The 388,208-nt window shown below is 71.3% G+C and carries 375 protein-coding genes, 2 tRNA genes, 6 pseudogenes and 3 riboswitches (1 of these 386 running past the window's edge); of the genes and pseudogenes, 198 read left to right on the top strand and 185 right to left on the bottom strand.

Going from position 1 to position 388,208, the window contains the following annotated elements; genetic code table 11:
- Positions 1 to 242 precede the first annotated feature (242 nt).
- Positions 243 to 737 carry a phosphoribosyltransferase gene (locus JAP66_RS11360; RefSeq protein WP_199431595.1) on the top strand — a complete coding sequence of 165 codons (495 nt, stop codon included), beginning with the start codon at positions 243 to 245 and terminating at the stop codon, positions 735 to 737.
- Complete coding sequence (locus JAP66_RS11355; protein ID WP_199431594.1) at positions 734 to 1,477, top strand: Fic family protein; 744 nt, start codon at positions 734 to 736, stop codon at positions 1,475 to 1,477. The genes JAP66_RS11360 and JAP66_RS11355 overlap by 4 nt, the downstream gene beginning before the upstream one ends.
- Before the next feature lie 154 nt (positions 1,478 to 1,631).
- Here JAP66_RS11355 and murQ read toward each other — a convergent pair whose 3' ends face one another.
- The 6 genes from murQ to JAP66_RS11325 all read right to left on the bottom strand — a co-directional run bounded on the left by murQ (position 1,632) and on the right by JAP66_RS11325 (position 10,022).
- On the bottom strand, positions 1,632 to 2,561 hold the full coding sequence (murQ, locus tag JAP66_RS11350) for an N-acetylmuramic acid 6-phosphate etherase (RefSeq protein WP_199431593.1): 930 nt from the start codon (positions 2,559 to 2,561) through the stop codon (positions 1,632 to 1,634).
- A 47-nt stretch (positions 2,562 to 2,608) separates the two neighbouring features.
- Positions 2,609 to 3,610 carry a MurR/RpiR family transcriptional regulator gene (locus JAP66_RS11345; protein WP_199431592.1) on the bottom strand — a complete coding sequence of 334 codons (1,002 nt, stop codon included), beginning with the start codon at positions 3,608 to 3,610 and terminating at the stop codon, positions 2,609 to 2,611.
- Between the two features lie 148 nt (positions 3,611 to 3,758).
- Complete coding sequence (locus JAP66_RS11340; protein WP_199431591.1) at positions 3,759 to 5,498, bottom strand: serine hydrolase domain-containing protein; 1,740 nt, start codon at positions 5,496 to 5,498, stop codon at positions 3,759 to 3,761.
- Positions 5,499 to 5,505: 7 nt separating this feature from the next.
- Positions 5,506 to 6,768, bottom strand: coding sequence for an exo-beta-N-acetylmuramidase NamZ family protein (locus JAP66_RS11335; RefSeq protein WP_199431590.1), 1,263 nt, complete (start codon positions 6,766 to 6,768; stop codon positions 5,506 to 5,508).
- A gap of 4 nt (positions 6,769 to 6,772) precedes the next feature.
- The gene (locus tag JAP66_RS11330) at positions 6,773 to 8,602 is read right to left on the bottom strand and encodes a glycoside hydrolase family 3 protein (protein ID WP_199431589.1); all 1,830 of its coding nucleotides are present in this window, start codon (positions 8,600 to 8,602) and stop codon (positions 6,773 to 6,775) included.
- Between the two features lie 601 nt (positions 8,603 to 9,203).
- Positions 9,204 to 10,022, bottom strand: coding sequence for an HAD family hydrolase (locus tag JAP66_RS11325; protein ID WP_199431588.1), 819 nt, complete (start codon positions 10,020 to 10,022; stop codon positions 9,204 to 9,206).
- Between the two features lie 351 nt (positions 10,023 to 10,373).
- On the opposite strand from JAP66_RS11325, the gene ssd reads away from it, so the two are divergent.
- Together ssd and JAP66_RS11315 are read left to right on the top strand one after the other, a co-directional pair.
- Positions 10,374 to 11,429 (top strand): septum site-determining protein Ssd, encoded by a 1,056-nt coding sequence (ssd, locus tag JAP66_RS11320; protein WP_199431587.1) that lies wholly within the window; start codon positions 10,374 to 10,376, stop codon positions 11,427 to 11,429.
- Positions 11,430 to 11,609: 180 nt separating this feature from the next.
- Positions 11,610 to 12,530 (top strand): aminoglycoside phosphotransferase/kinase family protein, encoded by a 921-nt coding sequence (locus tag JAP66_RS11315; RefSeq protein ID WP_199431586.1) that lies wholly within the window; start codon positions 11,610 to 11,612, stop codon positions 12,528 to 12,530.
- 51 nt (positions 12,531 to 12,581) lie between these two features.
- Here JAP66_RS11315 and JAP66_RS11310 read toward each other — a convergent pair whose 3' ends face one another.
- A complete protein-coding gene (locus JAP66_RS11310; RefSeq protein WP_199431585.1) occupies positions 12,582 to 13,223 on the bottom strand; it encodes a class I SAM-dependent methyltransferase in 642 nt (213 codons plus the stop codon).
- A gap of 101 nt (positions 13,224 to 13,324) precedes the next feature.
- On the bottom strand, positions 13,325 to 14,068 hold the full coding sequence (locus JAP66_RS11305; protein WP_199431584.1) for a 3-oxoacyl-ACP reductase family protein: 744 nt from the start codon (positions 14,066 to 14,068) through the stop codon (positions 13,325 to 13,327).
- A gap of 256 nt (positions 14,069 to 14,324) precedes the next feature.
- On the opposite strand from JAP66_RS11305, the gene JAP66_RS11300 reads away from it, so the two are divergent.
- The 7 genes from JAP66_RS11300 (at position 14,325) to JAP66_RS11270 (ending at position 19,093) form a co-directional block, all read left to right on the top strand.
- Positions 14,325 to 15,491, top strand: a complete 1,167-nt coding sequence (locus JAP66_RS11300) for a TadA family conjugal transfer-associated ATPase (RefSeq protein ID WP_199431583.1) — start codon at positions 14,325 to 14,327, stop codon at positions 15,489 to 15,491.
- On the top strand, positions 15,485 to 16,297 hold the full coding sequence (locus tag JAP66_RS11295) for a type II secretion system F family protein (RefSeq protein WP_199431582.1): 813 nt from the start codon (positions 15,485 to 15,487) through the stop codon (positions 16,295 to 16,297). The genes JAP66_RS11300 and JAP66_RS11295 overlap by 7 nt, the downstream gene beginning before the upstream one ends.
- Positions 16,294 to 16,920 (top strand): type II secretion system F family protein, encoded by a 627-nt coding sequence (locus tag JAP66_RS11290; RefSeq protein ID WP_199431581.1) that lies wholly within the window; start codon positions 16,294 to 16,296, stop codon positions 16,918 to 16,920. The genes JAP66_RS11295 and JAP66_RS11290 overlap by 4 nt, the downstream gene beginning before the upstream one ends.
- A gap of 47 nt (positions 16,921 to 16,967) precedes the next feature.
- Positions 16,968 to 17,174 (top strand): DUF4244 domain-containing protein, encoded by a 207-nt coding sequence (locus tag JAP66_RS11285; protein WP_199431580.1) that lies wholly within the window; start codon positions 16,968 to 16,970, stop codon positions 17,172 to 17,174.
- A 59-nt stretch (positions 17,175 to 17,233) separates the two neighbouring features.
- On the top strand, positions 17,234 to 17,605 hold the full coding sequence (locus JAP66_RS11280) for a TadE family type IV pilus minor pilin (RefSeq protein ID WP_199431579.1): 372 nt from the start codon (positions 17,234 to 17,236) through the stop codon (positions 17,603 to 17,605).
- Positions 17,592 to 18,293 carry an Rv3654c family TadE-like protein gene (locus JAP66_RS11275; protein WP_199431578.1) on the top strand — a complete coding sequence of 234 codons (702 nt, stop codon included), beginning with the start codon at positions 17,592 to 17,594 and terminating at the stop codon, positions 18,291 to 18,293. The genes JAP66_RS11280 and JAP66_RS11275 overlap by 14 nt, the downstream gene beginning before the upstream one ends.
- 158 nt (positions 18,294 to 18,451) lie before the next feature.
- The gene (locus tag JAP66_RS11270; protein ID WP_199431577.1) at positions 18,452 to 19,093 is read left to right on the top strand and encodes a bifunctional DNA primase/polymerase; all 642 of its coding nucleotides are present in this window, start codon (positions 18,452 to 18,454) and stop codon (positions 19,091 to 19,093) included.
- Here JAP66_RS11270 and sftH read toward each other — a convergent pair.
- Entirely contained in the window at positions 19,057 to 21,456 is a 2,400-nt protein-coding gene (gene sftH, locus JAP66_RS11265; RefSeq protein WP_307849522.1) for a DEAD/DEAH box helicase, read from the bottom strand. The two genes, JAP66_RS11270 and sftH, sit on opposite strands and share 37 nt — an antisense overlap.
- 246 nt (positions 21,457 to 21,702) lie before the next feature.
- Between sftH and JAP66_RS11260 the strand changes: the two genes are divergently transcribed.
- The 8 genes from JAP66_RS11260 to JAP66_RS11225 all read left to right on the top strand — a co-directional run bounded on the left by JAP66_RS11260 (position 21,703) and on the right by JAP66_RS11225 (position 33,428).
- On the top strand, positions 21,703 to 23,982 hold the full coding sequence (locus JAP66_RS11260) for a sodium-translocating pyrophosphatase (RefSeq protein ID WP_199431575.1): 2,280 nt from the start codon (positions 21,703 to 21,705) through the stop codon (positions 23,980 to 23,982).
- A 115-nt stretch (positions 23,983 to 24,097) separates the two neighbouring features.
- Positions 24,098 to 24,754, top strand: a complete 657-nt coding sequence (locus JAP66_RS11255) for a hypothetical protein (RefSeq protein ID WP_199431574.1) — start codon at positions 24,098 to 24,100, stop codon at positions 24,752 to 24,754.
- Between the two features lie 113 nt (positions 24,755 to 24,867).
- Positions 24,868 to 25,494 carry a hypothetical protein gene (locus JAP66_RS11250; protein ID WP_199431573.1) on the top strand — a complete coding sequence of 209 codons (627 nt, stop codon included), beginning with the start codon at positions 24,868 to 24,870 and terminating at the stop codon, positions 25,492 to 25,494.
- 91 nt (positions 25,495 to 25,585) lie between these two features.
- Entirely contained in the window at positions 25,586 to 26,191 is a 606-nt protein-coding gene (locus JAP66_RS11245) for a hypothetical protein (RefSeq protein ID WP_199431572.1), read from the top strand.
- 342 nt (positions 26,192 to 26,533) lie between these two features.
- Positions 26,534 to 29,353 carry a type I DNA topoisomerase gene (gene topA / locus JAP66_RS11240; protein WP_199431571.1) on the top strand — a complete coding sequence of 940 codons (2,820 nt, stop codon included), beginning with the start codon at positions 26,534 to 26,536 and terminating at the stop codon, positions 29,351 to 29,353.
- A 117-nt stretch (positions 29,354 to 29,470) separates the two neighbouring features.
- On the top strand, positions 29,471 to 29,980 hold the full coding sequence (locus JAP66_RS11235; RefSeq protein WP_199431570.1) for a hypothetical protein: 510 nt from the start codon (positions 29,471 to 29,473) through the stop codon (positions 29,978 to 29,980).
- Between the two features lie 224 nt (positions 29,981 to 30,204).
- Positions 30,205 to 32,217 carry a bifunctional MFS transporter/dTMP kinase gene (locus tag JAP66_RS11230; RefSeq protein ID WP_307849526.1) on the top strand — a complete coding sequence of 671 codons (2,013 nt, stop codon included), beginning with the start codon at positions 30,205 to 30,207 and terminating at the stop codon, positions 32,215 to 32,217.
- A complete protein-coding gene (locus JAP66_RS11225; RefSeq protein WP_199431568.1) occupies positions 32,214 to 33,428 on the top strand; it encodes a DNA polymerase III subunit delta' in 1,215 nt (404 codons plus the stop codon). The genes JAP66_RS11230 and JAP66_RS11225 overlap by 4 nt, the downstream gene beginning before the upstream one ends.
- 14 nt (positions 33,429 to 33,442) lie before the next feature.
- On the opposite strand, the gene JAP66_RS11220 is transcribed toward JAP66_RS11225, so the two are convergent.
- Positions 33,443 to 35,092 carry a hypothetical protein gene (locus tag JAP66_RS11220; RefSeq protein ID WP_199431567.1) on the bottom strand — a complete coding sequence of 550 codons (1,650 nt, stop codon included), beginning with the start codon at positions 35,090 to 35,092 and terminating at the stop codon, positions 33,443 to 33,445.
- 129 nt (positions 35,093 to 35,221) lie between these two features.
- Here JAP66_RS11220 and JAP66_RS11215 point away from each other — a divergent pair.
- The 5 genes from JAP66_RS11215 (at position 35,222) to glyA (ending at position 38,250) form a co-directional block, all read left to right on the top strand.
- Positions 35,222 to 35,295, top strand: a tRNA-Thr gene (locus tag JAP66_RS11215).
- A 72-nt stretch (positions 35,296 to 35,367) separates the two neighbouring features.
- Positions 35,368 to 35,799, top strand: coding sequence for a hypothetical protein (locus JAP66_RS11210; protein ID WP_199431566.1), 432 nt, complete (start codon positions 35,368 to 35,370; stop codon positions 35,797 to 35,799).
- Positions 35,800 to 35,814: 15 nt separating this feature from the next.
- Positions 35,815 to 36,333: a gamma carbonic anhydrase family protein gene (locus JAP66_RS11205; RefSeq protein WP_199431565.1), complete on the top strand. Its 519-nt coding sequence runs from the start codon at positions 35,815 to 35,817 to the stop codon at positions 36,331 to 36,333.
- A 74-nt stretch (positions 36,334 to 36,407) separates the two neighbouring features.
- Positions 36,408 to 36,836: an uL11 family ribosomal protein gene (locus JAP66_RS11200; protein ID WP_199431564.1), complete on the top strand. Its 429-nt coding sequence runs from the start codon at positions 36,408 to 36,410 to the stop codon at positions 36,834 to 36,836.
- 37 nt (positions 36,837 to 36,873) lie between these two features.
- A riboswitch (ZMP/ZTP riboswitch) is annotated at positions 36,874 to 36,961 on the top strand.
- A gap of 20 nt (positions 36,962 to 36,981) precedes the next feature.
- Positions 36,982 to 38,250, top strand: a complete 1,269-nt coding sequence (glyA, locus tag JAP66_RS11195) for a serine hydroxymethyltransferase (RefSeq protein WP_199431563.1) — start codon at positions 36,982 to 36,984, stop codon at positions 38,248 to 38,250.
- 59 nt (positions 38,251 to 38,309) lie between these two features.
- Here glyA and JAP66_RS11190 read toward each other — a convergent pair whose 3' ends face one another.
- The gene (locus JAP66_RS11190) at positions 38,310 to 38,822 is read right to left on the bottom strand and encodes an inorganic diphosphatase (protein ID WP_199431562.1); all 513 of its coding nucleotides are present in this window, start codon (positions 38,820 to 38,822) and stop codon (positions 38,310 to 38,312) included.
- 157 nt (positions 38,823 to 38,979) lie between these two features.
- Between JAP66_RS11190 and dacB the strand changes: the two genes are divergently transcribed.
- The 14 genes and pseudogenes from dacB to folK all read left to right on the top strand — a co-directional run bounded on the left by dacB (position 38,980) and on the right by folK (position 52,765).
- Complete coding sequence (dacB, locus tag JAP66_RS11185; protein ID WP_307849521.1) at positions 38,980 to 40,938, top strand: D-alanyl-D-alanine carboxypeptidase/D-alanyl-D-alanine endopeptidase; 1,959 nt, start codon at positions 38,980 to 38,982, stop codon at positions 40,936 to 40,938.
- Between the two features lie 20 nt (positions 40,939 to 40,958).
- Positions 40,959 to 42,017: an Rv3626c family coenzyme F420 biosynthesis-associated protein gene (locus tag JAP66_RS11180; RefSeq protein ID WP_307849520.1), complete on the top strand. Its 1,059-nt coding sequence runs from the start codon at positions 40,959 to 40,961 to the stop codon at positions 42,015 to 42,017.
- Positions 42,014 to 43,072 carry a tRNA lysidine(34) synthetase TilS gene (gene tilS / locus JAP66_RS11175; RefSeq protein ID WP_199431644.1) on the top strand — a complete coding sequence of 353 codons (1,059 nt, stop codon included), beginning with the start codon at positions 42,014 to 42,016 and terminating at the stop codon, positions 43,070 to 43,072. Before JAP66_RS11180 ends, tilS begins: the two co-directional genes overlap by 4 nt.
- 3 nt (positions 43,073 to 43,075) lie before the next feature.
- Positions 43,076 to 43,630, top strand: coding sequence for a hypoxanthine phosphoribosyltransferase (hpt, locus tag JAP66_RS11170; protein WP_199431560.1), 555 nt, complete (start codon positions 43,076 to 43,078; stop codon positions 43,628 to 43,630).
- Between the two features lie 170 nt (positions 43,631 to 43,800).
- Positions 43,801 to 44,169, top strand: a complete 369-nt coding sequence (locus JAP66_RS11165) for a hypothetical protein (RefSeq protein ID WP_199431559.1) — start codon at positions 43,801 to 43,803, stop codon at positions 44,167 to 44,169.
- 20 nt (positions 44,170 to 44,189) lie between these two features.
- Entirely contained in the window at positions 44,190 to 45,548 is a 1,359-nt protein-coding gene (locus JAP66_RS11160) for a WXG100 family type VII secretion target (RefSeq protein WP_199431558.1), read from the top strand.
- Between the two features lie 3 nt (positions 45,549 to 45,551).
- A complete protein-coding gene (locus JAP66_RS11155; protein ID WP_199431557.1) occupies positions 45,552 to 46,343 on the top strand; it encodes an ESX secretion-associated protein EspG in 792 nt (263 codons plus the stop codon).
- Between the two features lie 60 nt (positions 46,344 to 46,403).
- Positions 46,404 to 47,201, top strand: a complete 798-nt coding sequence (locus JAP66_RS11150) for an ESX secretion-associated protein EspG (RefSeq protein WP_199431556.1) — start codon at positions 46,404 to 46,406, stop codon at positions 47,199 to 47,201.
- Positions 47,202 to 47,425: 224 nt separating this feature from the next.
- Positions 47,426 to 49,921, top strand: a complete 2,496-nt coding sequence (gene ftsH / locus JAP66_RS11145) for an ATP-dependent zinc metalloprotease FtsH (protein ID WP_199431555.1) — start codon at positions 47,426 to 47,428, stop codon at positions 49,919 to 49,921.
- 22 nt (positions 49,922 to 49,943) lie between these two features.
- Positions 49,944 to 50,210: pseudogene (locus tag JAP66_RS11140) on the top strand (GTP cyclohydrolase I); the annotation flags it as partial.
- A 516-nt stretch (positions 50,211 to 50,726) separates the two neighbouring features.
- A pseudogene (gene folE, locus JAP66_RS11135) lies at positions 50,727 to 51,071 on the top strand (GTP cyclohydrolase I); the annotation flags it as partial.
- A 47-nt stretch (positions 51,072 to 51,118) separates the two neighbouring features.
- Positions 51,119 to 51,925, top strand: coding sequence for a dihydropteroate synthase (folP, locus tag JAP66_RS11130; protein ID WP_199431642.1), 807 nt, complete (start codon positions 51,119 to 51,121; stop codon positions 51,923 to 51,925).
- Positions 51,918 to 52,277, top strand: a complete 360-nt coding sequence (gene folB, locus JAP66_RS11125) for a dihydroneopterin aldolase (protein ID WP_199431554.1) — start codon at positions 51,918 to 51,920, stop codon at positions 52,275 to 52,277. The genes folP and folB overlap by 8 nt, the downstream gene beginning before the upstream one ends.
- Positions 52,274 to 52,765, top strand: coding sequence for a 2-amino-4-hydroxy-6-hydroxymethyldihydropteridine diphosphokinase (gene folK / locus JAP66_RS11120; RefSeq protein WP_199431553.1), 492 nt, complete (start codon positions 52,274 to 52,276; stop codon positions 52,763 to 52,765). Before folB ends, folK begins: the two co-directional genes overlap by 4 nt.
- A gap of 92 nt (positions 52,766 to 52,857) precedes the next feature.
- On the opposite strand, the gene JAP66_RS11115 is transcribed toward folK, so the two are convergent.
- Entirely contained in the window at positions 52,858 to 53,793 is a 936-nt protein-coding gene (locus JAP66_RS11115; protein WP_199431552.1) for a MerR family transcriptional regulator, read from the bottom strand.
- Between the two features lie 98 nt (positions 53,794 to 53,891).
- Here JAP66_RS11115 and JAP66_RS11110 point away from each other — a divergent pair, with 98 nt between their 5' ends.
- From JAP66_RS11110 to JAP66_RS11080, 7 genes are all read left to right on the top strand, one after another.
- Positions 53,892 to 54,353 carry a DUF3180 domain-containing protein gene (locus JAP66_RS11110; RefSeq protein WP_199431551.1) on the top strand — a complete coding sequence of 154 codons (462 nt, stop codon included), beginning with the start codon at positions 53,892 to 53,894 and terminating at the stop codon, positions 54,351 to 54,353.
- A gap of 69 nt (positions 54,354 to 54,422) precedes the next feature.
- Positions 54,423 to 56,033: a DUF6779 domain-containing protein gene (locus JAP66_RS11105; protein ID WP_199431550.1), complete on the top strand. Its 1,611-nt coding sequence runs from the start codon at positions 54,423 to 54,425 to the stop codon at positions 56,031 to 56,033.
- Positions 56,034 to 56,142: 109 nt separating this feature from the next.
- Positions 56,143 to 57,252, top strand: coding sequence for a PrsW family intramembrane metalloprotease (locus JAP66_RS11100; RefSeq protein WP_199431641.1), 1,110 nt, complete (start codon positions 56,143 to 56,145; stop codon positions 57,250 to 57,252).
- Positions 57,253 to 57,385: 133 nt separating this feature from the next.
- Positions 57,386 to 58,282, top strand: a complete 897-nt coding sequence (locus JAP66_RS11095; protein ID WP_199431549.1) for a Rossmann-like and DUF2520 domain-containing protein — start codon at positions 57,386 to 57,388, stop codon at positions 58,280 to 58,282.
- Entirely contained in the window at positions 58,279 to 59,217 is a 939-nt protein-coding gene (panC, locus tag JAP66_RS11090; RefSeq protein ID WP_199431548.1) for a pantoate--beta-alanine ligase, read from the top strand. Before JAP66_RS11095 ends, panC begins: the two co-directional genes overlap by 4 nt.
- 14 nt (positions 59,218 to 59,231) lie before the next feature.
- Entirely contained in the window at positions 59,232 to 59,732 is a 501-nt protein-coding gene (gene panD, locus JAP66_RS11085) for an aspartate 1-decarboxylase (protein WP_199431547.1), read from the top strand.
- Positions 59,733 to 60,527: a type III pantothenate kinase gene (locus JAP66_RS11080; RefSeq protein ID WP_199431546.1), complete on the top strand. Its 795-nt coding sequence runs from the start codon at positions 59,733 to 59,735 to the stop codon at positions 60,525 to 60,527.
- On the opposite strand, the gene JAP66_RS11075 is transcribed toward JAP66_RS11080, so the two are convergent.
- Positions 60,516 to 60,830 (bottom strand): DMT family transporter, encoded by a 315-nt coding sequence (locus tag JAP66_RS11075; protein ID WP_199431545.1) that lies wholly within the window; start codon positions 60,828 to 60,830, stop codon positions 60,516 to 60,518. The genes JAP66_RS11080 and JAP66_RS11075 overlap by 12 nt on opposite strands.
- A gap of 67 nt (positions 60,831 to 60,897) precedes the next feature.
- Here JAP66_RS11075 and lysS point away from each other — a divergent pair, with 67 nt between their 5' ends.
- Together lysS and JAP66_RS11065 are read left to right on the top strand one after the other, a co-directional pair.
- Positions 60,898 to 62,403 (top strand): lysine--tRNA ligase, encoded by a 1,506-nt coding sequence (lysS, locus tag JAP66_RS11070; protein WP_199431544.1) that lies wholly within the window; start codon positions 60,898 to 60,900, stop codon positions 62,401 to 62,403.
- A gap of 138 nt (positions 62,404 to 62,541) precedes the next feature.
- Positions 62,542 to 62,889: a histone-like nucleoid-structuring protein Lsr2 gene (locus JAP66_RS11065; RefSeq protein ID WP_199431543.1), complete on the top strand. Its 348-nt coding sequence runs from the start codon at positions 62,542 to 62,544 to the stop codon at positions 62,887 to 62,889.
- A gap of 97 nt (positions 62,890 to 62,986) precedes the next feature.
- On the opposite strand, the gene JAP66_RS32080 is transcribed toward JAP66_RS11065, so the two are convergent.
- On the bottom strand, positions 62,987 to 63,238 hold the full coding sequence (locus JAP66_RS32080) for a helix-turn-helix domain-containing protein (RefSeq protein WP_307849519.1): 252 nt from the start codon (positions 63,236 to 63,238) through the stop codon (positions 62,987 to 62,989).
- A gap of 259 nt (positions 63,239 to 63,497) precedes the next feature.
- Positions 63,498 to 63,683, bottom strand: a pseudogene (locus JAP66_RS32915) (DUF6597 domain-containing transcriptional factor); the annotation flags it as partial.
- Positions 63,684 to 63,849: 166 nt separating this feature from the next.
- Between JAP66_RS32915 and JAP66_RS11055 the strand changes: the two are divergent.
- The gene (locus JAP66_RS11055) at positions 63,850 to 64,485 is read left to right on the top strand and encodes a TIGR03086 family metal-binding protein (protein ID WP_199431542.1); all 636 of its coding nucleotides are present in this window, start codon (positions 63,850 to 63,852) and stop codon (positions 64,483 to 64,485) included.
- Here JAP66_RS11055 and JAP66_RS11050 read toward each other — a convergent pair.
- Together JAP66_RS11050 and JAP66_RS11045 are read right to left on the bottom strand one after the other, a co-directional pair.
- The gene (locus JAP66_RS11050) at positions 64,436 to 65,722 is read right to left on the bottom strand and encodes a hypothetical protein (protein ID WP_199431541.1); all 1,287 of its coding nucleotides are present in this window, start codon (positions 65,720 to 65,722) and stop codon (positions 64,436 to 64,438) included. The genes JAP66_RS11055 and JAP66_RS11050 overlap by 50 nt on opposite strands.
- A 42-nt stretch (positions 65,723 to 65,764) precedes the next feature.
- On the bottom strand, positions 65,765 to 66,601 hold the full coding sequence (locus JAP66_RS11045; RefSeq protein WP_199431540.1) for a (2Fe-2S)-binding protein: 837 nt from the start codon (positions 66,599 to 66,601) through the stop codon (positions 65,765 to 65,767).
- Between the two features lie 365 nt (positions 66,602 to 66,966).
- Between JAP66_RS11045 and JAP66_RS11040 the strand changes: the two genes are divergently transcribed.
- Positions 66,967 to 69,522, top strand: a complete 2,556-nt coding sequence (locus JAP66_RS11040) for an ATP-dependent Clp protease ATP-binding subunit (protein ID WP_199431539.1) — start codon at positions 66,967 to 66,969, stop codon at positions 69,520 to 69,522.
- An 84-nt stretch (positions 69,523 to 69,606) separates the two neighbouring features.
- Here JAP66_RS11040 and JAP66_RS11035 read toward each other — a convergent pair whose 3' ends face one another.
- The 3 genes from JAP66_RS11035 to JAP66_RS11025 all read right to left on the bottom strand — a co-directional run bounded on the left by JAP66_RS11035 (position 69,607) and on the right by JAP66_RS11025 (position 72,248).
- Positions 69,607 to 70,434, bottom strand: a complete 828-nt coding sequence (locus tag JAP66_RS11035; protein ID WP_307849518.1) for an SIR2 family NAD-dependent protein deacylase — start codon at positions 70,432 to 70,434, stop codon at positions 69,607 to 69,609.
- A complete protein-coding gene (locus JAP66_RS11030) occupies positions 70,431 to 70,742 on the bottom strand; it encodes an antibiotic biosynthesis monooxygenase family protein (RefSeq protein WP_199431537.1) in 312 nt (103 codons plus the stop codon). The genes JAP66_RS11035 and JAP66_RS11030 overlap by 4 nt, the downstream gene beginning before the upstream one ends.
- Before the next feature lie 81 nt (positions 70,743 to 70,823).
- Complete coding sequence (locus JAP66_RS11025) at positions 70,824 to 72,248, bottom strand: M1 family metallopeptidase (protein WP_199431536.1); 1,425 nt, start codon at positions 72,246 to 72,248, stop codon at positions 70,824 to 70,826.
- Between the two features lie 13 nt (positions 72,249 to 72,261).
- Here JAP66_RS11025 and JAP66_RS11020 point away from each other — a divergent pair, with 13 nt between their 5' ends.
- Positions 72,262 to 73,029 carry an alpha/beta fold hydrolase gene (locus JAP66_RS11020; RefSeq protein ID WP_199431535.1) on the top strand — a complete coding sequence of 256 codons (768 nt, stop codon included), beginning with the start codon at positions 72,262 to 72,264 and terminating at the stop codon, positions 73,027 to 73,029.
- A gap of 4 nt (positions 73,030 to 73,033) precedes the next feature.
- Here the strand turns inward: JAP66_RS11020 and JAP66_RS11015 are convergent, their stop codons facing one another.
- From JAP66_RS11015 to JAP66_RS11000, 4 genes are all read right to left on the bottom strand, one after another.
- Positions 73,034 to 74,014, bottom strand: coding sequence for a peptidoglycan recognition protein family protein (locus tag JAP66_RS11015; RefSeq protein WP_199431534.1), 981 nt, complete (start codon positions 74,012 to 74,014; stop codon positions 73,034 to 73,036).
- Between the two features lie 141 nt (positions 74,015 to 74,155).
- Positions 74,156 to 75,031: an iron-sulfur binding domain-containing protein gene (locus tag JAP66_RS11010; RefSeq protein ID WP_199431533.1), complete on the bottom strand. Its 876-nt coding sequence runs from the start codon at positions 75,029 to 75,031 to the stop codon at positions 74,156 to 74,158.
- Positions 75,032 to 75,095: 64 nt separating this feature from the next.
- Entirely contained in the window at positions 75,096 to 75,587 is a 492-nt protein-coding gene (locus JAP66_RS11005) for a beta-class carbonic anhydrase (protein WP_199431532.1), read from the bottom strand.
- Positions 75,588 to 75,691: 104 nt separating this feature from the next.
- Entirely contained in the window at positions 75,692 to 76,792 is a 1,101-nt protein-coding gene (locus JAP66_RS11000; protein WP_199431531.1) for a LacI family DNA-binding transcriptional regulator, read from the bottom strand.
- A 131-nt stretch (positions 76,793 to 76,923) separates the two neighbouring features.
- Between JAP66_RS11000 and JAP66_RS10995 the strand changes: the two genes are divergently transcribed.
- From JAP66_RS10995 to JAP66_RS10985, 3 genes are read left to right on the top strand one after another with little or no spacing between them, the layout of a single operon-like run.
- Positions 76,924 to 77,889, top strand: coding sequence for a metal ABC transporter solute-binding protein, Zn/Mn family (locus JAP66_RS10995; protein ID WP_199431530.1), 966 nt, complete (start codon positions 76,924 to 76,926; stop codon positions 77,887 to 77,889).
- On the top strand, positions 77,890 to 78,705 hold the full coding sequence (locus tag JAP66_RS10990; RefSeq protein WP_199431529.1) for a metal ABC transporter ATP-binding protein: 816 nt from the start codon (positions 77,890 to 77,892) through the stop codon (positions 78,703 to 78,705).
- On the top strand, positions 78,705 to 79,592 hold the full coding sequence (locus tag JAP66_RS10985) for a metal ABC transporter permease (protein ID WP_199431528.1): 888 nt from the start codon (positions 78,705 to 78,707) through the stop codon (positions 79,590 to 79,592). The genes JAP66_RS10990 and JAP66_RS10985 overlap by 1 nt, the downstream gene beginning before the upstream one ends.
- A gap of 34 nt (positions 79,593 to 79,626) precedes the next feature.
- Here JAP66_RS10985 and JAP66_RS10980 read toward each other — a convergent pair whose 3' ends face one another.
- Entirely contained in the window at positions 79,627 to 80,856 is a 1,230-nt protein-coding gene (locus JAP66_RS10980) for a DUF445 domain-containing protein (protein WP_199431527.1), read from the bottom strand.
- Between the two features lie 188 nt (positions 80,857 to 81,044).
- Between JAP66_RS10980 and JAP66_RS10975 the strand changes: the two genes are divergently transcribed.
- Positions 81,045 to 81,854 carry a coiled-coil domain-containing protein gene (locus tag JAP66_RS10975; protein WP_199431526.1) on the top strand — a complete coding sequence of 270 codons (810 nt, stop codon included), beginning with the start codon at positions 81,045 to 81,047 and terminating at the stop codon, positions 81,852 to 81,854.
- Here the strand turns inward: JAP66_RS10975 and JAP66_RS10970 are convergent.
- The 4 genes from JAP66_RS10970 to JAP66_RS10955 all read right to left on the bottom strand — a co-directional run bounded on the left by JAP66_RS10970 (position 81,851) and on the right by JAP66_RS10955 (position 86,132).
- A complete protein-coding gene (locus JAP66_RS10970; RefSeq protein WP_199431525.1) occupies positions 81,851 to 83,302 on the bottom strand; it encodes an FGGY-family carbohydrate kinase in 1,452 nt (483 codons plus the stop codon). The two genes, JAP66_RS10975 and JAP66_RS10970, sit on opposite strands and share 4 nt — an antisense overlap.
- Positions 83,299 to 84,621 (bottom strand): MFS transporter, encoded by a 1,323-nt coding sequence (locus tag JAP66_RS10965; RefSeq protein WP_199431524.1) that lies wholly within the window; start codon positions 84,619 to 84,621, stop codon positions 83,299 to 83,301. The genes JAP66_RS10970 and JAP66_RS10965 overlap by 4 nt, the downstream gene beginning before the upstream one ends.
- 61 nt (positions 84,622 to 84,682) lie before the next feature.
- Positions 84,683 to 85,498, bottom strand: a complete 816-nt coding sequence (locus tag JAP66_RS10960) for a DeoR/GlpR family DNA-binding transcription regulator (protein WP_199431523.1) — start codon at positions 85,496 to 85,498, stop codon at positions 84,683 to 84,685.
- A gap of 19 nt (positions 85,499 to 85,517) precedes the next feature.
- Complete coding sequence (locus JAP66_RS10955; RefSeq protein WP_199431522.1) at positions 85,518 to 86,132, bottom strand: histidine phosphatase family protein; 615 nt, start codon at positions 86,130 to 86,132, stop codon at positions 85,518 to 85,520.
- Positions 86,133 to 86,243: 111 nt separating this feature from the next.
- Here JAP66_RS10955 and JAP66_RS10950 point away from each other — a divergent pair, with 111 nt between their 5' ends.
- The 7 genes from JAP66_RS10950 (at position 86,244) to JAP66_RS10920 (ending at position 93,158) form a co-directional block, all read left to right on the top strand.
- Positions 86,244 to 86,927 carry an HAD family hydrolase gene (locus tag JAP66_RS10950; RefSeq protein ID WP_199431521.1) on the top strand — a complete coding sequence of 228 codons (684 nt, stop codon included), beginning with the start codon at positions 86,244 to 86,246 and terminating at the stop codon, positions 86,925 to 86,927.
- Positions 86,924 to 88,654, top strand: coding sequence for a dihydroxyacetone kinase family protein (locus JAP66_RS10945; RefSeq protein ID WP_199431520.1), 1,731 nt, complete (start codon positions 86,924 to 86,926; stop codon positions 88,652 to 88,654). Before JAP66_RS10950 ends, JAP66_RS10945 begins: the two co-directional genes overlap by 4 nt.
- 4 nt (positions 88,655 to 88,658) lie before the next feature.
- Complete coding sequence (locus JAP66_RS10940; RefSeq protein ID WP_199431519.1) at positions 88,659 to 89,120, top strand: ribose-5-phosphate isomerase; 462 nt, start codon at positions 88,659 to 88,661, stop codon at positions 89,118 to 89,120.
- A gap of 67 nt (positions 89,121 to 89,187) precedes the next feature.
- A complete protein-coding gene (locus JAP66_RS10935) occupies positions 89,188 to 90,246 on the top strand; it encodes a 2-hydroxyacid dehydrogenase (RefSeq protein ID WP_199431518.1) in 1,059 nt (352 codons plus the stop codon).
- Between the two features lie 2 nt (positions 90,247 to 90,248).
- Positions 90,249 to 91,703 (top strand): FGGY-family carbohydrate kinase, encoded by a 1,455-nt coding sequence (locus JAP66_RS10930; RefSeq protein WP_199431640.1) that lies wholly within the window; start codon positions 90,249 to 90,251, stop codon positions 91,701 to 91,703.
- On the top strand, positions 91,704 to 92,354 hold the full coding sequence (locus JAP66_RS10925) for a class II aldolase/adducin family protein (RefSeq protein ID WP_199431517.1): 651 nt from the start codon (positions 91,704 to 91,706) through the stop codon (positions 92,352 to 92,354).
- A gap of 114 nt (positions 92,355 to 92,468) precedes the next feature.
- Positions 92,469 to 93,158: a hypothetical protein gene (locus tag JAP66_RS10920; protein ID WP_199431516.1), complete on the top strand. Its 690-nt coding sequence runs from the start codon at positions 92,469 to 92,471 to the stop codon at positions 93,156 to 93,158.
- A 139-nt stretch (positions 93,159 to 93,297) separates the two neighbouring features.
- Here the strand turns inward: JAP66_RS10920 and JAP66_RS10915 are convergent, their stop codons facing one another.
- The gene (locus JAP66_RS10915; RefSeq protein WP_199431515.1) at positions 93,298 to 93,732 is read right to left on the bottom strand and encodes a nucleotidyltransferase domain-containing protein; all 435 of its coding nucleotides are present in this window, start codon (positions 93,730 to 93,732) and stop codon (positions 93,298 to 93,300) included.
- Positions 93,733 to 93,862: 130 nt separating this feature from the next.
- Between JAP66_RS10915 and JAP66_RS10910 the strand changes: the two genes are divergently transcribed.
- Positions 93,863 to 94,291, top strand: coding sequence for a DUF6221 family protein (locus JAP66_RS10910; protein WP_199431514.1), 429 nt, complete (start codon positions 93,863 to 93,865; stop codon positions 94,289 to 94,291).
- 301 nt (positions 94,292 to 94,592) lie between these two features.
- On the opposite strand, the gene JAP66_RS10905 is transcribed toward JAP66_RS10910, so the two are convergent.
- The 8 genes from JAP66_RS10905 to JAP66_RS10870 all read right to left on the bottom strand — a co-directional run bounded on the left by JAP66_RS10905 (position 94,593) and on the right by JAP66_RS10870 (position 101,645).
- Positions 94,593 to 95,117 carry a dihydrofolate reductase family protein gene (locus tag JAP66_RS10905; protein WP_199431513.1) on the bottom strand — a complete coding sequence of 175 codons (525 nt, stop codon included), beginning with the start codon at positions 95,115 to 95,117 and terminating at the stop codon, positions 94,593 to 94,595.
- A 217-nt stretch (positions 95,118 to 95,334) separates the two neighbouring features.
- Positions 95,335 to 96,771: an MBOAT family O-acyltransferase gene (locus tag JAP66_RS10900; protein ID WP_199431512.1), complete on the bottom strand. Its 1,437-nt coding sequence runs from the start codon at positions 96,769 to 96,771 to the stop codon at positions 95,335 to 95,337.
- Positions 96,772 to 96,917: 146 nt separating this feature from the next.
- The gene (rlmB, locus tag JAP66_RS10895) at positions 96,918 to 97,874 is read right to left on the bottom strand and encodes a 23S rRNA (guanosine(2251)-2'-O)-methyltransferase RlmB (RefSeq protein ID WP_199431511.1); all 957 of its coding nucleotides are present in this window, start codon (positions 97,872 to 97,874) and stop codon (positions 96,918 to 96,920) included.
- Between the two features lie 3 nt (positions 97,875 to 97,877).
- The gene (gene cysS / locus JAP66_RS10890; protein WP_199431510.1) at positions 97,878 to 99,257 is read right to left on the bottom strand and encodes a cysteine--tRNA ligase; all 1,380 of its coding nucleotides are present in this window, start codon (positions 99,255 to 99,257) and stop codon (positions 97,878 to 97,880) included.
- Positions 99,258 to 99,274: 17 nt separating this feature from the next.
- The gene (locus tag JAP66_RS10885) at positions 99,275 to 99,961 is read right to left on the bottom strand and encodes an HAD family hydrolase (RefSeq protein WP_199431639.1); all 687 of its coding nucleotides are present in this window, start codon (positions 99,959 to 99,961) and stop codon (positions 99,275 to 99,277) included.
- 69 nt (positions 99,962 to 100,030) lie between these two features.
- Positions 100,031 to 100,504, bottom strand: coding sequence for a 2-C-methyl-D-erythritol 2,4-cyclodiphosphate synthase (ispF, locus tag JAP66_RS10880; RefSeq protein ID WP_199431509.1), 474 nt, complete (start codon positions 100,502 to 100,504; stop codon positions 100,031 to 100,033).
- Positions 100,501 to 101,088 (bottom strand): IspD/TarI family cytidylyltransferase, encoded by a 588-nt coding sequence (locus JAP66_RS10875; RefSeq protein WP_210770016.1) that lies wholly within the window; start codon positions 101,086 to 101,088, stop codon positions 100,501 to 100,503. The genes ispF and JAP66_RS10875 overlap by 4 nt, the downstream gene beginning before the upstream one ends.
- Positions 101,089 to 101,153: 65 nt before the next feature.
- Positions 101,154 to 101,645: a CarD family transcriptional regulator gene (locus tag JAP66_RS10870; RefSeq protein ID WP_009156479.1), complete on the bottom strand. Its 492-nt coding sequence runs from the start codon at positions 101,643 to 101,645 to the stop codon at positions 101,154 to 101,156.
- 309 nt (positions 101,646 to 101,954) lie between these two features.
- Here JAP66_RS10870 and JAP66_RS10865 point away from each other — a divergent pair, with 309 nt between their 5' ends.
- A complete protein-coding gene (locus tag JAP66_RS10865) occupies positions 101,955 to 102,503 on the top strand; it encodes a copper chaperone PCu(A)C domain-containing protein (protein ID WP_199431508.1) in 549 nt (182 codons plus the stop codon).
- Between the two features lie 29 nt (positions 102,504 to 102,532).
- Positions 102,533 to 103,906 (top strand): DNA repair protein RadA, encoded by a 1,374-nt coding sequence (gene radA, locus JAP66_RS10860; protein WP_199431507.1) that lies wholly within the window; start codon positions 102,533 to 102,535, stop codon positions 103,904 to 103,906.
- Positions 103,907 to 103,973: 67 nt separating this feature from the next.
- Here the strand turns inward: radA and JAP66_RS10855 are convergent, their stop codons facing one another.
- Together JAP66_RS10855 and JAP66_RS10850 are read right to left on the bottom strand one after the other, a co-directional pair.
- Entirely contained in the window at positions 103,974 to 104,978 is a 1,005-nt protein-coding gene (locus JAP66_RS10855) for a hypothetical protein (RefSeq protein WP_199431506.1), read from the bottom strand.
- A complete protein-coding gene (locus JAP66_RS10850; protein ID WP_199431505.1) occupies positions 104,975 to 105,547 on the bottom strand; it encodes an RNA polymerase sigma factor in 573 nt (190 codons plus the stop codon). Before JAP66_RS10850 ends, JAP66_RS10855 begins: the two co-directional genes overlap by 4 nt.
- Positions 105,548 to 105,647: 100 nt before the next feature.
- Here JAP66_RS10850 and JAP66_RS10845 point away from each other — a divergent pair, with 100 nt between their 5' ends.
- Both JAP66_RS10845 and JAP66_RS10840 read left to right on the top strand, forming a co-directional pair.
- Positions 105,648 to 106,730, top strand: coding sequence for a WD40/YVTN/BNR-like repeat-containing protein (locus tag JAP66_RS10845; protein ID WP_199431504.1), 1,083 nt, complete (start codon positions 105,648 to 105,650; stop codon positions 106,728 to 106,730).
- Complete coding sequence (locus JAP66_RS10840) at positions 106,731 to 107,021, top strand: MoaD/ThiS family protein (protein ID WP_199431503.1); 291 nt, start codon at positions 106,731 to 106,733, stop codon at positions 107,019 to 107,021. It abuts the gene before it with no gap.
- Here the strand turns inward: JAP66_RS10840 and JAP66_RS10835 are convergent.
- The 4 genes from JAP66_RS10835 to JAP66_RS10820 all read right to left on the bottom strand — a co-directional run bounded on the left by JAP66_RS10835 (position 106,996) and on the right by JAP66_RS10820 (position 113,145).
- Positions 106,996 to 107,523: a MarR family winged helix-turn-helix transcriptional regulator gene (locus JAP66_RS10835; RefSeq protein ID WP_307849517.1), complete on the bottom strand. Its 528-nt coding sequence runs from the start codon at positions 107,521 to 107,523 to the stop codon at positions 106,996 to 106,998. The two genes, JAP66_RS10840 and JAP66_RS10835, sit on opposite strands and share 26 nt — an antisense overlap.
- Before the next feature lie 66 nt (positions 107,524 to 107,589).
- A complete protein-coding gene (gene otsB, locus JAP66_RS10830; RefSeq protein WP_199431502.1) occupies positions 107,590 to 110,118 on the bottom strand; it encodes a trehalose-phosphatase in 2,529 nt (842 codons plus the stop codon).
- 36 nt (positions 110,119 to 110,154) lie between these two features.
- On the bottom strand, positions 110,155 to 111,606 hold the full coding sequence (locus JAP66_RS10825) for an alpha,alpha-trehalose-phosphate synthase (UDP-forming) (RefSeq protein WP_199431501.1): 1,452 nt from the start codon (positions 111,604 to 111,606) through the stop codon (positions 110,155 to 110,157).
- 24 nt (positions 111,607 to 111,630) lie between these two features.
- Entirely contained in the window at positions 111,631 to 113,145 is a 1,515-nt protein-coding gene (locus JAP66_RS10820) for a threonine/serine exporter family protein (protein ID WP_199431500.1), read from the bottom strand.
- Between the two features lie 203 nt (positions 113,146 to 113,348).
- Between JAP66_RS10820 and JAP66_RS10815 the strand changes: the two genes are divergently transcribed.
- Positions 113,349 to 113,421, top strand: a tRNA-Thr gene (locus JAP66_RS10815).
- A 99-nt stretch (positions 113,422 to 113,520) separates the two neighbouring features.
- Here JAP66_RS10815 and JAP66_RS10810 read toward each other — a convergent pair.
- Together JAP66_RS10810 and JAP66_RS10805 are read right to left on the bottom strand one after the other, a co-directional pair.
- Positions 113,521 to 114,837: a GGDEF domain-containing protein gene (locus tag JAP66_RS10810; protein WP_307849516.1), complete on the bottom strand. Its 1,317-nt coding sequence runs from the start codon at positions 114,835 to 114,837 to the stop codon at positions 113,521 to 113,523.
- A gap of 345 nt (positions 114,838 to 115,182) precedes the next feature.
- Positions 115,183 to 116,424, bottom strand: a complete 1,242-nt coding sequence (locus tag JAP66_RS10805; RefSeq protein ID WP_199431499.1) for an MFS transporter — start codon at positions 116,422 to 116,424, stop codon at positions 115,183 to 115,185.
- Positions 116,425 to 116,513: 89 nt separating this feature from the next.
- Between JAP66_RS10805 and JAP66_RS10800 the strand changes: the two genes are divergently transcribed.
- Positions 116,514 to 117,386 (top strand): PhzF family phenazine biosynthesis protein, encoded by an 873-nt coding sequence (locus tag JAP66_RS10800; protein WP_235998910.1) that lies wholly within the window; start codon positions 116,514 to 116,516, stop codon positions 117,384 to 117,386.
- A 143-nt stretch (positions 117,387 to 117,529) separates the two neighbouring features.
- Here the strand turns inward: JAP66_RS10800 and JAP66_RS32075 are convergent.
- The 8 genes and pseudogenes from JAP66_RS32075 to JAP66_RS10760 form a co-directional block, all read right to left on the bottom strand.
- Positions 117,530 to 117,799 (bottom strand): annotated as a pseudogene (locus tag JAP66_RS32075) (GNAT family N-acetyltransferase); the annotation flags it as partial.
- Positions 117,800 to 117,953: 154 nt separating this feature from the next.
- Positions 117,954 to 118,541, bottom strand: coding sequence for a TetR/AcrR family transcriptional regulator (locus JAP66_RS10790; RefSeq protein WP_199431498.1), 588 nt, complete (start codon positions 118,539 to 118,541; stop codon positions 117,954 to 117,956).
- Positions 118,542 to 118,594: 53 nt separating this feature from the next.
- Positions 118,595 to 119,437 (bottom strand): polysaccharide lyase family protein, encoded by an 843-nt coding sequence (locus JAP66_RS10785; RefSeq protein ID WP_199431497.1) that lies wholly within the window; start codon positions 119,435 to 119,437, stop codon positions 118,595 to 118,597.
- Entirely contained in the window at positions 119,437 to 120,966 is a 1,530-nt protein-coding gene (locus tag JAP66_RS10780) for an alkaline phosphatase D family protein (RefSeq protein WP_307849515.1), read from the bottom strand. The genes JAP66_RS10785 and JAP66_RS10780 overlap by 1 nt, the downstream gene beginning before the upstream one ends.
- Positions 120,967 to 121,050: 84 nt before the next feature.
- Positions 121,051 to 121,878, bottom strand: a complete 828-nt coding sequence (locus tag JAP66_RS10775) for a carbohydrate ABC transporter permease (RefSeq protein ID WP_199431495.1) — start codon at positions 121,876 to 121,878, stop codon at positions 121,051 to 121,053.
- Complete coding sequence (locus JAP66_RS10770) at positions 121,875 to 122,780, bottom strand: carbohydrate ABC transporter permease (protein WP_199431494.1); 906 nt, start codon at positions 122,778 to 122,780, stop codon at positions 121,875 to 121,877. The genes JAP66_RS10775 and JAP66_RS10770 overlap by 4 nt, the downstream gene beginning before the upstream one ends.
- On the bottom strand, positions 122,781 to 124,058 hold the full coding sequence (locus JAP66_RS10765; RefSeq protein ID WP_199431493.1) for an ABC transporter substrate-binding protein: 1,278 nt from the start codon (positions 124,056 to 124,058) through the stop codon (positions 122,781 to 122,783).
- Positions 124,055 to 125,335, bottom strand: coding sequence for a Gfo/Idh/MocA family protein (locus JAP66_RS10760; protein WP_199431492.1), 1,281 nt, complete (start codon positions 125,333 to 125,335; stop codon positions 124,055 to 124,057). The genes JAP66_RS10765 and JAP66_RS10760 overlap by 4 nt, the downstream gene beginning before the upstream one ends.
- Positions 125,336 to 125,431: 96 nt before the next feature.
- Between JAP66_RS10760 and JAP66_RS10755 the strand changes: the two genes are divergently transcribed.
- Entirely contained in the window at positions 125,432 to 126,598 is a 1,167-nt protein-coding gene (locus JAP66_RS10755) for an ROK family transcriptional regulator (RefSeq protein ID WP_235998909.1), read from the top strand.
- A gap of 83 nt (positions 126,599 to 126,681) precedes the next feature.
- Positions 126,682 to 128,151 carry an APC family permease gene (locus tag JAP66_RS10750; RefSeq protein WP_199431490.1) on the top strand — a complete coding sequence of 490 codons (1,470 nt, stop codon included), beginning with the start codon at positions 126,682 to 126,684 and terminating at the stop codon, positions 128,149 to 128,151.
- 61 nt (positions 128,152 to 128,212) lie between these two features.
- Here the strand turns inward: JAP66_RS10750 and JAP66_RS10745 are convergent, their stop codons facing one another.
- The 3 genes from JAP66_RS10745 to pdxR are packed head-to-tail and all read right to left on the bottom strand — an operon-like array spanning position 128,213 to position 131,817.
- On the bottom strand, positions 128,213 to 129,637 hold the full coding sequence (locus tag JAP66_RS10745) for an outer membrane protein assembly factor BamB family protein (RefSeq protein WP_199431489.1): 1,425 nt from the start codon (positions 129,635 to 129,637) through the stop codon (positions 128,213 to 128,215).
- A 26-nt stretch (positions 129,638 to 129,663) separates the two neighbouring features.
- A complete protein-coding gene (locus JAP66_RS10740; RefSeq protein ID WP_199431488.1) occupies positions 129,664 to 130,359 on the bottom strand; it encodes a hypothetical protein in 696 nt (231 codons plus the stop codon).
- Between the two features lie 27 nt (positions 130,360 to 130,386).
- Positions 130,387 to 131,817 carry a MocR-like pyridoxine biosynthesis transcription factor PdxR gene (pdxR, locus tag JAP66_RS10735; protein ID WP_199431487.1) on the bottom strand — a complete coding sequence of 477 codons (1,431 nt, stop codon included), beginning with the start codon at positions 131,815 to 131,817 and terminating at the stop codon, positions 130,387 to 130,389.
- Between the two features lie 47 nt (positions 131,818 to 131,864).
- Here pdxR and JAP66_RS10730 point away from each other — a divergent pair, with 47 nt between their 5' ends.
- Positions 131,865 to 133,229: an FAD-binding oxidoreductase gene (locus tag JAP66_RS10730; protein ID WP_199431486.1), complete on the top strand. Its 1,365-nt coding sequence runs from the start codon at positions 131,865 to 131,867 to the stop codon at positions 133,227 to 133,229.
- A 103-nt stretch (positions 133,230 to 133,332) separates the two neighbouring features.
- Here the strand turns inward: JAP66_RS10730 and JAP66_RS10725 are convergent, their stop codons facing one another.
- From JAP66_RS10725 to JAP66_RS10705, 5 genes are all read right to left on the bottom strand, one after another.
- Positions 133,333 to 135,336 carry a glycoside hydrolase family 31 protein gene (locus JAP66_RS10725; RefSeq protein WP_199431485.1) on the bottom strand — a complete coding sequence of 668 codons (2,004 nt, stop codon included), beginning with the start codon at positions 135,334 to 135,336 and terminating at the stop codon, positions 133,333 to 133,335.
- 14 nt (positions 135,337 to 135,350) lie between these two features.
- A complete protein-coding gene (locus tag JAP66_RS10720) occupies positions 135,351 to 136,178 on the bottom strand; it encodes a carbohydrate ABC transporter permease (protein ID WP_199431484.1) in 828 nt (275 codons plus the stop codon).
- Positions 136,175 to 137,131, bottom strand: a complete 957-nt coding sequence (locus JAP66_RS10715) for a carbohydrate ABC transporter permease (protein WP_307849514.1) — start codon at positions 137,129 to 137,131, stop codon at positions 136,175 to 136,177. The genes JAP66_RS10720 and JAP66_RS10715 overlap by 4 nt, the downstream gene beginning before the upstream one ends.
- Positions 137,128 to 138,360, bottom strand: coding sequence for a sugar ABC transporter substrate-binding protein (locus tag JAP66_RS10710; RefSeq protein WP_199431483.1), 1,233 nt, complete (start codon positions 138,358 to 138,360; stop codon positions 137,128 to 137,130). The genes JAP66_RS10715 and JAP66_RS10710 overlap by 4 nt, the downstream gene beginning before the upstream one ends.
- A gap of 92 nt (positions 138,361 to 138,452) precedes the next feature.
- Positions 138,453 to 139,457, bottom strand: a complete 1,005-nt coding sequence (locus JAP66_RS10705; protein ID WP_199431633.1) for a LacI family DNA-binding transcriptional regulator — start codon at positions 139,455 to 139,457, stop codon at positions 138,453 to 138,455.
- 240 nt (positions 139,458 to 139,697) lie between these two features.
- Here JAP66_RS10705 and JAP66_RS10700 point away from each other — a divergent pair, with 240 nt between their 5' ends.
- Positions 139,698 to 142,721, top strand: coding sequence for a glycoside hydrolase family 3 protein (locus JAP66_RS10700; RefSeq protein WP_199431482.1), 3,024 nt, complete (start codon positions 139,698 to 139,700; stop codon positions 142,719 to 142,721).
- A 7-nt stretch (positions 142,722 to 142,728) separates the two neighbouring features.
- Here the strand turns inward: JAP66_RS10700 and dinB are convergent, their stop codons facing one another.
- Positions 142,729 to 143,919 (bottom strand): DNA polymerase IV, encoded by a 1,191-nt coding sequence (dinB, locus tag JAP66_RS10695; protein ID WP_199431481.1) that lies wholly within the window; start codon positions 143,917 to 143,919, stop codon positions 142,729 to 142,731.
- 130 nt (positions 143,920 to 144,049) lie between these two features.
- Here dinB and JAP66_RS10690 point away from each other — a divergent pair, with 130 nt between their 5' ends.
- On the top strand, positions 144,050 to 144,505 hold the full coding sequence (locus JAP66_RS10690; RefSeq protein WP_199431480.1) for a VOC family protein: 456 nt from the start codon (positions 144,050 to 144,052) through the stop codon (positions 144,503 to 144,505).
- 33 nt (positions 144,506 to 144,538) lie between these two features.
- On the opposite strand, the gene JAP66_RS10685 is transcribed toward JAP66_RS10690, so the two are convergent.
- Entirely contained in the window at positions 144,539 to 145,420 is an 882-nt protein-coding gene (locus tag JAP66_RS10685; protein WP_199431479.1) for an EamA family transporter, read from the bottom strand.
- Positions 145,413 to 145,958, bottom strand: a complete 546-nt coding sequence (locus tag JAP66_RS10680; RefSeq protein WP_199431478.1) for a MarR family transcriptional regulator — start codon at positions 145,956 to 145,958, stop codon at positions 145,413 to 145,415. The genes JAP66_RS10685 and JAP66_RS10680 overlap by 8 nt, the downstream gene beginning before the upstream one ends.
- Positions 145,959 to 146,097: 139 nt before the next feature.
- On the opposite strand from JAP66_RS10680, the gene JAP66_RS10675 reads away from it, so the two are divergent.
- The 3 genes from JAP66_RS10675 to hisS all read left to right on the top strand — a co-directional run bounded on the left by JAP66_RS10675 (position 146,098) and on the right by hisS (position 149,665).
- Positions 146,098 to 148,158, top strand: coding sequence for a S9 family peptidase (locus JAP66_RS10675; protein WP_199431477.1), 2,061 nt, complete (start codon positions 146,098 to 146,100; stop codon positions 148,156 to 148,158).
- Positions 148,159 to 148,232: 74 nt separating this feature from the next.
- Complete coding sequence (locus JAP66_RS10670) at positions 148,233 to 148,385, top strand: hypothetical protein (RefSeq protein WP_199431476.1); 153 nt, start codon at positions 148,233 to 148,235, stop codon at positions 148,383 to 148,385.
- Complete coding sequence (gene hisS / locus JAP66_RS10665) at positions 148,382 to 149,665, top strand: histidine--tRNA ligase (RefSeq protein ID WP_199431475.1); 1,284 nt, start codon at positions 148,382 to 148,384, stop codon at positions 149,663 to 149,665. Before JAP66_RS10670 ends, hisS begins: the two co-directional genes overlap by 4 nt.
- Positions 149,666 to 149,708: 43 nt before the next feature.
- Here the strand turns inward: hisS and JAP66_RS10660 are convergent, their stop codons facing one another.
- Entirely contained in the window at positions 149,709 to 151,601 is a 1,893-nt protein-coding gene (locus tag JAP66_RS10660) for an N-acetylmuramoyl-L-alanine amidase (RefSeq protein WP_307849513.1), read from the bottom strand.
- Between the two features lie 237 nt (positions 151,602 to 151,838).
- On the bottom strand, positions 151,839 to 152,654 hold the full coding sequence (locus JAP66_RS10655) for a UbiA family prenyltransferase (RefSeq protein WP_199431474.1): 816 nt from the start codon (positions 152,652 to 152,654) through the stop codon (positions 151,839 to 151,841).
- Positions 152,655 to 152,701: 47 nt separating this feature from the next.
- Here JAP66_RS10655 and JAP66_RS10650 point away from each other — a divergent pair, with 47 nt between their 5' ends.
- Genes JAP66_RS10650 through JAP66_RS10640 form a run of 3 tightly spaced genes read left to right on the top strand, consistent with a single transcriptional unit; the run spans position 152,702 to position 155,694 of the window.
- Positions 152,702 to 153,424 carry a methyltransferase domain-containing protein gene (locus tag JAP66_RS10650; protein ID WP_199431473.1) on the top strand — a complete coding sequence of 241 codons (723 nt, stop codon included), beginning with the start codon at positions 152,702 to 152,704 and terminating at the stop codon, positions 153,422 to 153,424.
- Positions 153,425 to 154,636, top strand: a complete 1,212-nt coding sequence (locus JAP66_RS10645) for an acyl-CoA dehydrogenase family protein (protein WP_307849512.1) — start codon at positions 153,425 to 153,427, stop codon at positions 154,634 to 154,636.
- Positions 154,630 to 155,694: a type III polyketide synthase gene (locus JAP66_RS10640; protein WP_199431472.1), complete on the top strand. Its 1,065-nt coding sequence runs from the start codon at positions 154,630 to 154,632 to the stop codon at positions 155,692 to 155,694. Before JAP66_RS10645 ends, JAP66_RS10640 begins: the two co-directional genes overlap by 7 nt.
- Positions 155,695 to 155,709: 15 nt before the next feature.
- Here JAP66_RS10640 and JAP66_RS10635 read toward each other — a convergent pair whose 3' ends face one another.
- On the bottom strand, positions 155,710 to 156,540 hold the full coding sequence (locus JAP66_RS10635) for an SAM-dependent methyltransferase (protein ID WP_199431471.1): 831 nt from the start codon (positions 156,538 to 156,540) through the stop codon (positions 155,710 to 155,712).
- A 181-nt stretch (positions 156,541 to 156,721) separates the two neighbouring features.
- Here JAP66_RS10635 and JAP66_RS10630 point away from each other — a divergent pair, with 181 nt between their 5' ends.
- On the top strand, positions 156,722 to 157,486 hold the full coding sequence (locus JAP66_RS10630; protein WP_307849511.1) for an alpha/beta fold hydrolase: 765 nt from the start codon (positions 156,722 to 156,724) through the stop codon (positions 157,484 to 157,486).
- Between the two features lie 137 nt (positions 157,487 to 157,623).
- Positions 157,624 to 158,187: a TIGR03086 family metal-binding protein gene (locus JAP66_RS10625; protein ID WP_199431470.1), complete on the top strand. Its 564-nt coding sequence runs from the start codon at positions 157,624 to 157,626 to the stop codon at positions 158,185 to 158,187.
- 10 nt (positions 158,188 to 158,197) lie between these two features.
- On the opposite strand, the gene JAP66_RS10620 is transcribed toward JAP66_RS10625, so the two are convergent.
- Positions 158,198 to 159,190, bottom strand: coding sequence for a sigma-70 family RNA polymerase sigma factor (locus JAP66_RS10620; RefSeq protein ID WP_199431469.1), 993 nt, complete (start codon positions 159,188 to 159,190; stop codon positions 158,198 to 158,200).
- A 136-nt stretch (positions 159,191 to 159,326) separates the two neighbouring features.
- On the opposite strand from JAP66_RS10620, the gene JAP66_RS10615 reads away from it, so the two are divergent.
- Positions 159,327 to 160,838, top strand: a complete 1,512-nt coding sequence (locus JAP66_RS10615; RefSeq protein WP_199431468.1) for an MFS transporter — start codon at positions 159,327 to 159,329, stop codon at positions 160,836 to 160,838.
- 109 nt (positions 160,839 to 160,947) lie between these two features.
- On the opposite strand, the gene JAP66_RS10610 is transcribed toward JAP66_RS10615, so the two are convergent.
- The 4 genes from JAP66_RS10610 to JAP66_RS10595 all read right to left on the bottom strand — a co-directional run bounded on the left by JAP66_RS10610 (position 160,948) and on the right by JAP66_RS10595 (position 164,914).
- On the bottom strand, positions 160,948 to 161,781 hold the full coding sequence (locus JAP66_RS10610; protein ID WP_199431629.1) for an aldo/keto reductase: 834 nt from the start codon (positions 161,779 to 161,781) through the stop codon (positions 160,948 to 160,950).
- Positions 161,782 to 161,948: 167 nt separating this feature from the next.
- Positions 161,949 to 162,833 (bottom strand): PaaX family transcriptional regulator, encoded by an 885-nt coding sequence (locus JAP66_RS10605; protein WP_199431467.1) that lies wholly within the window; start codon positions 162,831 to 162,833, stop codon positions 161,949 to 161,951.
- Between the two features lie 153 nt (positions 162,834 to 162,986).
- Positions 162,987 to 163,307 carry an STAS domain-containing protein gene (locus tag JAP66_RS10600; protein WP_199431466.1) on the bottom strand — a complete coding sequence of 107 codons (321 nt, stop codon included), beginning with the start codon at positions 163,305 to 163,307 and terminating at the stop codon, positions 162,987 to 162,989.
- Positions 163,304 to 164,914, bottom strand: coding sequence for an ATP-binding SpoIIE family protein phosphatase (locus JAP66_RS10595; protein ID WP_235998908.1), 1,611 nt, complete (start codon positions 164,912 to 164,914; stop codon positions 163,304 to 163,306). The genes JAP66_RS10600 and JAP66_RS10595 overlap by 4 nt, the downstream gene beginning before the upstream one ends.
- A 122-nt stretch (positions 164,915 to 165,036) precedes the next feature.
- Here JAP66_RS10595 and JAP66_RS10590 point away from each other — a divergent pair, with 122 nt between their 5' ends.
- Entirely contained in the window at positions 165,037 to 165,756 is a 720-nt protein-coding gene (locus tag JAP66_RS10590) for a dienelactone hydrolase family protein (protein ID WP_199431465.1), read from the top strand.
- A gap of 57 nt (positions 165,757 to 165,813) precedes the next feature.
- On the opposite strand, the gene ligD (JAP66_RS10585) is transcribed toward JAP66_RS10590, so the two are convergent.
- Both ligD (JAP66_RS10585) and ligD (JAP66_RS10580) read right to left on the bottom strand, forming a co-directional pair.
- A complete protein-coding gene (ligD, locus tag JAP66_RS10585; RefSeq protein WP_199431464.1) occupies positions 165,814 to 166,722 on the bottom strand; it encodes a non-homologous end-joining DNA ligase in 909 nt (302 codons plus the stop codon).
- A complete protein-coding gene (gene ligD, locus JAP66_RS10580; protein ID WP_199431463.1) occupies positions 166,715 to 168,148 on the bottom strand; it encodes a non-homologous end-joining DNA ligase in 1,434 nt (477 codons plus the stop codon). The genes ligD (JAP66_RS10585) and ligD (JAP66_RS10580) overlap by 8 nt, the downstream gene beginning before the upstream one ends.
- A gap of 36 nt (positions 168,149 to 168,184) precedes the next feature.
- Between ligD (JAP66_RS10580) and JAP66_RS10575 the strand changes: the two genes are divergently transcribed.
- A complete protein-coding gene (locus tag JAP66_RS10575; RefSeq protein ID WP_199431462.1) occupies positions 168,185 to 168,442 on the top strand; it encodes a hypothetical protein in 258 nt (85 codons plus the stop codon).
- A gap of 36 nt (positions 168,443 to 168,478) precedes the next feature.
- Here JAP66_RS10575 and JAP66_RS10570 read toward each other — a convergent pair whose 3' ends face one another.
- Positions 168,479 to 171,697, bottom strand: coding sequence for a S8 family serine peptidase (locus JAP66_RS10570; RefSeq protein ID WP_199431461.1), 3,219 nt, complete (start codon positions 171,695 to 171,697; stop codon positions 168,479 to 168,481).
- Between the two features lie 177 nt (positions 171,698 to 171,874).
- Here JAP66_RS10570 and JAP66_RS10565 point away from each other — a divergent pair, with 177 nt between their 5' ends.
- On the top strand, positions 171,875 to 172,660 hold the full coding sequence (locus tag JAP66_RS10565) for a metal-dependent hydrolase (RefSeq protein ID WP_199431460.1): 786 nt from the start codon (positions 171,875 to 171,877) through the stop codon (positions 172,658 to 172,660).
- A 73-nt stretch (positions 172,661 to 172,733) separates the two neighbouring features.
- Here JAP66_RS10565 and JAP66_RS10560 read toward each other — a convergent pair whose 3' ends face one another.
- Positions 172,734 to 173,354, bottom strand: coding sequence for a hypothetical protein (locus JAP66_RS10560; protein ID WP_199431459.1), 621 nt, complete (start codon positions 173,352 to 173,354; stop codon positions 172,734 to 172,736).
- Positions 173,355 to 173,509: 155 nt separating this feature from the next.
- On the opposite strand from JAP66_RS10560, the gene JAP66_RS32070 reads away from it, so the two are divergent.
- Entirely contained in the window at positions 173,510 to 173,776 is a 267-nt protein-coding gene (locus JAP66_RS32070) for a hypothetical protein (protein ID WP_235998948.1), read from the top strand.
- A gap of 132 nt (positions 173,777 to 173,908) precedes the next feature.
- On the opposite strand, the pseudogene JAP66_RS32065 reads toward JAP66_RS32070, so the two are convergent.
- Together JAP66_RS32065 and JAP66_RS10550 are read right to left on the bottom strand one after the other, a co-directional pair.
- A pseudogene (locus tag JAP66_RS32065) lies at positions 173,909 to 174,130 on the bottom strand (transposase); the annotation flags it as partial.
- A gap of 41 nt (positions 174,131 to 174,171) precedes the next feature.
- Positions 174,172 to 174,783 carry a TetR/AcrR family transcriptional regulator gene (locus JAP66_RS10550; RefSeq protein WP_199431457.1) on the bottom strand — a complete coding sequence of 204 codons (612 nt, stop codon included), beginning with the start codon at positions 174,781 to 174,783 and terminating at the stop codon, positions 174,172 to 174,174.
- A gap of 96 nt (positions 174,784 to 174,879) precedes the next feature.
- Here JAP66_RS10550 and JAP66_RS10545 point away from each other — a divergent pair, with 96 nt between their 5' ends.
- The 12 genes from JAP66_RS10545 (at position 174,880) to JAP66_RS10490 (ending at position 187,842) form a co-directional block, all read left to right on the top strand.
- Complete coding sequence (locus JAP66_RS10545) at positions 174,880 to 175,422, top strand: pyridoxamine 5'-phosphate oxidase family protein (protein WP_199431456.1); 543 nt, start codon at positions 174,880 to 174,882, stop codon at positions 175,420 to 175,422.
- Entirely contained in the window at positions 175,412 to 176,836 is a 1,425-nt protein-coding gene (locus JAP66_RS10540; protein ID WP_199431455.1) for an APC family permease, read from the top strand. The genes JAP66_RS10545 and JAP66_RS10540 overlap by 11 nt, the downstream gene beginning before the upstream one ends.
- A 23-nt stretch (positions 176,837 to 176,859) precedes the next feature.
- Entirely contained in the window at positions 176,860 to 178,551 is a 1,692-nt protein-coding gene (locus JAP66_RS32910) for a nuclear transport factor 2 family protein (RefSeq protein WP_199431454.1), read from the top strand.
- Positions 178,548 to 179,396 (top strand): NAD-dependent epimerase/dehydratase family protein, encoded by an 849-nt coding sequence (locus JAP66_RS10530; protein WP_199431453.1) that lies wholly within the window; start codon positions 178,548 to 178,550, stop codon positions 179,394 to 179,396. The genes JAP66_RS32910 and JAP66_RS10530 overlap by 4 nt, the downstream gene beginning before the upstream one ends.
- A gap of 61 nt (positions 179,397 to 179,457) precedes the next feature.
- Positions 179,458 to 180,996: a class I adenylate-forming enzyme family protein gene (locus JAP66_RS10525; RefSeq protein WP_199431452.1), complete on the top strand. Its 1,539-nt coding sequence runs from the start codon at positions 179,458 to 179,460 to the stop codon at positions 180,994 to 180,996.
- Positions 180,993 to 181,946 (top strand): NADP-dependent oxidoreductase, encoded by a 954-nt coding sequence (locus JAP66_RS10520; RefSeq protein ID WP_307849510.1) that lies wholly within the window; start codon positions 180,993 to 180,995, stop codon positions 181,944 to 181,946. The genes JAP66_RS10525 and JAP66_RS10520 overlap by 4 nt, the downstream gene beginning before the upstream one ends.
- 72 nt (positions 181,947 to 182,018) lie before the next feature.
- Positions 182,019 to 182,780 (top strand): SDR family NAD(P)-dependent oxidoreductase, encoded by a 762-nt coding sequence (locus JAP66_RS10515; RefSeq protein WP_199431451.1) that lies wholly within the window; start codon positions 182,019 to 182,021, stop codon positions 182,778 to 182,780.
- A complete protein-coding gene (locus JAP66_RS10510; protein ID WP_199431450.1) occupies positions 182,777 to 183,781 on the top strand; it encodes a phosphotransferase in 1,005 nt (334 codons plus the stop codon). The genes JAP66_RS10515 and JAP66_RS10510 overlap by 4 nt, the downstream gene beginning before the upstream one ends.
- A gap of 35 nt (positions 183,782 to 183,816) precedes the next feature.
- Complete coding sequence (locus JAP66_RS10505; protein ID WP_199431449.1) at positions 183,817 to 185,187, top strand: aspartate aminotransferase family protein; 1,371 nt, start codon at positions 183,817 to 183,819, stop codon at positions 185,185 to 185,187.
- 3 nt (positions 185,188 to 185,190) lie between these two features.
- The gene (locus JAP66_RS10500; protein ID WP_199431448.1) at positions 185,191 to 185,952 is read left to right on the top strand and encodes a 5-oxoprolinase subunit PxpA; all 762 of its coding nucleotides are present in this window, start codon (positions 185,191 to 185,193) and stop codon (positions 185,950 to 185,952) included.
- Positions 185,953 to 185,971: 19 nt separating this feature from the next.
- On the top strand, positions 185,972 to 186,859 hold the full coding sequence (locus JAP66_RS10495) for a 5-oxoprolinase subunit B family protein (protein ID WP_199431447.1): 888 nt from the start codon (positions 185,972 to 185,974) through the stop codon (positions 186,857 to 186,859).
- The gene (locus JAP66_RS10490) at positions 186,856 to 187,842 is read left to right on the top strand and encodes a 5-oxoprolinase subunit C family protein (protein WP_199431446.1); all 987 of its coding nucleotides are present in this window, start codon (positions 186,856 to 186,858) and stop codon (positions 187,840 to 187,842) included. The genes JAP66_RS10495 and JAP66_RS10490 overlap by 4 nt, the downstream gene beginning before the upstream one ends.
- Positions 187,843 to 188,357: 515 nt before the next feature.
- Here JAP66_RS10490 and JAP66_RS10485 read toward each other — a convergent pair.
- The 9 genes from JAP66_RS10485 to paaI all read right to left on the bottom strand — a co-directional run bounded on the left by JAP66_RS10485 (position 188,358) and on the right by paaI (position 198,851).
- Positions 188,358 to 189,599 (bottom strand): type III PLP-dependent enzyme, encoded by a 1,242-nt coding sequence (locus JAP66_RS10485; RefSeq protein WP_199431445.1) that lies wholly within the window; start codon positions 189,597 to 189,599, stop codon positions 188,358 to 188,360.
- The gene (locus JAP66_RS10480; RefSeq protein ID WP_199431444.1) at positions 189,592 to 191,283 is read right to left on the bottom strand and encodes an IucA/IucC family protein; all 1,692 of its coding nucleotides are present in this window, start codon (positions 191,281 to 191,283) and stop codon (positions 189,592 to 189,594) included. Before JAP66_RS10480 ends, JAP66_RS10485 begins: the two co-directional genes overlap by 8 nt.
- Positions 191,280 to 192,827: an IucA/IucC family protein gene (locus JAP66_RS10475; protein ID WP_199431443.1), complete on the bottom strand. Its 1,548-nt coding sequence runs from the start codon at positions 192,825 to 192,827 to the stop codon at positions 191,280 to 191,282. The genes JAP66_RS10480 and JAP66_RS10475 overlap by 4 nt, the downstream gene beginning before the upstream one ends.
- On the bottom strand, positions 192,824 to 194,452 hold the full coding sequence (locus JAP66_RS10470) for an IucA/IucC family protein (protein WP_307849509.1): 1,629 nt from the start codon (positions 194,450 to 194,452) through the stop codon (positions 192,824 to 192,826). Before JAP66_RS10470 ends, JAP66_RS10475 begins: the two co-directional genes overlap by 4 nt.
- A complete protein-coding gene (gene sbnB, locus JAP66_RS10465; protein ID WP_199431442.1) occupies positions 194,434 to 195,432 on the bottom strand; it encodes a 2,3-diaminopropionate biosynthesis protein SbnB in 999 nt (332 codons plus the stop codon). Before sbnB ends, JAP66_RS10470 begins: the two co-directional genes overlap by 19 nt.
- Before the next feature lie 10 nt (positions 195,433 to 195,442).
- Positions 195,443 to 196,435, bottom strand: coding sequence for a 2,3-diaminopropionate biosynthesis protein SbnA (gene sbnA / locus JAP66_RS10460; protein ID WP_199431441.1), 993 nt, complete (start codon positions 196,433 to 196,435; stop codon positions 195,443 to 195,445).
- 91 nt (positions 196,436 to 196,526) lie between these two features.
- Positions 196,527 to 197,135 (bottom strand): TetR/AcrR family transcriptional regulator, encoded by a 609-nt coding sequence (locus JAP66_RS10455; RefSeq protein ID WP_199431440.1) that lies wholly within the window; start codon positions 197,133 to 197,135, stop codon positions 196,527 to 196,529.
- A gap of 13 nt (positions 197,136 to 197,148) precedes the next feature.
- Positions 197,149 to 198,435: a phenylacetate--CoA ligase PaaK gene (paaK, locus tag JAP66_RS10450; RefSeq protein WP_199431439.1), complete on the bottom strand. Its 1,287-nt coding sequence runs from the start codon at positions 198,433 to 198,435 to the stop codon at positions 197,149 to 197,151.
- Positions 198,432 to 198,851: a hydroxyphenylacetyl-CoA thioesterase PaaI gene (gene paaI / locus JAP66_RS10445; protein WP_199431625.1), complete on the bottom strand. Its 420-nt coding sequence runs from the start codon at positions 198,849 to 198,851 to the stop codon at positions 198,432 to 198,434. Before paaI ends, paaK begins: the two co-directional genes overlap by 4 nt.
- A 229-nt stretch (positions 198,852 to 199,080) precedes the next feature.
- Between paaI and paaZ the strand changes: the two genes are divergently transcribed.
- The 8 genes from paaZ to JAP66_RS10405 all read left to right on the top strand — a co-directional run bounded on the left by paaZ (position 199,081) and on the right by JAP66_RS10405 (position 206,664).
- Positions 199,081 to 201,117 carry a phenylacetic acid degradation bifunctional protein PaaZ gene (gene paaZ, locus JAP66_RS10440; RefSeq protein ID WP_199431438.1) on the top strand — a complete coding sequence of 679 codons (2,037 nt, stop codon included), beginning with the start codon at positions 199,081 to 199,083 and terminating at the stop codon, positions 201,115 to 201,117.
- A complete protein-coding gene (paaA, locus tag JAP66_RS10435; RefSeq protein ID WP_199431437.1) occupies positions 201,114 to 202,061 on the top strand; it encodes a 1,2-phenylacetyl-CoA epoxidase subunit PaaA in 948 nt (315 codons plus the stop codon). Before paaZ ends, paaA begins: the two co-directional genes overlap by 4 nt.
- Entirely contained in the window at positions 202,058 to 202,342 is a 285-nt protein-coding gene (gene paaB / locus JAP66_RS10430) for a 1,2-phenylacetyl-CoA epoxidase subunit PaaB (protein WP_199431436.1), read from the top strand. The genes paaA and paaB overlap by 4 nt, the downstream gene beginning before the upstream one ends.
- A 15-nt stretch (positions 202,343 to 202,357) precedes the next feature.
- Complete coding sequence (paaC, locus tag JAP66_RS10425; protein ID WP_199431435.1) at positions 202,358 to 203,227, top strand: 1,2-phenylacetyl-CoA epoxidase subunit PaaC; 870 nt, start codon at positions 202,358 to 202,360, stop codon at positions 203,225 to 203,227.
- Positions 203,221 to 203,724, top strand: a complete 504-nt coding sequence (gene paaD, locus JAP66_RS10420) for a 1,2-phenylacetyl-CoA epoxidase subunit PaaD (RefSeq protein ID WP_199431434.1) — start codon at positions 203,221 to 203,223, stop codon at positions 203,722 to 203,724. Before paaC ends, paaD begins: the two co-directional genes overlap by 7 nt.
- A 5-nt stretch (positions 203,725 to 203,729) precedes the next feature.
- Entirely contained in the window at positions 203,730 to 204,812 is a 1,083-nt protein-coding gene (gene paaE, locus JAP66_RS10415; protein WP_199431433.1) for a 1,2-phenylacetyl-CoA epoxidase subunit PaaE, read from the top strand.
- A 92-nt stretch (positions 204,813 to 204,904) separates the two neighbouring features.
- Positions 204,905 to 206,002: a sensor histidine kinase gene (locus JAP66_RS32905; RefSeq protein ID WP_199431432.1), complete on the top strand. Its 1,098-nt coding sequence runs from the start codon at positions 204,905 to 204,907 to the stop codon at positions 206,000 to 206,002.
- Positions 205,999 to 206,664, top strand: a complete 666-nt coding sequence (locus JAP66_RS10405; RefSeq protein WP_199431431.1) for a response regulator transcription factor — start codon at positions 205,999 to 206,001, stop codon at positions 206,662 to 206,664. The genes JAP66_RS32905 and JAP66_RS10405 overlap by 4 nt, the downstream gene beginning before the upstream one ends.
- Positions 206,665 to 206,738: 74 nt before the next feature.
- On the opposite strand, the gene JAP66_RS10400 is transcribed toward JAP66_RS10405, so the two are convergent.
- Together JAP66_RS10400 and JAP66_RS10395 are read right to left on the bottom strand one after the other, a co-directional pair.
- Positions 206,739 to 207,233, bottom strand: coding sequence for an SRPBCC family protein (locus JAP66_RS10400; protein ID WP_199431430.1), 495 nt, complete (start codon positions 207,231 to 207,233; stop codon positions 206,739 to 206,741).
- The gene (locus tag JAP66_RS10395; protein ID WP_307849508.1) at positions 207,230 to 207,583 is read right to left on the bottom strand and encodes a metalloregulator ArsR/SmtB family transcription factor; all 354 of its coding nucleotides are present in this window, start codon (positions 207,581 to 207,583) and stop codon (positions 207,230 to 207,232) included. Before JAP66_RS10395 ends, JAP66_RS10400 begins: the two co-directional genes overlap by 4 nt.
- Positions 207,584 to 207,727: 144 nt before the next feature.
- Between JAP66_RS10395 and JAP66_RS10390 the strand changes: the two genes are divergently transcribed.
- The gene (locus JAP66_RS10390) at positions 207,728 to 209,842 is read left to right on the top strand and encodes an MMPL family transporter (RefSeq protein WP_199431428.1); all 2,115 of its coding nucleotides are present in this window, start codon (positions 207,728 to 207,730) and stop codon (positions 209,840 to 209,842) included.
- A 56-nt stretch (positions 209,843 to 209,898) separates the two neighbouring features.
- Here the strand turns inward: JAP66_RS10390 and JAP66_RS10385 are convergent, their stop codons facing one another.
- On the bottom strand, positions 209,899 to 210,360 hold the full coding sequence (locus JAP66_RS10385) for a MarR family winged helix-turn-helix transcriptional regulator (protein ID WP_199431427.1): 462 nt from the start codon (positions 210,358 to 210,360) through the stop codon (positions 209,899 to 209,901).
- Between the two features lie 96 nt (positions 210,361 to 210,456).
- Between JAP66_RS10385 and JAP66_RS10380 the strand changes: the two genes are divergently transcribed.
- From JAP66_RS10380 to JAP66_RS10360, 5 genes are all read left to right on the top strand, one after another.
- Entirely contained in the window at positions 210,457 to 211,422 is a 966-nt protein-coding gene (locus tag JAP66_RS10380) for a ring-cleaving dioxygenase (RefSeq protein ID WP_199431426.1), read from the top strand.
- A complete protein-coding gene (locus JAP66_RS10375; RefSeq protein WP_199431425.1) occupies positions 211,419 to 212,036 on the top strand; it encodes an alpha/beta hydrolase in 618 nt (205 codons plus the stop codon). The genes JAP66_RS10380 and JAP66_RS10375 overlap by 4 nt, the downstream gene beginning before the upstream one ends.
- Before the next feature lie 183 nt (positions 212,037 to 212,219).
- A complete protein-coding gene (locus tag JAP66_RS10370) occupies positions 212,220 to 212,534 on the top strand; it encodes a hypothetical protein (RefSeq protein ID WP_307849507.1) in 315 nt (104 codons plus the stop codon).
- Positions 212,535 to 212,581: 47 nt separating this feature from the next.
- Positions 212,582 to 213,361, top strand: coding sequence for an Abi-alpha family protein (locus JAP66_RS10365; RefSeq protein WP_199431424.1), 780 nt, complete (start codon positions 212,582 to 212,584; stop codon positions 213,359 to 213,361).
- A 104-nt stretch (positions 213,362 to 213,465) separates the two neighbouring features.
- Positions 213,466 to 214,713, top strand: coding sequence for a DUF445 domain-containing protein (locus JAP66_RS10360; protein ID WP_199431423.1), 1,248 nt, complete (start codon positions 213,466 to 213,468; stop codon positions 214,711 to 214,713).
- Here JAP66_RS10360 and JAP66_RS10355 read toward each other — a convergent pair.
- A complete protein-coding gene (locus tag JAP66_RS10355) occupies positions 214,708 to 215,400 on the bottom strand; it encodes an alpha/beta fold hydrolase (RefSeq protein ID WP_199431422.1) in 693 nt (230 codons plus the stop codon). The genes JAP66_RS10360 and JAP66_RS10355 overlap by 6 nt on opposite strands.
- A gap of 60 nt (positions 215,401 to 215,460) precedes the next feature.
- Here JAP66_RS10355 and JAP66_RS10350 point away from each other — a divergent pair, with 60 nt between their 5' ends.
- Positions 215,461 to 216,120, top strand: coding sequence for a winged helix-turn-helix transcriptional regulator (locus JAP66_RS10350; RefSeq protein ID WP_199431421.1), 660 nt, complete (start codon positions 215,461 to 215,463; stop codon positions 216,118 to 216,120).
- 97 nt (positions 216,121 to 216,217) lie between these two features.
- A complete protein-coding gene (locus JAP66_RS10345) occupies positions 216,218 to 216,706 on the top strand; it encodes a YciE/YciF ferroxidase family protein (RefSeq protein ID WP_199431420.1) in 489 nt (162 codons plus the stop codon).
- Between the two features lie 69 nt (positions 216,707 to 216,775).
- Here JAP66_RS10345 and JAP66_RS10340 read toward each other — a convergent pair whose 3' ends face one another.
- A complete protein-coding gene (locus JAP66_RS10340; RefSeq protein WP_199431419.1) occupies positions 216,776 to 217,342 on the bottom strand; it encodes an HhH-GPD-type base excision DNA repair protein in 567 nt (188 codons plus the stop codon).
- Between the two features lie 309 nt (positions 217,343 to 217,651).
- On the opposite strand from JAP66_RS10340, the gene ectA reads away from it, so the two are divergent.
- The 4 genes from ectA to thpD all read left to right on the top strand — a co-directional run bounded on the left by ectA (position 217,652) and on the right by thpD (position 221,075).
- Complete coding sequence (gene ectA, locus JAP66_RS10335; RefSeq protein WP_199431418.1) at positions 217,652 to 218,200, top strand: diaminobutyrate acetyltransferase; 549 nt, start codon at positions 217,652 to 217,654, stop codon at positions 218,198 to 218,200.
- Between the two features lie 93 nt (positions 218,201 to 218,293).
- Positions 218,294 to 219,547: a diaminobutyrate--2-oxoglutarate transaminase gene (ectB, locus tag JAP66_RS10330; RefSeq protein ID WP_199431417.1), complete on the top strand. Its 1,254-nt coding sequence runs from the start codon at positions 218,294 to 218,296 to the stop codon at positions 219,545 to 219,547.
- A gap of 13 nt (positions 219,548 to 219,560) precedes the next feature.
- A complete protein-coding gene (locus JAP66_RS10325; protein WP_199431416.1) occupies positions 219,561 to 219,974 on the top strand; it encodes an ectoine synthase in 414 nt (137 codons plus the stop codon).
- Between the two features lie 198 nt (positions 219,975 to 220,172).
- Positions 220,173 to 221,075, top strand: a complete 903-nt coding sequence (gene thpD / locus JAP66_RS10320; RefSeq protein WP_199431415.1) for an ectoine hydroxylase — start codon at positions 220,173 to 220,175, stop codon at positions 221,073 to 221,075.
- Positions 221,076 to 221,350: 275 nt separating this feature from the next.
- On the opposite strand, the gene JAP66_RS10315 is transcribed toward thpD, so the two are convergent.
- From JAP66_RS10315 to JAP66_RS10295, 5 genes are all read right to left on the bottom strand, one after another.
- Complete coding sequence (locus JAP66_RS10315; protein ID WP_199431414.1) at positions 221,351 to 222,229, bottom strand: hypothetical protein; 879 nt, start codon at positions 222,227 to 222,229, stop codon at positions 221,351 to 221,353.
- Positions 222,223 to 222,729: a DUF6932 family protein gene (locus JAP66_RS10310; protein WP_199431413.1), complete on the bottom strand. Its 507-nt coding sequence runs from the start codon at positions 222,727 to 222,729 to the stop codon at positions 222,223 to 222,225. Before JAP66_RS10310 ends, JAP66_RS10315 begins: the two co-directional genes overlap by 7 nt.
- Before the next feature lie 123 nt (positions 222,730 to 222,852).
- Positions 222,853 to 223,140 carry a hypothetical protein gene (locus JAP66_RS10305; RefSeq protein WP_235998907.1) on the bottom strand — a complete coding sequence of 96 codons (288 nt, stop codon included), beginning with the start codon at positions 223,138 to 223,140 and terminating at the stop codon, positions 222,853 to 222,855.
- A 3-nt stretch (positions 223,141 to 223,143) separates the two neighbouring features.
- Positions 223,144 to 223,821, bottom strand: coding sequence for an OmpA family protein (locus JAP66_RS10300; protein WP_199431412.1), 678 nt, complete (start codon positions 223,819 to 223,821; stop codon positions 223,144 to 223,146).
- A 58-nt stretch (positions 223,822 to 223,879) separates the two neighbouring features.
- Positions 223,880 to 224,695 (bottom strand): SGNH/GDSL hydrolase family protein, encoded by an 816-nt coding sequence (locus JAP66_RS10295; RefSeq protein WP_199431411.1) that lies wholly within the window; start codon positions 224,693 to 224,695, stop codon positions 223,880 to 223,882.
- A 242-nt stretch (positions 224,696 to 224,937) separates the two neighbouring features.
- Between JAP66_RS10295 and JAP66_RS10290 the strand changes: the two genes are divergently transcribed.
- Positions 224,938 to 225,597, top strand: a complete 660-nt coding sequence (locus JAP66_RS10290; protein ID WP_199431410.1) for a DUF3159 domain-containing protein — start codon at positions 224,938 to 224,940, stop codon at positions 225,595 to 225,597.
- A 10-nt stretch (positions 225,598 to 225,607) separates the two neighbouring features.
- Here the strand turns inward: JAP66_RS10290 and JAP66_RS10285 are convergent, their stop codons facing one another.
- Both JAP66_RS10285 and JAP66_RS10280 read right to left on the bottom strand, forming a co-directional pair.
- Positions 225,608 to 226,633 carry an N-acetylglucosamine kinase gene (locus tag JAP66_RS10285; RefSeq protein WP_199431409.1) on the bottom strand — a complete coding sequence of 342 codons (1,026 nt, stop codon included), beginning with the start codon at positions 226,631 to 226,633 and terminating at the stop codon, positions 225,608 to 225,610.
- Complete coding sequence (locus JAP66_RS10280) at positions 226,630 to 227,646, bottom strand: SIS domain-containing protein (RefSeq protein WP_199431622.1); 1,017 nt, start codon at positions 227,644 to 227,646, stop codon at positions 226,630 to 226,632. Before JAP66_RS10280 ends, JAP66_RS10285 begins: the two co-directional genes overlap by 4 nt.
- A 150-nt stretch (positions 227,647 to 227,796) precedes the next feature.
- Here JAP66_RS10280 and JAP66_RS10275 point away from each other — a divergent pair, with 150 nt between their 5' ends.
- The 3 genes from JAP66_RS10275 to JAP66_RS32055 all read left to right on the top strand — a co-directional run bounded on the left by JAP66_RS10275 (position 227,797) and on the right by JAP66_RS32055 (position 231,102).
- Positions 227,797 to 228,555 (top strand): GntR family transcriptional regulator, encoded by a 759-nt coding sequence (locus JAP66_RS10275; protein ID WP_199431408.1) that lies wholly within the window; start codon positions 227,797 to 227,799, stop codon positions 228,553 to 228,555.
- A gap of 1 nt (position 228,556) precedes the next feature.
- The gene (locus JAP66_RS10270; RefSeq protein WP_199431407.1) at positions 228,557 to 230,056 is read left to right on the top strand and encodes an MFS transporter; all 1,500 of its coding nucleotides are present in this window, start codon (positions 228,557 to 228,559) and stop codon (positions 230,054 to 230,056) included.
- 119 nt (positions 230,057 to 230,175) lie between these two features.
- On the top strand, positions 230,176 to 231,102 hold the full coding sequence (locus JAP66_RS32055) for a hypothetical protein (protein ID WP_235998906.1): 927 nt from the start codon (positions 230,176 to 230,178) through the stop codon (positions 231,100 to 231,102).
- Between the two features lie 8 nt (positions 231,103 to 231,110).
- Here JAP66_RS32055 and thiE read toward each other — a convergent pair whose 3' ends face one another.
- A complete protein-coding gene (gene thiE, locus JAP66_RS10260; protein ID WP_199431406.1) occupies positions 231,111 to 231,791 on the bottom strand; it encodes a thiamine phosphate synthase in 681 nt (226 codons plus the stop codon).
- Between the two features lie 32 nt (positions 231,792 to 231,823).
- A riboswitch (TPP riboswitch) is annotated at positions 231,824 to 231,929 on the top strand.
- Here thiE and thiO point away from each other — a divergent pair.
- The 4 genes from thiO to JAP66_RS10240 all read left to right on the top strand — a co-directional run bounded on the left by thiO (position 231,924) and on the right by JAP66_RS10240 (position 234,582).
- Positions 231,924 to 233,105, top strand: coding sequence for a glycine oxidase ThiO (thiO, locus tag JAP66_RS10255; RefSeq protein ID WP_199431405.1), 1,182 nt, complete (start codon positions 231,924 to 231,926; stop codon positions 233,103 to 233,105). Its footprint overlaps the riboswitch before it by 6 nt.
- Positions 233,105 to 233,305 carry a sulfur carrier protein ThiS gene (thiS, locus tag JAP66_RS10250; protein WP_199431404.1) on the top strand — a complete coding sequence of 67 codons (201 nt, stop codon included), beginning with the start codon at positions 233,105 to 233,107 and terminating at the stop codon, positions 233,303 to 233,305. The genes thiO and thiS overlap by 1 nt, the downstream gene beginning before the upstream one ends.
- A 2-nt stretch (positions 233,306 to 233,307) precedes the next feature.
- Entirely contained in the window at positions 233,308 to 234,084 is a 777-nt protein-coding gene (locus JAP66_RS10245; protein ID WP_199431403.1) for a thiazole synthase, read from the top strand.
- 66 nt (positions 234,085 to 234,150) lie between these two features.
- Positions 234,151 to 234,582, top strand: coding sequence for a MarR family winged helix-turn-helix transcriptional regulator (locus JAP66_RS10240; RefSeq protein WP_199431402.1), 432 nt, complete (start codon positions 234,151 to 234,153; stop codon positions 234,580 to 234,582).
- Between the two features lie 54 nt (positions 234,583 to 234,636).
- Here JAP66_RS10240 and JAP66_RS10235 read toward each other — a convergent pair whose 3' ends face one another.
- Together JAP66_RS10235 and thiD (JAP66_RS10230) are read right to left on the bottom strand one after the other, a co-directional pair.
- On the bottom strand, positions 234,637 to 235,452 hold the full coding sequence (locus JAP66_RS10235) for an ion transporter (RefSeq protein ID WP_199431401.1): 816 nt from the start codon (positions 235,450 to 235,452) through the stop codon (positions 234,637 to 234,639).
- An 18-nt stretch (positions 235,453 to 235,470) separates the two neighbouring features.
- The gene (thiD, locus tag JAP66_RS10230) at positions 235,471 to 236,292 is read right to left on the bottom strand and encodes a bifunctional hydroxymethylpyrimidine kinase/phosphomethylpyrimidine kinase (protein ID WP_199431400.1); all 822 of its coding nucleotides are present in this window, start codon (positions 236,290 to 236,292) and stop codon (positions 235,471 to 235,473) included.
- Between the two features lie 176 nt (positions 236,293 to 236,468).
- Here thiD (JAP66_RS10230) and JAP66_RS10225 point away from each other — a divergent pair, with 176 nt between their 5' ends.
- A complete protein-coding gene (locus JAP66_RS10225) occupies positions 236,469 to 237,656 on the top strand; it encodes a phosphodiester glycosidase family protein (protein ID WP_199431399.1) in 1,188 nt (395 codons plus the stop codon).
- Here the strand turns inward: JAP66_RS10225 and thiD (JAP66_RS10220) are convergent.
- The 4 genes from thiD (JAP66_RS10220) to JAP66_RS10205 all read right to left on the bottom strand — a co-directional run bounded on the left by thiD (JAP66_RS10220) (position 237,653) and on the right by JAP66_RS10205 (position 241,887).
- Positions 237,653 to 238,480: a bifunctional hydroxymethylpyrimidine kinase/phosphomethylpyrimidine kinase gene (gene thiD / locus JAP66_RS10220; protein WP_199431398.1), complete on the bottom strand. Its 828-nt coding sequence runs from the start codon at positions 238,478 to 238,480 to the stop codon at positions 237,653 to 237,655. The genes JAP66_RS10225 and thiD (JAP66_RS10220) overlap by 4 nt on opposite strands.
- Positions 238,477 to 240,135 (bottom strand): phosphomethylpyrimidine synthase ThiC, encoded by a 1,659-nt coding sequence (thiC, locus tag JAP66_RS10215; RefSeq protein WP_307849506.1) that lies wholly within the window; start codon positions 240,133 to 240,135, stop codon positions 238,477 to 238,479. Before thiC ends, thiD (JAP66_RS10220) begins: the two co-directional genes overlap by 4 nt.
- Positions 240,131 to 240,256: riboswitch (TPP riboswitch) on the bottom strand. (Overlaps the previous gene by 5 nt.)
- A 47-nt stretch (positions 240,257 to 240,303) precedes the next feature.
- The gene (locus JAP66_RS10210) at positions 240,304 to 241,227 is read right to left on the bottom strand and encodes a S1C family serine protease (protein ID WP_199431397.1); all 924 of its coding nucleotides are present in this window, start codon (positions 241,225 to 241,227) and stop codon (positions 240,304 to 240,306) included.
- A 99-nt stretch (positions 241,228 to 241,326) separates the two neighbouring features.
- On the bottom strand, positions 241,327 to 241,887 hold the full coding sequence (locus JAP66_RS10205; RefSeq protein WP_199431396.1) for a peptide deformylase: 561 nt from the start codon (positions 241,885 to 241,887) through the stop codon (positions 241,327 to 241,329).
- A gap of 131 nt (positions 241,888 to 242,018) precedes the next feature.
- On the opposite strand from JAP66_RS10205, the gene JAP66_RS10200 reads away from it, so the two are divergent.
- Both JAP66_RS10200 and JAP66_RS10195 read left to right on the top strand, forming a co-directional pair.
- A complete protein-coding gene (locus JAP66_RS10200; RefSeq protein ID WP_199431395.1) occupies positions 242,019 to 242,342 on the top strand; it encodes a DUF3263 domain-containing protein in 324 nt (107 codons plus the stop codon).
- Positions 242,339 to 243,004 carry a LytR C-terminal domain-containing protein gene (locus tag JAP66_RS10195; RefSeq protein ID WP_199431394.1) on the top strand — a complete coding sequence of 222 codons (666 nt, stop codon included), beginning with the start codon at positions 242,339 to 242,341 and terminating at the stop codon, positions 243,002 to 243,004. Before JAP66_RS10200 ends, JAP66_RS10195 begins: the two co-directional genes overlap by 4 nt.
- Before the next feature lie 75 nt (positions 243,005 to 243,079).
- Here the strand turns inward: JAP66_RS10195 and JAP66_RS10190 are convergent, their stop codons facing one another.
- The 5 genes from JAP66_RS10190 to moeA all read right to left on the bottom strand — a co-directional run bounded on the left by JAP66_RS10190 (position 243,080) and on the right by moeA (position 248,846).
- Complete coding sequence (locus JAP66_RS10190) at positions 243,080 to 245,314, bottom strand: AAA family ATPase (RefSeq protein WP_199431393.1); 2,235 nt, start codon at positions 245,312 to 245,314, stop codon at positions 243,080 to 243,082.
- A 9-nt stretch (positions 245,315 to 245,323) separates the two neighbouring features.
- A complete protein-coding gene (pssA, locus tag JAP66_RS10185) occupies positions 245,324 to 246,310 on the bottom strand; it encodes a CDP-diacylglycerol--serine O-phosphatidyltransferase (RefSeq protein ID WP_199431392.1) in 987 nt (328 codons plus the stop codon).
- Between the two features lie 4 nt (positions 246,311 to 246,314).
- Positions 246,315 to 247,034: a phosphatidylserine decarboxylase gene (locus JAP66_RS10180; protein ID WP_199431391.1), complete on the bottom strand. Its 720-nt coding sequence runs from the start codon at positions 247,032 to 247,034 to the stop codon at positions 246,315 to 246,317.
- 184 nt (positions 247,035 to 247,218) lie between these two features.
- Positions 247,219 to 247,488, bottom strand: a complete 270-nt coding sequence (locus tag JAP66_RS10175; RefSeq protein ID WP_199431390.1) for a GlsB/YeaQ/YmgE family stress response membrane protein — start codon at positions 247,486 to 247,488, stop codon at positions 247,219 to 247,221.
- A 116-nt stretch (positions 247,489 to 247,604) separates the two neighbouring features.
- Positions 247,605 to 248,846: a molybdopterin molybdotransferase MoeA gene (moeA, locus tag JAP66_RS10170; RefSeq protein ID WP_199431389.1), complete on the bottom strand. Its 1,242-nt coding sequence runs from the start codon at positions 248,844 to 248,846 to the stop codon at positions 247,605 to 247,607.
- Between the two features lie 65 nt (positions 248,847 to 248,911).
- Here moeA and JAP66_RS10165 point away from each other — a divergent pair, with 65 nt between their 5' ends.
- The 5 genes from JAP66_RS10165 (at position 248,912) to groL (ending at position 253,967) form a co-directional block, all read left to right on the top strand.
- Positions 248,912 to 249,589, top strand: a complete 678-nt coding sequence (locus tag JAP66_RS10165; RefSeq protein WP_199431388.1) for a TIGR00266 family protein — start codon at positions 248,912 to 248,914, stop codon at positions 249,587 to 249,589.
- Between the two features lie 7 nt (positions 249,590 to 249,596).
- Positions 249,597 to 250,190: an AIM24 family protein gene (locus tag JAP66_RS10160; RefSeq protein WP_199431387.1), complete on the top strand. Its 594-nt coding sequence runs from the start codon at positions 249,597 to 249,599 to the stop codon at positions 250,188 to 250,190.
- Positions 250,191 to 250,311: 121 nt separating this feature from the next.
- Positions 250,312 to 250,518 (top strand): cold-shock protein, encoded by a 207-nt coding sequence (locus tag JAP66_RS10155; RefSeq protein ID WP_199431386.1) that lies wholly within the window; start codon positions 250,312 to 250,314, stop codon positions 250,516 to 250,518.
- 106 nt (positions 250,519 to 250,624) lie between these two features.
- On the top strand, positions 250,625 to 252,088 hold the full coding sequence (locus JAP66_RS10150; RefSeq protein WP_199431385.1) for a serine/threonine-protein kinase: 1,464 nt from the start codon (positions 250,625 to 250,627) through the stop codon (positions 252,086 to 252,088).
- Positions 252,089 to 252,335: 247 nt separating this feature from the next.
- A complete protein-coding gene (gene groL, locus JAP66_RS10145) occupies positions 252,336 to 253,967 on the top strand; it encodes a chaperonin GroEL (protein ID WP_199431384.1) in 1,632 nt (543 codons plus the stop codon).
- 57 nt (positions 253,968 to 254,024) lie between these two features.
- Here the strand turns inward: groL and JAP66_RS10140 are convergent, their stop codons facing one another.
- The 3 genes from JAP66_RS10140 to JAP66_RS10130 form a co-directional block, all read right to left on the bottom strand.
- Complete coding sequence (locus JAP66_RS10140) at positions 254,025 to 254,237, bottom strand: PspC domain-containing protein (RefSeq protein ID WP_199431383.1); 213 nt, start codon at positions 254,235 to 254,237, stop codon at positions 254,025 to 254,027.
- A gap of 199 nt (positions 254,238 to 254,436) precedes the next feature.
- Positions 254,437 to 255,396: an o-succinylbenzoate synthase gene (locus tag JAP66_RS10135; protein ID WP_199431382.1), complete on the bottom strand. Its 960-nt coding sequence runs from the start codon at positions 255,394 to 255,396 to the stop codon at positions 254,437 to 254,439.
- 79 nt (positions 255,397 to 255,475) lie between these two features.
- Positions 255,476 to 256,273, bottom strand: coding sequence for an IclR family transcriptional regulator domain-containing protein (locus JAP66_RS10130; RefSeq protein WP_199431381.1), 798 nt, complete (start codon positions 256,271 to 256,273; stop codon positions 255,476 to 255,478).
- Between the two features lie 155 nt (positions 256,274 to 256,428).
- Between JAP66_RS10130 and JAP66_RS10125 the strand changes: the two genes are divergently transcribed.
- The gene (locus tag JAP66_RS10125; protein ID WP_199431380.1) at positions 256,429 to 257,007 is read left to right on the top strand and encodes a type 1 glutamine amidotransferase domain-containing protein; all 579 of its coding nucleotides are present in this window, start codon (positions 256,429 to 256,431) and stop codon (positions 257,005 to 257,007) included.
- 33 nt (positions 257,008 to 257,040) lie between these two features.
- Here the strand turns inward: JAP66_RS10125 and JAP66_RS10120 are convergent, their stop codons facing one another.
- The gene (locus JAP66_RS10120) at positions 257,041 to 257,940 is read right to left on the bottom strand and encodes a DUF72 domain-containing protein (protein ID WP_199431620.1); all 900 of its coding nucleotides are present in this window, start codon (positions 257,938 to 257,940) and stop codon (positions 257,041 to 257,043) included.
- Between the two features lie 34 nt (positions 257,941 to 257,974).
- A complete protein-coding gene (locus tag JAP66_RS10115; RefSeq protein WP_199431379.1) occupies positions 257,975 to 258,730 on the bottom strand; it encodes a DUF4253 domain-containing protein in 756 nt (251 codons plus the stop codon).
- A 238-nt stretch (positions 258,731 to 258,968) separates the two neighbouring features.
- On the opposite strand from JAP66_RS10115, the gene JAP66_RS10110 reads away from it, so the two are divergent.
- Positions 258,969 to 259,847, top strand: a complete 879-nt coding sequence (locus tag JAP66_RS10110; RefSeq protein WP_199431378.1) for an SGNH/GDSL hydrolase family protein — start codon at positions 258,969 to 258,971, stop codon at positions 259,845 to 259,847.
- A gap of 5 nt (positions 259,848 to 259,852) precedes the next feature.
- Here JAP66_RS10110 and JAP66_RS10105 read toward each other — a convergent pair whose 3' ends face one another.
- Both JAP66_RS10105 and JAP66_RS10100 read right to left on the bottom strand, forming a co-directional pair.
- Positions 259,853 to 261,490, bottom strand: a complete 1,638-nt coding sequence (locus JAP66_RS10105; RefSeq protein WP_199431377.1) for a DNA repair helicase XPB — start codon at positions 261,488 to 261,490, stop codon at positions 259,853 to 259,855.
- A 33-nt stretch (positions 261,491 to 261,523) separates the two neighbouring features.
- Positions 261,524 to 262,495 (bottom strand): ABC transporter substrate-binding protein, encoded by a 972-nt coding sequence (locus tag JAP66_RS10100; protein WP_199431619.1) that lies wholly within the window; start codon positions 262,493 to 262,495, stop codon positions 261,524 to 261,526.
- Between the two features lie 216 nt (positions 262,496 to 262,711).
- On the opposite strand from JAP66_RS10100, the gene JAP66_RS10095 reads away from it, so the two are divergent.
- A complete protein-coding gene (locus JAP66_RS10095; RefSeq protein WP_199431376.1) occupies positions 262,712 to 265,114 on the top strand; it encodes a sensor histidine kinase in 2,403 nt (800 codons plus the stop codon).
- Positions 265,115 to 265,149: 35 nt separating this feature from the next.
- Here the strand turns inward: JAP66_RS10095 and JAP66_RS10090 are convergent, their stop codons facing one another.
- The 5 genes from JAP66_RS10090 to JAP66_RS10070 all read right to left on the bottom strand — a co-directional run bounded on the left by JAP66_RS10090 (position 265,150) and on the right by JAP66_RS10070 (position 268,880).
- Positions 265,150 to 265,959, bottom strand: coding sequence for an ABC transporter ATP-binding protein (locus JAP66_RS10090; RefSeq protein ID WP_199431375.1), 810 nt, complete (start codon positions 265,957 to 265,959; stop codon positions 265,150 to 265,152).
- 1 nt (position 265,960) lies between these two features.
- Entirely contained in the window at positions 265,961 to 266,770 is an 810-nt protein-coding gene (locus tag JAP66_RS10085) for an ABC transporter permease (RefSeq protein ID WP_199431374.1), read from the bottom strand.
- Positions 266,767 to 266,928, bottom strand: a complete 162-nt coding sequence (locus JAP66_RS10080; RefSeq protein WP_199431373.1) for a hypothetical protein — start codon at positions 266,926 to 266,928, stop codon at positions 266,767 to 266,769. The genes JAP66_RS10085 and JAP66_RS10080 overlap by 4 nt, the downstream gene beginning before the upstream one ends.
- On the bottom strand, positions 266,925 to 267,695 hold the full coding sequence (locus JAP66_RS10075; RefSeq protein WP_199431372.1) for an ABC transporter permease: 771 nt from the start codon (positions 267,693 to 267,695) through the stop codon (positions 266,925 to 266,927). The genes JAP66_RS10080 and JAP66_RS10075 overlap by 4 nt, the downstream gene beginning before the upstream one ends.
- Positions 267,696 to 267,857: 162 nt before the next feature.
- Positions 267,858 to 268,880, bottom strand: a complete 1,023-nt coding sequence (locus JAP66_RS10070) for an ABC transporter substrate-binding protein (RefSeq protein WP_199431371.1) — start codon at positions 268,878 to 268,880, stop codon at positions 267,858 to 267,860.
- A gap of 580 nt (positions 268,881 to 269,460) precedes the next feature.
- On the opposite strand from JAP66_RS10070, the gene JAP66_RS10065 reads away from it, so the two are divergent.
- The 6 genes from JAP66_RS10065 to JAP66_RS10040 all read left to right on the top strand — a co-directional run bounded on the left by JAP66_RS10065 (position 269,461) and on the right by JAP66_RS10040 (position 275,347).
- Positions 269,461 to 272,469 (top strand): sensor histidine kinase, encoded by a 3,009-nt coding sequence (locus tag JAP66_RS10065; protein ID WP_199431370.1) that lies wholly within the window; start codon positions 269,461 to 269,463, stop codon positions 272,467 to 272,469.
- A gap of 3 nt (positions 272,470 to 272,472) precedes the next feature.
- Complete coding sequence (locus tag JAP66_RS10060; protein ID WP_372448954.1) at positions 272,473 to 272,931, top strand: roadblock/LC7 domain-containing protein; 459 nt, start codon at positions 272,473 to 272,475, stop codon at positions 272,929 to 272,931.
- 21 nt (positions 272,932 to 272,952) lie between these two features.
- The gene (locus tag JAP66_RS10055) at positions 272,953 to 273,732 is read left to right on the top strand and encodes a DUF742 domain-containing protein (RefSeq protein WP_199431369.1); all 780 of its coding nucleotides are present in this window, start codon (positions 272,953 to 272,955) and stop codon (positions 273,730 to 273,732) included.
- Positions 273,713 to 274,321 (top strand): GTP-binding protein, encoded by a 609-nt coding sequence (locus JAP66_RS10050; RefSeq protein WP_199431368.1) that lies wholly within the window; start codon positions 273,713 to 273,715, stop codon positions 274,319 to 274,321. Before JAP66_RS10055 ends, JAP66_RS10050 begins: the two co-directional genes overlap by 20 nt.
- 111 nt (positions 274,322 to 274,432) lie before the next feature.
- The gene (locus JAP66_RS10045; protein WP_199431367.1) at positions 274,433 to 274,852 is read left to right on the top strand and encodes a roadblock/LC7 domain-containing protein; all 420 of its coding nucleotides are present in this window, start codon (positions 274,433 to 274,435) and stop codon (positions 274,850 to 274,852) included.
- A gap of 6 nt (positions 274,853 to 274,858) precedes the next feature.
- Positions 274,859 to 275,347, top strand: coding sequence for a DUF742 domain-containing protein (locus JAP66_RS10040; protein WP_199431366.1), 489 nt, complete (start codon positions 274,859 to 274,861; stop codon positions 275,345 to 275,347).
- Between the two features lie 28 nt (positions 275,348 to 275,375).
- On the opposite strand, the gene JAP66_RS10035 is transcribed toward JAP66_RS10040, so the two are convergent.
- On the bottom strand, positions 275,376 to 277,616 hold the full coding sequence (locus JAP66_RS10035) for a helicase-associated domain-containing protein (protein WP_199431365.1): 2,241 nt from the start codon (positions 277,614 to 277,616) through the stop codon (positions 275,376 to 275,378).
- A gap of 59 nt (positions 277,617 to 277,675) precedes the next feature.
- Between JAP66_RS10035 and JAP66_RS10030 the strand changes: the two genes are divergently transcribed.
- From JAP66_RS10030 to JAP66_RS10015, 4 genes are all read left to right on the top strand, one after another.
- A complete protein-coding gene (locus JAP66_RS10030; protein ID WP_210769941.1) occupies positions 277,676 to 277,882 on the top strand; it encodes a hypothetical protein in 207 nt (68 codons plus the stop codon).
- Positions 277,883 to 278,004: 122 nt separating this feature from the next.
- Complete coding sequence (locus JAP66_RS10025) at positions 278,005 to 279,414, top strand: NAD-dependent malic enzyme (RefSeq protein WP_199431364.1); 1,410 nt, start codon at positions 278,005 to 278,007, stop codon at positions 279,412 to 279,414.
- Entirely contained in the window at positions 279,411 to 279,890 is a 480-nt protein-coding gene (gene moaC, locus JAP66_RS10020; protein WP_199431363.1) for a cyclic pyranopterin monophosphate synthase MoaC, read from the top strand. Before JAP66_RS10025 ends, moaC begins: the two co-directional genes overlap by 4 nt.
- Positions 279,887 to 280,822, top strand: a complete 936-nt coding sequence (locus JAP66_RS10015; RefSeq protein ID WP_199431362.1) for a molybdenum cofactor biosynthesis protein MoaE — start codon at positions 279,887 to 279,889, stop codon at positions 280,820 to 280,822. The genes moaC and JAP66_RS10015 overlap by 4 nt, the downstream gene beginning before the upstream one ends.
- A 161-nt stretch (positions 280,823 to 280,983) precedes the next feature.
- On the opposite strand, the gene JAP66_RS10010 is transcribed toward JAP66_RS10015, so the two are convergent.
- The 4 genes from JAP66_RS10010 to moaA all read right to left on the bottom strand — a co-directional run bounded on the left by JAP66_RS10010 (position 280,984) and on the right by moaA (position 284,427).
- Positions 280,984 to 281,637, bottom strand: coding sequence for a LysM peptidoglycan-binding domain-containing protein (locus tag JAP66_RS10010; RefSeq protein WP_199431361.1), 654 nt, complete (start codon positions 281,635 to 281,637; stop codon positions 280,984 to 280,986).
- A 457-nt stretch (positions 281,638 to 282,094) separates the two neighbouring features.
- Positions 282,095 to 282,961, bottom strand: a complete 867-nt coding sequence (locus JAP66_RS10005; protein ID WP_199431360.1) for a phosphatidylinositol-specific phospholipase C/glycerophosphodiester phosphodiesterase family protein — start codon at positions 282,959 to 282,961, stop codon at positions 282,095 to 282,097.
- Between the two features lie 90 nt (positions 282,962 to 283,051).
- Positions 283,052 to 283,351, bottom strand: a complete 300-nt coding sequence (locus JAP66_RS10000; RefSeq protein ID WP_199431359.1) for a MoaD/ThiS family protein — start codon at positions 283,349 to 283,351, stop codon at positions 283,052 to 283,054.
- An 11-nt stretch (positions 283,352 to 283,362) separates the two neighbouring features.
- Positions 283,363 to 284,427, bottom strand: coding sequence for a GTP 3',8-cyclase MoaA (moaA, locus tag JAP66_RS09995; protein ID WP_199431358.1), 1,065 nt, complete (start codon positions 284,425 to 284,427; stop codon positions 283,363 to 283,365).
- A 104-nt stretch (positions 284,428 to 284,531) separates the two neighbouring features.
- Here moaA and JAP66_RS09990 point away from each other — a divergent pair, with 104 nt between their 5' ends.
- The 6 genes from JAP66_RS09990 to JAP66_RS09965 are packed head-to-tail and all read left to right on the top strand — an operon-like array spanning position 284,532 to position 289,247.
- Complete coding sequence (locus JAP66_RS09990; protein ID WP_199431357.1) at positions 284,532 to 284,936, top strand: TOBE domain-containing protein; 405 nt, start codon at positions 284,532 to 284,534, stop codon at positions 284,934 to 284,936.
- A complete protein-coding gene (gene modA, locus JAP66_RS09985) occupies positions 284,933 to 285,679 on the top strand; it encodes a molybdate ABC transporter substrate-binding protein (RefSeq protein WP_199431356.1) in 747 nt (248 codons plus the stop codon). The genes JAP66_RS09990 and modA overlap by 4 nt, the downstream gene beginning before the upstream one ends.
- Positions 285,680 to 285,734: 55 nt before the next feature.
- A complete protein-coding gene (locus JAP66_RS09980; protein ID WP_199431355.1) occupies positions 285,735 to 286,511 on the top strand; it encodes an ABC transporter permease in 777 nt (258 codons plus the stop codon).
- A complete protein-coding gene (locus tag JAP66_RS09975; RefSeq protein WP_199431354.1) occupies positions 286,508 to 287,602 on the top strand; it encodes a sulfate/molybdate ABC transporter ATP-binding protein in 1,095 nt (364 codons plus the stop codon). The genes JAP66_RS09980 and JAP66_RS09975 overlap by 4 nt, the downstream gene beginning before the upstream one ends.
- A gap of 9 nt (positions 287,603 to 287,611) precedes the next feature.
- Entirely contained in the window at positions 287,612 to 288,406 is a 795-nt protein-coding gene (locus JAP66_RS09970) for an HAD-IIA family hydrolase (RefSeq protein WP_199431353.1), read from the top strand.
- Positions 288,407 to 288,446: 40 nt separating this feature from the next.
- Entirely contained in the window at positions 288,447 to 289,247 is an 801-nt protein-coding gene (locus JAP66_RS09965; RefSeq protein ID WP_199431616.1) for a metallophosphoesterase, read from the top strand.
- A gap of 57 nt (positions 289,248 to 289,304) precedes the next feature.
- Here JAP66_RS09965 and JAP66_RS09960 read toward each other — a convergent pair whose 3' ends face one another.
- The 4 genes from JAP66_RS09960 to JAP66_RS09945 form a co-directional block, all read right to left on the bottom strand.
- Positions 289,305 to 290,618: a hypothetical protein gene (locus JAP66_RS09960; protein ID WP_199431352.1), complete on the bottom strand. Its 1,314-nt coding sequence runs from the start codon at positions 290,616 to 290,618 to the stop codon at positions 289,305 to 289,307.
- On the bottom strand, positions 290,615 to 291,946 hold the full coding sequence (locus JAP66_RS09955; protein ID WP_235998905.1) for an alpha/beta hydrolase domain-containing protein: 1,332 nt from the start codon (positions 291,944 to 291,946) through the stop codon (positions 290,615 to 290,617). Before JAP66_RS09955 ends, JAP66_RS09960 begins: the two co-directional genes overlap by 4 nt.
- A gap of 99 nt (positions 291,947 to 292,045) precedes the next feature.
- Positions 292,046 to 292,615, bottom strand: coding sequence for a QsdR family transcriptional regulator (locus JAP66_RS09950; RefSeq protein ID WP_199431351.1), 570 nt, complete (start codon positions 292,613 to 292,615; stop codon positions 292,046 to 292,048).
- Between the two features lie 69 nt (positions 292,616 to 292,684).
- Positions 292,685 to 293,533 (bottom strand): SDR family oxidoreductase, encoded by an 849-nt coding sequence (locus JAP66_RS09945; RefSeq protein ID WP_199431350.1) that lies wholly within the window; start codon positions 293,531 to 293,533, stop codon positions 292,685 to 292,687.
- A gap of 109 nt (positions 293,534 to 293,642) precedes the next feature.
- Here JAP66_RS09945 and JAP66_RS09940 point away from each other — a divergent pair, with 109 nt between their 5' ends.
- Positions 293,643 to 294,047, top strand: a complete 405-nt coding sequence (locus tag JAP66_RS09940; protein WP_199431349.1) for a winged helix-turn-helix transcriptional regulator — start codon at positions 293,643 to 293,645, stop codon at positions 294,045 to 294,047.
- A gap of 56 nt (positions 294,048 to 294,103) precedes the next feature.
- On the opposite strand, the gene JAP66_RS09935 is transcribed toward JAP66_RS09940, so the two are convergent.
- Together JAP66_RS09935 and JAP66_RS09930 are read right to left on the bottom strand one after the other, a co-directional pair.
- Positions 294,104 to 294,484 carry a YccF domain-containing protein gene (locus tag JAP66_RS09935; RefSeq protein WP_199431348.1) on the bottom strand — a complete coding sequence of 127 codons (381 nt, stop codon included), beginning with the start codon at positions 294,482 to 294,484 and terminating at the stop codon, positions 294,104 to 294,106.
- A 33-nt stretch (positions 294,485 to 294,517) separates the two neighbouring features.
- Positions 294,518 to 295,297 carry a PhzF family phenazine biosynthesis protein gene (locus JAP66_RS09930; RefSeq protein WP_199431347.1) on the bottom strand — a complete coding sequence of 260 codons (780 nt, stop codon included), beginning with the start codon at positions 295,295 to 295,297 and terminating at the stop codon, positions 294,518 to 294,520.
- A gap of 108 nt (positions 295,298 to 295,405) precedes the next feature.
- On the opposite strand from JAP66_RS09930, the gene JAP66_RS09925 reads away from it, so the two are divergent.
- Positions 295,406 to 297,046 (top strand): AMP-binding protein, encoded by a 1,641-nt coding sequence (locus JAP66_RS09925; protein WP_199431346.1) that lies wholly within the window; start codon positions 295,406 to 295,408, stop codon positions 297,044 to 297,046.
- Between the two features lie 15 nt (positions 297,047 to 297,061).
- Here JAP66_RS09925 and JAP66_RS09920 read toward each other — a convergent pair whose 3' ends face one another.
- The 4 genes from JAP66_RS09920 to JAP66_RS09905 all read right to left on the bottom strand — a co-directional run bounded on the left by JAP66_RS09920 (position 297,062) and on the right by JAP66_RS09905 (position 300,448).
- Complete coding sequence (locus JAP66_RS09920) at positions 297,062 to 297,727, bottom strand: hypothetical protein (RefSeq protein ID WP_199431345.1); 666 nt, start codon at positions 297,725 to 297,727, stop codon at positions 297,062 to 297,064.
- Positions 297,728 to 297,752: 25 nt separating this feature from the next.
- On the bottom strand, positions 297,753 to 298,802 hold the full coding sequence (locus JAP66_RS09915) for an NAD-binding protein (RefSeq protein ID WP_199431344.1): 1,050 nt from the start codon (positions 298,800 to 298,802) through the stop codon (positions 297,753 to 297,755).
- 62 nt (positions 298,803 to 298,864) lie between these two features.
- Positions 298,865 to 299,827, bottom strand: coding sequence for a R2-like ligand-binding oxidase (locus JAP66_RS09910; RefSeq protein WP_199431343.1), 963 nt, complete (start codon positions 299,825 to 299,827; stop codon positions 298,865 to 298,867).
- 15 nt (positions 299,828 to 299,842) lie between these two features.
- Positions 299,843 to 300,448 carry a TetR/AcrR family transcriptional regulator gene (locus JAP66_RS09905; protein ID WP_199431614.1) on the bottom strand — a complete coding sequence of 202 codons (606 nt, stop codon included), beginning with the start codon at positions 300,446 to 300,448 and terminating at the stop codon, positions 299,843 to 299,845.
- Positions 300,449 to 300,550: 102 nt separating this feature from the next.
- On the opposite strand from JAP66_RS09905, the gene JAP66_RS09900 reads away from it, so the two are divergent.
- Positions 300,551 to 301,228: an HAD family hydrolase gene (locus tag JAP66_RS09900; protein ID WP_199431342.1), complete on the top strand. Its 678-nt coding sequence runs from the start codon at positions 300,551 to 300,553 to the stop codon at positions 301,226 to 301,228.
- Here the strand turns inward: JAP66_RS09900 and JAP66_RS09895 are convergent.
- Entirely contained in the window at positions 301,167 to 301,400 is a 234-nt protein-coding gene (locus JAP66_RS09895) for a hypothetical protein (RefSeq protein ID WP_199431341.1), read from the bottom strand. The two genes, JAP66_RS09900 and JAP66_RS09895, sit on opposite strands and share 62 nt — an antisense overlap.
- Before the next feature lie 180 nt (positions 301,401 to 301,580).
- Here JAP66_RS09895 and JAP66_RS09890 point away from each other — a divergent pair, with 180 nt between their 5' ends.
- Complete coding sequence (locus JAP66_RS09890) at positions 301,581 to 301,967, top strand: cold-shock protein (RefSeq protein ID WP_199431340.1); 387 nt, start codon at positions 301,581 to 301,583, stop codon at positions 301,965 to 301,967.
- Positions 301,968 to 302,007: 40 nt separating this feature from the next.
- On the opposite strand, the gene JAP66_RS09885 is transcribed toward JAP66_RS09890, so the two are convergent.
- From JAP66_RS09885 to JAP66_RS09875, 3 genes are read right to left on the bottom strand one after another with little or no spacing between them, the layout of a single operon-like run.
- A complete protein-coding gene (locus JAP66_RS09885; RefSeq protein WP_199431339.1) occupies positions 302,008 to 302,508 on the bottom strand; it encodes a DUF2771 family protein in 501 nt (166 codons plus the stop codon).
- 10 nt (positions 302,509 to 302,518) lie between these two features.
- Entirely contained in the window at positions 302,519 to 304,351 is a 1,833-nt protein-coding gene (locus tag JAP66_RS09880; RefSeq protein WP_199431338.1) for an MFS transporter, read from the bottom strand.
- A 41-nt stretch (positions 304,352 to 304,392) separates the two neighbouring features.
- Positions 304,393 to 305,139, bottom strand: a complete 747-nt coding sequence (locus tag JAP66_RS09875; protein ID WP_199431613.1) for a glutaminyl-peptide cyclotransferase — start codon at positions 305,137 to 305,139, stop codon at positions 304,393 to 304,395.
- A gap of 90 nt (positions 305,140 to 305,229) precedes the next feature.
- Here JAP66_RS09875 and JAP66_RS09870 point away from each other — a divergent pair, with 90 nt between their 5' ends.
- Together JAP66_RS09870 and JAP66_RS09865 are read left to right on the top strand one after the other, a co-directional pair.
- Positions 305,230 to 306,024, top strand: coding sequence for a DUF3027 domain-containing protein (locus JAP66_RS09870; protein ID WP_199431337.1), 795 nt, complete (start codon positions 305,230 to 305,232; stop codon positions 306,022 to 306,024).
- 22 nt (positions 306,025 to 306,046) lie between these two features.
- Complete coding sequence (locus JAP66_RS09865; RefSeq protein WP_372448956.1) at positions 306,047 to 308,887, top strand: sacsin N-terminal ATP-binding-like domain-containing protein; 2,841 nt, start codon at positions 306,047 to 306,049, stop codon at positions 308,885 to 308,887.
- 5 nt (positions 308,888 to 308,892) lie between these two features.
- Here JAP66_RS09865 and JAP66_RS09860 read toward each other — a convergent pair whose 3' ends face one another.
- Positions 308,893 to 309,165, bottom strand: coding sequence for a DUF2530 domain-containing protein (locus JAP66_RS09860; protein WP_199431336.1), 273 nt, complete (start codon positions 309,163 to 309,165; stop codon positions 308,893 to 308,895).
- A gap of 45 nt (positions 309,166 to 309,210) precedes the next feature.
- On the opposite strand from JAP66_RS09860, the gene JAP66_RS09855 reads away from it, so the two are divergent.
- From JAP66_RS09855 to JAP66_RS09845, 3 genes are all read left to right on the top strand, one after another.
- Positions 309,211 to 310,686, top strand: a complete 1,476-nt coding sequence (locus JAP66_RS09855; RefSeq protein ID WP_199431335.1) for an NCS2 family permease — start codon at positions 309,211 to 309,213, stop codon at positions 310,684 to 310,686.
- Between the two features lie 106 nt (positions 310,687 to 310,792).
- Complete coding sequence (locus JAP66_RS09850; protein WP_199431334.1) at positions 310,793 to 311,236, top strand: MarR family winged helix-turn-helix transcriptional regulator; 444 nt, start codon at positions 310,793 to 310,795, stop codon at positions 311,234 to 311,236.
- A complete protein-coding gene (locus JAP66_RS09845; RefSeq protein WP_199431333.1) occupies positions 311,233 to 312,546 on the top strand; it encodes an MFS transporter in 1,314 nt (437 codons plus the stop codon). Before JAP66_RS09850 ends, JAP66_RS09845 begins: the two co-directional genes overlap by 4 nt.
- Positions 312,547 to 312,697: 151 nt before the next feature.
- Here the strand turns inward: JAP66_RS09845 and JAP66_RS09840 are convergent, their stop codons facing one another.
- From JAP66_RS09840 to JAP66_RS09825, 4 genes are all read right to left on the bottom strand, one after another.
- Positions 312,698 to 313,321: a superoxide dismutase gene (locus tag JAP66_RS09840; protein ID WP_199431332.1), complete on the bottom strand. Its 624-nt coding sequence runs from the start codon at positions 313,319 to 313,321 to the stop codon at positions 312,698 to 312,700.
- Positions 313,322 to 313,464: 143 nt separating this feature from the next.
- Entirely contained in the window at positions 313,465 to 314,133 is a 669-nt protein-coding gene (locus JAP66_RS09835) for a biliverdin-producing heme oxygenase (RefSeq protein ID WP_199431331.1), read from the bottom strand.
- Positions 314,134 to 314,199: 66 nt separating this feature from the next.
- Positions 314,200 to 314,811 (bottom strand): TetR/AcrR family transcriptional regulator, encoded by a 612-nt coding sequence (locus JAP66_RS09830; protein ID WP_199431330.1) that lies wholly within the window; start codon positions 314,809 to 314,811, stop codon positions 314,200 to 314,202.
- Positions 314,812 to 314,834: 23 nt separating this feature from the next.
- Positions 314,835 to 316,331: a glutamate-cysteine ligase family protein gene (locus tag JAP66_RS09825; protein ID WP_199431329.1), complete on the bottom strand. Its 1,497-nt coding sequence runs from the start codon at positions 316,329 to 316,331 to the stop codon at positions 314,835 to 314,837.
- A gap of 220 nt (positions 316,332 to 316,551) precedes the next feature.
- On the opposite strand from JAP66_RS09825, the gene JAP66_RS09820 reads away from it, so the two are divergent.
- Complete coding sequence (locus tag JAP66_RS09820; RefSeq protein ID WP_199431328.1) at positions 316,552 to 317,361, top strand: TrmH family RNA methyltransferase; 810 nt, start codon at positions 316,552 to 316,554, stop codon at positions 317,359 to 317,361.
- A 28-nt stretch (positions 317,362 to 317,389) separates the two neighbouring features.
- The gene (locus JAP66_RS09815) at positions 317,390 to 318,001 is read left to right on the top strand and encodes a DUF2537 domain-containing protein (protein WP_199431611.1); all 612 of its coding nucleotides are present in this window, start codon (positions 317,390 to 317,392) and stop codon (positions 317,999 to 318,001) included.
- Between the two features lie 37 nt (positions 318,002 to 318,038).
- Here the strand turns inward: JAP66_RS09815 and JAP66_RS09810 are convergent, their stop codons facing one another.
- Positions 318,039 to 318,590, bottom strand: a complete 552-nt coding sequence (locus JAP66_RS09810; RefSeq protein ID WP_199431327.1) for a hypothetical protein — start codon at positions 318,588 to 318,590, stop codon at positions 318,039 to 318,041.
- A 139-nt stretch (positions 318,591 to 318,729) separates the two neighbouring features.
- Between JAP66_RS09810 and JAP66_RS09805 the strand changes: the two genes are divergently transcribed.
- Genes JAP66_RS09805 through JAP66_RS09795 form a run of 3 tightly spaced genes read left to right on the top strand, consistent with a single transcriptional unit; the run spans position 318,730 to position 322,332 of the window.
- Positions 318,730 to 319,086, top strand: a complete 357-nt coding sequence (locus JAP66_RS09805; RefSeq protein WP_199431326.1) for an MmcQ/YjbR family DNA-binding protein — start codon at positions 318,730 to 318,732, stop codon at positions 319,084 to 319,086.
- A gap of 58 nt (positions 319,087 to 319,144) precedes the next feature.
- Positions 319,145 to 320,092 (top strand): NAD-dependent epimerase/dehydratase family protein, encoded by a 948-nt coding sequence (locus JAP66_RS09800; RefSeq protein ID WP_199431325.1) that lies wholly within the window; start codon positions 319,145 to 319,147, stop codon positions 320,090 to 320,092.
- A complete protein-coding gene (locus JAP66_RS09795) occupies positions 320,089 to 322,332 on the top strand; it encodes a glycosyltransferase family 2 protein (RefSeq protein WP_199431324.1) in 2,244 nt (747 codons plus the stop codon). The genes JAP66_RS09800 and JAP66_RS09795 overlap by 4 nt, the downstream gene beginning before the upstream one ends.
- Here JAP66_RS09795 and JAP66_RS09790 read toward each other — a convergent pair.
- Positions 322,256 to 322,756, bottom strand: coding sequence for a GtrA family protein (locus tag JAP66_RS09790; protein ID WP_372448953.1), 501 nt, complete (start codon positions 322,754 to 322,756; stop codon positions 322,256 to 322,258). The genes JAP66_RS09795 and JAP66_RS09790 overlap by 77 nt on opposite strands.
- Positions 322,757 to 322,934: 178 nt before the next feature.
- Between JAP66_RS09790 and JAP66_RS09785 the strand changes: the two genes are divergently transcribed.
- A complete protein-coding gene (locus JAP66_RS09785; RefSeq protein ID WP_199431322.1) occupies positions 322,935 to 324,086 on the top strand; it encodes an NAD-dependent epimerase/dehydratase family protein in 1,152 nt (383 codons plus the stop codon).
- Between the two features lie 68 nt (positions 324,087 to 324,154).
- Here the strand turns inward: JAP66_RS09785 and sepH are convergent, their stop codons facing one another.
- From sepH to JAP66_RS09770, 3 genes are all read right to left on the bottom strand, one after another.
- Positions 324,155 to 325,018 carry a septation protein SepH gene (gene sepH, locus JAP66_RS09780; protein ID WP_199431321.1) on the bottom strand — a complete coding sequence of 288 codons (864 nt, stop codon included), beginning with the start codon at positions 325,016 to 325,018 and terminating at the stop codon, positions 324,155 to 324,157.
- A 184-nt stretch (positions 325,019 to 325,202) separates the two neighbouring features.
- On the bottom strand, positions 325,203 to 326,333 hold the full coding sequence (serC, locus tag JAP66_RS09775; protein ID WP_199431320.1) for a phosphoserine transaminase: 1,131 nt from the start codon (positions 326,331 to 326,333) through the stop codon (positions 325,203 to 325,205).
- A gap of 45 nt (positions 326,334 to 326,378) precedes the next feature.
- Complete coding sequence (locus JAP66_RS09770) at positions 326,379 to 327,728, bottom strand: serine hydrolase domain-containing protein (protein ID WP_199431319.1); 1,350 nt, start codon at positions 327,726 to 327,728, stop codon at positions 326,379 to 326,381.
- An 85-nt stretch (positions 327,729 to 327,813) separates the two neighbouring features.
- On the opposite strand from JAP66_RS09770, the gene JAP66_RS09765 reads away from it, so the two are divergent.
- Both JAP66_RS09765 and JAP66_RS09760 read left to right on the top strand, forming a co-directional pair.
- Positions 327,814 to 329,541, top strand: coding sequence for an SDR family oxidoreductase (locus tag JAP66_RS09765; RefSeq protein WP_210769938.1), 1,728 nt, complete (start codon positions 327,814 to 327,816; stop codon positions 329,539 to 329,541).
- A 20-nt stretch (positions 329,542 to 329,561) separates the two neighbouring features.
- Positions 329,562 to 330,137 (top strand): TetR/AcrR family transcriptional regulator, encoded by a 576-nt coding sequence (locus tag JAP66_RS09760; protein ID WP_199431609.1) that lies wholly within the window; start codon positions 329,562 to 329,564, stop codon positions 330,135 to 330,137.
- A gap of 41 nt (positions 330,138 to 330,178) precedes the next feature.
- Here JAP66_RS09760 and JAP66_RS09755 read toward each other — a convergent pair whose 3' ends face one another.
- Positions 330,179 to 331,330, bottom strand: coding sequence for a citrate synthase 2 (locus JAP66_RS09755; protein WP_199431318.1), 1,152 nt, complete (start codon positions 331,328 to 331,330; stop codon positions 330,179 to 330,181).
- Positions 331,331 to 331,559: 229 nt separating this feature from the next.
- Positions 331,560 to 332,765 (bottom strand): lipase family protein, encoded by a 1,206-nt coding sequence (locus JAP66_RS09750; RefSeq protein ID WP_372448952.1) that lies wholly within the window; start codon positions 332,763 to 332,765, stop codon positions 331,560 to 331,562.
- Between the two features lie 99 nt (positions 332,766 to 332,864).
- On the opposite strand from JAP66_RS09750, the gene JAP66_RS09745 reads away from it, so the two are divergent.
- The 4 genes from JAP66_RS09745 (at position 332,865) to JAP66_RS09730 (ending at position 336,520) form a co-directional block, all read left to right on the top strand.
- Positions 332,865 to 333,458: a TetR/AcrR family transcriptional regulator gene (locus tag JAP66_RS09745; RefSeq protein ID WP_199431317.1), complete on the top strand. Its 594-nt coding sequence runs from the start codon at positions 332,865 to 332,867 to the stop codon at positions 333,456 to 333,458.
- Between the two features lie 107 nt (positions 333,459 to 333,565).
- The gene (pdxH, locus tag JAP66_RS09740; RefSeq protein WP_199431316.1) at positions 333,566 to 334,261 is read left to right on the top strand and encodes a pyridoxamine 5'-phosphate oxidase; all 696 of its coding nucleotides are present in this window, start codon (positions 333,566 to 333,568) and stop codon (positions 334,259 to 334,261) included.
- Positions 334,262 to 334,297: 36 nt separating this feature from the next.
- The gene (locus JAP66_RS09735) at positions 334,298 to 335,581 is read left to right on the top strand and encodes an MFS transporter (RefSeq protein ID WP_199431315.1); all 1,284 of its coding nucleotides are present in this window, start codon (positions 334,298 to 334,300) and stop codon (positions 335,579 to 335,581) included.
- A 33-nt stretch (positions 335,582 to 335,614) separates the two neighbouring features.
- Positions 335,615 to 336,520: an aldose 1-epimerase family protein gene (locus JAP66_RS09730; protein WP_199431314.1), complete on the top strand. Its 906-nt coding sequence runs from the start codon at positions 335,615 to 335,617 to the stop codon at positions 336,518 to 336,520.
- Between the two features lie 46 nt (positions 336,521 to 336,566).
- On the opposite strand, the gene JAP66_RS32900 is transcribed toward JAP66_RS09730, so the two are convergent.
- Together JAP66_RS32900 and JAP66_RS32895 are read right to left on the bottom strand one after the other, a co-directional pair.
- Positions 336,567 to 336,716 carry a hypothetical protein gene (locus JAP66_RS32900; protein WP_307849504.1) on the bottom strand — a complete coding sequence of 50 codons (150 nt, stop codon included), beginning with the start codon at positions 336,714 to 336,716 and terminating at the stop codon, positions 336,567 to 336,569.
- Between the two features lie 127 nt (positions 336,717 to 336,843).
- Positions 336,844 to 337,164, bottom strand: a pseudogene (locus JAP66_RS32895) (Uma2 family endonuclease); the annotation flags it as partial.
- 106 nt (positions 337,165 to 337,270) lie between these two features.
- On the opposite strand from JAP66_RS32895, the gene JAP66_RS09720 reads away from it, so the two are divergent.
- Complete coding sequence (locus JAP66_RS09720) at positions 337,271 to 338,482, top strand: amidohydrolase (RefSeq protein WP_199431313.1); 1,212 nt, start codon at positions 337,271 to 337,273, stop codon at positions 338,480 to 338,482.
- An 81-nt stretch (positions 338,483 to 338,563) separates the two neighbouring features.
- Here JAP66_RS09720 and JAP66_RS09715 read toward each other — a convergent pair whose 3' ends face one another.
- Complete coding sequence (locus JAP66_RS09715; RefSeq protein WP_199431312.1) at positions 338,564 to 339,715, bottom strand: acyl-CoA dehydrogenase family protein; 1,152 nt, start codon at positions 339,713 to 339,715, stop codon at positions 338,564 to 338,566.
- A gap of 85 nt (positions 339,716 to 339,800) precedes the next feature.
- Here JAP66_RS09715 and JAP66_RS09710 point away from each other — a divergent pair, with 85 nt between their 5' ends.
- The 4 genes from JAP66_RS09710 (at position 339,801) to JAP66_RS32050 (ending at position 343,405) form a co-directional block, all read left to right on the top strand.
- Positions 339,801 to 340,451 (top strand): TetR/AcrR family transcriptional regulator, encoded by a 651-nt coding sequence (locus tag JAP66_RS09710; protein WP_199431311.1) that lies wholly within the window; start codon positions 339,801 to 339,803, stop codon positions 340,449 to 340,451.
- Between the two features lie 10 nt (positions 340,452 to 340,461).
- Entirely contained in the window at positions 340,462 to 341,382 is a 921-nt protein-coding gene (locus tag JAP66_RS09705; protein WP_199431310.1) for a carbohydrate kinase family protein, read from the top strand.
- A gap of 226 nt (positions 341,383 to 341,608) precedes the next feature.
- Entirely contained in the window at positions 341,609 to 342,922 is a 1,314-nt protein-coding gene (locus JAP66_RS09700; protein ID WP_199431309.1) for a citrate synthase, read from the top strand.
- Between the two features lie 231 nt (positions 342,923 to 343,153).
- Complete coding sequence (locus JAP66_RS32050; protein WP_235998903.1) at positions 343,154 to 343,405, top strand: hypothetical protein; 252 nt, start codon at positions 343,154 to 343,156, stop codon at positions 343,403 to 343,405.
- Between the two features lie 337 nt (positions 343,406 to 343,742).
- On the opposite strand, the gene JAP66_RS09690 is transcribed toward JAP66_RS32050, so the two are convergent.
- From JAP66_RS09690 to JAP66_RS09670, 5 genes are all read right to left on the bottom strand, one after another.
- A complete protein-coding gene (locus tag JAP66_RS09690; RefSeq protein ID WP_199431308.1) occupies positions 343,743 to 344,534 on the bottom strand; it encodes a DUF427 domain-containing protein in 792 nt (263 codons plus the stop codon).
- Between the two features lie 55 nt (positions 344,535 to 344,589).
- Positions 344,590 to 345,798 carry an ABC transporter permease gene (locus JAP66_RS09685; RefSeq protein ID WP_199431307.1) on the bottom strand — a complete coding sequence of 403 codons (1,209 nt, stop codon included), beginning with the start codon at positions 345,796 to 345,798 and terminating at the stop codon, positions 344,590 to 344,592.
- Positions 345,795 to 346,706 carry an ABC transporter ATP-binding protein gene (locus JAP66_RS09680; RefSeq protein ID WP_199431306.1) on the bottom strand — a complete coding sequence of 304 codons (912 nt, stop codon included), beginning with the start codon at positions 346,704 to 346,706 and terminating at the stop codon, positions 345,795 to 345,797. Before JAP66_RS09680 ends, JAP66_RS09685 begins: the two co-directional genes overlap by 4 nt.
- A 70-nt stretch (positions 346,707 to 346,776) precedes the next feature.
- Complete coding sequence (locus JAP66_RS09675) at positions 346,777 to 348,345, bottom strand: glycerol-3-phosphate dehydrogenase/oxidase (RefSeq protein ID WP_199431305.1); 1,569 nt, start codon at positions 348,343 to 348,345, stop codon at positions 346,777 to 346,779.
- On the bottom strand, positions 348,342 to 348,983 hold the full coding sequence (locus JAP66_RS09670) for a TetR/AcrR family transcriptional regulator (protein ID WP_199431304.1): 642 nt from the start codon (positions 348,981 to 348,983) through the stop codon (positions 348,342 to 348,344). The genes JAP66_RS09675 and JAP66_RS09670 overlap by 4 nt, the downstream gene beginning before the upstream one ends.
- 16 nt (positions 348,984 to 348,999) lie before the next feature.
- On the opposite strand from JAP66_RS09670, the gene JAP66_RS09665 reads away from it, so the two are divergent.
- Positions 349,000 to 350,643: an FAD-binding oxidoreductase gene (locus JAP66_RS09665; RefSeq protein WP_199431303.1), complete on the top strand. Its 1,644-nt coding sequence runs from the start codon at positions 349,000 to 349,002 to the stop codon at positions 350,641 to 350,643.
- A 13-nt stretch (positions 350,644 to 350,656) separates the two neighbouring features.
- Here the strand turns inward: JAP66_RS09665 and JAP66_RS09660 are convergent, their stop codons facing one another.
- The 5 genes from JAP66_RS09660 to JAP66_RS09640 all read right to left on the bottom strand — a co-directional run bounded on the left by JAP66_RS09660 (position 350,657) and on the right by JAP66_RS09640 (position 356,145).
- Entirely contained in the window at positions 350,657 to 351,238 is a 582-nt protein-coding gene (locus tag JAP66_RS09660) for a gamma-glutamylcyclotransferase family protein (RefSeq protein WP_199431302.1), read from the bottom strand.
- Positions 351,239 to 351,318: 80 nt separating this feature from the next.
- Positions 351,319 to 352,419: an S-(hydroxymethyl)mycothiol dehydrogenase gene (locus JAP66_RS09655; RefSeq protein WP_199431301.1), complete on the bottom strand. Its 1,101-nt coding sequence runs from the start codon at positions 352,417 to 352,419 to the stop codon at positions 351,319 to 351,321.
- A gap of 123 nt (positions 352,420 to 352,542) precedes the next feature.
- The gene (locus JAP66_RS09650) at positions 352,543 to 353,772 is read right to left on the bottom strand and encodes a C39 family peptidase (RefSeq protein ID WP_199431300.1); all 1,230 of its coding nucleotides are present in this window, start codon (positions 353,770 to 353,772) and stop codon (positions 352,543 to 352,545) included.
- A gap of 160 nt (positions 353,773 to 353,932) precedes the next feature.
- On the bottom strand, positions 353,933 to 354,331 hold the full coding sequence (locus tag JAP66_RS09645) for a PaaI family thioesterase (protein WP_199431299.1): 399 nt from the start codon (positions 354,329 to 354,331) through the stop codon (positions 353,933 to 353,935).
- A 185-nt stretch (positions 354,332 to 354,516) separates the two neighbouring features.
- Entirely contained in the window at positions 354,517 to 356,145 is a 1,629-nt protein-coding gene (locus JAP66_RS09640) for a long-chain fatty acid--CoA ligase (protein WP_199431298.1), read from the bottom strand.
- 316 nt (positions 356,146 to 356,461) lie between these two features.
- On the opposite strand from JAP66_RS09640, the gene mihF reads away from it, so the two are divergent.
- Positions 356,462 to 356,773 carry an integration host factor, actinobacterial type gene (gene mihF / locus JAP66_RS09635; protein WP_199431297.1) on the top strand — a complete coding sequence of 104 codons (312 nt, stop codon included), beginning with the start codon at positions 356,462 to 356,464 and terminating at the stop codon, positions 356,771 to 356,773.
- A 93-nt stretch (positions 356,774 to 356,866) separates the two neighbouring features.
- Here mihF and JAP66_RS09630 read toward each other — a convergent pair whose 3' ends face one another.
- Positions 356,867 to 358,018, bottom strand: coding sequence for an isochorismate synthase (locus JAP66_RS09630; protein WP_199431296.1), 1,152 nt, complete (start codon positions 358,016 to 358,018; stop codon positions 356,867 to 356,869).
- Between the two features lie 93 nt (positions 358,019 to 358,111).
- Positions 358,112 to 358,807: a 4'-phosphopantetheinyl transferase family protein gene (locus JAP66_RS09625; RefSeq protein ID WP_199431295.1), complete on the bottom strand. Its 696-nt coding sequence runs from the start codon at positions 358,805 to 358,807 to the stop codon at positions 358,112 to 358,114.
- 98 nt (positions 358,808 to 358,905) lie between these two features.
- Here JAP66_RS09625 and JAP66_RS09620 point away from each other — a divergent pair, with 98 nt between their 5' ends.
- Complete coding sequence (locus JAP66_RS09620; protein WP_199431294.1) at positions 358,906 to 360,075, top strand: acyl-CoA dehydrogenase family protein; 1,170 nt, start codon at positions 358,906 to 358,908, stop codon at positions 360,073 to 360,075.
- Positions 360,076 to 360,145: 70 nt separating this feature from the next.
- Here the strand turns inward: JAP66_RS09620 and JAP66_RS09615 are convergent, their stop codons facing one another.
- The 4 genes from JAP66_RS09615 to JAP66_RS09600 all read right to left on the bottom strand — a co-directional run bounded on the left by JAP66_RS09615 (position 360,146) and on the right by JAP66_RS09600 (position 363,470).
- Complete coding sequence (locus JAP66_RS09615) at positions 360,146 to 360,481, bottom strand: hypothetical protein (RefSeq protein WP_199431293.1); 336 nt, start codon at positions 360,479 to 360,481, stop codon at positions 360,146 to 360,148.
- 69 nt (positions 360,482 to 360,550) lie between these two features.
- Positions 360,551 to 361,189, bottom strand: a complete 639-nt coding sequence (locus JAP66_RS09610) for a TetR/AcrR family transcriptional regulator (RefSeq protein ID WP_199431292.1) — start codon at positions 361,187 to 361,189, stop codon at positions 360,551 to 360,553.
- Positions 361,180 to 362,730, bottom strand: coding sequence for an ATP-dependent acyl-CoA ligase (locus JAP66_RS09605; RefSeq protein ID WP_199431291.1), 1,551 nt, complete (start codon positions 362,728 to 362,730; stop codon positions 361,180 to 361,182). The genes JAP66_RS09610 and JAP66_RS09605 overlap by 10 nt, the downstream gene beginning before the upstream one ends.
- Positions 362,727 to 363,470 (bottom strand): enoyl-CoA hydratase/isomerase family protein, encoded by a 744-nt coding sequence (locus JAP66_RS09600; RefSeq protein ID WP_199431290.1) that lies wholly within the window; start codon positions 363,468 to 363,470, stop codon positions 362,727 to 362,729. The genes JAP66_RS09605 and JAP66_RS09600 overlap by 4 nt, the downstream gene beginning before the upstream one ends.
- A gap of 115 nt (positions 363,471 to 363,585) precedes the next feature.
- On the opposite strand from JAP66_RS09600, the gene JAP66_RS09595 reads away from it, so the two are divergent.
- From JAP66_RS09595 to JAP66_RS09575, 5 genes are all read left to right on the top strand, one after another.
- Positions 363,586 to 364,017: a GNAT family N-acetyltransferase gene (locus JAP66_RS09595; protein WP_199431289.1), complete on the top strand. Its 432-nt coding sequence runs from the start codon at positions 363,586 to 363,588 to the stop codon at positions 364,015 to 364,017.
- Positions 364,018 to 364,067: 50 nt separating this feature from the next.
- A complete protein-coding gene (locus tag JAP66_RS09590) occupies positions 364,068 to 364,751 on the top strand; it encodes a metal-dependent transcriptional regulator (RefSeq protein WP_199431288.1) in 684 nt (227 codons plus the stop codon).
- 117 nt (positions 364,752 to 364,868) lie between these two features.
- Positions 364,869 to 365,228: a transcriptional regulator gene (locus JAP66_RS09585; RefSeq protein WP_199431287.1), complete on the top strand. Its 360-nt coding sequence runs from the start codon at positions 364,869 to 364,871 to the stop codon at positions 365,226 to 365,228.
- A gap of 90 nt (positions 365,229 to 365,318) precedes the next feature.
- The gene (locus JAP66_RS09580; protein WP_199431286.1) at positions 365,319 to 365,924 is read left to right on the top strand and encodes a hypothetical protein; all 606 of its coding nucleotides are present in this window, start codon (positions 365,319 to 365,321) and stop codon (positions 365,922 to 365,924) included.
- 1 nt (position 365,925) lies between these two features.
- Positions 365,926 to 366,312, top strand: a complete 387-nt coding sequence (locus JAP66_RS09575) for a hypothetical protein (protein ID WP_307849503.1) — start codon at positions 365,926 to 365,928, stop codon at positions 366,310 to 366,312.
- Between the two features lie 7 nt (positions 366,313 to 366,319).
- Here the strand turns inward: JAP66_RS09575 and JAP66_RS09570 are convergent, their stop codons facing one another.
- From JAP66_RS09570 to JAP66_RS09550, 5 genes are all read right to left on the bottom strand, one after another.
- Positions 366,320 to 366,961, bottom strand: a complete 642-nt coding sequence (locus tag JAP66_RS09570; RefSeq protein WP_199431285.1) for a putative glycolipid-binding domain-containing protein — start codon at positions 366,959 to 366,961, stop codon at positions 366,320 to 366,322.
- A gap of 71 nt (positions 366,962 to 367,032) precedes the next feature.
- On the bottom strand, positions 367,033 to 368,178 hold the full coding sequence (locus JAP66_RS09565) for a sulfotransferase family protein (RefSeq protein ID WP_199431284.1): 1,146 nt from the start codon (positions 368,176 to 368,178) through the stop codon (positions 367,033 to 367,035).
- Positions 368,179 to 368,193: 15 nt separating this feature from the next.
- Positions 368,194 to 368,970 (bottom strand): SDR family oxidoreductase, encoded by a 777-nt coding sequence (locus JAP66_RS09560; protein ID WP_199431283.1) that lies wholly within the window; start codon positions 368,968 to 368,970, stop codon positions 368,194 to 368,196.
- Positions 368,970 to 370,139, bottom strand: a complete 1,170-nt coding sequence (locus JAP66_RS09555; RefSeq protein WP_199431282.1) for a hypothetical protein — start codon at positions 370,137 to 370,139, stop codon at positions 368,970 to 368,972. Before JAP66_RS09555 ends, JAP66_RS09560 begins: the two co-directional genes overlap by 1 nt.
- Positions 370,140 to 370,160: 21 nt before the next feature.
- Positions 370,161 to 370,646, bottom strand: coding sequence for a nuclear transport factor 2 family protein (locus JAP66_RS09550; RefSeq protein ID WP_199431281.1), 486 nt, complete (start codon positions 370,644 to 370,646; stop codon positions 370,161 to 370,163).
- A 60-nt stretch (positions 370,647 to 370,706) separates the two neighbouring features.
- Here JAP66_RS09550 and cysD point away from each other — a divergent pair, with 60 nt between their 5' ends.
- From cysD to JAP66_RS09530, 4 genes are read left to right on the top strand one after another with little or no spacing between them, the layout of a single operon-like run.
- Entirely contained in the window at positions 370,707 to 371,618 is a 912-nt protein-coding gene (gene cysD / locus JAP66_RS09545; protein WP_199431280.1) for a sulfate adenylyltransferase subunit CysD, read from the top strand.
- The gene (gene cysC, locus JAP66_RS09540; RefSeq protein WP_199431279.1) at positions 371,618 to 373,438 is read left to right on the top strand and encodes an adenylyl-sulfate kinase; all 1,821 of its coding nucleotides are present in this window, start codon (positions 371,618 to 371,620) and stop codon (positions 373,436 to 373,438) included. Before cysD ends, cysC begins: the two co-directional genes overlap by 1 nt.
- A complete protein-coding gene (locus JAP66_RS09535) occupies positions 373,435 to 374,223 on the top strand; it encodes a 3'(2'),5'-bisphosphate nucleotidase CysQ (RefSeq protein ID WP_199431278.1) in 789 nt (262 codons plus the stop codon). The genes cysC and JAP66_RS09535 overlap by 4 nt, the downstream gene beginning before the upstream one ends.
- The gene (locus tag JAP66_RS09530; RefSeq protein WP_199431277.1) at positions 374,183 to 374,686 is read left to right on the top strand and encodes a pyridoxamine 5'-phosphate oxidase family protein; all 504 of its coding nucleotides are present in this window, start codon (positions 374,183 to 374,185) and stop codon (positions 374,684 to 374,686) included. Before JAP66_RS09535 ends, JAP66_RS09530 begins: the two co-directional genes overlap by 41 nt.
- Before the next feature lie 61 nt (positions 374,687 to 374,747).
- Here JAP66_RS09530 and JAP66_RS32890 read toward each other — a convergent pair whose 3' ends face one another.
- The gene (locus tag JAP66_RS32890; protein ID WP_307849502.1) at positions 374,748 to 375,221 is read right to left on the bottom strand and encodes a hypothetical protein; all 474 of its coding nucleotides are present in this window, start codon (positions 375,219 to 375,221) and stop codon (positions 374,748 to 374,750) included.
- A 200-nt stretch (positions 375,222 to 375,421) separates the two neighbouring features.
- Here JAP66_RS32890 and JAP66_RS09520 point away from each other — a divergent pair, with 200 nt between their 5' ends.
- Positions 375,422 to 376,045, top strand: a complete 624-nt coding sequence (locus JAP66_RS09520) for a DedA family protein (protein ID WP_199431276.1) — start codon at positions 375,422 to 375,424, stop codon at positions 376,043 to 376,045.
- A gap of 32 nt (positions 376,046 to 376,077) precedes the next feature.
- On the opposite strand, the gene recQ is transcribed toward JAP66_RS09520, so the two are convergent.
- The 3 genes from recQ to JAP66_RS09505 are packed head-to-tail and all read right to left on the bottom strand — an operon-like array spanning position 376,078 to position 379,533.
- The gene (gene recQ / locus JAP66_RS09515) at positions 376,078 to 377,907 is read right to left on the bottom strand and encodes a DNA helicase RecQ (RefSeq protein ID WP_199431275.1); all 1,830 of its coding nucleotides are present in this window, start codon (positions 377,905 to 377,907) and stop codon (positions 376,078 to 376,080) included.
- Between the two features lie 52 nt (positions 377,908 to 377,959).
- Positions 377,960 to 378,781 (bottom strand): alpha/beta fold hydrolase, encoded by an 822-nt coding sequence (locus JAP66_RS09510; protein WP_199431274.1) that lies wholly within the window; start codon positions 378,779 to 378,781, stop codon positions 377,960 to 377,962.
- Entirely contained in the window at positions 378,778 to 379,533 is a 756-nt protein-coding gene (locus tag JAP66_RS09505; RefSeq protein ID WP_199431273.1) for an SRPBCC family protein, read from the bottom strand. The genes JAP66_RS09510 and JAP66_RS09505 overlap by 4 nt, the downstream gene beginning before the upstream one ends.
- Before the next feature lie 260 nt (positions 379,534 to 379,793).
- Between JAP66_RS09505 and JAP66_RS09500 the strand changes: the two genes are divergently transcribed.
- From JAP66_RS09500 to JAP66_RS09480, 5 genes are all read left to right on the top strand, one after another.
- Positions 379,794 to 383,036 carry a family 78 glycoside hydrolase catalytic domain gene (locus JAP66_RS09500; RefSeq protein WP_199431272.1) on the top strand — a complete coding sequence of 1,081 codons (3,243 nt, stop codon included), beginning with the start codon at positions 379,794 to 379,796 and terminating at the stop codon, positions 383,034 to 383,036.
- A gap of 91 nt (positions 383,037 to 383,127) precedes the next feature.
- Positions 383,128 to 383,379, top strand: a complete 252-nt coding sequence (locus JAP66_RS09495) for a helix-turn-helix transcriptional regulator (RefSeq protein ID WP_372448951.1) — start codon at positions 383,128 to 383,130, stop codon at positions 383,377 to 383,379.
- 126 nt (positions 383,380 to 383,505) lie between these two features.
- The gene (locus JAP66_RS09490; protein WP_199431271.1) at positions 383,506 to 383,700 is read left to right on the top strand and encodes a PspC domain-containing protein; all 195 of its coding nucleotides are present in this window, start codon (positions 383,506 to 383,508) and stop codon (positions 383,698 to 383,700) included.
- An 88-nt stretch (positions 383,701 to 383,788) separates the two neighbouring features.
- On the top strand, positions 383,789 to 384,649 hold the full coding sequence (locus tag JAP66_RS09485) for a glycoside hydrolase family 16 protein (protein WP_199431270.1): 861 nt from the start codon (positions 383,789 to 383,791) through the stop codon (positions 384,647 to 384,649).
- Positions 384,650 to 384,733: 84 nt separating this feature from the next.
- The gene (locus JAP66_RS09480; protein ID WP_199431269.1) at positions 384,734 to 385,993 is read left to right on the top strand and encodes an MFS transporter; all 1,260 of its coding nucleotides are present in this window, start codon (positions 384,734 to 384,736) and stop codon (positions 385,991 to 385,993) included.
- Positions 385,994 to 386,006: 13 nt separating this feature from the next.
- On the opposite strand, the gene JAP66_RS09475 is transcribed toward JAP66_RS09480, so the two are convergent.
- Positions 386,007 to 386,627 carry an L-threonylcarbamoyladenylate synthase gene (locus tag JAP66_RS09475; RefSeq protein WP_199431268.1) on the bottom strand — a complete coding sequence of 207 codons (621 nt, stop codon included), beginning with the start codon at positions 386,625 to 386,627 and terminating at the stop codon, positions 386,007 to 386,009.
- A 104-nt stretch (positions 386,628 to 386,731) separates the two neighbouring features.
- Between JAP66_RS09475 and JAP66_RS09470 the strand changes: the two genes are divergently transcribed.
- Positions 386,732 to 387,565, top strand: a complete 834-nt coding sequence (locus JAP66_RS09470) for an SAM-dependent methyltransferase (RefSeq protein ID WP_199431267.1) — start codon at positions 386,732 to 386,734, stop codon at positions 387,563 to 387,565.
- Between the two features lie 6 nt (positions 387,566 to 387,571).
- On the opposite strand, the gene JAP66_RS09465 is transcribed toward JAP66_RS09470, so the two are convergent.
- Positions 387,572 to 388,208, bottom strand: partial view of an alpha/beta fold hydrolase gene (locus JAP66_RS09465; RefSeq protein ID WP_199431266.1) — the 3' portion only. Its footprint extends 242 nt past the window's final position; the window shows 637 of its 879 coding nt (coding positions 243-879); its start codon lies off the right edge, out of view; the stop codon is at positions 387,572 to 387,574.

Here is a 388,208-nt window from a genome sequence, read left to right as displayed (position 1 = left end):
GCCACAAACTCCCCCGACGGCGGAAACGTACGGCTCTCGGTCAGCAGGTTGTCGAGTGCCGGTGACTGCTCTGTCATGATCCAAGGCCTCCTGTTGCGACATCGTGGCTACGCCCGCGGCGACGGTAGCGACGTTAGTACGGCAAGGGACAGGTTGCAGCCAGGTTGCGGCCGCCGACAAGCGACCGGTGACCGCTCCTTATGCTCGCGGTACGGACGTCGCGGCACGGAAGGACGGCGCGAATGGCGGAGCGCGAGGAGCTCACCTGGGAGATGTTCGGCTCGGCCGCGCGGGAGCTGGCCCAGCAGGTCGCGGACAGCGGCTTCGAGCCGGACCTGATCCTGTCGATCGCCCGGGGTGGCCTGTTCGTCGCGGGCGCGCTCGGTTATGCGCTCGACGTGAAGAACCTGCACGTGATGAATGTCGAGTTCTACACGGGCGTGAACCAGCGGCTCGACCTGCCGGTGATGCTGCCACCAGTGCCGAACGCGGTCGACCTCACCGGTTCGCGGGTCCTCGTGGCCGACGACGTCGCCGACACGGGAGCCACCTTGAAGCTCGTCCGCGACTTCTGCGCCGACCACGTCGCGGAGGTCCGCTGCGCCGTGGTCTACGAGAAGCCGACCTCGGCGGTGGCCTGCGAGTACGTCTGGCGCCGCACCGACAGGTGGATCAACTTCCCGTGGTCGAGCGCGCCGCCGGTGGTGACCCGGGAGGGCCAGGTGCTCGACGCATGACAGGCGGCGGAACGGACCCGCTGGCTCCGCTGCTGGAGCTGGACGGAGTGGCGGCCGCGGCCAAGTCCGCCCAGGAGGCCGTGTTCGCCGTGCACCGGCTCGGTCCGAACCTGCGCGGTGGTTCGGCGACCGCGGCGGAGGCTTCGGTGCGCGCCGCCCGCGCGTCGGCGGGCATCGACGGCGGCGATCCGGAGATCCCCGCCGAGGGTTCGGTGACCGACCCCGTGCTGGCCGGCTCGCTGCGAGTGGCCAGGGCGCTGGAGTCGTTGCTGCCGACGTGGCGGCGTGCGCCGTTACAGGCTCTTGCCCGCATGCACGTGCTGGCGGCGTCGGATCTGACCGACCATCCCGACTCGCTGGGCCGCCCTCGCCCCGCCGAGGGGGTGGCGGGCAGGCTGGAGCTGCTGGCGCAGCTCGTCACCGGGGCAAGCGCCGTGCCGGGTGCGGTGCTCGCGGCGGTCGTCCACGGTGAGCTGCTGACGTTGCGGCCGTTCGGCTCGGCGGACGGCGTGGTGGCACGGGCAGCCGCCCGGCTGACGATGGTCGCGAGCGGGTTCGACCCGAAGTCGCTGACCGTGCCCGAGGTCGCGTACTTCCGGCGGAGCCGCCGTTACCGCGATGCGGCGGAGAGCTTCGCCACCGGCGAGGCGGACGGTGTGCGCGAGTGGCTGCTGTTCTCGTGTGATGCCTTCGAGGCCGGAGCCCGCGAGGCTACCGGCATCGCCGAGGCCGCAGGCTGANGAGAGCTTCGCCACCGGCGAGGCGGACGGTGTGCGCGAGTGGCTGCTGTTCTCGTGTGATGCCTTCGAGGCCGGAGCCCGCGAGGCTACCGGCATCGCCGAGGCCGCAGGCTGACTCGTGAGTGCCTACGCGAGTTAGAACACTGTTACGCACTCACGAGGCGCGCATCCGGACCGATTCGAGGGCCTCGCGCACGTGCCCGTCCTTCGCGCTGAGCGCCTCCGTGGCGGTGCCGACGTCGGCCCCGGACAGCAGGTGCACCAGGGCCACCTTCAGGTCGCCGCCCGCCCTGTTCAGCGCCTCGGCGCAGTCGTGCGTGCTCATCCCGGTGGCCTCGTGCAGGATCCGCACGGTCCGGCCGCGCAGCTTCGCGTTCGTGGCGCGCATGCTGACCATCAGGTTCGAGTACGTCCGGCCCAGCTTGACCATCGTCGCGGTCGAGAACGCGGTCAGGATGATCTTCTGTGCCGTGCCTGCCTTCATCCGCGTCGAGCCCGCGATGGCCTCAGGGCCGGTGTCGACGGCGATCAGCACGTCCAGCTCGGACGGCACGACGGCACCGGGGTTGCCGGAGACGAGTCCCGCTCGCGCGCCGCGCCGCTTGGCCGCGAGCAGGGCACCGAGGACGTACGGCGTCCGCCCCGACGCGGTAAGGCCGAGCACGAAGTCGCCGGCCGAGATCGTGGAGCTCAGCTCCGCCGCTCCGGCTCGGGCGTCGTCCTCGGCGTTCTCGACGGCGTGTTGCAGCGCCCGCTCGCCACCGGCGTGGTGGGCCACGAACCAGTCGGACGGCACGTTGAACGTCGGTACGAGCTCGGCCGCGTCGAGCACGGCGAGCCTGCCCGACGTGCCTGCGCCCACGTAGTGCACCCGGTGACCGCCGCGGATGGCCTCTGTGGCGTAGTCGACCGCGGTCGCCAGCTCGGGCAGGATCTCCCGAACGGCGTCCGGAACCTGCCGGTCCTCCGCGTTGATCGCCGCGAGGATGCCCTCGGTGGACATCTTGTCGATGTCGGTCGTCCGCGGGTTGCGCTGCTCCGTCGGAGAGTCGACGTGTACCACCTGGCGCGGCACTGTCATCATCCGCCTCACTGGGTTCGATTCGGCCCGCGCGGCCGGCTCCGCTTCGCTCACTTGCCGGTCTCCCTGGGTCGCCGCCTGCCGTCGGGCCGGACCCCGAGCCTGTGGGTACCCACCGCGTCGCGGGTGGCGTCGAGCGCGCTGACGGACTCCTCGAGGTGCTGCTGCGCGACGCCGATGAAGAGGCAGTCGATCACCGTGAGTTGCGCGATCCGGCTGGCCGTCGCGCCGGAGCGGAACGTCGTCTCCCTGGCCGCCGTGGTGAGTACGTGGTCGGCGACCTCGGTGATGGGAGAGCGCGGATAGTTGGTGAGCGCGACGGTGGTCGCTCCGCGCTCGCGGGCGACCCGCAGCGCCTCGACCGTGTCCGTGGTGGCGCCGGTGTGTGAGATGCCCACCGCGACATCGCCGCCCTTGAGCACGGCCGCGGACGTCAGCATGATGTGCGTGTCCGACCACGCGAAGCTCACGCGACCGATCCGGTGCAGTTTCTGTTGCAGGTCGGCGGCGACGAAAGCGCTCGCGCCGACACCGTAGACGTCGACCCGTCCCGCGGTGGCCATGGCCGCGATCACCCGCTCCAGTTCCGCGATGTCCAGCTGCTCGGCGGTCTCCTCGACGGCGCGCGCGTCGGCGAAGCTGACCTTGCTCACGACGGAGGGCAGGTCGTCGTCCCGGGAGATGTCGCCGCCGAGGTTGCGGGAGGACCTGGCCGCCGTCCGCGCCGTGTCCGCGGCGAGCGCGATGCGAAGCTGCGGGTAGCCGCCGACGCCGATGGCCTTGCAGAAACGGGTCACGGTCGTCTCGCTCGTGTTCGCGGCGAGTGCGACCTCGGTGATGCTGCGCCGGGAGACCGACGAAGGGTCGTCAAGCACGACCTGCGCGACCCGCTGTTCCGCGCGGGCCAGCCCCGGAAGCAGTGAGCGGATGCGCACGAGCGGGCTCGCGTCGGCATCCTGGCCGGCGCCGCCGCCACCCTCGGGACCCTCCGCCGGTGCCGGCGCCGCAGGGTCGAGGTCGCTCACCGTGGGAAACTTACTAACCGTAGGCATCTGCGACAAGGTTACCCACACCTTCCGGAATGATCGCAACCTGACCGTGCTCAGCACGTCCTGGCCACGAGGGGCTTCTTGGTTGCTGAGAAAGTCGCTAACCAGGTCGCTCCCGTTAACCTGGATCGGCTAACGACTCTGCAACTTATTACCGGCTCCGTGGCTGGAACCCGGCCGCGCGCAATTCGCCGGGCTCCTGTTCCCCGTCCAGCAGCGTGCCGTTCTCGTCGGATACCCGGATGCCGTCCACGTAGACACCCCGGGCGGTGTAGTTCCGATCCGTGCTGAACCGCCAGCGCAGCGTGACATTTTCGGCCCGCGGTACGCGTGCGCGTATTTTCCACCACGAGCGGTGACCGGTTCCGTACAGCGCGTCGACCGTTCCGCTGGGCGCACCGCGGCCGGTGGCGGTCAGCCCGACCGCGTGCCACGTGTCCCCGCCGTCCGTGCTCGCCTCCAGAGTGAGGGGGTCGGTGCTCTCGGAGTCGACGAACGCGTCGAAGCGCACTCGCGGATCCCGGCCACGTGGGGTGAGCGACCGGGTGGTGAGGGTGGCGGTTGCCGCGTTGCCGATGTCGCTGAACCACGCGTCCGCACCGCGAGCCGGCCGCACCGCGAGCGCCCTGGCGAGCCCGGTGGCCCATGCCTGCCGTGCCGGGTTCACCGACCCCCATGAGCGCGAGGGATGCACCCGGTTCGTCAGCAGGATCGCGATCGACCGCGACAACGGGTCGAGCACGAGCGACGTCCCGGTGTACCCGGTGTGGCCCGCACCGGCCGGTGAGGTGAGCCCGCCCATGTACCAGAGCTGGTCGAGCTCGAAACCGAGCCCGTGCTCGTCGCCGGGGAACTCCTCGTTGTAGTTCGTGAACATGTCACGAACCGTTTCCGGGCGCAGGATCCGCGCGCCGCCGTAGCTTCCGCCGTTGAGCATCGCCTGCCCCAGCACGGCCAGGTCGCGGGCGGTGGAGAAGACCCCGGCATGGCCTGCCACCCCGCCGAGCGACCAGGCGTTCTCGTCGTGTACCTGCCCACGGACCATGCCGCGCGGCGGCTCGGACTGGTACTCGGTGGCGGCGATCCGGTCCAGCTTCTCCGCGGGCGGGTTGTAGCCGGTGTCGGTCATGCCCAGCGGTCCGGCGATACGCTCCCCGACCACGGCGTCCAGCGGCGATCCGGTGATCCGCTCGACGAGGACGCCGAGGGTGATGAGGTTGAGGTCGGAGTAGGCGTAGCTCGTGCCAGGCTCGTTCTGTGGCGCGACGTCGAGGACGGCCTTGATCCGCGCGGCCCTGTCCGGCCAGTCCCGCCACAGTGGCAGGAACGGTTCGAGCCCGGACGTGTGCGTGAGCAGTTGTTCGACGGTGATCGACTCCTTGCCGTTCACGCCGAACCCGGGCAGGTAACGCGCCACCGGGGCGGCCGTGTCGAGGCGACCCTGCTCGACCAGCTGCATCACCGCGATCGACGTGAACAGCTTCGAGATCGAGGCCAGGTCGAAGATCGTGTCGGTGCGCATGGGCACCTGCTCCTCGGCTGGCAGTTCGGTGCCGGAGCCGTCGGCGTAGCGGACCGCGCTGCCTGCGGCGTAGGTGTCGACCACGAGACCGTCGTGGGCGAGCAACCCGACCGCCCCGGAGAACAGCGGGTGCCCGTCTGCCGCATCCTGGCGCGTCCAGCCCGCGAGCCGCCGCTCGGCGGCGCGGATCGGCTCCGGGTCGAGCCCGGTCCGCTCCGGGCTCGCGTCCCGCAGCACGGTGCTCGCCGGGGCGAACCCGTGCCGGGGCAGGTCGAACCTGCCCGTCGCCGGTTCCGTGTACGCCACCGCGCCCGCTCCCGTCAGCGCGAACGCCACGACCGTGAGCAGCGCCGCCAGCCTGCCTCGCATGGCCACCTCACCGGTAGAGCAGGTAGGGACGGCGGGACCGGGTGAACTCGGTGAGCTCGTCCTGCCACGAGCCGACGATCTCGTCCGTGCCCGCCCCGGCGTCGACCATGGTCCGGAATCTGCCGGACCCGGTCAGTTTGTCGATGAACCCGTCGCCCCGCCAGGCGAAGCGGCCGGGATGCAGCCGCCGGGCGGTCACGATCATCGCCACGGCCGTGCGGATGGCGTCGAACGAGCGTGGATCGGTGACCGTGAGCTGCACGCCTCCGCAGGTCTCGCCGGTGAACTTGCCGAACGTGGGCACGAAGTAGGTCTCGCGGAAGCTCGCCCCGGCGAGCTCCTGGCTGCCGAGCTCCTCCCGCCAGCGCCAGTCCAGTCCCGGCGCGCCGATGATCTCGAACGGTCGCGTGGTGCCCCGGCCCTCGGAGAACACCGTCCCCTCGAACAGGCAGGTGCCCGGGTAGACCAGCGCCGTGTCCGGAGTCGGCATGTTCGGGCTGGGCGGCGTCCAGGAGAGCCCGGTGTCGGCGAAGAGCTGGTTGCGCCGCCAGCCGGTGATCTCGACGACGTCGAGCTCGGGCACACGGCCGCTGTCGGCCGGCAGGAACTCGGCGTCGAAGAAGCGAGCCAGCTCGCCGACCGTCATGCCGTGCTGCTGCACGATCGGCTTGCGGCCGACACCCGAGCTGAACGCTGGGTCGAGCATGGGGCCGGCCGCCTTGCCGCCCACCGGGTTCGGCCGGTCCAGGACGACGAACGAGGCGCCCGTGCGGGCGGCCGCCACCATCGCCGTGTACATGGACCAGATGTAGGTGTAGAAGCGCGCGCCGACGTCGGCGATGTCGAACACGACGGTGTCCACGCCCGCCTTGGTGTACATGGCGGCGAGGTCGTCGGCGCTCGCGCCGTAGGCGTCGTAGACGGCGACGTCCGTGCGCGGGTCGGCGTAGTCGCCCTCCGAGCCGCCGGCCTGCGCGCTGCCGCGGAAGCCGTGCTCGGGGCCGAAGGCGGCCACCGGCCGGACTCCTGCGGCGATGAGCGAGTCGACGATGTGGTCGCCGTTGGCCAGCACACCGGTCGGGTTCGATAGCACGCCCACCTTGCGCCCGGCCAGCCTGCGCCAGCCCTGTGCGGCGAGGACGTCGGCCGCTGGGACCACCCGGCGGCCGCGACCGTCCGGGGTGGCGGACGCGGCGAACTGGGACCCGGCCGTGAGCATCGGCGTGGCGAGGGCGCTCGCCGCGAGGAAGAGCCTTCTGTTGACGGTCATGCGGTCACCACGTGAGGCCGTGGCCGAACGGGTACAGCACGGTGCCGGGATCGTCGCCCGCCGGGACGTCGACGGGCAGCTTCCCCTGTGGCCTCGTCTCGCCGAAGAGCACCTTCGCCAGCGATGCCATCGTCACGCTCCGCCAGTCGTACGTGGCGACCCAGGTCGGAGCGTCGACCACTCCGGGGTCGTAGGGTTCCTGCACCGAGACTGCCACGACCGGCTTGCCGGTGGCCAGCAGCCTTTCGAGGAGCGCCCGTTGCCCCGGGTTCGCACGCAGGTTGTTGGTCAGCACTATCACCAGGTCGGAGCGGGCCGCCGCGCCGGACGCGTCCTCGACCGCGGTCTCTTCCGGGTCGCCGCCGGTCGGCAACGCAGTCGCCGAGGGGCCGATCTCCCTGGCCAGCGCGTCGACCGGCTCGGCGGGGTAGCCGGGGTAGGTGGGCCGGTTCCAGCCGGTCACCAGCACCTCGCCGGGCCCGCCCGTGATCGGCAGCAGGTTCGCGTCGTCGCGCAGCACGGTCGTCGTGCGATCGGTGATCTCCTGGATCCGCGCCAGGTGCTCCGCCGTGCCGACGGTCCTGCCGACGGCGCGCTCGTTCACCATGGGCTTGGCGACGATTCCGCGCTCGAACTTCAGCCGGAGGATCCGCCGCACGCTCTCGTCGATGCGGTCCTCGCTGAGCCTGCCGCCGCGGACGGCATCGAGCACGCCGTTGATCGCCACATCCAGATCCGGTGGCATCAGCATCTGGTCGACACCGGCCTCAAGGGCCAGCACCGGGATCTCGGCGTCGGAATGCATCTCACGCACGCCCTGCATCTGCAGCGAGTCGGTGACCACGACGCCGTCGTAGCCGAGCTCCCCGCGCAGCAGGCCGTTCATGATCGGCTCGGAGAGGGTGGCCGGGGTGCCGGACGGGTCGAGAGCGGGCATCGTGATGTGCGCGGTCATGATCACGTCGGCACCCGCGTCGATGGCCGCCAGGAACGGCGGCAGATCGACCGCCCGCCACTCCGCTTCCGTGCGGTCGATCACCGGCAGGCCGGTGTGGCTGTCGGTGGCGGCGTCGCCGTGGCCGGGGAAGTGTTTGGCCGCGGCGGACACGGTCCGCGTGCGGGGCCCGGCGTCCTGCAGGCCCTCCACCTGCGCGGCGACGAGTTCGCTCGCCAGTGCCGGGTCGGCCGAGAACGAGCGCGAGCCGATGATCGGGTTGAGTGGGTTGGAGTTGACGTCCGCCACCGGGGCGAAGTTCTGGGCGATACCCATCGCGCGCAGTTCGGCGCCGCTGATCGCCGCCGCCGCCCGGGCGTCGGCCGCGCCGCGGCCCGCGCCGAGCGCCATCGCGCTCGGGTACTCGGTGGCGGGCTCGGCGATGCGCGTCACCCGGCCGCCCTCCTGGTCGATGGAGATGATCAGGGGCAGCCGTGCCCCTGACCCGAGCGCGGCCCGCTGGAGGCCGTTGGACAGCCCGGCGACCTGGGCGGGGCCGTCGACGTTGTCGGTGCCACCGTGGTTGAAGTAGATGACTCCACCGACCTGGTAGCGCTTGACGACCTCGGCCGCCGTACCGACGCCGTACTTCTCCCGGTTGCCGGGGTGGACCTCGGTCGCCGACTTGCCCCAGACGTCCGCGACGAAGAGCTGGCCGACCTTCTGTTCGAGCGTGAGGCCCCGCAGGGTGCGCTCCGTCCAGCCCTGTGCCGTCGCCCCGGGTGTCTCCGGTGTCTCGGCGCCCGCCGGCGTGGTGCCTGCGACGCTGCCGAAGACGAGTAAGCCGGCGATCGACGCGGCGGCATAGGTCCTCCGATGCCGGACGGGCGGGGTGGTCACGGCAGCCTCCTGAAGTTCGCGAGCGCCTTCGTGGGTTCTCCACACGAACGCGTTAGCTTCGGAAAGCTACTGACGAAACCTGGGCCGGTCAACGGCCGAACGGAGGGAAAGGAGTCCATACGCTGGCGGCGCCCGTCGACATGAAGTCGGCGGGCGCCGCCTGCTCGCGCGGGCTACACGGGTTACCAAGCGTGCAACTCAAGTCGTACCTACCTGGACTCGGCGTCCGGCGTCCCGGTAACGCAGTCCCTAGACGACAAGCCTCCCGCGGCGTGCTGCGCGTGGGTGCCCGGAGTCCGCGCACGGAGATCTATACGGGGTGGACCAGGCTTCTCCTCTGCCGGGTCCCTGGCCGACAAGATGTCCGCACTCACTTTCTACCTAGTGATGGCCGTCACTTCAAGAGCCTGGACGGGTGCACCGGTACAGAGGCTCGATCTAGTGACGAAACGTCCCGCGAGGCACCGGAATCCGTGAGCCGGCAAGGAAAGATCGGCTGCCGGGACGACCATGTGGGTGGGCGGCGCAGTGACACCCGGCACCCTCGGTGGTCGCTGGTCCTTCCGCCTCCGGCGGTGTTGATTGGCCTCGCTGCGCTCGGCTAGTCCTTCCGCCTCCGGCGCGACAAACCGAAGAGGGTCGCTCCCGCCGCGACCGCGCCGACGCTCAGCCCCACCGCCATCACCGTCGCCGACGGCGCGGGGAGCCGGGATCGCAGCGACACCGGGTTGTCGAAGCTGTGCACCGGCCAGCCACGTTCGACGGCGAGCCTGCGCAGCGCGCGATCGGGATTGACCGCGTGCGGGTGGCCGACGACCTCGAGCAGCGGTGCGTCAGTACTGGAGTCGGTGTAGGCGTGACACGAGGCGAGGTCGTAACCGTATTCAGCGGCGAGCCGTTTCGCGGCGACCGCCTTCTGCTCGCCGTAGCAGTAGAACTCGATCTGCCCCGAGTACCGGCCGTCGACGACCTCCATCCGGGTGGCCACGCTGCGCGTCACGCCGAGCATCTCGGCGATCGGCGTGACCACCTCGTCACCGGTCGCCGAAAGCACGACGACATCGTGCCCCTCGGCCTTGTGCTCCGCGATGAGGTGCGCCGCCTCGGCGTAGACGAGCGGAGCCACCACGTCGTGCAGTGTCTCCGTGACGATCGAACGCACCTGGTCGACGTCCCAGCCCGAGCACAGCCGCGAGATCTCCGCGCGTAGCCGCTCGGTCTTGTCGGCGTCCGCGCCTGCTAGAGAGAACATGAGCTGCGCGTAGGCACTCTTCAGCGCGGCGCGGCGATTGATCAATCCCTGACGCAGGAACGGCTTGCTGAACGCCAGTGCGCTGGACGAGGCAATGATCGTCTTGTCGAGGTCGAAGAAGGCCGCGACCGCGGTCGCGTTCGTCGGCGAGCTGCTGTTGTCGGCCACGACCCCACAATAGGAGTGCGGGGTTCGGGGTCACGCGGCGCCGCCTCGGGAACGACGGCGTGCAGCGCCCGCCGTTATCGAATTGTGGGTGCGCTGAACAGGCCGGGTGGCGCCACGAACGAGTTACAGTGAATTGTCCGGTTCGCCGGGCCGGTCCGGCCTCAAGCCCCCAGGGCCGGACCTTGGACGGCCCCCGCTCCTCCCCCCTGGCGGGGGTCGTCGTTACGCCGGTTGTCCACATCCCCCCGGTTGTCCACAGCCCCGGCGTTGCGGTGTTGTGCGGCCCTGCACCGAACCGCGACGGTGCGTGAGAGCGCGTCCTGAGTGCCGGAGTGACCTGGGGGTTTGGCGATGACCGACGACCGTCCGCTCGTAGTCGTCTCGGACGACACCGTGCTCGACGAGATCCTGCGGCTCGCGGCCGCGGTCGGCTGTGAGGTCGAGCGGGTAAGCGACCTCGGCGCCGCGCGAAGTCGGTGGGCGAGCGCGCCGCTCGTACTGCTCGACGAGGAAGGCGCGGCCGACGCGGACGGTGCCGATATGGACCGGCGCGCGGGTGTGCTGCTTATCTGCAAGGCGGCGCCCCTGCCGGACACCTGGCAGCGTGCGTTCAGTCTCGGTGCCGAGCACGTCGTCGCGCTCCCCGACGGGGAGGACACGCTGCTCTCGGCCCTCGCCGATGTGGCCGAAGGGCCGCCCGCGTCCGCCGGCCGGGTGCTCGCGGTGCTCGGCGGTCGTGGTGGTGCGGGCGCGTCCGTGCTCGCGGCCGCGGCGGCGATCAGCGCGTGCCGGGCGGGTGGGAGCGCGTTGCTCGTCGACTGCGATCCGCTCGGCGGTGGTCTGGACCTATTGTTGGGCGCCGAGATCAGCGCCGGGCTGCGCTGGCCTGGGCTGCGGGTGCAGTCCGGCCGCGTGTCGATGCCCGCGCTCGATGCCGCGCTGCCCGGCAGGCGGCACGGTGACGGCAGGCTTTCCGTGCTGTCCTGCGACCGCGACGGTCCCGGCCCCACCGCCGAGGCGGCCGCCGCCGTGATCGAGGCGGGCAGGCGGTCCGGGCGCCTTGTCGTCTGCGATCTGCCCCGCGGGCTCGATGCCGGCGCCGCGGAAGCCCTGCACCGTGCCGACCTGGTCGTGCTGGTCGTGCCCGCCGAAGTCCGCGCCTGCGTCGCGGCGGCCCGGGTGCTCGCCCGGCTCGACAGCCGGTCCGGCCGCCTCGGCGTGCTGGTGCGCGGGCCGGCGCCAGGTGGGCTGACCGCCGCGGAGGTCGCCGATGCGGTCGGTGCGCCGCTGCTCGGCTGGATGCGGCCGGAGCGCGGGCTGGGCAGGGTGCTGGAACGTGGCGCCTTCGATCCGCGGCCGGGCGGGTCGCTCGGCGCCGCCTGCCGCACCGTGCTCGACGCGCTCTGACCCGCTCCGCGAGTTGCCCGCTCGAGCCCGCGAGTTGCCCGCTCGAGCCCGCGAGTTGCCCGCTCGAGTCCATGAGTTGCCCGCTCGACTAAATGGTTTCCCGGTCGTAGCCCCAGATTCCCTTGGCGGCGAGCGCCAGGTCGCTTCCACTGTGTTCGCGCTTATGGCACGGTCCTTCCTGTGCCGTTGGATGACCTGCCGGACTGGCTACCGGCCTGGTGTGTGGAGCAGCTGGGCGGCGAGCCGGTCAGCGTGCAGTTCGAGCTGAGGTCGATTTCGGCGGTGTTCGGGCTGCGGTTGGCCGGCGGGCGGGACGTCGTGGTGAAGGTGCGGGAGGACGACGGCCGGGCCGGTTCGTGTGTCGCCGCGCAGGCCCGGTTGGCGGAGCGAGGGTTTCCGTGCGCCCTGCCGCTCACGCCTGCGGTCGGCGTCGGTGCGCTGGCCGTGCACGCTGAGGAGTCCCGGCCCGGCGGTGAACTGCTGCGCGGCGATTCGCCGGATGTCGCCGTGCGCTACGCGGCGGTGTTCGCCCGGCTGATGGCCGAACTGGCCGACGTGGCCGTCGCGCCGCCGCTGCCGAATCCGCGCTGGGCGCGTTGGGACCACACGGATTCCGGGGTGTGGCCGGCGATCGAGTTCCTCGATGAACGGGACCAGGACGCCGTGCCCGCGTACGTCGTCGACACGGCCGACCGGGCCCGCAAGCGGATACTGGCCGCCGACCTGCCGTGCGTGCTCGGCCACGCCGACTTCGAAGCGCAGAACCTCCGCTGGCACGACAGGGAGGTGTGGGCCGTGCACGACTGGGACAGCCTGGCGTGGCAGCCGGAGGCGGCACTGGCGGGTGCGGCGTGCGGGGCGTTCGCCAGCGCCTCGCCGCCGACCCTGGCCCCGGTCGAGAGCTCCGCCGCGTTCCTGGCGGCTTACCAGGATTTCCGGGGACGCCGGTTCACCGCGGAGGAGCAGGAGATCGCGTGGGCGGCCAGCCTGTGGCCGGCGGCGCACAACGCCCGCTGGGAAGCACTGCATGGCAGCACTCCGGTGTCCTGTGACGCCGTCCGCGCACAGGCAGCCGAACGCCTCCACCGCGCGAAAGCCTAGGTTTCACAGGTGCCGTCCAAAGAAGTAGTAGACGGTGACATCAGGGCGCGGTCAGGCGTGGCTGCGCGCGAAGATGACGGCTCCCGGGCCGTCCTCGTCCGGCCCGATGACCAGCTCGGCCTCGATCGTGAACCCCGCGTCGCGAAGCCAGCCCGCGATCTTGCTCGGCCGGCGGTGGTGACTGTCAACGTTGATCGGGCGACCCGTGTAGCCCTCGGACGTATGTCGTGTCTCGTCACCGACGTGAAAGCCGACCAGTAGCGGACCTCCTGGGCGCAACACTCGGCGGAACTGCTCGAACACGCCGGGCATGGCGTGGTCGGGCACGTGGATCACGGACCAGAACGCGACTACGCCGGCGACCGAATCGTCCGCCAGGTCGAGGGCGGTCATCGTCCCGATCTCGAAGCGTAGGTCGGGGTAGTCGCGCCGCGCGATGGCGATCATCTCGGGCGAGATGTCGATGCCGAACGCGTCCACTCCGAGGTCGTGGAGGTGGCCGGTGACGTAGCCCGGCCCGCAGCCGACATCGGCCACCGGCCCGCCTCCGGCGCCGTGCACCAACTCGGCGAACAACGCCAGGCTCGCGCGCAGGTAAGGCCTCTCACCAAGCAGTCCACGTACCTTCTCGGCGTATCCGGAGGCGTCGGTGTCGTACGAAGAGCGGGTATCGGACAGCCAGGTGTCAGGCATGACGACACGGTAGCCAATCCGCCAACTCCTGCGCTGGCAGGGGCTGTTGATCTGCGCGTGACTCGGCGAATGTTGGCGGCCACCGCACTAGCCTCCGTTCGTCAGATGGTGAAGCCACCGTCCACATTGATCGTCGCACCCGTCAGGTACGAGCCGCCGTCACCGGCGAGGAACGCGACCGCCGACGCGATGTCGTCCGGCGTGCCGTAGCGGCCGAGGGCGGTGAGCCCCTTGATCACCTCGGCGTTGGGCCCGTCGGCAGGATTCGCATCGGTGTCGGTCGGCCCCGGGCTGACGAGGTTCACCGTGATCCCGCGGGGGCCGAGTTCCCGGCCGAGTCCCTTCGTCAGGCCGATGAGCGCGGCCTTGCTCGTCGAGTACAGCGTCATGCCCGGGAAGGGCAGGTGCTCGGCCACGTTGCTGCCGATGCTGATGATCCGGCCGCCGGCCGTCATGTGCGCGGCCGCGGCTCGCGCGGCGGCGAACGGCGCGCGCACGTTGACCGCGATCGTGCGCTCGAATTCAGGCATGCCCAGCTCCGGCAGCGGAGCGACGAGCAGCACAGCCGCGTTGTTGACGAGTATGTCGATCGTTCCGAACTCGGCGACCGTCTCGTCCACGGCGCCGGTGACCTCGGCCGGATACGTGCTGTCCGCCCGGAGTGCGAGCGCGCGTCTCCCGGCCGCCTTGATGCGCTCCGCCACCGTGGCTGCCTGGTCGGCGTTGTTCTGGTAGGTGAGTGCCACATCGGCGCCGTCCTGGGCCAGCCGTACCGCCGCGGCGGCACCGATGCCCCGGCTGCCGCCCGTCACGAGTGCCACCTTGTTGTCGAGTATTCGGTTCATGGCAACGAGTCTGTCCGTATGCGGCGATCGTGTCCGGCGGAAATCGGACCTCTCGTTCGGCCGAGCCGGGCATTGTCCTGACGGGTACGACGATTTCGGTCGCGGCGCTTCCCCGTATCCCAAGTTATCCACAGTGGACCAGTTGTCCACAGGTTGGTTCCGTCGTTCTTGTTCGGGCGCGCGCGTCGCGCGACGGTGGAAGTACGTCACCCGCGACGTCCGATCCGGACAGCGGCCGAGAACTCTTGGGGGCACGATGAGCACGGAACTCGTCGAGCGGGTCCGCAGGCGCCTCGCCGACGCCGGTTCTGATACCGACCCGCGAACCGTGGCCGACGCCGTGCGTGCCGAGGCTGGCGGGGTCGCCGGACACACCGACATCCTCGACGCCCTGCGCCTGTTGCGGCACGAGTTCGCCGGGGCCGGGGCGCTCGAACCACTGCTCGCCGACCCCGATGTCTCCGACGTCCTCGTCACCGCGCCAGGAGAGGTGTGGATGGATGGCGTGGCGGGGCTGCGGCGTACCGAGGTCCGCTTTCCGGACGAGGACGCGGTACGGCGGCTGGCTCAGCGGCTGGCGCTGGCGGCGGGCCGCAGGCTCGACGACGCACAACCCTTCGTCGACGGCTGGCTGCCCGGCATCGGCCCGCACGGCCGGGTCCGGCTGCACGCGGTGCTCTCGCCGATCGCGGCCGACGGCACGTGCCTGTCCCTTCGGGTGCTCCGTCCGGCTACCCACGACCTGCGCACCCTGCGGCGGCTGGACACGTTCGGCGACCACGGGCTCTCGCTGCTCGATGCGATCGTCGCCGCGCGGCTCGCGTTCCTCGTCACCGGGGCGACCGGCTCGGGCAAGAGCACGTTGCTCGCCGCACTGCTCGGCCGTATCCCGCCCGGCGAGCGGATCGTCTGTGTCGAGGATGCGGGCGAGCTCCTGCCCGACCACCCGCAGTTCGTCCGCCTGATCGCGCGGCCACCGAATGTCGAAGGGGCCGGCGAGATCGCCCTGCGCGAGCTCGTTCGCCAGGCCTTGCGGATGCGCCCCGATCGGCTCGTCGTCGGTGAGGTGCGCGGACAGGAAGTATGTGAGCTGCTGACCGCACTCAACACCGGGCACGACGGTGGCGCGGGAACGCTGCACGCGAACTCGCCGGCCGAGGTGCCGGCCCGGCTGGAAGCCCTCGCCGCGCTCGGCGGCCTCTCCCGGAACGCGCTGCACAGCCAGCTCGCCGCGGCCGTCCAGGTTGTGCTGCACATGTGCCGGGACGGCGATGGCCGCCGAGTGCTCGCGGAGATCGGCGTCGTACAGCGCGACGGCGACCTCGTCCGTGTCCACCCGGTCTGGCGGCGCGGGGCCTGGACCGCGGAGCGGCAACTGCTCACCGAACTGCTCGGCGAGAGTGGGGGGCAGGCGCCATGCTGATCCTGTCCGCCCTGGCCGCGGCGTTAGCTCTGCTGTGCTGGCCGGAGGCCGGCGCGCGGCGCAGGCTGGGGTTACTGCCGGGACCCGCCGGGGTGCCGCTGTGGGCAGCCGTGCTCCGCGGCCGCCGGGCGATCCTGCTCGCCACGTTCCTCGCGGCGGTGCTCGCTGTCGCGATGCTCGGGCCCGCGGTCACGGCGGCACTGGTCCTGCTGGCCGGCGCGATCTGCTGGCGATCGCGGTCCCGTACCCGGATCAAGGCCGAGCTCGGTGCGACCGAGGCGCTGGCCGAGGCGCTGCGCACGATGGTCGCCGAGTTGAGGACCGGTGCGCATCCGTCGGCAGCAGCGGAATCGGCCGCCACCGACGCCCCGGCCGGGGTGGCGAACCTGCTCGGCACCATCGCCGCCTCGGCGCGGCTCGGTGGAGAGCTCGATGCGGCACTGCTCGCCGAGCGAGCACCGCTGCTGGGTGACGGTGTTCCCGGGCAGCTCGCCAGGGCCTGGTCCCTCGCGCGCGACCACGGCCTCCCCCTGGCCGGTGTACTGGAGGCGGTCCAGCGGGATGTCGACGCCAACGTCCGCCTGGCCGGCCAGGTGCACGCGCGTATGGCGGGCCCTCGCGCGAGTGCGGGAATACTGGCCGCGCTGCCCGTAGCCGGTGTCGCGCTCGGTGAGGCGATGGGCGCGCGCCCACTCGCGGTCCTGCTCACCGTCCCGATCGGTCAGTTGTTGCTCGTCGCAGGGTGCGCCCTGATCTTCGCCGGTGTCGCCTGGAGCGCCGCGCTGACCGGTCGGGTCGTGCGATGACCGGGCAGAGCATCGCCGCCGCGCTCTCCGCCACGGCACTCCTCGTACTGCCACCGCCTCGCGCGACGCGGCTGGCCCGCATGTGGCCCGGCACCGCCAGGTCGCGGTGGGCCCCTGTCCTTCTCCGGGTCCGGTCGCGGAGGCGGCCACTCCTGTTCCGCCTGCGCAGGCCCGCCGGTGGTGACGCCTTGCGGATGGCCGCGGCCGGGGACCTGCTGGCCGCGTGTCTGAAGGCGGGCCTGCCGGTGCCGACCGCCGTGCGCGCCGTGGCCGGCAGCGCTCCGCAGGAGGCGGCAGATGCGCTGCGAGCCACGGCCGAACTGCTCGCGCTCGGTGCGGAGCCGGCCGAGGCGTGGGCTCCGACGCGCCGGTGCCCGGCGACAGCCGAACTCGCCCGGGCCGCGTGCCGCACGGGCCGCTCGGGAACCGCGCTGGCGAGCGTGGCTTCCGCGCTGGCCGAGCGCGCTCGCGCGGCCACCGGTGACGAGGCGGAGGCCCGAGCGCAGCGCGCCGGCGTGCTGATCACCGGCCCGCTCGGGCTGTGCTTCCTGCCTGCCTTCCTGTGCCTGGGGGTGATTCCCGTCGTCATCGGCCTCGCCCGCCAGCTGACCATCACGACCTGAGAACCCGATCAGCGGCAACCAACAGAGAGTAAGAAAGGAACACGAGCATGATCTCGTCGAGAGAACTGCTGCTCCGCAGGGGACGGCGCCCGCGTCTGCCGTTCGGTGACGACGGTATGAGCACCGCCGAATACGCCATCGGCACCATCGCGGCCGCGGCGTTCGCGGCGTTGCTCTACACCGTGGTCACCGGGGACTCGATACTGACCGGACTCACCTCGCTCGTCGAGCAGGCGCTGTCCACGGATCTGTGATGCCCGCCGCGCGACGTGTCCTGCGACCGGCGACGAGCCCCAAACACCGTGGGATCGGTGTGGCCGAGCACCTGGCCGCCGACCGGGGTGCGGTGACGGTCGAGGCGGCGATCGCGCTTTGCTCGCTCGTGGCCGTCTTCGGGCTCGTACTGGCCGGTGTGGCCGCGGTGTCGGATCAGCTTCGCTGTTCGGACGCGGCCGCGGAGGCAGCCCGCCTCGCCGCGCGCGGACAGGGAGCGCTCGCCGAGCAGACCGCCCGGGCGCGGGCGCCGGACGGAGCCACGGTCGAGATCCGGGAAGAAGGCGGCATCGTCGCGGTGACGGTCCGGGCGGACTCGGTAGGCGGGCTGCTGCCCGGAGTGACCGTCCGGGGTGAGGCACACGCGGTGCCCGAACCCGGTGCCGAGGTGGCCGGCGATGCGGTGCCCTGACGCGCTGCTCACGGCCGCGGTCGGCGGGCCGGGAGAACGCGCGGTCGGTGCGTCCGGCCGGGGGCAGCCTCACCGCGGCGTCGACGACGGGTTCGCCACGGTGTGGGCGGCGTGCGCGATCGCTGCCCTGCTGACGGTCGCCGGTGTGCTCTGGTGGCTCGGTGCCGCGGTGCTCACCCGGCACCGTGCCGCGGACGCCGCCGACCTGGCGGCGCTCGCCGCCGCAGCTCACGCCGGCCGCGGTTCCGTGGAGTCCTGTGAACACGCCGGGCTGGTGGCCGGGCGCATGCGGGTCCGCCTGCGCGAGTGCCGCTTCGAGGGCTGGGACGCGCTGGTGATCGTCGAGGCGCGGCCCCCGGCGCCACTGGCACTGTTCGGTCCCGCCACCGCCCGCGCCCGCGCGGGTCCGATCGAGGCCCCCGGCCTCGTGGAGAGGAGCCGGGCCACCTCCGGCCGGCGCGACGAGCGGTCCCACGACGAGCGGACGAATGGCGCCCCGCCGACCGGTCGGACGGCAGGTGCGCTCGACGAGCAGCGGTCGTCCGCACACGGTGAGCGGTCTCACCGCCTGCATGCGGTGCGGCCGGACCGCCGAGCGGCGGCCGGACGCCGCAGGTCGTGGGGCCGGGGTCGCACCGGCCGGCGCGCGGAGAGGGGGCGGGAACCGGTTGGCCGCGCCGGTGATTGACATCGCGGGTTCGGTGGGGCCGTTGCACCGATGACATTCGTCGTCCGGCAAGAACCGGTTGTCGACCGGCCCCTTCCGGCCATATGCAAATTGCCGTTGAGTGAAGTGTGACACCGCGAACGCGGCGGTAGAGGTTTCTGAGGAGGCACGAGAAAGACATGTTGGACACGGAGTGGTCGGACAGCTGGCGCGGCGCTTTCCGCATCGAGTTGCGCGCCGAGGCCATCGGGCTGGCCTGGCGGGGATGGCCGGTGCTGCCGGGTACCTACCCGTCGGCGAGTGAGACCGGAGAACCCGGCGCCACCTGGATCAAGCCCGTTCCGGCGCACGACGACTGGCAGGAGCGCGTCGGTGCGCACCCGCAGCAGGTCGCCGCCTGGTGGACCGGGAAGCCTTACAGCCTGCTGGTCGCCACCGGCACGATGGTCGATGCCGTGGAGGTGGACGACACGCTGGGACGCCGGGCGGCGAGGCTGCTGCGTGCAAGCGGGCAGCCTGCCCCGATCGTCGCCATGCCGAACGGCCGGTGGCTGTTCCTCACCACGACCTCCGACCACCTGCCCGCTCTGCTGGCCGCGGACGAAAGCGTCGAGTGGCACAGCGACGGTGGCTGGATCCCGCTCCCGCCGACCCCGTTCGAGCACGGTGTCGTGCACTGGCGGGTCAAGCCGGAGATCTGGGGCTGGCGGCTCCCCGCCGCGGCGACCGTGCACGACGTGCTCGTGCGGGCGCTCTCCGGCGAGCTGTCCAGGACGATCGCCAATCAGCCGATGCTCGCTGCCGGACCCTCGGCAGCCTGATCCACCACGTGGCCGTGCCGAGCGCCGTGTCTCACCGCCCCGAGCACGATGTCCAGCACGGTCACCGCCCCCGCCTTGTCCAGCGGATCGTTGCCGTTCCCGCACTTGGGCGACTGGACGCAGGACGGGCATCCCGCCGGGCACTCGCAGGAGACGATCGCCTCCCGTGTAGCTGCCAACCAAGGGACAACAGCGGCAAAGCCGCGATCGGCGAATCCCGCTCCGCCGGGATGACCATCGTGCACGAACACCGTCGCCTCCCCGGTGTCCGCGTGCGAAGCGGTGGAAACCCCGCCGATGTCCCAACGGTCACACGTAGCGAACAGCGGTAGCAGGCCGATCGCCGCGTGCTCGGCGGCATGCAGGGCGCCGGGGAGGCGCGCCGGGTCCAGCCCGGCGCCCCCCGGCGCCCTGCCATCACCCCGGAGCAGGTCGTCGGTGATCGTGTACCAGACCGCTCGCGTGCGCAGCACCTGCTCGGGCAGATCCAGCGGCACCTGATCGAGCACCTCGCCGGAGGGCAACCGGCGCAGGTAGCCCACCACCTGCGAGGTCACCGCCACCTCGCCGAGACACACGTGCACACCGCCGTAGTCCTGCCGCCGCGCGGTCTCCAGTACGGCGATGTCGACCATTTCCCGCGCGGACGTGTTCCACTCCGGGTCCTCGGCGTGCACGAGCGCCAGTCCGCGTTCGAGATCCAGCTCGTCCACCACGTACGAGGAGCCCTGGTGCAGATACACCGCTCCGGGGTGCACCGTGCTGCACGCCGATCCCGGGTCCACGGTGCCCAGCATCCGCGAGGTCTCGGCCTCGACCACGGCGATCTGCTCCCCGCCGGAGCCGCGGATGTCCACCTGGTGCTGCGGCCGGTCGCGGGATGTCCAGTACCAACCGCTGGACCTGCGCCGCAACACCCCGTCCGCCACCAGCGAGGCGAGCACCTCCCTGGCCGCCTCCGCGCCGAAGGTATCCAGCTCGCCCGCGGTGAGCGGCAGCTCGGCGGCAGCGCAGGCGAGCTGCGGGGCGAGCACGTATGGGTTGGCCGGATCGAGGACGGTCGCCTCCACCGGCCGATCCAGCACGGCGGCCGGGTGATGCACGAGGTAGGTGTCCAGCGGGTCGTCACGTGCGACGAACACGACGAGCGCGTCCCTGCCTGCGCGTCCTGCCCGGCCCGCCTGCTGCCAGAACGACGCCAGCGTCCCGGGGTACCCGGCGAGCACCACCGCGTCCAGGCCCGCGATGTCGACGCCGAGTTCCAGCGCGTTCGTCGTCGCGACCCCCAGCAACTCACCGGAGAGCAGCGCCGCCTCGAGCGCGCGCCGCTCCTCCGGCAGGAACCCCGCCCGGTAGGCGGCCACCGTCCGGCCGAGGTCGGGATCCACTTCGGACAGTATCCGCCTTGCGGCGAGCGAGGTCAGCTCGGCGCCGCGGCGCGAGCGCACGAACGCCAGCGTGCGTGCCCCCTCGATGACGAGCTCGGCGAGGATGCGCGCAGCCTCGGCGCCCGCCGAGCGCCGCACCGGCGCGCCGTTCTCCCCGGTGAACTCGTCGAGCAGTGGCGGCTCCCACAGCGCGACCGTGCGGGCACTGCGCGGTGACGCGTCGTCGAGGACCGCGGTGCATTCCACGCCGGATAGCCGCGACGCGAACCCCGCCGGTTCGGACGTCGTCGCGGACGCGAGCACGAAGACCGGGTCGGCGCCGTAGTACCTGGCCACCCGCCGCAGGCGGCGCAGGAGCAGCGCGACGTGGGAGCCGAACACGCCGCGGTAGCCGTGGCACTCGTCGACGACCACATAGGAAAGCCTGCGGAAGAACCGGGACCAGCGTGCGTGCGCCGACAGTACGCCCCGATGCAGCATGTCCGGGTTCGTGAACACCCAGCGGCCGTGCCGGCGCACCCAGTCCCGCTCGTCCGTCGGCGTGTCGCCGTCGTAGGCCGCCGCCCGCACGCCTGGCAGGTCCAAACAGGACACCGCACGCAGCTGGTCGGCGCCGAGTGCCTTGGTCGGCGACAGGTACAGGGCGGTCGCCTTCGGATCGCCGAGCAGCGTGGACAGCACCGGCAACTGGTACGCCAGCGATTTCCCGGAGGCCGTGCCGGTGGCGATCACGACATGGCGTCCCGACCACGCGAGCGAGGCCGCCTCCGCCTGGTGTGCCCACGGCCGCTCGGTTCCGGCCCCGCGCAGAGCCTCCGTGACCTCGGCGGGCACCCAGTCCGGCCAGGCGGCGAACCGAGCCTGCCTTGCCGGCAGGCTCGCGACGTGCGTGACCGGATTCCGGTCCCGCGGTATTCCGGCCGTTGCCCGCCGCAGCAGGTGTTGTGCCCGCTCCAGCTCGCTTCCGCCATTCACGGATTCGAGCTTCGCACACCCCTGCGACGAGCTCGGGAGTGTGGCCGCCGCCATTCTCGGATCGGTTCAGTGAGCGGACTCACAGGAATACATTCCGTGCCCGAAGTGGGACGGCTTGCCGACTGGTCCGGCCGTACCAATAGACTCCGCGCAACCACACCCCTAGTGGGGTAGATCCCATGTCAGCGTCGGCACAGTGGTCAGCTGCTCCGGTGCTGGCAACAGGCGACGTTTCCAGGAGGACGAATGTCCCGGCACTTCCTCGCGGAGGGCTCTCCCGAGCTCTCCGGAGGTGACTACGGCATCGTGGCCGTGGTCGCCGTGATCGCCCTTGCTGCCCTCGTCGTTGGTTATGTCCTGCTCAGGGAGGTCCTGGCGGCAGGCCAGGGCACCCAGAAGATGCAGGACATCGCCAAGGCGGTGCAGGAAGGCGCGGCTGCCTATCTCAACCGGCAGCGGAAGACCCTCGCGATCTTCGGCGTGGTGGTTTTCCTTCTGCTGTTCGCGCTCCCCGCGGAGGACTGGACTGAGCGGATAGGACGCTCGCTGTTCTTCCTCGTCGGCGCGGTGTTCTCCTTCTCGATCGGCTACCTCGGCATGTGGTTGTCGACGAGGGCGAACCTGCGGGTCGCCGCGGCGGCCCGCGAGGGAGGCGGCCGGGAGAAGGCGATGCGGATCGCGTTCCGTACCGGTGGCGTCGTCGGCATGATCACGGTCGGCCTCGGGCTGTTCGGTGCCGCCGTCGTGGTGCTGGTCTACGCGGGCCAGGCACCCAAGGTGCTGGAGGGCTTCGGCTTCGGCGCCGCACTGATCGCGATGTTCATGCGTGTCGGTGGCGGCATCTTCACCAAGGCCGCCGACGTCGGCGCCGACCTGGTCGGCAAGGTCGAGCAGAACATCCCCGAGGACGATCCCCGTAACGCCGCAACCATCGCCGACAACGTCGGTGACAACGTCGGCGACTGCGCCGGTATGGCCGCGGACCTCTTCGAGTCCTACGCGGTCACCCTGGTCGCCGCACTGATCCTGGGCAGTGCTGCGTTCGGCGCCGCCGGTGACGGCCTGGTCTTCCCGCTGATCATCCCGGCGATCGGTGTGATCACCGCGGTCATCGGCATCTACATCACCAAGGCCAGGGTCGGCGAGAGCGGCCTGACGACGATCAACCGCTCCTTCTACATCTCCGCGGTCATCTCGGCCGTGCTGTCGGCGATCGCGGCATTCGTCTTCCTGCCCGACTCCTTCACCGGTGCCGAAGGCAACCCGGCCATCGTCGCGACCGTCTCGGTCATCATCGGTATCGCGCTCGCCGGGGTGATCCTCTGGCTCACCGGCTACTACACCGGTACAGAGCACGGCCCGGTGAAGAACGTCGGCAAGACCTCCGAGACCGGCGCCGCCACGGTGATCCTGTCCGGTATCTCGGTGGGCTTCGAGTCCGCGGTGTTCACCGCGCTGGTGATCGGCGCCGCGGTGTACGGCGCCTACCTGCTCGGCGGCGCCGTCGCGCTGTTCGCCGTCGCACTGGCAGGCACGGGCCTGCTCACCACGGTCGGCGTCATCGTCGCCATGGACACCTTCGGTCCGGTCTCCGACAACGCACAGGGCATCGCCGAGATGTCCGGCGACCTCGAAGAGGGCGAGGGCGTGCAGATCCTCACCGAGCTCGACGCCGTCGGCAACACCACGAAGGCGATCACGAAGGGCATCGCGATCTCGACAGCGGTGCTCGCCGCCACGGCCCTGTTCGGGTCCTACTCCGAGGCGATCGGGGAGGCGCTGCGCAGCGTCGGCACCGCGCTCGGGGACGCGCCGGCGTCCTTCGCCGACAGCATCATCGTGCCGAACACGCTCGTCGGTGTGGTGATCGGCGCGGCGGTCGTGTTCCTGTTCTCCGGGCTGGCCATCAACGCGGTCTCCCGCGCGGCCGGTGCGGTCGTCTACGAGGTGCGCCGCCAGTTCCGCGACATCCCGGGGATCATGGAGGGCACGACCCGCCCCGAGTACGGCCGGGTCGTCGACATCGTCACGCGTGACTCGCTGCGCGAGCTGACGACGCCGGGTCTGCTGGCCGTGCTCGCGCCGATCGCGGTCGGTTTCGGGCTCGGCACCGGCGCCCTCGCCGGCTTCCTCGGGGGTGCCATCGCGACCGGCACACTGATGGCGGTGTTCCTCGCCAACTCCGGTGGCGCGTGGGACAACGCGAAGAAGCTGGTCGAGGACGGGCACCATGGCGGGAAGAACTCCGAGGCGCACTCGGCCACCGTGATCGGGGACACCGTCGGTGACCCGTTCAAGGACACCGCAGGCCCGGCGATCAACCCGCTGCTGAAGGTGATGAACCTGGTGTCGCTGCTCATTGCACCCGCGGTCGTGCAGTTCACCGTCGGGCCGGACGCCTCACCGGCCGTGCGGATCACCATCGCGGTGGTCGCGGTGCTCATCATCGCGGCCGCGATCGTGATCTCGAAGCGGCGCGGCACGGCACTCGCCGAGGCGCCCGCGGGACAGTCCACGAACGCATAGGATCCTGCGCGGCGATCGGGCCCGGAACACCTCGGCGTGTTCCGGGCCCGACCCGTTTCGGGCTGCGGGTAGCGTGCCGCCGGAGAACCCGCCTTCCCGGTCGAGGAGTTGCCGTATGACGCTCCGCCCCGCTCTCGCCGCCATGGCCGCCGTAGCCGCCACAGCCGTGCTCGCCGGATGCTCCGGTGGCGAATCAGGAGGTGCCGGTACACCGACCGGTCAGGTGTCGGCGTCCTCGGTCGTCTCGACACCGCCGGTCACCTCGGCACCGGAGTCGCCGACGGTGACCGAGCACAGCATCCCCGCCGACGAGGTGAGCGACGAGGTCCTGGCCTGGACGGACCGCTTCTGCGGTGCGCTCGGCGGCCTCGGCGGGCTCTCCGACATCGCGCCTCCGGACCTGCGGCAGGGCGACGTCGCCGGCGCCAAACACGCGGTCAGCGACTATCTCGGCCGCCTGGACACGGCGCTCGGCTCCTCCCTCGACGGCCTGCGGGACCTGGGGCAGGCGCCCGTCCCGGAGGGTGAGCAGGCCAGGCAGGCGCTCGTCGGGGCCTTCGGCCCGGCCCGGCAACAGGTCACCGAAGCCAAACGGAAGCTCGACGCCGCGCGCAACGACGACCAGCAGGCACTCGCGGAGGCCACCAAGAGCCTGCAGTCCATCGGCACCGCGATGGGTGAGCTGGAGAACCCGATGCGCGGCATCGAGAGCTCACCGGAGCTGGCGGCAGCCGCCCGCCAGGCGCCCGAATGCCAGAAGCTCGGCAACTGACGAACACACTTCGTCACCAATCGTGTGCAGCATGCATGTGGTGACTTGCGGCACGTAGCCGGGGCGGTACGGTCACAGGCGGCTGTGCTCACGGTGCGTCAGGAGGTGTTGGCGTGCGGCCGCGATCGACCGTTCTCGCCGCGTTGGTAACGGCCCTGGGCCTTTCCCTGGCGGGGTGCGGTCAGCAGGCGAGAGTGCCGCCGGGTGAACAGCCCGAGGCGAACTCCCGTGGGCCCGGACTCTCCGCGGAGGAGGCCCGGCTGCAGAGCGACACCACCTTGTGGGCCGACGGTTACTGCGGTGCGGTCAGTCAGCTCGTCAGCTCGCTCGCTCAGATGCCGAGCGTGGACCCGAGCACGCCGCGGCGTGCCTCACGGACCTCGAGCGACCTTCTGGGCGTCATGATCGACGGGCTCGAACGCACCGTGGTCCGGCTGGAAGGGCTCGGCCCGGCACCGGTGCCCGGCGCGGACGATGTGAAGACGAAGGCGGTACGCACCTACACGGCCATCCGCGACCGGGCGCTCGGCGCCAAGCAGGACCTCGATGCCGCGGCCGACGCCGAAGCCAGCCGCGCGGCCATGTCCTCCGCCGAGGGGCCGCTCGACGAGATCGGCCGCCTCAACCTGCTGGAGGGCTTCGACTCGATACCCGAGCTGAAGACCGCCAGCCTGCGCGCGCCCACCTGCAGGCAACTCACCGAGGAGAGCCCGGCGCCGCGGTTCGACCCGCCGGCCTGAGCACACCGTCCGAGCACGCTGTCGGCGGTGAGCCGGATTTTCCTCGCGCACGGATGGCCGGGAGTCGAACGGATGTTCTACCCTCGGTGCCGTGGCGCAGCTCTCGTTCTTCTCGGCCGAGGCGAGCCGTCCGAGGCTCGCGGACCTCGCCGGCCTGCTGTGCGGCCGGGGCCAGGTGACGAGCTTCGGGCGCACGGCCGCGCGCGTCTCCACCGTGGTCGACGAGGACTGGCGGGCGCGGGCGCTGGCCAGGGAGTGCGCGCGGTACGGCGCGGACGCCCAGGTCACCGTCATGGAGACGGACGAGGGCCGCACGCCGCTGATCCGTACCGCGTTCCGGGTGGACCTCCTGCCGCTGGCCAGGTTGTGGGCCGGCGGCCAGGCGAAGTCGCTTCCGCCCGGCTTCGCGCTCGGCGGTTCGATGCTGCGGATATGGGCGCTGGCCAGTGGCCGGCCCGGCGAGCGCGACTACCTGCTGCACCTCGATCCCGACGCGCCGGACACGCACGCCCCGCTGGCCGCCGCGCTCGGTGCCCTCGGCCTGCCGGTCACCACCGTCCGGCCACGCGGTGGCGGTCCGGCGATCCGGATCTCCGGCCGCAGGCGGCTGGAGACCCTCGCCGAGCTTGTGGGCGCCCCGCCCGCGGGTGCCGAGCCGGCGTGGCCCGGTGGCCTGCCGGTCCGCAAGGCGGGCTGATCAGGGCGAGGCAGTCGGCGGGCGGGTTCGACCTCCGCGTAGGACGTCCGGACGGCCGGTCGACGATTACCCGGCCCGGCTGCGGGAAACCTTTCTCCAGCAGTGACTGTTGTACTGCTGTACTGCACCAGCGCAGCCGGCGGAGCATAGGGACGCAGCGTGATGAGCCGGTCACACAATGCCCCCGGCCGGTGTGAGGTTCGCGTCACGTGCTAGGTGTAAAAGGGAAACATCACCCAACTCGATGACGATGCGCTTGACATACGCCGAACGGCGTGTTGCGCCACCTAGGCGCACACCACCGCCCGCAAGCGTGCACACTGGCGGGTCGAACAGGTGAGCATGAGTGGAGAGCGGGACAGCGTGGCTGGATCGACACGGACGAAGAAGACCGCCCCCGACGGGGGTGGCCGGGCGACTGGTGGTCGCCAGGCCGGTGCCAACGGCGCCGGTCGCCGACGGCTGGTGATCGTCGAGTCGCCCACCAAGGCCCGCAAGATCGCTCCCTACCTCGGCCGCGACTACGTCGTCGAGTCCTCCCGGGGCCACATCCGCGACCTGCCGCGGGGCGCCGCCGACGTGCCCGCCAAGTACAAGGGGCAGCCGTGGGCGCGCCTCGGGGTGGACGTCGACAACGACTTCGAGCCGCTCTACGTGGTCTCGCCGGACAAGAAGGCGACGGTCACCGAGCTGAAGAACCTGCTCAAGGACGTCGACGAGCTCTACCTCGCGACGGACCCCGACCGGGAGGGCGAGGCGATCGCCTGGCACCTCCTGGAAGCGCTCAAGCCCAAGGTGCCGGTGCGCCGGATGGTGTTCCACGAGGTCACCGAGCAGGCGATCCGGGCGGCGGCCGAAAGCACCCGGGAACTCGACTCCGACCTCGTCGACGCGCAGGAGACGCGGCGCATCCTCGACCGCCTCTACGGCTACGAGGTCTCGCCGGTGCTGTGGAAGAAGGTCATGCCGAAGCTGTCGGCAGGCCGCGTGCAGTCGGTCGCCACCCGCATCGTCGTGCAGCGCGAGCGCGAGCGGATGCGCTTCACCTCGGCGTCGTACTGGGACATCGCGGCCACGATGGACGCCGGTGCGGACGCGTCCCCGCGGAGCTTCCCGGCGCGGCTGATCGCGGTGGACGGCAACCGCCTCGCGACCGGCCGCGACTTCGACTCGACCGGGCAGCTCAAGTCGTCCGCGCAGGACGTCCGGATCCTCGACGAGACCGAGGCGAACCGGCTGGCGCAGGCGCTGCGCGAGCGTGAGTTCTCCGTCTCCAGCGTCGAGGAGAAGCCCTACACCCGGCGGCCGTACGCGCCGTTCATGACCTCCACATTGCAGCAGGAGGCGGGCCGCAAGCTGCGCTTCTCGTCCGACCGGACGATGCGTCTCGCGCAGCGGCTGTACGAGAACGGCTACATCACCTATATGCGTACCGACTCCACGACGCTGTCGGACACCGCGATCAACGCGGCCCGGCGGCAGGCCACGGAGCTGTACGGCGCGGAGTACGTCGCGGACAAGCCACGGCAGTACACCCGCAAGGTGAAGAACGCGCAGGAGGCCCACGAGGCGATCCGGCCCGCAGGCGAGGTGTTCAGCACGCCCGGCCAGGTCGCCGGTGCGCTCGAGTCCGACGAGTTCCGCCTCTACGAGCTCATCTGGCAGCGCACGATCGCCTCGCAGATGGCCGACGCCAAGGGCACCACGATGTCCGTGCGGATCACCGGCACCGCGGCGAGCAGTGAGGAGTGCACGTTCTCCGCGTCCGGCCGCACGATCACCTTCGCCGGCTTCCTGAAGGCCTACGTCGAGGCCGTGGACTCCGAGTCCGGCGGCGAGGCCGACGACAAGCAGAGCAGGCTGCCCCAGCTGGCCCGCGACCAGGCGCTCACCGCGACGGAGCTGAACCCGGACGGGCACTCCACCTCGCCCCCGGCGCGCTACAGCGAGCCGAGTCTGGTCAGCAAGCTCGAAGAGCTCGGCATCGGCAGACCGTCGACGTACGCGTCGATCATCAACACGATCCAGGACCGCGGCTACGTGTGGAAGAAGGGCTCCGCACTGGTGCCGTCGTGGGTCGCGTTCTCCGTGGTGGGGCTGCTGGAACAGCACTTCGAGCGGCTGGTCGACTACGACTTCACGGCCGCGATGGAGGACGAGCTCGACAAGATCGCCGCGGGCGACGAGCAGCGCACCCGCTGGCTGTCGCGCTTCTACTTCGGCGGCGAGAACGGCAGCGACGGCTCGGTCAGCAGGCTCGGCGGGCTGAAGAAGCTCGTCGGCACCGGGGTCGAGGACATCGACGCCCGCGAGATCAACTCGATCCCGCTGTTCAACGACAGCGAGGGCCGCCCCGTGGTGGTGCGCGTCGGCCGGTACGGGCCCTACCTCGAACGCGAGGTGGACGGCGAGTCGCAGCGCGCCAACCTGCCCGAGGAGGTGCCGCCGGACGAGCTGAGCCTCGAACTGGCCGAGCAGCTCTTCGCGACGCCGCAGGAGGGCCGCACGCTGGGCACCGACCCGGTGACCGGGCACGAGATCGTGGCCAAGGAGGGCCGGTTCGGCCCGTACGTCACCGAGGTGCTGCCCGAGCCGGAGGAGCCCGCCGAGGGGAAGAAGACCAGCAAGGCGAAGAAGCCGAAGCCCCGGACGGCGTCGCTGTTCAAGTCGATGTCGATCCAGGAGATCACCCTGGACGACGCGCTGAGGCTGCTCTCGCTGCCGAGGGTGGTCGGCAAGGATCCGGAGACCGGTGAGGAGATCACCGCGCAGAACGGCCGCTACGGGCCGTATCTGAAGAAGGGCACGGACTCGCGCTCGCTGACCGACGAGGAGCAGATCTTCAACATCACGCTCGACGAGGCGCTGAAGATCTATGCCGAGCCGAAGCGGCGGGGGCGCCAGGCCGCCGCGAAGCCGCCGCTGAAGGAGATGGGCAACGATCCGGTGTCCGGCAAGCCGATGATCGTCAAGGACGGGCGCTTCGGGCCGTATGTCACCGACGGCGAGTACAACGCCTCGCTGCGCCGGTCGGACAGCGTCGAGGACCTCACCGAGGAGCGGGCCGCGGAGCTGCTGGCGGACAAGCGGGCGAAGGGGCCCGCACCGAAGAAGAAGCCGGCCGCCCGCAAGAAGGCGACGAGCGCCAAGTCGAAGTCGTGACCCGGCTGGTAGCGCTGGGTGACCGGAGCAGGCCCCCGATGGGCGATGCCGGGAGCGGGTGAGCCGCTACCCTGAGAAGGAAGAGCGGTAACAGAGGTACGAGCAGCGGAGACGCCCGTGGACACTGACGGCACTCAGGCGCCCCAGCCACCGCAGACGTTCACCGATCCGCTCGCGGGGCTGGCCGGTAGCGACAAGTCGGACCCCGGCATGTTCGGGTCCGGCCGGGACGACTTCACGGACATCAAGATCGCCGAGCCGGTGGAGCCCGATCCCGACGTGGTGCGCAACATGGTGGACGCCGCGCTCGCCGACGAGGAGAAGGCGAAAGAGGCGCCCGCCGCACGCGCTGAGGGCCCGGCGCGGCCGAGCGAGCCGTCGAACCCGCCCCCGGCGGCACCGCCACGTTCCTGGCGCGCCCCGGGGCAGTTGCTGCCGCAGATGCTGCGGCCGAGGCGGCGCGGTCAGGAGCGGCAGGTGCCGGAGCCGACCGGTCCGGCGCTGCGCAAGCCGTCCAACGGCTCGGCCGGGGTGGCGCTCGCGCTGGTCCTCCTGCTGGTGTTCGTGATCATCGCGATCCAGTTCGTGGCGAGCTTCTTCGAGAGCGTTTCCGGCATTTTCCAGTAGCGGCGCGCAGTTCCGGCGAAAAGCCGGTTGTGCCGATTCGACTACCGTTCGTGTTAACAGCGGGAGTCCGACGAACGCTCCGCACCCGGGTCTACCCTGGCGTCACCGACAGTGCCATTGACTTGTGGGGTGGGCACATCAGCGAGGCAACTGAGGGGGCGCGGGCCGCCGACGCGACGGCGTCGGCGCGAAGCGAGGCGTCCACTGTTCATCGGGTGCGGCGGGTGCTGGCCATCCGGCCGTTCCGGCGGCTGTGGGGCGTCACCTACCTGTGCAGCGTGGCCGACTGGCTGGCGCTGCTCGCGCTGACCGGCCTGGTCACCAAGTTCACCGACAACTACATGGCGCAGAACTTCGCGTTCGCCGGAGTCGTGCTCACCAACCTGCTGCCGGGGCTGATCTTCGCCCCGCTGGGCGGCCTGCTCGCCGACCGCTTCGACCGGCGCAAGGTAATGATCATCGCCGACCTCGCGCGCTTCGGGCTGCTGTTGTCCATCCCGCTGGTCGGCACGCCGCTGTGGCTGTTCGTCGCGAACTTCCTGGTCGGCTCGGCGGCGATGATGTGGATCCCGTCGAAGGACTCGGCAGTGCCCAACCTGCTGCGCCGCCCGGACCAGGTGGAGACGGCCAACCAGCTCGGCATGGTGATGACCTACGGCATCGCCGTCGTGACCGGCGCGGGCCTGTACTCGATCCTCACCGGTATCCAGACGACGTTCCACCTGCCGCAGGACCTCCTTGGCGAGTTCGGCATCGCCAACGCCGTCGTGATCATCAACAGCCTGCTCTACCTGGGCAGCGCGCTGTTGATCGCCACCCGCATCCCCGAGCTGTCGCTGCGAGGCGTGCACCCGGCGCCGGTCGCCGCGAAGCCGAAGCCGAAGCCGACGTGGGAGGAGGCGGGGACGGAGAAGGCCGAGCAGGCCGGCTTCCTCGCCATGTTCCGCGACGGCGCGCGGTTCGTGCGCAGCACGCCGCTGGTCCGCGGACTGCTGATCGGCATGGTCGGCGCCTTCGCCGCGGGCGGGGCGGTGATCGGCTCCGCGAAGCCCTACGCGTCCAGCCTCGGCGGCGGCGACTCCTCGTTCGGCCTGCTTTTCGTCGCGGTGTTCGTCGGTGCCGCCATCGGGCTCGCCGGCGCTCCCAAGCTGGCGCGCAGGCTGCCGCACGAGCGCCTGTTCGGTGTCGGGATCGTGCTTGCCGGGATGGCGCTGATCATCGTGGCGCTGTCGCCGCATCTCGCGGTCGCGCTGGTGGCCGTCGCCGTCGTCGGGGCGTGCGCGGGGGCGGCCTTCCTCACCGGCGTGACCATCATCGGCTCGCAGATCGACGACGCGATCCGGGGCCGGATCAACGCGATCTACCAGTCGCTGATGAAGATCATCGTCTTCGGCTCGACAGCGACCGTGCCGCTGCTGATCGCGCTCGTGCGGCCGAGGGTCGTGACGGTGTGGGGCAACCCGCTGACGATCGACGGCACCCGGCCGGTCCTGCTCGGTGGCGGCCTGCTCGCGGCGCTGGTCGGGATAGTCGCCTACCGGCAGATGGACTCGCGCCGGACCGAGCCGATCCTCGCCGACCTGCGCAACGCGATCCGGCGCAGGCCGCGCCGTGTCAACGGCCTGCTGATCGCGCTCGAGGGCACCACGGCCACCGACACGTCGAGCCAGGCCGCCCGGCTCGCCGACTGGCTGCGGCAGGGCCCCCGGGACGTCGTGCTGGCCGCCGATCCCGGGCTCGACGACAAGCGGCTGACCTCGCTGATCTCCGGCGCGTCGCTGTCCGGTGCGCGGGCGCAGGCACTCGCCGCGGCGGCGGTGCGGGCCGACATCGTCGAGCGCGATGTGCAGCCCGCGCTGGACTCCGGGTCGATTGTGGTGATGGAGCGGTTCGTGGACTCTCCGCTGGCCCACCTCTCGGCCGTCGCCGGGCTGGACGCCACGGAACTGGAAGGGCTGGCCGACTGGGCGACGGGCAGGCTGCGACCCGACCTCACGGTGCTGCTCGACGCCGAGCCGAAGCCCTCCGATCCGCAGTCCAGCTCCACCGAGCATCATTGGCGCGTGCAGCAGTTGCTCACCGAGATGGCGGCCGCCGATCCGGACCGCTACGTCGTCGTGGACGCCGAGGGGACCGAGCAGGAGGTCGGCGACCGGGTACGGACCGCCGTGCAGGCCGCGCTGGTGGGCCGGTCGTCGGGGCTCGCGCTCGCCGGAGTGGTGGCGGAGGCGACATGACGGGCGCCGTGCGGCCCCGTGTCGGGCCGGTCTGGTCGCAGGTGGTGGGACAGGACGTGGCCGTCGACGTGCTCGCGGCTGCGGTCGAGTCGGCCGCCGCGCTCACCTCCGGCGAGTCGACCGACGCCGGGGCGATGACCCACGCGTGGCTGTTCACCGGGCCGCCGGGGTCCGGCCGATCGGTGGCGGCGCGCACGTTCGCGGCGGCGTTGCAGTGCGAGGACGGTGTCGGCTGCGGCGCGTGCACCGGCTGTCGCACGTCGCTGTCCGGAACCCACGCCGATGTGCGGATGGTGGTGCCGGAGGGCCTGTCGATCTCGGTCGCGGAGATGCGCGCGCTGGTGCAGGCGGCCGCGCGCAGGCCGACGACCGGCCGCTGGCAGGTCGTGATCATCGAGGACGCCGACCGGCTCACCGAGGGCGCGTCCAACGCACTGCTCAAGGCCGTGGAGGAGCCGCCGGCGCGCACGGCCTTCCTGCTGTGCGCGCCCTCCGACCACCCGGAGGACGTCTCGGTGACCATCCGCTCGCGCTGCCGCCTGGTCACGCTCAGGACGCCGCCCGCCGAGGCGATCGCGCGGGTGCTCGCGGAGCGGGACGGTATCGACCCGGAGATGGCGCGGTGGGCGGCATCGGTGTGCGGTGGGCATGTCGGCAGGGCGCGCAGGCTCGCCACCGACGAGAACGCGCGCAAGCGCCGCGATGCCGTGCTGCGCATCCCGCTCGGCCTGCGCCGCGCCGCCGACGTGTTCGCGTGCGCCGACGAGCTGATCCGCACCGCCGAGGCCGACGCGACCGACGAGAGCAAGTCGCGCGACGAGTCCGAGCAGGACGCGCTGCGCACCGCGATGGGCTCCGGCGGGACCGGCAAGGGCGTGGCGGCGGCGAAACGCTCGGCCGAGGCGGCTGTGAAGCAACTGGAGAAGCGGCAGAAGTCACGCGCGACCCGGACGCAGCGGGACACACTCGATCTCGCGCTGGTGGACCTGGCCGCTTTCTACCGGGACGTGCTGGTGACCGCCAGCGGCGCCGGGGCGGCGCTGAACCACCCCGACCACGCGGCGGAGAGTGCCGCGGCGGCCGCGCAGTGGACGCCGGAGTCGACGCTGCGCCGCCTCGAGGCCGTGCTGGCCTGCCGCGAGGCGATCGAGTGGAACGTCAAACCCCGCATCGCCGTCGAGGCGATGGTCACCACCCTCCGCCAAGGCTGAACCCCCAAGGCGACCTAGCCGTTGCGGGGGTGGGGTGAGGGCTTCACGGGGGTGGCCTGCTCCTTGCGGCGCCCCGGCAGCGCGGCCACCAGCACCACGCCGATCAGCAGCATCGCCGTCCCCGTCCAGAACATCGGCACCGCCGAGTACGCGGCACTGGTGTACGCGAGTTCCTTCGGTGCGCCCGGCTGCTCGCCCCCGGCCGGGGGCCCGGCGGGCGGCGTCGTGAAGCCGCACTCCACACCGCCCTCCGGCGCGTAGGCCCTGGCGACCTGCTCACCCAGCGAGAGCTGCGCCAGCGACGAGGGCAGCCGGTCGGCCGCCTCCGCAGGCAGCGCCTTCTTCAGCGCCTCGGTGGGCAGGATCTGCAGGTTGAGCAGCCGCGCCGAGGCGCCGAGCTGGTGGCCCTTGAACGGGTCGGTCATCGCCATGTGCTTCTCGTCGAGCCCGGCGATACTGAGCTTGAGCACACCGAGGTCGAGCACGGTGCCCGCCGTCTCGCCGACCCGCTGCACACCCTGGTTGACGGTCGCGACGAGACCGCCGACGACCGGGACGTCCTGCAGCGGCCCGAACCGCTCGGTGAGGCCGTCGAGGGGCAGGCCGATCGGCACATCGGCGGTCGGGTTGGCCGCGTCGAGGGTGTAGAGCACCTCGCCGCCGCGCTCGACCGTCAGCACGGGGGCCGTGTACTCGACCTTCGAGGTCGCCTCGTCGCCGGTCGAGGTGACCCGCAGCGTGGGCTGGCTGGCGACCTTGATGGTCAGCTCCAGCGGGGTGCCCTTGAGGATCTTGATGTCCGCGGCCTGCAGCGTCGACGTGGACTCGACGGCCTTGCGGTCGGTGCCCGGGATGTCGACCAGCCGCACGATCGAGCGCGACGACAGCGTGTTCGGCATGCTGAGTACCGAATTGGTGCCGTCGGCATTGGTCTTGCCACCGCCTTCCAGCAGACCGCCGAGGGAGGCCAGGCCCTTCGCGGGCGCGAAGCCGTCCGCGAGCGCGGCACCGCCCGGCAGCTCCAGGTCCGGGATGCCCAGATCCGGCATCGTGGGCACCACGTTGAGCAGCGACAGGCTGGCGAGTTCCGTGCTGGCGTCGGCGATCGTGCCGACGCACGGACCCTCGGTCGGGCTCCACCGGGCGTGTGCCCTTCCGTTGAGCAGCCCCACGTTCAGCAGCGGGTTCTCCGGCGCGTTGAACCCCGTCGTCACCGGCTCGGGGTTGTCCGGAAGCGCGGTCTGCACGAGCGAGCCCGGCGCCTGCGGGGCGTTGCCCCCGACGGAGACGCCGAAGGGCGAGGACTGGGCGATCGAGCGCTCGTAGGAGAGGTAGGCTTCGGAGTTGGCCTGGGCGCTGGAAAGACCCATGCCGGCCTCCAACGCCGACTGCTTCGGCAGCTCCTCTTCCATCTCCTTGAGGATCGCGCTGGTCGGCACGGCGTTCGGCAGCAGGCGGATCATCCCGAGCGCCGTGCCCGCCTCGCCGACGGCCTTGCCGTTCGGCACCGGGTTCGGCGGCGACGAGAGCGGGGCCTGACCGGGATCGGCGGGCTGGGGCGTCGGCGTGGTGGGGATGGTCTGCCCGACCGCCGGTGTGGCCGAGAGGACGAGCACCGCGGCCGTGACCGGCAGAGCCAGCGAGCGGGGCAGGCGTCTGCGCATCTACAGAGTCCCTCCGAAGACCAGGGGCCGGTCGGCTATGACCGGTGTCATAGCCGACCTAACGAGGGTGGGGCCGGATGGTGACGCGAGAACGCCGCGCTACACTAGATCGCGACGGGCAAGCCCCGCGCCGCCTTAGCTCAGTCGGCCAGAGCGGCTCACTCGTAATGAGCAGGTCAGGGGTTCGATTCCCCTAGGCGGCTCCGTTGTTCGTCAGGGCCTCCCCGGTAAGTCGGGGAGGCCCTGACTGTTTCGGCACCGGTGGATGGGGGCGCATGTCCGTATCGGATTCCGAAGGCGACGCCGTGGCCGCACCAGGGCGGCCGGGCCGGGGGCTGGCCGTCGCGTCGCTCTCGGTCGGTGCTGCCGGTCTGGTTCTCGCGCTGTCGACCTGGGCGGCTTGGCTGCTGATCCGGCCGCAGATGCAGGAGTCGCCGTTCTTCTCCTGGCTCACCGGCGTGTTCGTGCTTGTGCTCGGCGCACTGTGGTTCGCGGTCCTGCCCGCGGGCGTACTCGGGATCATCTTCGGGCTCGTGGCGGGGCCGCGCTCGCCCGGCGGCGCGGCACTGGCTCGTGCGGGCGCGGTGCTGTCGCTGCTCGCGCTGGCGACCGCGGTGCCCGGCGCCGTCGCGTTCGTGTTCGGCTTCACCGACTCGCACGTACCGGGCGGCGCGGGTAGCTACCCCGGGTTCTTTCCGCCGTCCTGATCTAGGGTGTCGCGCATGCCGATGTTCGCCTTCGAGGGCCTGCGCCCCACCGTGCACCCGGACGCCTGGATCGCCCCCACCGCGACGCTCATCGGCGACGTGGTCGTGGAGAAGGACGCCTCCATCTGGTATGGCGCGGTGGTCAGGGCCGACTTCGGCCGGATCGTCATCCGCGAGGGCGCCAACATCCAGGACAACTCGGTGCTGCACGTGAACGAGGGCGTCTGCGAGGTCGGCAGGAACGCGACCGTCGGCCACCTCTGTCTCGTCCACGACTGCACCGTCGGCGAGCAGGCGCTCATCGGCAACGGCGCGACCATCCTCGACAAGGCCACGATCGGCGCGCGCTCGCTCGTCGCCGCAGGCGCGACGGTTCCCCCGAACACCGAGGTGCCCGCCGAGATGCTGGCGAAGGGCAGCCCGGCGAAGGAGTTCGTCCCCCTTTCCGACACCGCACGCGCGTGGGTGGAGTACAACGCCGACATCTACCAGCGCCTCGCCCGCCGGCACGCGGAGAGCATCGAGCCACTTTGAAACGCTTGACTCTCCAGTAACTGGAGTCCTTAGCGTTCCCCGCTGTCGAAACAGGGACAGCCGAGGGGGACGCCATGCCGCCGAAACAGAAGAAGAAGGTCTTCGAGAGCACGCTGCAACTGGCCGCGGGCGAGGCCCCGGTCGCGGAGCTGGGCAAGATGCTCGGCCAGACCGGCGTGAACCTCGTCGAGGTCAAGCGGGCCTACGACACCGCCACCGCGACCAGGCGCGGCGACATCGTGCCCGCGGTCGTCACGGTCTTCGAGGACCGCTCCTTCGAGCTGCGCCTGAAGACGCCGCCGACCGCGTTCCTGATCCGCAAGGCACTCGGCGGTGACGGCTCCGCGCGGCCCGGCCACGACAGCGCCGGCGTGCTCAGCCGCGAGCAGGTACGGGAGATCGCCGAGCAGAAGCTCTCCGACCTGAACACGGCGGACCTCGACGCCGCGATGCGGACTATCGAGGGCACCGCACGGTCGATGGGCGTGCGGGTGAAGGACTGACGGTGGCGCGTGGGACGCCGTGGTGCACTAGCATCGGTCGGGCAGCAGCGACTGGCGCGAATTGAAGGTGGAGCACCACCGGGGAGCGTTCGACGAGGTCGGCACCGCGCGCCTGGGTGTCGCTCCGTGTGTCAGGAGCAGTGATATGACGCATCAGCCGGCCATTCCGACGCTGTCCGCCAACGACCCGGAGATCGCCGGGCTCGTCGAGGCCGAGGCGGCCCGGCAGCACGACAAGATCCGCCTGATCGCTTCGGAGAACTACGTTTCGCGGGCGGTCCTCGAAGCCACCGGCAGCGTGCTCACCAACAAGTACTCGGAGGGCTACTCGGGCCGGCGTTACTACGAGGGCCAGCAGAACGTCGACCCGATCGAGGACCTCGCCGTCGCGCGGGCCAAGGCGGTTTTCGGCGCGGACCACGCCAACGTGCAGCCGTACTCCGGCTCGCCGGCGAATCTGGCCGCCTATCTCGCGTTCGCCCGGCCCGGCGACACCGTGCTCGGCATGGCCCTGCCCGCCGGCGGCCACCTGACGCACGGCTGGTCCGTCTCGGCCACCGGCAAGTGGTTCGACCCGGTCCGCTACGGCGTGCGCAAGGAGACCGGCCGGATCGACCTGGACGAGGTCAGGGACCTCGCCAGGGAGCACCGGCCGAAGCTGATCTTCGCGGGTGGCACGGCCATCCCGCGCACGATCGACTTCCCGGCGTTCGCGGAGATCGCCAGGGAGGTGGACGCGGTGCTGGTCGCCGATATCGCGCACATCGCGGGCCTGGTGGCCGGTGGCGCCCACCCGTCACCGGTCGGCCACGCGCAGGTGATCACCACGACCACACACAAGACGCTGCGCGGCCCCCGTGGCGCGATGATCATGACGGATGCCGAGCACGCGAAGGCCATCGACAAGGCGGTCTTCCCCGGCCTGCAGGGCGGGCCGCACAACCACACCACCGCGGCGATCGCGGTGGCGCTGGGGGAGGCGGCGGCACCCGGGTTCCAGTCGTACGCGCACGACATCGTCGCCAACGCGCGGGCGCTGGCCGAGGCGCTGCTCGAACGCGGCTTCGACCTGGTCTCCGGCGGCACCGACAACCACCTGCTGCTGGTCGACCTGACGAACAAGCAGGTCGGTGGCAAACCGGCGGCGCAGGCGCTCGACCGGGCCGGCATCGAACTGAACTACAACACGGTGCCGTTCGACCCGCGCAAGCCGTTCGACCCTTCGGGCATCCGGCTGGGCACGGCGGCCATCACGACGCGCGGGCTGCGGCCGGAGCACCAGCCCCGGATCGCGGAGTGGATCGAGCGGACCGTCACCGCCGCCGCGCGGGAGGACGAGGGCGCGCTGGAGACCATCGCGGCCGAGGTCCGCGAACTCCTCGGCGCCTTCCCGATCCCGGGCTACGTCGCCTGACCGGACTCGTGAGTGCGCACGCGAGTTCTAACTCGCGTGCGCACTCACGAGGGGACGCGCTACTGGGGGCCGATCTCGGGAGCCTCTTCGAGCTGCGCCGCCTGGCGCTCGTAGGAGCGCTTGATCTCGTTCTCGGCGTCGACACGGCCGGCCCAGGTCGAGCCCTCGACGCTCTTGGCCGGTTCGAGGTCCTTGTAGACCTGGAAGAAGTGCTCGATCTCCAGCTTGTGGAACTCGTTCAGGTGGTGGATGTCACGCAGGTGCTCCAGCCGCGGGTCGTCCGACGGCACCGCGAGGACCTTGTCGTCCGGGCCCTTCTCATCGGTCATGCGGAACATCCCGATCGCCCGGCAGCGGATCAGGCAGCCCGGGAACGTGGGCTCCTGCACCAGCACGAGGACGTCCAGCGGGTCGCCGTCCCGGCCGAGCGTGTCGTCGATGAACCCGTAGTCGGCCGGGTACTGCGTGGCCGTGAACAGGGTCCGGTCGAGCTTGATACGCCCCGTCTTGTGATCCACTTCGTACTTGTTGCGCTCCCCTTTGGGGATCTCGATCGTGACGTCGAACTCCACGCCGTCCTCGCTGACTCAATCGGTTGGCGCCGCACAACCGGGCGGCTCACATTTTCTGTCTCCTGGCCTCACTAGTGTGGACCACGGACCGGCGGGGACCGCACGGATGGTGTGTGAGTCTGGTCCCGCCGGGCCCAGCGGCGACGAGGAGGGGTGCGTGGCGGACGGGGACGAGAACGACGAGTACGCCGGGAACGGTGAGCCGGCGTGGCCGTCGGACGACCGCGACGCCGCGTCGGGTCCCCCCGGCAACTCGGAGCGGCTGACCAACGAGCTTCCTGTGCCGAAGGTCACGGCGGCCGAGCAGCCGACGCTGTGGGTGCGCAAGCCGGACCCGGCACCACCGGCACAACCGGCACGGCCGCAGTGGCAGCCGCGGCCCGCCCAGCCGCGGCGCCCGCCCGCACCGGCCCGCCCGCCCGCGCAGGCGCCGCCCGGTCCGCCATCGAACCAGCCGAACCAGCCGAACCCGGCCAGCCAGCCGAACCAGCGGCCGCGGGTCGAGATCCGCCCGGCGTCCGGGCACGCACAGCCGATGCGGATCGAGCCGACCGGTGAGCAGCGCCCCGCCCCGGCCAGGCCCCCGGAACCGGCGCCGCCACCCCGGCAGGCCCCCCGGCAACCGGCGCAGCAGCAACAGCCACAGCAACAACCGACGCAGGTGCAGCAACAATCAGCGCAGCCGGCGGAACCGGAGCCCGCACCACCCGCCGAGCCCCGGCGCAGACGGCGCGGGCCGGTCCTCGGCGGCCTTGCCCTGCTCCTGGTCGTCGCGGTCGGTGTGGTGCTCGCCCTGCCCGACGTGTCCAACCGGCTCGGCCTGCCCTGGGCGCCCAACGCCCCGCAGGGAGACCCGCCGGAGCCGATCGCCGTCACCCGCGACCTGAGCGGGCCGTCCGCGGCCGCCCCCGCACCTACTCCGGCCGGTGTCGCCGCCGTGCTCGACCCGCTCGCCACCGACCCGGCGCTCGGCACGTTCGGCGGCAGCGTCATCGACCCGGCGTCGGGCACGGTCCTGTGGGAGCGCGACGCGAGCAGGCCATTCACCCCCGCCTCGACGGTGAAGCTGCTCACGGCGGCCGCCGCCCTGCTCAGCCTCGATCACGGCAGGCAACTGCCGACCACGGTCGTCGAGGGTCCCGAGCCGGGCTCGGTGACTCTCGTCGCGGGCGGTGACGTCACGCTGTCCTCGCTTCCCGAGGGGCAGAACTCGGTCTATCCCGGCGCCGCGCACCTCGACCAGCTCGTCGCCGAGGTGAAGCAGGCCACCGGTGGCGACGTCAGCGAGGTGCGGCTCGACCTCGGCGCGTTCAGCGGACCCGTCACCGGCGAGGGCTGGGACCCTGGCGACGCCCCGTCCACCTTCGCCGCCGAGGTACAGCCCGCGATGCTGGACGGTGGCCGCAGCGATCCGACCGACGAGCATTCGATGCGCGTCGCCGACCCCGCGGGCGAGCTGGCGCGGGAGCTCGCCGACCGGCTCGGCGCGGAGGTCGCCGACCCGGTAACGACCTCGGCGCCCGAGGATGCGCGGGTGCTCGGCGAGGTGCACTCGGCCCCGGTGACCGAGCTGGTCGACCAGTTGCTGCTGTCCTCCGACAACCTGCTCGCGGAGGCGGTTGCCCGCCAGGTCGCCATCGCGGAGGGCGCGGAACCCTCGTTCGCCGGAGCCGCGCAGGCGACGCTGGATGTGCTCTCCCGGAACGGGTTCGACGTCAGCGGGGTCCAGCTCGCCGACGCCAGCGGACTGTCCACGAAGGACAAGGCGTCAGCGGCGGCGCTCAACGAGGTGCTCGCCGTGGCAGCCGCGCCCGGCGGCGACGACCCGCGCACCGCGAAGCTGCGGCCGATGCTCGGCGGGCTGCCGGTCGCGGGCGGCAGCGGCACGCTGTCCAGCCGGTACACGGAGCCGCCCGCCGCCGAGGGCAGGGGCTGGGTGCGGGCCAAGACGGGCACGATTCCCGCCTCCGGCGTGAACAGCCTGGCGGGACTGGTCGTCGACGCCGACGGCCGCGTGCTCGTGTTCAGCCTGATGTCCTCCGGCTCGCAGACCGAGGCGGGCCGGGCCGCGCTGGACGCCATGCCCGCGGCGCTGCGCGGCTGTGGCTGCCGTTGAACGCAGGTAGCGTCGAGAGGGTGAACCAGCAGACGCAGGCGCGGCCGAATCCCGTGGTCGACTGGTCGGTCGCCGCCTCCACCGGGGCCTACCTCGTGCGGAGCGGACCCGTCGTGCCGCGGGCCGAGGCCGAGCGCGCGGTCACCGACCTGCGCAGGCTGGCGGTGGACGCCGAGAGTCATGTGCGGGAGCTCACCGGCCTCGGAGCCGGCCTGCCGCTGCCGCCCGCGGAGGTGGTCGACCGGCCGGGCTGGGTGCGCGCCGCCGCCGCCGGACTCGACGAGCTGACCAGCCGCGCCCTGGACAACAGCAGGACCGGTCCGCTCGCGCCGCTGGTCGCGGGCGGCGCCGGCGTGCAGACCGGGGTGGTGCTCGCCTTCCTCGGCGCCAGGGTGCTCGGCCAGTACGACCCGTTCGGCGGGCCGGACAAGCAGGGCCAGCTCGTGCTGGTCGCGCCCAACGTGGTGGCGGCCCAGCGCGCGATGAAGGTGCCGCCCCCGGACTTCCGGATGTGGGTCTGCCTGCACGAGTGCACCCATCGCCTGCAGTTCACGTCGGTCGGCTGGCTCCGCGACTACTTCGCCGACGAGGTCTCCCGCCTGGTCGGCGGTCTCGCCGAGTCCGACGGGCTCGGCGAGCTGCTCGGGCGCCTTCCGGAGACGCTCAAGGAGGCCAGGCGGACCAGGGCGGAGGGCTCGCTCGGGCTGGCGGAGCTGGTGCAGTCCCCGCAGCAGCGGGCCGTCTTCGATCGGCTGCTGGCGTTGTCGACGCTGCTGGAGGGACACGCCGACTACGTGATGGACGCCGTGGGGCCGCGGGTCGTACCGAGCGTCGCCACGATCCGCCGCCGGTTCACCGCGCGCCGCCAGGGCGGCGGGCTGCTCGACCGCCTGCTGCGCGGGTTGCTCGGTGTCGACGCCAAGATCCGCCAGTACGCGCAGGGCTCGGCGTTCACCCGCGAGGTGATCGACACCGTCGGGATGGAGGGCTTCAACGCCGCCTGGACGTCCCCGAACACGCTGCCGACCCGTGCGGAGATCAGGGACCCGCAGGCATGGGTGCGGCGAATGCACGGATGAGCGGTCCCGATCCCGCCGTGGCCACGGCGCGCCGGGCGGTGCGGGACTTCCTGGCCGCCCCCGGGCGGGCGGCGCTGCTCGGCGGCGGGGAGCTGTACGTGGCGGTGTCCGGTGGCGCCGACTCGCTCGCCCTCACCGAAGCGGCCGCGCACGCCGGGCACCGGCTGGGCCTGCGCGTGTGCGCGCTCGTCGTCGACCACGGGTTGCAGCCCGGTGCCGCCGAGGTAGCGGCGACCGCGGCGGCCACCGCTCGGGAACTCGGCGCCGACGACGCGCGGGTGCTCACGGCGACCGTCTCCGGAAGAGGCGGCCCCGAGGCGGCCGCCCGCAAGGCACGCTACGGCGCGCTGCGCCGGGCACTGGCCGGGCGGGACTCGCTCGTGCTCCTCGGGCACACCCGCGACGATCAGGCCGAGACCGTGCTGCTCGGGCTCGGCCGTGGCTCCGGGCCGCGGTCGGTGGCCGGGATGCGGTCGCTCGACCCGCCGTGGGGACGGCCGCTGCTCGACGTGCCGAGGCAGGTGACCCGTGACGCGTGCGCGGCGCTCGGCGTCGAGCCGTGGACGGATCCGCACAACTCCGATCCGCGCTTCACCCGGGTGCGGCTGCGCACCGAGGTCCTGCCACTGCTGGAGGACGTGCTCTCCGGCGGGGTGGCTGGGGCGCTCGCGCGTACGGCCGCCCAGCTGAGGGAGGATGCCGACGCGCTCGACGCGCTGGCGGCGGAGCTGCTCGACCGGGCCCGGTCCGGCACCGAGCTCGACGTCGAGGTGCTGGCGCCCGCAGCGCCCGCGCTGCGGCGGCGGGCGCTGCGCGGCTGGCTGCTCGCAGGCGGCGTGCTCGAGCTGACCGACCCGCACCTGCGTGCGGTCGACGCACTCGTCGGCGAGTGGCGTGGACAGGGCGAAGTCTGGCTACCCGGTGGTTTTGCGGCACACCGGGCACGTGGCAGGCTGTGCCTGACTCCGAGCTTTACTCCGAACGCGCGGGAGACGCGCCAGGTGGATGCTCCCGAATCGCATGCGCAAGGCAGCCGCCAGGACAGAGGGGACTGACCCGTGTACGAAGGCGACATCGCCTCCGTGCTCGTCACCGAGCAGCAGATCCAGGACAAGATCGCCGAGCTGGCCGAGAAGGTCGCCGCCGACTACCCGGCCGACGGCAAGGGCTCCGACCTGGTGCTGGTCGGCGTCCTCAAGGGGGCGGTCATGTTCATGACCGACTTCGCCCGCGCCCTGCCGGTGCCTGCGCAGATGGAGTTCATGGCCGTGTCCTCATACGGGTCGTCGACGTCGTCCTCCGGTGTCGTGCGCATCCTCAAGGACCTCGACCGGGACATCGCGGGCCGGGACGTGCTGATCGTCGAGGACATCGTCGACTCGGGCCTCACGCTGTCGTGGTTGCTGAAGAACCTGGCGAGCCGCAACCCGGCTTCCCTGCACGTGTGCTCCCTGCTGCGCAAGAAGGATGCCGTGCAGGTGGACGTGCCGGTCCGCTACGTCGGCTTCGACATCCCGAACGAGTTCGTGGTCGGTTACGGCCTCGACTACGCCGAGCGCTACCGCGATCTGCCCTACATCGGCACGCTCGACCCGAAGGTCTACTCGAGCTGATCGTGGCAACGGGCGTAACACCTGGTGAACACGTTGCGCGACCCTGAGTGAATGCGGAACCCTAACCCCGGAGAACGCGTCATACCGGCGCAACGGGTGCGTTAATCTAAGCGAAGATCGCCGACGGCAGTCGTTGCCGGCGCTTGCTGGGGAACAGGGAGAGAGCAGAGATGGGGAACAGCAGCTTCGCGGACGCCGCCGCGTTCCGCAACGCCGCCGCCACCGGGCAGGTCGGGGTGGATCCGGATGCGGCGCAGACGGTGCTGAGCAAGATCCGTACCGGTAAGGACGCCGTGGAGGCACTGCTGCGCAACGCGGACGCGCTCGCCGCGCCGCCCAAGATCGGTGCGAACCCGGTCGGACAGGCGATGTCGGCGAAGTTCTCCGACCGCGCCGACGGCAGCAGGGACTCCTACGCCCAGGCGCTTCGCAACCTGTACACGCAGTACGACCAGGCCGAGCAGGCGATCGTGACGGCGATGAGCCGCTACCACGAGATCGATCAGGCCGGCGCCGAACCGTTCACCAGGCACGTGTGAGACCAGGGGGAAGTTGAACAATGCAGCCGAACACTCCCGACCCCGCAGGTGCGGGCGGAAACGTGCCGCTGGGTGACAACGCCGAGGTGGCGCAGATCGTCGACCAGGCCCGCGGCAGGCCGGACGGGTTCCTCTACGGCGACGACCGGGCGATCGCCGACCGGCCGAACTGGGCGGCGCAGGAGAGCGAGCAGCTCTACCGCTTCGCGACGGTGAACAACGAGCCGGGCACGGCTGAGGCCACCGGCCAGGGCTGGGCCAGCCACGGCCGGGAGCTCAACCAGGCCGCCGAGGACCTCTACAACGCGATCTCCGAGCTCGGTGCGGCGTGGGTCGGGCAGGGCGCTGGTGCGGCGCAGGGTTCGCTGGTGGGGATCGCGAACTCGAGCGCGCAGGCTTCCGAGGCCGCGCACACCATGAGCAACCGGCTCGCGCAGCAGGCGGCGGCCGCCGCCGAGGTCAAGAAGATGCCGCAGCCGGTCGAGTTCGAGCCCGGCGCGGAGACCGCCGCGATGCTCGCGGGCGGCCCGGCCGCGATGGTCGAGGACCTGAAGCCGAAGTTCGACGCCGCTCGCGAGGTGAAGGCCCAGCAGGTCGCCTACCTGGAGGCGTACACCACGGCGATGTCGGAGATCGACGGTTCGACGCCGAGCTTCGGTCCGGAGTCGATCGGCCTCAAGCCGCCGGCCGGGGGCACCGATCTCAGCACGGGCAACGTCGGCAACCTCGCGTCCTTCGGGATGCCGGGTGGCGGCACGGCCGGTACGCCGTTCGGTGGCCTTGGCGCCGCCCCGCCGATCAGCACCTCACCCGTGGTCGACAACGGCATCGCCGCGGCCGGGCACACCGGTGGCGGGCAGGGGACGCCTCCCCCTCCCGGCGGTGCCTCCGCTCCCGCACCCGCGGCGGGCACACCGGCCGGTCCCACGGCGGGCGCCGCTCCGGCGGCACCGTCGGCCGGGGGGTCGAGCAACCTGGGGGCGCTCGCGGGTGGCGCCGCGCTTGGCGGCGCGGCGGGCTACGCCGGTGTCCGCGCGCTCGGCAAGGGCAGCCGCAGCGGCAGCACGAAGCAGCAGTCTTCGGACACCTCGGCCTCGGCGAACGCCCAGGGTGGCAGCGCGGCGTCCGTCACGCCGCAGAACCAGGGCATGGTGCCGAACAGCGGCACCATCGGTGCGGGCGCGGCCCCGCCGCCTGCCGGTGCCCCGATGGGTGGAATGGGGGCAGGCGCGGGCGCGAGCCAGCAGCAGGGTGAGGAGGAGCACACGCACGCGTCGTTCCTCATCGAGCCCGATCCGGACGACGCGTTCGGCGCCAACGAGGCGACCCCGCCGCCGGTGATCGGCGCCTGGGGCGCCGACGACGCCGAGGAGCGTTAGACGGTGGCGGAGCTGCTGACTCCGCTGGAGTTCGACTTCGTCTGGGAGTCGTTCGGCGCCGGTGAGCTGCCCTACCCGCTGGAGGCGCGCTCGCACGGGGAGACCATGGACGAGCGCGCCACCCTGCGCCAGCACACCTTCGCGGGGCTGGGCCGGCGCGGGCTCATCGACGAGGTGGGCAGGCTCGCCCCGAGGGTCGAGGACTGGCTCGGCGTGCTGGCAGGCTCGGACCTGAGCCTGGACGCGGTGCACATCGGGGCGCCCGGCGGCGAGCCGGTGCTCGCCGTGGCCGCCGCCGTCGGTGGCCAGGCGGTGCGTGCCGTGCAGGACACGCGCGGCCTGCACCTCGAACCGGTCCCGGCCGACGGCCTGGCCAGCGCCATCGTCGGCCTGCTCCCGGCCGCGCCGAGGGGTGCCGAGAAGTCGATCACAGTCCCGCTCGAACAGCTGATCACCGGTCCCGGCGCCGACTTCATGCAGCGGCGGGCGCCCAGCGACAACGGCGGCCGGTCGAGCGTGGACGACGACCGCAAGGCGCTCGCCCGGCTGCACGCCCAGCCCAGGCTGTGCGGCGGCCAGATCGGTGCGAACGCGCGGAACCGTTCCGGGACCAGGTCGCGGATGCCCGTGCTGAGCTGGTTCGACACCGAGACGGGCCGGTACTTCACGCAGGCGACCCGTGGCCGCGACGGCCGGGACTGGATCACGATCGCTCCCGCGGACGCACCCACACTCCGGCACCGGATATCCGAGATGCTCACCGGCGCGGCCAACGCGACCGCGGCATCGCTGTGAGGTGAGATAGGTTACTCTCCGGTAGTCGCCGTCCGGTGGCACCGGAGTACAGGGAGGATCGTGCCCACGCAGGAGTTCTTCACGCCGGTCGCGTTCGACTTCCTGTGGGAGTCGGCGGGCATCGGCGAGCTGCCCTACCCGCTGCGCGTGCCCTCGCACGGGGAGACGGAGACCGAGCGGCTGGCGTTGCGCAAACGTGTGCGCACCGAGTTCGCGGCGCGCGGTATCGCCGACTCGCCGGTGCAGGACTGGCTCGGCCTGCTCGCCCGGCCGTCGCTGAGCGTCGATGCGCTGCACATCCCGGAGTACCAGGCGCCGCCGGTCGCGGTGCTCGCCGCGTCCGACGGCAGGCAGGCCGTGGTGGCGATCCAGGACTCCGACGGCGTCTGGCTGCGGCCGGTGTACCCCGACGGGCTCGCCTCGTCGGTCGTCGACCTGCTGCCGCGCTGCGAGCGCGGGACGACCGCGTCGGTGACGCTGCCGCTCGCCGAGGCGCTGCGCACCCGGCCTTCCCGGCCCACGGTCGGGGCGGGCGCGCCGTCGCCGGACGCGGGACGCAGGGCGCGCTCGCGTGGCGGCCTCTCGGAGCAGCCCGCCGATCCGCGCGAGGCCTATGCACAGCTGTCCGCGCAGCCCCGCATCCGCGGTGGTCAGCTCGCCGCGAACAGCAGGGACGAGCTCGGCGGCAAGCGCCGCTCACCGGTGCTGGCCTGGTTCGACACCGGCACCGGCCGTTACCTCAGCCTCTCCCGCGCGGGCGTGGACGGCAGCGAGTGGGTCACGGTCTCGCCCGCCGATGCGAAGACGCTGCGCAGCAGGCTCGCCGAGATGATCGCGGGGGTCGGCGGGCAGTCCTGACCGGGCCGTGCCAGGCGGCTGTTGAGGCGGTGGGAGACCGGTGGGAACATCGGTGTGTCGGTGACCGTTGACTTCCTGAAGGATCGCCCGGCTGATCGTCACGGCCGGGCGGTACCCTGGTGGGACGGTTAGCGCCGTACCCCATGCAGTTGTCAACACCGTGACGGCGGATGTCACATCTACCGCCTAGCCAGGGAGGGTCGAGGCCACCACGGCCGGATCGAATGGACCGCAAGCGCCTGCTCAAGAACCCACTGCTGTGGATAGTCGCGGTTCTGCTGCTCTATTTCGCCTTCAGCATGATCTTCGACAGCGATCGCGGGTACACGCATGTGCCCACGTCACAGGCTGTCGAGCAGATCAACTCCCAGAACATCACCGAGGCGAATCTCGAGGACAAGGAGCAGCAGCTCAAACTCCACCTGGCCAACCCGATCGAAGTCGACGGCGAGCAAGTCACGCAGGTCATCACGAAGTTCCCCGCGGGGGCTTCGGACCAGCTCTACAACGCGCTGATCACCGCCGAGGTCGACGGCCAGGCGGTCAAGTTCGACACCACGGTCACCCAGGACTCGTTCTTCACCCAGATGCTCATCTACATGATCCCGCTCGGGATCCTGTTGCTGCTGCTGATGTGGATGATGAACAACGCCCAGGGTGGCGGTAACCGCGTCCTCAACTTCGGCAAGTCCAAGGCCAAGCAGCTCAACAAGGACATGCCCAAGACCACCTTCGGCGATGTGGCCGGCGCCGACGAGGCGGTCGAGGAGCTGCACGAGATCAAGGACTTCCTGCAGAGCCCGGCGCGCTACCAGGCGCTCGGCGCGAAGATCCCGAAGGGCGTGCTGCTCTACGGGCCGCCGGGTACCGGTAAGACGCTGCTCGCCCGTGCCGTCGCCGGTGAGGCGGGCGTGCCGTTCTACACGATCTCCGGTTCCGACTTCGTCGAGATGTTCGTCGGTGTCGGTGCCTCCCGGGTGCGTGACCTGTTCGAGCAGGCCAAGCAGAACGCCCCGTGCATCATCTTCGTCGACGAGATCGACGCGGTGGGCCGCCAGCGCGGCGCGGGGCTCGGTGGCGGGCACGACGAGCGCGAGCAGACACTGAACCAGCTCCTCGTCGAGATGGACGGGTTCGACTCCCGCGGCGGCATCATCCTGATCGCCGCGACGAACCGGCCGGACATTCTGGACCCCGCACTGCTGCGCCCTGGCCGCTTCGACCGCCAGATCCCGGTGTCCGCGCCGGACCTGCGCGGCCGTCGCGCGATCCTGGAGGTCCACACCAAGGGCAAGCCGATCGCGCAGAACGCCGATCTGGAGGCACTGGCGAAGCGCACCGTGGGCATGTCCGGCGCCGACCTCGCCAACGTCATCAACGAGGCCGCGCTGCTCACCGCGCGGACCAACGGGCACGTCATCACGGACGGCGCGCTCGAGGAGTCGGTGGACCGCGTGATCGGCGGGCCCGCGCGCAAGAGCCGGATCATCTCCGAGAAGGAGAAGAAGATCACGGCCTACCACGAGGGCGGGCACGCGCTCGCCGCGTGGGCGATGCCGGACATCGAGCCGGTCTACAAGCTGACGATCCTGCCGCGCGGCAAGACCGGCGGGCACGCTCTGCTCGTCCCCGAGGACGACAAGGAGCTGATGACCCGCTCCGAGATGATCGGCAGGCTCGTGTTCGCGATGGGCGGGCGCACCGCGGAGGAGCTGGTGTTCCACGAGCCCACCACCGGTGCGGTCTCCGACATCGAGCAGGCGACCAAGATCGCCAGGGCGATGGTCACCGAGTACGGCATGAGCGCCCGGCTCGGCGCGGTGAAGTACGGCCAGGAGCAGGGCGACCCGTTCGTCGGCCGCTCGGCGGGCCGGCAGCCGGACTACTCCCTCGAGGTCGCACACGAGATCGACGAGGAAGTCCGCAAGCTGATCGAGACCGCGCACACCGAGGCGTGGCAGGTGCTCAACTTCTACCGCGACGTGCTCGACGATCTCGTCGTGGAGTTGCTGAAGAAGGAGACCTTGCAGCGCAAGGACCTGGAGCGGCTGTTCGCCACGGTCGAGAAGCGGCCGCGGATCACCGCGTTCAACGAGTTCGGCGAGCGGCTGCCCTCGGAGAAGCCACCGATCAAGACGCCCGGCGAGCTGGCGATGGAGCGTGGCGAGCCGTGGCCCCCGCCACCGGAGGAACCGGCCGAGGAGCCGGAGCGGCAGCCGGAGCCCACGCCGGTCGGCACCGCCCCGGGTGCCAACGACGTGCCCGGCGGCCCGCCGCGGGGCCAGCCGGAGCCGCCGCCCAACCCGTACGCCCCACCGCAGGGGCGAGGCTCGGGGTACCCGAACGGCAACCGGCCGGGCAACGGCGGGCAGAACGGCCCCGGTGGTGGTTCCTGGCCGCAGCAGCCCTACGGCGGTCAGCAGGGTGGTTACCCCGCGGGCGGCCAGGGCGGTCCGCCGAACTACGGTGCCCCTCCTGGCTGGACCCCGGCCACGTCGCCGGGCAACCGGCCCAGCCAGCCGTGGCGGCAGAACACGCCGAACGGTCCCGTGCCAGGCGAGCGGCAGCACCCGGATCACCAGTGGTTCGCCGACCAGGCGCCCGGGCAGGGCCAGCAGGGGCAGCCCGGCCAGCAGCAGGGGCCGTACGGCGGCGGCAGGCCGGAGCCGGGCCAGCACCGTGGGGAGCCGGACGAGCAGGACGGTCAACATCGGAACTGAGTTCGCGGACGACGGCTACGCCGTGTTCGACGACGCGCCGCCGGCTCGTGTCGGCGGCCCTGTCTTCGATCGGGCGCGCGCCGAGCGGGCGGTGCGGGAGCTGCTGCTCGCGTGTGGTGAGGACCCGGACCGGGACGGTCTCCGGGAAACGCCCGCGCGAGTGGCGCGCGCCTACCGCGAGCTGTTCGCCGGGCTCTACAGCGACCCGGACCGGGTGCTGGACCGGACGTTCGACGAGAGCCACGAAGAGCTGGTGCTGGTCACCGACATCCCGATGTACTCGACGTGCGTGCCGGGCGGGCAGACCGTCGACGCGGTGGACGGAGCGAAGCGGGCCCGCAAGGTCTCCGTCGGCGACCGGCTCTGGACACTCGCGAACGGCGAGGTCGAGGAGACCACCGTGGTCGGGGTCAGCTCGCACCGCACCCGCGAGCTGGTCCGGGTGACGACCTCGGGCGGCGGCTTCGTGGTCACGCCCGACCATCCGCTGGCGACCCCGCACGGCTGGCTGGAAGCCAAGGACGTCGCGGGCACCGCCGTCGAGTGGACGCCGCACCGCAACGCCCGCCCCCGCCTCGTGAGTGTTGCCACGAGTTCTAACTCGGCTACGCACTCACGAGGCGACGCGGACGGCTGGTACCTGCGGCACGGGTTCCACCAGGACGACTACGCCACCAGCCTGGCCGAGTCGCGGTACGCCGAGGTGGTGTCGGTCGAGCCGGTCCCGGCCGCGCCGCACACCGTCTACAGCTTCACCTGCGAACCGCATCCGACGTTCCTCGTCGCCGGGCATCTCACGCACAACTGCGAGCACCACCTGGTGCCCTTCCACGGGGCCGCCCACGTCGGCTACATCCCGAACGGCCACGGCAAGGTCACCGGGCTGTCGAAGCTGGCCCGGCTGGTCGACCTGTACGCCAAGCGTCCGCAGGTGCAGGAGCGGCTCACCTCACAGATCGCCGACGCACTCGACCGCAGGCTCAAGCCGCGCGGGGTGATCGTCGTCATCGAGGCCGAGCACCTGTGCATGGCGATGCGCGGTGTTCGCAAGCCGGGCGCGCGCACCACGACGTCCGCTGTCCGGGGCCTGTTGCAGACCTCGGCCTCGTCGCGGGCGGAGGCGCTGGACCTGATCAAGGGCAGGCGGTGACCCGGCCCGCCCCCGAGGGGCTGCCCTCGCCCGGCCGTTGTGCGGTGATGGGCGTGCTGAACGTGACGCCCGACTCGTTCTCCGACGGCGGCCGCTACCTCAGCAGGGACGATGCGCTCGCGCACGCGCACGCCATGTGGCGGCGCGGTGCCGACATCATCGACGTGGGCGGCGAGTCCACCCGGCCGGGCGCCGCACGAGTGGACGCCGATACGGAGTCCGCCCGCGTGCTGCCGGTGATCCGCGAGCTCGCGTCCGACGGCCTGGCGCTGTCGGTGGACACCACGCGGGCCGCCGTGGCCGCCGCGGCACTCGACGCGGGCGCGCGGGTGGTCAACGATGTCTCGGGCGGCCTGGCGGATCCGGACATGGGCAGGGTCGTCGCCGACAGCGGCGCGCCGTGGGTGCTGATGCACTGGCGTGGGCACAGCAAGGACATGAACGCGCTGGCCACCTACGACGACGTGGTCACCGAGGTGCGCGACGAGCTCGCCGCACGGGTGGACGCGGCGCTGGCCGCCGGAGTCCCCGCCGGGGCGATCGTGCTCGACCCCGGCCTCGGCTTCGCCAAGCACGCCGAACACGACTGGGCGCTGCTGCACGGCCTGGACAGCCTGCTGTCCCTGGGTTTCCCCGTGCTCGTCGGCGCCTCCCGCAAGCGGTTCCTCGGGCGGCTGCTCGCCGACCCCGACGGCACACCGCGGCCACCGGCCGGGCGGGAGGTCGCCACGGCGACGGTGTCGGCGCTGGCGGCGTTCGCCGGTGCCTGGGGCGTGCGGGTGCACGAGGTGGGCGCGTCGCTGGACGCCGTCCACGTGGCGGCGGCATGGAAGCGGGGCACACCGGGTGACTGACCGGATCACGCTGACGGGCCTGCGGGTGTTCGGGCGGCACGGCGTGTTCGAACACGAGCGTGCCGACGGACAGGAGTTCGTCGTGGACGTCACCGTGTGGCTCGACCTGGCCACCGCGGCGGCGTCCGACGACCTCGCGGAGACGCTGCATTACGGCGAGCTGGCGCTGCTCGCGGCCGACATCGTCGGCGGGCGGCCCTGCCAGCTGATCGAGACCGTCGCAGGCCGGATCGCCGACGAGGCCATGAAGGACGAGCGGCTGCGGGCCGTCGAGGTGACCGTGCACAAGCCGTCGGCGCCGATCCCGGTGACTTTCGCCGACGTGGCCGTGACGATCCGGCGCGAGCGGTGAGCAGGGCGGTCCTTTCGCTCGGCTCGAACCTGGGCGACCGGCTCGGCTTCCTCCGGGTGGCCGTGGCCGGGCTGCGGGACAGCCTCGTGGCGGTGTCCGGGGTGTACGAGACCGAACCGTGGGGCGTGACGGACCAGCCCGACTTCCTCAACGCGGTGTGCGTCGTGGCGGACCCGGAGCGGGACCACTGGGCCTGGCTGCGTACCGCGCAGACGCTGGAACAGCAGGCGGAGCGGGTGCGCGAGCGGCGCTGGGGCCCGCGCACGCTCGACGTCGACGTGGTCACCGTGGACGGCGTCCGGTCCGAGGAACCGGAGCTGCTGCTGCCGCATCCGGGGACGGCCGACCGGGCCACCGTGCTGATCCCGTGGCTGGAGATCGAGCCCGACGCGGAGGTCCCCGGCCGGGGCAGGGCCGCCGACCTGTTGGCGGCACTGCCGGATTCCGATCGCGCCGCCGTCCGGCATCGCCCCGACCTCACCCTCTGACGCGCCCGACCCACCCTCGTGAGTGCGCACGCGAGTTAGAACTCGTGTGCGCACTCACGACCGGTGAGCTGCGGACGGCCGTGGTGAGCGGGTCAGGCGGAGGCGCGCAGGGCGGCGATGAGCCACTCGGCCGCGTCGTGCCCGCTCGGGATCGGCGCCCAGCCGTTGATCACGGCCAGCAGCTGCCAGTACCGCTCCGCCCGCCGGTCGTTGCCCAGCGCGAAGCGGTCGGCCAGCGCCGAGCGGAACGTCGCATCGTCGGTGTCGCCCGCGCCGAGCGAGGTACGCACGATGTCGTCGGCCAGCGCGCGGCCCTCGGCCGAGTCCGGGGCCAGCCCCGCGTCCAGCGCGGCCTTGGCCCGCCCGCTCCAGTCGCACCAGTGCGCACGTTGGACCTCGGCGTAGCTGTCGGCGCTGTCGGCGTCCTCTTCGGCCGCCCGCTGCTCGGCGTGCTGCTCGCTCATGGTCCGGATGAGCCGCCGGAAGTCCGGGTCCCGCACCAGCTCCGCGAACTCGATCCACGCCTCGACCTGTTCCGGCGAAGGGTCGTCCGGCAACTCTGGCTTGGCCGAGCGCATCCGGGCATAGAAGTCGGATTCCACGTCGAGGCCCTCGCTCACCTCGTCCCAGAACTCGTCGACGAGGCGCTTGCGCTCCTCGTCCGGCATCGAAGCCAGCCTGTTCATCAGTTTCACCTCGTCCATTTCGGATCTCCGTTTCACGACCGCGCGCAGCACCGCCCGGCGCAGCCGGAGCACGCGGATCTGCTCGTCGAGCACTTCCACGTGCCTGTCGGCCACCTCCGCGACACTCGTCGCATGCGCGAGCACCCGGTCCACGTCGGCCAGGCCCACACCGAGCTCGCGCAGCGTCCGCACCAGTTCCAGCCGCGCGAGTGCTCGCGTGTCGTAGAGCCGGTAGCCGGCCGGTGTGCGCTCGGTCGGCGGCAGCAGCCCCTCGTCCGAGTAGAAGCGGATCGTCTTGACCGGCAGCCCGGTCCGGCGGGACAACTCCCCGATCGTGAACACGCTCTCCCCTTGCGGTCGCAGGCCAATCCTGGACTCTCCAGTCGGTGGAGAGTCAAGCACGTCCGCGGTGAGCGAGCACCGGCCAGTACGGTGGGGCCATGCACTACACGCGGCCACGCGAGCTGCTGATCGCCGCTGTGCTCGGCTTCGGCCTGGTGCTGCTCCTCTTCGAGGTCGCCTACGAGTCGATGCCGAGCCTGCCTGCCCCCGCCGGGATCACGCTGGCGGCGCTGGCCGTGGTCGAGGTCGTGCTCGCCTTCGTCGTCCGTCGCCGCATCCGCAGCCGCCAGGTGGTGACCGGTGTCGAGATCGCCCGCGCGGCGATGCTCGCCAAGGCGTCCTCGCTGCTCGGCGCGCTCATGTTCGGCGCGTGGCTGAGTGCCGTCGTCTATCTCGCGCCGAAGGCCGACCGGCTCACCGCGGCCGCCGCCGACCTGCCCGCGGCGATCATCGGCTCCTGCTGCGCGGCGGCGCTGATCGGTGCCGCGCTGTGGCTCGAATACTGTTGCCGCACACCGGACCAACGTGATCAGGACCCCGATCGGAGAGTGACCGGTTAACGCTCTGAATGCGCCGCTCGAAGTACCGACTAGGTCTCAGACGGATTACTAGAAGGTACGGTGTTGGGCATGACTGGCGTGGATGACGACTCCCGCGACCGCCATTCGGGTAGGCCGTGGCTTGTCGTCGGCTTCCTCCTCGCCGTCGGCGCGACGCTCGCGCTCGTGCTCACCGAGGATCTGCGGTGGCTGCGTCTCGGCATCGTCGCCGCGCTGTGGGCGGCGCTGATCGGTGCGTTCGTGGCCGCGCGGTACCGCAAGCAGGTGGCCGCGACCGAGGAATCGGTGGCGCAGGCCCAGGAGGTCTACGAGCTGGAGCTCGAACGGGAGATCGCCGCCCGCCGGGAGTTCGAGCTGGAGATCGAGGCGGAGACCCGGCAGCGCGTGGAGGAGGACTCCCGCGAGGAGCTGGAGGCCCTGCGTTCCGAGGTCACCGCACTGCGCGAGAGCCTGCAGGCCCTTTTCGGCGGGGAGGTGCTGTATGAACGGGTCGCCCTCACCGCCCAGTCCACGAGGATGCGCTCGCTGTCCGACGAACCGCGGGTGGTCACCGGGGGCGAGAGCAACGGCACCAGCAACGGCAGTAGCAGTGGCAAGAAGCCCGCGCAGCTGGTCGCAGGCAAGAAGAAGGTCGTCGAGGCCACCGACCGGCCGACCGAGCTGATCGACCGGGTACGCGATCCGGCGCCGCCCGCCGCGCAGCGGCGCGGCCCGGCCCCGCCGCCTGCCCCGGGACGGCAGCCCGAAGCGGCCAAGACGGCCAAGACACAGTTCGTGCCGAGGCCGGCCAGACCGGCGGAGAACGGTGGCGCCGCCGGACCGCCGACCCGCCGCGTCCAGCCGGCCAACGGCACCGGCTCGGCGGCCGCTCGTGCCTCCGAGGCGGCGAACCGGGCTCGCGCCGAGATGTCCCGGCCACGGCAGCAACCCGTCGAACGGCCCCCCGAACGAGCGAGGCGCGAGCAGCCGGACCCGCCGACCCAGCAGGTCAGACAGCCCTCGTCGCAGCGCAAGCCGCGGGAACGCGCACCGGAGCCGCGGCAGTACCCGTCCGTGGAGCACACTAGGCCCGAGATGGAGCCATCTCCCCGTGGCAGGCCGGCGTCCAGCGTCGCCCCGCCCTCCCGAAACGAGCAGCACGACCCGGAACCCCAACGTAAGAAACCGGAGCCTTTCCCCGTGGCACGTCCCGAGCCGGAGCACAGCGCACCCGCACCGCAGCAGCAGCCCGAGCAGGCACCGCAGCCCGCGAGCGAGGCGCGTCCGGAGCCCAACCCCACGTTGCCGCCCGAGATCCGCGACCTGGCCGCGCGGCCGGGTGGCCGCAGGCGCCGCCCCGAGCCCGATGACGAGCCGGCCGAGACACGTGGCGGAGGACGGCACGGTGGCTCCGAGCCGCCGGTCGGCGGCAGGCGCCGCCGCGGCGAGGGCGAGCAGCCCTGGCAGGGCTACTTCGCGGGCGAGGAGCAGAACGGCTCGCAGCCGTCGTCGCCTGGCGGCAGCCATGCCCGGCCGGACGCCAACGGCTCCACCGGCGGCAGGCGCCGTGCCCCCGAACCCGCCGACGAGGCGGGCGGCGCGAGTGGTTCGCACGCCGAGGGCCGGTCGGTGAGCGAGTTGCTCGCCGCGCACGGCGCCAGTACGGCCGCGCCCCGCAGGCGGCGCCGCGCCGAGGACTGACCCCGCCTCGCGAGCCGATCCGGGGAACGTGGATCGGCCCGGTTAGGGTGCCCGCGTGACGGGAGCCAAGGCGCGGGAGACCACGCGGCACACCTCACGCGGGATCACCGTGTTGTTGCCCGTGGTCGGGCTGGTCGTCGTCGCCCTGTGCGGGCTGCTGCTGTTCGGGCTCGGCACCGTGCGGGTCGGCGTACCCGCGGTCGGGATCGGCGTGGTCGCCGCCACCGTGCCGGTGGCCGTTGTCGTCGCCACGTTCCTGTGGATCGACCGGTGGGAGCCCGAACCGGCCAAGTTGCTGCTGCTCACGTTCCTCTGGGGCGCCTGCGTGGCCACGCTCACCGCGCTGCTGGTCAACGACACCGCCGAGGCGGTCGGGGACCTGCTGCTCGGCACGGGCAACGGCAACAAGGTCAGCGCGATCGTCTCCGCCCCCGTGGTCGAGGAGGCGGCGAAGGCCGCGCCGGTGCTGGCGATCCTGTGGCGCCGTGCGGGCGAGTTCGACGGCGCGGTCGACGGGGTCGTCTACGCGGGCTTCAGCGCCGCGGGGTTCGCCTTCACCGAGAACATCTACTACTTCGGCCGGGCCTTCGCCGAGCACGGCTTCGGCGATGCCACGAGTCCCGGCGTGCTCGCCGCGTTCATCCTGCGCGGTGTGCTTTCGCCGTTCGCGCACCCGCTGTTCACCGTGCTGATCGGCATCGGTCTCGGCATCGCGGCGACGACCCGGGTCCGCGAGGTCCGGATCCTGGCGCCGCTCGGCGGGTACGTGGTGGCCGTCGCCCTGCACGCGATGTGGAACGCCGCCGCCACGCTCGGCGGTGCTTCGACGTTTCTCAACGTCTACCTCCTGGTCATGGTGCCGGTGTTCGTGGGCGTGTTCCTGCTCGTGCTCTGGCAGCGCCGCCGTGAGCAGCGGATCGTCGCGGGCGCCCTGCCCAAGATGGCCACCGCACGCTGGATCGCGCCGTCCGAGGTGGAGCTGCTGGCCAGCCTGCCCGGACGCAGGAAGTGGCGCAGGCAGGCCCGCCGCGAGTCCGGACGGCGGGCGGCGCGAGCGGTCGCCGAGTACCAGGCGCGAGTCACCGAGCTGGCCTTCCTGCGCCGGGCGCCGCTCAGCGGCGAGGAGGCCCGAGGGCGCCACGACGAGCTGCTGGCGGCGCTGCGGGCCGCACGGGCGGAGGCGGTCCGGCTCGCCGCCGGAGGGACCCGGGACAGGTGAAGCTCGTCACCAAGGCCCGGCGGCGATCCGGATGCGAAGCTACTCTCGCGCCATCGTCCGGTACCCGCGGCTGTGGAGCGGGACTGGAACGAGTTTGGGAGTCTTTGAGCATGAGCGTCCATTGGGGCACGCCGTGACGCGGCCCGCGCGGCTCGCCGTCGGGGTCGTTTCGGCCGGCCGGGTCGGCAGCGTGCTCGGCGCGGCCCTCACCAGGGCCGGGCACACCGTGGTCGCTGCCTCCGGCATCTCCGAGGCCTCCGTCCGCCGCGCCGAACGGTTGCTGCCCGAGGTGCCGCTGCTGCCCTCCGACGAGGTCGCCGCCCGCGCCGACCTGGTGCTGCTTGCCCTGCCCGACGACACGCTGGCCACGATGGTCGGCGGGCTCGCCGCCACCGGCTCCTTCCGGGCAGGGCAGATCGTCGCGCACACCTCCGGGGCCCACGGCGTGGACATCCTGCGACCGGCCACGGAGCTCGGCGCGCTGCCGCTTGCCCTGCACCCGGTCATGACGTTCACCGGCCGGGAGGAGGACCTGGAGCGGATGGCCTCCTGCAGCGTCGGCGTCACCGCCACCGAGGGCGACGAGGCAGCGTGGAACGTCGGTGAGGCGCTGACCGTGGAGATGGGCGCCGAGCCCGTCCGGATTCCCGAGGCGACCAGGGCGCTGTACCACGCGGCCCTCGCCCACGGGGCCAACCACCTCATCACGCTGGTCGCCGACTGCGCCGAGATGCTGCGGGAGAACGGGGTGGGCAATGCCGAACGGCTGCTCGGCCCGCTGCTGTCCGCGGCGCTGGACAACGTGCTCCGGCACGGCGACCGCGCGCTGACCGGCCCGGTCGCTCGCGGCGACACGGGCACCGTGCGTACCCACCTGCGGGTGCTCGCGGAGCGGGCGCCGGACGTGGCGCCCTCCTACCAGACCCTGGCCCGGCGCACCGTCGTCAGGGCCCGTGAATCCGGCCTGCTCGGTGCCGATGCCGCCGCCGAGATCGGCAACGTGCTCGACGACGGACGTGATACCCGATGACCGCCCCGGACCCGAAGCCCCCGAAGTTCACCCGGGGCAGGCTCAACACCTACTCGCGGCCCGCCGACGTCCGCCAGGTCACCTCGGCGTTGCGCGCGGTCGGCCGCAACGTCGCGCTGGTGCCCACGATGGGCGCGCTGCACGCCGGTCACCTCGAGCTGTTGCGCCGGGCGAAGCGGCTGCCGAACACGGTCGTGGCCGCCTCGATCTTCGTGAACCCGCTGCAGTTCGGCGAGGGCGAGGACTTCGAGGCCTATCCGCGGCCACGGGAGCGTGACCTGGAGGTGCTGGCCGAGGCGGGGGTCGAGCTGGCGTTCACCCCCGAGGGGAGCGACCTCTACGCCGATGACGCCACGGTGACGGTGGCCCCGGGCCCGCTCGGCGACGAGCTGGAGGGCGCCGCGCGGCCGGGCCACTTCGCCGGAGTGCTGACGGTGGTCTCGAAGCTGTTCAACATCGTGCGGCCGCACTACGCGCTCTTCGGCGAGAAGGACTACCAGCAGCTCGTGCTCATCCGCCGCATGGTGCGCGACCTCGACATGGACACGCGTGTGCTCGGCGTGCCCACCGTGCGCGAGCACGACGGCCTCGCGCTGTCCTCGCGCAACGTGTACCTGTCCCCCGAGCAGCGCGAACAGGCCGTGGCACTGTCCGCGGCGCTCACCGCGGGCGCGCACGCGGGGAGGTTCGGCCCGGCAGCCGTGCTCGACGCCGCGCGGAGGACTCTCGCCGCGCGGCCGGAGGTGAACGTGGATTACCTCGAACTGCGGGGAACCGAGCTGGGGTCCGCGCCCGTCGATGGGGAGGCGCGGCTGCTGGTGGCCGCGCGGGTCGGGAACACCCGGCTCATCGACAACGTTGCAGTGCTGCTCGGCGCCGATGCCGAGAAGGGGGCCGAGGTGTCAGACTTGTCCACTGAGGACGCAGGGGTATAGAGGGAGAGTCCGTCATGTACCGCACGATGTTGAAGTCCAAGATTCACAGAGCGACGGTGACCCAGGCCGACCTGCACTATGTCGGCTCGGTCACCGTCGACGAGACCCTGATGGACGCCGCCGACCTGCTCCCCGGCGAGCAGGTGGCCATCGTGGACATCACGAACGGTGCCCGGTTGGAGACCTACGTCATCGCGGGCGAGCGCGACAGCGGCGTGATCGGGATCAACGGGGCCGCCGCGCACCTGGTGCACCCCGGTGACCTGGTGATCCTGATCGCCTACGGGCAGATGGACTCGGCCGAGGCCGCGTCGTTCCGGCCACGGATCGTCTTCGTCGACGCGGACAACCGCATCGTCACCTCCGGCGACGACCCTGCGGACGCCCCGGACGGCTCGGGCCTGGTCAGCGGCGCCCTGCCGATCGTGACGCAGCACGGGGACCCGGCGACCTTCCCGGTCGCGGAGACCGTGGACGCGGCGAGGCTGGACGCGCTGCTGCACGCGGAGAGCTAGTTGCTGCTCACCGTCGACGTCGGCAACACGAATATCGTGCTCGGCCTGTACTCCGGGAGGGGGGAGACGGCCGAACTGGTCCGCGACTGGCGGATGCGTACCGACGCGCGGATCACCGCCGACGAGCTGTCGCTGACCATGCGGGGGCTGCTCGGAAAGTACGCCGACGCGGTCACCGGCATCAGCGCGCTGTCGACCGTGCCCGCGGTGCTGCGCGAGCTGCGCGTGATGCTCGGGCGGTACTACCCGGACGTGCCCAAGGTCGTCGTGGAGCCGGGCGTGCGGACGGGTGTCCCGCTGCTGGTCGACAACCCGAAGGAGGTGGGCGGCGACCGGCTGGTCAACACGCTGGCGGCGCACCACCTGCACAACACCGCGTGCGTCGTGGTGGACTTCGGTACCTCGACGAACGTGGATGCGATCTCGGTGAAGGGGGAGTTCCTCGGCGGAGCCTTCGCTCCGGGGATCGAGATCTCGGTGGACGCGCTGGCGGCGCGTGCCGCGGCGCTGCGCAAGGTGGAACTGGTTCCGCCCCGGTCGGTCATCGGGAAGAACACCGTGGAATGCCTCCAGTCCGGCATTCTCTACGGGTTCGCCGGCCAGGTGGACGGGCTCGTGCGGCGCATCGTCGAGGAACTCTCGCCCCACCCGGGCAGCCGGGTCGAGGTGATCGCCACGGGCGGCCTCGCGCCGCTCGTGCTCGGGGAGTCGCGCACGATCACCGAGCACGTGCCGGATCTCACCCTGCTGGGCCTGCGGCTGGTGTACGAGCGCAACGTCCGCTCAGTGCAGTAGCTTCAGGCCGATCACCCCGGCGATGATGAGTACCAGGCACACGATCCGGGCGGCGCTCACCGGGTCGCCGAGCGCGACCATTCCGTAGCCCGCGGTGCCGATGGCGCCGATGCCGACCCACACGACGTAGCCGGTGCCGATCGGAATGTCCCGCAGCGCGTAGGCGAGCCCGCCCATGCTCAACGCGAGGCTCACGAGGAACAGCAGGCTCGGCTGGAGCCGGGAGAATCCCCTCGAGGCGCTCAGCGCGGCCGCCCAGACGGTTTCCAGCACGCCTGAGACGATCAGCACCAGCCAGGACATTGCTCGGCTCCTTGTGCGGGTTGACCGGTTCACGGTGCTCGGTCGGGTGTTCGTACCCTATGGCGTCATGAGTGAATTCCCGGAGCCCCCCATGCCTGAGGACGACCTGCCGGAACAGATGCGGGTGCGCCGGGAAAAGCGTGACCGGCTGATCGCGGACGGTGTCGAACCGTATCCGGTCGAAGTTCCGCGTACTCACACGCTCGGTGAGATCCGCGCCACTTATTCCGATCTTCCGGCCGACACCTCCACCGGCGCCGAGGTCGGTGTCACCGGCCGGGTGATGTTCATGCGGAATACCGGAAAGCTCTGCTTCGCGACCCTGCGAGAAGGCGACGGCACGGAACTGCAGGCCATGCTGAGCCTCGCGAAAGTCGGCCAGGACGCGCTCACCGCGTGGAAGGCCGATGTCGACCTCGGTGACCACGTATTCGTGCGGGGTGAGGTCATCACCTCCAAACGCGGTGAGCTCTCGGTCCTCGCCGACGAGTGGCGGCTGACTTCGAAAGCGCTGCGCCCGCTTCCGGTAGCGCACAAGGAACTCGCCGAGGAAACCCGCATCCGGCAGCGTTATGTCGATCTGATCCTGCGGCCGAAGGCGCGGGACGTGGTGCGTACCCGGGCGAACGTGACGCGGGCGCTCCGCGATTCCTTCCATCGCCGCGGATACACCGAGGTCGAGACGCCGATGTTGCAGACACTGCACGGCGGCGCGTCGGCCCGGCCGTTCGTGACCCATTCCAACGCGTTCGATCTCGACGTGTATCTGCGTATCGCACCCGAGCTGTACCTCAAGCGGTGCGTGGTCGGCGGCATCGAGAAGGTCTTCGAGATCAACCGCAACTTCCGGAATGAGGGCAGCGACTCGTCACATTCCCCCGAGTTCGCGATGCTGGAGTATTACCAGGCGTATGCGACGTACGACACAATCGGGGTGCTGACCCGCGAAATCGTGCAGGAGGCCGCCGAGGCGGCATTCGGTTCGCAGGTGGTCACCCTTGCCGACGGTACCGAGTACGACCTGTCGGGTGAGTGGAGTGCGCTGACGATGTACGGCTCGCTCTCCGATGCCCTCGGCGAAGAGGTAACGCCGGACACCTCCGTCGAGAAGCTCCGGGCGTTCGCCGCCGCGCGGGAGTTGGAAGTGGATCCGAAACTCGGTCACGGCAAGCTGATCGAAGAACTGTGGGAGCACCTTGTAGGAAGCAAGTTGCATGCGCCGACGTTCGTGCGCGACTTCCCGCTGGAAACGTCGCCGTTGACCCGGGAGCATCGCGATCAGCCGGGCATCGCGGAAAAGTGGGACCTCTATGTGCGCGGATTCGAGCTCGCCACAGGGTACTCGGAACTGGTCGATCCGGTGGTGGAGCGCCGGCGATTGACAGAGCAGGCGAAACTGGCGGCTGGCGGCGATAGCGAGGCCATGCGGCTGGACGAGGATTTCCTGCGCGCACTCGAGTACGGAATGCCACCGTCGGGTGGCGCCGGAATGGGAGTCGATCGGTTGCTGATGGCCCTCACCGGTCTCGGTATCCGGGACACGATCCTGTTCCCGCTGGTCCGCCCCGAATAGACGTGGCCGCAGAACTCAATCGTGAGTAGTTGATTTGCATTTGCTCGTGACAGCCGGTATTACTGTGGTAAGTCAAAGCTTCTGACTGGGTCCCGGGCACCACCCGATCATTTGAGGTTCAAAAGCAGGAGGAAACTGATGGCGCAGAAGGTCCTAGTCTCGCTCGTCGACGATCTGGACGGTTCCGAGGCGGACGAGACGGTCGAGTTCGGCCTGGACGGCGTCTCTTACCAGATCGATCTGTCGGCGGACAATGCCGAAGAACTGCGGGACGCCCTCGCGCAGTATATCGAGCACGCCCGCCGCGCGGGTGGTCGTAAGCGTCCGGGCGCGAAGGGTAACGGTAAGGCGCCTGCTCGCTCCGCAGCGGTGGATCGTGAGCAGAATCAGGCCATTCGTGCGTGGGCGCGCAAGGCGGGTTTCGAGGTTTCCGACCGTGGGCGTATTCCGTCCGAGGTGGTCGAGGCCTACCACAAGAAGGGCTGAAACAAGCGTTTCACCAATGTTTCCGATGAGGCGAGGCGTCGGTGACCAGAGACGGCGACAGGCATAAGGGCCGCCGGGACAGCCATCCCGGCGGCCCTTATGCCTGTCGCCGTCCGTAGGCGGCCGGTGGGATACCGGTGACGGCGGCGAAGTCCCGCGTGAAATGCGCCTGGTCGCTGTAACCGAGTTCCGCGGCGAGCCTGGCGTAGTCGAGACCGGGGTCGGTGGATATCCGCTTCGCGGCATCGTTGAGCCGGTAGACGCGGATGGCCCATTTGGGGCGTACTCCCACACAGTCCGGGAAAAGGCGCTGCAGGGTGCGCACCGACAGACCCGTCGCCGCGCTCACTTGCGCGACGCGGGTGATCGTGGGATCGGCCGCGATCCGCTCGACGGCCTCGGCCGCACGCTTCCTCGGAGGCGGAGGCCGTCGGCAGTTTCGCGCACAGCAGCCGGTCGGTCAGCGCCACCGTGTCGGCGGTGCTCGTGGCGCGGCGCACGGCGGCGCCGGTCTCGGTGCCCTGCGGGCCGAAGAGCTCCTCCAGTGGCAAAACGGCGTCCGCGATCTCCGCGACCGGCCTGCCGAGGAATGACCGGAAGCGGCCCGGCCGGAACCGGACGCCGAGGGCCTGGTCCCTGCCCGCGAGCCGGTAGGAGAAGACCTCCTGGCGCGGCCCCCAGATTCCGGCGGCGTCGTGGCCGAACGACAGATGTACCGAGAGGTTGGGCAGTACCCGCTGGGTGTGCGGTGCTCCGCCGCGCAGGTCCCAGCGGACGATCCAGTAGTACTGCACGAACGGGCACAGCGGCGCGGCCGGTGCGTGCCTGCTGAATTCGAACCGGGTACCGGCGAGCCGCTCGTCCAGGAGTGCCTGTGGGATTCGCTCCACGGCACGACCCTAGCCAGGGGCTGTCGCGTTTCTTCAAGACGCGCCACCGCGGTGCCGCTGGAATGGGCGGATGACCGAACTGGGAGAACCGATCAGGACGGCCGCCGGTGAGTTCCGCCGGGTTGTCCTCGGCGTGCGGCCGGACCAGCTGGCCGAGTGCACGCCCTGCGCCGGCTACGACATCCGCGGGCTGCTGAACCACCTGCTCTACTGGAGCCCGCGGCTGGCCGCCGCGGCCCGCAAGGAGCCCGCGCCGCCCGCCGACGGCGGGGAGGAGGCGGCACGGCTCGTCGAGGGTGACTGGGCCGGGCGGCTGCTCGCACTGACCGACGACCTCGTCGGCGCCCTCGGCGCCGCGGGGGCCGGGGAGGGGACCACGACGATGGGCGGTGATTCGCTGCCGGCCGCGATGGTGGAGCGGATGGCGCTGTGCGAGTTCGTGCTGCACGGCTGGGACCTCGCGATGGCCGCCCGCCTGCCGTTCGATCCCGCGCCTGCGGTGGCCGAGGCCACGGAGGAGGTCATGCGGGAGATGGCCGGGCAGGGCCGGGCGATGAAGGTGTTCGGCCCCGAGGTACCCGTCGCCGCCGACGCGCCTGCCCTGCACCGGGCTCTCGGCCTCTCCGGCCGCGACCCGGCCTGGGAGCCCGTGGCGTTCAGCGTCGGCGTCGCCGGCGGAGGAGGAGGCCGATCGACAGCGCTGTGACGATCAGCGCGCCGACGCCGACGCCGATCCACGGCCACGGGATGCCGCTCTCCCCGGCCGCGCCGGCCGTGCGCGGTGCGTCGATCGCGTCGGGCGGGACCACCGCGAGCGTCGCCGGACCGGCAGGCGTGTCGTCCCAGGCCGACACCTCCGCGAGCCGCAGCAGGCCACTGGATGCGCTTATCCGCAGGTACCGGGTGCTGGGCCGGTCCACCGGCTCGACCGAAGCGAACCCCTCGTTCACCGTCGCCAGCGGCGACCACGTCCGCCCGTCCGGCGATCGTTCGACGGTGCACGTCGTGCCTGCCGGGCACCCGCGAACGGCGAGCAGCGACAGCGGAACCCGCCTGCCGAGGTCGACCAGCGCGGTCTCCGCCCCGAGGCCGGCCGGTTCCAGGTCGCCGTCGGTGAGCGCGCAGGGGCTCGGTGGCTCGGGCTTTCCGGCCCGCGGTTCGAGTACGCAGTCCGCTCCACGGGACAACGGCGGCGCGGCGGTCGACCGGTAGGGCAGCCGCGGGGAGCGGTACCGGGTCTCGATCTCGGTGTCCGGTCCCGGGCGGCGGGCATCGGCGAGCACCGACACGCCACCGGAGAAGCCTTCGAGCAACCGGGCGTCGAAGCGCGCCCGGCCCGCGCCGGTCTGCTGCCACACCACGGCGCCGTAGCCGTCGTCGAAGGTCACCCGGTCGTTCTCCGCGCCAGGCAGGGGCCGCCAGCCGATGTCGGCGCTCCCGTTGCCGGCGCCGACGGTCAGCCCCGGCCGCCAGGTGGCGACCTGGCCGAGATCCAGATCGGGCACCTGGATGAGAAACGACTCCGCCGTCACCGGTCCCGACAGCTCCGTGTCGCGCGGCGGCGCGACCGCGCTGAGCGAGAACTTCCGCGCGGTGCCGAACGAGTCCTGCGTCCGGCCTCCGGACAGCTCGAAGCGGAACGCGCCGTCCCGGTCCGTCCCGGCGCGCTCCGTGTCGTCACGGCAGAGTGCCGGCCTCGGTTCGGCGGCGCAGACCAGCCCGGAGCTGGCGAAGGCGGCGCCGAGGCCGCCGAGCGCCTGCGCGCCGGTGAGCTCGGCGCGCAGGGTTACGCCGATGCCGGGCAGCGGTGCGCCGCCGGGGCCGGTGAACGTGCCGCTGACCGTCACCGGCTGGTCCCGGTCGAGTTTGCTCTGGGTGCAGGCCGTCAGGCCGGCGAGCAGCACGAAGCCGAGCAGGGTGAACGCTATCCGTCGGCAGGTCATCGGGCGGACGTTAGCGGCCGGGCCGGTGCCGTGTCCGTGGATTCAGTATCTCGCGCAGGTCCGTGGGCAGCCCTCGCACTCCGCCCTGCCGGGCAGCAGGTAGGTGAAGCAGCAACTCTCCCTGCGCCTGGTCCACGTTCGCCCGCCCGCGTCGTCCGCGGCCATGCGCAGTGTCGAGGCCGCGGTCAGCGGCGTGTACCGGGTGTCGAGCACCAGCGCGGCGTCGGCGACGCCTGCGCCCTCGTCACCGCCCTGCTGCCCGACCCACCAGAGGCAGCTCTCCAGCGCGTCCGTCGCGGCCGCCCACAGCATCCGCGTGCCGAGCGGGCTCGTCCGGCGGTAGGCGCGAACGAACCGCGCGGCGTGTGCGAGGTAGCGGGCGCGCAGCACGGCGGCCAGTGCGTGCTCGTCGGGCACCACCGTCGCCTCGGGGCGGGCTGATCCGGGGTCGAGCGGCAGGCAGTGGAAGGACTCGCCGAGTACCGCGATGCCGGTGGGGTCGGGCCTGCCACCTGCCGCCGTGCGCACCGCCAGCTCCTCGGGCCGCAGCGACGGCACCCGGCGCTCGTGATGCAGCAGCAGCGCGCCCGCGTAGGCGGGCACGCGCAGGTACCAGGACATGACGTAGCTCGCCGTCGTGCGGACGGGCGCCTCGCCGTACTCGTGACGCAGCCAGCCCGCGAGCCGTCCGCGCCATTCGCTGAACCGAAGCGGGTCGGCGAGCAGGTCCGAGCAGCGCTGCCAGCCCGCCGCGGCCGGCGCCGAGGCGCGGATCTCCAGCCGGTCCTGCAGCCCGGCCACGCGCGTCAGGGAGCCCGAGAGCGAGTCGAGATCGCCTCGAATGTGTCGAGCATCACGAAAGCTCCGTTCGACACGCAACGCACCCTCCCGATGCTCCATCCGGACGATTAGGTCTGCCTTACCTTACCTGTTGTTCGCGGGTGCGTCAGCGCCGGACACCGATCGGACGACAAGGGTCAACGAAGCCGTGTTCGCGGTGAGCGGACACCCCGCCCCGGCGGAATCCGGTGGACCGTCCCGGCGTTGTGCCAGACGTCAACAGCCAGCAAGAAGTCGACTGTCTGTCGGTTGCGAAACGTCTCACGGTTCGTACGGGTGGAGTGCATTCCGCCGTAGTGGTACGCCGACATGAGCGCTTGGCTACTACAGTGGTCTTACGGTGCCGGACTCATCGGGAACGACGATGAGATCGGGCCGCCGGCGCAGCAGTCGAGGGAGTGGGAATGTTCGAAAGGTTCACCGACCGCGCGAGGCGGGTGGTTGTCCTGGCCCAAGAAGAGGCCCGGATGCTCAACCACAACTACATCGGCACCGAGCACATCCTCCTGGGTCTGATCCATGAGGGTGAGGGTGTCGCCGCCAAGGCGCTGGAGTCGTTGGGTATCGCGCTTGAGGGCGTCCGTCAGCAGGTCGAGGAGATCATCGGCCAGGGCCAGCAGGCCCCGAGCGGGCACATCCCCTTCACGCCGCGTGCCAAGAAGGTACTCGAGCTGTCGCTGCGCGAGGCGCTTCAGCTCGGCCACAACTACATCGGCACCGAGCACATCCTGCTCGGCCTGATCCGCGAGGGCGAGGGTGTCGCGGCCCAGGTCCTGGTCAAGCTCGGCGCGGACCTCAACCGGGTGCGCCAGCAGGTGCTGCAGCTGCTGTCCGGTTACCAGGGCAAGGAGCCCGCGGAGGCCGGCGCCGGCCGTGGCGAGGGCACACCGTCGTCGTCGCTGGTGCTCGACCAGTTCGGCCGCAACCTCACCGCGTCCGCGCGGGAGGGCAAGCTCGACCCGGTCATCGGTCGCAGCAAGGAGATCGAGCGGGTCATGCAGGTGCTCTCGCGCCGCACCAAGAACAATCCGGTCCTCATCGGCGAGCCGGGCGTCGGCAAGACCGCCGTCGTCGAGGGACTGGCGCAGAACATCGTCAAGGGTGAGGTGCCCGAGACGCTGAAGGACAAGCAGCTCTACACGCTCGACCTCGGGTCGCTCGTGGCCGGGTCGCGCTACCGCGGTGACTTCGAGGAGCGCTTGAAGAAGGTGCTCAAGGAGATCAAGACCCGCGGCGACATCATCCTGTTCATCGACGAGCTGCACACGCTCGTCGGCGCGGGTGCCGCCGAGGGCGCGATCGACGCGGCGAGCATCCTCAAGCCGATGCTGGCGCGTGGCGAGCTGCAGACGATCGGCGCGACCACCCTCGAGGAGTACCGCAAGTACATCGAGAAGGACGCGGCGCTGGAGCGGCGCTTCCAGCCGATCCAGGTCGGCGAGCCCTCGCTCGAGCACACGATCGAGATCCTCAAGGGCCTGCGGGACCGTTACGAGGCGCACCACCGCGTCTCGATCACGGACTCCGCGCTGGTCGCCGCGGCGACACTGGCCGACCGCTACATCAACGACCGGTACCTGCCCGACAAGGCGATAGACCTGATCGACGAGGCGGGCGCCCGGATGCGGATCCGCCGGATGACGGCCCCGCCTGACCTGCGTGAGTTCGACGAGAAGATCGCCGACGTGCGCCGGGAGAAGGAGTCGTCCATCGACGCCCAGGACTTCGAGCGGGCCGCGCGCCTGCGGGACGAGGAGAAGACCCTCCTCGGCCAGAAGTCCGAGCGGGAGAAGCAGTGGAAGGACGGTGACCTGGACGTCGTCGCCGAGGTCGACGACGAGCAGATCGCCGAGGTCCTCGCCAACTGGACCGGCATCCCGGTGTTCAAGCTCACCGAGGAGGAGACCACGCGTCTGCTCCGCATGGAGGACGAGATCCACAAGCGGATCATCGGCCAGGAGGACGCCGTGAAGGCCGTCTCCCAGGCGATCCGCCGCACGCGGGCCGGCCTGAAGGACCCGAAGCGCCCGTCCGGCTCGTTCATCTTCGCCGGCCCGTCCGGTGTCGGTAAGACCGAGCTGTCCAAGGCCCTGGCGAACTTCCTGTTCGGCGAGGACGACGCGCTCATCCAGATCGACATGGGCGAGTTCCACGACCGCTACACCGCCTCGCGGCTGTTCGGTGCCCCTCCGGGCTACGTCGGCTACGAGGAGGGTGGCCAGCTCACCGAGAAGGTCCGCCGCAAGCCGTTCTCCGTGGTGCTCTTCGACGAGATCGAGAAGGCGCACCAGGAGATCTACAACACGCTGCTGCAGGTGTTGGAGGACGGCAGGCTCACCGACGGTCAGGGCCGCACGGTCGACTTCAAGAACACGGTGTTGATCTTCACCTCGAACCTGGGCACGTCGGACATCTCCAAGTCCGTCAGCCTCGGCTTCTCTTCCGGTGGCGAGGACGGCCAGCGGTACGACAAGATGAAGCAGAAGGTCAACGAGGAGATGAAGAAGCACTTCCGGCCGGAGTTCCTCAACCGGATCGATGACATCATCGTGTTCCACCAGCTCACGCGTGAGCAGATCATCCTGATGGTGGACCTGATGGTGAACCGGGTCGAGCAGGCCCTCAAGGGCAAGGACATGGAGCTGGAGCTGACCGACAAGGCGAAGGCGCTGCTCGCGAAGCGCGGCTTCGACCCGGTGCTCGGCGCCCGTCCGCTGCGCCGCACGATCCAGCGGGAGATCGAGGACCAGCTGTCCGAGAAGATCCTGTTCGGTGAGGTGCAGGCCGGTCAGATCATCATCGTGGACGTCGAGGGCTGGGACGACGAGTCCGAGCGCGACGACCAGGCCCGGTTCGTCTTCCGTGGCGAGTCCAAGCCACTGGACGTGCCGGACGCGCCGCCGGTGAGCATCGCCGCCGCGAGCGGTGACGACTCGGGCGAGTCCGCAGAGAACGAGTAAGAGCACGAACACGAAAGGCGCCCCTGTGGGATCACCCGCGGGGGCGCCTTTCGCGTGCCCGGCTCGTGAGTGCCTACGCGAGTTCTAACTCGTGTGCGCACTCACGAGGGGGTCCAGGCTGGTTAGCGCTTCGAGGGCGCCGAGGGGCAGGGAGACGCCGCGGCCGTGCCGGACCTCCGGCTCGCGGGGGTTGATGCGCACCAGTGCCGCGTTCGCCGCGCTCGCCAGCTCCGCCTGCCGCCGCACGGTCGGGATCGCCGTGCCCGCGCCCAGCTCGACGACGGCCACGTCCGGGTTCGCGCGCCGCCAGTCGCGCAGCGCGTCGAGCTGCCGCTCGGTGCGCTCCGGCAGCCAGCCGGTGTCCCCGAACATCAGGATGTTGGGCCGGGCCGGGCCGCCGCAGTGCGGGCACGCGGGCAGCGGCGGCCGCGCCCGCATCGTCTCCGGATCGACGTCCACCCGCACGTCGTCGGCGGGCCGGATGTCGCCGGTGCAGGGGGCGAGGCACTGCAGGTGATGGATCGAGCCGTGCACCTCGGCCACGTCGGTGAATCCGGCCCGCTGAAACTGCCCGTCGACGTTCGAGGTGAACACATGTGTGCCGCCGGGCTTGGCCGCGCCCCACTTCCGCAGCAGCTCGAAGCCGGGGTGCGGTGCCGTCCGGCGGTAGAGCTCCAGCCGGTGGCCGTAGAAGCCCCACGCCAGCTCCGGGTCGTCGGCGAAGTGCTCCGGGTCGGCCAGCTCGGTGAACCGCAGCCCGAGCCGCGCGTACGGCGGGTACGCCCGCCAGAAGCCCTCGTCACCGCGGAAGTCGGGCAGTCCCGAGTCGACGCCCATCCCGGCGCCCGCGCACACCAGCAGCGCGTCAGCCGAGGCGATCAGCTCGGCGGCCCGGTCGAGCCCGGCCGTCACTCCGGCTTCGGCCCGGAACTCTGGACCACCTCGAACTCCAGCAGGCTCGCTCCGCTGGCCACCGGCTTGCCCCTTTCCCCTGCGTGGGCCTCCTTGGCCGGGCCCTGCGCCCATGCCTGGAAGTCCTCCTCCGACTCCCACTTCGTGTAGACGAAGTAGCGGTTCTCCCCGGAGACCGGGCGCAGCAGCTCGAAGCCGAGAAAGCCGGGCTGCGAGTCGACGGCGTGCAGCCGCGCGGCGAACCGCCGCTCCAGCTCCTCGCCCGCGCCCTCGGGAACCTCGATCGCATTGATCTTCACAACAGCCATGCCGTCAACTGTAGTTACCCCTCGTGAGTGCGCACGCGAGTTAGAACACGGCTCCTCACTCACGACCGCTGACCTGCGCTGCTAGCCGCTCAGCGAGCCCGGATAGAGATACTCGTCCGCGGGCTGCTCGGTGCCGCGGAACCAGGCTTCGAAGAAGCCGCCCAGGTCCTGGCCCGCGACCCGGGCCGCGAAGTCCTCGAACTGGGGCCAGCTCGCGTTGCCGTCCTGGTGCCGGGCGGGGAACTCCCGCAGCACCCGGTCGAACGCCTCCTCGCCGATCTGCCTGCGCAACGCGTGCACGGCGAGAATGCCCTTGCTGTAGACGCCCTCGAACTCGTGCCCCGGACCCATGTCGTAGAGCTTGCGCGACCAGAACTCCTGGCTGCCGGTGAACCGGTCGACGGCGCGGTGGTAACGGGCGTCGAGGTCGTCCCCCTGCTTGCCCTCCGCCCACAACCACTGCGAATAGCTGGCCAGGCACTCGTTGAGGCAGATGTCCGCCCACGACCGCACCGACACGGCGTTGCCCCACCACTGGTGCGCGAGCTCGTGCACGACCGTCTCCAGGTCGGCCGAACGGGTGTAGGTGGGCCTGCCCTGGGTCTCCAGCGAGAAGCCGACGTCCGCGCCGAGATAGATCCCGCCCGCGACGGCCTGCGGGTACTCGCCGAACTCGCCGGAAAGGAAGTCGATCACCTCGCCGACCCGCTCGCCCTCGTCCCGCAGGTGCGCGGCGCCCGGTGCGTAGGCGCTGAGCACGGGCGTACCGTCGGCCAGCTCGCCGCGCTCGACGGTGAACCGGTCGATCACGACCGTGGTGAGGTAGCTGGCCACCGGGTTCGGCTCCGCCCACGTCGTCGTGGTCCAGCCGTCCGCCGTCGAGGTGTTCTCCTGGCGGCCGATCGACACGGCTGTCCACTCCTCCGGTACCCGGGTGGTGAGGCGGAACGGCGCCTTGTCCAGCGGGTGCTCGTTGACCGGGTACCAGTACGCCGCCGAATGCGGCTCGCCGAGGGCGAACGCGCCGCCGGAAGGCGTGCGCTGCCAGCCGTTGTCCCCGAGCTGGCCTGCCGAGGCATCCACCGGGGTGCCGCCGTAGCGGACTCTGGTGCGGAACGTGCTGCCCTCAGGCACCGGCTCCGGCGGCGTGACGACCAGCTCGGAGTCGCCCTCACGGGCGAACTCGGCCCGCCCGCCGTCCACCTCCACCGAGTCGACCGTGAGGCCGCGCAGGTCGAGGTTGAACCGGCTGAGGTCCTGCGTGGCCCTCGCGGTCACGGTGGTGTCGCCGTCGAGCCGCCCGTTCGCCGGGTCGTAGCTGATCGACACGTCGTAGCCGGTCGCGTCGTAGCCGCCGTTGCCGGCGTTGGGGTAGTAGTCGTCGCCGATGCCGGCAGCGCCGGGCGCGGGCTCACCGGGTGAGCGCTCCGGATCGGCGCCGGTGCAGCCGACTAGGGTGCCGAGGAGACCGCAGAGCAGGAGGGCGCGCACCCTGTCGTGGAGCATGGACGGAGCCTAGATGACCATGCGTGAGGGCCTCGTTGACTTCGGCGGCGAGGGGCCGCCGATCGTGCTCCTGCACGGGCTCATGGGACGCGCGACGACGTGGTGGTCCGTGGCGCAGTGGCTCATGCGGTACGGCCACGTGGTGGGTCTTGACGCCCGCGGGCACGGCAGGGCCCGGCGTACCGGCCCGTGGCACACGGAGGCGTTCGCCGCCGACGTCGCGGAGGTGGTGACCGGGCTCGACGAGGGACCGGCCGTGGTGATCGGGCATTCGATGGGCGGCCTGCACGCCTTGGTGCTGGCCGCCACCCACCCGGACCTCGTCCGCGCGGTCGTCGTCGAGGACATGGCTCCCGATCAGCGCGGCCGGACGGTCGAGCAGTGGCGCGGCTACTTCGAGTCCTGGCCGGTGCCGTTCCAGTCGCTCGCGCACGTACGCCGGTTCTTCGGCAGCACCGGTGACTACTTCGTGGAGTGCTTCGAGGAGCGCGCCGACGGCTATCACCTGATCGCGGACCTGGCCTACCTCTACGAGATCGCCGCGGAATGGGGCAGGCGCGACTACTGGTCCTTCGTGGACGGTGTGAAGTGCCCGCTGCTGGTGATCGAGGCCGGCCACAGCGCCATGCCTGCGGGCCAGCAGGCCGAGCTCGCCGAGCGCGCCCCCGGCGGCGGAAGGCATGTCGTGGTGGCCGGGGCCGGGCACGTCGTGCACGACGACGCCCCGCTGGAGTACCGGGGCGCCGTCGAGGCGTTCCTGTCCGAGGTGCTGGGCCGCTAGCGGGTCAGGCCGCCAGCGAGCTGCGCAGCGCCCGCGCGTCCTGCCCGGCGGCGAGCAGTGGCCAGATGTCGGCCCCCAGGAATCCGGTCTCGTCGGCGTGCGCCGCCGCGTAGCAGGTGTGGCCGGGAACGCCGTGCGCCTCGGCGAAGTCCCGCACCGCGGCACGGGTCGCCGGGCCGAACACGCCGTCGACCGGCACGTTCCGGGCGCCGTGGCGACGCAGCAGCCGCTGTGCCACGCGCACGTTCTCGCCGTGGTCACCCGGCTTGAGCAGTGGCCACTCCGTGGGCGTTCGCACCGCGACGCCGAGCACGTCGCCGACCGCCTGACGCAGCTCCGGCAGCCGCCCGTAGAGCACGGTGCCGGGGCACTCGGTCGAGTTGAAGTCGCGGTGGCCCTTGATGAACTCGGGGCTGATGCCGTACTGGTCAGCCATGTAGGCGACCAGGTCGACGAGCGAGTCCCACAGAGCCTGCGGCACGTCCGTCTCGGTGTAGAGGCCCTCGTTCTCGATGCCGATGACCTCGCTGTTGTGGTTGCCCACGTTCGCGCCCTGCACGTGCTGGGTGCCGCCGCGCAGGATCTCCAGGCTGCGGTGCCTGCCCTCGGTGACGTAGCCGCCGCGGCTGTTGGTGAACTGCTGGCCGGTGTCGATCCAGCCCCGGGTGTCCATGTGGAAGTTCTGGATGTCACGGGAGATCCGGAACGCGTGCTCGCGGGAGTAGTCGTCGCCGTTGCCGGGCTCGACGGTGTGGTGGACGACGATGTAGGTGGGTTTGCGGTCCAGCACCGTGATCGGCCCGCGCGGAGGGCGGGCGCCCCAGTCGGCGGTGCTGTACATCAGTGGTGGGACGACTCGTCCTCCGGGGCTGCCCCGGCCGGCGGCGGTGGTGGTTCCGGTCAGTGTCGTCAGCGCGCCAGCGGCGGTGACGGTGAGCCCGCCCCTGAGCAGCGTCCGGCGGCCGAACGCGGAATGTACGGCCATTGTCGATCTCCCTCGCGTATGTGGTTATGCGCAGGTGTTGATCAGCAGGGGTCGTGCAGCGCAGACGCTAATCGCCCTCGTCGCCGGGAGGCAACAGTTGGCGAACTTCTTTCGAGTTATGTCAGCGCTTTTCGGTGCTTCTCAGTGCTCGCCCGGCAGTGCGAACCGGCCGTCCGCCGTCTGCTCCACGAGGCCGTCCACCAGTAGCGAGTCGAGGCACCGGTCGCGCTGGCCCGCCTGCGGCCACACGACGTCCAGCCGGGTCTTCGCCACCGGCTCCCCGGTGCCGCGCAAGACTTCCAGCAGCAGCCCTCGGACGTGGCGGTCGGTGCCCGCGTACTTCTGCACCGGCTTGGCGGGACCGGTGTAGGCGGGGCGGCCCGCCCGTTGCCAGGCGCAGCCGTCGAACAACGGGCAGTCGGCGCAGCGTGGCGAGCGGGCCGTGCAGACGAGCGCGCCGAGCTCCATCAGCGCCGCGGAGAACCGGGCCGCCGTGGCGTCGGTGGCAGGCAGCATCGCCTCGACGTCGGCCATGTCCCTGGTGTTCGAGGGCGGGCCGGCGTCCCCGGCGCCGTGCACGGCCCTGGCGACGACCCGGCGCACGTTGGTGTCCACCACCGGCGCCCGCCTGCCGTATGCGAAGGCCGCCACCGCACGGGCGGTGTACGAGCCGATGCCGGGCAGCGCGAGCAGGGTGTCGACGTCCGAGGGCACCTGGTCCCCGTGCTCGTCCGCGATCGCCGAGGCCGCGGCGTGCAGCCGCAGCGCGCGCCGCGGATAGCCCAGCCTGCCCCACGCCCGCAGCACCTCGCCCTGGCTCTCGGCGGCCAGGTCGGAGGGGCGGGGCCAGCGCGCGAGCCACTCCCTCCAGACCGGCTCGACGCGCGAGACCGGCGTCTGCTGGAGCATGATCTCGCTGACCAGCACGCCCCACGGCGTGCGATCGGGGCGACGCCAAGGAAGGTCGCGCCCGGCTGTGGCGAACCAGTCGACCAGGGTGTCGGCGTCGATGGACATCGCGGTCACTCTAGATCGGGTGGCAGGAACGGCATTCGCGCGGGTGACCCGGCGCTGCAGCCGGTTACCGCACCTCGGTGAGCCTGCCGGTGTGCACGTCGTAGACGAAGCCCCGCACGTTGTCCGTATGCGGCAGGAACGGGTTGCGCCGTACGCGTTCCACGGACTGCCGCACGCTGGCCTCGACGTCGCGGAACGCCTCCACCGCCCACGTCGGCCGCAGCCCGCTCGCCTCCTCCAGTTCGTCCTTGAAGTCGTCCTCGGTGACGGCGTTCAGGCCGCAGTCGGTGTGCTGCACGATCAGCACCTCCCGGGTGCCGAGCTTGCGCTGGCTCAGCGCGAGCGAGCGGACCATGTCGTCGGTGACGACGCCGCCTGCGTTGCGCAGCACGTGCGACTCCCCCTGCAGCAGCCCGAACAGCTCGAACACCCGGATACGCGCGTCCATGCAGGTCAGGATCGCCACGTTCAGCGAGGGGCGGGGCGAAGAGCGGTCGCCCGGCACCACCTCGCCGAGTTCGTGGTTACGTTCGAGCAGCCGGTCGATGGCGGTCATGAGAGTCCTCGGGGTGCACGGGTAGGGCGGGCAGGTCCGACCATTGGACCCGTGTTCCTACGGTCCGGACAAGGTTCCACGACGAAGGTCACGTATCCGGGTGTTCACGGGCCGAACCAGAGTTCCTCCGCGGTGCGCGGCGGCGCCGACGTGGTACCGATCCGCAGCTCGGTGGGCAGCGTTATCACCTTGGGCGCCACCCGGTCGCCCGCGCTCAGCAGCAGCCTGCCCGCGGCCCTGCCCTTCTCCAGCACCGGCTGGTGGACCGTGGTGAGACCGGCGCGGGTCGCCTCGGCGACACCGTCGAAGCCGGTGACGGTCAGGTCGGCGGGCACCCGCAGTCCGCGGCGGCCTGCCTCGGCGAGTGCGCCGAGCGCGAGGATGTCCGAGGTGCAGATGACCGCGGTGACCTGTGGATGCGCGTCCAGCAGCTGCCGGGCACCCGAGGCGCCGTCGTCGACCGTGTGCTCGAAGCGCTCGACGACCGGCACCGTGCTCCAGTCCACGCCGACCGACTCGAACTTGCGCGCGAGGGCGGACAACCGCGTCCGCTGCACGTGGAAGTGCGCCTCGCGCTGGCGGTCGACGGGTGCGAACCCGTCCTTGCGGTCGCGGCCGAGGCGCATGCACAGCACCCCGATCTGCCGGTGGCCGAGCTCGACGAGGTGGTTGGCGAGGTCGACGGTCGCCGCGGCGTCGTCCGGGCCGACCCGGTCGACGCCGTCCAGCTCCGGCTGGTCGACGATCACGGTGGGCACCGGCCGGGAGAGCACCGCCGCCAGGTGCGGGTCGTCGTCGGGCACGGAGTAGACGACGAACCCGTCGACTCCGGCCCGGTGCACGGCGGCGACCTCCTCGCGGCCCGGGCTCGCCGGCACCAGGTGCAGGCCGACACCGGCGTCCTCGCAGGCGAGCGCGAGTCCTTCGAGGACGCCGACCGCCGCGGGGTCGCGGAAGGCATAGGAGAGGTTCTCGGTGAGCAGCAGTCCGACCGCCCCCGCCTTGCGGGTGCGCAGCGAGCGGGCCACCGGGTCCGGCCCCGGGTAGCCGAGACGGCGCGCCGTCTCCAGCACCCGGCGCCGTAGCTCGGGGGAGAGCTGATCCGGCCGGTTGTAGGCATTCGACACCGTGGTCCTGGACACGCCCAACTCGGCGGCGAGCGAGGCCAGGGTCGCCTGCCGCCTGGTTCGCATCGGCCGGTTCATGAACAAACCGTAACGGTTCAGAAGCCATTGCAGAAGCACGACCCTACGTGCGTCACATCGGCTGAACCACTCCGATGGGGTAAGCTTCATTCGACAATGGTTTCCATTATCGCTACGGAGTGTGGTTCTCGATGTACTCATCCCGCACGAGACGCTTGCTCACCACCGCGTCGGTGATCAGCGTGCTCGCGCTCGGTGCCGCCGCGTGCGGGAGTGACGACGGCAACGGCGACCAGGCGGGGGACGGCAAGATCAGGGTCGTCGCCTCGACCAACGTGTGGGGCAGCGTCGTCGAGGCCGTCGGTGGCGACCGGATCGACGTGCAGTCGCTCATCGACGACCCCGGTGGCGATCCGCACTCCTACGAGGCCAGCGCCAGGGACGCGGCCGACGTCCAGTCGGCCGACGTGGTGGTCTACAACGGCGGCGGCTACGACCAGTTCTTCGCCGACCTCGCCGAGCAGGCATCCGGCGTGCGCCAGGTGGTGGCCTTCGACGTCTCCGGCAAGGACGCTGGCGAGCAGGGGCACGCCGAGGAGGAGCACGCCGAGCACGAGCACGCGCACGGCGATGTCAACGAGCACGTCTGGTACGACCTGGCCACCGTCGCCAAGGTGGCCGACGAGGTCGCCGATCGGCTCGGCGAGGCCGACCCGGAGGGCAGGCAACGGTTCACCGCCAACGCGGCCGACTTCACCGGCCGGATCGACGAGCTGACCGGCAAGGTCGAGCGGATCGGCGAGGAGCACCCGGGCAGCGAGGTCGTCGCCACCGAGCCCGTCGCGCACTACCTGCTCGAGACCGCCGGGGTGGCCGACGTGACCCCGCCGGACTTCGCCGAGGCCATCGAGCAGGAGACCGACGTACCGGTGGCCGCGCGGGACGCCGTGCAGCGGCTGATCCGGAATGGCGAGGTGGCCGCCGTGGTGAACAACGCGCAGACCGTCACCCCGGTCACCGAGAACGTCGTCGGCACCGCGCGCGGCGCGAACGTGCCGGTCGTCGACGTGACCGAGACGCTGCCGGAGGGCACCACCGACTACATTGCGTGGATGACCGGCCAGGTGGATGCGCTGTCAGGAGCTTTGGGCAAGTAGATGGGCGAGGCGGCAGTCGAGATCGAGGACGCCGGACTGCGGTTCGGCGACCGAACGCTGTGGTCGGGCCTCGATCTCGACGTCGCCCCCGGTGAGTTCGTCGCGGTGCTCGGGCCGAACGGTTCCGGCAAGACGAGCCTGCTGCGGGTGCTGCTCGGGCTGCAACCGCTGAGCAGCGGCTCGGTGCGCCTGGCAGGCGAGCCGCCCGGACGGGGCAACCAGAAGGTCGGGTACGTCCCGCAGCAGCGGGCGATCGACGAGTCGGCGGCGCTGCGCGGCACCGACCTCGTCGGGCTCGGTCTCGACGGGCACCGGTGGGGCGTCGGGCTGCGCGGCATGGCCAGGCGCAGGCGGCTCGTGGCCGGTGCGGTGGCATCGGTCGGCGCCCAGTCCTATGCCCGCTTCCCGGTGGGCAGGCTCTCCGGGGGGGAGCAGCAGCGGCTGCGGGTGGCGCAGGCGCTGGTCGGCGAGCCCGAGGTGCTGCTGTGCGACGAGCCGTTGCTGTCCCTGGATATCGCGCATCAGCGAGCCGTCACCGAACTGATCGACACCCGCAGGCGCACCGCGGGCACCGCCGTGCTCTTCGTGACCCACGAGCTCAATCCGATCCTGCCCTATGTGGACAGGGTGCTGTACTTGGTCAACGGCCGGTTCCGGATCGGCACGCCCGATGAGGTGATGAACTCGCACGTGCTGTCCGAGCTCTACTCCACCCGCGTCGAGGTCTTCCGGGTCGGCGGCCAGATCCATGTCGCGGGAGCGCACAGCGCCCTCTGCGAGGACCTGCCGCACCACGCGGACGAACAGGTGCCCTGATGGAGGAGTTCTTCGACCTGGAACTGATGTTCCGGCTCGCCGGGGTCGTGCAGAACGGGTTGCTGGCCGCCGCGATCCTCGGTCTCGTCGCGGGCGTGCTCGGTCCGCTGATCGTCCTGCGGCGGATGGCGTTCGCGGTGCACGGCACCGCGGAGCTGGGCTTCACCGGAGCGGCGGCCGCCCTGCTGCTGGTGGGGACCGGCATCGAGTACGGCGCGATCGCGGGCGCGGTCGTGGCCGCCGCGCTCCTGGGAGTGCTCGGGGGACGTAGCGGGGAGCGCGACTCCGTGATCGGGGTCGTCCTCTCCTTCGGCCTCGGCGTCGGCGTCCTGCTGCTGTGGCTCTATCCAGGCCGCGCGTCGAACAAGCTCGGCCTCTTCGTCGGGCAGATCGTCTCGGTCGACGCGAGCACGGTGGTCGTGTTCGCCGTCTGCGGCGTGCTCGTGCTCAGCGTGCTCGCGCTGGTCTACCGCCCGCTGCTGTTCGCCAGCGTCGACCCGGCGGTGGCGGCGGCCCGGGGCGTTCCGGTCGGTGCCCTCGCGCCGCTGTTCGCCGTGCTCGTGGGGATCACCACCGCGCTCGGCGTCCAGGTGGTCGGGGTTCTGCTGGTGCTCGCACTGCTGGTGACGCCGGCGGCCGCCGCGAGCAGGGTGACCTCCAGCCCACTGCTGGCCACCGTGCTGTCGGTGATCTTCGCGGAGACGGCCGTGCTCGGCGGCATCATGCTCTCGCTCGTGCCCGGGGCTCCGCCGAGCCCGTTCGTCACGACGATCTCTTTCCTGATCTACCTGGTGTGCCGGGCTGTGGCGTACCGGCGCGACCGCCCGCGCACCGGACTCGGCCCTCCTCCCGGAACGCTCGACCCGATCGCGTCGCCGGTGCGCTGAGCCACGTCCGCCCGGTCCCGGCCGGGTGCGGCGCTCAGTGCAGCATGAGCAGGACCTGGAGCTCGCCCACGATCCCGCCGATGATCGCGCCGACGACGATCAGCTTCCACTCGTCCTGCCGGAACGCGGGCCGTAGCAGTCCCTCGTACTCGACGGGCGTGAGGCCGAGCATGCGTTTCTCGACCATGTTGGCGATGTCCATCGCCTCGGTGAGGTAGCCCTCGGCGTAGCGGACCGTGTCCGGCAGCCGCCGCAGCGCCCGCTCCGCCGACGCCTCCTTCAGCTCGGCCAGCCTCCGGTCGCCGATGGCCACCCGGACGAGCGGCCGGGCCGCGCTGGCCTGGTCGTCGATCGCGGTGGCGACCAGACGCCGCACCATCGCCACCAGCCGGTCGGAGCGCGGACCGCGCAGGATGGCCTCCATCAGGTTGGGCACGGTGAGCACCTCGTGGGCGATCAGCTCCCCGTACTGCCTGGCGACCTCGGTCCGCCTGCGCTGGAACTTGCCCTGCAACGTGAACCTGCGGAAGAGCCGTACCGGCTCGCGCGGCACGAAGATCAGCTTGATCGCCAGCCAGTCGGTGAAGAGACCGATGGCCGCGCCGAAGATCGGCATGACGAGCGGTTCCTTGGTGAGCGCCCAGACGATCGACTGGACCACGCCGAGGATGAATCCGAAGTAGATGCCGGAGCGGGCGATGAACGCCATCTCCGGCCGGGAGGTTTCCCGGATCAGCCGGACCAGCAGTGCCTTGTCCCTGGTCAGGTTCTGTACCGTCATGTGCTTGACGTCGAGGACGTCGTCGAGGTTCTCCCGCATCTCGTCGACGAGCTGCCGGACCAGCCGCGGTGACGAAGCCTGGACCTGCTTGATGATCAGCTCCTGGGCCATCGCGGGAAGCATCTCCCACATCCGGGGGTGGTACTCGGCGAGTACGTCGCGCGCGATGTCGTCGACGGCTCGCAGCAGCGGCTGCTCGATCTCGCGCGTGATCCGGTCGGGATCGATCCGGGCGAAGACCTCCCTGAGATCGAGCAGGTTGGCGGTCAGCAGATCGGTGGCGATCGCGGCCATCCGGCCACCGTGCCGGGGGACGACCCCCTGCCACCCGAGGAACGTGCCCCTGATGCCCACGAATTCGAGCGGCCGGAACATCATCTCGATGGCGACGCGCTTGGTGACGTATCCGATCAGCGCGGCGACGAACGGGATCGCGGCGTAGAGCGCCCAGTTCCGGGCGAGGTCGTCGAGGACCGCGTCCACTCCGGACCTCCTCCCGATCTGCCCGCCCGAACAGTAACTTCCCCGTCGGCGCGGGAGCAGCGGTACCCGCGACTCACCTGCGATCCCGCCGCGAGCTCGCGACTCCCGCGGGCACCGTATCGGGCCGTTCGAGAAAGCGTCCGTTCGGAGGTATGGGATTGAGCGTGTGGACTCATTAAGGTTGCCGAATGGCAGAAGCCGATGGATCCCCGAACCCCGCCAAAACCAACCAGTTCGCGACCGCTTTCCGCGGCTATGACCCGGTCCAGGTCGACGAGCACGTCAAGAAGCTCTCCACCGAGCTGACCAGCGCCGCCCGGCATCGCGACGAGGCCACTGCGTCCGTCGCGGAGCTCACCAAGGCACTGAGCTATGCGCAGAAGGAACTGACGGACGCCAAGGCCGCGCTCACCCGGATGGTCGACGACCCGGCCGGTCCCGCCGCCATGACCGAGCGCGTCAAGACGATGATGCAGCTCGCCGAGGAGGAGATCGCCGAGCTGCGGGCCAAGGCCGAGCACGACGCCGACGCGACGAGGTCCGCCGCCGACTCCTACGCCGACAAGACGCGGCAGAAGGCGGAGGCCGAGGCCGAACGCCTCGCCAAGGAGGCGCAGGAGCGCCGCAACAAGCTCGACACGGACGCCGAGGAGAGGCGCGCCGCCGCGGAGAAGAAGACCACCGAGGAGCTGGCCGCCAAGCGCGCCGAGGCGGAGCGAGCCGTCGCCGAGCTGGAGTCCAGCGCCAAGGAGCGGACGGACGCGATGATCGCCGACGCCGAGAGCCGGCTCGCCGATGCCGAGGCGCAGCGCAAGGAGGCCGTCGAGCTCCGCAGGACGGTTGCCGAGCGGCTCGCTGCCAGTCACACGGCGCTGCAGCAGGCCATCGAACGCCTCGGCCCGGAGCCCGAGCCGCAGGGCAAGGCGGAGTCGACGGCGGGTTCCAAGGACGGCGGTGCCGCCAAGTCCGCGGCCAAGTCCGCGAAGCAGCCCGCCTAGCCGACCGGGCTGTTGCCCGCGGCGGCGTACAGCTCGTCGTCGATCCATTCCCGCTCGTGGAGCCGGGTGCAGAACCGGTGGTAGGACGCGGTAAGCGCGTCGGCCTCGGCTGCATCCGGCTCCACCAGACCGGCCTCGGCCCGCCCCCACCGGCCCGCCTCGGTCAGCCCGCCGGGCAGTGTGGCCGCCGCGGCGAGCAGTGCCGCGCCGTAGCCCGTCTCACCGTGCGGGGACACCCGCAAGCCCAGCCCGGTGACCGTCGCCCTGATCCGGTTCCACAACGGGCTCCGGCTTCCCCCGCCCGCCGTGAACAGCGGCGCGGCGATCTCGACGCCCAGCCGGCGCAGGTGATCCAGCGCCAGCCGCTCGAGGAACGCGACGCCCTCCAGCCGGGCGCGGTGCAGCTCCACCTCGTCGGCTGCCGGCTCGCTGAACCCGTGTGCACCGGGGACGGCGAACGGGAACCGCTCACCCTCCCGGCACAGCGGGTAGGCCACGATCTCGGCGGGCCCTCGCTCGGCGGCCGCCTCGTCGAGCCGCGCCAGACCGGCCACGCCCGCCACGCACTCGCCGCCGGTGTTCGACGCGCCCCCTGGCAACCACCAGCCGTCCGGATGCCGGTGGCTGTAGAGCGTGCCGCCGGGATCGGTCACCAGCCGCTGCGTGACGCCCTTGAGCACGTACGTGGTGCCCAGGATCCCGACGAACTCGCCGGGGGAGACCGCCCCGGTGGCGAGCTGGCCCGCGCAACCGTCGGTCATCCCCGCCACCACGCGACAGCCGGCGGGCAGCCCGGCCACGGGTGAGGTCACCTCGCCGAGCACGGTCGCGGGCCGCACGACATGGGGCAGCCAGTCCGGGGGCACACCGAGCCGGTCGAACACCTCGCCGGGCCACTCGCCTGCGAGGGCGTCGTAGCCGCTCTTCAGTGCGTGCGACCAGTCCAGCGCGACCGGTGCTCCGGTGAGTTCGGCGCCGATCAGGTCGGCGGTGTGCCGGATCCCGGCGGCGCCCGGCACGGTGTCGTGCAGCCACGCGATCCGGCCGAGGGCGTCGGTGGGGGTGACCGACCGGCCGAGGGCCGCCCAGCGCGAGGCTCCGATCTCGGCGGCGTCGGCGTTGTACGAGGCGCCGCGCCGGTCGTCGTACATGAGGGCGGGGCCGAGCGGCTCGCCGGCGTCGTCCACCGCGACGATCGTGCCGGACGTCGCCGCGACGGCCACGGCGGTCACCTCCGCGCCGCGGCCGGGCAGCGCGGAGGTGACCTGTCCCAGTGCGGACTCGACCGCCGTCCACCAGCTCGCCGCGTCCTGCTCGCTGCGGCCGTCACCATCGCGAACCGGGGCGGGCAACGGCGCCGAGGCGGCGGTGAGCAGCGCTCCGCCGTCGCTCACCGCGACGGCGCGGACCCCGGCCGTGGCGACATCGATGCCGATAGTGGTGTTCACGTCGTCGCTACCTTCTCGCTGATCTCCTGGAGGTTGGCGTCCTCCGCCACGGCCCGCTCGGTGGCTTCCGGCAGGGTGAGGAACCTGGTCAGCACCGCCGCCACGACGTAGAGCGCGGCGAAGATGATAACCACTCCGGCGGCGCCGGCCGGGCCGAGGAACAGGCTGACGATCGCGGGGCCGACGAACGTCGCGGCACCGGCGCCGAGGTTCAGCAGCGCCATCGCGCCGCCCTTGTTGTCGGGCGCGAGCGAGGGCAGCAGCGCCGAGATCGGCACGAATCCGGCCAGCGTCGCACCGTACAGCGCACCGACGATCAGGGTGAGCCAGTAGTACTCCGCACCCATGGTCAGCGGCACGAAGTAGAGCAGCAGGATCGAGACCGCGCAGCCGAGCGCACCGAACCAGAAGATCGTGGTCCGCCAGCCGATCTTGTCGCTGAGCACGCCGAAGATGAGATTGAAGAAGATGTTCGTACCGTAGATCACCGAGACCAGCAGCAGCCAGCGGCTCTCGCCGAATCCGATCTCGGAGATGAACACCGTCGGGAAGAACACCAGCATGCCGAACTCGGGCGCGGTGTTGATGACCCGCACGATCATGCCGATGCCGACGCGCGGCCTCCGCCACGCGATGGACACGCTCGACATCAGGCTCTGCATCGGCTTGACCTCGGGCGGGGCGAGCCGGTGGTAGCCGGTTCGCTCGCGCACGCCGAAGATGCAGACCAGGCCGCCGAGCCCGAGGATGCCGACCGACAGCCACAGCGTGCCGTACTGACCCATGATCGGGTTGGTGAAGCTCGCGACCAGCGCACCGAGCGTGGGCAGGCCGCCGGTGAAGGCGAAGTAGAACCAGCCGACCGCCGCGCCGAGCCGGGCGACCGGGGCCACCGCGGTGATCCAGACCAGGAAACCGAAGGCGAACATCGGGTAGCCGAATCCGCGCAGCCCGTAGAACACGAGCATCAGCGCGTAGTTCTCGCCGGTGACGGCGACCGCGAGGAACAGCACGTCGAACACGAGCCAGATCGCCAGGCCGGTCAGCATCACCCGGCGCGGCCCCCAGAGTTCGGACAGCGCGCCCGACAGCCACGAGGCCAGCATCACCGCGACGCCGTACAGGGTGATGACGTACGAAGCGCGGATGTCGGTGCCTGCGCCGTGGCCGGCCATGAACGGAGCGATGAAGCCGGACTCGACGCCGTCGCCGATCATGAACAGCAACAGGCCCGCATAGCCGAGGAACAGTGGTGCGGGCAGCCCCCATCGGTCGAGTGTCCGCGCGAGCGGTCCCTGCGGTGTCGTCGTCGAAACCATGAACGCCTCCGTCCTTGTGTCGGAGGCTATCATGGTCGGTGTTAAATTAACGCGCAAGATGTTACGTCGATCTGCTCCGGACCGGTTCGGCGGCCACGTCCACGGCGGTGCGGCTGCGCAGCTCTTCCACCAGGTGTGCCGGCGCGCCCGAGTCGACGATCAGCCGGTCGTAGTCGGCCACCGGGGCGAGCCGGTGCAGCGCCGCCCGCGGCATCTTGCTGGAGTCCATCAGCAGCACCTTCGTCACCGCGCTGGCCAGCATGGCCCGCTTGACCATCACGATGTCCGGCTCCTGGTGGAAGGTCATCTCCGCGTTCATCGACGAGGTGGAAACGAACGCGATGTCCACGGTGATCCGCTCGACGGCCTCGAGGCACGGCATGCCGAGGAACGAGTCGTGCGTGCGGGAGTAGTCGCCGCCGATGCAGATCAGGCGCACGTCCTCGGTGTCCTTGAGCTCCTCGATCGTGCGCAGGTAGTTGGTGGCCACCGTCAGCGGCGCCACCTCCGGCAGCAGCTTCGCCAGCGCGAGTGCGGTCGTCGAGTCGTCGAGCAGGATGGACATGCCCGGCTCGATGTGGCCGAGCGCCTGCCGTGCGATGGCGGCCTTGGCCTCGACGTGCGCGCCGAGCCGGTACTCGGCGTTGCTCTCGAATACGGTCGATGGCTGGGCGGACACGCCGCCGCGGAACTTGCGCAGCAGGCCGCGGCGAGCCAGCTCGTCGATGTCGCGGTGCACGGTCATGTGACTCACGCCGGTGTACTCGACCAGCTCCGCGACGTGCGCGGAACCGTGGTCGATGACGTAGTCGGTGATGCGCTGCTGCCGCTGGTGCCGCGACCGCGCACTGCCCGAGCTCGACGTATCACTGCTCATGTGAACAATTCTGGCACTCCTACCCCGGCGTGGGGGCGTTGAGCCTGCGCAGGCTGGTCCGTTCGCCGTCGATGCCGATCTCGGTGAGCGCGCAGTTCTCCAGGCGCGGGAACACCGTCCGGTAGGTGTGCAGGGGGATGCCCAGCAGCAGGCACAGGGTGAGCCGCAGCAGCGTGTTGTGCGCGACGACCAGCACCGGACCTGCCTCGTTGCCGGCGATCGACCGCAGCGCCGCCGCGGCCCTGTCCGCGGCGGCGGCCGGCGGCTCCGCGCCGGGGAAGGCTCCGGCCACCGGGTCGGCGAGGAACCGCCGCACCGCATCGGGGTCGGTGCCGCGGACCTCGTCGAGCGTGCGGCCCTCGGCGATGCCGAAGTGCACCTCGCGCAGGTCCGGCAGCACGGTCGGCGTGAGACCGAGCGCCCGCGCGGAAGGCTCCGCCGTGATCCGGGCGCGCTCCTGCGGGGAGCAGTAGAGCGCGGCCGGTGGCCCGGGCATGGTCTCCAGGACGGCGGCCAGCTCGTGTGCCTGCCGCAGTCCGCGCTCGGTGAGCCCCACCTCGCTGCTGCCTGCGTAGCGGTTCTCGGCGTGCCATTCGGTCTCTCCGTGCCGGACCAGTAGCAGGCGGGTGGGCATGTCTCCTCCGAACGTCGGGCTGCAGGGATCCTAGGGGCGGCGAACTCGGTCGTGACAGATCGCGCGGTGAGTGTTAATTTAACACAAACGATGTGAGAGGGGCTTCAACTCATGGCACTCGCCGCGGTCGTGTTCGACCTGGACGGGGTCCTGGTGGACAGCGAGCACCTGTGGGAGCAGAACTGGGTCGCCTACGCGGCCGCGCACGGGGTGAACTGGACGGCGGCCGACACGGCCACGGTGCAGGGGATGAGCGCGCCTGAGTGGGCCGCCTACCTGGCCGAGCGCAGCGGCACCCCGGAGACGGTCGAGCAGGTCGAGCGGGCGGTGGTCGACGGCATGATCGCCGCCGTGGACGCCGGCGCGGCGCCGCTGTTGCCGGGGGCGGCGGCAATGGTCCGGGACGTCAGCGCCAGCGTGCCGGTGGCGCTCGCGTCGTCCGCGACCCGCCGGGTGATCGACGCCGTGCTCACCACGCACGGGTTGACCGGCGAGTTCACCGCGACGGTGTCGAGCGCGGAGGTGGCCAGGGGCAAGCCGAGCCCGGACGTGTACCTCGAGGCCGCCGCCCGGCTCGGTCGTCCGGGTGAGGAGTGCCTCGCCGTCGAGGACTCCGGCAACGGCATCCGCGCGGCCGCGGCCGCCGGGCTCACCGTGGTCGCGCTGCCCAACCCGACCTATCCGCCGAAGCCGGAGGCGCTCCGCCTGGCCGCGGCGGTCGCCGGGAGCAACGACGACGCGCGCCGCACCCTGCTGGCCTACCTCGCCGGAGAGCTCGTGGGGAGGGGAGCATGACCACCCTCGGCACGGCGGAGAGCTTCAAACGCGACTGGCTCGACGGGTTCGTCGGCGCGTACGGCCGCACGGTTCGCAAGGTGCCAGGCGGCTACGGCGTCGTCGGCAGGCAGGTACCGCGCAGCGGGAAGGTGGCCGTGGTCATCGGCGGTGGCTGCGGGCACTACCCGGCGTTCGCCGGCCTCGTCGGCACCGGGTTCGCCGACGGCGCGGTGGTGGGTGACGTGTTCACCAGCCCGAGCGCCGAGCAGGTCTACCGCACGGCGCGGGCCGCCGACGGTGGCGCCGGCGTGCTGTTCTCCTACGGCAACTACCAGGGCGACGTCCTGCATTTCGGGCTGGCCGCGCGCAGGCTCGCCGCCGAGGGCATCCCGAGCCGGACCGTGCTGGTCACCGACGACGTGGCGAGCGGCCCGGCCGGTGAGCCGGAACACAGGCGCGGCGTGGCGGGCGACTTCCTGGTCTTCAAGATCGCCGGTGCGGCCGCGGAGCGCGGCTACGACCTCGACGCCGTGCACGCGGTGACGGCGAAGGCGAACGCGCGCACCCGCACGTTCGGCGTGGCGTTCGGTGGCTGCACGTTGCCGGGCGCGGCGGAGCCGCTGTTCTCGGTCGGCGACGGCGAGATGGAGCTCGGCCTCGGCATCCACGGGGAGCCGGGGGTGCGCACGGTGTCCCGGCTCGACGCCACCGCGCTCGCCGACGCGCTCGTCAACGGGCTGCTGCCCGAGATCCCGGCGGGAGACCGGCGGGTGGTCGTGCTGCTCAACGGGCTCGGCCGCACCAAGTACGAGGAGATGTTCGTCGCCTACGCCCGGATTCACGAACGGCTCGCCGCGGAGGGCCTGAACCCGCTGCACACCGAGGTCGGGGAGTTCGTCACCTCGCTGGACATGGCGGGTGTCTCGCTGACCGTGCTGATGCTGGACGACGAGCTGGCCGAGCTGTACGCAGCGCCGTGCGACACCCCCGGTTACCGCAGCGGCGGTGCCGCGCTGGAGCAGGTCCCGGTGACGTCCACGGTGGACGAGTCGCTGACGCGGCCGTGGGGAGCGGCGGGTGAGGGGATCGTCGACCGTGCGCTCACGGCCGCGCTCGCGAGCATCGAGGCGAACGAGGCCGAGCTCGGCAGGCTCGACGCGGTGGCCGCCGACGGTGACCACGGACTCGGTATGACGAGGGGGATGCGCGCGGCGGTCGGCGCCGCCCGGACGGCCGGCGCGGAAGACGTGCCCGGCGCGTTGCTGGCCGCGGGCACCGCGTTCGCGGACGCGGCCGGTGGCGCCTCCGGTGCGCTGTACGGGGTACTGCTCGCGGAGACGGGCGCCGGGCTGCGCTCCGCGAGCACCGGGAGCTCCGGAATCACCGCACCGGTGCTGGCCGATGCGGTCGACGGCGCGGTGCGGGCGTTCGTCGAGCTGGGCAGGGCCGAGGTCGGCGACAAGACGATGCTCGACGCGATCGAGCCCTTCCGGGCCGTGCTGCGCGAGCAGGCCGGGGCCGGCACCGGCATCGCGGAGGCCTGGCGCAAGGCGGCCGCGCGGGCGGCTCGGGCCGCGGACGAGACCGCGGAGCTGCTGCCCGCCAAGGGCAGGGCGGCCCGGCTGGCGCTGCGGAGCAGGGGACACGCCGATCCGGGGGCGACGTCGTTCGCGCTGCTCGTGGCGGCGATCGGCGAGGCACTGAGCACGTGCGGCCTCGCGGGCAGGCGGATACAGGAGGGTTGAGGTCATGCGGATCGTGGTGGCGGCGGACAACGCCGGTGTCGATCTCAAGAACGCGGTACGCGATCTGCTGCGGACCGACGAACGGGTCGACGACGTGCTCGACCTCGGCGTGGCCGGCGCGGACGACGACCGTGCCTACCCCGTGCTGGGGCTGGCCGCGGCGGAGACGATCGCCCGCGGCGAGGCGGATCGCGGCGTGCTCGTGTGCGGCACCGGGATCGGCGTCGCGATCTCGGCGAACAAGGTGCCCGGTGTCCGCGCCACGGTGGCGCACGACTCCTACTCGGCGGAACGCTCGATCAAGTCGAACGACTGCCAGGTCATCACGTTCGGTGCGCGGGTGATCGGGCCGGAGCTGGCGAAGCGGATCGTCACCGAATGGCTCGGCTACCGTTTCGACCCCGGATCGGCCAGTGCGACCAAGGTCGCCCACATCACCGACTACGAGGCCAAGACCGCCTCGTGAGTGCCTACCGGTGTTAGAACTCGGGTAGGCACTCACGAGCGGTGACCAGGTTCAGAGAGGAACCACTGTGCGGATACTCGCTGCGGGAGACGAATTCGTCGGCACCGACCTGCTGAAGTCGGCCGTGCGCGCGGAGCTCGGCACCGAGCCCCCGTTCGACACGGTCGAGTTCGGCGAGCTGTCGCTGCCGTGGCCGGTCGAGCCGTTCGGGCCGGTCGGTGGTGTCCAGGAGGCCAGCGGCACCGAGGAGGCGGTGATCGACGCACTCGGCGCACTCGGCGGGGCGGAGGTCGCGGTCACCCAGATGGCGCCGTTCACGAAGAAGGTCTTCGCGGCCGCGCCCGAGCTGAGGCTGGTCTCCGTCTGCCGGGGCGGACCGGTCAACGTCGACCTCACCGCGGCCACCGAGGCGGGTGTCGCGGTCACCTACGCCCCCGGGCGCAACGCCGCGGCGGCCGCCGAGTTCGCGATCGGCCTGCTGCTCGCCGCGATGCGCCGCATCTCGACCTCGTCGGCGGAGCTGCTCGGCGGCACGTGGCGCGGCGACTACTACGCCTACGCCAACGCCGGCGTCGAGCTGGAGGGCACCACGGTCGGCCTCGTCGGGTACGGCGCGATCGGCTCCCGCGTCGCGAGGGTGCTGCTCGCGTTCGGTGCGCGCGTGCTCGTGTTCGATCCCTACGCCGACCCGGAGCGGATCGCCGCCGACGGTGCCGAGCTCGTCGAGCTGGACGACCTGCTGCGGCGCAGCTTCGCGGTGAGCCTGCACGCGCGGCTCACCGAGCAGACCCGGCACATCATCGACGCCGCCAGGCTGGCGCTGCTGCCCGAGGGCGCCGTGCTGGTCAACTCCGCGAGGGGCGGGCTGCTCGACTACGCACCGCTGGCGGAGGCGCTGCGCTCCGGCAGGCTCGGCGCCCTCGCCCTCGACGTCTACGACGTGGAGCCGCCGCCACCCGACTGGCCGCTTCGCGACGCGCCGAACGTCATCGCAACCCCGCACCTCGCCGGTGCCAGCAGGCAGACCGCCGACCGGGCGGCGCGGATCGTCGCCGAGGAGGTTGGCCGCCACGCCCGCGGTGAGGCACTGGTCAATGTCGCGAACCCCGAAGTGCTCGGGCGGTGACCATGTTGCGTGTCATCGGCGTCGACATCGGTACGTCGCTCACCAAGGCCGTCGTCTTCGACGAGGCCGGTGCGTCGGTCGCGCAGGCCTGGACCCCGTCGAAGGTGCAGCACCTGCCCGGCGGGGCGGTGGAGCAGGACTTCGAGCAGGTGCTCGGCACGGTCGCCACCGTCGTCCGCGAGGTCGCCGCCCAGCTCGACGGGCCGGTCGACGCGCTCGCGCTCACCGGTCAGGGGGACGGACTGTGGCTGCGCGACCGGGGCGGCAGCATGGTCCGCCCGGCGATCTCCTGGCTCGACGGCCGGGCGAACGCGCTGCTCACGTCGTGGCAGGCCACCGGCGTGACGAGAGAGGTGTTCCGCCGGACCGGGTCCGGAATGTTCCCCGGCTGCACCGCCGCCATAATGTCCTACCTGGACACTCACGAGCCGGACGCGCTCGACCGTGCGGTGGTGGCCGGCTACTGCGTGGACGCCGTGGTGCAACGCCTGACGGGCGAGATCACGGTGGACATCTCCGACGCGTCGCTGCCGTTCATCGACCCGGCGACTCGCCGCTACGACGAGGAGGCGATCGCGGCGTGCGGGCTGTCGCGCCGGCGATCCCTTTTCGCCGAGCCGGCCCCGCCGAAGTCGGTGTTCCGGCTCGACGCCACCGGCGCCGCGCTGCTCGGCCTGCCCGAAGGGCTGCCGGTCACCGGCGGCCCGTTCGACCTGCCCGCCTGCGCGATCGGCGCCGGCGTGCGTGAACCGGGCGACGGCATCCTCACCGCGGGCACCACACTCGCCTGCCAGGTGCTCAGGGCCGACACCGAGTTCGATCCCGAGGGAGAACCCGCCGGGATGTTCCTGTGCACGCCCGCCGAGGACGAGTACCTGCGAGCGATGCCCGCGATGGTCGGCACGGCAGGGCTCGACTGGGCGTGCCGGCTGTTCGGCATCGACGTCGAGGACATCGGCCCGCTGCTGGCGGCAGGCACACCCGGAGCGCGGGGCGTGCGGGCACTGCCGTTCCTGTCCACCTCGGGCGAACGGGCCCCGTTCGTCGATGCCGCCGCGCGGGCGCAGCTGTCCGGACTGAGCCTGGAGCACACCCGCGCCGACGTGGTCCGCGCGGTGTGCGAGTCCATCGCCTACGCGGCGCGGCACTGTTTCGAGGCGGCCGGGCTCAGCGGGACGCTCTACGCGTGCGGCGGCGGCGTGCGTTCCGCCGAATGGACGCAGATCTTCGCCGACGTGCTCGGCAGGCCGATCGTGATCCCGAGCGACCCGGGCGTCGGAGCGCGCGGCGCGGTACTCGTGGCCGCGGAGGCGCTCGGCGCGCCGTTCGACGCCGAACTGTGGGCGAGCAACTCGCGGACCGTGCGGTTCGAGCCGGAGGCCGCGGAGTTCTACGATCGGGGGTACGCCGAGTACCAGACTTCGCTGGCCTCGGCGCGGGAACTCTGGAGTCTGTGAATGCTGCTTGGTGACGAACGGGCGGCGGTGTGCGACTACGCGCGCCGCATGACGGCGGACGGCCTGGTGGTCGGCACGTCGGGCAACGTGTCGATGCGGGTGGAAGACCTGGTAGCGGTGACGCCCACCGGCGTCGCCTACGAGTCGCTCGCCCCGGAGGACATTCCGGTCGTCGACCTGTATGGGGCCACTGTGGACGGATCGCTGCGGCCGACCAGCGAGCTGCCGATGCACCTGAACGTGTACCGCGAAGCCGTGGACCCGGACGGCTCGGCGATCAACGCGGTGGTGCACACGCATTCCGTGCACGCCACGGCTGTGTCCACTGTGACCGACGAGGTGCCGCCCGTGCACTACATCCTCGCCACCATCGGGCCGTCGGTGCGGGTCGCCGCGTACGCCACGTACGGCAGCACCGAGCTCGCCGAGTCGATGCTCGCCGCCCTCGACGGGCGGCGGGGCTGCCTGCTGGCCAACCACGGCACGGTCACCTACGGTGCGGACCTCTCGGCGGCCTACCACCGGGCGCGCCAGCTGGAATGGGCGTGCCAGGTGTGGTTGCTCGCGCGCTCCGCGGGCAATCCCCGGCTGCTGCCGCCCGCCGAGATCGAGCACGTGGTCGAAAAGCTGCGCGGCTACGGCCAGCGGTAGATCCGGGCCGGTCCATTCCGGACCGTGTTGGCCCCCCATACACACGGTGTTCGTATGCTTCGGCTTGGTAACGATGGGTCTGCCTGACACGGTCGCACGGTGCACTATTTGCGGATGAACTCCGCCACCGAGCAAGTGTCCCCGCCTGTCGACTTCCCGGTTTACGGGCTCGACTGGAGCGTCCGTGGCCCGCGCTGGCTCGACTTCTTCGAGGGCAGGCCCGGTGAGCCGACATGGGCGCTCTGGCTCGGCCACCGCGTCGAGGGCGGCGAGAGCGGCGTGCGGGTGGGCACCCTGCCACGCGAACGACACGATCAGGTGATGTGCCCGAACGGTGGTGACCCGCTCGCCGAGGTCGCGTTCAGTGGCGCGTTCGGTCTGGTCAATCTCACGCTGCCGGACAGTTCCGTCACCCGGCCGGACGGTCTGATCCTCGCACTGGTCGAGCACGCCGAGGCGCAGGCCAAGCGGCATGCGGAATGGCAGCCGGTGACGTGGGAGGTCGAGGGCAGGCCGGCTCGGGCGCGGGTGCTGCACTTCGCGGGTGCCTGGGCCGGTTTCACCGACGTCCTGGACGACGTCTACCTGGTGGCGATCGGCATCGGAGTCGAAGCGGAAGGTCTCCGGCTGGTTCAGGTCAGCAACGCCGCTGCCTACGGAACCGACTTCGCGGCTCCGCTGAGCCTTGCCGAGCTGGGCCGCCAGAAGAGCACCCGGCCGGAGACATGGCTGCCGCCGCCGCGGCGGGACGCCTTCCACCCCGACCAGCTCGCGCTCGCCCCGATCCCCGCCACCGAGTCCTGACCCGCGAGTCCCCCCACCTGCGAGTTGCCCGCTGTGCACGCGGGCGGAGACCTACTGGGAGTCGTGCGTGAACCCGGGGTCCGCGTGGACCAGGTAGCTCGCGAGCGCCGTGATCGTCTCCCCGGTGTAGTCACCCCCGTCAGGGCTCCTGGCCGCACTCGGCCTGGACATCCGCCAAGATGCCCGAAGGGTCGTACACAATCCGCATCCCAGCAGAGACCACCCGCCGGGTTCCTACATCTACAGGACCGGTCCTCGTCCATTGCCGAGTGACGAAGCCTGCTTCCACCTCGAGACCCGCGTCGAGGACGAACCTGCGCTCGTGCAACGGACCCCATTTCTGCGTGCGCGTAATGCCACTACTGCCCAGGGGGAGCACCCAATCGTCGTGGTACCAGTACGGCGCAACTTGGTCGACGACGAAGACCAGGTCGACGTCCGAGTCCATGCGCTCAGCACCACGAGCCCAGGAACCCACCACGCCGACTGCGATGATGTCCGGCGATGCGCTTGCCCACTGCGTGGCCCGCCGAAGCAGCTCGGTGAACTCCTGCTGACGTTCCTGGGTCACCATGGCTGGATGCTAGGCGGCGCCCGGCTGTCCGAGGCAGGCTGTACTGGCAGTTAAGGGAAAACCACCGTTCAGCAGGCAACCCGACTTCGGCACCCGGCCCCGAGCCTCGACCGGTGGCACGATGGTGAGCATGGTGACCAGCAACGACCAGCCGCCGCCGCTCGAATGGGTCGCGGCCTACCGGGCGGCCATGGTGAACGACCTGATCACGTTCCTGCGCGCCCGACTCGGAGAGTTGGAACAGAAGGCGCCGGACGTGCACGAGGGTCGGTGTGCTGCGCACCATGAGCAAGACCGGGGTTACGAGTACCACCCGGAGTGGTGTGACTGCGGGCGACCGGATCGCGAACGCGCTCATATCGAGGCGAAGCGCCGCATCATCGAAATGCTGACGCGGTACGAAAGGGCCATTCAGCAGGGGGAGAGCGAGACTGCCCGGCCCAGCGACTCGATTCCCGCAGCCATGTACGCCGCACGTGACGGGCTTGACCAGGTCATACGCCTGCACGCCGCTGCACACGCCGACCATCCGGACTACCGCGAGGAGTGGCGGCCGTAGGAGCAGTGCGTTCAGCGGCATGGACGACGGCGAGCGAGCGCGGTTGGGTCCGGCGCTCGTTCATTGACGGTACGCCCCGGTGCGTCCTCACGTTCCAATTCGCACCGGCCGTCGGGGCCATCGGGCTACCGCGCGTCACCCGGAATCCCCTTCCTGCCCGGTCATGGTTCAAGCACATCAAGGGCGCCTGCGGCGTCGCTGACGCGATGAGTGAAGCTCACCCTTGACACGGTCGGCACGGCGCTACGGATCGGCAGGAGCGAAGGGCACCAGGGTTTGGAGATCGCGACTGAAGCCCCGTTCAGTACTCGACGCGATACCAGTGGGCCGTCTCGCCCGTAAGTGGTGTCAGACGCACCCTCTGATCGTCGGTGTGGAACATCCGTACGCCGCCACCGAGCAATACCGGGGCAACGAACACAAGAATCTCGTCGAGGAGCTCAGCCTTGAGGCACTGCATGGCGACGTTCGCGCCCAGGATGTTCACGTACTTGTCGCCGGCGGCCTGCTTGGCTTGAGCAACAGCGCTATGCAGGTCGCTGACGAATGTCACGCTCGTGGCAGGCTCATCCGGCGGGCGGTGAGTGAGCACGAACGTCGGGCCGTGGTAGGCGCCCCCGAACGCGCCTTCCTTCTCAGTACCTCGGTTCGGGTCATCACCGCCGAAGGTGTTGTTGCCAGCCAGGATCGCGCCGGTACTCGCCAGCAGGCGCGTCGCTGTAGGGTTCTCGGCCACCAGATGTTCGGACAGCCAGGACATGTCGCCGTCAGGGCCAGCGATGTAGCCATCGAGTGACATGGTCGCCGAGTAGAGAAGCTTGGCCATACCTGCCCTTCAGTTGGTCGTCGTGTGAATAGACAAGCACGCTGCCCGAAAGTCATCGGTGGCGCACGGGTTGCGTGGCCTTGGCGGAACTACACCGATCCCAGGTCCGGTTACGTAGGGCAACTAGCGTCGGTAGCAACATCCCAACATGCCCCGGTCGACGGACGCACCCGGCGAGTAGGGACACTCGCAGGTCAGCGACGAGGAGAACCACCCGTCAGAACTGGTAGTACAGGAACGGGCTGAACGTGCCGGTGGCCACCAGGATCGCCGCGTACGCCAGCCCGACCGTCATCACGCCGACCCGCAGCACGGCCGCGGGGCGGTTGCGCGCCGACTCCAGCAGCGGCCCGGTCACCGGATGCGCCGGAAGGAAGAAGATGATCATTGCGGCGAGCAGCAGCACCAGCCGCTGGTTGGTGAGCGCCGACTCGATGACCTCGGTGAGGCCGTCGAAGTCCGGCAGCAGCATGTGCCCGATCATCGTCAGCGCCTGGCCCAGATCGGCGGCCCGGAAGAACACCCAGCCGAACATCGCCAGCACGAGCGTGAGCGCCCGCCGGGCGATGCGGGCCCCGGTGGCACTCGGCGTGGCGTCCCAGCCGAACGCGCGCTCGATGATGAGCAGCGCGCCGTGGTAGGCGCCCCAGACGACGAACGTCCACGCCGCGCCGTGCCAGAAGCCGGTCAGCACGAACACGATGCACAGGTTGCGGTAGGTCTTGCCGACCCCGGCCCGGTTGCCGCCGAGCGGGATGTAGACGTAGTCACGGAACCAGCGGGACAGCGACATGTGCCAGCGGCGCCAGAACTCGGTGATCGTCACCGAGGAGTACGGCCTGGCGAAGTTCTCCGGCAGCCGGAAGCCGAGCATCCGGCCGAGCCCGATCGCCATGTCGGAGTAGCCGGAGAAGTCGAAGTAGAGCTGCAGCGTGTATCCGATGGCGCCGAGCCAGGCGATCGCGAACGTCATCTCGTTCGACGGCGTCGCGAAACAGGCGTCGACCATCGGCCCGATCGAGTCGGCGATGATCGCCTTCTTGCACAGTCCCAGCGCGAACCGGGGAAATCCCGCGGCGATGTCGTCCAGGCGGTGCGAACGGAGCTGGGGCAGCTGGTCGGCGATCTCCCGGTACCGCACGATCGGCCCCGCGGCGAGCTGCGGGAACATCGAGATGTAGGTGGCGAAGGAGACCGGGTTGCGCAGCGCGGTCCGCTCGCCGCGGTAGATGTCCACCACGTAGGAGATGTGGTGGAACGTGAAGAACGAGATCCCGATCGGCAGCGCCAGCTGGACGATGGGGAAGTCGCCGCCGAGCAGGCGCGTGAACCAGGCGATCTGCTCGGTCGCGAAGCCCGCGTACTTCCAGATCACCAGGATGGACAGGTCGAACGCGATCACGGCGATGAGCAGCCTGCGCCGGAAGCGGGCAGGCCGCATGTCCCATTCGTCCGGTTCCAGCGACGGTCCGGCGGCGAAGTTGACCACCATGCACGCGAGCAGCAGCAGGGTGAACGACCCGGCGCCGGTCGCGTAGAAGATCAGGCTGCCGACCGCGATGATGCCGTTTCGCCAGCTCCGCGGGCACACCAGCACGGCGAACAGGACCGCCGGCATGAAGTACCACAGGAACAGTGGTGAGACGAACGACATCCTGCGCGGGCCCCCTGGTCACGGATCAGCATCGTGACCTTAGCCGAGCGCCGGTCCCGGTGGAGGCGGTATCGACGTCAAGTGGCGGGCGCCATGCGGCTCGTGAGTGCGCACACGAGTTCTAACTCGCGTACGCACTCACGAGGCTACGTGCGGCCGGTGATGCGACGGCGCCTGGCCACCTCGGCCAGCAGCACCGACGCGGCCACGGAGGCGTTCAGCGACTCGACACCGGCCGCCATCGGGATCGACACGGTCGCGTCACACGTCTCCCGCACCAGCCGGGAGAGCCCGCGCCCCTCGGAGCCGACCACCACGACCAGCGGCTCGGCGGCCAGTTCGAGCGAGTCGATGGCGACCGAGCCGTCCGCATCGAGGCCGACGAGCATCAGCCCTTCCGACGCGTACGACCGCAGCTGCCTGGTGAGGTTGGTCGCCATCGCCACCGGGAGCTTCGCGGCCGTGCCCGCGCTCGTCCGCCACGCCACCGCCGTCATCCCGGCGCTGCGCCTGCTCGGCAGCAGCACGCCGTGCGCGCCGAACGCGGCCGCGGAACGGATCACCGCTCCCAGATTGCGCGGATCGGTGACCCCGTCGAGCGCGACGAGCAGCGGGGCGTCGCCCGAGTCCCGCGCGGTGGCCAGCAGGTCGTCCGGGTGCGCGTACTCGAACTGGGGCACCTGCAGGCCGAGCCCCTGGTGCATCGCGCCGCCGGTCTTGCGGTCCAGCTCCTCGCGCGGGATCTCCAGGATCGATGTGCCCCGGTCGGCGGCCATGCGGACCGCCTCGGTGACGCGGTCGTCGGCGTCGACGTTCAGCGCGACGTACAGCGCGGTCGCCGGCACCTCCGCGCGCAGCGCCTCCACGACCGGGTTGCGCCCGGCGATGATCTCCGGGCCTTCGGCCTTCTTCGCCCGGTTCTTCTCGGCCTTCGCGGCGGCGGCCGCGCGCCGCTGTTTCGGATGGCCCGGCCGCATCTCGCCCTTGGGGGTCGGCCCCTTGCCTTCGAGGCCCTTGCGGCGCTGGCCGCCGGAGCCGACGACCTGCCCCTTCTTCGTGCCCGTCTTACGCACGGCGCCGCGGCGCCGGGAATTGCCAGCCATCGCTCAGTCTCTTACTGTCCATAAAGGACCATTCGGGGTGTCTTCCACCGCGATTCCGGCATTCGTGAGCTGATCACGAATGATATCCGCCGTCGCGAAGTCGCGTTCGGCGCGGGCCCGCTGGCGCGCCGCGAGCATGCCGTCCACCAGGTCGGCCAGCGCCTGGGACTCGGTGCCGGCCCGCTCGGCCCACCGCTCGGACAGCGGGTCGAGCCCGAGCACCTCGGTCATCGCCCGCACGGTCTCCGCCAGCTCGACGGACTTGGCGGCGTCGCCCCCGTCCAGCGCGGCGTTGCCGTCGCGGACCGTGTTGTGCAGTACGGCGAACGCCTGTGGCGTGCCGAGGTCGTCGTCGAGTGCGGCGGCGAACTCGGCGGCCACCTTCCCGGCGCGCACCTCGCCGGAAGCGCCGGAGACCCGCCGCAGGAACTGCTCGATCCGCCGGTAGCCCTGCGCGGCCTCGGACAGTGCCGCGTCGGAGTACTCGATCGTCGAGCGGTAGTGCGGCTGGATCAAGTAGTAGCGCAGCTCGACCGCGCGGTAGCGGCGCACCATCTCCGGGATCGCGACCACGTTGCCCAGCGACTTCGACATCTTCTCACCGGAAAGGGTGACCCAGGCGTTGTGCAGCCAGAACCGTGCGAACCCGTCGCCCGCCGCCCGCGACTGTGCGCGCTCGTTCTCGTGGTGCGGGAACACCAGGTCGACACCGCCGCCGTGGATGTCGAACTCGGGCCCGAGGTAGGTGGTGGCCATCGCCGAGCACTCGAGGTGCCAGCCGGGCCTGCCCTCGCCCCACGGTGTCGGCCACGACGGCTCACCGGGTTTGCTGCTCTTCCACAGCGTGAAGTCACGTGGGTCGCGCTTGCCCTCGGCCTGGGTCTCGCCCTGCTGCATCTCGTCGAGCCGCTGCCCGGACAGCACGCCGTAGTCGTCGAACGATGTGACCGAGAAGTACACGTCGCCCCCCGCGGCGTAGGCGTGCCCCGCGTCGATCAGCCGCTGCATCAGCTCGATCATCTGCGTGACGTGCCCGGTCGCGCGGGGCGCGATCGAGGGGGGCAGGCAGCCCAGCGCCGTGTAGGCGTCCTCGAACGCCCGCTCGTGCGTCGCCGCCCACTCCCACCAGGGCCTGCCCGCGTCGGCCGCCTTGGCGAGGATCTTGTCGTCGATGTCGGTGACGTTGCGCACCATCAGGACATCGAGTCCATTGTGGAGGAGCCAGCGCCGGAGCACGTCGTAGTTGAGGGCGCCGCGCACGTGGCCGATGTGCGGGATGCCCTGCACCGTGGCCCCGCACACGTACATGGACGCCGTTGCGCCACGCGCGGGTCGGAACTCCCGCACGTCCCTGGTCGCGGTGTCGTAAAGGTGAAGGGCCACGTCGAAAATGGTACGGGTCAGAGCGCGGCGTGCTCGCGCAGGGCGGCCAGCAGGCCGTCGGTGCGCTCGGCGGTCGGCAGCGGCTCGACCAGTGCGAACGCGCAGCCGAGCTCGCGTGCACCGCCGTCCGCCTCCTCGCTGTCGCCGACCATCAGCGCGTGCTCCGGCGCGACGCCCAGCCTGTCGAGGAGCCGCCGGAAAATCTCCGGGTCGGGCTTGATGGCCCCCTCCTCGTACGACAGCACGAACTCGTCGACGTAGGTGTCGAGGCCCCGTTCGGTGAACGCGGGCCGGATGTCGAAAGCGATGTTGCTCAGCACGCCGACCGAGAGGCCGTTGCCCGCCGCGCTCTTGAGCACCGCCTCGGTGTCCGGGTAGGGCGTCCACTCGCCGGGGTCGATGAGCCGGTCGTAGAGCGCCTTGGCCTGCTCGGCCCGGGAGACCCCGGACTGCCGGAGCACCTCCAGGTAGACCTTGCTGTGCAGCGCGGGGTCGAGATCACGGTTCTCCCACGCGTGCTGGTGCTCCTCATCGAGTTCGACCACCTGCGTCACCGGCGCCGTCATCCGGCGCATCAGCTCCGCCTGCGCCTCGATGTCGAGCGGGTCGCCGCCGTGGTCGGTCAGGTCGGAGAGCCAGCTCTCGTCCTGTTCCAGCCGGAACAACGTGCCGGAGAAGTCGAACAGCACCGCCCGGATCGTCACTGTTTTCCTCGCCATCTGGTCTCGGTCACGTCGTTCCCTTTCGCCGGTTCAGGGTGCGCCAGCGTCAGGCTATCCATCCGCGAGCGGCAGCAGGAGAGCGCTGGCGATGGCCGCGACGCCCTCGCCACGCCCGGTCAGGCCGAGCCCGTCGCTGGTGGTGCCGGACACGCTGACCGGCCCCCCGGCCGCGTCGCCGAGCACGCGTTGGGCCTCCTCGCGGCGGGTGCCGATCCTGGGTGCGTTGCCCACGACCTGCACCACGGCGTTGCCGACCCGGAACCCGGCCGCCTCGATCCGCCTGCGCGCCTCGGCCAGCAGGTCGGCGCCGTGTGCGCCCGACCAGCGCGGATCGCCGGTGCCGAACACGGCTCCGAGGTCACCGAGGCCGGCGGCCGAGAGCAGCGCGTCACACAGCGCGTGCGAGGCGACATCACCGTCGGAGTGCCCCGCGCAGCCGTCGACGCCCGGCCAGTACAGGCCCGCGATCCAGCAGTCCCTGCCCGGTTCGACGGGGTGGACGTCGACACCCTGCCCGATCCTCACGACGTTCCCTCGACAGTCAGCAACGCTTCCATGACGGCCACGTCGAAGGGCGAGGCCAGGCGTCGCCCCCGGGGATGCCCGGTGACGGTGCGTACCTCGCCACCGAGGGCACCGAGCGGGTCGGCCGGATCGGCCCGGAGCAGCACCTCGGCCCGGAAGCCGTGCGGGCTCTGCGCGGATCGCAGCAGTGAACGGTCCCGGGTGCCGCACACCACGCCCGCGGAGTCGACGACCTTGATGGTGTCCGTCACCGGCTCGACCGGGACGGCCGCGGACGCTCCCGCCCGTACCGCGTCGATGACCGCGCCGACCGTGGCGGCAGGGGTGAATGGCCGTGCCGGGTCGTGCACCAGCACGACATCGGACGGCTGAACAGCGCCGACCGCGAGGGCCGACCGCACCCAATCGGCACGGCCGGCACTCCCGGTGACGACTTTCACGCGGGTCTCGGCCAGCGGCTGGAGCATGGCCGAGCACACCGCGACCTGTTGCGGCGGCGCGAGCACGATCACCTGGCCGACCGAGCCGCACTGCAGCAAGCCGCGCACGGCATGCCACAGCAACGGCTCGCCGAGAGCCCGCAGCGATATCCCCGGAGGAGGATCGTCCCGATCATCGAAGGGGACAAGTGCGACGACGCTCAGGGTGACTAGACCGCCGCGGTTTCCAGGACCTCGTCGAGGAGCACCTCGGCCTTACCCTCATCGGTGCCCTCGGCCAGTGCCAGTTCGCTCACCAGTATTTGCCGCGCCTTGGCCAGCATCCGCTTCTCACCAGCGGACAAGCCGCGGTCCTTTTCACGCCGCCAGAGGTCGCGCACCACTTCGGCCACCTTGTTCACGTCGCCGGAGGCGAGCTTCTCGAGGTTGGCCTTGTACCGGCGAGACCAGTTCGTGGGCTCGTCGGTGTGCGGCGCACGCAGCACGTCGAAAACGCGGTTGAGGCCGTCCTGTCCCACGACATCACGCACGCCGACGATCTCGGCGTTGTCTGCTGGAACGCGAACGGTGAGGTCCCCCTGCGCGACTTTGAGGACGAGGTACTGCTTCTCCTCGCCCTTGATCACGCGGGTCTCGATCGCTTCGATGAGTGCGGCACCGTGGTGCGGGTAGACGACGGTCTCTCCGACCTTGAAAACCATGTGTCCTCTGCCCCTTTCGCTGTGTCCATGCTAGCACGGAGGCTCGGCGGGTAACCAGCCACCCGAGATCGTCCTCGCAGGTCAGTGGCCTGATCGTGGCCTGCCGGGGGTTGACAAACGCCGGATCTCCGTACTCACGCAGGTGGCGCCGATGGGGCCACGGGGCCTGCCGAAATCCACTGTGGACAATTGATCTTGGACGTGGCCGAGTGGCCGGCGCCACGGATCGGCCACCACATGCCGCCGGTGATCGGGTGTCCGGATAGTCTGCGCGGCAGGGTCGACCCCGCCTAGGAAGGACTCGCAGAGATGAGACAGCGCCGGATGCTGGGCGCGGCCGTGCTCGGGCTCGTCGCACTGGCCGTCGTGGGATGCGGTGCCGGGCAGATCACCCAGACCGACAGCCAGGAGGCCGCCGTCAACGGCGCGGTGGCCGAGACGGGCGACATCCTGGTCCGCGACGCGGAGCTGGTCTATCCCGAGGTCGCCGAGCGAGAGGGGCCGTCGGTGTACCCGGTCGGTTCCGACGCCGAGGTCAAGATGGCGCTCGTCAACCAGAGCCTGACGAGCGACGAGCTGGTGTCGGCCCGCTCGGACGACGCGCAGCGGGTCGCCGTCAAAGGCGAGACGGTCATCCCCGGGGACACGGCGCTGACCATCGCGCCGACCCGGCCGAACCTGGACCGGCTGCTGCACGCCGAGATGACGGTGGAAGGGCTGACCCGCGAGGTGCGCCCCGGTCAGACGATCAAGGTCGTCCTCGACTTCCGTAGGGCCGGTTCGGTCACCGTCGACCTGCCGATCGCCGCTCCGGCCGAGCCCCGCGAGGAGGGGCCGGAACCCGAGCCCGAGCACTGACTGTCGGTACCCGCGGCTAGCGTCGGGGCGTGGCAAAAAAGGGCTCCAGCTATCGCTGCGCGGAATGTGGCACCGAGGTCGCCAAGTGGGTCGGCCGCTGCCCGGAATGTCAGGCGTGGGGCACGATCGAGGAGCGTGGCGACGCCCGCCCGGCCATCGCGCGGGTGTCGGCCGGCGCTCCGAGCGCGCCCGCCCGGCCGATCGGCGAGGTGGACGTCGAGGCTTCTCGCGCCAGGGCGACCGGCGTGTCCGAACTCGACCGGGTGCTCGGCGGTGGCCTGGTGCCGGGTGCGGTCGTGCTGCTCGCCGGGGAGCCCGGTGTCGGCAAGTCGACATTGTTGCTGGAGGTCGCCTACCAGTGGGCGGCCGAGGACCCCACCGCCGGCCCTTCGCTCTATGTGACCGGTGAGGAGTCGGCGGGGCAGGTGCGGCTGCGGGCGGAGCGCACCGGCAACGTGCACGGCCGCATGTACCTGGCCGCGGAGAGCGACCTGTCCGCCATCCTCGGGCACGTCGACGACGTCAAGCCCGGCGTGCTCATCGTCGACTCGGTGCAGACGATGGCCTCGCCACAGGCCGAAGGATCGCCGGGCGGGGTCACCCAGGTACGCGCCGTGGCGGCCGGCCTCGTCGCGCTGGCCAAGGAACGCGGTCTCCCGGTGGTCCTCGTCGGTCACGTGACCAAGGAGGGCTCGGTCGCCGGACCCCGCCTGCTGGAGCATCTGGTCGACGTCGTCCTGCACTTCGAGGGCGACCGCCACTCGACGCTGCGGATGGTCCGCGGCGTGAAGAACAGGTTCGGCGCCGCCGACGAGATCGGCTGCTTCGAGTTGCGCGACGACGGCATCGCCGGCGTGCCCGATCCGTCCGGTCTCTTCCTGAACCGGCATGCCGAGGCGGTGCCCGGCACGGCGATCACTGTCACCGTGGAGGGCAAGCGCCCCCTGCTCTGCGAGGTGCAGGCCCTCGTCGCGCGATCGAGCCTGGCCCAGCCGCGGCGCGCGGTGAGCGGACTTGATTCCGCGCGCGTCGGGATGGTGCTCGCGGTGCTGGAGAAGCGCGGCCGCATCCGGTTCGGCGAACAGGACGTCTACACCGCCACGGTCGGCGGGATGAAGGTGACCGAGCCCGCCGTCGACCTGGCGATCGCGCTGGCGGTCTCCTCCGCCGCGCAGGACGTCGCGCTCTCACCGCGGCTGGTGGCGATCGGCGAGGTCGGTCTGGCCGGTGAGGTACGGCGGGTCACCGGCGTGGGCAGGCGGTTGTCGGAGGCAGTGCGGCTGGGGTTCACCCACGCGCTGGTGCCCCCCGATCCGGGGCCCCTGCCGGACGGCATCCGGGCGCTGGAGGTGGGCGACCTGGGCAGCGCGCTCAACGCGGTCCAGCACGTGCCGGTGCACTGACGGAGCCGGGGTGCCCCCGACGAACACCCCGGCCCCTCTTGGTTATTGCCCGCCGGACGGGCCGCGTTCACGGCTTGTCACCCATCCGGCCCACCACGGCATAGTCGGCGGTCCACTCGCCGACGATCGTCCCGGCCGGGACGAGTCCGCCCTCCCGGCCCGACGGCGCGTCGACGAGTTGTACCTGGTGGCCGCCGACGAGCAGGCCCGTCGCCGGGTCGACGAGCAGCACGATGCGGTGAAAGCCCTGGTCGTCGATGCTGATCGGCACCGCGGTGCGGCCGTCACCGGTGGTGGTCTCGGCGCCGACCGCGACGCCCGGCAGATAGCCGAGCGTGCCGAACAGCGCCCTGCGCAGGTCCGCGGGCACCGCGTCGGCCAGCAACTGCGCGATCTTGCGGAAGGCGGCAGCCGGTGCGTCCTCCCTCGGCCACTGGTCGGCCACCAGCTGGCGGTACAGCGCCCGCGGATCGCGCGGCAGTGCGGCGGTGAACCCCGCGTCCGGATGCCACCAGCCCACCACCTTGGTGTCGAACCGGCCGCCGTCGCCGAACATCGTGCCGTCCTCGGTGGTGCGCTGCCACGTACCCGAACGGTCGGCGGGAATCCAGGTCCGGGCCGGTTCGGCGGTGTCCCTGCCCCGCGGCCGCCGCTCGATGTAGAGGTACTCGCCAGGGGCCACGACGAGGTCGGTGGCGTTCTCGCCGAGCCTGCCGGCGTCGTTGCGCGGCTCGGCCGGGATGGCGGGCAGCGGGCGCTCGTACCAGGGGCCCGCGGGCTGCTCCGGCCCGGCGGGCGGCGCGACGGGTATCTCCTCGCCGGTCACCGAGACGACCACGACCCCGCCGCCGAGGATCGCGATGGCGACCGCGGCGGCCAGCGGAAGCAGCCTGCGAGCGGTGGGCCGGGCCGCGCGGCGGGCCGCGAGCGGAGGCTCCGGCAGGGAGCCGGGCGCCCGGTCCACGGCGGCGAGCAGCCGGGCCCGCCCCTCGGTGAACGCCGGTTCGGACATCTCGGGCCGGCCGGCGCGCAGCCGGCGCACCAGCCCGTCGATCTCGCTGTCGTCGGTCATCGGTCGGTCTCCTGGGTGCGCAGCTTGCGGCGCAGCGTGGTGCGCGCACGATGCAGGCGGGTACGGGCGGTGCGCGGGTGGATGTCGAGTGCCTCGGCCGCCTCGGCCGGGGTGAGGTCGGCCCAGGCGACGAGCAGCAGGACGTCGCGCTCCTCCCGGCGCAGTGCGGCGAGAGTGCGGGCCGCCGCGCGCAGCCTGCCCTCGGCGTCGGCGCGGTCAACGGCGACCGCGTCGAGCGGGTCGGCGATGCAGGCGCGGCCGCCGTCGCGGGCCAGCGCGCGCAGGCCGCGGACCTCCCGCCGCGCGTGCCTGCGGAGCAGGTTGGTGGCGATGCCGTACAGCCATGCCCTGGCGGTACCGCGCGCCGGGTCGTAGTGCGCGCGGCCGGTCCACGCGGCGAGGAACGTCTCCGCCACCAGGTCGTCCGCCGTCTCGGTGTCGAGCCTGCGGGACAGGTAACGGTGCAGTGGCCGGGCGTGCGCGTCGTAGAGCCCGGCCAGCACCGTGCCCGCGTCGGCGCCGGTGAGGTCGGGCCGCTCGTGCTGGTCCGCGCCGGGCCCGCTGGTCATCGTCACACCACAGTCTTGCCCGCGGCGGTGCGCGGCGTTCCGGATTGTCGGTCCCCGCGCGTAGGGTGCCGCGTGACCGAACTCACATGGGGAGGCTCGTATGGAAACGTTGCTCGCGATAGGTACGCGCAAGGGGCTCTGGCTCGCGCGCAGCCGGGACAGACGCCGGTGGGAGGTGTCCGGCCCGCAGTTCCCGGTCGCCGACGTCAAGGCGATCGGCATCGACACCCGGCGCGCGACGCCCCGGCTCTCGGCGAGCGTACTCAACAGCCACTTCGGCCCGACCGTGGTGACCAGCGACGACCTCGGCGCCACGTGGAGCGAGCCCGACGACGCGCCCGTCGCGTTCCCCGGCGACACCGGTGCCGCGCTCGAGGGCGTGTGGCAGTTCGCGTACGGGCCGGAGCCGGACGTCGTCTACGTCGGCGCCGAGCCGTCGGCACTGTTCCGCTCCGACGACGGCGGGCGGAGCTACGAACTGGTGCGCGGGCTGTGGGAGCACCCGCACCGGGAGCACTGGGAGCCCGGCGGCGGCGGCAAGGCGCTGCACACCGTGCTCCCGCACCCGCACGACGCGCGCCGGATGAGCGTCGCGATGTCGACCGGTGGCGTCTACCGCACCGAGGACGGCGGCGCGACCTGGAACCCGTCGAACACCGGTATCCGCGTGGAGTTCATGCCGGAGGGCCAGGAGTTTCCCGAGTACGGGCAGTGCGTGCACAAGGTCGCCGTGGACCCCTCGGACCCCGACCGGCAGTACCTGCAGAACCACGGCGGCGTGTACCGCAGCGAGGACGGCGGGGCCACGTGGCGGTCGATCGCGGAGGGGCTGCCCGCCGACTTCGGGTTCCCGATGGTCGCCCACCCGAGACGGCCGGAGGTGATCTACAACTTCCCGCTGGACTCCTCGATGATGCGGTTCCCGCCCGCGGGCCGCTGCCGGGTGTACCGCAGCGAGGACGCAGGTGCCATGTGGACGGGGCTGTCGAAGGGGCTCCCGGAGGGCGGTTTCTGGTCGGCGGTCATGCGGGACTCGATGTGCGCCGACGACGCCGACCCGGCCGGTGTGTACTTCGGTTCCCGGTCGGGCGAGGTGTGGGCGAGCCCGGACGAGGGGGAGACCTGGAACCAGGTCGCCGCCCACCTGCCCGACGTGTTCTGCGTCCGCGCCGCGGTGATCTGAATGGACGCCGCCGTCTCGACGGTCTCGGTGGGCCTGCCATCCGTGCTGCGCGGGCTCGCCGAAGGGAACTCGCGCGTGGAGGTCGCCGGTTCGACGCTGGGCGCGGTGCTCGATGCGCTGGCCGAGCGCTACCCCGGGCTGGAGCGGCGGCTCCGGGACGAGCGGGGAGGGCTGCGCCGGTACGTGAACTTCTACGTCGACGGCGAGGAGTGCCGCCGTCTCGACGGCCCGGCCACTCCGCTGCGCGACGGCGCCGAGGTGGTGGTTATCCCCTCGGTGGCCGGTGGTTGAGCGGCGCCGGGTCCGGCGCCGCGTGTTGGGTCAGGTGCGCGAGGATGCGTTCCCGCATCGGGCGGCGCTCCAGGGCGGCCTCCAGCTCGGCGACGACCGCGCTCAGGGGATGTGGCACCTCGTCGTCGAGCTCCACAACGGCGGCCTCGGTGGCACGCCACTCGGCTTCGAGGAACGGCACGAGGTCCTGGCCACGCCGGGTCAGCGCGACGCGGCGTGTTCGTGCGTCCGGTCCGGGTTCTGAGCGCACCAGCCCCTCGCGGCGCATCGCGGCGACCGTCTGGCTCATCGCCGAGTGCGTACGGTCGAGGGACCGGGCGAGCTCCCGGATGGTGAGTGGCCCGGTGTGCGCCAGCCGGATCAGCGGATAGGCGAACCGCGGCCGGACGCCCGTGATGCCGCGTTCGGTGTAGACGCTCTCGATCTCGGCGTCCAGGGCGGCGAGCAGGTCGTGCAGAGCCTGCCAGCGGCCGGGTGACGCGGTCGGATCGGTGGTTGTCACAGCACTAACATAACAGCGCTGTGACAACCACCGCCGGGTTACCGGTTCACCGCGGCGTTGGCGCGGTCACCCTGCCAGCAGGCGGGCGCAGCGGGCAAGGCCGATGTGCGAGTACGCCTGCGGATGGTTGCCTAGCGAGCGCTCGGCGATGGGATCGTATTGCTCGGGCAGCAGCCCGGTCGGGCCCGCGGCGTCCACCAGCTGCTCGAAGAGCTCCTGCGCCTCGGTGCGCCGGCCGGTCAGCAGGTACGCCTCGATCATCCACGCCGCACACAGGTGGAAGCCGCCCTCGTCGCCGGGCAACCCGTCGTCGCGCCGGTAGCGGTACACCGTCGAGCCGCTGCGCAGCTCGCTCTCGATCGCCGTCACCGTCGACTGGAACCGCTCGTCCTGCGGGTCGAGCAGCCCGGACAGCCCGACGAACAGCGAGGCGGCGTCCAGGTCGGTGCCGTCGTAGGCGGTGGTGAACGCCTGCACCTCCGCATTCCAGCCGTGCGTCAGGACGTCGGTCGCGATCTCCTCCCGCAGCTCCGCCCAGCCGTTCGGTACCTGCCGGTCGTACACCTCGGCGAGCCGGATCGCGCGGTCGAGCGTCACCCAGCACATCACGCGCGAGTACACCCGGTGCCGCGGCATGTGCCGCTCCTCCCAGATGCCATGGTCGGGCTCGTTCCAGCGCCGCTTGACCGCCTCGGCCATCGCGCGCACCATCTGCCAGTCCTGGTCGCGAAGGCCGCCGCGCGCCTCGGCCAGCGTCACCACCAGCTCGACCACGGGGCCGAACACGTCGAGCTGCACCTGATGGTTGGCGAGGTTGCCGACGCGCACCGGCCGCGAGCCCTTGTACCCCGGCAGCGAGTCGATCACGGCCTCGGCGCCGAGCTGAGTCCCGGCCAGCGTGTAGAGCGGGTGCAGCCGTTCCGGCCCGGCGAGCGTGGACAGCACGCCGTGCAGCCAGCGCAGGAAGCCGTCGGCCTCCTCCAGCGACCCCAGCTCGACCAGCTCGCGCGCGGTCATCGCGCCGTCGCGGACCCAGCAGTAGCGGTAGTCCCAGTTGCGGACGCCACCGATCTCCTCGGGCAGCGACGTGGTCGCCGCCGCCATGATTCCGCCGGTCTCCACGTCGACGAGCCCGCGCAGCGTCAGCGCGGAGCGGGTCACCAGCTCGGGCTCGACGCTGGGCAGCTTGAGCGTGGTCGCCCACGTGCTCCAGTACTCGCCCGCGCGGGCCCGGCGGTCCAGTTCGGGCAGCTCGTGCGGGCCGAGCTCCGTGGTGCCGCAGCGCAGCTCCAGCACCACCGGCTTGCCCGGTGCAGGCTGGACGAGCGCGGTCGCGGTGTCGTGCAGCCCGTCGCTGGTGATCTCCCACTGCACACCGGGCGCCCGCAGCACGAACGGCTCGGACGTGCCGAGCACACGCAGGCCGTCCTCCTCCTGCAGCAGCCGCACCGGCACGCCGCCGAACTCCGGCCGCGGCGCGAACACCACGGACGCGGTGGCCTCGCCGGAGATCACGCGCACCAGGTCGGTGCGGTGCATCGGGCTCTCCGGTTCCAGGTAGTCGGTGACCAGCAGCCTCGACCAGCGGGTCTCGACGGTCATCGTGTTCGGCAGGTACCGCTGCCCGAGCGGCAACCCATTGCGGTGCGGGTTGATGGTGAAGTGGCCCGCCGCGGGGCCGCCGAGGAGATCGGCGAACACGGCGGGCGCGTCGGGACCGGGGTGGCACAGCCAGGTGAGCTTGGCATCGGGCGTGAGCAGGGCCACCGAGCGTTCGCACGCGAGCATCGACAGCCGCTCGATCGGCGGCGACTGCTCGCCGTAGAGCCAGTTCCGCCGCTCCTCCAGCATGAAGGCGAGGATCGTCGCGACGTCCACCGTGTCCGGCACCCGGTACTGGGCGAGGCTTTCGCCGTCGCCGACCTTCACTCCGAGGTCGGGCCCGGTCAGCCGCGCGAAGACCTTCTCGTCGGTGACGTCGTCGCCGAGGAACACGGCCGCGGTGGCACCGACCTGGTGGCGCAGGGTGTCGAGCGCCTTGCCCTTGTCGGTCTGCACGACGGAGAGCTCGACGACCTCCTTGCCATCGGTCGTGGAGACACCATCCCACTTCGAAGGTCCACTGTGGACTTCGGCGAGGATCTGCCTGCCCACCTCGTGGTCGGCGCGGCGGACGTGCACGGCGATACTCGCAGGCTTCACCTCCAGGGTGACGCCGGGCGCACCGCCGATGAGCCGCTCCAGCTCGGTTTCGAGGTCACGGTGCAGGCGGCGGGCCCCGGCGTCGAGCTCGTGCACGAAGCCGATGTCGAACTCGGAGCCATGGCTGCCGACGAGGTGGACCTCGGCGGGAAGTCTGGAAAGCGTGGCGAGATCACGCAGGGCACGACCCGAGATCACCGCGGCGGTGGTCTCGTGCAGGCCGGCCAGCGACCGCAGCGCACCCACCGACTCGGGCCGCGCGCGGGCCTCGTCGGGGTTCGCCGTGATCGGAGCCAGCGTGCCGTCGTAGTCGCAGGCGACCAGCAGGCGCGGTGTCCGGGCGATCTGCACGATCGCGCGCCGCAGCTCAGCGGGCAGGGCCTCGGCGGTCAACACTCCTCCTTGGGAGCTTGCGGGATGGTCTCGGGATCAGGCGGCCGGCTCGGACCCGAGGGCTTCCAGGAACGAGCGCGCCCACCTGTCGACGTCGTGCGTGAGAACCTGACGACGTAAGGCGCGCATCCTACGCCGACCTTCGGCGGGGTCGAGCGTAATGGCCGCCTCCAAGGCGTTCTTCACCCCGTCAAGGTCGTGCGGGTTGACCAGGAAAGCGCTGCTCAGCTCGGCCGCGGCTCCGGCGAACTCCGACAGCACGAGCGAGCCGCCGAGATCATGCCGGCACGCGACGTACTCCTTGCACACCAGGTTCATCCCGTCGCGTAGTGGGGTGACCACCATCGCGTCCGCCGCGGAGAAGAAGGCGGCGAGCTCCTGGCGGTTGACCGACTGGTGCAGGTAGTGCACGACCGGGCGGCCGACGCGGGCGAACTCGCCGTTGATGCGCCCCACCATCTGCTCGATCTCACCGCGCATCCGCTGGTAGTGCTCGACCCGTTCGCGGCTCGGCGTCGCCAGCTGGATGAACGTCACTTCCTCCGGCTTCGCCCTGCCCTCCTGCAGCAGCTCGTGCAGGGCCTGTAGCCGCAGGTCGATGCCCTTGGTGTAGTCGAGCCGGTCGACGCCGAGCAGTACCGTTCTGGGGTCGCCGAGGTCGGCGCGGATCTGTGCCGCCCGGTCGCTGACGGCCTTCGTTCTGGCCAGCGAGTCGAGTCCGGCCGCGTCGATCGAGATGGGGAAGGCGCCGACCCGGACGGTCCGGTCGCCGACCTGGACCATGCCGGGCCGGGACCGCACGCCGACGGCGCCGCGGCTCGGTTCGAGGCCGATCAGCTGGCGGGCCAGCCACAGGAAGTTCTGCGCGCCGCCGGGCCGGTGGAAGCCGACGAGGTCGGCGCCGATGAGGCCGCGCACGATCTCGGCGCGCCACGGTAGCTGCATGAACAGCTCGACCGGCGGGAACGGGATGTGCAGGAAGAAGCCGATCCGCAGGTCGGGGCGGAGTTCGCGGAGCATGGTCGGCACGAGCTGGAGCTGGTAGTCCTGCACCCACACCGTCGCGCCCTCGCCGGCGACGGCGGCGCTGGCCTCGGCGAACCGCCGGTTGACCCGGACGTAGCTCTCCCACCAGCTGCGGTCGAAGATCGGCCGGGCCACCACGTCGTGGTAGAGCGGCCACAGCGTGGCGTTGGAGAACCCCTCGTAGTAGTCACGGACCTCGGCGGAGGTCAGCGCGACCGGGTGCAGCACGAGGCCCTCGTCGGTGAACTCGTCCACCTCGACGTCGGGCACGCCAGGCCAGCCGACCCAGGCGCCCTTGCGGGACCGCAGGAACGGTTCGAGTGCAGAGACGAGCCCGCCAGGGCTCTGGGTCCAGCGCTGGCTGCCATCCTGGGTGCGTTCGAGGTCGACGGGTAGCCGGTTGGCGACGACAACGAACTCGGCCCGTGCGCTGGATTGCTCCGTTGTTTCCGCAGATGGCATACCTAGAACACTATCGCGATCCGGTCAGTCGAGACGGCGGCCAGGAACCAGCGGCCCCGCCATTCGCGGCCCCGCCAGCTTGCGTTCGAGGCGGCCGAGACCGGTGCGCAACGGCTGGGCGAGGAACTCCCCGAGCACCACGCCCGCGGCCAGGGCCAGCCCGATCGCGACGGCGGACATGAGCGTCGCCAGGTTGCCGTTCTCGGCCAGCCGCGACAGCCCGCTGTAGGTGACGAAGCCGGGAAGCAGGGGGGTGATACCGGACACAGCCACGACGAGCGGCGTCACCTTGAGCCTGCGCGACAGCACGCCACCGCCGAGCCCGACGAGGGTGGCGGCAATGCCGGACGCGGTGATCTGGTCGGTCTCGAACAGCCTGAGGAACCCGTACGACGCGGCACCGACGGCGCCCGCGACCCCGGCGACGAGCAGCGGGCGCAGCCGTGAGTACGAGGCGAGCGCGAAGCAGGCCGCCGCGGACGAGCCCGCCAGCATGACGACGTGCAAGCCGTAGGTGGACAGGGTCGTCGTGGCGGGTGGCGGCGTACGCGAGGCGCCGAGGGTCGCGGCGAGCTCGATGGCGAAGGCGACACCGGTGATCAGGCCCGCACTCATCAGCGCGACCTCCAGGCTGCGCCCTGCCGCCGTGACGTAGTAGCCGGTGATGGCGTCCTGCACTGCCGACACAGTGGACAATCCGGACAGCAACACCGTCAGGGCCGCGGCGACCACCAGCGTTCCGTTGTCCAGCGGGACGACGTCGATGTTGACGATCGCGATGGCGGTGAGCGTGGCGACGAGGCCGCCGACGACCTGCTGGAAGAAGAACGGCAGCCGGACCTTGTTGACCAGCCGCCCGACGCGGTCGACGACGGAGCTGATCACGAACGCGACCAGCGCCGTCCACCCGTCGCCGCCGAGCAGGACGGCGATGCTCGCCGCCATGCCGCCCCAGGCGAGCGTGGAGACCCAGCGGGGGTAGGGGTGCCTGGCGCCGGTGATCCGGTGCAGCTCGGAGTACGCCTCCTCCGGGCTGATCTGACCGCTGGTGAGCTTGCGGACGAGGAGCTCGGTGTCGGAGAGCCGGGTGTAGTCGAGGCTGCGCGAGCGGACCACCCGCAACGCCGTGACCGGGGGCAGATCGCTGCCGCGGTGGCAGCTCACCGTGATCGAGGTGAAGATGACGTCCACCTCGCAGTGCGGCAGGCCGAGCGCGTTGGCGAGGGCGAGAATGGTGGCGGTCACGTCCGAGGCGCCCGCGCCGTTGGTCATTTGGACCTCGCCGATGCGCAGCGCGAGGTCGAGTACGAAGTGCACGGTCGCCTCGTCCGGGAGCTCCGGCCCCATCGCCGTGGTCGTCTCGACGGCGGGCAGCTCACCGGTCGGTGCCTCGAGGATGTGCCAGGCGCGCTGACGGGTCTCGCGGCCGCGCCTGCGCCGGGCGCTCTGCTTGTCGTGGTTGTCCTCGGCCGGCGCTTCCAGGATCTGCCACGCACGCCGACGATTGGCCGACGCCCTGCCACGCGGGCTGATCTTCATCGCCTACCTCCTCGCTGTTCCCGGGGAGCATCGACCGGCGCACCACGACCGTTGCATGTTCATCGGAGTGGCGTGCACCACGTTGGATCCTCACCGCGGGTCCGCCGCCATTCTGCTCGCCGTGCGGCCGGGCGGCATCGTTTCGCGGGGTGGTCTATATAGTTGGGCCGAGCCCGCCCACGGGCAGTCGTGAGCGGGGTCAGGCCGACATAGCTCAGCTGGTAGAGCAACTGTCTTGTAAACAGTAGGTCAGGGGTTCGAGTCCCCTTGTCGGCTCCGGCGGCAGGCAGCGAGCCGGTCAGGACTCGTGAGTGCGTACACGGGTCAGAACTCGGCTCAACACTCACGAGCGGTGGACTCGCGGGGGCCGGTTCCTCAGGCGGGCGTTGTCGAGGACGTGGACGTCGGCGCGAGCCGTACCTGGTTGCGGCCGCCTGCCTTTGCGGCGTACACGGCGCTGTCGGCGGCCATCATCAGCTCGTCGAGCGTGGAGATGCCCGGGTCGGGGTAGACCGCCGCCCCGATGGACACCGTCACCCGGACCGGCTCCCCCGGCACTCCGGCGATGTCGACGGCGAGGTGCTCGACGCGCCGTCGGACGCGTTCGGCGATCCGCAGCAGGTTCGTGCTGTCCCCGACCTCGGGGATGACGACCGTCAGTTCCTCGCCACCCCAGCGGCAACAGGCGTCCTGGCTGCGGATCTCGTCGGCGAGTTCGTGTGCGACGGCCTTGAGGACCTCGTCGCCGGCCAGGTGGCCGTGGGTGTCGTTGACGTTTTTGAAGTGGTCGATGTCGAGGATCAGCAGGCCGGCGGCCTGGCCGGTGCTGTGGGCGCGGCCGAACGCCTTCTCCGCCACCGGCCGCCACCACTTCACCGTGGTCAGACCGGTCTTGGCGTCAGTGCGGGAGGCATTCTGGTACTGGTGGATCAGGACGCCCCGATGCATGATCACCAGTGTCGGCACGATCGCGGCGAGCACCACCGGATGAGTCAGCAGCACCGTGGCGGCGATGAGGCCGAGCCCCATGGCCCCGGCCTCCAGCAGCTGCTGCGAGAAGTTGGTGAACAGATCACGCGCGGGCCGCTGAGGATCGGACAGCGCGATCGCGGCCATGACCAGTCCACAGTTGAGCAGCCAGCGCAGCCCCGCCGCCAGTACGACGACTCCGAGGTCGGCCAGCCCCGCGGGCAGCGCCGGATCGGGCAGCCCTGGGTAGTGGTGCATGCCCTGGGCCAGCACGGCGACGGCCGCGTGGCTGCCGATGAGCACGGTGGCGCAGGCGAAGATCCACCGATGTGGCACCACCGGGCGCTGACTGGGCCAGATGCGGTACCAGGCCATCGCGTAGGTGGCCACGACCATGGCCGTGGCGAGCACCGGGGGCAGCACGAGCACCGCGGCGAACGACCACAGACCTTTGGTGTCGACGTAGGCGACCGACTCGTGCCGCAGGTACTCTCGCTGCCGTTCGATCTGCCGGGTCAGCTCGATCGACGCGGCCGCACACACTGCCAGGACGGCGAAGCGGACCAGGTCGACGGTGTGAACCGGGACCAGGAAGGCGGTCGCGACACTGGTGACGATGGCGACGGCGTTGACGACCAGCAGATAGCGCCGCACCGGGGCGGGGGCGTTCCACAGTCCCCAGCCGGCGACCCATCTCCGTGGCCCGGCGATCAGCTTGTGCACCAGATCCCATCCGCGCGAATACGATCCTCGTTCGTGTGATTTACCGTAACCGATCGTCTACACAAGGTCCCTGTTTCGAGCGAAGTGCTTCGCTCTGTAACCGCGTTCCACCCAGTTGGACTAACGGCCTAACTTGTGAGCCAACGACCATCACCCGATACAGGGAATGGAAGGAGGTGTCCCCGCCATGCGTGACAACAACTGGACCTGACATGACCGGTCTCCCAGCGACGTCACTAGCCGGAGGAAGAGGTGAACCTCATGCAGCGCGACAACAACTGGACGTGACTATGACTCGGCGACTCAGCGTTGCTTGCCGGTAGGCGGGAGCGAGAAGGCGTCCGCCTACCGGCCGGTCCTGTCGTCCGGCACCGCTCCAGCAGGGGACGAGGTCGTGCGCGACCACGCTCCCCACGCCACCGCGGCCACCACGGTGCCCAGCACGGCGGCCAGGCCGATCACCAGTGCCGGGGTCAGCAGCTGCGCGACCAGCCCGGACACCACGATCCCCAGGCCCTGTGCGGCCCGTAACGCCGCGATCGCCACCCCGACGGCCTGCCCTCGCTGTGCGGCCGGCACCTCGGCGACGTAGGTCGCCTGGGTGACCATGTCGTGCGCGGAGAAGGCACCGCTCGCCGTCCACAGCAGCACCAGCACCAGCAGCGACGGCTGCCACGCGGTGGGCAGCAGCACCAGACTGCTGGCGACCGCCAGCGGTCCCAGCAGGGCGAGCCTGCGCTTCGGGGCGACCCTCTTGAGTATCACCATGCCGAGCACGGTCCCCACCGGATTGGCGGCCAGCAGCCAGCCCACCGCGGCCGTGCCCGCCTGTATCTGACCGGCCATGGGCACGGCCAGGCCCTCGGGCACCACATAGAAGCCCGAGCAGCAGGCGATCAGCAGCAGGACCCGTAGCCGCGGGCTCGCCGCGACGAGGCGCCATCCACCGGTGATCGTGGCCCACCTGCCTTGCGTGGCGGCGCCCGCCGTCGCGCGGTCGGGGCGGTGCGCGCGCAGGCCGAGCCGGATCAGCAGGGCTGAGATCAGGAAGGTCGCCGCGTCCACCCACAGCGCCCCCGACGTGCCCAGCCAGGCGACGACGGCCGCGCCCGCGCCGAAACCCAGCACCAGCCCGGCCTGGTAGGTCATGGAGATGACGCCGAGGCCGATCACCAGCGCGTCACCGTCGAGGATGTCGGGAAGCGCCGCCTGGCGAGCGGCGGCGAACGGGGCCGCCAGCAGTTGCACCACGACGAGCAGCGCGACCTGGCCGGCAAGCGGCATGCCCGGCACCGTCATGGCCGCGACCACGACCGCCCTGGCCACGTCGGTGACCACCATGACCGTGCGACGGGAGTACCGGTCGGCGACCCCGGCCAGCACCGCGCCGCCGACCAGGTCGGGCACGTAGCTCACCGCATACGTGAGCGCGGCCAGCCCGGCCGAGGCCGTGCGGTCGTAGACCAGCACCGTCAGCGCGACCCGCGCCAGTTGGTCGCCGGCCACCGACAGCACGTGTGCCAGCCACAGCCGGCGGAACTCGCCAACGGCGAACAGGGCACGGTAAGTCGTCGCCTGCTGACTCATGGTTGCCACAGTGTGCCCGGCCGGGTCGCCGTCCGTCTGCACAACGGCGAATTCGGCCGCTCTACCGGCTGCGCCGGAGGTGCATGTGGATGGCCGCGTGCAAGTATCCGTGCATGGACGTCCTGCGCTACACCGCGTTCACGACCGTGCCCGAGGGCGGAAACCCCGCGGGTGTCGTGCTGGACGCCCGCGGCGCCGACGACGCGGCGATGCAGCGCGTGGCCGCGGAGGTCGGCTACTCCGAGACGGCGTTCCTGTTTCCGGGCGCGGAGCGGGCCGAGCTGCTGGTGCGTTACTTCAGCCCGCTGGCCGAGGTGCCGTTCTGCGGTCACGCGACGATCGCGTCGGCCGTCGCGTACGCCGAGCGCAACGGGCCCGGCTCGCTGCGCTACTCGACGGCGGCGGGCCCGGTGGCCGTGCGTACCTCGGTCGCCGCCGACGGCAGGGTCACGGCCACGCTCGTGAGCGTCCCGCCACGCACGACCGAGCCTGCGCCCGGTGACCTGGACGAACTGCTCGCCGCGCTGCGCTGGTCACCCGACGACCTCGCTCCGGACCTCCCGCCGCGCGTCGCCTTCGCGGGTGCGTGGCACGCGGTGCTCGGCGCGGCCACGCGGGAACGCCTCGCGGCTCTCGACTACGACTTCGACCGGCTCGGCGCCCTGATGGCCGCCCGGGGCTGGACGACGGTCGCGCTCGTCCACCGGTCGGACGAGCACACGTTTCACGCGCGCAATCCCTTTCCGCCCGGCGGAGTGGTGGAAGATCCCGCCACCGGCGCGGCCGCCGCCGCGCTCGGCGGGTACCTCCGCGAGCTCGGGTGGGTCACGCCGCCGGTCGCCCTGACCGTGCACCAGGGCGACGACATGGGACGTCCGAGCGTGCTCGCGGTGGACGTCCCGGCCGAGCCGGGCAGCGGCATCGCGGTCTCCGGCTCGGCGGTCGCGCTTCCCGCCGGATGAACCACCGGCAGCGGTAGCTCGTAGTCGATGCTGTCCTCGTCGACCGTGCCGAGCGCTCCCGGCCACAGCCGTGCGATACCGAGCCGGGCGGGTTCGTTGTCGGCCAGTACGTCGGCCTCGAAACGGGTGATGCCGTGGGCGGCGGCCCGTTCCGCGAGGCGGGTGACCATCGAGCGGCCGACGCCCCGGCGCTGCCAGGCATCCGCCACGAGCACGGCCAGCTCCGCCCTCGCCGAGCGCGGCCGGCGCACGTACTGGGCGAGCCCGACCGCCTGTTCGCCGGCGACCGCGACGACGGCCTCATGGGTGTCGTGGTCGATGTTCGCGAGCTGGCGTAGCAGCGCCGCCGGAATCGCCGGTGTGCCGACGAAGAAGCGCTGGTAGAGCGATCTGGACGACAACCCGGCTGACATGGCCTCGATCAGCCGTACGTCCCGCCGTTCGAACAGGCGGATGCACGGTGAGGGTGCCGGAAAAAAGAAACGATCGATCGTGCTATTTATTGGGGCCAGTTCTGCGTCGGGAAACATGCTGCCGTCTTTCCGGTCGGTCGGGTGTGGGAGTGGCTCAGCGGGCGGCGTCGAGCAGCGCCTCGAAGGCCCGCCTCGCCCGCTGCTCGGCCTTCGGGTCGGCGAGCAGCCGAGCGGTGTGGACGTAGGCGAGCAGGATCCCGTGCAGGTCCTGCGCGAACTGGTACGGATCGGCGTCCGCGCGGAACCGGCCTTCACTGATGCCGGTGCGGAAGACCTGCGCCACGGTGTCGGCGAGATCGCGCTCGTCGTTGACAAGCAACTCGCGCACCGCGCCTGGCTGATCGTCGAACTCGGTGGCGGCAGCGGTGAAGATGCAGCCGCCCTCCAGTGCGTCTCCCCGGCACCAGCTCAGCCAGTGCTCGAACAGCGCCCGCACCCGCTGCTCGCCACGTGGCGTGGCGAGCGCGGGCCGGATCACCAGGTCGACGAACCGGTCGCGGGCGTGGCGCAGCACCTCCAGTTGCAGCGACTCCTTGGAGCGGAAGTGTGCGAAGAGGCCGCTCTTGGACAGTTCGGTCCTCGCGGCGAGCGTGCCGATGGTGAGCGCCTGCAGGCCGGTCCTGCTCGCGATCTCGGTCGCCTCGTCCAGGATCACGCGCTTCGTCGACTGGCCTTTGCTCATGACCCTTTTTAGCACGACCGTTCGTTTTAGGCAATCGATGCCGGTACTGTGCCTCAGCCGGGATCGAACACCCCGACCGCGTCGTAGGCGTGCCACGACCCCTCACCCTTGTGCAGGGTGAGCACGTTCTCGCCGGCCGCCAGCGCCGCCGCCGGAAGCGGAAGCTCCACGATGGACGGCTTCAGCGGCGTGCCCGGCACCGTGGCGTCGCCCTCAAGCGACCCCCTGGTGGCGCCGTTCTCCAGTGCGACGTTCCCGACCGCGGTGCCGTTGCAGGACACGTCCAGCCGCCCCGGGATGCTCGCGTGCGTGTCGATCAGCCACACCGCGAGCGCCAGGTCACCGGCCGGTGCGGCGGGCAGCTCGAACCGCAGCCGGAACGTGTGCGCCCTGCTGCCCGCCCAGCGGTCGGCCGGTCCGGGATGCAGGTACGGCCAGTGGGTGCCCGGCGTGCTCACCCCGTGGACGTAGTCGGCGCCGTCCGGGAACCGGGCCGGGTAGTCGGCGTACCCACGGGGAGCGAGCGCGAGCTCCAGGCTCCTCAGGTCGAACTCGCCGACCACGGCGACCGGCCTGCCCGCGACCGTCACCGACTCCACCGATGTCGCGCGCAGCGGCCCGGCCGGGGCGCTCGACCTGCCCGCGGCGTCCACCGTGACGACCCGGTAGTGCCAGGTCCGCCCTCGCGGCCCGAGCCCTTCGTGGCGCAGGTGCGTGTCGATCGTCTTGCCGATCAGGGTGTCCGCCGACGGCCGGAACGCCGGATCGCGCGAGCCGTACACGGCGAAGTGGTCGACGAGCGGCCGGTACGGCCGGCGTGCCTGCCAGCCGAGGTCGATCCGGCCGATGCCGCCCTCGGCGGCGAGCGAGTGCACTACAGGGACGACGCCGCTCATCACGCCTCCCGCTTCAGGCCGGGCCTGCCGGCCTCGGTGACGAACCGCGCGACGGTGGAGACCGCGGCCGTGTCGTCGCGCTCGACGTGGTCGACGACCTTGAACTCCGAGGTGAGCCGTTCCGGCGTCATCGTGGCGAGCACGTAACCGCGGCGGCCGTCGTAGAACCTGACGTGCGGATTGCTCAGCCACAGCTCGGTGTAGCGGTCCGTCGGCGCGCCGTCGCCGTCCGAGCCGACGGAGCTCGCCACGAGCTCGGTGCCGATCGTGGCGGAGTCCGGGTCGGTGAAGTCGGCCTTCAGCTCGGCGGCGACGTGCCGGTGGATGTCGCCGGTGAGCACTACCAGGTTGTCGATGCCGAACCGCCGGACCGCGTCGAAAAGCCGGTCGCGGTTGGCGGTGAAGCCGTCCCACTGGTCCATGCTGAACGTCCGGCCCGGCCCGGTGTCCCGGTCGATCTGCGCCATGACGACCTGCTGCGCGAGCACGTTCCAGGTGGCGCCGGAGCGCCGCAGTCCCTCGGTGAGCCAGCGTTCCTGCCGCTCGCCGAGGATCGAGCGGTCCGGATCGGTGTGCTCGCCGCCCGCACCCGAGTCCTCGGGGAAGTCGTCCCGGTACTGCCGGGTGTCCAGCACGTGCACGTCGGCGAGACGGCCCCATGCCAGCCGTCGGTACAGCCGCATGTCCGGACCGTCCGGAATGGACGACCGGCGTAGCGGCATGTTCTCGTAGTAGGCGCGGTAGGCCACCGCCCGCTGCCGCTCGAAGTCCTCGATCGAGATGCCGTACTGCGAGTGCGCGTCGGCGTAGTTGTTCTGCACCTCGTGGTCGTCCCAGGTGCTCACCCAGGGCGCCCGCGCGTGGGCCCGCCGCAGGTGCGGGTCGGTCTTGAACAGCGAGTACCGCAGCCGGTACTGCTCCAGCGTGCGCACCGTGGCGTCGTGTGCGGGGCCGAGCTCGACGCCGTGGCGCCACAGGTTGCCGGAGTTGATCGCGTACTCGTAGATGTAGTCACCGAGGAAGAAGACCAGGTCGAGGTCCTCCTCGGCGAGATGCCGGTAGGCGGTGAAATGCCCGTGGTACCAGGCCTGGCAGGACGCCGTCGCGAACGAGAGCCGGTCCACCCGCTCGCGCGGCCCCGGCGCCGTGCGCGTCCGGCCTGCCGGGCTGATCTCCCCGCCCGCGCGGAACCGGTAGAAGTACTCGCGGCCAGGGCGCAGTCCCTCGACCTCGGGGTGTACCGAGTGCGCCAGCTCGGCGGTGGCGACCGCGCGCCCGCGCCGCACCACACGCGAGAACCGCTCGTCCTCGGCGACCTCGTAGTGCACGTCGACCGCCCGGCCGGGCATCCCGCCGTGGCCGTCGGGTGCCAGCGCGTCCGGGGCCAGCCGGGTCCACAGCACCACGCTGGTCGGCTCCGGATCCCCCGAGGCCACGCCGAGCCGGAACGGATCCGGGGGCACGCGGTCACCGCCGGTGCGGGCGGCCGCCGGTACGCCGCTGCCGAGCGCGACTGCGGCGGCGCTCACGCCCGCGAGGGCGAGGAAGTCACGTCTGTTCGGTAACGAGTCACTGGCCGAGCTGCGCACGCGTGTGCTCCCATCTCTGTGCGGTCATTTCACGCCCCCCGACGTGAGTCCGGCGACGATGCGCCGCTGGAACAGCAGGACGGCGATCACCAGCGGCACCGTCGCGATGACCCCGGCGGCCATGCGGGTGCCGAACGGGCTGTCGTGTGCGGCGGTGCCGACGAACTGGGAGATCCGGACGGTGACCGTCTGCATTCCCGGTTCGTTCACCATCGTCAGCGCGATGATGAACTCGTTCCACGCCACGACGAACACGATGATCGCCGTGGTGAAAACGCCGGGAACCGCGAGCGGCAGGATCACCTTCCGGAACGCCTGCCCCGGCGTGCAACCGTCCACTCTGGCCGCCTCCTCCAGCTCCACCGGCAGCTGGCGGAAGAACATGGTGAGATACCAGATCGCCAGCGGCAGCGCGAAGGACAGGTTCGGCACGATCATCGACTGGTAAGTGTTGATCCAGCCGATGTCGGTGAACAGCTTCAGCAGCGGTACGAGCAGTGAAATCCCGGGAAACATCGAGGTGGCGATCACCACCGCGAGCACCGCGTTCTTGAACCGGAAGTTCAGCCGGGCCAAGGCGAACCCGGCGAGCGTGGCCACGACGACCGTGCCGACCGTGGTCACGCCGGCCACCACGAGGCTGTTCAGCAGCGCCCGGCCGAACTGGTTGTCCCCGCCGAACACGGCCCGGTAGTTCTCCAGCGACCACGGCGAGGGCAGCGCGGAGAGGTCGAAGATGTCGCTGGTGCGCCGGAAGCTCGACACCACCATCCAGTAGAACGGCGCGAGGCAGTAGCCGACGATCACGGCGACGCCGAGGTAGGGCGCCCACCGGCGCAGGACTGCGGTCATGACGGCACCTCCCGTCGCCTGGCGCGCCGGTCGCCGAGCAGGTCGGCGCCGAGCAGTTTGACGAACACGAAGGCCACCGCCGCCACGTAGAGGAACAGGATCACCGCGTACGCGGCGGCGGGCCCGTAGCGCACCTGGTTGGCCTCGTCCCAGGCCAGCATCGACAGGGTCTCCACCGACCCCTTCTGCGCGCCGACCAGCACGAACGGCAGGTCGAACATGCGCAGCGCGTCCAGCAGGCGGAACAGCACGGCGACCAGCAGTGCCGGTTTGACGAGTGGCAGGGTGACCCGCCAGAACTGCTGCCATGCGTTCGCACCGTCCAGCCGGGCGGCCTCGTAGACGTCGGCCGAGATCAGCTGGAGCCCGGCGAGCACGAGCAGCCCGACGAACGGCGCGGTCTTCCAGGTGTCGGCGATGATCACGGCGAACTTGGCGGGCCAGCCGTCGGCCGTCCACAGCAGGTCGGCGCCGAGCAGCGAGTTCGCCACCCCGTCGGCCTGGAAGATCCAGCGCCACAGCAGCCCGGCCACGGCCGTCGGGATCGCCCACGGCACGAGGATCGAGGCGCGCACCAGGCCACGGCCACGCATGGCCCGGTGCATCACCACCGCCATCGCGGTGCCGATCACGACCTCGGCCGCAACGGTGGTGCCGGTGAACAGCGTCGTGTTGGCGAAGGCGTTCCAGAACCGCTCCGCGGAGCCGCCGAGCGCGCCTGCGTAGTTGTCCAGCCCGACGAACCGCTCGCCGGACACGATGAAACCGGACTCGTCGAGCTCGTCACCGCTGCGGAACAGCGACTCACGCAGCGCGGCCACCAGCGGATACCCGACCACCAGCGTGAGCACGAGGAATGTCGGTGACAGCAGCAGCGCCGCCGTCCGCCCCGTGCGATTCACTCAGGACTCCTTGGCGATCTCGGTCAGTCCCTGCTGCATCGCCGACAGCGCGGCGTCGACGGTCTTGTCACCGTTCAGTGCCGCGTACACGTTCTCCTGGATCACCGTGCTGGCGTCGCCGTAACGGACCAGGGACGGCCGCGGACGGGCGTTCTCCGTGCCCTCCTTGAGGACCGTCAGGTAGGGGTACTGCTCCCGCAGGCCGGGGTCGGAGTACACCTCGGTCCTCGTCATCGGGTAGGCCGAGCCCCTGGCGTGTTCGAGCTGGGTCTCCAGAGCGGTCAGGTACGCGATGAAGTCGCGGGCCGTCGCCTGCTTGGCGGAGAACGACGAGACCGCCAGGTTGTTGCCGCCGAGCGACGAGACGCCCGGCCCGTCCTTGCCGGGGATCACGGTCACGTCGAACTTCCCCGCGACGCCGGAGGAGCCGTCGGTGGCGTTCATCAGCGCGTAGATGTAGGCCCAGTTGCGGTGGAAGATCAGCTTGCCCTGCTGGAAGGCCCTGCGTCCCTCCTCTTCCTTGTAGGTGATGGCCTCCGTGGGCATCGTCCCGTCCCGGAAGCCGTCGACGAGGAACTCCAGGCCCGCCTTGGCCTCCGGGGTGTCGAGGCGCGGGTTGCCCTGCTCGTCGGTGACCTGCCCGCCCGCGGAGGCGACGGCCTCGGAGAAGTTGACCGTCAGGCCCTCGTACTTGTCGAACTGCCCTGCGTAGCACGACGCGTCCTTCGCCTCGGGCAGCGCGAGCACCTTCTCGCAGGCGGCCCGCATCTCCTCCCACGTGGTCGGTGGTTGCACGCCCGCCTTGTTCAGCAGGTCCTCGCGGTAATACAGCATGGCCGAGCCGGTGAAGTGCGGGATCGAGTAGAGCTTTCCGCGGTACTCCGAACCACGCAGCGGTGCCTGGAACAACCCGTCCACATCGAACTGTTCGCGGGGCAGCTCGGTGATCCACCGGCGCGCCGCGAACTCGGCGTTCCACGGCAGGTCGATCGTGACGACGTCGTAGGCGCCGGACTTCGTCTGCGCCTGCTGGACGAGCTTCTGCCGCTGGCCGTCCGCGTCCTCGGGCAGCTCGACGATGCTGACCTTCTGGTCGGGGTGCTCGGAGTTCCAGCGCTCCACCAGCTCGGGCACCGTGCCGGTGCCGTCCTTGAGGGTGGCGAACGTGATCGGGCCGCGCCCGTCGGATCCGCCCTCCGCCGGGTCGTCCGCGCCCGAACCGCATGCCGTCGTGACGAGCGCGCTCGTCACGAGCGCCGCGATCGCTGCCTTCCTCATCGTGCTACCTCCGTGTTGGGTGCCGCTGCTTCATGCAGGCTGATGACGGTGCCGGCGTGGCGCGCGCGTTCCGCGGCCCAGACCAGCCGGTGGGTTGCGAGGCTTTCCCGGCCGCTGCTGAGGATCAGGCTCTCGTCGCCCGCCGCGACCGCGTCGACGAAGGCGTCGACGAGCCCCTGGTCGCCGCCGCCGTGTCCGTCCCCGGCCGTGGCGCCCTCGCGGGTGCCGGTGTGCACGACCTCGGTGCCGTTGAGGAAGTCGTGCACGGTGATGCTCTCGCCGTCGCCTTCGAGCGATCCGCGCGTGCCGAAGATCCTGGTCTTGCGGTGGCTCACCGGCGCGAACGCGGTCATGGTGAACGATGCGGTGACGCCGCCGGTGTACTCGATGTCCACCACCTGGTGGTCCACCACGTCGTTGTCGCAGGCGTACACGCAACGGCCGTAGGGGCCCTCGCGCAGCGCGGTCCGCACGCCCGCCTCGGTGCGGTCGTCGGTGACCACCGACAGCGGCCACGTCCGGTCGGGCTCGTCGAGCAGCGGCAGGTAGATCCGCGGCGCGGAGTAGGGGCAGGTCGCCTCGACGGCGCAGTCGAGGCAGCGGTCGGCCGCGCCCTCGGGCCTGCGTTCCGGCCGGAACTCGTACAGCCCGCCGAAGGAGGACACCCGCACCGCGGGCCTGCCGATGACGTGCGCCAGCCAGTCCAGGTCGTGGCACGACTTGGCCATCAGCATGAACGTGGACTCGTCCTCGCGCCGCCAGTTCCCGCGCACGTAGGAGTGCGCGTGGTGCCACCAGCCCACCGGTTCGAGGTGCTCGACGCTGACCACGTCGCCGATACGGCCGCTGTCGACGATTCCCTTCAGTGCGCGGGTGTAGGGGGTGTAGCGGAGCACGTGGCAGACGGCGAGCAGTACCCCGGACTCCTCGGCGGCCCGGACGATGCGCTCGCTGTCCCGCTCCGTCGTCGCCATCGGCTTCTCCAGCAGCAGGTGGTAGCCGCGGCGGGCGAGTTCGACGGCGGGTTCGACGTGCGCCCTGTCCTGGGTCGAGATGACGGCGACGTCGGCGAGGCGCGGCCGGGTGAGCAGTGCGCGCCAGTCGTCGAGCACGGCGTCCGCGGGCAGGTCGTGTTCCCCGGCCAGCCTCGTGCGCGCCTGCGAGCGCGGTTCGGCGACGGCCGTCACGCGTGCACGGCCCGTCCGGGCCGTGCACGCGGCGTAGGTACGCCCCCGGGATCCCGCCCCGACGATGGCGATGGTGACCGGCTTCGGCAAGCATCCTCCCGGCGACGGTGTGTTATTAATGAAACTTTCTTTAATTAATGTCGCATGGTCTATCATTCGCCTGGTCGCCGGTCAAGGGAGAGGTTGTTGTCCAGTTCGCGTCCGGAGGGCGGCGGGCAGTCGCTGCTGCGGTTGATCAACTCGGTCGCGGTGCTGTCCGCGCTGCGTGAGTCGAGCCCCGCCACGCTCACCAACCTGGCGAGCAGCACCGGGCTCTCGCGGCCCACGGTCGAAGCGGCCATCGAGGACCTGGTCGAACAGGGCTGGGCGTCGGAACTGCAGGCCGGTGCGGAGGGACGCGTGGGCAGGCCGGCACGCCGCTACGTCTTCCGTGCCGACAGCGGTTACGTGCTGGGCTTCGACGTCGGCGCACATCGCGTGCTGGGCGTGCTCGCCGATCTCAACGGGCAGGCAGTGCACACCGCGGAGAAGCAGGTCGACCCCCAGCTGGACGCCGACAGCCGGGTGACCGTGGTGCGCAACGTGGCAGCCCGCTGCCTCGCCGGGGGCGGCATCGAGCGTTCGCGGTTGATGGGCGTGGCGGTGGGCTGTCCCGGCATCATCGCCCCGGACGGCACCGTCACGGTGTCCACGGTCATTCCCGGCTGGGTCGACCTGCCGCTGTCCCGCAGGCTCTCGCGCTCGTTCGCCTGCCCCGTGCTGGTGGACAACGACGCGAATCTCGCCGCGCTCGCCGAGCGGTCCCACGGCGTGGCACGCGATGTCGACGAGCTGATCTACCTGCTGATCGGGCGCCGGATCGGTGCGGGGCTCATTCTCGGCGGCCGCGTACACCGCGGCTTCGGCGGCGCCGCGGGCGAGATCGGCCTGCTGGACCCGCCGAAGTGGGAACGGGTCCGGGAACTGCTGCTGGGGCCGGCGACGGCCGAGTCCATCACCGGCCGGGACCACCAGGTCACCGCGCAGCTGCTCGACGAAGCCAGGGAAGGCGACGAACGCGCACTGGCCATAGTGGACGATTTCTGCGCGACGCTGGCCCAGCACGCGGCGGCGATGACGCTGACCGTCGATCCGGAGATGATCGTCATCGGGGGTGGTCTGGCCAGCGCCGAAGACCTGCTGCTACCCCGGTTGCGGCGGCACGTCGATCAGGTGTGCATCAGGACGCCGCGGCTCGCGGCGTCCACAGTGGGCGAGGAGGCGGTAGTACTCGGCGCCGTGCAGCTCGCCCTGCATGCCGCCGAGGACGCGCTGCGGCAGCAGGCGCGCAGCGGCGTCGCTCTGCGCGGCTGACAGGTCCCCGGTCTCTTGACGCGGTGCGAGCGAGAACGCAAGCTCTCCTGATCACTCGGCCGGGGCGGAGGGAGCTGGAGCGCATGGCGGGGTTGCACGGCGAGGACGGCGGGTTCGTCCGCGTACTCGGCAGGCGGGACGTGATCGCGATCGCGTTCGGGGCGATGATCGGCTTCGGCTGGGTCGTGCTGACCGGTGATTTCCTCACCGACGCGGGCAGCCTCGGCGCCGCACTCGCGTTCGTGATCGGCGGGATCGTGGTGGCCCTCGTCGGGCTCACCTACGCGGAGTTGGTTTCGGCCATGCCCGCGGTCGGCGGCGAGCACAACTATGCGCTGCGCGCGCTCGGCGCCCGGCCCGCGTTCATCACGTCGTGGACCCTGGTGCTCGGCTACGTGTCCGTGGTGGCCTTCGAGGCGGTCGCGCTACCGCAGACCCTGCTGTACCTGGCACCCGACCTGCCCGCGGGCAGGCTCTGGTCGATCGCGGGATACGACGTCTACGCCACCTGGGTGGCGGTCGGTGTCGCCGGAGCGCTCGTGATCACCGCGCTGAACTACGTGGGTGTGCGGCCTGCCGCGGTGTTCCAGACCATCGTGGTGCTGTTCCTCCTGGTGATCGGTGTGCTGCTCACCGCGGGCTCGGCGGTCGGCGGCTCGGCGGCCAACCTCGAACCGCTGTTCTCCGGCGGGACCTCGGGCATCCTGCTTGTGGTGGTCGCCACGCCCTTCCTGTTCGTGGGCTTCGACGTGATCCCGCAGTCGGCAGGGGAGATCAACCTGCCGCCGCGCCGCATCGGCGGGCTGCTGGTGATCTCGGTCGGCCTGGCCGTCGCCTGGTACGTGATGATCATGTTGACCGTGGGCTCCGGACTCGCCTCCGGCGCCCGCACGGAGTCCGAGCTGCCCACCGCCGAGGCGATGGCCTCGCTGTGGGGCAGCCCGGCGATGGGGACGGTGCTCGTCGTCGGCGGGATCGCGGGCATCCTCACGAGCTGGAACGGCTTCCTGCTCGGCGCGAGCAGGCTGCTGTTCGCGATGGCCTCGTCCGGAATGCTGCCGCGGTGGTTCGCCCGGGTACATCCGCGCTTCGGCACGCCCGCCAATGCGGTGCTCTTCGTCGGTGGGTTGTCGATCGTCGCGCCGCTGTTCGGCAGGCAGATGCTGGTGTGGCTGGTGGACGCGGGCAGCCTGAGCATCATCGTCGCCTACCTGATGGTGGCGCTGAGCTTCCTCGTGCTGCGCCGCCGGGAACCGGACATGCTCCGCCCGTTCCGGCTGCCGCTCGGCCGTACGGTCGGAACCCTCGCCGTGCTGCTGAGCCTGGGCACCGCCGTGTTGTTCCTGCCCGGCATGCCCGCCCAGCTGATCTGGCCCTACGAGTGGGTCATCGTCGGCGTGTGGTGGCTGGCCGGGATCGCGCTGGTGCTGCGGTTGCCGCGGATCCGGGCGGGTGCGGACGCGGAGGACCGGTTGGCCCGGACCCTCCACCGGCGCGCCGCACGCCCCCACTCACGAGGTTGGAGCGCCGGTCAGCCCGGCGGCAGGCGGTAGGCGACGGCCTCAAGGCCGTACTCGAGCGACTGCGGGCTCAGTACCAGCGTGTCGCCCGTGATCAGCGGCAGGAACTCGCCCTTGGCCTGCTCTCCGCCGGTGAGCTGGTTCTCCAGGCTGGCGACCTGCTCGGTCCGCCCGGTGGCCGGTCCAGCCGGTACAGCTCCGGTCCCACCTTGTTCAGCACGTGCAGCCGGTCTCCGGTGGTGGGCCGCACGAACTCGGGGGAGGCCCCGGCGGGCAGGTTCGTACGCCACCGCTGCTCGCCCGTGTCCAGGTCGATGCCGATGAGCTGGCGGTCGCTGATCTCCTCGCTGGCGTCCGCCCAGTCCCCGGCGATCATCGTGTCGCCGACGATCGCGAAGGCGGAGCTGTCGAACCGGGAGATCCAGTGCCGCCTGAACCCGGCGGCGAGTTCGGAGCCGTCGTTGCCCCTGCGCACTTCGAGCCGCCGCCCGCCGGTGTCGTCGAAGACCTCGTACCACTGCCGGAAACAGCACGCGTTGTCGATGTCGACGTGTGCGATCACCGGAGGGCCGGCGGAGAGAATGGCAGGCTGTGCCTCGTCGTCCGCCTCCACGGTGGTGACCCACCGCTGCTCGCCGGTGTCCGGGTCCAGTGCCCACACCCGCCAGTAGCCACCCATCCGGACCTCCTCGCCTTCGCAGCGGGTCGTCACCAGCAACTGGGTGGCGGACGCCCGCAGATCCTCCACGGCGAAGCAGTCCGGCAACGGGGTGTTCCACACCTCCTCGCCGGTCCGGCCGTCGGTCCTGAGCACCGCGGCGGTGAAGTCCCTCGGGACGTCCCAGATCTGCTGGCTCGGGCGGCCGAGGTAGACGGCGTCCTGCTGGACGTACATGGCGGCGTCACCGAAGTCGCGCAGCGAGAACTTCGTGTTCCGCACCATCTCACCGGTGTCGAGGTCGAACACCGCGAGGCGGTTGCATTCCTTGGGCCGCACCGAGTAGGTCATCGCGGCGATCGATCCGCCGCCGAGGTTGACCATGCAGACCTGGTCGTGCTCCGGAACCGGTGTCTCCCAGACGATCTCGCCGGACACCGGATCGATGCGGGCCACGGCCGCATCACCGAGCCGGATCAGGTCCCCGTCGTGCACATGGCTGTACTTGGCGATCTTGTCCCAGCCGATGTAGTCCTCGGGGTAGTCCGAGCGGTCGGCCTCGACCTTCCACGCCACCGGCAGGTGCGGCACCGGTCCCTCCGTGGCAGGCCCGTCGTCGCGGGTCACGGCGAACACCGTCACCACACCCCCGACGGCCAGGACCAGTACCAGTGCGACGACCAGGAGCCACCACGGGCGCAGGCGCCTGCCGGGCGGCTGGAACGGCGGTTGTCCCGGTGGAGGCGGTGGCCCGGGGTAGGCCGACCACGGACCCTGCGGCCGCGCGTAGCCCTGATGCGCCGGCGGGTACGGCTGTTGCGGGTACGGCTGTTGCGGATACGGCGGGCCGCCTCCGGTCATGACTCCCCCTCGGTGCTCCGCGCCGGTCACCACGCCAGGTTGAAGATCCAGATACACAGCCCGGGTCCCCTGTCCCGGGCCAGCAGCACGGAGTTCTGCAACGTGTTGCCGTCGACGGTGCCGGTGATGACGGCCTTCATGTTGTCGTCGGGACCTTCGGCGGGGCCGACCTCGACGTCGGCGGGGCCCTTGATGATCAGGTCGACCTCGTCCTCGGTTTCTCGCGTGATCGTGGGGCTGTTGTCCGCGCACATCAGGGCCATCGCGGCCGCCTTGTCGCCGCTGTCGAACGCGGCGTTGAGGCGCTGGACCAGCACGTCCTTGTCGGTGATGCCGGTGCCGCCGGGCAGCGGCGCGCTGGTGGTGGTCGCGGCGGCGGAGCTGCTCGGCGCGGGAGCGGCCGCGGCGGCGGGTTCGGGGTCGCCTTCGTCGCCGTTGTCGAGGAGGAAGCCCGGGTACCCGAACGCCGTCACGGCGAACAGGACCGCGGCGCCGAGACCGCCGGCGAGGCCGGACCACAGCCCGCGGTTGCGCCGGGGCGGGGGAGCACCGGGTGGCGGCCCGTATCCCGGCGGCGGGTAAGGGCCACCGGGCGGCGGGCCGTAGGCGGGCGGATAGCCGGGCGGATAGCCCTGTGGCGGGTGCCCTGGCGGACGGCCGGGTCCCTGCTGATACGGCGGGCCCGGCTGCTGCGGCCTGCCGCCGTACTGCGGATAGGTCATGGTGATCTCCCCCTGGATCTTCGTACCCTAACGGCGGCGTGTCCCCGCCGCAGCCGAATCGTCGATCGCGGCCGTGAGGGCATCGATGCCCGCCGCGATGGCGCGTTCGCCGAGCGACGAGTAACCGAAGATCAGGCCCGCGGGGCCCGGGGCGGACATACGGTACGGCGCGACGCCGTGCACGTCGACGCCATGCCGCGCCGCGGCGGCCACCACGGCCGCCTCGTCGAGACCCGGTGGCAGCCAGGCGACGAGATGCAGCCCGGCGGCGACCCCGGCCGGTTCCAGCTCGGGCAGCCTCTCCCGCAGGGCGGCCAGCAGGGCGTCCCGGCGGCGCCGGTAGACCGGCCGCATCCGGCGCAGGTGGCGGTCGAACTCACCGCGGGCGAGGAAGTCGGCGAACGCCAGCTGGTCGAGCGCCGGGGAGCCGCGATCCGCCGCGACCTTGGCCTCGGCGACGTCGTCGACGAGGTGGCGGGGCAGCACGAGCCAGCCGAGCCGCAGCCCGGGGGCGAGGGTCTTGCTCGCCGAGCCGGCGTAGGCGACCCGGTCCGGGGCCAGCCCCTGCATGGCGCCGATCGGCGCGCGGTCGTAGCGGTACTCCGCGTCGTAGTCGTCCTCGATCACCAGTGCCCCGCGCCGGTGCGCCCAGTCGAGCACCGCGGCCCTGGACTCGGCGGAAAGCACCCCACCGGTGGGCCACTGGTGCGAGGGCGTCAGCGCCACGGCGTCCGCCCGGACGCGGTCGAGCGCGTCGACCCGGACGCCGTGCTCGCCGACCGGAATCCCGACGACCTCCAGCCCGGCCGCCTCGGCCGCCGCCCGCGCGTCGTCGGTCGCGGAGGGATCCTCGACGGCGAACCGCTTCGCGCCGGCGCGCGCCAGCACGTGTACCAGCAGCGCGATGCCCTGTGCGTACCCGCTGGTGAGCACCATGTTGCCTGGCGCGGCCGAGGTGCCGCGCACGCGGTCGAGGTAGCCGGCGAGTTCCTCCCGCAGTTCCGGCACGCCGCGACCGCTGGGGTAGCCGAACCGTTCGCCAGGGGCCTCGGTGAGCACCCGCCGCAGCGAGCGCAGCCAGGCGGCGCGAGGAAAGCTGGATACGTCACCGCGGCCGTAGCCGAAGTCGATCCTCGGCGTGGCCACGGGTTCCGCCGGCTCGGGCACGGGTGGCGGCGGCGGGCTGATCGCCACCTGTGTGTATCCGCCCGCGCGGCTTGTCAGGTACCCCTCGGCCGTGAGCTGCTGGTACGCCTCCACGACGACGCCGCGCGAGACTCCGAGGTCGGCGGCGAGCGCGCGGGTGGGCGGCAGCGCGGTCGCGTACGGCAGCCGCCCGAGCCGGATGCTGTCCCGGATGGACGCCTCGATCTGCCGGTGCAGCGGGACCCCGCCGTCACGGCGCAGCTCGACGAGAAGGCTGCCCGCGAGCCGCGAATTGGTCCTGGAACCGGCCATCGGATTGGAGCTTACCGAGTGGACCGAATTCCACAACGATTCTTCGCATGACGGTGCTGACGGGGCTTCCCTCCGACCGGCTCGACGGGCAGGTGCTGCTGCCCGGCGATACCGGCTACGACGAGGCACGGAGCGTCTGGAACGCGATGGTCGACCGGCGGCCGCGGATGATCGTCCGCTGCGCGAGTACCGGTGACGTGGTGGCGGCGGTGCGGGCCGCCCGGGAAATGGGCCTGGAGATCGGCGTGCGGTGCGGCGGGCACGGCGTGGTGGGCTCGGCCGTCCCGGACGGCGGTCTGATGATCGACCTGACGCCGATGGGCGCGGTGCGGGTGGACCCGGCGCGGAGCCGCGCGTGGGCTCAGGGCGGCGCGCTGCTCGGTGCGCTGGACCGGGCGGCACAGCGGCACGGCCTGGCGACCACCGCGGGCAACGTCTCGCACACGGGCGTCGGCGGGCTGACCCTCGGCGGCGGAATGGGCTGGCTCGCCAGGAAGTACGGGCTGGCCTGCGACAACGTGGTGTCCTTCGAGCTGGTGACGGCGGCGGGTGAGGTGCTCCGGGTGAGCCGGACGGAGCATCCGGACCTGTTCTGGGGCCTGCGCGGCGGTGGCGGGAACTTCGGTGTGGTCACCGAGTTCGAGTTCCGGCTCCACCTGGTCGGGACGCGGGCGCTGGTCGCCGAGTACGACTTCCGCATCGATCAGGCCGGGCGGGCGCTGGCCGCCTGGCGGGACCTGAACGAGCGGGCACCCAGGGAGGCCATGTTCACCGCGGAGGTCGGCGGCGACGGTGTGGTGACGGCCGGCTTCGTCTGGGTCGGCGACCCGGAGCGGGGCAGGCGGCTGCTGCCGGAGATGCGCGCGCTGGGCGCCCCGGTCGCCGAGCGCGTCACCGAGATGTCGTATCTGGGGCTCCAGTGCCGGGAGGACACGCCAGGGCGGCACGCGCTGCGGCGGTACTCGAAGGGACACTACCTGACGCGGTTCCCCGACGAGGCGATCGAGGCGTTCCTGCTCCGGGGCACTGTGGACGGTCGCGGCGAGCACCTGCCGAGCGTGGGGTTGCAGGCGCACGGCGGGGCGATCGCCGAGGTCGGGGAAGAGGATACGGCGTTCGGCCACCGGGGCGCGCTGTTCGAGTTCGGTGTGAGCGCGCGGTGGTCCGATCCGGCCGAGGACGAGAGCCGCGCCGCCGCCGCGCGGCGCGCCGCGGCGGCGCTCGACCCGTATGCCCGCGGCGTGTACGTCAACTCGCTCGGCGACGAGGGAGCCGAGGGAGTCCGCCGCGCCTACCCGCCCGGTGTGCTCGCCCGGCTGACGGCGCTGAAGAACGCCCACGACCCCGAGAACGTCTTCCACCTCAACCACAACATCGCCCCGGCCCCGCGAGTCCCCCGCTCGGACCCCTGAGTCCCCCGTTCAGGCCCGCGAGTTCCGCGTTGGCGATGCTGTCCTGGTGCGCCCGCGCGGCTGGAGTGGGGAACTCGCGGGTTGGAGCGGGGGACTCGCGGGACTACCGTTCGGCGACCGGGACGTCGGCACCGGCGCGCAGGAACACCGGGATCCGCTCCAGCGGAGCTTCCGCCTCGATCGTCGTGCCGCCCGCGTGCTCGACGCCCGTCCACGCGTCGGTCCAGCCGGTACCGGCAGGCAGGTAGACGGCGCGGGAGCGGGCGCCGGGGTCCAGGACCGGCGCGACGAGCAGGTCGGGGCCGAGCAGGAACTCGTCGTCGACGTCCCACGCCGCGCCGTCGCCGGGGAAGTCGACGAACAGGGGCCGCATCGGCGGCATGCCGGTGTCGTGCGCGATTCGCATCTGCGCCATCAGGTACGGCCGCAGCCGCTCACGCAGGGCCAGCGTCCGCTCGATCAGCTCGAGCGCCTCGTCACCGTAGGACCACACCTCGTTGGGCCCGCCCGTCATGTCCGGGCCGAACGGCGCCCGCGGGTCCCGCACCCCGTGCAGCCGGAACAGCGGGCAGAACGCGCCGTAGGAGAACCAGCGGACCATCAGCTCCCGATACTCCGGCGAGTCCGGGTCGCCGCCGTGGAAGCCGCCGATGTCGGTCGTCCACCACGGGATGCCGGAGAGCGCGACGTTCAGCCCGGCGCGCACCTGGGCGCGCAGCGACTCCCAGGTCGCGGGAATGTCACCCGACCACAGGGCCGCGCCGTAGCGCTGGCTGCCCGCCCACGCCGACCGGCACAGCAGCACCACCTCGTCGTCGCCCTCGGCGAGCGCCCCCTCGTGGAAGGCCCGCGCATTCGCCATCGGGTAGAGGTTGGCGACCTCGGACCCTGGTCCGGCGGCAAGGCTGAGGTTGTGCGGATGCCCCGGTTGCAGCTCGGGCTCGCAGCCGTCCAGCCAGAACGCCCGCACGCCGAGGTCGTAGTAATGGCGCTTCACCTTGTCCCACACGAACTCCCGCGCCCGGGCACTGGTCGCGTCGTAGAAGGCCACCGGCGTCTCGGCCGGCATTCCCTTGTCGTACCACGGGGCGTGCAGCGGCAGCCCCTGCTCGGTGGCCGCCAGGAGCCCGGCGTCGCGCATCGCCGGGTAGTTCTCGCTCAGCGGGCTCACCGAAGGCCACACGGACACCATCAGCCTGATCCCGAGCTCGTCCAGCTCACGGATCATCGCCGCCGGGTCCGGCCACTCGGCCGGGTCGAACCGCCAGTCGCCGAGGTGGGTCCAGTGGAAGAAGTCCGCCACGATCACCGACATCGGCAGGCCACGGCGGCGGTGCTCCCTGGCGACGCCGAGCAGCTCCTCCTGGCTGCGGTAACGTAGCTTCGACTGCCAGAACCCGCTCGCCCACTCCGGCAGGACGGGCGGGTGGCCGGTGGCGTCCGCGTACCGCGACAGCACGTCGGCCGGTGTCCGCCCCGCGGTCACCCAGTAGTCGAGCTGGCGGGCGCTGTCGGCCACCCACCTGGTGCCGTTCTCGGCCAGCTCCACCCTCCCGGTGCCCGCCATGTTCCAGAGCAGGCCGTAGCCGCGGCTGGACACGAGGAACGGGATGGACACCTCCCCGTTGCGCTGCAACAGGTCGATCACCATTCCCTTCTGGTCGAGCCGCCCGTGCGGGTGCTGGCCGAGGCCGAAGAGCCGCTCCCCGGGATAGGCGCGGAAGCGCTGCTCCAGCCGCGCGTACCCGCCACCGTGCGACTGGAACAGGCGGGCTCCCGGCCACCAGAAGTGCGCCTGCTCCTCGGCAAGCAGCTCCTCCCCGGTTTCGGTGCGGAGGAACCGCAGCAGCGACGTCACGCCCGTGTCCGTCGGCATCAGCTCCACGACGCCGGTGAGCGCCCCGTTGGTGATCCGGCCGTGCTCGGTGGCCACCTCGATGTCCACTTCGGACGGCTTTGCCGCGAGCAGCGCGCCGGGGACCTCGTCGAGCACGTCGTGCCGGCCCACCCGGACCCGCAGGCTGTCCTCGCCCCACGGCTCGATCCGGATGACCTCGTGGCGCACGCGCACCTCGAGCGCCTGCCCGCCGTCGCGGCTTTCGATCATGCGAGTTGACTCCTCTACTCCTTGATGGCGCCACCGGTGACCCCGGCGACGACGTAGCGTTGTGCGATGACGAGCAGGATCGCCGCGGGCACGGACGCCAGCACGGCCGTGGCCAGCACCGCGTTCCAGTCCGCGCTCTGGTTGCCGATGAACCGGTAGATGCCCACGGTGATCGGCTCGATGCTCCGGCCGGTCGTCAGCGTCACCGCGAACAGGAAGTCCGCCCACGCGAACAGGAACGAGAAGAGCCCTGCGGTGACCATCGCGTTGCGGCTGACCGGGACGATGATCGAGATGAACGTCCGCCAGTAGCTCGCCCCGTCGACGCGGGCGGCCTCGGAGAGCTCCCGGGGTATCGAGAGCATGAACGCCCGCACCACGAGGATCGCGAACGGGATGGTCGCGGTCGAGTCGGCGAGGATGAGCCCGACGTAGTCGTCGATCAGGGCCAGGCTGGAGAACACCGCGTACAGCGAGTTCGCCATCACGATGCCCGGGATCATCTGCACGATCAGCAGCACGAAGATGATCGTCTGCGCGCCGCGGAAACGTAGCTGCGCCAGCGCGTACGAGGCGGGCATCGCGATGAGTAGCGACACCGCGACCGTCCCGCCCGCGACAATGAGGCTGTCCAGCAGTGGACCGCCCTGTGTGGACAGTGCCTTCTCGTATCCCGCCAGCGTCCCGTCCACCGGCAGCCAGTCCGGCTCGGGTTTGAGCAGCGAACCGCTCGGCTGCAACGACGCGTTGATCATCCAGTAGAACGGGAAGAGCAGCACCGCCACGATGACCACCCCGGCCGCCGTGCGGATCCACTGCCCGGTCCGTGTCGTGCACGTCATGATCCGCCCTCCGCGAGCGAGGAACGTGCCGAGCGCAGGTAGAGCAGCCCGAACACGGTCGCGACCAGGACCAGCAGGTTGCCCACCGCGGCGCCCTGACCGAACGCGAAGTCGCCGTCGAAGGAGAGCTGGTACGACCAGGTGGTCAGGGTCTGCGTGGCGTTCGCGGGGCCGCCTCCGGTCACCACCATGATCACGTCGAACACCTTGATCGTGTAGACGAGGCCGAGCATCAGCACCACGGCCGTTACCGGGCGCAGCAGGGGCCAGGTGACGTGCCGGAACCGCTGCCACGCGCTCGCGCCGTCCAGCGCGGCCGCCTCGTAGAGCGACTCCGGTACCGCCCGCAGCCCGCCGTGCAGGATCACCAGGTTGAACGGGATCCCGATCCAGATGTTCACGATGAGCACGGCGGGCAGCGCCCAGCCGGGGCTGGTCAGCCACGGGGTCGGCCCGTCGGCGAGGCCGAGCGCCCGCAGTGCCGCGTTGATCACGCCGTGGTCCTGGTCCATCATCCACCGCCACACCGCGCCGCTGACCACCAGCGGCAGCAGCCAAGGCAACAGCAGCAGCGAGCGCAGCAGGCCGCCGGCCGGGAAACGCTTGCTGAAGAACAGGGCCAGTGCCAGCCCGATCCCGAACTGGAACGCGATCGAGCCCACCGTGAACACCGCGGTGTTGAACACGGCCTCGCCGAAGAGCGGGTGGCGCAGCACCGCCGCGTAGTTGTCCCAGCCGATGAACGGCGCCTCGCCGGTGTAGAAGGAGCGGACCGAGTAGTCGCGCAGGCTCATCGAGAGGTTGTTCACCAGCGGGTAACCGAAGAACAGCACCACGTAGGCCAGTGCGGGCAGCAGGAAGGCCAGTGCCGCGAGCCGGTACCCGCCGCGCCGACGCCGCCGGTGTGGCGTCGGCGCGGCGGGCTCGGTCCGCTGCTGTGCCAGTACGGTCACGACCGGCCTGCCTGCTCCTGTGCGGTGCGCAGCGCCTCCTCCGGCGACTGCTGCCCGGCCAGCGCGGCCTGCAGTGCGGTGGCCAGCGCCTGGGAGACCTTCGGGTACTGCTCACCGAGCGCGGCGGTGCGCGAGCGCGCCGTCTCCACCTGGGTCACGAACGGCCGCATGGCGGGGTTGTCCTGCGCGAACCGCTCCGCCGCCTCGACCTTGGACGGGACGTAGGCGTGCGCCTCGTCCCAGGCGAGCATGTTCTCCTCGGCGAGGATGCACGAGAGCACCTTCGCCGCGGCCTCCTGCCGCTCCGGGCCGGTCGCCGGGATCGCGCCGACCTCGCCGCCTAGCGCGACGACCGGGGGCGTGCCCGGCCGCGGGCTCGGGATGGGCACCACGCCGTAGTTCAGGTCCTCCTCCTCGTCGAGCCTGGCCAGGTTCCACGAACCGTTGATCATCATCGCCGCGTTGCCCGCGACGAACTGGTCCGCGACGTCGTTCTGGTTCCAGTTGAGCACCGACTTCGACGCCGCGCCCGAGTCGACCAGTCCGGTCACGAACCGCAGTGCCGCCACCGCCTCCGGCGAGTCCACCTTGGACAGATCGGCACCGTTGCTCCAGAAGAACGGCAGGAACTGCCAGGTGCCCTCCTCGGAGGGAACGGCCGAGAACGCGAGGCCGTACTTGCCGCCTCCGGAGAGCTCGGTCGCGGCCGCGGTGAGCTCGTCCCAGGTCTGCGGCGGTTCCACCCCGGCCTCGGCCAGCAGGTCCTCGTTGTAGATGAGTGCGAGACCGTTGACGCCAGGAGCCAGCCCGTAGACCTCGTTCTCGTAGCTGCCTGCCTTGATGATGCTCTCGTAGTAGCCGTCGGTGGAGATCCCGTAGTCGGTCAGCGGGGTGAGCGCGCCGGTGCTCGCGATCTGCTGGAGTGTCGGGTTGTCGGTGAAAAGGAGATCGGGCAGCGTCCGGGAGCTGGCATCCTTGAGCACCTTCGGCAGGAGCTGGTCGGTGGGCACCGTCTGGCGGTTGATCCTGATGCCGGTCTCCTCGGCGCAGGTGTCGAGGATCTGTTGCCACGCCTGGCTTCCCTGCTGGTCCGCGTAGTAGTCGAGTTCGGCGATCTCGCCGGCGGGCTCCCCCGAGGATCCCGTGCCGCTCGGGCCGCAGGCCGCGGCCACCAGCATCGCGCTTGCCGCGACGCCGCCGATCACGAGGTGTCGAGCCACTCTGCTCATGGTGTCTGCTCCTTCGGGCTGCCTTCGAGACTGTCGAAGCGCTTCGATTCCATTCGGTTGTACTGGCGACGCGGATGCCGGTGCATCCGCGCTCAGCGTCGTGGTGCCGTGCTGTGTCCCTGGTTGAGTCGCGGCGAGAGCAGCCGCACCTCGGGGGCGGCCGCCCCGTCGAGTTGCCGGATCACCATCTCCACCGCGAGCCTGCCGACGTCGTTGGAAGGGATGGCCACGGTGGTCAGCGGCACCGAGAAGCTCACCGCCATGTCCTCGGGGCACACCGCGACCACGGAGATGTCGTCCGGTACCCGGCGTCCGCGTCGCTGCAGCTCGGACAGCACGGTGCCGAGCACCGCCTCGTTGTGCACCACGAGGCCGGTGGTCTCCGGCTGGTCGGCGAAGACCTTGTCGACGCACTCGCGGACGGCCTCGTACGACGGCGCGCAGGAGTGCGCGCAGGCGTGCAGGGCGCGTTCGTGTGCGGTACCGGTGAAGCCGCGCAGGAACCGCCCGGCGAAGCTGGTTCCGCGCTCGTAGACGGTCGGTGACGGGCCGATCAGCGCGACCTGCTCGTGCCCGAGGTCGGCGAGGTGGTCGACGCACCGCGCGGCGGCCGCGTGGAAGTCCAGGTCCACACAGGACAGTTCGGCCGGATCGTCGGGCACGCCGATCAGCACCACCGGCCGCAGCAGTGACTGCAGCACGGGGATGCGCGGCTCCTCGGCCTCGACGTCCATCACCAGGATGGCGTCGGCGATCGCGGAAGCCGCCACCCGGCGGAGGCCGTCCGGCCCCTCGTCGTTGGTCAGCAGCAGCACGTCGTGGTCGTACTCGCGGGCCGCGGTGACCACCGAGGTGACGAACCGCATCACCACCGGCACGTGGATGTCCGTGCGCAACGGCACCACGAGCGCGAGCACGTTGGTGCGGCTGCTCGCCAGCGCGCGGGCGCCGGCGTGCGGGTGGTAGCCGAGCCTGCGGATGCTGCTCTCCACGCGGCGCCGAGTGTCGGCCGAGATCGAGCGCTTCCCCGACAGGACGTAGGAAACCGTGCTCGCGGACACGCCCGCGTCGCGGGCCACGTCGGCGATGGTCACCATTTCGGTCCTCTCGGCGCCGCGATCATCGAAGCGCATCGACATGCTTGGAGTTGTCGAGGCTAGGTGACATCGCCGTACGACACAAGACCGGTTGCCTGCTTTTCCGGATATGCCGTAACAAGCTGTTGACCTGCATGACGCGCCGGTGCCATAGTCCGTTCACCGCTTTCCGCCGCACGACGCACTTCCCCGCATCGTGTCGAAACGCTTCGACACTTCTCTCCGGAGGTGGCTTTGCCCATGCGTCCCGTCCCGGCCCACCAGTCCTTCCCGGTTCCGGAACTGTCCCGCCGCCGTGTGCTCGCGATCGCCGCGGGCGCCGCCGTGGCCCCGATGCTCGTCGGCGGGCTGCCGGCCACGAGCGCCGCCGAGCCCGCGTCGGGCTTCCCGTTCGGCGATCCGAGCCTGCCGTTGCCCGCCAGGGTCGAGGACCTGCTGCGCAGGCTCACCCTGGACGAGAAGGTCGCGCTGCTGCACCAGTACCAGCCGGCCATCCCACGGCTGGGCGTGCCCGCGTTCAAGACCGGGACCGAGGCGCTGCACGGCGTGGCGTGGTCGACCGACCGCAACGCCGCTGGCGCGGTGGTGACCGCGACGTCGACCGTGTTCCCGCAGTCGGTCGGGCTGGCCAGCACGTGGGATCCGGAGCTGGTCGAGCGGGTCGGCACCGCCGTCGGCGTGGAGGCGCGCGGGTTCAACGCGGAGAACCCGGAGCTGTGGGGCCTGCAACTGTGGGCGCCGGTGGTGAACCTGCTGCGCGATCCGCGCTGGGGCCGTAACGAGGAGGGCTACTCCGAGGACCCGTACCTCACCGGCGTCATCTCCACCGCCTACGGCCACGGCATCCAGGGCGAGGACCCCGACCACCTCAGGGCCGCGCCGGTGCTGAAGCACTACCTGGCCAACAACAACGAGGTCGACCGCGTCACCACGTCATCGGTGCTGCCGCCCCGGGTGAAGCACGAGTACTACCAGGCGGCGTTCCGGCCGGCCATCTCGGCGGACGCGGCGACCGGGGTCATGTCGGCCTACAACCTGGTCAACGGCCGGCCGATGAGCGCGCACCACGACCACAACGACGTCCTGCGCGGCTGGACCGAGCGCACCCTGTTCAACGTCACCGACGCGGGCGGCCCGAACAACCTCGTCGGCGGCCAGGACTACTACGCCACGCTGGCGGAGGCCGACGCCGCCACGCTCAAGGCCGGGCTGGACAGCTTCACCGTCGACGACACGAACTCCGCCAGGACCATCGAGGCCGTCCGGGCCGCGCTGGCCGGGGACCTGCTCGAAGAGTCCGATGTGGACAACGCGGTCCGGCACATTCTCAGCGTCCGCTTCCGGCTCGGTGAGTTCGACCCGGACGGCGGCCCCTACGGCGGGATCGGCAAGGACGTCGTCGACAGCCCGGAGCATCGCGCGCTGAACCGGGAGGCCGCGACCCGGGCCATCGTGCTGCTGAAGAACGACGGCACGCTGCCGCTGGACACGGCGAGCACCAGGCGCGTCGCGGTGATCGGCCCGCTCGCCGACACCCTCTACACCGACTGGTACTCCGGTGCGCTGCCGTACCGGGTGACGCCGCTGAGCGGGATCACCGAACGGCTCGGGAACGGGGCAGCGGTGACGTTCAGCGAGGGCGTCGACCGGATCGCGCTGCGGACGGCGGACGGCCGCTACGTGACCGCGGGCCCCGGTGGCGCCCCGCTCGCCGCCACCGGCACGGAGGCGGGCGAGGCAGCGGGCTTCGACGTGTTCGACTGGGGCGAGGGCATCGTCACCCTGCGTGCCGTGGCGAACGGCAAGTACGTCTCGTTCGGCCCGGACCGCACGCTGGTGGACACGGCCGACCAGCCGCACGGCTGGTTCGTCCAGCAACAGTTCAAGCTGGTGGCGGTCGGCGGCGGGCACGTACTCGAGTACGCGGGCAACGAGACCGACGACTCGTGGTTCGGTGAGCAGAGGTACGTGGCGGTGGGCGCCGACGGCGTCCTGACGGTGACCGCCGCCGAGCCGGCGCAGGCCACGACGTTCACCAGGGAGGTGCTGCGCAGCGGGATCGAGGAGGGGGTGCGGGCAGCACGGGACGCCGACGCCGCGGTGGTCGTGGTGGGCAGCATGCCGTTCATCAACGGCCGCGAGGACGACGACCGGCACGGCATGAGCCTGGCGGCGGGGCAGCAGGCCCTGCTCGAAGCCGTGCACGGGGCGAATCCGAGGACCGTCCTCGTGCTGGAGAACAGCTACCCGACCACGATCAACTGGGCGCAGGACAACGTGCCCGCGATCCTGTGGACCACGCACGCGGGCGCGGAGACCGGCAACGCGGTCGCCGACGTGCTCCTCGGTGCCGCCAACCCCAGCGGGCGGCTCACGCAGACCTGGTACCGCTCGGCCGACGACCTGCCCGGCATCCTCGACTACGACATCATCAAGTTCGCCCGCACCTACCAGTACTTCGACGGCGCCCCGCTCTACCCGTTCGGGCACGGGCTCTCCTACACCACGTTCCGCTACGGCGACCTGCGGCTGAGCAGGCCGGTCGTGCACGCGCACGGGGAAACCGTGGTGAGCGTCGACATCACCAACACCGGGCGGCGCGCGGGCGCGGAGGTCGTGCAGCTCTACACCCATCAGCGCACGTCGCGGGACCCGCAGCCGAGGCTGCGGCTGCGCGGCTTCCGGCGCGTGCAACTCGAACCGGGCGAGACGAAGACCGTCCAGCTGCCGCTGCGGGCGGCCGACCTCACGCACTGGGACGTCACGCGCGGCAGGTGGGTGGTGGAGTCGGCCGCGCACGACCTGCTGGCCGGCTCTTCGGCGGGCGACATCCGGGCGCGGCGCGGCCTGCGGGTTCTCGGTGAGGTCATCCCGCCGCGGAACCTGTTCCGGGAGACCGAGGCGGAGAACTTCGACGACTACGCCCGCGTCACGCTGACCGACCGGAGCAAGGAGCGGGGCACCTCGGTGGCCGCACGCGAGGCCGGCGGCTGGATCCGGTTCCGCGACGCCGACCTCCGGCGCGGCGCAGGCGGGGTCACCGCGCTCGTGGCGAAGGAGTCGCCCGGCGAGTCCACCATCACCGTCCGGCTCGGTGACCCCGCCACGGGCCGGGTGCTTGGCAGGCTCACCGTGCCCAGCACCGGTGACCGGTACCGGTACACGACCGTCCGGGCGGCGCTCACCGGGGCACGCGGCAGGCAGGACGTGTACCTGGTCTTCGACGGCCCGGTCGATCTGGCGACCTTCCGTTTCCGGTCGTGAGCCTTCGTCAGTCGGGCAGCAGCGGCACCGAGGGACCTTCGTCGCGGCGGAGGAGGGTCGCGCGGGTGATGGCCGCCGAGCCGAACCGGTGCTTGACGTCGTCGAGTGCCGAGTCCAGGGCACCGGCCTCCCGGCCGTCGAACGGCAGGGTGAGCTGAACGGCGCCGTCGTCGTCCAGGTTGGACAGTGCGACGCCGATGAGCGTGAGCCCCTCGCTCGCGATCATCGGCGCCGCGGCGGCCAGCAGGCCGCGTGCGGTGTCGAGGACGGTCTCGGTGTGCGCGGTCGGGTCGGCCAGGGTGTGCGACCGCGTCGCGCGCGCGAAGTCGGCGAAGCGCAGCCGCAGTGTCACCGTGCGGCAGACCCGCCCGGCCGCGCGCAGCCTGCGGGTGAGGCGATCGACCAGCGCGGTGAGGATCGCGTCCAGCTCGGCGGGTGATCTCCGCCTGCGGCCGAGGGCGCGCTGTGCCCCCATCGAGCGCCGCCTGCGGCCGACCCGGATCGGCCGGGGGTCGTGGTTGTGCGCCAGCGCGTGCAGGTGCCGGCCCGACGCACGGCCGAGCATCGAGACGAGCACCGGTTCGCCGAGTCCGGCCACCTGGCCGACCGTGGTGATGCCACGTGCCCGCAGCTTGCCCGCCGTGACCCGCCCAACGCCCCAGAGGCGCTCCACGGGCAGCGGGTGCAGGAAGTCGAGTTCGCCGTCGTGCGGCACCACGAGGAGGCCGTCGGGCTTGGCCACGCCGCTGGCCACCTTGGCGAGGAACTTGGTCCTGGCCACGCCGACCGTGATCGGCAGGCCGACCTGCTCGGCCACCTGCTGCCGCAGCCGCGCGGCGATGCGGGAGGGCGACCCGGCGATCCGCGCGAGGCCGCCGACGTCGAGGAAAGCCTCGTCGATCGAGATTCCCTCCACCAGCGGTGTCGTCTGCCGGAACACCTCGAACACGGCCTTGCTCGCCGCGGAGTAGGCCGACATCCGGGGTGGCACCACGATCGCCTGCGGGCACAGCCGCCGCGCCAGCCCGCCGCCCATCGCCGTGCGCACACCACAGGCCTTGGCCTCGTAGCTGGCGGCCAGTACGACGCCGCCTCCGACGATCACCGGCCGCGAGCGCAGCCGCGGGTCGTCCCGCTGCTCGACCGCCGCGTAGAACGCGTCAAGGTCGGCATGCAGGATCGGTCCCTCACTCGGCACGAACACATGTTCGCATCCACCACCGACACTGGTGACGCAGGTCACAGTGGTTGCCGTGAGCCGACGTCGAGGAACGCGCCGCGGCTCCGATCTGGCGGCGAAGGACCAACCGAACAGAACGGAGAAGGTGATGAGCACGATCACCACGTTCCTGTGGTTCGACGACCAGGCCGAGGAGGCCGCGAAGTACTACACCTCGGTCATCGGCAACTCGCGGATCACCGACGTCAGCCGTGGTCCCGACGGCTCGGTGATGGTCGTCGGCTTCGAGCTCGACGGCCAGCGGTTCGCCGCGCTGAACGGTGGGCCACGGCACGTGCTCACCGAGGCCGTCTCGATCCAGGTGAGCCCCGAGACGCAGGCGGAGGTCGACGAGCTGTGGGCGAAGCTCTCCGACGGAGGCGAGGAGGGCCCTTGCGGCTGGCTCAAGGACAGGTACGGGCTGTCCTGGCAGGTCATTCCCACCGCGCTCACCGAGCTGCTGACCGGTTCCGACTCGGTGAAGGCCAGGCGCGTGGCGGAGGCGATGTTCGGGATGAAGAAGATCGACATCCAGGGCCTGCGGGAGGCCCACGCGCAGGCCTGAGCCCGCCCACCCTCGTGAGTGCGCACGCGAGTTCTAACTCGCGTGCGCACTCACGAGGGTGGGCGGGCAGGCCCCGGCCAGCGCGATCGTGGCGACGGCCGCCGCGGCGAGGCCGAGGCCGGTCGCCTGGCTCGCGGTGACCCGTTCGCGCAGCACGGTGAGTCCCAGCACGACGGGGATCACGGGATAGAGCGCGGTCAGCACGACGGCGATGGCGAGCAGTTGCTGTTGCGTCGCGAAGGTGTAGAGCACGATCGCCAGCGTGCCGAGGGCGCCGGTGCCTGCCGCCGCGAGCAGGAAACGCCCGCCCATCCGGAGCCCTGCGCCTGCCGTCACGGCGAGCGGCACGATGGTGAGGACCGCGGCGAGCCTGCTGGCGACCAGCGGCCAGAGCCCGGCCGCCGGGTCGACGCGGGCCAGTGCGATGAACTGCAGTGCGAACCCGGCACCGGCGATCAGCCCGTTCGCGCTTCCCGTCGCCGTCCGGCCGCCTTCCGTACGGTCGCGCCGGGCGCGGGTGACCAGCCAGAGGGCCGGTGGTGCGATGGCGATGCCGAGCCAGGCCGTCGGCGAGGGACGTTCGCCGAGGAGGACGACGCCGACGAGGACGGGAAGGACGACGGCGCCGACATCGCTGAGCGGGACGACGATGCTGAGCCTGCCGGTGCTCACTCCCCGATAGAGGAACGTGACGCCGACACCGGTGCCGATCCCGGACAACGCGCCCCAGCCGAGTGCGGCCGCACCGACCGACGAGGCGGGGACCAGGAACGCGGCGGCCAGCACCAGCGCGGTGCCGCCGAGTTGCGCATGGAGGGCCAGCGCCGTGCTGTCCACCCGGCGGGCCAGCAGCGCGCTGAGGAAATGGGTCGCACCGAAGAACACCGCCGAGGCGAGCGCGAGCGTCTCACCCATCCGCGGCACCACCGATGCGGCGTACCCGGTCGCGGTCGGCCTGGCCGACCGGGCAGGACGCGCCGGCGTCGACACAGGCGGCGCGGTCGCAGAGCCGGCAGATGTGCTCGGCGCTGCCGATCTCGCCGTGGACCCGGGTGAGCAGTTTGCCCAGCAGTGCGGCGAGCGCCTTCCGGTCGGCGGCGGACAGGCCGTCGACGACGGCCGCGAGTGGCCCGCCGCGAGCGGCGAGCAGTTGCCGCGTGACGCGGCGGCCGTCAGCCGTCGGGTGTACGGAGACCTCCCGCCCGCGCGCCGACCGGCGCTCGACGAGTCCGCGTTGTTCGAGCGAGTCCACCATGCGGGCCGCGGCCGACTGGCTCAGCCCCACCCGTCGGCCGAGTTCGGTGACACCGAGACCGCGCTCGTGGTCGAGGACCACGAGCGCGGCCGCACCGCTGCCACTGGTTCCCGCAACCGAGGTGGCCTCCGCGAGCATCAGGTCGGTGAGCGCGAGCGCCGTCGCTCCGAGCAGATTGGCGAGCCGTGGGTCATGCATGACTCATGCATAACCGATGGCGACGTTTGCCTCAACCCGAACGGCCGCACCCGCCCGCCCGACCCTCGTGAGTGCGCATGCGAGTTCTAACTCGTGGCAACACTCACGAGGGGTGGGCGCGCGGTGGTAGGAAGGGGCGATGATCAGCGACGCCGACCAGCACGAACGACCTGACGGTCCCTTCACCGACCTCGATGCCTACGCCGACCTGCCCCGGCTCGGCGGGCTGTGGCTGTCGCCGGACGGTGGCCGGCTCGTCGTGGGCGTCGCGCTGCCCGACCGCGAGAAGAACCGCTTCACCACGGCCCTGTGGGAGGTCGATCCCCAGGCGGGCCGGCAGGCGCGGCGGCTGACCCGCAGCGCGGAGGGCGAGTCGGCGGCCGCCTTCACCCCCTCCGGCGACCTGCTGTTCGTCTCGGCGCGACCGGAGCCCGGGGGCACGGCCGAGAGGACTTCCGCGCTCTGGGTGCAGCCCGCAGGCGGCGGCGACGCCCGGGTGCTGGCGGCTCCGCCGGGTGGCGTGCGCGGTGTCGCCGTCAGCGCCGCCGGGACGGCCGTGTTCGGCTCGGCGATGATGCCCTCGGCCACCGGCCCGGCGAGTGACGGCGAGATCCGCGCCGCCCGCAAGGACGCCGGGGTCTCCGCGATCCTGCACGACGACTACCCGATCCGCTACTGGGACCGTGACCTCGGTCCGGACCGGACCCGGCTGCTGGTCACCGAGGTCAGCGGGTTCGCCGAGGACGCCCGGCCGGAGCCGCGGGACATCACCGGCCACGTCGGCGGCGCGCTCGACGAGGAGTGCACCTGGGACATCACGCCGGACGGGCGCACCGTGGTCGCCGCGTGGACGGTCCCCGAACCGGCCGGGTCGCGGCGGTACACCGTGGTGGCGATCGACGTGGCGACCGGCGAGCGCCGCACTCTCGCCGACGACCCGGACCACGAGTACGACTCACCGCGCGTCTCACCCGACGGAACACACGTCGCACTCGCCGTGCGCGAGAAGTCCACCCCGGAGCGGCCAGGCGACCGCTGGCTGGGCTTCGTACCGGTCACCGGTGGCGAGCTGCGGCCGCTGGCCACGGCCTGGGACCGCTGGCCGCGCTCCGCCGAGTGGACGCCGGACGGCACGGCCCTGGTCGTGGTCGCGGACGACCACGGCCGGGCGCCGCTCTGGCGCGTCGACATCACCACCGGGCAGCCCACCAGGCTGACCCGCGACGACGGCGCCTACACCGACATCCGGATCTCGCCGGACGGCCGCTGGGTGTACGCGCTGCGCTCGGCCGTCGACAGCCCGCCCGCCCCTGTCCGGGTCGCCCTGGACGGGACGGCCGGGGCCGAGCCCCTGCCCGGCCCTGCGGAGGCGCTCGGCGCGGAGGCCCGGCTACCGGGGCGGCTGACCGAGGTCAGCGCCACCGCCGAGGACGGCACCCCGCTGCGCGCCTGGCTCGCGCTGCCGCACGGCGCCGGTGCCGACGCGCCCGCGCCCCTGCTGCTGTGGATCCACGGCGGCCCCGTGATGTCGGCGAACGTCTGGTCGTGGCGCTGGAACCCGTGGCTGCTGGTGTCGCAGGGCTACGCCGTTCTGCAGCCCGATCCCGCCCTGTCCACCGGCTACGGCATCGACTTCGTCCGGCGCGGCTGGAACGCGTGGGGCGGCGCGCCCTACACCGACCTGATGTCGGTCACCGAAGCCGCGCGGGAACGCACCGACATCGACGGGGACCGCATCGCCGCGATGGGCGGCTCCTTCGGCGGCTACATGGCCAACTGGATCGCCGGGCAGACCGACCGGTTCGCGGCGATCGTCACACATGCCTCCATCTGGGCACTGGACCAGATGACCCCGACCACCGACCTGGCCTACGACCTGCGCCGGGAGCTGAGCCCGGAGGCGGCCGACGCCCACTCGCCGCACGGCTTCGCCGGCGCCATCACCACGCCGATGCTGGTCATCCACGGCGACAAGGACTACCGGGTGCCGATCGGCGAGGCCCTGCGGTTGTGGTGGGACCTCAGGTCCCGCTCGAAGGCGGCGGAAGGGTCGAGCCCGCACAAGTTCCTGTACTTCCCCGACGAGAACCACTGGATCCTGACGCCGAACCACGCCAGGGTCTGGTACTCCACGGTTCGCGCCTTCCTCGCCCAGCACGTCCGCGGCGAGGACTGGCGCCGGCCGGCCCTGCTCGGCTGACGATGCCCGGTCGCCGGTCCCGCCCGCGCACGGACCGTTTACCGTGGAGGGTGCGACAGGGGGTGGAGGTAACCATGGACGAGCAGGGCCAGACGTATCCCGACCTGGACCGGGTGGCGCGTGAGGCGCACGAGGCCATCGCGAAGCTGCACGAACAGAGCAGGGCGGAACTGCGGGCGAAGCTGCCCGCCGACGAGGCGGAACCGGACTCCGGACAGGCCGAGTGAAGATCGACAACAGTCCCGCGCGTGGTACCCGTGACCTGCTTCCGGCAGCTGTCGCGACCCGTGACCACGTGCTCGGCCTCATCGAGGGCGTGTACCGGCGGTTCGGCTACCAGCGCATCGAGACGCCCGCGCTGGAGCGGATCGAGCGGCTGACCGGCGGCCAGGGCGGGGAGAACGAGAAACTCCTCTTCAAGGTCCTGCGCCGGGGACTCGGTGAGCAGGTCGCGGCCGACACCGATCTGGCGGACCTGGTGGACCTCGGGCTGCGTTTCGACCTCACCGTTCCGCTGACCCGCTTCTACAGCCAGTACCGGGCGGAGCTGCCGCAGCCCTTCCGCTCGTTCCAGTTCGGCCCGGTGTGGCGGGCCGAACGGCCGCAGAAGGGCCGGTACCGGCAGTTCTACCAGTGCGACATCGACCTGGTCGGCGAGGCGAGCGTGCTTGCCGAGGCCGAACTGATCGAGGCGACCACCGAGGCGCTGGCCGCGGTCGGCCTGACCGGCGCCACGGTGCGCCTGTCCGATCGCCGGTTCCTGGCCGCGCTGGCCGCGGACTCCGGAGTACCGGAGGGCGCGCGGCCGGGCTTCTTCGTGACCGTGGACAAGCTCGACAAGATCGGCTGGGACGGGGTGACCGCCGAGCTGGTGAACGACCGGGGACTGCCCGCCGAGGTGGTGCGCACGGCTCGGGACAAGATCGAGGCGCTGGCCGACCTGCCCGCGGACAAGGTGGCCGACATGCTCGCCGAGGTGGTCCCGGGCCTGCCGGATGCGGTAGCCACCGATCTGGCCACCACGGCCGCCTGCCTCGGCGACCTGCCCGCAGACCGGTTGCGCTGGACCTTCGATCCCACGCTGGTACGCGGCATGGGTTACTACACCGGGCAGATCTTCGAGGTCAGCCACCCCGACGCGGCCGGGTCCGTGGCAGGTGGTGGCCGCTACGACGAGCTGATCGGCCGCTCGCTCGGCACGGACGTGCCCGCCTGCGGTTTCTCCATCGGCTTCGAGCGCATCGTCGACCTGGTGGCCGCCGCGCCCGCCCCGGAGCGGATCGCCGTCCTCTACGACGCGGACGTTCCGGTGGAGCAGGCACTGGCCGCCGCGCGGCGGCTGCGCGAGCAGGACGTCGTGGTGTCGGCGATCCGCCGCAGCGGAAAGCTGCCCGCCCAGCTCGGACGGTTGGAAGGTTGGGGCTTCACCGCGTTCCTGCCGCTCGCGGTGGATCAGGACCCGGCCAGGCTGCCGCCCCCGCGGCCACTGAACGCCAGGCCGGCCTGAGCTCGCAGGGTGCCGCCCGACTCGAGCGGCACCCTGCGACGGCTCAGTACCGGTGTGCGGTCACCGCGCCGGTCGTCGAGTTCCAGACGATGTAACCGCCCTGGAAGTTGCTCCTGCGCCCGACCGGAACCGAGAACTCATCGCTCGTCGGGTAGCCCAGGTAGGACCGTTCCCAGCCGAGCTGTGCCCACTTGCTTTTGATATTGCCGCGGATTTCGGGTGCTCCGGTGGAGGACGTGTAGTAGATGGAGCCGTTGTCGCCGCTGAAGTGGTTGGAGCGGCCGATGCCGTCGGGGGTGGGGCGTTCGTCGGTGCGGGGGTAGCCGAGTGGGCTGCGTTCCCAGCCGAGTTCGGCCCATTTGCGTTTGATGCTGCCGCGGATTTCGTGTGCTCCGGTGGAGGACGTGTAGTAGATGGAGCCGTTGTCGCCGCTGAAGTGGTTGGAGCGGCCGATGCCGTCGGGGGTGGGGCGTTCGTCGGTGCGTGGGTAGCCGAGTGGGCTGCGTTCCCAGCCGAGTTCGGCCCATTTGCGTTTGATGCTGCCGCGGATTTCGTGTGCTCCGGTGGAGGACGTGTAGTAGATGGAGCCGTTTTCGCCGCTGAAGTGGTTGTAGCGGCCGATGCCGTCGGGGGTGGGGCGCTCGTCCGTGATCGGGTAACCGAGATGGCCCGCCTCGAGACCGTACTTCGCCCACGTCCTGCGGATGGCGCCCTCGACGATGTGCGCACCGGTGTCGGCGGACCAGGAGATCGACCTGGTGCCCGAGGTGAACGTCGTCCGGAGACCGCCGTTCGCGACCTCCCGCTCCAGCCCGTACACACCCCCGAGCCGCCCGGAGTCGGCACCGGTGTCCTGCCAACGCTGGTAGACCGGGCTCGATGTCCAGTCGCCCATCAGCTCGGCCACGCGCTGCCGGATGAACGGCAGCTTCGGGTAACCGAGCTCGCCGGGGCATTCGGTGGCGCGCACGTCGCGATGCGCGAAGATCGTGGGCAGGGTGACCGTGGTGCCCTCGGGATACTTCGAGACTCCACCACCGGAGACCAGCTCGACCGTCCCCTCCGGATCGCGGTAGCTGCGGGAGAGCTTCCAGGCCACGAACTGCGACACGGCCTCGAGTTGCGCGTCACTGGGCGCGATGTCGGTGAAGTCGCCGAGCATGGATACGCCGGTGGTGTACTTGTTGAAGCCGCCGGCGTGCGCGCCCCAGACCGGCAGGTCGAGGCCGCCGTAACGGCCCTCGAAGATCTGGCCGTACCTGTCGACCACCACGTTGTAGCCGATGTCGCACCAACCGAGTGTCTGCGCGTGATAGGCGTAGATGCCCCGGACGACCCGGGCGGCGTCGGCCGCCGTGTAGTCGTTGGTATTGGGGCCGGTGTGGTGGATGGTCGCCGCTTTGACCGTGCCGCTGTACTCGGCTCCGATTCCTTGCTGCTGGTAGCAGTCGGTGCGGACCGACTCGTCGGCACCCCAGCCGGCGCGGCTGATCACCGGCGGCCGTGTCGTCGTGATCCCGGCCTTGGGCTCGATCGCGTCGCCGGTGCTCGTGCCCGGATCGATCAGTACCGCCGAGAGGGTGCGGACGTTGGCCGGCACGCCGTTGCGCTCGGCACGCACGCGCAGGACGGTCGAGTCATCGAGCCAGACGGGCTCGCTTCCGTTGGTGCGGCCTGCCTTGCCTGCGTCGAGGCCGCCGACGGGGTCGAGCTGGGCCCACTCGGTCCAGCTGCCGTCGAGCCGCTGCGCCTGCACCTCCAGCACGTCCGGTGCCGCGCCGTTCCACGTCAGCGCCGCCATCGCGAACGGCTCGTCGCGCCGGATCTCGAGGATCCTGTCCGCCTTCGCCTTGCTCGCCGCCGCGGCCAGCGGGACGGTGGCGATGTCCGGTGCGACCGCCGCGGGTCCGTCCGGTGGTGGAGCCGCGTTCGACACCACGGGAACCAGCCCCAGTGGTAGCGCGATGACAGCGGCGGTGACGAATCTCGGGCGCACACAACCCCCAGGTCGTTGAGAGAGAGGAACACAGCAGAACGGCCGCTCGCGCGGCCGCGGAGAGACTAGCCCGCACGGAGCCGGTGCACCTCGATCGCGTTCGGACCGCTACCAAGTTGTTGCGTGCAGCCAAAACCGGTGATCCTCGTGTGGTGACGTTGCTCCGTTCGGCGGTATTCAACCGGTCGGGGCACCGCTTCGGATCAGCAGCACGACGTCGATGACGGCGACCAGCAGCACGGCACGAAACGCCGCGCGGGAGTGCGGCCGCCGGTTCCGGAACAGCCCGATGCCGAGGATCAGCGCCGCGGCCGGCACCGCCATCAGGCCCGCCGCCGACGGGGCGCCGGGCGGGCCGAGAACCAGCAGCACCGAGGCGACCAGCACCAGAGCGGCGCTCAGCAGGCGGCTCGCGCCGGCACCCAGTCGATGCGGCAGTCCACGGACACCGGTCGCGGCATCGTCGGCCAGGTCGGGCAGCACGTTCACGAAATGCGCGGCGGCGCCCAGCGACGCGGCGGCGCCCACCAGCCAGGCCGGCGGCAGCGGCTGGCCGGGCAGTCCCAGCGTCACGAAGGCCGGTAACAGTCCGAAGGAGACGGAGTAGGGCAGTACGGAGAAGGCGGTGGCCTTCACTCCGAGGTCGTAGGCCCATGCCGAGGTCAGCGCGGCCACGTGCGCCACGGTGGCGAGCGGGCCGGACGGCAGCGAGAAGCCGATCGCGACGGCCGCGGCGGCGAACACGGCGGTGCGCACGGTCGCGGGCGAGACCTCGCCTGCTGCCACCGGCTTGCCCGCCCGCCCCACCTCGGCATCGCGGGGTGCGTCCACCAGGTCGTTGAGCCAGCCGACGGACAACTGCCCGGCGAGTACGGCCACGGCGACGGTCAGCACGCCCACCGCCGTGCGCCCGGCGCTGACGGCGAGCCCGGTGGCGACCGCCGTGACCGCCAGTGAAGGCGCCGGGTGGCATGCCCGGGCCAACGCCGGCACTGCCCGAAGGAGATGCCCCACCACTGCGAGTGTGCCAGCCTGGCGGCATGTGGCGAGCCAGGGCGCGCGAGCGGGTGGTGCCCAACGATCCCGCGCTGTACGACAGGCTCGCCGACCAGTGGTGGCGGCCGAGGGGCGCGTTCGCGATGTTGCACTGGCTCGCCGTGGCCAGGGGCGAGCTCGTTCCGCCGGCGCCGCGACCGGGCGCCGTCCTGGTCGATCTCGGCTGCGGCGCGGGTCTGCTGGCGCCGCACGTGGCCGGTAAGGGCTACCGGCACATCGGCGTCGACCGCTCGGACCGTGCGCTGCGGCAGGCGAGGGAGCACGGTGTGCAGGCGCTGCTCGGCGACGTGCTCGCGGTACCGCTGCCCGACCGCTGCGCGGAGGTGGTGGTCGCCGGAGAGATCCTCGAACACGTGCCCGACCTGCGGGGTGCGGTGGCCGAGGCGTGCCGGCTGCTCCGCCCCGGCGGGCTGCTGGTGCTCGATACGCTCGCGGCGACGGCGCTGTGCCGGTGGCTCGCCATCGGGGTCGCCGAGCGGGTGCCGCGCATCGCCCCGCGCGGCGTGCACGATCCGGCGCTGCTGGTCGACCGGGCAGACCTCGTGGACGAATGCGCGCGGCGGGGTGTGCGCCTGGCGCTGCGGGGTATCCGGCCTTCACTGACCGGCCTGCTGGCCTGGACCGCCGGTCGCCGCTCCACGGTCCGGATGCTGCCGGTGGGAACGACCGCGGTGCTGTTCCAGGGATATGGCCGCAAGGAGGTTTGAGTGCCGTTGTCCGACACCGTCCCGACCACCGGATCACCACCCGACCCCACCGCGGCCATGGAGATCGCCTCGGCGCTCGCGCCACGGCTGGCCGAGCGGGCCCAGGAACACGACATCTCGGGCGCCTTCCCGGCGGCGGACTTCGCCGACCTGCGGGCGAGCGGCCTGCTGGGCCTGATGGTTCCCGCCCGGCTCGGCGGGACCGGCGCGTCCTTCGCCGACTACGCCGAGGTCGCGATGGCGATCGGCAGCGGCGCCGGTGCCACCGCGCTGATCTTCAACATGCACGCGTCGGTGACCGGAGCGCTGGCGCACACGCCCGACGAGCTCGTCCGGCAGCTCGGCGCGACCGACGGCTTCTTCGTCACCCGTGACCGGCTGCTCGCCGAAGCCGCCTCGGGCGCCCTGTACGCCGTTGCGATGAGCGAGCGCGGCGCCGGTTCGCGGCTGTCCAGAATCACGACCGAGTACCGCGCGGTGGACGGCGGGTTCCGCGTCACCGGGAGCAAGACGTTCGTCTCCGGTGCCGGGCACGCCGACGGCTACCTGCTCGCCGCGAGGGACGCCGCCTCCACCGAGCCGAAGGTGTCCTACTTCGTGATCCCGGCCGGCGAGGGCGTGCGGGTCGAGCCCACCTGGGATGCCATGGGGATGCGCGCCACGTGCAGCCACGACGTGCACTTCGACGTCGAGGTCGAACCGGATGCCCTGCTCGGTGGGGTCGAAGGACTGGCGATCCTGCTGGCCCAGGCAATGCCGCAGTGGCTGGTGGCCTCCTACGCGGCGGTGTACGCGGGCGTGGCCCGCTCGGCGATCGAGGCCGGTGCGGCGCACCTGCGGCGGCGCGGCCTCGACTCGCTGCCAGCCGTGCGCTCACGGCTGGGGCGTGCCGACGCCGCCGCCGCGGCCGCCGCCCTCGTCGTCCGGGAGGCCGCGGCCAGGGTCTCCGCGGAGCCGGGGACGCCGGAGACCAACCGCTGGGTGTGGCGCGCCAAGCTGACCGCCGGGGACACGGCGGCGCAGGTCGCCTCGTCCGTACTCGAAGCCGCCGGGACGTCGGCCACCCGGCGCGGCCACCCGCTGGAACGGATCTACCGCGACGCGCGCTGCGGTGCGCTGCAACCGGCCACCTCCGACGTCTGCGCCGACTGGCTGGGCGTCGCGGCCCTCGGCGGCGATCCGGAGAACGACGGCGGGACGCCACGATGGTGACCGCCACCATCGCCGGGGTGGGCTCGGCGCTGCCGGAGACGGTCGACCAGCAGGCGATGTGGGACGGCTTCTTCAGCGGTCACTTCGACTCGAGCCGGGTCGCACGGCGGATATTCGACGGCTCCGGAGTGCTGCGGCGGCATGCCGTCGCCAACCCCGTCCGCGAGGACCTGTCCCGGTGGTCCACCGCGGACCGGATGCGCCGCTACGCCGAGGAGGCCCCGCCGCTGGCGCACCGGGCGGTAAGGGCGGCGCTGGCCCAGGCCGGTCTCGCCGCCGAGGAGCTGGGGCAGCTCACCGTCGCCTCGTGTACCGGGTACGGCACACCGGGCGTGGACGCCAAGCTGGCCGCGTCGCTCCGGCTGCCTCCCGAGGTGCAGCGACTGCTCGTCGGGCACATGGGCTGCTACGCGGCCCTGCCCGCGCTGGGCAGCGCCGCCGACTTCGTGGTCGCCCGCGGGCGGCCCGCCGTGCTCCTCTGTCTTGAGCTCACCTCGCTGCACGTTCAGCCACCCACCACCGATCCGCAGCAGGTGGTCTCGCACGCGCTGTTCAGCGACGCCGCCACGGCAGTGGTGCTGCGACCACGACCGGACGGCGGCGAGGCGCCGTCAACCGGCCTGGAGCTGGTGGACATCGCGGCGTTCACCGATGCCAGCACCGCCGACCACATGACCTGGGACGTCACCGACCTCGGCTTCCGGATGGGCCTTTCCCCGCGGGTGCCCGACGTGCTGGCCGAGCACCTGCCCGCGGTGCTCGGCAACCTGCTGGCCAGGCACGGCCTCGGCACCGGGGACGTCCGGAACTGGGCCGTCCATCCAGGCGGGCCGCGCATCCTCGACACCGTGCAGCGAACGCTCGACCTGCCTCCGCGGGCGCTGGCCGCCTCCCGCTCCGTGCTCGCCGAGCACGGCAACTGCTCGTCGGCGACCGTGCTGCTGGTGCTGGAGGAACTGCGTGCCACCGGCGCGCTGGACGGCGGGCCCACGGTCGCGATCGCGTTCGGGCCCGGGCTGACCGTCTATACCGCGCTGCTGCGCGGCGGACCGGCGTGAGCAGGGAAGACCGGCCTACGGTTTCTGGGCGACCCCGCTCAGGAAGACCTGATCCATGTTGGTCAGCGGCTCCAGCCTTGGTCCTTCGGGCCACCACTCGTGCAGCATCACCAGGCCCGGCTCGACCAGTTCGAGGCCGTCCAGGTAGGAGCGGATCTCCTGCCGGGTCCGGAACCGGCCCGACCCCATCGTGCTGCCGGTGAGGCGCTGCTCCATGTCCCTGGCGAACGCGCTGAACTCGGCGTTCTCCTCCGCCGGGTCCCAGAAGTGGCAGAGCGCGGCATAGGAGCCGGACGGCAGGGCGTCGACGTAGGTCTTCATGATCTGGTACGGGTTCTCGTCGTCCATCAGGTGATGCAGGGTGTTGCACTGCATCAGGACGAACGGGCGTTCCAGATCCAGGTTCTCGGTGACGGCCGGATGGGCGAGTACCCGCTCCGGCTCGGTCAGGTCCATCTCGACGAAGTGCGTGCGGTCGTTCTCCTCGAGCAGGGCCCGGCCGTGCGCGCTGACCACCGGGTCGTTGTCGACGTAGACGACCCGGGCGTCGGGGTTGACCCGCTGCGCCACCTCGTGGGTGTTCTCCACGGTCGGCAGGCCGGAGCCGAGGTCGAGGAACTGGTCCATGCCCGCGGGGCCCGCCAGCCAGCGCACGACCCTGACCAGCCATTGCCGGATCGCTGTCGCGGTACGCGGCGCCTCGGGCGAGGCTTCCAGGACCGAGCGATAGACCACGCGGTCGACCTCGTAGTTGTCCTTGCCGCCAAGCAACGCGTCGTACACGCGCGCGACACTCGCGACGCTGGTGTCGATCACGGGAACCGGGGCCTGTTCGTTGGTCGGCATCTGGCACTCCACTGGCACACTGCGCGGTCGTCGGATCACCCCAAGGTTAGGACAATCACACCCGGCGCGGGCAAGCGGCCGGTGATCTTCCGGCGAGCGTCCGGCCACGGCGTGGTTACCCGGTGCCGCCGTCCGGGTACATGCGGCAGATGGGACCCAGCGACCGGCGCGGACGTCGCCGGTGCTGACGGCTCCGACGAGGGGCTGGGAGCACGCCGAGTTCACCGCGGCGGCCGGAACCCGCGTACACGCCGCGGTATCGGGGCCGCCCGGCGCGCCGGAGGTCGTATGCGTACACGGGCTCGGCTGCTCGCACCGCTACTTCCTGCCGCTGGCGAAGGAGCTCGCGACCACGATGCGGGTGAGCGCTCCCGACCTGCCCGGCTTCGGCCGCACCCCCGGTCCGGCGGCGGCGCTGGACGTGCGGGGACTCTCCGGTGCGCTGGCCGACTGGCTGCGAGCGACGGGCCGGGGCGGCGCTCTGCTCGTGGCCAACTCCGCGGGCTGCCAGATCGTCGTGGACCTGGCCGTGCACGGTCCCGAGCTGGTCGGGCCGATCGTGCTCAACGGGCCCAGCATGGGCAGCCGGGCCCGGTCGGTACTGGGCCAGGCCGGCCGGCTGCTCGCCGACGTCCCGCGCGAACGCCCCGCGTTGCTGCTGGTCCTCGCTCGCGACTACCTGTGCTGCGGACCCCGCCGGATCCTGAGAACCTCGCGCCACCTGCTCGGCGATCCGGTCGGGCGGAAGCTCCCGCACGTCCGCGCACGCGCCGTGGTGGTGCGCGGCAGCCGCGATCCGGTCGTGCCGCGAGGCTGGGCCGAGGAGGTCGCCGCGCGGCTGCCGGACGGCAGGCTCACCGAGGTCCCCGGTGCGCCGCACGCGATGAACTTCTCCGCCCCCGGCCCGCTCGCCGAGATCGTCCGTTCGGCGCGCAGCCGCTCGTGAGTGCGTACGCGAGTTAGAACTCGGCTGCGCACTCACGAGCGGCGCGCCCGGCTCCGCCCGCACCGATGACTCCGGCGCCTCCACACGGTCTGTATTGGGGACGGCACGGACCGCACCGCGCGGCGAAGGGAGAGCGGATGTCATCGCCCGCCGGGTTTGCCCTGCTCGAACGCGCGATCAACTACACTCTCGGCAGCCTTCGGGCCGTCCCGCCGGGCGCGCTCGGCCGCCCGACACCTTGCCGGGACTGGGATCTGGGCGCGTTGCTCGCCCACCTGAACGACTCGCTGTACGCCCTGCAGGAGGCCGCCGACGACGGCAGCGTCGATCTCGACGTGCGGATCGCTGACCCCGGCGCCGATCCGGTCGCCACGGTGCGCGACCGGGCGCGCGTGCTGCTCGGTGCATGGGCGGGAGCCCGCGACGCGGGGGTGATCTCGATCGCGGGCAGCCCTCTGGCGTCGGCGGTCGTCGGGTGCGCGGGCGCGCTGGAGGTCGCCGTGCACGGGTGGGACGTGGCGCGGGCGTGCGGGCAGCACCGGCCGATCCCGACACCGCTGGCGGAGGAGATGCTCGAACTCGCGGCACTGCTGGTCGGCGACGCCGACCGCCCGAGCCGGTTCGCCGCCTCCGTGGAGCTACCGGAGCCGGCCTGCCCGGGCGACCGGTTGATCGCCTTCCTCGGCAGGCATCCCGGCTGAGCGAGCCGGGCTACGGCACGGCCGGCCGGGTCAGTGGCAGGCCGAAGAGCGTGAACACCTCGGGGTCCATGAAGTTCACCACGTGGCCGATCCCGTGGGCGGTGAGCGTGAGCACCTGCACGGTGAACGCGCGGTAGGTGGTGTGGTCGGCCGGGTCCGCCAGGTACATCGCGAAGCCGGGCTGGTCGTTCGCGCGCACGGGCAACATGCGGACCAGTCCGGGCCGTGCCGGGCACCGGGAGCCGAGATGCCTGCCGACGTGCACGCGGCCCCGGTACCACTCGGCGTAGGGCGGCATCTCCCAGACGACGTCCTCGGTGAACAAGCGGACGAGCGCGTCGACGTCCTTGCGCTCGAACGCCGTGACGTAGCGTTCGAGCAGCTCCCGCTCCTGCGCGCCCGACGGCTCCGTGACCTCGTCCTGCTTCGGTGCGATGCGTTCCAGCTGCGTCCGCGCGCGCTGCAGGGTGCTGTTGACGGCGGTGGTCGTAATGCCGACCGCCTCGGCGACCTCGGCCGCCCGCCACTTCAGGACGTCGCGCAGTATGAGCACGGCGCGCTGGCGGGGTGGCAGGTGCTGCAGCGCCGCGACGAACGCCAGCCGGACGCTCTCCTTCGCGGTGACTGCGGTGGCCGGATCGCCCTCGTCCACACTGACGGCGTCGGGCAGCGGTTCGAGCCAGGGCACCTCCGGCCGATCCACCAGCTCGTCGGCGGGGTCGGCATTCGTTCCGCCGAGCCCGGTGGGCAGCGGGCGCCTGCTGCGGCTCTCCAGCGCGGTCAGGCAGGTGGTGGTCGCGATCCGGTGCAGCCAGGTGCGCAGCGACGAGCGGCCCTCGAACTTGTCGTAGGCCCGCCACGCCCGCAGATACGTCTCCTGGACCAGGTCCTCGGCATCGTGCGGCGAGCCCAGCATCCGGTAGCAGTGCGCCAGCAGCTCCCGCCGGTACGGGTCGGCCTCCCGCAGGAAGTCGTCGTCGATCGTTTCCGGTGCCGTCGTCATGCCTCTCCTCCCACCCTGAGGCGACTCTAGCTCTTCTCCTGTACCGACCGGCTGCGAACTCCGAACTCATCGGGGCACCGATGAGTTTCGCGGCCGTGGCGGGTCCTACCCGGTGATGTCGTGAGGAGGATCTGCCATGCAGCCGACACTCGCCGAGCCCGCCGCCAGGGCCGGCCGCAGGGAATGGATCGGGCTCGCCGTGCTGGCGTTGCCCACGCTGCTCGTCTCGCTCGACATGAGCGTGCTCTTCCTGGCGCTGCCGCACCTGAGCGTCGATCTCGGCGCGGGCAGCGCGCAACAGCTGTGGATTCTGGACATCTACGGTTTCCTGGTGGCCGGGTTCCTGGTCACGATGGGGACCGTGGGCGACCGGATCGGCCGGCGCAGGCTGCTCCTGATCGGTGCGAGTGCCTTCACCGTCGCCTCGCTCGTGGCCGCGTACTCGGTGAACGCGGAGATGCTGATCGCCGCCCGTGCGGTACTGGGGATCGCCGGTGCGACGCTGATGCCCTCGACGCTGGCCCTGATCAGCAACATGTTCCCCGATCCGCGGCAGCGTGCGGTGGGGATCGCGGTCTGGATGAGCTGCTTCATGGTCGGCACCGCGATCGGGCCCGTCGTCGGCGGCGTGCTGCTGGCGTTCTTCTGGTGGGGCGCGGTGTTCCTGCTGGCGGTTCCGGTGATGGCGGTGCTGTTGCTGGCCGGCCCGCTGCTGCTGCCCGAGTACCGCGATCCCGGTGCGGGCAGGCTCGACCTGGCCAGCGTCGCGCTGTCGCTGGCCGCCATCCTGCCGATCGTCTACGGCCTCAAGGAGCTGGCGAAGGACGGTTGGCACACCGTGCCGGTCGTCGCCGTGGTGGTGGGCGCGGCGATCGGGTTCGCTTTCGTGGCCCGGCAGCGCGCACTCGCCGATCCGTTGCTGGACCTGCGCCTGCTTGCGCATCGCTCGGCCGGCCCGGCGCTGGGGATCATGATGATCGGCGGGGTCCTGATGGCGGGGACGTTCCTCTACATCCCGCTCTACCTGCAACTGGTCGAGGGGCTCACACCGCTGCGAGCGGGCATGTGGCTCGCGGTCCCCGCGATCGCCATGATCGCCAGCACCCAGCTCGCGCCACGGCTCGCCCAGCGGTACCGGCCCGTCCACGTCATCACGGTGGGCCTGGTGATCGGGACCGCGGGTGCGCTGCTGCTCACCCAGGTCGGCGGGCCCGGCGGGCTGGCACCGCTGATCGTGGGCTTCGGCCTGGCCTGCGTGGGCATCGCACCGGCTGCAGCGCTCGGCACGGATCTGGTCGTCGGCTCGGCGCCCAAGGAGAAGGCCGGCTCGGCCGCCTCGGTGTCGGAGACCAGCAACGAGTTCGGGATCGCGCTCGGCCTCGCCGCGCTGGGCAGCCTCGGCGCGGCCGTGTACGGCAGCCGGGTCGTCGTGCCCGCGGAGGTGCCTGCCGAGCTGGCCGGGGCGGCGCGGGAGAGCCTCAACGGCGCCGTGCTGGCCGCCCGCGAGCTGGACGGTGTCGTCGCCGGTGAGCTGCTCGGCAATGCGCACGCGGCGTTCACCGGCGCGCTGAACATCGTCGGCGGTGTCGGTGCCGCGGGGTTCGCCGTGCTGGCGGTGCTCGCCGCGACCCTGCTGCGGCGCGCGTAACCCGCGAGTCCCCCGCTGGAGCCCGCGAGTCCCGCACTCGGGCCCGCGAGTTCCGCACTCGCGGGGCCGCGAACGGGGGACTCGCGGGTCTGGGCGGGGGACTCGCGGGCTATAGGATCTCCAGCGGCTTCGGGCCGGTCGGCGGTGGGAACCGGGCGTCGAGGTCGGCGAGGTCCTCCGCGGTGAGCGTGATGTCGAGGGCGGCGAGGTTCTGCTCGACGTGCTCGCGGTTCGCCGCCTTCGGGATCGCGCACACCCCCGGCTGATGCAGCACCCACGCGAGCGCGACCTGCGCCGGGGTCGCTTCGTGCCGTTCGGCGACCTTGCCGAGCACGGCGTCGTCCAGCAGGCGTCCCTGCTCGATCGGCGAGTACGCCATCACGGGCACGGCGTGTTCGCGGCACCACGGCAGCAGGTCGAACTCGGGGCCGCGGCGGGTCAGGTTGTAGAGCACCTGATCGGTCGCGACGTCGTCGCCGGAGGGTTGTGACCACAGCTCGGCCATGTCGTCCGGACCGAGGTTGCTGACGCCGAAGTGCCGGATCTTGCCGTCGGCGCGCAGCCGGGTGAACGCCTCCAGCGTCTCCGCCAGCGGCACGTTCCCGCGCCAGTGCAGCAGATACAGCTCGATCCGGTCGGTGTCCAGCCGCGCGAGGCTGCGTTCGCAGGCCTCGATCGTCCCACGCCTGCTCGCGTTGTGCGGCAACACCTTGCTCACCAGGAACGCCTCGTCGCGACGACCCGCGACGGCGGCGCCGACGACCTCCTCCGCGCCACCGTCGCCGTACATCTCCGCGGTGTCGATCAGGCCGAGTCCGAGATCGAGGCCGTGCCGCAGGGCCGTCACCTCGTTGTCCCGCTCCCCGCGGCGCTCGCCCATGCCCCACGTGCCCTGTCCCAGCACCGGCAGCCGCTCGCCGGAGCCCAACTTCAGGTACCGCATCGCCATGGCCGTGAGTGTTCCCGTGCGCCGGGGTTCGGCGCAACACGCACACGTGTGGTCCTCACCCGGCGGGGTGGATCGTCGACGGGGCGAGACCACCAAGGGCAAAGTGGACCATGGACTCCACAGTGGACATGCTGCCCGGACCCGGTCGCGCCACAGCCGGCTCAGGCGGGGAGCTTCGCCTTCTCGCGGCGTACGGGCGTGTCGGCCTGTTCATCGACGGCGATGCGCTCGACGAGCTCCGTCACTTCGCGTTCGGCGTGGGGCGCGAACGCCGCCCGTGTGCACACGAACACGTGCTCCGCGCGAACGGCAGGCCAGTCCGCAGGTAGGTGTGCCAGCGGAAGGCCGGGATCCTTACGCAGCAAGAGGGTCCACTCGGTGTGCATCAGCAACTGGCCGGCGAGGACGTCATCGGTGGCTGCCAGTGGGTCGGGCACGTCCCACCGGCGGAGGAAGCCGCGGTAGCCCTGGGCCAGTTCGTCCAGGTCCCACGCGTCGGCGATCATCTCCTGGATGTCCGTGGGGCGCAGGGTGCTCGCGCGAAAGGCCTTGACGTGATCGGCGACATCGAGTCCTTCGAGCAGTTCCTCGACCTCGATCGAGCGCGGGCTGATCCAGAGGCCGCTCTGCAACGGGCCGAAGCCCGCCCACGCGAGCCGGGAGCGCAGCAGGTGCCGGTCGGCCCTGCGGGTCTCCGGCAGTGAGAAGCCGAGCATGGTCCAGTGACCGTCCCAGTCGCGGTTCACCGCGTGCCGCACCCGGCGGCTGCCCTCCTCGAGAACCTTCGAGGTGTAGTCGGTGAGGCCGAGGTAGACCCGTTTGCCGCGGCGGTGGCGCGCCAGCAGCCCGCGCCGGGTCATCCTGGACAGCGTCGACCGGGCCGCGTGCTCACCGACCCCTACTCGGGCCAGCACCTCGATGAGGCTGCCGGAGTAGACCGCCTCGGCCCGGCCGAGCAGGTGGGCGGCGAAGAAGTTGAGCAGGATGCCCTGCGGTCGCTGCCACGGCGTGCCGCTCGGTTCTTCCGCCCCGCCCTGCGTCCCCATCGGACCTCCCCGCAACGCCGTGTACCGCGCCGATGCCCGTCGATCCTAGTCAGGTCAGCGACGCTCAGCAGTGGAGCCGGTCGCGCTCCGTTGCCGGCTCTTCGACGGAGGGTCGGCGGCCGTCATGGGGACGAAAAGCGGTGCCGCCGACGGTCACACGTGCAGGTGGACCAGCGAGTCGATACCGGAGAGCTCGATCACCCGCCTGGTCGGCGAGCCGGGCGGCGCGCTGATCTCGCACGTCGTCTGCAACAGCCGAAGCCGGTCGGCGAGTGCGAAGAGAATGCGCAGGCCGGCGCTGTCGATGTAGGTCAGGCCCCCGAGGTCGACGCGGACCGCGAGGAGGTGGTTGGTGATCGCCGCGAAGATGTCGTCCTGAACGGCTGCGGAATTCGACAGGTCGATCTCTCCGCTGACGAGAATGTCGATCTTCTTTTCCTCGTGCGGACGCACTTCGACGTTCGCGGTGGTCATGGGAACTTGCCACCTGTCAGATGTCGGCGGATCTGCACGCTCGTGCCGTCCGGTCCGTGCTCGAACCGCACGTCGTCACTGAGGTGCTGCATCAGTTGCGTGCCCCTGCCTCTGTGCTGGCCTCGTGGGGGGCGCCAGCTCCCGTTGTCCTTGACCGTGGCAATCACCTCCCGGTCGTTGGCTGCGAGGTGCAACTCGACGGTACCTCCGAGCGGGCCGTAGGCGTGCTCGACGACGTTCGCGCTGGCCTCGCCGACCGCTACCAGCAGATCCGCGATGTCATCGTCCGAGGCACCCACCGTGGGCAGCCAACGACGCAACGCAGCACGGATCTCGCTCAGCGAGTCCGGCACCGCCGAGAACTCAAGCTCCAGCCTACGTAGTTCCTCGGCGGTCTGTCTGCGGATGGCGAGTACCGCGATGTCGTCGCCGGTCGGGTCCGCGTCGATGAGCTTCGACATCACCGCAGCGCACATGGCTTCCGCGGAGTCGGTCCGCATCGCATCACAGATCAGTTGCAATCCGACCTCCAGCGGACGGTGCCGCCGTTCCACCAGCCCGTCGGTGTAGAAGAGGACCATCGTGCCGGGCGCGACCGTGATGGTGCTGGTCCTGCGTCGCAGCGGAGCGGAACCGGCGCCGATGGGCGGGTCGACCGGGAGTTCTGCCGGTGCCGCGGGGTCGCCGGGGGCGGCGAGTACGGGTGCCAGGTGCCCCGCGAGCGAGATGTGCAGCCGCTCCAGTGAAGGCTCCCACATCCCGTAGGCGATCGTCGCCATCGCGTCGGGCTCGAAGTGACGCATGTGCGAGTCCAGCTTGCTGAGCACCTCGCTGGGATCGTTGGAGTCGAGAGCGTACGCGCGGGTGGCCGTGCGCATCCGGCTCATCACGGTGGCCGCAGTGAGTCCGCGCCCGACCACGTCCCCGATCGCGACGCACAGCCAGCCCGAGGGCAGCGTGAAGACGTCGTACCAGTCGCCGCTGACCCCGGCCTCCTCCGCGGGTACGTACCTGGAGGCCAGTTCCATGCCGATGATGCGGGGCAGCCGGGCGGGCAGGAGGTTACGTTGCAGTGCCGCCGCGGCCGCCCGTTCGACCCGTGCCTGGCGTGTCCGGGTGGCCAGTGCGACGCGATCGGCCGCGAGCTCCAGCAGCTGGAGGTCCTGGTCGGTGAAGTCCCTCGGCAGCATCGAGCCGACGTGCAGCACGCCGATCAGCTCACCGCCGGCCAGCAGCGGCACACCGGCCAGCGAGTGGACGCCCTTCTGCCACAGGATCGGGTTGCGCACGGTGGTCGATGTGATTTCCTGCATGACCAGCCGCTCGCGCCGTTGCGCGATCCGGCCGGCGAAGCCCTCGCCGACCGGGATCCGCACCCCCTGGCGCACCGATTCCTCGAGACCGGAGGATGCGGTCGCGACCAGGTGCTGGCCGCCGTCGGCGAGGAGGAGCACTGTCGCGGTGTCCGTACCCAGGATCTCCCGGACGCGGGCCAGCAATTCCTGCAGAAGCTGCTCGACACCGAGATGGGCGAGCGTCGTATCGGTGACCGCCTCTATCCGGCGGAGGCGGTCCTCGGCGCTGTCGGACGAATTGACCATCGCCATGTCCGGGAGCATAACCGCACGTAGATGTGGCGTCAGCGGACGCACGCGGCCGTGGTTGCAGGGTGCACCTTGCCACTTTCGCAGGGGTTGGCAGCGGCGGCCGCGGCGGGGAAGATCACCGCGTGGTTGCCAACCGTGACGAGAGCATCAAGGCGGACGAAGGCGTGTTCGACGCCTACCTGGCCGTGCCGGACCTGGTCCCGGCCCCAGGGATCATCTTGCTTCAAGAGGTGTTCGGCGTGAACGACAACATGCGCGGGCTGGCGGATTCGCTCGCGGAGGCCGGGTATCTCGCCCTGGTGCCGGACATGTTCTGGCGCCTGCAACGGCGTTTCGAGAGCAAGGACGAGTCCGGGATCGCCGAGGGCATGGAACTCGCCAGGCGGATGGACCTCGGCGCGGCCGTCACCGACATGACCGCCGCGCTCGCGCACCTGCGTGCGCTGCCGGCGTGCGACGGCCGCGCCGGCGGCGTAGGGTTCTGCCTCGGCGGCAAGCTGGCCTACCTGCTCGCGACGTCGGTCCGGGCCGACGGCCGTGGGCCGGACGCCGTGGTGTCGTACTACGGTTCCGGAATCCACGAGATGCTCGACCAGGCCGAGGCGATCGAGTGCCCGATGATGTTCCACTACGGAGACCGCGATCCCTACATCACGCACGAGCAGGTGGCGGCGGTCGAGGCGGCGGTGGCCAGCAGGCCGGACATCGCGGTGCACCACTACGACGCCGGGCACGCGTTCTCGAACTTCGACGCGCCGTCGCTCCACGAGCGCGAGCCCGCCGACCTCGCCTGGGGCCGCACGCTCGCCTTCTTCGAGGACCACCTGAAGTACCCGGCCTGAGCGGCCGTGTCCGCGCCCCGGGACGCGGACACGCGTACGTGGGACGCGGACACGGCGTCAGAGGCGGGGGCGGTCCTTGGCGAGCAGCGGCTCGAAGAGGTCGCCGTGCTCGTCGATGCGGTCGAGCACCTCGTCGGCGGTGAAGACCAGATCCGCCGGCTGACGGCATTCCTGGACCTCGTCCCACAGAATCGGCGTCGACACCGTCGGAGCCGGGCGGGCGCGCAGTGAGTAGGGCGCCACGGTGGTCTTCTTGGGGTTGTTCTGGCTCCAGTCGATGAGCACCTTGCCCGGCCGCAGCCGCTTGGTCATCCGCGAAACCACCAGCTCGGGCAGCTCCCGTTCCAGCCGCTCGGCCAGGCCCCTTGCGTACTCGCCGGTGCGCTCGCCCGAGCGGGTACGCACCGGCGAGTAGACCTGCATTCCCTTGGAACCACTGGTTTTCGGGTAGGCCGCGTGACCTTCCGACTCCAGCTCCTCGCGCAGCCGCAGCGCGACCGCGCAGCACTCGACGATCGTCGCGGGCGAGCCGGGGTCGAGGTCGAACACCAGCAGGTCCGGATCCCGGATGGCGCCGCGTGGACCGACCGTCCACTGTGGCACGTGGAGCTCAAGGCTCGCCAGGTTGGCCACCCACACCAGCGTCGGCAGGTCCTGCACCAGCGCGAAGTCGGCCTTCTCCGCGCCCCGTGAGCTGCCGGGGGTTTCGATACAGACGGTGCGCACCCACTCCGGGGCGTGCCGCGAGACGTCCTTCTCGAAGAACGAGTTGCCCTCGACGCCGTTCGGGTACCGCTTCAGCGTCATCGGCCGGTCCCGCACGTGTGGCAGCAGCACCTGCGCCGCGCGCACGTAGTAGTCGATGACCTCACCCTTGGTGAACCCGTCCTCCGGGTACAGCACCTTGTCCAGGTTGGACACGCGGAGCCTGCGGCCCGCGACCTCGACCAGTTGCCCCTCAGCCACGGTCCAGCTCCTCCGGGTCGATGTCCGGGCGCAGTCCGCGCCACGCGGGCGCGCGCAGCCGGCCGTCCGCCGTCCAGTCCTTGAAGACCACCTCGCCGACGAGCTTCGGGCTCACCCATCGCGCACCGCGTGCGCGGTCGCGTGGAACCTCGGTGACGAACGGTGATGTCTTGCGCTCCAGCTTGCGCAGCTTGCCGAGCAGGGTCCGCAGCATGTCCTCGGTGAAGCCGGTGCCGACCTGGCCGATGTAGCGCAGCCCGCCCTCCGCGGGCAGGCCGAGCATGAGCGAGCCGAAGGTGTCCGACCGCTTGCCCTCGCCGGGCCGCCAGCCGCCGATCACGGCGTCGAGCGTGTGCAGGTCGGTGATCTTGAGCCAGTCGGTGGTGCGCCGTCCCGGCGAGTACGGGGCGGCGGCCCGCTTGGCGATCACCCCTTCCAGTTCCTGCTCGGCCGCGGCCTCGACCACGGCCGCGCCCTCGCCGGGGAAGCAGGGCGAGAGCTGCCAGTGCCGCCCGCTCAGCTCCAGCGCCTCCAGCAGCTCGCGCCGCCGGTGATACGGCAGGGAAAGGCACGAGCGGCCGTCGAGGTGCAACAGGTCGAAGATCAGGTACGTGACGGGCTGGTGTTTGGCCAGTTGCCGGGCGCGCTGGTCTCCGGCGTGCATGCGGGTCTGCAACGCCTTGAAGCTCGGCCTGCCTTCGCGCAGCGCCACGATCTCGCCGTCCAGCCACGCCTGCGTCATCCCGAGCTGCTCGCCGAGCCCGCGCAGCTCGGGGTAGGTGCCGGTGATGTCGTTGCCCTTGCGGGAGAACAGCGTCGCGCGACCACCTTCGACGCGGGCCAGCGCCCGCACACCGTCCCATTTGAACTCGTAAGCCCAGTCGTCGTCCGCCTCGACGGGCGGCAGCGTGCCCGTGGTGGCGAGCATGGGCTCGATGAGCTCGGGCAGCGGCGTCCAGTGCTCGTCCTCCGGCGGGTCGGACCGGATCACCTGCCAGTCCTCACCGGCCCGGAAGAACACGTACTTGCCGCGGACCCGCTGTCCGTACAGGACGATCGCGACCTCGCGGTCGCTCCACTTCAGCGTCTCGTAGCGGCCGCTGTCCCAGATCGTCATCCGGCCCGCGCCGTACTCGCCCTCGGGGATCTCACCCTCGAACGTCGCGTACTCGAGCGGATGGTCCTCGGTGTGCACGGCCAGCCGCAGCGTGCCCGGCTCGGGCGGAAGTCCCTTGGGCACGGCCCAGGACACCAGCACCCCGCCGCGTTCGAGCCGGACGTCCCAGTGCAGCTGCCGCGCGTGGTGCTCCTGGATGACGAACGTGTCGTCGGCGCCGCGGGGCGTGCCGTCGCCGTCCGGCACGGGCTCGGGCGTGCGCTCCGCGTGCCGCTTCCGGCGGTACTCCTCGAGCTTGGACGCTGCCATGAGACCGGTCTACCCCATTTCGTGGAGTATGTACGCATGGACGCACGGAGCAGGCGGCTACTGGCCCGCGCCCGTGCCCGCGGCACGGAGGCGGTACCGGTGCTGATCCTCGCGCCGACGTCGATGGCGGCTGCCGTGACCGCACTGGGCGGACGCGTCGACTCCGAGGACGAGCGCACCGGGTACCTGCGGGCCGAGCTGCCCGTCGCGGCCGTCGACGAACTCGCCGCGCGGCGGGACGTGGAGTCGGTCCAGGTGCTCGAGGACGTGATACGCGACGACCCCGCGCCCTGAACCGCAAGGCGCGGGGTCGCTCGTTCGTACGCCGTGTCAGCCGGTGACCGACTCGACGATCACCGTGCCGCCGCCGGTCCGCAGGCCCTCCGTCGTGCGCACGGTCACCAGGCCGCGCAGCACGCGCTCCGCACCCGGCTGCGCGTTCGCCGTCACGGTCGCGGGCACCGTCCACGACGCCCCCGCCGGACGCGGTGCGTCCGCGTCGGTGACGTCGATCGTGCCGAGCCCCGGCAGCGCGAACAGGTCGAGGTAGTCGTACTCCGTGCTGCCCGCGGGCACCGCGTAGCCGTCGACCTCGATCCGCCACTGGCCTGCCGCGGGGTCGGCGATGGTCACCGACTCCTCCGAGTCGCCGTCGGCGCTGTAGCCGGCCAGTGCGCAGGCGCCGCCCGTGCAGTCGTAGACCAGCAGGTCCAGGTCCGCACCGACGTCGGAGGTGTTGCCGATCGTCGCGGTCAGCGAGCTCGCTCCCGCCGGCACGTCGACGGTGTACTCCTGCGCTGCCCCGTCGGCGATGCTCGGCCGCTCGACGCGTGCGCTGTCCAGCGGGCCGCCGGTGAGCCGCCCGGTGAACTCGCCGAGCGTGTTGGTGACCGTGTACTCCCGATCCACCGGCTCACCGATGGCCGCCTCGGCGATGACGTCCGGGTCGGGGCTGACCGTCGTGCCCTGCACCGACGCCGCGATCGACCACGGCGCCACCTCCACGTCGGAGGTCCGGCGCGACTCGATCACGATCTCCCACACGCCAGGCATCGGGTCGGTGACCGTCCGGCTGGTCGGTGTTCCGCCCGCGCAACCGCCGCCCGCGTCCGGGTTGTAACAGTTGAGCGAGGAGGTCGAGTCGATCGGCACCCCTGTCGGGTCGTAGCGCAGGAACCGCACCTGGCCCTTGCCCGGCGGCCCGCCCGCGACCATGTCGACCTTGAGCGAGCCCGCGCCCTCCGGCACCCGCACGAACACGCTGGTGGCCTGGTTGCGGCCGATGTCGCCGGCCGCCTCCGCGCGGAACCGGTTCGCCTGGCCGAACTCCAGCGGAGCGAAGACCGAGTTCATGGTCTGCGCGTCGATGCCGATGGTCCGTGGGCTGTCCAGCCGGAGCAGGGCCGAGTGGGCGCCCGGCGACGCCGGATCGACCCGCACGTCGAACCGGACCGGCCGGTTCAGCGGTAGCCGCACCGTTCGCGCGCTGGCGAAGGTGCCGTCGTTGCCGACCCAGCGGACGTGGTAGGTCACCGGTCGCTCGGCGCCGGTCGTCCTGGTCAGCGTGTAGGTGCGGGTGTAGGCCTCGCCGACCGTGACGCCCTCGCGGTCGTGGATGCCGACACCGGTGTCCGGCGGGTCGAGCTGTCCCGAGAGCACGGTGTGCACCGGGACGGAGGTGGTCACCGTGTCCGGCCTGCCGCGGTCGGCCTGCAACGCGAACAGCGCGGACAGCGTGTTCATCAGGCCGGCGCCCTGCGCGTTGGCCTCGATACCGTCCACGAAGCGCGCGGTGGACGAGATCGCCGAGCGCAGCGCGGCCACCTTCGGCCGCTCACCGTTGTGCGTTGCCTTGTACGCGCTCACCAGCAGGGCGGCCGCGCCGGTCGCCTGCGGGGCCGCCATGGAGGTGCCGTTGAACATCGCGTAGCCCGGTGGCAGCTCGTACGTGCCCGGCACCGGGCCGCCCGGTTGCCAGCGTGGGATCGTCGAGATGGCCGCACCGGGCGCCATCACGTTCGGCTTGAAGCCGCCGTCCTCCCGTGGTCCCCGGGAGGAGAACGGGTGCAGCGACTCGGCCTCCGCCGACTCGGAGCCGTAGTTGGACAGCCAGGTGTCGTCGGTGATGTAGGAGCCGACGCTGACCGAGTCGGTCGCCACCGAGGGGTCGCCGACCGAGTTGGCGCCGGCGCCGCTGTTGCCCGCCGAGATGAACAGCTGGACGTTGTAGGTCTCGATGACGCGGTTGTAGAGCTCGGCGCGGGCGTTGTTGCCGTCGTTGAGCGCGGGCAGGCCGCCGATCGAGATGTTGACGACGTCCGCGCCGTGCGTGGCGGCGTAGACGACCCCGTCGATCAGCCCGCTCGCCGTGCAGGACGGTGTGGAAAGGCAGGCTTTGATCGACATCAGCTTCGCCCCCGGCGCGGCGCCGTCCATCCGGCCACCGAACAGGTCGTTGCCCGCGGCGATGCCGGCCACGTGGGAGCCGTGTGCGCCACCGGCGAGGCCGATGTTGACGAAGCCGGGCCGGTCGGTCTGGACCACGAACGCCATTCGCTCGGTGGTCGCGGTGTCCGGGTCGTCGGTGCCGAAGTAGCCGACGTCCTGCCGCTGCGCGTAGTCGGTCATCGGGTCCTCGCCGGTGAAGTCACCGTCGCCGTCGAGATCGACCCGGACCGCACCGGATCCGGTGTCCCGCAGGACACCCCACGAGTCGTCGCTGTCGCCGTCGCGGTTCACGTCGCCGCCGGTCTCGCTGTTCGCCGTGCCGAGGTCGCCCGCCGTCTCGCTGAAGACGCCGAAGGAGAACTCGCCCTCCGGCGCGGTCCACTCGCGGCCTGCGGCCGAGAACGTGCCGGAGTAGGTCTCCTCCGACATCGCGACCCAGGTGCCGTCGCCCGAGTTGGGGGCGTTGGCGGTGTACCAGTCGACGATCTTGCGCTCGCCGGTGCTGGTGGTCGCCAGTGCCGGGTGATCGAGATCGACGCCGGTGTCCAGGATGGCGACGGTCGTGCCCCGGCCGTCCCAGAACGGGAACACCAGGCCGAACTGCGCGGCCTTGGTGTCACCGGTGGGCAGGTAGGGGTTGATCCGTGGCGTGTTCGCGTCCGGTGCGGGCTGCGGGATCGGGTCGGTCGCGCCGACGGGCGCGGGCTCGTCCCGCTCGATCAGCCCGTCGACGTCGACCGCCTCCACCGAACGGAGCTTCGGCGCCCGCTCGGCCTGCTCGATCGGCACGGTGACCTTGAGATAGTCGAGCTTCGTGTCGGCGGACTCGACGTCGCCGCCGATCGAACGGAGTTCCCCCGCCGCGGCGTCGGCGCGCCCTCGCTGCGCCGCGACGAGCAGGGTGATCTCGCGTTTGCCCGCGTTCTCCGCCTCCGCGAGCAGCGTCCGGTCCTCCTGGTCGAGCTGTCGTTCGTCGCCGGGCTGCGGCGGCGGCTCTTCCTGGGCGGTTGCCTGCGGCACGCTGAATCCGAATACGCCGACGGTCCCGGCGAGCGCGATGGCGCTCGCCCGTCTCAACCATCGTGATCGTTGCTCTGTCACTACTTCGACCTCCCGTTGGCTGCCCGGAGCATCGCAGCTCACTTCACGAAAGCTTCACTTTCGGATGAAACCGCATGAAATTCCCTACTTTCGTAGGGATCCAGCGCCGCCCGTGCCCTGATCAACTCCGCGCGGGTCGCTGATCAACTTCCGGCCGCGGTCGGGGAGACTCGTCCCATGATGGGTCGCACGCACGCACTCACCGGCTGGTGTGCCGGGCTCGGACTCGCGCCGGTCGTCGGCATCGGCTCGCCGGCGCAGGCGCTGGTGTTCGCGGCGACCACGGCCGGGTTCGCCCTGCTACCCGACCTGGACCATCCCGGCGCGCGGGCGTCCAAGCTGCTCGGCCCGCTCACCGGCGTGGTGTCCTGGCTGCTGCGCAAGGCGTCGTCCGGCCTCTACGCCGTCACCAAGGGCCCGCGCGACGAGCGGCACTCCGGGACGCACCGGCACCTCTCCCATACCGTGCTGTTCGCCGCCGCGCTCGGCGGGGCGACCGCGGCGGGCACGGCGGCCGGTGGCCCGTGGGTGGTCGCGGGGGTGGTGCTGTTCGGCCTGCTGCTCGCCGAGGACGCGCTCGGCGACTGGCTGCTCCCGGTGGCCGGGGGCGCGGTGGTGTGGTGGGTCCACGAGAACAGCCCGAACGCGCTCGGCCAGCTCGACGCGGTGTCTGGCCTGCTCGGCATCGCGGTGGCGGCAGGCTGCGTCACCCACTGCCTCGGTGACGCGCTCACCGAGTCCGGGTGCCCGTTCCTGTTCCCGCTGCCGATCGCGGGCGAGACGTGGTACGAGCTGCGGCCGCCGGGCTGGCTGCGGTTCCGCACCGGCAAGGGCGTCGAGAACAGGCTGGTGTTCCCGGTCTGCACTGTGGTGGCGGTGCTGCTGGTGCCGGGCGTGTGGCCCGCGCTGGTCGAGTTCGCGCAGGGGACGTTCGGCGCACCGGTCGTCGAGGCGGGCAACTAGGTGTACCCGGCCGGGACGTTGGTGGCGGCGTGCCTGGTTGAACGGAGAACCTCCGGGTGGGATGTGGCTTGTCTCAGGCCCACTCCGAGCCGGAGGTTCTCGTGTCCCACGGTAGTGCCCGGCTGACCACGGTCAAGGTGGCATCTTTGAGCGTCTTCGGGAAGTTGAGGGTCAGGTTCAGCACCTCTTCCAACGCCGAAAGGAAGAACGCGATCCCTTCGATCGGGTTCGAGGCGACCGACCTGTTCAGCGCGTCCACCAGCTTGCCCATCAGCTCGTTGATGTCACTCCTGGCCTTCATCAGAATGCCCGCATAGGCGACCAGGAACTTGTTCATCTCCGACAACGCCGGATCGCGGTGGTTCTCAAACCACTGCTTCAGCTGGACGAATCGGGCACGGGGCTGGCCTTCGGCCCACTGCTCGTTCAGCGCGAAACCGAGGTTCTCGGTGAGGCTCGTCCACACATCGGCGGTCTGGTCGGGAACCGTCAGGTCTATGTCCCGCCCGAGGCGCACCTCTTCGAGCAGATCGAACGTCGCGCCCAGAACCTGCGTGTTCGACACCTCGCCTTGCTCGTTCAAGCTGCCGATCTTCTGGCCGGACAGCACGGACCGCTCGTTGACGAGCTCGTACTCGTCCCAGGGCAGCTTGCGCGTCGTCTCCCAGGCCGCACCGTTGCGGAACTCGGTCACCCGAGGCCCCTGGTTCTCCTCGGGATGGGCCAGGTACTCGATCCAGCCCGCCGGCGCGGGCGCGTTCCCACCTGGCCCGGTGAACACCGGGTCGAGGGTGCGGCCGATCTCATCGAGCAGGCCCACATGATTCGACCGGCCTCCAGGTAGAGATTGTGCGAGTCCTGGAGCCGCTGCGACATACCTTTCAGAAACTCGACGAAAGCGCGTTCCTCGACGACGAACTGGTCCATCTGGGCCAGCCATTCCCTGCCGAACTCACCGAGCAGGCCCTGAAACATTCAGGTGATCCCGAAATCCCGGAGAGCCCCTCCCGCTCGCGCAGCGAGCTGATGTTGTGCTCGAGCGCCGTCGCCAATGCGCTGGAATGCGTGACGCAGCGTCGACCGCCTCTTTCGCGCTGTCGAAGGCCGCCAGATTGACCTGAAACCCCGAAGCCATCCCGTCCGTCCCCTCGGTAGGCCAGTTGCCTGTGGCTGCGCGGACGAACGTGGCAAGGCCGGGGCGCTGCGTGCCGGTTTTCGGCATGCAGGGCTGAACTGTTGGCAGGTGCCCTGGGTAGCTCTGTTCACGCTTGACATCCTTGGACGGGCAACGACGGTAATGCACGACGGCTCCGTTGAGGTCCTCGGCGTTGACGTCGAGGACCTCAACGCATTGGCCAGCCCGGAATGCTGGTCCAAGATCACCAGCTTGACTCCGCAGAGCCCGCGCTGCTCCAGACCGGGCAGGAAGTTGCGCCATAACGTCTCGTCCGCGCTGCATCGCGACAGCAAGAGGCGCGAGGTTGCGTCGGCCCGGCGTCCGCGGTCTCCGGTCAGGCTTCTCGCGTTGCCGTGCCGGTGGCCCCGAGAGCATGCAGGGCGGTGTCGGTGACATGGTCGAGGTAGTGCGGCTCGACCGGCGCCTGCCGCACGACCATGCGCCAGTAGATGAGCGCGGCCACGATGTCCTGGGCCAACTCCATGTCCGTGTCCGCTGGGAGCTCGCCCCGGTCGATCGCCCGCTCCAGGAGTGAGCGCAGGTAAGCGCGCCGCGGCTCCGCTATCGATACGGAGATGGCCTCGGCGAGTGCGGGTGTCCGGTGCGCCTCGGCAATCAGGTCGGGGATGATCTTGGCGTAGGGCTCCGCGCCGAGCCAGGCCGCCATCGACTCCGCGGCGGCACGCATGTCCCGGCGGAGGTCACCGGTCTCGACAATGTCGGCCATGGGCACACTGATGTCGGCGAGGACGGCAAGCACCATGTCCTGCTTGGTGGGCCAGCGACGGTACAGGGCGCTCTTGCTGGTACCCGCCCGCTTGGCGACGCCCTCCATCGACAACCGGGCGTAACCGCGTTCGACGAGCTCGGCGAGGACGGCCGTGACGATCGCGGCGGTGACGTCCGGCTTGAGAACGGCCGCTCCGGACGGCACGCGTTGAGTCATGCGACCAGCCTAGCGTATGGACGGAACGGTACCGGCCGGTTTATGGTGCCTGAACGGGACGAAACCGTATCGTCCTTTCCGTAGGGAGAAGTGCCGATGACATCCATCCCCCAAGTCGCGGACGACGGTTCACTCGAGGCCCGCCTGGCGCGGTCGGACGGACTCCACCCGCCCCGCCCCCTCTCCCGTGCCGAGCGGGAACGGTTCCTGTCCGAGGCGCACGTCGTTGTGCTGTCCGTCGACGCCGGCCCAGGGCGACCTCCGGCGAGCGTGCCGCTCTGGTACGCCTACCAGCCTGGCGGCGACGTCGTGGTCAACACCTCGGTCTCGAGCAGGAAGGCCGGGCTCGTCCGCGCTGCCGGCGCCGTCACGCTCACGGTGCAGCACGCGACCCCGCCCTATCGGTACGTCGTCGTCGAGGGCCAGGTCGTCGAGGTCGTCCACCCGTCACCTCTGAACGTCCGGCGAGCCATCGCTCGGCGCTACCTCAGTGCCGAAGGGGCGGACGCGGCGGTCGACCGGTACGACCCCGACGACCAGGTGCTGTTCTTCATCCGGCCGCGGCGCTGGCACTCGGCCGACTTCTCGGGCCGGCCGAGCGGTCCCACCCACGACTCCGGAGTCCGCCATGGCCAGTGATGCCCTTTCCGACCAGAGTCCCGTCGCCGCTGACGCTCCACGCCTCCGGGGCGGAACGGTCACCACGACCGGGATGATCTTCCTGGTGGTGGCGGCCACGGCGCCGCTCACCGCCCTGAGCTCCAACATCTCCATCAGCATCGGTCTCGGTGCGGGCGCCGAGACCGTCGGCTACCTGGTCGTCATCGGTGGGCTCCTGGCGCTCTTCGCGGTCGGCTTCCTGGTGCTGTCTCGGTATGTCGTCGAGCCGAGCGCGTTCGCGGCATTCGTGACGTTCGGGCTCGGACGGAGGCTTGGCTCCGCCGCCGCATTCGTCGCCGCGCTCGCCTATGGGCTCGCGTCGACGGCGATGGTCGCGGCCACGGGGTACTTCGCCGAGCTGACGCTGACCTCGTACTTCGGCTCCTCACCCCCGTGGTTCGTCCTGTCGGCAATCGCCCTGTGTGTCGTCGCGGTCCTCGGCGTCCGCGGGCTCGACATCGCCCAGTGGGTGACGGCCCTGCTTTGTACTGCGCAGTTCGCCATCGTCGTCGCGCTGTTCGCAGCCGTCCTGGTCCAGCGCCCGGCATCCGCCTGGTCCCCCGAAGGGCTTGCTCCGAACGACCCTTTCTCGGGCGCCGCCGCTCTGACGTTGGTGTTCTGCCTTGTCTGCTTCGGTGGTTACGAGGCCACCGCCGTGTACGGCGAGGAGGCACAGGCCCCGCGCAAGAGCATTCGCAGGGCAACGTTCGGAGCATTGGGACTGCTGCTCGTCGTGTTCGCGATGGGGACCTGGACCCTCAAGGCCGCCCACAGCGACGTCGTCGCGGTCGCGGGCGCGGACGCCGGCGCGCTCGTTCCGGCCACGGCAGGGACCTACCTCGGCGAATGGACCGGCCCGGTGCTGAGCGTGATGGTGGCCCTCAGCTTCCTGGGAGCGGCGATCGCGCTGCACAACATGGGCAGCCGCTACCTGTTCGCTATGGGGCGCGCCGGGCGCCTGCCCGACGTCCTCGCGCGGGTGCACACGCGACACGGCACCCCGGTGATCGGCACCGCGGTCCAGATCGCGCTTACGGCAGGTGTCCTGGCCGTGTTCGCGGCACTGGGAGCGGATCCGCTCACCAACCTGTTCCCGGCGGTCTCCGGGATCACGTCCATCTCGCTGGTGACGCTCATGCTCGGCTGCTGCGTCAGCGTGGTCGTCGCGCGGTTGCGCCGCCAGGTGACCGAGGGGCCGTGGCAGACCATCGTCGCGCCGGTCCTCGCCGCCGTGGGTTTGGTCGCCGTGCTGGCGGCGATCGCGCGCAACTACTCGACCATCACCGGCAGCGAGCACCCGGTGGTGTCGTGGATGCCCCTGGTGCCCGTCCTGGTCGCCGTCTACGGCTGGTTCCACCCTGGCCGTGCCGACGAAGGGGCGTTGCGAACGTGACGACGATACGGTACCGTTCCGACGTGACTTCAGTCGCTCCACTGCTCTTTGCAGACCACCCCCAGTACTGGTTCGAGACCATGCGCATGCTGGGCCACTCGTCTTTCGGTGGCTCGGAAGTCGGTGAGGTGCTGGCCACGTCGGCGAGCATCACCGCGGGTAACCACGACAGCTGGTACGACGCGTGGCTGCGGACGGCCGATCGGATTGCGGAGGGCGCCCGTCAGGACACCGCCCGGGGCCGGATCGTGAGTGCGCGTGAGGGCTTCCTGCGTGCCGCGAACTACTACCGCAACGCCGACTTCTTCCTGCACGCCAACCCGCGCGATCCGCGGGTGTCGCACGCGTACCGCCTCGGCGTGCGGTGCTTCGAGGCGGCGATCGCCATCCCGCGTCCTTTCGAGGACGCCGGGGTGTCGAGCATCTCGCCGGTTCGGATCCCCTACGAGGGTCGGACTCTGCGCGGCTACCTCTACCGGGCGGCGACGGGCTCCGACGAGAAGCGCCCGACGATCGTCATGCACAACGGCTTCGACGGCAGTGCGGAGGAGATGCACTTCTTCGGGGCCGAGGCCGCCGCCGAACGTGGCTTCCACGTGCTCGCCTTCGACGGCCCGGGGCAGCCTTCCGCCGTGCACGACCACGGACTGACGTTCCGTCCGGACTGGGAGAACGTCGTGGGGCCCGTCCTCGACTTGCTCCTCGCCGAGCACGGCGACATCGTCGACGCCGACCGCATCGCGCTCCTGGGCGTGAGCCTGGGAGGCGTGCTGGCCCCTCGTGCCGCCGCGTTCGAGCCCCGCATCGCGGCCGTCGTGTGCAACGACGGTGTGTACGACGCCCTCGGCGCGGTCGAGGCTCTCCTCGGCCAGACCCGCGCCGAGATGGAAGCGCGCTGGCACGATCCCGCCTTTAGTGCCGAGGTCGAGGCGGCGGCTGCGGAGCAGCCCACCCTGCGGTGGGCGCTCGATCACGGGCTGTGGGTCATGGGCGCATCCGACCCCGCCGAGTTCGTGCGGACCTACGCGCAGTACCACCTGCTCGACGGCGTGGCCGAACGGATCACCTGCCCGGTCCTGGTCTGCGAGGCGGACAGCGACCTGTTCTTCGCCGGCGACGAAGCCGCCCTGTCGCAGCCTCGCCAGCTGATGGCCCACCTGTCGGCACCCGCCACGCTTATGACCTTCACCGGCGCCGAGGGAGCCGATGCCCACTGTCACGTCGGCGCCCAGCGGCTGGCCATCGGACGCATGCTCGACTGGCTGACCGAGGTGTTCGCCGCAGACCAGAAGACCAGCAGCCCCGCGCACGCGGTCCTGCTGCGGTCGATCGAGCTCCTTGCCGCCATGGACCTCGACGGCTACGTCGATCTCTTCGCCGAGGACGCCGTGATCGAGTTCCCCTACGCACCGCCCGGTCGGCCCCGTCGGCTGGACGACCCCGCGTCCGTGCGCGACTACGTGATGGCGATCGGTGCCGCGGTCAGGATCGAATCGTTCCCGAGTCTCGTCGTGCACCACCTGACCGACCCGCACTCGATCGTGGCCGAGGTCGCGCTGCACGGCACGGCGGTCGAATCCGGTGCGCCCTACGACGTTCAGTACGTCTGGATCATCGAGGAGCGGGACGGCCGGATCGTGCGTTTCCGCGACTACTGGAACCCCACGCAAACCACGGCGGCGACTGGGCCCGCAGACCGAGAAGTCGCACGATGAGCGCGATCGGGACAGTGCTCGTCACGGGCGGTACCGGGCAGACCGGGCGCGTCGTCACGGACCTTCTGCACCGGCGCGGCGTGTACGTGATCGTCGCGAGCCGGAACCATCCAAGGGAGCCACTCACCCCCGGGGTGCGGCATCTCCGGTTCGACTGGGCTGACCCCGCGACGCACGATGACGCGCTGCGCGAGGTCGACAGCATCTACCTCCTGCCACCGCCGCTGGACGCCGACCCCGTGAACGTCGTCGACGGATTCCTCCGCAGGGCCCGAGACGCCGGGGTCAGGAGGACGGTGCTGCTCAACTCCTCCGCCTTCCCGCTGCGAGCACGGGGCCTGCACGCCGTACGGCTCACCGTTCAGCAGCTGCCGGAGTGGTCGGTCCTGCTGGCTTCGGGCTTCATGCAGAACTTCGTGGGCACGCACCCGACCGCCGTCGCCGTCCGCGAGCGTCACGAGATCGTCGCGGCCGCCGGTGACGGCCGGACGGGCTGGATCGACGCGGCGGACGTGGCCGCGGTCGCGGCTGAGCTGCTGACACGCGCCGACCACGACAACCGCGAACACGTGCTCACCGGACCGGAGGCGCTGGCCTACGACGACATGGCAGCCACCATCGCCGCCGAGTGGGGTCTCCCCGTCCGCTACCGGCCGGTCACCGCGGCCGAGCGCACCGTACAACTCACCGAGGCAGGTCTCCCCCGGCCGTTCGTCGATGCGCTCGTCGGGGCGGACGTGCTGACCGCGAGCGGCGCCGAGGACCGCGTGACCACGGAGGTCGCACAGATCGCGGGCAGGGCCGCCACGTCGTTCGCCGAGTTCGTCCGGCGCCACCGCGGCTGACCGACGAGCCGGTCCACACGAGTTCCGCCCCCGCCCTCGACCCACTTCGCCAGGAGAGCCCATGCCGACACTCGGCCAGCTGGTAGCCCGACAAGCCCACCGGGCTCCGACCCGCGACGCGCTCGTCCACGACGGCAGGCGGGTCACCTGGGCGGAGCTCGACAGTGACGTAAACCGTGCCGCGGCAGTGCTGCACGGTCGCGGCATGGTCAAGGGTGACCGCCTCGCGATCATGAGCACGAACTCCAACGACCTCGTCGTCGCCCTGTACGCCGCGGCGAAGCTCGGCCTCCTCGTCGTCCCCGTCAACCCCCGGATGGCGGCACCGGAGGTCACCTGGCTGCTCGACGACAGCGGCGCGACGGGCTTCGTCTTTCACCCGGGTCTCGCGGCGGTCGCGGACGCGGCACGGGACGCGGCCGCCGCGCCGCCGAGGATCCACCTCGCGCTCGGCCCGGGGCAGGGTGGTCCCGACGACCTCAGGAGCCTCATGGCCGACGCCCCGGACCACTCACCGGCGACGTCGACCTCTGAGTCGGACGACGCCGAGATCCTCTACACCTCGGGTACCACGGGCCGTCCCAAAGGTGTCCTTCTCGACCACCACCGCGTGATCTGGGCAGGGCTCAACGTGAGCATGACCGTCGGGATGGCGGATGGGGAACGGATCCTGGAAGTCGCTCCGCTCTACCACTCCGCGGGTCTCAACCTGCTCCTGCACGGGGGCACGGCGGTGGGGGCCACGCACGTGCTCCTCGAGAAGTTCGACGCGGCCGCCGTTCTGGACGCCATGGAGTCGGAGCGGATCACGACCTTCTTCGGCGTCCCCACGATGTACCAGATGCTCCTCGACCACCCGGATTTCCGCAGCCGGGACCTGTCGGCCTGGCGTCTCGGACTGTTCGGCGCCGCACCGATGCCGCCGTCGACGATCGAGCGGCTCCGGGAGGCGGCACCGGGCGTGCGGCTCTTCAACCTCTGCGGACCGACCGAGGCGGGCCCGGGTGGCATCGGGATCGGACCCGACCACATCGCACGGCGCCCGAATGCCAACGGGTGGCCCATCCTCAACACCGAGGCACGGGTCGTGGACAGCGAGGGGCGGGACGTCGCGGCAGGCGGCACCGGCGAGGTGGTGCTGCGCGGGGAGTCCATGATGAAGGGCTACTGGAGCGACCCGAAGGCGACCGCGGAAGCGCTGCGCGACGGGTGGTTGCACACCGGCGACGTGGCGCGCATCGCCGACGACGGCTGCGTCACGCTCGTCGACCGCATGAAGGACATGATCATCACCGGTGGCATGAACGTGTATTCGGTCGAGGTCGAGAACGCGCTGGCGTCCCACCCCGGCGTGGCGGACTGCGCGGTCGTCGGGGCGCCCCACCCGGTCTACGGAGAGAGCGTGGTGGCCGTCGTGACGCCGTGCGAGGGGTGGGTGATCACGTTGGAGGATCTGCGGGCGCACGTGTCGGCGCTCATCGCCGACTACAAGGCGCCGCACCGTCTCGTTCTCGGGGAGGTGCCCCGCAACCTCTCGGGCAAGATCGTGAAGCACGTCCTGCGCGAGCGGCTTCGCCGGGACGCGGAGATCCCGTCGTGACGGGGACGGGTGGGACGATGCTGGCGATCAGCCAGGACGTCCTCGGTGGTCCCGAGGTCCTTCGTCAGGTCGAAGTCCCTCGTCCGCGGGTCCCGCCCAACCAGGTCCTCGTGCGGGTCCGCGCCGCCGGCCTCAACCCGACGGACTGGAAGCACCGGTCGCGACGGGTCTTTCTCGGTCCCCCGCCCTTCGTGCTCGGGTGGGACGTGTCCGGTGTCGTCGAGGAGATCGGCTTCGGGGTCGCCGACTTCCGTCCCGGCGACGAGGTGTTCGGGATGTTGCCCTACCCCTGTGGCCACGGCGCGCACGCCGAGTTCGTGCTCGCCCCGGCCCGGGCACTCGTGCACAAGCCCACCGAGCTCGACCATGTGCGGGCCGGAGCACTCCCACTCGCCGCGCTCACCGCGTGGCAGGCACTGGTCGAGCGCGCGGGGATCCGGCCCGGGCAGCGGGTGCTCGTCCACGGCGCCGGTGGCGGCGTCGGTCACCTCGCGGTGCAGATCGCCAGGGACCGCAGGGCGGTGGTCATCGGCACCGCGAGCGCACCGAAGCACGACTACCTTCGCGAGCTCGGCGCCTATGACCTCCTCGACCACCGCTCGACCGCCTTCGAGGCCGAGCTGTCGGACGTGGACGTCGTGCTCGACACGGTCGGTGGTGACGTCACGACCCGCTCGCTCACCGTGCTCCGCCCGGGCGGCGCGCTCGTCACCATCATGCCCACCGGACGCGCGGTCCTGGTGGACGAGGCCCGGCAGCACAGCGTCCGGGTGGTCGGCATGCTCGCGGACGCCGACCGGACAGGCATGGCGGCGGTGGCGGACATGGTGCGGCGTGGCGTGCTGCGGCCCAAGGTCGACCGGGTCTTCTCGATGAGCGCGGCAGCCGAGGCCCATGCCTGGGGCGAGTCCGGCCGCGCCTTCGGCAAGGTCGTCCTCGTCCCGGACTGACCCGCGCACCGGCGTCCGCGCCGCGCCGCCCACCACCCTTGACCGCCCGCACACCAGCGAGGAAGCACATTTATGAGTCACATCCATACCGACACCCTGGCCGGGAAGGTCGCCGTCGTCACCGGCGCCAGTTCCGGCATCGGCGCCGAGATCGCTCGCGACATGCGCCGAGCCGGCGCCCAGGTCCTCCTGGTGGGTCGCGACGAGGAGCGGCTGGCCGCCAGCGCATCGAGCCTGGCGGCGAACCGTGAGCGGGTCGAGACCCTCAGCGTGGACCTCACCGACGAGGCCGCTCCGGACACCGTCGTACGACGCGCGCTGGACCGGTTCGGCCGGCTCGACATCCTGGTCAACGCCGCCGGCGTCTTCACCCCCACGCCGTTCCTCGAGACGACCGACCAGATCCTGGACGACCAGTGGCACGCCAACGTGCGGGCACCGTTCCGGCTCGCGCGCGCTGCCACCGGTCACCTCGGTGAGGGCTCGTCGATCATCTTCGTCTCCTCGATCTGCGGCTACGCCGGGTTCCCCAACTCGACGGCCTACTGCGCCACCAAGGGCGCGGTCGAGCTCATGGTCAAGGCGCTCACCGCCGAGCTCTCTCCGCGCGGCATCCGCGTCAACGCCATCGCACCTGGCAACGTGCGGACCAGCATCAACGAGCACCTGTTGGCTGACCCGAGCTACGAGAAGCAGATGCTCGCGGCCACCCCCGCCGGGCGCATCGGAGAGGTCGGCGACATCGCACCCGCGGTCGTGTTCCTCGCCTCACCCGCCGCGTCCTACATCCACGGGTCATCCCTGCTCATCGACGGCGGATGGATCGCCAGTTGATCGAGCCACCGGGGAGGCTCGAGCACGAACTCGGGGAGTACCTGCGTGAGCGCTACGCCATCGACGCCACGCTCACGCGCCTGGGATCCGAGCGCGACGAGACCTACCGGGCATCGCTCGCCTCGGCCGAGGACCTGATCGTCAAGGTCTGCGCCTTCGACGAGCCACGAGACCTCGTCGAGCTCCAACTCGCGGCGGCTGCCCATCTCGCGCGGGCCACCACGGTCCCGGTCCCGGTTGCCGTGCCGACTCCTGAAGGGAGGGCCATCACCCGGTGGGAACGCTCAGGCGGCCTACCGGTCCGCATCGTCTACGTCATCTCCTGCCTGCCGGGCACCAGCCTCGCCGAGCGGTGGCCCAGCCCCGAGCAGGCTGAGCGCGTGGGAGCCGTGCACGGTGAGGTCACCTCGGCGCTCGCCGACTTCCGGCACCCAGCCGCAGCCCGCCAGCTCCTGTGGGACCTGTCCGGACTGGCCGAGCTCGCCGACACCATCACGCCCCCACGGGCACAGACCCGGCTGGCCGCCCATGTGGTCAGCCATTTCACCCGCTTCGTCCTTCCGGTGGCCGAGGGCGGCGCACGACAGGTCGTGCACGGCGACTACAGCGTGCACAACGTGCTGGCGGACCCGGCCGCTCCAGGCTTCGTCACCGGCGTCATCGACTTCGGCGACGTGCACATCGCACCGGTGCTCTACGACCTTGCCGTCGCCGTGTCCAACCTCCTCGACCACCGGCTCGCGGACCCGTGGTCGCTGGCGTCCGCGCACGTACGAGGCTTCCTCAGCGCCCGCAACGTCCCACCGGCCGAACTCCGAGCCCTCGGCGCGGCCGCTGCCGCCCGCTGCGTGCAACGAGCGCTGATCTCGCAATGGCGCGCCACTGCCGACCCCACCCGGACCGAGTACGTCCAGGAGCACTCGCGGCACGACTGGGTCCGCGCCGACGCCGCGATCCAGACGCTCGGCACCGCGACCGAACACTTCCTCGCAGCCACCTAACCACCCGCCCCGCCACGAGCCAAGGGATCACGTCCGTGTCGTCACCACCGCCTCGCGCAGCCGTCAGCTCCGTCGGCATGGTCAACGGCTTCAACGTCGCCGACCTTGCGTCCCAGCCTGAGGACATCGCCTCGATGATCGAGCGACGCAACCAGCTCCTGGGTCCGGGATACCAGCTCTTCTACGCCGATCCGATCGAAGTCACCCACGGCCGGGGCGTGTATCTCCACGGCAGCGACGGGACCGAGTACCTCGACGCCTACAACAACGTGGCGCAGATCGGGCACGGTCACCCGCGCGTGGTCGAGGCGGTCTCGCGCCAGCTGGCGACCTTGAACACCAACACGCGCTACCTTCAGAAGCCGCTGCTCGACCTGGCTGAGCAGCTCCTCGCGCACTTCCCGGCGCCGCTCGACCGCATGACGTTGACCTGCACCGGGTCGGAGGCGAACGACCTGGCGACGAGGATCGCCCACCACCACACGGGTGCCAACGGGATCATCGTCACCGCGCACGCGTACCACGGTGTCACGAGCAGCGTGGCGGCGTACTCGCCCTCCCTCGGCCCCGGCGCCCCGCTGGGACCGCATGTGCGTACCATCGCCGCGCCGGACCCGGCGGGGTTCCCTGACGAGGCCGCGCTGGCCGCCGCCGTGCGAGGCGACGTACGCCGGGCCGCTGACGAGCTGGTCCGTGCCGGGTACGGCGTGAGCGCATGTCTTGTCGACACGATCTTCTCCTCCGACGGCGTCTTGACCCATCCGGCAGGTGTCCTTCGGGCGGTGGCCGAGGAGGTTCGCTCCTACGGCGCGGTGATGATCGCCGACGAAGTCCAGGCCGGCTTCGGCCGCACCGGCGACGACTGGTGGGGATTTGCTCGCCACGGGTTCGTCCCGGACATCGTCACGATGGGCAAGCCGATGGGCAACGGCTACCCGGTCGCCGCGGTCGTGCTCCGTGCCGAGGTGGGTCACGCCTTCGAGGCGGCGGTCCGCTACTTCAACACCTTCGGCGGCAGCACGGTCGCGGCTGTGGCGGCACAGGCGGTCGTAACGGTCATCGAGGAGGAAAACCTCATCGCCCGCGCTCGCCAGGTGGGTGTGTCACTGGGGGACGCTCTGCGCGACCTCGCCCGAGGGACCGACCTCATCAGAGCCGTCCGCGGCGTCGGGCTGTTCTACGGCGTCGAACTGTCGTCGGACTGCGGTGCCGACGACGCGCGGATCGCGCGCGAGGTCACCAACCGGATGCGTCGAGCCGGGGTGCTGATCTCGGCCTCCGGCCCGCGGGGCAACGTGCTGAAGATCCGCCCGCCCCTCACCTTCGACCAGACGCACGTCGAGCGGCTGGTCGACACCCTCGCCGTAACCATCGGATCGCTCGACTTCACCGCACGGGAGGCATGAGCCGTGGCGCCCACACCAATCGACGTCAACGCCGACGCCGGCGAGAGCTTCGGCCGCTGGCCGCTGGGCGACGAGGTCAGCCTGTTCGCGTTCGTCTCGAGTACCAACATCGCCTGCGGCCACCATGCCGGCGACCCTGCCACGATGCGGGCGGCGGTCGGAGCCGCGCGGGACGCCGGCGTCGCGGTCGGTGCGCACCCCGGGTACGACGACAAGGTCGGATTCGGGCGTCGTGCCATCGCGATGTCGATCGCGGAGACCGTCGACTCGGTCGTCTACCAGGTCGGCGCACTGGCCGCGATCGCCGCGAGCGAAGGCGTCCGGCTCCGACACGTCAAGCCGCACGGGGCTCTGATGGGTGCGGTCTGCCGCGACCGCGAGCTCGCGGTCGCCCTCGCGGCAGGACTCTTCAGCGCCGGCTTCGAGCTGCCGCTGATGATCGCGCCCACCGCTGCCCTCACCGCCGTGCGGACGGCGGGCCACCCGGTGATCCCCGAGAACGCCATCGACCTCGATTTCGACGACGACGGCATCAACGTCATCGAGCCGCGTCCCGCAGCCAAGGATCCCGAGCGGGTCGCCGAGACGGCCGTGACGGTGGCGCGCGGCCGAGCAGTGACGGTGTCAGGCCGCAGCATCGCGATGTCGGTGCGCTCGGTGTGCGTTCACGGCGACCGACCTAACGCCGTGCCCATCGCCGCGGCGGTCAACCGCTCCCTCACCGCCGCAGGGTTCGACGTCCGGCCGGCCGAGCCATGGGTGTGACGCCGTGACAATCTCGCCCGTGTACACGACGCTCCCCGGCGGGAGCCGCGCCAGCTTCGGCGGCGACGAGTACCTCTTCGTCGAGCTCGACGAAGCGATGAGCCTCGCCGCCGCCCTCCGGGCCCAGTCGATCACAGCACGCATCACCGACCTCGAGCTGCCGGGGATCCTCGACATCGCCCCCGCCAACAGCAGCTACCTGGTCCGCATCGACCCTGAGACCATCGACCCCCGCCGAGCACTCAACGCGATCGCGGACATCCACCAGGACGGGCAAGCGTCGGAGACGACGATCTCCACCGAGATCCTCGACGTGCCCGTCCTCTACAACGACCCATGGTCGGTCGAGGTCTGCATGCGGTTCCGCGACGGACACCAGTCCGCGACCGAGACCGACATCCAGTACACCGCGCGGATCAACGGCTTGGCCTCCGTCGACGAGCTGGTAAAGGCACACTCGAGTGCGCCTTTCATCGTGACGTTTCCCTGCTTCAAGCCCGGAAACGCGGAGTCGTACCAGCTGGTGCCACAGGAGCGGCAGCTCCAGGCGCCCAAGTACCTCACGCCGCGCACCGAGACACCCGCCCGGGCCGTCGCCCACGGCGGTGCCTTCACCGTCATCTACCCATCCAGCGGAGTGGGTGGCTACCAGCTGCTCGGACGTAGCGCGATTCCGGTCGTCGACCTCAGTCAGGCCACGCGCGAGTTTCGCCGATCGCCAGTGCTGACCCCCATCTCGACCCTGCTGCAGTTCCGCGCGGTCGCCAGGGAAGAGTACGACGAGGTGCGCCGCCACGTTGACGCTGACAAGCACGTCGTTCGCCGCGCGCCCGTCGAGTTCTCTCTCGCCGACTTCGAGGAGGACCCGGTGAGATACGCGCGCTCACTCAAGGCGCTCCTGTCATGATCCTGGTTGTCGCTCCCGGTCCGCACACGACGATCCAGGACCTCGGCCGCCCCGGCTACTACGCCATGGGACTGCCACCCTCTGGTGCGCTGGACCAGTACTCGCACCGGTGCGCCAACCTCCTGGTCGGCAACGCCGAGTCGGCCGCGACCCTGGAGTCGACCATGGCCGGACCCACGCTCGGGTTCGAGCAGGACGCCCTCGTCGCGGTCACTGGCGCCGACGTCGACGTCACCATCGACGGCCGCCAGGTGGCTACCTGGGCCGCACATACGGTCCGGGCCGGTCAGCAAGTGGCGATCGGTCTGGCCCGGGCCGGCGCCAGGTCCTACCTCGCGGTGCGCGGCGGAATCGATTCCCCGCCGTTCCTGGGCAGCCGCTCGACCTACACCGCCGCCGGGATCGGCGGCCTCTCGGGCGGCCCCCTCGTTGCCGGGGAAACCCTGCGGGTCGGTTCCGAGACCGCGGCGCCGGAGCGGCCTGGCGCACACCTCGACCCCCGCCTCCACAGCCGCTTCGGGGATCAGGTGACGGTCCGGGTCGTCCCGGGGCTGTGCGGCTACCGCTTCACGGCCGAATCGCTGGAGCAGTTCTTCACCAGCACCTACACCCTCACCACGCGTTCCGACCGCATCGGTTGCCGCCTCGACGGCCCGAGCCTGGCGTTCGTCGAGCGGGAGCAGCCGTTTGGCGCCGGTGACAACCCGAGCAACGTCGTCGACCTGGGCTACCCCGTCGGGTCGATCCAGGTCCCGAGCGGCGTCGAGCCCATCTGCCTGCTACGCGACGCCGTGACCGGTGGAGGCTATGCGACGCTTGGAACGGTGATCAGCGCCGACCTCGACCTGCTGGCGCAAGCGCGGGCGCCCGACACGGTGCGCTTCGAGCCGGTCTCGGTGGATGGCGCGCTGGCCGCACGAGCCGAGCTTCGAGCGCGGCTGCGCGACGCGCGCATCAATATCAACCTGCTCAGCCTGTTCTGACGTCGTTCACCTACCGGGAGAAGTCACCCGCCACCAGCCAGCCGATTTGACAGAAGCATCAATCGCCTGCTGCGCCAGTACTTCCCGAGAAACACCGAATGGAGCGCCTCCTAAAACAACCGAACCCGAAAGACGCTCGGCTCGGCTGGACGACTCTTGCGACGACATTCGCCGCGCCACTGCCAAGATCATCAAGCAACGTTGCGACGACCGATCGAGTCCGCCACCGCGATAATGATCGACTACCTCGCGTGTAGCCGGTCATACGGTCGCCGCGACCGTACCAGAACGCAGAGTCGATCGGCGGCGAAATTATTCTTCGCGATCGCCCCTCTTTTTCCTCTTCACGTGCCCAAGAAATACGGAATAGCCTTCCGGCTGTTGTAACGAGCGATCGGGCGACGTGATCTAGTTCGCGGTAGTGGTATGGCCGCGTTGACGACAGTAGCCGAGTCAGCTGATCAATGTTCGGGCGACAACGCCGTTCAATCTGCTCGTCTTGGTACTGGTCGTAGCTAGCGAACATGGCTCGCAGAACGTCCCGGCTCGGGCTCGCGCCGGGAACCGGCGGGAGGGAGTCGAGCCAGTCTTCCTGCTAGCGGCCACGAGGGCGGTGGGGTGAACACGTGCTCGGGGTGCGGGTGGCTGAGGAAGTCGTGGTGCGAGATCTCCCAGCCGTACGCGCCCGCCTGATGGAAAACCAGCAGGTCGCCGGGCCGGACCCGCTCCACCACGACGTCACGGGCGAGCACGTCCTTCGGCGTGCACAGCTCGCCGACCACCGTCACCGGCTCGGCACGCAGCTCCGGCCGGGGCGCCTGCAGCCGCCACTCGTCGACGGGCCGCACGCTGAAGGGATGGCTGTGCTGCCACGAGACGGGCAGCCGGAAATGGTGGGTGCCACCGCGGACCAGCACGTAAGCGGTGCCGTGGTTGCGTTTCACGTCCAGCACCTCGGTGACGTAGCTGCCGCAGGCCGCGACCAGGAACCGCCCGCACTCGAAGTCGATCTCCCGCCAGTGCTCCGGAAACGTCCGCACCAGCGCGGCAAGGCCGCGGGTGAACGCAGCCCAGTCGAACCGTTCGGGCGGGTCCGTGTAGTCGACACCGATGCCACCGCCGACGTTGACCACCTCGCAGTGCAGCCCGAACGCGGCCTCCCAGCCGGTGACCTTGCGCCGGTAGAGCTCCAGCATCTCCAGGTGCGCCCCGGCGGAGAGGTTGTTCGACAGCGAGTGCAGGTGGAACCCGGCGAGCCGGATGCCGGGCAGTTCGGTGGCCGCCCGCACCGCCTCGGGAAGTGCCGCCTCCTCGATCCCGAACTGGGTGGGCGCGCCCGCCATCGCGATGGTCGCCGCCGGGAACGGGCCGGCGAGGTTCACCCGCAGCAGCACGTCGGCGGTGCGGCCGAGGCGCGTGGCCACCGCGGAGATCCGGTGCAGCTCCAGCACGCTCTCGGCGTGCAGGCGCTCCACCCGCAGCCGTAGCGCCTCGGCGATCTCGGACTCGGTCTTGGCGGGACCGCCGAACAGCACGGGGACGGCGTCACTCACCGCCCGGGCCTTCGCCAGCTCCCCACCGGATGCCACTTCGAAGCCCGCCACCAGTGGCGCAAGCGTTTGCAGCAGGGGTTTCGCGCTGTTGGCCTTCATCGCGTAGAACATCCGGCACGGCCACGGCAGCGCGGCAACGACCCGGCTGGCGTGGGCAGCCAGCCCGTCGAGGTCGTAGACGTAGCGGCAGACCGGCTCACGCATCGCCGGCCAGCGGGTTGGGCACGGTGTGCAACCGTGGCTCGGCGTCCGGCAGCAGCCTGCGCGTGGTCAGTTGCTCCACGGCGACGGCCGGTTTACCGATGTCGACGATCGGGCCGGGGAAGCGCGCGTGGTACCGGCGCAGCGCCGCGCGGATGATCGCCCAGAACTCCCGCTCGTCCAGGCCGTAGGCGTCGGAGAGGAAGATCCCCAGCTCGCCGATGTTGACGAAGAACAGCGCGTCGAGCAGGAAGTCCGCGACCAGTTCCAGGTCGCCGGTCTCGACGAACGAGTTGCGGTTCTCGTGCTCCGGCGGGGTGCCCCGCAGCGGCGGGCACAGCCCGGGATTCGCGAGGTGCGCGCGGGAGAACCGCACCCCGTCGTGGAAGTCCCGCAGCGCCACCCGCGCGGGTACGCCGTCGCGGTGCACGAGCACCATGTTCTGCGCGTGCGCCTCCAGGGCGATCCCGTGCCGGCACAGCAGGTGCACCAGCGGCAGCACGCACGCCTCGGTCAGCCGCTCCAGCCACGGAGTCACGCCGAGCGCGCGCACCCAGCCGTCGATCAGCGGCGTGCCGTCCAGCTCGCGCGCGGTGAGCCCGGTGAACGGCACCGCGCGCTCGCCGGGCTCGAGGCGGGGAAGCAGGCTCTCCCGCCAGACGCAGGCCAGCGTGCCGTAAGTGTCCGGCCGCGACAGCTCAGTTGCCGCGGGCGGGGCGACCGTGGTGCCCAGCACCTCGCCGAGCAGCAGCACGCGGCATTCGCCGCGCAGGAACGGGTCGCGCTCGACGACGGTGCGCAGCCAGTCGGAGATCAGCGGCGCGTTGTGCACGGTGTGCGGCGCCAGCACCCGGCTGGTCGACGTGTTCACCATCGACAGCGCCAGCTTGAGGTAGGGCCGCGTCGGATCATCCGAACAGGACAGTGTGCGGACGGACTGCTGCGCGCGGAACTCGTGCGGGTCCTCGCCGAGCACGAGCAGGTCGCCGTTGTGCAGCTGCTCGGCGAACGCCCTGGCGAGCACCGTCCGCCACTGCCACGGATGCACCGGGACGAGTACGCGGTCCCTCGGGAGCGGACCGAACGCGCCGCCGAGCCCCTCGCGCGCGAGCTCGTCAGCGCGGATCGACCCCGACGCGCTCACGTCGGCGATGCTGCGCCGCGCGGCCAGCCACAGTGGACGGACCGGACGGGCGAACTCCGGGCCGTAGGCGAGGTTGTCGGCGAGGTCGAAACCGACCCGGGACTTGTACGCCGGGTGGTAGCGGTGTCCGTCGGTGATCGCGCCCTCCAGCGTGTCGAAGTCCGCCCCGGCCAGCGTGCCTTTGCGCAGGTACTGGGCCAGCGCGTCCTTGAAGAGCGTCTCCTCCAGCTCGTGGGCGAAGCGGGCGAGGTGCGCGGGCTCCGAGTCCAGCCGGTCGCGTACCTCGTCGAGGAAGCGGGTCAGCGAGGTCGCCTCCTTTCCCTGCCGCAGCACCGGGCCCGGGCCCACCGCCACGCGGTCGAAGCCGTACCGGCGCCGCGCCGTGAACGTGTACCGGACACCGCCCGCACCCTCCACCGTGGACTCGCTCGCGCGCAGTGACCCCTCGTACAGCAACGACTCCAGCAGCTGCCGGAAGACCCGGCGGCGCACCGCCGGGTAGCTCGGCGCGGCGAGGGCCCGCTGGACGACGTCGGTGGTCATGAGCGCTCCGACAGGGGGTTGGGGACATCGACGTAGCTCGGCCGCTCACCGCGCCCGGTGAACCGGCTGATCAGGTTGGCCTTGGCCGGCAGCACGGGGTCGTCGAGCAGCGCGGCCGCCTCCGGCACCTCGGCCAGCGCCTCGCGCGCCACCGCCCACAGCCGGTGCTCGCCGGTCCCGGTGTACCTGCCGAGTACGTGCACGACATGGCCGAGCTGGTTGGTGACGGCGTGGTAGCGCAGCCGCAGCCAGGCTTCGGCGTCGTCGTAGCGCAGCGGACTGCCCGCGGGGATCACATCGCGGGTGAGCCGCCGCGCGCTGACGGCGGCGCCTTCCAGGTCGCGCACCCAGAACCGCGACGGCCAGCCGCCTTCGGTGCACAGCAACGAGTTCTGCACGTGCGCCTCGAAGGCGATCCCTTCGGTGAAGAACAGCGAGAGCAACGGGCGCAGTGAGATGGCCAGGTAGCGGCGCAGCCATTCGGCCACGTCGCCCGCCTCCCGAACGCACTCGACGAGCCCGGCCGGGTCCTCCAGCAGGCTCGCGAGCACGCGCGGCGCCCGCGGGTCGCCCGTGAACGGGTTCTCCCGGTACAGCACGGCGAGCTCGGCCGCGAGGTCCTCGCCGACGACGGCCGGATCGGGTGCGCGGAAGCCGGTCTCGCGCAGCACGCCGAACCCGGTGTGCGCGGGCAGTTGCCGCACCAGCACGGTGGCGTCGGTGGCGCGGCGCAGCTGCTCGATGGGGTTGTTGCGGACGAAGTTGGTGATCCGCACGTGCAGCGGGAGCTTCCACGACGCGGGGAACGCCGGGTCGCACACCGTGCGCACCGACGAGGTCGGATATACCGGACGGCCGAGCGGCCCCAGCGGCAGCAGGGCGCCCCGCTCGACGAGCCCGGCCACGTCCGGCCGGGCGAGCAGGTACCGCGCCTGCCACGGGTGCGCGGGCAGCGCAGCGTATCCGGGGGGAACGCGCGCCTCGACCTCCTCCGGCACCCACGCGCCCTCGGCCACCCGCACGTCGAGCACCAGCTCCCGCGCGAGGCCGAGGTAGTACGGCACGAACTCGGCCCCGAGCTCGGGGGCGTAGCGGCGGAGGTCGGCGTCGTCGAAGCCCTCGGCGCTCTTCGGCGTCGGATGGAAGGGATGGCCGAGCAGCAGCGTCTGCTCGGCGTGCCGGGTGAGCGCGTGCGGGTCGCCGCAGGGTGGTGGCGGCCTGCCGCGGGCGAGGTAGCGGGCGGCGCGGGCCGTGCTGTTCCCGATCCGCGCCGCCAGCTCCCCGGCGTCGTCGTGGCCGGTCAGCGCCGCCAGCTCGGCGAGCAGCGCCGCGACGAACTCCTCGTGTCCCGGACGGGTCGCCTCGGCGTAGTCGTGCTGGCCGGACGCGCAGCGGTGCCGTACCTCGACCGTGAGCAGCCGCCGTGTCCTGGGCAGCGTGATCCGCCACTCGCCGCCCGGTGCCGCATGCACTCCGGTCTCGCGCAGGTAGGCGTTGAGCAGGGCACGGCGGGTGGCGTGCCGGGCGGCGTCGAGCGGGGTCATGTCAGCAGCGGGTTCGGGACCCGGCCGGTCCGCGCGGGCATGCTCGGGCTCGCCGGACCGCCGCGGCGCAGCAGCGGCCCGAGCACCTCCCGGCTCGGCCACGTCGGCGCGTGCAGCAGCTGCCGCTCGACCTGCTCCGGCAGGTCGAGCCGGTCCAGCCAGCCGGCCACGGCGTCGCGCAGCTCCCGCCACAGCACCTTCGCGGGAATGCCGTAGTGGCGGGCGAGTGCGTCCGCGATGCCGTGCAGGTTCACCTGGAAGCCGAGCGTCTGGAGGTAGCCGGTCAGCTCCTCGGCGGTGTCCAGGCGCAGCGACTGCGCCGTGCCGGGCCGGACCCGGTAGACCGGGTCCGGCACACCCGCCTCGGCCATCCACTGTGGATGGATCCGGACGGTGTCGTGGTCGCGCAGGACGAACCGCCAGGGCACGCCGTCGCGCAGGGCCACGACCACGTTCTGCCCGTGCAGCTCCGGCAGCACACCGTGCCGGAGGAACCCGAGCGCCATCCCGGTGAACGCCCCGGCCAGCTCGCGGAAGAACTCGACGGGGCCCGTGCGGAGCAGCGCGCCGAGCGTGTGCCACTCGTGTGCGGCGAGTGCGGCCATCGGCAGCGCGGGCGTGCCGAGCAGGTCGGCGGGGTAGCTCCGGACCTGCGCGGCGAGGTGCCCTGGCCGGTCGGTGAACTCGTCACCGGCCCAGCCGCACCAGGTGGTCTCGTCGCACACCGCGACCTGCCCGGCCAGCGCAGGGTCGGCGGCGAGCACGGCGCGCAGGGTGCGCTCGCCCCGCTCGCCGTTGTCGAGGTAGCGCGGTGGCAGCAGCCGCGCGCAGCCGAGCGTGCTCAGGCCGAGCGGCAGCTTGACGTGCCGCGTCGCGTCCGCGGTGGCGAGGGTGCGCAGTGACGCGGTGGGCCGGAAGGTGCCCGCACTCGGCGCGAGCGGGCGGATGAGCCCGGCGTCCAGCTCCGCGGCGAACTCGCGGGGCAGCACGTGCTCGAACTGCCACGGATGCACCGGCAGCAGGTACTGCCCGGCGCCGAGGCCGTCGGCGAGCCGGTCGTGCTCGGCGTCGTCGAGCAGCAGCCGGGCGATCCGCCGCGATGCCGCACCACCGCCGAAGCGCAGCCGCTCGGCGGGCACGGCCACCCAGCGCAGGGCGAGCGGTTCGCGCCGCATGGGCCCGTACTCGGTGAGTTCGGCGGCGGTCCAGCCCACGACTGCCCTGGCGGTCGGGTGGAACGGGCGGTTTCGGGTGGCCGCCAGCCGCTCGCCCGCGAGCAGGTCGCCGGGTGCGCCGTCGTGCCGGGCGCCGAGCACGGCGGCCGCGTGCTCGACCGCGGTGCGCAACCCGGCCGCCACCTCCTCGACGTGTGGCTGGTCCGCGGCCACGTACCTGAGCAGCTCGTCGGGCGCGAGCTCCCTGCCGCCGAGCCGGACGGGACCGCCCGCGTACCGGAACGGTTGCAGGCCGTCGCCGCCGTGGACGGGCAACCGCAGCGGTCCGACGCGATACCAGCCGTCCTCCGGCATGCCCTCGCCGAACCCGCACAGCCGCTCGCGGATCAGGGCGTCCACCAGGTCTGCCATCACCAGCTCGGCGGGCGGCACTAGTACAGGTCCAGCCACGTGCCGACCCCCTGGGCCTCGGCGCGGGCGTGGACCTCGGCGGCGCAGGCGATGTCCTCGACCGCCATGCCCATCGGGTTGAGCAGGATGATCTCCCCGGTGCTTTCCCGGCCGGGGCGGGTACCCGCCAGGATCTCGCCGAGCTCCGCGTGCAGCTGCTCCCGGGAGAACGAACCCTCCAGCACGAGCTGGTTGATGATCTTCTTCTCCCGGTTGCTCTGCTCCCAGTCGTCCACCACGACCTTGTCGGCGCGCAGGAACACCTCCTTGTGCACGTCCATGATGGACACGTTGGCCAGCAGGGTCCCCGGCTTGAGCCAGTCGAACTCCAGGTAGGGGCGGTCGGTCACCGTGCACGGCAGCACGACGTCACCCGCCCGTACGGCGTCCTCCGCTTCGGCGGCCACCCGGGTGGCGACCCGGCCGTCGAGCCGCGCGGCGAGCTCGTGCGCCGCCTCCGGCCGGAGGTCGTGGAGGTGCACGGTGCCGATGCCGGGGAACCGTTCCAGCAGCGCGTCGACCTGCGTGCGGCCGATGACCCCGCAACCGATCAGCGTGACGTCGGTGAAGCCCGGCCGGGCCAGGTGCTCCGCGGCCAGGCAGGTGACGGCCGCGGTCCGCCACGCGCTGATCAGGCCGCCTTCGAGGATGGCGACCGGATAGTTCGTCTCCGGGTCGTTGAGCACGATCAGCGCGCTGGCGCGTTCGCGCCCGGCGGCGGGGTTGTCGTGCTTGCTGCCGATCCACTTCAGACCGGAGACGCCTGGTTCGCCGACGTGCGCGGGCATCGCGATGATCCGGTCTGCGATGTGTCCCTTGCCGGCCCGCAGGTACGGCTTGAGCGGCTGCACCGTCGCGCCCTCGGCGTGGGCGACGAGTGCGGCGCGCAGGGCGTCGACGTAGAGACCGGCGGAGGCGCCGCCGACGGCCGCCACATCTCGGCGCGTCAGGTAGAGCAGCCGGGGATCGTGCTCGGGCAAGGGATGCTCCTCAGGTTTCGTTCGCGCGGCGGGCGCGGGCGGCGGCGAGCCAGTCGTCGTCGTAGACCAGGTCGAGATAGCGGTCCCCGCGGTCGGGGAAGATCGCCACGACCCGGCAGGGTCTCGGCAGCCGCGGCAGGGCCCTGCGGATCGCCGCGACGACCGCACCCGTCGAGCCACCGGCGAAGATGCCCTCCGTCGCGAGCAGCTCGCGGCAGCCGAGGGCGGCGTCGACGTCGTCGACGTAGGAGACCTCGTCGATCTCCTCCGGACGGCACAGTTCCGGGACCCGGCTGGAGCCGATGCCGGGGATCTCCCGGTGCCCGGCAGGCCCGCCGAAGATCACCGAGCCCGCCGCGTCCACCGCGACCACGCGCAACCCGGGGAAGCGCTCGCGCAGGCGGCGGGCGCAGCCGAGGACGCTGCCCGTCGTGCTCACCGGGGCGAACAGGTAGGCCGGCGAGCGGACGAGCTGCGCCGCCAGCTCCGCCCCGGTGCCGTGGTAGTACGCCTGCCAGTTGCGGTCGTTGGCGTACTGGTTGATCCAGATCGCGCCGGGGGAGGCGGCGAGCAGCTCCCGCACCCGGCGCAGCCGCGTGCGCAGGTAGCCGCCTGCCTCGTCCGGTTCGGAGACCGGGTCGACGTCCACCCCCAGTCCGCGCAGGACGGCGAGGTTCGCCCTGGTGATCTGGGGATCGACCACGCAGGTGAACCGCAGGCCGTGCACGCGCGCGGCCATCGCCAGCGCGATGCCGAAGTTGCCGGAGCTGCTCTCGATCAGCCGGTCGCCGGGGCGGATCGTGTGATCCCGCAGGCCGCACTCCACGATGTAGCGGGCGGAGCGGTCCTTCATGCTGCCGCCCGGGTTCATCAGCTCCAGCTTGGCGACCACCTCGACGTCCGGACCGGGGAACAGCCTGCGCAGGGCCACGACGGGGGTGTTGCCGACACAGTCGAACACGGACTCGCCGACGGACTCGGCGACGGTCGGAGCTGCGGTCACTTGTCTCCTCGGCTCGGCAAGCGCGTCATGCGTAAGGCAAGTCTTACCTTACTAAAGAGGTCACTGTCGATGAGGAAATCGACACGAGCGGTTACGAGGCCGGGCCGAGCCGGATCCCGTCGAAGGCGATCTTCGACACCACGTCCGCGATCTCCGCCCCGCTCGAGTCGCGCCGCGGCCGGTACCACTCGACGAGGGAGTTGACCATGCCGAACAGCAGCCGGGCGGTGACGGCGGGATCGACGTCGGGCCGGATGTCGCCGTCCCGCTCGGCCCGCGCCACGAGGTCGGCCACGATCCGGTCGAACTCCCGCCTGCGCGCGAGCGCCGCCCGCTCCACCTTGGTGTTGCCGCGCACCCGCAGCAGCAGCGTGACGAACGGCAGCTGCTCGACCAGCACCTCGACGCTGCCGCGGACGAGGTGCTCCAGCTGCTGGACGGCGCTGCCGTCCACCGCCTCGGCCTCCGCCACCACGCCGAACAGGCCGTCGAGCGCGCGGTCGACGGCCAGCCGCAGCAGCTCCTGCTTGCTCGGCACGTGGTGGTAGATGGCCGACTTGGTGATGCCCAGCTTGCGGGCGAGGTCCTCCATGCTGGTGCCGTCGTAGCCGCGCTCGTTGAACAGCTTCACCGCGACCCGCAGCAGCGACTCCAGGTCGTAGCCGGGCCTGCCCCGGCGGGTCTGCGGTTGGGTGGCCATGGCGGGCAGTATCTCAAGCCCGGCGCTTGTCGATCACCCGGCGCATCTTGCCCATCGACCGTTCGAGGGTGTCCGGATCGACGACGGCGACGTCCACGCTCACTCCGACGCCGTCCTTGACCTGGGCCACGATCTCCGCCGCCGCGGCGTCCCTGCGGGTGGCCGGGGTGTCTGCCTTGGCCTCCACCTGCACGGTCAGGTGGTCCAGCCGCTCCCGCTTGGTCAGCATGAGCTGGAAGTGCGGGGCGAGGCCGTCGGTGCGCAGCACGATCTCCTCGATCTGGGTCGGGAAGACGTTGACCCCGCGCAGGATGATCAGGTCGTCGGAGCGGCCGGTGACCTTCTCCATCCGCCGGTACGCCGGCCGTGCGGTGCCGGGCAGCAGCCGGGTGAGGTCGCGGGTGCGGTAACGGATGATCGGCAGGGCCTGCTTGGTGAGGGAGGTGAACAGCAGCTCGCCGTGTTCACCCTCGCCGAGCACGTTCCCGTCCACCGGATCGATCACCTCGGGATAGAAGTGGTCCTCCCAGACGTGCAGGCCGTCCTTGGTCTCCACGCACTCCTGGGCGACGCCGGGTCCCATCACCTCGGAGAGCCCGTAGATGTCCACCGCGTCGATGCCTGCCCGCTCCTCGATCTCGGCGCGCATCCGCTCGGTCCACGGCTCCGCGCCGAAGATGCCCACGCGCAGTGAACTGGTGCGCGGGTCGATCCCCTGCCGCTCGAACTCGTCGAGCAGCGTGAGCATGTAGGACGGGGTCACCATGATGATCTCGGGCCGGAAGTCGGTGATGAGCTGCACCTGCCGGGTGGTCATGCCGCCCGATGCGGGGATGACCGTGCAGCCGAGCTTCTCCGCCCCGTAGTGGGCGCCGAGGCCACCGGTGAACAGCCCGTACCCGTAGGCGACGTGCACCTTGTGGCCCGGCCGCCCGCCCGCGGCGCGGATCGAGCGGGCCATCACGGTCGCCCAGTTGTCGATGTCGGCCCCGGTGTAGCCGACGACCGTGGGCTTGCCGGTGGTGCCGCTGGAGGCGTGGATGCGGCGCACCTGCTCCTGCGGCACGGCGAACATGCCGAACGGGTAGTTGTCCCGGAGGTCGTGCTTGGTGGTGAGCGGGAACCTCGCGAGGTCGGCGAGTTCCCTGCAGTCCTCGGGGCGCACGCCCGCGTCGTCGAACTTCTTGGTGTAGAAGGGGACGTTCTCGTAGGCGTGGCGCAGGGTCCACCGCAGGCGTTCGAGCTGCAGAGCTCGCAGCTCACCGGTATCGAGCCGCTCGGCGGGATCAAGCTGTGTCACGTGACTCCTTCGTCCGTCCTTGGTTCGGCAGGTACCGACCTGCCGATGACGCGGCTGCGGCCGCGGAACTCGGCGACGACCGTGCGCCCGGCCGGATCGTCGCGGTGCACGGTGACGTCGTAGATGCCGTTGCGCCCGTACCGGGTGCGCTCCTCGGCCGTGGCGACGAGCCGGTCGCCGAGCCGGGCGGCGGCGACGAACGAGATCTCCGCCCCGGCGGCCACCGCCACCGGGCCGTGGCTGTTGCAGGCGCACGCGAACGTGGTGTCGGCGAGCAGGAACACGTAGCCGCCGTGTGCGATGTCGTGGCCGTTCACCATCGTGGCGGTGACCCGCATGCCCGCCACCGCGCGGCCCTCGCCCGCCTCGATCAGCTCGATGCCGAGGGCGCGGGAAGCCTCGTCGACGGCGAACATCTCGTGCGCGGCGTTGCCTGCCACAGTTCCCACCCTCGCGAACTGACCGAATGGACGGTTAATACTGGATATGGCCCCCTCGGCATGTCAAGCCTCGTGAGTGCGCACACGAGTTAGAACTCGTGTAGGCGCTCACGACTTTGCCGGGGACGTTCGAGGCGCTACCATGAATTACTGAACGGACGGTTGGTTATTCATGCTCCCGGCTCGACGAGGAGGTCGGCCCCTGATGGGTTCGCTGCGCAGTTACGTCTCCGGCGCCTGGCACGCGCCGTCGGACGAGGGTGCCCCGCTGTACGACGCCGGCACGGGGGAGGAGGTCGCCCGGATCTCGTCGGCCGGGATCGACATGGGTGCCGCGCTGGCACACGGCAGGGCGGTCGGCGGCCCCGCGCTGCGTGAGCTGACCTTCCACCAGCGGGCCGCGCTGCTCAAGGCGCTGGCCTCGCACCTGCGCGAGCACCGCGACGAGCTGTACGCGCTCTCCGCGCGCACCGGCGCCACGCTCGGCGACTCGAAGTTCGACATCGACGGCGGCATCGGCGTGCTGTTCGCCTACGCGAGCAAGGGCAGGCGCGAGCTGCCCAACGACACCGTCTACGTCGAGGGCGACGTGGAGCCGCTCGGCAAGGGCGGCACGTTCGTCGGCCAGCACATCGCGACCCCGCTGCGCGGCGTCGCCGTGCAGATCAACGCCTTCAACTTCCCCGTCTGGGGGCCGCTGGAGAAGTTCGCCCCCGCGTTCCTCGCCGGGGTGCCCAGCCTGGTGAAGCCGGCGAGCCAGACCGCCTACCTCACCCACCGCCTCGTCGAGCTCGTCGTCGAGTCCGGGCTGCTGCCCGAGGGCTCGCTGCAACTGGTCTGCGGCGGCGCCGGTGACCTGCTCGACCACGTCACGTCGCAGGACCTCGTGTCGTTCACCGGCTCGGCCGCGACGGCGCAGCGGCTCCGCTCGCACCCGGCCCTCGTGCGCAACGCGACGCGCTTCAACGCCGAGGCCGACTCGCTCAACCTCTCGATCCTCGGCCCGGACGCGGGCCCGGGAACGCCCGAGTTCGACCTCTACGTCAAGCAGCTCGTCACCGAGATGACCGTCAAAGCCGGGCAGAAGTGCACGGCCATCCGGCGCGCGTTCGTGCCCGCGGAGCTGATCGACGACGTGGCGCGGGCCGCGAGCGAGCGGCTCGCGAAGGTCACCGTCGGCAACCCGGCGAGCGAGGGCGTGCGGATGGGCGCGCTCGCCAGCCTCGAACAGCGCGAGGAGGTGCGCCGGTCGCTGAAGGCGCTGCTCGACGCGGCGCGGATCGTGTCAGGCGACCCCGAGCACGTCGACGTGGTCGACGCCGACCCCGAGCGCGGCGCCTTCGTCTCGCCCGTGCTGCTGCGCGCCGACGACCCCGAGCGGGCCGAACCGCACGAGGTCGAGGCGTTCGGCCCGGTCAGCACGCTACTGCCCTACACCTCCACCGAGCAGGTGGTCGAGCTCGCCGCGCGCGGGCACGGCAGCCTGGTCGGCTCGGTGGTCACCGGCGACGCCGCGTTCGCCCGCGACGTCGTGCTCGGCGTCGCGCCGTGGCACGGCAGGCTGCTGGTGCTCGACTCCGAGGACGCGAAGGAGTCGACCGGGCACGGCTCGCCGCTGCCCAACCTCGTGCACGGCGGTCCCGGCCGCGCGGGCGGCGGCGAGGAGATGGGCGGTATCCGCGGCGTGCTGCACCACATGCAGCGCACGGCCGTGCAGGCCAGTCCCAGGGTGCTCGGCGAGGTCACCGGGCGGTGGGTGCCCGGCGCACCCCGCAACGACGACGGCGTGCACCCCTTCCGCAAATCGCTTGCCGAGCTCAGGACCGGCGACACGGTGGTGGCGGGCCCGCGCACCGTGACCCCGGAGGACATCGCGCACTTCGCCGAGTTCACCGGCGACACGTTCTACGCGCACACCGACCAGGCCGCGGCCGAGGCGAACCCGCTGTTCGGCGGGATCGTCGCGCACGGCTACCTGGTGGTGTCGTTCGCCGCAGGGCTGTTCGTCTCGCCTGAGCCCGGACCGGTGCTCGCCAACTACGGCCTGGAGAACCTGCGGTTCCTCACCCCGGTCAAGCCGGGGGACGAGCTGACCGTGACGCTCACCGCCAGGCAGATCACCCCGCGCGAGAACGCCGACTACGGCGAGGTGCGCTGGGACACCGACGTGACCAACGCCGAGGGTGAGTCGGTGGCGAGGTACGACGTGCTGACCCTGGTCGCGAAGGAGGCCACCCGATGACCGCGACACTGCCGGAACAGGACCTCGAACGGCACTTCGAGCGGACCATCGAGCACGACCAGCGGATCGAGCCGCGTGACTGGGTGCCCGAGGCCTACCGCAAGACGCTGATCCGGATGATCGCGCAGCACGCGCACTCCGAGATCATCGGCATGCAACCGGAGGGCAACTGGATCACCCGCGCGCCTTCGTTGCGGCGCAAGGCGATCCTGCTGGCCAAGGTGCAGGACGAGGCCGGGCACGGGCTCTACCTGTACTCGGCGGCGGAGACGCTCGGCGCCGACCGGGCCGAGCTGACCGACAAGCTCGTCAACGGCAGGCAGAAGTACTCGTCGATCTTCAACTACCCGACGCTGACCTTCGCCGACGTCGGCGTGATCGGCTGGCTGGTGGACGGCGCGGCGATCTGCAACCAGGTGCCGCTGTGCCGCAGCAGCTACGGGCCCTACGCCAGGGCGATGATCCGGATCTGCAAGGAGGAGTCGTTCCACCAGCGGCAGGGCTACGAGCTGCTGATGACGATGATGCGCGGCACCGAGCGTCAGCGCCGGATGGTGCAGGAGGCGACGGATCGCTGGTGGTGGCCGTCGCTGATGATGTTCGGCCCGCCCGACGGCGACTCGCCGAACACCGAGCAGTCGATGGCGTGGAAGATCAAGCGGCACACCAACGACGAGCTGCGCCAGCGCTTTGTCGACATGTCGGTACCGCAGGCGGACGCGCTCGGGGTGACCCTGCCGGACGAGGACCTGAAGTGGAACGCCGAGCGCGGGCACTACGACTTCGGTGAGATCGACTGGTCCGAGTTCAAGCAGGTGCTCGCAGGCAACGGTCCGTGCAACGCCGAGCGGGTCGCCCACCGGCGCGCGGCGCACGACGGCGGCGCGTGGGTGCGGGAGGCGGCCGCGGCACACGCGGCGAAGATCAAGGAGTCGGTGGCATGAGAAGCGACTGGCCGCTGTACGAGGTCTTCGTGCGGGGCAAGCGAGGGCTGAACCACGTCCACGTCGGCTCACTGCACGCCGCGGACGACGAGATGGCGCTGCACCATGCGCGCGATCTCTACACGCGCCGTAACGAGGGCGTGAGCATCTGGGTGGTCAAGGCCGCGGACATCACCGCCTCCAGCCCGGACGAGAAGGACCCGTTCTTCGCGCCAAGCGGGGACAAGGTGTACCGGCACCCCACGTTCTACGACATTCCCGACGACGTCCCACACATGTGAAAGGGATGTCTTGCTGTGTCTTTTGACAACGCCTACGAGGCGATCACCGAGGAGAACAGCTCCCGGTGGGCCTTCGGTACCGGATTCGAGGATCCGCTGTCCGGTATGGACACCGCCGTTCCGTCCGGTGTGGACGCCGCGGACCTGACGGCCTACTGCCTGATGCTCGGTGACGACGCGCTGATCGTGTCGCACCGGTTGCAGGAGTGGTGCACGAACGCGCCGGAGCTGGAGGACGAGGTCGCGATCGCCAACATCGGGCTCGACCTGCTCGGTCAGGCGCGGTTGCTGCTCGCCCGCGCGGGCGGCGGCCGGGGCGAGGACGACTACGCGTTCTTCCGCGACGAGCACGAATTCCGCAACGTGCGGCTGGCCGAGCTGCCACGCGGCGACTTCGGCAAGCTGATCGCCCGGCTGCTCGTGTTCGCCACGTGGCGGCTCGCGCTGCTGAGCCGGCTGGCGGACTCCCGGGACCCCGTGCTCTCGGCCATCGCCGCCAAGGGCGTCAAGGAGGTCACCTACCACCGCGACTACGCCGCCCAGTGGGCGGTGCGGCTCGGTGACGGCACGGAGTACTCACGCGAGCGGATACGGGAGGGCCTGGAACGCGTCTGGCCCTTCGTCGGCGAGCTTTTCGTGCCGCACGAGATCGAGCTCCGGCTCACCGAGGCCGGGGTGGCCGTCGATCCCTCGACGCTGCGCGCGGAGTTCGACGACGTCATCGCGCAGGTGCTCGCGGCGGCGACGCTGGACGTTCCGGACGTCGCCGCGCGGGCGGGCGTCGCGGGCCGGACCGGACGCGACGGCGTGCACACCGAGGCGATGGGCTACCTGCTGGCGGAGTTGCAAAGCGTGGCGCGAGCGCATCCGGAGGGCACATGGTGACCGCGTTGCGCGACGCACGGGCGGTCGCCGAGACGGTGACCGACCCGGAGTTGCCGATGCTCACGCTCGCCGACCTCGGCGTGCTGCGGGAGGTCTCCGAGTCCGGCGGCACGGTGATCGTTTCGATCACGCCGACCTACAGCGGTTGCCCGGCGATGGACACGATGCGCGACGACCTGGTGCACGCCCTGCACGCGGCGGGCTACGACGAAGTCGAGGTGCGCACGGTGCTGCACCCGCCGTGGAGCACCGACTGGATCAGCGAGGCCGGACGGCGCAAGCTCGCCGATGCGGGGATCGCGCCGCCGGGTGACGCACCGGCCGCGCGGCCGGGACCGGTGCCGCTGACGCTGGGTCCCACGGTGCGCCGCGTCCGCTGCCCGCGCTGTGGTTCGGCGGAGACCGAGGAGCTCTCGCGGTTCAGCGCGACCGCGTGCAAGGCCCTGCACCGCTGCCGTGCCTGCGCGGAGCCGTTCGAGCACATGAAGGAGCTGTGAGAGTTGTGAGCGCACCGGCGAAACCGAGGCTCCGCACGAGCTTTCACCCGCTGACCGTCGCCGAGGTCACGCGGCTGTGCGACGACGCCGTCGCGGTCTCCTTCGACGTGCCGCCCGAGCTCGCCGCCGAGTACGACTTCCGGCCCGGCCAGTCGCTGACGCTGCGCCGCACCATCGACGGGCGTGAGGAGCGGCGCTCCTACTCGATCTGCGCGCCCGCCGGGGCGAAGCCGCGCATCGGGGTGCGGGAGGTGCCGGACGGGCTGTTCTCGACCTGGCTGGTGCGGGAGGTCCGGCCGGGTGACGAGATCGAGGTGGGCACCCCCACCGGCGGCTTCACCCCCGACCTGGCGCGGCCTGCGCACCACGTGCTGATCGCGGCCGGGTCCGGGATCACGCCGGTGCTCTCGATCGCGGCGTCCGTACTGCGTGAGCCCGCGACCACGGTGACGCTGATCTACGGCAACCGGCGCACCGAGACGGTGATGTTCGCCGACGAGCTGGCCGATCTGAAGGACCGCTACCCGGCGCGGCTGGAGCTGGTGCACGTGCTGTCGCGGGAGCCGCGCGAGGTCGAGCTGTTCACCGGCAGGCTCGACGCGGAGAAGCTGACCGCACTGCTGCGGCTGCTGCCCGAGCCGGAGCGGGTGGACCACTGGTGGCTGTGCGGGCCGTACGGGATGGTCACCGACGCGCAAGACGTGCTGGCCCGGCACGGCGTGGCGGCCGAGCGGGTGCACCAGGAGCTGTTCTTCGTCGACGATGTGCCGCCGGAGCCGGTTCGGCACGAGGAGGCGGTCATCGCCGGGGAGACGGCCGAGCTCACCGTGCGGCTCGACGGACGGCTGACCACGGTGCTCAGCGCGAAGGGCACCCCGGTGCTCGACGGTGCGCAGCGATCGCGGCCGGACCTGCCGTTCGCGTGCAAGGGCGGGGTGTGCGGCACGTGCCGCGCGAAGGTGGTCGAGGGCGAGGTGGCGATGCGCCGCAACTTCGCGCTGGAGGCCGACGAGGTGGCGGCCGGTTTCGTGCTCACCTGCCAGTCGCTGCCGGTGTCGGATGCGGTCACGGTCGACTACGACTCGTGACTGCGCACACGAGTTAGAACTCGCGTAGCCACTCACGAGCCTTAGGGGCCTTCCCGGATGTCCGGCGGCGCGGGTTCTGCGACGCTGTGGCCATGCCGATGGCACCTGGTTCCCGTACCCGTGACGCCGCGCTCGCCGCCGGGGTCGCGGTGATCGTCGTGGGCGGCACCGTGCTGCCCATGCCGTTCGGCGGTGCGGGCGGCTCGCCGGGCGTGCTGGGCTGGACGTTGCTGCTCACCGGCTGCGGGCTGCTCGCACTGCGCGGCCGGTACCCGGTCGCGGTCGCCGTCGGGACGTTCGTGGCCTGCGCGCTGTACTACCCGCTGGTCACCGCGGACGGCCCGCTGCTGCTCACCTTCGTGGTCTCGCTCTACACGGTCGCCGCGAGGGGACATCTCGTGTCGGCCGGGGCGCTGGCCACCGCCGCGCTGCTCGCGACCGGCTACGGCGAGGCCGTCGGCGACGTCCGCAACGTCGACGACGTCGCGCTGGTCATGCTCGCCGGCTGGCTGGTCGCCGTGGTGGCGCTCGGCGGCGCGCGGCACACCCGGCACGCCTACCTGCGGGAGGTCGAGCAGCGCGCCGCGACGGAGGAGCGGCTGCACATCGCGAGGGAACTGCACGACGTGCTCGGGCACAACCTCTCCCTCATCAACGTGCAGGCGGGTGCGGCGCTGCACCGGATCCAGCAGGATCCCGGGCAGGCGGAACGGGCACTCGACGTGATCAAGGAGTCGAGCAGGCAGACCCTGCGGGAGCTGCGCACGACCCTCGGCGTGCTGCGGCAGGCCGACGCCGACGGCCCCGGGCTCGCGCGGCTCGACGAGCTGATCGAGCAGGTCCGCGCGTCGGGACTGTCCGTGCGCACCGAGGTGGCCGGCGAACGCAGGCCGCTTTCCCCTGACGCGGACCTGACCGCGTACCGGGTGGTGCAGGAGGCGCTGACGAACGTCCGGCGGCACGCCGGGGCGAGCAGCGCCACCGTGCACATCCGGTACGGCCGGGACGAGGTGCGGGTCGAGGTCGACGACGACGGCCGGGGCGCGCCGGAGCGCCCGGCCGGTGCCGGGCACGGCATCCGCGGCCTCGGCGAGCGGGTCGGCGCGCTCGGCGGTGAGCTCACGGCGGGCCGCCACGACGGGGGCGGCTTCCGGGTCAGCGTCCGGCTCCCGCAGGGGGTGTCGGCGTGACGAGCGTGGTGCTCGCCGACGACCAGCACCTGGTGCGTGCCGGGTTCCGGTCCATCCTGGACGGTGAGGACGACATCCGGGTGGTGGCGGAGGCAGCGGACGGCGACAGCGTCGTCCGCGTCGCCCGCGAGCACCTTCCGGACGTGGTGCTGATGGACATCCAGATGCCCGGTGCGGACGGGCTGGAGGCGACCCGGCGCATCGCGGCCGACGACCGGCTGGACGGCGTCAAGGTCGTCATCCTCACCACCTACGACGTCGACGACTACGTCTACGGGGCGCTGCGCGCGGGAGCGAGCGGCTTCCTGGTCAAGGACACCGAGCCGATGGAGCTGATCCACGCCGTCCGCGTGGTGGCACGCGGCGACGCCCTGCTCGCGCCGCGGGTGACCCGCAGGCTGATCGCGGAGTTCGCGGGATGGGCCGCCCGTCCCGCGCCGAGCCCGCGGCTCAACGCGCTGACCGAACGCGAGCGCGAGGTGCTGACGCTCGTCGCGGAGGGCCTTTCCAACGACGAGATCGCGCAGCGGCTCGTGCTCTCGCCCGCCACCGCGAAGACGCACGTCAGCCGGATCATGGCGAAGCTGCGGGTGCGTGACCGCGCGCAGCTGGTGGTGCTCGCCTACGAGTCGGCGATGGTGACTCCCGGCTGGCTGGACTGACCGGGTGCGGTCGTGAGTGGCTACGCGAGTCAGAACTCGTCTCCGCACTCACGACCGGTGCCGGGCCGCGGTGCTCAGCCCGCCTGCTCCTGGTAGTACGCCTGCTGTGCCGGGTAGTAGTCGCCGAAGTCCGGCAGCGGCTCGCCCGCCCGCGCGGCGACCAGCATGTCCAGGTAGTACTCCCAGCCCGGGCCGATCTCGCCTGCCCCGGCCGGGCTGTCCAGGTGCTGGACGAAGCGCAGTTCCGTCGTGCCGCCGGTCTCGGAAAGGTTCAGCTCCATCCGCCACGTCCCGGCCTCGTCGGTCATCGACGCGGCCAGGTGGGTCGGCGGCTCGCAGGCGTCGACCCGCAGATCGCACCAGGGCGCCTCCTCCTCGAAGGCCATCTGCACCTGGATGGTGCGGCCGGGACCGGCCTCGCCCTTCCACGGGCCGAACCATCTGGCCGTGCGCTCGGGCTCGGTGACGCTCGCCCAGACGTCGTCGGCCGGGGCGCGGAACGTGCGGGTGACGACGAGGTCGTAGCCGCTGGTGGTCGGGAAGATCCGGCCGGTGGGTGTGGGCTTCATGCGGTGCTCTCCTTCTCTTCGGGGTGCCGCGCGGCATGCTCCCGCCGCGTGCGATGAACCTCGGTCTCCAGCGCGTCGAACCGTTGCCGCCAGGGCTCCGGGCGCTGGAACCGAGCGAGCCAGTCGGCGAGCTCGGCCAGCGGCGCCGGATCGAGCACGTAGAACCGCTGCCTGCCCGTGTACTCGGCGCGGGCCAGTCCGCTCTCCCGCAGCACCCGCAGGTGACGGCTGATCGCGGGCCTGCTGATGGGGAAGTGCTCGGCGATCTCGCCCGCCGTCCGGCGGCCCTCGTGCAGTAGCACCAGGATCTCCCGCCGGACCGGGTCCGCGATCGCGTTGGCCGCCTCCACGAGCAAAAGCGTAACCGATGGGTTACGCATTTACCAGTACAACTTCCGGCGTACGGCACCGGGTGCGGGGCCGACCCGGGTCGCGGGGCAGGTGCATCCCGTGGAACGACGTGCCGGGGGCGGCCGTTACCGCATGCTCCGCGCATGAACACATCGGTGTCCTCTCCCTCGCCCGGCCGGCTGGATCGGCTCGCCGGGTTCGCCCAGCGCCATCGCTGGGCCGCGCTGGCGCTGTGGGTCGTCGTGCTCGGCGTGATCACGCTCGCCGCGCAGATCGTCGGCAGCGACTACCGCGACGATCACTCGCTGCCCGGCACCGAGTCGCAGCAGGTGATCGAAACCCTGCGCGAGCACGCGCCCTCCCGCGCCGGGGAGTCCGTCCAGCTGGTCGTGGCGCACGACGAGGGAGTCAGGGCCGTCCGCGACCGGGTCGAGGGCCTGCTGTCCGAGGTGCGCACGCTGCCGCACGTCGCCGCCGTGCAGAGTCCCTACGACTCGCCTGGGGCGATCGCTCCGGACGGGACGGTCGCCTACGCCACGGTGGCGCTCGACGCCGAGGCCGCGGACGTCCCGGTCGAGGACGTGCGCACGCTCATCGAGACCGCCGAGGCGGCCGAGGGCGGCGGCCTGCGGGTGGCACTCGGCGGGGACGTCATCCGCAACGCCGAGGAGGGCGCGGGTGGCGCCGCCGAAGGCGCAGGCATCCTCGCCGCGCTGGTCATCCTCGTCTTCATGTTCGGCTCGCTGCTCGCCGCGAGCCTCCCGGTGGTCACCGCGATCTTCGCGGTGGGCAGCACCCTCGGCGTGATCGTGCTGGTGTCGCACCTGATGGACATGCCCTCGTACGCGCCGCCGCTGATGATGCTCGTCGGGCTCGGTGTCGGGATCGACTACGCGCTGCTGGTGTTCTCCCGCTACCGCGAGGAGTTGCTTGCCGGGCACGACCGCGACCGTGCCGCCAGGGCCGCGCTGGACACCGCGGGCCGCTCGGTGCTCTTCGCCGGGTGCACGGTGATCATCGCGCTGCTCGGGCTGCTGGCCCTCGGGCTCGGCTCGCTGCAGGGAGTGGCGCTCGCCGTCGCACTGACCGTCCTGGTCACCATGGCCGCCTCGGTCACGCTGCTACCGGCGCTGCTCTCCGTCTTCGGCCGCCGCATCGAGCGTGCCGTCCGGCGGCGCGCCGAGCGGCGTACGCACGGGGAGGGCTGGCGGCGGCTCGCCGCCCGCGTCCAGCGTGGCCCCTGGGTGCCGCTGGTGCTCTCGGTCGTCGCGCTCGGCGCCCTCTCGCTGCCCGCGCTGGACATGCGGCTCGGTTTCGCCGACGCGGGCACCGAGGCGCCCGGCCAGACCAGCAGGCAGGCCTACGACCTGCTCGCCGAGGGCTTCGGCCCCGGCTTCAACGGACCCCTGATCGTCGTGTCCGAGGGCGAGGCGGGTCCGCTGGCCCGGACGCTCGAAGGCGCCGAGGGCGTCGCGAGCGCCACCCCACCGCAGCCGCTGCCCGGTGGGGAGGTCTCCACCACGCTCGTGTTCCCGGACAGCGCACCGCAGGCGGAGGCCACGCACGAGCTCGTCGACCGGCTGCGTGGCGAGGTGCTGCCGGAGCTCGCCGAACGCACCGGAGCGACCTACCTCGTCGGCGGCTCGGTTGCCGCGGCCGACGACTTCGCCGCCGCGGTCGGCGCCAGGCTGCCGCTGTTCGTGCTCGTGGTCGTGGGACTGTCCGCGCTGCTGCTGATGGCCCTGTTCCGCTCGGTGCTCATCCCGCTCAAGGCGGCCGTGCTGAACCTGCTCAGCATCGGGGCGAGCCTCGGCGTGATCACGCTCGTCTTCGGCGAGGGGATGCTCGGCGCGCAGGCGGGCCCGATCGGGGCGTTCGTCCCGGTGATGATCTTCGCGATCGTGTTCGGGCTCTCCATGGACTACGAGGTCTTCCTGGTCTCCCGGATGCACGAGGAGTGGCGTCGCACGGGCGACGCGGCACATGCCGTGCGCGAGGGGCTGGCCCGCACCGGTGGGGTCATCACGGCCGCCGCGGCGATCATGATCGTGGTCTTCGGCGCGTTCGTGCTGAGCCCGGACCGGATGCTGCGGCAGTTCGGCCTCGGGCTCGCGGTCGCCGTGCTGCTCGACGCGTTCGTGATCCGCTGCCTGATCGTGCCCGCCGTCATGCGGCTGCTCGGCGACCGGGCGTGGTGGCTGCCGCGCGGACTCGCTCGCGTGCTGCCGGAGATCTCGCTGGAGCCCAAAGCCTCGTGAGTGCGCAGCGCCCGGGTGCGGGTGTCCCGCAGGACACAGTGAACTCGTGTGCGCACTCACGAGCTTTGGCGCCCGTTCACGGCACGCAGGGTGCGCATGGCCTCCGCGAGCGCCTCGGACGCGTCCGGCCCGAGCGGCTCCAGCACGGTCCTGCGGAGGATGTCCGCGCACGCCTTGCGGGCGTCCTCGGCGACCTGCCTGCCGTGTTCGGTCAGGCAGGCGTAGGTCACCCGCCGGTCCTCCGGGCTCGGCACGCGGCGGATCAGCTCCGCCGCGACGAGCCGGTCCGCGACCTTGGTGAACCCGCCGCTGGACAGCGCGGCCTCCCTGGCCAGCCTGGTCATCGGCATCCGCCTGCCGGGCGAGCGCACCAGCCGGATCAGGATGTCGAATGACGCGGGCGCGAGCCCGAAGCGTTCGGCGATCTCTCCCATCAGGCGGTCCTGCGTGGCGAGGTAGCCCTCGATCACCAGTCCCCACCAGGTGACGATCTCGTCGTCGTCAGGTTCCGTCGGCACGGGGCGAGTGTAACCCAGGTACCTTCCGGGAATATATCTTGCGCGCGAGAGGTTCTGGGATTAGCGTGGGAGATACCCGCTCCGAAGGAGAGAGCCATGTCGTTCAGGACCAGCGGCCTGCACCACGTCACCGCCATCGGCGGCGACCCGCAGCGCAATGCCGACTTCTACCTGCGAACGCTGGGGTTGCGGCTGGTGAAGACCACCGTCAACTTCGACGACCCCGGGACCTACCACCTCTACTACGGCGACGAGTCCGGCAAGCCGGGCACGCTGCTGACGTTCTTCCCGTGGCGCGACGTGCCGCGCGGCCGGATCGGCACCGGCCAGGCCACCACGACGTCCTTCTCCGTGCCGGAGCAGTCGATCGGCTGGTGGAAGCGGCACCTGGAGGCCGCGGGCGTCGAGACGAGCCGCGTCACCAACCGCGACGACGAGGACGTGCTGAGCTTCCGCGACCCGGACGGGCTGCCGCTGGCACTGGTCGCGCACCCGCAGGGCGACCCGCGCGACCCGTGGGACACCCCGCTCGTCCCCGGCGAGCACGCGATCCGCGGCCTGCACTCGGTGACGCTCTCCGTCTCCCGCGAGGACGCCACCGCGGGAATGCTCACCGAGGGGCTCGGGCTGAGCTTCGCGGCCGAGGACGGCAACCGCTTCCGCTTCCACGCCGGTGCGGGCGGTCCCGGCGCGCTGGTCGACGTGCTCGTGACGCCGGACGCCCCGAAGGGCCTCGTCGCGGGCGGCACCGTGCACCACGTCGCCTGGCGTGCACCGGACGAGCAGACCCAGGCGGCCTGGCGCGAGGAGCTCGTCAGCCGCGGGGTCGGGGTCACGTCGATCATGGACCGCCAGTACTTCCGGTCGATCTACTTCCGCGAGCCGGGCGGCACGCTGCTGGAGATCGCGACCGACCAGCCGGGCTTCTCGATCGACGAGCCGCTGCTCGAACTGGGCCGCGCGCTCAAGCTGCCGCCGTGGCTGGAGCCGAACCGCGAGCAGATTCAGGCGATGCTGCCCGAGCTGGAGCTGCCTGCCGAGAACAACGCGGTGCGCACATGAGCGAGCTCTCGCTGGAACACCGCTTCCACGACGGCGACCGGGACGCGCCGGTGCTGTTGCTGCTGCACGGCACCGGCGGCGGGCCGGACGACCTGCTCGGGCTCGGCAAGGAGCTCAGCCCGGCCTCGCCGATGCTCGCGCCGGCGGGACCGGTCTCCGAGGGCGGCGCCGCGCGGTGGTTCCGCCGCCTCGCCGAGGGCGTCTTCGACGTCGAGGACGTGGTGTACAGGGCGGGCCAGCTCGCCGAATTCCTGGTCGAGGCCCGCGAGCGCTACGATCTCGCCGGGCGCAGAACGGTCGCGGTCGGCTTCTCCAACGGGGCCAACATCGCCGCCGCCGTGCTGCTGCTGCGGCCCGACGTGCTCACCGAGGCGGCGCTGTTCGCCGCGATGCTGCCGGTGCCCGACCCGCCCGTGCACGACCTCAGCGGCACCCGCGTATTCCTTTCCAACGGAAAGCGTGATCCGATGGCGCCTCTCGATTCCACCGAACGGCTCATCGCGCTGCTGCGGGAGCGTTCGGCCGAGGTGAGCACCCACCGGCACGACGGCGGGCACCAGATCAGCGTCGACGGCTTCGAGGCCGCACGGACCTGGTTGGCACCGCCAGGTTGATCGAAATTCGTCGGTAGCACGACGGCTACGCATTCCACCCGCGAAATGCAAGAATGAAAGCGAGCGCGACGAACGCATTCGACTTTCCGCGCGCGGGGGGAGATGTGACGATGGAGTTCGGCGACATGGTCGACTGCCCGCGGTGCCACGGCTCCGGGCTCGCACCCAACCGGAAGGACCCCTGTGGCAGCTGCGGCGGGCTCGGACAGGTCCCCAAGTAGCGAGTGCTCGCTGTGCAGGGACTCCGGCACCCTCTCCTGGCAGCAGCCGCAGGAGTCGGGGGTGCTGCGCACGATCGAGATGCCCTGCCCGAACGGCTGCGGGGGCCACTGGACACATCCGCATGCGGAGCGGGAGCGGGTGGTCGAGCAGCCCGACGACCGCCCCGCGCGGGCCAGGGGCAACGCGGACGAGGCGAACGGCATCGGCGCGGACTTCATCCGCGACGCCCTCCAGAACTGGGGCTTCCTCGACGACAAGCGCGATGAGGAGAAGTGACTACCCACGGGTAGCATCAGCGCGATCAGTCGAGGGGAGGAGCCGCCGTGAACTCCGAGGACCTGGCGCGGCGAGCCGGCAAGGTCGCGGGCTGGGCCGCGCGCACCGGATACACGCTGGGTAGGCGCCTGCCCGGCGCGGGCACCGCCGAGCGGAGCCTGCGCTCCCTCGAACGTATCGCCTTCAGCGAGCTGCGGCGGAGGCTGGAGGGGGTCGACGACCCCTACCTCGCCGCGCTCGCCGACGCCTCGTCGGCCACGGCCGCCTCGAAGACCAGGTTCAGCGGCAACGGGCAGGCCGCCGCGGCCACCACGACCACCACGACCGCCGTGGTGCCCGACGGCGACCGCCCCGAACCGCTGCGGGCCGCGATGGCGGAGCTGCTCAGCCGCTCGGTCGGCTTCGACCGTGAACAGGCCCGCGACTACCTCTACGCGCTCATCCTCCGCCAGCTCACCCCGGACGAGGCGCGCATCCTCTCCGCGCTGTCCGACGGCACTCCGTTCCCGCTGCTCGACATCGCCGAGCGGACCAGCCTGGGCGGCGCGGGCCGCGTCGTGCTGCGCAACGCCTCGACGGTCGGCAAGGCCGCGGGTGTCCGCCTGCCCGATCACGTGCCCGCCTACCTCACCCGGGTGATCGCGCTCGGTCTCGCCGACGCCGACGAGGAGTCGCCCGCGCTGGACACCCAGTACGAGATCCTGCTCACCGACGAGGTGGTGCGCGCCGCCGAGGAACAGGTCAGGCGGCCGAAGTACGTCCGTGGCACGGTCCGGATCTCGCGGCTCGGCGCTGGCTTCTGGCAGGCGTGCGACCCGACCCGGTAGTGATCGCGGCGCCGCTAGCTGGGGAAATGCCCCAGCAAGCAGGTGCGTGAACCGCCCGGTCGTGTGATCATGTCACCCACCTCGGCGGAGGGCGGTGGTGCTGGATGGACGAGTACCTGCGTGCGGTCGCCGACGACTTCGCCAGGTACTGGCCCGTCTACTGCTCGATCCCGGTGGCCGCCGCGCTGATCGGCTACGTGACCAAGCTCGTCGCGATCCGGATGATGTTCCAGCCGCTCGACTTCGTCGGCGTCAAGCCGTTCCTTGGCTGGCAGGGCATCGTGCCGAAACGGGCGGCCCGCATGGCCGGTATCGCGTGCGACACCATGACGCGCCAGCTCGTCCGGCCCGGCGACGTGGTGAACCGGCTCGATCCCGAACGCATCGCCAGGGAGATCGAGACACCGCTGCGCGCCGCGGCCGACGAGATCGTCAGGGACATCGCCGCCCAGTACCAGCCGGGACTGTGGGAGTCACTGCCCGGCCGGGTACAGCGCATGGTGATCCACCGGGTGCAGACGGAGACGCCGAAGATGGTGGCCGGCGTCATGGAGGCCGTCAAGCAGGACATCGACAGCGTCTTCGACCTCAAAGACATGGTCGTCACCAGCCTGGTGAAGGACAAGGCACTGCTGAACCGGATCTTCCAGGAGGCGGGCCGCAAGGAGTTCCAGTTCATCGCCCGGTCCGGGCTGTTCTTCGGCGGGCTGATCGGCGTCGTGCAGATGATCGTCTGGGTGCTGTTCAAGATCCCGATCATCATGCCGCTGTTCGGCCTTTTCATCGGCTGGTTCACCGACTGGCTCGCGCTGAAGATGATCTTCCGGCCGAAACGGCCGGTGCGCTACTTCGGCCTGTTCGAGTGGCAGGGCCTGTTCCACAAGCGGCGGGCCGAGGTGTCGGAGGCATACGCGGAGCTGATCGCGAAGGAGATCATCACCCCGCGGAACGTGATCGAGGCGGTCCTGCGCGGCCCGCTCTCGGACAAGGTCGTCGGCCTGATCCAGCGCAAGGTCGACGACGAGCTGGCCAGGCAGGCCGGCATCGCGAAGCCGCTGGTGGTGCTGGCCGTGGGCAGCAGGCGCTACCAGGAGATGAAGGCCCGGATCACCGAGCAGATCATGGCGCGGCTGCCGGAGACGATGCGCTACATCGAGGACTACGCGGGCGATGCGATGGACATCCGCAACGTGCTGGTCACCAAGATGAAGGAGCTCGACGCCGACGAGTTCGAGGGCCTGTTGCGGCCCGCGTTCCAGCAGGACGAATGGATCCTCATCGCGACCGGCGCGCTGCTCGGCGCGGCGTTCGGTGAGCTGCAGGTGCAGGTGGTCCTGCACCTCACGTCATGACTGCAAGCCGGTCCAGTAGCCGTGCAGGCGTTCGGCGAGCTCCCCGGGCCGGGCCAGGGCGGGAAGGTGACCGCCCGGCATCTCGTCGGGTGTGATGCCCAGCCGCTCGCGGAGGACCCGGCGCTGGAAGTCCGCGGGGAAGAAGCGGTCGTCGCGGCACAGCAGGAACCTGGTCGGTACGTCCGGCCACGCGACGAGCGGCCACGGCTTCTCGAACGGCGTGCCGGACTGGTCACGGACGTGGTCCTCGCCCCCGGCCACGATCTCCGCGGGGACGTCGTGCAGGAACGTCACGTACGGGTCGAACTCGGCGTCGGGGTCGCGGCCCTGCCGCTCGTCGAGCTCCCGCCGCGCCCGCTCGTGCCCGGTGCTCGCCCACCACTCGCCGGGCGGCTCGCCGGGTAGGGGGACCATCGCGGCGACGAGCACCATCAGCTCCACCGGAACCCGCTCGCACACCAGCGGGGCGGTGAACCCGGCCATCGACTGGGCCACCAGCACGACGCCGGTGCGCTCGCCGATCGCGTCCACCACGACATCGGCGTACTCGGCGAGCCCGGCCGAGTCGTCGTCGCACGGCAGGTCAGGCGCGAGCACCTCGTGCCCGCGGGCGCGTAGCTCCGGGAGCACACGGTGCCAGTACCACGAGTCGGACCCGGCTCCGTGCAGAAGGACGAACGTGGCCATCGGGGACCTCCCTGTCTCAGGTGGTCCTAAAGTAGCACCAGCAGGTATAGAATTGAAAGCATGCGTAGCTACGACGATCCGTGCGGTCTCGCCCGCGCCCTCGACCTGGTCGGCGAACGGTGGGCGCTGCTGGTGGTGCGGGAGCTGCTGCTCGGCCCGAAGCGGTTCGCCGACCTGCGGCGCGGCCTGCCCTCGGTGAGCCAGAACGTGCTCTCCCAGCGCCTGCGCGACCTGGAGACGGCAGGGGTCCTGCGGCGCCGGGTCCTCGGCCCGCCCGCGGACGCGCGGACGTACGAGCTCACCGAGCACGGCAGGCGCCTCGAACCCGTGCTGCTGGAGCTGGCCCGCTGGGGCAGCCGCACACCGCTGACGTCGGTCGCGGAGCTCAGCGCCGGCGCGCTGGTGCTGGCGCTGCGGACCACGTTCGACCAGCGGGCCGCTGCCGGGATGTCCGCGACCTACGAACTGTCGCTGGCCGGTGAGCTACTGCGCGCCGAGGTCGCGGACGCCAGCCTCGAGATCGCCAGGGGCAGGCCGGAGCGGGCGGACGCCGTCCTGCGCGCCGACGTCGCCACACTGCGCTCGCTGATGTTCGGTGGCCGCGCGCTCGACGACGCGTTGCGCGACGGCGACATCGAGGTCGGGGGTGACCGGGCCGCCGCCGAGCGGTTCCTCGCCCTGTTCCCGCGTCCCGCGCTCGCGACCGCTCCGCCGGGCTAGCGCCGCCGGTGGTGTGTGCCACCGGCACGGCCGAGTTGGGCCGTGCCCCGGTGGGTACGCCGGGAGAGGCTCGCACACGACGGAAAGGAGTGCGCCAATGAGCAGCCGAGACCAGGTGATCACGTGGCTGAATGACGCCTACGCGATGGAGCAGGCGCTGGAGGAGACCCTGGAGCGGCACGCCAAGGACGCGCAGGGCGAGAACGAAGAGGTGCACGAGCGGATCCAGCGCCACATCCAGGAGACCCGTGATCAGGCCGCGACGGTCCGCGAGTGCATCGAGTCGCTCGGCGGCCAGGTCTCCGGCAGCAAGAGCGCCTTCGCCAGCATGTTCGGCGCGATGCAGGGCAACTTGAACAAGCCGGCCGGGGACACGATGGTGAAGAACGCCGTCGCCGACTACGCGGCAGAGCATTTCGAGATCGCGACCTACCGGGCCCTGATCGACGCGGCCCGGCAGATCGGCGAGGAGGAGGTCAGCGGGAAGCTCACCGGAATCCTCCGCCAGGAGGAGGAGATGGCCCGCTTCCTGGAGCAGCAGCTGCCCGGGGCCGTCAGGGAGACGGTCGGAGCGGCGGCGAGCTGACGCCTCCGGGCGTACACCGGGGACCGCCGCGCGCCTTCCCGCCGGCGGTCTCTTCGCTGCCGGCGTGGCCTACTTGGCCGCCTTGGCCGCCTTCTTGAACGCGCGGACCTCGGCGAGGGACTCGGCGCTGGTCACGTCCGCGATGGAGCGATGGGCGCCCTCGTCGCCGTAGGCGCCGGCCGCCTCCCGCCAGCCCTCGGGCCGGACGCCCAGCTGTTTGCCCAGGAGCGCGAGGAAGATGCGGGCCTTCTGCTCACCGAAACCCGGAAGCGCCTTCAGCCGCTTGAGCACCTCGGCGCCGTCCGGCTTGCCGGCCTTCCAGATCCGCTCGGTCCTGCCGTCGTAGTTCTCCACGATGTGCTGGGCGAGCGCATGCACCCGGCGGGCCATGGAGCCGCCGTAGCGGTGGATGGCCGGCTTCTGCACGCACAGCTCCACGAACTGGTCGAGGTCGGCCTCGGCGATCTTCGTGACACCGAACCCGCCCATCCGGTCGGCGATCTTCTTCGGGCCGATGAAGGCGACCTCCATCGCGATCTGCTGATCGAGGAGCATGCCCGTCAGCAGGGCGAACGGGTCATCGCTGAGCAGCCTGTCGGCCTCGGCGTCGCCGGTCAGGCGCAACTTCCTGGGCATGGCCTCATCCTCGCACGTCAGGGCGGCGGAGCACACGGGGCGGCGGCCCGTCCTCCGAGCACCTGGCGGTCACCGTACGTGTTCGTCCGGCTGCACGCTCGCATATCCGCCGCATTACCACTACCTTGAGAGCTTCGGCCGCTGATGTCACAGCGGTGGCGATGAGCTGCGCATATATCATATTTCAGGCTCATTTGGTACATCTCTGTCGGCATTGTCACATGTGTTTCGGTGTCATTGCAGGTAGGTCGCCTGCCGTCGCCGTGCGTGAGCTGAACCGCGTAACGCATTCTGTTAGGTTGCACAGATATGTCCGGAAAGCACACGGAGCGTGCCAACGGCGACAAACACGCGGCCGGCCACGTGGTGATCGAAAACCCGTCGAAGGCGGATGGCGCGGCCCTCTGGCGAATAGCACGTGATTCACAAAAGCTGGATCTGAACTCCTCGTACACCTACTTGTTGTGGTGCTGCGATTTCGCCGACACCTCGGTTGTCGCGCGCGTGGACGGGGAGGTCGTCGGGTTCGTCATCGGCTACCGCAGGCCGGTGGCGCCGGAGGCCGCGCTCGTCTGGCAGGTCGCCGTCGACGCGTCACAGCGCGGCCTGGGGCTGGCCGGTAAACTGCTGGATGCGCTGTTCACCCGCCTCGTCGACGAGGGAGTGCGGTACCTGGACACGACCATCACGCCGGACAACCAGGCGTCGATCCGGCTGTTCGAGTCCTTCGCCAAGCGGTGGAACGCCGCGCTCGAGCGGTCGGAGCTGTTCGCCGCCGCCGAATTTCCGGACGAGCACGAACCGGAGGACATCTTCCGGATCGGTCCGCTCGTTCGCCCGAACGCGGCGGACCATTAACAGAACGCACGTGATCACGGCGGCCGCACGGCCGGCCGCCCGGGTGAACTGGCAGAAGACAATTCGCCCGCAAATGCAAGAGACGGAGCAAGCGTGAGCATCTTCGAAACGCTCGAATCCCAGGTGCGCAGCTACAGTCGTGGCTGGCCGGTTGTGTTCGATCGGGCGCAAGGCAGTTGGCTCTACGCGGAGGACGGCAAGGCGTACCTCGACTTCTTCGCCGGTGCCGGAGCGCTCAACTACGGGCACAACAACCCGGTGCTGAAGAAGGCACTGATCGACTACATTTCCCGCGACGGCGTGACCCACGGGCTCGACATGATGACCGTCGCGAAGCGTGACTTCCTGGAGACTCTCAACGAGGTCGTCCTCAAGCCGCGCTCGCTGGACTACAAGGTGATCTTCCCGGGGCCCGGCGGGGCCAACGCGGTCGAGGCGGCGCTGAAGCTTGCGCGCAAGGTGACCGGCAAGGAGTCGGTCATCAACTTCACCAACGCCTTCCACGGCATGACGCTGGGCGCGCTGTCGGTCACGGGTAACTCGATGAAGCGCGGCGGCGCGGGCATCCCGCTCGTGCACGCCACCCCGATGCCGTACGACCGGTACTTCCAGGGTGCCTACCCCGACTTCCTGTACTTCGAGCGGCTGCTCGAGGACTCCGGCAGCGGGCTCAACGAGCCGGCCGCCGTGATCGTGGAGTCCGTGCAGGGCGAGGGCGGCATCAACGCGGCCCGCCTGGAGTGGCTCCAGGGCCTCTCCGAGCTGTGCAAGCGGCACGACATCCTGCTGATCCTGGACGACGTGCAGATGGGCTGCGGCCGTACCGGCCCGTTCTTCAGCTTCGAGGAGGCCGGGATCAAGCCGGACATGATCTGCCTCTCGAAGTCGATCGGCGGGTACGGCCTGCCGATGGCGCTGACGCTGATCAGGCCCGACCTGGACGTGTGGGCGCCCGGCGAGCACAACGGCACCTTCCGCGGGATCAACCCCGCTTTCGTCACCGCCACCGAGGCGCTGCGGACCTACTGGACCGACGACGAGCTGGAGAAGTCCACCAAGGCCAAGGGCGAGCGGGTCGGCACCGTGCTGTCCGAGATCGCCCAGACCTACCCGGACGCGCAGCTCAGCGCCAAGGGCCGCGGCCTCGCCAGGGGGCTCGAGTTCCCGAGTGGCGAGCTGGCAGGCAAGGTCTGCGCGGCTGCCTTCGAACGTGGTCTGCTGATGGAGACCTCCGGCCCCGACGGCGAGGTGATGAAGCTGCTTCCGGCGCTCACCACGACCGACGCCGAGTTCACCCAGGGCCTTGAGATCATCACGGAGTCCGTCAAGGCCGTACTGGCCCAGTGAGAAGGAGAGCACGTTGATCGTCCGGACCCTCGACGACGTCACCGATACCGACGCCGACATCAAGACCCCGAACTGGCGCAGCAAGCGGATCATTCTCGCCAAGGAGAAGGCCGGCTTCTCGGTGCACGAGACCACGCTTTACGCGGGAACCGTGAACGACTTCTGGTACGCGAACCACATCGAGGCGGTTTTCGTCTACGAGGGTGAAGGCGAGATCACCGACAAGGAGACCGGCGAGACGCACCAGCTCCGGCCCGGCAGCCTCTACCTGCTGAACAACCACGACAAGCACCAGGTGCGGCCGAAGACGGACATGAAGACCGTGTGCGTGTTCAACCCGCCGGTGACCGGTAGGGAGGTGCACGACGAGAACGGCGTGTACCCGGTCGTCCGGGAAGAGGACGACGAGGCGGCACAGAGCAGTTAGGTTCCGCAGAGCATTCTCGCTCTGGACCTCGGCCGCCCGCTGCGGCATGATCGGCGCCGCAGCCGGGTGGTGAGTGGTTACCGGTTCCCCGAACGGGTAACCACCCACGACCCGGCTGACGTCCCCCACACCACGACCGAATGGGGCGCAGAAAGAAAAGATCAAAGTACAAAGTGGCACTCGTAGGAGGCGAGTAATTTGACTCTCACTGAGAGCCGTGTTGAGGACAGTTACCCGACCCGTATCGCCGGCGAGGCGAAGCTGCTCGATCGGACGGATCCGACCGTCTGGGGCAGCGAATCCGATGGCCCGATCGACGCGGCCACCCTCGCCTCACATGACACCAAGGGTTACTCGATCGTCGAGGGCCTGCTTTCGCCTGCCGAGGTGCAGGGCTACTGGCAGGAACTCGTACGGCTCTCGTCGGATGAACAGCTGAAGGCCGACGAGCGCGTGATCACCGAGAAGCAGTACGGCGAGGTCCGTTCGATCTTCGAGGTGCACAAGATCAGCGAGCTGATCAGCGAGCTGGTCCGGGATCCGCGGATTCTCGACCGGGCACGGCAGATTCTCGGCTCCGATGTGTACGTGCACCAGAGCCGGGTGAACTACATGCCGGGCTTCAAGGGGTCCGGTTTCTACTGGCACTCGGACTTCGAGACCTGGCACGCCGAGGACGGCATGCCGCGCCCGCGTGCGGTGAGCTGCTCGATCGCGCTCACCGACAACTACCCGTTCAACGGCGGCCTGATGCTGATGCCGTCCTCCCAGCGCACGTTCGTGCAGTGTGTCGGGGAGACGCCGGACGAGTACTACAAGACATCGCTCAAGGAACAGAAGATCGGCGTGCCGAGCGAGCACGAGATCACCAAGCTCGCCGCCGAGCACGGCATCGAGCAGTTCACCGGCCCGGCGGGCTCCGCGCTGTTCTTCGACTCCAACGTCATGCACGGGTCCGGCAACAACATCACGCCGTACCCGCGCTCGAACATCTTCCTGGTGTTCAACAGCGTCGAGAACGCGCTCGTCGAGCCGTTCGCTGCCGGGCGGCCGCGGCCGACCTTCATCGGCAGCCGCGACTTCACCCCGGTGACGCGCTGACGCGACGGTAGTCGACTGGTAGCAGGCTGTGCGGGGCCGGTCGTGACCGGTTCTGCGCAGCCTGTTACCGTGTCGCCACCTCGTTGGCGCTGCCGGTGAGGTAGTCGTTGCCGCCGGCGGCCCGGGGTCTTCCTTGCTCGGGGTGAATCCCGGGTCGCTGCTGGCAACGATGTGCGAATCGAGATCGAGTACGGCCCCGCGCCATCAGATCGGGACTGATGGCACGGGGCCGTATTCGTGTCCGCGAGTCCCCGTCCAGACCCGCGGGCGCGGGCTCAGTCGAACAGGCTGGTCTCCGAGCGGATCTCCAGCAGCTCGTACACCGGGCGGCCCCGCCTGCCGTCGATCGTGGTGGTACGGACCACCCGCAGCCGCGCGGTGACCGGGCGGTCCAGGTTGAGCTTGATCTCGTCGAGCAGGTCCGGTGCCACGGCACCCTTGATGGTGCTGCCGGTGTCGCGTTCCAGGTAGAAGATACGCCGACGGGTCCGTACGCCGTCGAGCCTGCCGGTCACCGTCTCGTAGCCGACGTCCTCACGTGACTCCCGCAGGCTGTTCTGCAGCACCTTCGCCTGCTCGGTGGTCATGCTGCGGGTGAGCTCGTCACCGGTCGTCGGCGTCAGCGAGAACCCGATCCCGGACGTCTTCATCACCGCGTTCACCACGTCGCTCACAGCGTTGCGCACGGTGTCCCGCTGGAGCAGCACGGCATCGAGCGCGCCGTCGTCGGAACCGTTGGCGGGCAGGAAGTCGCACAGCTCCTTGACGGCCCGCTCCGAAAGCGTCTCGATCCCGTCGTGGATCAGCGCGTCCGGCTCCGAGGTCTCCGGGAAGCCGAAGAACATCGCGTTGCCCGCCTGGCCGCGCTGGATCAGCGGCGCCTTCTCGCGGTCGGCGTGCTGGACGTAGGTGATCTCGCCCTGGGGATTGCGCACGATGTGGCCGATCTTCGCGGTCGCGTCCTGCAGGGCCTTGCCGATGTCGGAGAACGTGTACGCGTCGAGTTGTGTCGTGCCGAGCACGGACACCCGCAGCAGCGGCGAGCGGCAGGTCCGCTCGAACTTGGCGTGCGCGGCCATCGCCGATGCCCGCGTGAGGTCGTCGAGCCAGGTGCCGCCCGGAATGTCCTCGGCGATCTTTCGGAAGCTCACCACGTCATCTCCGCGAAGCCCTTGACCATGCCCTCGACCGGGCCGTGGGGACCCCTGACGGACGACCAGACGGCCGCCCACGTCTCTTCGTCGCCCGGATGACAGAGATAGCCGTCCAGCAGGCCGCCGACCGGCTGCACCTGCTCCAGATACATCGCAGGCTGTTCCGCGATCACCCCGCGCAGGGTCAGCAACCCGTACAGCGCGGCGCGCGCCGGGCCGTCGAGCCGCTTCAGGCTGCCCCAGTCGTCCGGGAGCAGCACCACGTCGACGTCCTGCGGCACGCCGTCCATCCGGGTGGTGATCCCGCCGCCGATCCAGGCGCGGCCGGACGGGATCAGCCGGGCGACCACGCCGAGGTAGCCGCTCAGCGCACTGAACAGGATCTCGCGCTCGTTGCGGTGCGGAGCGTCCCACACGAAACGTTCGTAGATGTCGGAGAGATCAGCGGAATGCCGCCCGGGTGGGAGAACCTTCTCCGACGTCCAGTGCGGTAGCGGCATCCACGTTCCTCAGCTTTCGGCGGGGCCGGTCACCCTCCCGGTTCCGCCGCGCCACTGCGGTATTCGGCCAGGTTCCACCTGTTGCCTCGAACCGGGGGGACAGCTGAAGATATCAGCCACCGCTCACTCTCCCCGGTGCGGCCGCCACCCGGCCTCGTCCGGCACGTCCTCCTCGCTCGGCCACTCGTTGCGCACGTGCCACTCCTCTCGGCCGGGAAGTGTGCCCGCACGGTAACCCTGGTCCGGTGGCCCGCCGACGCCGTAGGACGGCGGTGGCGGTGGTGCCGGTTCCCGGGTGCGCCTCCGCGGCCGCAGCACGAGTGCCGTCAGCCCGGAGCCGAGCGCGAACGCGATCAGCAGCCACAGCCAGATCTGCCCGAACAACCACAGCATGCCGCCTCCCGTGCGCATCGCCTACCGCACCGTGATCTCCACTCTCCGATCGAGCTCGCTCGCGCCGCCGTCCGACCGCGGCCGGGTGTCGCCGTAACCCACCGGGTGCACCCGCTCCCTCGCGATGCCCGCGGCGACCAGCCGGTCCGCGACCGCCTCGGCCCGCTGCCGGGAGAGCTCCTCCGCGGTGCGCGGATCGCCGCCGGGAACCGGCGCGACGTGCCCGCCGATCTCGAACGTGGTGTCCGTTGGCGCCTTTTCGACGAGGTCGACGACCTGTGAGACCGCTCGCTCGCCCTGCGGGGTCAGCTCCGCGGTGTCCGGCCGGAAGGTGATCGGCTGGGCCGCCAGCAGCCGGTCCAGGTCGGCCTGCAACCGCTGCCGCTCGTCGCCGGAGAACTCCGGCTCCCGTTCGGCGGCCGGCTCGGCCAGCTCGGCGGTGCGCACACCGTCGAGCTCCCGCACCGCGTCGAGTGCCCGTTGCGCCTGCTCGGGCGGTACGTCGCCGATCCGCGCGTCCCGGCCGTCGAACGTCACGCCGGCGGCGGGGAGGCCGGCTTCGCCGAGCGCGGCGCGGGCCCGCGCCGCGAGATCCGACTCGATCCGGCCTGCGGTGGACCAGGTCGCGGCGAGCGCCAGCGCGCCCGTCACCACCAGCGCGAGCGGAATCAACCAGAGCCGGCCGCCTCCACCGGACATGAACCGACTGTAAGGCCGCGGACGTCCGGACGCGAACCAGTGGCGGCCGGGCTCCTGCTCAGCAGTCGGCCTTGTCGCAGGCGGCGTCGAGCACGGTGCTCGCCGGGTTCTCCAAGAGCGGCGAGAGATGGGGCCGCTTCGGCGAGAGGCCGTCGCCCATGGACTGGCCGCGCAACTGACGGCGGATCCACGGCAGCAGGTGCGTCTTGGTCCACTCCAGGTCGGAGCGGCGCATCGTCAGCCAGTTGACCTGCTCCTCGGTCATCGGCCACGGCTCCCGCCAGTCCTGGCCGGTGTGGACGCCCAGCACCTCTGCCGTGCGCAGCGCGATCCGGTGATGCCCCTCGGAGGTGAAGTGCAGCCGGTCGTCGCTCCAGGCCCGCGCGTGGTGCAGCACGTCCATCGCCCAGAGGTCGACCACCCTGGCGCCGTAGCGCTCGGCGATCGCCCACAGGTGCGCGTTGTAGATGCCGACCTTGCCGCGCAGGATGCTCATCACCGACATCTGCTTGGTGTCCGGGCCGGTGAAGATCAGCACGTTGATGCCTGCCCGCCGCAGCTCGGCGATGCCCTGCTCGAAGCGCTCGGCGACCGTGTCCACATCCGCGCCGGGCACGATGATGTCGTTTCCGCCCGCGCACACGGTGACCAGGTCGGGCTTGATGCCGAGTGCGACCGGCAGCTGCTCGTCCCAGATCTCGCCGAGCAGCTTGCCGCGCAGGGCGAGGTTGGCGTAGCGAAACCCCGGCCTTCCCGCCGCGAGAATCTCGGCCAGCCGGTCGGCCCAGCCGCGGAAGGTGCCGTCAGGGCGGTGGTCGTTCAGGCCCTCGGTGAAGCTGTCGCCGATCGCAACATAGCTTTCGAAGCCGTTCACGGTGTCCTCCTCCGCCCAAGCGCCCCTGTGAAGATCCACGTCCCCTCCGATCAACGCCCGAAGGTGCCAGTGCCTTCCCCGCCTACGCCACCGTCGGTGCGTCCGATTCCCCAGTCTCTTCCCTTGTCGGTCCTCCGCGCAGCCGTATTACAGATCCGGGACCTCCTGCTCGACGGGGTTGGTCTCCCGATTTCAGGCGGTTCGGTGGAGTTCCGGGCCGGTTCTCAGGCAGGCTAGTCGGTGTGACCGACAGTTCCACGACCCAGCCCGCGACCGCGCGTGAGTCGCTGGCGAGCCTGCTCGGCGGGCGTAAGGGAGCGATCGACGCGAGCCTGCCGCCGCTGGCGTTCGTCGTGGGCTGGCTGGTCGCCGATCGCTCGATCGGATGGGGTGCGGTCGCCGCGATCGCGCTGAGCGTGCTGGTCGGCGCGTTCCGGCTGCTCCGCGGGGACAAGGCAAGGGCCGTCCTGGTCAGTCTGGCCGCCGTCGTCGTGGCGGCACTGATCGCCCTCTACACCGGGCGCGCGGAGGACTTCTTCCTCATCCAGCTGCTGTCCAATGTGGCCAGCGCGCTGCTCTGGGCGGTGAGCATCGTCGTCCGCTGGCCACTGCTCGGTGTCGTCGCCGGGTTCGCGCTGGGCCAGAAGACCCGCTGGCGCCGGGATCCGGACCTGTTGCGCGCGTACTCGCGCGCGAGCTGGGTGTGGGTCTTCGGCCAGTACACGGTGCGCGTGCTCGTGTTCGGATCGTTGTGGTGGAGCGGCCAGGTGGTGGCACTCGGCGTCGCGCGCACGGTGCTGTCATGGCCTCTGGTCGCGCTGACGCTCACGCTGAGCGGGTGGGTGCTCTACCGGGCGCTGCCCGCGGACCATCCTGGCCTGCGCAAGCCGCAACCGCGGTAGCCCGCGGCGCTCAGCCCGGCCGGGCCTGCGCGACGCGCGCGGCCGGTCGTGGCGCCCGCTCACCGAAGGCGTCGAGGGCGGCCAGCCACGCGGCGCCGAGCACGCCGTCGGAGCTGGCGAGCACCTCGGACTCGCTCAGCGCGGCACGGACCAGCGTGCCGACCGGGCTGGCCTCGCCGAGCACGCTGCCGACGAGCACGATCGGCGTGCGCTCACCCGGCTCGCGAGTGGCGAGGGCCGTCTCGGTCAGCGAGCGCGCGGCGGCCTCGACGATCGCCAGCGCCGCCGGGTCACCGGCCGCGCTGGCGGTGCTGACCAGCGGCGCGAACCGCGCCAGGCGTACCGGGGACTCCTCGTTGGCGGCCGTGATGAGCCGGTGCGCGGTGCGCCGCCGGACCGTGTCGTCGGGCTCGGCTCCGGTGAGCACGGTGGTGGCAGTGGAGACGGTGGAGACGGCGGCGGCGGACTCGCCGAGGGCCTCCGTGAGCACGGCCCGGGCCAGCAGCCCCGGCTCCGCGCGCCGCGCCAGCGCGTCGAGGGTGGTCCGCACGGCCTCGCGGCCGATCCAGAACCCCGACCCCTCGTCGCCGAGCAGCCAGCCGTAGCCGCCCGCGGTGGACACCAGGCGCCGCGCCCGGATCCGGCCCGCGATCGAGCCGGTGCCCGCCACCAGCACGGTCCCGTCCGGCGCCGGGGTCGCGGAGGCGAACGCGGCCTCGGCGTCCGAGGCGACCCGCGGCGACGCGGCGAGGCCGGCCCGCCGCCAGGCCCGCTCGAACAGTGCCGTGACGGCCGGGTCGGTGAGCTTGCTCGAACCTGCCATCGCGACCACGCACGCGCGCGTCGCGGCGGCGTCGAGACCGGCCAGCGCGCCCGTGATCGCCTCGGCGATGGCCGCGGCCGCCTGCTCGGCCGGGTGCGAGTTGGGGTTGCCCCCTCCGGCGAGGCCGCTGCCGAGCACCGTGCCGTCGGCGGCGAGCGCCAGCGCCCGCGTCGACGTTCCGCCGGCGTCGACACCCACGACGTGCCCGGTCATCGGGTCTTCGTCACCTTCCGCAGGCCGCGCGGGTGGTCCGGATCACCGCCGCGGGCGAGCGCGAGCCCGAGTGCGAGCCGTTGCACGGGCAGCACCTCGAGGATCGGCGCCACCTCCTCCGCGGTCTCCGGGACGCCGATCCGCAGCGCGGCGGGCACGGATTCGGCGGCCGAGCCGACGGCGAGCACGTCGGCGCCCCGCTCGGTGACCGTGCCGAGCACGTCGTGCATGGCGGCACCGCCCTTGCCCGCGCTCGTCACGGCCAGCACCGCGGTCTCCTCGTCGACGGCGGCCACCGGCCCGTGCAGCAGGTCGGCCCCGCTGTAGGCGCGGGCGGCGAGGTAGCTGGTCTCGGCGAGCTTCAGCGAGGCCTCCAGCGCGGTGGCGTAGGAGTAGCCACGCCCCGCGGTGATGATCCGGTCAACGAAACGGTAACGATCGATCGCGCGCTCGACCCCGCCCGCGGCCTCCCGCAGCGCGCGCCCGGCGAGGTCGCCGATGTCGCGCACGTGCTCGCCGGTGCCCCCGCGGATGCCGTCCACCAGCAGGTAGAGCGTCAGCAGCGTGGCCGTGTAGGTCTTGGTCGCGGCGACCGCGTTCTCCTGCCCGGCCCGGATGTCGACGGCGAGGTCGGCCACCCCGTGCAGCGGCGAGGACGGGGTGTTGCTCACGGCGACGGTGCGGGCGCCGTGCGCGCGGGCGGCCTCGGTGACCTCGAGCAGATCGGGTGAGCCGCCGCTCTGGCTGACCGAGATCAGCAACACTTCCCGCAGGTCGGGGCGGGCATCGTAGAGCGTCGTGGTGGACGGCGACACGAGCCCGGCAGGCAGCCCGAGGAGTACCTCGATCAGGTACTTCGCGTACAGCGCGGCGTGATCGCTGGACCCGCGGGCGGCGAGCAGCGCGAACCGCGGTGGATGCTCGGCGATGGCCCGCGCGACGTCGGCGATACCGTCTCGCGCCGTGGCGATCCCGGCCAGTACGTCGGGCTGTTCGGCGATCTCGGCGGTCATGTGCTCGCCGGGGCCCGTCCTGCTCTCGCTCACTGTGGTCCTCTCCGTCACCCGACAAGGTCTAGACCAATAGTAGCCGTGACGCAACGTACTCTGTGCAGGGTACGTTTCATTGCGAGGAATCCGCGTGCGGGAGTGAAGGAGTCGGTCATGTTGGAGACGGTTGCCGGTGGCTCGCCGGGCTCGGTGTCCGGCGCGCGGGGCCAGCGCGAGCCGAAGTACTGGGCGCTCAAACAGCACCTGCTCGACCTCCTCGACGCGCTGCCGCCCGGCTCGCCCATCCCGACGGAACGGGCACTCGCCGGCGAGTTCAACGTCTCCCGGACCACCGTCCGCCAGGCGCTCGCGGACCTGACGGCCGAGGGCAGGCTGCACCGGGTGCAGGGCAAGGGCACCTTCGCCGCCGAGCCCAAGGTCGCCCAGCGGTTGCAGCTGTCCTCCTACACCGAGGACATGAAGGCGCAGGGCCGCGCGCCCTCGTCACGGCTGCTGGAGATCGACGAGCTGCCCGCCGAGGGAGAGCTGCCGAAGCTGCTCGGCGTGCGCACGGGGGCCAAGGTCCTGCGGCTGCGCCGGCTGCGGCTCGCCGACGACGAGCCGATGGCCCTGGAGACGACGCACCTGCCACTGGCTCGCTTCCGCGGCCTGCGCAAGCACGTCTCCGCGGGCGGCTCGCTCTACGCGGTGCTGCGGGAGCGTTACGACGTGGAGTTCGACCGCGCCGAGGAGACGATCGAGACCTCCCTCGCCGGTCCACAGGAGGCCGAGCTGCTCGGCGCGGACGTCGGCATGCCGGTGCTGCTGCTGTCCAGGCACTCCTTCGCCACCGACGGCAAGCCGGTGGAGTTCGTGCGCTCGATCTACCGGGGCGACCGGTACAAGTTCGTCACCACGCTGCGCCGGCCGTGACATGACCGCGCCGGCGGGGACCGTCCGGTGGGGCAGCACAGCGGCGCGGGGTGTGCTGGCCACGACCATCCTCGGCTCCGGGATGGCGATGCTCGACGGCACGGTCGTCAACGTGGCGCTGCCCCGGATCGGCGCGGAACTGGACGCCTCCGTCTCGGGGCTGCAATGGGTGCTCGACGGCTACCTGCTCTCGCTCGCGGCGCTGATCCTGGTCGCCGGTGCACTCGGCGACCGCTACGGCAGGCGCCGGATGTTCCAGCTCGGCGTGGTCTGGTTCGGGGCCGCGTCGCTGCTGTGCGGCCTCGCGCCGACCACCGGGACGCTGGTCGCGGCCCGCGTGCTGCAGGGCATGGGCGCCGCGCTGCTCACCCCGGGGTCGCTGGCGATCCTGCAGGCCTCGTTCGCCCGCGCCGAGCGCTCAAGGGCGATCGGCGCGTGGTCGGGGTTCAGCGGCATCGCGGCGGCGATCGGGCCGCTCGTCGGCGGGGTGCTGGTGCAGGTCTGGTCGTGGCGGCTGGCGTTCTTCGTGAACCTGCCGATCGCGGTGGTCTGTGTCTGGCTGGCGCGGCGGTACGTGCCCGAGTCGTGTGACGAGCAGGGCCAGGGCAGGCCGGGCGTGGTGTCGACAGTGCTCGGCGCGGCCGGGCTCGCGGGCATCACCGCCGCGCTGGTCGAGGGCCCCGCGCGCGGGGCGGCGGATCCGCTCGTCCTCGGCGCCGGGGTGGCCGGGGTGCTCGCGTTCGCCGCGTTCGTCCGCCTGCAACTGCGCTCGCGCGATCCGCTCGTACCGCCCGGCCTGTTCGCGGACCGGACGTTCGTGTGCGCCAACGGCCTGACGCTGACCGTCTACGCGGCGCTCGGCGGGGTCATGATGCTGCTGGTCATGCAGCTACAGGTGTCGCTGGGATACTCGCCGACTGCTGCGGGTGCCGCCGGTCTGCCGATCACGCTCCTGATGCTCGCGCTGTCCAGCAGGTCGGGTGCGCTGGCGCAGCGGATCGGCCCCCGCGCCCAGCTGGTCGCCGGGCCGCTGCTGATCGCGGCCGGGATGCTGCTGCTGCGCCGGGTCGTGCCGGGCGCCTCCTACGCGGGCGCGGTGCTGCCCGCGGTCGCCGTCTTCGGTCTCGGCCTGGCCACGGTGGTCGCTCCGGTAACGGCGACCGCGCTGGCCGCCGCGCCGGACCGGCACGCCGGCGTCGCCTCGGGTGTGAACAACGCGATCGCCAGGACCGGGAGCCTGCTCGCCATCGCGCTGCTGCCCACGGTGGCGGGGCTGACCGGTGCGGCCTACTCCGACCCGGCGGCGCTGACGGCGGGCTGGCGGACCGCCCTCTGGGCGGGCGCGGGGCTGGCCGTGCTCGGCGCCGTGTTCGGTGCCGGGGTGCGCAACGACGTGCTCGGCACCGACCGCCCGCGCGGCGGGGATCGCGTGCACTGCGGGGTCGAGGGGCCACCGGCGCACGCACATTCCGGACGGCCCTCCGGCGTAAAAGAACCGTGAGTTTTCGCTTCTGTCTACTGTGGACATAGTGTCCGTGGTCACTCGGTGGCAACATAGGGAGAACGTGCGGCGATACATACGTTGAGGGTGGGTAACGGGAGTGCGAGCAGATCGGGATCATGACCGAGAAAAAGGGGAAACCGGAGGAATCCGGCGGGACCTCGGTGCAGGACGAGGCCACTGAGTCCAAGGAGAAGTCGGGCCTGCGGCCGGTGCAGGTGACCGCCGCCGGGCTGGCGGCCGTGACGGCCGCGTTCCTCGGCTCGTCGCTGGGCGTCTACGGCACGGTGCTCGGCGCGGGCCTGATCAGCGTGCTGTCGACCGTGGGCAGTGAGCTGTACCTGCGTTCGCTGGAGCGCACGAAGACCGCGGCGCTGCGAACCAAGGAGCTCGCGATGCGCGTCGTGCCAGCCGAGAAGGTGGCGGCGCGCCAGGTGCCGGGCAGCCACACCTTCGCCTACCGGCAGCGGCCACGGGCCCGGTCCACCGAGGTGTTCCAGCAGGCAGGCGGCCCGTGGACGAGCACGGAGGCGACCCGGCGCCTGCCGGGTCCCGGTGACGAGCAACCGCCGGGCTCCGAGGAGCCGACCGTGTTCCTGCCGAAGCCGGACACCGAGACCCACCAGCCGGGCGCCGAGCGCCGCTCCGGCATCAGGGGCTGGTCGAAGCGCCGCTGGGGAGTCGTCGCGGCGACGAGCGTACTGGCGTTCGTGATCGGGATGCTGATCGTCACGGGCATCGAGCAGGCCACCGGCGGAACGCTGTCCGGCGGCCAGGGCAGCACCGTGGGCAGGCTCGTCGGCGGCGGTGGCCAGGACTCCGGCGGTCAGCAGGAGCAGGCGCCGACCGACGACGAGCAGCAGCAACCCGGGCAACCGGCCGAGGATCCTGAGGGCACCGACACGCCGACGCCGACGGAGACCCAGACGGAGACGAGCACGCCGACCGAGGCGGAGCAGCCGACGGAGAGCGAGGAGCCCGCTCCCGTCGAGCCCGCTCCGGGCGAGGAGCAGGGACTACCCGTCGAGCCCGCTCCCGCTCCCTGACGACCTGGTCACGAGCGGCCCGCGTCCAGGTCGGCACGCAGCGCCGCGGCGGCCGCGGCGGGGTCCCCGGCCTCGGTGATGGCCCGCACCACCACGACGCGGTCCGCACCGGCCGCGCGGACCTCGGGCAGCCGCTGCCGGTCGATCCCGCCGATCGCGAACCACGGCCGCACGGTGCCTACGCTGCCCGCGACCCCGCGAACGAGGTCGAGGCCAGGGGCCTCGCGGCCGGGCTTGGTCGGGGTGGGCCAGCAGGGGCCGACGCAGAAGTAGTCGACCCCCGGTTCGGCCGCCGCCGCCCCGGCCTGCTCCAGCGAGTGCGTCGAGCGGCCGAGCGCAGGCTCGTCGCCGAGGATCCGGCGGGCGAGCGGCACCGGGATGTCGTCCTGGCCCAGGTGCAGCACGTCGGCGCCGACGGCGAGCGCGATGTCGGCGCGGTCGTTCACCGACAGCAGCGTGCCCTGCTCCGCGCACACCTCGGCCAGCACCTCGAGCGCCGCGAGCTCCTGTTTCGCCTCGAGCGGGGCACCGTCGCGCTTGTCCCGCAGCTGGATGACGTCGACCCCGCCGGCGAGCGCCGCGCGGGCGAACTCGGCGAGGTCGCCGCGAGAGGCGCGGGCGTCGGTGCACAGGTACAACCTGGCGTCCGCGAGACGTTTCCTGATCTGGTCACCGTTGAGGCCGGGCATGGCGTCACAGTAGTACGGCCCTGTACCGTGGGAGGGGTCCGCACGGGAGCCCTTGGCACGGGCTGAGAGGGAGCTGCCGCTCCGACCGTGGAACCTGATCCGGGTCATGCCGGCGCAGGGAGCGTGATTCCCATGAGTGACAAGCCAGTAGACCACCGTGACGCGCCTGCCAAGGCCGAGCGATCGAACGCGCCTGCCGAAGGTGCCAGGACCAGCCTTGCGGTGGTGGGGGCCGGTGTCATCGGCCTCGCGGTCGCCTGGCGCGCGGCGGCCGCCGGGTACCGCGTCACCGTCATCGATCCGGCGCCGGGGCGGGGCGCCTCGTGGGTCGCCGGAGGCATGCTCGCCCCGGTCACCGAGGCTTGGCCCGGCGAGGAGGACGTGCTCCAGCTCGGCGAGGAGTCCCTGCGCCGCTGGCCCGGTTTCGCCGAGGACCTGCACGCCGAGGGCGTCGATCCGGGCCTGTCGCGGTCCGGGACCCTCGTCGCCGCCTTCGACCGGGCCGACGCCGAGCAGCTGGACGTGCTCGCGCGGTACCTGCGCGGGCTCGGGCGCGAGGTGGCACCGGTGGGTGGCAGGGAGATCCGCCGGGCCGAGCAGGGGCTCAGCGGTGCCGTGCACGGCGGTCTGCTGGTCCCCGGCGACCTGGCCGTGGACAACCGGAAGCTGCTCGACGCCCTGCGCGCGGCCGCCCTGCGGCACGGTGCCGCGTTCGTCGCCGAGCAGGCCGTCACGGTGGAGCCGGACCTGGTGCGGACGCACTCGGCCGAGCGCGGCTTCGATACCGTGCTGCTGGCCGCCGGGGCGTGGAGCGCGCGGCTGCATCCCGAACTGGCCGGCCGGGTACGCCCGCTCAAGGGCGAGATCCTGCGGTTGCGGGCGCGCAGGCACACCCTGCCGCCGCCGCGGCGCACGGTGCGTGCCGTGGTCGAGGGCAGGCCCGTGTACCTCGTGCCGCGGGACGGCGGCGAGCTGGTGCTCGGCGCGACCCAGTACGAGGCGGGGTTCGATTCGACGGTCACCGCGCGGGGCGTGCGCGAGCTGCTGGAGGGCGCCGAGCGCGTCTTCCCGGCCGTCGCCGAGTACGAGCTGGTGGAGACCGCGGCCGGGCTGCGTGCGGCCAGCGCCGACAACCTGCCCTACCTCGGGGTGCTCGGCGACGGGGTGCTGGCCGCGACCGGACACCACCGGAACGGGTTGTTGCTGGCGCCGGTCACCGCCGACGCCGTGCTGGCCCTGCTCGCCGGGCGGCCGCTGCCGCCCCACGCGGAGGCCGCGCGGCCGAGCCGGACAGGCAGTGAGGAACGGGTCTGATGAATGTGCATGTGAACGACGAGACGCGGGAGTTCCCCGACGGCAGCTCGGTCGCCGACGTACTGGCGGAGCTGGGCGCCGCGCGGCGGGGCGTCGCGGTGGCGCTCGACGGCGAGGTCGTGCGGCGGGGCGACTGGACGGCGACCGCGGTGCCGGACGGCGCGCGGCTGGAGATCCTCACCGCGGTGCAGGGAGGCTGAACATGACCGATGGACTCGGCACGGACGGTGACCAGCTGGTGATCGGCGAGCACAAGCTGGGCTCCCGGCTGATCATCGGCACGGGCGGCGCCGGCAACCTGAGCGTGCTGGAACGCGCGCTGGTGGCCTCCGGCACGGAGCTCACCACGGTCGCCATGCGGCGTGCCGACGCCGAGGGCGGCTCGGGGGTGCTGGAGCTGCTGCGGCGGCTGGACATCACGCTGCTGCCCAACACCGCGGGCTGTCGCAGCGCCGCCGAGGCGGTGCTCACCGCGCAGCTCGCCAGGGAGGCGCTGGAGACCGACCTCGTGAAGCTCGAGGTGCACGCCGACGACCGCACGTTGCTGCCGGACCCGGTGGAGACACTGGACGCCGCCGAGCGGCTGGTGGCCGACGGGTTCACCGTGTTCGTCTACACCAACGACGACCCGGTGCTCGCCCTGCGGCTGGAGGAGGCAGGCTGCGCCGCGGTGATGCCGCTCGGCGCGCCGATCGGCACCGGGCTCGGCATCCGCAACCCGCACAACATCGAGCTGATCGTCTCCCGCGCCGGGGTGCCGATCATCCTGGACGCCGGCATCGGAACCGCCTCCGACGCGGCGCTCGCGATGGAGCTGGGCTGCGACGCGGTGCTGCTGTCCACGGCCGTCACGCGGGCGCAGGACCCCGAGCGGATGGCGTACGCGATGCGCTCGGCGGTGACCGCGGGCCGGCTCGCGCGCGCCGCGGGCCGGATCCCGCAGCGGTTCTGGGCGCAGGCGTCGAGCCCACCGCGGTAGGGCCGCGAGGTGCGGCCACGTATGGTGAGCGGCACTTCCGGCCGCGCGCATACGAAGGAGCGCTAGGTGACCACGTCGTCATCGCAGGATGTCCCTGGCAGGTTGTTCCTGGCCGTCGGCAGGCTTTCCCGCTCACTGCGGCAGGCGGGCACGCCTGGACCGGGGCACGGCGCGATCTCGGCGCTCGCCACCCTGGCCGCGTTCGGCCAGATGCGGCTGGGCGACCTGGCCGCGAAGGAGGGCGTCGCGGCGGCGACGATGTCACGCATCGTGGCCGCCCTGGTCGAAGCGGGTTACGTGCGCCGGGAGTCCGATCCGCTGGACCGCAGGGCCTGGCTCGCGACGGTGACCGAGGACGGCGAGCGGCTGCTGTCCGGGGTCCGCTCCACCCGCGTGCACGAGCTCGGCAGGCGCATCGAGCGACTGTCCCCGGAGCACCGGGAGGCGCTGACCGCGGCGCTGCCCGCGCTGGAGGCCCTGCTCACCGACGAGGACTAGCCTCGTGAGTGCGTACACGAGTTAGAACTCGCGTGCGCACTCACGAGCGGTGGACTAGCGCGGATCCGGTTCCCGCTGCTGTCGTAGCTGCGCGATCTCGGTTCGCAGGGCGCGCAGCTCGGCGAGGATCGCCTGGTTGGCCGCGTCCTGCGCCGCCGCCTGCTTGTCCTCCTCCTCCCGGATCTCGTCGCGCAGCTGGTCCTCCATCGCGCTCACGATCACGGCGATGAAGAGGTTCAGCACGGCGAAGCTGGAGACCAGGATGTAGATCACGAAGAAGATCCAGGCCAGCGGCTGCTGCTCCATGATCGCCTTGGCGATGTCCGGCCACGCCTCCCCGGTCATCACCTGGAACAGCGTGAACAGCGACGCCCCGAGGCTGCCGAAGTCGTCCGGCGCGATCGCACCGAAGAGCTTGGTGGCCATCACGGCCGCCACGAACACGACCAGCCCGAGCAGGGCCGCGATCGAGGCCATCCCGGGTACCGCGGCGAGCAGCCCCGCGACGACCTTGCGCATCGATGGCACCAGCGAGACCAGCCGCAGCACCCGCAGGATGCGCAGTGCCCGCAGCACCGCGAACGGACCCGTCGCGGGCACCAGCGCGATCCCGACCACGACGACGTCGAAGATGTTCCAGGAGTCGCGGAGGAAGTCGCCGCGGTAGGCGTAGAGCTTCGCGAGCAGCTCGACCACGAAGATCGTGAGCGCCAGGTAGTCGAGCGTGTGCAGCACGCCACCGAACGCCGCGAGCATCGACTGCGAGGTCTCGAGCGCGAGGGTGATCGCGTTGAAGACGATCACCGCGATGATGAAGTTCTGGAACCGCCGGTCGTCGACCAGCCGCCGCACCCGCTCCCGCGTCGTCACGCCGCGATGGTAGGCCACCTACTCCGGTGCCAGGCGCCAGAAAGCGGAAACGGGGCCGACCTCGGCGCCCATCGGATACGAGTGCCGGACGGCGTTGGTGACGTAGGCCTTGCCGAACCGTGCCGCCTCGGGGACCGGCATGCCGCGCGCCAGCCCCGCGGTGAGCGCCGAGGCCATCGCGTCGCCCGCGCCGTGGGTGTGCCGGGTCGCGTAGCGGGGTCCCGGCAGCTCGACGAAGGTCGTGCCGTCGTAGAGCAGGTCGACGCACTCCGGGTCGGTGCGCAGGTGCCCGCTCTTGACCAGTACGTACCGCGGGCCGAGTGCGTGCAGTGCCACCGCGGCCGCGCGCATCTCGTCCCGGCCGGTGACCTTGATCCCGGTGAGCAGCCGCACCTCGTCGAGGTTCGGGGTCAGCACGGTCGCCCTCGGCAGCAGCTCCTCCCGCAGCGCGTCGAGCCCGGCGCCGTCGAACAGCGGATGTCCGTGCATCGACGCGGCGACCGGGTCGACGACGAACGGCACCTCGCCGCCGATGCCGGCCGCGTCGCACGCCTGCGCCACCGCCCGGATGATCCCGGCCGAGGCGAGCATGCCGGTCTTCGCGGCCTGCACTCCCATGTCGGTTGCGACGGCCTCGATCTGCCCGGCGACGATCGGCGCGGGAATGTCGGTGCGGTCGTGCACACCGAGCGTGTTCTGCACGGTCACCGCGGTGACCGCGACGAGACCGTGCACCCCGCAGGTCAGAAACGTCCGCAGGTCGGCCTGCAACCCGGCGGCGCCGCCCGAGTCGGATCCGGCGATGGTCAGCGCGGCTGGCGGGCGAGGTGTCTCATCCATGTTCCCCAGTGTCACCGCCGTCGGTCGTCGCAGGCCACCCGGTCGCCCGGACCGATGCACTGTGGACGGACATGGACGCAACGTGCCGCACGACGTGGGCCGTTCACCACCGGTTCACGCTTCCGATGCGCGGCGGCGGATCCGCTGTTCGAACGACGCGTGGCAGGCTCTCGAACATGATCTCAGTGCGCCTCGTCCGCCGCTCCGCCGTCCTCACGTTCGTGCTGCTGGTGAGCGTCCTCGTGGCGCCGGTGTCGGCGGCCGGGCAGGTCGCGCCCGGCGTCACCTACCGCCCGTTCGAACTGGCCACCGAGCACGGTGCCGTCACCGGGTACGTCCTCACGGTCGACCTGCGCACGGCCCGCCTCGACCTGCTGCACCCCGGCCGGGTCGCCGCTCGCGACGAGGTGCCGGACATGGCCGACGCGGCACGCGCGCTGGGCGGGGTGAACGGCGATTTCTTCAACATCAGCGAGACGCACGAGGGCGTCGAGCCGACGGGGTCCTCCGTGGGACCGGCCATCGCGGGCGGACAGGACCTCAAGGCAGCGGTGCCGGACGGCCAGCGTTTCGGTCCGGCCCTGCCCGCCGGGACCTCCGCGAGGGACGTGTTCGGCGTCGGCGCCGACCGCAGGGCCCGCGTCGCGAGCCTCGACCTTGCCGGTGCCGTGCGCGGCGGTGGCGAGGAGTTCGACATCGAGGGCCTGAACCAGTACGCGCTGCCGGTCGGCGGAATCGGCGTGTTCGACAGGCACTGGGGGCCGATGGCGCGCGTCCGGGCGACCTGCGGCACCGACGCCAGCCGGTCGGCGCCGTGCAGCGCCGAGACCGAGGAGGTCGTCGTACGGCGTGGGGTCGTGGTCGCTGAGCGGGACACCCCGGGTGCGGGCGCGATCCCCGAGGACACCGTCGTGCTGGTGGGCCGGGAGGCGGGAGCCGACGAACTGGAGGCGCTCGATCCGGGCGACCGGGTGGTCGTCAGGCACCGGCTCGTCGCCGCGGCGCTGCCACCGTTCCGGTTCGCCGTCGGCGGCTTCCCGATCCTGCGTGGCGGCACGCCACTTCCCGGCCTGGACACCAGGGCGCTCGCGCCGCGCACCGCGGCCGGGGCGAGCGCCGACGGGCGCACGGCGTACCTGGTGGTCGTGGACGGCCGTTCCACCAGCAGCGCGGGAATGAGCGTCGCCGGGCTCGCCGGCCTGCTGCGCTCCTTCGGCGCGGCCGACGCCGTCAACCTCGACGGTGGCGGCTCGTCGACGCTCGTGCTCCGCGAGCCCGGCCAGGATCGCGTCACCGTGCGCAACACGCCGTCGGACGGCAGGCCCCGCGCGGTGGCGAACGGCATCGGCGTCTTCGCGCGTTAGATCTGCTCGTGGTCGAGGCGCCAGAACGGGGACACCGGGCCGACGCCCGCGCCAAGCGGGTAGGACTCCGCCACCGACCGCTCGATGAAACGCTTGGCCGTCGACACGGCGTCCGGCACGCCGAGCCCCTTCGCCAGCGACGCCGTGATCGCCGAGGCGAGCGTGTCGCCGCCGCCGTGCGTGTGCTCGGTCTCGTGCCGGACCCCGGCCAGCTCGACGAACTGCGCGCCGTCGGAGAGCAGGTCCACGCAGTGCGGGTCGTCGTGCATGTGCCCGCCCTTGACGAGCACCCACTGCGGGCCGAGCTCCAGCAGTAGCTTCGCCGCCTCGCGCTGGCTCTCCGCGTCGGTCACCGTCAGCCCGGTGAGCAGCCGCACCTCGTCGAGGTTCGGCGTGACGATCGTTGCTCTCGGGAACAGCTCCGTGCGGATGGCCTCCAGCGCCTCTTCACGCAGCAGCGCGTCACCGTGCATCGACGCGGCGACGGGGTCCACCACGAACGGTATGCTCGCGTGCCGTCCGATGTGGACCTCGTCGAGCGTCTTCGCCACCGCCTGGATGATGTCCGCGGTCGCGAGCATGCCCGTCTTGGCCGCGTCGACGCCCATGTCCCCGGACACCGCCTTGATCTGCGCGGTGACGACGTCCGCGGGGATCTCCGTGAAGCCCTGCACGCCGAGCGAGTTCTGCACGGTCACCGCGGTGACCGCCGTCATCCCGTGCACGCCGCAGGCGAAAAACGTGCGCAGGTCGGCCTGCAGGCCCGCACCACCGCCGGAGTCCGAACCGGCGATGGTGAGGGCCGTCCGGGGCGTCGGGCTCATCCCTTCTCGACCACCGGCAGGTACACCTGGTTGCCGTGCTCGCCGAACTCCTCGGCCTTCTCCTGCATTCCTGCCTCGATGGCGTCTACCGTGGACAGACCGTGTTCCTCGGCGTACTTGCGTACGTCCTGCGTGATCCGCATCGAGCAGAACTTCGGCCCGCACATCGAGCAGAAATGCGCCGTCTTCGCCGGTTCCGCGGGCAGCGTCTCGTCGTGGAACGCGCGCGCCGTGTCCGGATCGAGCGAGAGGTTGAACTGGTCGTACCAGCGGAACTCGAAGCGAGCCTTGGACAGCTCGTCGTCCCACTCCTGCGCGTAAGGGTGCCCCTTCGCCAGGTCGGCGCTGTGCGCGGCGATCTTGTACGTGACCACACCGGTCTTGACGTCGTCACGGTTGGGCAGGCCCAGGTGCTCCTTCGGCGTGACGTAGCAGAGCATCGCGGTGCCGTACCAGCCGATCTGCGCGGCTCCGATCGCCGAGGTGATGTGGTCGTAGGCCGGAGCGATGTCCGTCGCGAGCGGGCCGAGCGTGTAGAACGGCGCCTCGCCGCAGAGCTCCTCCTCCAGCTCCACGTTCTCCTTGATCTTGTGCATGGGCACGTGACCGGGACCCTCGATCATCACCTGCACGTCGTGCTCGCGGGCGATGTGGGTGAGCTCGCCCAGCGTCTCCAGTTCGGCGAACTGTGCCCGGTCGTTGGCGTCGGCGATCGAGCCGGGGCGCAGCCCGTCGCCGAGGGAGAACGTGACGTCGTAGGCGCGCAGGATCTCGCACAGCTCGGAGAAGTGCGTGTAGAGGAACGACTCGCGGTGATGCGCCAGGCACCACGCGGCCATGATCGACCCGCCGCGTGACACGATGCCGGTGACCCGGTTGGCGGTCAGCGGTACGTACCGCAGCAGCACCCCGGCGTGCACGGTCATGTAGTCCACGCCCTGCTCGCACTGCTCGATCACCGTGTCGCGGTAGATCTCCCAGGTCAGCTTCTCCGGCTCGCCGTCGACCTTCTCCAGTGCCTGGTAGATCGGCACCGTGCCGACGGGAACGGGGGAGTTGCGGATGATCCATTCCCGGGTCTCGTGGATCCGCTTGCCGGTGGAGAGGTCCATGATCGTGTCGGCACCCCAGCGGGTGGCCCACACCATCTTGTCGACCTCCTCCTCGACCGAGGACCACACCGCCGAGTTGCCCATGTTGGCGTTGACCTTCACCAGGAAGTTCTTGCCGATGATCATGGGTTCCGACTCGGGATGCCTGCGGTTGACCGGGATCACCGCGCGGCCGCGGGCGACCTCCGAGCGCACGAACTCGGGGTCCATCCGCTCGCGGGCGGCGATGAACTCCATCTCCCTGGTGATGTAGCCTGCCTTCGCCCAGCCCAACTGCGTGTCGGGCTCGCGGCCGTCGGCCCAGCCGGCGCGCAGCCTGTGCAGTCCTTTGTGGACATCGATGGCGGCCTCGGGGTCGGTGTAGGGGCCGGAGGTGTCGTAGACGTCGAAGTGCTCACCGTTGGACAGGTCGATGCGCCGCGCCGGAACGCGGAGACCGGATTCGGTCTGATGATAGACCTTGCGGGAGCCGGTGATCGGTCCGGTGGTGACGTTGGGCTGGAAGCCGGTGGTGGTGGTGTTGTTGTTCTCCAGCGTTGTCAAGAAATATCACTCCCTACGCCGGCATTACCCGGTCAGGTTCATGCGGTCGGCGGCGCCGGGTCCTGACAGACACCAGCCGCCCTCTCAGCCCGCCAAAGCGCGAGCTCCCGCGATTGCAGTTGTTCCTCGACCATGCCACGACTTCGCCGTGTTGGGAAGAGCGGGCTTTCAGCCGACCAGCTCGCTCGGCTGCGCGAACGTGTCGACCATCGCGCCGTTGCGGAGCACGGTCACCGGCAGCGGAATGCCGATGACCTCGGCGAACAGCTGGCGCTGGATGCCCTGCGCGTCGGTGACGCGCTCGCGGCCCACGGTCAGCAGCAGATCACCCGAACGCAGGCCGGCATGGTCGGCCGGGCCGCCGGACACCACCTCGACGATCCGGACCCCGGCCCGTTGCCCGGTGCGCTCGGCGACGTCGTCGGGCAGCGGCGCCGGTACGCCGACCACGCCGAGGTAGGCGCGCCGCACCCGGCCCTCGACCAGCAGCGTGTCGATGATCCGCCGGGTGGTCGCGTTGACCGGCACGGCCAGGCCGAGGCCGAACCCGGCCACCGCGGTGTTGATGCCGACCACCCGCCCGGCGGAGTCCGCGAGGGCGCCGCCGGAGTTGCCGGGATTGAGCGCGGCGTCGGTCTGGATCACGTCCTCGATGACCCGTGCCGTGCGTCCCTGGCGGACGGGCAGCGCCCGGCCGAGCGCGCTCACCACACCCGCGGTGACCGAGCCGGAGAAGCCGAGCGGGCTGCCGACGGCCACCACGAGCTGGCCGACGACGAGCCGGTCGGCGTCGCCGAGCAACGCGGCCGGGGGAGTGTCGCCGTGCACCCGCAGCACCGCGAGGTCGGAGAGCGGGTCGGCGCCGGCCACCTCGAACTCCGCCTCGGCGCCGTCGGAGAAGGTGGCGGTGCCGTGCCGGGCGCCGGCCACCACGTGGGCGTTGGTGAGCAGGTGACCGTCATCGGCGAACACCACCGCGGAGCCGCCGCCGCGGGCCAGCCGGACACTCGCCACGTGCGGCGTCACGGACCTGGCCACGGAGCTCACCGCGCGGGAGTAGGCGTCGAACGCGTCGGCGTCGGGCAACGCCATCACCGCCTCACTGCTTACACCGTTACACCTGTAAGCATACTCGTGAGTGCGCACGCGAGTTCTAACTCGCATGCGCACTCACGAGCGGTGGCCAGGGGCTCAGGCGTCGGCGGGCTCGGGAAGCCAGCTGTTGCCCGGGATGCCCCATTTGTTCGCCTTGAGCATCTTCTTCGCGGCGCGGGCGTGCCTGCCGACGAGCCGGTCGAGGTAGAGGTAGCCGTCGAGGTGGTCGGTCTCGTGCTGGAGGCAGCGCGCGAAGTAACCGGTGCCCTCCACCTCGATCGGCTGCCCGTCGAGGTCGGCGCCGGTGACCTTCGCCCAGGACGCGCGCCCGGTCGGGAACGACTCGCCGGGCGCGGAGAGGCAGCCCTCCCAGTCGTCGTCCGGATCGGGCATCGTCTCCGGTACGCCGGAAATCTCCAGCTTCGGGTTGACCACCACACCGCGGTGCCGGACGCCCTCGTCGTCGGGGCAGTCGTAGACGAAGACCCGCAGGTCGACACCGATCTGGTTGGCGGCGAGGCCGACCCCCTCGGCGGCGTACATCGTGTCGAACATGTCGTCGGTCAGCGTGCGCAGATCGTCGTCGAACGTCTCCACCGGGCGGGTGGGGGTGTGCAGTACGGGGTCGCCGGCGATGCGGATGGCGTGGACGGTCACAGTCGGCGATGTTACCGAGATCGTGGACCATGACGCGCCGGGCGTGGTAGCGGCGCGCGTACCGGTGACCGTGATCTAATGGCGGCGGCGGAACGACAGCCGTGTTATTTGCCGGATTGCGAGGAGCCCAGATGGACGCCGCGGAGTCGATGGCCCAGGAAGGCCAGCCGTCCCCGCCCGCCCCGGCCGGGAGACCGGTAGAGGGACTCTCGCAACGCGAGCAGGCGGTGCTCGCCTTCGAGCGCCAGTGGTGGAAGTACGCCGGCGCCAAGGAAAGAGGGATCCGCGAGTTGTTCGGCATGTCGCCGACTCGCTACTACCAGATCCTGAACAAGCTCATCGAAAAGCCGGAAGCCATGCGCGCGGACCCGATGCTGGTCAAGCGACTCCGGAAGACGCGCGTCTCGAGGCAGCGCACCCGGGCGGCACGGCGGTTGGGGATTGAACTGCCATGAGCATCTTTGACGGGCTGTCCCGGCCGACGCGCGCGGCGGGGCTCGGCTTGCTCGCGGTCGCCGTGGTCGCGGCGGCGATCGGCGGCGTCACCCTGCTGACCGGCGACGGCGGCGACGACACCGCCGCACCGGAGACGTCGGAGACATCGGAGCCGTCGGAGCCACAGCCGCCCGGCAGCCCCACCGGCACGCAGCCCGGCCCGACCTCGGAGCCCGCTCCGACCACGACCGAGGACACGGAGCAGCCGGGGGAGGCGTCGCCGACCGGCACGGAGACCGCGGCACCGGGCGAACCCGGGAACGGTACCGGTGACGGTGATGCAGACGGCGACGGGACCGCCGAGGACCAGCAGGCCTCGATGAAGGCGGGCTCGGTCCGCGTCTACAACAACAGCAACATCCGTGGACTGGCGACCGACGCCGGCGGGGACTTCCGTGCGGAGGGCTGGAACGTCGTCGAAACCGGCAACTACTCCGACGGCATCATCCCCACCACCACCGCCTACTTCCGGCCCGGTACCGGCGAGGAGGCCGCGGCCCGCGCACTCGCCCGTGAGTTCGGGATGCGGGCCGAGCCGCGCTTCGCGGGCATCGCCGACTCGAGCCCGGGCGTGATAGTGATCGTCACCAAGGACTACCGGGGCGCCTCCGACGGCAAGTAGCGTCGTGTCCGCGCTTCCCGCACGGGTGTCCGCGCCGCACGACGCCGGCATCCGTGCATGGGGCGCGGACGCGCGTCAGCGGTTGGCGGCGAAGGTCTCCAGTGCGGTGAGCTGGGCCGGGTCGAGCGACGGGCGCACGGCGTCCCGCGCCGTGGCCAGGTGCGCGGCCGTCACCACGGTCGCCTCCAGTGACTCGCGCATCGCGGTGAGCGCCGCCTCGCGGATCAGCGCGGCGCAGTCCGCGGCCGAGTAGCCATCCAGGGTGGACGCCACCGCGTCGAGATCCACATCGGACGCCAGCGGCGTGTTCCGTGCGCTGGCACGCAGAATGTCGGCGCGGGCCGGGGCGTCCGGCGGCGGCACGTAGATGACCCGTTCCAGCCTGCCGGGTCGTAGCAGGGCCGGGTCGATGAGCTCCGGCCGGTTGGTCGCGCCCAGCACCACGACCTCCCGCATCGGCTCCACCCCGTCGAGCTCGGTGAGCAGGGCGGCCACCACCCGGTCGGACACCCCGGAGTCGCCGGACTGGCCGCGCCGCGGCACGAGCGCGTCGATCTCGTCCAGGAACACCAGCGAGGGCGCGGCCTCCGCGGCGCGGCGGAACAGCTCCCGCACGGCGCGCTCCGACTCGCCGACCCACTTGTCCATCAGCTCCGCGCCCTTGACCGCGAAGACGTTGAGCGCGCCGGTGCCGGCCAGTGCCCGCACCAGGAACGTCTTGCCGCCGCCCGGCGGGCCGTAGAGCAGCACTCCGCGCGGCGGATCGACGCCAAGCCGGGAGAACGAGTCCGGGTACCGCAGTGGCCAGAGCACGGTCTCCGTCAGCGACCGCCTGACCTCGGTCATGTCGCCGACGTCGTCGAGCGTCAGGCCGCCGGTGGTCAGCGTGTCCGAAGTGGACATGGAGATCGGCCGGACCGACTCGACGGCGCCCAGCAGGTCGCTCTCGGCGATGCGCGGCTCGGCGTCGCCGTCCCGGTGCCGCAGCGCGGCCCGCAGCGCCGCCTCACGGCGCAGTGCCAGCAGGTCGGCGGTGACGAAACCCGGCGTGCGCTCGGCGATCGCACCGAGGTCCGCACCGGGCTCCAGCGGCGTGTCCCTGAGCAGGATCCGCAGCAGTTCGGTGCGGGTCGCGGCGTCCGGGAGCCCGAGCCGCAGCTCCCGGTCGAGCAGGTCCGTGCCGCGCAGGCGCGGGTCGGCCGACTCGGGGTGAGCGCTGGTGGCCACCACCGCGAGGCCGTCGCGGTCCAGCGCGGCCCGCAGCCGGTCGAGCACGACCGTCGCCACCGGCGGCGGCTGCGACGCGGGCAGCAGCGTGTCGATGTCGGTGATCAGCAGGACCGCGTGACCGTCGCCGGAGGCCGCCTGGTCGACGGCGGCGGAGATCCGCGCGGCGACCGCGCCGGGTTCCAGCACGGCGATGCTCGGCGCCGCGAGGCTCACCACCCGCACGCCCTCGGCATGCGCAACCGAGCGCACCAGGGTGGCCTTGCCGACGCCTTCCGGCCCGGAGACCAGCACCCCGAGCCGGTTCGACGTGCCGAGCCGGGCCAGCAGCTCCGGGCGCTGGAAGGCCAGGTCGAACCATTCGGCCAGCCTGCGGGCGGCGGGCCGGCTCCCCGCGAGGTCCGCCAGCGGCGGCGGTTCCTCTTCCTCCGAGGAGGAATCCGTGGCCACCACGCCGGCTTCCGGCTCGGGCTCGGGTTCCGGAGCGGCCGCGGTGGGTGGGGCGGCATCGCCGGTACTCGCGCCGTCCCGCCAGCCGACCACAGTGGACTGTCCGACGGCGACCGGACCGGCGGGCTCGGTGGCCGTGACGGTAAGGAGTTCGGTGGTCCACGTCGTCCCGATCGCGCGGGAGAGCCGGCCCCGTACCGCCGAGACGTCGGAACCGGGCGGGGGCGCCAGGTCCTGCGGCAGCAGCGAGACCGCGTCGCCCACCGTGAGCACCTTGCCGATGAGCGCGAGCCTGAGCGTGCCAGGGCTCAGCGAGATGCTCGCCATCCGGGAGCCGGACACCGTCACCGTGCGCGCGGCCGACACCTCCACGGGTGCGACGACGACCTCGGAGCCCTCGGTGACGCCGAGGTTGGACATCGTGATGTCGTCGGCGAGCACCACGCCGGGCGTGCCGTCGCGGGCGGGCGCCGCGAGCGCCACGCTGATGCGGGCGCCGGTCAGCCGCACGGCGTCCCAGGCGTGCAGGCCGAGCGCGTCGAGCACCTCGGGGTGCAGGCGGACCACGCCGCGCCGGGAGTCGAGTGCGGAGGGGGTGTGCCGGAGGGTCAGCGTGATCTGTGCGGCGCTCACCCGTCCACCTTAGGTGTCGCCGCGCTGACGCAGGCCGAGCCGCCGCCAGTTGCGCCGCCGTGGCGTCCGGTCGCCCATCCTGGCCGCGGACTCGGCGGGGTACACGCGGCCGGTGTGCGCGACGTGCGGCTGCTCGGGACGGGGTCGCCGCACGGCGCGCCGCGCGGCACCGGCGACGCGGCGGAACTGGGGCCTGCGCAGGCCCAGCCGCCGCTGGCTGCGGGCCCGCCGGATGGCGCGGCGTTCCCGGGGCGGAACCTCCCACGCCTCCGGGTGCCGGGCGAGCCAGCGGTGCCGCCGCAGCGCGTACGGGATGTGCGCGAGGTAGAGCACCATGGCGCTGGCCAGCGCGATCAGCGGGTACTGGATGATCGCGGCCGCCAGGAGGCCGACGGCGACGAGCAGCGGTGCCACCGCCTTGGCCGGGGCCCTGACCGTCTTCAGCGACAACGTCGGGATCCGGCTGATCAGCAGTGCGGAGATCGCGACGGTCCAGATCCAGACCACCGGCTGCGCGGACCACCAACCGGTGCCGAACTCCACCGTGATGACCAGAGGCAGCAGCGCCAGCAGCCCGCCGGCGGGCGCGGGCACGCCGACGAAGAACTCGCTGGAGTAGGGCGGCTGCTCGGTGTCGTCGAGCAAGGTGTTGAACCTGGCCAGCCGGAGCACCATGCAGACCGCGAAGATAAGCGCGGCCACCCAGCCGATCCGGCTGCCCTCGGCGAGCCAGACGTAGAGAACGAGCGCGGGGGCCACGCCGAACGAGATCGCGTCGGACAGCGAGTCCAGCTCGGCGCCCATCCGCGACGTGGCGTCGAGCAGCCGGGCGATCCGGCCGTCGAGGCTGTCGAGCACGGCGGCGACACCGATCGCGCCCACCGCGAGCACGAGCTGACCGTTCAGCGCGAACTGCACGGCGGACAGTCCCGCGCACAGCGCCAGCACGGTGATGGCGTTCGGCAGCAACCGGACGCCGGGCGCGTTCCGGGCCATGTACTCAGCCCTCCTCGGGACCGATTTCGGCGATCGGGGTCTCCCCGCCGATCGTGCGCTGGCCCTTGCTGACCAGCACCCGGCTACCGGGAGGCAGGTAGACGTCGACGCGGGAGCCGAAGCGGATCAGGCCATAGGTGGTGCCGACCTCAACGCGTTCCCCCTCGCCGACCTGGCACAGGATGCGCCTCGCCACGAGGCCGGCGATCTGCACGACGGCGAGCTCCTGGCCGTCGTCGGTGCGCAGCAGCAGCGCGTTGCGCTCGTTCTCGTCGCTGGCCTTGTCGAGGTCTGCGGAGAGGAACCTGCCCGGCCGGTAGGCGACGCGCTCGACCGTGCCGGTCGCGGGCACGCGCTGGACGTGCACGTCGAACACGGAGAGAAACACGCTGACCCGCATGCGCGGCTCGGCGGGCAGCCCGAGCTCCGCCGGCGGCGTGGCCTCCTCGATGAGGGCCACGATGCCGTCCGCGGCGGAGACCGCGAGCCCGGGCCGCTGTGGCGGCACTCGGTGCGGTTCGCGGAAGAACGCGGCGGTGGCCGCGGTGCCGAGACCGGCGAGCACGCCGAGGGGCTTGGAGACCTTACGCAGCAGCAGGGTCACGGCCAGGCCACCGAGCACGAACGGCCGGCCCGCGGGGTGCATGGGAGGCAACGTCTCGCGGGCGAGCTGCACGGCGTGGCCGATGGAGTGGCCGGATCCCGGTGCTGGAGCGGCGTTCATGTGTTCGGATTTCCCCGGTGTACTCGTGGGACGAATGCCACCACGCTACGCCAGCGGGCGGGGCTGGACGGACCGGGTGGCGTGCGCCCCCCGACGCCGTACGCCACCCGGCCACGGACCAGTGATCTTAAGCCGCGCGGCCGGTGGGGATAACCCCGTGTGCGGAAAACGTTACAAAGCGTCGCTACTTCCGGCGGCGGGCCGTGACGAGACGGAGCGCGCCGAGCAGCACCACGGCGCCGAGCACGGCGACCCCGAAGCTCGGGAAGTCGAACTCGAAGTTCATCTCCTCACCGGTGGCCAGGCGGTAGATCAGCCCGCCGAGCGCTGCGCCGACCACGCCGACGAGCACGCTCACCAGGCAGCCCTGCGGACGCCGGTCGCGGCCGCCGATCACGAGGTTCGCGGCCCAGCCGGCCAGTGCGCCGAAGATGATCCAGGAGAAGAAGCCCATTCCGCGAACCCTAGAGCCTGTCCTCGATCCCATGTAGGCGCGGTGTTGTGCCTGGTCACCGCTCGTGAGTGCGTACGCGAGTTCTAACTCGCGTACGCACTCACGACCGGCCGGCCTCAGATGAGCAGTACGTCCACCTCGGATCCGGCGGCGGCCTCGGTGACGTCCTCCGGCAGCACGATCAGGCAGTTGGCCTGCGTGAACGCGGCGAGCAGGTGTGAGCCGGGGCCGCCACGCGGGCCGACGACGCCGGTGACCTGCCCCTCGCTCGACGTGTAGTAGCCGCGGCGGAACTGGCGTTTGCCCCGCGGCGAGGCCAGCGTCTCGGTGAGCTGAGCCCGCACGTGCCGCCGATCCAGGTGCGTGTGCCCGAGTGCGGCGAGCACCGCGGGGCGCAGGAACGCCTCGAACGACACCAGCACGCTCACCGGGTTGCCCGGCAGCGTCACCACCGGCACGCCGTCCCAGGTCCCGCAGCCCTGTGGTCCGCCGGGCTGCATGGCGACCTTGGCGAACCGCACGCCCGCGCCGGTCAGCGCGTCCTTCACGACCTCGTACGCGCCCGCGCTGACGCCGCCGGAGGTGACGACGAGATCGGTCTCCGGCAGCTTCGGCTCGATCGCCGCCCGGAACGCGGGCACATCGTCGGCGACGCTGCGCACCGACTCGACGTGGCAGCCCATGCCACGCAGCGCGGCGACGAGCATCACGCTGTTGGACTCGTAGATCTGGCCGTGCCGCAGTTCTTGTGGCGGCAGGACGAGCTCCGTGCCGGTGGACACGACGAGCACGCGGGGCGGTGCGTGCACGGCGAGCCGGTCGAGCCCCACGGCGGAGGCCAGGCCGAGCTGTGCGGGCCCGAGCACCGTGCCCGCCCCGAGCGCGATCGTGCCGGCCGCGACGTCCTCGCCGGTGCGCCGGATGTGCGCGCCGGGGGCGGCGGCCCGGAAGACCCGCACCTTGTCGGTGCCGCCGTCGGTGTGCTCGACCATCACCACGCTGTCGGCGCCGGGCGGCATCGGCGCGCCGGTCATGATCCGGTGTGCCGAGCCGGGCAGCAGCGCGGGTATGTCGGTGCGGCCCGCGGGGATGTCCTCGGCGACGGGCAGCTCGACCGGCACCTCGCCGCTCGCCTCGACGACGTCCACGGAGCGCACGGCGTAGCCGTCCATCGCGGAGTTGTCGAACGGCGGCAGCGAGACGCCTGCCCGCACGTCATCGGCGAGCACGAGGCTGGCGCAGTCGGCGAGCGGCAGCTCGACGGCGGGCCGGGTGCCGAGCAACCGGATCACCTCGGCGCGGTGCTCGTCCACGGTCCTGGGTCGTTCGGTCTCCTCGGTCGGGATCACGCGGACCATCCTCCCCCGCAGTGGCCGCCATGCAAGACTCTCCCCGCCGGACAGAGGTGATCAGGGGAGGATCCATGCATGTTCAGGTTCGCCACCAGCCGTCTTTCGCGGTGGCCAGGCTGGTGCTGGCGCCGGGCGAGCCGGCGCAGGTCGAGTCCGGGGCGATGGCCGCGACCAGCTACGGCATGCACATCCAGTCGCAGTCGCAGGGCGGCGTGATGAAAGGGCTGGGACGCGCGTTCCTCTCCGGTGAGTCGTTCTTCATCTCCACCTACACGGCCCCGCAGAACGGCGGCTGGGTCGACGTCGCCGCCAACCTGCCCGGTGACATCCAGGTGATCAACCTGGACGGCCACACCGGGTGGTGCGTCACGCGCGGCTCCTGGCTCGCCTCTTCCCACGGCGTGCAGACGGAGACGCGCTGGGGCGGCTTCGGCAAGCTGTTCGGCGGCGAGGGCGGCTTCCTCACCCACGCGACAGGGCAGGGCCAGCTGGTGGTCGCCTGCTACGGCGCGCTGGACGTGGTGACGCTGCAGCAGGGTGAGCTGATCACGATCGACTCCGGGCACGTCGTCGCCTACGCGGACACGGTGCAGTCGCAGACCCGCAAGATCGCCTCGGGGGTCATCCAGTCGCTCAAGAGCGGGGAGGGCCTGGTGTTCGACTTCGCGGGCCCGGGGCAGGTCCTGACCCAGACGCGGAACCCATCGGCGCTCGCGTCGTGGGTCGTCGCGCAGGTGCCCTCGCGGTAGGACGGACATGCGGTTCCAGACCCGGCACACGCCGGCCTTCGGCGTCGTCCGCGTGACCCTCGCCGAGGGCGAGGCCGTGGAGGCCGACCCGCGGACGATGATCGCCACCAGCTTCGGAGTCACCCAGGCCCGGCCGGGCAGGGGCAAGGCCCCCTCGGTGTTCACCGCACCGGCCGGTGGTGGCTGGATCGATCTCGCACCGGAGCGGGCCGGTGACGTCTACCCGCTCGAGTTCGACGGCCGGACCGGCTGGTCGATCGTGAAGGGCGCGGTCCTCGCGCGACCGGCAACGGTGCGCCGGGACCAGCCGTGGCCCGCCCTGCAGGCGCTCTTCGGCGGCGACACCGGATTCCTCGAACACTTCAGCGGCACGGGTTCGCTGGTGCTGGCCTGCCATGGCCCGGTGGACGCGTTCACCTTGCAGGCGGGCGAGGTGATCACGGTCAGCCCGGCCTTCCTGCTCGCCTACCCGGACGCGATCCAGTGCCGGCTGCGGGCGATCGATCCGGCGGCACCGCAGTCGGTCCGCACGGGAGAGGGGCTGGCGCTGGACTTCGCAGGCCCGGGCACCGTTCTCACGCAGTCGCGCAGGGCCGACTGACCGCCCCGAAATTCGCCGCGAATTGACCATTGCCGTGCGGCGATCTTCCGGTAGCGTGATCGAAGCTTCAGGCGGGGCAGGTACGAACTGCCGCGTTTCGCTTTGGTACAAGGAGGACGCCGTGGCTGTCGGCACGGTCAAGTGGTTCAACGCGGAGAAGGGCTACGGCTTCATCGAGTCCCCGGAAGGGCCCGATGTCTTCGTACACTACTCCGCGATCCAGGCGGATGGTTTCCGGACCCTCGACGAGGGCGATCGGGTGGAGTTCGAGGTACAGGCCGGCCGGGACGGCCGCAGCCAGGCCGCGGATGTCCGCAAGGTCTCGTAACCGCTCGACGTGGTCCGTCGCCGGTGTCCTGCGCCGGTGACGGACCCCGGCCCCCAACGGTGACACTTCGCGCGGCCGTCCCGCCGTGGGCGTTAGGCTGCGCTCCGTGACAGGCGATGTGTCGGGGGACCTCACCGGTAAGCGGCTGGGTAACTACCGCATCGACGGTGTGCTGGGCCGCGGTGGGATGAGCGTGATGTACAAGGCCACCGACGTGCGGCTCGGGCGCAAGGTGGCGCTCAAGGTCATCGGGACGCATCTCGGTGCCGACGCCGAGTTCCGCGAGCGCTTCGTCGACGAGGCCCGCAACACCTCGGCCATCGACCACGCCAACATCGTGCCGCTGTACGACTTCGGCGAGCTCGACGGCCTGCTCTACATAGCCATGCGCATGGTCGACGGTTCCGATCTGGCGAGCCTGATCGGCGGTGTCCCGATGGAGCCGGAACGGGCTACCGGCCTGCTCGAACAGGTCGCCGACGCCCTCGACACGCTGCACGGGCGCGGCCTCGTGCACCTGGACGTCAAGCCGGCCAACGTGCTCGTGACGAGCCGCGAGTCGGCACGCGAGCACGTCTACGTCGCCGACTTCGGGCTGACCCGGCGCGGCGCGACCGGGCACCGCACGCGGGGCGGCGACTTCCTCGGCTCCCCGACGTACGCCGCGCCCGAGCACCTGCGCGGCGAGCCGCTGGACGGACGCACCGACCAGTACGCGCTCGCGTGCATGCTCTACGCGTGCCTCACCGGGCATCCGCCGTTCCAGGGGGACGTGTCCGCGGTGATCAAGGGTCATCTGAACGGTGAGCCGGTCTCGGTGACCCGCGCGGTGCCGGGACTGCCGCCGGGGACCGACGACGTCATCCGCAAGGGGATGGCGAAGAACCCGCAGGACCGCTACGGCGGCTGCGTCGAGCTGATCACGGCGGCCCGCGAGGCCGTCACAGCCGGCCCGGCGGCCTCGGTCACGATGCCCGGCAGGCGGCCGGTCGCGGTCGCGCAACGCGGAGAGGGGGATCCGGTGCAGCCGTACGGGCAGCAGCCAGGACAGCAACCAGGACAGCAGCCAGGACAGCCAGGCCAGTCACAGCAGCAACCGGGACAGCAGCCCGGGCAGCAGTTTCCGGGGCAGCAGCCCGGGCAGCCGCCGCCCGGCTACGGCTCGCCGCAGGGCCCGCCGCCCGGGTACGGGGGCCCGCAGCCGGGGTACGGCTCGCAGCCCGGTCCCGGCATGCCACCGCAGGGCCCGCCGCCGGGATTCGGCGCGCCCCCGCCGCCGCCCGGAGGGCCCCCGCCCGGCGGGGGCGGTTTCCACCAGCCGAAGAAGAGCAAGGGCTGGATCGGCTGGGTGGCCCTCGCCGCCGTGCTGGTCGTGGGAGCGGGGGTCGCGCTGGTGCTGATCCTGTCCGGTGACGACCAGGCCGGCGACGCCCCACCAGCGCAGACGAACTCCCCGGCACCCGAGATTCCGGTCGGTCCCGGCGGTTCCGCGAGTGCGACGCCGACCGACTCCGGCGGTGACCAGCCGCCGCCGACTTCGATTCCGGTGGTTCCGGGCACGGGCGGGTGACCAGCCCTGCTTGCACTCTCACCCGGAGAGTGCTAAACACGGGATTGGCACTCGACGCCGTCGAGTGCTAGGCGACTGGTCGCCGACCAGCCGCCTGAAGGTCGGGACGGTGAGGCCATGTTCGGGCATCCGAGCTGGTCGTCCGTCGCGGGCACCGAGCCTGGCCGAGGACGTGTCCTGCTGCGAGGTCCAGCGTCACAACGAGCTGGGCCTTCGATAGCGCCGAATACCGGAGGACCACACCGCAATGGCCAAACTGATCGCGTTCGACGAGGACGCCCGCCGCGGTCTCGAGCGCGGCTTGAACACCCTCGCCGAAGCCGTCAAGGTGACGCTCGGCCCTCGTGGCCGCAACGTCGTGCTCGAGAAGAAGTGGGGCGCGCCGACCATCACCAATGACGGCGTCTCCATCGCCAAGGAGATCGAGCTCGAGGACCCGTGGGAGAAGATCGGGGCCGAGCTCGTCAAGGAAGTCGCCAAGAAGACCGACGACGTCGCGGGTGACGGCACCACCACCGCCACCGTGCTCGCCCAGGCTCTCGTCAAGGAGGGCCTGCGCAACGTCGCGGCCGGTGCTGACCCGATCGCTCTCAAGCGCGGGATCGAGCAGGCTGTCGAGGCTGTCACCGAGCAGCTGCACAAGGCGGCCAAGGAAGTCGAGACCAAGGAGCAGATCGCAGCCACGGCGTCGATCTCCGCCGCCGACCGCACCATCGGTGAGCTCATCGCCGAGGCGCTCGACAAGGTCGGCAAGGAAGGCGTCGTCACCGTCGAGGAGTCCAACACCTTCGGCCTCGAGCTCGAGCTCACCGAGGGTATGCGCTTCGACAAGGGCTACGTCTCCGGCTACTTCGTGACCGACGCGGAGCGCCAGGAAGCCGTCCTGGAGGACCCGTACGTCCTGTTGTTCGGATCGAAGATCTCGAACGTCAAGGACATGCTGCCGGTGCTCGAGAAGGTCATGCAGTCCGGCAAGCCGCTGCTGATCATCGCCGAGGACGTCGAGGGCGAGGCTCTGGCCACCCTGGTCGTCAACAAGATCCGCGGCACCTTCAAGTCCGTCGCCGTCAAGGCGCCCGGCTTCGGTGACCGTCGCAAGGCGATGCTGCAGGACATGGCCATCCTCACCGGTGGTCAGGTCATCAGCGAGGACGTCGGCCTCAAGCTGGAGAACGCCGACATCTCCCTGCTGGGTCGCGCCCGCAAGGCCGTCATCACCAAGGACGAGACCACCATCGTCGAGGGTGCCGGCGACGCGGACCAGATCCAGGGCCGGGTCAACCAGATCCGTGCCGAGATCGAGAACAGCGACTCGGACTACGACCGGGAGAAGCTGCAGGAGCGCCTGGCGAAGCTGGCCGGCGGCGTTGCCGTCATCAAGGCCGGTGCCGCCACCGAGGTCGAGCTGAAGGAGCGCAAGCACCGCATCGAGGACGCGGTGCGCAACGCGAAGGCCGCCGTCGAGGAGGGCATCGTCGCCGGTGGTGGCGTGGCTCTGCTGCAGGCGTCCAACGCCGCGTTCGACGGCCTCAAGCTCGTCGGTGACGAGGCGACCGGCGCGAACATCGTCAAGGTCGCCGTCGAGGCCCCGCTCAAGCAGATCGCGGTCAACAGCGGTCTCGAGGGCGGCGTCGTGGTGGAGAAGGTCAAGGGCCTCTCGCAGGGCCACGGCCTCAACGCCGCGACCGGCGAGTACGAGGACCTGGTCGCCGCCGGCGTCATCGACCCGGCCAAGGTGACCCGCTCCGCGCTGCAGAACGCCGCCTCCATCGCGGCGCTGTTCCTCACCACCGAGGCAGTGGTGGCGGACAAGCCGGAGAAGGGTGGCTCCGCTCCGGCGGGCGACCCGACCGGTGGCATGGGCGGCATGGACTTCTGAGTCCAGCCGAACGGCTCGAACAGGCCCGGTCCGCAGCATGCGGGCCGGGCCTGTTCGCTATTCGCCTTCCGTGTCCTCGGGCATGAGGATCCAGCAGGCGGCGTAGAGCAGCACCGGGGTGCCCACGCCGAAGATCGTGGCGGCGACCAGGAGGATCCGGATGATCGCGGCGTCGACTCCGAGCAGCCGCGCCCAGCCGCCGCAGACGCCCGCGAGCATCTTGTCGTCCGTGCTGCGCCGCAGTTTCCTGGTGGTCACGTTGTTCGTCATGACACCATCATCGGCCGCCGGGCGCCCGCGCACATCGGGGAAGCTCCCTGGCCGGACCCCGAGCCCGACCCTGAAGCGCTCCGGGCGGGTTTCCGCAGGTCATCGGTCGTGAGTGCGTAAGAGTGTTCTAACTCGTGTACGCACTCACGAGAGGTGACCAGGCACAACGCCGCGCCACCCTGGGATCAAAGACAGGCTCCTAAGTGGTCTCCGCGCCGGCGAGGGTGCGGACCCTGGCGAGCCGGCCGAGCCAGTCCGCGCGTCGCGCCCGGTCCGCCTCGACCGCGCTGATCAGGTCCGGCTCCGGGGCGCGCACCGGAACCGGCAGGTAACCGTCTACTGCGGACAGTGAGTGGGCGGTGACGTCCTGGGAGAGCAGGGAGACGGTGCCGAGCCCGCAGGCGAAGTCGAGCGACGGCAGGGCACCCGCCAGTGCGAGCCCGGCGGCGAGGCCGACGCTGCTCTCCACCGCCGAGGAGACCACGCACGGCAGGCCGCATGCCTCGGCGACCGCCAGCGCGCGGCGTACTCCGCCGAGTGGGGCCACCTTGAGCACGGCGACGTCCGCCGCCCCGGCCATGGCCACCCGTAGCGGATCCTCCGCCCGCCGGATCGACTCGTCGGCCGCGACGCGGACGTTGACCCGGCGGCGCACTGCCGCCAGCTCCGGCACCGAAGGGCACGGCTGCTCGACGTACTCCAGCCCGCCCGCGGCACGGTCGAGCTCACGGATGGCCGTGACGGCCGTGTCGACGTCCCAGGCGCCGTTGGCGTCGACCCGGATCGCCCCGCCGGGGCCCAGCGCGTCGCGGACGGCCGCCAGCCGTTCGCGGTCCCCGGCCAGGGAGGAACGTGGGTCGGCGACCTTCACCTTGGCGGTGCGGCATCCCGACGCGGCTACCATCGCGTGCGCCTGCTCCGGCGGCACCACCGGCACCGTCGTGTTCACCCGCACACGCTCCCGGACCGGGGCGGGCCAGCCCTCTTCGCTCGCCTCGACCGCGGCGGCAAGCCACGGAACGCATTCGGCATCGGAGTAGTCGGCGAACGGGCAGAACTCCCCCCATCCGGCGGGGCCGCGCAGCAGCGTGCCCTCGCGGACGGTGATGCCACGGAACCGCGCGCGCAAGGGAATGGCGTAGACGTACTGGTCGGTCACCGCCCGATCCTCCCGTGCCTGCTGGTGGCCGGTCCACGAACCCGCTTCGAGCGGCGAGGGGGCGGGGCGAGGCCGCGTATCACGCCGAGGTGCCCATCAGGTCGGCCTCGATCAGCCGGACGGTTCGAAGAACCTGTGGCACGTAACCCGATTCGACCGCTTCGGGCGTCGTGCGGTTGGAGTGCACGGACACGTTCACGGCGGCGATGACGGCGCCCGACCGGTCGCGGACCGGGGCCGCCGCGCCACGCAGCTCCTCTTCCAGCTCGCGATCGACGAGCGCCCAGCCCTGCTCGCGGATCCGGTCCAGCTCGGCCCGCAGCTCGCCCACCGTGCGTACCGTCCGCTCGGTTCTCGGCTCCAGCCGCAGCTGTTCGAACCGTCTGTCCAGCTCGTGGTCCGGCAGGCCGGCGAGGAGCACCCGGCCGCTGGACGTGGCGTACGCCTTGAACCGGGTGCCGATATTGATCTTCACGGCGGTCAGCCGGGTGCTGGCCACCAGCGCGACGTAGACGATGTCGTCGCCGTCCAGCAGGGTCAGGGCCGCCGTCTCGTTGAGCCGTCGCGACAGCTCCTGCAGGTGCGGACGCGCGATCTCCGGCAGGGTGAGGCTGGACAGGTAGGCGTAGCCGAGTTCGAGCGTGCGCGGGGAGAGCTCGAAGCGGCGGCCGTCGGTACGGACGTAGCCGAGATCGACGAGCGTGAGCAGCAGGCGCCGCGCGGTGGCGCGATCAAGACCGGTCTCCTGGGACGCCTCGCTGAGCGTGAGCCTGGGCCGCTCGCCGCTGAAGGACCGGATGACAGCCATCGCGCGTGCGACCGACTGCACGAAGTGGGGACCGTAGGCCTGCCGACCGTTCGCTGGGGGTTCCGGCATCCGGTCTGGTCCCTCCCTTTGCTGCGCCGCTGCGCCGCTGCGCCGCTGCGCGCAACTGTGCGTAAAGCGCACACCCTATCCCGCGTGTCTTATGTGTTTCGGCAGGGTCACTGTCCGGGTACTCACGGAAACAGATCCCATGTGTGAGAGGAGTGATGAACGTGGCGGACACGCTCACCGGTCGCAGGGTCGCCTTCGTGGTCGCACCCGAAGGCACCGAACAGGTCGAACTGACCGAGCCGTGGAAGGCCGTGCAGGACTCCGGTGGCCAGCCCGAGCTGATCTCGACCCAGCCGGGCAGCATCCAGGCGTTCAATCACTTGGACAAGGGCGACACCTTCACCGTCGACAAGGTGATCACCGAAGCCTCGGTGGACGACTACGACGGCCTCGTCCTGCCCGGCGGGGTGGCCAACCCGGACATCCTGCGTACCAATCCGAACGTGGTGCGGTTCGTCGGCGAGTTCTTCGCCAAGCAGAAGCCGGTCGCCGTGATCTGTCACGGGCCGTGGACGCTGGTGGAGGCCGACGTGGTCAGGGGCCGCCGGATCACCTCCTGGCCCAGCCTGCAGACGGACCTGCGCAACGCGGGCGCCGAGTGGGTCGACGAGAAGGTCGTGGTGGACCAGGGCCTGGTGTCCAGCCGCAAGCCGGACGACCTGCCGGCGTTCTGCGACAAGATGGTCGAGGAGATCAGCGAGGGCAAGCACGCGGCACAGGCCAGCAGCGCCTGAGCGCACTGACCAGACAGACGGCTGGACACAGCCTCAGCGCATGCCCGGTGACGTGCGTGGCAGGCCGAGCATTGCGGCCAGCGCCATCGCGTCGCCGGGCGCCTTGACCTTCATGTCGTTGTCGAAATAGACGAACACGTCCCGCGGGTGCCGTCGCGCCGGGCTCCCGACGGTGTGCTCGGTCCGCGGGCTCCCGCCCGCGCGCCAGACGGCGATCCGCTCCGCCCAGCCGCGCAGGGCCGCCTCGGTGTAGCCGCTGGCGTAGAGCTCCTCGTCGCCGTGCAGCCGGACGTACACGAAGTCAGCGGTCACATCCTCCAGGAACGGCCAGGTGCCCGCGGTGTCGGCGACGACGAGTGCGATGTCGTGCTGCCGCAGCAGTTCCACGCACTCCGCGCTCGCGAAGCTCGGGTGCCGTACCTCCAGCGCGTGGCGCAACGGCCGGTTCTCGCTCACCTCCACGTACGCCGCGTGCCTGAGCTTGTCGTCGTGCTGCGCCGCGAGCTCGGCCGCGGCACAGGTGGTGCGGGGCAGCAGCTCGAAGAACGGCACAAGGCGCCCTGGATCGAACACCAGCCGCGGCGGAAGCTGCCAGAGCAGCGGGCCGAGTTTGCGGCCCAGTGCCAGCACACCGGAGGCGAAGAAGTTCGCCAGCGCGGCTTCCACGCCACGGAGTTGCTTCATGTGCGTGATGAAGCGGCCGCCCTTGACGGAGAAGACGAAATCGTCCGGTGTCTGCTCGAACCAGCGCAGGTAGCGTTCCGGCCGCTGGAGTGAGTAGAACGATCCGTTGATCTCCACCGTGTTGACGCGCTGAGCGAGGTAGGCGAGCTCCCGGTGGTGTGGCAGGCCCTTCGGGTAGAACGTGCCGCGCCACGGCGGGTACAACCAGCCCGACGTGCCGACCCGGATCTCTGGACCTGTGCTCGGGATGGGTCCACCTCCTGCACGCGTTGCCCGTCCGGCCTCAGTCCCACCAGAACTGCCACAGTCGGCGTCCCGTCAATCCTGCCGCGAACTCGCGGAGGCTGCCCGGTTGCCCGTTGAAGTTGCCGAGGCAGAACGCGCGGTGTTCCGCCGCCACGGTGAGCGCGCGATCGCGGCTCCGGGGTGGCGCGGCGACCGACAGCTCCAGCGTGTCGAACCCGAGCGAGATCAGCACCGCCCCGAATCGGTCCTCCCAGCTCCGCAGCACCGCCGAGACGGCGGCCACCTGGTCCGTGGTGCTCGCCGCGCCGCGCCAGCCGAGCGCCGCGGGAACGTCGGCGGGCCGCCGGGCCTGGACCAGGCCCAGCCTGCTGTCGCCCCGCGCCGCCAGGACCGAACCGGTGTTGCCCGCCTCGGCGAGCGGATCGCCTCGGCGCGGCGACCTGCGGGCCAGCCCGGGGAAATCCGCGTCGAACGGGTGCAGGCAACGCCCCTCGCAGCAGGGTCGTTCCCACCAGCAGGCCAGGGTCGCCGCCGGATCGAAGTCGTCGACGGCCTCCGCGGCCGGAGGCAGCCAGCCGCGATCGTCGATCCAGTCCTCACCGCTCAGCTCGAAACGCGGATCGCGAGGGACGAGCACCGGCCACAGCCCGGTGCGCTCATGCGCGGCGACGCAGGCGAGGTAGCGGTCCGGCTCGGCGAGCGGCTCTTCCGTGACCCAGAGCCGGCTGTGCCACCGGCCGGGTGGCAGCGCCAAGTCGGGGCAAGGGTGCGGGTGGAGCTGGACGACGGCCATGACGAGACCCCTTTCGAGCAGGCGTTCACTGACTGATTCGAACACTAGTTCGAAGGTCCGACAGTCCGGCCCGGTCGGGCGCGAGGTCGCCGTGGATTCACTCGGTCGGGTGGCTCGCGCGCGGGCGACGATGTGGCGGGCTCCGGGGTCGCGGTTGCCCGAGTGAGACGCGTCACGCTACTCTTCGGTAGCCAAGCCGGAGAGTAATCAGCCGGTCGCTCGACGTCGAGGAGGCCCCGTGCGCCGGTTGCCGCTCGCTCTCGCCGCGGTCGTCGCCGCATCGCTGCTCGTCAGCCCCGCGGCGGTCGCCACGGACACCGCCGGACCCACCGCGTACTCGTCGTACGTCGCGCTCGGCGACTCCTTCACCTCCGGTTCGCTGATCCCGCATCAGGTGGACCTGCCGTGCACGCGGTCGAACCGCAACTATCCGTCGCTGGTCGCCGACTCCCTCGGCGTGGCGGCGTTCACGGACGTCAGCTGCGGGGGCGCGACCACGGAGGACATGACCCGCCCGCAGTGGGGCATCGTCAACGCGCCGCAGTTCACCGCCCTGCGCCCGGACACCGAACTGGTCACGGTCGGCATCGGCGGTAACGACGTGCCCTTCGTGGAGGTCCTCGTCACCTGCGGGCTGCTCGGCGTGGCCCGGCCATCCGGTGCCCCGTGCCGGCACCACTACAACTCCGGCGGCTCCGACCTGCTGGCCGAGCGGGTGCACGCGGTAGGCCCGAAGGTCGGCGACGTGCTGCGGGGCATCCGCGCCCGGTCGCCCGGCGCGCACGTCGTGCTCGTCGGTTACCCGGTGCTGCTACCGGACTCCGGTGCCAACTGCTGGCCGCTGGTACCGATCTCGGCGGGAGACGCGCCGTACCTGCGGGATATCACCAAACTGCTGAACGGGGTCATGGCCGAGCAGGCCGCGGCGCACGGCGCGACCTTCGTAGACACCTACACCAGCAGCATCGGCCACGACATGTGCCAGGCACCAGGGGTCAGGTGGGTCGAGGGCATCCTGCCCGGTTCGGTCGCCGCGCCGGTGCATCCGAACGCCCTCGGCGCGCGCAACCAGGCGGCGCGGGTGCTGGCCTCGCTGGGGGCCACGGCTGCGGCCTGAAACGGCTACCGGAACGCGTCGGCGTCGACGATCCGGTAGGCGTAGCCCTGCTCGGCGAGGAACCGCTGCCGGTGCGCCGCGTACTCGGTGTCGACCGTGTCCCGCGAGACCACCGAGTAGAAATGCGCCTGCCTGCCGTCGCCCTTGGGCCGCAGAAGCCTGCCGAGCCGCTGGGCCTCCTCCTGCCGCGACCCGAAGGTGCCGGAGACCTGGATCGCCACCGACGCCTCCGGCAGATCGATCGAGAAGTTCGCCACCTTCGACACCACGAGGGTCGCGATCTCACCGCGGCGGAACGCGTCGAACAGCGCCTCGCGCTCCTTGTTCCTCGTGGAACCCTGGATCACCGGTGCGTTCAGCTCCGCGCCGAGCTCGTCGAGTTGTTCGAGGTACGCGCCGATCACCAGCGTCGGCTCGCCGACGTGTTTATCCACAATGGACTTGATGACGGAGGTCTTCGTCCGCGCGGTCGAGGCGATCCGGTAGCGTTCCTCGCTCTCGCCCGTGGCGTAGACGAGCCGCTCGTTGTCGGTGAGCGTGACCCGCACCTCCACGCACTCCGCCGGGGCGATCCAGCCCTGTGCCTCGATGTCGCGCCACGGCACGTCGAACCTCTTCGGGCCGATCAGCGAGAACACGTCACCTTCGCGGCCGTCCTCGCGGACGAGCGTCGCGGTCAGGCCGAGCCGCCTCCGGGACTGCAGGTCCGCGGTCATCCGGAACACCGGTGCGGGCAGCAGGTGCACCTCGTCGTACACGACGAGGCCCCAGTCCCTCGAGTCGAACAGCTCCAGGTGCTTGTACTCGCCCTTGCTCTTGCGGGTGATCACCTGGTAAGTCGCGATCGTGACCGGGCGGATCTCCTTCTTCTCGCCGGAGTACTCGCCGATCTCCTCCTCGGTGAGCGACGTGCGCGCCACCAGCTCGCGCTTCCACTGCCTGCCCGCGACGGTGTTGGTGACCAGGATCAGCGTGGTGGCCTGCGCCTGCGCCATCGCGGCCGCCCCGACCAGGGTCTTGCCTGCGCCGCACGGCAGCACCACCACACCCGAACCACCTGCCCAGAACGCCTGCGCGGCCTGACGCTGGTAGTCCCGCAGTGACCAGTCGTCCTCGCGCAGCGCCATCGGGTGCGCCTCGCCGTCGACGTAGCCGGCGAGATCCTCCGCGGGCCAGCCCACCTTGAGCAGCGCCTGCTTGAGCCGCCCGCGTTCCGAAGGGTGCACGACGACCGTGTCGTCGTCGAGCCGTTCCCCCAGCATCGGGCTGATCTTCTTGCTGCGCAGGATCTCCTCGAGCACCGCGCGGTCGGTGGTCGTCATCACCAGCCCGTGCGCCGGGCTGTGCTGGATCTGCAGCCTGCCGAAGCGGCCCATCGTGTCGACGATGTCGATCAGCAGCGGCTGCGGCACCGGGAACCGCGAGTAGTTGGTGAGTGCGTCGACCACCTGCTCGGCGTCGTGGCCCGCGGCGCGGGCGTTCCAGAGCGCCAGCGGCGTGACGCGGTAGGTGTGGACGTGCTCGGGTGCGCGTTCGAGCTCGGCGAAGGGCGCGATCGCGATGCGCGCGTCCTCCGCGCGCTCGTGGTCGACCTCGAGCAGCACGGTCTTGTCGGACTGGACGATCAGCGGGCCATCGGTCACGCCTCCCTTTATACGTTCTCCGTCCGGCCGCGATCAGGACAGCTCGGGTTTCGGGAGCAGCGACTGCACGTCCAGCCGGTCCGCCAGCAGGCCGGAGCTGTGCATGAGGTCGGCGACCCGTTGCAGCCGGACACCGTTCAGTGACGTCGGGTAGGTGCCGAGGGAGACCAGCGACGCGGTCGTCGGGTCGATGTCGGCGAACCGTGGCAGCGCCTCCCGGATCACCATCGGATCGGCGCCGTGCTGCTGTGCCCGGCCGAGAACGTCCCGGAAAACGCTGAGCGTACGCGGGTTGGCCTGCGCGAACTCCCCGCTCGCGGCGTACGCGGACATCGGGAAGTCCTGGGTGGCGCCGCGCGAGCAGTCGGCGAGCACCCGCGCGCCGAAGTCCTTCTCCGCCAGGGTTATGTAGGGCTCGACCAGCCACGCGACATCGACGTCGCCCTGCTGCAGGGCGTCGATCATCCGCGGCATCGCCCACTCCTCGAAGCCGACCGAATCCAGGTCGAATCCCGCGGTTTCCAGTACCGAACCCGCGGTCAGCGTGCCGAGCCCGCCGATCTTGTCCACGGCGACCCGCGGCCACGAAAGGTCCTCCAGCGAGGTGTGACCGGAGTCGGGCAGCGCCACCAGCGCCATCGTGTTCTCACCCGCGGTGTACGCCTCGCCCTGCAGCTGCAACGAGGTGCCCGCGGCGGCGGCGCGGAACAGCGCGACGTCGCTGGCGAAGGTGATGTCGAGCTCGGCCGAGGCGAGCCGGTCGATGCCCTCGTCCCCGCCTTCGATCTCGACCAGGTCGACCCGCAACCCGGCCTGGCGGAACATGCCGTTCTCGACCGCGACGCGCAACGGCGCCGTGTCTATGGCATTTCCCACTCCGACACGGAGGTTGTCGCGTTCGGGAGCGGGTTCGTCACGGGGTGCGTCGGAGGGCAGGAGCGAGCAGGCGCTCAGCGTGAGCAGGACGGCAAGGAGCGGAAGGAGCAGCGAGCGGATGCGCAGGATCCGCAGGATCGCCAGGATCGCCAGGATCTCCGCCTCCCCGGTGCCGAGAGAGTATCTTCGCGTGGAGCTTAGGACGTCGGAAGCAATACCATCGACGGCGTCCCCCACCGGTTCGCCGGGCGCCTTCCGGACCATAGCGGATGTCGCTAGTCTCCAATGGTTTCTCGGGGACGGTGTTCCTGACTGCGGTTCGACGAAATGTGACAAGGAAGCCAGGTGACCCGTCGCAGCGAACGTCCCGGCCGGGATGAGGCGGCGGAAGCCGGGCGCGCCGGGGGCCGGTGGCGGCTGCGGAACTGGCGCCTGCGTACCAAACTGCTCGTGGTGCTGCTGATCCCGGCGCTGGCGGTGGTGGTGCTGGTCGGGCTGCGGGTGAGCGCGGATCTCGATCGGGCCGACCGGTTCGCCGACGGGGCGGAACGTGTCCGGGTGGACGGCAAGGTCGCCGACGTGCTGCACCAGCTGCAGCGTGAGCGGGACCTCACGGTGCGCTATGTCGCGGCCGGCAGGCAGGGCGATCTCGGCGAGCTGCGCGAGCAGCGGGAACGCGTCGACGCGGCGATCGGCGTGTTCGGCCGGGACCTGGTGGCTGCGAGCTCGCGGCTCTCGCCTGCCGCCGTGGACGCGATCCGGCGGAGCGAGGACCGGCTCGGCGTGCTGAGCGCCCTGCGCTATGCGGGCGAGCACTCGGAGTTTCCCGCCGACGCGGTGCTGCGCTCCTACAGCGAGCTGATCTCCGGGCTGCTCGACATCGGTGACCAGGCCGTGTCGAACTCACCCGACGGCGAGCTGGCCCGCACGCGGCTGGCCACCAACGCGCTGGCCAGGGTCAAGGACCAGATGTCGGTCAAGCGGGCGCTCGTGGCCGAGGCGCTCGCGCGGGGCAGCCTGTCCCCGGACCGGGAACGTGCGCTGCTCGCCGCCGAGTCCGGGCTGTCCGCAGCCCGCGAGGACTTCGTGAAGTTCGCCACCCCGAGACAGCAGCGGATGTACGACGACACGGTGATCGGGCTCGTCGTCGACATCGGCAACGGCATGGTCGAGTCGGTGCTGACGAGTACCGAGAGCGGCGGGGACCTCAGCGAGCTCGACGCCGAGCAGTGGGACACGGCCGCCACCTACACGGTGAACCTCGCCAACCGCGTGCAGGACGCGATGCTCGTGCAACTGCAGCAGCGTTCCGACGCGCTGGCTGCCGACGCCCGCCGGTCGGCGATCACCGATGCCGGCATCGTGCTCGGTGTGCTGCTGGTCGCCGCGACCCTCGCGGTGGTCATCGCGCGTTCGTTGCTGCGGCCGCTGCGGGTGCTGCGCAGCAGCGCGCTCGACGTGGCCGAGCACCGGTTGCCCGCCGCCGTCGACGGCATCCTGGCCGACCCCGAACCCGGCCCGGAGCACGTGCGCCGCCGCGCGATCGCGCCGGTGCCGGTGTTCAGCCGGGAGGAGCTGGGGCAGGTGGCCAGGGCGTTCGACGCCGTGCACGGCGAGGCGGTACGGCTCGCCGGGGACCAGGCGATGTTGCGGGAGAACGTCAACTCGATGTTCGTCAGCCTGTCCAGGCGCAGCCAGGAGCTCGTCGAGCGGCAGCTGTCCGTGCTCGACCGGATGGAAGCGGACGAGCAGGACCCGGACACCCTCGGCGGACTGTTCGAACTGGACCATCTCGCCACGAGAATGCGGCGCAACAGCGAGAACCTGCTGGTGCTCGCGGGCTACGACGCCGGACCGGCGCTGCCGGGCGCGGTGCCCGCCGACGAGATCATCGGCGCCGCACTGTCCGAAGTAGAGCATTATCCTCGGATCGAGGTAGCCGCGACCCCGGGTGTCGCGGTGCGCGGCGACGTGGTGAGCGACCTCATCCACGTGATCTCGGAACTGCTCGAGAACGCTACCGAGTACTCGGGCCAGGACGCCCCGGTGTCGGTGGTCAGCTCGGCGACCGGACGCGGCGACTGGCGGATCGACATCACCGACCGCGGCGCGGGCATGCCGCCTGCGGAGATCGAGCGGGTCAACGCGCGGCTCGCCGAGCCGCCCGAGGTCGACGTCGAGGTGTCGCGCCGGATGGGCCTATACGTCGTGGCACGGCTGTCCCAGCGGCACCGGATACACGTGCGGCTCAGCCCTGCGGAGACCGGTGGGCTGACCGCGACGGTGATCGTGCCCGCCGCGTTGCTGAGCGTCGAAGGCCCGGCACCCGCCGCGCCACCGCCACCGCCACCTGAGCGGCCTGCGCCGGAACGGGAGCCGGAGGAGGCCGACGCACCGTGGCAGGCGCTGACCGAGTACGGGCCGCCGAGGCGGGCGCCGGTCGAGTGGGAGCCGCCGCCGCAGTGGCCCACCGAGGACGACGAGAGCCCGCACGCGCTCGACGACGATACGCCGACCGAGCGGCTGCCCGCGTATCAGGAAGTGCTCTCGCAGTGGTTCCAGGCCTCGGAGGAGGAGCGGATCCGCGACGCCGCCGCGCTCACCGTGCACGCCGAGGACGTGGTCTGGCCGGCCGAGGACGAGGAGGAGGAGCTGCCGGTGATCGACCGCGCCCCCGAGGCGGTCCGGTCGCGGATGAGCCGCCTGCAGAACGGGGTGCGGCGGGGCAGGCACGAGCGGGTGGACTGAAGCGGCGCCCCGACGGCCTGCCCGCGAGACGACAGCTAACTCGGCTTCTCGCTCACGACCCCGGCCGCGGGTTCGGCCGGGGTGCCGCCCTGCAGGAGCCGGGCCACCTCGGCGCGCAGCGAGACGAAGTTCGCCGACTCACGGGTGGTGATCTGGTGCCGCTCCGCGGGCAGGTCCACCGGCAGATCGGCGACGATGCGGGCCGGCGACTTGGACAGCACCAGCACCCGGTCGCCCAGGTAGACGCTCTCGTCGATGTCGTGCGTGACGAGCAGGATCGTGCTGCCGTGCTGTAGCTGCACGCTGCGCAGCAGGTCCTCCAGCTCGAAGCGCGTCTGCGCGTCCACGGACGCGAACGGCTCGTCCATCAGCAGCAGGGCGGGGCGGCGGGCCAGCGCCCGCGCGATCGAAACCCGCTGCTGCATGCCGCCGGAGAGCTGCCACGGGTACTTGCCGCCCACACCGGGCAGGCTGACCCACTCCAGCGCCTCCTCCGAGCGCTCCCTGCGCTCGGCCCGCGACTTCTTCCAGCGCAGCGGGAACTCCACGTTCTGCCGCACGGTCAGCCACGGGAACAGCGAGCGGCTGTAGTCCTGGAAGACCACGGCCAGGTCTTCGGGCACACCGGTGACCCGGTCGCCGTGCAGGGAGACCTCGCCGCCGGTCGGCGTGATCAGGCCGGAGATGCAGCGCAGCAGCGTGGACTTGCCGCAGCCGGAGGGACCGACGATGCAGGAGAGCTCGCCGGTCTCCACGGTGAAGGTCAGGTCGTTCACGGCGACGTGCGCGTGCTCGCCGGTGCCGTAGCGGTGACTGAGGCCCGTCACCTGAAGCATGGTCGACATTTCAGGCTCCTGTGGTCTTGGCGGTCGTGGCACCGGTACTCGGTTGCCAGCTGAGCATCCGTCTCTCGACGACCAGCAGCAAGGCGTTCAGCCCGTAGCCGAGTACGCCGAGCAGCACGATCCACGACCACATCGCCGGAAAGTCGAACCGCTGCTGCGCGAAGATCAGCTCGTAGCCGATCCCGTCGGTCGCGCCGACCATCTCCGAGACCACCATGAGGATCAGCGCGATGGACAGGCTCAGCCGCAGTCCGGCGAAGATCTTCGGCAGCGCGGCGGGCAGCACCACCATCGCGATCCAGTAGTGCTGCGGAGTCCGGAACGAGCGAGCGGTGTCCCGCTGGGTCGCGTTCACCGAGCGGACGCCGTCGACGGTGTTCAGCAGGATCGGCCATATCGAGCCGAAGACGATCGTGGTCAGCTTCATGCTCGTGCCGATGCTGAGCAGGACGAGGAAGACCGGGATCAGCGTGGGCGGCGGGATCGCCCTCATGAAGGCGAACAGCGGGCCCACGTAGTCCATCCCGGTCCTCGACCGGCCCAGCGCGGTGCCGAGACCGACACCGAGCACCACCGCGATGCTCCAGCCGCCGAAGACCCTGCCCAGGCTCGGCAGGATGTCCTGGTAGACGTCGTCGGTCAGGAACAGCCGCGTCGCGGGCGCGGAGAACCAGAGCTCCGCGATCTTGTCCAGGATCGTCGTCGGCGGCGGGAAGAAGGGGTCCTCCGCCAGGCGCGTCGCGAGCTCCCACAGCACGACCGCGCCGAAGAACAGCGACCACTTGCGCAGGAAACCGAGGAAGTGGTTCACATCGCCCCCCGTGTCCTGCGGGGCACCCGCACCCGGTCGGCGATGGTGAGCCGGGCTTCGCGATTGTCGCTCACATCGCTCACATCGCCTCCCGGTGTTCTGCGGGGCACCCGCACCCGGTCGGCGATGGTGAGCCGGGCTTCGCGATTGTCGCTCACATCGCCTCCGCGGTCGTTGCCGTGTGCCAGCGGAACAACCGCCTGCCGAGCCGTTCGAGCCCGTCGTTGATCAGGTATCCGAGCAGCCCTGCGACGACGGTGCCGGCCAGCACGAGATCCATCCGGCCGCCACCCGAGGTGGCCGCGAGGATGAACTGCCCGATACCGGCGGCGGCTCCGGCGATGAACTCGGTACTCACCACGACGATCAGCCCGATCGCCGCGGACATCCTGATCCCGGTGAAGATGAACGGGGCCGCGTGCGGCAACGCCACAGACGCGAGTATCCGCATCCGCCCGGCACCGCACGAGCGCGCGGTGTCGATGAGCAGCGAGTCGATCTCGTCGAAGGCGTAGATGGCGTTGTAGAGGATCGGCCAGATCGCCGCGTAGATCGCCAGTGCGATCTTCGACTCCGGCCCGCCGCCGACGACGAGGATCACCAGTGGGATCAGCGCGACCGACGGGATCGGCCGGAGGAACTCGACGATCGCCCTGGTGGCGACGCGCAGCCCGGGCAGGCTGCCGAGCAGCAGCCCGGCCGGCACCGCGATCACGATCGCGGTGCCGAGCGCGATCGCCCAGGCGAGCACGGTCGCGATGACGTCCCGCAGGAACGGTTCGTCGCCGAGCAGGCTGACCGTCCGCGCCAGCACGACGCTCGCCGGCGGAACCTCCCGCTCCGGTACCAGGCCGAGCCTGACCACGGCTTCCCAGAGCAGCAGGAAGCCCGCCAGGCCGGCCAGGTTTCGAACGATGGGCCGCACGTGTCAGCGCTTGTCTCGAGAACCGGGAGCCGGGGCTCCGCGCCGATACCCGAGCGCCTGGCGTGCCTGCTCAGGGCCCTGCCACCACGATCGCCCGGCCGGGGGCCGGGCCGGTTCGCTGGCCGCGTTCATAAACGTCACTCCTGTTCGCACGACCGGCCGTCAGGTGGTCGCCGACTCCGCGATCATCTCGCTGGCCTCGATCTTCTTCGGGATAATGCCGAACTCCACCATGAGGTCCGGCACCCGCTGCAGGCGCACCGGGTCCAGCGTCGCGTGGAACTGCGGCAGGGTGACCAGCTTCGCCGTACCGGCCTCGATGTGGGCGTAGTCGACGAGCAGCGGCTCGATCTTGCTGCGGTCCTGCGACTCCTCGGTGGCCTTCCGCATCGCCCGCTGGAAGGCGGCGACGGTCTTCGGGTTCTGCTCCGCGAACTGGGCCAGCGAGCCGTAGCCGGCCAGCGGGAAGTCCTTCGTCGGCCCGGTCGCCACGTCGGTCAGCGGGACGGTGCCCGCCTCCTGGGCCGAGTTGGTCAGGAACGGCTCGATCAGCAGGCCGGCGTCGATGTCCCCGCGCGAGAGCGCGCCGGAGATGTCCGGGAACGAGATCGGCACCCAGTTCACCGACTCGTAGTCGACGTCGTTGGTCTTCATGACCGACTTCACCAGCGCGTCCGAGATGGTGTTCAGCGCGGAGACACCGATCTTCTTGCCCGCGAGGTCACTCACCTTCTTCACGGACGAATCCGGCATTGTGACAAGTACCACACTGTTCGGTGCGGTGGAGACCGCGTCGGCGACGAACTTGATGTCCGCCACACCCTGGCTCTGCGCCGCGAAGAACGGCACGTAGCTGGAGAACGCGATCTCGGCGTCGCCGCCGATCAGCTTGGAGAGCGCCGCCTGACCGCTGGCGGCCTGGTCGATCTTGACCTCGAGCCCCTCCTCCTTGAAGTAGCCGTTCTTCACCGCGAGGTGCAGCGGGGCGACATCGATCGCGGGCAGTGTCGCCACGGTGATGTTGCTCTTCTCGAGCGGGCCGTCGCTGCTCTCGGACTCGGGGTCCTCGCCACCGAGCAGTCCGCACCCGCTGACCGAGGCGAGAACCGCGAACGTCGAGATTACGGTGGCGACCCGCGTGCGTCTGCGCGGACGGGCCGTCCTGGTGATGCCGTGTCGAAGCACTGCCACTCCTGGTTTACGAGATGTACTGGGGTTTGGTTAGGGTGCGGCGAGCCGCGCCGGCTCCGCGAGCCACGGTTACTTTAGAGATCCCGGGCGATCATTACAATGCGTACCGAGCTGGGGTCTCTCAGTACGCCAGACCATCCAAACGGGTGGTTATTGGTGTGATGTAGTTTACTCTCGGTTTACCGGCAAGGGGTAAAACGGGCGAACGTCCGCGGACGCCGTGGCAGTGTCGGGTGGTATCTAACCTGCGAGGGTTACATCATGCCGCTGTGTTCGCTACCTTCTGTATCTCCCGTGCGGTACCAGGCCACCGATGAGTGACGAGAGAGTGACTGAATGGCGGAGTGGGCTTCTACCTTGCCGATAACTCCGGGCATCTTGGGCGCCGGCCTGGACCAATCACCCCTGTGGTACCGGGCTGGGTTGACCAGCGCGGCCGTACAACGCAATGCTTCCGCTGTGCGTCGTCCGCCGGAGTGACGGTTGGCGCGCTGATGTGCACGGAGCGTGCTGAGAACTCCCCGGCGGCGGTGCCGGGTTCATAGCCGGCTCGGAGAACGATGGTGGTAGAGCGGTGCCGACGACAGAGACCGCGGCGGTAGACGGTCCTCCTGCGGCCGAACAGGGTGCGCAGGAGCAATCAGCGGAGTCCAGCGGCTCCCGGTGGAGGCTGCGCAACTGGCCGCTCCGCACCAAGCTCGCTGCCGTCCTGATCATCCCGATGGTCACCGCATTGGTGTTCGGGGGCCTTCGGGCGCTGGACGAGGTGAACCGTGCCGAGGAGTTCCAACATACCGTCGACCAGGTAGATGTCGCCGCCCATGTGACGAATGTGGTCCAAGCGTTACAGGCGGAGCGGACGCTGGCCGTTGCCCGGATCGCGAACGGTTCGGGCGATCGCGCGGCGCTCGACGCCCAGGTCGCCGAGACCGACGCCGCCGTCCGTGACCTGCGGGGCGCCGCCGCCCAGCTCAACCTCCCGAGCGAGGAGGCGCGCGAGCGCTACGACCGGGGGCTCGAACGGCTCGACGCGCTGGAACCGCTGCGCGCCTCGATCAGCAACAGCGCCTACCCTGACCTGTTCGCGTTCAACACCTATACCTCCATCCTCGAGTCGCTCGTGCAGCTCGGACGTGAGGTCAACACCGCCGTCACCGACCGCGAGCTGCTCCGCCGCGGCACGACGCTGCAGGCGCTGAGCGAGGCGAAGGAGTTCGTCTCGCGGGAGAACGCGGCCCTGCAGATCGCCGCGGGCCGCAACGGCTTCCCCGCCGACCTGCTGGAGCGGACGCAGGCCGCGCAGGCCAGCGCCCGCGCGTCGCTGGACATCTTCATGGCCAACGCCTCCACCGGGCAGCAGCAGCTCTACTCGGACACCGTCGCCGGTCCCGACGTGGACAACCGCGAACGGATCAAGACGGCCGCGTTCGTCCGCGCCACCGAGGGCGACGATCTCGCGGTGGACGTTCAACGGCTGACCGCCGACGGCGCCTCCACCACGGAGAAGTTGCGCGAGGTCGAGAACACGCTGCTCAGCGGGCTGCGTGCACAGGCCGACACGCTCGCCGCGGACGCCACCCAGGCGGCGTGGGTGTTCTTCGGCCTCATGCTGACCGCGCTGGTCGCCGCGCTGATCCTGATGCTGGTGGTCGCCCGCGCGCTGATCAAGCCGCTGCGGGTGCTGCGCACGAGCGCGCTCGAGACCGCCTACGTCCGCCTGCCGGAGACGGTGCGGCGCATCCTGGCCGACCCGAACCCGATGGAGGCCTCGCGCAACGCGGTCGCGCCGGTGCCGGTGCACAGCACCGAGGAGATCGGCGAGGTCGCGCGTTCGTTCGACGTCGTGCACGAGCGGGCCATCCGGATGGCGGCGGAACAGGCGCTGCTGCGCGAGAACGTCAACGGCATCTTCGTCAACCTGTCCCGCCGTAGCCAGCGGCTGGTGGAGCGGCAGCTCGGCGTGATCGACGGGCTGGAGGCCGACGAGCAGGACCCGGACCAGCTGGCCAGCCTCTTCGAGCTCGACCACCTGGCGACCCGGCTGCGGCGCAACGGTGAGAGCCTGCTGGTGCTTTCCGGCGCCGGCCTGGCGAAGTCCGTGCCGAAGCCGGTGCCCGCGGCGGACGTCATTGGTGCCGCGCTGTCGGAGATCGAGCAGTACGCACGTGTCGAGGTCGGGTCCGTCCCGGAGGTGGCGGTGCGCGGCCTTGCCGTGCACGACCTCGTCCACCTGCTGGCCGAGCTGTTCGACAACGCGACCTACTTCTCCGAGCCGGAGACGAAGATCAGCGTGCGGGCGGTGGTGACACGCAGGCATTCGCTCGCCATCCAGATCACCGACCGTGGTGTCGGGATGACCGAGGAGCAGATCGCCGAGGCCAACGAGCGGCTCGCCGACCCGCCGGATCTCGATGTGTCGGTGACACGGCGGATGGGCCTCTACGTGGTCGCGCGGCTGGCCCAGCGGCACGGCATCGAGGTACGGCTGCGGGAGAACGAGGACATCGAGGGCGGCGTCATCGCCCGGATCGTCGTACCGACCGAACTGCTCACCAGCCTCACGCCAGGGGGTGAGCGGCCGCAGCCGACGACGCCGGAGGAGATCTCGGCTCCGTTGCAGGGGACGCCCCGCTCGCCGAGGGCGCAGTCCTCCTCGCTGTCGTCGCTGTCCTCCTTCACGGGCGCGCCCTCGGGGGCCGGCCGGGCGGAGCGGCAGGCGACGACGCAGCTGCCGGCCACCTCGGCGTCCGCTCGCAGGCAGGACGCGCCGGCGCAGGCGGCCGACGAGAGTGGCCTCGTGGCGCTGGAGAACCCCATCAGCCTCGACGAGCTCGTCGGCGGCGGCGGCTCGCGGGCGGCAGGGCCGTTCCTCAGTACGGGACCGGAGCCGCCGCCCCGGTCGCAGCCGGACGAGGAACCGGAGTGGCCTGCCGAGTCGCCGGACGGCGACACGAACGGCTACCCGGGCGACATCGCGCAGCCGCTGGCGCTACCCAAGCGGGAGCCGCGCTACGTGCCGGTGGCACCGGAGCAGCCCGCCGCGCCCGAACCCGCGGGCGGTGACGGCAGCGCGCTCGAGGACGACGTGCCCACCAGACGGCTGCCGATCTACCAGTCCGTGCTCTCCCGCTGGTTCAGTGAGGAGTCCGGGCTCCAGCCGGACGAGAGCGAATCGGAGCGGGCGGTGCCGGAAGAACCTGCTGAACAGAGCGCCGGTGTGGACGAGGAGTGGCGCAGTGCCGCCGACAACGGCTGGCAGGCCGCGCACGCACTGCTCGAGTCCAGAAGCGAGGAACTGACCCCGGCCGGCCTGCCCAAACGCGTGCCTAACGCATACTTGGTGCCGGGTTCGATCAACCGGAGCGAGGGCGACGCGTTCACCGACACCACGGTCGGCGCACCAGGACAAGGGGCCATAGCCAGGTCGGCCGACGCGGCACGCAACCGGATGGCGAGTTTCCAGCGTGGCTACCAGAGTGGCCGCCACGCGCTCAGGGAGACGTCGACGGACGACGCGCGCCAGGATTCCGTGACGGTGAACGGGTTGGGCGAGCGATCGGCCGACAACGGGGCGAAGGAGTAAGACTTGACACGGGCGAGTTCAATGCAGCCGGGCGGGCCGCAACAGGGCAACTCCGGGCAGATGGGGAGCTTCGCTTGGCTCATCACGGACTTCGTGCACCGGGTGCCGGGCGCGGCGCACGCCGTCGTCGTCTCGGCCGACGGGTTGCTGCTCGCGTCGTCCCGTGGGCTGCCCAAGGACCGGGCCGATCAGCTCGCGGCGGTGGCGTCGGGGCTGACCAGCCTCGCCCGCGGCGCCGCGCAGGTGTTCGAGGGTGGCACCGTGGCGCAGACCGTGATCGAGATGGCCAACGGCTTCCTGTTCCTGATGTCGGTGTCGGACGGCTCGTGCCTGGCCGTGCTCGGCTCTCCGGACAGCGACATCGGTCTGGTGGTGTACGAGATGACGCTGCTGGTCGACCGGGTCGGCCAGCAGATGACGCCCGAGCTACGTGCCCAGTTGCAGGGCTCGGCGCGCCGGTAAGAGAGCACTGAGGAGACTGCCGTGGATTCCGGGCACTCACGAGGTGATCGACGGCTCGACAAGAACTATCCAGCCGGACGGTGGCCGAACGAGTCGGACAGTGACGTAACCGGTGACGACCGGAAGGGACTTCGCGACCACACCGATCGCGACCGCAGGAGCTGGCGGGGCGGCGACCACGTCGCCGACGCCCAGCCGGAGCCGCACGACTGGCTGCACCTGGACGGCGGGTCACCCGGTCCGTCCGACTTCAGCGTCTCCGAGTACCGGCAGCGGCTGCTCGGCGGCCCGGGTGCCGAGCTGTACGGCATGGGCGGTGGCGGCCTGCGCGAGCCCGCCGACGAGCCGTCCGGGTTCGTGCCGTTCGCCGAGCGTTCCCTCGACAACGGGCCGTCGTCGCAGGACTACCTGCCCTCGCCGCTGCCCCGGCAGGCAAGTGCCGAACCCGAGTCGGCGGCGGAGAGCTCCGGCCTGGTGCGGCCGTACTTCCGGACGAAGGGGCGGACGAAGCCCACGTACGACCTCGCCATCGAGGCGCTGGTGTCCACCAGCGAGCGGGGCAGGGTGCTCGACCGGGTGCGGGTACCCGAGCACCGCTCGATCTGCGGGTTGTGCCTCGACACCCGTTCGGTGGCCGAGGTGGCGGCGCTGCTCCGGCTGCCGCTCGGCGTCGTGCGGGTCCTGGTTGGTGACGTAGCCGGTCTCGGGCTCGTGCTCGTGCACACCGCGGGCACCGCGGTGGGAGACCGGCCGAGTATCGAATTCATGGAAAGGGTTCTCAGTGGGCTTCGGAGAATTTGACTCCGACGCGAACACGTCGGCAGCGGCGGGTCCGACCTCCTCGGCCAAGATCGTGGTGGCAGGGGGTTTCGGAGCCGGCAAGACCACGCTGGTCGGCGCGGTCTCCGAAATCGCCCCGCTCACCACGGAGGCTTCGATGACCGAGGCCAGCGTGTCCGTCGACGACATCTCCGCGACACCGAACAAGGTCACCACCACCGTCGCGATGGACTTCGGCCGGATCTCCCTGGATTCGGACCTGGTCCTGTACGTCTTCGGCACGCCGGGCCAGCACCGGTTCTGGTTCATGTGGGACGACCTCGCGCTGGGTGCGATCGGCGCCGTCGTGCTGGTCGACACGCGCCGGCTTGCGGACGCGTTCCCCTCGATCGACTTCTTCGAGAACCGCAAGCTGCCCTACATCGTGGCGATCAACTGTTTTGACCGGCTGCTGCATCACCAGATCGAGGATGTCCGGCACGCGCTGACGATCTCGCCCTCGGTGCCGATCATGGCGTGCGACGCCCGGGACCGCGAGTCGGCGAAGCAGGTGCTCATCTCGGTGGTGCAGCACGCGATCTCCCGCGACAGCGCACTTCAGGCAGGGTGATGATGCGGCCGTTGGGGTGAACTCCCGCGCGGTGCGCGGTGTGGCCCTCGACAGCTCCGTCCCGGCTAATAGTCTGGCGGTCGAGGTGCAGGAGGAGGCGAGGAGAGGACAGTGACGGATTCGGCCGGCCAGGGCAGCTTCGGCTGGCTCATCACCGACTTCGTGCGCCGGGTGCCGGGCGCCGCGCATGCCGTCGTCGTCTCGGCGGACGGTCTGCTCCTCGCGGGCTCCGAGGGGCTGCCGCGGGAGCGGGCCGAGCAGCTCTCCGCCGTCGCCTCCGGCCTTGTCTCGCTGACGCTCGGTGCGGCGCGCTGCTTCGAGGCGGGCCAGGTCAACCAGACGGTCGTCGAGATGGAACACGGGTACCTGTTCCTCATGTCGATCAGCGACGGATCGTGCCTCGCGGTGCTCGCCGCGCCGACCGCCGACATCGGCACGGTGGCCTACGAGATGACGCTGCTCGTGGAGCGAGTCGGCCAGCAGATGACGCCCGAGCTGCGGGCGCAGCTCCAGGGTGGCGTGCGCGGGTAGTACGGGATGCGAATTCGCGGGGGGCGTGAACAGGACGCCGTGGACGACTGGGCGGCGCTGCACCAGGGAACGGGCCGGGAGGAGTTCGACGCGCCCGGCCGGTTCGACCTCACCGGCCTCCCCAAGCTGGTGCGCGCCGAGCCCGTCCGCCAGCCCCGCCGGTCGCTGGTCCGGCCCTACGCGCGCACGGGTGGCCGGACAAGGCCAGGGCAGGAACTCGCCCTCGAGTCGCTGGTGTGGACGACGGCCGCCGGGCGCAGGCACGAGGGTGTCGTGTCCGTGGAGCAGCGGTTCATCTGCGACCTGTGCGTGGAGTCGCGCTCGGTCGCGGAGGTCGCCGCCTACGTCCACCTGCCGCTCGGGGTGGTGAAGGTGATCGTGGCCGACCTCGCCGATGCCGGTGCCGTGGAGATCCACCATCCCGGCCTGCTGGTCGCCGACCGCTCCTCGCTCGACTTCATGTCGCGGCTCCTCGAGGGCCTCCGCGCCCTCTGACGCCGGAGCGTGGCGCATGGGCCGGGGCTCAGTCCTCGACGAGGGCGGCCGAGGTGATGCGGTGCAGGGGGTAGCGCTCGCGGCCCTCGCCCTCCAGGATGCCGCCGCCCACCCGTACCGGCGTGACCACGCGCTGGCTGGCCGTGCCGTTCGAGTCGACGAAGCCGATCCACACCTGCCGCTGCCTGCGCGTCGCCTCGGTGAGCAGCGCCAGCGTCGCCGAGGTGTCGGCACCGCCCCCGCCCGGCAGCCGGACGACGCGGCCGCGCCGGCTGCCCGCCGCCCGGTCGCCCGCGCGCACGTGCTCCACCACCGAGGCCACCTGCTCGGGGCTGATCGTGCCCGGCTCGCTCGCCACCGGCCGGGCCTGCCGTGACCGCGCGGGTACCCGCCTGCCGCTGGGGCGCAGGTCCACGATCCGCCCGTCCGGCCCCTCCGCAGCCGGGGCGAAGCCGGCCTCCCGCAGCCCGTCGAGCACCTCAGCCAGCGGCAACGAGCTGATCAGCACCGTCGGTGCGATGCGGCGCAGGTCGTACTCCCGCGCGACCTGGTTGCCGAGCACCTCCGCGAGCAGCACCTCGTCGTCGCAGCGCAGGAACGAGCCGGCGTTGCCGCCGCGCAGGCGCCCGTGCCTGCGGGCCACGTCGTCGATGAGGTAGGTCAGCGACTGCGGCACCGGTGTGGCCGAGCGGGTGCCGAACAGCTCGTGCAGCTCACCGGCGGTGCGCCCGGTGTCCAGCGCCCGCCGCACCGACGACTCCGTCACCCGGTACACCGTCGCGTGCCCCGCCGACTCGACATCCGCAACGGCCGCGATCTCGCCGGCCAGCGCGGGCTCGAGCGGTCCCGGCGCCACGACGGTCAGGTCGGCCTGCACGAGCACGTGCGCGACGGGCTTGGGCATCGCGTCGGCCATCGCGTTCGCCGCACCGTGCCGGTCGCCCGCGAGCAGGGCCGCTGCCGCCGAGGTCAGCGCGCCCATCCCGGTCACCCCGATGGCGGCGGCCTCGGCCATCGTCCAGCGCACCGTGTCGTCGCGTAGCCTGCCGCCGCGCCGCGGCATCCGCCACGCGAGCACCGCCACCAGCTCGTCGACGCTCTTCACCCCCGCACCGGACGGCAGCTCGCCGAGCGAGTCGAGCACCCGGCGGCGGAAAGCGGGAGCGAGTGGCCTGCGCAGATCCTCGGCCAGCGGGAGCAGCGGTTTGTCCTTGGCGTCGCGGCGGCCGGCCAGTCCGGGCAGCCGGGGCAGCTCCAGCCAGGCCCGCGCGAGCGTGACCCAGCGCTCCGGCGGTGCGGAGGCCAGCCACGAGTCGGTGAGCGTGGTCGGCACCCACTCGGGGCTGCTCTCCTGGCTGTCCGCGGCCAGCCCGGCGCCCACCGCCAGCTCCGCGAGCAGCGTGGCCCGCGTCTCGTCCACCTCCAGGTCGCGGGCGAGCCTGCGCAGCTCGCGCACACCGAGCCCGCCCGACTTCAGGACCGGAGGCGGCGTCAGCGACCAGGTCCGGAGCAGGGACTCCAGCTGGCGCAGCAGCTCCATCGCCTCGCCCGCGGCCACCTCGTCGACGCTCGACTGCTGGTGCGGGTTGGTCGGCAGCTCCGGCTCGACCAGGGACTCCGGCGGGAACGTGGCGCCCCCGCGCAGGGCGATGCCGAGCTCGCGCGGCAGTTCCACCGTCTGGTCGTCGTGGCGCAGCAGGAGCCCGCGCGCGAGCAGCCGCCGCACCGGTGTGTCCGTGCGCTCCGGTGGCACGTCCGTCGCGGCGTCCCGGGTGCGCCCGATCGGCGGTCCGGCGGCCAGCGTGTCCAGCAGTGACCGCTCGTCCTCGCCGAGTTCGGTGAGGACGGCGTCCATGTCGGCGGCGGCCAGTGCGGGCACGGAGGCGCCCAGCCCCGCGGGATAGGGCCCGAACACCTCCCTGGCGCCCGGCGCGACGTTCAGCGCGTCGTCGTCGCCCCACACCAGCGCGCGGGCCCGGAGCCGGTCCAGCGCGCCGCCCACGTCGGTCCGGACGAGCCCCGCGACGTCCCGGCGGGTGACGGCGGCCGTGTCGGCGCCCGCCACGAGCAGCGTCTCCAGCACGGCGAGGGTGGCGGTGTCCAGGTCCTCGCACGCCCTGGCGACGGAGCCGGCCGTGCCCGCGCGGGTGGCGAGCACGGTCGAGTCGGCGGGTGGAGGGGTCGCCAGATCACGCCGGGAGCGCAGCAGCGTGGCCAGCGTGTCGTCGGACGCCGAGCGCAGCCAGTCCGCAAGAGAGGTCGCGGGCATCGCCGACCACGATATCCCCTGTCAGTGGGCGTCCGGCACACTGTGCACATCGTTGGTCGATGTGTGTGGAGGACGACGTGGCGAAGGCCGAGAACCGTAAGCGCAAGCGGATCGACCCGAGCTGGCCCGAGGTTCCGCCCGGTGAGCACCCGGTGTCCGAGCTGGCCTCGGACCGGCAGGGTGCCCTTTCCCCGTACGGTGACGTGACGTTCCCCGTCGAGTCCGTGCCGTACGAGCACCCCGAGACCGAGATCAACAAGTCCTGACGCCGCTTCCCGGGCCGGCCATGAGTTACCGGTGAGTCACCGATCCTGGCCGTCGGTGCCGGCTGTCACGGGGCTAATGTCTGCACCCGTATCCAGCCGAATCTGAATGCGGGGTAGCGCATATGCCGGTTCCCGGCCCCGGTTACTCGATCACCGTGCGGCTCGAGGCGCCGCCCTCGGCCAGCGCGGCAGGCGACCTGACCACCGCCGTGGGCCGGGTGGGCGGCGTGCTCACCGCGTTCGACGTGGTCGAGTCGCACGCGGACGCCATCGTGGTGGACATCACGGTGAACGTGGCGTCCACCGACCACGCCGATGGCATCACGCAGGTGCTCGACCAGTTGCCGGGCGTGCGCGTGCGGAAGGTCTCCGACCGCACGTTCCTGATGCATCTCGGCGGCAAGCTGGAGGTCAGTCCGAAGGTCGACCTGCGCAACCGTGACGACCTCTCCCGCGCCTACACCCCCGGCGTCGCCCGGGTCTGCCAGGCGATCGCGGCCAACCCGGAGGACGCGCGCAGGCTGACCATCAAGCGCAACACGGTCGCGGTGGTCACCGACGGCTCGGCGGTGCTCGGACTCGGCAACATCGGCCCGGCTGCGGCGCTGCCGGTGATGGAGGGCAAGGCGGCCCTGTTCAAGAAGTTCGCCGGAGTCGACGCGTGGCCGGTGTGCCTGGACACCCAGGACACCGAGGAGATCATCTCGATCGTGCGCGCGCTCGCGCCCGTGTATGCCGGGATCAACCTGGAGGACATCGCCGCCCCGCGCTGCTTCGAGATCGAGGCGCGGCTGCGGGAGCAGCTCGACATCCCGGTTTTCCACGACGACCAGCACGGCACCGCGATCGTCGTGGTGGCCGCGCTGCGCAACGCCCTGCGGGTGGTCGGCAAGCCCATCGAGAAGTGCAAGATCGTGGTCAGCGGGGTGGGCGCCGCAGGCTCCGCGATCATCCGCCTGCTGCTGCGCAAGGCGCCCGCCGACATCATCGCCGTCGACATCGACGGGATCGTGCACGCCGGGCGCTCCGGGCTGGACGACAACCTGAGCTCGGTCGCCGGGCGCACCAACAAGGAGGGCGTGTCGGGCACGCTGCACGACGCGCTCGTCGGGGCGGACGTGTTCATCGGAGTCTCGGCGCCGAACCTGTTCGGTGCCGAGCAGGTGGCCACGATGGCCGAGGACGCGGTGGTGTTCGCGCTGGCCAACCCGGACCCCGAGATCGACCCGCTGGAGGCGCAGAAGCACGCCGCGGTGGTGGCCACCGGGCGCAGCGACTACCCGAACCAGATCAACAACGTGCTGGCCTTCCCCGGTGTGTTCCGCGGCCTGCTCGACGCGCACGCGCACCACATCGGCGACGACATGCTGCTGGCCGCGGCCAACGCCATCGCCGACGTGGTGGACGACCGGCTCAACGCCTCGTTCATCGTGCCCAGCGTGTTCGACTCGGCCGTGGCACCCGCCGTCGCCGACGCCGTCCGGGCGGCCGCCCGCGCAGTGGAAGCGGAGGAAGTAGCCTCCACGGTGTGAGTGAACTGTCCCACGTCGACGAGAGCGGTGCCGCTCGGATGGTCGACGTCTCCGGCAAGGATGTCACCGCTCGTACGGCGGTGGCCAGTGGCAGGGTGCGCACGACCGCCGAGGTGATCGGGCTGCTTTCGGCGAACGGGCTGCCGAAGGGGGACGCCCTCGCCACCGCGCGGATCGCCGGGGTGCTCGGCGCGAAGCGGACCTCCGAGCTCATCCCGCTGTGCCACCAGATCGCGCTGTCCAAGGTGGATGTGCGCTTCGAACTGGACGGGGACAGCGTGCGCATCGAGGCGACCGTGCGCACCAACGATCGCACCGGCGTCGAGATGGAGGCACTGACCGCGGTCACCGTCGCCGGGCTGACGGTGCACGACATGATCAAGGCGGTGGACCCGGCGGCGTCGCTCGACGAGGTGCGGGTCGAGGCGAAGGACGGCGGCAAGACCGGAAGCTGGCGCCGGGAGGAAGGCCGATGAAGGGCAACGCGCGCGTCATCGTCGCGTCGAACCGGGCGGCGAGCGGCGTCTACGCGGACGAGACCGGGCCGCTGATCAGGCAGTGGCTCGCCGAGCGGTCCTACGACGTGCCCGAGCCGGTCGTCGTACCGGACGGCGAGCCGGTCGCGCAGGCACTGCGGGAGTCGCTTTCCGGTGGTGCCGACGTCGTCATCACCACCGGCGGCACGGGGCTCTCGCCCACGGACCGCACCCCGGAGGCCACGGCGCCGCTGCTCGACTTCGAGCTGCCCGGCCTGGCGGACGCTGTGCGCGCCGCCGGTAGCGACAAGGTCCCGACGGCGGTGCTCTCCCGCGGGCTCGCCGGGGTCGCAGGCCGGACCCTCGTGGTGAACCTGCCGGGCTCGCGGGGCGGGGTGAAGGACGGGCTGGCGGTGCTGGCCGACGTCCTCGACCACGCCGTCGACCAGCTCGCCGGCGGAGACCACCCGAGGCCCGATCGGCCAGGTACCGAGCCGGAGGGTGCCCCGGTACGGATCGCGCTGGCTCGGGTGACCGAGGAGGACCTGTCGGTCGACGAGCACGCGCGGCTGGTCGACGACCGTGCCGCCGGTGCCGTGGTGACGTTCGGCGGGGTCGTCCGCGACCACGACGACGGCCGCTCGGTGACGTCGCTGTTCTACGAAGGCCATCCCACGGCCGGTGACGTGCTCACCGGGGTCGTGGCCGAGGTGGCAGGCCGAAGGGCCGGGGTGCGCGCGGTCGCGGTGAGCCACCGCCTCGGCGCCCTTGAGATCGGCGACGTGGCGCTCGCCTGCGCCGTGGCGGCCGAACACCGCGCCGAGGCGTTCGCGGCCTGTGCCGACCTCGTGGACGAGGTGAAGGCCCAGCTGCCGGTGTGGAAGCACCAGTGGTTCGCCGACGGCACCGACGAGTGGGTCAACTCGCCCTGACCGCGCCCCCGCGCCGGTCGAGTTTTGCTCTCGCTTTTGGACTGGGTGGAGCGGGCGACGCGCGAAGGGCCCCACCGCCCGGGGGATCTGCGGTGGGGCCCTTGCGCGTTAGCGGCCGGCCGGCTTCGTGCCGCTCGGCACCGGTGACCTTTTCAGGCAGGTCACTTGGTGGCGAGCTTCTGGCCGACCACGATGTAGTCGGGGTTGGAGATGAACTCGTCGTTCAGCTCCTGCAGCTTGTTCCAGCCGCCCTCGACGTTCTTCTCCTTGGCGATCTTGGTAAGCGTGTCGCCTGCCTTGACCGTGTAGTCGCCCTCGGGGTTCGACTTCGCGACACCGGAGACGACCGGGGCCTGCGGCTGCGGGGCCGGAGCGGACGACTCGGTGCTCTCCGTCTGCGTGCTGGTGCTCGCGCTGGACTCCGAGGAGCCCTGGGTGTTGCTGCCCTGGTAGCTGCCGGAGGCACCGGCCTGGGCGCCACAGACCGGCCAGGCGCCGATGCCCTGGCCCTGCAGAACACGCTCGGCGACGGCGATCTGCTCGGAGCGGGAGGCGTTCTGCGGCATGCCGCTGCCGCCGTAGGCCCGCCACGTGCTCTCCTTGAACTGGAGTCCGCCGTAGTAGCCGTTCCCGGTGTTGATGCTCCAGTTGCCGCCGCTCTCGCACTGCGCGACGGCGTCCCAGTTGACGCTGTCGGCCTGCGCGGGGGTCGCAGCGATCGCCAGCGGGGCGCCCACCGCCAGGCCCGCGGCAGCGACGCGAGCGATGTGGCGGGACGCAGCGGAGCTCTTTCGGTGCTTGCCTCGATAAGTCATTTTCGACTCGGTCTCAGCTTCCGCGCCTCCGTACAGCGAGGCAGGTCGTGACGACCTGGCCGGCTCCTGCCGGCTGACATGGCCATGTTGGCTAGGTCCCCTCTCGTCCCAGTCCGGAAGTCTCTTTCGCTCGGGGTTATCGGGTCCGGGATTCCGCCGGACTGGGTTCGGCACTACGGAATCCCGGTCTTGCTGCGGTCGGTCGGGGCCAACCGAGAAGCGACGGTACGTAACGACGAGCGTGATCGGAAATTATTCGCGGTGTGTCCTAGGTCACAGTAACAGCACGCAACCTTTGACGATTCCGGTGTTTTCGCAGCTCAACGGGCCGTTATCGACCTGTTTCCTACCCGAGATAATTAACGGAAAGTGAGGTCTGAGTCACGCGGTTCCGGGTGTCGCTGCTCCGTTGGTGACGGCTCAGTGTGGCCCCCGAGAGGCCCGCGAGCGAGCCGTCTCACGGCCTCCCGCGGCGCGAGAGGAACTCCGCCAGCCCCGTCAGGTCGTCGGTGTTGATGTGGTCGACACCGGCGGCCCGCAGCTCGCTCCAGAGGTTCGTCCTGGCCGCGCCGGGGGTGTCCGGGGTGGCCCAGAACCGCACCCGCTGACCGGCGTCGTGGGCGGTCCGCACGATCTCCCGCAACCGGGCGCGCTCGGCGGCGGGGAACGGTCCCTCGCCGGTCCAGGTGAACAGCTTCGTCCAGTTGTCCGACACCAGTGGAGTCAGGCCCGGGTCCGAACCGGGGCCAAGGTCGGCCGTGTCGGCGATCCGGCCGTCGTAGAAGGCCAGCCGGTGCCGCTGGGCCCGCAGCACCTCCCGCGGGCGGTTGCCGGACAGCACGACGGTCACGGCCCCCTTCCTCACCTTGCCGCCCGTGTAGGCCGTGAACAGGAAGGAGTACCGTGGGTCGCGCAGCCGCCGCTCCAGGGCCGCGTACGTGCCCTCCGCCCCGCTCTTGACGTCGACCAGCAGCTGGAACGCCGCGTGCCGCCGGTAGACGTGACCGTGGTTGGCCAGTACCCGCTCGCGCAGCGGCTCCAGGTACAGCGCCTCCAGCGAGCGCTCGGTCGTGAGATCCGGGACGTCGTGCCCGACGAGCAGTTGCCCGTCCACGAGATGGATGTCGGCCTCGACACTGGTGAAGCCGTGGTCGAGGGCGTCGAACAGGGGCCGGCCGTGCTCGTAGTCGTTGTGCGCGTGGGCCTTGGCCAGCGGGCGGACCTTCGGGTCCGTTCCGGTCGCCGCCGACGCGGGGGCGCCGAGCAGGCCGAGCAGGGCCAGCAAGCCGAGCAGGGCGACGAGCGTGCGGTGTGTGATCGACATGCCGGCAAGCCTGCGCAGCGCGGACGGCCTGCCGGTGAACGTTTCGTCGCCTGCGGACCACGAAAGGGGGAAGATCGCCCGGTGTGCCGGTCAGCCTCCGGCGAACGGTGGCAGGACGTCCAGCTCCCCGCCGTCCGGCAGCTCACGGGCGCGGTCGCGGACGGCCACGCCGTCGAGCAGGAAGCCGGCGGCGTCGAGGATGCGGGGCAGCGCGCCGGGATGCAGCCGCCGCAGCTCCGCCACGGCGTCGGCCACGGACGCGCCGGCAGGCAGCCGGACGTGCTCCTCGTCGACGTCGCTGGCGGCTCGCGCGGACGCGAAGTACCGCACCAGCACCGTGGTGGCGGTGTGCTGCCCGCCGGATGTCACCGAGGCCCGCTCCGAGCTCACCGCGCCCACGTTCAGCCTCCGATCGAGCTCATCGGCCGGATCGGCTGCGCGAAGCCGGCCTGGTTGATCTCGTGCCCCGCGAGCTTGCCCCACATGGTGGTCCGCCAGACATCGGCGATCTCGTCGTCACTGCCGCCACGGCGCAACAACCCGCGCAGGTCGGTCTCGTCCGTGCTGAACAGGCATGACCGGATCGAGCCGTCCGCGGTGAGCCGCGTGCGCTCGCACGCGGCGCAGAACGGCCGGGTCACCGACGCGATCACCCCCACCTCGGCCGGGCCGCCGTCGACCAGCCAGCGCTCGGCTGGTGCGCCGCCACGCCTGGCCGGGCTCGGCGTGAGGGTGAACTCCGTGCCGAGCAGGTCGAGGATCTCCTCCGCGGTGATCATGTCCGTGCGGTTCCAGCCGTGCTGGGCGTCCAGCGGCATCTGCTCGATGAAACGCAGGTGGTAGCCGTGCTCCACGGCGAAGCGCAGCAGCGACGTCGCCTCCTGCTCGTTGACGCCGCGCATGAGCACCGCGTTGATCTTGACCGGGTCGAGCCCCGCCTCCCTGGCGGCGGCCAGCCCGGCCAGCACGTGCCGCAGCCGGTCGCGCCGGGTGATCCGCTGGAAGGTCTCCGGGTCCACCGAGTCGAGCGAGACGTTGATCCGGTCGAGCCCGGCGTCGGCGAACGCCTTGGCCCGCTTGCCGAAACCGATGCCGTTCGTCGTCATGGACAGCCGCGGCCGCGGCCGCAACGCGGTGATCCGGGCGACCAGGTCCTCCAGCCCGGGACGCAGCAGTGGCTCGCCCCCGGTGAGGCGGATGTCGGTGATGCCGAGCATCTCCACCGCGATGCGCATCAGCCGGACCAGCTCGTCGTCGCTGAGCACCCGCTCGTCCGGCGTCCATTCCAGACCTTCGGCCGGCATGCAGTATGTGCAACGCAGGTTGCACTTGTCGGTCAGCGAAACCCGGAGGTCCGTGGCCACCCGGCCGAACGTGTCGATCAGGGCAGGGTCGTCCGGACGCGGGGCGCTGGGTTCGGCGTGCGCGCCGGAGATCCTGGGGATGCCGAGTTCTACCGCTGTCATCCATCCCAGCCTAGTGCGGAGACCGACAGTTCCGCGCCCTCGTTGTATACAGAATTGGCATCCTTGCATGGCTTTTCCGCGGATGCGGAGATAATGTCGTTCTCATGCCGCAGTTTCGGTTCTCTGAAGCGGCCCGGCTGCTCGGCGTCAGCGATGACACCGTGCGGCGCTGGGTCCGCGCGGGACAGTTGACGAGCAGCGTGGACAGCGCCGGGCGCAAGGTGGTCGACGGTGCGGAGCTGGCCGCGTTCGCGCGCAGGCAGGCGGAGGACCCGCACGATCCGTCCGGGGTCGGCCGTTCGGCGCGCAACCGCTTCGTCGGGCTGGTCACCGACGTGGTCGCCGACCGGGTCATGGCGAAGGTGGAGCTGCAGTGCGGCCCGCACCGGCTCGTCTCGCTGATGAGCTCGGAGGCGGTCGACGAGCTGGGACTGCGGCCGGGCGTACTCGCGGTGGCGGTCGTCAAGGCCACGCACGTGGTCGTGGAGACACCGGCGAGGCCGCAGTGAGGGGCGTGCGCGCCGCGCTGGCCGCCACCGTGCTCGCCGCGGCCTCCGCGTGCGCCCCCGCAGGCGAGGGGACGGCGCTCACCGTGTTCGCGGCCGCCTCGCTCACCGACTCCTTCGGCGCGCTCGCGGAGCGGTTCGAGGCCGACCACGCCGGCGTCGACGTCCGGCTGAACCTGGCCGGTTCGGCGCGGCTCGCACAGCAGATCCAGGAGGGCGCGCCGGCCGATGTGTACGCATCGGCGAACGAGCGGACCATGCGCGAGGTCGCGGCGGCCGGGCGGGTCGAGGGTGAGCCGCGCACGTTCGCCACCAACCGGCTGACGATCGCGGTCGCGCCGGGCAACCCGCTGGGTATCGAGTCGTTCGCCGACCTGGCCGAGCCGGGCCTGACGGTGGTGGTCTGCGCGCCCCCGGTGCCGTGCGGCTCGGCGGCGGAGGAGATCGAGCGGATCACCGGGGTCACGCTGCGGCCGGCGAGTGAGGAGCAGAACGTCAAGGCGGTACTGACGAAGGTCCGCACCGGCGAGGCCGACGCCGGGCTCGTCTACGTGACCGACGTGCTCTCCGCCGGGCAGGAGGTGGCCGAGGTGGAGCTGCCCGAGGCGGCGCGCGCGAGCAACGACTATCCCGTCGCCGTGCTGAAGGACGCGGCCGAGCCGGAACTGGCACGCGAGTTCCGCGACTTCGTCTTCAGTGACGTGGGCAGGCAGGAGCTGCTCCGGGCCGGTTTCGGTGCGCCCTGACCGGCTCGTGAGTGCTGACACGAGTTCTAAGTCGTCTGGCCACTCACGAGGGGCCGTGCCGCGCGTGCTGTGGTTCCCGGCGGCGCTCGCACTGGCGCTGGTGCTGCTGCCGGTGGCCGGGCTGCTGGTCCGGACCGACTACGCGCGGCTGCCCGAGCTCATCACGTCCCCGGCCTCGTTGAACGCGCTGCGGCTCTCGCTGGTCACCGCGCTGCTGTCCACGGTGCTCTGCGTGCTGCTCGGCGTGCCGCTCGCGGTCGTGCTCGCCCGTGCCGGGGGCCGTGCCGTCCGGCTCCTGCGCGCGGTGGTCCTCCTGCCGCTCGTGCTGCCCCCCGTGGTCGGCGGCCTCGCGCTGCTGTTCCTGCTCGGCCGCAACGGCTTCCTCGGTTACCTGCTCGACGTGGTCGCGGGGGTACGGGTGCCGTTCACCACCGCGGCGGTGGTGGTGGCGCAGACGTTCGTCGCGATGCCGTTCCTCGTGGTGAGCCTCGAGGGCGCGCTGCGCGGTGCCGGTGACCGCTTCGAGCGGGTGGCCGCGACGCTCGGCGCGCGGCCGTGGACGGTGTTCCGGCGGGTCACCGTCCCGTTGCTGCTGCCTGCGCTCGGCTCCGGCGCGGTGCTCAGCTTCGCCAGGGCGCTCGGTGAGTTCGGTGCGACGATCACGTTCGCGGGCAGTCTCGAAGGCGTCACCCGGACGCTGCCGGTGGAGATCTACCAGCGGGCCGAAACCGATGTGGACAGCGCCGTCGCGCTCGCGCTGCTGCTGATCGTCGTCGCGGTGGTGGTCATCGCGGTGGCGCGGCCGCGCGCGCTGGAGGGTGTGCGGTCGTGACCCTGCATGTCGATCTCGCACTGCGGCGGGGCCGGTTCGCCCTGGAGGTGGCGCTCGATGTCCCGGCGGGCACCGTGCTCGCGGTGCTCGGCCCGAACGGCTCCGGCAAGTCGACGCTGCTCGGTTGCCTCGCCGGGCTGCTCGTGCCCGACCACGGCACCGTGACGCTGGGCGGCCGGACGCTGACCAGCGCGCCCCGGGTGCACCTGCCGCCGCACGCGCGCGGCACCGGCCTGCTCGCGCAGGACCCGCTGCTGTTCCCGCATCTGTCCGTCGTGGACAACGTCGCGTTCGCGCCGCGCTCCCGGGGCGCCACCACGGCGGCGGCGCGGGCGATCGGGCGGCGCTGGCTCGCCGAGGTGGACGCCGCCGAGTTCGCCGGCCGCAGGCCCGGCAGCCTCTCCGGCGGGCAGGCGCAGCGGGTCGCCCTCGCCCGCGCGCTCGCGGGGGAGCCGGACCTGCTGCTGCTCGACGAGCCGCTGGCGGCGCTGGACGTCGACGCCGCGCCCGCCATCCGCGGCCTGCTGCGCCGCGTGCTGCGGACGGCGGGCGGCAACCGGGCCACGGTGCTCGTCACGCACGATCCGCTCGACGCGCTGACGCTCGCCGACCGGGTCGCCGTGCTCGCGGCAGGCCGGGTCGTCGAGAGCGGGCCGACCCGGGACGTCCTCGGCGCCCCGAGAACCCCGTTCACCGCGCGGATCGCGGGACTCAACCTCGTGGCGGGGACCGCGACGGCACGCGGCCTGCGTACCGCGAGCGGGCGGTCCATCAGCGGCCTGCCCGCACCGGACGTCGTCGAGGGGGAGCCCGCCGTCGCCGTGTTCGCGCCCGGCTCGGTCGCGGTGTACCCGGCGTCGGCGCCGCAGGCGGGCAGCCCGCGCAACACCGTCGCCGCCACCGTGGCGACCCTGGAGCCACACGGGCCCGTGGTGCGGCTGCGCACGGTGGACGGCGACGGCTGGGCCGACGGGCTGGCCGCCGACCTGACCCCCACGGCCATCGCGGAACTGGGGCTGGAGCCGGGGGTGGCGATCCGGCTGGCGGTGAAGGCCACCGCCGTGGCGATCCACCCCGTGCCGGGCCAATAAGCTGGAGCCATGAGCGAGCAGCGGTGGAACTACCTGACCGACATGGACGGGGTGCTGGTGCACGAGGAGCACCTGGTGCCCGGCGCGGACGAGTTCCTCGCCGAGTTGCGGGCCAACGGCACCAGCTTCCTGGTGCTGACCAACAACTCGATCTACACGCCGCGCGACCTGCGGGCCCGGCTGTTCAACAGCGGCCTGGACGTCCCGGAGGAGGCGATCTGGACCTCGGCACTGGCCACCGCGAAGTTCCTCGACACTCAGCGCCCGAACGGCTCGGCATTCGTGATCGGCGAGGCCGGCCTGACCACTGCCCTGCACGAGGCCGGCTACGTGCTGACCGACCGCGACCCGGACTACGTCGTGCTCGGCGAGACCCGCACGTACAGCTTCACCGCGATCACCAGGGCGATCCGGCTCATCCAGGGCGGCGCGCGGTTCATCGCCACCAACCCGGACGCGACCGGGCCGAGCAGGGAGGGCGTCCTGCCCGCCACCGGCTCGATCGCCGCCCTGATCGAGCGGGCGACCGGTCGCTCGCCCTACTTCGTTGGCAAGCCGAACCCGCTGATGATGCGCTCCGCCCTGCGGGCGCTCGGCGCGCACTCCGAGCACACGCTGATGATCGGCGACCGGATGGACACCGACATCCATTCCGGCATCGAGGCCGGCCTGCAGACGATCCTGGTGCTCAGCGGCATCTCGACGCGGGAGTCGGCCGAACTCTACCCGTACCGGCCGACGCTCGTCGTGGACTCGATCGCCGACCTCCTCGGCCGCACGAAGGACCCGTTCGAGGCGGCCTGACCGGCCCCGGCCGGGCGAGGGGGCCTATCGTCGAGGGGTGATGGAGGAATCGACGTTCGTCGTCGGTGACGTGCACGGTCACCGCGACGAATTGGCCGAAGCCCTGCGGGAACGTGGCCTCGTCGACGAGTCCGGCGACTGGGCGGGCGCCGGGGCGCGGTTGCGGTTTCTCGGCGACTTCGTGGACCGCGGCCCGGACGGCGTCGGTGCGATCGACCTCGTCCGGAAGTTGCAGCGGCAGGCGGCCGACGCGGGCGGCTCGGTCGAGAGCCTGCTCGGCAACCACGAGATCCTGCTGCTCGGGATGTACCGCTTCGGCGACACGCCGGTGCCGTCGGACTTCGGCCCGCGCAGTTTCGCGCGCAGCTGGGAGATCAACGGCGGCCAGCTCGCCGACCAGGACGACCTCACCGACGAGCACGTCGAATGGCTGCTCGCGCGACCGTTGATCGGCCACGCGGCGAACCACCTGCTGGTGCACTCGGACACTCTCGAGTACCTGGACTGGGGCGGCACCGCCGAGGAGATCAACGCCTCCGTGCGCGAGGTGCTGGCCGGCGACGACCTCGAACAGTGGTGGGAGGTCTGGCGCCGGATGACCACGCGCTACGCGTTCCGTGGCCCGCACGGACAGGAGAACGCCGAGCTGATGCTCGCGCGGCTCGGCGGGGAGCGGATCGTGCACGGGCACAGCGTCATCGCCGACCAGCTCGGCATCCACCCCGCGCAGATCGAGGCGCCTTATCTCTACGCGGGCGGCAAGGCGCTCGGCATCGACGGCGGCGTGTTCGTCGGCGGCCCGTGCCTGGTGGTGGAGCTGCCGTGGGAGCCGCAGGACTGACGTCACCGGTGCGGTGGGCTCGTGAGTGCGCACACGAGTTAGAACTCGCGTAGGCACTCACGAGTCTTTGAACTGCACGGTGACCGAGTGCCGGTCCGAGGGCCAGTTGCCGACCAGAACGGTCCTCGCCGCGCCACCCGTACCTCGGGGCACCTGCGTCACCGCGATCGGCTCGCGGCCGCCGGGGTGCGCGGGCAGGTACAGGTCGGCACCGGTCAGGAACGGCAGCAGGCTGAACGGTGGCAACGGCTCGCCGAGGCGGCTGGTCCGGTCACAGTCCCGGTCGAACGCGAACACGCCGATGACCTGCCGCTGCCGCGGTGCGATCGCCGGGGCGAGGACGTCGGTGCCGTCGAACAGCAGCCGGTCGTTGCCGCCGCTGCTTTGATCGGCCCACCACTCCCGGTTCCTGGTCACCGTCACGGCCGTGTGGCCGGGGCAGCGGTCCACGTAGTCGGCGATCCCGCCGGGTGCGGAGACCTGCAACCGCAGGAACCGGTCGCTGCGCTCGAACGGTTCGAAGTAGAAGTGGTAGGTCGGCCTCCCGGCGCGGACGAGTGCCAGTTCGTAGTGCCGCCTGCCGTTGACCCGGACCGGGCCGAAGGAGCCGTCGGCGCCGACCCGCAGCGTGTGCCGCGGGCCGCCCGGTGTCCGGTTACCGGTCCGCGGGTTCAGCCGCCACACCTCCAGCCGCCCCTCGGCTCCGCTGTTCTGCGGGAAGAACACGGCCCGGCCTTCGATCTCGACCCGGCCGGGCGGCTCCGGGAGCACCGCCGTCGTGGCCGGACGGCGGCCGGTGAGGAACTCGTAGAGCACCGCGAAGCTCTCCGCCGAGGTGGCGACCTCGGTGTGGCCGAGGTCGGGCCGGTACACGTTCACCGCGCCGCCGATCGAGCCGTCCGGCTGCAGGCTGCCCCACAGCGCGAGTGTCGGGACGCCGCCTGGCGGCGTGGCGCTCGACCGCCCGTCGATGTTCACGTACTTGCGCACGGTCGCCGCCCGCTCCGGCACGGCGAGGTAGGCGTGCGCCACCGAGGTGCCCCGCGAGTGGGCCAGCACGTCGACCCGCGCGGCGCCGGTCCGCGCCCGGACCCCGGCGACGAACTCGGCGAGGCCCGCGACGGCCTGGTCGTTGTCGCCGATGGTGGTGTCGTACTCGTAGGCGTAGAGGCGGTCGTCGGCGTAGCCGTTGCCGGAGAACCGCTTGGCGTTGGACTGCCACTGCTGCGCCGAGCCCTGCTGGCCGTGCACGAAGATCACCGGGGTGCGGTCGTGTGCCCGCGCCGGTCCGGCGAGCACGGTCAGCGACGCGACGAGGGCGAGCACGGCGGCGAGTACCGCGGACCGCCGCGACGAGGGCCGGGTGTTCATGGCCGGTTGCTCCTCGCGTCGGCGGGCAGCAGGTAGCCGCTGCGGACGTTGGCGCGGTCCACCTTCCGCACCGCGCTGACGTAGCTGCCGCGGTTCGGGTAGAGCCGGGACAGCGTCTGCTCGTCGAACGGCTCGTGCGTGCCGAAGAGGAAGCAGAACGACTCACCGCTGTTGTCGCCGGTGTTGAGCGCCGTCGGCACCGCGAGCTGGGACAGCCGGATGCCGCCGAGCGCGAGGCCCAGCGCGTCACGTTTCTTGGTGACGCCGTCGGCCTCGAACGCCAGCGGCTCGGCGAGCGGCGGCGGGGTGCCGTGCTCGGTCCACCTGGCGAGATGGTGGTAGGCGGCGGCGGTGACGTGGTGCATCGGGATCCGGCTGAACGGTGGCCGGTCGCAGTCGTACTGCGGGGCGCCGCCGAGGTCCCGCTCGGAGATCGGGGCGCGGTAGACCTGGCCCTGGTACCCGGAGTGCGCCGCGCCCGCGACCTCCCAGCGGCGGAAACGGTCGGTGTCGGCGGGCCGCCGTGCGGTGCGGACGTCGGTCTCGGACAGGACCTGGAAGACCGGCTCGGCGCCCGCCCTGGCCGGCGCGCTGCCGACGATGAAGCCGAACCCGTCGAACACCGGGCGGGTTCTCGGCAGGACGTTGTCGTAGTAGACGGTCATCCGGCTCGCGGACTGCGAGGCGCCGATCGCCAGCAGGTTGCGTACCTCGAGCCCGCCCATCGGCGAGTCCGCCCCTTGCATGGCGACGGCCTCGCCCGCCTGCGCGAAGATGTCGTAGGAGAGCTCGTCCGCGGTGTGCGCGCCGCCGCCGGTCACGTCCAGGTGGCCGTACCGGGCCGGGCTCCAGGTGCGCAGGTGGTCGACCCCGACCCGTTGTGCGGAAACGCCGATCCACGCGTAACCGGCCCTGGTGACGGAGTCGGCGTTCCAGAGCGCGTCCAGGTCGTACCCGGCCGTGACGTTCTGCCATTCGACCAGTGCCGTGCCGTTGAACCGCTTGGGGTTCGCCGGGCGCCGGACCACGATCCGGGTGGTGTAAGGGACGTCGGTGGCGACCTGGACACCGTCGGTCGTCCAGCCGTCGGCCGCGCCGGAGAGGTAGAACTCCTCCTCGACGTAACCTCTGGCTGCGAGGTCGACCGGGGTGGAGAAGAAGGGGTAGGTGTCCGCCACGTCGCCGGCGAGCGGATCTCCCGGCACGCTGCCGGGTACCGGGCCGTCGACGTCGGGCACTGGGTCGGCGGCCGCGGCGGGTGCCGGGCTCACGGCGAGGAGGCCGGAAACGACGATCGCCGCGGCAAGGCGGCGCCAGGTGCTGCTCATCATCGCACTCCCAGGGAAACTGTGGGGAACAGCGACTCTAAGCAGCCGCTTACCCGAAGCGCCAGAGCGTGCGCGAGGCGTGAGATCGCGGTCGCACGCTCAGCGGGGCGTGAGCACGGCGCGGGCCGCGGGCTCCGCGGCCGCCAGGTCGAGCCGCCTGCCGTGCAGCAGTTCGGCATAGAGCGCGGACTCGACGATGCGCAGGTAGAGGTAGGCCAGCCCGTCGAGGTCGGCCGAGGGCCACGTGCCCGCGTCGCTCTCCAGCAGTATCTGCCGCTGGGCGTGCACGGCGCGCCGGTGCACCCGGCCGGAGGCGGTGAACAGGATCCGCGCTGCGGTGTCCGGCTCGGCGTGGAGGAACGTGCGGAACGGACCGGCATCCCACAGGTAGCCGGCGAAGTGCCTGGTGACCTCGAGGACGCCGTCGACGCCGCTGAGCGTCCGGCGCCTGCGGGCGCGGTCGAGCAGTTCCTCGCCGAGCCGCCACAGGACGTCGCCGAGGAGGGCGTCCCGGCTGTGCACCACCCGGTACAGCGTCGCCCTGCTGATGGCGAGGTCCGGTGCGAGCGCGTCCATGTCGACGGTGCCGTGCCGCAGGAAGAACCGGCAGGCGCCGCGCACGACCCGTTCCCGGCTGATGACCCGCCGGGTGCACGTGGGACCCGCCATCCCGATCCTCCGCTCCCCACACTGGTAGCCGGTCCAGTATGGGGCAGCGGAGCGTCGGATCGGTACCGCTCAGCCGCGCCCGACGAGCTCGCGGACGGTCTCGGCGAGCGGTGTCGTCGGGCGGCCGATGAGGAGTTTCAGCTCGCCGGTGGTTTCGGCGAGCAGGCCGTTCGCCTGGTCGGCGTCGAGCGCGACGAGAAGGTCGGCCACCGCGTCCGCAAGCCCGGCCGTCGTCAGTGCCGCGCGGTGGTCCTCGGCGCTCACGTCGCGGTAGGCGACCTCCTCGCCGGTGGCAGCCGAGATCGCGGCGGCCAGCTCGGGAAAGCTCCACGCCACGTCGCCGGCGAGCTCGTAGGTCCGGCCCCCGTGGCCTTCGGTGGTGAGCACGACGGCGGCCGCGGCCGCGTAGTCGGCCCGCGGGGCGCTGGCGACCCGGCCCTCGTCCGCGCTGCCCAGGTACGTCCCGGTGCGCGCGGCCTGCCGGATGCCCTCCTCGTAGTTCTCCGTGTACCAGTTGTTCCGCAGCAACGTGAACGGCAGGCCCGACTCACGGATCATCCGCTCGGTCGCCTTGTGGTCGGGTGCGAGGAACAGCGACGTCGTGTCCGCCCGCGGGGCGCTGGTGTAGACGACGCGCTCGACCCCCGCCTGCCTCGCCGCCGTCACCACGGCCGTGTGCTGCCGCACGCGCTCGCCGATCTCGTTGCCGGAGATCAGCAGGAGCCGCTGCGCTCCCGCGAGCGCGCTGTTCAGCGTCTCCGGCCGGTCGTAGTCCGCCTCGCGCACCTCGACGCCGAGCTCGGCCGCCTTCTCGGGGTCGCGCACCGCGGCGACGATGTGATCGGCGGGCACCTTCGTCTTGAGCTGCTCGATCACCAGACGGCCGAGCTGGCCGGTGGCACCTGTCACGACGATCATTCTGTTCACTCCTCGGAACGGGGCTCGGTATGCACGCCGGGTGTGCACGAACTTTTCGAAAGTACAGACTAGAAGTTAGTACTGTCACGTTCGCGGTATCCTGAGCGGTATGGAAGACGTCGACCAGCAGTATCCGGACGTGTTCGCGCGCGCCTGCCCGTCCCGCGGCGCGCTGGAGCACGTGACCGGCCGGTGGGGGATCCTCGCGATGGTCGCGCTGCGCGAGGGGACGTTCCGGTTCAACGCGCTGCGCAGGCGGGTGGACGGCGTCAGCGAGAAGATGCTCGCCCAGACGCTGCAGGGGCTGGAGCGGGACGGCTTCGTGTCCCGCGCGGCGCAGCCGACGATCCCGCCGCGGGTCGAGTACAGCCTGACGCCCCTCGGCCGGGCTACCGCGGAGCGGCTCGCCGGCCTGGTCGAGCTCGTGGAGGGCCGGCTGCCCGAGGTGCTCGCGGCGCGCGCCGCCTACGACGAGGCGAAACGGCCGGTGGCCGCGGAGCCCGCGCAACGGTAGGGGACAGCGCGCACCGGCTCGTGAGTGCGCACACGAGTTCTAACTCGCGTGCGCACTCACGAGCCGGGTACGGGCACGATCTCGCGGCCCAGCGGCACGAGCGAGACCGGGATCATCTTGAAGTTCGCGACGCCCAGCGGGATGCCGATGATCGTGACGCACAGCGCCAGGCCGGTGACCGCGTGGCCCAGTGCGAGCCACCAGCCCGCGAAGACGATCCAGACGATGTTGCCGATGAGCGAGGGTGTTCCGGCGTCGCGCCGGTCGACGAGCGTGCGGCCGAACGGCCAGAGCGCGTAGTTGGCGATGCGGAACGAGGCGAGCCCGAACGGGATCGTGACGATCAGCAGGCAGCAGATTATCCCGGCGACGACATAGCCGACCGCCATCCAGAATCCCGACAGGACGAGCCAGATCACGTTCAGCAGCAGGCGCATATGGCCATTGTCACTGATCGGGTGACGCCGTGGTCAGACCAGCAGCTCGCCGCGCGTGACGGTCACCGCCTGGCCGGACAGCGTCACGCGGCCACCACGCAGCTGCATGCCGACGATGCCACCGCGCCGGGACGCCTGCTCGCCGGTGAGCTCGATCCGGCCGAGCCGGGCGGCCCAGTAGGGGGCGAGCGCGCAGTGCGCCGAGCCGGTGACCGGGTCCTCCGGGATGCCGACGGCCGGCGCGAACACCCGGCTGACGAAGTCGGTGCCGTCGCGGTCGCTCTCGGCGGTGACCACCGCCCCGCACGGGGCGGGCAGCCCCGCGATCACCGTCAGATCGGGCTCGACGGCACGTACCTGTGCGGCATCGGCGGCGCGCACGAGCACGTCGTCCGAGGTGCGGGCAAGCTCCTCGATCGTCACACCGGGCAACGCCGGCGGAAGGACGTCCAGCCCGGGCTCGTCCCCGGCGAGCGGGACCGGGACATCCGCGGGAAGGTCCATCCACACCCGGTCGCCGTCGGCCGTGCAGCGCAGCTCCCCGCTGCGCGTGTCGAAGACCTGGGTGCCGCCGAGGACGTGCGTGGCCGCCAGCGTCGCGTGCCCGCACAGGTTCACCTCGGCCACCGGCGTGAACCACCGCAACGGTTTGGGCTCGGCAGTGGTGACCACGAACGCGGTGTCGGCATGGCCCAGCTCGGCGGCCACGTCCTGCATCCACCGCGGGCTCGCGGGCGCGTCGAGCAGCACCACGCCCGCCGGGTTGCCGCGGAACGCCTCCCCGGTGAACGCATCGACGGTGTAAAGCCGCATATGTCCGACTCTAGTGGCTGTCCGTGTATCCCCATCTGCAGATGGCCGGGCCGATGCCGGATTCCTAGACTCGCCGGAGCCGCCATCGCCGACGCCGGGGAGGTAACCATGCCGGGCGCACCTGCCGTGCCGAGCTACGCATCGGGCACTTCGGATGTCCCGCTGCTCGGCGACACGATCGGGGACAACTTCGACCGGACCGTGCAGGCGTTCGGTGCGCGGGACGCGCTGGTCGACCAGCAGGCGGGACGGCGGTGGAGCTACCGCGAGCTGGCGGCAGAGGTGGACGCCCTCGCGCTCGGCCTGCTCGACCGGGGCATCACCAAGGGCGACCGGGTGGGCATCTGGTCGCCGAACTGCGCCGAGTGGACCTTCACCCAGTACGCGACCGCGAAGATCGGCGCGATCCTGGTGAACATCAACCCGGCGTACCGTTCGCACGAGCTGGAGTATGTGCTCAACCAGGCCGGCATCAGGCTGCTGATCGCTGCGGAGAGCTTCAAGACCTCCGACTACGCCGGCATGATCGCCGGGGTACGGCCCCGTTGCGAGCGCCTGGAGCAGGTGGTGCTGCTCGGCGGCGACGACTGGAACTCACTGCTCGAGCAGGGCAGGCGGGCCGACCCGGCGCGGCTGGAACCGGTGCGCGACTCGCTCAGCGCCGACGACCCGATCAACATCCAGTACACCTCGGGCACCACGGGCTTTCCCAAGGGCGCCACGCTCAGTCACCACAACATCCTCAACAACGGCTTCTTCGTCGGCGAGCTGTGCAACTACACCGAGGCCGACCGGGTGTGCATCCCGGTGCCCTTCTATCACTGCTTCGGCATGGTGATGGGCAACCTCGCGTGCACAAGCCACGGCGCCTGCATGGTCATCCCGGCGCCTTCGTTCGACCCGAAGGCGACCCTGCGGGCGGTGCAGGAGCAACGGTGCACGTCGCTCTACGGCGTGCCGACGATGTTCATCGCCGAACTCGCCGAACCGGACTTCTCCTCGTTCGACCTCACCAGCCTGCGGACCGGCATCATGGCGGGCTCGCCGTGCCCCGTCGAGGTGATGAAGCAGGTCATCGAGCGGATGGGGATGGCGGAGGTGTCGATCTGCTACGGCATGACCGAGACCTCCCCGGTGTCCACCCAGACCCGCGCCGACGACTCGATCGAGCGCCGCGTGTCCACCGTCGGCCGGGTCGGGCCGCACCTGGAGGTCAAGATCGTCGACCCGGCGACCGGGCTGACCGTCCCGCGGGACACCCCCGGCGAGTTCTGCACCCGCGGCTACTCGGTGATGCTGGGCTACTGGGAACAGCCCGACAAGACGGCCGAGGCCATCGACCAGGCGCGCTGGATGCACACCGGCGACCTCGCGGTGATGGACGGCGAGGGCTACGTCAACATCACCGGCCGGATCAAGGACATGGTGATCCGGGGTGGGGAGAACCTCTATCCGCGCGAGATTGAGGAGTTCCTCTACACCCATCCCGACATCCTCGACGCCCAGGTGATCGGCGTGCCCGACGAGCGCTACGGCGAGGAGCTGATGGCCTGGGTCCGGGTGCGTGAGGGCGCCGAGCCGGTCACCGCCGAGAGCCTGCGCGAGTTCTGCACCGGCAAGCTCGCCCACTACAAGATCCCGCGCTACGTGCGGGTCGTCGACGAGTTCCCGATGACCGTCACCGGCAAGGTCCGCAAGGTCGAGATGCGTGAGAAGTCGATCGAGCTGCTCGGCCTGCGGACCGGATGAGCCGTACGGCCGGCCTCAGCCGCCCGCGCCCGGTACGCCCATCGTGGGCAGCTCGGGAGCCGACGCGAAGATGTCGAGGTACATGCCGCCCGCGACGAGCAACCCGATCGCGCCGAGCAGGACGCCGCCCAGCGCCACGGCCTTCGCCCACGGCGCGGTGTCCGGCCGCCTGGCGTGCGCGGCCAGCAGGACGCCGCCGATGAGGACGGCGACCAGGGCGAAGGCGCCGTTGATGAGTGCCGCTGTGTGCCACGGCGCGCCGTAGAACGCCTCGACCTGGTCGCCACCGGCGCCGGTGCTCGCCTCGATCTGGCCGATGATCTCCATGCGCGAGTGCAGCATGTCGCCGAGCGCGGTGCCGGTGAGCGAGCTCAGCCCGAGCCCGGCACTGACGATCGCCGCACCGCCCGCCAGGAAACCGCGGGCGGGCGGTGTGCGCGCGGGAACGGCCGCGGTGCCCGGGCCGTCCGCGGCCTCGGTGGTGCCCTCGGTGTGCTCCGTGTTCTCGGCGTTCTCGGAGGCCTCGGTGTTCTGGGTGTTCTGGGTGGCCTGGGTGTCGTCGGCGTGCTCGGTGTCCTGGGCCTCCGGAGCGTCCGGTGTTCCGCCCTCGTCGGTGGTCCTGGTCTCGGTCTCGGGGTCGGTCTCGGTGTCGTTGCCGGAGGCCGTGTCATTGGAAGCCATTGGGCGGCACCGTACGGGAAGGGACCTAACGCCCGGGTGAAGCGTCCTCCGAACGGAGTGCCTGGCTGATCTGTTCAGGGCTGAGGCGCTGCCTGCTGACGTAGTACAGCACCGAGCCGGCGGGCAGTTCCGTCCGCCAGTCCGGGTTGACCATCAGCTGCTCGCCCGCCCGCGCGGCGAGCAGCGTCGCCCCGTGCCCGCGACCGAGCGCGGTCCGGCAGCGGTCGACGAGCACGGGCCCCAGCGACTCCGGCAGCGGCACCGAGTAGGTGTTGGCCCCGCCGTGGGTCATCAGTTCCGCGTACACCTCGGCGATGCCGGGTGAGGTCAGCTCCTCGGTGATCATGCGCGGGGTGTGCCACTGCACGGAACGGATGTCCTCGTCCACGTAGCGCAGCAGCGAGGTCTGCGCCATGTCCCGCAGGGTCACCACGATGTGCGCGTCCGCGTTGACATGGTTGACGGTCACCGCTATCGCCAGTGCCTCGTTGTCGTCGCGGGCGTCGACGAGCACGGTGCGGGCACGGTCGACGCCCGCCCGCCGCAGCACGTCCGACTCCGTCGGCTCGCCACGCACGAAGTCGATGGGCTCCTCGGGCATGGGGTGCGTCGGCACCTCGTCCCAGGCGCACAGCACCACCGCGCAACCGCCGTCGGCGAGCAGTTCGCCGACGATCCGTTCGGTCCGCCCGGCGGTGTAGCCGATCAGTACGATGTGGCCGGACGCGCTCACGGTGATGGAGCCCTGCATTCGTCGTCCCCTCGCTTGTTCCAGCACCGATGCCATCTTGGTGAACACCGTCGTCAGCGTCACGATGCCGCCGATGATGACGTAGGCCCCGACGACATGCCCGCCCCCGGACTCCGGGAAGAAGTCGCCGTAGCCGACGGTCGCCGCGGTGACGACGAAGTACCACCAGTAGTTCTCCGGACGGATCAGCTCGCTGCCCGAGGGCTCGGCGAGTGCCATCAGCGGCCAGCTCGTCACGAAGACGACGATGATCACCACGATCGGCGCCGCCCAGGTGCGCAGCACGCTCAGCCGGAGCAGCAGCCGGGACAGGAAAAACGGCACGCGGCTCACCCTAACGCTCGTGAGTGCGCACGCGAGTTAGAACTCGCGTGCGCACTCACGAGTCAGCCCGGGGTGGCCTCGGCGAAGGCCTTGGCGTCCTCCTCGCCGAAGGTCTCCTCCAGCTGTTCCGGCGAGTAGTCGAGGTCGATGGCGGCGACGTCGGCTCCGCGCGCCGACTCGATCGCGCCGAGCCTGCGCTGCGCCCGGTCGGCGGCGTACTGCACGAACTCCTGGTTGTCGATGCCGAAGGGCATCTCGTCGAACTGGTCGTTGACCCACTCGATCATGTTCAGCGCGTGCGGGAGCAGCTCGGCCATCCGCTGCTGCACCACCTCCCACAGCGAGTCGTCGGCCGCGATGTGCCGCCGGCAGGTGAAGGTGCCCCACGCCATGTGCCTGCGCTCGTCGTCGCCGATGCGGCGGATGAGTTCCTGCATGCCCGGCAGGATGTCGCGTGAGGTGCACACCTTCTGCCACGCGTAGTAGCCGGTCAGCGCGAGGCTGCCCTCGATGACGTGGTTGTAGGTCACGCTCGCGCGCACCTGGTTGGCCGGGCTCGGGTCCCGCTCCAGCACGCCGAGCGACTCGGGCAGCTCCTCGTAGAAGAGCTTGCGGTAGTGCGGGTTCTCCGCGACGTAGGGGTGCAGGTCGTCGGTGAGGCCCACGGCGTCCATCCAGCGGCGGAAGACCTCGGTGTGCTTGGCCTCCTCGAAGCAGAACTGCGTCAGGTACATCTCGTCGGCGAGCCTGCCCTCGGCCGCCATCGCCTTCATGAACGGCTGGATGTCCTCGGTGACGGCCTCCTCACCGGCAATGAACTGGGCACACAGGTAGGTCGCCGAGCGCCGCTGCTCGTCGTCGAGCGCCTCCCAGCCTGCGCGATCGGAACTGAAGTCGATGTCCGCGGGGTTCCAGAACTTCTTGTTGCCCTTGACGAACAGCCGCAACGGGAACGAGTCCCAGTTGAGGCCGCCGCGGCGCAGCGACTGGAAACCCTCGCGGTGCGGCGCGCTGGCGATGGTCATGGCAGGCCCTCCGTGTCACTCCGATGTGGACTCTGTGGACTCTGTGGACGAGTAGTGCTCGGTCAGTGGCATGATCACCGCGCACACGCCGTCGGCGGCCTCGGCCGCCGAGTGGGTGGGCAACATGAGGTAGCTCAGCGTCAGCCGGACCATCGTCTCGGCGACGAGTTCGGCCCGGCGCAACCCGGGCACCCGCGCGCGCAGATTGCCCTCCGCCAGCTCGGTGGCGGCGCGCAGGATCGGCTGGCCACGGGTGGTGAGCAGTGGCAGCAGGTCCTCGGCCACCTCGGTGCCCAGCGTGGCGGCGACGAGCCGGTTCTCCCTCGCGTGCTCGATGGTGAACACCGTCGCGGAGTGGATGCCGGTGAGCAGGTCGTCGTCGGCGTTCAGCCGCTGCTGGATGCCGTCCAGGAACTCCGCGGCGGTGCGCAGCGCCACCGCCTGCACGAGCGCTGCCTTGCTGCCGAACTCGTTGTAGACGGTCTGCCTGCTGACTCCGACCTGTGCCGCGACGTCCGCCATGCGCAGCCCCGCGTAGCCGCGCTCGGGCAGGAGGTCGGTGGCGGCGTCGAGCAGTTCCTCGCGCAGCGACGCCTTGGCGCGTTCGGTGAAGCTGGTGATCTGCGACACGTCCCTAGCTTGACATACAGGCGCTTAGTGTCAAGTAGATCGACATGCTCCGTATGTGTGTATACGAGTCTCCGGTGGCTAGCCTGGTACCTCGTGGCGATCTGCGTGGGTTTCGACCTGGACATGACACTGATCGATCCACGGCCGGGCATGGTGCTGGCGATGGATGCGCTGGCGAGGGAGGCGGGACTCGCGCTCGACGGCGAGCGCTTCGCGGCGAACCTCGGCCCGCCGCTGCAGCAGGTGCTCCGGGGCTTCGAGACGCCGGAGGAGCGCATCCCGGAACTGGTCACGCGCTTCCGGGAGATGTACCCGGATCTCGTCGTGCCGCGCACGGTCGCGCTGCCCGGAGCCGAGGCCGCGCTGGCGGCCGTGCACGCGGACGGCGGGCGCACGCTCGTGGTCACCGGGAAGTACGAGCCGAACGCCGCGCTGCACGTGGAGGCACACGGCCTCGCGGTGGACGCGCTGGTCGGCGACCTGTGGGCCACCGGAAAGGCCGCGGCGCTCAAGACGCACCACACCATCGTCTACGTGGGCGACCACATCGGTGACATGCACGGCGCGCGGGCCGCCGGTGCGATGGCCGTCGGCGTGCTGACCGGTCCCTGCACCCGCAGGGAACTGCTCGCCGCCGGCGCGCACGTGGTGCTCGGCTCACTCGCCGAGTTCCCCGCGTGGCTCGCCGGGGTTCGCCGCTCCGGGACGCTCAGCGCTGCCGATGCTCTCGCACGAGGGCCACAAGACCCAGCGCGAGACCGAGCGGTGTGATGACGCCGGCGGCGGCGCTCAGCCAGACCGGCAGGTCCTCCAGCCCGGCGGCGAACAGAACGAAGACGGCGACGACGGCGACCATGCCGATCGCGAAGAGCGCGACGCCCGTGCGCATCAGCCAGGGCTTGCGACTCCCGGGCCGGGAATTCTCGTCGACGGCGGCTTCCATGCCGCCATCTTAAGGACCCCGCCCGCCGGTGACCGGGATACCCGGCTTCTTCTCCCCACGGTGTGTGGCGAGATAGGCTTGACGGACACGCGTCCTGGGTACGCACCTGGGGCGCGTTCGTCGTGCGGGGCCGGACGCCTGGCCGGCCCGTTGCAGCAGAGTGAAGGAACGGTGAGGGTAGTGCCGACCGGCAAGGTCAAGTGGTACGACGCGGAGAAGGGTTTCGGCTTCGTCACGCAGGATGACGGCGAGGACGTATACATTCGCAAATCCGCGTTGCCGCAGGGAGTCGAGGCCCTCAAGGCAGGTCAGCGGCTGGAGTTCGGCGTCGCCGACGGCCGCCGCGGCCCGCAGGCTCTCTCCGTGCGGCTGCTCGACCCGCCGCCTTCGGTCGCCGAGGCGCGCCGCCGCCCCGCCGAGGAGCTGCACGGCCTCATCGACGACATGATCAAGCTGCTGGAGATGCGGGTGCAGCCTGAGCTGCGCCGCGGCCGCTACCCGGATCGCAAGAACATCAAGCGCATCGCCGAGGTGATGCGGGCCGTCGCGCGGGACCTGGACCCCTGAGGTCGTGAGTGCGCACACGAGTTAGAACTCGCGTGCGCACTCACGAGGTGGCGCGCGGGTCGAGCTGCAGCGACCACACGCCGCGCACCACGAGCTGCGGCTCGCCTGCCTCGTCGAGGATCGGCTCACCCTGCGCGTCGGCCGCGTAGGCACCGCCGAGCTGCTGGATCTCGACGACCAACAGCCGCTCGCCCGGTGCGGGCTCGACGGTGTAGGCGTGCTGCGTGCCGTCGGTGAACACCTCCTGCCGCACCGGTTGCGGCCTGCCCTCGGCGTCGAGGTACTGCACGTTCACCGCCCACGGCGTGCGCGAGACGTCGGCGGGCAGGGACACCTGCACCGGCTTGCCCGGCCGCGTCCGCAACGTGGCCGGGCCGCCGTGCTGGTCGCACGACTTCAGCAGCACGTCGCAGTAGACCAGCGGCTCGGCGCGCACGGACTCGCCGTCGGTGTAGAAGCTGACCTCGGGCGGGCCGGGGGCGGAGCAGCCGGCCATCGTCAGCGCGCCACCGGCCAGCAGCGCCACCAGAACACGTCGCATACCGCGAAGATTACGAGCCGGTGCGGGAGGAGTACCCGGCCGGTCCCCGCTGCGCGCTCGCCGCGCGGCCGGGCCGCAGCGGCCGGTCACCACCGAGACCGGGGATCAACGACGTCCCCTTGCGCACCAGCCACGTCTGCGCGAGGCCGACTGCCAGCAGCAGCGACACGGTGAGGAAGCCGATCCAGTACGTGGGCGGCAGCAGCAGGCCGACCGCGCCGCCGCAGACCCAGGACAGCTGCAACACCGTCTCCGAGCGGCCGAACGCCGACGCCCGCGACTCCTCGGGCATGTCGTGCTGGATGACGGCGTCCAGACTGTTCTTCGCCAGCGCGCTGGCGGTGGCGCCGACGAGCCCGACGACGGCCGCCGTCGCGATACCGGACAGCAGCGCCGCGAGCACGGTGGACAGCAGCGTCCCCGCGAGACAGCCGAGGACCACCTGGTCCGGCTTGCCGATCTGCAACCGGGAGCCCAACGCGTTGCCGAGGAACCCGCCCGCGGCTGCCGCCACGCCGATGATGCCGAGCAGCAGCAACTGCACGAACGGGCTCTGCCCGCTGTCCTCCGTCTGCGCCTTGACCGCGAACGCGGCGAACATCATCAGGAAGCCGGTCAGTATGCGAATCGACCCGTTCGCCCACAACGCGACCACCACGTGCCGCCCCATGGGCTGCCGTTTCTTGCGTTCGGCACCCGCGGACAGTGTCGCGGGCACCTCTCCCTCGGTGACCTCGACCCAGGACGGTATCCGCATCGCCTGCACCGCCCCGACCACGCAGATGACCGCGGTGAACCACAGCGCGCCCGCGGAGCCGAACGCCCCGTTGAACCCGCTGGCGATCGCGCCGAACACGCCCGCGGAGGCAAGGCCGAACACGGCCAGCCGCGCGTTGGTCTTGGAGAGGGTGATGTCCGGCGGCACCACCCTCGGCGTGACCGCCGCCTTGAGCACCATGAACGACTTGGACAGCACCATCTTGCCGAGCGCGGCCGGGTACAGGCCCCAGTCGTTGAAGTGCAGGGCCATCAGCACGCACATGAGCGCCTGCCCGGCGGAGGCCACGCACATGGCGAGCCTGCGGCCGCGCTGGATGCGATCCAGCGCCGGACCGATCACCGGGGCGACGAGCGCGAACGGCGCTATCGTGATCAGCAGGTACAGCGCGACCCTGCCGCGGCTCTCGCCGCTGCTGGCGGCGAAGAACAACGTGTTCGCCAGCGCGACCGCCATCGCGGCGTCGCTGGCGTAGTTGAGCATCACCGCGTACGTCAGCGACGTCAGCCCGGACTTGTCGGCGCCGTCGGCCCGCGTGGCGCGGTGGAACGCCCCGACCGCCTGCTCGGTGAAGTGCCTGCCGCGCATCGCCGCGACCCTGGTCACGGTGATCTTCTTCGGCAGCCGTGGTGCGGAGGCGTCCGCGCCGTCGAAGCCGTGTTCGGTACGCGGCTGCTCGCCGGGCGGCACATCGGCGCCCGGCCGTGGCTGGCCGGGCGCGTAGCCGCCGGTGTCGTAGCGCTCGTAGTCGCCAGGCGGCTCGCGCCGGGGCGGCGGTGGTGCGGGTCGCTCCTGCCAGGCCGGCTGAGTCCGCCACTGGCCCGGCTCGGGCGGGGGGTACGGCCGTGCGCCCCGCCGAGGCGGTGGTGGCGGCGCCGGTGGTGGGGCAGGCGCCGCACCGGTGGGTGCCTCGTCCGCGTTCGGGGGTTGCGCCGCCGGGCGGGCCCGGGTGGGTGGTGGTACGGGCCGGGGTCCGTCGGGGACCCAGCCCTGCCGCTTGCCCTTACGACCGGCGCGCCCTTTACCCAGGCGGCCGAACCGAGGCCCGCCTGGTTCGGAACGCATGTCCTCAATCCTGCCGTACTCGGAGGGTGCCCGCCGGTAGATCAGCCCGCCGGGACGAGATTCACCCGGAACATCTTGGGCCACAGCTTCCCGGTGACGATGAACTGGTCCGTGCCTTCGATCGCGGCGATGCCGTTCAGCACGTCGGCCCCCTGCCGCTCGGCGGGAGTGAGCAGGCCCGATGCGTCGATCCGCGCGGTGACCGCACCCGAGTCGGCGGCGATCCGGAGGATCTCGTCGGTCTGCCAGACGTTGGCGTACACGTCGTCGCCCACGCACTCCAGCTCGTTCAACTGGTCGATCGACCGCTCACCCTCGGTCACTGTGACCGAGCCCGTCTCCCGGAAGTCGGCGGGGTCGCGGAACCGCAGCGTCGCCGACCCGTCGCTCATCACCAGCCGATCGCGTCCCTCCTGATGGCACAGGCCCCAGCCCTCGCCGGCGTACTCCACGCGCCGCCGCTCGGCGAGGGTCTCCGGGTCGCGTTCGAAGGCGACCCCGCTCTGCCAGGTCAACTGCCACACGCTCGGCCCGGTGACCGTGATCCCCTCACCGAAGAGCGGCTCCGGCAGCTCGACGACGACGTCCGGCTCCTGGCCGAGCGGCCCGGCACGCAGCGAGGAGCGCCCCACCAGCCCGGTGCCCTCGTACAGGGTGTCGCCTTCGAGTTCGAGGCCCTGGGTGAACGCCTCCTCGTCGTGCGGCAGCACCTCAGCCACCTCGACCCGCAGGCGCTCGGGCTCGGCCGTCCCGGACTCCGGCGCGGGGGAGGCCCCGCACCCGGCCATGATCGTTACCGCAAGCAAGCCGAACAGGATCCGTCGCACCCTCCTAGCCTGGCACGAACCCGCCTGGTCCGGTGCTGCACAATGGGACTCATGACCCTGCTGCTCACCCTCGACGGTGGCGCGATCCGGCAGAAGCTCGTCGACGCGGTCGAGCTGGCGCGTACCGCCGCCGAGCACGACGCCGGCGCCGAGCGCGTCGGCGGGCATGCCGGTGTCGAGCACGAGGACGCCGTGTCCGTGTCCCACCTCTTCGAGGCGAAGCTGCCCGGCTACCGCGGCTGGCACTGGTCGGTCACGGTCGCCACGGCCGACCTGGACGCTCCGGTGACCGTGAGTGAGGTCGTGCTGTGCCCGGGGCCGGACGCGCTCGTAGCGCCCCGCTGGGTGCCGTGGGAGCGTCGCGTCCGCCCCGGGGACCTCGGGGTCGGCGATCTCTTCCCGACCGACGAGGACGATCTGCGGCTCGCACCCGCCTACCTCGACTCCGACGACCCGCAGGTCGAGGAGGTCGCGCGGGAGGTCGGCCTCGGCAGGATGCACGTGCTGTCCCGCTACGGCCGGGAGGACGCGGCCGCGCGCTGGCGGGGCGGCGAGTTCGGCCCTCGCTCCGACATGGCCCGCAGCGCGCCGGACGTGTGCGGCACCTGCGGCTTCTACATCCAGCTCGGCGGCTCGCTGCGGGCGGCGTTCGGCGCGTGCGGCAACGAGCTCTCGCCCGCCGACGGCCACGTCGTGCACGCCGAGTACGGCTGCGGCGCGCATTCCGAGATCGAGGTCGAGCTGACCTCGTCGGTTCCGGTGGCCGAGCTGGTCTACGACGACTCGTTGCTGGACACCGAACCCGCCCCCGCCGACGAGAAGCCGAGTGAGCCCGCCGACGCCTGACCGGGCGGCGGAGAACGGCGACGTGCCCGCGGTCGGCTCCGCGGGACCTCCGGCGGGCACCGGCGGCTTCCGGATCGATGAGCTCCGTTCGGCGGTGCTACGGGCGTGGCGGGACTCGCCGACCCGGTTCACCGAGGACACGAACGCCGAGCACGACCTGCGGGTCGGCGGTTACCGTGACCGGCTGTTCGTCGAGCTGGCGCAGAACGCCGCCGACGCGGCCGCGCTCGCCGGTGTCCCCGGCAGGGTGCGGGTCTCTGTCGTGGCCGGCGAGCTGAGGGTCGCCAACACCGGAGCGCCGCTGGACGCGGAGGGGGTCGCCGCGCTGTCCTCGCTGCGGGCCTCGGCCAAACGCGAAGGGGTGGTCGGCCGGTTCGGGGTCGGCTTCGCGGCGGTGCTCGCGGTGACGTCGGAGCCGCGTGTGGTGTCCCGCACGGGCGGTGTCGCCTTCTCCGAGGAGCGGACACGCGCCGCTGCCGGGCACGGGGACGCCGTACCGGTGCTGCGGCTGCCGTGGCCGCTTCCGGAAGACGAGCCTGGCCCGCCTGCCGGCTTCGACACCGAGGTGCGGCTGCCGCTGCGGGCCGGGCTGGACGCCGCGGAACTGCTGGATCGCATCGCGGCCGAGGTGCCGGACCTGCTGCTCGCGCTGCCGTGGCTGGCCGAGGTGGAGGTCGCCGGTGCTCGGTGGGCCCGTGCCGCCGAGGGGCCGGTGGTGGAGCTGACCTCGCCCTCGGCCGAGACCACCAGATGGCTCACCCACAGCGGCGACGGTGTGGTCTGGGCCGTGCCGGTGGACGTCGATGGCGTGCCAAGGCCGCTGGACGAGGACGTGCTGCACGCGCCGACCCCCACCGACGAGCGGCTGTCGCTGCCCGCGCGGCTGCTCGCGCCGGTGCCGGTGGAGCCCTCCCGGCGCCGCGTGCTGGCCGGTGCGGGCACGCGGGCCGCACTCGCCACGGCCGCACGCCGCTACCCGGAGCTGCTGCGCCTGGTGCCCGCCGAACACCGGCTCGCGCTCGTTCCCGGCGCGGGCTTTCCGCTGTCCGAAGTGGACAGCATGCTGCGCGAGCTGGTGCTGGACCGGCTGGCCGGGGACTCCTGGCTGCCCGCCGCGGCCGGCGGCGAACTGCCCGCGGTGCGGGCACGGGTGCTCGGCGTCGACTCGCCGCCGCTCGTCCGGCTGGTCGGCGACGTGCTCCCGGACCTGGTCGCGGCGCCGCACTGCGGACCGGGCCCGGCCAGGGTGCTCGCCGTCGCGGGGGCGGCCACGGTGGGAGTCGCCGAGCTGGTCGAGGCGGTCACCGGCATCGGCCGGCCGCCGGCGTGGTGGCGGTCCCTGTACACCGCGCTGCTCGCCGCGGTCGAGGAGCGGGCCGTCGCCACCGACGAGCTCGGCGCGCTGCCGGTGCCGCTCGCCGACGGCCGCACGGTCCCGGGACCGCGCGGAGCACTGCTGCTCGACGACGTCGAGCTGCTCGCCGACCTCGACGTGGTCGGCCTGCACGTGGTGCATCCCGAGGCCGCGCATCCGCTGCTGGAGCGGCTCGGCGCCACGCTCGCCGGGCCGGGCGACCTGCTGGACGCCCCCGCGCTGCGCGAGGCGATCGAGCGCAGTGCCGACGACGCGCTGTCCGGAGTGGACGTGCTGCCGCTGGCGAACACCGTGCTGCGGCTGGCTTCCGCAACGGGTGCCGAAGGGCTGGGCGGGCTCGCGCTGCCCGCCCGCACGGGCTGGCGGCGGGCCGACGAGCTGGTGCTGCCGGACGCGGAGCTGCTCGGCGTGCTCGACCCCGAGGCGCTCGGCGAGGACGCCCCGCTCGACGTGCTGGACGCGGATTTCGCGGGGCGCTGGCCCGCGCCCACGCTGACCGGAGTCGGTGTGCTCGACACGTTCGCCGTGGTCGCCGACGACGAGCCCGCCGAGCCGGATCATGACCTGCCGGACGAGAGCGACTGGTGGGCGGCGCTGCCCGCGCCACCCGCGCAGCTGCTCGCCGTGCGCGATCTGGACCTGGTCGCCGACGACGCCTGGCCCTCGGCGCTGCGGTTACTCGCCGCGCGGCCGGAGACGTGGCGGGCCCTGACCCTGCCCGGCGGCCACACGCGATGGTGGATCGCGCGCCACGCCCTGCTCGGCGGCCGCCCGCCGATGTGGTGGCGGCTGCGCGGAGCCGAGCAGCTGGCCGGGCTGTTCGATCCGGTCCCCGACGTGGGCCTGCCGGAGGAGCTGCTCGCCGTGGCCGGGGTGCGTGCGGAGCTTGCGCTCGCCGACAGTACGGACACAGCCGACCTGTGCGCGCGGCTCGCCGACCCGACGCGGGAGGTGCCGCCTGGGCTGGTCCTGCGTGCGCACGCCGCGCTGGCGGACGTGCCCGCCGAGGACGTCGAACCGCCCGACGCCGTCCGCGCGCTCGACGGTTCGGTGGCCGATGCCGCCGACGCCGCCGTGCTCGACGTGCCGTGGTTGCTCGCCGTGTGGCCGGCCGGGCGGCTCGTGGCGCTGCCCGGCTTCGCCGGCGCGGCGGCGCTGGCCGAGTCGCTGGACCTGCCGCTGGCGAGCGAGGAGACCACGGACGGGGTGACGAGCGAGGGCGAGTTCGCGGCCTGGCGTGACCTGCCCGCGATCCGGGAGGTGGCCGGGTTGCTCGGCACCGACCTGCCCGACGGCGGCCTGTTCGTGCACGAGCGGCTGTGCGTCGGCGACCGCGCGGTGCCGTGGTGGTTCGACGGCGTGCCGCATGCCTCGGACACCGCCGACGGACTGGCGCGGGCGTTCGCGTGGGCGGCGCAGCGCTGGCCGGAGCGTCTGCTGATCGCCGCACTGCTCGATGAGCCGGACGCGCGCATCTTGTTGGCCTGACGGCGCTACAGCCCGCGTTGCGCCCCGCGTGAGCCCCGCCGGGAGGCGGCGCGCTGCCACGCCATGATCGCCATACCGACGAAACCGAGCCCACCGCCGCCCAGCGTCGTCCACCGCCACAGGCCGTCGACGCCCGCGAGCAGCAGGACCACGAACGCGATGAACCACAGCGATGTGCCGACGATCACGACCGGCCACAGGTCGACCAGCGACTTCGGCAGGTCCGGCGGGGGACGGAGCCGCCCCGGAACGCCGCGGGAGTTGCTCGGTTCGGTCACGTGGGGAAGGCTACCGCTGCCCTATCCGACTCGAGGCAGGTGACGATGGCAGAGACGGCCGTGGACGAGAAGTCCGCGCGGTCGAGGCTCGACCGCTTCTTCAAGATCAGCGAGCGCGGTTCGACACCGGGCAGGGAAGTACGTGGCGGCCTGGTCACGTTCGTGACGATGGCCTACATCGTCGTGCTGAACCCGCTCATCCTCGGCAGCTTCTCGGCCGAGGGGCCCGGCGCGAAGACCGACGCCGTCGGCGCCATCCTGCCGGTGCCCCAGGTCGCGGCGGTGACCGCGCTCGTGGCCGGCGTGATGACCATCGCGATGGGCATCATCGCCAACTACCCGTTCGCGCTGGCCGCGGGTCTGGGCATCAATGCGCTGGTGGCGGTCAACATCGCCCCGCAGATGACGTGGCCTGCCGCGATGGGACTCGTGCTGGTCAACGGGCTGGTGGTGCTGCTGCTCGTGGTGACCGGCGTACGGACGATGGTCTTCAACGCCGTGCCGCCCCAGCTCAAGGCCGGTATCGCGGTCGGCATCGGGTTGTTCATCAGCCTGATCGGCCTGGTCGACGCCGGGTTCGTGCGCCGGGTGCCGGACGCCGCGGGGACGACCGTGCCGGTCGAGCTCGGCATCGGCGGCTCGATCGCCTCGTGGCCGACCGCGGTGTTCGTGGCCGGGCTGATCATCATGGGCATCCTGGTGGCCAAGAACGTCAAGGGCGCGATCCTGATCGGCGTGCTGGCCGGCACGGTGCTCTCGATCGTGGTCGAGGCCATCGTGAACGTGGGTCCCTCGGGTGGGACGAACCCGAGGGGCTGGAACCTCGGCTACCCGGGACCGCCCGACGACTTCTTCGGGCTGCCGGACCTTTCGCTGGTGGGCCAGGTTTCGTTCGACGCGTGGGCGCAGGTGCCTGCGATCACCGCGGCGCTGTTCGTGTTCACCCTGGTGCTCACCGACTTCTTCGACACGATCGGCACGATGACCGGGCTCGGTAAGGAGGCCGGGCTGGCCGACAAGGACGGAAACCTGCCGAACGTGGGCAGGACGCTGTTCGTCGACTCCCTCGGCGCGGTGGCAGGCGGCGCCTCGTCGGCGAGCTCGAACACCGTCTACATCGAGTCGGCCTCCGGCATCGCCGAGGGCGCGCGCACCGGCCTGGCGAACGTGGTCACCGGGTTGCTGTTCATCGCCGCGATGTTCTTCACGCCGCTGTACGAGGTGGTACCGATCGAGGCCGCGGCGCCCGCGCTCGTCGTGGTCGGGGCGCTGATGATCCGGCAGATCACCGAGATCGACTTCCACGACTTCTCGATCGCGCTGCCGTCGTTCCTGACGATCGTGGTCATGCCCTTCACGTACTCGATCGCCAACGGCATCGGCGTCGGGTTCGTGAGCTACGTGCTGATCCAGGCGGCCACCGGGAGGGCCCGCCGGGTGCACCCGCTGATGTGGATCATCGCGGCGGCGTTCGCCGTGTACTTCGTGATCGGCCCGCTGCAGACCGTCTTCGGCTCGTGAGTGCCTACGCGAGTTCTAACTCGCGTAGGCACTCACGACCACCCGCCTGGGTTGTCTGCCTCACCATCGTTGCGGGTCGGGCAAGATCGTAAGGTATGCTAAGGATGTGTCTGGGTCTACGGGAGACAGAGCCTTGGCGAGCCGGTTACGGCTCGCCGTGGTGCGGCTTAACCGCAGACTCCGGGCACAGCGAACCAGCCAGGACCTGTCGCTGACCCAGGTGTCCGCACTGTCCACGCTGCACAAGTGCGGTGCGATGACGCCGGGGCGGCTGGCGGCCAAGGAGGGCGTGCAGCCACCGTCGATGACGCGGGTCATCGCCGCGCTCGAGGAGATCGGCTACGTCGGGCGCACCCCGCATCCCACCGATGGCAGGCAGGCCATCGTGACGATCACGGACGCGGGGCTCGACTACGTGCACGCCACGATCTCGGCGCGCGAGGCATGGCTGGACGAACGGCTGGCGGAACTGAGCGCGGAGGAACGTGCCGTGCTCTGCAGGGCCGCCGACATCATCGACCGGATGGCGGGAGGCGACCACACGGCGTGAGTGTGCAGGGAAGCGAAGCGCGAAGTCCACTGACGTTGCCCGCTACCCCGCAACCGGCTCCCGCCGATCCGTCCCGGCCACGCTCCCGCTGGGCCACGTTCGCCTCGCTGCGGGTGCGCAACTACCGGCTGTTCTTCTCCGGCCAGGTGATCTCCAACATCGGCACCTGGATGCAGCGCATCGCGCAGGACTGGCTGGTCTTCACGCTGAGCGGGTTCAACCCGGTGGCGCTCGGCGTCGCGGTGGCCCTGCAGTTCACGCCCACACTGCTGCTCTCCCTCTGGGCGGGTGTGCTCGCCGACCGGGTGGACAAGCGCAAGCTGCTGATCGCCATCCAGACGGGCACGTTGCTGCAGGCCGTCACGCTCGGTGTGCTCGACGTGCTCGGCATCGTCACGCTGTGGCAGGTCTACCTGCTCTGTGTCGTGCTCGGCACGTTGTCCGCGCTGGAAGTGCCCACCAGGCAGTCGTTCGTCGGGGAGATGGTGGGCCGTTCACAGATCCCGAACGCCGTCGCGCTCAACTCGTCGATCTTCAACATGGCCCGGATCGTGGGCCCCGCGATCGCCGGTTTCGCGATCACCGCCGTCGGCACCGGCTGGCTGTTCCTCGCCAACGGCGCCAGCACGCTGGCCGTGCTCGCCGGGCTGGCCATGATGCGGCCCGGTGAGCTGTTCCGCGGGCCCAAGGTGGCCAGGACGAAGGGCCAGCTCCGTGAGGGCCTGCGGTACGTGCGCGGACGCGCCGACCTGATGACCGTCCTCGCGCTGGTGCTCTTCGTCAGCACGTTCGGGATCACGTTCTTCACCTCGCTCGCGATCGTCGCGGGGAAGGTGTTCGGCACCCGCGCCGACGGCTACGGCCTGCTCTCCACGCTGCTCGCGGTGGGGACGTTCACCGGCGCGCTGATGGCCGCGCGGCGCGGCACGCGGGGGCGGCCCCGGCTGCGGCTGCTGCTGGGGTCGGCGCTCGCGCTGGGGGCCATCGAGCTCGGCGCCGCCTTCATGCCGACCTACCTCGCCTTCGGTATCGCGCTCGTGCCGCTCGGCTTCGCCACGATGACGTTCCTGAACACGGCCAACGCGCTGGTGCAGACGTCGGTGAGCCCGGAGATGCGCGGGCGGGTGATGGGCCTGTACGTGCTCGTGCTGATCGGCGGCAACCCGGTCGGCGGGCCGCTGACCGGCTGGCTGGCGGACGTGTTCGGCGGGCGCTCGCCGTTCTACGTCGGCGGCGCGGTGTCGATCCTCGCGGCCGCCGTGTGCGCGCTGGTGCTGCTCCGCCGTCGTGAGCGGCAACCGGCGTTCTAGCTCGCGTGCGCACTCACGAGGTTGCGCCGGGGATGAGGTTAGGCTAACCTCATCAACGTCCGCTTCGTGGTGGGAGCGGCAGTCAGTTCGGGAACGGACGAGGCCCCGATCCGGAAACTCCGGATCGGGGCCTCGTTCATGTGCTGGGTCGTCAGGGCAGGAGCAGGCCGTTGCGGCCGGCCTTGGCGTCCTCGAAGCGCTTGCCGATCTCGGCCCAGTCGAAGACGTTCCACAGGGCGTTGATGTAGTCCGGCTTCACGTTCTTGTACTGCAGGTAGAACGCGTGCTCCCAGACGTCGACCAGCAGGATCGGCGTGGTCGGCAGGACCATGTTGTTGTGGTGGTCCCGCAGCTGCTGCGTGATCAGCGTCTTGCCGATCGGGTCCCAGGACAGCGCGCCCCAGCCGTTGCCCTGGATCGTGGTGCAGACCGCGGTGAACTGCGCCTTGAACTTGTCGAAGGAGCCGAACGAGTCGTCGATCGCGGACGCCAGCTCGCCGGTCGGCTTGTCGCCTCCGTTCGGCGAGAGGATCTTCCACCACACGACGTGGTTGGCGTGGCCGGCGAGGTTGAACGCCAGCGTGGTCTCCAGGCCCACGATCGAGCCGAAGTCGTTGGCGTCCCGCGCCGCGGCCAGCTTCTCCAGCGTCTGGTTGGCGCCGTTGACGTAGGTCTGGTGGTGCTTGCTGTGGTGCAGCTCGTTGATCTCACCCGAGATGTGCGGCTCGAGGGCGCCGTAGTCGTAGTCGAGGTCAGGGAGCTCGTACGTGGGCATTGGCCCTCCTTCTCCTGTGACATAAGTTCGTTGCGCTGCCAAACCTAGTAGCAGGCGTGGCGGCGGGCGAACCGGGTCGCCGTGAGTTGACCTTGCTTGTTCGACCTAAGTGGAGGTCAAGGCGGTGTTACGACTACCACAGCTCAGGCCGCGCGAAACTCCTCGACGGTCTCCGCGAGGTCGGCGAGCACCGCGATGTTGAGCTCGAACGCGAGCAGCGTCTCGGCCACGATGCGCTCGCGCTCCGTGGGGTCCCAGCCCGCACCGTCCAGCAGGGCCCGGTAGCGCTTGCGGAACGCCGAAGGGCTGCCGACACGGCCGAAGTCGTAGAACCGCGCCCCCGCTCCGGTGACGCCGTAGGTGCGGTTGAGCAGCGACCGCACCACCTGGCCGCCCGCGAGGTCGCCGAGGTAGCGCGTGTAGTGGTGCGCCACGTACCCGCCGGGCCAGTCGAAGGCGACGGCACGCAGCCGCTCCACGTACCGCTCGGTGGCCGGTGCCGGCCGGATGGCCGACTCCCAGTCCGGTCCGGCGAGGAAGGCGAGGTCCTCGGCCAGCGCGGGCATCCGGCGCAGCTCGTCGATCACGAACGGCCCGCCGACCGGATCCCCGGCCATCGCGTCGCTCGCCTGTTCGAGCGTGCGGTAGATGAAGAAGTACTGCGCCGCCAGCAGCGTGTAGCCGTCGAGCGTGAGCGCGCCGTCGAGCAGGGCGTTCATGTACCGGGAGTGGTGCGCGCGGTCGTGCACCTCCCGGGTGGACTCACGCAGGGTCTCGGCGAACGACCCGATCACGCCCGACGGTGTGGCCATCACGCCCTCCTCGATATGACATCGTGTCAGAAAGAGCGTAGGGGAAATCCTGTGGTGAGGCGACCCTCATCGACCGGTATCGGCGGTTTTTGCTCCGACCGCGCACAGTACGAACCGAACGGCGGAGTCGATCGCCTGCCCGAGGCGCTCTGGCGGCACGTCGACGACCTGCCGGGCGGCAAGGGCCCCCGAGATCATCGGAACGACGATGTCCGGGTCCTGCTCCGGCAGCCGCCCGGTGCGCATCCCCTCGGCCAGGATCTCCCGCAGCCGCTCGGTGATCGGGTCGGCGTGCGCGGCGACCCGCCGGTACGTCGACGGCGCGAGCGCCGACGCGAGCGTGCCGCCCGGCGGAAGGTGGTAGCCCGCCAGCGCGTGCAGCTGGAGTCGGACGAACGTGGCGAGGCGCTCGACCGGGTCACCGGCAGCCGCGAGCGCCTCGTTCAGCCGGTCGACGTAGTGAGCCGCCTCCTGCTCGACGAAGGCGACCAGCAAGTGTTCCTTGTCCGGGAAGTGGTTGTAGATCGCGGTACGGCCCACGTCGGCCTCCGCCGCCACGCTCGCGAGCGTGACCGCCTCGAAGCCGCGCTCGTAGAGCTGCCTGCGCAGCGCGTCGAAGACCCTGGCCCTGACCCGCGCGCGATGCTCGTTCAGCGAGCCACCGATGATCTTGGGCATGGCGTACCTCCCGGGCGTGCGCCTCAGGTTACCGCCCAGGCGTGCACCGGCTCGCCCGCTTTCGACAGCTCGAGGTAGCGCGCCAGCATGGCCGCGAGCGCGGAGTCCCGGTCCATGCCCCGCGCCTGCGCCAGGCCGACCACCTCCCGCTGCCAGGAGCTGCCGGTGCGCCGCGTGAGGCAGCGCTGCTCGATCACCCCGAGGTAGCGCTGGGCCGCCGTGTCCGAGACATCGGAGTTCCGCAGCCCCTCGTGCGCCAGCGGGAGCAGGACGCGCAGCACCAGTTCGTCCGGCGGGATCCAGCCGATGCCCGGCCAGTAGAGCTGGGCGTCGAACCCGTTGCGCGCACCGGCGTACAGGTTCTCCTCGGCCGCCTGGAAGGACATCTGCGTCCATACCGGACGTTCCTGCTCGGCAAGCGCCCGCTGCGCGCCGTAGAAGAACGCCGCGTTGGCCATCATGTCGAGGACGGTGGGGCCTGCGGGCAGCACCCGGTTCTCCACCCGGAGGTGCGGCTTGCCGTCCACCACGTCGTACACCGGCCGGTTCCAGCGCCATACGGTGCCGTTGTGCAGCCGGAGCTCGGACAGCTTCGGCACCTGCCCGGACTCCAGCGCCTCCACCGGGTCCTCGTCGTCGGTCTCCGGCAGCAGGCCGGGGAAGTAGCGGACGTTCTCCTCGAACAGGTCGAAGATCGAGGTGATCCAGCGTTCGCCGAACCACACCCGCGGCCGCACGCCCTGGTTCTTCAGCTCCTCCGGCCGCGTGTCCGTGGCCTGGAGGAACAGCGGTATGCGCGTCTCGTGCCACAGCGCCTTGCCGAGCAGGAACGGCGAGTTCGAGCCGAGGGCCACCTGTACCCCGGCCAGGCACTGGGCGGCGTTCCAGTGCGCGGCGAACTCCTCGGGCGCCACCTGCAGGTGCAGCTGGACCGAGGTGCAGGCCGCCTCCGGCAGGATCGACTCGGCGTGCGCGCGCAACCGTTCGGGCCGCTGCCCGGACAGCCCGACGCCTTCCAGCGACAGCACCGTCTGCTCGCCTCTCGCGGCGAAGATCTGGTCGTTGAGCAGCGCGTAGCGCGAGTTGTTGGTGAGCCACTTCTGGTCGAAGTGCTCGTGGCTCAGCGTCGGCAGGATGCCGATCATGGCGAGCAGGACGCCCGTTTCCTCCGCTTTGTCCCCGGCGGCGTCGAGATAGGACCGCAGATCGTCCTCGAGTTGCAGCGCGGAGTCGCCGTCCAGCGGGCGGGGCGGCACGTTCAGCTCCATGTTGTGCTGGCTGAGTTCGGTGGTGAACGAGGAGTTGCCGAGCGCGTCGAGCACGGCGGCGTTGGACATCGAGGGCCGCATGCCGCCGTCCACGAGGTTCAGCTCGACTTCCAGGCCGATGTGCTTACGCGGAAACGAGAAGCTGCCGTCCGAGAGCATGCGGGCGAGCGTGTCGAGGCAGCGCTGCACCTTGCGGCGGTACCGCCCACGGTCCTGTGGCCTGAAGGCGTCCGGCGACACGTCCTTGCCCATGGCGCATCCCTGTTTCTCCTCGGCCACGGCTCCCCGAACGCCTTGGCGTTGATCTGCCCGGCGGAAACGGTGGCACATGCCGGGGGCCCGGGCTAGCGGCCAAACTGGTGCTGTCAGTCACCTCCGCCTCACTGTCCGCATGCGTCCGCCGTTCGCAGTATGTGATTACCCTCGTTCGGCGCACGGACACGTGGCGACTGGCGGATGGCAGACTTTCCGGGTGGCTCCACTGATCCCCGTCGCCGACGCCGCCGACGAGCGGCTCGACGACTTCCGCGATCTCACCGTGGCCGACCGGCGCCCCGACCGGCCCGGTGGGCGGGGTTTCGTCATCGCGGAAGGCACGGTGGTGGTGCGCAGGCTGCTCGCGTCGCCGTATCCGGTCCGCGCGCTACTCGGGGTGGAGCGCCGGATCACCGAACTGGCGGACGACCTCGAAGGCTGCGCCGCCCCGGCCTATGTCACCTCGGCCGACGTGATGGCGCGGGTGGTCGGCTTCAACCTCAACCGCGGGGTGCTCGCGGTCGCCGACCGGGTGCCCCGGCCGACCCTGGAACAGGTGCTGGCCACCGCTCGCGTGGTCGCCGTCCTGGAGGGCGTCGGGGACCACGAGAACCTCGGCGCGCTGTTCCGCAACGCCGCCGCACTCGGTGTCGGCGGTGTGCTGCTCGGTCCGGGCTGTTCCGACCCGCTGTACCGGCGCAGTGTGCGAGTTTCCATGGGACACGTCCTGCGAGTGCCGTTCGCGCCGCTGGAGCCGTGGCCCTCGGGACTCCGGTCGCTGCGTGCGGCAGGATTCCGGGTCGCGGCCCTGACGCCGCGGCCGGACGCGGCCGACCTGCGCCGGCTCTCGGGGAAGGCGGGTGACCGGGTTGCCCTGCTGCTCGGGTCTGAGGGGCACGGGCTGTCCGAGCCGGCGCTCGCGGCCGCGGACGTCGCCGTCCGGATCCCGATGGCGGGCGACGTGGATTCGCTGAACGTCGCCACCGCCGCGGCCGTGGCGTTCTACGAGATGGGGGGACGTGGATAGCTTGGGCCACGCGGAGCGGGGCACACGTGTGGAGCTGCGGGTCCGGGACGAGCGGGCGGTGCTGGCCGGTGGGGAGAACGGCAGGGAGGCCGACCCGCACGACATCGCACTGGGCACCGATCTGGCGGACGCCCTGCACGAGTGGGCCAGGGTCGCCGCCGCGGTCCGCCGCACCGGGGACGCCACGACGGCGGAGGCCGCTTCGATGGTGTCGCGGCGCGGCAGGCAACTGGCCGTCAGGGTGGCCGCGGTCCTGGGACTGCCGGTCAGCTACCGCGACCCCGTGAAGGGGACGTCGGTGGAGGTGCAGCCGCCCACCCGGCCGCCGCGCCGGTCGCCGGCCAGCCGGCTGTTCGGCGCCGAGCCACGCACGGACACACCCACACCGTGGGGTACGGGGCTGACCGTCGCCGCGTTCATCGGCGCGGTCGTCGTGGTCGCGATGCTCGCGCTGGCCGACACGCTCGCCCAGGAGACGGCCCGGTGGGTCGCGCTCGCCGCGATCGCGGTGGTCACGGCGGGACTGGCGCCGTCGCTCTGGCTCGCGCGCAGGCTGCCGATCCTGCGCTGGGTCGTCCTGGGCGCGGCGGCCGGGGTCGCCGTCGCATGGATCGGCGTACTGGTGATCGTGACTGCGTAACGGTCGTGAGTGCGTAACAGCGTTCTAACTCGTCTGCTCACTCACGAGGCTCGACGCGGATGCTGTTGGCGATGCGCACGGTCTCCTCGGCGACCGCGGGCCAGTCCGCCTCGCTCTCGGTGGTGACGTCGACGACGACCAGGTGCCTGCCGTCGGGCGCCGGAATCTGCACCTCGATCCGGAAGACCGGCCGGACGACCTCCCGGGAGTGACCGCTCATCTCGGGTGGCAGCCGGTACTCGGCGGCGGTCACCGCCGCGAGCGCCGGGCCGATCGTCAGGTCGATGACGCGGGTGTCCGCCTCCGGCCTGTGCTGCTGGTACTGGGCGCGCAGTGCCTCGGCGACGAGCCCGCGGTCGCGCGTCAGGTGCGCGACCGGCGCGGCGCCGGGCCGGGTCAGCTCCACGACCGCAAGCGAGAAGGTGGCCGGCTCAGGGGCGTCGCCTCCGACGGCGAACCTGCCGAACAGCCGTACCGAGTCCTCGCCCTCGGGGCTGCCCACGACCGGCTGCCCGGTGAACCCGGGAGGCAGGTCGATGCGGACGTGTGGTGCCGAGGCCGAGGAGGGGCCGCTGATCAGTTCTGACATGCTCGCTCTTCCACGCGCCGCCGATCTCGTCCGGGATGACCGGCTCGGACGGCAGAACTGTAATCGGATGTGCGCGCGGGTGGAGGCGAAACGCGGAATTCTCCTCGCCCGTCGCGACTCCGGCGGGGGAGAATGAGCCATGACCGCCGACCCGCTGCCGCGGCTGCGCGCCATCTGCCTCGGCCTGCCCGAGACGGCCGAGCGGCTCAGTCACGGTGAGCCGGCCTGGTTCGTGCGGGACAGGAAGCTCTTCGTGATGTACGCCGATCATCATCACGACGACCGGCTGGCGTTCTGGTGCGCGGCGCCACCGGGGGTGCAGGAGGAACTGGTCGCGCAGGAGCCGGACCGCTTCTTCCGGCCGCCGTACGTCGGCCATCGGGGCTGGCTGGGCGTGTGGCTCGACGTGACACCGGACTGGACCGAGATCGCCGAGATCGTCACCGACGCCTACCGCGTCGTCGCTCCCCGGCGGCTCGTCGCTGACCTGCCCTGATCGGCGCCCGGCCCCCTGCTGGCGAGGGCCACGGGGCCGCCGGGGTAGGTTGACGGGCATGGTATCGCCGACTCGTCCGGATGCCCCACACGTAGTCGTCACCGGTGGCTGCGGCTTCATCGGCCGCGCCGTCGTCGGCGAGTTCCGGCGCAGAGGTGCTCTGGTCACCGTCGTCGACCGCGAGCCACTCACCGTGGACGACGACGGCATCATCGGTATCCAGGGCGACCTGGCCGACGCCCACATCCGGGACGCCGCCGTGCGGCCGGGCACGGCGGGCATCGTGCACCTGGCCGCGGTCACCTCGGTGCTCCGCTCGGTCGAGATGCCCGCGACCACCTACGCGGAGAACGTCGCCATCACCCACGAGCTGCTGGAGCTGGCGCGGACCCGCGGGGTGCCGCGATTCATCCTCGCTTCGACCAACGCCGTGGTCGGCGATGTCGGCGGCTCCACCATCACCGAGGACCTGCCGCTGAAGCCACTCACGCCGTACGGCGCGACGAAGGCAGCCTGCGAGATGCTGCTCTCCGGCTACGCGGGCGCCTACGGCATGGCGGCGTGCGCGCTGCGCTTCACCAACGTCTACGGGCCCGGTATGTCCCATAAGGACAGTTTCGTGCCGCGGCTCATGCGGGCGGCGCTGTCCGGCACCGGCGTGCGGGTTTACGGCGACGGAAGGCAGCGCCGGGACCTCGTCAACCTCGACGACGTCGTGCGCGGCATCCTGCTCGCCTGGGACGCCGAGTACACCGGCCGAGCGATCGTCGGCTCGGGACGCTCGGTGTCGGTGCTGGAGATGATCGACGCGGTCAGGGCCGTCACCGGCAGCCCGCTTCCCGTCGAGCACGTCGCGGCGCCGGAGGGGGAGATGCCGGCCGTGGTCGTCGATCTCTCCCGCAGCGCCCGGACGATCGGTTACCGCCCGCAGGTCGAGCTGACCGAGGGGCTGGCCGGGGTCTGGCGCTACTTCGTCGAGAACGACCGGCAGAAAGTGCCCGAGTGACCGCTTTTCTTCGCCGACACTGGCTGCTGCTCGTCTTCCTCGCGGCCGGTGTGACTTTGCGCGTACTGGCGTGGCTGGCCTACCAGCCCGCGCTGCTCTACATCGACTCCTACCGCTACCTGTTCAACATCGAGGACCTGCGGCCCGACGGGCTGGACCCGCTCGGGTACACCTTCGTGCTGAAGTTCCTGCTGGAGTTCGGCGGTCTCGCGTTCGTCGAGGCCGTCCAGCACGCGGTCGGCGTCGCGCTGGCGGTCGCGCTGTACGCGCTCGCGTTGCGGCACGGGGTCCGGCACTGGCTGGCCGCCCTCGTCGCAGCCGTCGTGCTGCTCGACGGTTACCAGCTCCAGATCGAGACCAACATCATGTCGGAGATCTGGTTCCAGGCCCTGCTGGTCGGGATGCTGTGGGTGCTCCTGGCCAGGGGCGAGCCGAACTGGTGGCGCGCCGGTGTCGCCGGGCTGCTGCTGGGCGCGGCCGTGATCACGCGCACCATAGGGATCACGGCGGTCCTGCCGCTGGTGCTGTACCTGATCGTGGCCGGTGGGGCCTGGCGCACCCGGGCGGGCTGGAAACGCATCGCCACCCGGGGCACGGCCGGTGTCCTCGGTCTCGTGATCGTGCTCGTCTCCTACGCCGGGTACTACCGGGTGGCCGCCGGGGAGTGGAAGCTCACCGGGGCGTCCTCCCATGTCCTGTACGGCCGGACGGCGGTCGTCGCGGACTGCTCCCAGCTGCCGCTGGACGAGACCCTGCGCCTGTTCTGCCCCGAGGAGCCGCTCGGCGAGCGGCTCGGCGTCGACCACTACACCCACGGCGTCTTCGGCAAGGCGGGCTGGCCCGGCCCGCTACCGCCGGGCGCGGACAAGGGCGCGCTCGCCAACGAGTTCGCCCGGACGGTCCTGCTGCATCAGCCGCTCGACGTGGCGGGCGCCGTGCTGCGCGACTTCGTCAAGAACTTCGGGCCGGTCAAGACGACCGCGCCCAACGACGTGCCTGCCGACCGCTGGCACTTCCAGACCGACTACCCGCTCTTCTCCGGCTCGCTGCCGGACGGCGGCCGGATGCTGGCGGACGACACCGCTGAGTTCTTCGACGGCGAGTCCACGAGCGTCAACGAGGACCTGGCCGCCTTCCTGCGTACGTACCAGCTCGGGGGCGGCTACCTGCCGGGGCCGCTGCTCGCGCTCGCCGGGCTGCTCGGACTCGCCGGTGCGGCCGGGATCGGCCACGCCCGGCGCTCCGGCCTGCGCTCCGCCACTCTCCTGCCCACCGCGACCGGGCTCATCCTGCTGTTCGGCGCGGCGTCGTTCGAATTCTCCTGGAGGTACCAGTTGCCCGCTCTCGTGTTGCTGCCGATCGGTGGGGCGATCGGCCTGACCGCCCTGCTCGGCCGGGGCAAGTCGCCTGCACCGGCTCCGCGGCGCGAGAAGCTGGCCGACTTCCCCGATGACACCGACGCCGCCGCGATGACCGACTTCCGCAGCCGCTACGGCGATCTCCCGCTGGCGCCGCTGACCGTGGTCATCGCCGCCTACAACGAGGCGAAGGGCATCGGGCAGGTGCTGCGCGACATGCCCGGCGACTGCGGTGGCCTGCCCGTCTCCGTGCTGGTGGTGGTCGACGGCGCCACCGACGACACGGCCGCGATCGCCGAGCAGGGCGGCGCGTACGTCTGCGTGGCCCCGCGCAACCGCGGCCAGGGTGCGGCGCTGCGGCTGGGCTACCATCTGGCGGCCGAGTCCGGAGCGCGCTACATCGTCACCACCGACGCCGACGGTCAGTACGACAACGGAGAGCTGCCGCTGCTGGTGAAGCCGCTGCTGGACTCCTCGGCCGACTTCGTCACCGGCTCCCGCAGGCTGGGCAGCGAGCAGGCCGACAGCAGGATCCGGTGGCTCGGCGTGCGTGTGTTCGCCGCGCTGGCCACGGTCCTCACCCGGCAGCGGATCACCGACACGTCGTTCGGTTTCCGCGCCATGGGCGCCGACCTCGCGACCTCGGTGACCCTGCGCGAGCCGCAGTACCAGTCCTCGGAACTGCTGCTGGGCGTGCTGGCGCGCGGCGCGCGGGTGCTGGAGGTGCCGCTGAGCATGCGGTTGCGGAACAACGGCGCGAGCAAGAAGGGCCGCAGCCTGCGCTACGGCGCGAACTACGCCCGGGTCATGACCGGGACGTGGCTGCGGGAGTACGTACTGCGCCGGCGAACACGAGCCGGTCGAGCAGCGCGAACTTCATGAGGAAGACCAGCGCGTAGCTGCTGACGAAGGCTGCGTCGAGCAGCACGACGCGTGCGACGTGCGGGACGTTGAGCGGCTCGATCAGCCAGCTGGCGAGCGTGGTCAGGCCGACGGCGGTGAGCCCGCCGGTCACGATGACAGCGAGGTAGGGCAGCAGCTCCGAGCGGAAGTCGGGCCTGCCGCGGCGGCCCCAGGCCCAGCTGCGGGCCACGAAGTAGTTGGGCACCGCGCCCGCGACGAAGGCGATCGCGCTCGCGACCGTGGCGCTGGTGCCGTCCCACCACAGGATGCCGATCAGGGTCAGCTGGCTGATGACCGTGGCCAGCATGGAGCTGGTGGCAGCCCGGAGCAGGCGGACGAACCCGCGCGGGTGTTTCGCGGGCTCGTGCGATGTGATACTGCTACCCGTGGTCACATTCGCCATTGTGCACGCCATGATCTCGAGAGGCGCATCCGCGTCCTCGTTCCGGTCAGTGAAGTGACACGCCGTCGACGATCGACTCCGTTAAGTACAAACGGCCCACCTGTGTGACTCCGTTGGTGGGTCCCTTATTCTACCCGTCGGCACGCCGGCATTTATTCGAACTGGAGGCAGTCAACTCGTGCGAGTCCTCGTTCTCGGTGGTGATGGTTATCTAGGGTGGCCGACAGCGCTACACCTTTCGGACAAAGGGCATGAGACTGCCGTGCTCGACAATTTCGCCCGCAGAAAGTACGACGAGGAACTGGGCGTTCAGAGCCTTGTCGCGATCGAAGACTTCGAAACCCGTGCCGCCGCGTGGGAGGAAGTCTCCGGCAAGAAGCTCCAGACTTACGTCGGCGACCTGCTCGACGCCGATTTCGTCTACGCCACGCTGCGGGAGTTCCGGCCGGACGCCGTCGTGCATTTCGCCGAGCAGCGTGCCGCGCCGTACTCGATGATCGACCGCCAGCACGCCGTGTACACCCAGCAGAACAACGTGATCGGCACGCTGAACCTGCTGTACGGCATCCAGGAGACCAACCCGGAGATCCACCTGGTCAAGCTCGGGACGATGGGCGAGTACGGCACGCCCAACATCGACATCGAGGAGGGCTGGCTGGAGGTCGAGCACAACGGCCGCAAGGACCGGATGCTCTACCCGAAGAAGCCGGGGTCGTTCTACCACCTCAGCAAGGTGCACGACTCGCACAACATGGAGTTCGCCTGCCGGATCTGGGGGCTGCGGGCGACCGACCTCAACCAGGGAATCGTGTACGGCCAGCAGACGCCGCAGACGGCGCTGGACCCGCGCCTGGCGACGCGGTTCGACTACGACGCCGTGTTCGGCACGGTGCTGAACCGCTTCGTCATCCAGGCGGTGCTCGGCCAGCCGCTCACGGTCTACGGCACCGGTGGCCAGACCCGGGGCATGCTGGACATCCGCGACACCGTGGAGTGCATCCGGCTGGCGGTGGAGAACCCGGCCGACCGCGGTGAGTTCCGGGTGTTCAACCAGATGACCGAGAGCTTCTCGGTCAAGCACCTGGCGGACCTGGTCGCCGAGCGCTTCCCCGGCCCGGTGCAGATCGAACACCTGGAGAACCCGCGGGTCGAGCTGCCCGAGCACTACTACAACGTGAAACACACGGGGCTGGTGGAGCTCGGCCTGCAGCCGCACCTGCTGTCCGACACCCTCATCGAGTCGATGTTCCCGATCGTCGAGGAGAACAAGCACCGCGTGGAGCTCGACAAGATGCTGCCGCGCGTGCGCTGGACGAACCCGAAGAACTAGCGCGCACATGGAAGAGGCCCCCTCCGCGAGTTGCCGGAGGGGGCCTCTTCCACGTGCGGGGCCCGGGCTCAGCCGCCGCGCTGGGACCGGACGCCGAGCAGGACGTCCTCCCAGGCCGGGACGGCGGGGTGGCCCTTCTTCTTCGTCTTGGCCGGGCGGGCGGACTGCTCCTCCGGCGGTACCTGGTCGTCGCCCGGCACCCTGGGGAGTTCGGTCGTGTCGTCCTCGCGCGGCTCCCGGATCGGTGCCTCGATGACGTTGCTCCCGGGCTCCTCGGCGGAGTAGTCGAGTGTCGTCTGCTCCGCTTCCGGGGCCACCGGTGTCGTGTGCTCCACGGCCCGCGGTGTGCGGTAGGAGTTGGGATCGAGCAGCGCCTCGGCATGCTCGTCGAGCGCCGTCACGGTGCCGCCGTGGGCGCCGGGGGAGAACGCCCAGCGCGCGCGGTTGTCGGAGCGGCCGGCCTGCCAGCGCAGCCCGACGATCCACTTGCCGTCGTCGCCGCGCCAGGAGTCCCACCTCGCCTTCGAGTAGTCCTGGCCGCGGACGCCGAACGAGTAGGCCACGATCTCGCCGAGCGTCTGCACGTCCGGCCCGTCCTCCCGGACCGGGTGAGCCTGCTGGGCGACCTCGGCCGTGCGGGAACGCTCCAGCAGCACCGGATAGGCGAACCGCTCGACGCGGGCCATCGGGACGCCGGCCGCCGCGGCGACCTGCTCGACGGTCTCACCGGCACGAATGCGGGTCTGGATCTCTCGTGGGCGCATCTGGCTCTCCAGCTCGATCTCGATCTGGCCGAGGCGGGTGGCATCACCACGGGCGGCCGCGCGCAGGCGCTCGTCGGCGGGAAGCAGGAAGCGCTCGCGGGTCGCCGGGTCTTCGCACACGATGGACTTACCGTCCTCGTGCAGCCCGACTACCCGCAACGCTCGCATTACCGCCTCCCCGAACTTCACCTTTGTGGGTGCCTACGGTAGAACGGCGCGTCGCCTTGACGGGCGAGGCGCGCCGAGCTTTCGCGTATCCATTATTGATCTTGGTGCACGCGTACCGGCCGCGCGTGCGGGACGCGCCGGGCACCCCACCCCTCGATAAGGGGAATTTTTCGGGAAGGGCGGGTTACTTGGGGAGGTTCTCGACGACCCATTCGATGCTGCGGGTGAGCGCGGTGATGTCGTCCGGGTCGATGGCCGGGAACATGCCGACGCGGAGCTGGTTGCGGCCCAGCTTGCGGTAAGGCTCGACGTCCACGATCCCGTTGGCGCGCAAGGTCTTCGCCACCGCGGTGGCGTCGACGTCGTCGGCGAAGTCCACGGTGCCGACCACCTGCGACCGCAGTGCGGGGTCGGTCACGAACGGCGAGGTGTAGCTCGTTTTCTCCGCCCACTCGTACAGCCGGGTCGACGATTCCCTGGTCCGCGCCGTGCTCCAGTCGAGGCCGCCGTTGCCGAGCATCCACTCGATCTGGTCGGCCAGCATGAACAGCGTCGCGACGGCGGGGGTGTTGTACGTCTGATCCTTGCGCGAGTTGTCCAGCGCCGTCGTCAGCGAAAGGAACTCCGGTACCCAGCGCTCGCCCGAGCCCAGCTCGCCGACGCGCTCGATCGCGGCGGGCGACATCAGGGCCAGCCACAGCCCGCCGTCCGAGGCGAACGACTTCTGCGGCGCGAAGTAGTAGACGTCGAAGTCCTCGGCCGTGACCGGCAGGCCGCCCGCGCCCGACGTGGCGTCGATCGCCACGAGCGCGTTCTCGCTGCCCGCGGGCCTGTGTACCGGCACCGCGACGCCGGTGGACGTCTCGTTGTGCGCCCATGCGACGAGGTCCGCGCCGGGCGAGTAGGTGATCTCCGGTGCGCTGCCCGGCTCGCCCTTGACGACGATCGAGTCGGCGAGGAAGGGGGCCTTGTCGGTGACGGTCGCGAACTTCGACGAGAACTCGCCGTAGGTGAAGTGCTGCGCGCGCTCGCGCACGAGGCCGAACGCCGCCGCGTCCCAGAACGCCGTGGTGCCACCGTTGCCGAGCACCACCTCGTAGCCGTCGGGCAGGCCGAACAGCTCGGCCAGCCCCGCCCGCACCCGGCCGACGAGCGACTTCACCGGCTTCTGGCGGTGGGAGGTGCCGAGGAGGTTCCCGCCCTCCTTGGCCAGGTTCGCGATCTGCTCGGGGCGGACCTTGGACGGCCCGCAGCCGAACCGACCGTCGGCGGGCTTGAGCTCGGCGGGCAGGGTCAACTCAGCGGCTTCGGTCATGCCTCGCAGTCTGTCACGCACTTCCGAGTCGGTGAATGGCGTGGGTCACCCCTGCCAGCCCGTTTCGTCGACTCCGCCGGGAATCGGCGCCGACGGGTCGTACGGGGTGCGGGTGAACACGAATGTCGCCAGTTCGAGGTGCCGCGGTGTGCCCTCGGCGGTGCGCCCTACGGTGAGGGTCTCGCCCGCGTAGTAGCCGTCGAGGCCGAGCCACCGGTCGTCGCCGAGCGGGCGGAACCGGGACGCACGGCCAGGGCCGTCCGCGGGTGCCAGGTTCAGCCATCCGTTCGGCAGTACGCGCAGGTGGAACGGTGCCGGACCCCAGTGCCAGAGGCCCGTCAGCTCGAGCAGGGCCGGGTCCGTCCTCGCGGGCCGCCACTCCCGCGGCAACGCCGGTTCCTGCTCGTCCGCGATCGCGATCAGGTCCAGGACCAGCGAAAGGATGGACACCCCCGACGTGGTGTCGGCGAACGCGACCGCGCCGGTCTGGGTCGCCGGGTCGATCATCGTGCACGCGAGGAAGCCCGGCATCGAGCCGGTGTGTCCGGCCAGCCGCCGTCCGCCGGAGCGGACGAGCTGGAGGCCGAGGCCGTATCCCGTGGTCCAGGCGTCACCGTCGTCGACGGCCGCGACCTCGCGCATCTCCGCGACCGTGTCCGGATGCAGCACCTCACCGGTGCGCCCGCCGACGAACGCGGTCCAGCGCACGAGGTCGTCGACGCAGGACCACAGCTGGCCTGCCGGCGCCATCGCACCCGCGTCGGGCGCGGGTTCGGGCAGCACGACGTCGGCGAACGGGTGTACCGCCCAGCCCCGCGCATGCCCCTCGTCCGGCCGGTCCGTCGTGCGCGACATGCCCAGCGGTTCCAGGACCTCCGTCCGCACCGCGGCGAGCCAGCCGTCGCCGCGGGACCGCGCGATCAGCTCACCGAGCAGCCCGTAACCGACGTTGGAGTAGTGGAACCGCCGTCCCGCGCGGTGCTTGGCCTGCTCCGGGGTGAGCGTCGCGTTGAGCGCGGCCCAGTCGGCGCCCTGACTTCGCTCCCACCAGGAACCGGGCGATTCCGACGTCAGCCCGCTGGTGTGCGCGAGCAGCTGCGCGATCGTGGCGGCACCGAAGGCCGTACCGGGAACGTGCTTGTCGAGCGGGTCGTTCAGGTCGAGCACGCCCTCGTCACGCAGCCGCAGCACCACCGCGGCGACCAGCGACTTCGTGATCGAGCCGAGCCGGTACTGCGTGCGGGTGTCCGGGGCGGTGCCGCCGACGGACCCGCGCGCGCCGGACCAGATGATCTCGCCGTCGCGCACGACCGCGGCGACCAGCGACGGCGCCCGGCCCGCCGACTGCTCCGTGGCGATACGGCGCAGCAGCGCGAACTCGGTGGTAGGCAGCATGGCGGTTATTCTGCCGCCTGCTCACCGCACGCGCGCCTGCCGGCAGTCGCGCGCGGCTTGTTGACAGAATGTCTAACATGACGGGATGTCTCATACCTGGGTGACGGCCGGCGACGGGGTGCGCCTCTCGGTGCGGACGCGCGGGCCGGAATCCGCCCCGACGGTCGTGTGCGTGCACGGCTATCCCGACAACTCCTCGATGTGGGACGGCGTCGCCGCCGAGCTGGCCGGCCGCTTCCGCGTGGTCACCTACGACGTGCGCGGCGCGGGCGCCTCGGACAAGCCTGCGGACCGTGCCGCGTACCGGCTCGATCAGCTCGCGCGGGACCTGGCCGCGGTGATCGCCGAGGTCCGGCCGGACGGAAAGGTGCACCTGCTCGCGCACGACTGGGGCGCGATCCAGACCTGGCACGCCGTCACCGGCGACTGGCTGCGTGGCAGGGTCGCGTCGTACACCTCGATCTCCGGACCGTGCCTGGACCACGCGGGGCACTGGTTCCGTGACCGGGTGCGGCGGCCCGGCCTCCGCGGGCTGCGCGACGCGCTGAACCAGCTCGTGCACTCGACCTACATCGCGTTCTTCCAGGTGCCGCTCGTGCCGGAGCTCGCCTGGCGCAGCGGCCTGCTGAAGAAGGCCATCCGGCGGCTCGACCCCGCCGAGGCCGCGCCCGAGCTGTCCGACGGCCTGCACGGGTTGAAGCTCTACCGTGCCAACATGCTGCCGCGGCTGTCCCGGCCCGCGAGCCGCCACACCGACGTGCCGGTGCAGGTGCTCGCGCCGGTGGACGACGCGTTCGTGACGGCGCCGTTGCAGACGGGGATCGAGCGCTGGGTTCCGGACCTGCGCGTGCGCCGCATCCAGGGCAGCCACTGGATCCCGCGCAGCGACCCGGCCAGGATCGCGCGCGCCGCGACCGAGCTCGTCGAGCACGTCGAGGGCGCCCCCGAGCCTCGGAGCCTGTGCCGCACCCGGGTCAACCCACGCCTGCCGGGACGGTTTCCCGGCAGGCTGGTCGTCGTCACCGGTGCGGGCGGTGGCATCGGCCGCGCCACGGCGCTCGCGTTCGCCGCGGAGGGGGCCGGCCTGGTGCTCACCGACATCGCCTCCGACGCCGTTCGGGAGACGGCGGAACTGGTGCGGGCAAACGGTTCCACTGCCGCCGAGTACACAGTGGACTCCGCGGACGGCGAGCGCGTGCACGAGTTCGCCGAGCGGGTGCGCGCCGAGCACGGCGTGCCCGACATCGTGGTCAACAACGCCGGTATCGGCGTGGCGGGTCCGTTCCTGGAGACCGGCGTCGCGGACTGGGAACGGGTCATCGACGTCAACCTGTGGGGCGTGATCCACGGCTGCCGGGCGTTCGCCCCGCAACTGGTGGAACGCGGCGAGGGCGGGCACATCGTCAACCTGGCGTCGATGGCCGCCTACCTGCCGACGAAGGCGCTGCCCGCCTACTCCACGACGAAGGCCGCCGTGCTGATGCTCAGCGAGTGCCTGCGCGCGGAACTGGCGAGCCGGCAGATCGGGGTGAGCGCGATCTGCCCCGGCGTGGTGCGCACGGGCATCACGAGCAGCACCCGGTTCGTCGGGACCGACGCCGAGGAGCAGGCGCGCAGGCAGCGGGCGAGCACGAGGCTGTACGCCCGGCGCGGATTCGGTCCGGAGAAGGTCGCCAGGGACATCCTGCGCGCGGTGGAACGGGACACCGCGCTCGCGCCGTCCACCCCGGAGGCGAAGGTGACGCTGGCGCTGTCCCGGCTGACGCCCGGCCTGCTGCGCGCGGCGGCGCGGCTCGATCTCGGACCGCGGTGACCGGGCGCAGGCCGCGCCGGATGTCGCGCGAGGCGCGGCGGGAGGACCTGATCGCCGCGGCGCTGGCGCTGTTCAGCACGCGCGCCCCCGAGGACGTCTCGGTCGAGGACGTGGTCGCCCGCGCCGACGTGTCCCGGCCCCTGTTCTACCGCTACTTCACGAGCATCCGGGAACTCCACGTGGCCGCACTGCGCTCGGTCACCGACGGGCTGGTCGAGCGGCTGGCGCGGCGCCGCGAGGGTTCCAGGGCGGAGCGGCTGCGGGCCGCCGTGCGCGGGTTCGCGGAGGTGGCCGGCGAGTACCGCGCGGGCTACATCGCCCTGCTCTCCAGCGGGTCGGTGGTCGCGACGTCGGAGACGAACGCGATCGTCGACGAGGTGCGCAACCGCGCGGTGGAGGCGATCCTCACCGACCTCGGACTGGCGGAGCCGTCACCGATGGTGCTGCTGACCCTGCGGTGCTGGACCGCGGTCGTGGAGGGCACCCTGCTGACGTGGTTGCAGGAGGGCGGTTCCGGCCCCGAGGAGCTGGCCGCCTGGCTGGCCGACCAGCTCCTCGCCATGCTGGAGGTGACCGCGCGCCACGACGCCTCGTGAGTGTCGTGAGTGGCTATGCGAGTTAGAACTCGCGTGCGCACTCACGACAGCCGCGGCACCTGGTCCCAGCCCTCGACCTCCTCGGGCTTGCGCGGGCCGGGGCCGACGTACTTCGCCGACGGCCGGACCAGCCGCCCGGTCTGCTTCTGCTCCAGGATGTGCGCGGCCCAGCCGGCCGTACGGGCCGAGGTGAACATCGCAGGCATCATGTGCGGCGGCACCTTGGCGAAGTCCAGGATCACCGCCGCCCAGAACTCGACGTTCGTCTCGATCGGCCGGTCCGGACGGCGCTCCCGCAGCTCGGCCAGCGCGGCCTGCTCCAGCGCGGAGGCCACCTCGTACCGCTCGGCGCCGAGCTCCTGGCACGTGCGGCGCAGCACCCTGGCCCTCGGGTCCTCGGCGCGGTACACGCGGTGGCCGAAGCCCATCAGCCGTTCCTTGCGGTCGAGCAGGCCCTTCACGTACGCACGCGCGTCGCCGGTCCGCTCGACCTCCTCGATCATCGGCAGTACGCGCGCGGGCGCGCCGCCGTGCAGCGGGCCGGACATCGCGCCGATCGCCCCGGACATCGCGGCCGCAACGTCCGCGCCGGTGGAGGCGATGACGCGGGCGGTGAAGGTGGATGCGTTGAGGCCGTGCTCGGCCGCGGAGACCCAGTACGCGTCCACGGCCTTGACGTGCGCGGGGTCGGGCTCGCCGCGCCAGCGCACCATGAAGCGCTCGGTGATGGACGACGCCTCGTCGACCCGCGACTGCGGCACCGCGGGAACGCCGATGCCGCGCGCCGACTGCGCCACGTAGGACAGCGCCATCACCGACGCCCTGGCCAGCTGGTCGCGGGCCGACTCGTCGGAGATGTCGAGCAGCGGCTGGTAGCCCCAGATCGGCGCGAGCATGGCCAGCGCCGCCTGCACGTCGACGCGCACGTCCCCGGTGTGCACCGGAATGGGAAAGGCCTCGGCGGGCGGCAGGCCCTGCCCGAACCGGCCGTCGACGAGCAGCCCCCAGACATCGCCGAAACCGGCCTTGCCTGCGAGGTCCTCGATGTCGACGCCCCGGTAGCGCAGTGCGCCGCCGTCCCGGTCCGGCTCCGCGATCTCGGTGCGGAAGGCGACCACGCCCTCCAGGCCCGGACGGAAGCCGTCGTCCGGCTGTTCTGCTTGGGTCTGGGACTGGCTGATCGTGGATGTCACTTGAGTGGACCTTTCGCTGCGCGTTCCCCGACAGGTGACTACCCGCGCGAGGGCATGCGCACGCGCGCCTCGTCGCACGGTTGGACAAACCTTGCTCCTCTGACCGGCCGGTATCAATCGAAAGAAGCGGTGGTTTCGGTCACGATTACGAGAACGATTCAGCCCGCGGGCCCTCCGGGACGGAAATCCTGTGTTCTCCGGACCCGGCGCCCGCCCCGGAGCGGAGAGGCTACGAACAGGCGCCGCGCACCGGCTCTCCGGCGAAGCGCTTGCCCAGCCAGTTCATCGCGCCGGGGCCGCCCGCGGCGACGCCCGTGACGTGGCCGGCGAGGGGGACCGGCTGCCACCGCACGGTCGTGCCGAGGCCGCAGTACCGGGACCGCAGCTCCTTGCCGACGTAGTACGGGATCAGCTCGTCGAGCGTGCCGTGGTAGAGGTACACCGGCGCGCCGGGCGCCCGCTCGCCTGCGCGGTTCTCCGCGAGTCGCGCCTGCCAGCGAGGGTCGGCGAGCGGGTCGGGCACGGTCACGAAGTCGCTCAGCCGAGCGAACGGTGCCGCGGCGGCCAGCTCCGCGACGCACGCGTCCTCGATCCGCTCGACCGTGGCCCGCCCGCGGTCGTTGAGGATATCCGCGAACGGCACGTCCGGGTAGGCGCTCGCCAGCCCCGCCGCGGCGCCGAGCACCAGACCGAGGAACGGACCGCCGTCGTTGAACCGCGCCACGTCGCCGAGGTCGGCGGGCACGCCGCCGGCCGCCACGCCGGTGAGCGGCACGTCCGGCGCGTAGGAGGGCTGGAGCTCGCCGGCGAACGCGGCCGCCTGGCCGCCCTGCGAGTAGCCGAACAGGCCGACCGGACCGGCCGGGTCGAGGCCGGCCGCCGGCACGCGGGCGGCGGCGCGCGCGGCGTCGAGCACCGCACGGCCCTCGGACTGGCCGGTGGCATAGGTGTGGGTTCCCGGCGTGCCGAGGCCCTCGTAGTCGGTCACCACGACCGCCCAGCCGCGCAGCAGGGCCTGTGAGATCAGCGCGATCTCGTTCTCGGTGCCGGTGCGCAGCCGGTACGAGGGCGCGCACCGGTCACCCAGCCCATGCGTGCCGACCGCATAGCTGACCAGTGGCCGCGCGCCGTCGGTCCACGGCGTCGGAGGGACGAGCAGGGTGCCGGTCACCGCGTTCGGTTCCCCGGTGGCCGAGGTCGAGCGATACAGCAGCTGCCACGCGCGCACCGGCGCGGGCAGGGCCCGCAGCGGTTCGGCGTAGACCTCGACCGGCCGCTGCCGGATGAGCTCTCCCGGTGCGCCGGTCAGGGTGTCCGGCGGCGTGTAGAAGGGGTCTTCGGAGGGCGCGGGCGGTGCCGTTTCGGCCGTCGCCGGCGGCGTGCCCGCCACCAGGACGAGAAGCAGCAGCAGCGGGGCGAGCAGCCGACGAACCACGATGTCCTCCGGGTGATGTGGACTACACTGGTAACCGAGATTTTCGAAATGTATACCGGGGAGTAGGTAGTGGCAAGCCGGAGCTATCGCGGTGTCGACATGGCGACACGGCGTGCGCGCCGCCGGGAACGGCTGCTGGACGCGGCGCTCGCCGAGTTCACCTCGACCGGCTACCAGGCGGCGAGGATCGCCGACGTGTGCGCGCGGGCGAACGTGTCGACGCGCAACTTCTACGAGGAGTTCTCCGGCAAGCAGGAAGTCCTCCTCTTGTTGCACGACCGGGTCAACGACCTGGCGCTGCGGCACGTGCGCGGCGCGCTGGAGAAGGTGCGGGATGCCGACGCCGTCACCCGCATCGGCACCCTGCTGGACACGTTCGTCTCGACGGTCACCGCCGATCCGCGGCTGCCGCGGCTGGCCTACGTCGAGGCGGTCGGGGTCAGCCCCGAACTGGAGCGGCAGCACCAGGCGTGGGTCACCCGCTGGGCGGAGTTCATCGCGGCAGAGGCGGCACGCGCCGCCGAGGACGGTGCGGCCCCGGACCGGGACTACCGGCTCACCGCGGTGGCGCTCGTCGGCGCCGTGACCGGGCTGCTGCGGCAGTGGCAGGCGCACGACCCTCCCGAGCCCGTCGCCGGCATCGCCGGGGAGATCAAAGGGCTGATGCTCGCGGCCATCATGCGACCGGCGTGACGATTCAGTGGTGGGGGTCACCGAACGAGAGGTTTCGCGCGCCAGGCCCAGGCCTTAACGTCGGCCGAAGAGGCGGGGTGAGGCCCCTACAGGGCGCGGAGGTTGGCATGTCGGAACTTGACAGCAAGGTGGACGGCGTCGCACCCGGTGCCGTGGACATGACGGTGCGGCTGCCCGAGATGCGGGTGGCCTACGACGGTGAGGCGCTCGACGAGTCCGCGCTCGCCCCCGACTGGAGTGAACAGCTGCGACAGTGGCTGGACCAGGCGATCTCCGCGGGTATCCCTGAGCCGAACGCGATGGTCCTGGCCACCGCCGACGCCGAGGGCCTGCCGTCCTCGCGCACGGTCCTGTGCAAGGGGCTCGACGAGCGCGGCGTCGTCTTCTACACCAACTACACCTCCAGCAAGAGCCACGACCTCACCGTGACCCGGTACGCGTCGGTCACCTTCCCCTGGTACGCGCTGCACCGTCAGGTGACGGTGCGCGGCGAGGTGGAGAAGGTGGGCAGCGCCGAGACGACTGCCTACTGGCGGTCCCGGCCGCGCGGCTCGCAGCTCGGCGCGTGGGCGTCGCCGCAGTCGCGGGTGGTGGAGAGCAGGCGTGCGCTGGACACGGCACTGCATGCCATCGAGCGCAGGTTCACCGACGTCGACGAGGTGCCAGTGCCGCCGCACTGGGGAGGCTGGCGGATCCGGCCCGACCTGGTCGAGTTCTGGCAGGGCAGGCAGGACCGGCTGCACGACCGGCTGCGTTACGCGCGCACCGAGGACGGCTGGCACGTCGAGCGCGTAGCCCCCTGACCGGCGCAGACGGTTAGCTGCGTAGGCTAACCATCTGTGAGTCAGCGGCGGGCGCGCAGGGCACTCGGTTCGATCGTCGTCGACCGGCGGCCGCTCCGGATTCCGGCCTTCCGCCGGCTCTGGGTCAGCTCCGTCGTCACCGCGCTCGGCAGTCAGCTGACCGCGGTCGCGGTGCCGAAGCAGGTCTTCGACCTCACCGGCTCCTCGGGCTACGTCGGCCTCACCGGCGCGGTGGCTCTCGTGCCGCTGCTCGTCTTCGGCCTGTGGGGCGGCGCGATCGCGGACACCGTCGACCGGCGCAAGCTGCTCATGGTGTCCAACACGGGTATCGCGGGCACCGCCGCGTTGCTCTGGGCCCAGGCGTTCTTCGCGGTGGACTCGGTGTGGGTGGTGCTCGCGCTGCTCGGCGTCAACCAGGCGTTCTTCGCGATCAACATGCCGACGCGCAACGCCGCCGTGGCCCGGCTGGTTCCGGAGCACCTGCTGCCCTCGGCGGCCGCGCTCAACGGCACGATGAGCATGTTCGGCGCGGTGTTCGGCCCGATGGCGGCCGGCGCGCTGCTGCCGGTGGTCGGTCTGTCCAGTTTGTACCTTGTCGACACCGTCGCGCTCGTCGTGGTGCTGTGGGCGGTGTGGCGGCTGCCGCCGCTGCCACCGCTGGCAGGTGCCGTGCGGAGGGCGGGCCTGCGGGACGTCGCGGACGGTTTCCGGTACATGGCGACGCGGAAGATCCTGCTCGCCTCGTTCGTGGTGGACGTCGTCGCGATGGTCGCCGGGATGCCCCGCGCGCTCTTTCCCGAGATGGCCGAGCGCACGTTCGGTGACCCGCCGGGCGGCGGGTTCGCGCTGGGCCTGCTGTTCGCCGCGATCCCGATCGGCGCCATGCTGATCGGGCTGATGTCCGGCTGGGTGAGCAGGGTGCGGCGGCAGGGGGTCGCCGTGGTCGCCGCCATCTGCGTGTGGGGTCTCGCGGTGGTGGGCTTCGGCCTTTCGAGCTCGCTCTGGCTCGCCGTGCTGTTCCTGGCGATCGGCGGCGCGGCCGACATGGTCAGTGCGATTTACCGGATGGCGATCCTGCAGTCCGCGGCCACCGACGAGATGCGCGGCCGCACCCAGGGTGCGTTCACCGTGGTCGTCGCGGGCGGCCCTCGGTTGGCGGACCTGACCCACGGCTGGGCGGCCGCGGGCGTGGGCACCACGGCGGCCGCCACCGGCGGCGGCGTGCTCGTGATCGTCCTCGTGCTGCTGGCGGTGGCGCTGCTGCCCGCGTTCTGGCGGTACCGCGCGCCCGTGGCAGGCGAGTCCCGCGCGGCCGCCTGAGCACAGGATCGCCCCGGCGATAGGTTGGGCAGCATGGCGAATCCGACCGGCGAACAGTTCGAGCTCACCCGGGGTGCCGCCCGTGCGGTGGTCACCGAGATCGGCGCGGGCCTGCGCGCGTTCGAGATCGGCGGCGTTCCCTACGTCGAGACGTTCGACCCCGCGGACAAGCCGCCGAAAGGTGCCGGGCAGGTGCTGCTGCCGTGGCCGAACCGCACCAAGGACGCGCGGTGGACCTACCGCGGCGAGCCGCAGCGGCTGGAGATGACCGAGCCCAAGCGCGGCAATGCCATCCACGGTCTGGTCCGGAACAGGGAGTGGCAGCTGCTGGAGCATGCGGAGTCGTCGATCAGGATGGCGATCGACATCGTCGACGAGCCCGGCTGGCCGGTGCCGCTGCACGCGGTGATCGACTACGAGCTCGCGCCGCGCGAGCTGACCGTCACGCACGAGTTGCGCAACGACGGCGAAAGCCCCGTCGGCGTCGGCGTCGGCACCCATCCCTACCTCCGCATCGGAGACGTGCCGACCGACGAGCTGACGCTCACCCTGCCCGCGACGCGGGTGCGCCCGTACGACGCCGACGAGCAGCTGCCCTACGCCGAGGAGCGGGACGTCGCGGGCACCGAGTACGACCTGCGGGCCGGGAGGCCGGTGGCGGAGCTGGACCTCGACACGGCCTTCGGCGGGCTCGAAGCCGCCGACGACGACCGGTACCACCACCTGCTCGCCCACGACGAGACGACGCTCGACGTGTGGACCGAGCGCTCCTTCGGCTGGGTGCAGGTGTTCACCCCCGGGGAGCTGGGGAGCCGGGGCCGGGCGATCGCGATCGAGCCGATGACGTGCCCGGCCGACGCGCTCAACTCCGGCACCGACCTCATCGAGCTGCAACCGGGCGAGTCGTGGCGCGGCAGCTGGGGTATCCGCGTGCGGTGAGCGAGCACTCGTGAGTGCGGACACGAGTTAGAACTCGTGTCCGCACTCACGAGTCGTGGGACAGCCGGGTCAGGTCCAGCCTGACCGGGAACGGCTCGGCCGTGGTGAACGTGCCGGTGACGGCCGGCGCGTCCTGGTAGCCGAACTCCCCGGCGAGGTGACCGGCGACCAGGGAGACAGGCTCGCTGAGGTCCACGACCCAGTAGTACGGGATGCCGGCGTCGGCGTACTCGCCGTGCTTGATGACGGTGTCCGTGCGCCACGAGCTGGGGGGAGACGATCTCGACGATGACCGCGATCTCGGAAGCACGGAGCAGGCCGCCTTCGCCCCGTACCCGGTCGAGTTCCTTGCGCTCGACCACCACCAGGTCTGGCCGCCGGGAAAAACCCGGTTCGTCCGGTCCGGCCAACTGAAGATCGACATCGACGTCAGGAACCACACGGAGCTCAGCGGGAAGCTGTGGGCGGAGCTGGATCGCCAGCTCCAGTCCTGCGAGGTTGTGGTTCGGTGCCGGACTCGGCGACATGACCAGGCGGCCTTCCTGCAGCTCCGTGTAACCGGGTTCGGTCTCGCCGAGTGCCGCGTATTCGGTGATCGTCAACAGCCGGTTCGACTCGTGGGGGTGCTCGGGCAGCGCGGTCACGGGTCCTCCTCGTGTCACGGTCAGTATCGCATGATCGTCTCGGTGTGGTTTCCGTAGCGGCAGGGCGGTTTCACCCGGACGGACGGATTCGTTAGCGTGTCGAACTATGGTTAGCGCGATCGTTGGTGGCTACGTCGTCCCTGTCGGAGGGGATCCGATCGACGGCGGCACGGTGCTCATCTCGGACGGCCGGATCGTCGCGGTGGGCACGGAAGCGGATGTGGACATTCCCGAGGACGCCGAGCTCGTCGACGCGGCCGGCTGCTGGGTGCTGCCCGGCTTCATCGACGCGCACGCCCACCTCGGCGTGCACGAGGAGGGCGAGGGCTGGTCGGGCAACGACACGAACGAGATGACCGACCCCAACGGCGCGCGCTTCCGCGCGATCGACGGCATCGATCCGTACGAGGTCGGCTTCGACGATGCGCTCTCCGGCGGCGTCACCAGCGTCGTGGTCAAGCCCGGCTCCGGCAATCCCATCGGCGGCCAGACCGTCGGCGTGAAGACGTGGGGCCGCACGGTGCTCGACATGATCTTCGCCGAGTCGGTCAGCGTGAAGAGCGCGCTCGGCGAGAACCCGAAACGCGTCTACGGCGAGAAGGACAGGACTCCGGCGACCAGACTCGGTGTCGCGGCGGTGCTGCGGGAGGCGTTCACCAAGGCCCGCAACTACGCCGCCCAGCGCGAGCACGCCCGGTCCGAGAACAAGCCGTTCGACATGGATCTCACCCTGGAGACGCTCAGCAGGGTGCTCGACGGCGAGCTCTACTGGGACCAGCACACCCACCGCGCCGACGACATCGTCACCGCCGTCCGGCTCGCCGAGGAGTTCGGCTACAAGCTCGTCGTCAACCACGGCACCGAGGGCCACCTGATCGCCGACTTCCTCGCCGAGCACGACATCCCGGTGATCCTCGGGCCGCTGATGACGTCCCGGTCGAAGGTCGAGGTACGCCACCGCACCCTGCGCGCGGCCGGCATCCTGGCGCGGGCCGGGGTGCGGCTGGCGATCACCACCGACGCCCCGGTGATCCCGATCGACTTTCTCGTGTACCAGGCGGCGCTGGCAGTGAAGGACGGGCTCGACCCGGACACCGCGATCCGTGCGCTGACCGTCAACCCGGCGGCGATGCTGGGCCTGGACGACCGGGTCGGTGCCCTGAAGCCGGGGCTCGACGCGGATGTCGTCGTGTGGTCGGGCGACCCGCTGGACATCCAGAACCGCGCGATGCGGGTGTTCGTCCAGGGGCGCCAGGTCTACCGCTTCGACGAGGCCGCCGGGGTGGGCGTCGTCGCGGAACGCCGCTACCGCGAGTGAGCGAGCTGTGGCGTCCATGCAGGCGCGGCGTTGTGCCTGGTCACCTCTCGTGAGTGCGCACGCGAGTTAGAACGCGGTTCCTCACTCACGACTCCTGCGCAGCTCGCGGGCGATGACCACGCGCTGGATCTGGTTGGTGCCCTCGAAGATCTGCGGCACCTTCGCCTCGCGCATGTAGCGCTCCACCGGGAAGTCGCGCGTGTAGCCGGCTCCGCCGAGCACCTGCACGGCGTCGGTGGTCACCTTCATCGCGGCGTCGGTGGCGACGAGCTTCGCGATCGAGGCCTGTCGGTGGAATGGCAGCCCGCGGTCGCGACGCCGTGCCGCGTCCAGGTACATGGCGCGGGCCGGCTCGATCGCCGCCGCCATGTCGGCGAGCAGGAACTCGACGCCCTGGAACTCGATGATCGGCTGCCCGAACTGCGTGCGCCCCTTGGCGTATGCCACCGCCTCGTCCAGCGCGGCCTGTGCGAGCCCCACCGAGCACGCGGCGATGCCCAGCCGGCCCGAGCTGAGGGCGGCCAGCGCGATCCGGAGCCCCTCTCCCTCGGCGCCGAGCAGGCGGTCGGCGCTCACCCGGGCGTCGTCGAAGATCAGCTGCGCCGTGGTGGAGCCGGTGAGCCCCATCTTGCGCTCCGGTGCGGCGGCGGAGAGACCCGGCGTCGCACCGTCCACGAGCAGGCAGCTGATGCCGTCCGCGCCGTCGTCCGACGTGCGCACCATCGTCGTGTAGAAGTCGGCCTCGCCGCCGTGGGTGATCCAGGCCTTGGTGCCGTTGACGACGTAGGCGTCACCGTCGCGGCGAGCCCGCGTGGACAGCGCCGCCGCGTCGGAGCCGGCGTGTGCCTCGGACAGCGCGTACGCGCCGAGCAGCTGACCCTCCAGCATCGCGGGCAGCCACCGTTGCCGCTGCTCGTCGGTGCCGTGGTGGGCCAGGGCGAAGCACGACATGGTGTGCACCGAAAGCCCGACCCCGACCGACATCCAGGCGCTCGCGATCTCCTCCAGCACCTGGAGGTAGACCTCGTAGGACACGTCGCCGCCGCCCCACCGTTGCGGGTACGGCAGCCCCAGCAGGCCGGACTTGCCCAGCAGCCGGAACTGTTCCCGCGGGAACCGCCCGGCCTCCTCGTAGCTCGCGGCATGCGGCGCCAGCTCCTCGCGGGCGATCTCCCTGGCGAGCGCGAGGAGGTCCTCCGCTTCGGTGCTGGGCAGCAGGCGGTCTGCCGGCATGACGGTTCTCCACATCGAGATCTCTGTACTGAATATTTCTGTACTGAAAATGATACTGAGGTTGGGTATACGGTACTATATACGGATGCCTGATGTCGACGAGTACGCTTCCCGGGTGCTGTCGAGTTCGCGCCAGACCCGTAAGCAGCCCACGGCCAGGCAGCGCGCGCTGCTTTCCGAGCTGGAGGAGCTGTTCCTCGCGGAGGGCTTCGTCGCGTTCACGCTGGACGACCTGGCCGCCCGGATGCACTGCTCGAAGACCACGCTGTACGCGCTCGCGCCGAGCAAGGAACAGCTCGCGGTCAAGGTGGTCGGGCGGTTCTTCAAGGGCGCGGCCGAGAAGATCGAGCGGCGGATCGAGGGTGTCGACGACGCCCGCAAGATCATCGAGGTGTATCTCGCCGGTGTGTCCGAGGAGCTCAACCGCGCCTCACCGGCGTTCATGAACGACGTCGCCGCGTTCCAGCCGGCGCGGGCCGCCTACGAGATGAACTCCCAGGCCGCGGCGGGACGGATCCGCTCGTTCATCGCCAAGGGCGTGGCCGACGGGGTGTTCCGCGACGTGCACGCGACCCTCATCGCCGAGATGGCCGGGCTGCTCGTGGAGGCGATCCAGACCGGTGTCGTCGGTGCCCGCGCCGGCGTCACGGACGCCGAGGCGTTCACGGCGCTCGCCGATCTACTGCTCGGAGGAATCCAGCGGCGCGAAACGTCGCCGTGGGGGGCGGTGGGCTAGCATCCCGTCCGTGATTGTCTCCGGAGGCGAAGCCCTCGTCGACCTCGTCCCTGCCGGTTCCACTATGGACCTGCTCGCGCCGAGGCTCGGCGGCGGGCCGTACAACGTGGCGGTCACGGCAGGCAGGCTCGGCGTGCCGAGCGCCTTCCTCTCCCGCGTCTCCACCGACGGCTTCGGCGAGGCGCTGCTGACGCGGCTGCGGGAGTCCAGGGTGGACACTTCGCTCGTCCAGCGCGGGCCGGAGCCGACGACGCTGGCGGTGGTCGCCTTCGACGAGCGGTCGAGCGCGCGGTACAGCTTCTACACCGAGGGCACGGCCGATCGGCTGGTCGCCGATCCAGGGCCGCTGCCCGGCTCCACCGCCGCGCTGTCGCTCGGCACGCTGGGCATGGTGCTGGAGCCGGGCGCGAGCGTGTACGAAACGGTGTTGCGCAGGGAATCCGGCCGCGGTGTGCTCACCGCACTCGACCCGAACATCCGGGCCGACCTGATCGTCGACGCGAACAGCTACCGGGCGAGGTTCGCCTCCTGGCTGCCGTACGTCCGGCTGCTCAAGATCTCGCTCGACGACGCGGAGTGGCTCACGGGCGGCGGCGACGTGAGCGCCGCGGCGAAGAGCTGGCTGGACGCCGGGGTGCAGGCGGTGGTGCTCACGAAGGGCGCGGACGGGCTGTCGGTGATCACGCCCGCAGGCGAACTGGCGACGGCGCCGACGAGGCCGACCCGGCTCGTCGACACCATCGGCGCCGGCGACACGGTGCAGGGCGCGCTACTGGCGTGGCTGGTGCGGCACAGGGTGACCGACCTGTCGGCCCTGGGTGAGGACGACTGGCTGGCCGCGCTCGGCTACGCCGCAAGGGCGGCGGCGATCACGGTGTCCCGCAGCGGTGCCGAGCCGCCCACCGAGACCGAGCTCGAACACGATCATTGAGGCTTGTGTCACGTGGACTGACGCCCGGCGTGTGAACCTGGTCGCAAACCGTTAGCTGTGGGTAACGCCACGGCTGCGAACAGAGCGCCTTCTGGACTAGCGTAAGGGGGAATTCATACCCCAGCGGGGCGGTGTGCGGCGAGGTCAGATCCTCCTCGTGTACGAACCTGGTGGCCTGCGAAACCTGCGGTCATCACCGGCCCGTGTGACCGTGAGAGGCATTTGCATGTCCGACGCGACTGCGGCGCAGAACGGGGGAGAGAAGGTCTCACTCCACCTGCCCAGTGGTGAGCACGAACTCAACGTCGTGCGCGCCGTCGAGGGCGCCCCCGGCATCGAGCTCGGGAAGTTGCTGGCGCAGACCGGCTACATCACTTACGACCCCGGTTTCGTGAACACCGGGGCGGCCTCCTCGGCCATCACCTACATCGACGGCGCGGAAGGCATTCTGCGCTACCGTGGCTACCCGATCGAGCAACTTGCCGAGAACTCGACCTTCATCGAGGTCTCCTACCTGCTGATCTACGGCGAGTTGCCGACACAGCAGCAGCTGGACGACTTCACCTCCCGGATCAACCGGCACACCCTGCTGCACGAGGACCTGAAGCGCTTCTTCGACGGGTTCCCGCGCGACGCACACCCGATGCCGGTGCTCTCCAGCGCGGTGTCGGCCCTGTCGACCTTCTACCAGGACTCGCTCAACCCGTTCGACGAGCCGAACGTGGAGCTGTCCACGATCCGGCTGCTGGCGAAGGTGCCGACCATCGCGGCCTACGCGTACAAGAAGTCGATCGGCCAGCCGTTCCTGTATCCGGACAACTCGCTGGGGCTCGTCGAGAACTTCCTGCGGATGACGTTCGGCCTGCCCGCCGAGCCGTACGAGGTCGATCCCGACGTGGCGAAGGCACTGGACCTGCTGTTCATCCTGCACGCCGACCACGAGCAGAACTGTTCCACCTCGACGGTGCGGCTCGTGGGCTCCTCGGAGGCGAACCTGTTCGCCAGCATCTCGGCCGGCATCATGGCCCTGTTCGGCCCGCTGCACGGCGGCGCGAACAGTGCCGTGCTGGAGATGCTCGAAGACATCAAGGCCGACGGCGGCGACGTCGACAAGTTCGTCACCAAGGTGAAGAACCGCGAAGAAGGCGTCCGGCTGATGGGCTTCGGGCACCGGGTCTACAAGAACTACGACCCACGCGCGAAGATCATCAAGGCTACGGCGGACAAGATCCTCGCCAAGATCTCCGGCGGCGACCAGTTGCTGGACATCGCGAAGGCGCTGGAGGAGCGTGCCCTCTCCGACGACTACTTCATCGAGCGCAAGCTCTACCCGAACGTCGACTTCTACACCGGCCTGATCTACCGGGCGCTCGGCTTCCCGGCGAAGTACTTCACGGTGCTGTTCGCCCTCGGCCGCCTGCCCGGGTGGATCGCGCACTGGCGGGAGATGATCCAGGACCCGGCCATGAAGATCGGCCGCCCGCGCCAGATCTACACCGGCGAGAAGGAGCGCGACTACAAGCCCATCGCCCAGCGCTGAGGCGCATACTTCCCGTACTGAGGGCCGCCGTGACCGCTTCCGCGGTGCCGGCGGCCCTCAGTGCTGTCGGGGCCCGCATGTCGCGCCGGGGCCCGTATTCTCTGGCGATGCTCGAACGGCAGGAAGCCTCTTCGTCAAGCGTTCGCCGACGAGTCGTTCGGGAAGCTGACACCGGAGGCTTTTATGTGGTCGCCGCACCGGTCTTCGAGCCTACGGTCGAGGAAGAGGCGCGTGGCTCTCCGGGCCGTTTACGGTGTCAACCGTGGTGGCAAGCTGCACTGGAGCGACATGGATTCGCAGCAACAGCGCAACGCGGCCAAACGAATCCGCGAACTCGATGGCCTGCATCTCGTCGCTGTCGCCGCGCCCGTGCCGCGCAGACGCCAGGAGCGTGCGCGTGCCAAGGCGCTTCACTGCCTCACGCTCGAACTGCATGGCTACGGTGTCGAGCGGCTCGTGATGAATCGCGGATCACGGCGCTGAACCGACGGGACGTGCGGACGGTTGCCAGCGCGCGTTTCGCTCTGCCGCAAGGAAGCAACTTCCGGATCGACCACAGGTGGGGGCCTGCGGAGCCACTGCTATGGGCGGCGGACATCGTCGCGGGTGCCGTCCGAGCCGGCAAGCAGGGGTTGCCACGAGCCGCGGAGACTACTTGACGACTGTGTGTACGAGATCCACCTCGGCACCGGCTGTTGACCAGCTGGCATCCAAGGCTCATGCGTAAGGCCAGGTCCCGGTATGCCCCGAGGAGCACTTGGCCTTTGCGACTCGCTGGCACCCACGGTGCGCAGCTGTGTCTCCGCTTCCGGCACGCCCGTCAGACGGCGGGGAGGCGCTCGCCGTCCACCTCGACGGTGGCCTGTGCCGGGTCGAAGCACACGAGACCGGTGATCTTGACCGCGTCGTCGAGCGGGTCCTCGTAGCTCCAGGCCAGGTCGCGGCCGTCCCTGCCCAGGTAGGACGCCGTGCCCTTGTACGGGCACACGGTCCGCGTCTCGGTCGGCCGGAGGAGGTCCGTCCGGACGTCCTCACGGCGCAGGTAGAACCGGTTGGGCAGGCCGGTCTCGGACAGCAGGAAGGGCCGGTCGGCGTCCGCGACGAGCTGGTCGCCGTCGAAGACGCGCACATGCCGCGCGCTCGCCCGGACGTCCACCCGGTGGTACGGGTCGCGCAGGTGCCCGTGCACTCGCTCGTCCTCGTCCCACCACTCGTCCATGCTGTCCCAGTAGATCGCCGCGTAACCGGCAAGCCAGGACGCCGCGGGCATCGGCCGCGGGTAGCTCCACACCGCGTTCTCCGCGACCCGGTCGCCGACGCGTGCGCTGCGGTAGCTCGCGTCGCCCTTGAACGGGCAGTGCGTGCTGTGCTCGGTCGGTTCCAGCAGCTCCGCGCGGATGTCGGCTTCCGGGAAGTACAGCTGCGGCAGCAGCCCGGTCTCGTGCAGCAGCATCCCGCGCATCGTGTCGGCGACTGTCTCCCCACCGAACACCGCCCGCACCCGCCGCGGGAACGGGTGCATCAGCAGGTTGTGCGCGGGGCCGTTGAGCTCGTAGTTGGTGGTGTCCGGCGCGCGGCCGGACAGTGGACCGTCGGCGATGGTCAGGCTCATCGGGTCGACCTCCCTTTCGGTGGATTGACCGCGATTCCGAGCCTAGCCGTTCCCGCTATCCGCGCAGCGCGTCCTTGAGGCGGATCCGGGTGCCGGTGCGCAGGACCGCCGTGTGGTACACCCGCCCGCCGAGCCAGGTAAGCGCCGCGATGGTCGCCAGCGTCAGGACGAGCGCCGCCGCGATCTCCGGCAGGCCGGCGGCGCCGGTGGCGATCCGGCTGGGCATCAGGATCGGCGACAGCGGCGGGAGCAGCGAGAGAACCGTCGTCGTGGTGCTGTCCGGCATCTGGAGCACCGCGATGCCGGTGACGAAGCCGACGATCAGCACGATCGTGATGGGCGCCAGCACCGTCTGCATGTCCTCCTGGCGGGAGACCAGCGAACCGGCACCGGCGAACACCGTGGCGTAGAGGAAGAACCCGAGCAGGTACCACAGCAGGCCCCACAGCAGCGTCTTCGTGGCGACGCCGGAGACCGTGAGCACCCCGGTCGCGCTCGCCATCGCCAGCCCGGCCGCGCCGAGGACGAACAGCTGCGTCAGCCCGACCAGCCCGAGGCCGATGACCTTGCCGAGCAGCAGATGCCACGGCCGCACCGTCGACAGCAGGATCTCGACGACACGGCTCGCCTTCTCCTCGACGATGCCCTGCGCGACCAGCGAACCGTAGGTGGCGATGCTCATGTAGAGCAGGAACATCATCACCATCGCGATGACGACCCGCTGGCCCTCCTCCGGGTCGGCGGGTTCGAGCGAGTTCACCTGCACCTGCGCGGCGGCGACCTCGCCCATCACCTCGGCCGGGTCCGCGCCCACCTCCACCAGCTTGGCGTTGAGCACCTCCTGCCGCGAGATCTCGTTGAGCAGCGCGTGCACCTGCTGGTCAAGGTCGGACTTGACGAGCGCGCGCAGGTTGGCGGCGTTGCCGGACACGAGCACGTCCAGGTCGCCGGACTCCACCTGCGACCGGCCGTCCTGCTGGTCGCCGACCCTGACGACCTCGACGTCCACGCCGAGCTGCTTGGCGTTCTCCCGCACGGGTTCGGCGACGGCTGCCGCCTGCCCGGTCAGCCCGACCGTCGTCCGGTCGGCGTTGCTGATCAGGCTCGCCTGCAACAGCAGGTAGCCGACCATGACGACCAGGATGACGGCGGTCCCGATGAGGAACCCGCGTGTGCGCAGCCGTGTGTTCAGTTCCCGTTGTGCCACAAGGCGGACCGCGGTCGCGGGCCGCACCGAGCGGGTGGGGTTGCCCGGGCCGTTCACTGTGTGGCTCCTTCCCCGACGGCGCTGCGGAACAGCTGGGTCAGCGAGGGCCGGTGCCTGCTGAACTCGTGCACCGGACCGGTCGCCAGCGCGGCGGTCAGCACGGCCTGGTCGCCGGCCTCGGCGGCCAGCTCCACCACGGTGTCGCCCCCGCTCTCCGACAACACCCGGACCCCCGGTATCCCCGCGGCCCACCCGGGTGGTGCCTCCGGCGCGGTGACGGTGAGCCGGGTGGCGGCGCCCGCCGTCAGGTCCGCGACCGTGCCGCAGGCGACGATCCGGCCGCTGCGGATGATGCCGATGCGGTCGCACAGCCGCTCCACCAGGTCGAGCTGGTGACTGGAGAAGATCACCGGCACCCCGGCCGCCGCCTTCTCCCGCAGCACGTCGCTCATCACGTCCACGGCGATCGGGTCGAGTCCGGAGAACGGCTCGTCGAGCACCAGCACCGCCGGATCGTGCACGAGTGCCGCGGCGAGCTGCACGCGCTGCTGGTTGCCGAGGCTGAGCTTCTGCACCTCGTCGGTGCGCCGCTCGGTGAGCTCCAGCCTGCCGATCCAGGTCTCCGCGCTGCGGTGTGCCTCGTTGGCCGTCATGCCGTGCAGCTGCGCGAGGTAGACGAGCTGGTCGAGCACCTTCATCTTCGGGTAGAGGCCGCGCTCCTCCGGCATGTAGCCGATCCGCGTGCGGGTCTCGTGGGTCACGGCCTGGCCGTCGAAGCGGACCTCGCCGGAGTCCATCGACACGACGCCGAGGGCGATCCGCATCGCGGTGGTCTTGCCCGCGCCGTTGCTGCCGACGAACCCGAACAGCTCGCCAGGCCGTACGTCGAAGCTGACGGAGTCGAGTGCCACGACGTCGCCGTAGCGTTTGGAGACGTCGTCGATCTCCAGTGTGCGATCAGGCACGAGAATCCTTTCCGAGAAGGGACCGGCGCCGGCGGCTCGGTGACGACCCTGGCATACCGGGCCGCGGCGGTCAGCGGGAACCCGGGATCCGGTCGCCGATCTCGGTCACACCGCGCAGCGCGCGGTCGACGAGATCACGGACGGCCACCTCGGCCGCCCGCGCCTCGGCGGGGACGAGGCCGAGCCGGGTACGCCGGTGCAGCACGTCGTCGGCATCCAGCGCACCCTCGTGCCGCACGGCCCACACGACCTCCGCGGCGGTGATCTCACAGCCATCGAACAGCGGCCTGCCCAGCTCGGGGTCCACCATGCCGAGCGCGGCGACCCTCGGCGCCTCGGTGCCGTACTTGGCGACCAGCCGCGCCGGCGCATCTACTGTGGCCAGGGCGGCGCGCGGGGCGGCGCCGACCAGCGGCAGCCGCCCGGTGCGGACCGGGCCCGCGGGCAGCCGGGTGGCCCGCACCGCGGCGTCGACCGCGTCCGCCGCCATCCGGCGGTACGTGGTGAGCTTGCCGCCGACCACGGTGATCACCCCGGCGCGGTCGGTGAGCACCGCGTGCTTGCGGGAGAGATCGGCGGTGGCGCCCTTCGACTCGAGCAGTGGCCGCAGGCCCGCGTACGAGCCGAGCACGTCCGCAGGCTCCGGCCTGCGTTCCAGCACGGTCGAAGCCACGTCGAGCAGGAAATCCACATCGGACTGCGGGACGTCGGCGACATCCGGTGGCTCACCGGAGTAAGGCTCGTCGGTGAGCCCGAGGTAGACCTTGCCGCCCGGTTGCGGCAGCAGCAGCACGAACCGGTTTCCGGTGCGGGGCACCGGCACCAGGACCGCCGTCTCGGTCAGCCCGGTCCGGTCCGCGTCGAGGACGAGATGCGAGCCGCGCGAGGGCCGCAGCCGCACCGACGGCACGAGATCGCCCGCCCAGACACCGGCCGCGTTGACCACCTGCTTGGCACGCAGCTCGGCGGTCTCGCCGGTGAGCTCGTCGCGGGCCAGCACCCGGTCACCGCGCACCTCCGTGGCCCGGAGCCGGGTCAGCACGCTGGCGCCGAACGCGGCCGCCGTCCGGGCCAGCGCCACCACGAGGCGGGCATCGTCGGTCAGGGCGCCGTCGAACGAAAGCAGCGCGCCGCGCAGCCCCGAGCGGGTGAGTCCGGGTACCAGCGCGAGTGCCTCGGCCGCGGGGATCGTCCGCGGCCTCGGCAGCAACCGGGACGGTGTTCCGGCCGCGCGCCGCAGCGCGTCACCGGCGTGCATTCCGGCGGCGACGAACGCCTGCCTGGCCCGCGACGTCCGGCCGTAGAGGGGGACGAGCTGGGCGAGCGCCCGGGTGAGGTGCGGCGCGGTGCGCGTCATCAGGATGTCGCGCTCCACCGCGCTCTCCCTGGCGAGCGCGACATCGCCGTGCGCCAGGTAGCGCAGCCCGCCGTGCACCAGCTTGCTCGACCAGCGCGAGGTGCCGAACGCGAGGTCGTGCGCCTCGACGAGGGCGACCGTGAGGCCGCGCGACGCGGCGTCGAGTGCGATCCCCGCTCCGGTCACCCCGCCGCCGACCACCAGGATGTCCACCTGCTCACCGGAGGCGAGCCTGTCCAGTTCGGCCGCCCGCCGCCTCGGCGTCAGCGATGCCGCGATCATGGCGCCAGCGCCGCGTCGAGCAGGTGGCGGAGCTCGGTCAGCAACGCATCCTCGGATACGTCGGCCGTGGCCGGGCGCAGCGAGAGCACGAACGACTGCACCACCAGCAGCACCGAGCGCACCTGCGCAGCGGCGTTCCCACGCCGGATCGAGCCGTCCTGGTGCCCGGCGGCGACGAGCGAGCCGATCACCTCCTCGGCGAACAGCTGCGTCGCGCCGAGCCGCCGGGTGACGTAGGGCAGGACCATGTCGGCGTCGATGTCGAGCACGGTCCGCATGAGCGGATCGGCGACGAGCGCGCGCACGGCGGCGACCGCACTGCCCGTCAGCCGCTCGCGGGCGTCCCTGGCTGTGTCGGCCTGCTCGTTGACCCGGCGCAGCAGCGCGCCGAACTCACGGGTCATCAGTGCCGCGAGGATGCTGCGAACGTCGGGAAAGCGGCGGTAGAGGGTCATCCTGCTGACCCGTGCCGTCCTGGCGATCTCCGCAAGCGTGGTCCGCCGCACGCCGCTGGCCAGCACACAGGTCCGCGCCGCGTCGAGCAGCACGTCGTCGGACACCCGGCCGGCCGCGGAGCGCGTGCGGCTGCCGGCCAGTGAGCTGGGGTCCGGCGTGACGATGTGACGTTCGGCTTGCATGTGTCACACTCTAGCGGTGACCGACATCATTGACCACCGGCTGCGCGGAGCCTGGACACCGGAGGGGGCCGCGGCCGTCGAGCTGGCCCCCAGGTCGGTGCGCTGGCTCGCCGAGCGTATCGGGCCGGCGGCCTCCGGCGCACCCGCGTCCACCGCCGCCGACTCCGCGATCGACGTGCCGCCGTCGCGGCTGCCGGAGGGAGCGCGCGCGGAGCTCGCCGCCGTCGTCGGCGCGGAGCACGTACTCGACGGCGCGGCCGAGCGGCTGGGCCGCTGCGGCGGCCTGTCCTACCTCGACCTGCTGCGCCGCAGGGACCCGGGGACCGGCCTCGCGGTACCGGACGCGGTGGTGGTGCCCGCCGGCCCCGAGCAGGTGCAGCGGGTGCTCGACGTGTGCGTGGCCCGTGATGTCGGCGTGGTTCCCTTCGGCGGCGGCACCTCGGTCGTCGGCGGGGTCACCGCGCTGCGCGGCGGTAAGGAGGCCGTTCTGGTGCTCGATCTCGCGCGGCTCGACCGGCTCGTCTCGGTCGATCCCGTGTCGCGGATCGCGGTACTGCAGGCCGGAGTACGCGGGCCCGACGCCGAGCGGATGCTGGCGGCCCACGGCCTGACCCTCGGGCACGTGCCGCAGTCCTTCGAACGGGCCACGATCGGCGGGTTCGCCGCCACCCGCTCGGCTGGGCAGGAGTCGTCCGGGTACGGCCGGTTCGAGGACATGGTCACCGGCGTGCGGCTGGCCACACCGCGTGGCGAATGGCGGCTCGGTGCCGCACCGGCCTCCGCGGCGGGACCCGATCTGCGGCATCTGGCGCTCGGCAGCGAAGGCGCACTCGGCGTGATCACCGAGGTCGCCGTGCGCGTGCGGCCCCTGCCTGCGGAGCGGCGATTCGAGGCGTTCGCCCTGGACGGCTGGGAACGCGGCACGGCGGCGGTCCGCGAACTCGCGCAGCACGGGCTGCTCGCCGATGTCACCCGGCTCTCGGACGCGGACGAGACCGAGGCGTCGCTGGCCCTGGCCGGCGGTTGGAAGACCAGGCTCCTGCGCCGGTACCTCGCCGCCCGTGGCCTCGCGCGGCCCTGCCTGCTGGTGCTCGGCTGGCACGGCGGGTCGGCGCGCGAGATCGCCCGGCGGCGCAGGGCGGCGGTCGGCGTGCTGAGGGCGGAGGGTGTGGTCGCCCTCGGCGCCGCACCAGGGCTGGCGTGGCGGCGCGGCCGCTTCGCGGGACCCCGCCAGCGTGACGCGCTGCTCGACCTCGGCGTGTGCGTGGAGACGCTGGAGACCGCGACGTACTGGTCGAAGCTCGGTGAGCTGCGCGACCGGGTGCGGGTGGCCCTGCGGGACGAGCTCGGCCGGGCGCTGGTGCTCTGCCACGTCTCGCATGCCTACGAGACCGGCGCGTCGCTCTACTTCACGGTGCTCGCCGTCCGTGACCCTGCGGACCCGGCAGGGCAGTGGGAGCGCGCCAAGCGGGCGGCGAGCGAGGCGATCAGCGAGGGCACGCTCGGCACGATCACGCACCATCACGCGGTCGGCACCGACCACGCGCCGTACCTGCCCGCCGAGATCGGCGCCGTCGGCGTCGCCGTGCTCACCGCGGCCAAGCACGCCGTGGACCCCACCGGCATCCTCAACCCCGGCAAGCTGGTCCCGCCCTCGTGAGTGGCCGGCCGCGTTAGAACTCGCGTGCGCACTCACGAGGTGGGGCGGCCGGGTCCAGGATCGTCACGTCGAGGCCGTGCGACCGGGCGGGAACGCCGGCCAGCGCGAGCGCCTCGTGCTGGGGCAGCTCGGCGGTGCGGACCGCTTGGCCGTCCACCAGCAGCGGCATCCGGGACGGCCCGGCTCCGACGTAGGCGAGTACGTCGGGCACCACCGTGCCGTCCTCCAGCACGACCTTGCCGGAGTGCAGCCGGGCGAGGTCGTAGTGGGTGCCCCTGGCCTCGCAACGGTCGAGCACCGCGAGCTGTTCCGGCGTGGCGAACCAGACGGCGTGCCATTCGGTGACACCGGGTGCCGCGGCGAGTGTGGCGGGCCGCTGCCCGTCCCGTCCGCGCAGGCCCGCCGACCAGACCGCGGCGACGTCGTGGCACTCCGCGCGCACCACCACCGCGGGTCCGGTCAGGTCGAGGGTCTCCCGCAGCCAGGTGATCTTGGCCGGGCATACGTTGGAACCGTAGGCCAGCACCGGGACGCGCTCGCTCCGCCAGCCGGCGGGCGCCGTGCTCAACGGGTGCCCCGCGCCGTCGAGGTGCACGTACGAGCGGTCCGGCCGCGCACCGGGATACGGGTGCTCCGGAAACTCGTCGTCGGTGAAGATGGGCCGGAGACCACCACTCAGTCGAACATCACCACACTGCGCAGCACATCGCCCCGGTGCATCCGCTCGAAGGCCTGCTCGACGCCGTCGGCCGTGATGCGCTCGGTGACGAACTTCTCCAGCGGCAGCCTGCCCTGCAGGTACAGGTCCACCAGCATCGGGAAGTCGCGGGAGGGCAGGCAGTCGCCGTACCACGACGACTTCAGCGAGCCGCCGCGGGCGAAGAAGTCGATCAGCGGCATGTCGTCGAGTGTCATGTCCGGCGTCGGCACGCCGACGAGCACGACCGTGCCCGCCAGGTCGCGGGCGTAGAAAGCCTGCTTCCACGTCTCCGGCCTGCCGACCGCGTCGATCACCACGTCGGCGCCGAACGAGCCGGTGAGGTCTCGGATCGCCGCCACGACGTCGTCGTGACTCCTGGCCTTGGCGTTGAAGGTCGCTGTCGCGCCGAAGTCCTTCGCCCACTCCAGCTTGCGGTCGTCGGTGTCCACCGCGACGATCGTGCGTGCCCCGGCGAGGCTCGCGCCCGCGATCGCCGCGTCGCCGACGCCACCGCAGCCGATCACCGCCACGGTGTCACCACGCGTGACGGCGCCGGTGTTGATCGCGGCGCCGATACCGGCCATCACGCCGCAGCCGAGCAGCCCGGCGACGGCGGGCTCGGCCGCCGGATCGACCTTCGTGCACTGTCCACTGTGTACCAGGGTCTTCTCCAGGAACGCACCGATGCCGAGCGCCGGGCTGAGCGCGGTGCCGTCGGCGAGCGTCATCGGCCTGCTCGCGTTGTGGCTGGCGAAGCAGTACCACGGCTTGCCGCGTTTGCAGGCGCGGCAGGTGCCGCACACGGCGCGCCAGTTCAGGATCACGAAGTCGCCCGGTTCGAGGTCGGTGACGCCCGCGCCGACCTGCTCGACGTAGCCGGCCGCCTCGTGCCCGAGCAGGAACGGGAACTCGTCGTTGATGCCGCCCTCGCGGTAGTGCAGGTCGGTGTGGCAGACACCGCAGGCCCTGACCGAGACGACCGCCTCGCCCGGTCCCGGATCCGGTACGAGCACTGTCTCGAGCGAAACCGGCTCGCCCTTCGCGCGGGCGATCACGCCCGGTACCTCGTACGGCATTCACACACGTCCTCTCTGCCCCGTTGCTCCAGCGCGCAGCTTGCCACGGACCATGCGGTCATCGCGACCTGTGCATGGGCGTGATCAATCGCGCTTGCGGTGGCCGGGAGAAGGCTTGCCGCGTCATCGGGTGATGAGGTAGACGATCCCGCCGGGCCCGCTCGCCACCGCACCTCGGGCGTCGTGGCGCTTCGTGCGCTGCCAGATCGTCTCGAACTGTGCCCGCGGGTACACCTTGCGCACGCCCGCGCCGCTTTCGGCCGCCGGGTCGTTGACGATCACGTCGCCCGTCCCGGTGAAGCCGACCACCACCAGCAGGTGCCCCGCGGTGCCGTAGCCGGCGCCGTCGAGCTCGCTCTCCAGGAAGGACTGCGACGTGATGACCGGGATGCCGCGCACGACGTAGCCCTCGAGCTCGGCGAGCGAGTGCAGCCGGGTGACGTGCGCGCGCAGCCCGTGGTGTGCCGCGTAGGCGGTGTTGAACGACCAGTTCCCGGTGCCCTGGTAGGCGACGTCGTAGGTGTGCCTGGCGGCGTGCGCGACCTCGCGGTCGGGGTAGTCCGCGGGCAGCCAGGACAGCTCCGCCTCGCCCGGGCCCGCGTCCCAGTGCGCCAGCACCATCGCGGTCGAGGCCGGACTGCACCAGTTCTCCCCGCCACCGCCGTACTCCGGATAGCGTCCCTTGTGGATGTTCTGGGCATACCGCGGCACGTCGAGCTCGACACCGCGGGCGGGGCCCGGCTCGGAGCCGGGCACGTCGAACCGGTCGGGCACGCGGGAGGTCATCGCGCCGGCGCCGCGCAGCACCGGTGTGGCGGAGCCGCCCGCCTCGCGGTAGAGGCTCACCCGCAGCTGGTACGAGCGCAGCAGCACGCCCGGTCGCGCCATCAGCGTGTCGACGCTGACCCGAGCGTGCGCGTCCTGCTGGCCGCCGACCGAGGTGCGCCGGATGTCGGCGTCCCCGTGCGCCCACCGGCCGAGCACGTACCACGCCGTCTCCTCGCCGGAGGCCGTGCGGGCCCGTGCCTCGACCTGGAGCCAGGTGTGCTCGGGCGTCGCCGCGTGCCACGAGGCGATCAGCTCGGTGGCGTCGAAGCCCTGCTCGTGGACGGGCGAGGTCCACCGGCCGTACTCGTAGCTCCGCCCGGCCCGCTCGACCGTGCCGACGGGCGCCGCGACGCGCACGCCACCGGCTTCCGCGCGGAGACCTTCGAGCGTGCCGCGGGCGAAGTCCCCTGCCGAGGTCCAGTCGTGGTAGTCGATCTTCTCGTTTCCGTTCGCCGCCGCTGCGGGCTGCGTGACCGCGGCGGCCAGGAGGACCGCAGGCACGATGGTGGACAGACGTCCGCGCATGAGCACTCAGAGTACGGTCTCGAACCTGCTGGAACGGACCAGGGCGCGCTGTTTCCGCAGGTCACCGGTCGTGAGTGCGTAACAGTGTTCTAACTCACGTAGGCACTCACGAGAGGTGACCAGGCACAGCGCCGCGCCACCCTGGGATCAAGACAGGCACTCAGAGTACGGCCTGCGACTGGGTGACCTTGGCGGCGAGCCTGCCGGTGTCGTCGTGGATCTCGGTCTCCACGACGATCACCCTGCGGCCGGTGTGCAGTGCCCGCGCCGACGCGGTTGCGTGCCCCTCCCGGACGGCGCGCAGGAAGCTGGTCCGCGACTCGATCGTCGTGGTGCCCCGCGCGCCGTCCGGCAGGTTGAGGTGTGCGCACACGGCGGCGGCCGAGTCGGCCAGCGACATCAGCACACCGCCGTGCAGGCTCTCCCCCAGCGTGCACAGGGCCGGGTCGAACGCGATCCTGGCGCGGACGACCTCCCTCGAGTGTTCGAGCACCTCGATGCCGAGCCGCTCGGTGTACGGCATGGTCTGGTGGAACAGTTTCGTGCCCTCGGTGTCCATGTCGACCGAGCCTGCCCTCGCACGTGCCCGGAGTCGATTACCCGGCGGGTAACGACCCCGGCGCTCAGAGCCTGCCCTTGTTCCCCGGCGGGCGCGGCGTTGTGCCTGGTCACCCCTCGTGAGTGTTCAGCCGAGTTAGAACTCGGTTCCTCACTCACGAGAGGTGACCTGCTCGAAACGGCCGTTCAGAAGTGCCTGATGTCGAGCTTGCCCTCGGCGTGCGCGGAGCGCAGGCGCTTCTTGTCGAACTTGCCGACGCTCGTCTTGGGCACCTCGTCGACGAAGCTCCAGTGCTCCGGCAGCTGCCACTTGGCGACCTTGTCCTGCAGGTACTCGCGCAGTTCCTCGGCGGTGACCTGCTGGCCCTCCCGCACGACGACGGCGACGAGCGGGCGCTCGTCCCACTTCTCGTCGGGCACGCCGATCACCGCGGCCTCGGCGACGGCCGGGTGGGACATGACGTGGTTCTCCAGGTCGACCGAGGAGATCCACTCGCCACCCGACTTGATGACGTCCTTGGCACGGTCGGTGAGCGTCAGGAAGCCGTCCGGGGTGATCTTGCCGACGTCACCGGTGCGCAGCCAGCCGTCGTGGAACTTGTCCGGGTCGACCTCGATGCCGCCGTAGTAGGAGGCGGCGATCCACGGCCCCTTGACCTCCAGCTCGCCGACGCTCTCGCCGTCCCACGGCACCTCCTCGCCGGCGTCGTTGATGAGCCGCGCCCGCACCGAGGCCGGGAAACGGCCCTGCGTGTAGCGGTACTCCCAGGCCTCCTGCCCGGTCGCCGACGCGGGCGGCCGCGCGACGCTGCCCAGCGGGGAGGTCTCGGTCATGCCCCACGCGTGCAGGATCGGCACGCCGTACTTCTCCTCGAACGTGTGCATCATCGCGGGCGGCGCGGCCGACCCGCCGACCACGACCTCGCGCAGGTGGGAGATGTCCTGCGGGTTCGCCTCGAGGTGCTGGAGCAGGCCCTGCCAGATCGTCGGCACCGCGCCTGCGAAGGTGGGCCGCTCCGCGGCGAGGATCTGGGCGATGGGCTCCGGCTGCAGGAACCGGTCCGGCATGATCATCGACGCGCCGACCATCATCGCGGCGTAGGGCATGCCCCACGACATCGCGTGGAACATCGGGACGATCACCAGCGCCTTGTCCGACTGGTCCAGCCGCATGCTGTCGGTCATGCAGACCTGCATCGAGTGCAGCCAGATCGACCGGTGGGAGTACACGACGCCCTTCGGGTCACCGGTCGTGCCGGACGTGTAGCACATCGCGGCTGCCGAGCGCTCGTCGATCTCGGGCCAGTCGAACGTCTCCGGCTGGCCGGAGACCAGCTCGTCGTAGCTGTGTACCTGCACGCCCGCGGGAGCCTCCAGCGACGCCGGGTCGCCGTTGGCGACGATCACGTGCCGCACGGTCTTCATCTCCGGCAGCTGCTTGGCGAACAGCGGTACCAGCGTCCCGTCGACGATCACGACGTGGTCCTCGGCGTGGTTGGCGACGAACACCAGCTGTTCCGGAAAGAGGCGGATGTTCAGGGTGTGCAGCACCGCGCCCATCGCGGGGATCGCCAGGTAGGCCGCGAGGTGCTCGGCGTTGTTCCACATGAACGTGCCGACCCGCTGGTCGCCGGTCACACCGAGGCCGCGCAGCGCGTTGGCCAGCTGCGCGGAGTGCTTGCCGACCTCGCCGTAGGTCTCCCGCCGGGCTTCGCCACCCGTCCAGGTGATGACCTCGCTGTCCGCATAGAGCTTCGAGCCGTGCCGCAGGAGGTTGGCGAGAGAAAGCTGGTCGTCCTGCATGGTGCTCAACATCGTGGCTCCCGCTGATTGCTCGTTCGGCTGTGAACTGGGTTACGCGCGACTCTAGTGCCGGAGGGCGCAAGCGGACATGTGCCGAATGCACAACCGTTACGGGCTGCTGCTGGGCCCGTTGCCCGGGGCGACCAGGCGTTCACCCGCATGGCCCAGATGGGGGGCAAGCGCGTGTCGATTTCGCGCTATCGGCCCAGGTGGCGTTTACTGGGGCCGTGGTAAGGGACGGCCTGGCCAGCGCTTGCTTGTGCAAGCACCTGGGGAACCCGGGTTGTCGCCGCGATATGCGGACACCCGAGAAGGAAGGACTAGTACGTTGGCTCTGCCTACGTTGACTCCGGAGCAGCGGGCGGAAGCCCTGGCCAAGGCGGCCGAGGCTCGCAAGGCGCGCTCGGAGCTGCTCGCGTCGATCAAATCCGGTCAGACGAGCATCGATCAGGTGCTGAAGAAGGCCAAGGAAGACAAGACCATTGGCAAGACCAAGGTCACCCAGCTACTGAAGGCGGTGCCGGGCCTCGGCGCGGTGAAGGTCGCCGCCCTGCTGGAACAGGCGGGCATCGACCCGGACCGGCGCGCCGCCGGCCTCGGCGAGCGCCAGCGCGAAACGCTGATCCAGGCGCTGAAGTAGTCACGGTAGTCACGGTTTCTGCGCCCCTGCCGTGGCATGTGCCTGTGCCACGGCAGGGGAGAGTGGCCGGCGGCGGACCAGCCTGCTGGCCGCTCACCAGCCGGTGGCGCCTGCCTCCAGCCCCATGGCCCTGAGCAGGGTCGTGAACTTCGCCGAGGTCTCCGCGAGTTCCGCATGCGGGTCGGACTCCGGCAGGATGCCGCCGCCCGCGTAGAGCCGCAGCGAGCGCTCGGCCACCTCCGCGCAGCGGATGGAGACCGCCCACTCGCCGTCGCCGTCGGCGTCCACCCAGCCGACCGCGCCGGCGTAGTAGCCGCGCTCGAAGGGTTCGAGCTCGTTCACCAGCTCCCGCGCCGACCCTGTCGGGGTACCGCAGATCGCGGGCGTGGGATGCAGCGCCGCGGCGAGCCGTAACGCCGTCACGTCGCGGTCGACGAGCTCGCCGGTGACCGTCGTGCCCAGGTGCCACATCGTCGGAGTGGACACCAGGTCGGGCACGGTCGGGGCGTCCAGCTTCCGGCAGAACGGCCGCAGTGTCTCCACCACCGCCTCGGTCAGCACCGCGTGCTCGATGTGGTCCTTGCGTGAGGACAGCAGCGCCTTGCCGTTCTCCGTGTCGGTGACCGGATCGGGCGACCGTGGGGCGGAACCCGCGTGCGGATGCGAGACGACGCGGCTGCCCGTGCGGGAGAGCAGGAGTTCAGGGCTCGCGCCGACCAGTGTCCGCGCAGACGGCAGGCTCGCCGCGAACGTGTAGCCGCGCGGGTTGTCCTTGACCAGGTTGCGCAGTATCGGCTCCGGCCGGACCGGGGCGTCGAACTCCAGGTCGAGTGCCCGTGCGAGGACAACCTTGCGCAGGCCGCGGTCTCGCAGTGCCGTGATCGCGCTTGCGACCGCGTCGACGTGGCGTTGCTCCGCGGGGACCGAGATGGTGCGGGCCGGAGCGCCGACGTCGCTCCTGGGCAGCCGGTCCACCGCGGGGTGCGCCGGTCCGGCCAGCCGCACCGCACGCGGCAGCACCAGGTGCCCCGGGGTCGCGCCCGCGGCCTCGCTGTCGAACGGCAGCACCCCGACGGCCATCGGTACGTCCGCCGAGGCGAGCGCGTCGTGTACCCGCTCGCTGAGCCGCACCTCGTCGGCGTCGGTCAGCGCGGCCGCGACCCCCTCGCCGAGGACCGTGCGCCCGGTGGTGGCGAGGAAGAAGTCCCCTCGCACGTAGTCCTCGAGCAGTCGCGCCGCGTCCATCCCTCCATTCTCGGCGCCAGTAGCCCTGGCGTGCCCGTTAGCCGCACCACAGCGGTCGTGAGTGTGAAACAGCGTTCTAACGCTGTTTCACACTCACGAGCGTGGGGGCCACCACTGCTCGGTGACGGTGAGTCCCGCTCCGCTGAGCACGGCGACGGTGGCGCGGTACTCCTCGCCCGGAGTGAGGTCGGCCATGCTCGTGGCCTCCGGCGAAAGCTCGCCGTCCGCCGCGGCGAGCAGCCGTGGCGGCTCGCCGGCGGCGGAGAGCGTGAGGCCGCGCAGCGAGATCCGCAGGCCGCGTCCGGTGGCCTTCATCACGGCCTCCTTGCGCGCCCAGTAGGTGAAGAACGCCTCCGCCCGCTCGTCGTCCGGCAGTCCGGCGATCGCCGCCCGCTCCGCGTCGCTCAGCGCGTAGGAGATGAGCGAGTCGTCGGCCCGCCGGTTCACCGTCTCAACGTCGATGCCGACGGCGGTGCCGCCGGTCAGCGCGACGGCGATCCGGTCGCCGGAGTGCGAGATGGACAGCGCGAGCGGCGCCCCGGGCACCCGTGGCGGACCGTGCTGTCTGCCACAGTCGGCACAGGTGGCGTCGAGCTCGACCGCGGCCGGGTCGACGCCGAGCCGTTGCCCGGCCAGTGTCCTCGCCAGCACGCGTCCGGTGAGGAAACGGCGCTGGTCGGCCTCCCTGCGGTAGGCGTGCAGCCGCTCCCGCTCGGCGGGGTTCAGCAGTGCCAGGAATTCGCCGGAGGTGGCCAGCGGGGTCGCCCACCACACGGCGCAGTCGATCACGCAGTGAAAGTACCCCCGTGCCCGGGGATGCCGCCAGGACTCGCCTTGGGTTAACGTTCTACTAAGCAACTGCTTAGTAGTGAAGGAGCCGTACGGCGATGGATTTCAGCCTCAGCGTCGAAGAGCGGGAGATACGCGACTGGGTTCGCACGTTCGTCCAGCGGGAGCTCGTGCCGCGCGAGCAGGAGGTGCTGCGCAGGGAGCGGGCGGGCAGGCCGGGCCTCACGCCGGACGAGACCCAGGAACTCCAGTTCAAGGCCAAGGAGTCGGGTTTCTGGGGCGTGCAGACCCCCGAGGAGTACGGCGGGATGGGCCTGTCCGCGGTGATGACGGCACTGCTGGAGGCCGAGCTCGGCCGCACGTTCGTGCCGTTCCGTTTCGGCGGCTCGGCCGACAACATCCTGTTCTATGCCAACGAGGAGCAGAAGCAGGAGTACCTGCTGCCGACCATCGAGGGCAAGCGCAGGTCCTGCTTCGCCATCACGGAGCCGGGGGCGGGCTCGGATGCCAAGGCGATCCGCACCACAGCCCGCAAGGACGGCTCCGACTGGATCATCAACGGCGAGAAGACCTTCATCACCGGTGGTAACGAGGCCGACTTCACGATGGTCTTCGCCATCACCGACCCCGAGAAGGGCGCCGACGGCGGCGTCACGTGCTTCCTCGTCGACCGGGACATGGGCTGGCGCTCGGAGTACATCGACACGATGGGCGAATGGGGTCCCGCGTCGCTGATCTTCGACAACGTCCGGGTGCCGGAGCGGCAGATCCTCGGCGAGCTGGGCCAGGGTTTCCGGCTCGCCATGCAGTGGATCGGCCGTGGCCGCTACCTGCTGCCCGCGCACGCCATCGGCTCGTGCGAGCGGCTGCTCTCGATGGCAATCGAGCACGCGAACACCCGGGAGACATTCGGCGCACCGATCGCCGAGCGGCAGGCCATCCAGTGGATGATCGCCGATTCCGGGGTGGAGATCGAGGCCCTGCGCTGGCTGGTGCTGCACGCCGCGTGGCAGGTCGACGCAGGGATGGACTCCCGGCACGCTCAGTCGATCGCCAAGCTCTACGGCGGTGTCCGGGCCAACGAGATCGTCGACCGGGTACTGCAGATCCACGGTGGGATGGGCTATACGAGGGAACTGCCCATCGAGCGCTGGTACCGCGAGTTGCGGCTGCTGCGTATCTACGAGGGCACCGACGAGATCCAGCGCCGGACCATCGCCCGCAACCTGCTCAAGGGGCATGTCAAGGTCGGCGGGACTCTGGGCTGATCGCGCCGTCGGCTGTCGGCTCGCGCTGTGGCGGCGGGGTGGTTCACCCCGCCGCCACAGCGGTGTTACATCAGGACTTGTCGGACTTGTGGTGTTCCCGTAACGCCACGGGCACGCCCGCGAGGTCCTCCTCGTTGCACAGCAGCTTCAGGTCGTAGTAGGGGGAACCTTCACGCTCGTCGTAATCGAGGTGGACTGCGAGCACGTCCAGCGGCTCGCCAAGCCACTGCTGGGCCTGCCGGAGCCAGAGGGCACAGCGCTCCATTGCGGCCGGGAGATCGTCATCGCGGAACTCCACCGGGCGGTACGGCACATCTTGCACCTGATCCCGCGGGTTGGTTGGCACCGGCAGCCCCGGCGCGACACCCGATTCGTTGAGCTCCAGTTGGATCGTTTCCTCACTCACCCTTCGAGCGTCCCTCAGCGACGCTGTGGGGGCAAGCGTTGCCCTCGTAACAGCATTCGCCCTTCCCGGTCAACCAGGCCGCCAGGTGGCCGCCACCACGGCCCGGCAGACCGCCAGATCCGGCCCCGTCCCCGGTCGTTCGCCGCCGAGCGCGCGCAGCGCCAGCAATGCGTAGTGCTCCGCGAGGTCGTCCAGCGAGAGCGGGCCCCGTGGCGCATACCACCTGGCCACGCCGTTGCACATCGCCAGGAGGGCCTTCCTCGTCACCGCGGGGCGCTGGGTGTGGAACACCCCCTCGCGCAGTCCCGCGTCCACCGCGTCCGCCCACAGCCGTTCGTAGGCGTCGCGGAGCTCGACCACCGGCCTGCGCAGCCGGGGTGACAGCGCGTGCACCTCGTCGTCCACCACTTTCGTCTCATCCGGTTGCCTCGCATGGGTGAGCACGTGCAGTGCCACCAGCCTGCCCATGCGCTCGCGCGGATCGGCCACGCCGTCGATCGCCTGGCCCGCCGCGGCCAGCAGCCGGCCGAGGCAGTCCCGCATGATCCCGGCCAGCAGCTCCTCCTTCGTCCCCATGTAGTGGTAGAGGCTCGCCGAGGACAGCCTCGCCTCCCGGGCCAGCTCGCGGATGCCGGTGCCGTGAAACCCCTTGGCGGCGAACAGCTTCACCGCGGCCTGCCGCACCCGCTCTCCGCTCGCTACCGCCACCTGCCCTCCACCCGGTCGTAGGCACCCACCCTCGGGTCCTCGTCCGCCCGGCGCAGCTCGCCCTTGGCGACCCGCTCCGACGGGGTCATCGGCAGCGAGGTCGCGTAGGTCCAGTAACGCGGCACCTTGAAGTAGGCGAGCTTGTCGCCGCAGAAGCCGGCCAGGTCCGCCGGCGGCACTTCCTCGGGTGTGTACCCGTCCCCGAGGACGATGTGCGCCTTGATCTCCTCGCCGCGCAACGGATCCGGCACCGCCAGCACGGCCGCCGTCCGCACCGCCGGATGCAGCACCAGCGCCCGCTCCACCTCCTCGGCCGACACGTTCTCGCCGCTGCGCCGGATCATGTCCTTGGTCCGGCCGACGAAGTACACGCGGCCCTCGCCGTCCATCCGGGCCAGATCCCCGGTGTGGAACCAGCCGTCGCGGAACGCGCGGGCGGTGGCCTCGGGATCGGCGTGGTAGCCGTGCATGAGGCCGATGCCGCGCAGCAGCAGTTCGCCGGTCTCGCCGCGGGGCACGGGCCGGCCGGTCGCGTCGCCGATCATCGCCTCCCGGTAGCGGGACGGCCTGCCGATGCACCCGGTGCCGACGGTCTGGTCGTGATCGTCGGGGGACACCCGGATGTCGCCCCCGGTCTCGGTCATCCCGAACGCCTCGTACCAGGGCACGCCCCACCGCCGCTCCAACTCCGCGTGCAGCTCGTGCGGGATGGCCGACGCGGTGATCGCGCGGACGCGGTGCGCGCGGTCCCGCGGAGTCTCGGGGGTTTGCAGCAGCAGTGTCGGCATCAGGCCGAGGCAGTAGAACCAGGTGACCCCGTACTCGCGCACCTTGGCCCAGAACGTCGAGGGGTGGAAGCGGTCGAGCACCACGAGTGTCGCGCCCGAGGCCAGTCCCAGCGCGACGTTCCACTGCGGATCGATGTAGTGGAACGGCTGCGCGGTCAGCATGATGTCGTCGGTGCCGACGGCGGGGAACTCGGTGGCGAGATCGTGGGCGAGCGTCGTCCAGTACCGGTGCGGCAGCACGCAGCCCTTGGGGGCGCCGGTGGTGCCCGAGGTGTACTGGATGTTGGCAGGCTGCTCCGGCACCACCCGGACCGCGGGCGGCGGGTTGTGCGGGGCCAGTTCGGCCACGGTCAGCACCCGCCGCACGCCCGTGCGCGGGGCGATCGTGCGCAGCAGCTCGGCGAACTCCGGCGCCGCGACCGCCAGCCGGGCGCCGGAGTGGGCCAGCACGTGTTCGCCGTCCAGCTCGCGGTAGTTGGTGTTGACCGGCACCAGCACGGCGCCGAGCCGGGCGAGGGCCAGCCAGAGCAATGGGAACTCGGGCCGGTTGGGCAGCATCACGGCGACCCGGTCACCCGGCTCGGTGCCGAGGGCGGCCAGCGCGGAGGCGAGCTCGCCACTGCGCCGGTCGACATCGGCGAAGGTGAGCCGTTCGCCGGTCGCGTCGAACACCCACGCGTCGGTGTCCGGCCACCGCCGCGCGGCGCTGGTGAGAAGCCCGGCCAGCTCGCCGGGCCGTTCGGGCTCGCTCATCGGGACCGGAACTCCTCCGCCGACCGCGCGACCTCCGGGGTGTGCTCGGTGACCAGCGCGTGGCTCACCTCGCGTTCGAGCGCGGCTTCCAGGGCACTGTCGATGCCGCGGTCGAGCGCGCGCTTGGCGAGGGTGACCGCCGAACGGGGCCGCTCGGCCAGCCGCGACGCCAGCTCCATCGCGCGCTCCAGCAGGTCGCCTGCCGGCACGACGCGGTTGACCAGGCCGAGGCGGTGCGCCGCGGCGGCGTCCACCCGCTCGCCGAGCAGCACGAGCTCCCTTGCCTTGAGCGGCCCGACCAGTAGCGGCAGCAGCCGCGACGCCGCGCCGGTGACGCTCAGCCCGAGACCGACCTCGGGGAAGGAGAAGGTGGCGTCGTCGGCCGCGAGCACCAGGTCGCAGCCGAGGGCGAACTCGGCGCCGGCGCCGATGGCGTAGCCGTGCACGGCGGCGATCACCGGCTGCGGCAGCGCGCGCAGCCTGCGGGTGACGTCCTGCAGGCGCTCCAGGCGGGCCCGGGAGTCCCCCTCGGGAGCGGGTGCCTTGAGGTCGTGCCCGGCGCAGAACGCGCGGCCCCGCCCTGCGAGCACGACCGCGCGCACGTCGTCGTCGGCCGCCACCCTGCCGAGCGCGGTGAGCAGGTCGTCGACCAGTTCCGGCGCCACGGCGTTGAGCCGGCCAGGGCGGTTCAGCCAGATGAGGGCGACGCCCTCGTCGACAGCGAGTTCCACGGTCTCCATCGGGGCAGCCTAGACGAGCCGATCGATCGATCGATAGTGTTGCGGCCTCGTGAGTGGCGGCACGAGTTAAAACTCGCCTGCGCACTCACGAGCCGGACGAGGGGAAGGAGGGCCGGTGCCCGTACGCGACGCCGTTGCCGGGGACATCGACGAGATCTGCTCGCTGATCGAGGAGCACGCCCGCTACGAGGGCAACGACGAGCTGGCGCTCGACCGCGCCGAGATGGCGGGGCACCTGTTCGGCCCCGATCCGAAGGCGTGGGTGCTCATCGCGGAGAAGGACGGCGAGGTCGCCGGGATGGCGTTCTGCTCGTGGAGCTTCTCCACCTGGGAGGCGCGGCCGGGTATCTGGCTCGACGACATCTTCATCCGGCCCGCGTACCGGCGCTACGGCCTCGGTCGCGAGCTGCTGGCCGCGCTGCGCGAGCGCACGACCGGCCGGATCGAGTGGGACATGCAGGCGGACAACGACCGGGCCGCAGCCTTCTACGCCCAGCTCGGGGCCGAGCCGGTGTCCGGCTGGATCCGCTACCGCTGGCGAGCCTGACCCGACCCGCTTACCTCAGGTCAGCGGGGTGGAGCCGTATCGTGGGGCGCATGGCTGAGACCTCGAACCGGCGATCGTCGTCCATCGAGGACTACGTGCGTGCGATCTACGGCCTGGCCGAGCGCGGCGAGGCCGTCACCAACACGTCGCTGGCGACCAGGCTGGAAGTGAGCCCCTCCTCGGCCTCGGGGATGGTGACCAAGCTGTCTCAGCAGGGCCTCGTGGCCCACGTGCCGTACCGCGGCATCGAGCTCACCGGCGAGGGCACGGCACTGGCACGGGCGGTGCTGCGCCGGCACCGGCTGATCGAGTCGTACCTGGTATCCGAGCTCGGTTACACCTGGGACGAGGTGCATGTCGAGGCCGACCAGCTCGAACACGTCGTCTCCGACCTGCTCGTCGAGCGGATGGCGGCGAAGCTGGGCAACCCGGTGCGCGACCCGCACGGTGATCCGATCCCGGCCGTGGACGGCAGCGTCGAGGAGCTGTCGACCCGGCTGCTGGACGAGCTGCCCACCGGGGCCGTCGGGAAGATAGTGCGGGTGTGGGACACCGATCCGGAGCTGCTGCGTTACCTGTCCGAGCACGCCATCGGGCTCGGCGAGCGGATCGAGGTCGTCGAGCGGCAGCCGTTCGGCGGGCCGATCGTCGTGAAGGTCGGCCCGCAGCCGGAAGCCGCGACGCATGCGCTCGGCAAGGAGATCGCACAGGCCCTCTCCGTCGCCGTGCGTTAGCGACCGCGTGCGCTTCGTCGAATGTCCATTGTGGATTCTCGCTGGCGCCCTCCTGCCCTTCCGGCGGGCGCCGGAAAGTCGTAGGCTACTTCGGTTCCTTCTAGGGCTGGAGCAGTGATGGCCGGTCAGCGAACCCCTCAGGCCGATCAACAAGGCGGCGGCGCGCCCGGACTGGAGTCGCTGCTGGCGACCGGCCCGTTCGCGGAGGCGCTGCGGGCGGCGATCCGGCGGCGAGGTCTCGGGCTGGAGCGAATCCAGTACCGGTTGCGGGCCTGCGGGGTGCCAGTCAGCCTCGCCACGCTGAGCCACTGGCAGTCCGGCCGGTGCCGCCCGGAGCGGCCGGAGTCGCTGGCGGCGCTGCGCTGTCTCGAAGAGGTGCTCGGCGTGCCGCGTGGCTCGCTGGTCCGGCTGCTGCCACGGCGCGAACGGGCGTACGGGTACCGACATCCGGCGCAACGTGAGAGCCCGGCGCGATAGCTGCGTTCTCTTCCGCGTTTTCTTCCGCGCGACTCGGGGCATACGGCATCCGCGGGGGGCGCCGCTCGACGAACGCAGGAGGAGAGTGCGATGCCCACGTGGCTGGTTGTCGTCATCGTGATCGCCGCTGTCGCCGTTATCGGCGTCGTGGCCTGGCTGGCGTACCAGGAGAGGCAGCGGCAACGTCTGCGGCAGAGGTTCGGTGCCGAGTACGACCGGACGGTCGAGAGGCACGGGAGCAGGCGCGCGGCCCACCGGGACCTCGCGCATCGAGAACAGCGCCACTCGAAGCTGGACATTCGCCCGCTGTCGCCCTCGGCCCGGGAGCGGTACGTACAGCAGTGGGCGCTGATCCAGGAGGAGTTCGTGGACCGGCCCGCCCGTGCGGTGGGCGAGGCGGACCGGCTCCTGGTGGAGGCGATGGCCGAGCGTGGCTACCCGACCGACGGCTACGACCAGCAGGTCGCCGACCTCTCCGTCCGGCACGCGCGGACGCTCGAGAACTACCGCAAGGCGCACAGCACGATGCGGGAGCACGAGCGCACCGAGGCCTCGACGGAGGCGCTGCGGGACGCGATGGTGCGCTACCGCACGGTGTTCGAGGACCTGATCGAGGACGATGCCGGGGACCCGGTCGAGGAGGACAACGCTTCGCGGCCCAGCAGGCCCCGCGGCATGCCGGAGGGTGGTCGTTGACGTGGCACAGCACGAGAGCGCCCCGGGAGCGGGCGACACCCGGCCGCCCGGCACCGCGGACCTGCTCGCCGCGACACGGCCGGACGAGCGGGATTCCGGACCGCCCGGTTCGGGCCCCGGTGACCAGAAGCTGTTCCTGCCCGAGGAGGCGCGGCGGTTCCGGGAGCGCTGGCAGGCGATCCAGACCGGCTTCGTCGACGACCCGCAGCGCGCGGTGCGGGAGGCGGACGAGCTGGTGGCGGCGACGATCCAGTCGCTCGCCGCCACGTTCGCGGAGTACCGGCGCGGCCTGGAAGAGCAGTGGAGCCGCGGCGGAGCGGCCACCGAGGAACTGCGGCTCGTGCTGCGGCGTTACCGCTCGTTCTTCGACCAGCTGCTGGAGCACTGAGGCCGGCTCAGCGGCGTTCGTCCGGCACCACGGCCTCCAGTGGGGCCTCGGTCCCGCCGCGAGGGTGCTCAGGCAGAGCGTGCTGCAAGGCCGGATAGGTCACGACGAGGCCCGACTCGTCGTAGACCAGGCGGCAGGCGAAGTCGAACGCGGGCGCGCGGTAGTCGAAGTGTTGATATGGCCCTTCGTCGTCGATGCGCCGGTACTCCTGCTCCAGTCGTTCGACCGAGAGGTCGAGCGCGCGGACGTAGGCAGCCGGCGCGGAACCCTCCATGCCGACGTGCAGGCCGAATCGGTGAACCGGCAGGGCGTTGGTCACGGCCGAGGACTCCAGGTCCACGTCGAGGCAGCCGTCCAGGTGCGCCGCCGGCTCGCCGTCGACCCGCCAGTGCCCCGGCCCGTCGGTCTCCAGCAGTGTGGACCCCGATCCGCCGCTCCACCGGCCGGTGACGCGGGCCCGCCGAGTAGCCCACGCCGCATCCAGCGCGATGCGGTAGTCGACGATCCAGGCCTGCCCGTCCTCGACCGCCGTGGTGGATCCTTCGAGCAGGTAACCGGTGTCGATGGGGCGGAAGAACACGACCTCGAACCCGGAGCGTGCGCTCTGGTGTGTCCAGGCGGCCCGTTCGGGCAGTTCGGCGAACGGCATGGAGCCACCCTATGCGAGCGGAAGCGCCCGTCCTCGTGAGTGCGCACGCGAGTTAGAACTCGTGTGCGCACTCACGAGGGGACGGGGAAGCGGGCGTCCACCTCCTCTTCGGTGAGCCCGAAATCGGCGAGGGTGTAGCGATGCGCGGGCTTGCGCGCACCTGCCGTGCTCTCCGCGTGCAGTGCCCGCATCGACGCCCGCGCCCCGTCGGTCAGCGGCAGGCCGAAGTGCGCGTAGATCGACTCTGCCGTGCCGATCGGGTCGGCGACGAAGTCGTCGTACTCGACATCGCAGAACCGCGCCGGGTCGTGCCGGGCGCGCTCGGTCACGAACCGGTCCAGCCCGCGCGCCCACAGGTCGAGCTGGTTGCGCCCGATCACCTCGCCCCGGAACGTCTCCGACCAGCCCGCCGACGCCTGCGCGTTGAGGCTGCACACCGAGGCGATCGCGGTGCGCGGCGACCGGTGTGTCTGTACCACCAGCGCGTCGGGGTACACCTCCAGCAGCGCGTCGAGCGCGAAAAGGTGGCTCGGGTTCTTGAGCACCCAGCGCCGGTCGCGGTCGGGCAGGCCGATCAGTTGCAGGTTTCGCCGGTGCCTGCGGTACGCGCCGGTCCAGTCCTGCTTGTCCAGCCACGCCGAGTAGGTGGGTACGTGCGCGAGGCATTCGTAGGAGACCGAGCGCATCGACTGCCGCAGCAGCTGCCAGCACTCCTCGACCATGTCGGCGGACATCGCGTGCACACCCATGAACTCCGGACGCTCGACGTGGTGCCGCTCGTAGCCTGCCTGGATGCCCTGGAAGACCGGGTCGGCCGCCCAGGTCTCCCGCGGCGGACGCGGTTGCGGCACCTCGGTCAGCCACACCTCGAGGCCCTGATGCGCGGGGTCGGCGGTGAGCAGCCGGTGCAGCGCGGTGGTACCGGTGCGGGGCAGCCCGGTGACGAAGATCGGCCGCTCGATCGCGACGTCGGCGTACTCCGGATGCCGCCGCCAGGCCGCCTCGCTGAGCAGCCGCGCGACGAGCGCCCCGCGCAGGAACGTCCGCTTCATCTTGTTGCCGAGCGGTGTCAGATCCGCCTCGCGCGCGTAGGACTCCAGCAGCACGGCGAGCCCGTCGCGGTAGTCGTCGGTGCCGAAGTCGTCGAGCCCGGTAAGCCGGGTCGCCGAGGCGTGCAGGTCCTCGACCGTGCCGACGCTGTCCCTGCCCGTGCTCATCTCGTCCCCCGGGTCCTAGTGGTGGTACTCGCCGCCGTTGACGTCGAGGCACTGGCCGGTGACGGCGCGGGCGAGCGCGGAGGCGAGGAACACCACGGCATCGGCGATCTCCTCCGGCTCAGGCAGCCTGCGCAGGTCGATGGTCGCCGCTGTCTCCTCGTAGACCTGTTCCGGATCGACCCCGCGCTGTTTCGCGAGGTAACCGAAGTAGGCCTTGAGGGTGTCGGCCCAGATGTAGCCGGGGGCCACCGAGTTCACCCGGACCCCCTTCGGCCCCAGCTCGGTCGCGAGGCTCTGCGCGAGCGCGAGCAGGCTCGACTTCGCCATCTTGTACGCGCCGAAGGTGCGCCGGGAATGCCGCAGCACCGCTGAGTTGATCATCACGACCGAGCCGCCCGCCGCCTCCAGCCCCGGGGTGAACAGCCGGGTCAGCCGCAGTGCGGCCAGCACGTTGGTCTCGAAGCCCTTGCGTACCTTGTCCAGGTTCACGTCGAGCAGGTCGGCGATCGGCGGGATGGCGAAGGCGTTGTTGACGAGCGCGTCGACCCGGCCGAAGGCGTCCATGGTGGACTCGACCAGGCGGGCCGCCGAGTCGTCGTCGGTGATGTCGGTGGGCACGGCCACCGCGCGCCTGCCGAGGTCGGTGACCTCCTCGGCCACCTCGTCGAGCCGTGCGGCGGTCCGCGCCGCGAGCACCACGTCCGCGCCCGCGTGAGCGCACCGCACGGCCAGCGCGCGGCCCAGCCCGGGGCCGACCCCGGAGACGACGACCACCCTGTCCTCGAGCAGCATCAGCCGAGCATCCGCCTGGCGACGGCGTCCTGCCGCAGCGCGATCCGTTCGGTCCACTCGGCCGCGCTCACCCGCGCCTGCTCGTAGTACGGGAGCCGCTCCGGCAGCTCGTCGACGCCGACCACCTCGACCTCGGGGCCGTCATCGGGCGTGAGGTCCCGCGACAGGCGCTGCCAGCGGATCTGCACGTAGCCGCGCCGGTGCCCGGTGCGTTCGAGCCAGTTGGCGAGCCCGGGATCGCGCTCGCTGATGACGAACCGGATCCGGCCGTCGGGATCGGTGCGCGCCTGGTCGGCGGTGAGGCTGGTCTGGTGGTTGCTGTAGTCGAGCGAGATGTACCACATGCTGCCCAGCTGGATGCCCTGGTAGGGCGCGTCGGACGCGGGCACGGTGACGATCATGGCCTGGTCGTCGTCGAGGTCGTAGTGGCCCGCCGAGGAGAACTGCGTGGACAGCCCGCCGGGGGTGCGGCGCGGCCCGGTCATCGTGTTCACCGGCAGCTTCAGGTAGAACCACTCGGGAAAGGCGAGGAACGTGCGGAGCCTGCTGAGCAGGATCTTGCCCGCCACGCCGTACCGCTTCGCCAGCGTGTCCTTGCCCTTCGGCGGTGGCGCCGCGCCCGCGCGGTCGGCGCGGCGGATGCGGATCGTGCCCGGCCGCTCGGCGTTCCAGTCGCTGTAGACCTCCCGCACGACGAGCATCGCCGAGCCCGGTCCGAGCACGAAGTAATCGGGCCCGGCCTTGCTGCGGTCCGGCCCGAACCGGAGCTCGAACGAGCCGTCGGCGGCGATCTCGATCGCGCGGTCGTCGAACGCGGCGAGGCTGTCCGGGACGTCGACGGGCGAGTAGTCGCCGTTGAGTACCTGGAAACTCAGGTCCCGCGTGGTGCCGCGCTCGCCGGTGACCACGTACTCGGCGTCGTCGCGCAGGTAGGAGTGGAAGTACAGCGCGTCCGGATTGTCCAGTCCCATCTTCGTGTACGGCCCGGTCGAGCTGACGAAGTAGGGAAAGTCGCGCTCGTAGGCCCAGGCCAGCTGCAACGACGCGCGGATACTGCCCGCGAGGTAGTCGTAGCCCTCCAGCAGGTCCTGCTCGCCGCGGATGTGCGGCGCCTCGTTGATCACCTTTTCGGCCTCGACGACCGCGTCCGCGAATGCCTGCGTCAGCATCTGCCCAGGCTAGAACGTGTTCTAGCTATTGGTCAACGGAGCCGCCCAGCGGTTGGCCGTGAGCTGGAAGCTAGGCAGGTCGTCGAGCGAGAGCATGGCCTCGTACGTGCGGATGTAGCCGGTATGCCGGATACGCCAGGCTCCGTCGTCGCCGCGCTCGTAGGTGTCCTCGTAGAAGGCGGCGCCCTGGATCACCACGCGGTGCTCGGTGGCGATCACCGTGTCCTCGAAGGCCCAGGTGCCGGTGGCCGTTTCGCCGTCGATCTCGATCTCCGGCTGGCCCGCGGAGTGCACGGTGATGATCTCCGGGCCGAGCTTGTCCCGCAGGAAGCCCACGATCTCGTCCCGCCCGGTCAGACGCAGCGGTTCGCCGTAAGTGGGCGTGCCGTAGTCTGCCGTGGCGTCGGCCGAGAGGGTGCCGGCGAGTTCGTCCCAGCGCTTGAGGTCCACGCAGCGCAGGTAGCGGTACTTCACGCGCTTGATTTCTTCGAGGGTGGCGATGTCCATGGTTGCCAAGCTTCCGCTTCAGCTTGACCAGTTGCAAGAACTTGTTCTAATTTCAGCGCCGTGACCACCGCCTACGAGCTGTCCCACCTGCGCACTCTCGAGGCGGAGGCGGTGCACGTCTTCCGTGAGGTGGCGGCGACCTTCGAGCGGCCGGTACTGCTGTTCTCCGGTGGCAAGGACTCGGTCGTCATGCTGCACGTCGCGGCGCGCGCCTTCTGGCCCGCGCCGCTGCCGTTCCCCGTGCTCCACGTCGACACCGGGCACAACTTCGACGAGGTGATCGAGTTCCGGGACCGGGTGGTGGACCGGCTCGGGGTGCGGCTGCTCGTCGCGAGCGTGCAGGACGACATCGACGCGGGTCGCTCGGTGGAGGAGACCGGGCCGGGGGCGAGCCGCAACCGGCTGCAGACGGCGACGCTGCTGCGGGCGATCTCCGAGCATTCCTTCGACGCCCTGTTCGGCGGCGCGCGGCGCGACGAGGAGAAGGCCCGCGCGAAGGAGCGGGTGTTCAGCTTCCGCGATCGCTTCGGCCAGTGGGACCCGCGAAACCAGCGGCCCGAGCTGTGGAACATCTACAACGGGCGCTGCCGCAAGAACGAGCACATCCGCGTGTTCCCGCTGTCCAACTGGACCGAGCTGGACGTGTGGGAGTACATCCTCGCCGAGGGGATCGAGCTGCCCCCGCTCTACTATGCGCACCGGCGGCCGGTGGTCCAGCGCGACGGGATGCTGCTGGCGCAGACCAGGCACCTGACGCTGCTCGACGGTGAGGAGCCCTACGAGGCGAGGGTGCGGTTCCGGACGGTCGGCGACGCCACCTGCACCGGATGCGTGGAATCGGCGGCGACGACTCCGGCGGACGTGGTGGCCGAGGTCGCGGCCACGCGGGTCACCGAGCGGGGCGCGACCCGGGCGGACGACCGGATCTCCGAGGCCGGCATGGAAGACCGCAAGAGGGAGGGTTACTTCTGATGCCGCAGTTGTTGCGCCTGGCCACCGCGGGCAGCGTCGACGACGGGAAGTCGACACTGATCGGGCGGCTGCTCTACGACTCGAAGACTCTCTTCACCGACCAGCTCGACGCGATCGAGCGGACCAGCCAGGCGCGCGGCGACGCCCAGCCGAACCTGGCGCTGCTCACCGACGGGCTGCGGGCGGAGCGCGAGCAGGGCATCACGATCGACGTCGCACACCGCTACTTCGCCACCCCGAGGCGCAAGTTCGTCATCGCCGACACCCCTGGCCACGTCCAGTACACGCGCAACATGGTCACCGGCGCGTCCAACGCCGACCTGGCGCTGATCCTGGTCGACGCGCGCAAGGGTGTGCTGGAGCAGTCCCGGCGGCACGCGTTCCTGGCGAGCCTGCTCGGCATCCCGCACCTGGTGGTGTGCGTGAACAAGATGGATCTGGTCGACTACTCGCGCGAGCGGTTCGACGAGATCCGGGAGGACTTCCGCCGCTTCGCCATGAAGCTGGACGTCTCCGACCTGACGTTCGTGCCGGTCTCGGCGCTGCACGGCGACAACATCGTGCACCGCAGCACGAGCATGCCGTGGTACGAGGGCACCTCGCTGCTGCACCACCTCGAAGAGGTGCACATCGCCTCCGATCGCAACCTGGTCGACGTCCGGCTGCCGGTGCAGTACGTGATCCGGCACGGTGACTTCCGCGGCTACGCAGGCACGCTCGCAGGCGGGGTGCTCAAGCCCGGCGACGACGTCACCGTGCTGCCGTCCGGCTTCAGCTCCACCGTGCGCGCCATCTGGGCGCCGGGTGGCGGGCCGGTCGCCGAGGCGTTCCCCCCGCAGGCGGTCACCGTGCAGCTCGCCGACGAGATCGACATCACCAGGGGCGACGTGCTCTGCCGCCCCGGCAACCGGCCTGAGGTTGGCTCCGACATCGACGCGATGGTCTGCTGGATGAGCGAGCACGCCGATCTCAAGCCCGGTGGGCGCTACGTGCTGCTGCACAACACCCGCACGGTCAAGGCGCAGGTGGCCGAGCTCGACTACCGGCTGGACGTCAACACCCTGCACCGCGACGAGACGGTGCGGGCGCTTTCGCTGAACGAGATCGGCCGCGTCCGGCTGCGCACCCAGGCGCCGCTGCTGTTCGACCCCTACCGCCGCAACCGCACCACTGGCAGTTTCGTCCTGGTCGACGAGGTCACCGATCACACGGTCGCCGCGGGCATGATCACCGCGCCGCACCGTTCCGCCGCGAACGTCGTCTGGCACTCCGGCAGCGTGAGCAGGCAGGAGCGCGCCACGAGCGGCCTGACCGTGTGGCTCACCGGCCTGTCCGCATCCGGCAAGTCGACCATCGCCGCGGAGCTCGAACGCAGGCTCGTCGCGGCGGGCAGGCCCGCCTACCTGCTCGACGGGGACAACCTCCGGCACGGCCTCGGCGCCGATCTCGGCTTCAGCGCCGCCGACCGCGCGGAGAACGTGCGGCGCACGGCGGAGGTCGCGGCGCTGTTCGCCGATGCGGGCGTGATCGCCGTCGTCTCGCTGGTCAGCCCCTACCGTGGCGACCGCGAGCGAGCGCGCACCACTCACGAGGCGGCCGGGCTGCCGTTCGTCGAGGTGTTCGTCGACACGCCGCTGGAGCTGTGCGAGACCCGCGACCCGAAGGGGCTCTACGCTCGCGCCCGCAGCGGCGAGATCACCGGGTTCACCGGCGTCGACGATCCGTACGAGCCGCCGGAGTCGCCCGAGGTGGTGCTGCGCCCCAGTGACGGGGACCCCGCCGAGATGGCCGCCGCGATCCTTGCTTTCCTGGACCGGTGACCACCGACACCCGACTCGCCGCCCGGCTCGCCGACGAGGCCGGGCGACTGCTGCTGCGGATCCGCGCCGAGCACCCGGCCGACGACCCGAAGGCGCTCGGCAAGCGGGGCGACGCCGAGGCCAACGCTCTGCTGCTCGACCGGCTCGCGCGCGAGCGACCCGGTGACGCGGTGCTGTCCGAGGAGTCCGCCGACGACCCGGTGCGGCTCGGGGCGAGCCGCGTGTGGATCGTGGACCCGCTCGACGGCACGCGCGAGTACGGGCTCGGCGAGCGGGACGACTGGGCCGTGCACGTCGCGCTGTGGGAGGCGGGGCTCGGCATCACCGCGGCCGCCGTCGCCCAGCCGTCGTTGCCCGCCGTGTACGCCAGTGACGACGTCAGCACGCCGCCGCGCCGCGAAGGGCGGCCCCGGATCGTGGTCAGCGACACCCGGCCGCCGGACTTCGCGCGGCCGGTTGCCGAGGTGGCCGGGGCGGAGCTCGTGCCGATGGGCTCCGCCGGGGCCAAGGCGATGGCGGTGCTGCGCGGCGAGGCCGATGCCTACCTGCACGCGGGCGGGCAGTATGAGTGGGACTCGGCCGCGCCGGTCGGCGTCGTGCTCGCCGCGGGGCTGCACGCCTCCCGCGTCGACGGCTCCGCGCTGCGCTACAACGAGCGGTACCCCTACCTGCCGGACCTGCTGATCTGCCGGCCTGACCTGACCGAACCCCTACTGGCCGCGATCGCGGCCGAGAGGAGCCGTGATGGCCACGAACCAGCGCGCGCAGATCCGGATGACCGATGAGGAGATCGCCGCGTTCATCGAGCGCAGCCGCACCGTCACGCTGTCCACGCTCGGACCGAACGGCTTTCCGCACCTGGTCGCCATGTGGTACGCGGTGATCGACGGGCAGCTCTGGTTCGAGACGAAGGCGAAGTCACAGAAGGTACGCAACCTGCGCCGCGACAGCAGGCTGACGTGCATGATCGAGGACGGCCTCACCTACGATGAGCTCCGCGGCGTCTCGCTGGAGGGGCACGGGGTGATCAGCGAGGACCCGGACGAGATCTGGCGCGTCGGTGTGAACGTCTGGGAGCGCTACAACGGGCCCTACACCGACGAGGTCGCCCCGATGGTCGAGTTCATGCTGCACAAGCGGATCGTCGTGCGGGTCGACGTCGAGCGGGTGCGCTCGTGGGACCACCGCAAGCTGGGAATGGACCCGCTGCCGCTGGCCGGATCGACCGCGCGGCACGTCCGCTCGTGAATACGAGAACGCGGGTGGCCACCGTTTTCGGCAGCCACCCGCGTTTCGTCTACCGGATTTCTCAGTGCCCGGATTCGGCGACGCACACATCCGGTGCCTTGTTCTCGGCCTCCGTCGGCGCGCCCGGGGACAGCAGCGGAAGGCCGATCCCGTTGAGGGCGTCGGTCGCCTGCACGCCGAGCACGTTGACCTTGTTGTCACACACGCCGACGTTGTTGTCGTTGAGGACGTCGTTGACGTTCACCAGTCCGGCCTGGCCGTTGTGGGGGCCCTCGTCATAGCCGCCCCCGCCGGCGAACGCGGGGGACCCGAGCATCATCAGCCCGGCGGAAGCTGCGGCAACGAATGCGGCTTTCTTCAGCACCTTGAACCCTTTTCCAATCGAGATCGGTTTATTTTGTGCCGTGGCGGCCCGGTGAGCCGCCGACGTCGAAAAAATTACCAGCGGAAAGCTGTCACGGCATTCCTTGCCGAGCCGCCCGGCATTCACTCGGTCCGGCCACGGTCCGATACCGGAGAGTTGTCCGATCACCACCGTCGCGCGGCTGTGTCCAGGAAAATCGGAAGCGCCACAGTACGCCACTTCCGGGTGTCGCCCTACCGAACGTAAAGCGCTGCCCAGAGCGGCGGTTTTCCAAACCACCTGTCTCGGTGGTGCGTTAAATTCGCCTGGTAATTAGCTGGAAAGCGCGAAATGGCACGATAGTATGAACGGTGCCGACCGGAAAGGAACGTATGGCGTGGGTGACGGACGCGCTCGACTGGCTGCAGACCCTGCCGCCGGCCGGGTTGCTGGCGGGCGCCGGCGTGCTGGTGTTCGGCGAGTGCACGATCGGCCTCGGGTTCATCGCGCCCGGCGAGACGGGCCTCTTCCTGGTGGGCACCGCGGCCACGAGCGTGTCCCGTTTTCTCCTCATGTGGCTGGTGACCACGCTCTGCGCGATCGCGGGTGACTCGGTCGGCTACCTGATCGGCCGCCGCTTCGGCCCCCGGCTCCGGGAGACGAGACTCGTCCGGCGGCGCGCAGACGGCTGGGACCGGGCGATGGCGACACTGCGCAGGCACGGGACGTGGGCGGTGCTGATCGCCATCTTCCTTCCGGTGCTGCGCACGCTGATGCCCGCCGCCGCGGGATCCGCGCGGATGCCGTACCGCAAGTTCCTGCCCGCCGTCGTCGTCGGCGCCGCGGTGTGGTGCGCTCTGCACATCGGCATCGGCGCGGCCGCGGGAAAGGCGGCGCGGGAGATCGAGAACGCCGTGGGCGCCGGAAGCTGGATCGTGCTGGGACTGGTGGTCGCCGTGGTCGCCGTCGGCTACCTGGTCAAGCGCAGGCGGGCGAGCGCGGGCAGGCCCTCGTGAGTGGCCACACGAGTTAGAACACTGTTACGCACTCACGAGGGGGGCGTGCTCGGCAGGGTGTTCACCGCTTCCAGGATCTGCTCACCGTACTTCGCGAGCTTGTTATCGCCGACCCCGTTCACCGTGCCGAGCGCGGTCAGCGAGGACGGCGACTCCGTCGCGATCTGCCGCAGCGTCGCGTCGTGGAAGATCACGTAGGCCGGCACTCCCTGCTCCTTGGCGGTGGCCGCCCGCCACGCGCGCAGCCGCTCGAACACCGGCGCCGCATCCTCCGGCAGCTCGGCGGAAACGGCGGCGCGACGGGACTTCGCGGGCTTCGCCGCCCGCTCGGGCTCACGCCGCAGCATGACCTTGCGCTGCCGGTAGAGCACCTCGTCACCGGCCTCGGTGGCCACCAGCGTGCCGTAGTCACCCTCGACGGCGATCATCCCCTGCGCCAGCAGCTGCCGGACGACCCCGCGCCACTCGCCGTCGCCGAGTTCGGTGCCGACGCCGAACACCGAGAGCGAGTCGTGGTCGTGCTGGCCGACCTTGCTGGTGCGCTTGCCGAGCAGGATGTCGATGATCTGCCCGGCACCGAACTTCTGCCCGCGCTCCCGGCGCAGGCGCACGATGGTGGACAGCAGTTTCTGCGCGGGCACCGTGCCGTCCCACGACTCCGGCGGCGAGAGGCACGTGTCGCAGTTGCCGCACGGGGTCCCGCTCTGGCCGAAGTAGGCGAGCAACTGCACGCGGCGGCACTCGACCGTCTCGCAGAGCGCGAGCATCGCGTCGAGGTGGGCGCTCAGCCTGCGGCGGTGCGCGGCGTCGCCCTCCGAGCCGTCGATCATCTTCCGCTGCTGCACGACGTCCTGGAGCCCGTACGCCAGCCACGCGGTCGAGGGCAGCCCGTCGCGCCCCGCGCGGCCGGTCTCCTGGTAGTAGCCCTCCACCGACTTGGGCAGGTCGAGGTGCGCGACGAACCGCACGTCGGGCTTGTCGATGCCCATGCCGAACGCGATGGTGGCGACCACCACCAGGCCGTCCTCGCGCAGGAACCGCGACTGGTGCTTCGCGCGGGTGGGCGCGTCCAGCCCCGCGTGGTAGGGCACCGCGTCGATCCCGTTGCGCACGAGGAACTCCGCGGTGTCCTCGACCGACCTGCGGGACAGGCAGTAGACGATGCCGGCGTCCCCGGCGTGCTCGGTGCGCAGCAGTTCGAGCAACTGCTTGCGCGGCTCGTTCTTGCCGACGATCCGGTACTGGATGTTGGGCCGGTCGAAGCTCGCCACGAAGTGCCTGGCGTCCTCGAGGTTGAGCCGCGAGGCGATCTCGGCGTGCGTCGCCTTGGTCGCCGTCGCGGTCAGCGCGATCCGCGGCACCTCCGGCCAGCGCTCGTGCAGCTCCGAAAGGGCCAGGTAGTCGGGCCGGAAGTCGTGCCCCCACTGCGCGACGCAGTGCGCCTCGTCGATCGCGAAGAGCGAGACCTTGCCGCGGTCGAGCAGCCGCAGTGCCGACTCCGCCCGCAGCCGTTCCGGCGCGAGGTAGAGCAGGTCAAGCTCCCCGGAGAGGAACTCGGCCTCGACGAGCCTGCGCTCGTCCGGATCCTGGGTGGAGTTGAGGAAGCCGGCCCGCACGCCCAGCGCCCGCAGCGCGTCGACCTGGTCCTGCATCAGCGCGATCAGCGGCGAGATCACCACGCCCACGCCCTCGCGTATGAGCGCCGGAATCTGGTAGCAGAGCGATTTGCCGCCGCCCGTCGGCATCAGCACGAGCGCGTCGCCCCCGGCGGTGACGTGGTCGACGATCTCGTGCTGCCCCTCCCGGAACGAGTCGTAACCGAAGACCCGGTTCAGCACGCGCAGCGTCTCGGGCGAAGTCATCGGCCGATCCTACGAGAGGCCCCCGGCGCCACGGTCAGCTCGGGCGCTCCACTCACCCTTCCCCGAAGAACTCGGCCAGTGCCGGGGCCAGCACCTTGGCCTTCACCATGTGGGTCTGCCCTGGCAGCGTGCCGTAGCGCGCCGTCGGCAGCAGGTCCGCGAGCGCCTTCGTGCCGCCCCGGAGCCAGGCCGGGCTCTTGCCGCCGTCGAGCACCAGCACCGGAGCCGTGACCGAGGTCCACCGGTCGGGTGGCAGCGGCTTGCCGCCCTGCACGTCGCCGAGGACCGCGAAGTCGTAGGGAAGCGTGTGCGCGACCGACTTGAGCTTCGGCCACGCAGGCATGAACCGCATCAGGAAGATCGCGAACGCGGGGACCTGCACCACCTTCATGAACATCCTGATCGCCTCGCCCCGCCGCTCCTCCGCGACCGCCCGGTGCAGGTCGCGCACGAGCTCCGCGGAGACCGGCTCCCGGCTGCCGTCCACGACGAACGGCGGCTCGTACAGCGCCAGCCTGCGGACGGCGAGGCCGCGGTCGGCGGCTTCGAGCGCGAGCGCCGCGCCGGAGGAGATCCCGAAGACGTGTGCCGGGCCGCCCGCCTCCTGCAGCAGCGCCTCGATGTCCTCGATCTCGCGCTCGACCGCGTACGGCGGGGTGTCGCCGCTGCCGCCGCGGCCCCTGCGGTCGTAGGTGTAGACGGTGAAGTCCTTCGCCAGCAGCTCGGCGATGGGAGCCATCGGGCCGGAGGCGCGGAAGCACATCGCGCCGTCCACCAGGACGAGCGGCGGCCCCTCGCCCACCCTGTCGAACGCGATTCTGGTGCCGTCCTGCGAGGTGACGGTGCCCGTGGTCTTCGTCGTCTTGGTGGTCATCGGAGTGTCCTTCCGTCGTGCCGGTCGAGCCATGACCGCCAGGCCGACTCGGCTTGCTCGATGTCGATGGGGGAGAAGTACTGGTGTGCGGCGACCATCGGGCCGTTGAAGCCCCGGAGGAAGCGGTAGAACGCGTCTGCGGTGCGCACGCCGAGCGTGTGCTCGTTGGTGAAGTACACGATGCCCTCGACGGCCGTCCGGCCGTCCGGCGCGAGTCGCGCGCGGTCGCCCTCGGTGGCCGGTCCGCTCAGCCCGAGCCCACTCCTGAGCGCGGCCCACGCGCTGTCCCAGTCCGCCACCGGCGGACCGAAGACGGTGAGCGGCACGGCGGTGCGGCCTGCGAAGTGAGTGAGGTAGGTGACCAGCGTGCGGAAGAACATCTCGTTGCCGAGGGTCATCGCCTCGAACTCGTCCGCCCAGTCGTCGCCGGGGACGAAGCCGCTGGTGACCACGCGCAGTACGGAGCTGCCGCCTGCCCGGCCCTCGATGAGGAACTCGTACGCCACGAACCGCCCGTCCGCGGCCGGCTCGGAACCGTAGGCGAGCCGCTGTCCCGGCTGCCACGCGGTCACCGCCGACTCCGGCGTGTAGCCGCCGAAGGCCATGCGGACGGTGCCGCCCGCGCCTGGGCGTACCTCGTTGCGGCCCATGAACCACGAGTCGATGCCCGGGCCCGTGGCGATCGCCTCCCACACCTGCTCCGGGCTCGCCGGGACCTCGACTTCCTCGCTGGTCTCGAACTCGTGTCCCATTCCGGCTCCTCTCGGTTGCGGCAAACGATGCCACCGACAAATTAGATTGTCAATAACGTTGTAGTTGTCGGCTGGTGTCCGAAACCGGACAACTGGACCGCGACCCCGGCGAAATCGGGTTAGTCTCCCCGCTCGAACCCGGAACTCTCGACGGCGAGAACGGACGGCTACGGATTGAAACGATTCATCACAGAACGTGGCCGTTGTCCCCGGCGCTCGCCGCGACTTCGACCGGTCACTCCGACGGGGAGGCGGTGCGCATGAGCAGGGGTCTGAATCGACGTGGCTTTCTGCAGAACTCGGCCATCGGCGCCGGGGCTGGGGTGGCGGCCTTCGCGCTGCCCGCCGTTCCCGCGGCGGCCCGGCAGGAGGATGCCGGCAGGCTGCGGGTCGAGCGCACGACGGTGGAGTACGCCGACACGCTGCTCGGCACGGACGTACCGAAGCCCCGGCTCTCCTGGGTCCTCGCCGCGGGAGGCCACGGCGCCCGTCAGTCGGCCTACCGGATTCAGGTCACCACCGACGCCGGCAGACCCGGCGGCGTCTGGGACTCCGGCCGGGTGGAGTCCGCGAGGTCGGTGGGGATCGCCTACGCGGGTCCGGCGCTGCGGCCACGCACCCGCTACCACTGGCGGGTGCGAGTCTGGGACGCCGACGGGCGGCCGTCGGCGTGGAGCGCGACGCGCTGGTGGGAGACGGCGCTGCTGTCCACGCCGTGGCAGGCCGAGTGGATCGGCGCCCCGGCGCCGCCCGAGCCGCCCGGGTTCGACGGCGCGTCGTGGATCTGGTCGCCCGGCTCCACCTCCACCGGGGCGCCGGCCGGGCCACGCTGGTTCCGCGGCGGGCTCGACCTGCCCGCAGGTGCGACCGTCGCCCGCGCCCGGCTGGTGGCCACCGCGGACGACGACTTCACCCTCTACCTCGGCGGGCAGGAGGTGCTGCACGCGCCCGAGCGCGTCGACGGCTGGCGCACCGGACACTTCGCCGAGGTCACCGAGCAGGTCGGCGCGGCGGGTGACCGGGTGGTCCTCGCCGCGCTGGCCACCAACCGCGGCAACGCGTCCGTCAACCCCGGCGGGCTGCTCGTCCGGCTCATCGTCGAGCTCGGTGACGGGCAGACCCGCGAGCTGGTCACCGGCGCGGGCTGGCGGGTCACCGACAGCGAGCCCGACGGCTGGACCGAACCCGGCTTCGACGACGGCGGCTGGGCCGAGGCGGCCGTGCTCGCGCCCTACGGCGAGGGCCCGTGGGGCCGCGGGGTCGGTGTGGCCGCCCCTGAGCGCCCTGCGCCGTTGCTGCGCAGGGAGTTCACCGTCGAAGGGCCGGTGGCCCGCGCGCGGCTGTACGTCAGCGGGCTCGCCTACTACGACGCCGAGGTCAACGGCGAGCGGGTGGGCGCGCAGGTGCTCGACCCCGGATTCACCGACTACGGCAGGACCGTGCTCTACGCGACGCACGACGTGACCGGCCTGCTCCGCCGCGGCGGCAACGCGATCGGCGTGACGCTCGGCCGCGGCTTCTACGGCATGACCACGCCGAACGTGTGGAACTGGCACCGGGCGAGCTGGCACGGGGAGCCGCAACTGCTCGCACAGCTCGACATCGAGCACCCCGACGGCTCCCGCACCACCATCGGCTCCGGCGGGGACTGGCGGATGACCGAGGGACCCACCCTGTCCAACTCGCAGTACGCCGGGGAGACCTACGACGCGCGCCTGGCGCCACGTGGCTGGACGGAGGCCGGTTTCGACGACGGCGGCTGGCGGGCGCCCGAGGTGCGGACGGCGCCTGCCGGGGTGCTGCGCGCGCAGCAGCACGAGCCCATCGAGGTGATCGAGAACGTGCGGCCCGCCGCGATCTCCGAGCTGCGGCCCGGGGTGTACGTGGTGGACATGGGCCGGACCATGGCGGGCTGGACGAAGCTGTCGGTCAAGGCGCCCGAGGGCACCCGGATCGAGCTGGTGCACGGTGAGCGGCTGGCCGGCGACGGCAGCGTGCGCGCGGAGACCGGGCACGTGCCGGGGCGTTTCCAGCGCGACGAGTACATCTGCGCGGGCAACGGCACGGAGCAGTGGGAGCCGCGGTTCTCCTACAAGGGCTTCCGTTACGTGCAAGTCAGCGGGCTGCCCTCGGCGCCGAAGCCGGGCGACGTGCTCGGGAGGCTGGTGCACAGCGCGGTGCCGGAGACGAGCACGTTCCGCTGCTCGGAGCCGTTCTACGAGCGGCTCGACCACGCGATGCGGCGGACCGTGCTGAACAACCTGCACGGCATCCCCACCGACACGCCGATGTACGAGAAGAACGGCTGGACCGGCGACGCGCAGGTGGGCCTGCCGACGATGACCTACGCCTTCGGGATGGCCCGGTTCCTGAGCAAGTGGGCCGGGGACCTGGCCGACAGCCAGGACGACCCCGGGCAGTTGCCGGTGATCGTGCCGAGTGGTGGCTGGGGTTACAACGAGCTCGCGCCCTCGCCGGAATGGACCACCGTGTACCCGTTCGTGCTGCGCGAGATGTACCGGGTCTACGGCGACGAGCGGATCGCCGCGGAGCACTGGGAACCGCTCGTGCGCTACCTGGACTGGGAGATCGGCAGGTTGCGCGACGGGCTCGCCGTCACCGCGCTCGGCGACTACCTGCCGCCCGGGTACGGCGGTGTGCCGCCCGAGGACACCCGGCTGACCGCGACCGCGTACCTGTACCGGGCCCTGCGCGGCACGGCGGAGCTCGGCGACGTGCTCGGGTACGAGGACGTGGCGCGGCGGTACCGGTCGGTCGCCGACGGCCTGCGCGGCGCGCTGAACGCGGCGTTCCTCGGGCCGGAAGGGCACTACCGGACGGCGAAGGACCCGGACTACCGGCAGACGTCGAACGCGATCCCGCTGGCGTTCGGGATGGTGCCGCAGGGCGCGGAGGCGTCGGTGGTGGCCAGCCTGGTGGCCGACATCAGGGCGCGCGGCGATCACCTCAACACGGGTGCGCTCGGTACGAGCGTGCTGCTGCGCGTGCTCAGCGCGTACGGCCACTCCGACGTCGCGCACGCCATCGCCACCCAGCGCAGCTACCCGAGCTGGGGCTACTGGTTCGACCACGGCGCCGACACGATGTGGGAGATGTGGCACCTGGACTCCCGCTCGCGGGATCATTACTTCCAGGGCACCGTCACGCAGTGGCTGTACGAGAACGTCGCGGGCCTGCGGCCGGGCGATGCCGGATACGAGCGCTTCGTCGTCCGCCCGGACGCGCGAGCGGGTGTCGCCTGGGCGCGGACGTCGCTGGAGACCGTGCGCGGTGAGGCGGCCGCCGGCTGGTCGCGGGTGGACGGCGGGCTGCGCCTCACCGTGCGCGTGCCGGTGGGCTCGACCGCCGAGGTGCACGTGCCCGCGGCGCGCCGGGCGGACGTGACCGCGACACCCGCCGCGGAATTCGTGCGGACCGAGCCGGGGTTCGTGGTGCTGCGGGCCGGGCACGGCGAGTGGTCCTTCGGCACCACGAGCGCGTAGGCGCGGCCGTTGTTTCGGTTTCGTGGCTTGACACCCGATGTGTGCAGGCCGCAGGCTACTTCACAACGCGCTTTTTGAAACGATTTATTCCGTGCGCTGCGGCGCGGAAAGGGCGGAGCAGGAGAGCGGCGTGGTGATGATCGACGAGGGCACGGCGCTGGGTGAGGATGATCTGGCACTGCTCCGCCTGCTGGCCAGCGGCCTGCCGATCGAGGCCGTGGCCCGCAGGCTCGAGCTCTCCGACCGGACGGTGCGCAGGCGGATGCGCGCGATGTGCGACCAGCTCGGCTTCCGCACGTCGATCGAGACCGTGGTGTGGGCAGCCCGGCAGGGCCTCGTCTGAACGGACACGACCCCGATGCGGCACCCGTTGCGTTCAGCGCGACCGGTGCCACATTGGGGACATCTCGGGGACTTCTCCGGGGGCGTCCCTGATGCGAGGCGGCGTGCGGAGGCGCATCGTGGAGGCATGACCACGACGAGAACACTGGCGAGGCCCAGGCAGAACCGGATGATCGCGGGCGTCTGCGCGGGGCTGGCCGAACGCTGGGGCTGGCAGCCGAACAAGGTGCGGCTGCTGTTCGTGCTGTCCTGCCTGCTGCCCGGACCGCAGGTCCTCATCTACATCGCGCTCTGGCTCATCATGCCCGACCGCGGCCACTGAGCCCGCGCGGCGCCCGCCTGTCCGGTTCTGTCACCGAACCGGACAGGATGTTTGCGCATGTGGTCCAGACCATTGGACACTGAGGCGCATGATGAGCAGACCTGCACGCGCCCTTGTCACGATCCTGGCCGCCGCGGCGGTCACCGTCCCGGCGGGAGCCGCCGGCGCCGATCCCGGCCCGCCGGAGGGAGCCGATGCCGCCGCGGTCACCTTCTCCGACGACTTCGAAGGACCCGCGGGCAGTGCCCCGGACAGCTCCAAATGGCGGCACGAGATCGGTAACGGCCCTGATGGCTGGGGCAACTGGGAGCGCCAGTACTACACCGGCGGCACCGACAACGTGGCGCTGGACGGTGACGGCCACCTGGTGATCACTGCGCGCCAGGAGAATCCCGGCGGCTACCAGTGCTGGTACGGAAACTGCGACTACACATCGGCGAAGCTCACCACCGCGCAGACGTTCACGCAGGCTTACGGCCACTTCGAGGCGCGTATGAAGCTGCCGCGCGGGCAGGGCATCTGGCCCGCGTTCTGGATGCTGGGCGAGGACTTCGACCGCGTCGGCTGGCCGGACAGTGGAGAGATCGACATCATGGAGAACGTCGGCCACGAACCGGGGACGGTGCACGGCACGCTGCACGGTCCGGGCTACTCCGGCGGTGGCGGCATCGGCGGCGCGTACACCCTGCCAGGTGGGCAGCACTTCGCCGACGACTTCCACACGTTCGCCGTGGACTGGTCGCCCGGCCGGATCGCCTGGTCGGTGGACGGCACCGTCTACCAGGTCCGCACCCCGGCCGATGTCGGCGGGAACGACTGGGTTTTCGAGCACCCGTTCTACATGATCATGAACGTGGCCGTCGGCGGGGAATGGCCCGGTGACCCGGACGGCAGCACCTCCTTCCCGCAGCGCCTGGTGATCGACTACGTGCACGTGAGCGCCGGCTGACGCTCGTGAGTGCGCACGCGAGTTCTAACTCGCGTGCGCACTCACGAGGCTTGCCGGGGACGCTGAGCGGGTAGCCCGGATGCCGTGTCCGAGGGATCATCGACGCAGCACTCACGGCGGGGCGGCTCGCCGCTGAGCTGGTCGCAGCGCCGGTTCCTGCTCCTGCTTGGCGTGCCGGCGCTGGGGATCGCGTTCGCCTACACTGTCGTCACCACCTACGGGCCGGTGCTGCTCGGCAGGCTCGCCGGGCCGGCGACGATCGGGGTCCTCATCGGCAGCGAGGGCGTGCTGGCGCTGGTGCTCCCGGTGCTGGTCGGCGGCTGGTCCGACCGGCTGCGCACCCGGCTCGGCGGCAGGCTGCCCTTCGTGCTCGGCGCCACGGTCGTCGCCGCCGCTTCCCTCGTCCTGCTGCCCCTCTCGGCCGGGTCGCTGTACCTGGTCGTGCCCGTGCTGCTCGTGTTCTTCGCCGCCTACTTCACCTACTACGCGCCGTACTACGCGCTGTATCCGGACCTCGTCCCCGCCGAGGCCGCGGGCCGGTCACAGGGTTTCCAGGGCGGCCTGCGTGCCACGGGGTTGCTGCTGGCCCTGGCGAGCGGTGGCGTGCTGCTCGCGCTGTGGCGGCCGCTGCCGTTCGTCCTCGGCGCCGGGGCGGTCGTGGCCGTCACGGCGTGCCTGTTCCTGGGCATCCGCGGGCGTCTGGAGGGACACCCGCAGCGGGAGCGGGGCAGCGGTGCCGGCGCGGCACTGTCCCTTCTGCGCGAGGATGCCCGCATCCGGAACTGGGCCGTCGCCAACGCCTGCTGGGAGGCGGCGCTCGGCGCGCTGCGCACGTTCGTCGTGCTCTACTTCACCGTCGGGCTCGGCGTCTCGCTCAGCGGTACCTCGGGTGCGCTGGCGCTGGTCGGGTTCTCGGCCGTGCTGGCCGCGCCGCTGGCGGGCAAGCTCGGTGACCGCTACGGCGCTCGCCGGGTGATGGTGGTCGCCGTGGTGGCGTTCGCCGTGGGGCTGACTCCGGCGCTGCTGACCACGGACACCGCGTTCGTCACCGCGATCCTGCCCGTCGCCTTCGCCGCCGTGGTCCTGCTGACGCTGCCCTACTCCCAGCTGATGGGCCTGCTGCCCGAGAAGACCCGGCACGGCGTCGGCGCGGGGCTGTTCGGCCTCAGCCGGGGCGTGGGGCTGCTCGCCGGCCCGCTGCTGGCCGGGCTGGCGATCGAGGCGTCCAGCTCGGTGCCCGTGCTCAGCTTCGAGGAGACGAACGGATACTCGTCGGTCTTCGCCGTCGCGGCCGGTTTCCTCCTCATCGGCGTCTACTTCCTGCGGCGCACCGGTACGGAGTGAGCAGAGCGCGGCATCACTCGAAGCGGGCGGGATCACCGGCACCGTGCCGGACGACCTCGGCCTCGTCCTGCGAGAAGTCGATCACCGTGGTGGGGCGCGTGCCGCAGTCGCCCGAGTCGATCACCGCGTCGACGGCGTGGTCGAGCCGTTCCTTGATCTCCCAGCCCTGGGTCAGCGGCTCCTCCTCGTCGGGCAGGAGCAGCGTGCTCGACAGCAGCGGCTCACCGAGCTCGGCGAGCAGGGCCTGCGTCGTGGCGTGGTCGGGGATGCGGACGCCCACGGTCTTCTTCTTCGGATGCTGCAGGCGGCGCGGCACCTCCCGCGTCGCGGGCAGGATGAACGTGTAGCTGCCGGGGGTCGAAGCCTTGATCGCCCGGAAGACCGCGTTGTTGATGTGCACCAGCTGGCCGAGCTGGGCGAAGTCCTGGCAGACCAGGGTGAAGTGGTGACGGTCGTCGAGGGCGCGGATCGAGCGGATCCGGTCGACCCCGTCCTGGTTGCCCGGCCGGCAGCCGAGGGCGAAGCAGGAGTCGGTGGGGTAGACGATCAGTCCGTCGGCGCGCACGATGTCGACCACCTTCCGGATCGTGCGCGGTTGCGGGTTCTCCGGGTGCACGTCGAAGTACTTCGCCATGCCCGAACCCTACGGCCGATCTCCAGGTCGGACATCGGCCTGCCCCGGCCGGGTGGCAGACTGTGTCAGGTAACCGGGTGGTCCACGCGGAGGGAGCGGCCTCGATGGCGGCGAGTGGCGCCGACCGGCTGGCGGAGTCGGTGAACAAGGTGTCGGTGGGGCGCGTGTACGACTACCTGCTCGGTGGCGTGCACAACTACGCGGTGGACCAGCAGTTCGCCGAGGCGCAGCTGCGGAAGCTCCCGGAGATCAGGGACTTCGCGCGGTCGAACCGGGCGTTTCTGGGGCGCGCGGTGCGATTCGCCGTCGAGTCGGGCATCCGGCAGTTCGTGGACATCGGCTCGGGACTGCCGACGCAGGGCAACGTGCACGAGGTGGCGGACGAGGTGGCACCGGGTGAGTGCCGCGTCGTCTACATCGACAACGAGCCGATCGCGCAGGCGCACGCGGAGATCCTGCTCGAGCGGACCGCGGATCCCGAGCGGCACCGCGCGATCGACGCGGACTTCTTCGACGGTCCCGTGCTGTGGCAGCGCGTGGTGGACACGGGTGTGATCGACGTCCGCGAGCCGGTCGCGTTGCTGGCGGTGGCACTGCTGCACTTCATGCCGCCGGAGACCCGGCCGGAGCGGACTCTGGCCTTCTACCGGGACATGCTGCCCGCCGGCAGTCTGCTGGCGCTGTCGCACATCCACATCGATCCGTCCGACACCGCGACGCTCGCCGCGTCGGAGAAGGTCGTCGCCTCCTACCAGGAGGAGGCGAACAGCACGGCGCGGCCGCGCTCGCGGGAGGACATCGCCGCCTTCTTCGACGGTATGGAGCTGGTCGAACCCGGCCTGGTGTGGCTGTCGCAGTGGCGCCCCGCAGGGCCGGACCCGTACCGGGAGGAGCCCGAGCGCTCCCGCGGCCTGGCCGGCGTCGCGCGCAAGGTTTAGGACGCACTACCTGGCGAGCAGGTCACGCAGGGCCTTGCCGACCTCCTCGGGAGCCTCCTCCGCCATGAAGTGCCCGCAGGAGACGGTCCTGTGCTCCAGGTCCGGCGCCCAGGCGCGCCACCGGGCGGCGGCGTCGAAGCCGAGCGCCGCGCCCCAGTCCTGCTGGAGCACGGTCACCGGCATCCGCAGCCGGTTACCGGCCCGCAGGTCGGCCCGGTCGTGTTCGACGTCGACGGTGGCCGACGCGCGGTAGTCGGCGACGATCGACGGGATGGCCGCACGGGACGCCTCCAGGTAAGCGGCGCGAACGTCGGCGGGGATGGCGTTCGGATCGACGGCCCAGGCGTCGAGGAAGTAGCCGAAGAAGGCGTCCGCCGAGCCGCTGATCATGGTCTCGGGCAACCCGGGCGGCTGTGCCATCAGGAAGAGGTGGAAGCCCACCGCCGCGGAGGTGCCGTGCAGCACGTCCCACATGTCGAGGGTCGGCAGCACGTCCAGCGAGGCCAGGTGGGTGATCGCGCCGGGGTGGTCGAGTCCGGCGCGGATGGCGACCAGGGCACCCCGGTCGTGGCCGGCCAGCGCGAAGCGCTCGTGTCCGAGCGTGCGGGCGAGGGCGACGACGTCGGCGGCCATCGTGCGCTTG

Origin of the sequence: Qaidamihabitans albus (assembly GCF_016464705.1) — a bacterium.
In the GTDB taxonomy this organism is placed as follows: Bacteria; Actinomycetota; Actinomycetes; order Mycobacteriales; family Pseudonocardiaceae; genus Qaidamihabitans; species Qaidamihabitans albus.
Note: the sequence above shows the minus strand (reverse complement) of the source record. Positions and strands in the feature narration are given on the sequence as shown.

Bases quoted from the DNA above. Each gene is read 5' to 3' on its own strand.
- JAP66_RS11360 (WP_199431595.1), top strand. From the start codon at position 243: ATGGCGGAGCGCGAGGAGCTCACCTGGGAGATGTTCGGCTCGGCCGCG.
- JAP66_RS11355 (WP_199431594.1), top strand. From the start codon at position 734: ATGACAGGCGGCGGAACGGACCCGCTGGCTCCGCTGCTGGAGCTGGAC.
- murQ (WP_199431593.1), bottom strand. From the start codon at position 2,561: ATGATGACAGTGCCGCGCCAGGTGGTACACGTCGACTCTCCGACGGAG.
- JAP66_RS11345 (WP_199431592.1), bottom strand. From the start codon at position 3,610: ATGCCTACGGTTAGTAAGTTTCCCACGGTGAGCGACCTCGACCCTGCG.
- JAP66_RS11340 (WP_199431591.1), bottom strand. From the start codon at position 5,498: ATGCGAGGCAGGCTGGCGGCGCTGCTCACGGTCGTGGCGTTCGCGCTG.
- JAP66_RS11335 (WP_199431590.1), bottom strand. From the start codon at position 6,768: ATGACCGTCAACAGAAGGCTCTTCCTCGCGGCGAGCGCCCTCGCCACG.
- ssd (WP_199431587.1), top strand. From the start codon at position 10,374: ATGACCGACGACCGTCCGCTCGTAGTCGTCTCGGACGACACCGTGCTC.
- JAP66_RS11310 (WP_199431585.1), bottom strand. From the start codon at position 13,223: ATGCCTGACACCTGGCTGTCCGATACCCGCTCTTCGTACGACACCGAC.
- JAP66_RS11305 (WP_199431584.1), bottom strand. From the start codon at position 14,068: ATGAACCGAATACTCGACAACAAGGTGGCACTCGTGACGGGCGGCAGC.
- JAP66_RS11300 (WP_199431583.1), top strand. From the start codon at position 14,325: ATGAGCACGGAACTCGTCGAGCGGGTCCGCAGGCGCCTCGCCGACGCC.
- JAP66_RS11295 (WP_199431582.1), top strand. From the start codon at position 15,485: ATGCTGATCCTGTCCGCCCTGGCCGCGGCGTTAGCTCTGCTGTGCTGG.
- JAP66_RS11290 (WP_199431581.1), top strand. From the start codon at position 16,294: ATGACCGGGCAGAGCATCGCCGCCGCGCTCTCCGCCACGGCACTCCTC.
- JAP66_RS11285 (WP_199431580.1), top strand. From the start codon at position 16,968: ATGATCTCGTCGAGAGAACTGCTGCTCCGCAGGGGACGGCGCCCGCGT.
- JAP66_RS11275 (WP_199431578.1), top strand. From the start codon at position 17,592: ATGCGGTGCCCTGACGCGCTGCTCACGGCCGCGGTCGGCGGGCCGGGA.
- JAP66_RS11270 (WP_199431577.1), top strand. From the start codon at position 18,452: ATGTTGGACACGGAGTGGTCGGACAGCTGGCGCGGCGCTTTCCGCATC.
- JAP66_RS11260 (WP_199431575.1), top strand. From the start codon at position 21,703: ATGTCCCGGCACTTCCTCGCGGAGGGCTCTCCCGAGCTCTCCGGAGGT.
- JAP66_RS11255 (WP_199431574.1), top strand. From the start codon at position 24,098: ATGACGCTCCGCCCCGCTCTCGCCGCCATGGCCGCCGTAGCCGCCACA.
- topA (WP_199431571.1), top strand. From the start codon at position 26,534: ATGAGTGGAGAGCGGGACAGCGTGGCTGGATCGACACGGACGAAGAAG.
- JAP66_RS11225 (WP_199431568.1), top strand. From the start codon at position 32,214: ATGACGGGCGCCGTGCGGCCCCGTGTCGGGCCGGTCTGGTCGCAGGTG.
- JAP66_RS11220 (WP_199431567.1), bottom strand. From the start codon at position 35,092: ATGCGCAGACGCCTGCCCCGCTCGCTGGCTCTGCCGGTCACGGCCGCG.
- JAP66_RS11210 (WP_199431566.1), top strand. From the start codon at position 35,368: ATGTCCGTATCGGATTCCGAAGGCGACGCCGTGGCCGCACCAGGGCGG.
- JAP66_RS11205 (WP_199431565.1), top strand. From the start codon at position 35,815: ATGCCGATGTTCGCCTTCGAGGGCCTGCGCCCCACCGTGCACCCGGAC.
- JAP66_RS11200 (WP_199431564.1), top strand. From the start codon at position 36,408: ATGCCGCCGAAACAGAAGAAGAAGGTCTTCGAGAGCACGCTGCAACTG.
- glyA (WP_199431563.1), top strand. From the start codon at position 36,982: ATGACGCATCAGCCGGCCATTCCGACGCTGTCCGCCAACGACCCGGAG.
- tilS (WP_199431644.1), top strand. From the start codon at position 42,014: ATGAGCGGTCCCGATCCCGCCGTGGCCACGGCGCGCCGGGCGGTGCGG.
- JAP66_RS11165 (WP_199431559.1), top strand. From the start codon at position 43,801: ATGGGGAACAGCAGCTTCGCGGACGCCGCCGCGTTCCGCAACGCCGCC.
- JAP66_RS11160 (WP_199431558.1), top strand. From the start codon at position 44,190: ATGCAGCCGAACACTCCCGACCCCGCAGGTGCGGGCGGAAACGTGCCG.
- ftsH (WP_199431555.1), top strand. From the start codon at position 47,426: ATGGACCGCAAGCGCCTGCTCAAGAACCCACTGCTGTGGATAGTCGCG.
- folP (WP_199431642.1), top strand. From the start codon at position 51,119: ATGGGCGTGCTGAACGTGACGCCCGACTCGTTCTCCGACGGCGGCCGC.
- JAP66_RS11110 (WP_199431551.1), top strand. From the start codon at position 53,892: ATGCACTACACGCGGCCACGCGAGCTGCTGATCGCCGCTGTGCTCGGC.
- JAP66_RS11105 (WP_199431550.1), top strand. From the start codon at position 54,423: ATGACTGGCGTGGATGACGACTCCCGCGACCGCCATTCGGGTAGGCCG.
- panC (WP_199431548.1), top strand. From the start codon at position 58,279: ATGACCGCCCCGGACCCGAAGCCCCCGAAGTTCACCCGGGGCAGGCTC.
- panD (WP_199431547.1), top strand. From the start codon at position 59,232: ATGTACCGCACGATGTTGAAGTCCAAGATTCACAGAGCGACGGTGACC.
- JAP66_RS11075 (WP_199431545.1), bottom strand. From the start codon at position 60,830: ATGTCCTGGCTGGTGCTGATCGTCTCAGGCGTGCTGGAAACCGTCTGG.
- lysS (WP_199431544.1), top strand. From the start codon at position 60,898: ATGAGTGAATTCCCGGAGCCCCCCATGCCTGAGGACGACCTGCCGGAA.
- JAP66_RS11065 (WP_199431543.1), top strand. From the start codon at position 62,542: ATGGCGCAGAAGGTCCTAGTCTCGCTCGTCGACGATCTGGACGGTTCC.
- JAP66_RS11055 (WP_199431542.1), top strand. From the start codon at position 63,850: ATGACCGAACTGGGAGAACCGATCAGGACGGCCGCCGGTGAGTTCCGC.
- JAP66_RS11050 (WP_199431541.1), bottom strand. From the start codon at position 65,722: ATGACCTGCCGACGGATAGCGTTCACCCTGCTCGGCTTCGTGCTGCTC.
- JAP66_RS11040 (WP_199431539.1), top strand. From the start codon at position 66,967: ATGTTCGAAAGGTTCACCGACCGCGCGAGGCGGGTGGTTGTCCTGGCC.
- JAP66_RS11030 (WP_199431537.1), bottom strand. From the start codon at position 70,742: ATGGCTGTTGTGAAGATCAATGCGATCGAGGTTCCCGAGGGCGCGGGC.
- JAP66_RS11025 (WP_199431536.1), bottom strand. From the start codon at position 72,248: ATGCTCCACGACAGGGTGCGCGCCCTCCTGCTCTGCGGTCTCCTCGGC.
- JAP66_RS11020 (WP_199431535.1), top strand. From the start codon at position 72,262: ATGACCATGCGTGAGGGCCTCGTTGACTTCGGCGGCGAGGGGCCGCCG.
- JAP66_RS11015 (WP_199431534.1), bottom strand. From the start codon at position 74,014: ATGGCCGTACATTCCGCGTTCGGCCGCCGGACGCTGCTCAGGGGCGGG.
- JAP66_RS11010 (WP_199431533.1), bottom strand. From the start codon at position 75,031: ATGTCCATCGACGCCGACACCCTGGTCGACTGGTTCGCCACAGCCGGG.
- JAP66_RS11005 (WP_199431532.1), bottom strand. From the start codon at position 75,587: ATGACCGCCATCGACCGGCTGCTCGAACGTAACCACGAACTCGGCGAG.
- JAP66_RS11000 (WP_199431531.1), bottom strand. From the start codon at position 76,792: ATGAACCGGCCGATGCGAACCAGGCGGCAGGCGACCCTGGCCTCGCTC.
- JAP66_RS10995 (WP_199431530.1), top strand. From the start codon at position 76,924: ATGTACTCATCCCGCACGAGACGCTTGCTCACCACCGCGTCGGTGATC.
- JAP66_RS10990 (WP_199431529.1), top strand. From the start codon at position 77,890: ATGGGCGAGGCGGCAGTCGAGATCGAGGACGCCGGACTGCGGTTCGGC.
- JAP66_RS10985 (WP_199431528.1), top strand. From the start codon at position 78,705: ATGGAGGAGTTCTTCGACCTGGAACTGATGTTCCGGCTCGCCGGGGTC.
- JAP66_RS10975 (WP_199431526.1), top strand. From the start codon at position 81,045: ATGGCAGAAGCCGATGGATCCCCGAACCCCGCCAAAACCAACCAGTTC.
- JAP66_RS10965 (WP_199431524.1), bottom strand. From the start codon at position 84,621: ATGGTTTCGACGACGACACCGCAGGGACCGCTCGCGCGGACACTCGAC.
- JAP66_RS10960 (WP_199431523.1), bottom strand. From the start codon at position 85,498: ATGAGCAGTGATACGTCGAGCTCGGGCAGTGCGCGGTCGCGGCACCAG.
- JAP66_RS10955 (WP_199431522.1), bottom strand. From the start codon at position 86,132: ATGCCCACCCGCCTGCTACTGGTCCGGCACGGAGAGACCGAATGGCAC.
- JAP66_RS10950 (WP_199431521.1), top strand. From the start codon at position 86,244: ATGGCACTCGCCGCGGTCGTGTTCGACCTGGACGGGGTCCTGGTGGAC.
- JAP66_RS10945 (WP_199431520.1), top strand. From the start codon at position 86,924: ATGACCACCCTCGGCACGGCGGAGAGCTTCAAACGCGACTGGCTCGAC.
- JAP66_RS10940 (WP_199431519.1), top strand. From the start codon at position 88,659: ATGCGGATCGTGGTGGCGGCGGACAACGCCGGTGTCGATCTCAAGAAC.
- JAP66_RS10930 (WP_199431640.1), top strand. From the start codon at position 90,249: ATGTTGCGTGTCATCGGCGTCGACATCGGTACGTCGCTCACCAAGGCC.
- JAP66_RS10925 (WP_199431517.1), top strand. From the start codon at position 91,704: ATGCTGCTTGGTGACGAACGGGCGGCGGTGTGCGACTACGCGCGCCGC.
- JAP66_RS10920 (WP_199431516.1), top strand. From the start codon at position 92,469: ATGAACTCCGCCACCGAGCAAGTGTCCCCGCCTGTCGACTTCCCGGTT.
- JAP66_RS10915 (WP_199431515.1), bottom strand. From the start codon at position 93,732: ATGGTGACCCAGGAACGTCAGCAGGAGTTCACCGAGCTGCTTCGGCGG.
- JAP66_RS10910 (WP_199431514.1), top strand. From the start codon at position 93,863: ATGGTGACCAGCAACGACCAGCCGCCGCCGCTCGAATGGGTCGCGGCC.
- JAP66_RS10905 (WP_199431513.1), bottom strand. From the start codon at position 95,117: ATGGCCAAGCTTCTCTACTCGGCGACCATGTCACTCGATGGCTACATC.
- JAP66_RS10900 (WP_199431512.1), bottom strand. From the start codon at position 96,771: ATGTCGTTCGTCTCACCACTGTTCCTGTGGTACTTCATGCCGGCGGTC.
- rlmB (WP_199431511.1), bottom strand. From the start codon at position 97,874: ATGGCTGGCAATTCCCGGCGCCGCGGCGCCGTGCGTAAGACGGGCACG.
- JAP66_RS10870 (WP_009156479.1), bottom strand. From the start codon at position 101,645: ATGGTTTTCAAGGTCGGAGAGACCGTCGTCTACCCGCACCACGGTGCC.
- JAP66_RS10865 (WP_199431508.1), top strand. From the start codon at position 101,955: ATGAGACAGCGCCGGATGCTGGGCGCGGCCGTGCTCGGGCTCGTCGCA.
- JAP66_RS10855 (WP_199431506.1), bottom strand. From the start codon at position 104,978: ATGACCGACGACAGCGAGATCGACGGGCTGGTGCGCCGGCTGCGCGCC.
- JAP66_RS10850 (WP_199431505.1), bottom strand. From the start codon at position 105,547: ATGACCAGCGGGCCCGGCGCGGACCAGCACGAGCGGCCCGACCTCACC.
- JAP66_RS10845 (WP_199431504.1), top strand. From the start codon at position 105,648: ATGGAAACGTTGCTCGCGATAGGTACGCGCAAGGGGCTCTGGCTCGCG.
- JAP66_RS10840 (WP_199431503.1), top strand. From the start codon at position 106,731: ATGGACGCCGCCGTCTCGACGGTCTCGGTGGGCCTGCCATCCGTGCTG.
- JAP66_RS10825 (WP_199431501.1), bottom strand. From the start codon at position 111,606: ATGCCATCTGCGGAAACAACGGAGCAATCCAGCGCACGGGCCGAGTTC.
- JAP66_RS10820 (WP_199431500.1), bottom strand. From the start codon at position 113,145: ATGAAGATCAGCCCGCGTGGCAGGGCGTCGGCCAATCGTCGGCGTGCG.
- JAP66_RS10805 (WP_199431499.1), bottom strand. From the start codon at position 116,424: ATGAGTCAGCAGGCGACGACTTACCGTGCCCTGTTCGCCGTTGGCGAG.
- JAP66_RS10800 (WP_235998910.1), top strand. From the start codon at position 116,514: ATGGCCGCGTGCAAGTATCCGTGCATGGACGTCCTGCGCTACACCGCG.
- JAP66_RS10790 (WP_199431498.1), bottom strand. From the start codon at position 118,541: ATGAGCAAAGGCCAGTCGACGAAGCGCGTGATCCTGGACGAGGCGACC.
- JAP66_RS10785 (WP_199431497.1), bottom strand. From the start codon at position 119,437: ATGAGCGGCGTCGTCCCTGTAGTGCACTCGCTCGCCGCCGAGGGCGGC.
- JAP66_RS10775 (WP_199431495.1), bottom strand. From the start codon at position 121,878: ATGACCGCAGTCCTGCGCCGGTGGGCGCCCTACCTCGGCGTCGCCGTG.
- JAP66_RS10765 (WP_199431493.1), bottom strand. From the start codon at position 124,058: ATGAGGAAGGCAGCGATCGCGGCGCTCGTGACGAGCGCGCTCGTCACG.
- JAP66_RS10750 (WP_199431490.1), top strand. From the start codon at position 126,682: ATGGCGGGGTTGCACGGCGAGGACGGCGGGTTCGTCCGCGTACTCGGC.
- JAP66_RS10745 (WP_199431489.1), bottom strand. From the start codon at position 129,637: ATGACCGGAGGCGGCCCGCCGTATCCGCAACAGCCGTACCCGCAACAG.
- JAP66_RS10740 (WP_199431488.1), bottom strand. From the start codon at position 130,359: ATGACCTATCCGCAGTACGGCGGCAGGCCGCAGCAGCCGGGCCCGCCG.
- pdxR (WP_199431487.1), bottom strand. From the start codon at position 131,817: ATGGCCGGTTCCAGGACCAATTCGCGGCTCGCGGGCAGCCTTCTCGTC.
- JAP66_RS10730 (WP_199431486.1), top strand. From the start codon at position 131,865: ATGACGGTGCTGACGGGGCTTCCCTCCGACCGGCTCGACGGGCAGGTG.
- JAP66_RS10725 (WP_199431485.1), bottom strand. From the start codon at position 135,336: ATGATCGAAAGCCGCGACGGCGGGCAGGCGCTCGAGGTGCGCGTGCGC.
- JAP66_RS10720 (WP_199431484.1), bottom strand. From the start codon at position 136,178: ATGACGTGCACGACACGGACCGGGCAGTGGATCCGCACGGCGGCCGGG.
- JAP66_RS10710 (WP_199431483.1), bottom strand. From the start codon at position 138,360: ATGAGCAGAGTGGCTCGACACCTCGTGATCGGCGGCGTCGCGGCAAGC.
- JAP66_RS10705 (WP_199431633.1), bottom strand. From the start codon at position 139,457: ATGGTGACCATCGCCGACGTGGCCCGCGACGCGGGCGTGTCCGCGAGC.
- JAP66_RS10700 (WP_199431482.1), top strand. From the start codon at position 139,698: ATGCGTCCCGTCCCGGCCCACCAGTCCTTCCCGGTTCCGGAACTGTCC.
- JAP66_RS10690 (WP_199431480.1), top strand. From the start codon at position 144,050: ATGAGCACGATCACCACGTTCCTGTGGTTCGACGACCAGGCCGAGGAG.
- JAP66_RS10685 (WP_199431479.1), bottom strand. From the start codon at position 145,420: ATGGGTGAGACGCTCGCGCTCGCCTCGGCGGTGTTCTTCGGTGCGACC.
- JAP66_RS10680 (WP_199431478.1), bottom strand. From the start codon at position 145,958: ATGCATGACCCACGGCTCGCCAATCTGCTCGGAGCGACGGCGCTCGCG.
- JAP66_RS10675 (WP_199431477.1), top strand. From the start codon at position 146,098: ATGATCAGCGACGCCGACCAGCACGAACGACCTGACGGTCCCTTCACC.
- JAP66_RS10670 (WP_199431476.1), top strand. From the start codon at position 148,233: ATGGACGAGCAGGGCCAGACGTATCCCGACCTGGACCGGGTGGCGCGT.
- JAP66_RS10650 (WP_199431473.1), top strand. From the start codon at position 152,702: ATGTGGCGAGCCAGGGCGCGCGAGCGGGTGGTGCCCAACGATCCCGCG.
- JAP66_RS10640 (WP_199431472.1), top strand. From the start codon at position 154,630: ATGGTGACCGCCACCATCGCCGGGGTGGGCTCGGCGCTGCCGGAGACG.
- JAP66_RS10635 (WP_199431471.1), bottom strand. From the start codon at position 156,540: ATGCCGACCAACGAACAGGCCCCGGTTCCCGTGATCGACACCAGCGTC.
- JAP66_RS10625 (WP_199431470.1), top strand. From the start codon at position 157,624: ATGTCATCGCCCGCCGGGTTTGCCCTGCTCGAACGCGCGATCAACTAC.
- JAP66_RS10620 (WP_199431469.1), bottom strand. From the start codon at position 159,190: ATGACGACGGCACCGGAAACGATCGACGACGACTTCCTGCGGGAGGCC.
- JAP66_RS10615 (WP_199431468.1), top strand. From the start codon at position 159,327: ATGCAGCCGACACTCGCCGAGCCCGCCGCCAGGGCCGGCCGCAGGGAA.
- JAP66_RS10610 (WP_199431629.1), bottom strand. From the start codon at position 161,781: ATGCGGTACCTGAAGTTGGGCTCCGGCGAGCGGCTGCCGGTGCTGGGA.
- JAP66_RS10605 (WP_199431467.1), bottom strand. From the start codon at position 162,833: ATGGGGACGCAGGGCGGGGCGGAAGAACCGAGCGGCACGCCGTGGCAG.
- JAP66_RS10600 (WP_199431466.1), bottom strand. From the start codon at position 163,307: ATGACCACCGCGAACGTCGAAGTGCGTCCGCACGAGGAAAAGAAGATC.
- JAP66_RS10595 (WP_235998908.1), bottom strand. From the start codon at position 164,914: ATGGCGATGGTCAATTCGTCCGACAGCGCCGAGGACCGCCTCCGCCGG.
- ligD (WP_199431463.1), bottom strand. From the start codon at position 168,148: ATGGCAGCGTCCAAGCTCGAGGAGTACCGCCGGAAGCGGCACGCGGAG.
- JAP66_RS10575 (WP_199431462.1), top strand. From the start codon at position 168,185: ATGGACGCACGGAGCAGGCGGCTACTGGCCCGCGCCCGTGCCCGCGGC.
- JAP66_RS10565 (WP_199431460.1), top strand. From the start codon at position 171,875: ATGATGGGTCGCACGCACGCACTCACCGGCTGGTGTGCCGGGCTCGGA.
- JAP66_RS10550 (WP_199431457.1), bottom strand. From the start codon at position 174,783: ATGACTCAACGCGTGCCGTCCGGAGCGGCCGTTCTCAAGCCGGACGTC.
- JAP66_RS10545 (WP_199431456.1), top strand. From the start codon at position 174,880: ATGACATCCATCCCCCAAGTCGCGGACGACGGTTCACTCGAGGCCCGC.
- JAP66_RS10540 (WP_199431455.1), top strand. From the start codon at position 175,412: ATGGCCAGTGATGCCCTTTCCGACCAGAGTCCCGTCGCCGCTGACGCT.
- JAP66_RS10530 (WP_199431453.1), top strand. From the start codon at position 178,548: ATGAGCGCGATCGGGACAGTGCTCGTCACGGGCGGTACCGGGCAGACC.
- JAP66_RS10525 (WP_199431452.1), top strand. From the start codon at position 179,458: ATGCCGACACTCGGCCAGCTGGTAGCCCGACAAGCCCACCGGGCTCCG.
- JAP66_RS10515 (WP_199431451.1), top strand. From the start codon at position 182,019: ATGAGTCACATCCATACCGACACCCTGGCCGGGAAGGTCGCCGTCGTC.
- JAP66_RS10490 (WP_199431446.1), top strand. From the start codon at position 186,856: ATGATCCTGGTTGTCGCTCCCGGTCCGCACACGACGATCCAGGACCTC.
- JAP66_RS10485 (WP_199431445.1), bottom strand. From the start codon at position 189,599: ATGCGTGAGCCGGTCTGCCGCTACGTCTACGACCTCGACGGGCTGGCT.
- JAP66_RS10480 (WP_199431444.1), bottom strand. From the start codon at position 191,283: ATGACCACCGACGTCGTCCAGCGGGCCCTCGCCGCGCCGAGCTACCCG.
- JAP66_RS10475 (WP_199431443.1), bottom strand. From the start codon at position 192,827: ATGACCCCGCTCGACGCCGCCCGGCACGCCACCCGCCGTGCCCTGCTC.
- JAP66_RS10455 (WP_199431440.1), bottom strand. From the start codon at position 197,135: ATGGCCACCCAACCGCAGACCCGCCGGGGCAGGCCCGGCTACGACCTG.
- paaI (WP_199431625.1), bottom strand. From the start codon at position 198,851: ATGTTCGCCGTCGACGAGGCTTCCCGCGCCCTCGGCATCGAGCTGATC.
- paaZ (WP_199431438.1), top strand. From the start codon at position 199,081: ATGGGTTCGCTGCGCAGTTACGTCTCCGGCGCCTGGCACGCGCCGTCG.
- paaA (WP_199431437.1), top strand. From the start codon at position 201,114: ATGACCGCGACACTGCCGGAACAGGACCTCGAACGGCACTTCGAGCGG.
- paaB (WP_199431436.1), top strand. From the start codon at position 202,058: ATGAGAAGCGACTGGCCGCTGTACGAGGTCTTCGTGCGGGGCAAGCGA.
- paaD (WP_199431434.1), top strand. From the start codon at position 203,221: ATGGTGACCGCGTTGCGCGACGCACGGGCGGTCGCCGAGACGGTGACC.
- JAP66_RS32905 (WP_199431432.1), top strand. From the start codon at position 204,905: ATGCCGATGGCACCTGGTTCCCGTACCCGTGACGCCGCGCTCGCCGCC.
- JAP66_RS10400 (WP_199431430.1), bottom strand. From the start codon at position 207,233: ATGAAGCCCACACCCACCGGCCGGATCTTCCCGACCACCAGCGGCTAC.
- JAP66_RS10390 (WP_199431428.1), top strand. From the start codon at position 207,728: ATGAACACATCGGTGTCCTCTCCCTCGCCCGGCCGGCTGGATCGGCTC.
- JAP66_RS10380 (WP_199431426.1), top strand. From the start codon at position 210,457: ATGTCGTTCAGGACCAGCGGCCTGCACCACGTCACCGCCATCGGCGGC.
- JAP66_RS10375 (WP_199431425.1), top strand. From the start codon at position 211,419: ATGAGCGAGCTCTCGCTGGAACACCGCTTCCACGACGGCGACCGGGAC.
- JAP66_RS10360 (WP_199431423.1), top strand. From the start codon at position 213,466: ATGGACGAGTACCTGCGTGCGGTCGCCGACGACTTCGCCAGGTACTGG.
- JAP66_RS10355 (WP_199431422.1), bottom strand. From the start codon at position 215,400: ATGGCCACGTTCGTCCTTCTGCACGGAGCCGGGTCCGACTCGTGGTAC.
- JAP66_RS10350 (WP_199431421.1), top strand. From the start codon at position 215,461: ATGCGTAGCTACGACGATCCGTGCGGTCTCGCCCGCGCCCTCGACCTG.
- JAP66_RS10345 (WP_199431420.1), top strand. From the start codon at position 216,218: ATGAGCAGCCGAGACCAGGTGATCACGTGGCTGAATGACGCCTACGCG.
- JAP66_RS10340 (WP_199431419.1), bottom strand. From the start codon at position 217,342: ATGCCCAGGAAGTTGCGCCTGACCGGCGACGCCGAGGCCGACAGGCTG.
- ectA (WP_199431418.1), top strand. From the start codon at position 217,652: ATGTCCGGAAAGCACACGGAGCGTGCCAACGGCGACAAACACGCGGCC.
- JAP66_RS10310 (WP_199431413.1), bottom strand. From the start codon at position 222,729: ATGCCGCTACCGCACTGGACGTCGGAGAAGGTTCTCCCACCCGGGCGG.
- JAP66_RS10305 (WP_235998907.1), bottom strand. From the start codon at position 223,140: ATGCGCACGGGAGGCGGCATGCTGTGGTTGTTCGGGCAGATCTGGCTG.
- JAP66_RS10300 (WP_199431412.1), bottom strand. From the start codon at position 223,821: ATGTCCGGTGGAGGCGGCCGGCTCTGGTTGATTCCGCTCGCGCTGGTG.
- JAP66_RS10285 (WP_199431409.1), bottom strand. From the start codon at position 226,633: ATGACCGGGCACGTCGTGGGTGTCGACGCCGGCGGAACGTCGACGCGG.
- JAP66_RS10280 (WP_199431622.1), bottom strand. From the start codon at position 227,646: ATGACCGCCGAGATCGCCGAACAGCCCGACGTACTGGCCGGGATCGCC.
- JAP66_RS10275 (WP_199431408.1), top strand. From the start codon at position 227,797: ATGTTGGAGACGGTTGCCGGTGGCTCGCCGGGCTCGGTGTCCGGCGCG.
- JAP66_RS10270 (WP_199431407.1), top strand. From the start codon at position 228,557: ATGACCGCGCCGGCGGGGACCGTCCGGTGGGGCAGCACAGCGGCGCGG.
- JAP66_RS32055 (WP_235998906.1), top strand. From the start codon at position 230,176: ATGACCGAGAAAAAGGGGAAACCGGAGGAATCCGGCGGGACCTCGGTG.
- thiE (WP_199431406.1), bottom strand. From the start codon at position 231,791: ATGCCCGGCCTCAACGGTGACCAGATCAGGAAACGTCTCGCGGACGCC.
- thiO (WP_199431405.1), top strand. From the start codon at position 231,924: ATGAGTGACAAGCCAGTAGACCACCGTGACGCGCCTGCCAAGGCCGAG.
- thiS (WP_199431404.1), top strand. From the start codon at position 233,105: ATGAATGTGCATGTGAACGACGAGACGCGGGAGTTCCCCGACGGCAGC.
- JAP66_RS10245 (WP_199431403.1), top strand. From the start codon at position 233,308: ATGACCGATGGACTCGGCACGGACGGTGACCAGCTGGTGATCGGCGAG.
- thiD (WP_199431400.1), bottom strand. From the start codon at position 236,292: ATGGATGAGACACCTCGCCCGCCAGCCGCGCTGACCATCGCCGGATCC.
- JAP66_RS10225 (WP_199431399.1), top strand. From the start codon at position 236,469: ATGATCTCAGTGCGCCTCGTCCGCCGCTCCGCCGTCCTCACGTTCGTG.
- thiD (WP_199431398.1), bottom strand. From the start codon at position 238,480: ATGAGCCCGACGCCCCGGACGGCCCTCACCATCGCCGGTTCGGACTCC.
- JAP66_RS10210 (WP_199431397.1), bottom strand. From the start codon at position 241,227: ATGGCGTTGCCCGACGCCGACGCGTTCGACGCCTACTCCCGCGCGGTG.
- JAP66_RS10200 (WP_199431395.1), top strand. From the start codon at position 242,019: ATGGACGCCGCGGAGTCGATGGCCCAGGAAGGCCAGCCGTCCCCGCCC.
- JAP66_RS10195 (WP_199431394.1), top strand. From the start codon at position 242,339: ATGAGCATCTTTGACGGGCTGTCCCGGCCGACGCGCGCGGCGGGGCTC.
- pssA (WP_199431392.1), bottom strand. From the start codon at position 246,310: ATGGCCCGGAACGCGCCCGGCGTCCGGTTGCTGCCGAACGCCATCACC.
- JAP66_RS10180 (WP_199431391.1), bottom strand. From the start codon at position 247,034: ATGAACGCCGCTCCAGCACCGGGATCCGGCCACTCCATCGGCCACGCC.
- JAP66_RS10175 (WP_199431390.1), bottom strand. From the start codon at position 247,488: ATGGGCTTCTTCTCCTGGATCATCTTCGGCGCACTGGCCGGCTGGGCC.
- moeA (WP_199431389.1), bottom strand. From the start codon at position 248,846: ATGGTCCGCGTGATCCCGACCGAGGAGACCGAACGACCCAGGACCGTG.
- JAP66_RS10165 (WP_199431388.1), top strand. From the start codon at position 248,912: ATGCATGTTCAGGTTCGCCACCAGCCGTCTTTCGCGGTGGCCAGGCTG.
- JAP66_RS10160 (WP_199431387.1), top strand. From the start codon at position 249,597: ATGCGGTTCCAGACCCGGCACACGCCGGCCTTCGGCGTCGTCCGCGTG.
- groL (WP_199431384.1), top strand. From the start codon at position 252,336: ATGGCCAAACTGATCGCGTTCGACGAGGACGCCCGCCGCGGTCTCGAG.
- JAP66_RS10140 (WP_199431383.1), bottom strand. From the start codon at position 254,237: ATGACGAACAACGTGACCACCAGGAAACTGCGGCGCAGCACGGACGAC.
- JAP66_RS10130 (WP_199431381.1), bottom strand. From the start codon at position 256,273: ATGCCGGAACCCCCAGCGAACGGTCGGCAGGCCTACGGTCCCCACTTC.
- JAP66_RS10125 (WP_199431380.1), top strand. From the start codon at position 256,429: ATGAACGTGGCGGACACGCTCACCGGTCGCAGGGTCGCCTTCGTGGTC.
- JAP66_RS10115 (WP_199431379.1), bottom strand. From the start codon at position 258,730: ATGGCCGTCGTCCAGCTCCACCCGCACCCTTGCCCCGACTTGGCGCTG.
- JAP66_RS10090 (WP_199431375.1), bottom strand. From the start codon at position 265,959: ATGTCGACCATGCTTCAGGTGACGGGCCTCAGTCACCGCTACGGCACC.
- JAP66_RS10040 (WP_199431366.1), top strand. From the start codon at position 274,859: ATGCGAATTCGCGGGGGGCGTGAACAGGACGCCGTGGACGACTGGGCG.
- JAP66_RS10035 (WP_199431365.1), bottom strand. From the start codon at position 277,616: ATGCCCGCGACCTCTCTTGCGGACTGGCTGCGCTCGGCGTCCGACGAC.
- JAP66_RS10030 (WP_210769941.1), top strand. From the start codon at position 277,676: ATGTGTGTGGAGGACGACGTGGCGAAGGCCGAGAACCGTAAGCGCAAG.
- JAP66_RS10025 (WP_199431364.1), top strand. From the start codon at position 278,005: ATGCCGGTTCCCGGCCCCGGTTACTCGATCACCGTGCGGCTCGAGGCG.
- JAP66_RS10015 (WP_199431362.1), top strand. From the start codon at position 279,887: ATGAAGGGCAACGCGCGCGTCATCGTCGCGTCGAACCGGGCGGCGAGC.
- JAP66_RS10010 (WP_199431361.1), bottom strand. From the start codon at position 281,637: ATGACTTATCGAGGCAAGCACCGAAAGAGCTCCGCTGCGTCCCGCCAC.
- JAP66_RS10005 (WP_199431360.1), bottom strand. From the start codon at position 282,961: ATGTCGATCACACACCGCACGCTCGTCGCCCTGCTCGGCTTGCTGGCC.
- moaA (WP_199431358.1), bottom strand. From the start codon at position 284,427: ATGACAGCGGTAGAACTCGGCATCCCCAGGATCTCCGGCGCGCACGCC.
- JAP66_RS09990 (WP_199431357.1), top strand. From the start codon at position 284,532: ATGCCGCAGTTTCGGTTCTCTGAAGCGGCCCGGCTGCTCGGCGTCAGC.
- JAP66_RS09970 (WP_199431353.1), top strand. From the start codon at position 287,612: ATGAGCGAGCAGCGGTGGAACTACCTGACCGACATGGACGGGGTGCTG.
- JAP66_RS09965 (WP_199431616.1), top strand. From the start codon at position 288,447: ATGGAGGAATCGACGTTCGTCGTCGGTGACGTGCACGGTCACCGCGAC.
- JAP66_RS09960 (WP_199431352.1), bottom strand. From the start codon at position 290,618: ATGAACACCCGGCCCTCGTCGCGGCGGTCCGCGGTACTCGCCGCCGTG.
- JAP66_RS09955 (WP_235998905.1), bottom strand. From the start codon at position 291,946: ATGAGCAGCACCTGGCGCCGCCTTGCCGCGGCGATCGTCGTTTCCGGC.
- JAP66_RS09950 (WP_199431351.1), bottom strand. From the start codon at position 292,615: ATGGCGGGTCCCACGTGCACCCGGCGGGTCATCAGCCGGGAACGGGTC.
- JAP66_RS09945 (WP_199431350.1), bottom strand. From the start codon at position 293,533: ATGATCGTCGTGACAGGTGCCACCGGCCAGCTCGGCCGTCTGGTGATC.
- JAP66_RS09940 (WP_199431349.1), top strand. From the start codon at position 293,643: ATGGAAGACGTCGACCAGCAGTATCCGGACGTGTTCGCGCGCGCCTGC.
- JAP66_RS09935 (WP_199431348.1), bottom strand. From the start codon at position 294,484: ATGCGCCTGCTGCTGAACGTGATCTGGCTCGTCCTGTCGGGATTCTGG.
- JAP66_RS09930 (WP_199431347.1), bottom strand. From the start codon at position 295,297: ATGCGGCTTTACACCGTCGATGCGTTCACCGGGGAGGCGTTCCGCGGC.
- JAP66_RS09925 (WP_199431346.1), top strand. From the start codon at position 295,406: ATGCCGGGCGCACCTGCCGTGCCGAGCTACGCATCGGGCACTTCGGAT.
- JAP66_RS09920 (WP_199431345.1), bottom strand. From the start codon at position 297,727: ATGGCTTCCAATGACACGGCCTCCGGCAACGACACCGAGACCGACCCC.
- JAP66_RS09910 (WP_199431343.1), bottom strand. From the start codon at position 299,827: ATGACCATCGCCAGCGCGCCGCACCGCGAGGGTTTCCAGTCGCTGCGC.
- JAP66_RS09895 (WP_199431341.1), bottom strand. From the start codon at position 301,400: ATGGAAGCCGCCGTCGACGAGAATTCCCGGCCCGGGAGTCGCAAGCCC.
- JAP66_RS09885 (WP_199431339.1), bottom strand. From the start codon at position 302,508: ATGCGACGTGTTCTGGTGGCGCTGCTGGCCGGTGGCGCGCTGACGATG.
- JAP66_RS09880 (WP_199431338.1), bottom strand. From the start codon at position 304,351: ATGCGTTCCGAACCAGGCGGGCCTCGGTTCGGCCGCCTGGGTAAAGGG.
- JAP66_RS09875 (WP_199431613.1), bottom strand. From the start codon at position 305,139: ATGGCCGGGTGCGGGGCCTCCCCCGCGCCGGAGTCCGGGACGGCCGAG.
- JAP66_RS09870 (WP_199431337.1), top strand. From the start codon at position 305,230: ATGACCCTGCTGCTCACCCTCGACGGTGGCGCGATCCGGCAGAAGCTC.
- JAP66_RS09855 (WP_199431335.1), top strand. From the start codon at position 309,211: ATGGCAGAGACGGCCGTGGACGAGAAGTCCGCGCGGTCGAGGCTCGAC.
- JAP66_RS09840 (WP_199431332.1), bottom strand. From the start codon at position 313,321: ATGCCCACGTACGAGCTCCCTGACCTCGACTACGACTACGGCGCCCTC.
- JAP66_RS09835 (WP_199431331.1), bottom strand. From the start codon at position 314,133: ATGGCCACACCGTCGGGCGTGATCGGGTCGTTCGCCGAGACCCTGCGT.
- JAP66_RS09830 (WP_199431330.1), bottom strand. From the start codon at position 314,811: ATGCCCAAGATCATCGGTGGCTCGCTGAACGAGCATCGCGCGCGGGTC.
- JAP66_RS09825 (WP_199431329.1), bottom strand. From the start codon at position 316,331: ATGGGCAAGGACGTGTCGCCGGACGCCTTCAGGCCACAGGACCGTGGG.
- JAP66_RS09810 (WP_199431327.1), bottom strand. From the start codon at position 318,590: ATGTCAGAACTGATCAGCGGCCCCTCCTCGGCCTCGGCACCACACGTC.
- JAP66_RS09805 (WP_199431326.1), top strand. From the start codon at position 318,730: ATGACCGCCGACCCGCTGCCGCGGCTGCGCGCCATCTGCCTCGGCCTG.
- JAP66_RS09800 (WP_199431325.1), top strand. From the start codon at position 319,145: ATGGTATCGCCGACTCGTCCGGATGCCCCACACGTAGTCGTCACCGGT.
- JAP66_RS09790 (WP_372448953.1), bottom strand. From the start codon at position 322,756: ATGGCGAATGTGACCACGGGTAGCAGTATCACATCGCACGAGCCCGCG.
- sepH (WP_199431321.1), bottom strand. From the start codon at position 325,018: ATGCGAGCGTTGCGGGTAGTCGGGCTGCACGAGGACGGTAAGTCCATC.
- serC (WP_199431320.1), bottom strand. From the start codon at position 326,333: ATGACCGAAGCCGCTGAGTTGACCCTGCCCGCCGAGCTCAAGCCCGCC.
- JAP66_RS09770 (WP_199431319.1), bottom strand. From the start codon at position 327,728: ATGCTGCCTACCACCGAGTTCGCGCTGCTGCGCCGTATCGCCACGGAG.
- JAP66_RS09765 (WP_210769938.1), top strand. From the start codon at position 327,814: ATGTCTCATACCTGGGTGACGGCCGGCGACGGGGTGCGCCTCTCGGTG.
- JAP66_RS09760 (WP_199431609.1), top strand. From the start codon at position 329,562: ATGTCGCGCGAGGCGCGGCGGGAGGACCTGATCGCCGCGGCGCTGGCG.
- JAP66_RS09745 (WP_199431317.1), top strand. From the start codon at position 332,865: ATGGCGACACGGCGTGCGCGCCGCCGGGAACGGCTGCTGGACGCGGCG.
- pdxH (WP_199431316.1), top strand. From the start codon at position 333,566: ATGTCGGAACTTGACAGCAAGGTGGACGGCGTCGCACCCGGTGCCGTG.
- JAP66_RS09730 (WP_199431314.1), top strand. From the start codon at position 335,615: ATGGCGAATCCGACCGGCGAACAGTTCGAGCTCACCCGGGGTGCCGCC.
- JAP66_RS09720 (WP_199431313.1), top strand. From the start codon at position 337,271: ATGGTTAGCGCGATCGTTGGTGGCTACGTCGTCCCTGTCGGAGGGGAT.
- JAP66_RS09715 (WP_199431312.1), bottom strand. From the start codon at position 339,715: ATGCCGGCAGACCGCCTGCTGCCCAGCACCGAAGCGGAGGACCTCCTC.
- JAP66_RS09710 (WP_199431311.1), top strand. From the start codon at position 339,801: ATGCCTGATGTCGACGAGTACGCTTCCCGGGTGCTGTCGAGTTCGCGC.
- JAP66_RS09700 (WP_199431309.1), top strand. From the start codon at position 341,609: ATGTCCGACGCGACTGCGGCGCAGAACGGGGGAGAGAAGGTCTCACTC.
- JAP66_RS09690 (WP_199431308.1), bottom strand. From the start codon at position 344,534: ATGAGCCTGACCATCGCCGACGGTCCACTGTCCGGCCGCGCGCCGGAC.
- JAP66_RS09675 (WP_199431305.1), bottom strand. From the start codon at position 348,345: ATGATCGCGGCATCGCTGACGCCGAGGCGGCGGGCGGCCGAACTGGAC.
- JAP66_RS09670 (WP_199431304.1), bottom strand. From the start codon at position 348,983: ATGCAAGCCGAACGTCACATCGTCACGCCGGACCCCAGCTCACTGGCC.
- JAP66_RS09655 (WP_199431301.1), bottom strand. From the start codon at position 352,419: ATGCCGTACGAGGTACCGGGCGTGATCGCCCGCGCGAAGGGCGAGCCG.
- JAP66_RS09650 (WP_199431300.1), bottom strand. From the start codon at position 353,772: ATGCGCGGACGTCTGTCCACCATCGTGCCTGCGGTCCTCCTGGCCGCC.
- JAP66_RS09645 (WP_199431299.1), bottom strand. From the start codon at position 354,331: ATGGACACCGAGGGCACGAAACTGTTCCACCAGACCATGCCGTACACC.
- JAP66_RS09640 (WP_199431298.1), bottom strand. From the start codon at position 356,145: ATGTTGAGCACCATGCAGGACGACCAGCTTTCTCTCGCCAACCTCCTG.
- JAP66_RS09630 (WP_199431296.1), bottom strand. From the start codon at position 358,018: ATGGACGCGGCGCGACTGCTCGAGGACTACGTGCGAGGGGACTTCTTC.
- JAP66_RS09620 (WP_199431294.1), top strand. From the start codon at position 358,906: ATGGATTTCAGCCTCAGCGTCGAAGAGCGGGAGATACGCGACTGGGTT.
- JAP66_RS09605 (WP_199431291.1), bottom strand. From the start codon at position 362,730: ATGAGCGAGCCCGAACGGCCCGGCGAGCTGGCCGGGCTTCTCACCAGC.
- JAP66_RS09600 (WP_199431290.1), bottom strand. From the start codon at position 363,470: ATGGAGACCGTGGAACTCGCTGTCGACGAGGGCGTCGCCCTCATCTGG.
- JAP66_RS09590 (WP_199431288.1), top strand. From the start codon at position 364,068: ATGGCTGAGACCTCGAACCGGCGATCGTCGTCCATCGAGGACTACGTG.
- JAP66_RS09585 (WP_199431287.1), top strand. From the start codon at position 364,869: ATGGCCGGTCAGCGAACCCCTCAGGCCGATCAACAAGGCGGCGGCGCG.
- JAP66_RS09580 (WP_199431286.1), top strand. From the start codon at position 365,319: ATGCCCACGTGGCTGGTTGTCGTCATCGTGATCGCCGCTGTCGCCGTT.
- JAP66_RS09570 (WP_199431285.1), bottom strand. From the start codon at position 366,961: ATGCCGTTCGCCGAACTGCCCGAACGGGCCGCCTGGACACACCAGAGC.
- JAP66_RS09565 (WP_199431284.1), bottom strand. From the start codon at position 368,178: ATGAGCACGGGCAGGGACAGCGTCGGCACGGTCGAGGACCTGCACGCC.
- JAP66_RS09560 (WP_199431283.1), bottom strand. From the start codon at position 368,970: ATGCTGCTCGAGGACAGGGTGGTCGTCGTCTCCGGGGTCGGCCCCGGG.
- JAP66_RS09555 (WP_199431282.1), bottom strand. From the start codon at position 370,139: ATGCTGACGCAGGCATTCGCGGACGCGGTCGTCGAGGCCGAAAAGGTG.
- JAP66_RS09550 (WP_199431281.1), bottom strand. From the start codon at position 370,646: ATGGACATCGCCACCCTCGAAGAAATCAAGCGCGTGAAGTACCGCTAC.
- cysC (WP_199431279.1), top strand. From the start codon at position 371,618: ATGCCGCAGTTGTTGCGCCTGGCCACCGCGGGCAGCGTCGACGACGGG.
- JAP66_RS09530 (WP_199431277.1), top strand. From the start codon at position 374,183: ATGGCCACGAACCAGCGCGCGCAGATCCGGATGACCGATGAGGAGATC.
- JAP66_RS09520 (WP_199431276.1), top strand. From the start codon at position 375,422: ATGGCGTGGGTGACGGACGCGCTCGACTGGCTGCAGACCCTGCCGCCG.
- recQ (WP_199431275.1), bottom strand. From the start codon at position 377,907: ATGACTTCGCCCGAGACGCTGCGCGTGCTGAACCGGGTCTTCGGTTAC.
- JAP66_RS09510 (WP_199431274.1), bottom strand. From the start codon at position 378,781: ATGACCACCAAGACGACGAAGACCACGGGCACCGTCACCTCGCAGGAC.
- JAP66_RS09505 (WP_199431273.1), bottom strand. From the start codon at position 379,533: ATGGGACACGAGTTCGAGACCAGCGAGGAAGTCGAGGTCCCGGCGAGC.
- JAP66_RS09500 (WP_199431272.1), top strand. From the start codon at position 379,794: ATGAGCAGGGGTCTGAATCGACGTGGCTTTCTGCAGAACTCGGCCATC.
- JAP66_RS09490 (WP_199431271.1), top strand. From the start codon at position 383,506: ATGACCACGACGAGAACACTGGCGAGGCCCAGGCAGAACCGGATGATC.
- JAP66_RS09485 (WP_199431270.1), top strand. From the start codon at position 383,789: ATGATGAGCAGACCTGCACGCGCCCTTGTCACGATCCTGGCCGCCGCG.
- JAP66_RS09475 (WP_199431268.1), bottom strand. From the start codon at position 386,627: ATGGCGAAGTACTTCGACGTGCACCCGGAGAACCCGCAACCGCGCACG.
- JAP66_RS09470 (WP_199431267.1), top strand. From the start codon at position 386,732: ATGGCGGCGAGTGGCGCCGACCGGCTGGCGGAGTCGGTGAACAAGGTG.